The organism is Janthinobacterium sp. Bl 1 (assembly GCF_058215535.1).
Map to the genome: position 1 here is coordinate 5,928,328 of NZ_CM177086.1, position 384,784 is coordinate 6,313,111.

The following is a 384,784-nucleotide window of genomic DNA, read 5'->3' on the forward strand; positions in this document are numbered from 1 at the left end:
CAGTGCGCACAGGCCCATGGCGAACACGGGCACGGTGGTCAGCAAGCCCGCATCGGCATTGCTGAGGCCTGTGCCGGCCTGGATGCTGTCGAGCAAGGGACCGATGGCGGCCAGGATAGGCCGCAGGTTCAAGCCCAGCAGAATGATGGCAGCCACTAGCAGGGCCGAAGACGATGAAGCAGAAAGGGATGCGGCAGGTCGGGCGGAAGGCATGGGATAGTCCTTGCCTCGCTGGGAGGCACATGGTTTAATGCGTCATCAAATATGACTCGATGAAAAGTATCTTAGCATAAAGATAGAAATCTATCTTTATGTCGAGATAAATGGATGCCCATGACAACTACCCCGCAAGAACACACGCGCGCGCAATTTGCCGCCGCACAATGGCAGCGTGAGCTGCCGCAGATGGACACGCGCGCCATGCAGCTGGTAGGCCAGCTGGGCACGGTGGCGCAGCTGATGGCGCGCGACTGGCTCAATCCGCTGTTCGCCGAACACGGCTTGCAGCCGGGCGAATTCGACGTGCTGGCGACATTGCGCCGCTCGGGCGCGCCCTACAGCCTGACGCCGACGGCCCTGTACGAGGCGGCCATGCTGTCTTCGGGCGGCATGACCAACCGCATCGACCGGCTGGAAGCGGCCGGCTGGATCGAACGCCAGAAGCATCCGACGGACCGGCGCGGCGTGCTGGTGGCCCTGACACAAAAGGGATTGGAATTGATAGAAAAGCTCGTGCTGCTGCACGTGGAGAACGAGCGCGCCATGCTGTCTGCGCTCGATGCGGACGAACAGCGCCAGCTCGACCAGTTGCTGGCCAAGCTGCTGCACGGCATGGCGCAGGCGAAGAAAGGCTAGGCGAGCAGACTCGCCAGCTCGCGCAGCGCCGCATTGCCGCGCCGCGCCAGACGCCGCAGTTCGGCAGGGTCGCGGCTGTCGTAGATGGCCTGGACATGGCGTGCGCTGGCCGCGCGCAAGTCGATATCGCTGTCGCGGTCCGGTAGCTGGGCATCGGCCACATGTCCCTCGACCAGGGTCAGATAGTAATGACGGGGCTTGCCGCGCAAGTTGGTGGCGAACTGCAGCACCAGTCCGTTGTCGAACAGCAGGGCGCCGCTGCGGCCACCGTGTTCCAGCAGCACGCGACACGCCGGCAAGGGCTGCCGCGCCGCGCGCAGGAAACCGGCCAGGTGTACCTGATAGCCGAGTTCCAGGCCATTCGCGCCCAGCTGGCCGCGCTGCAGATACACCTTGAACGACGCCGGCACGGGCCGGCCGGCGCGGCGGAACAGGCGCGCATCTTCGTACAGGCACAGCTGGCCGCCGTCGCTGATGGCGTCGAAGCCGCGCTCCGCCAGCTCCTGCGCTTCGAAGGTGCGCAAGCCGACGGCTTGCGGGTCGCGCAGCCAGCCGTGGTCGAGCCAGGATTGCAGCAAGAAATGAATATCGAGGAGGGGCATGGCAAGCTGTTCGGCAGTGGCAAAGGCGACTATTGTATGCCAGCCTATAATAGCCGGGCCACACCCTCACTCAACGAACTGACCACGCCATGGCCCCACACGACGCGCTTTCCGAATTCGACCTGATCAAACAATATTTTGTGCGCCAGCGCCCCGGCCGCGCCACCCTGGGCATCGGCGACGATTGCGCGCTGATCACGCCCGGCGCGGGCAAGCAGATCGCCATCTCGTCGGACATGCTGGTCGAAGACAGGCACTTCTTTGCCGGCGCCGACGCCCGCATGCTCGGCCACAAAAGCCTGGCCGTGAACCTGTCCGACCTGGCCGCCATGGGCGCGCGTCCCGTGGCATTTACCCTGGCCCTGGCCCTGCCGCAAGCGGAGCGCAGCTGGCTGGCCGGCTTTGCCGACGGCCTGTTTGCGCTGGCCGATGCGTTCGGCTGCGAATTGATCGGCGGCGACACCACCAAAGGCCCTTTGAATATCTGCATCACCGTGTTCGGCGAACTGGCGCCGGGCCAGGCCCTGCGCCGCAGCGCGGCCGTGGCGGGTGACGACATCTGGGTCAGCGGCACCCTGGGCGACGCGCGCCTGGCCTTGGCCGGCTACCGCAAGGAACAGGCATTGTCGCCAGCCGACCTGGCCATGGCAGGCGCGCGCATGCACACGCCGACGCCGCGCGTGGCGCTCGGCTGCGCGCTGGCCGAAGCGGGCCTCGCGCATGCGGCCATCGACATTTCGGATGGCCTGGTGGGAGACCTCGGTCACATCTTGAAAGCGTCGCAGGTGGGCGCCACCCTCGACGTCGACGCCCTGCCTGCCGGCCCCGTGCTGGCGCAGCAGGAAACAGGCTTGCGCCGCCGCTATACGGCCGCCGGCGGCGACGATTATGAATTGTGCTTCACGGCGCCCGCCTCTTCGCGCGACGCCATCGCCGCCCTGGCGGCCAGCTGCGGCACAGCAGCCACGCGCGTGGGCAGCATCGAGGCCAAAGCGGGCTTGCGGCTGGTGGATGCGGCAGGACAGCCGCTCGATCTGCAGCTGTCTTCCTTCGACCACTTCACCGCATTAGGACGGCTAGCGCACCGCCACCCGCGCCAGCCCCGGCTGGTTCACCATCCAGTAGTGCTGGAAGGCCAGGCGGATGTTGTCGCGCAGCTGGGTGTCGTCCCACGGCTTCGTATAAAAACGGTAGATGGCGCCCCGGTTGATCGAGTCGAGCACGGCTTCCAGGCCCGTGTAGCCGGACAGGATGATGCGGATGGTTTCCGGGTACAGCTCTTTTACTTTACTGAGGAATTCCGTGCCGCTCATGCTCGGCATGCGCTGGTCGCAGACGATCACGTGTACCCTGTGCAGGGCCAGCATTTCAAACCCTTCGGCCGGCGTGCTGGCCGTAAGAATCTGATAGCCCTCGGGACGGAACAGGCGGTGCAAGGACGACAGCACGTTGACGTCGTCGTCGACGATGAGCAGCGTCTGCGCCGGCTGCGCGGCCGGGTCGTGGCCGGGCGGCAGGCCGGCGCCGGCGACGATCATCTGCCCCAGTTCCAGCGTCGGCAGGGCGCGGCTGAAATAAAAGCCCTGGATCTCGTCGCAGCGGTTGCGCCGCAGGTATTCGAGCTGCGGGCGCGATTCCACGCCCTCGGCCACGACGCTCAGTTTCAGGCTGTGCGCCATGCTGACGATGGCCAGCGCGATGGCCGCGTCGTTCGGGTTGCTGGTGATGTTGCGCACGAAGGCGATGTCGATCTTCAGCTTGTCGATGGGGAAGCGCTGCAGATACGCGAGGCTCGAATAGCCGGTGCCGAAATCATCGATCGCCACCTTCACGCCGATTTTCTTCAATTTGCCCAGCACGACGATGGTGCGCTCGGCGTTCGACATCAGCGCCGTTTCCGTCAGTTCCAGTTCCAGCAATTCCGGCGCCACGTTGTGATGCGCCAGCGCGCGCGTCACTTCGCCTTCCAGGTCGCCTTCGGCAAACTGGCGGCTCGACACGTTCACGGCCACGTGCACGGGTCCCACTTCGCTGTCGCGCCACTCGGCGATCTGGCGGCAGGCGGCCTGGATCACCCAGGCGCCCACGCGCACGATCAGGCCCGTGTCTTCCAGCACGGGCACGAATTCGGCAGGCGCCACCAGGCCGTAGCCGGGACGGCGCCAGCGCAGCAGCGCTTCCACGCCGCTGATGCGGCCCGTGCGCAAATCCACCTTGGGCTGGTAGTACAGGATGAACTGGTCGTGTTCGAGCGCATGGCGCAGCGCCAGTTCCAGGTCCAGGCGCGCCAGCACCTGCACGTTCATGCCGGCCGTGAAGAAACGGTAACCATCGCGGCCTGCCTGCTTGGCGCCGCCCATGGCCGTATTCGCATATTTGATCAGGGTTTCCGGGTCGGTGGCGTCGTCCGGATACATGGCGATGCCGATGCTGGCCGTCAGGGTGGCCGCGTGGCCGCGCAAGTCGAAGGGCGCCCTCAGGGCTTCGCGCACCTGGTTGGCTACGGCCACGGCTTCCTGCTGGTTGCGGCTCATCGTCAATATCAGCGCGAATTCGTCGTTGCCCAATCGCCCCACCGTGTCGCGCAGGCGCACGCATTCGACCAGGCGGTTGCTGAACTGGCGCAGCAGCTCGTCGCCCAGCGCCGCGCCCAGGGTGTCGTTGATGCTTTTAAAACGGTCGAGCGCGATGAACAGCACCACGATGCGCCAGCTTTTCTCTTGCGCCAGTTCCACGGCCTGGGCCAGCGTCTGGTAGAACAGGCTGCGGTTCGGCAGCCCCGTCAAGCCATCGTAATGGGCCAGGTGCTTGAGGCGCTCCTGCGCCTGGCGCCGCTCGCTGATGTCGCGCGCCACGGCGATCAGCAGCAGGCCGCCCGCGCCAGGGGTGCCAGAATAGCCGCCCGTCACGGGCGCTTGCGCATACCAGTGCCAGCCCAGTTCCACGGGGATCAGGCTCAGGTCGCGCCGCACCAGTTCGCACTCCGTCACTTCCGTGGCCAGATGGGCCGGGCCGCCCGGCAGCGCGGCAAGCGGCGGGGCCGGCGGCGATGGCAGCAAGGTGCCCGGCGCCAGCGCCAGCAATTCGTTGCGCGCATAGCCGAGCAGGCGGCAAGCGCCGTCGTTCACGTCGACCAGGGTCATGCCCACCACGTCGACGAGGAAGATGGCGTCCGTGGTGGCGTCCATGGCGCCGCGAAAGCGCTGCAGTTCGGCCGTGCGCTGGCCCACCGTGCGTTCGAGCAGGGTGTTGTAGTGGCGCGCGGCGCGGTGCAACAGACGCACTTCGAGCATGTTGCGGATGCGCGTGAGCACCTCCAGGGCATCGAAGGGCTTGCTGATGAAGTCGCGCGCGCCCGCTTCCAGCGCCGCCAGCTTGGCGTCCGGGTCGGCGGCGATCACCAGCACGGGCAGGTAGCCTTCCAGCTCCAGCGGACGCAGGGCATCCATCACCTCGTAGCCGCTCATGCCGGGCATCACCAGGTCGAGGATGATCAGGTCGAACTGGTGGCGCTGGTGCAGGCCGGCCACGGCGCGCGCGTCGAGGGTGCTGGTGATGGCCGTGTAGCCGCCGCTGTGCAGCAAATGCTCGAGCAGGCGCAGATTGACTTCCTGGTCGTCGACGAGGAGAATTTTCGCCGCGTAGATATCGGCCTGGCTGATCATGGCGCGCCTGTTCCCTTCTGCCGGCGCTGCTGTGCCACATAGGCCAGAGTGCTGTTGATCGCCTCGGTAAATTCATCGAGGTTGATCGGCTTGGTCAGGTAGCGGTAGAAGCCCAGCGCCATGCTGCGCTCGACGTCGCCCGGCATGGCGTTGGCCGTCAGGGCGATGACGGGAATGTGCGCCGTGCGTGGATCGGCGCGCAGCAGTTTCAGCGCATCCGTGCCGTTCACGTTCGGCAGGTTGATGTCCATCAGGATCAGCTGCGGCAGGTGCGTGCGCGCCATTTCCACGCCCAGGCGGCCATCGGTGGCCGTCAACAGCTGCAATTGCGGGCAGTAGCGCACGATTTCCTCGACCAGGGTCAGGTTGGCGGGATTGTCTTCCACGTACAGCAAGGTCACGGGGGCGCTGTGATCGAGCAGCGCCCCGGCCAGGTCCGGCCGCGGCAAGGCGGGGGCCGCAGGCATGGGCAAGGCGTCGACCACGCGCAGCTCGATCCAGAAGGTGCTGCCCTCGCCGGGCGCGCTGGTCACGCCGATGCTGCCATCCATCAGCTCCACCAGGCGCTTGGTGACCACCAGGCCGATGCCGCTGCCTTCTTCCGTGCCGCCCTCCTGTCCCAGCCGGTTGAAAGGCTGGAACAGCAGCGCCACCTGTTCGCCGTCGAGGCCCACGCCCGTATCGCGCACGCTGATGCGCACCCGCCCGCCCGCCTGCGGCGCGCAATCGATGGCTACCTGCCCCTGCTCGCGGTTGTACTTGAGCGCATTCGACAACAGGTTCAACAGGATTTGCTTGAGGCGCGTGCGGTCTGCCAGCACGTTCAGGGGGCAGGCGTCGGGGAAGGTCATGCCGATGCCGCGCTGGCTGGCCAGCGGCGCGATCATGTCGCGGCATTCCTGCAAGATGGCGTCCAGGCCCACCGGTTCCAGCGACAGGCTGACGGTGCCCGACTCCACCTTGGCCAGGTCGAGGATTTCATTGATCAGTGTCAGCAGGTGGCGCCCCGATTTCAGGATATGGCCGGCGAACTCCTTCTTTTGTTCCAGGGTCGACGGCAGGCGGTCGGAACTGAGGATTTGCGCGAAGCCCAGGATGGCGTTGAGCGGCGTGCGCAATTCATGGCTCATCGACGACAAAAACGCCGACTTGGCATAGTTGGCGCTGCGCGCCTCTTCCATCGCCATGGCCAGTTCGCCATTCGTCATTTCCAGCTGCATCGTGCGCTCGTGCACGCGCACTTCCAGTTCCTGGTTCAGGCGCATGACTTCCTGCTGCGCCTCGGCGCGCTGCTCGCCTTCGCGCGCCAGCTCGCCGTTCGAGCGCTCCAGCGCCTGCGTGCGCAGCTCGATCTCGGCCAGCATCTTGTTGAAGGAATCGACCAGCTGCGCCACTTCGTCGACGCTGAGCTTGCGCGCGCGGCGCGAATAGTCGCCCGTCTCGATCACTTCGCGCGCCACGTCGGCGATGTCGAGGATCGGCTGCGTGATGACGAAATCGAGGCGGCGCAGCAGCAGCAAGGCCACCAGCAGCGCCAGCACCGTCACGCTCAGCGCGATGGCCAGGTAATCGGCCGTGCGGCCGGCCAGCTCGTAATCGGCACGCAGATACACGGTGCCCAGCAATTCGCCATTGTCGACGATGGGCTTGAACAATTCGACGGATTTGCCCGCGATGCTGACGCCTTCCTTGCCCGCCTTCGCCGGCAGCTCGCCCACGTGCTGATGCGCGCGGTAGCTGGCAAACAGGCTGCCGTCGGCCTTGTACAGGGCGCCGGCCGTCACGCGCGGACGGATGCGCATCAAATTGAGGTTTTCCAGCGCCAGGCGCTTGTCGTCGAAGGCCAGCGCGGCCGAGCTCATGTGCCCGAGCAGCTCGGCCTGGGTACTGATGTCGGCCACCAGGTTGCGGTGGTAGGCACGCAAGTCGTAGACGACGATGGTGCCCAGCGAAATGACGAGCGCCACCAGGGTGGTCAGCAAGACCACCGACATCAGCTTGTGGCGGATGGAACGCAGTCTGATCATCTAGGCGCCCCCAGTCTGCACGCGGTAGGCGGCCAGCAGCATGCGCGCGCTGATGCGGATATGCGCCTGCGCCACGGGTTTCAAGGCCACGTCGAAGCGGACCTTGTCTTCGGCCATCACAAAATTGATCATGCTGCCCATCGCGTAGACCTCATCCGAATCGGACACCGTCAGCAACGCCAGGCCACGGCTGGCGGCCAGCATCTCCTGCAGCGCCGTTTTCTCCAGCGCGCCCAGGTACAGCACGTGCAGCCCGGCCAGCGCTTCGCCGCGGCGCACTTTTTTCACCTGCACGACGCGGCCGTGGACACTATGCCCGGCCACGCTCTGCTCGAGCTGCTCGGCCAGCGCGTCGGCGCCCGCCACGCCGATCACCAGCGGCGAGTCGGGCCGGGCAAAGCTGCCGTCTGGCCACTCGACATAGCCGGCAAACTTGTACAGATACGCGGCCTTGACCTGGCGTTCCAGCTCCCCCGGCACCTGCGATCGCGCATCGGCGCACAGCACGCCCAGCAACAGCAATAGCCAGCCCCAGCGCAGGGAGCGGCGAGCGGCGCCGCGCGCGGGGCGGCGCAAGGGGCCAGGATGATGCCACCAGGTCCAGTTCAGAATTGCCATGACAACCGAGTAAAGATAATGCATACGAAGGCGCGGCACCATGCCGCTTGCCTGTTCGGGCGATGCGCACCAGGGTGGCGCAGCGACAGAGCGCCTGCCGGCCCGAAGTGGTAGCAAATGTATAAAAGAGTGTACGCATTTTCGCTGTTACCGGGGAAAGTTTCTTTTACCATCGGCCATGCTACAGTCTTGCCACCATTTTCACCGCATGCAGGAGTCATCCATGAGCAACGAACTCGTCCCCCTCTCCACCGCGCTCGGCCTGGCCTTGCAGGCGAAAGGCCTGCTGCTGGCCACGGCCGAATCGTGCACGGGCGGCGGCGTGGCGCAGGCCGTCACCGATATCGCGGGCTCGAGCGCCTGGTTCGAACGGGGCTTCGTCACCTATTCCAACGGCGCCAAGCGCAGCATGCTGGGCGTGCCTGCCGAACTGATCGCCGCACACGGCGCCGTCAGCGAGGAAGTGGCCGCCGCCATGGCGCAAGGCACCCTGGCCCACAGCGAAGCCCAGGTGGCCGTCTCGACCACAGGCATCGCCGGCCCCACGGGCGGCGTGCCGGGCAAGCCCGTCGGCACCGTCTGCTTCGGCTGGGCCATGGACGGGCGCATCCAGACGCAGCGGCTCGTGTTTGCCGGCGACCGCCAGGCCGTGCGCGAGCAGGCCGTGGCGCACGCGCTGCGCGAACTGCTGCGCTTTATTCAGTAGCGTCGGCGATGCAGGCGCGGTCGCGGCCCGCCTGCTTGGCCGCGTACAGCGCGCTGTCGGCGCGCATCAGCAATTCGTGGCGGCCGGCGCCGTGGCGCGGATACTCGGCGATGCCGGCGGAAAAGGTGCAGCCCGTCAAGCTGTGCGGCGCCTGCTGAATCAGCAACTGGCGGTAGCGCGCGGCGATATCGTCGATCTTGTACGCGGCGATGAGGCTGTCGGCTTCGCGCAACAGCAGGCAGAATTCCTCGCCACCATAACGGCAGACCATATCGGTGCCGCGCAGCTGGCCTTCCACCAGGCGCGCGAACTGGATCAGCACTTCATCGCCAAAATTATGCCCGTAGGTGTCGTTGACGCGCTTGAAAAAATCCAGGTCGATGATGGCGATGGCCACGGGCGCATCCGCATCGGCCTCGTGCAGGATGGCATTGAGGCAGGTTTCAAAATGGCGGCGGTTGTACAGCCCCGTCAGGTGGTCGCGCATGGCCTGTTCCTTCAGGCTGTCCTGCAGGGAATTGACGTGCAGGATCTGGTGCGCCAGTTCGCGGTTCAGGTGCTCGAGCTTGACGTTTTCCGATTCGCGCGCCGCCTGCAGCTCCAGCGCCTTGTCGCGCTCGGCCTTCAGGCTGTGCATTTCCTTTTCCAGATTGCGCATCAGGCTGCGCGAGGCGCGCGCCGACTTGCTGCTGGCTTCGTAGGCTGCCTGATATTGCTGCAGGAAGCCATACGCGGCCTGCCATTCGCCCAGCTGGGCGTTGATGTCGGCCAGTCCCCGCAGGATCTGCTGCTGGTGAAACGGATTGCGCGTCCAGCTCAGCAGGCTGTGCGCCTGCGTCAGCGACGCCAGCGCCTGCGCCGTCTGGCCCGCGTGCAGGTCCAGCTTGCCGCGCACCAGCCACGCATGCATCTGCTCTTCCAGGTCCTGGCCCCGGCGCGCGTACTCTTCGGCCCGCAACAGCAATTGCAGGGCGCTGTCGGGCTGGTGCAACAGGATGGCCGCGTGAGCGGCGATGCAGAACAGAAAGGCGCGCACGGCCAGGTCTTCTTCCGGCCACTCGTAAAACGGTTCCACCAGCGCCAGCGCCTCGGCCGGCTTGCCAGTGGCCAATAGACACATGGCCAGGTTGGCCGAGACGATGGTTTGCTGGTATTTGAGTTTTTGCGTGCCGATGATCTCGAGCGCCTCGACCAGCAGGGGAATCGCGTCTTCATCGTTGCCCAGGTCATGCTGCGACGACGCCAGGTTCGACAGGCTGTTGACCCGGTGCGCAGGGCTGCCGAAACGCTCGGCGATGTCGAGCGCCAGCAGGAAATTGCGCGGGCCGTCCTGCGTATCGCCACGGTTCAGGGCATCGACGCCCAGGCGCGCGTACAGCATGAATTTGTGCAGGGAGTCGGGTATCTGCGCGGCCTGGCTGCGCGCCTGCAGGAAATGCTGCTCGGCATCGGCAAAATCGCCGCGCCGGCTCGCATACGCGCCCTGCAGGGCGGCCACTTCCATGCCCCCTTCCAGGTCGCCGGTGTGCTGGAAATACGCGCCCAGGCGCTCGCATGACGGTTCGGCCTCGCCCGCGTAATACGCGAGCCAGCAATGATTGAGTTCCGCATACGCACCGCCGCGCGCATACTGTTGCCGTTGCGCCGCCGCCAGCGCCATCTGCGCCAGCCGGCGCGCCTGGCGGCGGTTGCCGACCAGGCAAGACAGGGCCTGCTGATTCAGACGGTCAATGTCGGCTTTATCGAGACTGGAGATCGGCACTGCGTCCTCATTCACACGCTGGGGTGCATTTTTCACACAAAACTTGCTCTACATCAATGGTATCCTGATTAACATCATAACCAGATTCGCTGTTCCGCATGGCATATTTGCAAAGGATTGTGGTAAAAATGCCAGTCGACGCTGTCACGGATCTTTGATTGTCACTGACGCAACAACTTGGAGTAGTCGCAATGCAAAACACGGTACATTTCATCCTGCAGGGCAAGGGCGGCATCGGCAAGACCCTCGTCTCGACCCTGCTGGCCCAGTGGATAGGCGGCAAGGACGACACGCCTTTGCGCTGCTATGACACCGATCAGGAAAACGCCACGTTCTCGCGCTACAAGGCGATGCAGGTCAAGCATGTGCCCGTGATGACGGATGCGCGCAACATCGACCCGAAACGCTTCGACGCGCTGATGATCGACATTCTCGACACGGACGGCAACTGCGTGATCGACAATGGCGCGAACACGTTTTCGCCGCTGATGGGCTATCTGCTGGAAAACGACTGTTTCTCGCTGCTGGAAGAATCGGGCCGCAAGGTCTACATCCACACCATCGTCGGCGGCGGCGACACCCTGCACGACACGGCCACGGGTTTTGTCGCGACGGCCCAATCGACCAAGGTGCCGCTGGTGCTGTGGCAAAACGAACACTTCGGCCTGCTGCAATCGGCGTCCGGCAAGCAGTTCGTCGAATCGCAGTCGTACAGCGACAACCGCGCGCGCGTGAAAGGCAGCATCACCCTGAGCCAGCGCAATCCCGACACCTTTGGTGCGGACGTCAAGAAAATGAACACGGCGCGCCTGACGATGCAGGAAGTGCTGCAGAACGACAAGTTCAACATCATGGAAAAGCAGCGCATCAAGGTCGTCTACCGCGACATCTTCGAACAGCTCGACAAGGTGCAGTGGTAGATGGACCAGCACAAACTGCGCAGCCACGTGTTCGACAAGACGGGCATCAAGGTCGACGTCGATGACCCCATATTCGCCCTCGTGGCGCTGAACGAAGCCGTGCTGGCGGAAACCGTCGAGCGCCAGCTGGCCCTGCTGGATTCTGCCACGCAGGCGCTGGCGGCCCAGGCACGCGCGGCGGGCGGCTTGCCTGCGGCCGTGCCCCAGCCTGTGCCGCAAGCGCCGCTGTCCGCCGCTTGGTTTTCTCCGCGCGAATGGCGCTTGCTGGGCGCGGCCGCCATCGTCTCCATCGCCAGCGCGCTGCTGGTGCTCGGTGGCGCGGCCCTGCTGTATACACTGTAGCACCGACCGTAGCACCGGCCGTAGTAACGTCGCGCTGCGCCAGCCACGAGCGAGCCGCAGCGTCTTCTCCACCCATCCCTGGAAGCATGCATGAAACCGATCAAACTGCTGGCCATTCCCGCCCTGTTGCTGTCGCTGTACGGCGCCCCGCTCACCCTCGCCCATGCTGCCGATGCGGCCGATGCGGCCGTCACGACGGGCGCCACGGCCGTGCCCAATATCGCCTACGAAAAATACACCTTGCCGAACGGCCTCGACGTCATCCTCGTGGAAGACCATAAATTGCCCGTCACGGCCGTCAACATCTGGTACCACGTGGGGCCGGCCAATGAAGCGCCGGGCCTGACGGGCTTTGCGCATCTGTTCGAGCACATGATGTTTGCCGCCACCAAGCACGTGCCGCGCGGCATGGCCGACCAGTTGCTCGAAGGCGCGGGCGCCACCGATTCGAACGGCAGCACGGATTTCGACCGCACCAATTATTTCGACACGGTACCGTCGAACCAGCTGGAACTGGCCCTGTGGACGCATTCCGACCGCATGGGCTATCTGCTCGACGTGCTCGACCAGACGGCGCTGACGAACCAGCAGGACGTGGTGCGCAACGAGCGCCGCCAGAGCGTCGAGAATGCGCCGTACGGCATCGTGCAGGAAGCCTTGTACCACCAGCTGTTTCCCAAGACCCACCCGTATTACGCCAGCGTCATCGGCTCGCACGCGGATATCCAGAACGCGAAACTGGCCGACATCAAGGATTTCTTCAGCAAATACTATGGGCCCAACAACGCCAGCCTCGTGATCGCGGGCGATATCGACAAGGCGAAGACCAAGGAACTGGTCAACAAGTATTTTGGCAGCTTCAAGAGCGGCCCGGCCGTGCCGAAACCGAATGTCGTGACACCGCCCATCACGCAGGAACGCCGCATCGTGGTGCAGGACCGGGTTGAGTTGCCGCGCGTCTTCATGGCCTGGCTGACGCCGTCCGCCTACACCAGGGATGACGCGGAATTGTCGATGGCCGCGCACATCCTGGCCGGCGGCAAGTCCAGCCGTTTATATAAATCCCTGGTGTACGACAAGCAGATCGCCCAGGACGTGGGCGCCAGCCAGGGCTCGAACGCCCTCACGTCGATTTTCACCATCGACGCGACGGCGCGCCCGGGCCGCAAGCCCGAGGAAATCGAGCAAGCCCTGCAGGTCGAACTGGAGCAATTGCGCGCCAAGGGCCCGACCGAGAAGGAACTGGAGCGGGCGCGCAACAGCATCGAGACGAGCATGCTGAGCCAGGTGGAAAAAATGGGTGGCCACGGCGTGGCCAACTTGCTCAACGAATACAACCAATACGTGGGCGACCCCGGCTATCTGGCCAAGGATATCGAACGCTACCGCCAGGTGACGGCGGCCGGCGTGCAGCGCGCCGTCGACCAGTACCTGAAGAACCAGTCGCGCGTGGTGGTCTATGGCGTGCCCGGCACGCCGGACCTGGGCGCCGAAGTGCCGACGCCGGCGCCGGGCAAGGTCAAGCCTGCGCCAGGCACGGCCATCAATGCGGACGAGCCATGGCGCAATGCCGTGCCGAAGGCCGGTCCCGCACCGAAGATTGTTTTACCGCAAGGAAAATCGTTCACCCTGGCGAACGGCCTGACCGTGATCCACCACTACAACGGCGCCGTGCCGCTCGTGTCCAGCCAGCTGGTCATCAAGAGCGGCTCGGGCGCCAATCCGCTGGCGCAGCCGGGCTTGTCGAGCTTTACGGCGCAATTGCTGCAGGAAGGCACGGCCACGCGCAGCGCGCCGCAGATCGCCGACGACGTGGCGCAGCTGGGCGCCCTGCTCAATACGGGCTCCGGCGTGGACGCCTCGTTTGCCCAGCTGACGTCGCTCAAAGCCACGTTCCCGCAAGCGCTCGACGTGCTGGCCGACGTGGTGCTGCACCCGCAATTCCCGCAGGAAGAAGTCGAGCGCCAGCGCGCCAGCCGCATCGGCGAACTGGCGCAGCAGCGCGAAAACGCGGGCGCCGTGGCAGCCCGCGTGGAGGCGGCGGCCCTGTACGGCCCGCAGCATCCATATGGCTACATCCAGCTGGGCACGGAAGCAGCCTTGAAAGCGGCCAGCCGCGCCGACCTGCAAGGTTTCTGGCAGCAGCATTACCTGCCGAACAATGCGGCGCTGATCGTTTCAGGTGATATCGGCGAGGCGGAATTGAAGGCGCTGGCCGAAGCGAAGTTCGGCAGCTGGAAGGCAGGCACGGTGGCGCCGTCCGTGGCCGCCGCGCCGCAGACGACGAAAGCAAAATTGATTTTGGTCGACAAGCCGGGGGCGCCGCAAACGGCCGTGCGCCTGTCGACCATCGCCGTGCCGCGCGCCACGCCCGATTACGCACCGCTGCAAGTGATGAACGCGGCGCTCGGCGGCTTGTTTACCAGCCGCCTGAACACCAACTTGCGCGAAGAAAAGGGGTACACGTATGGCGTGCGCTCGCAATTCCAGTACCGCAATCAGCCTGGACCGTTCTCGATTGCCGCCAGCGTGCGCACCGATGTGACGGGCCCGGCCGTGTCGGAAACCGTCAGAGAAATTCGCGCCATGATCGCCAAACCCTTGGCTCGCCAAGAACTGGCGAATGCGCGCAACTCGCAAGTGCTGTCCTTGCCCGGCCAGTTCGAGACGAATGCCAGCATCAGCGCCAGCATGGCCAACACGTATATCTACGGCCTGGGCCTCGACTATTACACGACCTTGCCGCAGCGCTTTGCCAGCGTGACGGACAAGCAGGTGCAGCAGGTAGCGAAAAAATACCTGCAGCCGGAAAAGCTGATCGTCATCGGCGTGGGCGACAAGGCGAAGATCGCCCCGCAATTGTCGAAGCTGAAGCTGGCGCCCGTTGAATTGCGCGATGCGGAGGGTAACGTCAAGTAATCAGGATTAGCGGCGCTTGAACAGCGCCGCTTGATCCACCAGCGCCGCGATCGCCACGCCCGCCGTGTAGGCGATCAGGTCGGCCCAGCCGAAGGCGGAGCCCAGCACCAGGTGTCCCAGCGGATGCGCGCGCAACGCGACGATCCACGGCGCCTGGTATAGCTGGCCGAATTCCACGGCAAAGCAGATCAGCAAGGCCGTCAGCGCCAGCTGCCACGTGCGCATGCGCGTGGCGACGATGCCCAGCGCAAAGACGATCATCATGGCCCACAGGGCGTCGCCCGGATACTTGCCGAGCGCGGCAGGGACGAATTGGGGAAAGGCGCGCGAAGCCAGGCCCAGCGCGATGACAGCCACGGTTGCGCCCACCTGCAGCAGGCGGCGGCGTTCAGGTTTTACCAGGAACATATTTCCATTCAAAGGCACAATACGGGCCGAACCATTGCGGCCCGTCCGATATTGTACTGCGCGGCCGAGTCCGGATGCAGCCTAATGCGCATGGACAACCTCAGCCAAGCTCGACGTGCTGCGCCAGGAAGTCAAGAAAGACGCGCACGCGCAGCGGCACGTGCCCGCCTTGCCCCACGAACACGGCATGCACTTCCTCGCTGTCGCCCGGGTTGAACTCTTCCAGCACGGCCTGCAGCCAGCCGGCCGCAATATCGGCGCGCACCTGGAAGGCGGCCAGGCGCGCCAGTCCCAGCCCCGCCAGCGCCAGTTGCCGCAAGGCTTCGCCATCGCTGGCCTGTGCATTACCCGTGACGGGCACGACGATGTCGCCCTCGGGCAGGCGCAGCGGCCAGCCCGAGCGGGCGCGCGCGTAATTGGCGTCGAGCAATTTGTGCGATGCCAGATCTGTGGCAGTCTGCGGCGTGCCGCGCCGGGCCAGGTAGGCTGGCGATGCCACGATGACCATGCGCGTCTGGCCCAGCTTGCGCGCCAGCAGGCTGGAGCTTTTCAGTGGTCCCGCCCGCACGGCCACGTCCGTGCGCTGCTCGAGGATATCGACGACGGCGTCCGTGAGCACGATGTCGAGCGTCACCTCGGGATAGCGTTCGAGAAACAACGGCGCCAGCGGCAACAAGAAATGCTGGCCGAACGGCACGTTCGCATTGACCTTGATTCTGCCGCGCGGCACATCCTGCACGCCGGCGCAGCGCTCGGCCTCGTCCAGCGCCGCCAGCACTTGCTGTCCCCGTTCGTACAGGCCGCAACCCTCGGCCGTCAGCCGCAGCTGGCGCGTGGAGCGGTTCAGCAGGCGCGCGCCCAGGCGCTCTTCCAGACGCGAGACGAGCTTGCTGACGGCCGATGGCGTCATGCCGCAAACGCGCGCGGCAGCGGAAAAGCCACCGAGCTCGACCACGCGCACAAACACTTCCAGCTCGCCGGAGCGGTTCACTTCCAGTCTGGCCATTGTGAATTCAACTCATAAATGTTCTTCGATGAGATAGTCTAGTGCATAAATGGCTTTGCTTTCATCATGCAGGCATTCCCCTTGATGAAGCGAGCCGCCATGCAACGATTGTCCCTTCTCCCCGCCATCCTGCTGAGCCTGGCGCTGAGTGCTCCCGCCGCGCATGCGGTCGATCCCGCACCCACCTGGCTGGCCAGCTGGACGGCCAGCCCCCAAGCCGTGTGGCGCAGCGATTTCCTGTTCCCCAGCAATGTGCCCGCCGTGCTGCACGGGCAGACCGTGCGCCAGGTGGCGCGCCTCAGCGTGGGCGGCCCGCGCGTGCGCATCGTGCTGTCGAATGCGTATGGCAAGGTGCCGCTGCGCATCGGCGCGGCCACCGTGGCCCTGGCCGCTTCCGGTTCCGCCGTCGAAGCGGGCAGCCTGCGCACGCTCACATTTTCCGGCCAGCCGGTGGCCAGCGTGGCGCCGGGCGCGCCGCTCGTCAGCGACCCCGTCGACCTGTCCGTGCCGGACCTGGCCCGGCTGACGGTGAGCATCCACCTGCCGCAGGCCAGTCCCGTCGCCACGTTTCACTGGGATGGGCGCGAAACGGCGTGGATCGCCCCGCAGGACCAGACGCGGGCCGCGCGCATCGATGACGTGCCCGGCGTGCAGACCACCACGGCGCGCCTTTTACTGAGTGCCATCCAGGTGGAAGCGGCGCCGGGGGCGCAGGGAGCGCAAACTGTGGCCATCCTCGGCGATTCGATTAGCGATGGCGCCACCGCCAGCCTGGGGATGGATGCGCGCTGGCCCGATTTCCTGGCCCGGCGCCTGGCGCCGCACGGCGTGGCCGTGATCAATGCGGGCATTTCCGGTGCGCGGCTATTGTCCGACGGCATGGGAGACAATGCCCTGGCGCGTTTCGAACGCGACGTGCTGGCGCAGCCTGGCGTGCGCACGGTGATCGTCCTGTTGGGGATCAATGACATCAGCTGGCCCGGCACGGCGTTTGCGCCACGGCAAAAACGGCCGGCATTGGAGGAGTTAACAAACGGCTACACCCAGCTGATCGCCCAGGCGCGCAGCCGCGGCGTGCGCGTGATCGCTGCCACCCTGACGCCATTCGAAGGCGCCCTGCCCGGCACACCGTTGAGCAACTATTACCTGCCAGAAAAAGATGCGCTGCGCCAGCAATTGAATGCGTGGATACGCGCCAGCGGCAGCTTTGATGCCGTGCTCGACTTCGACGCGTTGGCGCGCGACCCGGCGCACCCGCTGCGCCTGCTGCCCGCCTACGACTCGGGCGACCACCTGCACCCGGGCGACGCAGGCAACCGGGCGCTGGCCGAGGCGATCGACATGTCCCTACTATTGGCGTTCCAGTCGCCCAGGCCTGCGTACAAAGCCGTGCTCAGGTAACGCTCGCCGAACGATGGAATGATGGTGACGATATGCTTGCCCGCGTTTTCCGGACGGCGCGCCACTTGCAGGGCAGCCCACAGGGCGGCACCCGACGAGATGCCGACCAACAAGCCTTCATCGCTGGCGGCCAGGCGCGCTGTGGCGAAGGCGTCGTCGTTCTTGACGCAAATGATTTCGTCGTAGATGGCCGTGTTCAAAATCTGCGGCACGAAACCGGCGCCGATGCCCTGGATCGGATGCGGTCCCTTGGTGCCCTTCGACAGCATCGGCGACGCTTCCGGTTCCACGGCGATCACCTGCAGGCCGGGCTTGCGTTCCTTCAGCACTTCGCCGATGCCGGTAATCGTGCCGCCCGTGCCCACGCCGGCAACGACGATGTCCACTTGCCCATCCGTATCGCGCCAGATTTCCTCGGCCGTCGTGGCGCGGTGGATGGCGGGATTGGCGGGATTGTTGAATTGCTGCAGCATCAGATAGCGCGGGTCGGCCGCCACCAGTTCTTCGGCCTTGCGGATGGCGCCCAGCATGCCTTCGCTGCCGGGCGTGAGCACCAGCTCGGCGCCATAGGCGCGCAGCAGGATGCGGCGTTCGCGGCTCATGGTGTCAGGCATGACGAGGGTGCAGCGGTAGCCGCGCGCGGCGCACACCATGGCCAGCGCGATGCCCGTGTTGCCGCTGGTGGGCTCGACGATGACGGTATCGGAGTGGATCTTGCCTGCGGCTTCCGCGGCGACGATCATGGCCAGGCCGATGCGGTCCTTGACGCTGTGCGCGGGATTGTAGAATTCGAGTTTGGCCAGGATGGTGGCCACACTGCCGGCAGCGATGCGGTTGATGCGCACCAAGGGGGTATTGCCGATCAGTTCAGTGACGTCGTTGGCGATGTTCATGGGTGTGGTCTCCACAGCAATTTCAGAAGAACCCAGTCTACCGCGTTTCAGAGCGTAAATGGCGGCGGCGCGGGCATGCGCCGCCGCCAAACTGAACAATTACTTCACGTCCAGCAATTCCACGTCGAAGATCAGTGCCGAGTTCGGCGGAATGTCACCATTGCCGGCGCCGCGCGGGCCGTAGGCCAGTTCGCCTGGAATGATCAGGGTGCGCTTGCCGCCCACTTTCATGCCGGCCACGCCCTGGTCCCAACCCTTGATGACCATGCCCTTGCCGAGCGGGAAATCAAACGGGCCACGACCGACGGAGCTGTCGAACTTCTTGCCGCGCGAATCTTTCGCCAGCGGACGGTACAGCCAGCCCGTGTAGTGCACGGTGACGTTACTGCCGACGGACGCTTCCTTGCCCGTGCCGACCTTGTTGTCGATCAGAATCAATTTATCGGCGACAGGGCCTGGGCTCAGTGAGACGGCGGAGGCGGGAACAGGCGCTGGCGCCTGTGCCTGCGCCAGCGACGCGGCGACGGAGCAGATCAGGGCAAACAAAACGGAGCTACGCGTCATGATGTATTCTTTCAGTGAGTTTCGGTAAGATCCCTGCCAGTGAAAGTGGGCAGGGAACGCCAATAATAGCAAACCGCCGCAACGATAGGAAAAACTTGTCGCCCGACACACATTGCCCCCGCCTGTTTTACGCGCTGTGGCCCGATGCGGCCACGCGCGCGGCCCTGGCCGCCTGGCAAGCGCGCCTGGAAGGCAAACCCGTGCGTCCGGACAAGCTGCACCTGACCCTGGCCTTCCTGGGCCAGCGCCCAGCCAGCGACCTGCCGGCCCTGCTGGACATTCTGGCGCACACACCGGCGCATCCCATGCCCCTGCTGTTCGATCACGCCAGCCATTTTACGAAGCTGGCGCTGGCCTGGGCCGCCCTGGCGCAACCCTCGCCAGCCTTGCTGGACTTGCGCACGGCCTGCATGCAGCGCCTGGCGGAACAGGGGCTGGCGCCCCGCTTCGAGCACGACCGTTTTACGCCGCATGTGACCCTGGCACGTCAGGCGCCGCCGCCGGCCATCGGGGACTTCGCGCCCATCGCCTGGCTGGCGGACGAGCTGGTGCTGGTGGAATCGCTCAAGAGCAGCGGCGACTACCGCATCCTGGCCAGCAGGAAATTAAGCTAGGCGGCGTCCGGTATCGACACGGGCACCTCGGCCAATTTGTCCTGGCGCAAGCTTTTCAGCGCATGCGCGGCCGCCACCATGCCGAAGCTGGCCGTCACCACCACGCTGGAACCGAAGCCGGCGCAGTTCAGGCCAGTGACGCCGGCGGGCGCGCCGCCATCGATGGCGCACGCTTCGGCGCTCTCGGGCGTGCTCAACGGTTCCATGGAAAACACGGCGTCGACATTGAATTTGTTTTTCACGCCACGGGGGAAACCATATTCGGTACGCAACAGTTTGCGTACTCGCTTGAGCAGCGGCTCCTGTTCCGTTTTCGACAGGTCGCGCACGGCGATCAGGGTCGGGTCCGTCTGCCCGCCCGCGCTGCCGATGGTCAGCATGGGAATGTTGCGCGCGCGGCAATATGCGATCACGGCCGCTTTCGCCTTGGCATTGTCGATGGCATCAACGAGGTAGTCGAAATCGCGCCCGCCCAGCAATTGGTCCAGATTATCGGGGGTAATAAAATCCTCGATCTGCGTGACCTGGCAAAACGGGTTGATCAGTTCGATGCGTTCGGCCAGGGCCGTGATCTTGGCCTGGCCGATGGTGTCGCTCATGGCCTGGATCTGGCGGTTGATGTTCGATTCGGCAACATTGTCGAGATCGATCAGGGTCAGGCGGCCGATGGCACTGCGCGCCAGCGCTTCGACGATCCAGGAACCGACACCGCCCACGCCGATCACACACACATGGGCGGCGCGGAAGCGGGCCAAAGCCGGTGCGCCGTACAGGCGGGCGATGCCGCCGAAACGCCGCTCAAAATCGATCTCGGTCAAGTCCATGGAAATTAGTTCATTGGTGGAGGTATGCATGGCGCCATTTTAACGGACACTGCGCTGACGGATATTCTAAAATAGCCGAATTGACACAGCGACAAGCAGCACTGTCGCCGCGCCCCCACACTGCCCATCACGAGAACTCGCCATGACCTCTCCCCTGTTCGACTCCGTTCCCGGCTTTGACCAGCCCATCGCCGTGCTCAAGCATTGCCACGACAAAATCCGCAAGCAGCTGACGACCCTGCAAAACCTGCTGGGCCATTTGGCACAGCACGGCAACACGACGGACGCGCAGCAGGCGGCCAAGGCGGTGTTGCAATATTTCAATAAAGCCGCCCATCTGCACCATGACGATGAAGAGCAGGACTTGATGCCCATGCTGCAAGCGGCTGCCACGGGCGACGATGCCGCCCTGCTGGCGACCCTGGTACCGGAAATCCTGGCCGACCACCAGCGCATGGACCAGGCCTGGCTGACCCTGCGCCCGGAACTGGACGCCATCGCGGCCGGCACGGGCACGCAGCTGTCCGCCGATGGCGTGGCCGCCTACGTTGCCGCCTACCAGGCCCACATGAGCAAGGAAGAGGGCCAGCTGGCGCCCATGGCCAAGCGCCTGTTCAGCGCGCAACAAATGGAGCAGCTGGGTACGGCGATGCAGCGCCGCCGCGGCATCGCGCCCGATGTGCCAGAAGTGGCGGACGCGGCCGCCGTGCTGGCCGCCATGCGCACCGATTACGTGCAATCGAGCCTGAGCGAGACGGATGTGCTGGGCGATCCCATCGCCCAGTTCCAGAAATGGTTTGCCGAGGCCGTCAACGCACAGGTGATGGAGCCGAACGCCATGGACTTGTCCACCGTCACCCCTGACGGCAAGCCCAGCTCGCGCATCGTGCTGATCAAGCAGTTCGATGAGCGGGGCTTTACCTGGTACACGAATTACAACAGCGACAAGGGCCAGCATCTGCAACACAATCCAAACGCGGCCCTGCTGTTCTTCTGGCGCGAACTGGAGCGGCAAGTACGCATCGAGGGCACGGTGGTGAAAACCACGGCGGCCGAGAGCGACGAGTATTTCAATGTGCGTCCCCTGCAAAGCCGGCTGTCGGCGATTGCCTCGCAACAAAGCGCCCCCATCGCCGACCGTGCCGCGCTGGAAAGCAATTACGAAGCCGTGGCGGCCGCCGTCGGCGACGCGCAGCCGCCGCGCCCGGCCCACTGGGGCGGCTACCGCTTGCAGCCGGAGCGCATCGAATTCTGGCAGGGGCGCCGTTCGCGCTTCCATGACCGCATCGTGTTTACGCGCGGTGCTGACGGGCAATGGAGCATGCAACGCTTGCAACCGTAAGCAGAATAAGCAGGGCGGCGCAAAGCAAGCTGGTCAATATAGGTGTAGGCTATGAAGGTAGAAGTTACTAAATAACATTGTTTCTCAATTTGCAGCCCCGGCTGGGGCCGCTTCATTGGAGGCCATTTTGTTTGTACAAAACCAACTCAAGTCCTGGATCGCCAGCATCCGCAGCAAGACCGCCTTGCCGCTACGCATAGAATTGTGGAACGGCCAGCACGTCGACCTGTCCAGCGAAGCGCCGCGGGTCACCATCCGCCTGCCGACCGTCGCCTCGGCACGCTATCTGCTGAACCCCTCGCTGGCCAATCTCGGTTCGGCCTATGTGGAAGGCAATATCGAGGTCAAGGGCACGGCCCAGGACATGATTTCCATCTGCAATGCCCTGGCGCGCAATACCTTGAAACCGGAAGGCAAGCTGGCCCGCATCGTGCGCAGCTTTACGCACGACAAGAGCAAGGATGCGGAAGCCATCCGCTACCACTACGACGTGTCGAATGCGTTTTATGAACAGTTTCTCGACCCCGGCCTCGTGTATTCCTGCGCCTATTTCGAACAGGGCGATGAAACCCTGGCACAGGCGCAAATCAAGAAGATCGATCATATCCTGAAGAAAATCCAGTTGCAGCCGGGCCAGACCCTGCTCGACATCGGCTGCGGCTGGGGAGCGCTGGTGATTCGTGCCGCGCAGCAATATGGCGCCCGCTGCGTGGGCGTGACCCTGTCGGAAAACCAGTACGCGCTGGCGCGCGAGCGCGTGGCGGCGGCCGGCCTGGCGCACCTGATCGACATCCGCCTGCAAGATTACCGCGACGTGACGGGCCAGTTCGACCGCATCACCAGCGTGGGCATGTTCGAGCACGTGGGATTGAAGCATTTGCCCAACTACTTTTCCATCATCAACAAACTGCTGGCGCCCGACGGCATGGCGATGAATCACGGCATCACCTCGACCGATCCGGACAATGGCGAAACGCCATACGGCGGCGGCGAATTCATCGAAAAATATGTGTTCCCGCATGGCGAGCTGGCGCACATCGGCAATGTCCTGAAAACCATGCAGCAGGGTGGACTGGAAGTGCTGGACGTGGAAAACCTGCGGCGCCACTATGCGCGCACGTGCGCCCTGTGGACGGAAAATTTCGAAGCCCATGCCGAGCAGATCCGTCCATTGGCGGGCGAACGGCGCTTCCGCATCTGGCACGTCTACCTGGCCGGCTGCGCCTATGCCTTCGAGCAAGATTTGATCAGTCTGTACCAGATCGTCTGCGTGAAGGCGGGCCGGCGTTCTTCCACACTGCCCTGGTCGCGCAACTACATGTATGCGCAGGAGAATACGCAGGAAACAAGGCCGGCGCCCGTGCTGGCGAACTGACAGACGGACGCATGCGGGGCGCTTACTTCAGGCGCCCCGCATACATGGCACGGAATTTCTCCACCTTGGGCGCGACGACCAGCGCGCAATAGCCCTGCAAGGGATGCTGCTCGACATAATTCTGGTGGCACGCCTCGGCCGGATAAAAGCTTGCTGCCGGCGCCAGTTGCGTGACGATGGGCGCATCCCACACGCAGGCCATCTCGGCGAGCACCTTGCGCGCCACCTTTTCCTGTTCCGCCGACTGGTAATGGATAACGGAGCGAAATTGCGTGCCGACATCGTTACCTTGCCGGTTCACGGTGGTAGGGTCGTGCAGGGTAAAAAAGATTTCCAGCAAGTCGTGATAACTGATGACGGCGGGATCGAACTCCAGGCGCACGACTTCCGCGTGGCCCGTCTCGCCCGTGCACACCTGTTCATATGTGGGGTCGGGTACGCTGCCACCCGTATAGCCGGCCTCGACGCGCGTCACGCCACGCACTTCCCCGTACACGGCATCGAGGCACCAGAAACAGCCACCACCGAATACCGCCACTTCCGTCTGTTGATGCATGATGTCCTCCTGCAACGCCGCTGCGACGTATCATTTCATTACTGTAACGCAAAGCGCCATAGCCTGCAGTGCCGCTTGAAACGGTGCGTGGTGCACCGCACATAAGGGGCATGCCGGCCACGATTGCGCTGGCGCGGCCGATTTTTGGCATAATGTCAGCAAATAGACAGGTCACCCATGAACACACGCTCTCCCCGCGCACCAGCGCAAGAATTCGATACGGCACATTTCCGCCAAGCGCTGTCGCAGTTTGCCACCGGCGTGACGGTCATTACGACGCGTCTGGCCGACGGCAGTTTCCGCGGCTTGACGGCCAGTTCCTTCAATTCCGTCTCGCTGTCGCCGCCCCTGGTGCTGTGGAGCCTCGGTTCCGTGGCGAACAGCATGCCCATCTTCAGCGGCAACTCGCATTACGTCATCAACGTGCTGGGCGCCGACCAGGCGGAACTGGCCACGCGCTTTTCACGCCGCACGCCGAACCCGTTCGACGACGTCGAATACGAGCTGTCGCGCACGGGCCAGCCCATCCTGAAAGGCGCATCGGCCTGGTTCGAATGCCACAACCGCAGCCGCTATCCGGAAGGCGACCACGTCATTTTCGTGGGCGAAGTGGAACAATGCGCGTTTGCCGCGCAGCCGCCCTTGATCTTCCACAATGGAAAGTTCAATACACCGCCAGCCTGAGCGGGACAAAAAAAATCCGCCGAGGCGGATTTTTTGTTTTACAGGGTAAAGTTATACCCGATGCTGACACTCACGGCGAGCGGATCGAGCGTGATGCTCTGCGTCTGCCCCGTCGAGAATTTCGCCTTGGTTTTCAGGAAGGTCTTGACCACGGCCACGTCGGCAAACCAGCGCTCGTTGAAGGCCAGGGTGCTGCCGACTACCAGGCTGCCCGCCAGCTTGTTGTCCAGGCGGTAGGTGACGGGCGATCCACCCGGATCCAGCAAGGCCGTCATCTGGCCCGAGCCTTTTTCCTTCTGGAAATAGGCATACGTCAAGCCCGCGCCCACGTAAGGACGGATCATCGCATTGGGCTGGAAGAAACGGTACTGGATGAAAGCCGTCGGCGGCAAGGCTTCCGCCGTCCCCAGCTTGCCCGTACCCTTGATGGAACCATCGCCGATCAAGTCATGCTTGTACGGCACGCCCAGGATCATTTCAGCGGAAATATTGTCCGTGATCATGTAGGCAAAGGTCAGGATGGGCTTGGTATCCGACTTGACGTCGGCCTTGGTGTTCGGCAGCGCCGGCGCGGAAATGTCGCCACTGTCCACGTGCGGCGTAATCTTGTTGAGGCCAGCCTTGACCATCCAGGTGCCTGCGCTTTGCGCCGAAGCGCCCGTCGCCATGGCCATCGCGGCGGCGGCGGCCAGCACGCGTACAGCGGTATTCAAACGATTTTTCATCTTGTCTCCTGATTCATTATGTGCGGATAGCCGGGCTATCCAGTCTTGTCGCTGCCAGCGCCAGCCACGCCCAGGGGACGCAGCTGGCGCGGCGATCCTTACAGCCAGCCCCGCACAACCATGTCCTTGGCCACATAACGGGCCAGCAACAGGTTGTTGAACGGCGTAGGGTGTACATCGTCGGCATACGAGTAATGGCTGACGTCGCCCGCTTTCAGATTCGAGCCATTGCAGACCAGCGAGCTGCCCAGAATATTGCCTGGTGCGCTCAAGTCGCACGCCGTCTCGCTGACGTTGGTCAAGCCATACGGGCCAGGGTTGGTGGCCTGGTCATGGCTGACGGCAAACACGTCGACCAGCAAGACTTTCGCGTTGGCGCTCAGGCCGCCGCTCAGTTCGCCATTGAAGGCGCTGACCATGGCATTGATGAGCGCCTTGGTATTGGCGTCCTTGCTCAGACCCGATGGCGTACCGGCCACGTCCGGCAGATTGTTGACGATGACATAGTTGGCGCCCTTGGCGATGATCTGGTCCTTGACCAGCGCCACCAGTTCGGTACCCGCTTGTTTCATGGCGGCAACCAGTGTAGGCCCTTGGGCCACGGCGTAGTCGGCACCGGCCTTGGCGCCGGCAGCGTTACCCGTCACCGTCGCATCGGCTTGCGCCTTGGTGACCAGGGCCATACCCAGCGAAGCGACCGCCGTATTGCCGGCAATGACCGCAGCTTGCACGGCGGCACCGACGATGGCCTCCGACGTGGCGCCCGGCGCAGCGCTGGCCGTCTTGATGGCGGCGCCGATGGCAGCTGCTGCCGTGGTGGGGTTGGGGGCGCCGGCCGCCAGGGCCATGGTTAAATTGGTGGCGAAAGCCTGGGCGCCGGCGGCCGCGCCGGCAGCCTTGCCAGCAGCGGTCGCGCCCGCTTGCAATACGCCCAGCTGGAACAGCACGTCATTGCCGCCGGCCATCACGAAAACGGCTTCCGTGCCGCTGAACTTGCCGCCGGAAACGGCCAGGTGGTTCGCGATCTGCGTCACCACGGGCACGGTCAGGGCGCCCAACGGACTGCCCGTCAATTTATTGTTCGGACCGACGGGGTTGGTCACGCGCGAACCGCCCATGGCGTAGCCGTAGCAGCCAGCATGCTTGACGCGCGGAACGGAAAGGCCTTGCGCCGCATTCCCCTCCAGACCCGTCTCGGCGGCGCATGGCGCGGCCAGGCCGAATTGCGCGGCCAGGTGCTCGGTCCAGTTCTTGCCCGTCAGTTCAGGATTGATCTTGGTATTGTCGCCATTGATGGTGAACTTGCCGCCACCTTTCGCCTGCACCGTACCCACGGCATACGAACCGACATCGGACAGGCTGTCGCCGAACGACACCTGCGCCGTGTATTTGACTTTCAAGGCTTGATCACCGCCACTGGCGCCGCCGCAACCTGCCAGGACAGCCGCAGCCAGCACGGCCAGCGCGAATTTTGTTTGATGCATTTTGTCTCCTCGGTCTTTTTTCTGGTTTCTAAACGAACGGGCGTGCTATTCGCTACCCAACTAATATGCCATCGTTCCTCAGGCTTGTATAGAAAATATGTTTTAAAAATCAACGAAATAACAACATCGCCGGCGCCCCGTCATGGCCGGGCGATCCGCTGAATTATGGAGGATTTACTATGTTTCGTGGCAAGCATTGCTATTGCGCTGCATCAATAAAAAGCCCCTTGCGGGGCTTTTTTCAGACGGACAGGAATTGCTGCAAGATACCACTTGAGCCGAAAGCGGCGCGCCGCAAACGGTCGTTGACACCCAGCCACGCGGGGCCGGTCGGTGGCGCTTCGACGAGTATCAGCTCGGCGCCGACCTGGTCCATCGTGCGCAGCGAGGCATACAGCGCATGTGCGTAGTTTTCCGGGTTGGCGGCCAGGCGTACGCTGGCGCTGGCCGGCGGCAGATCCGAGTAGTGGATCAGGGCCACGCGGCGCCCGTCGTTGAGCAGGCGGTTCAAGGTGGCGCTCACGTCATCGCTGTGCTGCATCGCAACAGGCGTATGCGGTGCGTAATGCGATTCCAGCGTGCCCGAGGCACGCGGCGCGGCCGCATCGGCAACAGCCGGTGCGCGGCCGATGACGGCGGCGATCTGCTCGCTGCTGATATGGCCGGGACGCAACAGCACGGGACCATGTGTGGCCAGGCGCGACAGGTCGACGATGGTCGACTCGATGCCCACGTCGCTCTGTCCGCCGTCGAGCACCAGGCCCAGCAAGCCGCTGTCGAGTTCCGCCGCGAATTCATCGCGCACGTGCTGCGCCGTCGTCGGGCTGACGTTGCCGAATTTGTTCGCCGACGGTGCTGCCAGGCCGCCCTTGCCTCCCTTGAAAGTGCGTAGCAATGCGATAGCCACTGGGTGCGACGGGCAACGCAGACCCACCGTATCCTGGCCGCCGGACACGGCGTCGGGGATATGCGCGGCGCGCTTGACGATCAGGGTCAGCGGACCGGGCCAGAAAGCGGCTACCAGTTGCTGCGCTTCCTGCGGAATATCGTCGGACCAGTGCGCCAGGTCGGCGCCGGGCGCCACGTGCACGATCACGGGATGGTCCGAGGGACGGCCCTTGGCTTCGTAGATGCGCGCCACGGCGGCCGGGTTTTCCGCATCGGCGCCCAGGCCATACACGGTTTCCGTCGGGAAGGCGACGAGGCCGCCCTCTTCCAGCACGGCGGCGGCCGCCGCCAGGTCTTGTGCGGGCACGCTCACGGCGCGATTCCCAGGATCAAACAAGCGTCGCGCAGGCGCTGCTGCGCCTGCGGCAACGTGGCGGCGATGAAGGTCAAATGGCCCATCTTGCGGCCACGGCGCGGATCGTCCTTGCCATACAGGTGCAGGCAAGCGCCCGGCAGCGCCAGCACCTGGTCCCACGCCGGTTCGGTGACCACATCGCTGTCGTCGGCAAACCAGGCGTCGCCGAGGATGTTGAGCATCACGGCCGGCGAATGCTGGCGCACGTCGCCCAGCGGCAAGCGCGCCATGGCCCGCACCTGCTGCGCGAACTGGCTCGTAACGCAGGCATCCATCGTGTAATGGCCGCTGTTATGCGGGCGCGGCGCCATTTCATTGACCACCAGGCTGCCGTCTTCCAGCACAAAAAATTCGATGCACAGCACGCCGACGTAACCGAGTTCTGCCACCATGGCTTGCGCCGCCCGCTGCGCCTTGGCGGCGCAATCGTCGGACACGTTCGGGCCCGGCACGGTAGTGGTAAACAAGACGCCATCGCGGTGCACGTTCTCGGCGATCGGATAGACGACCGATTCGCCATCCACGCCGCGCGCCGTCAGCACGGACACTTCATACGCCAGCGGCAGCATCTTTTCCAGCAGACAAGTTACTTCGCCAATTTCCGCAAAGGCGGCGCGCACATCGTCGCGCGTGCGCACGCGGAACTGCCCCTTGCCGTCATAGCCCATGCGTACGGTTTTCAAGATACCGGGCAGCAAGTCGTCGCCGATGGCATCGATGTCAAGCTGCGTGGCAATCACCATGTGCGGCGCCGGCAGCACGCCCGATTTCGAGGCGCAGTCGACAAAGAAACGCTTTTCCGCGATGCGGTCCTGCGCCACCGATACGCCATGGGCGTTCGGCGCCACGAACACGCGTTCGGCCAGGCGCGACAGGCTGTCGGCCGGCACGTTTTCGAATTCCGTGGTGACGGCCAGGCATTGCGCGGCCAGGGCGTCGAGACCGGCCACATCGCTGTAGCCAGCATTGATGAGGCGCTGTGCCACCTGCCCCGCAGGGCAGGCGTCGGACGGTTCCAGTACGGCTACTTGATAACCGATGCTCTGGGCGGCCTGGGCAAACATGCGGCCGAGCTGGCCGCCGCCCATCACGCCCAGCCACGCCGGTGGATGGGCGGCAGGCAGCAATGGGGAAGTCGATTTACTATTCATTATTTCTCAAACACATTAGTCAGGCAAGACCATGGCCTTGGCGGCGGCCGTTTGCGTGGCACGGAACGCTTCCAGGCGCTCGGCCAGGGCGTCGTCGTTGGCGGCAAGCATGGCCACGGCCGTCAGCGCCGCATTCGCCGCGCCCGCTTCGCCGATGGCGAAGGTGGCCACCGGCACGCCCTTGGGCATTTGCAGGATGGACAGCATGGAATCTTCGCCGCGCAGGTATTTCGATGGCACGGGCACACCCAGCACGGGCACGATGGTCATCGCCGCCACCATGCCAGGCAGGTGGGCCGCGCCGCCGGCGCCGGCGATGATGGCGCGCAAGCCGCGCGCGCGCGCGCTTTTCGCGTACGCATACATCTCGTCGGGCATGCGGTGCGCGGAAATGACTTGCGCTTCGTATGGCACGCCAAACTGTTTCAGCATGGCGACCGCGTTCTGCATCACGTCCCAGTCCGAGGACGAGCCCATGATGACGCCGACCAGCGGCTTGTTTTGCTCAGTCATCTCAGGCCTTCAGCTTCTCGCCCGTCAGGCGTTCGATGGCTTCAAAATACTTGGCCTGGGTTTTTTCGATGACGTCGGCTGGCAGTGCTGGCGCCGGCGCGGTCTTGCCCCAGGTCAGCGTTTCCAGGTAGTCGCGCACGAATTGCTTGTCGAACGACGGTGGCGAAATGCCAGGCTGGTAGGAATCGGCAGGCCAGAAGCGCGACGAGTCGGCCGTCAGCACTTCATCCATCAAATGCATGACGCCATTGTCGTCCAGGCCGAATTCGAACTTGGTGTCGGCGATGATGATGCCGCGCGTGGCCGCGTATTCGGCGGCCGTCTTGTAGAGTTGAATGGCCACGTCGCGCATCTTGGCGGCCAGTTCCGCGCCGATGCGCTCTTCCATTTCAGCAAAGCTGATGTTTTCGTCATGCTCGCCCAGCTCGGCCTTGGCCGCCGGCGTGAAGATCGGTTCCGGCAGTTTTTCCGCCTGTTGCAGGCCGGCTGGCAGCTTGATGCCGCAGATGCTGCCCGTGTCCTGGTAATCTTTCCAGCCCGAACCGATGATATAGCCGCGTACAACTGCCTCGACCATGATCGGCTTCAAGCGCTTGGCCACGACGGCGCGGCCCTTGACTTGCTCCACTTCCTCGGGCGCCACCACGGATTCCGGCGCCACGCCGGTCAGGTGGTTCGGCACGATATGGCCCAGTTTCTCGAACCAGAAATCGCTCATCTGGTTAAGGACCTTGCCCTTGCCGGGGATAGGCTCGTTCATGACGACATCGAAGGCCGACAGGCGGTCCGTGGTGACGATCAGGATCTTGTCGTCGCCAACGGCGTAATTGTCGCGGACCTTGCCGTGGCCCAGCAATGGCAGGGAGTGGATGGAAGTCTGATAGAGGCTGTTCATAGCGGGGGAATAGTTGGATGAAACGAAACCGGCAGGCAAGGGGTGCCTGCCGGTCGAGAAAATCGGGCACGGAGCATTGCTTCCGGCCCGTTCCAGACAGAATTTTACTTCACAATTTGCGACAGCTCGCCGGCCTTGTAACGCTCGGCCATTTTTTCCAGTGGCATGGACTTGATTTTCGACGCCTGGCCTTCGCAGCCGAATGCCTGCATGCGGGCGCGCACGATTTGCTCTGCAGCAAGACGGGCTGGCTTCAGGTAGTCGCGTGGGTCGAATTTCGACGGGTTTTCAAACAGGTACTTGCGGATCGCGGCCGTCATCGCCAGGCGGATGTCGGTGTCGATGTTGATCTTGCGCACGCCGTGACGGATGCCTTCCTGGATTTCCTCGACTGGCACACCGTAGGTTTCCTTCATGTCGCCGCCGAATTCGCGGATGATGGCCAGCAATTCCTGCGGCACCGACGAGGAACCGTGCATCACCAGGTGGGTGTTCGGGATGCGTGCGTGGATTTCCTTGATGCGGTCGATGGCCAGGATGTCGCCCGTCGGCTTGCGCGTGAATTTGTAGGCGCCGTGCGAGGTGCCGATGGCGATCGCCAGGGCGTCGCACTGGGTGCGCTGCACGAAGTCGGCCGCTTGCGCCACGTCCGTCAGCAGTTGCTCGCGGGTCATGGTGCCGTCGGCGCCGTGGCCGTCTTCCTTGTCGCCCTTCATGGTTTCCAGCGAACCGAGCACGCCCAGTTCCGCTTCCACCGTCACACCGATCGCGTGCGAGAATTTCACGACTTCACGCGACACTTCCACGTTGTATTCGTAGGAAGCGACCGACTTGCCGTCCGCTTCCAGCGAACCGTCCATCATCACGGAAGTAAAACCCGAGCGGATGGCGGCCATGCAGACGGCTGGCGACTGGCCGTGATCCTGGTGCATGACGACGGGAATGTGCGGATACGCTTCGACGGCGGCGTCGATCAGGTGGCGCAGGAACGCTTCACCGGCGTACTTGCGCGCGCCAGCGGACGCTTGCATGATCACCGGGCTGTTGAGCGCATCGGCGGCGGCCATGATGGCTTGCACTTGCTCCAGGTTGTTGACGTTGAAAGCAGGAATGCCATAGCCGTTTTCGGCGGCATGGTCCAGCAGTTGACGCATGGATACGAGAGACATGGTAATACTCCAGATAACAATAGAAACCGTTGCGGCGCTTCGCGGTCAATGACCGCGGCGGCGCCTGAATTCTTTCAACCAAACCAGAACGTCCAGCAAACTGCTCAGGGCTAGGCGCGTTGCCGAAGGCAGTACGACTAGTACGACGAGGCAATGCAACAACGCCCTGGGCGGTTTGTGGGCGTTCTTATTCAAACTCGCCGACTGTGACAATTTTCAGGGCATTCGTGCCGCCCACCTGACCCATCGGCTCGCCCCAGGTGACGACGATCATGTCGCCCTTGCGGACGATACCCTGCGCCACCAGCAGCTCTTCGGCCTGCTTCAGCACTTGCGCGCTGGGGGCGTTCTGCATCAGATGATACGCCCGAACATTGCGGTACAGCGCGGCTTTGCGCAAAGTCGTGACGCTGGGCGTCAGTGCATAGATCGGCGTGTCGATGCTGTGGCGGCTCATCCACAAGGCGGTGGAACCGGATTCCGTCAGCGCCACGATGGCTTTGACGCGCAAATGGTGGGCCGTAAACAGGGCGCCGTACGCGATCGACTGGTCGATGCGGGTAAACGTGACGTTGAGGAAATCGGCATCGAGCTTGTTGTATTCGGACTGTTCCGCTTCCACGCAGATGGCGGCCATCATTTCCACCGTCTCGATCGGGTACTTGCCCGAGGCCGTTTCGGCCGACGTCATGACGGCATCCGTGCCGTCGAGCACGGCATTCGCCACGTCCGATACTTCCGCGCGGGTCGGCACGGCGTTGACGATCATCGATTCCATCATCTGCGTGGCCGTGATCGCCAGCTTGTTCGATGCGCGCGCCATCTTGATCATGCGCTTTTGCAAGGCCGGCACGGCCGCATTACCCACCTCGACGGCCAGGTCGCCACGCGCCACCATGATGCCGTCGGAAGCGTCGAGAATCTCTTGCAGCGCAGGAATGGCTTCCGCGCGCTCGATCTTGGCGATCATCATCGGCTTGTGGTGATACGGTTCACCCGCGATATTGGCCAGCTGGCGCGCCATCTCCATGTCGGTCGCGCATTTCGGGAAGGAAATGGCCAGATAGTCGGCCTGGAAACTCATGGCCGTCTTGATGTCTTCCATATCCTTGGCCGTCAGGGCCGGCGCGGACAGGCCGCCGCCCTGGCGGTTGATGCCCTTGTTGTTCGACAACTCGCCGCCAATTTTGACGGTCGTGTGGATTTCGCTGCCGTGGATGCGCTCGACGATCAGCACGATGAGGCCGTCATTCAGCAGCAGCACGTCGCCCTTGTGCAAGTCGCGCGGCAAGGCCTTGTAATCGAGGCCGACACGCTCCTGGTTACCCAGTTCGCCGTTTTCGCCCCACTTGGCGTCGAGGATGAAGCGCTCGCCTGCTTCCAGCTGGATGCGCGTGTTTTCAAACTTGCCGACGCGAATCTTCGGCCCTTGCATATCGGCCATGATGGCCACTTCGCGGCCGCATTCAGCTGCCGCCAGGCGCACCAGCGCCGCGCGGTCGATATGGTCTTGCGCCTTGCCGTGGGAAAAATTCAAGCGCACCACGTCGACGCCCGCACGTATCATTTTGACCAGGATATCGAAGTCAGTGGAAGCGGGGCCGATTGTTGCTACGATTTTTGTACCGCGTGGCATAGGAGTCCTTGTGCGCGAGCGAAGGTGAGCAAGACCTGGCGGCTGAGCCGCCCGGCAAGGTAAAAGCGCAGCGGTCAGGCTGCGCTTGGTGGCACTACAGTCAGGCCGGATCAGCCTGCGCGTTGCATCAGGATCTCAACTGCTGGGAGGGTTTTGCCTTCCAGGAATTCCAGGAAAGCGCCGCCGCCGGTCGAGATATAGCTGATTTTATCGGTAATATCGTATTTGGCAATCGCCGCCAAGGTGTCGCCACCGCCGGCAATCGAGAAAGCTTTCGAATCGGCAATGGCCAAGGCCAAGGTCTTGGTGCCGTTGCCGAACTGGTCGAACTCGAACACACCGACGGGACCGTTCCACACGATGGTGCCGGCGGCGCCGATCTGCTGCGCCAGCAGGGCGGCCGTTTTCGGGCCGATATCGAGGATCATGTCGTCGTCCGCCACGTCGGCCACGTCCTTGACGGTGGCGGCTGCCGTTGGCGAGAATTCCTTGGCGCACACGACGTCGACGGGAATCGGTACTTGCGCGCCGCGCTTGGCCATGATGTCGATGATGGCTTTCGCCTCTTCAACGAGCTCCGCTTCCACCAGCGACTTGCCGACGTTCAAGCCGACGGCCTTCATGAAGGTGTTGGCGATGCCGCCGCCGACGATCAGGTTATCGACCTTGTCGGACAGCGCTTTCAAAATGGTCAGCTTGCTCGATACCTTCGAACCGGCAACAATTGCCAGCAGTGGGCGGGCGGGTGCGTGCAAAGCCTTCCCCAGCGCGTCGAGTTCGGCGGCCAGCAGCGGACCGGCGCAGGCGACAGGGGCGAACTTGGCGATGCCGTGCGTGGACGCTTCGGCGCGGTGGGCCGTGCCGAACGCGTCATTGACGTAAATATCGCACAGCTTGGCCATTTTTTGCGCCAGCTCATCGCTGTTTTTCTTTTCGCCCTTGTTGACGCGCACGTTTTCCAGCAAGACCACTTGGCCGGCGGCCAGGGATTCCAGGCCGGCGCCATCGATCCAGTTCTGTTTCAGTGCCACTTCCTGGCCCAGCAGCTCGGACAGGCGGGCGGCCACGGGCGCCAGGCTGTCGGCCGGCTTGAACTCGCCTTCCGTCGGACGGCCCAGGTGCGACGTCACCATGACGGCAGCGCCAGCGTCCAGGGCGGCGCGGATGGCCGGCACCGAGGCGCGGATGCGCGTATCTTCGGTGATCTTGCCACTGTCATCTTGCGGGACGTTCAGGTCGGCGCGGATAAACACGCGCTTGCCTTGCAGTGCATTTTGGGCGATCAAATCTTGCAGACGGATGAAGTTGAGAACAGCTGACATGGCGATCCAGATGACGAGTGGAAGGAAGTGCGCTATTTTACCGCAAGGACCAGACCAAATCGCCGATTTGTCCTGCTTTACTGAAAAACATGCAACAGTCGCAAGCCCGTGAAAACCAGCATGCCGAAGACGATGGTTTGCAGCATATTGCGGCGAATCACGAAAAAGAGCGTGGCGGCAATACCCGACAAGAGTTTCAAATTCGATAAGTCGAAGTGCACTTGCTGCCCTTCCATCAGCAGGTCGGGCGCGATGATGGCAGCCAGCGCGCAGGCCGGCGCATAGCGCAGCATCTCGCCCACGCGGCGCGGGATGGTGATGTGATGGCCGATCAGCCAGAAGGTGCTGCGCGTGGCAGCCGTTGCCACCACCAGCACGGCGATGGCGATCCACACGTCTGCCCTGCCCAAGTCGATGCCGTCAATCATGGCGTTTTGTCCATTTTTCTGTCAATTCTTCCACGGCCATGGCGCTGACCATGCCCACCACGACGGCCACCAGCAAGCCCAGCTTATACGGCAGGCCAAAGGCCAGCACGGCCACCGCGCCCGCCACCAGCACGCCGCACAGGGCGGCGCGGCTGAGGATCAGCGGCACCGTCACGCACAGGATCGCCAGGGTGCCCGCGAAACCGAGCCCCCATTCGGCCGGCACGACGGCGCCCAGCACGATGCCGATGAAGGAACCGATTTGCCAGGCCAGCCAGTTGGGGTAGATCAAGCCTTTCAGGAAAGGCAGCTTGGCCGGGTCCGGCGTTTCATGGGGGTAGCGTTGCAGGAACAGGCCCACCGTGATGTCGCCGGCCACATAGCCGAGCGCAAAGCGCTGGCGCCACGGCAGATGGGAAAAATGGGGGGCCAGCAGCACGGAAAAGATAACAAAACGCAAATTGACGACGAGAGCCGTGGCAAAGATTACCCACACGGGCGCCTGCGCGGCCAGCAGGGGCAAGGACGCGAGCTGGGCCGAGCCGGCAAAGACAAACAGGGTCATGGCCCCCGCCTGCGCGACAGTCAGGCCGCTTTTCACCATGGCCACGCCCACCACCATGCCCCAGGCGGCGATGCCCAGCAGGGTGGGCGCCCCCAGGTTCAGGCCGGCGCGCCAGGCGTCTTTCAGCAGGACGTCGTCCTTGGCGGCCGGGACGGCGTTCACGCGGCGCTCCGGCCGAGGTAGTGTGGTAACTGCACAACAATGGTGCGCGGAGAACGGCTCCGCAACGGTGATACCGGCAAGGCAAATCCAGTCAGGGTGGCGCTACGGCAGCCATATTGTCGCGAAAAACCGCGCCGCAGCCGAAGATGATCAAGCCGACATTTTAGCCATGATTTTTGCTGTCTGCCTGAATCCGTTAAAATCGTGCTTTTGGCAGCAGCCGACTTCCTTCCATACAGCCTCACGGAGCATGACAAGATGACAAAAACCACCCAGCCAGCGGTCGAACTCGACAGTAAAGACTTGCCAGCCCACTGCCCTAACCCGGCCATGCCGCTGTGGTCGTCGCATCCGCGCGTGTTCCTGGAATTCAACAAGGACGGCGTCGCCAAGTGCCCGTACTGCGGCACGGCCTACACCCTGAAGGAAGGCGCCAGCGCCGGCCACCATTAAACTGCCCAGCGGCGCGCCCCCAGCGCGCCGTTTTTATTTGCATCAAGTTATACCGATCAGCCCGGAGTCGTCATGAAACGTCTGAAAGAACTCAATGGCAGCGCCGCCGAAGTCGAAGCGGCGTTCTACGATGCCTTGCACCGCGCCGACCTCGAAGCGCTGATGGCGCTGTGGGCCGACGATGAAGAGATCGTCTGCATCCACCCGGGTGGCGCGCGCCTGATCGGCCATGCCGCCATCCGCGCCTCGTGGGAAACCATTCTGGCCGGCGGCGGCCTGCACATCGTGCCGGCGCAGCTGCATGAAACGCACAATCTGATGAGTTCGGTGCACACGGTGATCGAAGGCGTGACCCAGGAAGAAGGCGGCCCGGCGCATTTGCTGGCCACGAATGTGTATGTAAAAACGCCGCGCGGCTGGCGCATCGTGCTGCACCACGCTTCCATCGCCCCCGGTGGCGCACCGGCCGACGCCGCGGGGACGCAGATCCTGCACTGATGGCTTTGTCTCTTCCCTACACCGCTCCGCTGTGGCTGCCTGGCGGCCACGCGCAAACGATTTATCCGGCCGTATGCCTCGCCAAGCCGGCCGTGGCCTTCCGCCGCGAACGCTGGCAAGCGCCCGATGGCGATTTCGTCGACGTCGACCTGGTCGATGGCCAGCCAGGCCAGCCCTTCGTCGTGCTGTTCCACGGCCTGGAAGGCTCGTCGAACAGCCATTACGCGCGCTCCTTGATGGCCGAGGTGGCCGCGCGCGGCTGGTCGGGCGCCGTACCGCATTTTCGCGGCTGCTCGGGCGAAGCGAACCTGGCGCCCCGTTTTTACCATTCGGGCGATGCGCAGGAAGTGGACTGGATCGTGCAGCGCCTGCGCCCGCGCGCCACGGGAAAATTGTATGCGGCCGGCGTCTCGCTGGGCGGCAACGCCCTGCTGTGCTGGCTGGGCCAGTCGCAGCACCAGGCCGATTTCATCGATGCGGCCGCGGCCGTGTCGGCCCCGCTGGACCTGGCGCAAGGGGGCAAGGCCCTGTCTTCGGGCGCCAACCGGCTCTACACGCGCATGTTCCTGAACACCTTGAAACCGAAATGCCTGGCCAAGCTCGAGCAGTTTCCCGGCCTGTTCGCGCGCGACGCCATGCTGGCCGCGCGCGATCTGCACGCCTTCGACAATGTCGTCACGGCACCGCTGCACGGCTACCGCGACGCCGACGATTACTGGCACCGCGCCAGCGCCAAACACGTCTTGCAGGACATCACCGTGCCGACCCTGGTGCTCAATGCACAGAACGACCCCTTCCTGCCCGGGCGCTACCTGCCGCGCAGCGCCGCACCGAAGGTCACGCTCGAGTATCCGCGCCACGGCGGCCACGTCGGCTTTGCCGCCGGCAAGATGCCGGGAAGCTTGCATTGGCTGCCGCAACGGCTGCTCTCCTTCTTTGAAAACGGCAACATGGCGCCGTCTGCGCCGCAAAACTGGCACGCTGGCGGTGTGCGCACTCACATGGAAAACGCTACACATGGATGAACTCGTCAAGCAAGCCCTGGCCAAATGGCCGAACGTACCCCACTGCTACGGCTGGCTGGGGCTGGACGCGCGCGGCCACTGGCGCATGCGCGACCAGCAGGCGCAACAGCAACAACTGCCCGGCGACAAGATCGTCCATGCGGCCCTGTTGAATTTCATCAACCGCAATTACGCCCAGGACGAACGCGGTTGCTGGTTTTTCCAGAATGGCCCGCAGCGCGTGTATGTGAATCTGGAGGCGACGCCGTATATCGCCCGCAGCGACCCGCAGCACGGTTTTGTCTTGCAGACGGGCGCGCCGCTAACGAGAATCGAGCAAGTGTATTGGTGCGACGACGGCATGCTGATCTTGCGCCATGGCGATATCGTGGCGCAGGTCGACGACCGCGACATTTCGCAAGTGCTGGCGTCGCTGTACTTCGATGGGCTGGCCTTGAGCGACGAGACCTTGCTGACCTGGCTGAAGAACGCTCGGGGCAAGCTGACTTTATTGCATGACGGCAAGGAGATTGCCGTGCAGCCGCTGCGCTACGATGACGTGCCGCAAACCTTCGGCTTCCAGCCGGTGCCGCAAGCCGATCAGGACTAACCCTTCTGGTCCTTGATCTGTTCGCGGCGCTTTTCCTGCAGCTCGCGCTCGCGCGCATCGATCACGGCCTGGTCATAGAAGGTCGCGTCCGTCGATTTGCGGGCGATCGTCAGCTGGTCCAGCGCGGCCATGGTGGCGCCCTGCAGCACGTAGGATTCGGCCAGCGCCATGTGCTGCAAGGTCATCTTGCCCTGGTCCGCATAGGCTTTCGCCAGTAAATCGTACAGTTCCGGCTCTTCCTTGTAGAGCTGCACCTGCTCGCGCAGATACAAGGTCGATTGCTCCAGCTTGCCGGCAGCCATCAGCGCTTCCGCATACTGATGGGCAATGCCGCGCGAGAGGGGGAACTGCTGGCGCGCAGCGTCCGCCGCCTTCAGGGCTTGCTGCGCCACTTCCTTCTTTTGCGCCGGCATCAACAGCACTTCCAGCGCCATCGCCGCCAGCAGGGAATTGGGCGCTTGCGTGCCGCCCGAGGTAAACACATTCGGCCCTGCTGGCTGGTGCAGGGCGGCATTGGCCGCGTCGAGTTCCTTTTGCGCCTCCGCCGGCTTGCCCTGCTTGACGGCGACAAAGGACAAGCCGTAATGGGCGGCCGTCACCTGGAAGCGGCTTTGCTGTTCCAGCTGTGTCTTGAAGACAGCCTTGGCATTCAACAGGCCTTGCACGCTTTCATCCTGCAGCACGCGGGCGCGCGCCCGGGCCAGGTGGAAACTCAGACTGTCCGCCCGCTGCTTGTACGGCTGCTCGCGGATGCGCGCCTGGATGTCGGCAATGCGTTCCGTCGTCAGCGGGTGGGTCTGCAAATAGGCGGGCATCAAGTCGCTGTACGAGCGGCTCGCTGCCTGCATGCGGCCGAAGAAGGCCACCATGCCGGTGGTGTCGAAACCGGCCTCGCCCATGATCTGGAAACCGATGCGGTCCGCCTCGCGTTCGGCGTCGCGGCCGAAATTGAGCTGGCGCTGGATGGCCAGGCCCTGGCCGGCGGCAAACACGCCCATGGCCACGTCGCCGCCCGCGCGCGAAGCGAGCGCCGCCAGCAGCATGGCCGCCAGCGGCATCAGGGCATCCTGGCGCTGCTGGCCCAGCATGCGCGCGATATGGCGCTGCGCCACGTGGCCGATCTCGTGCGACAGCACGGACGCCAGTTCCGCCTCCGTTTGCGCCGCCAGCACCAGGGCCGAGTGCACGCCGATGAAGCCGCCGGGCAAGGCAAACGCGTTCAACTGGGGATCGCGCACGGCAAAGAAGAAATAGTCGTAATTCGTTTCGCCGCGCACGCTGGGGCGCGCCGCCACGAGCGCGTTGCCGAAGGTATTCAGGTATTCGAGCAAGGGCGCGTCGTCGAGGTAGTCGCGGTCGCCGCGGATACCGCGCATGATTTCCTCGCCGATCTTGCGCTCCATCGCTGGCGACAGGTCTTCGCGCGACGTGTCACCCAGGTTCGGTAGGTTAGGCGCCGGCGGCACGGCCAGCGGCGTCCAGCCGCCAGCCGGCTTGGCCGCTACATTGGCGGCTGGCGCAGCAGGCGCGGACGTATAGGTTTGCGCCAGCGCACAGGGCGCCGCCAGCCATAATGCAGCCAGCATGGCTGCGCGCCGTGAGCCGCGCAGCCATGGCGCAGCGGCGTTTTCCACGATGATCGGAAGGGGAGTTTTTGAATTCACGGGTGCTATCATACCTTGTTCGCGGCGCCCATTCCCACGCGTCATGCCAGTGGCATGAGGTCGTGACCGGGCGTGCCGCGCTCCCCTTTTCTCACCTATTTTGACGCCATGACAACAGCAGACAAGCAAGCCCCCGCCGGGGAACTGACCCATTTCGACGCCACGGGCCAGGCCCATATGGTCGATGTGGGCAGCAAGGAAGACACGCGCCGTAGCGCCGTGGCCGCCGGCACCATCCGCATGCAGCCCGCCACCCTGGCATTGATCATTTCCGGCAACGCCAAGAAAGGCGACGTGCTGGGCATCGCCCGCATCGCCGCCATCATGGGCGCCAAGCGCACCAGCGACCTGATTCCCCTGTGCCACCCGCTGGCCCTCACGCGCGTCACCGTCGATTTTGAAGTGGACGAAGCGGCCAACAGCGTGCACTGCCGCGCCCAAGTCGATACGACAGGAAAAACCGGCGTGGAAATGGAAGCGCTCACGTCCGTGCAAATCGGCTTGTTGACGATCTACGATATGTGCAAGGCCGTCGACCGCGGCATGGTCATGACGAATGTGCGCGTGCTGGAAAAGCATGGCGGCAAGTCGGGCGATTGGCACGCCGAGGTCTAATTATTTTGCCTGGCGCGCAAGCTGGCCCTGGACGCGGCGCAAGTCACGCAGCAAGCAGACTGCACTGGCCAGGCACAGCGCGATGATGGCCATGGACAGGGGCAAGTGGAATTGTTCCAGCCCTGCCAGCGCAAAGCCGGCGTGGATCAGGAACGTTCCCACGCCCAGCGCGGCGCAGACACAAGCATACAAGGTCGCCCGCGCGGTGGCCAGCAGCACGTGCCGGTAACCGGCCAGCACCAGGGCAATCGCCGCCAGGTTAAACACGAGAAAACCCTGCACGCCACCCGGCAAATGAAACATCTCCCACTCTTTCCAGTAGGCAGCGTCGATTTGATGCAAGATCAGGAACAACATGGTCCAGAAGTAGCTGCGCGGCATAAGATTTACATTCGTCAATATTGATCCCATTGTAAAGCCTGCACCGCGCACCGGCTCGTGCCCATGGCACTTTCGATGCAAAAATGAATTTCATTGATATAAATGTTTTTTCATCAAGAAATCATGCATACTGCGAGTCGTCCATATCCAGATGAGCATCGCATGACAAGCAACAGACCCGCCGCGGAAAGCAAGCTCCAGGACTTCGACTTCGAGGCCATGAATCTGCAGGTGGGGGGACGCATCCAGTTCATCACGCACCGCACCATCAAACCCATCCAGCATTTCTCGACCGTGATCGGCTATGTGAAAGACGAGTACCTGATCGTCAAGATTCCCATGGAAAACGGCGCGTCGATTGTCCTCAACGAAGGCGACAAGCTGACCATCCGCGTGTTTTCCGGTGTCACCGTCTGTTCGTTTTCCTGCAGCGTGCTGCGCATCTTCGGCCGCCCGCTCAACTATGTCCACCTGAGCTTTCCCGACACCATCCAGGGCACCAGCCTGCGCACGGCCATGCGCGTCAAGGTGGACATTCCGGCGCAGCTGAGCTACCGCGACGTGGCGGCTGTGCCCGTGTTCATCGTCAATCTCAGCGTATCGGGCGCGCTGATCGAAGCGCCCAGCATGCTTACGCCCGATGACGAAGGCGTGGCGCTGAGCTTTACCCTGCTGGTGCAGCCGAACAGGCATCAGATGCGCGTCAACACGCGCGCCCGCATCCAGAACGTCAGCGTGGGCAAGCCATCGAGTGGCCACGCCGCCGGGGTAGCGGAAATCTATACTTACGGCGTGCAATTCATCGACCTGGAACCGACCCATTACACGCTGCTGCAAAACCTCACCTATGAAGCGCTGATCGCGGACCGGCAAAAAATCGTCTGATACCGGCGCGGCAGGTGCCGCTTACTGCGTCGCCACCACCTTGGGAATATTCATGCGGGTAATGGCTTCCTTGGCCGCCGCATTCGTCACGCTGGTGCTGTTGAACCAGCTCAGGCTGCTGGTGCCGAGCTGCAACTCCATGTTCACCGTCTGGCCGCCCAAACCGCTGCCCAGGTCGCCCGCCAGGGTCAGCTCGATATCGCCCTTGTCGACCTTGGCGCTGGCCACTTCGCGCGTGGCGCTGAACACGGGGATGGCGCTGGGCACGGCCGCGGTAGGCGTGCTGCAGGCGGCCGCCTCGCCGCCATTTTCCTGCACGCACAGGGCCACGGCAGTCTTCAGCGGCGCAGCGGCCGCCAGCACATTGCTGACCTTGGCCCGCATCGTATAGTCGCCGTACTGGGGAATGGCCACGGCCGCCAGGATGCTGGCGATGGCCACCACGATCATCAGTTCTATCAGGGTAAAACCGCTTTGCGCGCGCATCGTATTCTCCCATTGTGCATTGCTCACCCCATGCATGGTGCAAGCGCCATGCCAGCGGCGCGCCCGGGCAGCGCCGGTACGCACGGAAAGAAAAGCGACACATTTGGGCGGGTTCGGACCAGCGCCGTCCGCCCAGGCCGGGAATCGGCCTGTCTTGCGGACAAAAAAAAAGGAGCCGAAGCTCCTTTTTTGTACTGCATGAACCAGGCTGAAAATTACAGCATGGCTTTCAGCAGACGCGCCATTTCCGACGGGTTTTTGGTCACGGTGATGCCGCAAGCTTCCATGATTTCCAGCTTGGCTTGTGCCGTATCGGCACCGCCCGAGATCAGCGCGCCGGCGTGGCCCATGCGCTTGCCTGGAGGGGCGGTGACGCCAGCGATGAAGCCAACGACCGGTTTTTTCATGTTGTCTTTGATCCAATAAGCCGCGTTGGCTTCGTCCGGACCACCGATTTCGCCGATCATGATGACCGCGTCGGTATCTGGATCATCATTGAACATCTTCATGATGTCGATGTGCTTCAGACCGTTGATCGGGTCGCCGCCGATGCCGACTGCCGACGATTGGCCCAGGCCCAGTGCGGTCAATTGACCCACTGCTTCATAGGTCAGGGTGCCCGAACGGGACACCACGCCGATACGGCCTTTCTTGTGGATGTGGCCTGGCATGATGCCGATCTTGATTTCGTCTGGCGTGATCAAGCCTGGGCAGTTAGGGCCCAGCAGCAAGGTTTTGCTGTTGGCTTTGGCCATGCGGTCTTTCAGGGCCATCATGTCACGGACAGGAATGCCTTCGGTGATGCAAATGGCCAGATCCATTTCAGCTTCGACAGCTTCCCAGATCGCCGCTGCAGCGCCTGCTGGCGGTACGTAGATGACGGAAACGTTGGCGCCGGTTTCTTTTTTCGCTTCGGTCACGTTAGCGAAAATAGGAATGCCTTCGAAATCTTCGCCGGCTTTCTTCGGGTTCACGCCTGCCACGAAGGCAGCTTTGCCGTTCGCGTAGTCGCGGCAACCGCGGGTGTGGAACTGGCCGGTCTTGCCGGTAATCCCTTGGGTAACGACTTTGGTATCTTTATTGATCAGAATGGACATGTTGATTCCTTAATTAAGCTTGACCGGCAGCAGCGGCAACGACGCTCTTGGCTGCATCTTCCATGGTGTCGGCTGCGATGATAGGCAGACCGGAATCGGCCAGCATCTTTTTGCCCAGGTCTTCGTTGGTGCCCTTCATGCGCACGACCAGTGGCACGTTCAGCGAGACGGCTTTCACTGCGGCGATCACGCCTTCAGCGATCACGTCGCAACGCATGATGCCGCCGAAAATGTTCACCAGGATGGCTTTCAGGCCTGGGTTTTTCAGCATGATCTTGAACGCTTCGGTGACTTTTTCTGCCGTGGCGCCGCCGCCGACGTCCAGGAAGTTGGCTGGCTCGCCGCCGAACAGCTTGATGGTGTCCATGGTCGCCATGGCCAGACCGGCGCCGTTCACCAGGCAACCGATGTTGCCGTCGAGCGAAATGTAGGCCAGGTCGAATTTCGACGCTTCGATTTCAGCTGGATCTTCTTCGTCCAGATCGCGCAGGGCGACGATTTCCGGATGACGGAACAGAGCGTTCGGGTCAAAGTTGAACTTGGCGTCCAGGGCGATGACTTTGCCGCTGCCGGTAACGATCAGCGGGTTGATCTCGGCCAGCGAGCAATCGGTTTCCCAGTACGCTTTGTACAGGCCTTGCAGGTTGACGCGAGCGTCGGCGATGGAACCGGCAGGCACGCCGATTTTGGCGGCGATGTCGTCTGCCTGGGCATCGGTCAGGCCCGTGCCTGGATCGATGGTGACGTGATGGATCTTCTCTGGGTGGCTTTCGGCCACTTCTTCGATGTCCATGCCGCCTTCGGACGAAGCCATCAGGACGATTTTCTGGGTGACGCGGTCGGTGACCAGCGAAACGTACAGTTCTTGTTTGATGTCGGCGCCTTCTTCCACCAGCAGGCGATTGACTTTCTGGCCTTCGGCGCTGGTCTGGTGCGTGATCAGCTGCATGCCCATGATCTGGTCAGCGTATTCCTTGACCTGTTCGATCGATTTTGCCACTTTCACGCCGCCGCCCTTGCCGCGGCCACCTGCGTGGATCTGCGCCTTGACAACCCATACCGGGCCGCCCAGGGTTTCCGCAGCCTTGACGGCTTCTTCGACGGACATGCACGGAATACCGCGTGGTACCGTCACTCCGTGCTGCCGGAGGATTTCTTTGGCTTGATACTCATGGATTTTCATGCTGGCTTCCCTTCTGATACTGATTTGTAAAAATACGGTTAGTGGTGCAAAAAAAACAGGAAAAACAGAGCGCCGGGGTCACGCTTTGGCTACCCAGCGCGGGTAATACTGTGCAACTGCCCCGCCATCGGTGCGCAGGGCGTGGCATTTGTCGAGTTGAAACGGCTTTTCATGCGACAAGTCAGCATTCTCACCGTCACGGGTCGACCAGACATCGCCGGCAAATGCCTGAACCGTCGCAGTCGGCAAGACTTGCGCCAGTTCGGTCAAATGGGTACAGCCAGCGATTCCCGCCAGGCGCTGTTTCAAGTCGCGGCGGAAATTCTTCAATAAATTCAAACCGATCAGCGCCCTGTAAGCGGGGCCGATGGTATCGCAAAAACCGGGATAGGGCACGGCATCGGAGACAGCTTCGGCCTCGACAATGGTCAGTTCGCGATCGACGGTAATGCGCAAGTGGAGGTCATGCAGAGGGGCGCCGGCGGGACGGGGGCCGGAGGCCAGGGTCGCGTCATAGCTTTTGATGTCGGTGATATGGGCGTCAATATCCCACAGGCCGTCGTCGCGCACATACGCTTGGACGTCGATAACGCGGGAGTGCCGTAGGGCGCGCCGGGATACGGGAGTTGACAGGGGCATAAGACCGATGCCGCTTGCGCGGCCATAATTAGTAAGCAGCCATGTGCCTAAAGCACTCTGTTCGCAGCTTCTACGAACAGCAACCGCACCTGCGGCGCCGCAAAAACCCTAAAAGTGTAGCACACAGGGCGCTAGTTGCGCCGCAACATAATTTTTTATTGGTCGTGCCGTCTGCCGCAAATCATTAACGAAAATCGCAAAATCAATGACAATTATTCACAATGCAGATAACTTGAAAGCATGCCTGCGGCACCGGCGCACTGGCCGGCGCCGCGCTTCAGTCAGCCACACCCAGTGCGCGTAAAACGGGCAAGGTGCGCGCGGAAAAATATTCCGCGCGCGCCAGCAGTTCGGCCAGGTTTTCCTCTTCCGTCAACAAGGGCTGCCCGTCCTTCGTCAGCAGTTGCTCCAGGCGCAGCAGTACCGGCCACGTCGCGCGCACCCATTCTTGCGGCGTTGGACAACCTTGCTGTTTTGCCCACAGGAACAGTTGTTGTAAATGCGATACAACCACGCCGCCGCCCGTCAGGGGGCTGGCGAGGCTGTGCAAGTCGGTTCTTGCCAGCGCCTGCTCCAGCAAGTGCGCATTCAGCCGCGCCGTCTGCGGCCGCGCCACAGCGATGTCGGCCTCGTCCTGGACGGCAAGCACGCTGCCCTTGCTGACCAGCACCAATATGATCTGCAGCAAGGCGGCCAGGCCGGCTTCGCTACCCGCCAGTTGCAGCTCCAGTTCGCCTATCGTGTACACGCGATGGTCGGCCATGGCGTCGAGCACGGGCGCATACACGCGCTCGTCCATATCGGCGTCGCCCAGCACCCCGTGCACGCTCAACACCACTTCGTCGCGGGGCACGGCCAGCATCACGCGCACGGCCCGCACGGCGCTGACCTGGGCCAACGGCGTCAGCCTGCGCGCGCCCTTGACCCAGTAATCCTTGCGGAATTGCTCGTTGACGAGAAAGGCGCGCGTCGTCTCGCGGAAGACGGGATCGGGTATCTCGGCCAGGAATTGCTGGTGTTCGGCCGTCAGGTTCAGCATGTCGACCAGAGCGGTATAGTTGGCGGACGAGGCGAACTCCAGCTTGGCCTCGCCCAGCATGGCCGCAACGCTGGAAAAGGCCATCGGCTGCCAATCCGCATTGAAATATTCGTGTGCAATATAGTTGCGGTCCAGCGCTTTCAGCTTCTCGAAACGGTCCGCCAGCAGGGGATTGGCCTCCAGGTAGCGCGGTTGCACGGCGATCATCCTGTCGACAAAATCGATGGCGCCGTCGACTCGTGCCAGCACGCCCACGCCGGGCGCGCTCATGACGCGGCTATGCTCGGCCAGCAAGTCGCGCATCGGCATCATGGCACTCCAGCCCGGCTGCGTGTTATAGCTGATATAGGCGACGCCACCCACTTTCAGCTTGCGCTGCAGGAAATCGACGATCAAGGCGCGATTTTCTGCCGAGACCCAGCTCCAGATCCCGTGCAGGCAGATAAAGTCGAAATCGGGCAAGTCGTCACGGCGGCAAAACTGCGCGAACGATTCGTCCGTGAACTGTGCGCCGGCGCCGGTCACGCTGGCCAGCTCCTGCGCAAAGGTGGCCTGGGACGGATTGAAATCATTGCCATGCCAGCGCGTGGAAGACGCCGCCGCATGGATGTTGGCGCTGATGCCCTGGCCAAAGCCCAGCTCGCAAGCCGTGCCGCTGGCCGGCAAGGCAAGCCCGGCAGCCAGCAGGGGCAGCCGCAGGCGCAGAGGATTCAATTCTTCGTAATAGCCATAGGTATAGGCGATTTCGGCCACATAGCCGGCATTCCAGTTGCTCATCTCGATCCTGTCACGGTCAGTGGTGCTGCGCGCATCGCACAGCGTTCGAGCGCCAGAATACCTTATCGCGCGGCGTCGCCATACTGGAAACAAACGGCGTTTGAAAGCGCAGTTCATGGGGCACGACGGAGGCCGGCCGGCGCGCCATGGCGCGCGTCAGTCGTCTTCGGGGTCCAGGCCCTTCAAGGCCGCCTGCACGGCGCGCTGAGAAAAGCCGCGCTGCATCAGGAAGCGCATCTGTTTGTTGCGCTGCTCGGCATCCTGCGCCACCTCGCCAAATTTGCGGCGCCATACTTCGCAGGCGCGCGCAACTTCCCCTTCCGCCAGGCCCGCCTTGAGTTCCTGCAGCGCCTCGCCGCCGATGCCATGGCTTTGCAGTTCGGCCATGATGCGGCTATTGCCGAAGCGGGCCGAGCGGCGGTGGATCAGCGACTCGGAAAAGCGCTCCTGCGACAGCCAGTTGGCCTGCTCCAGACTGTCGAGCAAGGCTTCCACATCATCGCCCTCTTGCGCATGGCGCTGCAGCTTGCGCCGCAATTCCATGCGGCTGTGTTCACGCATCGACAAAAAGCGTAGCGCCCTGCCCTTCAGGCTTAGTTGTACTGCGGCCATACACCCACCTTGTCTTTCATTCCACGATCACATCACCCAAACACAATCGCCGCCCGGCGCAACAGCGCGGGACGGCGATCAGGGTCCTACCTTGCGACAAGCCATGCGTAAGTCGGATTAGGCCCCCTGGGCCGTAATCCGACAACATTGTTGGCGTCTGTAGTGTTGTCGGATTACGCGCGGCTTTGCCGCGCTAATCCGACCTACTCTGCCTTGGCTTCCGCAGCCTTGGCAGCCTTGTCGGCGGCTTTGTCCGCTTTTTCCGGCTTTTCAGCAGCCAGCGGCGGCAGTTCGCGCACGCCCAGCGACGCGCGGACCTTGTTTTCGATTTCGCGGGCCAGCGCAGGACGCTCTTGCAGGAAGGCGCGGGCGTTGTCCTTGCCCTGACCGATGCGTTCGCCGTTGTAGCTGTACCACGAACCGGATTTTTCCACGATCTTGGCATCCGAGCCCAGGTCCAGGATTTCGCCTTCGCGCGAGGTGCCGGCGCCGTACAGGATGTCGAAGTGCGCTTCCTTGAACGGTGGCGCGATCTTGTTCTTGACGACCTTGACCTTGGTTTCGTTGCCGATCACTTCATCGCCGGACTTGATCGAGCCGGTGCGGCGGATGTCCAGGCGCACGGAGGCGTAGAATTTCAGCGCATTGCCGCCGGTGGTTGTTTCCGGGCTGCCGAACATCACGCCGATCTTCATGCGGATCTGGTTGATGAAGATGACCAAGGTATTGGTGCGGTTGATGGAACCGGTCAGCTTGCGCAGGGCTTGCGACATCAGACGCGCTTGCAGGCCTGGCAGGGAATCACCCATGTCGCCTTCGATCTCGGCGCGTGGCGTCAGTGCGGCCACGGAGTCGATGACGACGAGGTCGACACTGCCCGAACGCACGAGGGCGTCGCAGATTTCCAGCGCTTGCTCGCCCGTGTCCGGTTGCGAGATCAGCAATTCGTGCAGGTTCACGCCCAGCTTTTGCGCATAACCGACGTCGAGCGCGTGCTCGGCATCGATAAAGGCGCACGTGCCGCCCAGTTTTTGCATTTCGGCGATGGTTTGCAGGGTCAAGGTGGTTTTACCCGACGATTCCGGACCGTAGATTTCCACCACGCGGCCGCGCGGCAAGCCGCCCACGCCCAGCGCGATATCGAGGCCGAGCGAACCGGTCGACACGACTTGCACTTCTTCGATCGGTGCGCTGGCATCCATGCGCATGACCGAACCTTTGCCAAACTGCTTCTCGATCTGCGCCAGTGCGGCGGCGAGCGCCTTGGCTTTTTCCGATGCGGGTACTACAGCTTTTTTATCGTCCATATGTTCTTTCAGCCGTTCTACAGTTGCGGATTCACGTGACGCATCTACGTGAACCATGCAGCCTGCGATAGCGCCAGTGGGTTAAATTCTTTACACAGACAGTACTGTATAAAAAAACAGTGATCAATGCAAGCGGAACGTGGATTTGTTTTGAAACAGATCAATACATCCGCGGATTTTCATAAAAATTCGCCACCTTGCGGAAAATGAAACACAATACAAGCTTCTACCGCCGCAAAGCATAGGAAGTGCACCATGCGTATTTTACTTGCCGAAGATGACAGCGTTCTGGCCGACGGCCTGACCCGCTCGCTGCGCCAGTCCGGTTATGCGATCGACTACGTCAAGACGGGCCAGGAGGCCGACACGGCCCTGTCCACCCAGGAATTCGACCTGCTGATCCTCGACCTGGGCCTGCCGAAAATGTCCGGCCTGGAAGTGCTGCGCCGCCTGCGCGCGCGCGCCTCGCTGCTGCCGGTGCTGATCCTGACGGCCGCCGATTCCATCGAACAACGCGTGAATGGCCTCGACCTCGGTGCCGATGATTATATGGCCAAGCCGTTCGCCTTGTCGGAACTGGAGGCAAGAGTGCGCGCCCTGACGCGCCGCGGCGCCGGCGGCGGCGCCACCATCATCAAGCACGGCCCCCTCAGCTACGACCAGGTGGGGCGCAGCGCCTACATCAACGACCAGATGCTCGACCTGTCGGCGCGCGAACTGGGCTTGCTGGAAATCTTGCTGGGCCGCACCGGCCGTCTCGTCTCGAAAGAGCAACTGGTCGACCACCTGTGCGAATGGGGCGAGGAAGTGTCGAACAACGCCATCGAAGTGTATGTGCACCGCCTGCGCAAGAAGATCGAAGTGGGTGGCGTGCGCATCGCCACCGTGCGCGGCCTCGGCTATTGCCTGGAAAAATACTCGGAAGCGGCGCGCCTGAACGCCGAAGCGGGCGAGTCGGCAAGCCCGGCCAGCGGACCCGCCAGCAAGTGAAGGCGCGCGAGGCGCCAGCGGACGAGCCGGACGACGACGACTGGTTCGAGCCGCCCACCACGGAGCAGGACGACACGATCGAGCATTCGCTGTTCGGCGAAATCCTCGACTGGATGCTGGCGCCCCTGCTGCTGCTGTGGCCGATGAGCATCGCCATCACCTATCTGGTGGCCAAGAGCATCGCCAATCAACCATTCGACCATGCGCTGGAAGACAGCGTGACGGTGCTCACGCAGCAGGTCAAGCAGGCCGATGGCGCCATGCTGCGCCGCGCGCCGGACAAGAACAGCAGCAATAATAACGGCCGCGACTTGCTGCGCGGCGACGATGTCGACACCCTGTATTACCTGGTGGTGGGCCCGCGCGGCGAATACCTGGCCGGCGACCGCGATTTGCCGCCGCCGCAGGACGCCGACAAATACCGCAGCGGCATGGTGCTGTTCCGCAACGACACCATCCACGGCACGCCCGTGCGCGTGGCGTTCAGCTATCTCGATATTCCTTCCAGCAACGACGATGAGCAAAGCCGCGCGCTGGTGCAAGTGGCCGAGACGCTGGAAAAACGCGCCCAGCTGGCCAATGAAATCATCAAGGGCGTGATTTTGCCGCAGTTCATCATCCTGCCCGTGATCCTGGCCCTCGTCTGGTTTGCCCTGGCGCGCGGCCTGTCGCCGCTGGCGCAATTGCAGGAGCGCATACGCGCCCGGCCGCCCGACGATTTGAGTCCAATCGAATCGGGCCAGGTGCCCGAGGAAATCACGCCGCTGGTCGGTTCGCTCAACGAGATGCTCTCGCGGCTGTCGCTGTCGATCGACATGCAGAAACGCTTCATCGCCGATGCCGCGCACCAGATGAAAACGCCGCTGGCCGGCATGCGCATGCAATCGGAGCTGGCCCTGCGCCAGACCGACCACGACGAGATCCACCGCTCGCTGCTGCAGCTGGCGAAAAGTTCGGAAGCGGCCACGCGCCTCGTCAACCAGTTGCTGGCCCTGGCGCGCGCTGAAAACCAGCCGCAGGCGGGCACGGCGTTCGAGCCGATCGAACTGAGCGAACTGGCGCGCGGCGTGGTGCAGGACTGGGTGCAAGCCTCGTTTGCCCAGCATATCGACCTGGGCTTCGAACAGCCCGCGTATTCGATCATGATTTCCGGCAATCCCATGATGCTGCGCGAGCTGCTGAGCAATCTGATCGACAACGCCCTGCGCTACACGCCGTCCGGTGGCAGCGTCACGGTGCGCGTGCGCAGCACCTTGGAACTGGCCATCCTGGAAGTGGAAGATACGGGGCCAGGCATTGCGCCGGCCGAGCGGGCGCACGTGTTCGAACGCTTTTACCGCATTCTCGGCAGCAATGTCGACGGTAGCGGCCTGGGCCTGGCCATCGTGCGCGAAATTGCCCAGCAGCACGGCGCCGAAGTCGATATTTTTAACAATCCGCGCGCGCAGTCGCCGAAGCTGCCGGGCACCCTGCTGCGCCTGAGCATCGCCCTGCTGTTGCCGGACGCGCCAGAAGAGGATGACGTCACGTATGGATAAGCCGAGCCCACCCGTTGCCCCGACGCGGCCGGCGCGCACGCCCAGCCCCGAGCTGCAGGCGCGCCGCGATATGCACTGGCGCAAGACGCGGCGCCTGACGGCCATCCTGCTGCTGGTGTGGCTGCTGACGGGCTTCCTGACCGTGTTCTATGCGCGCGAGCTGCTGCACCTGAACCTGTTCGGCTGGCCGCTGCCCTTCTATATGGCGGCCCAGGGCGCCTCGCTCGTGTACCTGGCCATCATCGCCTTCTATGCGTGGCGCATGCGGCGCCTCGACCGGGACTTCCATGCCGAGGAGCACGCATGAGCGGCCAGCGCAGCTTCTTTGCCCGGCTGAGCCGCTACTACCTGCTGTTTACGGCCGGTTTCGCCGCCTTCCTGCTGGCCCTGTCCGTGCTGGAACAGGAAGGCATGCCGCGCGCGTGGATCGGCTACCTGTTCATGCTCGTCACCATCACCCTGTACGCCACCATCGGCGTCATCAGCCGCACCTCGAACGTCACCGAATACTATGTGGCGGGGCGCCGGGTGCCAGCCATGTTCAACGGCATGGCCACGGCCGCCGACTGGATCTCGGCGGCCAGCTTCATCAGCCTGGCCGGCGGCCTGTACCTGAACGGCTTCGACGGCCTGGCCTTCATCATGGGCTGGACGGGCGGCTATTGCCTGGTGGCGCTATTGATCGCGCCCTACCTGCGCAAATTCAGCCAGTACACGATTCCCGATTTCCTCGCCGCCCGCTACGGCAGCGGCACCGACAAACGGGGCGCCAGCGTGCGCGTGGTGGCCGTGGCCGCCACCATCATCGTGTCGTTTACCTATGTGGTGGCGCAGATCTACGCCGTCGGCCTGATCGCCTCGCGCTTCACGGGCGTGGATTTTTCCGTCGGCATCTTTCTGGGCCTGGCCAGCATTCTCGTGTGCTCCTTTCTGGGCGGCATGCGCGCCATCACCTGGACACAGGTGGCGCAGTACATCATCATCCTCGTCGCCTTTCTGATTCCCGCCATGTGGCTGTCGGTCAAGCATGCGGACAATCCCGTGCCGCAGATCGCCTACGGCAAGGTGCTGACGCAACTGAGCGCGCGCGAACACGTGCTGGAAGCGGACCCGAAAGAAAACGAAGTGCGCGCCATCTTCCGCCAGCGCGCGCAAAGCTACCAGGCGCGCATTGACGGCTTGCCCGGTTCCTGGGAACAAGGCCGCCTGACGGCCCAGCGCCAGCTCGACAGTTTGCGCCAGCGCAATACCTCGCTGTTCGACATCCGCAACGCAGAGCGCTACCTGATCGCCTATCCGAAAAGTCCGGACGAAGCACGCGTGCTGTGGCAGGCAGCCCAGGCGCAGAACCAGAAACGCGCCGAGCCGATCATTCCGCACGCGCAGCCGTTTCCCGCTGCGGACCGCGAACAGTCCGACATCAAGCGCAACAATTTCCTGGCTCTCGTGTTTTGCATGATGCTGGGCACGGCCGCCCTGCCGCATATCCTCATGCGATCGTACACCACGCCCTCCGTGCACGAAACGCGCGTGTCCGTGTTCTGGACCCTGTTCTTCATCTTGTTGATCTATCTCACGATTCCCGCGCTGGCCGTGCTGGTCAAGTACGATATTTATTCGGCGCTCGTGGGCACGCAATACGCGAACCTGCCCACCTGGGTGTCGTACTGGGCCAACGTGGACAAGCTCAGTCCCCTGATCAGCATCGTCGACGTCAACCGCGACGGCATCGTGCAACTGGCGGAAATTTCCATCGATGCCGACGTGCTGGTGCTGGCCACGCCCGAGATCGCCGGCCTGCCCTACGTCATTTCCGGCCTGGTGGCGGCAGGCGGCCTGGCCGCCGCCCTGTCGACGGCCGATGGCTTGCTGCTGGCCATCTCCAACGCCCTGTCGCACGACGTCTATTACAAGGTGGTCGATCCCACGGCTTCGACGCAAAAGCGCGTGACGATTTCAAAATTGCTGCTGCTGGCCGTGGCCTTCATCGCCGCCTATGCGGCCTCGCAAAAGCCGGCGGACATTTTGTCGCTGGTGGGCGTGGCCTTTTCCCTGGCCGCCTCGACCCTGTTCCCGCCGCTGGTGCTGGGCGTCTTCTGGCAACGCGCCAACTACCAGGGCGCACTGGCCGGCATGCTGACGGGCTTTGGCGTATGCCTGTATTACATGCTGCACACGAGCACCATGCTGGGCGGCAATGCCAGCGGTCAATGGTTCCATATCGCGCCCATCTCGGCCGGTATCTTCGGCGTGCCGGCCGGCCTGGCCGCCGCCATCCTCGTCAGCTGGCTGACGCCGGCGCCGGGACGCCGCAGCACAGGGCTGGTCGAACATATCCGGGCGCCGGAGTGAGCGTCCATAGGTCAATTTTTTATTCCAGGTTACAACACACCATGCCCCAGGCTTTCTTGCGTCTGCTACATATCCTGGCCGCCTGCGCCAGCCTGTTTGCCCTTTCCGCACAAGCGCACACGGCCATCGCGCCGCCACCACTGTCGGCCTTCTTCGCCAACCCCGAATTCAGCGGCCCCCAGTTGTCGCCCGATGCGCGCCATCTGGCCGTGAAGGTGAGCGGCGCGAACAATCGCGAACGGCTGGCCATCGTCAACCTGCTCGATAACAGCATCAAGGTCGTGGCGCAATTCAGCGATGTCGACGTGGGCGACGTCGAATGGGTCAATAACGAACGCCTGATCCTGAACACGCGCGACCGCCAGACGGCGCCCGGCGACATGCGTTTCGGGCCGGGCCTGTTTGCCGTCAACCGCGACGGCGGCAACTTTCGCCAGCTGGCCGCCCGCAGCGCCATGCCCGATGCCTCCACCTCGATCTATAAACTGCTGCCCTGGCATACCTACCTGACGGGCCAGCGCGGTGCGCAGGATACCCAGGCCGTGTATGTGCGCAGCACCGTGTACGCCTCGACGGGCGAAGTCGACTACGAAGGCTTGCGGCAGCTCGATACGCTCACGGGCCGCAGCACGGCCGTCAAGCCGCCAGGCAAGGTGCGCCGCTGGCTGCTCGACCAGCATGGCGAACCGCGTCTGGCCGTGACCCGGGAGCGCAATATCGAAAGCGTGCAGTACCTTGATCCGGCCAGCGGCGCCTGGCGCACGCTGGCGCAGTTCGACGCCTACCTCGGCGGCCCCGACGCCTTCACCCCGCTCTCCTTCGGCCCGGACGGCACCCTGTATGTGAGCGCCCGCATGGGCAGCGATACGCTGTCCGTGCATGCCTACGACCTGGCCAGCAGCCGCATCGTGCCCACGCCCATCATCTCGCTCGACGGCTATGACTTCAGCGGCAGTCTGATCGTCGGGCAAGGCAAGCTGCTGGGCGTGCGCCACCTGAGCGATGCGCGCGCCACGCGCTGGTTCGACCCGGCCATGACGGCCACCCAGGCGCGCATCGACGCCCTGCTGCCATCGACCATCAACCTGGTTTCGCTGGCGGCCCGCCCCGCCACGCCCTTCATGCTGGTGACCTCGTATTCCGACCGGCAGCCGGGCAAATTCTCGCTGTTCAACAGCGATACGGGCAAGCTGAGCATCATCGGCGAAGCGCAGCCGCTCATCAAGCCGGCGCAGATGAGCGAGCAGCAGCTGGTGCGCTACAAGGCGCGCGATGGCCTGTCCATTCCCGCCTGGCTCACCGTGCCCGCCGCGACTTCCGGCAAGCAGCTGCCGCTGGTCGTGCTCGTGCATGGCGGCCCGTATGTGCGCGGCAGCTCCTGGCAATGGAATGCCGAAGTGCAATTTCTTGCCTCGCGTGGCTATGCCGTGCTGCAACCGGAATTTCGCGGCAGCACAGGCTTTGGCGCCAAGCATTTTCGCGCCGGCTGGAAACAATGGGGCTTGAAGATGCAGGACGATCTCGCCGATGGCGCGCGCTGGGCCATCGCCGAAGGAATCGCCGATCCGCGCCGCATCTGCATCGCCGGCGCCAGCTATGGCGGTTATGCCGCTTTGATGGGCCTGGTCAACGATCCCGACCTGTTCCGCTGCGCCATCGACTGGGTGGGCGTGACCGACATCAACCTGCTGTATAGCGGCCACTGGAGTTTCAAGTCCGACCTCGGCGATGACTGGAAACAGTACGGCATGCCCGAGCTGATTGGCGACCGGACGGCCAACGCGGCCCAGTTCCAGGCCACCTCCCCCATCGCCCAGGCGGCGCGCATCACCCAGCCCCTGCTGCTGGCATACGGCGCCGCCGACCAGCGGGTGCCGCTGTACCACGGCAAGCAGTTTTACGCGGCCGTCAAACAGCACAACCGCGATGTCGAATGGGTGGTCTACGACGAGGAAGGCCATGGCTGGACATTGCCGAAGAACCGCATCGACTTCTGGGGTCGGGTGGAGAAATTCCTCGACAGGACTATCGGAAAAGACAGCGTCCCGACAAAAAAGGAGTAGGCTGGAGGGCCGTTCCACTTACGAGGAAATCCCATGCCGTCTGGAAAAATTCTTGTTGCCCAGGGAGGCGGTCCCACCGCCGTCATCAACCAGTCGCTGGTGGGCGTGGTGCTCGAATCGCGGCGCTTTCAGCATGTCACGCGCGTGTATGGCGCGCTGCACGGCGTGCGCGGCATCGTCAATGAAGAATTCGTCGATCTGACGCAGGAAACCAGCCACAACCTGGAACTGGTAGCCGCCACGCCATCGTCGGCCCTCGGTTCCACGCGCGACAAGCCCGACATCGCCTACTGCCAGCAAATCTTCGAAGTGCTGCGCGCGCACGAGATCGAACATTTCTTTTATATCGGCGGCAACGACTCGTCCGACACGGTGCGCATCGTCAGCGAGGAAGCGCACAAGGCCGGCTATCCGCTGCGCTGCATCCACATCCCGAAAACCATCGACAACGACCTGGTGGGCAGCGACCATACACCGGGTTTCCCCTCGGCCGCGCGCTTCGTCGCGCAAGCGTTCGCCGGCGCCAACCTCGACAACGCGGCCTTGCCCGGCGTGTACGTGGGCGTGGTGATGGGCCGCCACGCGGGCTTCTTGACGGCCGCCTCGGCGCTGGGCAAGAAGTTCCCCGACGATGGCCCGCACCTGATCTACCTGCCCGAGCGCGTCTTCGTGCTGGAACAGTTTCTTGCCGACGTAAAGGCGACCTATGAAAAATATGGCCGCTGCGTGATCGCCGTCTCGGAAGGCATCCACGACGCCTCGGGCGAACCGATCGCCAGCCTGCTGGCGAAAGAAGTCGAACGCGATGCGCATGGCAATGTGCAATTGTCGGGCACGGGCGCGCTGGCCGACCTGCTGTGCGACGAAATCAAGGCGAAACTTGGCATCAAGCGCGTGCGCGGCGACACCTTCGGCTATCTTCAGCGTTCCTTCATCGGCTGCGTTTCCGACGTGGACCAGCGCGAAGCCCGCGAAGTGGGTGAAAAGGCGGTGCAATTCGCCATGTGGGGCGACCGCGACGGTTCCGTGGCCATCAAGCGCACGGGCTTTTATTCCGTCGATTACGAGCTGCTGCCGCTTACCGAGGTTGCGGGCAAGACGCGCACCATGGAAGACGAATTCATCAGCGCCAGCGGCACGGACGTGACCGATGCTTTCAGGCTGTATCTGCGCCCGCTGCTGGGCTCGGGCATGCCCGATGCCTTCCGCCTGCGCGCGGCGAAAGTGGCGAAGGTGCTCAAACCCTAGCTGTTTTCCGCCAGCAACAGCGGCCGTAGTTTCACGGCCGCCTCCTTGAGCTGCGGCACGTGCTGCATCAATTGCTCCACGGATTTGCGTGCCACGGGCGCGTGGCAGGCGACAGCCGCCACGATGCGCCCGTCGGCCGCGCAGATGGGCACGGCCACGGCCACCATGCCGTGCACGAATTCCTCGTCGTCGATGCCGATGCCCAGCCTGGCGATGCGCACGATCTCGCGCTCGAGCAACACGGGGTCGGTAATGCTTTTCGGCGTGCGCGCTTCCAAGGTCAGCATGGCCAGCAGCTCGCGCCGCTCCAGCAAACTCATGTGCGCAAGGAATAACTTTCCGCTGGCCGTGCAATGCATGGGCGCCCGGCTGCCCAGCACCAGATGCAGGCGCAGCGGTTCCTGCGTTTCCACGCGGTCCACGTAGACGATCGCATTGCCTTCGGGAATGGCCAGGTTGCACGTCTCGCCCGTGATGGCCACCAGGCTGCCCAGGATGCTGCGACTGACGCGGATCAGGGCATTGTTGCGCAGGGTCGCCAGCGCCAGGTTGGTCGAGGCGGCACCGGGCACATAGCCGCGTCCCACGGGCGTGCGCAGCACATAGCCATGCTGCTCCAGGGTATCGAGCAAGCGCATCATGCTGGCCTTGGGCACTTGCATGCGCGCGGCCAGCTGCGACAGGGTCAGGGGCTGGCTGGCGCTGGCCAGATGCTCGATCAAACGCAGCACGCGCAATCCCCGCGCCTCGTCGCCATGGCTCGCCGTCGTGCCGGTCTCCACTTGACCACCCTCTTCGGCCTCGCCCGGCCGTTTTTGAAACGCATCATGCATGTTCTGTTTCACCTCTCGCGTATGCGGCTGTTTCCGCTTGTCCCGGTGCCGCACGTCTTTTATAAATGGAACCAGACGTTCCAAAAATAACCAATAAAGACCAGTGTATCGCAAAAAACGCCCGCCGAGGCGGTGCGATACCGCAACGCAGGAGACAAGAACAATGTTGCAAATACACTACGATTACATCGTTGTCGGCGCCGGTTCCGCCGGCTGCGTGCTGGCCAACCGCCTGTCGCACGACAGCAACAATCAGGTATTGCTGCTGGAAGCGGGCGGCAAGGACAACAATCCTTGGATACACGTGCCGGTCGGCTATTTCAAGACCATGCACGATCCCAAGCTCGACTGGTGCTACCGCACGGAAGCGGACGCCGGCATCGCCGGGCGCCAGTTGCAATGGCCACGCGGCAAGGTACTGGGAGGCTCCAGCTCGCTCAACGGCTTGCTGTACGTGCGGGGCCAGAAGGAAGACTACGACCGCTGGGCCGAACTCGGCAATGCAGGCTGGAGCTATGCCGAGGTGCTGCCCTATTTTAAAAAATCGGAGGACCAGGAACGCGGCGCCAGCGATTACCATGGCGTGGGCGGTCCGTTAAAGGTGTCGGACCTGCGGCTGCGCCGCCCCATCGCCGAGCATTTTATTGCGGGCGCCACGGAAAGCGGCATCCCCTTCAATGCCGATTACAACGGCGCCACGCAGGAAGGTGTCGGCTATTTCCAGCAGACAGCCAGCAAGGGCTTGCGCTGGAGCACGGCGAAAGCCTTTTTGCGCCCCGCCCGCAAGCGCGCCAACCTGCGCGTGGAAGTGCGCGCACAAATCACGCGCGTGCTGTTCGAGGGCAAGCGCGCCGTCGGCATCGAATATCAGCAGGATGGCCAGCTGCGCCAGGCGCGCGCCAGCGGCGAAGTGATACTCTGCGCGGGCGCCATCGGCTCGCCGCAAATCCTGCAATGCTCGGGCGTGGGACCGCGCGCCCTGCTCGATGAAGTGGGCGTGCCGCTCGTGCACGACTTGCCCGGCGTGGGACAGAATCTGCAAGACCATCTGCAAATCCGCCTCGTCTTCAAGACGCGGCTGAAAACCCTGAACGATGAAGTCAACAGCCTGTGGGGCAAGCTGTGGGTGGGCATGCAATATGTGTTTTCCCGCTCGGGGCCATTGACCCTGGCGGCCAGCCAGGTGACAGTGTTTACCAAGTCGTCGCCCGACGTGGAACGGCCCGACATCCAGTTCCACATGCAGCCGCTGAGCGCCGACAAGCCGGGCGAAGGCGCGCATCCGTTTTCCGCGTTCACGTCGTCCGTGTGCCAGTTGCGCCCGCACAGCCGCGGCCACGTGTCGATCAAGTCCGCCGATCCACTCGCTTATCCTGGCATCTACCCGAACTACCTGTCCGACCCGCGCGACCAGCAGACGGCGGTTGCCGCCCTGCGCGTGGCCCGAAAAATCGCCGCCGCCCCGTCGCTGGCGCCGCACATCATTTCCGAGTTCGTGCCCGGCCCGCAGTTCCAGAGCGATGAGGAACTGCTGGACGCGGCGCGGCGCTTCAGCCAGTCGATCTACCACCCGAGCGGCACCTGCAAGATGGGGCATGACGCCATGGCCGTCGTCGACGAGCGTCTGCGCGTGCACGGCATGCAGAACCTGCGCGTGGTCGACGCGTCGATCATGCCGGAAATCGTCTCGGGCAATACGAACGCGCCCACCATCATGATCGCCGAAAAAGCGGCCGACATGATACTGGCGGACGCCGTGCGCCTGCCCAAGGCGGCTTGACTCTACCCCATTCCGTTCCCAAAGGAGGATGCCAGCGGCGGGCAGAGCGGCCCGCCCCTCAATGACTTGGCAATCAGCCAGGCATCAGAAAAAACACATAATCGATATCGATAGGAGACTAGATATTATGGATAACAATACGAGCAATCCGAAAAAGGCCAAAGAGCTACGGAAAGTCGTGATGGCCAGCGTGATCGGCGCCACCATCGAATGGTATGACTTCTTTTTATACGGCGTCGTGGCCGGCATCGTGTTCAGCAAGCTGTATTTCCCGGGCGGCGATCCGCTCGTCTCGACCATGCTGGCCTACGGCACCTTCGCCGTGGGCTTTCTGTCGCGCCCCATCGGCGGCGTGATCTTCGGCCACTTCGGCGACAAGATCGGCCGCAAGAGCATGCTGGTGATGACCCTGATGATCATGGGCATATCCACCTTCCTGATCGGCGTGCTGCCGACCTACGACCATATCGGCTACTGGGCCCCTGGCCTGCTGCTGTTCCTGCGCGTGCTGCAAGGTATCGGCCTCGGTGGCGAATGGGGCGGCGCCGTGCTGATGGCGTATGAATATGCGCCGCCAAAGGAGCGCGGCTTCTATGCCAGCCTGCCGCAGATCGGCCTGGCCATCGGCCTGTGCCTCGCTTCGGGCGTGGTGGCGATCCTGTCGTACACGCTGACGGATACGCAATTCCTGTCCTGGGGCTGGCGCGTCGCCTTCATCCTGTCGGCGGCCCTCGTCTTCATCGGCATGTGGATACGTTTGAACGTGATGGAAACGCCCGAGTTCCAGGCCGTCAAGGAAAAGAACGCGGAGACGCAGATTCCATTCTTCGACCTGCTGAAACGCTATCCGGGCAATGTCTTGAAGGGCATGGGTGCGCGCTATATCGACGGCGTATTCTTCAATATCTTCGGCGTGTTTTCCATCACTTACCTGACCAACACCATCAAGATCGACCGCACGGAAGCGCTGATGGGCGTGATGGCGTCGGCCGTCGTGATGTGCTTCTGCATTCCGTTCTTCGGCAGGCTGTCGGACCGCATCGGCCGCAGCAAGGTGTTTTTCTGGGGTTCATTGATCACGGGCCTCTCGTCGATTCCCGCCTTCTGGATCATGCTCAACCATGCCGACAATCCGCTGCTGCTGTGGTGTTCCGTGATCATCCCGCTGGGCGTGCTGTATTCGGCCGTGTACGGCCCGGAAGCGGCCCTGTTCTGCGACCTGTTCGACGCCAAGGTGCGCTACACGGGCATCTCCTTCGTCTACCAGTTCTCGGGCATCTTCGCCAGCGGCCTGACACCCATCATCGCCACCTACCTGCTCAAGACGGGCAATGGCGAGCCGTGGCACATCGTCGGCTACATCCTGTTCGCCTCGCTCGTCTCGGCCGTCAGCGTGGCCATGATCGGGAAAGGAGGCTCGCAGCCGGATGTCCACATGAAGACGGCGCACGCAAGGTAAGACATCGGGACGTAAAAAAGGCAGGCCTCTCGCGAGTGCCTGCCTTTTCCATTCAAGCTACAACTTAGATGACGATAGTCTGATGCTCGTCGCCCACGCGAGCGCGGATCGTGCCGATGCGCGACACGGTTTCGCCGGCCGCTTGCAGCTGGGCGATGGCGGCGTCCGCGTTCTCTTGCGAGACGATGACGGTCATGCCGATGCCGCAGTTGAAGACGCGGTGCATTTCGGCGTCAGCCACGCCGCCGTGCTGTTGCAGCCACGTGAACAGCGGCGGCATGGTCCATGCCTTCGAATCCAGCTCGGCCACCAGGCCAGGCTGCAGCACGCGCGGGATGTTTTCCACCAGGCCGCCACCGGTGATGTGCACCATGCCCTTGACTTCCATGGCATCCATCAGCGCCAGCAGCGGCTTGACGTAGATGCGCGTCGGCTGCATCAGCACGTCGGCCAGTTTACGGCCGTGGAAGTCGCCTTCCAGGTCAGGTTTCGCCACTTCGATGATCTTGCGCACCAGCGAGTAACCGTTCGAGTGCACGCCCGACGAGGCCAGGCCCAGCACCACGTCGCCCGGGGCGATCTTGGTGCCGTCGATGATTTTCGATTTTTCCACGGCGCCGACGGCAAAACCTGCCAGGTCGTATTCGCCGGCCGGGTACATGCTCGGCATTTCCGCCGTTTCGCCGCCGATCAGCGCGCAACCGGCTTGTTCGCAACCTTGGGCGATGCCCTTGATGACGTCGGTGGCAATGGCCACGTCCAGCTTGCCGCAAGCGAAGTAGTCGAGGAAGAACAGCGGCTCGGCGCCTTGCACCAGGATGTCGTTGACGCTCATGGCGACCAGGTCAATGCCGACCGTGTCATGGCGGTTCAGTTCGAACGCCAGGCGCAATTTGGTGCCGACGCCGTCGGTACCCGAGACCAGCACCGGTTCCTTGTACTTCTTGCTGATTTCAAACATGGCGCCAAAACCGCCCAGGCCGCCCATCACGCCTTCGCGCAGGGTGCGCTTGGCAAACGGCTTGATTGCTTCGACTAAAGCGTCGCCTGCGTCGATATCGACGCCAGCGTCACGGTAGGAAAGGGAAACATTAGAAGTCTGGTTCATGGTGTGGTGGCAGCGGAGGCGGTAAAATAGAAGGCGGATACCCGCCGGCACGCGCGCGCAAGCATGTTTTTCAACATCGTGCGGCAGGGCGCCAGCGGGTGAATTCGGTCGATCAAGTCGCTATTTTATCAAATAGCCCCGCTATTTCGTAATTAACTGCCTTTTTTTAACGCAACAGTACAAACTACATGCCATTCGCCATCACCGCCGAACAGAAGCAAACAGCATTTTGGATCGCGGTCTGGCTGGCATTTTTGCTGCTGCTGGTCAGCCTCGGCCCCATCCTGACGCCCTTCCTGGCCGCCGCCATCCTCGCCTACGTGCTCAATCCCGGCGTCGACCGCTTGCAGCGCCTCCATTACAAGCGCTTTTATGTGCCCCGTCCGCTGGCCGTGCTGGTCGTCGTAGTGTTGTTTTTCCTCGCCATTACGGCGCTCGTGCTGATCGTCGTGCCCGTGTTGCAAAAGGAAATCCCGCTGCTGCAGGCGCAAATCCCGCAATTCCTCAGCAAGGCGAACGAATTCCTGGCGCCAAAACTGCGCGACCTCGGTATCCGCGTGCGCCTGGACGGCACGGGCATCAAGCGCATGCTGAGCCAGCAGATGGCCACCAGCGGCGATGAAATCTGGAGCACCGTGCTCGCCTCGGCCCGCATCGGCGGCACAGCCGTGCTGGGCTGGCTGGCCACCGTGGTGTTGATTCCCGTGGTGCTGTTTTATTTGTTGCTGGACTGGCATCCGATGCTCGCGCGCATCGCCGGCGCCGTGCCGCGCCGCTGGGTCGGCCGCACGGTGGGCATGGCACAGGAAGTCGACACCCTGCTGGCGCAATACCTGCGCGGCCAGTTGCTCGTCATGCTGGTGCTGGCCACGTATTACTCGGTGGCACTGGCCATCGCCGGTTTTGAAGTGGCATTGCCTGTAGGCATCATCACGGGCTTGCTGGTGTTCATCCCCTACCTGGGCTTCGGACTGGGCCTGATGCTGGCGCTGATCGCCGCCCTGCTGCAGTTTGCCGACTGGAGCGGCGTCATCGCCGTGGCCGTCATCTACGGCTGCGGCCAGGTCATCGAAGGCTTTTTCCTCACGCCGCGCCTGGTGGGCGAGCGCATCGGTTTAAATCCGCTGGCCGTGATCTTTGCCTTGCTGGCTTTCGGACAATTGTTCGGTTTCGTCGGCGTTTTGCTTGCTTTACCCGCTTCTGCCGTCCTGATGGTCGCTTTTAAGCATCTAAGACGCCACTACCTCTCCAGCAGCTTCTATAATACCTAGTAAAAGCGGATATCATATCAACCTAGCAATACCACGATGCACATGCAGTAATGAAAAACAGGACAAGGCGTACGCCATGAAACAACTGGTGCTCGATTTAGGCACAGACCAGGCGCACAGCCTCGATACCTTCGAGGTGGGACAGAATGCCGAAGTGGCGCAGCTGATGCGCCAGTTCGCCGCGCGCACTTCGCGCGAACATTTTGCCTACCTGTGGGGCGAACTGGCCGCCGGCAAGAGCCACCTGCTCAAGGCCCTGGCCAGCACCGAGCGCGCGCGCTACATTTCGCCATTCTCGATCGAGTCCGAATTCGTATATTCGCCTGACGTCGACCTGTACCTGCTCGACGACTGCGAAAAACTGTCGCCGCTGGCGCAGATCGATGCCTTTGCCCTGTTCAATGAAATCCGCGCCAACAAGGCATTCATGGTCTGCAGCGGCGCCGTGCCGCCCGCCGTGCTGCCCGTACGCGAAGACTTGCGCACGCGCATGGGCTGGGGCCTGATCTACCAGATCCACGGCTTGACCGACGAAGAAAAAATCGCCGCCCTGACCCAGGCGGCCACCACCCGCGGCTTGACCTTGTCGCCCGGCGTGTTACCCTATCTGCTGTCCCATTTCCGGCGCGACATGCGTTCGCTGTCGACGATGCTGGACTCTCTCGACCTCTACTCCCTTGAAACCCAACGCCCGATCACCTTGCCATTGTTGCGCGAGTTGCTGCAGGCGGAAGCGAAAGAATGATGAATCTGGCCCTGTTTGACCTCGACCACACCCTGCTGCCCATCGACTCGGATCACGAGTGGGGCGAATTCCTGGTACGCATCGGTGCCGTGGACGCCGCCGAATTCACCCGCCGCAACGACGAATTTTTCGCGCAATACCAGGCCGGCACGCTCGATCCGGTGGAATACCTGGAATTCTCGCTCGGCACGCTGGCGCAATTCCCGCGCGAGCGCCTGGAAGCGCTGCACCGGCAATTCATGGCGGAAGTGGTCATGCCGGTCATCCGTCCGGAAGTCGTGGCCCTGCTGAAACAGCACCAGGACGCGGGCGACCTGCTGGCCATCGTCACGGCCACCAACCATTTCATCACCAAACCCATCGCCGATGCGCTGGGCGTCGAGCATCTGCTGGCCGCCATGCCCGAATATGACGACGCAGGCAACGTCACGGGCAAACTGGTCGGCACGCCGACCCTGGGCGCGGGCAAGCTGACCCACACCCACGCCTGGCTGGAAAAGATGGGCAAGGAACTGGGGCAGTTCGAGCGCAGCTATTTTTACAGCGATTCGCACAACGACATTCCCCTGCTGTCGGTCGTGACCCACCCGGTCGCGACCAACCCCAACACCGCTTTGAGCGCACACGCATCCCTCCACGGCTGGCCATCACTTCACTTATTCAATGATTAAAAAATTCATCCGCAAGATCCTCGGCGTTAAAAAAGAGGCAGCGCGCGACACCACGGCACCCATCGTGCTCGGTCCTGCGCAACACGGAATCGACCCGAAACTGGTGTCGTCGAATGCCATCCGCGTCACCAGCAGCCTGCAGGAAGCGGGCTTCGAGGCCTTCGTCGTCGGCGGCGCCGTGCGCGACCTGCTGCTGGGCGTGAAACCGAAAGACTTCGACATCGCCACCAACGCCACGCCGGAACAGGTCAAGCGTTTGTTCCGCCGCGCCTTCATCATCGGCAAGCGCTTCCAGATCGTGCACGTGATGTTTGGCCAGGATTTGCTGGAAGTGACGACCTTCCGCGGCGCCGGTGCCGACTCCGCGCCCAAGGATGAACATGGCCGCGTCCTGCGCGACAACACCTTCGGCTTGCAGCACGAAGACGCGCTGCGCCGCGACTTCACGATCAACGCCATGTATTACAACCCGGCCACGCAGGAAGTACTCGACTACCACGGCGGCGTGGAAGACATCCGCGCCAAGACCTTGCGCATGATCGGCAAGCCGGAAGAACGCTACCGCGAAGATCCCGTGCGCATGCTGCGCGTCGTGCGCTTCGCCGCCAAGCTGAAATTCACCATCGAGCCGCATACGGCCGCTCCGATTCCCGTCATGGCGCCGCTGATCAACAACGTGCCCGCGCCGCGCGTGTTCGACGAAATGCTCAAACTCCTGATGAGCGGCCACGCGCTGGCTTGCCTGCAGCAGCTGCGCAAGGAAGGCTTGCATCACGGCCTGCTGCCGCTGCTCGACGTGGTGCTGGAACAGCCGCTGGGCGCGAAATTCGTCACGCTGGCGCTGGACGCCACGGACCAGCGCATCGCCGCCGGCAAGACCGTCTCGCCAGGCTTCTTGTTTGCCTCGCTGCTGTGGCACCAGGTACTGGAAAAATGGACGGCCTACCGCGCCGCAGGCGAATCGACGATTCCCGCGCTGCACCTGGCGGCCGACGACGTGCTCGACTCGCAAACGGAAAAACTGGCCTTGCAGCGCAAGATCGGTTCCGACATGCGCGACATCTGGTCGATGCAGCCGCGCTTCGAGCGCCGCGTCGGCAAGGCGCCGTACAAACTGCTTGAGCACCTGCGCTTCCGCGCCGGCTACGACTTCCTGCTGCTGCGCTGCGCCTCGGGCGAGATCGACATGGACATCGGCGAATGGTGGACAGCCTTTTATGAAGGCGACGAGGAAACGCGCGAAGCGCTGCTTGTCAGCGCCAATGCCGCACCGGGGGCCGTCAAGAAGAAGCGCCCGCCACGCCGCAGCACGCGCAGCAAGACCAGCACGGGCGGAGGTTCGACCACCGGCAGCACCAGCGGCAAATAATGACGGTCACCGCCTACATCGGCATCGGAGCCAACCTGGGCGACGCACGCGCCAACGTGCAGGATGCGATCGCGCGCCTGGCGCGCCTGCCCGGCGCATCGCTGGTCGACGCCTCGGCCAGCTACCGCACGGCGCCCATCGATTCGAGCGGTGACGACTACATCAACGCCGTGGCGCGCATCACAACCACCTTGCCGGCTGAAGAACTGCTGCTGGCGCTGCACGCCATCGAGGCGGCGCACGGGCGCGAGCGGCCTTACCGCAATGCCCCGCGCACGCTGGACCTGGACTTGCTGCTGTACGGCGATGAACAGATCGCCAGCGCCACCCTGACGGTGCCGCATCCGCGCCTCACCGAGCGCGCCTTCGTGCTGGTGCCGCTGCTGGCCCTGACGCCCGCCATCGTCGTGCCCGGACGCGGGCCGGCGCAAGCCTTCCTGGCAAGCGTCGCCGACCAGGCCATCAGCCAGCTCTGAGCCACGGCGCCGGACATACACTACAATGCCGCCCCTGCAGCACGCCGCATAAAGTACTACACTAGCGGCGTCGCAATCGCATCACCCCCTTTCACTCTAGAGAATACCTATGTCCGCTTATTTGCAAGGAACAGATCTGGCAGCCAAAGACAAGGCCGCCACACCGGCGCCGGCGCCAGCCAAGCCTGTCGCCAACAAGGCCGTGACCATCCACACGCTGGTCACGCTGCGCGCCGCCGGCGAAAAGATCACCATGCTGACCTGCTATGACGCCAGCTTCGCGTCCCTGATGGACCGCTGCGGCGTGGAGATCCTGCTGATCGGCGATTCGCTCGGCATGGTCTGCAATGGCCACAATTCCACCCTGCCCGTCACCGTGGCCGAACTGGCCTACCACACGGCGTCCGTCGCGCGCGGCAGCAAGTCGGCCATGATCATGGCCGACTTGCCGTTCGGCGCGTACGGCACGCCTGAAACAGCCTATGCGAACGCCGTCATCCTGATGCAGGCTGGCGCGCACATGATCAAGATCGAAGGCGGCGCCTGGCTGGCCGAAACGGTCCGTTTCCTCACCGAGCGCGGCATCCCCATCTGCGCCCACATCGGCCTGACACCGCAATCCGTGCACCAGCTGGGCGGCTATAAAGTACAGGGCAAGAGCACGGAAAGCGCGGCCGAACTGAAGAACGATGCGCTGGCGCTGCAAAACGCGGGCGCCGCCATCGTACTGATGGAAGCGATGCCGACGCAGCTGGGCAAGGAAGTGACGGACATGCTGACGATACCGACGATCGGCATCGGCGCAGGCCCCGACTGCTCGGGCCAGGTGCTCGTCATGCACGACATGCTGGGCGTCTTCCCAGGCCGCAAAGCGCGCTTCGTGCGCAACTTCATGGAAGGCGCCGCCAGCATCGACGACGCCGTCACCGGCTATGTGAAAGCCGTCAAGGATGGCAGCTTCCCGGCGCTGGAACACTGCTTCTGATCCAAGTAACCCCCATAAATTATTGTGATTTCTGACTTCCATAACCGGCACTCTGCGACGTTGCCCACCGCTCGCAGTGCTCGCACTGCGTCGCGGCGGACGCCTTGCATAGCATCCGGCTATGTTCGTCATAATTTCACAATAATTTCCTGAGGATTACTTAGCCTATTGAGGCGATATCGCCCCGGTACTTGCCGGGGCGATTTTTTTTTCGCGCAGCGTTTCTGTCCGTACAAACGCCACCTCCAGTCCAAAGAACTGTCCTATGCGGTTCAGCGTCTGGATGGTTGGATTGCCCTTGCCGCTCTCGATTTCCTTGATGACCTTTGTGCTCACGCCCCGGTGCGTCGCAAACTCTGCCTGCGTCATGCGCGAGATGGCGCGCATTTCCTTGACGGCGTGCTGTAGCGTGATGGCTCCTGCTTCAATGGCTTCGTAAAGCACCGCCCTGCGCTGCCGCAGCTCCTCCTTGTCAACGGTCTTTTTGGTACGCGCCATGTCAGTGCTCCCCCAATGTCTTGAGCTGTTCGAGCTGCCCGGCTATATGTGGCCGAAGGAAAGCAATGATGTCATCATCCACGCCTGCCTCCTGCATATGCTGTTCCAGCGCAGTCAGTTGCTGGGCAAATCCGTATAGCGCGAGGCGAACCTGCTCGCGCTCGACGTCCGTCATGCCGATCGTAGCCAGTATCGTCGTCCAGTCATGCAGCTCGTTTTGGGTATCCGGGTGATACCAGCGCGCCGCGCGTGGTATGCCATCCGGGTCCAGATACATCGGTGCAAAATCGAACAGCGGCGTGAGGCGCACCTCGGCACCCACTTGTTGTACCGCCGTATTGCGTGCGTGATTATCGGTATTGCGCATGGCTAGGTTCAAGATATCGCGTTTGAGAAATTCAATGGTTTCCGCAGTCTTGTCACTGACGACGGCGCGCAGCGCCTGCAATAATACAAACTGGCTGGGCGTGGCTTCAAAGCCAACGATACCTGCCAGCGAAGCGGCGCTTTCCTGATGCAGTCGCAGCACTTTTCCATCGCGGATGCGGCGGTCAAAACGGGGAATGAACAAGGTATCGTCCTGGTAGCGCAGTTGGCCTTCGGTGCGCAAGCCCACCGCGCGCGCCACAGTCATGTATGCGGCTTCATTTCTCAATACCTTGGCGTCGCTGGCGGTCTTTCCGCGCGGACGCTTGACGATGAAATGTGCAGCCGCATACTTGTCCGCCAGAGCGCCATCGGCATGCCAGAGACCAGCATGGTCCGTGGTCAGCAAATATTTCGGCGCCGCTCCTTGTACCCCCAGACTGCCAGCGGCCAACATGCTATGCATCAGCATGCGCTCATTGAAGGCATCGCCGCGACCTATAATCTCCTCCAGTGAAAAGCCGGTCTGCGGCTTGCCCTTGTCGTGGCGATTCATATGGTGTGCGTAGTACTGCACGGCCTCGGCGATGCGCACGCGCCCGACTGGATTGAATGCACCGGCACACGCAAGCGGAAAATCGGCAGCCGGACCATCGGCCAGTTGAAGCTGCCCAAGCAGATATGTCCGGCCGCTTCCCTGGGGAATCAGGTCAAAGATAAAAGCTGGCCATTGCGCCAGCTTCTGCATTTCTGCCGTGACGGGGAACCGCAGCGAGACAGGTCCACTCTCAAGCTTGAAGAAGGCATAATCGAGGTCATACTCGAACAGGGTACCGGTGCGTGGATTGCCGCCTGCAGGATCAAGCAAAGTCAGCGATGCGCAATCGTGCCATGCATCATCATGAAAAATTTGAAAATGGCAGTGCATGACGGCTCCAATTGGATCTTATAGTAACTAATTGTGTTCAGTTTATCCTTAAATTAGCACTTATACGATCCAATTTCTAAAAAAATACATCGCCATGAAAACTTTAATGGATCCTAAAAGAACTATTTTAATCCATTAATACCATAAATTAGTCCTTTTAAGTTCTATTTTAAAAATTATCCCACCTGTATCCACGTCGTCTTCAATTCCGTGTACTTGTCCAGCGCGTGCAATGACTTGTCGCGCCCGTTGCCCGACTGTTTATAACCGCCAAATGGCACGGTGATGTCATCGCCATCGTACTGGTTGACGTGCACGGTGCCCGCACGCAGGGCGCGCGCCGTCTGGATGGCCTTGGTGATGTCGGACGTCCACACGGCCGCCTGCAAGCCGTACGGCGTGGCATTGGCCTGCTTCACCGCTTCGGCGATATCCGTAAAGCCCAGCACGGACAGGACAGGGCCGAAGATTTCTTCGCGCGCGATCGTCATGCTCGTATCCACGCCGAAGATGGTCGGCTGCACATAGTAGCCGCCCGTCTCCGCGCGCACGGCCTCGCCGCCGCCCAGCAGCTGCGCACCCTCCTGCTTGCCGGAAGCGATGTAGCCCATGACAGTCTTCATCTGCGTGGAGTCAACGATCGCGCCCATGACGGTGGCTTCGTCGAGCGGGTCACCGGGCTGGAAGCGGGGCAGCATGGCCTGCGCCTTGGCGATAAATTCTTCCCTGATCGATTCTTCCACGAACAGGCGCGAGGGCGCGTTGCAGCTTTCGCCCTGGTTGAAGAAAATGGAATCGACGGCAGCCGCCACGGCCTTGTCCAGGTCCGGGCAATCGGCGCACACGATGTTGGCGGACTTGCCGCCCAGTTCCGTCCACGCCCGTTTCAGGTTCGACTGGCCCGCCATCTGCACGATCAATTTCCCCGTGCGCGTGGAACCCGTAAAGCCTATGCAATCGACGTCCATGTGCAGCGCCAGCGCGGCGCCGGCCTCGTTGCCGTAACCTGGCAGCACGTGGAAGACGCCCGCCGGCACGCCCGCTTCCAGCGCGATGTCGGCCAGGCGCAGCGCCGTCAGCGGCGATTTTTCGGACGGTTTCAATATCACGCTGTTGCCGGCCGCGAGGGCGGGAGCGATCTTCCAGGCGGCCATGATCATCGGATAGTTCCACGGCACGATGGCGGCGACGACGCCCACCGGTTCGCGCGTGATCAAGGCCAGGCTGTTGGCGGGGGTCGGTGCGATTTCATCGTAGACTTTATCGATCGCCTCGCCATACCAGCGCAGGCAGTTGGCCGTGGCGCCCACGTCCACGCTCTGGCTGTATTTGATCGGTTTGCCCATGTCCAGGGTTTCCAGCAGGGCCAGCTCGGGACCGTATTTCTGCACCAGGTCGGCGAACTTGATCAACACGCGCTTGCGCTGCGCGGGCGATTTTCCTGCCCAGCGGCGGTCGTCAAAGGCGGCGCGGGCGGCCTGCACGGCCGCATCCACATCCGCACCATCGCAGCGGGCCACCTGCCCCAGCAAGCGCCCGTCGATGGGCGACAGATTGTCGAAAGTCTGGCCGGATGTGGCCCAAACGCGCTCGCCGTTGATGAAGGCGCGGCCATCGATCGTGAGCGCTGCGGCCCGCGCATGCCAGCTGGTGTTTTCCGTCATGGTCGTCTCCTGCAAGGTGAAAACGCCAGCTTACTCCTAAGTAGGGCGTAATAAATTATTGTTATTTCTGACTTCCATACCCGGCGCTCTGCGGCGTTGCCCGCTGCTAGCAGTGCTCGCACTGCGTCGCAGCGGGCGCCTTGCAGAGCATCCGGTTCTGTTCGTCATAACTTCACAATAATTTCCCACGACCTACTTAGTCTTCCAAATACGCCGCGGACAGTTGCTTGCGCCGTCTGCGGTCGGCGCGCGCCAGCATCACGGCGTACGCGATCACGGCGAGCGTCACGACGAGGATCGTCAGCGCAGCGATGGCGTTCACGCGCGGATCAAGCCCCAGGCGCGCGCGCGAGAAGATCACCAGCGGCATCGTCGTCGAACCGGGGCCGGACAGGAAAGCCGAGAGCACCACGTCGTCGAGCGACAGGGTAAACGTCAGCAGCCAGGCGGACGCCAGTGCCTGCGTGATGTTCGGCAGGGTCACGAGGAAGAACACCTGGTGCGCGCGGCAGCCCAGGTCCATGGCCGCTTCGGCCAGCGATTTACTCATCTCCTGCAGGCGCGATTGCACCACCACGGCCGCATACGCCATGCCCAGCAAGGTGTGGCCCAGCCAGATGGTCAGCACGCCCCGCTCGGGAAAACCGAAGACCTTTTGCATGGACACGAGCATCAGCAGCAGGGACAGACCGATGATCACTTCCGGCATCACCAGTGGCGCGCTGACCATGGACGAGAACAAGGTACGGCCACGGAAGCGCTGGTAGCTGGTCAAGGCGAAGGCGGCAAACGTGCCGAGGATGACGGACGACGTAGCCGACATGAAAGCGATCTTCAGGGACAAACCGAAGCCCGAAATGATTTCCGTATCACTCATCAACTCGCTGTACCAGCGCAGCGAAAAGCCGCTCCACACCATGTCCTGGCGCGAGCTGTTGAAGGAAAAGACGATCAGCACGATGATGGGCAGGTAGAGGAACAGGTAGCCGAGCGAGAGCCAGCCGCGGCCGAACCAGCGCTGCAGGAAAGTACGTCCGTTCATGTGCGCTCCTCCGCGTCCTGCTCCGTCTTGTATTTGTTAAAAATGGCCATCGGCACGAGGATCAGCAAGACCACCAGCACCGTCACGGACGACGCCATGGCCCAGTCGTTATTGGTGAAATATTCATCCCACAGCACGCGGCCGATCATCAGGGTTTCCGGGCCGCCCAGCAGCTCGGGAATCACGTATTCGCCCACGGACGGAATGAAGACCAGCATGGCGCCGGCGATGATGCCCGACTTCGACAGGGGCACGGTGATGCGCCAGAACGCCTGCAAGGGCGTGGCGCCCAGGTCGGCCGCCGCTTCCAGGTAGCGCATGTCCATTTTCACCAGGTTCGCATACAGGGGCAAAATCATGAAGGGCAGATAGGCGTACACCATGCCGACGACCAGCGAAAACGAGGTGTTCATCATGTGCAGCGGTTCTTGAACGACACCGAGCGCGATCAAGAGATCGTTGAGCAAGCCGTGGTTGGCCAGGATGCCCTTCCACGCATACACGCGCAGCAGAAACGAGGTCCAGAACGGCAGCATCACCAGCATCATCAGCACGGGGCGGATCGACGGTTTGGCGCGCGCCATGAAGTAGGCGAACGGGTAGCCGATGAAGAGGCAAATGGCCGTGGTAATCGCCGCGTACTTGATGGAACTGAGGTAGGTAAGCAGATACAGTTCATCGGCGGCGATGAACAGGTAGTTGGCGATTTTGACCTTCAGCACGACGATGCCGTCGGCGTACGACAGCAAGCCGCCGAACGGGCTGCCCGCCGTGTCCATGTCGGACAGGCTGATACGCAGCACGATCAGGAAGGGCACGAGGAAGGCGGCCGCCAGGAACAGCGACGGCACGGCGATGACGGCGTTGCGCCCGGTGGCCCAACGCAGGGTGACCAGGCTACGCAGCGATTGCAGGAGGGACGTCATGGTGGCCTCAGCTGGTCAGCACGACGATGTCGGCGCCATCCCACCACACCCACACGCGCTGTTCACGCTCGAGGCGCACGGCGTCGTGGCGGGCCGCGTTGGTGCGCGACACTTTCACCACGGTGCCGCTGTCGAGCCGCACATGGTAGCTGGTTTCATTGCCAAAATACGCCATGGCGACGATCACGCCCTGGGCGCAGTTGTAGCCGTGTTCCTTTGGTGACGCGCGCTCTTCCAAGGCGGGTGGCGCGATCTGGATACCGATTTTTTCGGGGCGCACGGCCACCGAAACATCCATGCCCAGATTGCCCGTGATGCCGTGCGAAACATAATGCTCGCCATCGAGCGTAGCGATGACCACGTGATCGGGTTCGTCCTGCGTGATGCGGCCGTCGAACAGGTTGACGCTGCCGATGAAATCGGCCACGAAACGGCAATTCGGCGTCTCGTAGATTTCGCCAGGCGCGCCCACCTGCAAGATGCGCCCTTCGCTCATGACGGCGATGCGCGTGGCCATGCTCATGGCCTCGTCCTGGTCGTGCGTGACCATCACGCAGGTGACGCCCACTTGCTCGATGATGTTGACCAGCTCCATCTGCGTGCGTTCGCGCAGTTTCTTGTCCAGCGCGCCCAGCGGCTCGTCGAGCAGCAGCAATTGCGGCCGCTTGGCCAGGCTGCGTGCCAGCGCCACGCGCTGCTGCTGCCCGCCCGACAGCTGGTGCGGCTTGCGCTTCGCGTATTGGCCCAGCTGCACCAGCGCCAGCATCTGTTCGACGCGCGCCGCCACTTCCGCTTTCGGCAAACCGTCGCGGCGCAGGCCGAAGGCGATGTTGTCCCACACGGACAAATGCGGGAACAGCGCGTACGACTGGAACATCATGTTGATGGGACGCTGGTGCGGCGGCACATCGACGATGCTGTTGCCCGCCAGGGCGATGCGCCCCGACGTCGGCGTCTCGAAACCGGCCAGCATGCGCAGCAGGGTCGACTTGCCGCAACCTGAACTGCCCAGCAAGGCGAAAATCTCGCCCTTGTTGATCGTCACGGAAATATCATTGACGGCGCGCACGCCATCGAATTCCTTGACCAGTTGATCAATCAGCAAGAAAGGCGCTGGGGCGTCGCTGGCCGACGCGGCTGGTGTTGCTATCGTCATGTGTGAGTAGCTTCTGGGTAAGTGGCTGTCAAAATGAAAAACTGGCCGCTACAAAGAGCGGCCAGGATGGAAGTTTAGCGGAACTGCCGCTATCGCGGTCTAAAAATTGTACAGATGCTGCTTATTTGGATAAAAACCCAACAGCAGAGACTGGGGTCGTACCCTCAGGCTACGACCCCGGCCCTTGCGTGGGTTCAGAGCTACACCCAGCCCTTCGCTTTCACATCCGCATACGTCTTGTCCAGGCACACGCGTATCAAGCCCACCATTTCATCGATCTGCGCGCGCGTCATGACCAATGGCGGGGCGACGATCATGCGTTCGCCCACGGCGCGCATGATGACGCCATTGTCGAACATGTGGCCCCGGCAGATCATGCCCACGCCCTGGCCCTCGTCGAACAGCTCGTTCTGGTGCACGGTGGCGCCCTTCTTGCGCACCAGGTTCAGGCCCGCGACCAGGCCGCAGCTGTCCGCATAGCCGACCAGCGGATGTTCGCCCAGGCTGGCGAAGCACTGCTGCAGGTACGGTCCCGTATCCTCGGCCACCTTGGCCACCAGCCGCTCTTCCTCGATGATGCGGATGTTTTCCAGCGCCGCCGCGCAGGCGACGGGGTGGCCCGAATACGTAAAGCCGTGCGTGAATTCGCCACCCTGCTCGATCAGCACCTTGGCGACACGGTCTCCCACCAGCACGCCGCCCAGCGGCACATAGCCCGAGGTGACGCCCTTGGCGAACGTGATCAGGTCGGGCCTGATGCCGAACAGTTCGGAACCGAACCAGCGCCCCAGGCGGCCGAAGCCGCAGATGACTTCATCGGCGATCAGCAAGATGCCGTACTTGTCGCAGATACGCTGGATTTCGGGCCAATATGTCGATGGCGGGATGATGACTCCGCCCGCGCCCTGCACCGGTTCGCCGATGAAGGCGGCCACCTTGTCGGCGCCGATTTCCAGGATTTTGTCTTCCAGCCAGCCGGCCGCCTTCAGGCCGAAGGCTTCCGGTGTCAAGCCGTGGCCCGACTCCAGGTAATTGGGCTGGCCGATATGCGCGATGCCCGGGATCGGCATGCCGCCCTGCGCATGCATGCCATCCATGCCGCCCAGCGACGCTCCCGCCACCGTGCTGCCGTGATAGGCGTTGTGGCGGCTGATGATGGTGTGGCGCTCCTTGTAGCCGAGGATGTCCCAGTAGCGGCGCACCATGCGCAAATTCGTGTCGTTCCCTTCGGAGCCGGAACTGGTGAAGAACACGTGCTGGAACTGCGGCGGCGATATCTGCGCCAGCTTGGCGGCCAGCTGCGCGGCCGGCACGTTCGTCGTGCCAAAGAAGCTGTTATAGAACGGCAGCGTTTCCATCTGTTTGTACACGGCTTGCGAGATCGACGTGCGGCCGTAGCCCACGTTCACGCACCACAGGCCCGACATGCCGTCGACGATCTTCTTGCCCTGGCTATCCCACAGGTAGACGCCATCGCCGCGCACCATCACGCGCGCACCCTTGGCTGCCAGGTCCTGGAAATCGGTGAATGGATGCAGGTAGTGGGCCGAGTCCATCTGCTGGATGGCGTTTGTATCGTACACCTGCGGCGCCGCGTTTTTCTGCGCCACGGAGGCAATCAGGGCGGCGCTTGGCGCCAGCGGATTGTTGGATGTGCTCATAGAGATCCTTTCTTATACGTGCAGTAACAGGTGTTCGCGCTCCCAGGGGCTGATGACGGTCATGAACTCCTGGTGCTCCAGGTCCTTGATGGCCGCGTACACGTCGATGAAGCGCTCGCCCAGCACCGTGCGCAGCTTGTCTTCCGCGCGCAGCAGCTGCAAGGCCTCGGGCAAGCCTTGCGGCAGCTCGAACTTCATGTCGTAGGCGCTGCCCACCATCATCGGCGTCGCTTCCAGCTGCTCCGTCATGCCCAGGTAGCCGCAGGCCAGGGTGACGGCCAGGGCCAGGTAGGGATTCGCGTCGGCGCCGATGATGCGGTTTTCCACGCGCCGGTCCTGCACGCCCGACTCGGGCACGCGGAAGCCCACAGTGCGGTTGTCCAGGCCCCACTGGATGTTGATCGGCGCGGCCGTGTGGCGCACGATGCGGCGGTAGGAATTCACATAGGGCGCGACGATGGCCATGGCCGACGGCATGTAGCGCTGCAAGCCCGCGATGTAGTGTTTGAAGATGGGCGCGGCAGAACCGTCCTCGTTGCTGAAAATGTTCAGGCCAGTCTTCGCATCGTCGACGCTCTGGTGCACGTGCATGGCGGAACCCGGCTCGCCGGCCATGGGCTTGGCCATGAAGGTGGCGTACATATCGTGTTTCAAGGCCGCTTCGCGCAGGGTGCGCTTGAAGAAGAAGACCTTGTCGGCCAGGCCCAGCGGATCGCCGTGCAGGAAGTTGATTTCCATCTGCCCCGCGCCGATCTCGTGGATCAGGGTATCGACGTCAAGGTTCATCAATTCGCAGTAATCGTAGATATCTTCGAACAGGGGGTCGAACTCGTTGACGGCGTCGATGCTGTACACCTGGCGGCTCGTCTCGGCCCGGCCGCTGCGCCCGATGGGCGGTTTCAAGGGCAGGTCGGGGTCCATGTTTTTCGCCGTCAGGTAGAACTCCAGCTCCGGCGCCACCACGGGTTTCCAGCCCTTGTCCGCATACAGTTTCAGCACGCGCCGCAGCACGGAGCGCGGGGCGAAATCGACCAGCGCGCCGTCGGAAAAATAGCAGTCGTGGATGACTTGCGCCGTGGGATCGGTTGCCCACGGCACCATGGTGATGGTGGTGGGATCAGCCTTCAAGATCATGTCGCGGTCGGTGCTGGAAATGGCGCGGTCATAGCCGCCATCGTCGACCGGATAATTGCCCGTCACCGTCATGCCCAGTACCGCTTCCGGGATGCGCATGCCGCGCTCCTGGGTGAATTTCCCGCGCGGCAGGATCTTCCCCCGCGCCACGCCCGTCAAATCGGGGACCAGGCATTCGATTTCCGTGACGCGCTTTTCATTGAGCCACAAATCCATGTCCGTATAAGTGAAATTTTCGCGTATTGCCATGTTTCCCTCTCGCTGGTCTTGATCAAACGCCGCGTGCTACTCGTGCGGCGCGCCGGTCATTCTTTCTTTCGGTGCTGCTGTTCCTGGTAATCGCGGCATGCCTGGCCGAAGGCGCCAAACAGGCGCATGGACTGCGGATTGTCTTCCACCTGCCACTCGGGGTGCCATTGCACGGCCAGCGTAAAACCGGCGGCGCTGGCCACGCTATACGCTTCCACCAGGCCGTCGTCGGCCAGCGCTTCCACCAGCAAGCCATCGGCCAGCCGCGCCACGCCCTGGCCATGCAGGGAATTGACCATCATTTCGCTCTCGCCGCCCAAGAGGCGCGACAGCAGGCCGTCGGACATCAGCTTGATGCGGTGCGCGGGCCCGTACTGGCGCGCCAGGGGATCGAGCACGTTCTCACGGTGGTCCTGCATGCCCGGCACCGCGTGCACGGCCTGGTGCAGGCTGCCGCCCAGGGCCACGTTGACTTCCTGGAAGCCGCGGCAAATGGCGAGCAGGGGCAACTGGCGCGCCAGCGCGGCGCGGATCAGGGGCAAGGTGGTGGCGTCGCGCGCGGGGTCTTGCGGCAGATCGGGATGCAGGATGTCTTCGCCATACAGGCGGGCGTCGACGTTCGAGGCGGAACCGGTCAGCATGACGCCGTCGGCGACGTGCAGCGCCGCTTCCAGGTCCGCGTCCGCGCCCAGGGCGGGCAGCAGCAGCGGCATGCAGCCGGCGCCGCGCAGCACGGCGTGCAGATATTTGTCCTGCGCCATGTGCCAGGCATGGCTTCCAAGCTGGCGCTGGCAGGCGGGAACGAGAACGACGGGACGGCGCATAGAGCTTCCTCGCTGGCGTAACGATCCAATGACAGCGCCATGACAGCGCTGCCGCTCGCTTCACTGTACAGCAGAGCCGCAGGCGGCGGCCACACCGATGGGCATGGCCAGCGGCGGCGCACATCGCCTACACTACGGCTTTGCAATATTGCTCTTGATAAAATCATCATATGCCCGTCCGGCGCCAAACACCAGCGCCGCAGGCAAAGTCCCTTACTTTCCCATGCATCCACACCGTTTTTCAGCCTTTTCAAGCACCTTTTTCACCCTGCGGGGGCAGCCATGAAGAGCATGCCATGGCGCGACTTCTTCGCCCTCGTCGTCAGCATCGGCGTGGTCGGCCTGGGCCTGGGCGCCACCATGCCGCTTACCGCATTGACCCTGCACCAGCGCGGCGTGGGCACGGACATCATCGGCATGATCACGGCCGTCAGCGCCCTCGGCATCCTCGCCGCATCGCCATTCGTTTCGCGCTGGGTGGGGCGTTTCGGCGCGCGTGCCACCATGCTGGGCGCCGTGTGGATGGCATCGCTGGCGACGATCGCCATGCAGTGCACCGACCATCTGCTGGCGTGGAGCGTGCTGCGCTTCCTGTTCGGCGGCGCCATGGGCGTGCTGTTTACCATCGGCGAGGCGTGGGTGAACCGGCTGGCGCCCGACAATTCACGGGGCCGCGTAGTGGCCATGTACACCACCAGTTTTACGTTTTTCCAGCTGATCGGCCCTGCCCTTGTGGCGCTGTTCAACGACAAGATTTCGTGGAGCTTCGCCGCCTGCGGCCTGCTGTTCTTGCTGGCCGTGCCTGGATTGATGCTGATCTCGAACAGCGGCCCGGAAAGGGAGCCGGAAGAACATGGCGTGAAGTGGACCCTGATCCTGCCGCGCATGCCGATGATCGTGCTCGGCGCCGCCTTCTTCGCCCTGTTCGACACGCTGGCATTGAGCTTGCTGCCGCTGTACGCGATGGAGCACGGCATCGGCACGGACCTGGCCCTGCTGTCGGCCACCGTCGTGCTGGTGGGCGACACGGGCCTGCAATTCGCGCTGGGATGGATGGCCGACCGCTACGGCCGCGCCAAAGTCCACGCGGGCTGCGGCGTGGCCGTCTGCCTGCTGCTGCCGCTGCTGCCGTTTGCCGTCGGCACGCCATGGCTATGGTGGACCTTGCTGCTGTTGCTGGGCGCGGCGGCGGGCGGCATCTACATGCTGGCGCTGGTGGCCTGCGGCGAACGGTTTACGGGCCTGTCGCTGACCAGCGCCAGCGCCATCGTCAACGCCACCTGGGGCGTGACCAGCGGCGGCGGCCCCCTGCTGACGGGCGTCTTGATGCAGTCCGTGGGCGTGAACGCCCTGCCGGCCGTCATGTGGGTGTGCGCCGCCATTTTCGTGGGCAGCGCCGTGTGGGAACGCAGGAAGGGGATCGTTTAACCCGCTACTTTTTTTCCAGCCGCTGCCGCAATTCCTCGGCCACCGGATAGTCGGGATAGGCCTGCCGAAACGCCGTCCACTCCTCGCGCGCCAGTGCGTCCTCGCCCGCCTTGAGCAGGGCGTCGATCTTCACCAGCCACACGCCAGCGTCGAGTTTTGCGGCCGGCGGCAGCGGCGCGGAGCGGGCCGCGACGGGCGCGGGCATGGCCAGCGCGCGCTGCACGGGCGCCTGGCGCTGCAGGCTGGACTCGGCCTGCAAGGCCGCTTGCTGCTCCATCGCCTCGCTCATCGCCGTGGCAGGCGCCGGTGGCGGCGGCGGTGCTGGCGGCGCCGGTGGCGCTACTGCTACCGTCTGCGGGGTGGGAAACGAGGCTGGCGCCGGCGGCGCTGGCTTGGCTGCCATTTTGGCCATGGCGCGCGGCGCTGGCGCAGCTGCGGTCGATTCGGCAGCCTGCGGCACTGGCGCCGCTGCCGGCACCACCTCCTGCGTGACCGGTTCCCCCACCACAGGAAATTGCGCCGGCTTCGAGCCGAACCAGTCCACGCCGATCAGGTTCACGGTCAGCAGCACGGCCGCGGCCAGTCCCAGCGGAACGCGCCAGCGCTGCAGGTAATCCGGTGATTTCTTGGCGGGCAAGGTGCGCAGCGCGCCATCGGCGCTGTCGTTCGCGGCTGCCGGTTTTTGCAAGGCTTTTTCCGCATCCGCCAGAATGGCCGCATCGAGCGCGCTGGAAGGCGCGGGCTGCGGCAGGCTGGCCAGCAGCGCGTTCAATTCCTCGTCAATCGGTGCGTCGTTCGGTTTGTCGTTATCTTGATCGTGCGTATTCATGCCTGTCCTCCCGCGCCAGCGGCGCTGTCCAAGCCCGCGCGCAATTTCTGCATGGCGTAGCGCAGCCGGCTCTTGACGGTTTCCGCTTCCGCCCCCGTCACGACGGCGATCTCGAGGATGCTCATGCCGCTGAACTGCTGCAGCACCAGCGCTTCCTTCTGCTCCACCGGCAGCGCGGCGATGGCCGCATGCAGCCGCGCGTGCTGCTGTTTCTGCTCCAGCGATTGCGGCGGCGACGCGCCCTCGTCCGCCCGTTCGCCCGCGTCATCGTGTTCCTGCCCTTCCCGCTGGCGCAGGAGGTCGATCAGGCGGTTGCGCGCGATCTGGTACAGATAGGTGCGGAATGCCGCTTGCGGCTGGTAGCCGGCGCGCGCCGCATGCAGACTGGCCCATGCGTCCTGCACGATCTCGTCCACCCACGCGCGGCGCGGCGAACGCCAGGCCACGAAGCGGTACAGGCCATGGCTATGGCGCCGGTACAGTTCGCGAAACGACGGCAGGTCGCCGGCGCCGTAGCGCAGCATCAGGTCTTCATCCGTCGCGGTCATCAGGGTATCTGGCATGCGGACCAGTGTAGCCGAACTACGCGGCAGCGGCAATTTCACTACGACGTCAGCGTGCAGTGGGTGCATAGCTGATGCGGCGCACTTCGCGTATCTGTCCATCCCTGAGCGCCCCTTCCACCAGTTCATAGCCGAGCAGGGCGAAGACCCGGCCCTGCAGGAACAGGGGCCGCGCATTGCCATACCAGTCCACGCAGGACGCGCGGCAGCCGTCGTCCGGCATTTGGCCCGGCCGCGCCGCCAGCGCGCCCAGTTCCGTCAATGTCAAACCGCTGTTGCGCAAGTAGAGCACCGAGGCGGCTGGCTTGTTGAGGCCAGGCCGCTCGTCCGCGCCCAGGATCGGCAAGCCGATCATGCCCTCGCCGGCCGCTTGCGGCTTGTAGAAAAAGCCGTGGCTGCGCGACTCGCCCTGCGCCGCGTCGGTGCGGATGTAGCGCGTGGCGATCGCCGCCTGCGCCCCCAGGCCGATGGTGCTGAAGTGCAGATCCCTGCCCTGCGCGCCGATCACCACGGCGTCATTGCCCAGCGCCTCGATGCGCTCGACGCCATGCGGCAGGGACAAGGCTTGCACGCTGCCCGCATCGGCCCAGCGCACGGCGTACAGGGGCTGGCGCGGCCAGGCCTGATCCGCCTTGCGGCGTCCCGGATTGCCCGGATTGCCGTACAACAGATAGGACCCCACGTAGCGGTTCTGCAAGCCGTAGCCGCCGCCACCGGGCAGCGGCTTGTAGCTGCTGGCGGGCGCGCTGTCGCGGCCATCGGAAAACGACGCCAAGGGTACGCGCAGCAAGGCCATGTCGCCCCGCCCTCTTGCACCATCCCACATGGCGTCGCCCTGGCCTTCGGCGCGCAGCAGCACGTTCAGGTGGCCGTCAGCGCTTTCCAGGAACGAGAACTGGTCGACGGGTGCGCCGGCCACCTTCAGGGCGCTGGGCGCGCTGCCGTCGAGGGGAATGCGGAACACGCCCGAGTCGCTGCCGCGCCGCGTCGTCCACACGAAAACGGATTCGCCCGACACATAAAACACGCGGCCCTGCGGCCCCATCACGGCCGTCGCTTCGCAGCGCATGTCGCGTTGCGCCAGGTCGCACACGGTGACCGTGTGCAGGGTCAGGCCGAAGCCCGTTTCGGGTTCTTCATCGGTACGGTAGATGCGTGTGGCCGGGGCGATGCGCTTGAAGTCGGATGGCACGGCGTCAGGGCGCCAGCGGCGCAGCGCAGGAAAGCCGCCGAACGGGTCGCCACGGCGCAGGTTCAGCGACAGGGGCGAATAGAACACCAGTTTGCCGCCGACCAGGCGGCTCGCGTAATTGCGCGACGAGTAATAATCGTTGGAGCGCAAGTGATAGGTGGAGCGGTAGGCCAGCTTGCCGTTCGCATCGATATCGAACAGGCCGATCTCCGTGCCGCCACGGCTGTAGCTGTAGCCGATCACCACGACCGTGTCGCCATCGATCAGCATTTCGTCATACCAGCTGCCGGAAGGATCGCTGCCCGGCGCGAACGCGTCGAGCGAGGACACGGGCTGCAAGGCATTTCCCCCCACCTGCACGGTGAACAGCTTGCCGCGCCGGAGCATCACCAGGTGCTTGCCATGCAGCTTGACGATGCCGCCTTCGTCCACGCCCGCCGTTTGCACATTGGTGACGGATTCCGCCGCTTCTGCCGATGGCGCGGGGGCAGCCTTGGCCGCCATCGGCGCGGGAGGGGCGGGAGGAGCGGGTGGAGCCGACATGGACTGCGCCGTGGCGCGCTGCAGTTTCTGCTGCTGCAGCAGCAAGGCCGCCTGGCGCGCCTGCAACTGCTGCAGGTAGCTGCTCAAGGCCTGCTCGCTGGCGAACGGCGCCAGGGTCTTGCGCGGCGCCGTGCCGGCGGCGTGGCTGCCTGCCGACAGCAGCAGGGACAGTGTCAATGTGATCTTGAGGGCGCTGGACATCGCTTCTTCTCCGGTTGGCTGGGGTGTCCAACATGAAACGCGGCAGCGCAGAAAAAGGGGTTAAACGCGCGTGAAAATATTCACGCGGCGTGTTACCTTACTCAAAACCCCGTATGCGGTCGCCATTGAAATTCGGCAGCCGCCACTCGAAGTGCAGTGCCAGGAAGCGGAACAGGAAACCGGCGCCGATGGACGCCAGCTGCGCCACCGAGCTGTCGACCTTGAAGTACAGCAGGCCCACGTACAGGCTGCCCGTAAACAGGGCCACGGTGGCATACACTTCGCGCTGCAGCACGAGGGGAATCTGGTTGCACAGGATATCGCGCAGCAAGCCGCCAAAGACACCCGTGATCATCCCCGCCAGCACGACAATGGCCGGATGCATCTTGGCCGACATGGCGATGTCGCAGCCGATCACGCAAAACGCCACCAGGCCCAGTCCATCGACCAGCAAAAAGATGGCGCGCAGATGGTGCAGATAGCGGGCGACGAAGGCCGTCACGATGGCCGCGCCGATGGTAAACAGCAGGTATTCGGGATGCGCGATCCAGCCCAGCGGATAGTGCCCCAGCAGCACGTCGCGCACGGTGCCGCCGCCGAGCGCCGTGACGGTGCCGATCATGCAGATGCCGAACAAATCCATGCCGCGCCGCATGCCCATGATGGCGCCGGACATCGCTTCGGCGACGATCGCCACCAGGTAAATCGTATATAGCAGCATGCTCTTACTCTTCCGAAAATGATTTGAGAATTTGTTCGCGTTCGCGCGCTTCGCTCAGGGTGCGCGCTTCGTTCGTGCCCGTGCTCGAGCCGCCATCGCCGGCGTCACCGTGCGCCATGCGCGTATCCGCACCGCCGCTGCCGCAGCCGACGCTGCTGTGGATAAAGGCAAAGTTATCCTTCAGGCAGTCGCCGGCCAGGTATTCGGCATACACGTAATCGCCGTCGAGCAGGGCCAGGCCTGCTGGTTCGGCCAATACCTGTTCGCGGCGGCCCTGCACGGCCACCTGCATGTAGTCGCGCCAGACGGGCAGCGCCAAGGTGCCCCCCGTGGCGTTGCCCAAGCTTTTCGGCTGGTCGTAGCCGAGCCAGACGACGGAGACGAGGCCGGACGAGTAGCCGGCGAACCAGGCGTCGTAGGCGTTGTTCGACGTGCCCGTCTTGCCGGCCGCGTCGCCACGCCCCAGCGCCAGCGCGCCGCGGCCCGTGCCGCTCTTGACGACGTCGCGCAGCATGCTGTCCATGACGTAGGCGTTGCGCGTGGAGATCACTTGCGTGCCCGGCGCCGGCTCGCCCTTGGCGCGTGGCGCCGCATCGCTGAACAGCACTTCTCCGCTGCGGCTGCGCACTTCCTTGATCAGTTTCGGCGGCATCTGCATGCCGCCGTTGGCGAACACGGCATACGACTGCGCCAGCTGCAGCGGCGTGACGGCGCCCGCGCCCAGCGCCAGCGGCAGGGACACGGGATTGCGAGCGCCCTCGAAGCCGAAGCGCGTGGCGTAGTGCTGCACGTAGCCGGGGCCGGCCGCCTGCATCAGGCTCACGGCCACGAGGTTTTTCGAACGCACGAGGCCACGCCGCACGCTGATGAAGCCTTCATAGTTGTTGCCGTAATTGCGCGGACGCCAGGGCCGTGCGCCCGTTTCCTGCGGCAGCAGCAGGCGCTGCGTGTCATCGACGGCCGTGCCGGGAAAATATCCCTTTTCCAGCGCCGCCGAATACACGAAGGGCTTGAAGCTGGAGCCGGGCTGGCGATAGGCCTGCATGGCGTGGTTGTAGTGGTTGCGGTAGAAATCGAAGCCGCCCGCCATGGCGACGATTTCGCCGCTGTGCGCCTCGACGGAAATGAGCGCGCCTTCCATTTCGGGCAGCTGGCTCACCAGCCAGCCCTTCTTGGCCGCATCGCGCACCACGCGGATCACGCTGCCCTCGGCGATGGCGCGCTTGCCGTCCCAGGCCAGCTTGCCGCCCAGGCGCGCTTCCGATGCCGTCAGCACGATCTCGTCGCCATTGCGCAGCTGCGCCGTCACCTGGCGCTTGCCGGCGGTATCGACCTTGCGCACGAGGGCGGCGCGCAATTCTCCGCTGTCCGGGTAGGGAGCCAGCTGGCGCGCCACGCTGTCTTCGGAAGCGGCCAGGCGCGCTTCCGGGCCACGGTAGCCACGGCGCGCCTGCGCATTCAACAGCCCATCGCGCAGCGACTTGTCGGCCGCGCGCTGTGGCGCCATGCGGATAGTCGTCGTCACGTCCAGGCCCATGCTGTAAGCGCCTTCGGGATAGCTTTGCAGGATCAGCTGGCGCGCTTCCTCGACCGCATATGCGGCCGCATGCACGGAGCTGTTGCGGTCCTTGTTCAGGGCCAGCTTTTCCGCCACGGCCGCGTCGTACTCGGCCGGCGTGATGTAGCCGAGTTCGCGCATGCGCTGCAGGATGTAATGCTGGCGCACGGTGGCGCGCTGGGGATTGGCGACGGGGTTGTAGGCCGATGGCGCTTTCGGCAAGCCGGCCAGCATGGCCGCCTCCGCGATGCTGACGTCCGCCAGCGGCTTGTCGAAATAAATGTTCGAGGCGGCGGAAAAACCGTAGGAACGCTCGCCCAGGTAAATCTGGTTCATATACAGTTCCAGCAGCTTGTCCTTGCCGTAATGCTGTTCCAGCTTGTAGGCGAGCAGCATCTCCGTGAGCTTGCGCTGCACGGTCTTTTCGCGCGACAGGAAGAAGTCGCGCGCCACCTGCATGGTGATGGTGCTGGCGCCTTGCGCATGGTGGCCCGTGACGACGTTGGCCAAGGTCGCGCGCGTCAAGCCATAGAAGTCGACGGCGCCGTGTTCGTAGAAACGCGCATCCTCGATGGCCAGCAAGGCCTGGCGCATGCGCAGCGGGATTTCCTTGAGGGGCAAAAATTCGCGGCGCTCTTCGCCGTATTCGGCCAGCAGCTCGCCTTCGCTCGAGAAAATGCGCAGCGGCAGCGCGGGCTTGTACTGGGCCAGGTGTTCGACGGCCGGCAAATCCTGCCACGCCTGGCGCAGCCACCAGCCGCCCGCCAGCGCGGCGGCCATGCCCAGGCCCAGGGTCAATCCCAGGCCGAATTTCAGATTGCGCGCCAGCTTCGACTGGGGCTTGCGGATGCTGCTGTCGTTCGCTTGTGCTTCCATGGTGGTATTCCTTGCTGCCAGGAGGCCGCACGCTGGCGCGCGGCACTCCATCAAAGAGGCATTGTGCACTGCAACACACTCATCCTTATGAAAAGTAAGTATTATTTAGTATTGATAAATTTTTCTTATGAAGGCAGTGGCCATGGATCTCAATCCCAAACATACGGAAGCATTCCGCGCCGTCGTCGAAACGGGCAGTTTCGAACAGGCGGCGCTACGGCTGCACCTGACCTCCCCCGCCATTTCCCAGAGGGTGCGGGCACTGGAAAGCCAGTTGGGCAATGCGCTGATCGTGCGCAGCCGCCCCGCGCGCGCCACACGCATGGGCCAGCGGCTGATGCAGTATCTGAAACGGGCCAAGCTGCTGGAAGCGGATTTGCAGGCGGAACTGGCGGTGCAGCAGGATGCCCCGCTGACCCTGGTGCTGGCGCTGAACGCCGATTCGATGGGCACCTGGTTCTTCCCCGCCCTGTCCGAGGTGCTGATACGCGAGCGCGTGCTGCTGGACCTGACCGTGGAAGACCAGGACCACACGTACACCTTGCTGGAAACGGGCATGGCGATCGGCTGCATCAGCACGGAGCCAAAACCCATGCGCGGCTGCACGGCCGAGCCGCTGGGCGTGATGCGCTACTGGCTGGTGGCCACGCCCGCGTTCCGCCAGCAGTGGTTCGCGCACGGGCTGACGCGCAAGGCGGCGCGCACGGCGCCCGTCGTCGCCTACACGCGCAAGGACACCTTGCAATCGTCGTTCCTGCAAGAAGCGCTGGGGCTGCCCGAAGGGGCCTACCCCTGCCATTACGTGCCGGGCGCCACCTCGCACTTCAACGCCATCCGCTACGGCCTCGGCTACGGCATGGTGCCCGAACTGCTGCTGAAAGCGAACACGGATGGCGAACTGGTGGAAATGCTCACGCCCAAGACCCCGGCCGACGTGGCCCTGTACTGGCATACGTGGAAGGTGCAGTCGCCGCGCATGGAGCAGCTGTCGCGGCAAATCATCGCGGCGGCGCGCTCCATGCTGAAATAATTATCGTGACAACTAGCGCTGCATACCCCAGCGTTTGAGAGTCACGCGCTCCAGGCTGCGAAAGCCGATGTTTTACAGCAGCAGCCCGGCGACGATGACGGCCGCCAGACCGGCAAACACCTTGTCCGTGTACAGCTCGTTGCGGTTCTGGAAGATGTACCAGCCCAGGCCGCCCTGCCCCGACGTCGTGCCGAACACCAGCTCGGCCGCGATCAGGGTGCGCCAGGCAAACGCCCAGCCTATCTTCAAGCCCGAGACGATGGAAGGCAAGGCGCCCGGCACGAGGATGTGAAGCACCAGGCGCAAGCCGTTCAAGCCATAGTTGCGGCCCGCCATGCGCAGGGTCTCGGGCACGCCCTGGAAGCCCGCGTATGTGTTCAGGGCCAGCGGCCACATCACGGAATGGACGATGACGAAGATCAGGCTGGCGCGCCCCAGGCCGAACCACAGCAAGGCCAGCGGCAGCAGGGCGATCGCCGGCAAGGGATTCAACATGGCCGTCAGGGTTTCCAGCAGGTCGCGCCCGATGCGGCTCGACACGGCCAGCAAGGTCAGCACGAAGGCGGCCAGCACGCCCACCGCATAGCCTTGCAGCAAGACGACGAGGGAGGCGGCTGTTCGCGTAAGCAATTCACCGCTGGCGATGCCGCCGATAAACGCCTGCGCCGTCTGCAAAAAACTGGGCAGCAATAAATCGTTCTGCGTCCAGCGCGCCGCGCCTTCCCACAGCAGGGCCAGGCTGAGCAAAATGAGCGCCTTGCGCCACAGCGCGTGCTGGCTCACACGCTGCCAGCGCGACAGCGTCCGTTCGACGGTGACGCCGGCTGGTGGCGGCGCCGCATAGACGAATTCCTGGCGGATCGGTGGTTCCAGCAGCGCGCTCATACGGCTTCCCGCTGCGCGGTAACTGATTGCGGAACGGGAGCTACTTCCTCATCGAACAGCAAGCCGTGGATGCGGCTGCTGGCAGCCTGGAATTCCACACTGCCCGCGCTGTGCAAGCCGAACTGGTGACTGTTCAATTCGGCACGCACCCGGCCCGGATGGGGCGACAGCAGCAAGATGCGGTTGCCCACGACCAGCGCTTCCTCGATCGAATGCGTAACGAACACGAGGGTAAAGCGCAGCTCTTCCCACAGGCGGCTCAGTTCTTCCTGCATCTTGCGCCGCGTCAGCGCATCGAGGGCGGCGAACGGCTCGTCCATCAGCAGTACTTCCGGCTGCATGGCCAGGGCGCGGGCGATGGCGACCCGCTGCTTCATACCGCCCGACAAGGTGTGCGGATGGGCGTCCTCGAAGCCGGCCAAGCCCACCTTGGCGATCCAGTGATGGGCGCGCTCGCGGGCCGCCTGCTTGTCCAGCCGCTTGCTGGACAGCAAGGGGAACATGACGTTTTCCAGCACGGTTTTCCAGGGCGGCAACTGGTCGAACTCCTGGAACACGACGACACGGTCCGGCCCCGGTTTATGAATGGGCTGGCCCTGCATGGCGATGCTGCCCGCGCGCGGCGCGATGAAGCCGGCCACGGCTTTCAGCAGTGACGACTTGCCGCAGCCCGATGGTCCCAGCAGCACGAAACGGTCGCCGCGAAGCACGTCGAAACTGACGTCATGCGTGGCGCGCACGGTGCGCTGCTCGGTGCGGTATTCCAGGCTGACATGTTTGACGCTGAGTAATGGCTGTAGCGCAACGGGAGGACGGACCAGATGAAAAGCGGGCGCGTTCATGTCAGCCTCCTTGCGTGATGGCGGGATCGTCAAAGAAATAATCGCGCCAGCTATCGGGCAGATTGCGGATGGCGCTCACGCGGTGCAGGAATTGCGCCAGGCCATAGGTGTTTTGCGGCGCGATCTTGAATTGCACTTGCGGGTTGGCAAAGATTTTCAGCAGCAGATTGCGGTCCACCTTGCTTTTATTCACCTTGATATAGATGTCGGCCGCGCCTTGCGGGTTGCTGCTCGCATACTGCGCCGCTTCCGCCAGGGCGGCGATGAAGGCGCGGTAGGTTTTCGGATTGTCCTTGCGGTACTTTTCCGTCGCATACAGCAAGGTCGACGAGCTGGGTCCGCCCTGCACGTCGTACGAGTTCAGGATGATGTGCGCGTTCGGGTTTTGCGCCAGCTCCTGTTCCTGGAATGGCGAATTGCCGAAGTGCCCGCTGAGCTCCGTGCCGCCGGCGATGATGGCTGCGGCCGCATCCGGGTGCGGCAGGGTTTGCGTGATCTTGTCGAGGCGGGCAAATTCCTTGTCGCCCCACTGTTTCGCCACGGCCATTTGCAAGATGCGCGCCTGCACGGAAACGGAGACGGCCGGCAAGGCGATGCGGTCCTTGTCCGTCAAGTCCACCAGGGTTTTTACCTTGGGATTATTGCTGACCAGGTAATAGGGGAAATTGCCCAGGGACGCCACGCCGCGCACGTTCTGCCGGCCTTTCGTACGGTCCCAGATGGTCAAGAGCGGCCCGAGGCCAGCCCCGGCGATATCGATATTGCCGGACAACAAAGCATCATTGATGGCCGGGCCGCCGGACAAGGTAATCCACTCGACTTTCACATCAACGCCCTGCTGCTTGCCATGCTTTTCAATCAGCTTTTGTTCCTGCGCAATATTAAGCAGCAAGAAGGTGATGCCATGCTGGCCCGCGATGCGGATCTGCCCTTCTGCCCGGGCCATGGGCATGGCCATGCACAGCACGGCAATGGTGGCAAGCAGGCGGCGGGTAAAAGTCAAGATCGGCAACATGGACACTCCTTGGTCAACTACGTTCAAAAAAATCAGTACGGCGCATCGCCTTCGATGGTCGTGCGGTAGAGCTTGCGGCGCTGGTCGGGCGGGCAACCTGTCGCCAAATGCATCAGGGAACGGTTGTCCCAGAACACCAGGTCGTGCGGTTGCCAGCGGTGCACATACAGGTGCTCGGGGCGCACGCTATGGGCAAACAGTTCCTCGAGCAGGGCGCGGCTTTCATCGTCGGGCAAGCCGACGATGCGCGTGGTGAAATGTTCGCTGACAAACAGGGCGCGGCGTCCCGTTTCCGGATGCACGCGCACGACGGGATGGGTGACGGGTTTGACTTCATCGATCTGCGCCTGCGTCAGCGCGGGCCGCCATGGGTTGCGGCGGCGCAATTCCTCGTACTGGCTCAGGTAGCTGTGTTCGGCACGGGCGCCGCGCACGGCATGGCGCAGCGCGGCCGGCAAGCTTTCCCAGGCCAAGTGCATGTTCGCAAAGACGGTATCGCCGCCCTCGTCCGGCAACTCTTGCGCGTGCAGCATGGAGCCCAGGCTGGGCACTTCCTTGTACGACAAGTCCGAGTGCCAGAAATGGCCCGCGTCACCGAGGCCGATGGGCTGGCCGTTTTCGACGATGTTCGAGATGATCAGCACTTCCGGCTGCGTGGGTAGCTGGAACTGGCGCAGCACATGGATTTGCAGCGGGCCGAAGCGGCGGCTGAAATCGACTTGCTGCTGCGGCGTGATGCGCTGGTCGCGAAACACCAGTACGTGATGGTCGAGGTGAGCGTGATGCAGGCGCTGGAAATCGCCCTGCGACAGCGGTTGCGCCAGGTCCAGCCCCAGCACTTGCGCGCCCAGGGGCGCATCGAAAGTTTCGATCTGGAAAGGGCTGGTGGACTGCACGGGTTTCAGGACGGCCGACATGGGAGTTCGCCAAGAGTCTGGGGAAGTCCACTGTATGCCGGCCAGCCTTGCTTGCAAACGAAGCATTTACTATATGGATATGCGCGGCGCGTTGCGCCACGCTGCAACAGGCACTGTCACGCAATGGCGCAGCGGCAGGAGCGTTGCCCGGGAATGGGGCAAGCACGCAATTTGCTTACCTACCAATTCTCAACCATAGACCAGGAAATCCATGCCCACCTACGCCCTGCTGCTCGCCTTGCTGTTCCCTGCGTTCGCCCACGCGCAGGATAGCGAAGGTGAAAGCGATCTCAGCTACAAAGCCTATGTGCACAGCGACAAACGCATCAAGTGTTTGTACGGCTATGCGGCCGACAAGACGGGCGACCATGCGGCCGCCGTCGCCATCTTTGAAGATTGCATCCGGCGCTGGAACGATGTGTATTCGATGATTTGGCTGGCCCAGTTGTATGAGACGGGCATCGGCGTGACCAAGGACTTGCAACAGGCGACGGCGCTGATGCGGCGCGGCGCACATACGAATGATGACGCCGCCTATGCTCGGCTGGCGCGCTACCACTATGGCGTGGCGCTGGCCGAAGGCCGGGGTACGCCGCAAGACATTCCCCAGGCCAAAACCTGGTTGCGCCAGGCGGCGCAGGAGGGCGTGCGGGAGGCGGCCGATTACCTGAGCCGCCTGGACAATGCGGCGCCGTAGGCACGGCGCCAGCATCGATTACGCGATGGCTTCGTAGCGGGCCAGGCGCGTCGCCATGCGCGGCGCCAGCTCGTGGCCAGCCGTGACGGTCACTTCCAGGTCGTTCAGCAAGCCATCCTTCAAGCCATAGACCCAGCCGTGCACGCTGAGTTCCTGGCCGCGTTCCCACGCATCTTGCACGACGGTGGTCTGGCACACGTTCAAGACTTGTTCGACCACGTTCAGTTCGCACAGACGGTCGCCGCGCTGGCGGCTCGTCAGCACGTCGCCCAGATAGCGCTCGTGTTTCTGGCCCACGTCCTGCACGTGGCGCAGCCAGTTGTCGACCAGGCCGATGCGCGTGCCCGTCATGGCAGCATGCACGCCCTTGCAGCCGTAATGGCCGACGATGATGATATGTTTGACTTTCAGCACGTCCACGGCAAATTGCAGGACAGACAGGCAATTGAGGTCGGAATGCACGACCACATTGGCAATATTACGGTGCACAAACACGTCGCCAGGCGCCATGCCCAGCAGTTCATTCGCTGGCACGCGGCTGTCGGAACAGCCGATCCACAGGTATTCGGGCGACGTTTGCGCTTCCAGGTTCTTGAAGAAGTTCGGGTCTTTCGCCACCATCGAGTCGGCCCAGCGGCGGTTACGCTGCAGCAGTTCCGCCAGGGCCGGGCCATTTTTCTGTTCGGTCATATCGCTCCCATTGTGTACGTACGACTGAATTGGCGGCAAATCGCGCCCATAGGCCGGCGATACCGCACATTGCTCAGTCGTGATGAAAAAAACGCCGGGATGTTGAAGCATCCCGGCGCATGGTATTACGTGTGCTTATTCAAAAAAATCCTTGACCTTGTCTTTCCAGGTCTTGCTTTGCGGACTGTGCTTGGCACCGCCCTCGGTCGTCGACTTTTCAAAGTCCCGCAGCAGGTCTTTCTGTTTTTCCGTCAATTTCACGGGCGTTTCGATGGCCACGTGGCAGAACAGGTCGCCCGCGTAACCGGAGCGCACACCCTTGATGCCCTTGCCTTTCAGGCGGAAAGTCTTGCCCGACTGGGTGCCTTCCGGGATCGTGAACGACACTTTGCCGTTCAGGGTAGGCACTTCGATTTCGCCACCCAAAGCTGCCTTGGTGAACGAGATCGGCATTTCGCAATGCAGGTCGTCGCCTTCGCGCTGGAATACGGCGTGCGGCTTGATGTGGATTTCCACATACAGGTCGCCCGACGGACCGCCATTCGTGCCCGGTTCACCGTTGCCGGACGAACGGATACGCATGCCGTTGTCGATACCGACTGGAATTTTCACTTCCAGGGTCTTGTTGCGCTTGATGCGACCGGCGCCGCCGCACGGCGTGCACGGGTCGGTGATGACCTTGCCGCTGCCATGGCATTTCGGGCAGGTTTGCTGGATGCTGAAGAAACCTTGCTGCATGCGCACCTGGCCGTGGCCACCGCAGGTACCGCAGGTGGTGGGCGACGTGCCCGGCTTGGCGCCGCTGCCGTGGCAGGTATCGCACTTGTCCCAGCTCGGCACGCGGATAGTCGTGTCGAAGCCGTGAGCAGCTTGCTCCAGTGTAATTTCCAGGTTGTAGCGCAAGTCGGCGCCACGGTACACCTGCGGCCCCGCATTGCGGCTGCGTCCACCGCCACCGCCAAAGATGTCGCCGAAGATATCGCCGAAGCTGTCGGCAAAGCCGCCAGCACCGCCGCCGAAGCCGCCACCGCCGCCCATGTTCGGGTCCACGCCAGCGTGACCATAACGGTCATACGCATCGCGCTTTTCCGGATTGGTCAGCATCTCGTAGGCTTCTTTGACTTCCTTAAACTTTTCTTCCGATTCCTTGCTATCCGGATTGCGGTCCGGATGGTATTTCATCGCCAGTTTACGGTAAGACTTTTTGATCTCTTCTTCCGAAGCATTTTTTGCGACACCGAGTGTCTCGTAAAAATCACGCTTTGCCATGTTGTCGGCACCTTGCAGTCTATCTACTGATGTAAAAATTACACGAAAAAGCCGAGTCGAGTGCTGCACTGGGCAACGACTCGGCTCGGCCGGTCTTCGCGGCTAATCCCGCGATGTAGCGTTCAGCCCGGCTGCCCCCAGTTTATGGGAGCGCAAGACATTACTTGCTGTCTTTGACTTCTTTGAAGTCAGCGTCAACAACGTCGTCTTGCTTGGCGCCTGCGTCCGATGCGCCAGCAGCTTGCTGTGCACCTTCCGCGCCGCCGGCAGCTTGCTGCGCTTGCATGTCGGCATACATTTTTTCGCCCAGTTTCTGCGATGCGCTCGACAGTGCTTCCACCTTGGCGTCGATCTCAGCCTTGTCGCCCGCCTTGATGCTTGCTTCCAGGTCGGTGATGGCCGCTTCGATCTTCTCTTTCTCGCCCGCATCCAGCTTGTCGCCGTATTCGGTCAAGGATTTCCGGGTCGAGTGTACCAGAGCATCGGCCTGGTTGCGCGACTCGGCCAATTCTTTGACCTTCTTGTCTTCTTCCGCGTTCAGCTCGGCATCCTTGACCATCTTCTGGATTTCAGCCTCGGTCAAGCCGGAATTGGCCTTGATCGTGATCTTGTTTTCCTTGCCGGTGGCCTTGTCTTTCGCGCCGACATGCAAGATGCCGTTGGCGTCGATGTCGAAGGTCACTTCGATCTGTGGCGTGCCGCGCGATGCTGGCGGGATGCCTTCCAGATTGAATTCGCCCAGACCCTTGTTGCCGGCGGCGATTTCGCGCTCACCCTGGAAGACCTTGATGGTCACCGCAGGCTGGTTGTCGTCGGCCGTCGAGAACACTTGGCTGAACTTGGTCGGAATCGTCGTGTTTTTGTGGATCATCTTGGTCATCACGCCGCCCAGGGTTTCAATACCCAGGGACAGAGGAGTAACGTCCAGCAACAACAAGTCCTTGCGTTCGCCCGACAGGACCGAACCTTGGATCGCTGCGCCCACGGCGACGGCTTCGTCCGGGTTCACGTCCTTGCGTGGATCCTTGCCGAAGAATTCCTTCACTTTTTCCTGCACCTTCGGCATACGCGTCATACCGCCGACCAGGATGATGTCATCGATGTCCGACACTTTCACGCCTGCATCTTTGATAGCGATGCGGCATGGTTCCATCGTGGCCGTGATCAGCTCTTCCACCAGCGACTCCAACTTGGCGCGGGTCATCTTCAGGTTCAAGTGGACCGGCGCGCCGTTCGCCATGGCGATGTACGGCTCGTTGATTTCGGTTTGCTGCGACGACGACAATTCGATCTTCGCGCGCTCGGCCGAAGCCTTGATGCGCTGCAGAGCGATCGGATCTTTTTTCAGGTCGATGCCGTTGATCTTCTTGAACTCGTCGATGATGTAATCGATGACGCGCTGGTCGAAGTCTTCGCCGCCCAGGAAGGTGTCGCCGTTGGTCGACAGCACTTCAAATTGTTTCTCGCCATCAACATCCGCGATTTCGATGATCGACACGTCGAACGTACCGCCACCCAAGTCATACACGGCGATTTTACGGTCGCCTTTTTCGGTCTTGTCCAGGCCGAACGCCAGCGCTGCCGCGGTTGGCTCGTTGATGATGCGCTTGACGTCCAGGCCAGCGATACGGCCGGCATCCTTGGTGGCTTGGCGCTGCGAGTCGTTGAAGTACGCAGGTACGGTGATGACGGCTTCGGTGACTTCTTCACCGAGGTAGTCTTCTGCCGTTTTTTTCATCTTGCGCAGCACTTCAGCCGAAATTTGCGGCGGAGCCAGTTTTTTGTCGCGTACGCCGATCCATGCATCGCCGTTGTCGGCTTTCATGATCTGGTACGGCATCAGCGCGATGTCTTTTTGGACTTCTTTTTCGTCGAACTTGCGACCGATCAGACGCTTGACTGCGTACAGCGTGTTTTTCGGATTGGTCACGGCCTGGCGTTTCGCTGGCGCGCCGACGAGAATTTCGCCATCTTCTTGATAAGCAATAATCGACGGCGTCGTGCGTGCGCCTTCAGCGTTTTCGATTACCTTTGGTTGACCGTTTTCCATGATGGAAACGCAGGAATTCGTGGTTCCCAGATCGATACCGATAATTCTACCCATGATTTATTTCCTTTTATTTGCTAGATTTCAGATGGTTCTTATATGTGGCAAAGCGGCATGTTTTCAAGGCTTGCTTGATGCCGCCCTCTGATTATTTTGCTTGCGCGGTCGTTACAATGGCTGGACGCAGCAGGCGGTCCGCAATCATATAGCCCTTTTGCAGGACTGACACGATGGTATTGGCTTCCTGGTCCGCCGGCACCACGGCAACGGCCTGGTGTTTCATCGGATCGAGCTTTTCGCCCTGCACTGGCAATACTTCCACCAGGCGGTTGCGCTCGAACGCGGCGTTCAGTTGCTTCAAGGTCATCTCGACGCCTTCTTTCAGCGATTCGATGGTCGGTGCTTCCACCGTCAGCGCCGTTTCCAGGCTGTCTTTGACGGGCACCATGGCTTCGGCAAAGCTCTCGACTGCGAATTTATGCGCTTTAGCAACATCTTCCTGCGCGCGGCGACGGATATTTTCGCCATCAGCCTTGGCGCGCATGAAGGCATCGTGCATCTCTGCAAGACGCGCTTCGGTACTCGCCAGCTGCTCTTCCAAAGTAGGCTCTGCGGGAGTCGATGGGGCAGTCGCCGCGGCGTCCGCTTGCGGATTAGGTACAGCTTGGTTTTCCTGATCTTGCATCTGAAAAGCTCCTACAATCAATGACTTAAATGAGTTAGTCTAACTATCTTTACAACACTAACGGGCAGATGGGGCTATATCCTATTGTTTCAAGGGGTATGCGTGGCAAAACCGGAATTACATCGGTCCATGTTACAGCGTATTACAAAATGCTATCCATTTCGGCCAGCGATCCGTGCGCGCATCCCTTGATTTTCCAGGCTTCCCACGGCAAAGCGGGCATTCTACCAGCCCCGCCGCCGCCATCGCCACTGGCTGTGTTGCTATTTGGAAAGCTGCTTGGCCGCGCCAGACATGACAAAGCCGCGCAAGCGCGGCTTTTTATTGTCAAAAATTTACAATCCTTAATTCGTCGCGCCCAAGGCCAGCGCTGCCGCACGCGCCTGCTCGCCCGCTTTCTTGTCCGCTTCGCGCTGCGCCGCCGTCTTCATCGTCGGCCAGCCAATCATGTGCTGTTCCGCAATTTCCGCCATACCCGCAATCCAGGCCGGCGTTTCGTTCAGGCAAGCGATGTAGTGAAACTGCTGGCCGCCGGCTGTCTCGAAATCATGCTTCGCTTCCATGGCGATCTCTTCCAGGGTTTCCAGGCAATCGCTGGTAAAGCCCGGGCACAGCAGATCGACGCGCTTGACGCCCTGCTGGGCCAGCGCCACCAGGGTGGGCGCCGTGTACGGCTGCAGCCATTCGGCCTTGCCGAAGCGCGACTGGAAGGTCACCACATACTGCTCTTTCGTCAACTTCAACTTTTCCGCCAGCAGGCGCGCCGTTTTCAGGCATTGGCAGTGGTAGGGGTCGCCCAGCAGCAAGGTGCGCTTGGGTACGCCATGAAAACTCATCACCAGTTTTTCCGGACGGCCATGCGCTTCCCAATGATTCAGTACGGAATCGCGCAAAGCGTCGATATACGTGTCGTGCTCGTGATATTGCTTAATGAAGCGCAATTCCGGCACATTGCGCACGGTGGCGTAATGGGCAAACACGGCGTCGTAGATGGAACCCGTCGTCGTGCCCGAGTATTGGGGATAGGCCGGCAGGATGGCGATGCGCTCGCAGCCTTCGCTTTTCAGCTTGGCCAGCACTTCCGGCAAGGAAGGCGAACCGTAGCGCATGGCCATCGCCACCGTCACGCCGTCATGGCCGCGCTCGGCCAGGGCGCCGGCCAGCAACTTGGCCTGCTTTTGCGTATGCACTTTCAGGGGCGAGCCCTCGCGCGTCCAGATCGATGCATATTTCTTGGCCGACTGGCCGGAGCGGAACGGCAAGATGATCAGGTTCAAAATGAACCACCAAACCAGGCGGGGAATCTCCACCACGCGCGGGTCCGACAAGAATTGCTTCAGGTAACGCCGCACGGCTGACGAGGTCGGTGCATCGGGCGTGCCCAGGTTGACGAGCACCACGGCGCTGCGGTCGATGCTGCCATGCGTGTACGGCGGTTCTGTTTGAAATGACATGAAGGCTCTTCGAAGGCGTTGGATGGATTAGCCAGTTATTATAGTTGCATTGAGTTAATAGCGAAGTGCTGGGGTCAGACCCTCAATGCCGCTAACGTCAAGCTCAGCGCGGATACAGCCAAGGGCTGGGGTCAGACCCGGCGGGTCTGACCCCGGTCTGACCCCGGTCTGCCCCCAGCCATGAATCAAATCGCGAGCAACTCGCGTGCATGCTTGCGCGTGGTGGCCGTGATTTCCAGGCCGCCCAGCATGCGCGCCACTTCTTCCACCCTGGCCTTGGCGTCGAGCATGTCGATGCGCGAGGCCGTCTTGCCATTGTCCAGGGTGCTTTTCGCCACCTGGAAATGCTGATTCGCCTGGCTGGCCACCTGCGGCAAGTGGGTCACGCACAGCACCTGGCGTCCCTGCCCCAGGCGTTTCAATAGCCGCCCGACGACCTCGGCGACGGCGCCGCCGATGCCGCTGTCGACCTCGTCGAAGATCAGGGTCGGTGTGGTGGTGGCGTGCGAGGTGATGACGGAAATGGCCAGCGCGATGCGCGCCAGTTCGCCGCCGGACGCCACCTTGGCCAGGGAACGTGGCGCCGTGCCGGCATGGCCGGCGACGAGGAATTCCACCTGCTCAAGTCCATGGGCGGCCGGTTCGCACGGGTGCAGGGCGATTTCAAAGCTGCCGCCCGTCATGCTCAGTTCCTGCATGGCGCGCGTGACGGCTTGCCCCAGTTCCAGGGCGGCCGCGCGGCGCGTGGCGGACAGGCGCTCGGCCACGGCGCGGTACTCGGCCTCGATCTTCGCTTCCTGGCGCAGCAAGCCTTCGATGTCGGAAGCGTCGGCCAGATGCTGCAGCTTTTCCGACAGCTTCGCGTGTTCCTCGGGTAACTCTTCGGGCGTGACGCGGAATTTGCGCGCCGTACTGTGCATGGCTTCCATGCGTGCATCGAGCTGGTGCAGGCGCTCCGGGTCCAGTTCCACCCGATCCAGATAATTATTCAGTGCATACACGGATTCCTGCAATTGAATGCGCGACGATTCGATCAGGTCGACAATCGGCTGCAATTCCGCATCGACGGACACGAGCTTGCCCAACTTCTGGTTCAGGGCCGACAGTTGCGACACGATAGGATGGTCTTCCGACTCGGAAATGAGGGACAAGGCTTCCTGCGCCCCTTCCAGCAGGCTGGCCGCGTGCGACAGACGGCTGTGCTCGTTCGTGATGTCCGTCCACTCACCGGGCTTGGCGGCCAGTTTTTCCAGCTCTCCCACTTGCCATTCCAGGCGTTCACGCTCATACAGCACGTTGGCCGCATTCGTTTCGAATTCCTCGCGCTGGCGCACGAGGGCGCGCCAGCGCTTGTGCAGGGCGGCCACTTGCCGCACATCCTGTTCCGCGCCCGCTTCGCGCGCCGTCGCCTGGCCGTCGAGCAAGGCGCGCTGCGCTTCGCTTTTCAGCAAGGACTGGTGTGCGTGCTGGCCGTGGATATCGACCAGCATGTCGCCCAGTTCGCGCAACTGCGCGGCTGTGGCGGGGATGCCGTTGATGTACGCTTTCGAGCGGCCCGCGTTGTCGATCACGCGGCGCAGCAGGGCGCCGCCATCGTCGTTGGCAAATTCATGCGCCACCAGCCAGGCTTGCGCCACGTCGCTGACGGAGAAATCGGCCGTGATGTCGGCCTTGGCCGCGCCTTCGCGCACCACGCTGGCGTCGCCGCGCCCGCCCAGCGCCAGGGTCAGCGCATCGATGAGGATGGACTTGCCGGCGCCCGTCTCGCCCGTCAGCACGCTGAAGCCGGCGGAAAATTCCAGTTCAATGGTATCGACAATGACAAAATCGCGAATGGACAGTGTATGGAGCATGGCTTCTGTGGTTGGGCGGCGCACCGCGGGTTGAGGTGGAGAAAAAGTTAGCTGAGCTTGCCCTCGCCCGACGGGTACTCATTCCAGTGCAATTTTTCACGCAGGGTGTTGTAGTAGCTCCACCCTTCCGGATGCAGGAAGGTAATCGTGTGCGGCGAACGGCGGATGAGGATGCGGTCTTGCTGCACCAGGCTGGCAAAGGTCTGCATGTCGAAATTGACGCTGATATCGCGCCCGCGCACGATTTCCACGACGATCTGGCTCGAGTCGGGCAAGACGATGGGGCGGTTCGACAGCGCATGCGGGGCGATCGGCACGAGCACGATGCCGCCCAGGGTCGGATGCAGCAATGGGCCGCCGGCCGACAGCGAGTATGCGGTCGAGCCCGTCGGCGTGGAAATGATCAAACCATCGGAACGCTGGTTGTACATGAAGTGGCCATCGACCTCGACGCGCAATTCGGCCATGCCGGCGCCGGCGCCGCGCGAGACGACGACATCGTTGACAGCCATGCCCACGTGAATCGACTCGCCGTCGCGCAGCACGCTGCCTTCGAGCAAGGTGCGGCGTTCGGCCTTGAATCGGCCGCCGAGAATTTGCGCCAGCACGGGCAGCATGCGCTCGAGCGGGATGTCGGTCATGAAACCCAATCGCCCCTGATTGATACCGATCAACGGTACGTCAAATGGCGCCAGCTGGCGCGCAATGCCCAGCATGGTGCCGTCGCCGCCCATGACGATGGCGCAATCGGCGGCGGCGCCGATCTCGGCCGGCGACATGGCGCGCACGCCGGGAAACGCCAGGTTCAGGTGCGCGGCCGTCTCCGCCTCGAAGACCACCGTGTGGCCCAGCACTTGCAGGAAATCGACGATGCTTTTCACGGGTTCGGCAATGCCATCCGTATTCTGGCGCACGACCAGGGCGATGGTCTTGGCGCCCAGGTTGAAGCGCTCGCCCGGGGCTGGCAAGGTCGCTGCTGGCTGTTCGGCGCGCTGTTCGGCGTGATTATCGACGGGCATAAGAGTCTCGGTAGTGAATTCGGTGGCAAACCGCCCCAGGCTGTCGCGTCGCACGCCGGCATCGCATGATACTGTACATATGCACAGTATAGTGCGGCTGCCGTGTGCCCGCAAGGGGCGTTCTTGGTGTTGCACGCAGTGTAGCGCAGAAAAAGAATCGTCCATGCGTGCGCCAGCGCTCCCTGCATGGACAAATCCGCTTGCAGATGGCCTGCCGCGGCAGGACACTGATTTCACGTTACTTTTACTGTCAGGAGGCCATATGGTTACCCAGCATAGCGAACGCAAGATCAATACCGATGAAAAGGTCAAGAATGACGGCGTCGACCGTCTGCCGCACGAGCGCGATGAGTCGCCCGATGCGCAAAACGTGCATCCGCGCAAGATCATGCAACAGGCGGCCAGCGACCTGGAACAGGGCCTGGTCGACACGGACCGCCGCGCCCAGCCCGGCGTGGAAAAGGTCAAGCCCACCGAACCGAAACAGGCCCGTCCCGACCCGCAGCTGGAACCAAAGAAGGCACGCTGACTCCAACTGTCACGCACTGCTAGCGTTATGGAGTACGTCATGCACCGTTACGTCTGTTCCTTGCTGCTGGCCGCCGTCTGCGGCCCCACTACCGCCCATGCCCAGGCGCCCGCCATGCCCGTCGGCTTCGGCCCGCAACCCGTGCTGCCCGCGCCGGACAAGCAACTGATTCCCACCGTCAATGTGGCGCCCGTGCAGCGCTGGACGGCGGCGCAGCGCCCCGTGGTCGCGCCCGGCCTGGCCATCCATGCGTATGCGCGCGACCTCGACCATCCGCGCTGGCTGTACGTGCTGCCAAATGGCGACGTGCTGGTGGCGGAAACGAATGCGCCGCCGAAGCCCGACGACAACAAGGGCATCAAGGGCGCCATCATGCAGATGCAGATGAAAAAGGCGGGCGCCGCCACGCCCAGCGCCAACCGCATCACCTTGCTGCGCGGCGTCGATGCAAACGGCGTGGCGCAAACGCGCAGCGTGTTCCTACAAGGATTGAACTCGCCATTTGGCATGGCCCTGGTCGGCAACGAACTGTACATCGCCAATGCCGATGCGCTCATGCGTTTTCCCTACAAGGAAGGCCAGACGAGCATCACCGCGCCTGGCGTGAAGGTGGTGGATTTGCCGGGCGGCCCCATCAATCACCACTGGACCAAGAACGTCATCGCCAGTGCCGACGGCAAATTTCTCTATGTTACCGTCGGCTCGAACAGCAACGTGGGCGAGAATGGTCTGTCGGCCGAAGACGGCCGCGCCGCCATCTGGCAAGTCACGCGCGCGACGGGCAAGGCACGCGTGTATGCGACGGGTTTGCGCAACCCCGTCGGCATGGCCTGGCAGCCGCACAGCGGGGCACTGTGGACGGCCGTCAATGAACGCGACGAGCTGGGCAACGACCTGGTGCCCGACTACATGACGTCCATCAAGGACGGCGCCTTCTATGGCTGGCCCTACAGTTATTTCGGCCAGCACGTCGATGCGCGGGTCAAGCCGCCACGTCCCGAACTGGTGGCCACCGCCATCGCGCCCGACTACGCGCTGGGTGCGCACACGGCCTCGCTGGGGCTGGCGTTTTATGACGGCACCTTGCTGCCCGAACGCTACCGGGGCGGCGCCTTCATCGGCCAGCACGGCTCGTGGAACCGCAAGCCTTTCAGCGGCTATAAAGTCATCTTCGTGCCCTTCGCGAATGGCGTGCCCAGCGGGCCACCGCAGGACATCATCGCCGGTTTCCTGGACAGCAATGGCAAGGCGCAGGGGCGCCCAGTCGGCGTGGCCGTCGACAAGGCGGGGGCGGTGCTGGTGGCGGACGACGTGGGCAATGTCATCTGGCGCGTGACGCCGGCGCCGTGAGCGGCGATGCCCGGCGCGCGCATGCGCCCCCTGTGTGGCGCAACGAACGGAAGGGCAAGGGTGGCACGCGCATGATGGGCGCTCGAACCACGCAAGGAGTACATCATGAAAAAAACAGGATCAGCCGTCTGGAGTGGCGGCCTTAAAGATGGCAAAGGGTTTATTTCCACCCAAAGCGGCGCGCTCGACAATGTAGCCTATGGCTTCAACACGCGCTTCGAAGACGGTCCCGGCAGCAATCCGGAAGAACTGATCGGCGCGGCCCATGCGGCCTGCTTCACCATGGCCCTGTCCGGCCAGCTGGGCGAGGCGGGCCTGCGCGCCACCGCCCTGAAAACCACGGCCGATGTCAGCCTGGAAAAAATCGATGGCAGCTATGCCATCACGGCCGTGCACCTAACCCTGGTGGCGACCATTCCCGGCGCCACCGACGAAGCGTTCCAGGACGCGGCCCTGCGCGCCAAGCTCGGTTGCCCCGTATCGAAGTTGCTGGCCACGGAAATCACCTTGGACGCCCATCTGGAGTAAGCACGCCACCGTCCGCCGCCCCGGTAGCAGCGGGCGGCAGGGGCGGTCTCGGCAAGAAAGCCGTAAAACGCATAAAATCCTGCCATTCCCCTATCACCATCAAGGATTTACGATGCGTATTTTGCACACCATGTTACGGGTCGGCGACCTGCAGCGCTCCATCGATTTTTACACCAAGGTCCTGGGCATGACGCTGCTGCGCACCAGCGACAATCCGGAATACCAGTACACCCTGGCCTTCGTCGGCTATGGCTCGAATCCCGATCATGCGGAACTGGAACTGACGTATAACTATGGCACCACCAGCTACGAGCTGGGTACGGCGTATGGCCACATCGCCATTTCGGCCGACGACATCGTCGCCGCTTGCGGCGCGGCACGCGCGAATGGCGGCAACGTCACGCGCGAACCGGGTCCCGTCAAAGGCGGCAATACCGTCATCGCCTTCATCACCGATCCGGACGGCTACAAGATCGAATTGATCGAACGCAAGTTCGACGGCCAGGGCGGCGGGCTGTAAGTCCTCAGCCTGGCTCGGCGGCCTGTGCAATGGCCGCGCGTAGCCAGGCGATGCCCGCATCGCCGTCCGTGCGGCGGTGCCGTATCGTTTCAAACGCAAACGGCGCGATGGCAAATGGCGCGGCATACAGCGCCAGCCCCTGCGCCGCACTGTCCTGCAAGGCGCGCTGCGCCACCGTCAGGATCAAGTCCGTCCCCCTCACGACCTCCGGTGCGACCGTCCAGTACGGCACACGCACGGCGATGCGGCGTGTCTGTCCCAGCTGGGCCAGGGCAGCATCGACTTCGGCCGCCATGCCGCCTTCGCTGGATGCCACCAGCACATGCGGGCGCGCCAGATAGGTTTCCAGGCTCAGCATTTCACCGGACGCCAGGCTGGCAGGATCGAGCGCGCACACGAATGTTTCCTCGAACAGGGTTTCACGATGTAACTGCTCGGGCAGTTGCGGAAACACGCCCAGCGCCAGGTCGATCTCGCCATCCTGCACGCCAGCGATCACGGCCGATCGGCTGGCATAGCTGATGGCCAGGTCGATACCGGGCGCTTCCACGCGCAAGCGGCGCAGCAAACGCGGCAAGATCAGCGCCGCGCCGTAATCCGACATGGCCAGGCGAAACACGCGCTGCGCCGTGGCCGCCTCGAAGACGGCGCCACCGAGCACGGAGCGCACGCTTTGCAAGGCTTCGGCCAGCGGCCGCGCCAGCTCCAAAGCACGCGCCGTCGGCTGGAAGCCGCCCTTGCCACGCAGCAGCAGCGGATCGCCGAGCAGATGGCGCAAGCGGGCCAGCGCATGGCTGACGGCAGGCTGGCTCATGTGCAAGCGCTCGGCCGCGCGCGACAAATGGCGCTCGCTGAGCAGCGCTTCCAGGATTACCAGCAGGTTCAAATCCACGGCCCGCAGATTATTCATTTGCTGCATAGTTGGCTGACAAACTACGAATTGGATTTAATGATGACAGCATAATACGATGACTCCATCAACTCAACTTTGGAGTCACACATGCATGGATGGATTACCGTATTTGCCCCGCTGGCCATGCTGGCCGGCGCCGTCGTCCCGTTCCAGGCGGGCGCGAATGCCGCGCTGGGCCGCAACCTGGGCCACCCGCTGTGGGCCACGCTCGCCTCGCTGGCCGTCAGCGCCGTGCTCGCGTCGCTCGTGATGCTGGTCTGGCGGGTGCCCGCGCCCGATGTCGGTCTCGCCATGCGTGGACCGGGCTGGTCCTGGCTGGGCGGCGCGGCCGGCGTGTTTTACATTACGGCCGCGCTGATGCTGGCCCCGCGCATGGGTTCCGGCCCCTTCATGGCGGCCGTCATCGGCGGACAGATGCTGGCCGCGCTGGCCATCGACCGCTACGGTTTGCTGGGCTTTGCCGTCAAGCACATTTCTCCGCTGCATTGGGCCGGTGCGGGACTGGTGGTGGCGGGGGTGATCCTCACGCAAATAGCCAACAGCCGTGCCGCGTGAAAACAGGTCAAGACGAAGAAAAACCAGCGCCGTCACCGGGGCTGGTTTTCATCTGAATCTGCAGAAAAAAGATTACTTGTCGAGCAAGGCGTTGACGGGCATCAAATCCGTTTCCTTCAACGTGCCGGCCGCCGCCTTCAGGCGCAAGCCGTTCATGATGGTGTCGTAGCGGGCTTTCGACAGGTCTTTTTGCGTCGAAAACAATTGTTTCTGCGCATTCAAGACGTCGATATTGATGCGTACGCCCACTTGATAACCGAGCTGGTTCGACTCCAGTGCCGACTTGCTCGACACTTCCGCCGCTTCCAGCGCCTTGACTTGCGCCAGGCCGCTGTTGACGCCCAGGAAAGCCTGGCGCGCGCCTTGCGATGCCGTGCGGCGTGCCGTTTCCAGGTCGTTGCGGGCCTTGTTTTCCAGCGCGATCGACTCGCGCACCTTGCTGGTGACGGCAAAGCCGCTGAAGATCGGGATGCTCCACTGCACGCCGATGGCGTTGTTGTTGGAACTGCCGCTGCCGCCGCCCGTCGTGTAGGTGTGGCCCGCGTTGGCGATCAGGTCCAGGGTCGGATAATGGCCGGCGCGGTTGCGGCCGATGTCGCGCTTGGCCGATTCCACGTTGAACTGGGCCGTGACGACGCCAAAGTTCTGCTCTTCCGCCGAGCTCACCCATGGTTCGATGGCGGCCGGTTCCGGCGCGCTGATGACCACGCCCGTGCGCATCGGCGCCAGCGACGTTGGCGCTTCGCCGATGATGGTTTGCAAGGCGCTGCGCTTGTTGGCCAGGTCATTGATGGCGGCAAATTCCTGCGCCACCACCAGGTCGTAGGCCGCCTGCGCTTCGTGCGTGTCGGTAATCGTTTGCGTGCCGACTTCGAAGTTGCGCTTGGCCGATGCCAGTTGCTCTGTCGTAGCCACTTTTTGCGCCTGCGTGGCGCCCAGGTTGTCCTGCGCGCTCAGCACGTCGAAATACGCCTGCGCCACGCGCGTGATCAGATCTTGCTGTACCTGTGCAAATTGCGCTTCGGCAATCGCCTGCGCCAGCTTGCTTTGCTGATAGGTTTCCCAGCGATCCCAGCGGAACAGCGGCTGCGCCAGGGTCAGATTGTAGGTATTCGTGTGCACCTTGACCGTCGGCATGGAAATCGTGCTGGTGATCGGCTCGATACTGTTGCGCGTATTGCTGCCCGAAGCCGACACTTGCGGCAGCAAGCCTGCCAACCCCTGCGGAACCCGCTCCATCCCGGCCGACAGGGCCGCACGCGCACTCGCATACTGCGCGTCATTGGCCAGCGCCTGCTGGTACACCTGGATGAGATCGGCCGCCTGCGCTTGCAGCGAGCATGTCATCGAGACAAAGGCGCTGGTCATCAGCACGGCGATAAGGGGTTTCCGCATTGCATTTCTCCGTTGGAGTCGTCAAAAGTTGATGGAATCAAAAATCTGCTACCGCTTGCCTTGCGCCCGCCGGGTGAGCGGGGTACAGGCCTCCGCAGGCATGCAGGAAAACATGCCTGGGTGCATCTACTGCAAAATAACTTAGTATTTAGGCATCGCGCTGTCGACTTGCAGCGCCCAGGCGTGCACGCCGCCCGTCAAATTACTGATCTTGCCAAAACCGTTGCGCTCCAGGAAGGCCGCCACTTGCATGCTGCGCATGCCGTGATGGCAGATGCAGACGATCTCGGCGTCTTCATCGAGGTCATCGATGCGGGCAGGAATCGAGTTCATCTGCATCAGGGTGGCACCGTCGAGGTGGCACAGGTCAAACTCCCACTGTTCCCGCACGTCCAGCAACAACGGACGCGGGCGGGAAGGGTCAGCCAGCCAGGCGGCCAGCTGCGGTGCACTCAAATGCTCCATCGAATCGGTCGCCTCAGAACTGGAAATGCGACGGTGCAACAGCTTGCAGCGGCGTGACATTGGTTTCAAACAGCTTGCGCGTGTCGTAGGCCTTGTCCGAGCTGCGCGTGATCAGATGCGCGGACATGATCGGCGCTTCGCCGATGATGGCCAGGATGCGGCCGCCCACTTTTACTTGTTGCAACAACGCTTCCGGCAACACGGCCAGGGCGCCGGACACGACGATCACGTCGTACGGCGCGCCTTTGCTCCAGCCCTGGGCGCCGTCGCCCAGTTCCACGGTGACGTTCGTCACGCCATTGGCGGTCAGGTTCTGCTCGGCCAGGGTTTTCAATTGGGGAACGATTTCCACGCTCGTCACATGCCGCGCCTTGTGCGCCAGCAAAGCGGCCATGTAGCCGCTGCCGGTGCCGATTTCCAGCACATTTTCATGCTTCTTGACGGCTACATCTTGCAAAATTCGCGCTTCCAGCTTCGGCGTCAACATGCATTCGCCGCCGCCCAGTGGAATTTCGGTATCGACGAAGGCCAAGTTTTTATAGGCGGCCGGTACGAAATCTTCACGCTTGACCACGTTCAACAGCTCCAGCACGTCGATATCCAGTACGTCCCATGGACGGATTTGCTGTTCGATCATATTGAAGCGGGCTTGTTCGATATTCATCTTTGGACTCGGTAAGTGAAGTAATAATCCGCCATTTTATCGTTGAACTGGCTGAAAGCACATGTTAACCATAAAGGCGGGGAATGGAGGGAATTTGCGACGATCTGCAGATTTGGGGGGGCGAACCTTGGAAAAGGGGCAACTGAACGGTATCAGCGGACACGGCGCGTCAGCTTTTCCCGGGCGCCTCCACCTGCAGGCTGCGCAAGCTCATGTCGATAAACGCATCCATGTAGGCGATCGGATCGATATTCTTGACCTCGCACGGCAGGAAGGAATGCGTCCACATCATCAGCATGGTGACGGGTGCGCTGAGGATGGTGCTGACGAGCACGGGATCGACCTGGCGGAATTCACCGCGCTGCATGCCCCGTTCGACCAAGGTGGCAATCAGCGCATTCCCACGCGTGACCACCTCTTCGTTGTAAAACTGCGCCAGTTCCGGGAAATTGTTCGCTTCGGCCAGCATCAGCTTGGTCAAACCGGCCAGCTTGGTGGCGCCGAACTCTTCCCACCATTGCATCATCATGCTGCGCAATAACTCGGCGCTGCTGCTGTCCGAGGCGGCCATGCTGTCTTCCGCCTCGCCGATCGACTGCACGATATTGTCGCGCACCACGGCCTTGAACAACTCTTGTTTATTCTCAAAGTACAGGTACAGAGTGCCTTTCGACACGCCAGCCCGCTTGGCCACATCCTCCAGGCGCGTCGATGCAAAGCCCCGTTCGACAAACAGGTCGAGGGCGGCGGCGAGCAATTCCTGCGGGCGGGCATCCTTGCGCCGCTCCCAGCGGGGCTTGGTATCAATCGGGGCTTGCATGTATCTTTCCAAGTAACTTACTTTTGAGTCATTAATAGTAGTCCTGTCTACCGCCAAGGTCAAGCGCGAGGCATGTTACGTCGGAATAGAAACTTGAACACAGTAATAGAAACTTGAATGGACGATCAGGTCATTTTAATAACAACTTGAATCATATAAGTAGTTGAGGGTTTCCGTAAGGGTGGCACGTGCCGTGACTTCTGGGGCCTGCTCATATTTTTATTGACAAAGGAAAAAACGTGTCCATAATACTCCTATTAATAGTTTTATTTACTTCTAAAGTTAGCATATGAGCCCATTCTCAACAGTATTTCGGGAATTGCGCATATTTTGCGAGCTACGGCAGGCTGAATTCGCCTCCCAACTTGGCTACGAACAAAGTTATATCTCAGCTATTGAGCTGGGCACCAAGGGGCCGCCATCCATCGATTTCATCGAGCGCCTGGTGCAGCGTTTACAGCTTGACGAGCATTGGAAGAAACGCTTGCTTGAAGCGCTGGACGAGTCCCAGCGAAAAATTATGTTGCCCAATGAGGCACCCGATGAGATGTACAGGATGTTCAATGAACTTCGGCGCCAGATCGGTGCATTGCACCCGGCCCAAGTGGAACTGATACGAATGGCATTGCGCATGCCTGTCATGTTGTCGCACCCACCTTTCAAACCTTTGCGCCCCCTCAAGCGCAAAGGAGAACCAGACAGAACCGATGTGGTCGAAATAATACGGTAATGCCAAGCCGGCGGCTTGGCACCAGATCAGGACAAGACGGTTGGCTACTCTGCCCCGCGCTATTAATCCTGCCCTGCCAAAGCATCACGTAAATAGTCGCACTCGATAGTCGTGCATTGACCGACGTCCATAATGTGAGCTATTTACCTCCAAAATTTGAGCTTTTTCGTTTCTAAGACGACATGAATGCTTCGGTGCGTCATTGCGTGCGGAAAAACATATTCTGGAGATGGAGCGGTCCATGTCGGGAACTACGCAACAATTGACCAGTTCGGGGCGTTTCGATGCCCCATCAGACTTGATTGCCGTTCCGGCCGAGCCGACGCCCAAGCATCGACTACAAAAAGGCATGACGCACAAGAAGTTGTGCCAGCGCATCAGGCTGGGCCATGGCATGGGTCACGGCAGCGGCTATTTGCCTTGGTTGATCCTGCGGCGCAACAACCCTTCGCCCTATTCGAATCAGGTGGCCACCTCCATGCCGCCTTTGCGCCGTGGTGCCTATTATTACTCACGTGGCGAATACCACACCGCGTTGCTGCTGTTATGGCTAGGTGTGCGGGACCTGCGCGAACAATTTCCGCTATGGCCAATCGCTCATCCCCATCCGCTCGATGGAACGCCGGGCACGGCTCCCATCCAAAGACCGTGGTCTCGGGGCTTGCTCGATATCGCCCGTGAAGCCGGTATCGATCATGGCTACGAAATCGGTTCCGGCGTTCCCTATGTGGCGAGCCTTGACCTGCTGGCCACAGCACCGCTGCCAGGGGGAGATAGGCTGGCAGGTTTCTCGTCGAAACCGATCGTTGACCCCACTCAGGAGGTCGACTGGCGCACGCTTGAACGGCTGGAGTTAGAAAGGCGCTATACCGCCGCTATCGATTGTTCCTATTTCGTTTCCAGTTCCGCCCTGATACCGAAACTCATGGCCGGACAGCTTGAAGTCTGGTTGGACGCGTCGACGTTGTATTGCGCACCGCATCTCATTACCTGGGCCGGCGAGTTCGCGCACTACCTCAACGCCAGCCTTGATCTGCCGATCAACGAAGCAGTGCTCCATGCGGCCCGTACGCTACGCCTCACGACCGCCGAGGCCTGGCTATTGTTCCAGCACTGCGCATGGACACAGAGCATCGACATCGACCCATCGCAACGTATTCTGACCTCCTACCCAGTCCGGCCAGGCGGGCGGGCCATGCGAGACGACTTGCGCCGGCGCTTTTTCGGAGATACATGGCCATGACGGAAACGACCATCGAGCCGGGCCTGGTGCTTGCCGGGACTTCGGACAATTCGCCTCTTCCTGGCCTGTATCGCGTGCTGGAAGTGGCTTCGTACCTGGATCAAGTCACACTCATCCCGATTCCGAGTATCGGCCGGGACATGCCGGGCAAGAAGCAAAAAAGCTATTACGCCAAGGGATTCTTTTTAAGAAAGCTATCCCAGTTGAAATTCTGGCTTGAAACGGATGCCATTAAACCGACGACATTGGCCTTGCCGAACCACTGGCACCTTGGCGATGAAGATTTTCGCCGCCTGTGGCCACCTTGCAACGACCCGGCTATCGCGCCGGAAGACCGGCACCGATCAACGCTCGAACTTCGACGGGACCGCAAATGGACTTTGATCGCACCACTCATTCCCAGCGGCGCCGGCATACGGCCACCGAACCTGGCCTGCCTCGATTCTCTGGTGCGCGCGCGGGCAAGGGAGGCTGGCGTCAGTGCGGGACAGGTATTTGATGCATTGCATCGTTATTATGCTTTTGGATGCATCAAAAATGCATTGATACCCAATAATGTTGGTCGATCCGGCGCACCTGCGGTTCCGCGTCGGGGAAAAAATCAGGTCAAGTTGGGGCGCAAAAACACGGCCGTCAAAGCCGGCGACACGGAGAAAGCTGGACTCATCCTGACCGATCAGGACGTGCTGAACATTCAGGATGGCTATATTTCGTTCGTCCATCCCGGCACAACCGTGAGGCAAGCCTTCCTGTCCATGACCGGGACGTATTACAGCACCGGCCATGTTCTTCAACAAGGCCTGCTGACACCAGTACTGTTGGATGCCCACTTACGACCGACTGAAGACAATTTTCGCTATCACGGACCTAAAGCGCCGGACGCCACCGGCGCCGCGCGCAGGTTAATGGGTGAGGGGAAATGGGCCCGTGATTATCGTCACTTGGCCGGCACGGTGCGCGACGGCATCGTCTCGATCGGGCAGGTCGGATCGCTTGATGCGTCCCCGGTCGACGTCAATTTCGTCGCATGTGGTGACCCGCGACAACCGATCGGCGTAGGCCGGGGCCTGTTCGTACGCGATGCGTGGCTCGGACTGTATCTTGGCTGGCATATCGGCATGGGAGGATTGGGCACGGACGACGCCAAGATGGCGATTTTGAGGGCCGCGACCGACAAAACTTCCATGCTTGAACGCTACGACCTCGATCTGCCGCCTGAAGATTTTCCCGCGCTGTTTTTCACCAAATACCTCAGCGATAACGGGGAATTGCGCAGCAAGGGCGGCATCACGACCATGGTAGACGACCTGGCGTCGCGCATCGAATTTATTGCCAGCGGCAGAGCGGACCGCAACAGTCCATCGGAGTCGGGACACCATTCGCGACACCGCAATTTCGACCATCACATCACTGGCACTACAAAAGGGCGCCCATCGAAGCGCGGCGAGCGGCCAGCGATTACCAAAGCCTTGATCTCACGCTTTTCCTATACGCGCCTGCTCTTGCTCTGGATACACTGGGCCAATACCAAACAGGACCTTCCCTTGCACATGGTGCCGAGCGAAATGCGCAGGGAATATGCAGCACAAGGGGAAATCGTTCCACGTACCCGCATCGCTATCTATCGATGGGCAAAATTGAATGGTTATGTTGCCGGAAAACCGGTTGACCCAACCTATCTGCGCTCGCATTTGTTACCGCGCTTCACCGCGAGTGTTCAGCGCAGGGGACTTGTATTGCATAGGCCCAATACCGGCAATGCTGTGGAATTACTAAACGGAGCACGGTTCAATCACCAGTATCTGGCCGAATCCGGCCTTATTCGCGATGCCATAGCAAGCGGCAACATCCACATCGAAGTGCGGGCCGATCCGGACGACCTGTCTCACATTTTATTGATGGATAAAAACGGAACGCACATTATCCCCAACATCAAGGATGACGCCATACTGCTACACGAGGGTGGTATAGCTGATCTGTGCGGGCTCAATGACGCGGATCGCTTGTACGTTCAGACGACAACATCGCGCCGCGACCAGGATGAGATCGATCAGCAGGCATTCAGGCAAGAAACTGAAGCCGATGCCAGGGATAGGAAAAAACTGGCGCAAGACAGCCTCGGGAAAAAGACTGCACAGAGCAATAAGGCGGGCAATGTTCGCGCTGCACAGGCACAAGAAAAACGCGACCAGCTCGACGATGCCGTGCGGCGCGCAACCGAACCTATTGCACCCTCACCACCCTCGGCACAGCCACCGGCCACAGCATCGCCGCCAGTGCCAGCCGAACCGGCGCCACCGGCATTATCGACCTTGACCGATATCAGAAAGCATCGCCTATCCCGCTTTAATAGTGAAAGGAAGTTTTGATGTTCTCATCCGCCCAAACCACCGTCTCACCGCCCGTCCCCAATCCTTTTCTGGAACCGCTTGAAGTGCATTTGTCGACGCAAAATCTTGAACAACGCCTGTCGAATTGGCCGTTGGACGGCCTGGACATCAAGAACCTCGACATGCAGACGCGCCTTGATCTACTCGATCGGCTGCAAGATCAAATGTTTGAGCCAACGCTGACAGCTATTGATACGACAAGCCGCCTGTTCCGGGTGATACGTCGCGGCTACACATCGCACAATCCGGCCTTGGTCTCGTCGCGGCAACAAATGATGGCGCTTGCCCGCTGCGCCGGTCGGGAACTCAATAATTTGCCTTGGTTACCCAGCTACGCAAAAGGATTGCGCGCGAGTGGTATCACGGGGCTCGGCAAAAGCTACGAGATTTTGCGTGCACTGAGCCTCATTCCTCAACGCATAGACCACGGCCCGTCCAAAAGCGCCGACTGGAACCACATGATTCAAGCTCCATGGCTGTACGTGGCAATGAGCCACGACGGCTCGCTCGGCGGCCTGCTGCTCCAGATATTGACTGCGCTCGACGCTGCCATCGGCACCAATTATGCTCGCGCCCGTGACATCGCTGGCCTGAGCAATGAAAAGCTCGCCGTCCATATCGGCATCATCCTGCTCAACCACGGCGTCGGCGTGTTGGTCATCGATGAATTACAAGGTCGCAATTTCGCCGGTGGCGTGCGAGGCGGCCTCGCCGCGACGTTTTTCCTGCGCTTACTCAACTTCGGCATCCCTCTGGTACTGATGGGCAACCCTCTTGGCATGGATGCGCTCGATTCATTTTCACAGGATATGCGCCGGGTAGGCTCGGGTGGCAACATCGAAATGCACCCGATGGAGTCGTTTGACTATGACTTTACCGACGTTCTTGCGCCTGCACTGTGGCGATACAACGTGATGCCAGAAGCGTCGCCGATTGCCGACAAGGACGGTGCGATCCTGTTCAAATATTGCGGCGGCATCCGTGATTATGCAGGTCGCATCCGCGCCAGTTCGCAGCGTTTGGCGCTCGACGAAGGTTGTTCTTATGTTACTGAAGTCCATATGGAGCAAGCTTTCAACGGCCCGGACTTCAGCGCCAAGGACAGAGCTTTGATCGCTGGCTTTCGCGACAAAAATCCCCTCCTTCTTCAGCAATTTGACGATATTCCCTGGCGCAGTTATGCGGTGCGCTGGGGATTGCACCCGTCCTCCCAGGACGCATCGACAGCATCGGAGGCAGCAGCGCCGGAAACGCCACCGAAAGCATCATCACCGCCTAAAACACGCAAACCCGTGGCGCAACAGTCGAAAGAAACCGCACAACGCAATCGCACCAGAAAAGCCAATCAAAAAGCGGAAAACGCCATCAAAAAAGCCAGTCTTGACCCGGAGGACATGCGCAATCAAGGCTTGCAAGAACATCTGATCAGCGGCCTGGAACAACTCCAAGCCAACAATTCACAGATCAATCCATCCTCATCAGGAGCGTAAGCATGCCCGTCAAGACCGATGCGCGCGTACCAAGTATTCTGCCTTTTTTCCCTCTTGGCTTTCCCGATGAGACAATCGGCTCGCGAGTGAGCCGTTACCATATTCGCCGTGGCCGGCCAACGATCCAGGTAACGTACAAGCAGTTGTTCGACAAAGCGCCGTTCAGTTTGACAGGGCTGGTGCAGCCTAACCTCGACAAGCTGGCCGAAAGATTACCTGGTTTGCCTCGCCACAATTTGGTGCAACTGCAAAATGACAGCACCCTGTTACCACTATTCCAGCAGTTCTTCGGCCCCAAGTCCGCCACAAGGCATCCGGATCGTATCCCAGGTCCCCCCTTGATCAAACTGCCGCGACGTATCAAGGGCGACAACCGGCTGACCTATATCTGCACCCACTGCCTGGTCGACGATGAACGCGATCATGGCTGTCCATACATCCACCGCGCACACCAGATCCCAGGTGTCACCGCGTGCTGGAAACATTCCATCCGATTGCTCGATCGCTGCCCGTCGTGCGGGTGCCCATTCGCTGAGCCAAAGCAATTGATCCTGTCCGCATGGATGGGGTGCGAGTGCGGTTGCGCTCTTGCCGATCAAGCACGGCCTGACCTGCAACCAGCGTCTGCGGTAGAGGTTGAATTCGCCCGCTTTGCACAAGTGCTCCTGGCTGCGAAGCCAAGCAAATTGAGTATCGAACAATTGATCGATATCTACAAAGTGCGCGCAATTGAAATTGGATGCCAGTGGGGAGACAAGCGCGTCAATCACAGTATGTTGTTGGGGAAAATCGAAGCGCATTTCGGCGCCGAATTGTTCGCCAAGATTGATCCGGCTTACAAATCTGGAAAAACGGAGCATTGGCTCAATATTCTTTGTGCCCACTCTGCGGTGGAGGCGCCGCTGACGCGGCACCTGATGGCCGCTTATTTTCTTTTCCGCGATGCCACCCTCTTTCTCAGCCGCGCCGACGCCATCCTGTATGCCAAGCCCGAACTTGGTGATCCTCCGCATATTACAGGTGTAGCCCCGCGCTCGTCCAATGACAACGTCGAATCCATAAAACGACCGGAAGAAGAGCTACTCGATGAACTGGTCAATCTGGCGCAGCGCGATCATTACGATATCGCACAGTTATGGCGCCATCATTTCGGCAGCATGAAACGGGTTGTCAAATTACTGCCAAATGCCAGCGAAGTGATTGAACGCCGCTTGGCCAGCGCGGCGGCAAAGCAAAAAAAAGATGCCGCTAGGGCACTCAAAGTTCGAGAACAGCGTCTTGTGCGCGATGCCCAGTGGTCGGAAGCTGTCAAGGCAAGCGCGGTCGAGTTATATGGGGAAAATGCCAGGCCCGTGCGAGTTACCAAGAATCGATTGTTGCAAGCATCAAAATCCAAGTCTAAATCCTCTTGGCCTGCAGGGCCGGGATTTCCGTTGACTGCCGCGGCGATCAGTGCCAATGAGGAAAGCCTCTGGCATTTTTATGCTAGGCGCATCCTGTGGACCTTGCAATGTCTTCATGATCCGCACACGACCGAACACAAAATCATTGCGCTATCCAAGCTCGAAGTCAATAAATTCAGGGTCATCATGGAATATTTTTCCGACTTTGTTCCTTGTGGAGGAGGCTCAATTCAGGTCATCAAGTCAATCCTGAAATCGCGCGGCCTTGCCAAGAATTGGCAAGGCCCTTGTCCCGAACGCGAATTCTACAAGGCAGGTCGGGCTTATCGCCTGCGCACCGCGCGCCGGGGCCCCATTTGGCGGCCGCGCTGGCGATACACAACTGGGTGCCTGACGCTCGGCCATACGATCCGTGTAAAGAGAAGCCAGATGGATATCCATTGCTTGCCGATTGCACGATCCGACGAAACGCTTTATAGCGTCGTCGCAAGGATACGGCTGGCCAACGCGGCAAGAAATGACATCGATGCCTGCCAAAGTCTGTTTGGCCATTCACGCAACACGCGAGTGTCCGACTTCCCCGTCAACCTGAAACGGTTTTGTGACGTTACCCAAGATTGCTTTGGCGATCCTGCACGTGTTCTCGCTGATATGACATTGAGTGGCTTTTTTGAGCGGCTGGGCAGCCGCCCATGGAATAGCGGCTCGGCTCCCGCACCAATCATCGCCGCAGGCTATGGTTTGTCGACGTTGTCGAACGGTGCCGCCGGCCGATGGAGGATGTGTCTGCATTGTGTCGAAAGTGACCTGCGCTGCCATGCGACGGCATTCTGGCGTCGTGCGCACCATCTGCCCACAGCATTCGTCTGCCCCATCCACGCCACGCCTCTGGCGAGCTGCATGCTGGCGCCTCTCGAACGTCACAAGCGCTTCCTGCTACCGGAGCAAATCGAAGCGGCCCCCCTCAAGGCGTACGTCGATTGGGCAGCGCACTACCATACATTGAATCGCCTGACTATGCTGGGCATGGATGTGCTGAAGGATACCCGGCAAAGTATCGACGCGGACACCGTACACGCGACTTTGCTCAACGCGCTCGATAATCACGGCCTGCTGACGGCCACGGGCATGCTGCGGCGTGTACCATTTTCCAGCGAATTTGTGCATCGTTACCAATTCCTGAGCGGGCATCGCGACTTCACGCCGGCGCTCTCGCCGCAGGGTATCGCCATCTTGCAGCGTAGCTTTATTCATCCGGCACCGCCGCGTTCGGCCATCCACAACCTGCTCCTGGTCGATTGGCTATTCGGCTCCTGGCAGGCATTTCATCAGCATTGCCACTGGCAAGCGACGATGGACTGCACACCATCTCAACAGGCACGGCACGCTCCGGAGGCTGCGCCGCAAACACACCGGAGAAGATGCCTGGAATTTCTGGATTCAGATGGCAAAGCAACGCGTAGCCGTTTTGCCAGGGCTGCACCGACTTCGTTTCGCTGGCTGTTGCGCTTTGACCAAACCTGGTTCGACGCCACGTTACCTATTCGTTCAAAGAACAAGCAGCCTGGGCTGTTCTGAGCCACGGCAGCACTCGCCAGCTCAATTTGGCAGATCCATGAGGACATGAAAGAGCTGGGTTATGCAGGGTCATACGACCGCGTGGCAGCGTTTGCCAGGAAGTGGAAGGCGGGTCAAACAGAGTGGGGCAATTCTGCAAGCAAACAAACATCATCAAATTGATCTGGGAATTAGAGGGATCGACATGGCAGTACTAAGCATTATTCGATGCTGGCATATTCGCGACTAGGTCCGATTGAGCGTGAACCCCACGCGTTTTGGCATCTCAAGAAACACCGTACGGGCCCTACCTGCACTCGGAAACCATCGAGCCAGCGTACGCTAAACGGCGCTCATCCCACGCCATCGGAAAATATGCATTCCAGCTATCAATACTTCTCAAGGCAGAGGCGACGAGATCACGCAGCAATTGGCATAACGTGCAGAAGCTATTTCTCGATGCCAACGACGAGTCGTCCCAATCGCCTGGAAATTCTGAAGGGGATAAGCAATCAGCGAGTTCAATTCATCGTTACTGATGTCCTGGTAGCAGTGACTGGGCATGACGCGCAGTCCCCGGCATCGCGGCCGATACCCATGGGGCCGGAGCTGAGCAGGTGTTGGCCTGCGGCCACGTGATCCAGCAGGTAGTTGGAGACGAAGCCGCCTTGGGCCCGCTTAACGGTCAGGTCGTAATACTGGTGCTGCGACGGCGCCGAAGAGATGGCGTAAGGCCGCGCGGTAGATACGCCGTCGATTTCCACGAACAGGTGGACATACTGGCTCGCCTGAAACGGTGGCAAGGAGGCGCCGTCTTCGGCCACCATGCGTAAAGTCTTGGTACTCGGCGTCTCTTCGATTACGGTATCCGCTGACGCCCTATCTGTTGGAAGGGGCCCGCCGCGCCATGCTGGTCATGGCCGAGATCCAGTTCGTAGCAGGGACGAAATCGGTGTTCCCGCTGCACGAGCAAGCTAGGCTATGCAGCACGCTGGAAGATGCGCGGCGCCTCATCCAATCCCTGCCGATAGAGCCGTATCTCACGAAGATTTTGAGCGCCCATGTCATGGGGAGCTGCGGCCTCAGTGCCGACGAACGCAAAGGTGTCTCGCGCCCCGATGGCCTCCATTGGCAATTGGAGAACCTGTCTGTCCACGATGGATCACTATTTCCAACCGGCATCGGAGCCAACCCTCAGCTTTCCATCTATGGAATCGTGAATCGGATAACGCAGGGTCTAATTCAGCGTTTGACAGGTCATGAAGTTGCATTAGCCTAGTAAGTCAGCATGACAGCCTACACTGAGCGGCGCTCCGCCCGGGTCATCGACAAATACGCCCTTGTGGCTTCGCTCACTCCTCTTGCTCTTCGGGGTACTCTGCTTGAGGAATTGATACCCAGCCATCGCGTGTGATACCAGCACTAAAGTAAATATCCTTGCTTTCGGTCGCCGCCCAGTGCCCACCGCGATGCAACACAGCGCGAATTACTGACTTTCGGGGGTGGTCCTCATCGGCCTTAGCGGAGCTGCATATGGCGTTCCAAGTTGGCTGGTCAGGCATCTTGTCCAAACGAGGACCAAGCAACTGATCCAGAATCTCAGTTGAAACATTATGGCGTCCGCCGTGATGGGGCACTTGAAAATACCGAATACCTGGTAGCGCGAGTCCAGCAAATGGAGCATAGTTAATGACTTCTTGTAGCGCTTCACGTCCTGCATCGCCTGTCAACAGGACGCGATGACTGATCTTGCCCCAATATAACCAGACACAGCCAATCGTTTAGTTAGCGCCGCTTTCCTGAGCCCGGCGCGCCAGCTCCCTCCTGAACATGCGAGGCGATTTCCATTTCAGCGACGAATGCGGATGGACCTCGTTGAAGTGCATAAAGGCGTCTGGCAGTTGAGCCAGAACGATTTCTGCGCTGCTGCGGTCCATCAAGTTCACGTAGTCCCGTTTAAACGTGTTCACGAAGCTCTCGGCCATGCCGTTCGACTGCGGGCTGCATACCGGTGTATGCACCGGTTCAATCCCAAGTGCGCGCACCAGCGCGTGCGTTTCATGGGCTCGATAGGCGCCGCCGTTGTCGCTCAAGAATTCCAGCCGGGTCGAGCCGACGCTGGCCTGGCCGAATCTTGTCTCGACCGCTTCCACCAGCATGTCGCGCACGGGCTCGCCAGGCAGGCCACGTTCGGCCCACGCACGCCAGGCAATGATTTCTCGGTCACAGCAATCCTTCATGAACACACCGGTCACCACTTCGCCGTTGTCGCAGGCGATCTCGAAGCCGTCCGAGCACCAGCGCTGATTGGGTTCGTCCACCGCCACCGCGCCATTGTGCACGCGGCTGCTCACTGGGCGTTTCGGCGCCTTGGGTAGCAGCAGACTGTTCGCCTTCATCACGCGATAAAACCGCTTGTGATTGATTGCTGGCAAGCCCATCAAGGCGCGCGTGCGGTTGACCAGAGCGCCAGCCCGGCGGTAGCCATAGGTCGGCAGCGCTGTAATCTCGGCGCGCACGGCGTCGACCAGGATGGCGTCGGTAGGTTGGTGGAACGTCTGAGTGGTACGCCCGTCGATCCAGTCCGCGGGACGAACCAGCAACTGGGCTACGTGTGAGCGCGCTACGCCAAGGGCAGAGCAGACCGGCTTCACTGGTCGTCCTTGCCCGACAAGGGCGAGCGCGCAATCCACTTTTTTTCGCGAGCAAACTCGACGGCCTCCTTCAGGATTTCCGCCTCCATCGTCTTCTTGCCGAGCATGCGCTGCAACTGGGCTATCTGCGCGCGTGCAGCGGCCAGTTCGCTCGCTGGTACCACCGATTCGCCAGCAGTGACCGCCGTTAGCGCGCCTTCCCGTTCGAGCTTACGCCAGTTGAACAACTGGCTTGCACCGACGCCGTGCTTGCGAGCGACCAGCGACACGTTCATGCCTGGCTCGTAAGTCTCGCGCACCAGCGCCGCTTTTTCCTCGGCAGACCAGCGCCTGCGGCGCTCCTGGCCCACCGTCACCACCTCGATTGTTTGCTTGTTCCTAGTCATATGCACAGTCCTATTCCTATCCGTAAGAATAACGCATAGGCTGTGTCTGGTGAATCAAGGGGCTATTTCAAAGCTGCGCAACAGAGTGGATTACCTGCGGAATTTCTATGGCGAAACCTGGCGCTGATAGCTGCAATTTGGCAGTGCCATCGCCTGTTCCCGTTACCGTCTACTGAATCGCCACGAGTCTAGAATACACATGCGACGGCATTCTGGCGGCGTACGCGACAGTCCTTACCAGTTCTCGGCGGAATTCCGCCAGGATCTGGGTAGACTCACCCATGTGCCCCACTTTTGAGAATGCGCTGCACATGCCTACTGGCTCGACGCTGCCGTCGGCTAAATGCCATGCCACACCGTAGCGCGAACGGTTCCGGCCCCTCGTGCATGAGCACCGAATACGTTTTCCAACGCTGTTTGCTAGAGTTACCTTCGTAAGCGTCTTCCCAGCGCCGTCTGGACTCCCTGACCACCGTCATTCATGATCGAATTTTGGCACAGCATTTGTGCCCACAAATTCTGATTATGGACACAAATTTTCAACCAATCACTTCGACGAATGCGCGCGGCCATTATCGGCAGCATTCTTTAGAGTTCAAGCGCGCATTGGTGGCGTTGTCGCTGGAACCGGGCGTCTCGGTGGCTCGCATTGCACGCGAACACGGCGTCAACGCCAACCAGGTGTTTAGCTGGCGCCGCCTCTATCAACAAGGACGCCTCGGCGTGCCTGCGTTGATTCGCGACGATGGCCTATTGCCAGTGGTGCTGGCGCCAACGGCGCCTGCTCCGGGCAACTCCACCGCCGACGCCGACGCCGACGCCGACGCCGACGGCACGATCATGCTGGAGCTGGGCGAAGTGCGCGTGCGAATCGAAGGCCAGCCCAACGCGGCCGCGCTGGCGCAGGTGCTCGATCGGGTTCTACGATGATCGGCCTGCCCGCCGGCACCAAGGTATGGCTTGCCGCCGGCACCACCGACATGCGCTCCGGCTTCAACGGCCTGGCTGCCAAAGTGCAGACGGCGCTGGAGGAAGATCCGTTCAGCGGCCACGTATTCGTGTTCCGGGGCCGGCGCGGCGACCTCATCAAACTCCTGTGGTGGAGCGGCGATGGCCTGTGCCTGCTGGCCAAGCGGCTTGAGCGTGGTCGCTTCATCTGGCCACAGGCTACCAACGGTTCGGTGGCGTTGACGCAGGCGCAACTGTCGATGCTGCTTGAAGGCATCGACTGGCGGCGGCCGGAACGGACCTGGAGACCAACGTCGGCCTTGTAAACGACACAAGGCTCGCGTAAACTTGGCACATGCTCAGCCCAGCCGACCTGCCCAACGACATCGCCGCCTTGAAGGTGCTGCTGCTCGCTCAAAACGAGGTGGTTGAAGGGCTGCGCGAACAGCTGAACACGCGCGCCGTCGAGATCGAGCACCTCAAGCTGCAGATCGCCAAATTGCGGCGCATGCAATTCGGCCGCAAATCGGAAAAGCTGGATCATCAAATCGAGCAGCTGGAGCTGCAACTGGAAGACCTGCAAGTCGACGAGGCCGAGGCGGCGCGCGAGATGCCGGCGGCCGACCAGGCGCCGCGAAAGAAGTCTGTGCGCCGGCCGTTGCCCGATCATTTGCCGCGAGACGAAAAGGTGTATGCGCCGCCGGCCGATGCTTGCCCGGCTTGTGGCGGCGGCCTGCGGCCGCTGGGCGAGGACGTGGCCGAGCAACTGGAGTTCGTGCCGGCCAGCTTCCGCGTGATCCGCCATGTTCGTCCGAAACTGGCGTGCTCCTGCTGCGACGCCATCGTCCAGGCGCCGGCGCCAAGCCGGCCGATTGAGCGCGGCATCGCCGGCCCCGGCCTGCTGGCGCATGTGCTGGTTGCGAAGTTCGCCGATCATCTGCCGCTGTACCGCCAGGCCGTCATTTACGCCCGCGAAGGCGTCGACCTCGATCGTGCGCTGCTGGCGGACTGGGTCGGCGCCGCTAGCGCATTGCTGCGTCCGTTGGTCGATGCCATTCGCCGCCACGTGCTGACGGCGTCGAAGCTGCATGCCGACGACACGCCGATCCCGGTGCTGGCGCCCGGCAATGGCAAAACCAAGACGGCCCGTCTGTGGACTTACGTGCGCGATGACCGGCCCGCCGGCGACACCACGCCAGCGGCGGTTTGGTTTGGCTACACGCCCGACCGCAAGGGCATCCATCCGCAAACCCACTTGGCCAAGTTCGAGGGCGTGCTGCAAGCCGATGCCTACGCTGGCTTCAACGCTTTGTTCGAAGACGGCACGATCCAGGAAGCGGCTTGCTGGGCGCACGCGCGGCGCAAATTCCACGACCTGCACGCGGCGCGCGCGACGCCGCTGACCACCGAGGCGCTGCGCCGGATCGCCGAGCTCTATGTGATCGAGGCCGAGATCCGGGGCAAGCCGCCCGACGAACGACGACAAGTTCGGCAAGCCCGCTCGCGCCCGCTGCTCGAGGACTTGGAGCACTGGCTGCGCTCCACGCTCGATACGCTGTCGCGCAAGTCCGACACGGCGGCGGCGATCCTGTACGCGCTCAAGCTCTGGCCGGCGCTGCTGCGCTACTGCGACGACGGCGCCATCGAGATTGACAACTCGGCGGCCGAACGCGCCTTGCGTGGTGTCGCCATTGGTCGGCGCAACTATCTGTTCGCCGGCACCGACAGCGGCGGCGAACGGGCCGCCGCGATCTACTCGTTGATCGGCACGGCCAAGCTGAACGGTGTCGCACCCGAAGCCTGGTTGCGTCACGTGCTGACGCATATCACCGATCATCCCGTCAACCGGGTTGATGACTTCTTGCCTTGGAACTGCAAGCTGCCAGCAGCCCTTTGAGATCACGCCGCTTCCCAGCGGTGTTGTGACTTTCTGAAATAGACGCGACGAAAGGTATTGCGGCACAGGGCTAGGCCAACTTGATTTTGCTAAAAGCTGCGACGATTTTTCGCTGAATAGCTGCGACTAATCCAAAGGGATAACGAAATGGCTGCGAACGACGTCGTCCCTGAACTGACAACTTCCGTAACGCCACCAGCAGAGGCAGGGAGCGGCTGGTTCCGCCCCAGGCTGGGTGAAAACTTCAAATCTCAAAATATTTGTGGGTAGGGTTACCATTCCCGCCACCGAGAAAACGGGGTAGCGCGCGTTTTGAGAGGCCGATTTTTGAAGAACCAGAATTTTTCTGCGTTTCCACACAGCCTGGCCTCAAAGCAGAAGTTCAGCTTGGCGGCAGAGGTCTCCCTAAGCGCACCCTCCCCACACTGTCATTTTCGAAATGTTGAGTGATGAGCAATCCATATATACCTAGAGATCGGAGAATGTAGTGTAGGACGGGAGCGATTCGCATAGCAAAACTAATATGCGGTTTACTTGCACACAGGACACAGATATAGTCTAGGCAACAAATTAGTGCGGACCTGATTGGAGCATTTAGGCATGAACTCATCTTATACCCGTCCCATCAGGCCTGTAATCCTTGTCGTGGACGACACGCCGGATAATCTTCTGTTGATGGCCAACTTGCTCAAGGATAGTTATACGGTCAAAGCAGCGAATAACGGCGAGAAAGCACTGCGCATCGCGCGCGATGCACCGCCGCCCGACCTCATCCTGCTTGACATCATGATGCCTGGGATGACCGGCCACGAAGTGGCGCAGGCACTGCAGGGCGACCCGGCCACGCGCGACATACCCATCATCTTCTTGACCGCTATGGCCTCCAGCGAGGACGAGACGCACGGTCTGGAGCTGGGCGCGGCCGATTACATCACCAAACCGATCAGCCCGCCCGTGGTGCTGGCGCGCGTACGCACCCAACTCAAGGTCAAAGACGCGGCCGACTTCCTGCGCGACAAGAACGAGTACCTGGAACAGGAAGTCCAGCGCCGCACGCGCGAGCTGGGCGCGATCCAGGATGTCACGATCCACGCCATGGCCTCGCTGGCCGAGACGCGTGACAACGAGACCGGCAACCACATCCGCCGCACCCAGCACTACGTCAAGGTGCTGGCCGAACATCTGAGCGAGCATCCGCGCTTCCGCGCTTTCCTCGACCCCGACACCATCAAGCTCTTGTTCAAGTCGGCGCCGTTGCACGACATCGGCAAGATCGGCATCCCCGACCGCATCTTGCTCAAGCCTGGCCGCTTCGAACCCGAGGAATTCGAGATCATGAAGACCCACACCACGCTCGGGCGCGACGCCATCGCCCACGCCGAACAACAACTGGGCATGGACGTCGACTTCCTGCGCCTGGCCAAGGAGATCGCCTACTCACACCAGGAAAAATGGGACGGCAGCGGCTACCCCGAAGGCCTGGCCGGCGACGCCATCCCGATTTCGGCGCGGCTGATGGCGGTGGCCGACGTCTACGACGCCCTGATCAGTCGTCGCGTCTACAAGGAAGGCATGCCGCATGAAAAGGCAGTGCAGATCATCGCCGAGGGGCGCGGCTCGCACTTCGATCCCGACGTCTGCGACGCCTTCCTGGCCAACCTGCCCGCCTTCCAGCAGATCGCCGCGCGCTACGCCGACAGCGACCAGGACATGGCCAAGCAGGCTGCCGCCATCGCACACACCCTGCCTGCACAGTGAGCGCCGGCATGCGTTCGCCCCTGGCTTATCTTGAACGGCTGCGCCTGCGCCAGAAGCTTGCGGCCGGCTTTTGCGCAGTGCTGCTGCTGGCCCTGGCGCTGGGGTTGCAAAGCCTGCGCACCCAAGACCAGTTGAGTAGCGACATGCAGCGCCTGCTCAGCGAGGGCATGATCGGCATCGTACAGGTCAAGGAGGCCCGCATCCAGCTCAACCGCTTCGAGCTAATGCTGCACAAGGTGGCCAACGCCCCGGACCCTGTTGCCGTCGACAAGGCGCTCGAACAGCTAGACAAGACGCGCGAGCAGCTACACTTTGCCGTCGACGAGGCCCGCGCCACCCTGCTGCGCATCGACAACCAGCAACGCCATAACGTCTTTGAAAGCATGCTGGCGCGCGCCGAGCGCATCGCCGACGAGGCAATCGAACTGGCGCGGCTGCACCGCAACGCCGAAGCCAACGCCCTGCTCAACAGCGAGCGCTTCCAGCACGCGATGCGCACCGCCGACCGGCAGATGGCCGAGATCGCCGCCGTCAAGGATTCCAACGCCCGCAGCACCATCTACCAGATTCGCCAATTCGCCCTCACCAGCAGCACCCTCACCTACGCCCTGCTGATCGGTGGCCTGGCGGTGGCGCTGCTATGCGCCTGGTGGATCAGCATCTCGATCCGGCGCCCGGTCAACCGCCTGCGCGAGGCGGTCGATGCGCTGGCCGCCGGCCAGCTCGACAGCGTGATTCCGCATACTGACTACCAGAACGAAACGGGCGACCTGGCCCGCGCCATCGCCAAGTTGCAGGTCGAATCGCGCCAGCTCGACATGCAGCGCTGGATCAAGTCGCAGGAAGCCTCGATCCAGGCCGAACTGCAGCAAGCGGCCAGCCTTGACCAGGCCGCGCAGCGCCTGTTGACGCTACTCGCGCCGCTGGTGCAGGCTGGCCAGGGCGCGCTCTACTTGCTTGACGAAAACGCCGCCGCATTGCGCCTTGCCGCCAGCTACGCCGCCGATCCGGACCATCCGCCGGCGCCGCAACTGGCGTTGGGCAGTGGCCTGCTGGGTCAGTGCGCGCAGGACCGCCAGCCGCTCCGGCTCGACGCCCTGCCGGACGACTACGTGCAGATTCACTCGCAACTGGGGCGGTCGCGCCCACGCCACCTGCAGGTGCTGCCACTGCTGCACGGCGAGCGCCTGATGGGCGTGCTGGAGCTGGCCGGCTTCGACGCTCCCAGCGAATCGGGCCGGGTGCTGATGGACGAGCTGCTGCCCAAACTGGCGATGTCGCTGGAAATCAAGGCACGCAGCCACGCGGTGCAGGCCATGGCGATCGAACTCGAAGCGCAGCAGGTGGTGCTGAAAGCCACCGAGGCCTGGTATCGCGGCATCATCGAGGCTGCGCCGGACGGCATGCTGGTAATCGATGTGCACGGCCTGATCATGATGACCAACCCGCAGCTCGACCAGCTGTTCGGCTACGAGGCCGGCGAGTTGGCCGGCTTGCCGATCGAAACGCTGGTGCCGCCGGAGGCGCACGGGCGCCACGTCGGCTCGCGCAATGGTTTCATCGAGCAAGGCACGGCACGCCAGATGGGCATGACAGGCGCCGACCTGCACGGTATGCGCAAGGATGGCAGCCGCTTCTCGGTCGAGATCGGCCTGTCGCGGCTGCCGGCTATCGCCGAGCGCGGCGTTTGCGTGTGCGCCTCGGTGCGCGACATCAGCGACCGCAAGCTGGCGGAGGCCGAGGTTCTGCGCGCCAAGGAGATCGCCGAGGACGCTACGCGCGCCAAGAGCGATTTCCTGGCCAACATGAGCCACGAGATCCGTACGCCGATGAACGCAATTATCGGCATGAGCCATCTGGCGCTACGCACCGATCTCGACAAAAAACAGCGCAACTACATCGAGAAGGTGCACCGCTCGGCCGAGAACCTGCTGGGCATCATCAACGACATTCTTGACTTCTCCAAGATCGAAGCGGGCAAGATGAACATAGAGCAGGCCCCGTTCCGGCTGGAGGACGTGCTGGAGAATTTCGCCAGCATGATCGGCCTGAAGGCCGAGGAAAAAGGCCTGGAACTACTGTTCGCCACTTCGGCCGACCTGCCGACCGCATTGGTAGGCGATTCGCTGAGGCTGGGTCAGGTATTGGTCAACCTCGGCAACAACGCCGCCAAGTTCACCGAACGCGGTGAGATCGTGGTCGGGATCGAGATGGCTGCCGACGCCGGGGATCAAGTCGAGCTTCACTTCTGGGTGCGCGACAGCGGTATCGGCATGACGGCCGAGCAGTGCGAACGCATGTTCCACTCGTTCAGCCAGGCAGACAGCTCGACCACGCGCAAATACGGAGGCACCGGGCTAGGTCTGGCCATCTCCAAGAAGCTGGTGGAGCTGATGGATGGCCGGATCTGGGTCGAGAGCATGCCGGGCGAGGGCTCGACCTTCCACTTCAGCGCCCGTTTCGGACGCCAGACCGAGGTGCAGCCGCGCCGCATGTTCCACGCCGACGAGCTGCTCGGCCTGCGCGTGCTGGTGGTCGACGACAACGCCAGCGCGCGCGAAATCTTGTCGACAATGGCTCGCAGTTTCGGCTTGGAGGTGGACCTCGCCGACAGCGGCCACAGCGCGCTGCGCACCATGGTCGAGGCTGAGCGCAAAAGCCTGCCCTACGACTTGGTGCTACTGGACTGGCGCATGCCGGGCATGGACGGCGTCGAAACGCTGCAGCGCATGCAGAGCGGCGCCGTGACTCACATCCCTTCTGTCATCATGGTGACTGCCTTCGGCCGGGACGACGCTCAGGAAGCGGCGGCGCTCCAGCAGGTGGCGCTGCCAGCCGTGCTGACCAAGCCAGTCACCCCGTCGACGCTGCTCGAAGCAATCGGCGAGGTACTGGGCAAGGGCGTGGTGGCCGAAACGCGCCAGGCAGAGCGACAGGACCGCAGCGCGGCCGACCAGGCCCGCATGGCCGGCGCCCGCCTGCTGCTGGCCGAGGACAACGATATGAACCAGGAGCTAGCGCGCGAGCTGCTTGAAAGCGCTGGCATCGTGCTCACCATCGTAGGCGATGGGCAACAGGCGCTGGACCTACTGGCTCAAGCCGGGACCGTCGCCTTCGACGGCGTGCTGATGGACTGCCAGATGCCAGTGATGGATGGCTACGAAGCCACCCGCCGCCTGCGCGCCCAACCCCGCTACGCTCAGCTGCCGATCATCGCCATGACCGCCAACGCCATGGCCGGCGACCGCGAAATGGCGTTGACTGCCGGCATGAATGACCACATCTCCAAGCCGCTGAACGTCACCGCCATGTTCGCCACCATGAGCAAGTGGATCCGCCCGGCGCAGTCGGCATTAGCAGCGCCCCCAGCGGGGCAGCCAGATTCCGCAGGCAAAGTGGTTGCGGCCCTACCTGCCGAACTCCCCGGTATCGACCAGCGCGCCGGCCTGGCGACCAGCATGGGCCGGCAGGACCTTTACCTGCGCATGCTGGTGCGCTTCCGCGACGGCCACGCTAGACTGCGGGGGGAATTTGAGGCTGCGCGGCAAAGCGATGACCCCACAGCGGCGGCGCGGGTAGCCCACACCTTGCGCGGCACCGCCGGCAACGTCGGTGCCAAAGGCGTGGCGGCGACAGCTACCGCACTGGAACTGGCATGCAAAGCTGGTGTAGCCGAAGCCGAACTGGCTGTGCTGCTGACGGCGGTCGAAAACGAACTGGCGCCGGTGCTGCTCGGCCTGGCGGCGCTGGGCAACTATACTGCAGCGGCAGAGAACACCCGGGCCGGGGCCATCGCAGCGGCTCCCGCCCTGCCGCCGGACGCGACCGCCACACTTGCCCAGCTGCGCAAGCTGCTGGCCGACAGCGATACCGCCGCGCTGGATGTGCTGGAGACATTGGAATCGCAAGCCGCCGGCCACCCGCTGGCGCGACAGCTGCGCAAAGTCAGCCAGGCAATTGAACGCTTCGACTTCGACGCTGCGCTGGAAGCGCTTGATGCCGTGGTGCAGCCAGCCTGACAAGCAAGGCCGCCGCGCGATTCGCCTTAGGCCGGGGGCGGCACCGACGGCAGGCTGACAATCAGGGTGGTGGTCTGGAGCTCGTCATCGACGGCGAAGGCCACCTCGCCGTATTGCGCGCGCGCCAGTAGGCGTGCCGAATAAGTGCCCAGGCCGGTGCCGCCGGACTTACCGTCGGTGACGAACTTGTCAAAGAAGCGTTCGCGTATCGGTTCCGGGATCACACCCTTGTTGACTATCTCGATGCGCAACGGGCTTCCGGTGTACAGCGTGGCAATGACACGGGTGCGCTCTGGCGCTGCCTCGCAGGCGTTCTTGATCAGATTATTCAGCAGCGAATAGGTCAACATTGCATCGCCCAGCGCTAGCGGAGCGTCGATGCCGACATCGAAATCGGTGTCGACCGCCAACACCAGCTGCTTACCCGCGTAAGTGGCGCGTGCCGTCTCAACCACCCGCCGCAACATGTCGCTGATGGGCAGCGGCGCTGCATGGAGCACGTATTTTCCCGTCTCGATCTTGTACAGCTCGGTGGACAGGTTGACCATGTCGGTCACCTGCAGCATGGCCTGCTCGGCCAGCCGCAAATTCTCAAGCTGTCGGCGGTCCATGTCGGCGGCGTCGATCAGCGACTGCACTATGCCGATGGCGCCGGCCAGCGGTCCCTTGAGGTCGTGCCGCGTCATGGCCTCGACGTCATCGCGCAGGCGGGCGATGGCGAGCATGTTGTCGTAATCGGCTTGCAGGTGGCGGCGCAGCTCGACGTAGCGCATGAAGTTGTCGACCCGCAGCTTCAGCTGGGCCGGGTCGATTGGCTTGGTAATGAAGTCCACCGCGCCCAACTCCATGCCTTGCAGGCGCGCGGCGTCGTCGGTAAGGGCGGTGACGAAGATGATGGGTACATTTTCTGCGCTGGGATGCTCGCGCATGCGGCGCGCCACTTCAAAACCGTCCATGCCGGGCATCATCACGTCCAGCAGCACTAGGTCTGGCGGCGTGTCGCCACAGCACAAGGCCAGTGCTTTCTCGCCGTTGTGCGCTGCCTTGATGCGGTAGCGGCCCTTGAACACATTGGCCAGCACGTACAAGTTGTCAGCGGTGTCGTCGACCAGGAGCAATGTCGGAGGCAACGGTTCCCTTGATTGTAAATGGACCGCCGCCGGTGGCTTGACGATCACATCGTCCACGGGTGTGGCGGCCTGCGGCGCGTCGATGTTCGTTTCCTTATCCGGCGCCGGTGCTGCAACCTGATGCGCCATCGCCCGCTTGATGCTGGTGGCCAGCCGGCCCGCCGTGTAGGGTTTGACTAGCAGGTCGCTGACACCGCTGCTGATGGCCGTTTCGATGCGGCTGCGCTCGGCCTCGGCGGTGATCATAATAAACGGCATGTGCACATGGCGCGGACTGGAACGAATCATCTGCAGTAGGGCGATGCCGGTCAACGCCGGCATATTCCAGTCGGAGATCACCAAATCATAACGCTTGCGCTCAATCATGCGCCAAGCTTCAGAGCCATCGGCTGCGAGATCCACCGATCCGTAGCCAAGCGAGGCCAGTTGGCCAGCCGTGACCTTGCGCATTGTTTCAACATCATCAACCACCAGTATTCTCAGCACTTGTGCCATGTCTCCCCCATGTGAGGCCTGCTACGTGGGGTAGCACACCGTTTCATTTATTATGCGGCATTTTTTTATCGATTTGAAATGAAAGCATTTCAAGCCGTCAAGGTCGGCTTCTGGCCCAGGCTGTATAAAAACGTCAATCGCTGTGACGCCATCATCGATCAAATCCTGCAACTAGCCAAGACGTCACTGGGCAGACGCTTACTTACCTTCTTCATGCTTCAACTTTGGAAAAACCTACGTAACCCGCGTCAGGAGCGGTATTGGACGGAACGCGCAGAGATACGCTCACCATTTGAAGTCAAATGCACGAGCCAGTTATTTGGCGAGTCAACAAAGACCCCGAGCAACATTTCGCGAAACTTCTCTTTCGAGTACGACATGTCTGGACCAATGTCAGCAAGGGTCCCAGCCAGGTAATCTGGCAATCGGATGAGGGCATCGAACCTATGCTGACCAGTCTTCTCGGGTAGCTCGAAAAGGGTCTTGGGCAGGTCAAGTATCAAATTACCCTGGTCATTGCGGATGAGTCCCGTCCGGCTAGAAGACATAAGAATGAAATAGAGGTAAGCAAGATCGTAGACGATCGTATCATTGTGCTCAATGAGCTTGTCACGGTCCGAAATCCACCGTAGATAGCCCGCTCCGGTCGCATTCGTAACCAAATAGAACAGCGTAGCAGCGAATCCCGATGCGAGATGAATCTGGCGCGACAGCTTCTCGTTCATCTGCTTTCGACCCAAGTCCTTCTCAAAAATGCCTAGCCGCCTCAGCACCTCGTCAAAGTAACCAGGGTTTACCGAGGAACTAGCCGGCGAGTTCGTACGCAAAGCTCTCACAAGTTCGCAAGCATCAGGAATAAAGCTTGCCATGTCTTCGACGCGCAGGTAGTCACGTAAGAGTGCTGAATCTCGGTTGATAACAAACGACACGCTAAACGTCACGGGCTGTGGGGAAGTTAAATACTGCATCAACCCGAGAGGTACTTGTCTGATGTTCTTGATGTCCCGGGGTGCGACTCCCGAAATATATTCACTGATGTTCTCTGTCTTGTCGTGATTGGCGATGACCACAAACGAGAAGACATCGTTTTTTTTACCCTCATCACCAAGACAGTAGTCCGATACGATCGTCCACGGCATCCCGGCGGGATAAGCAGCAAACCAATTCTTCATGCGCAGCTGCATTGTGGTTGTCGCACTCATCAATATCGGCAGCAAATCGATCATCCATCCGTCCTTGTATTAAGGGATCTGTACTCTGGGCATCCTTGAAATTATCCTTGGTTCTTAAGCCTGCGGAGAAAGGTGCGCGCTGTTACCAATGCCAAATGCAGACGGAAAGTGCTCCTATCGTCATCGGATAGGCCTGGGTGCGACCCTTCCGTATGCAGCATCTTGAACAGCCCATTGATATAATTCTTGCCATCTAAAGTCCACTCGTTACGCTGAACCGACAGGAACCCATTGTTTGCCAGCATTGCACGTCTGTTCTCGGAACTGGTCGTGGTTGCAGCTTGGGCTTCGTTAATGTGGCTGGCTATCCCGTCGAACAGGCTCTCCATGAAGGTACGAGTCTGGCTGTTCGCGGCAGCCCAGTCACCGCGCGTGTGTGCCTCAATGGCTTGGTCGAGGTGTCCCTTGCTAACCGTAAAGTCAAAGTGATTCAGAAGCTGATGTACCTCATCATCGGCCGCAGGAAGGTCAATCTCGGCCGGGAGTGCCGATCGAAGGAAGGGGACCTCTCCCATACTTGAGTCTTGATTCCACTGAATCACAAAGCCGTCCAGAGCCAATGCGCGCAGCAGACGGTCTTGCTGTTCCTGCTGCGAATAACGGCTGGACGAAGTAAGGGCAACTGCTTCCCGGACAACGGCCTCAGCCAAGGTCACTCGACCGTCGATTGTGGGAATAATTGTTGCACCCGCTCTCGCGACCTCGCGCGCAAGTAGCGCCACCTTCTTTGACACGCTCAGGCTGGTATCAAACGGAATGCTATTCTCCAGGCCCAACTTGAAGACCATTTGGTCGAATTTTGCCTGACTAAGAGAGCCGTCGAGCATGGCGACTGCCGCTGCTATAGTGGGACGGGTAAAATGATTGACTCGCATATCAAGCTCTCAATAGATTTGGTAGCGTAGGAAGCTCTCTAGCGGTTATTCGGGCTTCTGCCGCCTGGACCTGCTGAATTGTTCAAGAGCCTCGACTGCAGCCTCTTCGAGCGCTTATGGAATGATGTTAGGCAGTATTATAACCTCGCAGTCGACCGGCTCTACACCTTCGATTTACAGTCCTATAGTACGACTTCCTACAAGGAAAATGCCATCCAGTCAGGAAGCTTCATCTTTCATCGGTGCTGAAAATATTAGCTGCCAATGCTCTACATCGACCCAACGTCCAGACTTGAATCCAACCTCTTTGAACCTCGCCACTTACTGAAATCCCAACGTTTCGTGCAGGGCGACGCTGGCGGGATTGGGCAGCGCGATGCCGCCGATGACCAGATGGTAGATCTTCACGTACTTGAACGCTCACGAATAATCACTCGTTCAAGTACCGACAGAACTTCAGCTGTTCACTAGACTATGGATATGATCCCAATCAAAGGTAACCGATGACCACCCCACAGACCAAGAATGCAAGAAAAATATGTGAACAGATCCTCATCAATCAGAAGCTGAGTAACGTCAAGCTCGGCATCCTCCGCAGCGAGAATGCTGTCGCAGATAGGCTGCTTGCGCGTGGTTTGGAGTTGACGAAAGCGTATGAAGAACTGCATCGCAAGCTTTGTCACTATCCTGGCGCTTTACAGGCTTTTCTGGAAGTCGTTCTCACCACAGGCGCATTTTGGAGCCTGGAGGACATCGCCGAAGCACGCAAGGCACGTGGAGAACTCAACCATATCAACCAACAGATCGGACGCTTGGCGACTGAGGTTGCGCACCTCCTGACACAGCGCGACCAGCTTCACAACACGTCGGGATTCCGCGACGACACCTATTTTCATGTCTGCGACTTGATCAAGGGAGCTGGTAAAAACAACAGCGAGTTCGTCAACCGCGTTCAAGAACGTTTTGAACAGCTTCCGGCGCAGTTTTCCCTTAAATACTGGCCGACACTCAGCGACGTGATGCTTGAACTGTCGTCCGATGCCAAGAGTGCGATCCAGGAAGCCTCAGATCGGCTGACAGACGTTGCCACATCAGCCTTACGTCCCTCCAGAGCTGATTTCTTTAAAACCTTTTTTGTCGCCATCAAAGAAAAAAGTGGTCGTCCCATCGGGCCGCTGCCAAGTGGACTCATACTCACCGACAATACGCTGGCTTCTTTGGTGAACTGTGCGTTGGACCTGGACGACGAGAGTCTGGTGGATGCGGCGTATGTGAAAGGGGTACGTCAAAGAGAACGCCAAGCATCGCAGCAGTAACAACCCAGCCCAGGCTGCGCTGTTACTTGTGTGCCCATATAGCAGCGTCCATGGATAGATGCATGATGTCGCTGAACGAAAAATGCAGCACATTGAAGTCAAGTGCCAATAGAGCCACACAAGTCGATATAATTCGTAAACTAGGAATCGCGGCGAGTTCAATGACAGCGCAATTTACACATGAGAACCACTACGTTCCTCAAAGCTACTTGAAGCGGTGGGCTGGCTTAGACGGCAAAATTTGGACGAGTCGCTTGCTTGTACCGGACGAGAGAATGCCGTTATGGAAGCCAGCCTCCGCGAGAGGGATCGCTAAACATCAAAATTTATACACCCGAATCGCCGCCGGCCGAGACACCGACGAGATCGAACGCTGGCTGAATGAAGAGTTTGAGACTCCAGCGCAAGCATCAATCGAAAAAGCAATTGCTGATGAGCGCCTAAGTCCTCAAGATTGGCGCCAAATTATTCGCTTCGTCGCAGCCCAAGACGTGCGCACGCCAGCTACACTGCACGAATCAATGAAGCGTTGGGAAACAAACCTTCAAACCACAATCGAAGAAATACTCACAGAAACCGTGAATAAGTTCTCGGAAGCGAAGCAGAGCGGTGTGGCAGTTGAGACTTCCTCGTCCCCTCATGCAGAATATTTCCCCATCAGGACGACTATAGAATTGTTGCCCGGCGTTGAGCATGGCCATATCGGCGTAGAAATGATTGCTGGTCGTGGCTTATGGCTATTTAGCTTGAGACATCTACTGACAAAAACGCTGCAGGTACTATTCACGCACAGATGGACAATTTTAAAATGCCCAGAGGGAATGAGTTGGCTTACTAGCGACGACCCTGTGGTGAAACTAAATTACAACTCGGCAAAGAGCTATGATTTTCTGGGTGGTTGGGGAAGTGTTGGTACAGAGATTTACATGCCTCTTGGTCCCCGCCATTTGCTGTACACAAGGATCGGTCATCGTCCTCCGGACAGAGGCACAGTCTTATCACTTGAGCTTGCAAATTACTTTCAGCGATTCACAGCTGAAAATGCGCATAGATTTATATTCTCCAGGGATCAAGATAATCGTTTGCCTGAGCTTCGGCGCCGCCACGTCAGCGCCGAAGCTTTCGAGTCCGAAGCGAAGCAATGGAAAAACTGGCATGCGCAACAAACGAAGGCTGAGCAGGATTTGCTCGTGTCTTAACTAGGAATAATGACATCGCACTTCACTCTTCCTTCATCGAATTGGCCTGCTTGGCCAAATGTGTCGCAAATTATCGACCTACACGCGGCCATCTGTCTGAATTTTACAAAACGAAGTAATGAAAGGCAACAAGGCACGGATACAAATCGGCGCCTCCCCTCAAGCAAAAAAGTGTACAGAGATCTATTCAAGAATATATTAAAGCTACTTGGCAAAACAACCTTGACTCACGATATCATTCAAGAAGGGCGCACCTCAGATTTGACACTGTGGGAATTTTAAGTCCTTGATTTCCAAGAGGGCTGATTCAAGTTTCTATTCCGACGTAACAAGGCACCGCCGGGCACGCCAAACACAGGTATTGTACGCTCCGTGCCGACGCCGGGCCTGCGGCGCCGGGTGAAGCAGAATACGTTTCAGCCCCCATTTTGCGCAGTTCATCGCATTTCCATTCAGCAAGCGTGTGGGATTTGCTATCTTGCCATCGACAGCACGGCAGCTGCGGCGCGGCAGCCGGCTTTTTCTGTTCCCGAACTAAAACAATCATAAAGGAAACACCATGCGTACCTTGCTGGCCCTGTGCTGTGCCCTTGCCCTTGGCGGTTGCGCCATCGTCATCAACCCCAACGATGGCGAAGTGCGCCATGTCGACACGGGTGGCAATGCCATCCAGGGAAACGAGCAAGTGAGCCGCGACGTGCGCCAGGTCAGCAACATCAGCACGCTCGACATCGACAGCATGAAGCGCATCGATATCAAGATCGACGTGCGCGTCGGGCCGGCCACATCGCTGGTGATCGAGGCGGACAGCAATCTGCAGCCGCGCATCCATAGCGAAGTGAGCGGCAATACCCTGCGCATCTGGAGCGATACGAACATTCGCAGCAGCAATGGCATCCACGTGATCTACACGACGCCGCAATTGAAGAAGATCACCATTTCCGGTTCGGGCCGCCTGGTGGCCAGCGGTTTCAATGGCGACGATTTCAGCCTGGAGCAACGCGGTTCGATGAAGAGCGAACTGTCGGGCACCGTGGGACGCTTCGACGTGGCCAACAATGGTTCCGGCAGCATCAACGCGGCGGCCCTCGCCAGCGGCAACACGGACGCGGTGCAGAACGGTTCGGGCAACATCCAGCTGGGCAATGTGCGCGGCGAGCGCGTCAACGTGGCCGTCAACGGCTCGGGCAGCATCAGCGCCAGCGGCGCCGTGCAGCGCCTCGACGCCAACGTGAATGGTTCGGGCGATATCAACCTGGCCGCCCTGCGCAGCGACGTTGCTTATCTGGCGAGCAACGGTTCCGGCGACGTCGACGTCAGCGTCCAGAATGAAGTCAACGCCCGCGCCAGCGGTTCCGGACGCATCACCGTGCATGGCGATCCGGCCCGCCGCACCCTGTCGGGCAAGCGCGTCAGCATCGTGCGCTGTACGCTCCTTGGCAACGCATGGGAGCCGGCTTGCTATACTGTCGGCTCCTCACCTGTTCGCCTGAAATCCCATGTCACCCTCTGCCACCCTGGCATGCCGTCCCTCGTGCGGCGCCTGCTGCACCGCCCCGTCCATCACCAGCCCGATTCCTGGCATGCCGGATGGAAAACCCGCGGGCGTGCGCTGCGTGCAACTGGCTGACGACAATCGCTGCAAGATCTTCGGCCGGCCGGAACGTCCCGCGTTTTGCGGCGGCTTGCAGCCATCCAAGGACATGTGCGGCAACAGCCGCGAACACGCGATTAGCTGGCTGGCCGAGCTGGAACGGCTGACGGCGCCCTGAACGGCGCAGCGGCGGCTGACAGATAACGGTTGACCACATCTGCACGTTTGAGTATATTCATGCACATTCCTGCACGTTTATAAATTCACCATGTCCGCCACCCTGCTCCTCAAACAACGTCACGCGCTGATCCAGCAACAATTGCACGCCGATGGCAGGGTGCTGGCGCTGGACCTGGCGCGCCAGCTCGACGTTTCCGAAGATACGATACGGCGCGACCTGCGCGAGATGGCGGCAGCCGGCCTGTGCCAGCGCGTGTATGGCGGCGCGCTGCCGCTGGCGCCTGACGGCGGCACCCTGACCCAGCGCAAGCAGGAGGCGCCTGAGCGCAAGGCGCGCCTGGCGCAGGCTGCCGTGTCGCTCGTGCGTACGGGCCAGGTGCTGTTTCTTGATGCGGGCTCGACCAACCTGGCCATCGCCAGCGCCTTGCCAGAGTTGGCGCTCACTGTCATCACCAACGCGCCATCGATCGCCATGGCACTGATGGAACGCCCGGAAATCGAGCTGATCATGGCTGGCGGCAGGGTCGACCGCCGCGCCGGCGCCAGCCTGGGTCCGCAAGCTTTGCGCACGGTCGAGCGCATGCATCCCGACCTGTGTTTCCTCGGTGCCTGCGGCGCCGATGCGGACGCGGGCGTGACGGCGTTCAACTATGACGAGGCCGAGTTCAAGCGCAGCATCGCCGGTGCCAGCAAGGCGGTAGTGGTGGCCGTCACCAGCGACAAGCTGGGCACGGCCGCACCGTTCGGCGTGCTGGCCACGGGCTTGCTGCAGCACCTGGTGCTGGAAGCCGATGCCGATGCGGCCCACGTGGCCGCCTTTGAACGGCTGGGCGTGCAAGTGTTGCGTGCCCGCGCCTGATTTTATCCACCTGACTCTTGAAAAGCTCTCCCATGCATCTCACAGGAACCCTGCAACAACGCGCCACGCGCCTGGTTTTCTTTGCCGCCGGCCTCGGCATGGCCGCCTGGGCCCCGCTGGTCCCCTACGCCAAGTCGCGCCTGGGACTCGATGAAGCCACGCTCGGCATCCTGCTGCTGTGCCTGGGCGCCGGTTCGCTATGCGCGATGCCATTTACGGGCATGCTCACGGCACGCTTCGGCTGCCGCAAGGTCATCGTCTGCGCCGGCCTGCTGCTGACCGCCGTGCTGCCCGGCCTGGCGCTGGCGGCCACGCCGCTGCAGCTGGGCCTGGTGCTGCTGGTGTTCGGCGCGGCCATGGGCACGTTCGACGTGGCCATCAATATCCAGGCCGTGATCATCGAAAAAGCCAACGGCGGCGCCATGATGTCGGGCTTTCATGCGCTGTTCAGCGTGGGCGGCTTCGCCGGCGCGGCCTGCATGGCCCTGCTGCTGTGGCTGGGCCTGACGCCGGCCTGGTCCTGCGTCGTGGTGATGCTGCTGCTGTGCGGCGTGCTGGGTGCGGCGCAGGGCCATCTGCTGCCAACGGCGTCCGTCTCCGGCGAAAAGACGCCGCTGTTCGTCATGCCGCACGGCGCCGTCATTTTCATCGGCTTGCTGTGCTTTATCGTCTTCCTGGCCGAAGGCGCGATCCTCGACTGGAGCGCCCTGTTCCTCACCACCACGCGCGGCGTGGAAGAAGCCAAGGGTGGCCTCGGCTACGCCGCCTTCGCCATCGCCATGACGGTGGGCCGCTTCACGGGCGACAAGGTGGTCAGCCGTTTTGGCGGCAAGCGGGTGCTTACTTTGGGCGGCTTGTGCGCGGCGGCAGGCTTCTTCCTGGCCGTGCTGGCGCCGCATGCCAGCCTGGCCATGCTTGGCTTCGTGCTGATCGGCCTGGGCGCGGCGAACATCGTGCCCATCTTGTTTACGGCAGCTGGCCAGCAACATGCGATGCCGGCCAGTCTGGCGGTGGCAGCCATCACGACCATCGGCTATGCGGGCATCCTGGCCGGGCCGGCCGTGATCGGCTTCGTGGCGCACGCCACCAGCCTGAATATCGCCTTCGCCATGCTGGGCGCCGCCCTGCTGCTGGTGGCGGCCAGCGCGCGCCTGGTGGCGTCGGCAAAACAGACATCCTGATCCCCTCCCTTGCCTGGCGGACGGCGCTAAAAAAGCGGGGTCCGCCAGCGCTCAAATAGGTCCGCCAGGCCTGCGGCATGGTAAGCTTCGACCCCGCACACATTGCGGGCGCCGCACACTCACCCCATCCTGCCACTTATACCCGTACTTATACCCTTTTATACATCTATGGATCTCATTCTTGCGTTAAAAGCCATCATCATGGGGCTGGTCGAAGGTTTTACCGAATTCTTGCCGATTTCGTCCACGGGACATCTGATCCTGGCCGGCAGCCTGCTCGACTTTACACAGGATGTATCGAAAGAAGTCATGGGGGTCTTCGAGATCGCCATCCAGGCCGGCGCCATCCTGGCCGTGTGCTGGGAATACCGCCAGCGCATCGGCAGCGTGCTGACCACCTTTGGCAGCGAAGCGAAGTCGCGCAAGTTCGTGCTGAACGTGGCCATCGCCTTCCTGCCGCTGGCCGTCATCGGTCTGGCGATTGGCAAGATGATCAAGCATGCGCTGTTCAAGCCAGTACCCGTGGCCATGGCCTTCATCATCGGCGGCATCGTGATTTTGCTGGTGGAGCGCCGCGCGCGCACCAATCCCGTCACCGTGCGCGTCAACTCGGTCGATGAAATGACGCCATTCGACGCCCTGAAAGTGGGCTGCGCGCAAGCGTTCGCGCTGATTCCCGGCACCAGCCGCTCCGGCTCGACCATCATCGGCGGCATGCTGCTGGGCCTGTCGCGCAAGACGGCCACGGAATTCTCGTTCTTCCTGGCCATCCCCACCTTGCTGGCGGCCACCTTTTACTCGCTGTACAAGGCGCGCGATATCCTGTCGGCCACCGACGTTCCCCTGTTCGGCCTGGGCACCGTGTCCGCCTTCATCTCCGCCTTCCTGTGCGTGCGCTGGCTGCTGCGCTATATCAGCTCGCATGACTTCACGTTTTTCGCCTGGTACCGCATCGTGTTCGGCTTGCTGGTGTTGGCCAGCGCCCACTACGGCTGGGTTGTTTGGGCAGAATAAGGCACTATGAATCAAGATCTTAACCAGCGCGCGCTGCACCTGCTGCAAACCGTTTTCGGCTACCCGGCCTTCCGCGGCCAGCAAGCCGACATCGTCGACCACGTCAGCCATGGCGGCGACGCGCTGGTACTGATGCCCACGGGCGGCGGCAAGTCGCTGTGCTATCAGATTCCCGCGCTGCTGCGCGATGGCGTCGGCGTCGTCGTCTCGCCGCTGATCGCGTTGATGCAGGACCAGGTGGACGCTTTGGCCGAAGTCGGCGTGCGCGCCGCCTTCCTCAATTCCACGCAAACCTACGAAGAGGCGAGCCGCATCGAGCGCCTGGTGCGCACGGGCGGCATCGACGTCGTCTACGTGGCGCCCGAGCGCCTGATGACGCAGCGCTGTCTGGACCTGTTCCAGGCCTCGAAGATCTCCCTGTTCGCCATCGACGAGGCGCATTGCGTGGCCCAGTGGGGCCACGACTTCCGTCCCGAATACATCAAGCTGTCGGTGCTGCACGAACAGTTCCCGGACGTGCCGCGCATCGCGCTCACGGCCACGGCCGACCCGCAGACGCGCGCCGAAATCGCCTTGCGTTTGCAGCTGGAAGACGCGCGCCAGTTCGTCTCGTCCTTCGACCGCCCGAACATCCGCTACCAGATCGTGGAAAAGGCGAATGGCCGCAAGCAGCTGCTCGACTTCATCAACACGGAACACGCGGGCGACTGCGGCATCGTGTACTGTTTGTCGCGCAAAAAAGTCGAAGAGACGGCGGAATTTCTGAACCAGAGCGGTATCCGCGCCCTGCCCTATCACGCCGGCATGGAGTACGCCAAGCGCAGCGCCAACCAGGCGCGCTTCCTGCGCGAAGAAAACATCGTCATGGTCGCCACCATCGCCTTCGGCATGGGTATCGACAAGCCCGATGTGCGCTTCGTGGCCCACCTGGATCTGCCGAAAAGCATCGAGGGCTATTACCAGGAAACAGGGCGCGCGGGCCGCGACGGCATGGCCGCCAACGCCTGGATGGCGTACGGCTTGCAGGACGTGGTGCTGCAGCGGCGCATGATCGACGAGTCCGAAGCGGACGACACCTTCAAGCGCGTGCTGGGCGTCAAACTCGACGCCATGCTGGGCCTGTGCGAAACGCTCAGCTGCCGACGCATGCGATTGCTCGAATACTTCGGCGAACCGGCTTCGCCGTGCGGCAATTGCGATACCTGTTTGGTGCCGCCCGTGTCGTTCGACGGCACGGTGCCCGTGCAAAAACTGCTGTCGGCCATCTACCGCGTCGACCAGCGCTTCGCCGGCGGCCACGTGATCGACGTGCTGCGCGGCGTGGAATCGGAACGCATCAAGACCTGGCACCACGATTCCTTGTCGGTGTTTGGCATCGGCTCGGACCTGGGCGAAGCGGAATGGAAATCGATTTTGCGCCAGGCCATCGCGCTGGGTCTCGTCTCGGTCGACCATGAACAATACAGCTCGCTGAAACTGACGGACGCTTCGCGCCCCGTGCTCAAGGGCGGCCAGAAAGTGCAGCTGCGCCAGTACCAGAAACCAGTGAAAACCAGCAAGCGCAGCACCAGCGTGGCGAAGGGCTATGTAGAGACGGATTTGTCCACCAGCGAGCAGGCGATCTTCGACAAGCTGCGCTGGTGGCGTGTGGAGACGGCGCGCACGCACAACGTGCCCGCCTACGTGATTTTCGTCGATGCCACCTTGCGTGAAATCGCCAAAGCCAAGCCCACTTCGCTCGAGCAGATGCGTGGCGTGAGCGGCGTGGGCGAGAAAAAACTGGCCTCGTACGGCGACGAAATCGTCGCCATGATTCTGGAGATGATTTAATGGAAGCACTCTCGCCGGACCTGATCTATCAGGCCGTAAAAATTCTGGGCGCCCAGCCCGACGCCGACGATGCGGTGGAAGCGCAAGTACGCGCCCTGGTGCAGGACGAGCTCACCGTGCGCCGCCTGGCCGACGTGGTGCCGGAAGCCTTCGGCCTGGTGCTGGCGTCGCATCTTCCCGGCGCCGAAAACATGACCCTGCCCGATACTTTCTGCGCCCAAGACGAAGACGGCGAATGGGTGGAGTTCTCCTTGCGCCGCGAGCCGATCTTTGTCGTCGCTGCGGATATCGCCCAGCACACCTTCCACAACGGCCCGCGCGCGCTGATACAAAATCTGGCAGACCGCAGCTCCCTGCTGGAGGCCATCAACAAGGCCCTGGACGCGGGCGGCTCGCTCGATGGCACGACCCTGGGCCCGCCGTCTTTCTTTGGCCTGCCCGCCGCGCTGTACCAGCCGGCGGCATCGCCCGAGACGCCCTGACCACTTTACCTTGCCTTTGCCCTTGATAACGGAACGGTCCCGCGATGGAAACCAAATGGCTGGAAGACTTCATCTCGCTCGCCGAAACACATAATTTCAGCCGTTCCGCGGCCCTGCGCCACGTGACCCAGCCCGCCTTTTCGCGACGCATCCAGTCGCTGGAAAACTGGCTCGGCATCGACCTGGTCGACCGCACGTCTTATCCGACACGATTGACGCCGGCCGGCGCCGTATTCTACGAACAGGCGCTGGAAATGCTGGGGCAAATCAATGGCGTGCGCGCGCTGTTGCGCGGCAAGCGCGCGGCCACGCAAACGAGCGTCGATTTCGCCGTGCCGCACACCCTGTCGCTGACCTTCATGCCGAAATGGCTGACGGCCTTGGAAGAAGGTTTTGCACCGATCAACAGCCGCCTGATGGCCCTGAACGTGCACGACGCCGTGCTGCAACTGGTCGACGGCGGCTGCGACCTGCTGCTGTGCTATCACCATCCGCGCCAGCCGGTGCAACTGGATCCGGGCCGCTACGATATGCTGGTGATGGGCCGCGAAACCCTGCGCGCGTATGCGCGCTGCGGCCAGGACAAGGTGCCGGACTTCGTCCTGCCCGGCAGCGCCAAGGAGCCGCTGCCCTTCCTTTCCTACACCAGCAACGCCTACCTGGGACGCATGGTGGAATTGCTGCTGGCCGATGCCAAAGCGCCCCTGTTCCTGGAAACCTGCTACGAAACGGACATGGCCGAAGGCCTCAAAATGATGGCACTGGAAGGCCGCGGCATCGCCTTCCTGCCCGAATCGGCCGTCATGCGCGACGTCAAATACAAGCACCTGGCGCGCGCCGACGGCGGCGCGCCAGGCTGGGAAATCGAGCTGGAAATCCGCTTGTACCGCGAACGCCCATCCAGCCTGCGTCCCGGCAAACAAATTGTCGAAAGCCTGTGGCAGTACCTGGTGCAGGCGCAGGATGGCAAGGCGCGCAGCGGGAAAAAACGCCGGCGCGCAGTTGTCACCACAATTCCCTCCTGATCTCCTCTAACTATGCAATAAATGCATAACCGGATGCGCACAAAGCATTGGCCGGGGCATGAGGCTATCGCCTACGATGCGGTTCCGCTGCGCGCAGCTGCATCTCGGCTGTGCCTCTAACGTATTCGTATTGTCCAGGAGCTTATCAAGCATGACCAGCAAGCACGCACTTCCTTCCTACCTCAATCCTGAAGACCTGGGCCCATGGGGCGTCTACCTCGAGCAGATCGACCGCGTTACGCCGTACCTGGGCAACCTGTCGCGCTGGGTGGAAACGCTGAAGCGTCCAAAGCGCATCCTGACGGTCGACGTGCCTATCGAGCGCGATGACGGCACCATTGCCCACTACGAAGGCTACCGCGTGCAGCACAATCTGTCGCGCGGTCCGGGCAAAGGCGGCGTGCGCTTCCACCAGGATGTGACCCTGTCGGAAGTGATGGCCCTGTCGGCCTGGATGACGGTCAAGAATGCAGCGGTCAACGTGCCATACGGCGGCGCCAAGGGCGGTATCCGTGTCGATCCGAAGACCCTGTCGCGCAACGAACTGCAACGCCTGACCCGCCGCTACACGAGCGAGATCAGCATGATCATCGGACCGAACAAGGATATCCCGGCGCCGGACGTCAACACGAATGAACAAGTCATGGCGTGGATGATGGACAGCTACGCCATGATCGGCGGCAATATGTCGACCGGCGTGGTGACGGGTAAACCAATCTCGCTGGGCGGCAGCCTGGGCCGCCGCGATGCGACGGGCCGCGGCGTATTCGTCGTCGGTTGCGATGCGGCCGCCAAGGTCGGCATGTCGCTCGAAGGCGCAAAAGTCATCGTGCAAGGTTTCGGCAACGTGGGCGGCGTCGCCGCACGCATGTTCGCTGAAGCCGGCTCGAAAGTGGTCGCGGTACAAGACCACAAGACGACCGTCGTGCACTCCGGCGGCCTGAACATCCCGCAATTGCTGGCACACGTGGCCGAAGTGGGCAGCGTCGAAGGCTTCCCGGGCGCCGAGGCATTCGTGCCACGCGAAGATTTCTGGGGCATCGATTGCGACATCCTGATCCCGGCAGCGCTGGAACAGCAGATCACGGCTGAACGCGCACAAGTCATCCGCGCCAAGATCATCCTGGAAGGCGCCAACGGCCCAACCCTGCCTGCAGCGGACGACATCCTGACCGACCGCGGCGTGCTGATCGTGCCTGACGTGCTGGCCAACGCCGGCGGCGTGACCGTCAGCTACTTCGAGTGGGCGCAGAACTTCTCGAGCTTCTTCTGGACGGAAGAAGAAATCAACAGCCGCCTGACCCGCATCATGCGCGAAGCATTCGATTCGGTATGGCAAGTGTCGCAAGAGAAGAAAGTGTCGATGCGTACCGCCACCTTCATCCTGGCGTGCACCCGTGTTCTCCAGGCTCGCGAAGTGCGCGGTCTGTATCCATAATATCCGGCTAGGAAGACTACAAAAAAAACCCCGCTGCACAGTGATGTGCAGCGGGGTTTTTTATGGGTGGCGCATGTCAACTTTTACCAGACAAGGCACTGAAAAACTGACGGACGCTTTCACTTAATCCAGCCACCTTCAGGCATACTATTGACACCAATATAAACAGGAACACTCATGGGTCGTATTTTAATCTCCGGAAGAACTGGACAGGTAGGCTATGAGCTCGAACGCAGCCTGCAAGGCTTGGGCGAGGTCATCGCATTGGACCGTAGTCAAATGGATTTGAGCAATCTGCAACAGGTGCGGGACGTCATTCGCCGTGTGAAGCCTACGCTGATCGTCAACCCTGCCGCCTATACCGCGGTCGATCAAGCGGAACGCGAACCGGAACTCGCACTGCGCATCAATGGCGAGGCTCCCGGCGTCATGGCAGAGGAAGCCAAAAAGCTTGGCGCCACACTGATACATTACAGTACCGATTACGTGTTCGATGGCAACAAGGACAGTGCCTATCTGGAAACTGATCCTACCTGTCCAGTGAATGTTTACGGCAGCAGCAAGCTGGCGGGCGAACAGGCCATTCAAGCCACGGGCGTAACCCACCTTATTCTACGCACGAGCTGGGTGTACAGCACGCATGGCAAAAACTTCCTGCTCACCATGCGCCGCCTGGCCCAGGAGCGTGACGCGCTGAACATCGTGTCAGATCAATTCGGCGCTCCGACATGGAGCCGTACCATCGCCGATACCACCGCGCACATCGTAGCGCAAAGCTTGGCCGCCGCCGACCAGCAAGCGTGGTGGGACGGGCACTCCGGGCTCTACCATTTGACGGCTAAAGGAAAAACCACGTGGTTTGGCTTTGCCGAAGCGATCATGGCCCATGCATCGGTCACAAAAAAGCCGCAGCTGACACCGATATTGGCATCCGAGTACCCGGTCCCGGCGCAGCGACCTGCCAATTCGGTACTGTCGTCGCAGAAACTGATGGAGACTTTCTGCGGATTACCAAACTGGCAAGATGCATTACTGCTATGCCAAAACTAAGTAAATCTCTCTTCTCTCAGGCAAGGTAGCCTTGCGGGTTCTGGTGCTGCCAGCGCCAGTGGTCGCGGCACATGTCGTCGATGTTTTTCTGCGCTTGCCAGCCCAGCAATTGCTTTGCCTTGTCGGCCGAGGCGTAGCAGCTGGCGATGTCGCCGGGACGGCGCGGCACGATGTCGTAGGGGACTTTGCGGCCGCTGGCGGCTTCGAACGCGCGTACGGTGTCAAGCACGCTGTAGCCGTGGCCCGTGCCCAGGTTGACGGTAAAGCCGCCCTCGGTGGAAAACAGGCGATTCAAAGCGGCCACGTGGCCCAGCGCCAGGTCGACCACGTGGATGTAGTCGCGCACGCCCGTGCCGTCCGGCGTATCGTAGTCGTTGCCGAACACAGCCAGGCGCTCGCGGCGGCCCACGGCCACCTGGGCGATGAAAGGCATCAGGTTGTTCGGGATGCCGGCCGGATCTTCGCCGATCAAGCCGCTGACATGCGCGCCAACGGGGTTAAAGTAGCGCAGCACGCCGACTTGCCACTGCGCATCGGCATGCACGAGATCGGCCAGTATCTGCTCGACCATCAGCTTGGAGCGGCCGTACGGATTGGTCACGGACAGACGCGACGATTCCAGGATCGGCAAGGCTTCCGGATCGCCATACACGGTGGCCGACGAACTGAACACAAAACGCTTCACGTTCGCCGCCGCCAGCACTTCCAGCAGCGCCACGGTGCCCGATACATTGTTATCCATATACATCAGTGGCTGCGCCACGGATTCGCCCACGGCTTTCAAGCCTGCGAAATGGATCACGGCATCGATGGTGTGCTCGCGCAGGACGGCGGCCATGGCCGTGCGGTCGCGCACGTCCGCCTCGTAGAAGGGCACGCTTTTGCCGGCAATGCGCTCCACACGCGCCATCGCTTCGCGCGCGCTGTTGCACAGATTATCCACCGCGACTACCTCGAAACCGGCAGCCAGCAATTCGACACAGGTATGCGAACCGATGAAACCGGATGCGCCGGTCACGAGTATTTTCTTGGACATAATATCAATCAATGCAAAAAAGATAAGACTACCGTAATTCGCCCACCTTGCCTAGCCAGCGCACGATAGCGCGTACATAAAAAAGCCTGCGGCGTCGCCGCGGCAGGCTTTTTCTCGTGCCAACGGCACAGGTGGGCAAACCGCCAGGTTATTTCTTGATGAACACCAGGTCCCACACGCCATGGCCCAGCTTCAAGCCGCGGTTTTCAAACTTGGTCAGTGGACGATATGCGGGTTGGGGCGCGTATCCCTCTGCGCTATTGCGCAACTGCGACTCGGCGCCCAGCACTTCCAGCATTTGCACCGCGTAATCTTCCCAGTCGGTGGCGCAATGCAGATAGCCGCCCGGCGCCAGACGATCGGTCAATTGCTTGACGAACGGCGACTGGATCAGGCGGCGTTTGTTGTGGCGCGCCTTGTGCCATGGATCGGGGAAGAACACGTGGATACCGGCCAGCGAATTGGCAGAAATCATGTGCGTCAGCACTTCCACGGCATCGTGCTGCAGCAAGCGCAGATTCGTCAGCGACTCTTCGCCGATCAGCTTCAACAGGCTGCCAACACCGGGTGTATGCACTTCGACGCCGATGAAATCCTTCTCCGGCATGGCCTTGGCGATATGCGCCGTCGTCGCACCCATGCCAAAGCCGATTTCCAGAATCACGGGCGCCTTGCGGCCAAACACCTGCTCGAAATCCATGGACTCCTTGGCGAAAGGCAGCAGGAACTTCGGCCCCAAGGTCTCGAGCGCGCGCGCCTGCGCGACAGACAGCCGTCCTGCGCGGGTCACGAAACTGCGGATGCGGTGTTCGGTCGGATCGTACATCATCGGCCGTGCCGGGCCGTTTGCTGGGGTATCAGAAGACATGGGAATGAGGAAAATAGTGGCCGCGCCGCACAAAACCAGGCGCCAGCGGAAAATGGAGCGGGTGAAGGGAATCGAACCCTCGTCGTAAGCTTGGGAAGCTCGACAAGGAACTCAACAACCATGCGGGCTTACGGCCCGTTTTTGCTCCGCAAAGGTGACATTATAGCAGTGCCGCAGGCCTGCATCCATGCGCCCGATTTTTCGTTTGTGGAGTAAAATCATTCCCGCTTGACGACCCGTACGATGCGATATACTCAAGTCATGGTCGCGGACGCATACCGAACATCGAATCCGAAACTTACGGTTTCGGATGGAGCAGTCTCCGACGCTGAATTTCTCAAGATCAAGTAATTGGCAACAAGAAGGCTGTCATTTTTTGGAGTATTTTTGGGCTGTTTTAGCGCAGGAATGACAACAAAATGACAGCCTTTTTTTATCTACGATGATTGCCAAAATGGTTATTGAATGTAGAGTAAAATCAAACCAATCCTAAAAAATAGTACCGATTGCATGGAGTACCGAGGCTAATATGGCTAGCGGAAAAATATTACGACAACTGTTGAAGGCGGGAACCGCTGGAGATAAAGATGCATTTCGCTTAGCCTCTGAGTCAATCATCGAAGAGGAGCGACTTAAGCAACATCACCTACTCGCAAATGACTTAGAGAAAATTCTTTATTCCTCGACGGCAGATCGACGTGGGAAAGTTTCACGTCTCACACCTTCTGTGCCGACAGACAAGGAACGAGGACTCCCTCTGCTTGATATCAGGCACCCTCAAAGGTCACTAGATGAACTGATTCTTCCTTCTGCAGGATTGGATGCTGTGGAAGAACTATTGGGTGAACACAGGCGCGAAGACATCCTTCGTTCATATGGAATGCGGCCTGCCAACCGTGTCCTTTTTTTTGGCCCGCCTGGTTGCGGTAAAACACTTACCGCTGAAGTTATCGCGTGTGAATTGGATATGCCACTAGCCGTAGTTCGGCTTGACGCGCTGGTTTCATCCTTCCTGGGCGAGACTGCAGCGAACTTACGAAAAGTATTCGACTATATTAGTGAGTATCCTATGGTTGCGTTGTTCGACGAATTTGACGCACTCGGCAAGGAAAGAGCAGACAGTGGCGAGCACGGAGAATTGCGCAGAGTAGTCAATGCCGTACTCCAAATGATTGATGCATATCAAGGAAAAAGCCTAATTATTGCAGCTACCAATCATGAACAAATTCTCGACAGCGCAATTTGGAGGCGCTTCGAAGACATTATCGAGTTTTCTAAGCCTTCCAAAGATATGATCATTAAGCTATTATCATCTAAACTACGTGGGGTGCGACGTCAATTTGAAATTGACGGGCCAGAGATCGTGGAGCTTTTCGACGGCCTTAGTGGAGCTGATATCGAAAGAGTAGTTCGAAGAGCTGCCAAGAGGATGATCCTTAAGGGCCAAGAATTCCTCTCTCTAAATGACCTTAAAAGCGCACTTGGGAAAGAAATACGACGATAAATAACTGAGGAGCTTTTGTATGGCAGAGCAGTACAAGCATATCAAAATAACAAAAGAGAAGCTCGAAAATGATCGCCGTACAAGAGATTACAATATTCCGACATTTAAGCGGGGAGATCTTGCTGGCCATGGCCAGAAATTAAACCAGGCGCTAGGCAATGCGTTCGCTCAAGCCAAGAAACAGGTTTCCTCGGTGGAAGATAGATTCATTCTGAAGCTGGAATATACCGGCATGCTTGACATAAAAAATCTTATAAAACATGGTGTCGAGTTTATAAGTCAAGAAGGCAACAATATCTGTATTGTTTTTGCAAATGAAGCTGGACTAGCTAAGTTCTCAGATCACCTATCGCGTCTTGGCAAAAATGATGCCAATATTACATACAAACAAATTCTAACTGCCCTAGAGAATGTAGATAATTGGACAAGATCTGACCGCGAAAGCTGGGCTGTAAAATTTTATGGCCTGCCAAAAAATGATACTTTCCGTCTCGATATTGAGTTATGGCCAGTACAGTCAAGCCGTCATCCGCTCAGGCAAAAACTCATCCAAGATTTCACAGCTTGGCTAAGGGCAAATCATATTCGACAAATTGATCAAGTCAGTCTAGACAGTTTAATAATGTATCGTGTAGAGGTAACACTGGCGCAGGCTGACCTGTTACTTGAGCATACTGACATACGCTACGTCGATTTGCTGCCAAAATCAGGGATCAATTATTCGCAGATGAACTTTGACATAGCCAAACTTCCAGGCGAAATTTCAGCACCGGCAGAAAATAGTGCAAGAGTTTGTATTTTGGATAGTGGTATCAACACAAATCATCCATTGCTACGATCCGCAATTGCAGAAAATACCAGCTTTGTTACTGGCGAAGAGGCAGAAGATGATGCTGGTCACGGCACCGCTGTGGCTGGCATCGCGCTCTATGGTGATCTGGAAGCCGCAGCGGCTAGTAATTATTGGAAACCTGAATTCTGGCTTTATAGCGGTAAGATCCTGTCGCGTGACAAGGATACGGGTGAGACAAAATACGATGAAAAGACTATAGAAAGCACCTTAGAAAAAGCAGTCGCATACTTTGCTGGCGAACAAGGTTGTCGTATATTCAATCTTTCAATCGGAAACACCAACTCTCCCTACGATGGCTTTCATGTCAAAGGAATTGCCTACATTCTTGACAAACTGGCCCGAGAGTACGATGTACTCTTCATTGTCTCTGCGGGAAATTTCAATGGGTGCGAAGAGCCGCCCATTCCAAAAGAGAGTTGGCGAGAGGAATATCCTAGCTACTTAAGCTGCCCAGAATCAATCATCATTGACCCGGCACCTGCATTAAATGCAATCACTGTGGGAAGTTTGGCCAGACATAATGCCCATGAAAATGAGCAAAAATACCCTGAAATTCACGCCCTGACGCCAGCCGGCGAACGCCAGCCGTCACCTTTCACACGTCATGGCCCTTCAGTCAAGGGCGCAATAAAGCCAGACTTAGTGGCTACTGGCGGCAATATTGCCTCTCCAATGCGCACCGAGGGAAAACAGTGGCAAGCCGAGGCGCGTGGCATGGGTGTCTTGTGTTTGAATCATGAATTTATTGGTAGAACTCTATTTAAAGAGATTTCTGGAACTAGCTTCGCTGCGCCCTATATCACGCATCTAGCTGCACGCTTGTTAAATGAATATCCGACAGCGTCCGCAAATTTACTTAGAGCCATGCTTGTCAATCAAGCATCGATTCCTAACGAGAGTGTTGGAATTTTTACAAAAAATCATATTGACAGCCACAAAGAAGAGAACAAAAGTGATTTGCAGCGAGATGTGATGGGCTATGGTGCAATTGATACAGATGCACTGTTCAGGTCATCCGAGTCGGCAGTTGTTTTACATTCCGAAAACACCATTAAAAACAATACTCATCAGTTCTTTGAACTACCGCTTCCCGAACACTTTTTGCGCTCACAGCGGGCAAAGCGCGAGTTACGTGTATCACTAGCACATTCTCCTGCGGTTCGAACAACTAGGCTAGACTACGTCGCTACTAAAATATTTTTCAAGTTAGTTAAGGGAAAATCACTTGCTGACGTTGAGCGATCATTTAATCACGATCTACAAGACGAGACTAAAGTTCGCAATGATGATGCAGTAACCAATCGTGAAATAACGTCACAGGCTCGCAGTAAGGGTACCGTACAAGCATCAATATGGAGCTTCAAACAGCTTTCTCCAAACGTGAAATGGTTTGTAGTTGTTACACGACAAGATCGACCAGATTGGGGGGCGCAAATGTCACTAGAGGAAGAAGCATATGCTCTTGCCATTACAATAACTGATAGAGAAAATATCGAACCTCAGCTTTACACGCAAATACAAAATCGAGTTCAGATTCAAGAGCGCGAGCGCGCACGAGCATAGAGAGTAGGTCGTGCATTAAATGCAATAAAATATACCATTTAGACAATAAATCTACGAGCACACGACAATCGACCATTTATAAGAAACTACCTTAGGTGATACCAGAACTCAACGAATGAGGCTGCTTTGACGAGTTCCATTTATGTCGCCTATCAATAAGTAAAAAATGCCCTAGAGCACAAGCTCTCGGGCATTTTTTTCCTTTCGCTCCCATAAAACTAAAACAAAGGCTGGTGTTTGAATAGGAATTTCGCTAATTAAAACTTGGCTCAAAAAAACAGCTTTCGCTTACTCTCGCGCTCACAGCGGCAGCCACCCGGCTGAGGCAATTTCAGGTAATTTTCGCATGGCCACAAGTGCGACCTCATATCTGAAAATGAAAATACTTTCATCAAGCATTATTCGGATTGCAACTAAAAGGCACGGTTGAAGCTACTATTCGTCCGCATCGTCATCATGTTCTCCACCGCCTCCCATAATTTCGATCATTAAGCTGTTTTTCTGCTCATCCTTCAAACCAGTGCCCTTATGAATCTGACGTCGTAAGACCTCATCGTTACAATGATTCTTTACAGTAATTGCTTTGGCAGCCCGTAAAGATTGGCTAGGCATGATGCCATATCCCCCGCCGTCAATCTCAGTGAAAATATACCCATAGTCATCCATTATGCTCTGCAGTTTGACAACAAAAGATGCTCTGATCACAGATCTCTTAGAGACCAACTGAAGTGTCTTCTTACTAATTCTTCCTCGCTTTTCGCCAGAGCGAACGAGCAAGACAATTATCATCAATGCGACTTCTGAGGGTTTACGGTTTGGCATATGGTCCTGTCTTTTGTGTAACGTTGAATGAAAAATCCAGGAAAGAACTATAACCCCAAAACAGGATCGCGTCAAACCCGATATAGGATCAATCTAAGAAGCAGGAACATTTAGGAGCATTGCCAAAAACACATTAACATACACGGAGATGCTGCCATGCCTTCCAGCAGCTATTCAAACTGCGTCAAAATGCGTCAAATCGCATGCCCCCTCTTCGCCCCGCCGCGCCAGTCCTCATGCGCCTTCGGCCATGGCGCAAATTTGAGTCAAAAGACCCCTATATAGCGGGCAGGTGTGGAGGGGGGACAACTGCGCGCGCCGGGCCGAAATGGGACTTTTTCTTGCCTCTGGAGCAACATCATTCGGCGGGACGTGAAAAAGCCGCCTCATGGGCGGCTTGTGCGGTGGCTGGGGCGCTCTGGCGCGGCTGGGCTGTCGCGCCCCTGCCCTGCCAGCTAGCGCGGCGTGTCGGTCATCCTGTGCGACCGGCACGGGTCTTGGCCGCCAGCTCCTTCTCGTAATCGTCGCGGCAGTCCACGTTGCAGAACAGCAGCGCGGGCGCCAGCGCCTCGTCGCAGTAGTGGCAGCAGCCATGCGCCGCGAGGCCCGGCCGGCGCCGCACAGCGGCCAGGCCGCGCGCCACCTCGGCAAAGATGATCTTGTCCGTGTTGTCGATATGGTCGCTCATGCCGCGCCCTCCCCGCCCTTGGCCAGGTCATACGGGGCGAAGCGCACCACTTCTACGCCGGCCCACTCGTTGATCGCCATGAACTGCGCCTGCAGCGGCACCAGCTCGTTGGGCGCGAAGACGCCCGCGGCCGGTTCCACGGCGCCGAAGCCGCCGGCATTGTTCGGTAGGATGCCCATGAGCTGCGGCGGCACGCGGTGCGCGGCCAGCTGGTCGTCGCGCGTGACGCTCTTGATGTTGAAAAACTCGTCCTTGGCGGCCACATCCGACACCGGCAGAATCTGGATGCCGTCCTTCTTGCCGTTCGGCGCGTACATGAACAGGTTGCGGAAGTTGCCCGGCCCCTTGCTGTCGCGCATGGCCTGGCGAAGGTTATCGACGTCTTGGGTATTCGCTGCCGCGTCGGTCATGTAGAAGACGAAACCGGCGTGCGAACCGTTCTTGTAGTACTTGCGGCGGAACAGCGTGGCCGCCTCGTTGAGCCAGGCCGATTGCAGGGCGCTCAAGTACTGCGGAACGCCGTACAGCTCCTGATTCACGTCCGGTTCCATCAGGTGGAAGACGCGGCCCTTGTCGAACTGGTGCACGGCCTGATAGCCGTTCACAAAATAATAGGTATCCAGATCGACACCGCGCCGCATGTACTTGGCCAGGGCATGCTGATAGCTTAGCGCCTTGCCGCTGCGGCTGGGCCGGTCTTCCAGATAAGCATTGCCGAACGTCAGGAAGTCCAGGGCCATGCGCTTGAAGGCGTCACGCGACAGGTACTTGCTGGGAATCAGGGTGGACGCCAGCACGTTGGCCTTGAAGTGAATCGCGCTGCTGTGGTGCACGCCAGCATTGAAGGACTTGGCCAGGCCGGCCAGGTTGACGGGCGGCTCATACCAGTGGCCGTTCTTCCAGCATTCGAAGCAGTCGAGAATGTCGGCGTGCTCGAGCACGGGCGTGGGGTCGCCGAAGGAAAACGCCTCGATGCCGGCGGCGGCCGGCGCCGTGGCCGCTGTTGATGGTGCGCCCTGGGCCTGCCGGCCGCGCGCGCGCATGTGTCGTGCTTTGTTCAAGAATAAATCTCCATGAAAGAGTGGTGGTTGTCGGTGGTGCCTTCGAATGGCTCGTGATCGAGGGCGTGCATGCAGGCCCACGCCAGATCGGCGTGGCCGGTTTCATCGCTGCGGCCGGCGACATAGGTCACGTGCCGCCCGCTGGGGGTGAGGGTCTTGTGGATGGCCATGAAGGATTGCGCGATATCGGTCCAGCCGGCGTCGAACTCCAGCCGGCCCTTGCTGATGATGTTTTTGGCTTTCAGCACCATGCGGGTTTTAACTTCGGGCGAGTAGTTCAGCGCCGTGACAGCCGGGAAGAAGCCGCGCACGATCGGTAGCACGCCGATGCCCATGCCAGTCGTGTCGATGCCGATGTACTCGACGTTGTAGCGGCCGGTCATCTGGCGGATGGCGTCGGCGTGATCCTCGAAGCTCTGGCCACGCCACTGGTGGCGCTCCAGAATGCGGAACTTGCCGCCTGCCGTCATCGGCGGCGCCAGCACCACGCAGCCGGCGCTGTCGCCGTTCAAGGCCGGGTCGTAGCCGATCCACACGGGCCGGTTGCCGAACGGGCGCAGGCCCAGCAACGGTTTGTAGTCGTCCCACTCCACCCAGGAATCGACCATGCAGCGCTGCAGCTCGGCCAGCGGGAAGACCGAGGCCGAGTCGTCGATAAAGTTGCACATCAGCAGGTTGTCGAACTGGTCGGGGCTGTATTCGAAGTTGCGCAGCTCGTCGATGTCGAACAGGTTGCAGCCGCCGCGCTCGGCGTCCAGGATGGTGACGATCTGGCGCCAAATTTTGTCCTCGCCCGTAAAACCCGACGAGAGGCGGCCATGGCTCACATCGATGTTCACCTGATCCGCCTTGGCGCGGCGCTTGTTGAACAGTTCGCCCGTCCAGAATGAATAGGCCTGGTGCGTGGTCGAGGATGGCGTTGAGAAATAGGTTTTGCGCCATTTCTTGTGGATGGCCATGCCCGAGGCCACCTTGTTGAGTTCCTGGAAATTCTGTGTCCAGAAGAATTCATCGAAGTAGAAATTGCCGTGGTAGCCCTGCGCCGTGCGCGCATTGGTGCCCAGGAAGTACAGATGCGCGCCGTTCGGCAGCACGATAGGATCGCCCGTCAGCTCGATGCCGGCCGCCTCGCGCGCGAATTGCACGATGTATTGCTTGAAGACGTGGGCCTGCGACTTCGACGCCGACAGGAAAATCTGGTTGCGGCCTGTTTCCATGGCGTCGGCCAGCGCCTCGCGGGCAAAGTACCAGGTGGCGCCGATCTGGCGGCTTTTGAGGATGGCGCGCGTGCGCTGGTCGCCGTTGCGATACCAGACCTTTTGATAGTCGAAGAGCGAATCCTGGAAGGCGCCCAGCAGCTGGATTTTCTGTTCTTCGCTGAAATCGTTGCGCGTCGGCTTCTTCTTCGGACCCGCATTGCGGTTCGCCAGCTTGGGATTGAGGTCGACCTCATTGCCGCCCGGCTGCTCATAGCGGCGCACGCGCGCCATCTGCACGATGGTGCGCGCCAGCAAGTCAATTTCCTTGTAATCGCTACCGCTCTTGACCTCTTTTTCGATCAGTTTCACCAGGCGCAACTCGGCCGACGCTTCGACGTGCTCGATGGCTTGCGCCTTGTCCCACTCGGACTCGTGTAAATAACTGTACGCACCCCGACCGCCCTGCCCCGGCCACGCCGCCAGCGGCGCCCGTGGCCAACCTGCCCGACGAGGCAAAAACAGCCGTGATTGCCGCCTGGGCGGCCGTCAACGCCTGCCCCTATCCCCGGCTGATCGTCTCTGACTCCCCACCCCTTGAAGGGGATGGCACATGAGCACCTTTGCCGTGATCGTTCGCACGCAAACCGAACGCTTTGAATTTTTTGAGGTTGCCGCATCCAGCGGCGACGTGATCGATGCCGCCATCGACCGCTACGGCGTGTGCGGCGTTACCGCCAAACTGAAAGGAGCACCGCAATGCTGAACACCCTGACCGATTCACCGCGGCAAATCGCCCTGGGCGACCGCGTGACATTCGATACCGATGAAGGCTACCAGGTCGGCACCGTCAACGACCTGCGCCGCGACGTGGGCAATGGCGAGTTGCATGCGTGGGTCGAGCTGGATCACCAGTGGGCGGGCATGTTCCGCGCCGTGCCGCTGGCCGCAATCTCGCCCGCATTGAGTTAGGGACACGGTATGGCGGACCGCATCGCGACGAATGCCACCTTCCTGTCGATGGACGATATTTGCGCCCTGACCGGCCGGAAGATGAAAACGAAGCAAATTGAGGCACTGCGGAAGATGGGGCTCCCCTTTTGGGTCAATGCCATCGGGCGGCCGGTTGTCGCGGTCGCTGCAGTTGAGGGGCGCAAGGAAGCGCCACGGGAAAAAACATGGGTAATGCCAAGGATCAATAAAAATGGGCCGACGAAACACACGTAATTTGAACATGCCGCCGTGCATGCATCCGCGTATCCAGCGCAGCGGAAAGGTGTACTACTACATGTACACCAAGGACAAACCGCGTAAGGAAATTCCACTTGGGCCAGACTTCATCCTGGCCCTAAAAAAATATGCTGAGCTGAACCTCGTGGTAGAGCATATTGCCAACGCGACGTTCTCCGATGTGGAAACACGCTACCTGGTCGAGGCGGTCCCAAAACTCGCCGCCAGTTCAGCGCGCATGTACCGGTCAGACATCAAGCACCTGCTGGCAGCCTTTTCCGAGGCCCCGCTTGAGCAGATCAAGCCGATGCACATTCGGCAGTTCTTAGATGACCACGCCGACAAGCCGACCACAGCTAACCGTTGCAAACGGGTTTTCTCCACCATGTGGAACCATGCGCGCGGCTGGGGCTACACTGACCTGCCGAACCCTTGCGAGGGCATCCAAGGCCACTCACTGGCAAAGCGTACCGTCTACATTACGGATGCAGTGTTCTCTGCTGTACGCATGCACGGCAGCGCGCCGCTACGGGATGCGATGGACTTGGCTTACCTGACTGGCCAGCGTCCAGCGGATGCATTGCGCATGACTGAACAAGACATCATTGAAGGGCACCTAGTCATTACGCAAGAGAAAACCAAGCAGCCGCTGCGCATCACCATCACCGGAGAGCTGGCCAAGCTAATGGAACGCATCCGAATGCGCAAAGCAACGCACAAGATCGTGACGGGTGCGCTGCTGACCAATATTCACGGCAAACGCCTAACCGCGCCAGCGCTTCGCACGCACTTTGACGCGGCAAAAAAACGGGCGGCCAAGCATGTACCGGAGCTGGCTCAGGACATCATGGCATTTTGGTTCTACGACCTGCGCGCGAAGGCTGCTGATGATACTTCGGATGACCGCGGCGACCAGGCGGCCAGCGATCTTTTGGGACACGACAGCGTGAAGACAACCCAACGGCACTACTTGCGACGAGGAAAGATTGTGGCACCCACGAAGTAGAATTCAAGGTTGACTAACTAAGAATAAAACTATTCTCAGCGTTCCCTCAACCTTGAATTCGCATCAAAATTATCGAAAGAACGATACCTGTTTATCCGGCACTTCGACTCTGCAGATATGTTCTGGCTTCTTTTAAAAATTCTTGAATATCATCCGCAGTCATAAAGATTGTTTTGGCATCAACAGTGCATGTCACACCTAGATGAGCATCCTCTCCTTGAAGGGTAGCTTTCATGCATGCCTGTTGTTTTTGAGGGGAGCCGGTCCCGCTTGCCTGAATGTCCATTCGACTTACGATACCTGCAAGACAGCCAGATTTTCCCTGATAAACGGGGCTACCAGATATGCCATGACTAAGAAGCGCCGTTGTCGAATTGGACCAAGTTTTCCCCTTATACATAACCGTGCCTGCTGGGGAGGCGTAAGTTTGATAAACCGAGTCGCGGGAAGGGATATAAAGTTGCGCGCCAACCGGCTCTACGTCTGCACAAATCTTAGGCGGGACAACCTTTGTCAGCGAGGCAGGGAACGATGTCTGATCAATTTTCAGCAATAGCAGATCGTTGTGGGGCGGCTGGCCGTGGAAAACAACGTCAGCCTTCACTTTTTGGCCGTGGACAGTCACAAATATTGGATCAGCTGGTGACTTTACTCCTAGAAAAATATGCGCCGCAGTAAGAACCTGACCATCACCTAACCACACCCCACCGCCCGATGATGTTGCGCCATCAGTAACAACCTCAATCTCAACAAAAGGAGATTTCTCCGACATCAAATCCGAGGGAAAAACCAGGGACGCGTTATCAGGAAGAGATGGGCCATGACTACGCGCAGCACAACTTGCCAGCGTCATCAAACATACTATTACGAGTGCCTTCTTCATTATATTGCTCATATCTTCCTTAAGATCCAGATCGTGCTGTTTGTCCGATTCCTCGGCATATGGCCCCTCGCTATCATTTGTTCGCTTTTGACAACAGGAACTCAAGAGGATAGCAAATTGCCTGCAGGGAAAAGTCACGTATTGTCACCCCAGAACTGCTACTCGATGTCGGAAAAAAGAAGATGATAGACGGCAACTGTCCCTGAGACATCGTTACCTCAAAGGTTGCGAATGATAGCTTTGTGGAGCGGCGGAGGCCTTGAGGAGCAGCGGAAACAAGTTTTCCGCCGTTTTTCATTGGAGCGGGTGAAGGGAATCGAACCCTCGTCGTAAGCTTGGGAAGCTTCTGCTCTACCATTGAGCTACACCCGCGAAGCCTGCATTTTACGCGCGATGGCAAGGAGTTGGCAAACTTGTGCGGCTCGTTCGAACTCGTCAGGAATTCTCGCGACATGTGACAAAACGCATAGGCAACCACATCGGCACGATAGCGGTTTGTTGATAGAGAACAACATCGCGGTTTATCAGACACCGTGAATAACTTGGTATACAGCTAAAATAGAATAAATTATTGTTACCGTGAACTGTGTGGCGCAGACTAGCAGGAGAAATGTTGCTACAATCGCGTGACAGTTTGGCATTCCCGCTGTTCAACCTAAAAGGATATCCCATGAAGAAAATTCTGATCGCTTCGGCAATCCTGTGCTTCGCTTCCGCACAAGCCATGGCTCAATCGGCCCCAGCTCCTGCACCAGCAGCAGCTGCACCAGCAGCTGGCGCAGCTGCCGGCACCACCGTTGCCGGCCTGAGCGTCAGCACCATGATCGCAATCGGCGCAGCAGTTGCCGTTGTGGCCGGTGCCGCCAGCTCGGATTCGACTACCGCGCACACGACCCCAACCCACCATTAATACCTGGCTGCCCAGGCAGCGACAGGTAGGTCCATTCTGCAGCTTGATCTCAAGCCGAAAGATGAAGGCCTGGTACCGCAATAGTTGACATACTCAAATATCTTAGCTATTGCAATAAAAGCCCTTTTCATTTGAAAACGGGCTTTTTTACTTTTTATCCAACATCAAAAAGATTGGCAGCAGTCTTTCTGCTGTGTACGAATGATGACATATCGTATGATCACGCCTGCGATCCTCATCCATTTCTTAAGAGATCCGCTTTCATGCCATTGACATATCCCACGCCATCGCTACAGTTGCCATGAAGAACCAATCTTTCTTCAAGCGCATGGGATTTGCTCTGCAAGGAATAAGCGCCGCCTTCCGCCTGGAATCGAGCTTTCGCCTGCAATGCCTGGCTGCCTTGATGGTACTCATCGTGCTCTGCTGGTACAAACCTTCCTTGCTGTGGTGGGCTCTGCTATTGCTCAATTGTGGCCTGATTCTGGCTGCGGAATTGTTTAACACCGCGCTGGAGCACCTGATCGATCACTTGCATCCGTCGCTGCATCCGAGCATCAAGATTGCCAAGGACTGTGCAGCGGGAGCAGTATTGCTCCTCAGTTTGACGGCCGTGTGCGTATTTGTTGCTTTTTTGCTTGAAAACGTTGCGTACCAATAAGAATACAGGGGCAGCAAACTACAATACTGGACGCGCTAAAGTGCGTGTCGTTGATTCTATAGCGTCGAAAGAGAGTACAAAGATTCTTGTAATTTATTAAAATATTGCCCCATCGACAATATTAATTTTTTGCCAGTACGTATGCCACCGTATCCGAGCGCGGCAACCAAGCAAGTTTTAATACATGTCAAATGATGAATGACTCAGCTCTATCCAATTTACAATGATGCATAAATGACTATCTCCCTCGTACCAGTGATTCTTTGCGGCGGTTCCGGCACACGTTTATGGCCGCTTTCACGGGAGGCGTTCCCAAAGCAGTTTCTGCGCTTGTCCACTCAAGGCAGCATGCTGCAACAAACGCTGCAGCGCCTGGCAGGCATTGATACTGTGTCGCCAGCACTACTGGTATGCAACGAATCCTCGCGTTTCATTGTCGCAGAACAAGTGCGTGAAATCGGCCTGGAAAATAGCCGCATGTTACTTGAACCCATGCGCCGCAATACGGCGCCGGCGATCGCCTCAGCCGCCTTGCATGCGATGGAGAACGGCGAAGATCCACTCTTGCTGGTGCTGCCATCGGATCACGTCATACTGGATACCCCGGCTTTCCATCGCGCGATCGCGCTGGCACGCACGGCTGCTGAAGCAGGTAATTTGCTGACTTTTGGCATCACGCCAACGGGACCAGAAACAGGATACGGCTATATCCGCGCCGAAGGCATGGCAACCGGGCAGATCCAGCGCGTACTTGAATTCGTCGAAAAGCCGGCCCTGGCGCTTGCAGAACAATATATTGCCAGCGGCGATTACTTCTGGAACAGCGGCATGTTCCTGTTCCGCGCCAGCCGTTACCTGGAAGAGCTTGAGCGTTTCCAACCTGCCGTACTGGCCGCTTGCCGCGCTGCCATTGCCGCCGCGAAGAGCGACCTTGACTTCATTCGCCTGGACAAGGATGCCTACGCTGCCAGTCCCGATATCGCCGTCGACTACGCCGTCATGGAGCGCACCAGCCATGCCTCGACCATCGCCCTCGATGCGGGCTGGAATGATATCGGCTCATGGAAAGCCGTACTCGATGTGGCGGAAAAGGATGCCAGCCAGAATAGCACCCACGGCGATGTACTGATCCAGGATTGCAACGATTGCCTGGTGCACAGCGGTAGCCGCCTGGTCACCGCCATCGGTATGCGCAATACCGTGATCGTCGAAACAGCCGATGCCGTGCTGGTCATGGATGCGGATCAGGCACAACAAACGAAATCCATGGTCGCGCAACTGATCGCCAGGGAACGCCCCGAAGCCACCATGCACCGTGAAGTCTTCCGTCCGTGGGGTTCCTATGATTCCATCGGCAATGGCGACCGCTTCCAGGTCAAGCGGATTACGGTCAAGCCTGGCGCCAAGCTGTCATTGCAAATGCATCACCACCGCGCCGAGCACTGGATCGTGGTATCGGGCACTGCCCAGATCACCAATGGCGACAAGGAATATTTGCTGACCGAAAACCAGTCCACCTACATCCCCCTCGGCGTTGTCCATTCTCTGGCCAACCCAGGCAAGCTACCGCTGGAATTGATTGAAATTCAATCAGGCAGCTACCTTGGGGAAGACGATATTGTCCGCTTTGAAGACCGCTACGGCCGCGCTTGACTCATCAGATACGTCATCACCACGCAGTCGGCATCGCAAAAAAATTCACACTGAAGTTTATAAGGTTTAGCAAGTCATCATGAAACCAATCGAAGGCATCTTTGTACAAGAAGTGAAATGGTATTGCAGCAATAGGGCAGAAAAATATTTTCTCACCTTTGCCGATGCACTTGCCATGTTCATGGCATTCTGGTTTGCTGGCAAATGGATCCTCGATGCCACCGACTTGAACAGCTTCGGGCTGGATAGCTCGCGCCTGCTCAGTTACAGCCTGCTATCTCTGGTCACTGTGGCTATCTTCAAGCTGAAGGGGCATCATGCCAAGCGCCGTCCGTACTCGAATGAAATCAAGGAACTCCTGAAGATCGTCATGGTCATGGGCTTGATCGATGCTGCCCTGGTCTTCCTCGACAAGCGCGACTCCTCACGCGAGGCACTGCTGGCTACCTGGCTGCTGGTGCCATGCTGTGTCTTGCTGCTGCGTGGCATGATCAAATACCTGCTGATGAAAGCTGGCGGCTGGATACGGCCCATGGTCATCATCGGATGGGGTGACAACGCCTTGCAAACAGCACGCGCTTTCGATGAGGAAGCGTTAATGGGCTACCGCCTGATTGCGTTCCTGATCCCCGAAGGTCAAGGCCGCCTCGAACATCGTTATGTCAACCGCAGCAAGCAAATTGTGCCCTGCATTCAGCTGGGCGAAAAACCGGAACAAACGCTTAAACTGCTGGGCGACCCACATACGGTTGTCGCCCTGGAGCAAGGCGGCATCGACGCTTATCAGGGCATGATCCAGCAGGTCAGCCGTTGCGTTGCCAATATGCAAGTAGTACCTGCCGTCCGTGGACTTCCCCTGTACGGCATGGAAGTGAACCATTTCTTTGCACATGAAGTGCTGCTGCTGACCATGCGCAATAACCTGGCGCGGCCAGGCTTGCAGCTGATTAAACGCTGCTTTGATCTGATAGCCTCGGTCGGCGTACTGATCATCGGCGCCCCCGTCTTGCTGTGGATCGCAGCCAAGGTCATGGCATCGGGCCGTCCCATCTTCTACGGCCACAAACGCGTAGGTCAGAATGGCAAGCATTTTCTTTGCTACAAGTTCCGCACCATGGCCGTGAATGCCGACGTTTTGCTGAAGGAATTACTGGAACGCGATCCTGAAGCCCGTGCCGAGTGGGACCGTGATTTCAAACTAAAAAACGACCCGCGCATCACCTCGATCGGCCACTTCCTGCGCCGCACCAGCCTTGATGAACTGCCGCAACTGTGGAACGTACTGAAGGGCGAAATGAGCCTGGTCGGTCCGCGCCCGGTTGTCGATGCGGAACTGGAGCGCTACGGCAACCAGATCGACTATTATCTTGAGGCGAAACCCGGGGTCACAGGCCTATGGCAAGTAAGCGGCAGGAACGACGTGAGCTATGATACGCGCGTTTATCTCGATGCCTGGTACGTCAAGAACTGGTCTCTGTTCAACGACATCGTCATTCTGCTGAAAACAGTCAAAGTCATCTTCAAGAAGGATGGCGCGTATTAACAAAATATACAGTGTAAAATTTGATAATTTACACAGCAAGAAAAGGATAACAATATGATCTTAGTTACTGGCGGCGCCGGCTTCATCGGTTCCAATTTTGTACGCGACTGGCTGGCGCTCAACGATGAGCCCGTGGTCAATTTTGACAAACTGACCTATGCTGGCAATCTCAGCAATCTGGCCAGTCTGGAGCAAGACCCGCGGCATATCTTCGTACGCGGCGATATTTGCGATACCGCCCACATCTCCCGCCTGCTGGCCGAACACCAGCCCCGCGCCATCGTGCATTTTGCCGCTGAGAGCCATGTCGATCGCTCGATCCATAGCCCCGGCGAATTCATTTCAACCAATGTCAATGGCACTTTCAGCCTACTCGAAGCGGCACGCGCTTACTGGTCTGGTCTGACAGGCGAAGCCAAGGACGGTTTCCGCTTCCTGCACGTCTCGACCGACGAGGTTTACGGCACCCTGGGACCGGGTGACCCACCATTCACGGAAACAACGCCGTATGCACCAAACAGCCCCTATTCGGCATCGAAAGCGGCGTCCGATCATCTGGTGCGCGCGTATTTCCATACGTATGGCATGCCGGTGCTCACCACCAACTGCTCGAACAACTATGGCTCCTTCCATTTCCCGGAAAAGCTGATTCCGCTCATCATCAGCAATGCCCGTGCCGGCAAAGCCTTGCCTATCTATGGCGATGGCATGCAGGTGCGCGACTGGCTGTACGTGGGCGACCATTGCTCGGCGATCCGCCGCGTCCTGGAAGCAGGACGCCTGGGCGAGGTCTACAACGTCGGCGGCTGGAATGAAATGGCCAACCTGGAAGTCGTCCATACCTTGTGCGACATCCTCGATACGCTCGATCCCAAGGCATCCGGCAGCTATCGCGAACAAATCACCTATGTGCAGGATCGCCCGGGCCATGACCGCCGCTATGCTATCGACGCACGCAAGATCGAGCGCGAACTGGGCTGGAAGCCGGCCGAAACCTTCGCCACCGGCATCCGCAAGACGGTTCAGTGGTACCTGGACAACCAGGCCTGGGTACGCGATGTGCAGTCGGGCGATTACCTGAAGTGGGTCGAGAAAAACTACGCGGCACGCGAGACGGCCCAGGAGCAAAAATAATGGGAACCACCATCGAACGCAAGGGCATTATTCTCGCTGGCGGTTCCGGCACGCGCCTGTATCCCGTCACCATGGCCGTATCGAAGCAGCTGCTGCCCGTGTATGACAAGCCGATGATCTACTATCCGCTGACCACGCTGATGCTGGCCGGCATACGCGACATCCTGATCATTTCCACGCCACAAGATACACCGCGCTTCCACGAGTTACTGGGTGACGGCAGCCAGTGGGGCATCAAGCTCAGCTACGCCGTGCAGCCGACTCCGGACGGCTTGGCACAGGCGTTCATCATCGGCAAAGAATTTGTCGGCGATGCACCGTCGGCCCTAATTCTGGGCGACAACATCTATTACGGCCATGACTTTGAAACGCAGTTGCGCGAAGCCTCGGCACGCACGAGCGGCTCGACCGTATTCGCCTATCACGTGCACGATCCGGAACGTTATGGCGTCGTCGATTTCGACGCGCAACGTCGCGCCATCAGCATCGAGGAAAAGCCGCTCAAGCCAAAATCGAACTACGCCGTCACCGGCCTGTATTTCTACGACAGCCAGGTGTGCGATATCGCTGCCGGCATTGCCCCGTCAGCACGTGGCGAGCTGGAAATCACGGATGTCAACCGCACCTATCTGGAACGCGGGCAATTGAACGTCGAACTGATGGGGCGCGGCATGGCCTGGCTTGATACGGGCACACATGAATCTCTATTGGAAGCGGGCCAATTCATCGCCACAATCGAGAACCGCCAGGGCTTGAAAGTTGCCTGCCCAGAAGAAATCGCCTACCGTCGCGGTTACATCGACGCGGCCAAGCTCGAGGCATTGGCGCAACCCTTGAAAAAGAACGCTTACGGCCAATACCTGCTGCGCTTGCTCGAAGAGAAAATATACTAAAGCCTGAAAATGAAAATTCAAACCACCGCCATACCTGATGTCCTGATCCTCGAACCCACCGTGTTTGGCGATGATCGCGGCTTTTTCTACGAAAGCTTCAACCAGAAGCGCTTTGCCGAACTGACCGGTGTCACACGCGATTTCGTGCAGGACAATCACTCCAAATCGGCCAAGGGCGTGTTGCGCGGCTTACACTACCAAATCCAGCAGCCGCAAGGCAAGCTGGTGCGTGTGACGGCCGGCGAAGTCTTCGACGTTGCCGTTGACCTGCGCAAGAGCTCTCCGACGTTTGGCCATTGGGTAGGCGTGACCTTATCTGCGGCCAACAAACGCCAGCTGTGGATACCGGAAGGCTTTGCGCACGGCTTCGTGGTCACCAGCGACAGCGCCGAGTTCCTCTACAAGACAACCGACTACTGGGCACCAGAGTTCGAACGCAGCCTCCTGTGGAACGATCCGGCCATCGGCATTGAGTGGCCACTCGATGGCGAACCGCTGCTGTCCGGCAAAGATAAAGTCGGTACCTTGCTGGCCAATGCCGACGTTTTTGCCTGACCGTTACCGGCCAATCTGCCACACTGGAACAAAACTATTTCATGAGCCGTATTTTAAGGCTATGTCACCGTCAGATGTGGGAATGCTCCCAGTGTTGCTTTCAATAACGTTTCCGGTGAACGGATGCGCCCGGCGTCGAGTATCCAGCGCCACCCCAGATAATTTGGCAGATAGCGCGTCGCTACGCCGTGAAACGACCGTAGCCATTCCCGCAAACGGCTGTGATACGCATTGACGTTCTGCACGTGGGCGGCGCCCTGCACACGGATGCCTGCGCGCAAGTTGACGGCCTGGTGGCTGATGTCAGCCTCCCTGGCAAAAGCCCGGTAGGCGGCATGGCCATCGGTGACCAGCAGCACGTCCTTGTCGATGACGGGTAACAAACAGTGCTGCAGCTGCGCCTTCGTCAGCGCCCCTTTGCCAGTGACGAAGTCGAGGGTCTGGCCCGTGCGGTCGCGCGCCACCAGGATGCAGACCTGCTCATTGGAAATGCCGCGCTGGCGGGCATGGCCGCCACGGCGGCGCGCCGGACGCGTCGTCTGCCGCGATCCCTTTTCCGATTCCAGCAGATATAACTCGTCGGCTTCGGCGATGCCATGCAGGCCATGCCGCCGGTCGGTCTTTGCCAGCGATAAAAACCGGTGACGCCAGCGAAACGTGGTGTTGCGATGCACACCCAATTGGCTAGCAGCCTGGCGCACCGAGGATGAGTCGAGCAGGCAGTCGGCATAATCGAGCCACAGCGCCTTTGGCGCAGGCGCGCCACCGGCGTGCCGGTGAGCGCATTGAAGGTCCGGCCGCAGGGAATGCAGCGGTAGCGCTGCAAACCGTGTGCATGGCCGTGCCGGTGCAAGTGTGCCGAGTGGCAGGCGGGAGAGGCCAATCGAGGCTGGGCCACACTTTCCAGCAGCGCGACGGTCGCGTCGTGTGGAGAGTTGCCGCGCAGCAGGACAATACCTGCTTGCCGCTGGCGTCGGTTCAACTGCGCAAACTGCGCGATAAAACTGGTTCATTTCGCTCTACCACCTAGCCATCCACTCAACGCAGTATAGGCGCCGGTGACCGCGCTGGCATATACCAGAAATTTTCGCTGTCCCTCAGCGTATCAGTCATATTAAAGGGATGGATATGCATTACTCAATGGCGCGGCCTTCGCTACGCGGCCTCGCCATTGCACTCACAGCCAGCCACACATAGCCGAGACCACCAAGACGAGGCGGTCGATTAAACGTCGTCTTCCACCACGAAACAATAGATAAGACAAACGGAAACTCCGGCCGATTGCCTGTTGGTGACTCAATAAAGTAATTAGACGCAGCGCTTTAGTATCGTTGCCAGCAGCCAGTCGATAAATTGTCGCTGCCGCGTCGACCTGGCGTCGGTACCAACCGCTCCGAATCAATTGCACACGCTTCTGCACGGCGAAATACCCGCCGCGCGACCCGATCTCATTTCCGGCATGCTGGCGATAACGCATCCCGACTTGTGCATCGAAGTACCACGGCAGCTGCCAAGCTCTGACCAATATGTAGATCAACCAATCATGATAATGTAAGGCTTCAATATCGATCCGGTGATGCCGACAAAACTGCTGAATTTGGACGAAAATAGCGGACCGGATGACAAACGTACAGCCTTGCCCCGCCCCTTCGAAAAGAAAATCTGCGGCACGAATCGTCTTGTTCTGGCCAAGAATCTTGGTACGGCCATCGGCCCAGAATGCCTCTACTGCGCTGGAATAGGCCACTGAGCCGGAATGTTCAAGGCAGGCGATCGCATTACTCAATTTATCACCCAACCAAATATCGTCCTGATCCGCCAAGGCCACATAATCAAATGACGTGACATCAGCAGCCAAATATAACCGACGGAAATTAGCTCCTGCAGAACCGCTAGACACGCTCCACCCCATCAACTCGATAGAAACGCGTCCCGCAAATTTATCTTCAAGCAAAAGCAGCGTACCATCCTTGGATACATCGTCGCCAACTAAAACGTGAACGTCGACGTCTTGCTGCGACAGAATTGACACAAGCTGCTCGCCTAACCACAACGCACCGTTATACGTCGCCAGCAACACCAATACTTTGGGCCTTGATGGCACATCTTTAACGGCAGCGCATATATCGTGCGATCCGGGTAAGGTTTTTGACACTTCCACGCAACTCCAAAATAATTTGATAAGCGTATCGCTTGACCGTCGCCAGAGCGAGTCATTCGGTCGCCAGCGACGTCACAAGATTTTCACTACAAAGGCGCTAGGGGCTACGCGCGCACAGTCGCCGTAGCGCGAAAGAAAAAACTGCAAGCAGCATACCGGCACGGTTGACGAGTTGCTGCATCAGCGAAAATTTTGATTTTTCACCGGTTGTCGAGGCATTGGCTCCGTGACGACGATACAATAAATATACCTCCGGCACTCTGGTAACTTTGCCGAACAATGTTGCAATCAACCCAAGATACCAATCATGCATGTGGATAGTCTTCGGCAAAGGCCAAGCGTCCACAAACTTGCGTCGGCGAAAAGCCAGGCAGCAGCCAACGAATGAATTGCGCCAAAGATTCCGCCAAAAGCCGTTCCGAATACCAATGACCGACGAAATAGTATTACCCGATGGCTGCAGATTTGCGTCCACGATAGCACCATCCAGTTGCACCATATCAGCGCACAATAACTCCCGGCGAATACACTCCAAACGCCCCGGTAACCACACATCGTCCTGATCGGAAAAGACCACAATATCACCCGAAGCAGCCATTAGCAAACGCGAAAAGTTAGCGACCACGCCTCCAGCCCGATCCGTTGCCACCAACGATAAAACAGGTTCATAGGCACGCAGGATTGATAAGGTCTTGTCTGTAGAAGCATCGTCTGCAACCAACAACTCATCACCTGGGAGCAACTGCGCAACTATGCTGTCAATTTGCTCACGTAAATGATCGGCGCCATTATACGTTGCCAGACATACAGAAATATTATTCAGCATATACACACCACATTGAACTCTCACATTAGTGAACCGTCAGAGTCTTGACGACATCCAGTAATTCTGCACGGCTAGCAATTTCGTCCTTCAGTTGCTGAACGATCGTCGCGGAGAGGTTGTTTAAGCGCTGCTCAGAAACCAATAATTCAACGATCATGCGCGCAGTCGCGGGAATATCATTGAAATCAATCGTAGGGAATCGCTGTATAAAATCGATACCTCTCATTGATTCCCGGCTCGCCACCATCGGCATACCGTAAGAAAGCACATCCAGAACTTTCATCTTAATACCACCACCAAGACGAATCGGTGAAACAAATAAGTCACTTTCCCGATGATACTCTTCCAGCATCTCATCGCTAACAAACCCTAAAAAATGCACGTTCGGCGCTGCTACGCGAAGATCAACATCTGCAGCAGAGGAGCCGCATAAATACAAACCGATTGACGGATCTATTTTGAATATCTCAGGCATTAAAGTGTTCACCAGCCACTCGATTGCCTCACGATTGGGAAAATAACTTGCCGACCCGACAAAAAGAAGCTGTTTTTTTCCGGTGTACTTCCATCTGATTGGCTTCAATGCATTCAATTCCTGCCAATGTACTACCTTATCGGCCGCTCCATCGGCCAAGTCTACGGTCTCATCGACGTCGACCGATGAAATACAGATTACTCCATTAGCTTTCTGTATGATTTTCTTTTCGAACACCTTCATTTTTTGAAGTTCCAAAGAGAAAAGAAATCGATAAATTGAATTCTGTGAAGAGTAAATCAGTTGATCGCGCAGAATATGGGTTTCGACGTTATGGGATATATAGACAACAGGAATTCCGGACACTCTTTTGTCCAGCAGCGCCAATCCGGAAATATGCTCTACCACAATGACATCCACCGGATTCTGCGAAATATATTCCGCAATATGTGCAATTGCCTCCCGCGAATATGCCGCCTTGCACTGACGTGGCCACCGTCCAACGAACAAATCGAATAGTGCAGACAACTTTGCACGCAGCCCGGCGCCAATTCTCGGTGTTTCACGCGCGAATAATTTCCAACTGGTCTTCCCGGAATCTAAAATAGCTACGTCCAGTTGCGTATCGTCAACACTTACAAATACAGCGTGTACCGCCGTCGCCATTTTTTGCAACTCAACAAAATGGTTATAACATGCGCGTTTCCCACCGCTACCGGATGCGCCCGGAACTACCGCGCTCAAATATAAAATTTTCATATGATTACTCGATCAACTGGTACTGCGCCTGCATCAGCCTCTTCTTGTGATTTATTTTGCCCCCAGGTCAACGCCAGAATCATGGGCAATTGCGCAATTACTGGTAAATAAAACCAAAAATTGGTAAAAAAAGACAACAATGCACAAAAATATAGCACCGCATAAATGAGAATGTTGCGCATACTCGGATTACTGATACACCTACGATATACGAGTCCGTTTACTAAGGCCACAATGGCGACCAGCAACAAGGTAAATGGAAGGCCACCATCCTTGTATATTGGAAATATGAAAGAGGATACAGTAAACTTATCATCTTCTAAAAAGCTTCTATCCTCTTCCCGTTTGGTTCGGAGAAACGAAGGCATCAACGGATCCAAAGATTGCGCATCGTGATATGGTACTGCGGGATCGTTTGTCAAATTATCCAGATTCAGCACATTAAAAAAACTATATGAATAACCCCAAACCACAGAATCCGGTAACCACATGTACTGAGGAGTCACCTTCGCCAATATCTTGATATCACCAGAACGTAGTGAACCCAATGCACCAAAACAAACCATCAAAATAGTGAACATCAATATGATTTTTCTCATTTTGACGCGCGCTCTCAGTAATGAATATACAACAAACGACTCAACCAAAAGCGATAAAATATTTTGGCGCGAAACCAGAAATAAAAATATTATGATTACTGCAACATAAAAAAATAAATAGCGACGTTTTTTTGATGTAAGATATAAATAAAAAAATGTCAATCCAACCATATTTGCAAATGCATTAAAGAATCCATAAATACTCTTCACGCCAAAACTCAAATAATCCGCAGACGCCCCCATCAATATATTAACTAAAGGAATATAACCAGAATAGATCACATTAAAGGCGGCAATGCCAAGTAGGACGAATAGTATGGTTCCGCTCTTGACTGAGGAAAATTCCTGATCAAATTGTATTTTTTTTATTTTTATTGGTTCGACGGCGCCGACAATGCCGGTAACTAATAAATATACTACTAGGGATGAGAAAATGGCAGCATGAGCGAGAAACCCGATTGGTCGGTGTATTTCACTTATACTAAATCCGGAAAACAACAATATTACAATCCATGGCATTGAGAATGCCATTTGTGGCGACAAGTAATCGGCAATCCACGGCAACAACAATAATCCGGCAAGAATTCCCAAAGAAATCAGTACGAGATAATTTTCACCATAAATATATGCCACTAAGGCAGCACTGCCCCATATAAGGGTCAGCAAGCCAAGGGTCATTCTACTTTTCAATAAATTTAACACACTATCATTTCCAGGAATAAGAAAAGTAAAATTACAGACAGGGACGGTAAACTCCCACGTGAACGTTTATTGCTATTTAAGGAATAGACAACACGAAAAAATAGTGGCGTCGCCAAAACAGCTTGCACTTAGCAGAACTATAGTCGGCCTCGACCAGCATTTCCTTAAGCTTGTCGCCTGCATTGTCCATATAAACTTATCAAGTTTCCGAGGGGGGGGGACAGCGTAAAAGATAAAAGCGAAATGCAGTAATTCATTAAAAATCCTGCCTTATAAAAAAACGAACTTTTAAAAATATTCTAAATAATTTGTTTACATACTTATTCAACAAAACGCCTTCCAAACCAATACTTTTTAAGAGGGCAAATTCATCGTAAGTACCATTCCAATCTTTTTTAAAATAAAATGCTTCATTTACAGCTAAAAACTTCGCCAAACTTCTTTTCCAAGAAGAGTTAGTCAACTGCGAATTGATTAGGAAAATCCTGAATTTGTAACCCTGCACAACCCATAGTTGCATAACGTTATTTTTCATACTTTCATTCTCGAATATCCGGTAAACTGCCAAGTTTTTGTAAAAATGCAGCGCGCCAAATTCCATCACATATTTAGAGAAGAAGAAGTAGTCGGCAGATGGATATTCGGCAGCATCGAATCCGCCAATTTTTATTGCATTTTCTCTTGAAAAGAGTACTCCAAGAGTTCCCATATGACGGTTTCGATAGAAATAATCTTTTATGGAAATTTCTTTTACCGTCACCCTCTTTTTATTCAAAATTAATTTTTTAACACTTTTTAAAAAACGGCTTTTTTTGCCACTATCGCTTTCAAAGCGTTGGTCATCAATATCAATATTACATGATAACAATTTATTGCCATTGCTTTTCTTGAGCAATTCGAACATCGATTCCAAATAATTACTTTTCAAGAAATCATCGTCATGCAATATAGTGACGAACTTTCCGCGCGCCAATAAAATCCCTCTATTCCAATTGCCGAACATTCCAAGATTTTCTTTATTTTGAAAATATCGCAACCTTTCAGATTTAAAACTTTCAACCACCAATTCAGATTCTGTTTTTCCCTCTTGGAAATTATTATCTACTATCAGAATTTCATACTTAATCTTGGAACTCTGGCTTATCGCACTCTCAATTGCCTCTCTTAGCAATTGAGGCCGATTATATGTGGTTATTACTATCGAAATATCAACTTTTTGACTAATATTTTTTTCAATTTCAGCACTTTGAATTTTTAAAACAGATTCTATATGGGCATGCTGTGAAAAATTATCACAGTTAGAAAAATAATTTTTCATTAATTTTACGCGACTCTAAAGAATTTTTTCTATTTATAAGAAAATCTCAAATAATCCAAGATACTGGTGCTCATAGCAAGCACAATGCCTGAAGTGCATTCATTCAGCCTGGGCGGCCTAACGATAATAACCATTTCCCTACCAATCGGCGCCATTAACAGCATCAACGCATTCGATGTTAACTTCCATGATGAAAACTACGTGCCTTAGATTGCTAACAGTGAGCGTTCAACAAATCCACAAAAATGATGGGTGGCAAGCTAATGCACTGTTTTTCAAGCAGTTTTCACCTACTCAGCGATTACCGCCCATTGCTGTGTCGACCGTCGAGCTGCCGTGTGTAATCTGAGCGTTATTAGCAATTACCGAATCATTGCATGAAAGCGACTCTCGCTAAGCTATCAACCAAACTTATCATGTTTTTTTAGAATGAGTACGTTCATTTTTTATATCTCGAGATTAATTTATAAAAATGAAATATCGCGGTTTGACGTGGTTTCATCCATCTGTGCATTAGAAATTCACACCAAAGAATTCTTCAATCTTGCTGATCGAGAAGTCCATCATTTCCTTGGTCAGGCCAGGGAAGACGCCAATCCACAACGTGTCATGCATGATACGGTCGGTATTCGTCAGCTCGCCCGAGACGCGGTAGTTACGCCCGATCATGTACGGTTGGCGCGTCAAGTTGCCGGCAAACAACAAACGCGTACCGATCTTGTTTTGGTCCAGGAATGTCAGCAGGCTGACACGGTCGACGTTTGCTTCCGGACGGAGGGTGATGGGGAAACCGAACCACGATGGGTCCGAGTTCGGCGTCGCTTCCGGTAAGATCAGGAATTCCGCACAGCTTTGCAGGCCGTTTTTCATGTAGTGGAAATTGTCCTTGCGCGCCTGCACGAAGCCGGCCGCGCGGTCCATCTGTGCCAGGCCACAAGCGGCCTGCATGTCCGTGATTTTTAAGTTGTAACCGAGGTGGCTGTAGGTGTACTTGTGGTCGTAGCCGTCTGGCAGGGTACCGAGCTTGCAGCAGAAACGCTGGCCGCAGGTATTGTCCTTGCCCGGCGCACAATAGCAGTCGCGGCCCCAGTCGCGGAACGATTCGGCAATCGCTTTCAGTTCCGGATTGTTGGTAAACACCGCGCCGCCTTCGCCCATGGTGATGTGGTGCGCAGGGTAGAAACTCATGGTGCCGATATCGCCAAAGGTGCCGCACATCTGGCCGTTGTAGGTGGCGCCCAGGGCGTCGCAGCAATCTTCCACCAGCCACAGATTGTATTTCTTGCACAGCGCGACGATGACTTCCAGATTGAACGGATTGCCCAGGGTATGGGCCAGCATGATAGCCTTGGTCTTGTCCGTGATGGCCGCTTCAATTTTCGAGGCATCGATGTTATAGGTGCCCAGCTCGACGTCGACGAAGACGGGCACGGCGCCAAACTGCAAGATCGGGTTGACGGTGGTCGGGAAGCCCGCCGCCACACCGATGACTTCGTCACCTGGCTGAATGGCACGCGCGCCCAGTTTTGGCGAGGTCAGCGCCGAGAAGGCCACCAGGTTGGCCGATGAGCCAGAATTGACGGTGATCAGGAATTCGACGCCGATGAACTTGGCCAGGCGCTGTTCGAATTCGTCATTGAAACGTCCGGTGGTTAGCCAGGCGTCGAGCGAGGCTTCGACCATCAGGCCCATTTCAGGCGCACCGACTACTTTGCCGGCCGGTGGAATCACCGTCACGCCCGGTTCGAATGGTTTCGGTACGCTGGCCAGTGCGCCGTATTGCGCTACCAGGGCAGCGATCTGTTCGCGGATTTGTTGTTGGGTCAGTTGTTCGCTCATGATACAGCCTTCAATTTGTTAAGTATTTTGATAAGTCGTGATTTGCGCCAGCGTCATTGCACGCATGTCGGCGCCCTGGTCGCAGGCTTTATGCCATTCGACGATGTTGGCGATGGTCTGGCCGATATCCCAACGCGGATGCCAGCCCAGCTGGCCGCGCGCCTTGGAACAATCGAGCTTCAGATAGGTAGCTTCGTGTGGATGGTCCTGGCCATCGAGCGACCAGGAGGCGCCGGCGCCCCACTCCTGCGTCATGCGCTCGATGATCCATTCGACGGGCTTGGCATCGGTATCGTGCGGGCCGAAGTTCCAGCCCTCGGCATGCACGGGGCCTTCCGTGTACAGTTTTTCCGCCAGCGTCAGATAACCGCTCAGCGGCTCGAGCACGTGTTGCCACGGACGGATGGCGTGAGGATTGCGGATCATCACCGGCTCGCCGGCGCCAATGGCGCGCAGCATGTCGGGAATCAATCGATCCAGCGCCCAGTCGCCACCACCGATGACGTTGCCGGCGCGGCCGCTGCCCAGGGCAATGCCGTGCTCGGCGTATTTGTCCGCATGGAAGAAGGAACTGCGATAGCCAGCCGTGACGAGTTCGGCGCAGCCCTTGCTGTTGCTGTAGGGATCGTAGCCGCCCATCGCTTCGTTTTCACGGTAGCCCCAGGGCCACTCGCGGTTTTCGTAACACTTGTCGCTGGTGACATTGACCACCGCGCGCACGCCAGGCGTGGCGCGCACGGCTTCAAGCACATTCACCACGCCCATGACGTTGGTGGCATACGTTTCCACCGGGTTCACGTACGAGTAGCGCACCAGTGGCTGTGCCGCCATGTGAATCACGATGTCCGGGCGCGCGATCGCCATGGCGCGCTTGACGGCTTCACCATCGCGCACGTCGCCGATGATCGATTGCATGCCGTGCGCGACATTGGCGACCTCAAACAGGCTGGGCGTGGTGGGCGCTTCCAGCGCGTAACCGGTCACGTCGGCGCCAAGCTGTTGCAGCCACAGGCTCAGCCAGCCACCCTTGAAGCCGGTATGGCCGGTGAGGAAAACGCGCTTCCCTTGCCAGAATGCGGGATTCATCAAACCGCCTTCCAGGGCGCCTTGCCCGATTGCCACAGCTCTTCCAGATGCACCTTGTCGCGCAAGGTATCCATCGGTTGCCAGAATCCGTGATGGAAGTAGGCATCGAGCTGGCCTTCTTGGGCGAGGCGCTCCAATGGCTGCTTTTCCCACACGGTGCTGTCCTCGGCAATATAGTCGATGACTTGCGGCGACAGCACGAAATAGCCGCCGTTGATCCAGGCGCCATCGCCCTGTGGTTTTTCCTGGAAACTGTTGATCTTGTTGCCATCCAGATTCAGCGCGCCAAAACGGCCTGGCGGCTGGGTCGCGGTCAAGGTGGCGAGTTTGCCGTGCGCTTTGTGGAAGGCGATCGATTCGGTAATATTAACATCGCTCACGCCATCGCCGTAGGTGAAGCAGAACGCCTCTTCGCCTTCCAGGTAGGGCTGAACGCGCTTCAGGCGCCCGCCGGTCATGGTTTCGTCGCCGGTATCGACCAGCGTAACCTTCCAGGGCTCAGCGTTGCGCGCATGCACTTCCATCTGATTATTCTCCATATCGAACGTCACGTCCGACGTGTGCAGGAAATAATTGGCGAAATATTCCTTGATGACATAGCCTTTGTAGCCGCAGCAAATCACAAAATCGTTGATGCCGTGGCTTGAATAACTTTTCATGATGTGCCACAAAATTGGCTTGCCACCGATTTCCACCATTGGTTTTGGTTTTGTAGAAGTCTCCTCACTAATACGGGTTCCCAGTCCACCAGCCAGAATTACAGCCTTCATCTTCGTTCCTTAATCATCAAATCAAATTCTCGCCAATACTTTCAAGGCAACTGCATCAATCAAACATCTTGTCTTTTCCAGGAATTTTTAAAAATATCCCAGCGATATTTATTATTGTCATTTCTCATGGAGCACAAATAAGCACCGCGCACATATGCAAAAGCCAAGCCTAGGAAGCCACCAAAAATAAAACCCAGAAGTATAATCATTAATTTCTTCGGCTTTACTTCCTTTTCCGCCGGAACAGCAACATCAAGGATTTGAATAACAGAGGAATCTTTTGCCTCTTCAATTTTAGCCAATTCATATTGCTTTGAAAGCAACTCAAACATTGCTTCCTGATATTTGACATTACGCAAACTACGTACATATTCGACGCCAATTTTAGGGATATTCCCTGTTGGCACCATTAAATCACCATCGCTATTCACTTTTCCAAATTTTAATTTTTCAAGTTGCGTTTTATATCCCTGTATCTCTCCCTGCAGGCGCTGCAGATCAGGATTATTATTTGTTGCAAAACTACGCATTGCATTCAATTGCACTTCCTTGGCCGCAATCGTTCCTTCTAACTGTGCAACGTTACCGATGATGCCTTGCACTTGACCATCTAGTTGCAACATTCCTGTTTTCTCTTGAGTATTGCGCAGTCCAACCTCAGCATCCGCCAATGAATCCTTGGCAGCTATTAACTGTTTTTCAAAAAAAATACGACGTTGCCCAGCATCTGTAACTGCTAAATTTTTTGTGAGTGAAGACAATTCTCCTACAAAGGCGTTAGCTAGTTCGGCAGCAAATTTCGGATCACGGTCTACAACCTGTACAGAAATAATCCCGGATTTTTCACTGCTGACACTGACCAACTCATCTAGCTTTTTTCTGGCATCATCTGATGTCTTTACAGAAAAACGCTTTCTTAGATCAAAATGAGAAATTAAATTATCCGCAATGGTTCGACTATTCAACATTGCAACGTACAAATCATTGGGATTTTTCAATCCACTAATACTACCTGCCGCTCCGGCCAAGCCGCCAAGTTGCCCCAACATTGCCGCGATCCCGGAGCTTTGCTGCTGAGGCGGCAAAATAACTGCTGTGGATGAAAAAGTTGGCTTAGTAAGAAATGCGACAGCAATTGCGAAACTTCCGACGACAAGCGGCATCATGAACAAAATTTTCTTCTGCCGAGCAAGCATCGTCAAGATATCAAGGAAATCCATTCCGTTATTACTTACCGACGAGTGCTGCTCTTTATTTTTCATTTCCTCAGACATCTTTTTCTTTCGCGTTGTAACCCATAACATTTAAAACGTCGACGATTACCGTTGTACTTGCGGATAACGCATAACAGCCAACTCGATATCCGTCATACCATTAATCCTTCAACACCTTCAAACCGGCTGCACCCAAGCCAAACTGATAAAAGATGGCCGTCCAGTCCTTCAAACTCTGCATGAATGTACTACGTTCAATTTTCTCCGGCACCACCACGGTATCGCCAGGATTCAATGCTGTGCCGCCGAGTCCGCCGAACCAGCCAGTGCCTTGGCCGCTCTGCGCCGTTCCATCGGCACGAATCACGTACATCTCCGATTTATCCGCCGTGGCCGTAATACCCCCAGCTTGCTGCACATAGTCGTTGACCGTGCGCTGTGGACGATACACAAACGCGTTTTGCTGGAAGACGGAACCCAGCACATCCACGGTGCCCGGACGGCGCGGGATCAGGATCGAGTCGCCGTCCTGCAGGGGCAGGTCAGGCAGGTTTTTCACTTGCGTGTCGACACCTGGCAGATCGAGGACGATGCGTCCTTCCGCCTTGACGGTACGCAGCTTTTGCACAATGCGACGCTGCTGCTCGACTTCGGCGGCGGTCTTCGCTGCATTTTCCTTGTCCCCCGAGGCAGACATGCGCTGGGTGGCGTTCGATTCCAGGTCACGTTCGAAGCGGTCGGCCACTTGGTTCAATTTAAGTTGCTGGGCGCGACGTACGGATTCGCGATTCAATTGGGTTGCGTACAGGTAACCATTTTCATTGGCGCCGCCGACACGAGCGATCAGCTCACGCAAGGTTTCGCCTTTTTTCAACAGGAAAATGCCGCTTTGCTTTGCTTCGCCAGCCACGCGCACGTATTCATTCTGGATTTGTGCCTGGACGGGTACGGCGCCTGGTGCAAACACGCGCAGGATATCGGTCGGCTTGACGGCAATCCCGGCCAACTGGCTGCTGGAGACACCTTTGTCAGCCACCAGTTCCAGCACGGTCTTATATTGATTGTCGATATTCTTTTCGACGATGATTTGCTTGGTTTCTGCTGCCGAATCAAAACCACCGGCCCAGCTCAGTACATCGGCCAGTGTCGGATTGCCTTTCAACTCGAAAATGGCCGGTTGCTTCACGCTTCCCGTCAAAGCCACCAGCGGGCCAACTTCAGGAATATAGATCACGTCGCCGTCACGCAAGGTGACGTCGCGGCTCTTGTCGCCCTTGACCAGCATGTCATACAGGTCGAAGGTGCTGACGGTATCCTTGCCGCGCTTGAGCTGGATATTGCGCATGCTGCCGGTGGCGTCCGGACCGCCCGAGGTAAACAAGGCATTGAGCAGGGTGCTCATGGAATTCAGGGTATATGTGCCAGGACGTACCGCATGGCCAACCACATACACTTGCACGGCACGCGTTTGCGCGATGCTCGCTGTCAGGTCGAAGTTGGTGTAGATCTTGCCAATGGCTTTCTTCAGGTAGCCCTGCAAATCCTTGTACTGCACGCCGCTGACCTTGATGGAGCCGACGCGCGGAATGAAAATCGCACCGCTGCGGTCAACCGTGGCGCTGACATCGATGTCAACCATGCCCCAGCCGCGTACCTGCAACTCGTCGCCCGTGCCTATCGCGTATTCCTGGTTCACCTGGACACCATCGAGCGGCGCAAAGGTGGACGGCACATCGCTGAACAGATCCTTGCCAAAGATGCTCAGTTTTTTACCCGTCACGCCATCGACATACTCTTCGAAAGCACCGACTGGCGTGTCGGCATCTGCAGCGCCGCGTTTGGTGGCAGTGTTGGCGGGCAAAGATTTGACTTGCCGTTGCTCACCGCGACCACTGCGAATGCTGGGCAAGCTGCTGCCGCCCATTTCATTGGCCTGTGCACGGGAAATATCCGTGCGAGGCATGTCAGTCGCGCCAAGTTCCTGCTCTACGGCATAGGCCGAAGTGGCCCCAAGCAGGAAAGCCGAGAAAATCACGTGTTTCACGAAAGGCGGGGGAGTACGAAATTGCTTTTTCATGCTGGTCTTTGTCTGGATGAATGATGTTGTATGAGTAAAGGGAGCGCCATGCGCGCTTAATACTTGCCCTGCCAGGTCACGCTGATTTCTTTCGGTCCGGGATTGATCGACAGGCCCGATTTGCTCTGGTCGCGCTGCGCGTGCCACAGCCAGCTACCCATGGCGTAACCGAGAATGCCGCCGGCGACCGTGTCGGACACCCAATGCTTGCGGCCAAACACGCGGCCGGCGGAACCCACGGCGGCCACGCTGTACAGCCATGGCGCATCGTACTCCTTGGCAAATGGCGTCACGGCGGCAAATGCTATAGCCGCATGTCCCGACGGAAACGATGAGTCCGACCGGGATTTCCCGCTGCCCACACTGGTCCACGCACCCCGCTCCTCATCAGGACGAGCACGGCCAATCGCATATTTTCCCACTACTGCCAGACCGGTAGCGGCCGCCACCGACTGCATTGAAATGAGCCCGACATTCTGCAAGCGCTCATCGCCAAACGCAAACGCCGCCCCAGCCGCGCCCACCAGCGCATACGGCATGGCCTTGCCCAGCTTGTCCCAGTTGCGGTAGACCTTGGAATCTTCATGTTTCTTGACGAAACGGTCGACAGGTTTGTCGGCCAGTGCGGAGGCCACCACCACGCCGCCGACCACCGCCGTCGCCTTGAGCCATTCAGGCGCGCTAGGCGTAGCAGATGCGGATTGCTGCAGGCGCGCGCGGAAAGCCGGCCATGGGCTGACAAAGGGACGATCCGGCGGATTGACGGCAGGCAGGTGCTGTTCGTCCGGGCGCTCGGCAAAGTTGCCCAGGCCATCGTAGCTGAGCATGTCGGCGCGCGGGCGCTCGAACATGTCGTACAGGTCGCCCGGCGAGGCCACCATCTGCCCCACGTCGCGCGTCCATGGCGAGATGGCAAAGCCGGCCGTCGATTGCGTATCCATCGGCAACATGCTGTTCAACGGTACGGACAGAAAAATGCCACGGTCCTGGTATGGCTTCGATGGCGTGCCGGGGCTGGTGATATCGTTGCCGTTCGTATGCGTGTACCAGGCGCCGACTTCGATGCCGGACTGGAAGCGGCGCTTGAACTCCATGCGCACGCCCGTGTCCTTGGCCAGGAAGCGGCCGGCGCGCGCCGTCACGGTAATGTCGTGCGGCAAGCGGTAATGCAGGGAGCCGATCGCCGTCACCGTCTTGTAGTCGCGCGAATCGAGCAAGCCCTTGAATCCACGCTGTTGCAAGGCATCGACGGCCACGTCGGCCGCCCAGCGGCTGTCCTTCGGCAGGTACAGCACCTGGCCGCCGACACCGCGGAACATGTCTTCATACAGGCCGGCCGACATGCGGGTATACACGCGCTCGGCCGGATTGTCGTATTTATTCAGCAGCACGCGGCTCAGCGAGAAACGCCCGCCGCGCAAATATTCCGCCACATCGGTACGCACGTGCGGCAAGTTGCTGTTCGATGGCTGCTTGACCCCCGATACCGTTTCCAGCAACTGCAGGCTGGCGGCAGTATTCAGATACAGCCCATCGCCCAGACGGCGGTCGTAGTTCGCTACCGCCGAGATCGAATAGCGGAAGGCGCCGCTCGGGTCATTGAAGAAGAAGCCAACCTTGGGAGCGATCTTGAAACGGTTCGCCTCGCGGTCCAGCGACTTGATCTGCACCACGTCGCCATCGACGCCGACACCGACGGCCAGCTTGCCATCGTCCTTGAGGACGTTGGCAGCCTTGACGGGAGCCAGTGCGGAAACGGCGGGAGCCGGCGTGGTGGCAGGCGCGGGAGCCGCGGCAATTGCCGGCGCGGGAACTGGAGCTGGTGCAGGCGCGGCGGCAACGGCGGGAGCGGGCTTGTCGAGGAACTCCTGCAGCCAGCCTTGCTGGTCATCCCGGATGACATCGCTTTTCTCTGGATAGCGCAACAGCACGACATCGAGGAAGGCCTTGCGGTCGATCTTGCCTGCCAAATAGTCGTTCAGTTTTGGCAAATCAAAGAATTCGTAGGTGGCGATTGGCTGGTCCAGCTTGGTATACGTGATGCGCAAGGTCGTTACGCCCTTCGGCGTGAAGGCGACAGCCGTGCGCGCGGCACGGCCGACGGCGCGGCCCATGTTCGAAATACGGCTGTTGGTCAGGCTCAGGCTCAGGACATTGCCCTCTTGCTCGACACGGATATTCTTGTAATCCTGTTTTACCAGAGCATTGACCAGGTCGGCGCCATATACGGGATCGCGGTGCCATTCTTCCTTGCTCGGCAGCGGTGGCGGATTCTTGTCGTCCACGAAATACGGCGGCTCGTACACCTTGGGAATGAACTCGCGTTCGCCAAACGGAATGCTGATAAAGGCGTTCACGCTGAACTGGTCACGGCTGCGGGCCGCTTGCAAGGCAAGCCAGCCCCAGCGGTATTCCAGGCCCACGGAAGCGCCCTTGCGGCGCTTGCCCGCATTCGTTTCGCTGGCGCGGAAGTCGCGCAAGTAATTCGTTGTATCGTATTCGGCCACCACCGACCAGCGCGGCAGCGCGGCAGGCGTCCAGCGCGCGCCGGCAAACACGCCGTCCGGGCGCTTATGGGCATAGCCGAGACTCGCTTCGATATTCTTGCTGGCGCCAAAAGTCTTGGTGGCAACCACATATTGCCCCTTGACCAGCTCGGTACCGAACAGATCCGTCATGCCGACGGCGACGGACGGCATCCACTCCGTTTCCGACCACAGGCGCAATTTACCGTCGACGACCTTATCCTTGTAGCGGCCATAGCCGCTGCCATATTCGCCGGGCACGTTGGTAAAACCGGGAATGCCCGTGATCGACACATAACGTCCCGTCATTTGCAGGAAAGGCAGGATATTCGCCGTGGCCCATAACTGGCCATACGGGCTGTCGTAGCTGTAGCCGACGCTGAAGGTGCCGTCCGTTTCCACCACGGCGCTGGGCATATTGATATAGCCGGATTGACCACCATGATTCGGGGTCGCGGCCATCACCGAAGGGGCGCCAAGCACCAGACAGCCACACCAGGTATATTTGATTGATTTTCTGAGTACGCTTAACAAATCCGGCTACCTAAAATATCCTGCACCTGGAATTCCTGACAATATATTCAGAAAATCAATGAGCTTGGGGAAACGTGAATAAAACGAAAAAAGGCCAACCGACGGGCATTTTGCAATGCCACGCATCAGTTCGCCGCTAAAACTGGGCACTCCCGGGCGTTTGATCGTTGCTTAACCATGCCTCAGGAATGTATGTCACGGAATTTTAACATTGTTTTCTTGTAGCAAATGCTTAACTTGTTTCCCCTGCGCCACACCTGTCAATGCCGCACAAACGCTGTCCGCAGCCCTGCATCACGCTTGAACCGTCACTTCAAACTGCCAAATACTTTGCCGATTATCTTGCTGCCATATGCGAGCGGATTGCTGCGGATGGCTTTTTCTTCCTCGCCGATCATCAGGTACAGGCCGTCAAGCGCGCGATCCGTGACGTAGCCTTCCACCGTCGATTGCTGCTGCGGCACCAGGCCCGTCTTGCCGATCTGGCTCATGGTGCTGTTGTATTTGCTGGCCAGGCCGGAACGGTCGGTGACGGATTTCACGATGGGCAGGAATTTGACGGCCAGGGGAGCGGATGTTTTCTGGCGGAAGAAATCCGTGACGGAAGTATCGCCACCGGACAGGATATTTTTCGCATCGCTCACGCTCATCGACTTGACCGCGTCGAGCAGCAAGGGCTTGGCCATGGGCACGGCCGACTCGGCGGCACGGTTCATCGACACCACCAGATCGTCCAGCTGCTGGCCGCGGCCCGTCATTTTCAGCAAGGGCTTGGCTTGCTCGAGGATGCCGGGCAGCTTGATTTTGACCTTGTCGTTGTTCAGGAAACCATTCTCGACACCCAGTTTCGATACGGCGGCGGCGGAACCGGCTTCCAGCGCCGCTTTCAAGCCATTGCTGGCATCCTGGTTGCTGAGGGCATCGAGAGGGCCGGCGGCACCTGCGCCGGACGACAGCAGCGCCAGCGCAAACAGCATGGCGGCCGGACGGCCAGGGAAAGGGTTCAGGCGCATGGTTTTCCTTTTCTAGAGAATATACAGACCACCTTCTTCTGGAACCTTAGCACATCAAAACTGCAAATACCGCAGCAATTTTGTGCGTCTGGGGGAAACAAGGAGTGCCACAGATGGCGAAGGGAAAGGACTATACAGCACCTGCTGTTGTATCCGCGCACGCTAACGCGGGCGGCAAGGCTCAGCCTGCTATCGCCGCCAGCTGTTCGCGCACCCGCGCCAGATCCGTCTCGCGCATGCGCGCCGCCGTCTGGCGCAAGGATTTTTCAGCGCCCACCACGCCGGCCGCCACGGCCATCGACAGCCAGATATACGCCTGCTGCAAATCGAGCGGGCCGCCCTGGCCGCTGGCCGCCATCAAGCCCAGATTCATCTGCGCCCGCGCATGGCCCTGGCGTGCGGCCAGCGCATACCAGTCCCAGGCGGCGGCATAATCCTGCGGCACGTCCTGGCCATTGTCATGGCGCAGCCCCAGCGCGAACTGGGCCAGGCTGTGGCCTTGCGCGGCGGCGCGGCAGTAACAGGCACAGGCCTGCTGACTGTCGGGGGCAGGGCCATCGTCGCGGTCGTGCAAGACGCCCTGCATGTATTGTGCGGGCGCGTAATCTTGATCCGCGGCGCGCCGGTACCACTCCAGCGCCAGCGACAGGTCCTGCGGCACGCCCTGGCCATGTTCGTAACGCAGGCCCAGGTCGAACTGCGCCCGCACATGCCCCTGGTCGGCCGCCTTGCGGTACCAGAAGATGGCTTCCTGCGCATCGGCGGGCATGCCCTGACCATGCTCATGCAAGAGCCCCAGCTGATACTGGGCGGCGGGAAAACCCTGCTCTGCCGCCTGACGGTAGAACGCTTGCGCCTGCGCGTAATCGTGGGCGCCGTGTTCATGGTGCAGGCCCAGGTTGTGCTGTGCCGCCGCATGGCCCAGTCCCGCCGCCTTGACATACCATTCCAGCGCCGCCTGTTTATCGCAGGGCACGCCCTGGCCATTGTCGTAGATCAGGCCCAGGTTGAACTGCGAACTGGCGTGTCCCTGCTCGGCCGCGCGCCGGTACCAGGCGATCGCCTGCCGGCTGTCTTGCGGCAGCACGTCGCCATTTTCATAGCGCAGCGCCAGGTTGAACTGGGCCGGCGCATAGCCCTGCTCGGCCGCCTTGCGCATCCAGGCCGTCGCCTGCTGGCGGTCCTGGCGCACGCCCTGGCCATTGTCGTAGCGCAGGCCCAGGTTGAACTGCGCGCGCGCATAGCCCTGCTCGGCCGCCTTGCGGTACCAGGCGATGGCTTGCACGAAGTCCTGCGGCACGCCCTTGCCATTGTCATACATCATGCCCAGATTATTCTGCGCGCCCGCGTCGCCCTGCTCGGCCGCGCGGCTGAACCACAACATGGCTTGCCCGCTATCTTGCGCGAGTCCCTGGCCCTTGGCATACAGCCAGCCCAGGTTGTACTGCGCCGCCGCGTAGCCTTGCTCGGCCGCCTGCTGGTACCAGTGCGCCGCCTGCGCAAAATCCTGTGGCACGCCCTGGCCCTTCTGGCACATCACGCCCAGGTTGTATTGCGCATGCTCGAGCCCCTGCGCGGCAGCCAGGCCATACCAGTGCAGCGCCTGCGCATAGCTTTGTTCGATGCCCTGGCCATTGAAATACATGAAGCCCAGGCTGTGCTGGGCGTTCGCATTACCCTTCTCGGCCAGACCTTTCAGGCGCAGATAATCAGCAGTGTAATGAGCAGCCGTGTAATGAGCGGCCGTGGAGCGGGGATCGGCAAGCGACACGGTCAAGCCTCGATGGTCAGCGTCCGGGACGACGCGGGGGCCGCATCGGCGATCAGACGGTTCTGCTCCTGCAGCACGCCGATGAAGCTGCCCAGCGAAATGGGCCGATGGTACAAGTAGCCCTGCATCGTGGTGCAGCCCTTGTCCTGCAGGTAGCGCGCCTGCCCTTCCGTCTCCACGCCCTCGGCGATCAGGTGCAGGCCCAGGCCGCGCGCGATCGAGATGATGGCCAGGATGACAGGATAGTGTCCGTGCTCGTCGTGGATTTCCTTCACAAACGACTGGTCGATCTTGATCGTGTGGATGGGGAAGCGGTGCAGGTACGACAGCGAAGAATAACCGGTGCCGAAATCATCGATGGCCACCGACACGCCCAGCTGGCACAGCTTGTTCAACTGCTCGATCGCATACTGCGGGTTGCGGATGCAGATGTTTTCCGTGATCTCCACTTCGATCTTTTCCGGCGCGATGCCATAGCGCGTCAGCGCGCCGCGCATCTTCTCGAAGAAGTCGCCCCGGTCCAGGTATTGCGGCGACAAATTGAGCGACAGGCGCACGGCGTCGCCGCCGGCCGCGTTCCACTGCACCAGGTCGCGGCACAGCGCGCCCAGCATCCAGTCCGAGATCGGCAGCATCAAGCCGTTTTCCTCGGCAAACGGCAAGAATTCGCCTGCCGTCAGCAAACCCCGCTGCGGGTGGTTCCAGCGCATCAGGCCTTCGGCGCCGACGATGCGGCCCGTCATCACGTCCACCTGCGGCTGGTAATACATCTCCAGCTGGTTCAGCTCCAGCGCCTTGCGCAAGCTTTGCTCGAGCGCGATCTTCTGGTGCGACACGTCGAGCATGGACTCGTGATAAAAACTGTGGCCGTTCTTGCCCAGCGCCTTGACCTGGTACATGGCGATGTCGGCATGGCGCAGCAGCTCGTCGATGGTCTCGCCGTCGCCCGGATAGATGGCGATGCCGATCGAGGCCGAGATATGCACCTGGTTGCCATCGAGGTCGAAGGGCTGGTGCAGGCATTCGAGGAATTTGTCGGCGATCAGGCGCGCATCCTGGCGGTCGCGCAGTTCCGGCAGCACGATGGTAAATTCATCGCCGCCCTGGCGCGCCAACGTATCGCCGCGGCGCAGACAATCCTTCAGGCGCAGCGCCACCTGCTGCAGCAATTCGTCGCCCTTCACGTGGCCCAGGGTATCGTTGACCAGTTTGAAGCGATCGAGGTCGATGAACATCACGGCCAGCTCCGTCAGCTTGCGCCGCGCCTGGATCACGGCCAGCCCCAGGCGGTCCTTGAACAGCATGCGGTTCGGCAGGTCCGTCAGGATGTCGTGGTAGGCCTGGTAAGAGATGACTTCCTCGGCGCGCTTGCGGTCGGTGATGTCGCGCGCCACGCCGTAGGTGCCGAAGTATTCCTGCTTTTTCGCTTCGTGATCGTGGCTGTGCATGCCGATCGAATTGAGCGGAATCGTCATCAAGGTGTTGTTGAAGGTGCGGTCGCTGCCAGTGCCGCTATGGCACTTCAGGCGCAGTTCCACATTGCGCGAGGCGCGCTCGTCGAGGCGGCGCTCATTGAAGGCATAGCGCGCCCGCTCCTGGTCTTCATCGTGTACGAGAATCGAATAATGGCTGCCGATCAGCTCTTCGCGGCTAAAGCCCAGCAACTGGTGCACCCTGTCGTTGATGAAGGTGATGCGGCCTTCGTGGTTCAAGGTATAGATGATGTCGGGCGAGCTGTCGACCAGGTAGCGGTACATCTTTTCCGAGTTTTCCAGCTGCAGCGCGATGCGCTCGTTCTCCAGCGCCAGCTTGCGCTTTTGCAGCGCGTTCTCCACCGTCTTGAGCAGCTCCTCGCGGCTGTAGGGCTTGCGCAGATAATCGTAGGCGCCACGTTTCAGGGCGCCGATGGCCGCCTCGATGCCGACGTCGCCGCTCATGACGATCACGTCGCCCTCGATGCCGCGCCGGTTGATGTGGTCCATGATTTCATGGCCGCTCATGTCGGGCAGGCGCAAGTCAAGCAGGATCAGGTCGAAGCGCAGTTTCGACAGCTGCGCCAGCGCCTCGCTGCCGCAGGTAGCCGTGTGCAGCTGGTAGCCGCGGTCCTTCAGCAATTCGTGGAGGGAGGCGAGCAGGCGTGGCTCGTCGTCGACCAGCAGGATGCGTGGGCTGTTTTCCAGGTCAAACGGAATGGCGGAGGAGTTCATGGACGTTACGAAGACAAGGCGGTATTGCCGGGCGCGGGCAGCGCGGCTGCGGCGCTCGCCGGCAAGGGAATGGGCAGTAGAATTTCAAACGAGGTGCCGGACTTGCTGCTGCGGCAGCCGATCACGCCATGCAGGCGCGTGACCAGGTCATGCACGATGGACAGGCCAAGGCCGTGATGCGCGCCTTCCTTGCTGCTGCGCACAGGCGAGAACAGATTGGCCAGCACTTCGGGCGCCAGGCCGGCGCCATTGTCGCTGACACACAGCTCCAGGTACAGGCGGCGGTCGCGGTTGACGTGGCCACGGTTCGCCACTTCGATGCGCCCGCCATCGGGCAAGGCTTCGACGGCGTTCTTCAGCAGGTTGAGCAGGATTTGCTTGAGCATGTCGGCATCGGCTTCCACCTCGCATGGCGCATCCTGCATGCGCGTGACCACCTCGATCTTCGGCGGCAGGAAATCGGTGGCGCGGAACAGGCGCAGCACATCGTCGACGACGCGCGCGCAATCGGTCACGCCGCTGGCCGCTGCCGGCTGCAGATCGGCCAGGCCGCCGATCAACTGGCCGACCCGGTCGATTTCCTCATTGAGGATCGCCATTTCGCCGGACACCGGTTCCTGCTTCTCGAGCTTGTGATCGAGCACGCTCAGGTAGTTCTTGATGATGGACAGCGGGTTGTTCACTTCATGCACGACGCGGCGCGACGCGGCGCGGTATTCCTCGGCCACGTGATCGAGCTGGCGCCGCGCCAGGCCGCGCGCGCTGATGGCCGTTTCCAGCGCCGTGGCGGCCTGGTTAGCATACGCGCGCAAAAAACCCTCGCGCTTCTGGCAAGCGGGAATCTGCCATGCTGCCACGCCGCCAACCAACACGCCGAGGCTGCGCTGGCCCGCCACGAGCGGCACGCAAACCAGGCTGTCCGTGCCGAGAATGCGGAACAGCTGCTCTTCGACGATGCCCAGCGCCGGCATGTCGCGTTTCAGGAACGCCAGCTGGCACTCGAGCGCCGATGCCGCCAAAGGTCCGCCCTTGGCCAGCGGGACCGAGAAGCCGGCCAGGCGCTGCTGATGTTCGCCCGCCGCCACGCCGACGAGCGCATGGCCGGTGGCGTTTTGCAGCAGGATGACGGCGGTGTCGAAATCGAACAGGATGCGCGCCGAGCGCGTGATGGCTTCGAGCAGGCTGCTCTCGCCCTGCTGCCGGGCGAAGGTCTGCCCCACTTCGGACACCAGCACCATATTGCGCACTTCGTCGGACAGGCGCCGCTGCACCGGATCGACGGCTGGCGGCGCATACGCGGGCGGCGTGGCGATATCATCCGCGCCGGCCAGGTCGATGCCCAGGTGCTGCGCGGCCTGCTCCACCTGGCGCGCGACGCTGCCGGCCAGGTCGTCCAGTGTCTCGACGTCCAGCGCGCACAGGCTTGCCGCCTGCGTGATGGACTCGGCCTCGTCCGCATCGTCGGCATGGCAGCACAACAGGTGCGCCAGACGCACGATGCGGATCAGGGGATGGCTCGCTTCCAGGCGCGCCAGCGGTTCATGGTGATACAGCACGCTGTCGGCCAGGAAGGAATCGAGGTGCCAGCGTTCGATCAGCCAGGCGCCCGCCTCCGCATGCGTGATCTGCAAGGTGCGCTGCTCCACCGCGCACAGGGCGGCATCGTCGCGCGCCGTGAAATTGAAGGCGTATTCCTTCGGCGCCGTGGCCAGCAAGGCCAGTCGGCCCACGTTGTGCAGCAAGCCGGCCAGATACGCTTCCTCGGCGTGCGGATAGGCCATGGCCTTGGCCAGCGCGCGCGCCATGACGGCGGCCGACAGCGAACTTTTCCAGAAGGCGCGCAAATCCGTGCTGCCGGAATGAGGGAAGCTGTTGAAGGTCTGGAACACGGATTCGCTGATGACCAGGGTCTTGATCATGTCCGTGCCGAGCGAGACGAGCGATTGCTCCAGGCTGACGACCTTGCTCTGGCGATGGTAGGCCGAGCTGTTGGCCACGCCGAGTATCTTGCTGGTCATGCCCGCATCCTTGGCGATCAGGGCGGCCAGTTCCGGCATGCCGGCATCGTCGGCCTGCAGGTGGGCGATCAGCTTGAGGAGGATCTGCGGCATGGCCGGCAGGCGGGCAATCAGCAGGCGATTGCGTATATCTTGATCAGATTGATGCATCGTATCAGGCATTGCCGGTTCGAAAAGGATGAGCGCTCAGCAGCGAAGCGCGGCCACGTTCAGAGGAATCCTCCACTCCTGTAAGCAAAAAATGTGTTGCCTGAGAGGATGCCGGGAAAGCAGTCATCTTATCATAAGCGCCGGATATTACTTGCAATATAGAAAATTAAGTTGAAATAAATCCAGCGTTCTACAGTGGAAACTTATGCCTTGAAGGAACCAAGCAAACGGTGGCGGAAGCGCCGCGATATCAGCCACAGCGCCAGTGCCAGGCCTGTAAACGCCAGCTGGCCCGAGGCCAGCCACAGCACGGAACCGGACAGCAGCGGCGAGATCACGCCAGCTACCACGGCGCCCAGCAAGGTGCTGGCAAACGACTGGCACGAAGCCACCGTGCCGCGGATATGCGGGAACAGGTCAAGCGCCAGCAGGGTCGCGCCCGGCCCCACCAGCGACATGCCGAAGGTGTAGAAGAACAGGGGCAGCACCGACCAGGGCAACGATGGCGGCAGGAACAGGTGATACACGACATTGACGCTGGCGGCGCACAGCAGGAAGGCAAAGCCGATGCCGATCTGGCGCGCGAACGTGACCTTGCCGGCGATGCGGTTGGCCGCCGCGGCGCCCATGAAGATGCCGCTCACGCAGGGAATGAACAGCCAGGCGAATTGCGATGGTCCCAGGCCCAGCTGCTTGGGCAGCATTTCCGGCGCGGCCGTGATGAACAGGAACAGGCCCGCGAAATTGAGGGCGACGATGCCCGCCTTGATGTGGAACAGGGGCGAGCGCAGGATCTGGCCATAGCTCGACGCGAGAAAACGCGGATTGAACGGCTGGCGCTTGGCCAAAGGCAGGGTTTCGGGCAGGCGCCAGTAGCAGAACGCCAGCAGCACCACCGTGTAAAAGGCGAGGAACAGGAAGATCGAGCGCCAGTCGAACCAGATGACGATCCAGCCGCCGAGAATCGGCGCCACGGCCGGGGCGATGGAAAAGATCATCGTCACCAGCGACAGCAGCCGCGCCGCCGCCGCATCGGCATACAGGTCGCGGATGATGGCGCGGCTGATCACCACGCCGGCGCCGGCCGAGACGCCCTGCATGATGCGGAAGAACCACAGGTAGTGCACCGTGTGCGCCGACGCGCAGCCCAGCGAGCCGATGGCAAACATCAGCAGGGACACGAGGATGACGTTGCGCCGGCCAAAGGTGTCCGAGATTGCGCCATGCCACAGCACCATGCCGGCAAAGGCCAGCATGTAGAACGTCAGCGACTGCTGCACTTCCAGCGGCGACGCCTGCAGCGACCCCTGGATCGCGCCAAACGCGGGCAGATACGTATCGATCGACAGGGGGCCCAGCATCGACAGCCCGGCCAGCATCATCGCCAGCGCACCGCGGCTCAGCGGCGCCATGTGGCTCGGCGTGGGAGGCGGAACGGGGGTAACCGGGTCTGGCGGCACGTCGGCCGGAGGAGTGGGAAACATGGCGGATCCAAAGTGGCGCGCGGACCTGCATTGGTCCGCGCGGGTTACTGCGGGTGTATTGCGGTGAACGCTTACTGCTGTGGCTTGGGCTTGGCTTCTTCACGGCGGTTGTATCCCGCCACCATATCGAAGCGGAACAGACGGCATTCCAGCGCACCATTGAAGAATGGCGTCTTGCGCGCTTCTTTCAAACGCAGCAGCTTGGGCAAGCCCAGGTCGGCCGTAAACAGGAACACGGTCCAGCCGGCGAAACGCTGCTTCAGGGTCGTGCCCATGGCCGAGTAGAAGGACGTCGACAGTTCATCTTCCGGGATGGTGCTGTCGCCGCGCACGCCGATACGCTCGCCGTACGGCGGGTTGGTCAGCATGATGCCCGGCACGTCGCTTGGCGGCTTGACTTCCTGCGCCTCGATCTGTTTCAAGGGCACGTCGAAGCGCACGCCGGCGCAACGCAGGTTGTGGCGCGTCATGGCGACCATGTCGCCCGAGATATCGCTGCCGAAAATCGTCGGTTCGGCCGGCAGCGGATTGACCTTGATAGCGTTTTTCATGGCATTCCATGGCGCCGGATCGAAGTCGTGGAAGTTTTCAAACGCGAACTGGCGCGACGCGCCCGGTGGTATCCCCTGCAGCATCTGCGCCGCTTCGGCCAGGATGGTGCCGGAACCGCACATCGGGTCGAACAGCACCATGCCAGGCTTCCAGCCCGACACGCGCAGCAGGCCGGCGGCCAGGTTTTCGCGCAGCGGCGCGTCGCCCGTCTCTTCGCGCCAGCCGCGCTTGAACAGGGCTTCGCCCGAGGTGTCGAGGTAGACGGTAAACGTGTGCGCGTCGAGGAAGCCGACGATGCGCATGTCCGGCGTCTTGGTGTTGACCGATGGACGCTCGTTGAACTGGTCGCGGAAGCGGTCGCAGATCGCATCCTTGATTTTCAGTGTCGTGAATTCCAGGCTGCGCAGCGGCGATTTGACGGCCGTGACATCGACGCGGATCGTGTGGTGCACGCCGAACCAGTCTTCCCAGGATTGCGCCAGGGTCAGGTCATAGATGTCGTTTTCCGTCTTGTAGCCGGAATGGGCCATGCGCATCAGCACGCGCGAAGCGATGCGCGAATGCAGGTTGATGCGGTAGGAATCGAGCAGGTCGCCCGAGCAGTGTACGCCGCCCGGTACCTGGTTATGGACCTTCATGGTCGCACTATCCTGGGCGATCTCGCCCAGTTCCTCGGCCAGCGCCGCTTCCATGCCGCGCGGGCATGGGCAAAAATATGAAGCCATGGTGTACCTTTTATCCGTTGTAGTGAACACCCGCAGGCACCTGCTGCGCGGTACGGCGCTCGCCCGGCGATGCTCGCCGTACCTTCGTACGGCTGCGCTTCTCGGACAAGCGGCGATCCGCTCGCGACGGTGCCTGCGGGTATCGTTACTTTTACTGCATTAAAAAAACCACTTTGTTAACACTGCTTTTAACTTGCTACCTCGCCAGCCGACATGTGCCGCTGACTGTGCTGGTCGGATTACGCGCGGCCTTGCCCCGCTAATCCGACCTACATCCTCAGACCATGAGGCAAAACCGCGCCTGTCACGTAGGTCGGCTTAGCCCGCCAGGGCGTAAGCCGACGTGCGCTGCCGACTGAGCTTGTCGGATTACGCGCGGGGCGCTAATCCGACCTACATCCTTATTTATTTTGCTTCCAGCGCCCGCTCGACGAAATCGAGACGGTCCTGGCCCCAGTACCCTTCGCCATCGACGATGTACCACGGCGAGCCAAAGATATTGGCGGCGGTGGCCGCTTCCGTATTCGCGTCGTATTCCGCCTGCACGCTGGCCGTCTCCGACGTTTTCAGCAACTGGCGGCCATCGAAACCGGCATCAACGGCGATCTGCACCAGCGTTTCTTCGTCACCGATGTTGCGCTCTTCGGCCCACAGGCCGCGCATGATGGCGTGCGCCAGGTTCAGCGATGCTTCCACGCCGTGCGCCAGGCGCGTGGCGATGATCAGCTTGGCCGACGCTTCCGGCGACACGGGGAAGAACTTTGGCTGCAAGGTCAATGGCACTTGCAGAAAGGCCGACCAGCGCGCCAGTTCGGCCAGGCGGTAGGCCTGGCGCTGCGGCGCGCGCTTGGCCAGCGGCAGGCCGCCCGAGACGCTGAAGACCTTGCCCAGGTCGAAGGGACGCACGTCGATCTGTGCGCCCGTCTTCGCGGCGATGGCCATCAGGCGCGCGTGGCCCAGGTAGGTCCATGGCGAGTGGGGGGCGAAGAAATACTGCACGACTTTGTTCTGACTTGCACTCATCTCGACTCCCTTAGAAAGGCTTGACCACGACCAACACGACGACGGCCAGCAGCATCACCACCGGCACTTCATTAAACCAGCGGAACCAGGTGTGGCTGCGCTTGTTGAGACCTTTTTCAAACTTGCGCAGGATGGAACCGCAGGCGTGGTGATAGCCGAGCAGCAGCACCACGAACGTCAGCTTGGCGTGCATCCAGCCCGGCATCTTCATGCGGCCTTCGCCACCGCCATACAGCATCCACATCAGGGCCAGCCCCAGCACCATCGCCGGCAGCGCCAGCAACGACATGAAGCGGTACAGCTTGCGCGCCATCAGCAGCAGGCGCTCGGTGGCCACCGTTTCCGTCTCCATCGCCAGGTTCACGAAAATGCGCGGCAGGTAAAACAGGCCGGCGAACCAGGACATGACGAAGATGATGTGGAAGGCTTTGGTCCAGAGAAAGAGCATGGGGTTCCCAGTGTCGGAGGTGGAGAAAAACAGAGCGCGGGCCGCCTTGTGGGCCGCCCGCGAGGAGACTATTTGCGGATTTCGCCGTGGCCGAATACCACGTACTTGAGCGAGGTCAGGCCTTCCAGGCCCACCGGACCGCGCGCGTGCAGCTTGTCGTTCGAGATGCCGATTTCGGCGCCCAGACCATACTCAAAACCGTCGGCGAAACGCGTCGACGCGTTCACCATCACCGAGGCGGAATCGACTTCGCGCAGGAAGCGCAGCGCATCGCTGTAGTCTTCCGTGATGATCGATTCCGTGTGCTTCGATGAATACTGGTTGATGTGGTCCATCGCTTCGTCGATGCCGTCGACGACCTTCACCGACAGGATGGCCGCCAGGTACTCGGTGGACCAGTCTTCCTCGTTGGCGTGTACCAGGTGCGGATACGCAGCAGCGGCCAGGATCGCATGGCTTTCCGGATCAGCGCGCAGTTCCACCTGCTTGGTCAGGTAAAGCTCGGCCAGCTGCGGCAGCACGGTGGCGGCGATGGCGCGCGACACCAGCAGGGTTTCCATGGTGTTGCAGGTGCCGTAGCGGTGGCACTTCGCGTTGAAGCCGATATCGATCGCCTTCCTGATATCGGCCTTGGCATCGATATAGACGTGGCAAATGCCGTCGAGGTGCTTGATCATCGGTACCGTAGCTTCTTCCATCAGGCGCGCGATCAGGCCCTTGCCGCCGCGCGGCACGATGACGTCCACGTACTGCGGCATGGTGATCAAGGCGCCGACGGCGGCGCGGTCGGTGGTGTCGATGACTTGCACGGCATCGGCCGGCAGACCGGCTCCCTGCAAACCTTCGGCCACCAGCTTGGCCAGCGCGCGGTTGCAGTGGATCGCTTCCGAACCGCCGCGCAAGATCGTCGCGTTGCCGCTCTTGATGCACAGGCCGGCCGCGTCCACCGTCACGTTCGGACGCGCTTCATAGATGATGCCGATGACGCCCAGCGGCACGCGCATCTGGCCCACCTGGATGCCCGTCGGGCGGAATTTCATGTTCGAGATTTCACCGATCGGATCGGCCAGCGAGACGATCTGCGTCAAGCCTTCGACCATGGTGGCGATGGCGGCGTCGGACAGGGTCAGGCGGTCGAGCATGGCCGGCGCCAGGCCGGCGGCAGCGGCCGCATCGAGGTCGCGCTGGTTGGCCGCGCGCAGCAGATCGGCATCGCGCACGATGGCAGCGGCGATCAGGCTCAAGGCGCGGTTGCGCGTGGCGCTGTCGGCACGCGCCATGGCGCGCGAAGCGGCGCGCGCGCGCGTGCCCACGTCCTGCATATATTCTGTGATGTCCATGCTCGTATCCATAAAAAAAAACCTCGGGCGATCTTCAGACCCAGCTGCAGCATGGCGTCCCAGGCATCGCCCGCGTAGCCCTTGGCGCGCAAGCCCTTGATCATCTTGTCCACCTGCGCCGCCTGCTGCAGCGCCGCTTCCAGCACAGGCAGCGAAATGCGCCGCAGGGCCGGTTCCATCATCCGCTCGCGCGGACCCCAGATGCGGTATTCCTTCAGCAGCGCGCCCAATGGACGCCCTTGCGCCATGCCGGCCTTCAATTTTAACAGCGTACGGATTTCCTCGGAGACGGCCCACAAGACCAGCGGCAGCGCCTCGCCCTCGCCTTTCAAGCCTTCGAGCATGCGCACCAGGCGCGCCGGATCGCCGGCCAGCATGGCTTCGGACAGCTTGAAGACATCGTAGCGGGCCACGTTCAGCACCGCGTCCTGCACTTGTTCGTACGTCAGCTTGCCCGCGGCATGCAGCAAGCCCAGTTTCTGGATTTCCTGGTGCGCCGCCAGCAAGTTGCCTTCCACCCGTTCGGCGATGAAGTCGATGCTGGCCCGTTCGGCGCTTTGCCCCTGCGCGGCCAGGCGCTGCGATATCCAGGCCGGCAACTGCGTCCGTTCCACATTTGGAATGTCGATATACACGGCCGCCTGCTGCAGGCTGGCGACCCAGGCCGCCTTCTGCGTGGCCCAGTCCAGCTTGGGCAAGGTGATCAGGGTGAGATTATCGGGACTGAGGTTTTTGGCGTAGCTTTGCAGCGCCGCGCCGCCATCCTTGCCCGGCTTGCCGGTGGGGATGCGCAGCTCGATCAGTTTTTTATCGCCGAACAGCGACAGCTCCTGATTCGCCGCCAGCAGTTCGCCCCACTTGAAGCTGCGCTCCACCGTCAGCACGTCGCGCTCGGAATACCCTTGCGCGCGTGCCGCGCGGCGGATCTTGTCGGCCGCTTCCAGCGCCAACAAATGTTCGTCGCTGGTGATCACATACAGCTGCGCCAGCGGCTTGGCCACATGCCCATCGAGCGCGTCTATCCGCAATTGCATGGCGTCCCCGTTACTGCTGCGGGGCCGCCGGCGCGACCGGCGTCACGGGCGCCACTGGCGCCACCGACATGGCCGGCAGCACCGGCTTGATGGCGGCCAGGCGGCGCATGATCTGCTGCACCAGGTCGTTGCGCATGTCGCGGTACAGCGCCGCTTCCTCGGTTTCCTTGGCCAGCACCTGCCTGTCGTCGAAGGTGATAGGACGCACCAGGCTGATGGTCGTCGGCGCCAGCAGCTGGTTGCCGGCCTTGTCCAATACGCGGAAATTGATCGCATAGCCAAGTTGGTACTCTTGTACGCGACCGCTGGTATTCAGGGACAAAATGGTCTTGGTACGATTCCTCTCAGGATCGGTGAGCACCTCGAGGACGGCGTCGGCGCCATCCTTGGTATTGACCACCTCCGTGCTGCCAATGGCGCGGATATAGCGTTTCAGGCCGATCGCCAGCGGCGACGAGTCGGGCAAGCCGATGTACATCGTCGCGAACGGCAGCATGAAACTGCCGTTCGAACCGCGCAAATGAAAGCCGCAGGCCGACAGCAAAACGGTCAGGCCCAACGCCAGCACGGCGCGGCGGCCCAACAGCGATACTTGAGAGGAAGTCGTCATGATTACACCACGATGCTGATTAACTTGCCTGGCACGACGATGATCTTCTTCGGCGTGGTCTCGACGTACTTCTGCACACTTTCGCACGCCAGCGCAGCCGCTTCGATGCTGGCCTTGTCCGCATCCTTGGCAACCGTGATCGAGCCGCGCAGCTTGCCGTTCACCTGGATCATCATCTCGATCTCGGACTGTTCCAATGCGGCCGGGTCGACCTGCGGCCATGCCACGTTCAACAGATCGCCGTGCACGCCGGCGTAACCCAATTCCTGCCACAGCACATGGGTGATGTGCGGCGCGACAGGATTGAGCAGGCGCAGGAAGATGGAGAAGCCTTCGGCGATCAGCGCCTTCGACTGCGCGCTGTCATCGAGCTTGGCCGATTCCAGGGTGTTGAGCATCTTCATGCAGGCCGACACGACGGTGTTGTACTGGATGCGCTTCAAGTCGTAATCGGCTTGCTGCAGCAGCTTGTGCAATTCGCGGCGCAGGTTTTTCTGCGCGTCGCCCGTGGCGGGAGCCGCGCCGCCAGCCAGTGCGGATTGAATCGTGGCCGACTGCGCGTAACCGAAGTTCCACACGCGGCGCAGGAAACGGTTCGCGCCTTCAACGCCGCTGCCCGACCATTCCAGCGTCTGTTCCGGCGGCGAGGCGAACATGGTGAACAAACGGGCCGTATCGGCGCCATACTGCTCGATCTGCGCTTGCGGGTCGATGCCGTTGTTCTTCGACTTCGACATTTTTTCCGTGCCGCCGATTTCCACCGGCTGGCCGTCGGCCACCAGGACGGCGCTTTGCGGACGGCCCTTGTCATCGAGCGACAGACGCACGTCGTCCGGGTTGAACCAGGTGGTCTTGCCCGCCGCATCCTTGCGGAAATAGGTTTCGTTGAGCACCATGCCTTGCGTCAGCAGGTTGACGAATGGCTCGTCGAACTTGACCAGGCCGAAGTCGCGCATGATCTTGGTCCAGAAGCGCGCATACAGCAAGTGCATGACGGCGTGTTCGATGCCGCCGATATACTGGTCCATCGGCATCCAGTAATCGTTGCGCGCGTCGACCATGGCGTCGTTCGAGCCTGGCGAGGTATAGCGCATGTAGTACCACGACGAATCGACGAAGGTATCCATGGTGTCCGTCTCGCGGCGCGCCGGCTTGCCGCACTGCGGGCAGTCGCACTGCAAGAAGGCTTCATATTTGTTCAGCGGATTGCCCGTGCCGTCCGGCACGCAGTCTTCCGGCAGCACCACCGGCAGATCTTTTTCCGGCACCGGCACCACGCCGCAATCGGCGCAATGGATCATCGGGATCGGCGTGCCCCAGTAGCGCTGGCGCGAAATGCCCCAGTCGCGCAGGCGGAACGTGGTTTTCTTTTCGCCCAGGCCCAGTTCGGCCAGGTCGGCGGCCACCGCATCGACGGCGGACGCGAAATGCAGGCCGTCGTATTTGCCGGAGGCGACGCAGACGCCGTCCTTGCTGCCATACGATTCCTGCCAGGCGTCCGTCGAAAATTCCTGGCCCTTGACTTCGATCACTTGCTTGATCGGCAGATTGTATTTCTTGGCAAAGCCAAAATCGCGTTCGTCGTGCGCCGGCACGCCCATCACGGCGCCATCGCCGTAGGTGATCAGCACGTAGTTGCCGACCCAGACTTCCACTTGCGCGCCCGTCAACGGATGGGTGACGAACAGGCCGGTCGGCATGCCCTTCTTCTCCATCGTTGCCATGTCCGCTTCGATCACGGAACCGAGCTTGCATTCGGCGTTGAAGGCCGCCAGCGCAGGATTGCTTTGCGCGGCGTGGATAGCCAGCGGGTGCTCGGCGGCCACGGCGCAGAAGGTCACGCCCATGACGGTGTCCGGACGCGTGGTAAACACATACAGCTTGCCGTCGCCGATCAGGCTACCGTCGGCATCCGCGATTGTGTGCGGGAAGGCGAAGCGCACGCCCGTCGACTTGCCGATCCAGTTGGTCTGCATGATGCGCACGCGCTCGGGCCAGCCCGGCAGCTTGTCGTCCACATAGGCCAGCAGCTCTTCCGCGTAATCGGTGATGCGCGCGTAGTACATGGGGATTTCGCGCTTTTCGATCAGCGCGCCCGAACGCCAGCCCTTGCCATCGACGACTTGTTCGTTGGCCAGCACGGTCTGGTCGATCGGGTCCCAGTTCACGGTACCGGTCTTCTTGTAGATGATGCCTTTTTCCAGCATCTTGAGGAACATCCACTGATTCCATTTGTAGTATTCGGGCTTGCAGGCGGTCATTTCGCGCGACCAGTCGATGGCCAGGCCCATCGATTCCATCTGCTGCTTCATGTGGGCGATGTTCGAATACGTCCATTGCGCGGGCGGCACGTTGTTGGCCATGGCCGCGTTTTCCGCCGGCATGCCGAACGCATCCCAGCCCATCGGCATGAGCACGTTGTAGCCGTTCATGCGCAGGTAGCGGTACATCACGTCATTGATCGTATAGTTGCGCACGTGACCCATGTGCAGCTTGCCCGAAGGGTAAGGCAGCATCGAGCAGGCAAAATACTTGCCTTTTGGGAAACGCGGGTCGTGTTCGACGGCTTTATAGGCGTCGATCGCCTTCCAGTGCGATTGGGCGGCTTGTTCGACGTCGGCGGGACTATATTTGTCTTGCATGATGTGCGGCCAATAGTGGATATGAACCGAGCATTATACTGGTTGTCGCCGCCCGATAGCGCGGCGCGCTGGCGGCCCGGGCGCGCATATTTTGGCCGGCGCACAATTATGCTGTGTAAGATATACGCAATCTTGTTCTTTGCATCAAAGCCGGCCATGATCGTCTACCAGGAATATCCACCCATCCCCGCCCTGCGGCCCTGGCTGGACTGCGTCTGGACGTGCCGCGTGCAGACGGGCGCCACGCCCTTCACGCACCAGGTCTTGCCCGACAATTGCATCGACATCCTGTGCCAGGACCAGCAGGACGCCAGCTTTGCCGTCGGCATGATGACGGCGCCCATCGCCGTCGTCAGCCAGGGCCTCGTGCAGACGGTGGCGGCCCGCTTCAAGCCGGGCGCGGCGGCGCGTTTCTTCCAGCTGCCCTTGTGCGAGCTCAACGATGGACGCACGGGATTGCAGCAGCTGTGGGGCCGCGAGCTGGCGGCGCGCCTCGGTGACGCGCTATGGTGCGAGCCCTTGACCAATGTGCAACGAGTTTCCATTTTGCAAGAATATCTGCTGCTGCGCCTGCGCACCGCGCCGCCACGGCGTCAGGCTGGCGCGGCCGACCACGCGATCGCGGCCATCGAGGCGGCAGCCGGCCAGGTGCGCGTGGATGGGCTTGCGCAGCAGCTGGGCGTGTCGCGCCAGCACCTGGCGCTGCAATTTCGCCAGCAAGTGGGCATCAGCCCGAAGCTGTTTGCCCGCATCTGCCGCTTTCGCGCCGCCAGCCAGGGCATGCGAAGCCTGGCGGGCCAGCAGGATTGGGCACAAGTGGCCTTGCAATATGGTTATTTCGACCAGTCGCACCTGATCCACGACTTCCAGGATTTCGCCCGCAGTTCGCCCGAGGCGTGGCTGGCGGGCCGGCGCACTTGAATACCTTCCATTTTTACAATCACGCGCCGCGCGCCGGTGGCATGATGACCGTATTCTTCATTCATCAGGAGCAGAACATGATCAAAGGTTTACGCACCGTCACCTATCCCGTCCCCGACCTGGACAAGGCCAAGGCCTGGTACAGCCAGGTATTCGGCACGGCGCCGTATTTCGACCAGCCGTTCTATGTCGGCTTTGCCATCGGCGGCTTTGAGCTGGGCTTGCTGCCGGACGGCCAGCCGGGCACGCAGGGCAGCGTGACGTACTGGGGCGTGGACGGCATCGAGGCAGAAGTCGAGCGCATCGTGGCGCTGGGTGGCAGCCTGCACCATCCGATCACGGACGTGGGCGACGGCATCCGCACGGTGGAATTGCTCGACCCGTTCGGCAACCAGATCGGCCTGATCGACAATCCCCACTTCGACACGGCCAAGGTCGTCTAGGCCGCCTCGTCTTGCAGCCATTGCCGGAACTGCTGCAAGGCCAGTTTTTCATGCGCCGCCTCGGGCGTGATCAGGTAATACGCGCGCTGGCCGCGCAGTGGGCGTTCGCATGCGATGCGCAATTCGCCGCGCGCCAGTTCCGCTTCGACCAGCATGCGTGGCAGCAAGACCACGCCCTGCCCCTGCACGGCCGCCATGGCCAGCATGGAAAACAGCTCATAGCGGGCGCCGTAGCGCGCCAGTTCCCCATCGACCTGCATGGCGTCAAACCACTGGCGCCAGGCGCCCGGGCGCGTACTTTGCTGCAACAAGGTCAGTTCCAATAAATCCTGCGGCTGCCAGGCGCTGCGCGCGGCCAGCAGGCGCGGGCTGGCGACGGGCACGATTTCTTCATGCATGAGCAAGGTGGCGCGCGTGCCGGGCCAGCGCGCCAGCTGCTCGGGCGTGCCCGCGTACAGCGCGCCGTCGTATTCCGTATCGGCAAACATGAACGGTTTCGTATAGGCATCGATGTGCACGACGATGTCCGGGTGCAAGCCCGCCAGTGAAGCCAGCCGCGGCATCAGCCAGCGCGTGGCAAAGGTCGGAACCGAAGCCAGTTGCAAGGCGCCGCCACCACCCTGGCGCGCCATGGTGTCGAGCGTATCGCGCTCGAGGCCATCAAGACGCGCCGCGATCTGCCGCGCATACGCGGCGCCGGCGCTGGTCAGCAGCACGCCATGGCGCGTGCGCTGGAACAGTTGCACGCCAAGAAAGTTTTCCAGCGAGGATATCTGGCGCGACACGGCGCTTTGCGTCAGCGACAGTTCGCGCGCCGCATGCGTATAGCTCTGGTGCCGCGCCGCCGCCTCGAAGCAGTTCAGGGCTTGCAGCATGGGGATTTTGCGTGACATGGGGTATCCGGCCGGTGAAAGGCTCCTAGTATGCCGCAAGATATGCGCAACACGCATGTCTGGGTGCAAAAAAATCGTTTGCGCAAGGCTAGGCAAAAATCTACCATGAGCCATATTCAATCTTGCGCCGATCATCGGCGCTCACCTGCGAGGCCTGTGATGAGCAAAACCGTATTCGACTGGAATTCCCCCCTGCTGCTGGAAGAACAACTGACGGGCGACGAACGCGCCGTGCTGGAAGCGGCCCGCGACTATTGCCAGGGCAGCCTGGTGCCACGCGTACTCGAATCGTTCCGCCATGGCCGCACGGATGCGGCCATCTTCCGCGAAATGGGCGAACTGGGCTTGCTGGGCACCACCATTCCCGAAGAATACGGCGGCGCCGGCCTAAACTATGTTTGCTACGGCCTGGCCGCACGCGAAGTCGAGCGCGTCGATTCGGGCTACCGCTCGATGATGAGCGTGCAATCGTCGTTGGTGATGGTGCCGATCAACGCCTTCGGCAATGAAGAAACCAAACAGAAATATCTGCCAAAACTGGCGACGGGCGAATTCATCGGCTGCTTCGGCCTGACGGAACCGAACCACGGCTCCGATCCGGGCAGCATGGTCACGCGCGCCCGTAAAGTGCCGGGCGGCTACAGCCTGTCGGGCGCGAAGATGTGGATCACCAACAGCCCGATTGCCGACGTGTTCGTCGTCTGGGCCAAGGACGATGAAGGCGCGATCCGCGGCTTCGTGCTGGAAAAAGGCTGGAAAGGCCTGTCGGCGCCGGAAATCCACGGCAAAGTCGGCTTGCGCACCAGCATCACCGGTGAAATCGTCATGGATGAAGTGTTCTGCCCTGAAGAAAACGCCTTCCCCGACGTGCGCGGCCTGAAAGGCCCGTTCACTTGCCTGAACAGCGCCCGCTACGGTATCGCCTGGGGCGCGCTGGGCGCGGCCGAAGACTGCTACCTGAAGGCCCGCCAATACACGATGGACCGCCAGCAATTCGGCCGCCCATTGGCAGCGAACCAGCTGGTGCAAAAGAAACTGGCCGACATGCTGACGGAAATCACCATGGGCTTGCAAGGCTGCTTGCGCCTGGGACGCATGAAGGATGAAGGCTCGCCGGCCGTGGAAATCACGTCCATCATGAAACGCAACAGCTGCGGCAAGGCGCTCGATATTGCCCGCATGGCGCGCGACATGATGGGTGGCAACGGCATTTCCGACGAGTTCGGCGTCATCCGCCACCTGGTCAACCTGGAAGTGGTCAACACCTACGAAGGCACGCACGATGTGCACGCGCTGATCATCGGCCGCGCCATCACCGGCATCGCCGCCTTCAACTAATGGACGCCTTGGCTTCCACCTTGCGGCCCGCGCCGCTGACCGGCTTGCGCGTGCTCGACCTGTCGCGCGTGCTGGCCGGCCCATGGGCCGGGCAAATGCTGGCCGACCTGGGCGCCGACGTCGTCAAGGTTGAACAGCCGGGCCGCGGCGACGACACGCGCTCCTGGGGTCCACCGTATCTGAAAGACGAGGATGGTCGCGACACCGCCGAGGCCGCCTATTTCCAGTGTGCCAACCGCAACAAGCGCTCCTTGTGCATCGACCTGGCCACGCCCGAAGGGCAAGCACTGGTGCGCAAGCTGGCTGCCGAATCGGACGTGCTGCTGGAAAACTTCAAGCTGGACGGCTTGAAGCAATACGGCCTCGATGCGACCAGCTTGCTGGCACTCAACCCGCGTCTCGTCTACTGCTCCATCACGGGCTTCGGCCAGGATGGGCCGTACGCGGCGCGCGCCGGCTATGACTTCCTGATCCAGGGCATGGGCGGCTTGATGAGCATCACGGGCGTGCCCGATGGCCAGCCGGGCGCCGGCCCGCAAAAAGTGGGCGTGGCGCAAACGGACATCCTGACGGGCCTGTACGCCACCATCGCCGTGCAGGCGGCACTGGCCGAACGGGAACGCTCGGGCCTGGGCCAGCATATCGACCTGGCCTTGCTGGACGTGCAAGTGGCGGCGCTGGGCAACCAGGCGGCCAACTACTTGTGCGGCGGCAAGGTGCCCCAGCGCATGGGCAATGCACATCCGAACATCGTGCCTTACCAGGACTTTCCTACGGCCGATGGCGACATGATTTTGGCGATCGGCAACGATGGGCAGTTTTCGCGCTTTTGCGCCGTCGCCGGCCACCCGGAATGGGCGCAGGATGAACGCTTCGCCACCAATCCGCAGCGCGTGGCGCACCGGGCGATCCTGATCCCCTTGATGCGCCAGACCACTGTCATGCGCACGACGGCCGAGTGGATCAGCGCGTTCGAGGCGCAAGCCGTGCCCTGCGGCCCCGTCAACCGCATCGACCAGGTGTTTGCCGACCCGCAAGTGGTGGCGCGTGGCTTGAAAGTGGAGATGCCGCATCCGACGGCGGGCACGGTGGCGCTGGTGGCCAATCCCGTGCGCCTGTCTCAGTCTCCGGTGCAATACCGCTTGCCGCCGCCATTGCTGGGGCAGCATACGCAGGAAGTGCTGCAGCAGTGGCTGGGATTGGACAGTGCGGAAATTGACGGCTTGCGTGAGCGCAAGGTGGTGTAAAGATTGATTGGAAGAACGTAGGTCGGATTAGCGCTTGCGCGTAATCCGACACCGCACCCAGCGCCAACAATGTTGTCGGATTACGGCCCGCAGGGCCTAATCCGACCTACGATTCTATTTACTTGAGTACCAGCTTCAACGCCGGCTTTTCGCCATAATCGTCATAGCGCTCATTGATGCCGGCGATACAGAACGTGATTTCTTCCAGCAAGTCCGGCACTTGCGCCTTCATGCTTGCCGCATCCTGCACGACGATTTCCAGCACTTCATTCGGTTTCAAACGGAACTGCGTCATGTTTTCGTCATCGCGCAAATAGCTGAGGCAATCGACCCAGGCATCCATGCTGTTGCCGTAGAACTCGGGGAAGCCGAAGGCTTGCACGCATTGCGCGTGAAAGCTCGCTTCGTCGCTGATGTCTTTTCCATTCAGGATGGCAGTGGCCATGGTCTTCCTCAGTTCTTCAGCGACAGCACATCCTGCATGTCGAACAGGCCGGTCGGCTTGTCTGCCAGGAAACGCGCGGCGCGCAGGGCGCCGTGGGCGTAGGTGACGCGGCTGCTCGACTTGTGGCTGATCTCGATGCGCTCGCCGATGCCGGCAAACAGCACCGTATGGTCGCCGACGATATCGCCGCCGCGGATGGTGGCAAAGCCGATGGTCGACGGGTCGCGTTCGCCCGTCACGCCTTCGCGGCCGTAGACGGCGCATTCCTTCAAATCGCGGCCCAGGGCGCCAGCCACCACTTCACCCATTTGCAGGGCCGTGCCCGATGGCGCATCGACCTTGAAGCGGTGATGCGCTTCGATGATTTCAATGTCATAGCCTTCGGACAGGCTTTTCGCGGCCAGTTCCAGCAGCTTCATGGTGACATTCACGCCCACGCTCATGTTCGGGGCGAACATGATGGCCGTCTTTTCGGCGGCGGCGGCAATGGCGGCCTTGCCAGCGTCATCGAAACCGGTGGTGCCGATGATCATCTTGATGCCGTGCTCGGCGCAATACGCCAGATGCTGCAAAGTGCCTTCGGGGCGCGTGAAGTCGATCAGGTAATCGGCGCCGGCCAGGCCGGTGGCCAGGTCGGACTCGATCAGCACGCCGGCAGGCTTGCCGAGAAAAGCGGCGGCATCCTGGCCGACGGACGGCGAACCGGCGCGATCGAGCGCGCCAGCGAGCACGGCGTCGGGTGCGTTGCTGACCGCTTCGATCAGGATATGGCCCATGCGGCCGCTGGCGCCAGCGATGGCGATTTTCAGTTCAGTCATTTTTATTCTCTTGCAACAGCTTATTTGGTGGGTTCGGCAGCAGGTGCAGGTACAGGCTCGGCGGCTGGCGCCGTTGCGGGTGCAACTTCAGGCTTGCTCACAGGAATAGCAGGGGCGGCATCGGCTGGCACCGGCACGGCGCTTGGCGCCACGGGCGATGGCACGACGGCGGCAGGCACGTCGGCCTTGGCGACCTTGGCGAACGGCGACGGACCGGCGATACGGTCGATGTATTCTTTCTCCGTCGGCAAGTTGCCGCCTTCGAAACGTTCAACCTTGCCATCCTTGCCGAAGTACACGACGACGCGGCTGCTGGTGGTTTCGCCACTGCCCCGAGCCAGGCGGAATGGGTAATCCCAGCGGTCGGCATGGAAGATATCGGTCAGCAGCGAGGTGCCGAGGACGAAACGCACCTGGTCGCGCGTCATGCCCACTTTCAACTGGGCCAGCATCTCTTCGGAGACAAAGTTGCCTTGTTGAATGTCAGGACGGTAGGGCGAGAAAAACCACATGAATTTTTGCAGCGGCGTAATGGTGGTCGTTTGTGCGCCCTGTTCGGGGACCAGTTCCTTGCCTTCTTTTTGAGCAGCTGCCGGCTTTTCGCCAAGGATGCCACGGCTGGCGCAGCCGGACATGGCCAGCGCGACACAGACCATGCCTGCCACGACTGGTGCTCGGAATGAAATACGGTGCCAGAGAGATGGCAATACAGCCGGTGTTACGCGCATAAATGACCTCAATTTGATGAACAAAACGCCAGGAGTGGCCGGCCTGCCAAAAAATGCATATTTTGGCACTCCCCGCTAAAACGCTATATGATAAAGCACCTGACCCACATACGAGCAACAAACATGAGTAACAATCCTAGTGATCTCAAGGCAAGCGGCCTGAAAGCCACCCTGCCACGGCTGAAGATACTCGATATCTTCCAGAGTAGCCCGGTACGCCACCTGACTGCGGAAGACGTCTACAAGATTCTGCTGGCCGACAATATGGATGTCGGCTTGGCAACTGTCTACCGCGTCCTGACCCAATTCGAACAGGCAGGCTTGCTCAACCGCAACCATTTTGAAACCGGCAAGGCGATTTTCGAACTCAACGAAGGCTCCCACCACGACCACCTGGTGTGCCTCGACTGTGGCCGGGTCGAAGAATTCTTTGACGAAGAAATCGAAATCCGCCAGCAAAAAGTGGCTGAAGAGCGCGGCTTCAAGATCGCCGAACACGCGCTGGCCATCTACGGCAACTGTACCAAGACGGCTTGCCCGCACAAAACCGCCTGATTCGTTCCGGCCGTTCCCATGGAACGGCTGGCGCGTCAGGCAGTACGATCAATGTTGGCTGAGCGCGCTTGACAGCAACTTGGCCGTGATATCGACAATCGGGATGACGCGCTCGTAAGCCATGCGCGTCGGTCCGATCACTCCCAACGTTCCCACGATCTTGCCGTTGACTTCATACGGCGCCGTCACCACGCTCATTTCATCCATCGGCACCAGGTTCGATTCGCCGCCGATGAAAATCTGCACGCCCGTCGCCTTGCTCGACACGTCGAGCAGTTGCATCAAGCCCGTTTTTTGCTCGAACATGTCGAACATCTGGCGCAGCGAATGCATATTCGATGACAGATCGCTCACGCTGAGCAAGTTGCGCTCGCCGGAAATCACCATGTCGTCGCTATGGTCGGCCATCGCTTCGCTGCCCGCTTCCACGGCCGCCTGCATCAGGCTGCCCATGTCGTCGCGCAATTGGCGCAGCTCACCCTGCAGGCGCACGCGCACGGCGTCGAATGACAGGCCACCATAATTCTGGTTGATGTAGTTGGCCGATTGCACCAGTTGCGCCGGCGTATAGTCGGCCTCCGTCAGCAATAAACGGTTCTGCACGTCGCCGCCGGGGGCGACGATGACGAGCAGGATGCGTTTTTCGGACAGGCGCAGGAATTCGATTTGCTGGAACACGGATTCGCGGCGCGGGCTGAGCACGACGCCGGCAAATTGCGACAGCGACGACAGCATCTGCGCCGCGTTGGCGATGGTTTTTTGCGGCTGCGGCGTCTGCAGGCGCATGCGCGACTCCACCATGTGCTCATCCAGGTGCCGGACGGTCAGCAAGGTGTCGACAAAGATGCGGTAGCCGCGCGGCGTGGGGATGCGTCCGGCCGAGGTATGCGGACTGGACACATAACCGAGCTCTTCCAGATCGGCCATGATGTTGCGGATCGTGGCCGGCGACAGGTCGAGGCCGGAAATTTTCGACAAGGCGCGCGAACCGACCGGCAGGCCGTCGGCGATATATCGCTCGACCAGGGCTTTCAGCAGTGTTTGGGCACGTGTATCGAGTTGCATGGTGTTTTATTTAAGCAAGTATTTTGTTAGGCAAGCGGCAACGAAAGCGGCCGAACGTGCATCAACAGCGCCTATTATGCACGTTCGCCCGTCCGGCGGCGATCAATCTTCCAGTTGCCCCTGCAGCCACAGCAGCAATTCATCAAAGTTGGCGCAGATGGCGTCGGGCTGCACGCCGGCGGCCAGGTGGGCGTCGCTGCCCTTGCGGTTCATCCACACGGCACGCATGCCCGCCCCTTGCGCCCCCGTCACATCGAAATACAGGTCATCGCCGACATACACGGCTTCATGCGGCGCCACGCCCAGCGCAGTGCAAGCGGCCAGGAAAATGCTGGCGTCGGGCTTGGCGACGCCAAAGTCGCTGGCGGCAATCGACACTTTAAAATGCTGCGCCAGGCCGATAATGTCAAGGTCCGCATTGCCGTTCGAGATGGAGCCGACCAGCATGCGCTGGCCCATCCAGGCCAGGCCAGGCAAGACATCGTCATACGGCTGGACGCGATGGCGCGCCGCCAGAAACTGCGCGATGGCGCCGTCGACCAGGGCGGGATCCTCGCCGGCGGCCTCGAAGGCGGTCAGCAGACCCGCGCGGCGCAACTCGATCAGATTGCCATGAAAACGCGGTTGTTCATTGAGCATGGCCAGGCGGTGCTGGCGCAGCACCTCGATGGAAAACTGCTGCGCCACCTTGGGCGCATGCGTGGCCAGCCAGTCGTGCAGCAGGGTTTCGGCGGCGGCAATCACGGGCGCGATGGGCCACAAGGTATCGTCAAGATCGAACAGGATCGCCTTGGGCGGCACGGCAGGTTTTACAGTAGCAAGGGACATGGGATTCACGGTGGATGCCGCGCCACAGTGCGCAGCCTGCGTCTATTGTCGCACCGATCGCCGCCTCCGGCATGGCTGCGCCCCCATGAAATGGGGCCGGGCCAGCGCTTCCCGGCGAAAAATTGTTACAGGGTGATACAAGGCAAGATCATTCAGCTTGCCAGATAGACTAAAATAGGCGCCATTCCAATGCGGCGCCAGCGTCCGCGTTGCGCTACCCAACCTAATTCGTTTTGGAGAATGTATGAAAAATTTGTACCTGCGCTCGATGCTGGCGGCGGCTTGCGCCGTCACATTGGCGGCCTGCGGCGGCAGCGGCGGCAATCTGTATCTGCAAGGCCAAGTGTCCAACCTGGCAAAAGATGGCCTGATCCTCCAGAATGGCGACGAAAGCTTGCCCGTTGCAGCCGGCGCGACCTTCTTTACGTTCACCAAGCTGCTCAACAATGATGACCGCTATGACATTACCATCAAGCAGCAGCCGAAAGGCGCCGTCTGCAAAGTGGTCAACGGCGCAGGCAAGGCGTCGAGCTACTCCGCGATCGCCGGCCTGGTTAGCTGCCTGACCAACAGCTACCCGCTGAGCGGCACGATCACGGGCCTGACCGCGAACGGCCTGACCTTGTCCATTGGCAACAACAGCACCAGCCCGCTGGCAGGCAGCACCACCTATACGTTTGCGACGGTCGATGACGGTATTAAGTACGGCATGGTGATAACGACCTATCCAGCGGGCCAGACCTGCAAGTTCGTGGGTTCGGCCAGTGCCGACGGCCGCGATGTCGTCGGCACCATGGGTTCCGCCGCCACGACCGGCGCCACACTGAACTGCACGGCGCTGTAAGCCACGCGATTCGTCACCACTATATTGGAGAAATACATGAAGTTATCCTGCCTGCGCCCACTCGCCGCGCTGTTGCTGACCCTGGGACTGGCCGCTTGCGGCGGCAAGGCCTCGTATGATGTCAGCGGCACCATCAGCAATTTGAACACCAACGGCCTGATCCTGGTCAACGGCGGCGACACGCTCCCTGCCAAAGCCGGCACCACCACGTTCACCTTTGGCAAACGCATCGACTATGGCACCGACTACAACATCACGGTGCAAGCAAAACCCGCCCACATGAATTGCACCATCAGTGGCGGCACCGGTTCGGCTGGCCACTACGTCAGTATCCAGGCATCGGTTTCCTGTTCGCAAAACAGGTATACGGTGGGCGGCACGGTTAGCGGCCTGACGGCGGATGGATTGGTCTTGATCAACGGCAATGCGCAAACCACGGTGGCCAAAGGCAGCACGACCTTTACCCTGGCGGCGCCTGTCGCCGATGGCGACAAGTACGGTATCAGCGTATTCACCCAGCCGACTGGCCTGGTATGCGCCGTAGCGCCGGGCACCGGCGTCGGCGTGATGGGCGAAGCGAACGTGACCACCGTGCAGATCGCCTGCAATCCGGGCTAAGGCGGTGACGCTGGCAGCCGCCACGCGGCTGCCAGGAAGAGATATCACTAAAATCTATATTTGATATTCTAAAGATAAATTGGAGTTATATGTGGCGATGCAGCATAATGCATCTGTCTCCTCCAACTCTTCCAAGAATTGGATTTAGCCCGCTTTTACCAGCGGGCTTTTTTTTGCCCAAAATTCCTCAGGCAGATTTATTCAAGCCCGGCTGCAGCATTTGCACGATGCTGGAGAAATCCTGCTGCGCATAACCGGCTTGCGCATGCATCTGATACAGCTGGCGCACCAGCCCGCCCAAAGGCGTGGGTGCGTTCGCCGACAGGGCCGACTGCTGCGCCAGGCCCAGGTCTTTGAGCATCAGCGCTGTGCCGAAGCCGCCCGTGTAATTGCGCGACGCGGGCGTGCCGTCCATGACGCCGGGCCACGGGTTGTACACTTCCAGGGTCCAGTTGCGGCCCGAACTCTTGGCCATGATGTCGGACAACACTTTTGGGTCCAGTCCATGCGCCACACCCAGGTTCAGCGCCTCGGCCGTACCGGCCATCAAGATACCCAGCAGCATGTTGTTGCAAATCTTCGCCACCTGGCCCGCACCCGCCTCGCCCGCATGGAAGATGTTCTTGCCCATCTTTTCCAGCAATGGACGCGCCTGCTGCAAGGCCGCTTCGCTGCCACCGACGATGAAGGTCAGCGTGCCGGCCGCCGCGCCCGCCGTGCCGCCCGAGACGGGCGCATCGATCATGGCAAAGCCGCGTTCGCTGGCCGCCTGCGCCACCTGGCGCGCCACATCGGCGGCGATGGTGCTGCAATCGATGAACAGGGCGCCGGGCTTGGCCGAATCGAGCACGCCGCCGGCCGCCAAGTACAGCTCCTGCACGTGTTTGTTAGCTGGCAGCATGGTGATGACGGCGTCGGCCGTCTGTACGGCCGCGCTGGCGGAAGCAGCCGCCGTGGCGCCCGCTTCAACGAGGGATGCGACGGCTGCTGGCGCCAGGTCGAAGACGGACACGTGGAAGCCGGCGGCCACCAGGTTGCGGGCCATCGGTGCGCCCATGTTGCCCAGGCCGATGAAAGCGATATGTTGCATGTATGTCTCCTGTAGCGCCTAAAAAAGCCCATGGCGTTGTTGCCTTGCCTCGTCGTACTAGTCGTACTGCCTTCGGCAAGGCGCCTAGCCCTGAGCATTTTTATGCACTACTTAAATGTTTAAATGGGTAAATCGGCCAAAGGATGCTATCTCCATGGCGCCGCGAAATATTCATTCAGATACGCATCGCCGACGTCGGCCAGGCTGGCCGGCTGCCACTGCGGCGCGTTGTCCTTGTCGATCAGCAAAGCACGCACGCCTTCGCTGAAGTCCGCATGGGCGCAGCATTGCACGGCCACGATCAGTTCCAGCTGGAACACTTGCGCCAAACTCATGTGGCGTGTGCGGTCGCGCATGGCCCAGACCAAAGCGGCCGAGCTGGGCGCACCCTTGGCCAGCGAATGGGCCGCCTTTTGCAGCCAGGCCGAATCGCCGTCATAGGCGGCAATAGCGGCCACCACTTCGGGCAAGGTGGGTGCTTGCGTCAGGGTGGCGATGGCGTCGAAGTTGGCGCGTACTTCCGAGACGGGCAACATGGATGCCGGGGCCGAAAAGCCGCGCAGCAAGCGGTCCAGCTGCTCGCTGTTTTCCTGCGGGCTGGCTTGCCATTGCGCCAGCGCCAGAGCGTCGAGCACCATGGCGCGCTCCTCCTGGCGCAGGAAATAGTCGCCGAGACCCGAGAACAGGGCGTCGGCCGCGTTCATCGGCGCACCCGTCAAGCCCAGGAACAGGCCGCTGCGCCCCGGCATGCGGCCCAGGAACCAGCTGCCCCCCACGTCGGGGAACAGGCCGATCGTGATTTCCGGCATGGCGATGCGCGTGCTTTCCGTCACGACGCGGTGGCTGGCGCCCGCCATCAGACCCAGGCCGCCGCCCATGACGATGCCGCCGCCCCACACCAGCAGCGGTTTCACATACGTATGGATGCGGTGGTCGAGCCGGTATTCCTCGGCAAAGAAAGCCAGCGCCTGCGGGTTCGGCACGATACCTGGCTGCTCGGCAACGGCCGAGCGCAGGCTGCGCACGTCGCCGCCCGCGCAAAAGGCCTTGTCGGTCGACGAGTGCAGCACCACGCAGGCGATGGCGTCGTCACTGGCCCAGCGCACGAGGGCGCCATCGATGGCGCGTATCATGTCCAGGGTCAATGCATGCAGCGACTTCGGCGCGTCGAGGGTGATGACGCCCAGCTTCATGCCGCCGGGACAGTCGCGCTCCTCGATCTTCAATGTATCAATCAGGGTGCTTTCAACCAAGGTTTCAGCCATTGCGCCACTCCGCCGGACGTTTTTCCAGGAACGCTTGCACGCCCTCTTTCTGGTCTTGCGTATCGAACAGGCCCAGGAACAGGGTGCGTTCATCGGGCAGAGAATTGACGAGCGGATGGCTGCGCGCGCCCTGGATCAGGGTCTTGCACGCCGTCACGCTGCTGGGGCTTTGGCGCGCCACCTTGGCGGCCAGGGCCAGCGCCGTGGCGGCAGCCTTGCCGGTTGGCACGACTTCCTCGACGAGGCCGATGGCCAGTGCCTTGGCCGCATCGACGCGCTCGCCGCATAAAATCATGCGCTTGGCCCAGCCTTCGCCCACCAGCCATGGCAAGTGCTGCGTGCCGCCCGCGCACGGCAGCAGGCCGACGGACGCTTCCGGCAAGGCCATCTGCGCGTGCTCTTCCGCGATGCGGATGTCGCAGGCCAGCGCGCATTCGAGCCCGCCGCCCATGGCATAGCCATTGATGGCGGCGATGCTGACGCCGCGAAACGTAGACAATGCCTCGAACGCCTCGCCAAACGCGGCGGCCATGGCAAACGCCGTGTCCTTGTTACCGTCAGCAAACACGTTCAAGTCGGCGCCAGCCGAAAAGAACTTGGCGCCGCCGCCCGTGATCACGAGCGCGTACACGTCGGGGTCGGCGTTCAGGTCCGCCACCAGTTGCGTCAGCCCGTTCAGGCTGGCCAAGGTCCACGTGTGGGCGGGCGGGTTGTCGAGGGTCACCAGGGCCGTGTGGCCACGGCGTTCCAGCAATAAATTTGTATACACTTTGCTCATCGTAAGGTCTCCGTGGCGCCGTCTTTCAAAATCGCTCGCGCGACGATCAGGCGCATGATTTCATTCGTCCCTTCCAGGATCTGGTGCACCCGCGTATCGCGCACGTGGCGCTCGAGCGGATACTCGCGGATGTAACCATAGCCGCCATGCAATTGCAGCGCATCGTTGGCCACATTGAAACCCACATCCGTGGCGAAACGCTTTGCCATGGCGCAATACGCCGTGGCGTCCGGGCTTTCCTGGTCCAGTTTCCAGGCAGCCAGACGCACCATCTGGCGCGCCGCCACCAGTTCGGTCAGCATGTCGGCCAGCTTGAATTGCAAGGCCTGGAATTGCGCCAGCTCGCGGCCGAACTGCGTGCGCTCCTTCATGTACGCTTGCGCGCGCGTCAAGGCCGCCTGCGCCGTGCCCACCGAGCACACGGCGATATTGATGCGCCCGCCGTCGATGCCCTTCATGGCAATGGCAAAGCCTTCGCCTTCCGCGCCCAGCAAATTACCGACAGGAACTTTCACCTGGTCAAAGCTGATGATGCGCGTGGGCTGGCTGTTCCAGCCCATCTTTTCTTCCTTCTTGCCATACACGATGCCGGGCAAATTGGCCGGCACGGCAAACGCGGAAATGCCGGCCGCGCCCTCGCCGCCGGTTCTCGCCATGACGATCAGCATGTCCGTCTGGCCTGCGCCCGAAATGAAGGCCTTGGTTCCATCCAGCACATAAAAGTCGCCATCCCTGACGGCTTTCGTGCGCAAGGATGCCGCGTCGGAACCCGACTGCGGTTCCGTCAGGCAATAGCTGGCCAGCTTCTGGCCGGCGGCCAGGGCAGGCACCCACTCGTCGCACAGGGCATCCTGACCCCAGCGCGACAGCATCCACGTTGCCATGTTGTGAATCGTGATGTAAGCCGTGGTCGAGGTGCAGCCACCGGCCAGCTCCTCGAAGACGATGGCCGCATCCTGGCGGCTCAAGCCCAGGCCGCCCCAGCGCTGCGGCGTGTACAGGCCGCAAAAGCCCATCTCGCCCGCCTTGGCAATCGTTTCCACGGGAAAGATCGATTCCGCATCCCAATGGGCCGCATGCGGTGCCAGTTCCCCTTCGGCAAACGCGCGCGCCGCCTGCTGGAACTCGCGCTGCTCGTCGCTCAGTTCAAAGTCCATGCCAGCTCCTTATTTGAGGCTGATGGTCGTGTTGACCTTGCCCACCGAGGCCGCGTCCGTGAACCAGCGCTGGGTAATCGTTTGCGTCTGCGTGTAAAACAGCACGACTTGCTTGCCGAACGGGCCCAGATCGCCCAACTTGGAGCCGCGCGAACCCGTAAAGCTGAACAGGGGAACGGGCACAGGAATGGGCACGTTGATGCCGACCTGGCCCACGTCGATTTCTTCCTGGAAGTAGCGGGCGGCCGCGCCGCTTTGCGTAAACAGCGCCGTGCCGTTGCCGTTCGGATTCGCGTTCACCAGGGCGATCGCTTCATCCAGGGTGTCGACTTCGACAACGATCAGCACGGGGCCAAAGATTTCCTGGTCATACACGACCATGCCGGGTTTCACGCCGGACAGAATCGTCGGGCCGACGAAGTTGCCGTTCGGATAGCCATCGACTTTCACGTCGCGGCCATCGAGAGTCAAGACGGCGCCCTGTTCGATGCCCTTGGCAACGAGGCTGTGCACGCGCTCCTTGGCTGCGCAGGAAATCACGGGACCCAGGTCAGGATTGTCCTTGCCCGCGCCTACCGTCAGGGTTTGCGCCTTGGCGGACAATTCCGGCAGCCATGCGCGCGCTTCGCCCACCAGCACGGCGACAGAGGCGGCCATGCAGCGCTGGCCGGCCGCGCCGAAACCCGCGCCCAGCAACTGGTTCAAGGTCTGTTCTTTATTTGCATCCGGCAAGACGACGGCGTGGTTCTTGGCGCCCATCATGCATTGCGCGCGCTTGCCGTTCAGGCTGGCACGCTGGTACACATGCGTGCCCACCTTGCTGGAGCCAACGAACGAGATGGCCTTGATGTCCCGGTGGTCGCACAGGGCGTTGACGACGTCTTCGCCGCCGTGGATCACGTTCAGCACGCCGGCCGGGATGCCCGCCTGCAAGGCCAGGCGCACGAGTTTTTCCGTCACGAGCGGATCTTGTTCCGATGGTTTCAACACAAAAGTATTGCCGCAGGCAATTGCCATCGGGAACATCCACAGCGGGATCATGGCGGGGAAATTGAACGGAGTAATGCCGGCGCACACGCCCAGCGGCTGCATCACGCTGTAGGTATCGACGCCGCCGGCCACGTTTTGCGCGTATTCACCCATTTGCAGGGTGCCGATATTGGCCGCGTGTTCCACCACTTCCAGGCCACGGAAGACGTCGCCTTCCGCGTCGAGCAAGGTCTTGCCCTGTTCCATCGTCAAGGTGGCGGCCAGGTCGGCCATGTTTTCACGGATCAGCTGTTGCAATTTGAGGAAAATGCGGGCACGCGCGCCGATCGGCGTCTTGCGCCAGGTTTTGAAGGCGCGCTGGGCCGAGGCGATGGCCGCGTTGACTTCGTCCGGGGTAGCGAACGGCACCTTGGCCAAGACTTCCTGCGTGGCCGGGTTGACGACGTCGCGCCAGACGGTGGTCTGGGATTCAACCCACTCGCCGTTGATCAAGAGGGGAACGGTCGGAATAGCGTTTTGCGTGGTCACTCGGTGTCTCCTTGTGTGGGTATAAGTCTGTTTGCATTATTCGCACAATCGCCGCCGCGAACAAGGCGTGAAAATGCGAGATAATGCAAAGCTGAATCTGTTAATCTGCAAAGATTGTAAATTTGCAGATTCCACAAACCGGGGAAGAGGAAACGCGATGGCAAAGGTTTTCATGGGCGTGCGCCTGCAGCGGCTGCGCGAGGAACGGCGCATGACGCAGGTGGCGCTGGCCAAGTCCCTGGGTATTTCGCCCAGCTACCTGAACCAGATGGAGCGCAACCAGCGCCCGCTGACAGTGCCTATTTTGCTGCGCATCGGCACGGTGCTGGGTGTCGATCCGCAAATCTTTTCCGAACACGATAGCGCCAGCCTCGTGGCCGACGTGCGCGACGTGTTTGGCGAATTGCCCGACGCGCCGCCCACCTCGATGGCGGAACTCAAGATGCTGGTGGAAAACATGCCGGAACTGGCCCGCTCGATCTTGCTGCTGCAGCGGCGCTACCGCGTGATGGCGGAGCGGGCCGACACTTTAGCCGCGCGCCTCGACGACGGCAGCCGCGGCGCCAGCTCGGCGGCCCCGTCCACGGACGAGGAAGTGCGCGAATACCTGAACCGGCGGCAAAACTATATCGATGAGCTGGACCGGGCGGCGGAACTCGTGGCCGGCGAATTCGATCCCGCCCTGCGCACGCTCGACGCGCTGCAAGGCCGGCTGCTGGAACGCCACGGCATCGAAGTGCGCTTGTCCGATGGCGACGCGGGTATGGTGCGCAAGCACCGCTACGACGCCCAGCAACAGATACTGTGGCTGCCCGACACCCTGACAGGCGGCCAGCGCGCCTTCCAGATGGCGGCGCAAATCAGCCTGCTCGAACACAGCGACCTGATCGACGCTCTCGTGCTGGCGGCGGGATTGTCCGGCGCGGCCGCGCAAACGGGCGCGCGCCTGGCGTTTTCCAATTATTTTGCGGGCGCCCTGTTGATGCCCTACCAGCGCTTCCTGCAGGCGGCGGAAACGCGCGCCTACGATATCGAGCGCCTGGCGCACCAGTTCGGCGTGGGCTTCGAAGCCGTGTGCCACCGCCTGAGCACCATGCAGCGCCCCGACGCGGCGGGGCTGCCGTTTTTCTTCGTGCGCGTCGACCGCGCCGGCAATGTCTCGAAGCGCCAGTCGGCCACGGACTTTCATTTCTCAAGAGTGGGCGGCACCTGCCCGCTGTGGATCGTCTACGACGCCTTCAGCCATCCGGGACAGGTGTTGACGCAAGTGGCCAGCATGCCAGACGGCTGCACGTATCTGTGGATCGCGCGCCAGGTCAGCACGGCGTCGCCAGGCTTTCGCGCGCCGGGCAAGACGTTTGCCGTGGCGCTGGGCTGCGACATCTCGCAGGCACACCGCTTGATCTATTCGAAGGGACTCGATCTGCACGACCCTTCCAGCGCCACGCCGATCGGCACGGGCTGCAAGGTGTGCGAGCGCCAAAGCTGCCCGCAGCGGGCGTTTCCATCGCTGCTGCTGCCGCCGCCCGTATCTGCTTGATTCGTTCGACTACCCGGGCGCGCAGCGCGTCGAATTCGCGCGTAAATTCCGCGCGCCAGTCGCGCCGCGTGGACTCGGCTATCCAGGCTGCGTCCAGGCCATTCAACATGAAGCCGCGCATGTCGTCGAGGCCGAAGCCGAATTCGCGCATCATCATCCAGGCGCCCGTCGGCGTTACGTGGTGCAGGGTCGGATCGTCCGTGTTCGGATGCAGTTTCAATCCCAGCTTGGCCATGGCGCGGATCGGATGATCGAGCGCCCAGCGCTCGGGCGCCAGGGTGCGCAAATAATAGGAATTGGTCGGCACCACGGTAAACACGAGACCGCGCTCCACGCAGCGCTGCGCCAGTTCCGGGTTGTCGACAATCGTGTAGCCATGGTCGACCCGGTCCACCTGCAGCTGTTCGATGGCCGTCTCCACGTTCATCCACGGCATGCCGAATTCGCCCGCATGCGCCGTGCACTTGAAGCCGGCTGCGCGAGCGGCGCGGTAGGCTTCGATGAACAGTTCCGGCGGGCGGTCGTTTTCGCGGTAATCGATGCCGATGCCGATGACTTCCGGCGCACGGTAAGCCTTCATCCATTCCACCATCTGCACGGCTTCGGCAGGACTGGCTTCACGGTCGATGCTGGGGATCAAGCGGCCGATCACGCCGAAGTCGCGCTGCGCGTCGCGGATGGCGGCCACGATGGCGTCTTGCGCCGACTCGTAGCGGATGCCCGACACGCGCACGGTGCCGGTGGGGTTCCAGAAAAACTCCGCATAGCGCACACCGTGGCCATGCGCGTCTTCCAGGTATTCGTAGGCGAGGCAATACAGGTCCGTCGGCGAAACGATCAGGTGCGCGTCGAGAGCGCGCAGCACGCGCAGCACGCCGACGGGCTTGTCGCCGCGCGTGTAGAAAGAGTCGATTTCCTCGGGCGTGACGACATTGCGCGTCTTGGCGGCCAGCGCGCGGAAGGTTGCCTGGCGCACCGTGCCGAACAAATGGCAATGCAGCTCCACTTTCGGCATGGCGCGTAAAAACTGTTCGATGCTCAGGGGGGAATTAGACATGAAGCTCGTTTCGTAATGGAGTGGATCAGGCGAGAATGCCGGCCAGGCGCTGCATCAGCAGTGCGATGGCGGCCGGGCCGTCGGCCAGCATCGCCACCTGCGTGTTGATGGGGGCGCGGCGCGGTACGCGGAACTCGCACACCGTCATGCCGCGCGTCAGTTCGCCCGTCAATTCGATGGCCACGTGGGCGCTCTGGAACTGGAACAGCTGCGGCGCTTCCAGGTACAGGGCCACCACGGGGTCGTACATGGGCATGGGCACGGAACCGTCGGCGCTGCGGATGCGCACGTACGCTTCCAGGTAGCCGGACAAAAGCTGCGCGCGCGGCGTGCCGATGGCGCGCAGCTGCCGCACTTCCCCATTCGTCACCAGCAACTGGCGGCACAGGTTCAAGCCGAACATGCGCAGCGGGATGCCGGCCTGGAAGACCTGGGCGGCCGCTTCCGGGTCCGCATAGATATTGAATTCGGCCGCCGCCGTGTGGTTGCCCTGGTCGGTCGAGCCGCCCATCAAAATGATCTCGACGATTTTTTCGGCAATGTCGGGAGCGCTGGCCAAGGCGGTCGCCAGGTTCGTCATCGGCGCAATCGCCATGATGGTGATCTGGCCGGGGTGGGCGCGCACGGCGGCGATCAGCGCGTCGACGGCGTGGCCGGCAGCATCAACGGCGGCGCCGGGCGGCAGAATATCTCCTGTCGTGGGCATGCCGCTGTCGCCGAGGATGCGCTGCGCCGTCTCGATGACGCCGGCCAGCGGCTCTTCGCAGCCGCGGTAGATCGGTACCCTCAAGCCATCATGGGCCTTGATGCGCAAGGCGTTGTCGTAGGTGATGTCGACGGGCGCATTGCCCGCCACCACGCTCACGCCCAGCCACTCGATGTCGGGATTGCTGCCCAACAGCAGCATCGTCAGCCAGTCGTCGAAACCGGGATCGGTATCGAGCCAGATCTTTTTCAAGGGTTTGTCCATGATGGTTTCCAGTCGAAGTTAGGCAGCCAGCCACAAGGCGCTGTCGGCAGGGAGCACGAACGAGACGGCCGTGCCTTCGCGCCAGGCGGCGCCGCCGGCCGCACAGATGCCCTTGACCTGGCCCAGCGGCGTTTGCAGCAGGTATTCGACGGTGTCGCCCAGGAAGCCCCGTGCCAGCACGGTGCCCGGGTATTGGCCTGCAACGTCGTCGGCGGCGCAGACGCGCACCTTGTCCGGACGCCAGCCCAGCACCGTGGTGCCGGCAGCGACGGGAGACGTGTATGGCAGGCTGGCGCCCGCGTGGTGCAGCGCGCCATCGCGGTAATCGAACAGGTTTTCAAAACCCATGAAGTTGGCAACGAAGCGCGTCGATGGCGTATTGAAGACGGCTTCCGGCGCGGCCAGTTGCTCGATGCGCCCGCCGTTCATGACGACGATGCGGTCGGACAGGGCCAGCGCTTCTTCCTGGTCATGCGTCACGTACAGCATGGTGATGCCCAGTTCGCGCTGGATGCGGCGCAGCTCGGCGCGCATCTGCACGCGCAGCTTGGCGTCCAGGTTCGACAGCGGTTCGTCTAACAGCAGCAGGGCCGGCTCGACGACGATGGCGCGCGCCAGCGCCACGCGCTGCTGCTGGCCGCCCGACATCTGCGCCGGCAAACGGGTTTCAAAACCCGTCAGTCCCACGGCGGCGATCACGGCTTCCACTTTGGTTTTCAGCAGGGCCGGCGCGACCTTGCGCAGGCGCAAACCGAAAGCGATGTTGTCGTACACGTTCAGGTGCGGGAACAGCGCATACGACTGGAACACCATGCCGATATTGCGCTTGTTCGGCGCCAGCTTGCCGATCTCGCGGCCATCGAGCACGATGCGGCCCGACTGCAGCGGCATCAGGCCGGCAATCGCGCGCATGGTGGTGGTCTTGCCGCAGCCGCTGGGGCCCAGCAGGGAGATCAGTTCGCCCTGCTCGACGTGCAGGTCCAGGTCTTTCACGGACGTCGTGTTCTTGGCGTAGCCGAGGTTCAGCTTGTGCAGTTCCAGATAACTCATCGTGTGTTGCCTCTTACATGTATTTAGAAATGCCCAGCACCTTCTCGGTCACCATCACGAAGGCCATGGTGAACAAGACCAGCAAGGTCGACAGGGCAGCGATCGACGGATCGAAGCTGTTTTCCATATGGCCCAGCATCTCGATCGGCAAGGTGCTGATGCCGGGCCCCGTGAGGAACAGCGAGACGGGCACCTGGTTGAACGAGGTGACGAAGGCGAGGAAGAAGGCGGCGATCACGGCGTTGCGGATATTCGGCAGCACGATCATGAAGAAGGCCCGCAGGCGCGACGCGCCCAGCGTGATGGCGGCATCCTCGATATCGACGCGCAGATTGACCAGGCTGGCGTACACGACCCGCACCGAGTACGGAATCAGGAGCGCGATATGGCCGATCAGCAGGCCCACGTAGACGGGCGCGTTGATCGTCAGGACCAGGTGGTGCAGCAAGCCCAGGCCGACCAAGATGGCGGGAATGATCAGCGGCGACGTCAGGATTTGCCGGATGGCCCCGATGCCCGGTGGCGGCATGCGCGAAAACGCATACGCGACGGGGATGCCCAGCAGCAGCGCGATGACTGTAGCGATCAGGCCGATTTCCAGGCTGGTCTGGAAGGCACGGCGGAACTCGGGCGCCGACCACACTTCGATGATCCAGCGCAGCGAATATGACTCGGGCGGGAAGGCCAGGGTTTCGCCACCGCTAAAGCCGGCCAGCACGACGATGGCGAAAGGCCCCAGCAGGAACAGGAAGACCAGCCATAAAACGGCACGTGAAAACAAGCTTTCTTTCATACGGAACTCCGGCTCGAGGAAATACGTTTAAGGCCGGCGTTGACCAGCAGGGTCATGCAGACGAGGATGACGGCGATGACATTCGCGGCGCCGAAATCGCTTTCCACGCTGACCTTCTGGTACAGCAGCGTTTCCAGCATCAGCACCTTGGTGCCGCCCAGCAGGGCCGGCGTCACATAGGCCGTCACGCAGCCCGTAAATACCAGCGTGCCGCCGACAACCAGGCCTTCCTGCGTCAGCGGCAGGGTGACCTTGCAAAAGACTTGCCATGGATTGGCGCCCAGGGTGGCGGCAGCCGGTTCCACGTCGCGCGGCAGGTTTTCCAGCGCGCCCGCCAAAGACATCAGCATCAGCGGCAGCAGCAGTTGCAGCAGGCCGACAAAGACGGCAAATTCGCTGAACAGCAAACGCAGCGGCTCTTCCGTGAAGCCCATGTTGACGAGCGCCGCGTTGACGGCGCCATTACGGCCCAGCAACACGATCCAGGCGTAGGTACGCGCGATCGGCGAGACCATCAGCGGCAAGATCATCATGCCCACCACCAGCCCGCGCCACTTCGGCGACACGCGCGCCACGGCTTGCGCGGCCGGGTAGCCGAGGATGATGGCCGCCAGGGTCACCAGCGCGGCGATGCGCAGGGTGCGCCAGAAGATGGTGCGGTTGAACTCCTGCGAGAAGAACTCGATGAAGCGGTCGACGCCCCACTGCATGCCGTCGCCGACGCGGAAGGCGTCGACCAGCAAGGCCAGCACGGGCAGCAGGAAGCAGACGACGATAAAGATCAGCGCCGGCAGGACCAGCAGCAGTCCCAGGCGCTTTTTTGGATCAGCAAACATGGTGTTCTCTCCTCGTCACCACTATTTGCTCATGGCCTTGTTCCACTGCGTCATCCAGTTGCTGCGCTGTTTGATGATGGTTTCCGGCTTGACGAATTTCAGCGAATTGATCTGGTCTGCGCCATAGGTATTGAATTGCGCGGCCGCCACCGACAGGCGCACGTCCTTGTTGACGGGCGAATCGACCAGGTTGGTCGCCAGCTGCGTCTGCACTTCCTTGGACAGCCAGAAATCCATCAGCTGGTAGGCCAGGTCCGCGTTCTTCGAACCGGCAACGATGCCCATCACGTTCATGCCGGCCGCCTGGCCTTCGGCCGGGATGCTCCACTTCAGGGGCAGGCCCGTCTTGAGCATTTGCGACCACGTAAAACGCGCCACGGGCGCGGCCCAGATTTCATCCTGGGCGAACAATGCCGCCAGCTGCGCGCTGTTCTTCGAGAACGTGACGACGTTGCCCTTCATGCCGACGATCTTCGCAAAGCCTGTCGCGTAATCGTCCGTCTTGCCGCCCCAGGCCGCATCGGCCATGCGCAGCATCAGCGGGCCCTGCGTGGTGCTCACGTCGGGGAAGGCCACGCGGCCCTTCAGTTCGGGGCGCCACAGGTCCTTCCAGGACGTCAGCGGGGCAATCTTGTCGCTGCGGTACACCAGGCCCACGGAATACAGGGTGTAGCCGACGGCGTAGTTGCCGCCGATGGGGTTTTTCGCCACGTCGTACAGGGCTTTGTAATTGCTCAGCTTGGAGTAATCCATGGGCTGGATGACGCCCTTCTGCGCCGCTTCCAGCATGCCGGAATCGGACAGCAGCACCAGGTCGATCACCGGATTCTTGGCGTGCACCACCAGCTTGGCGATGCGGTCCGCGTTATTCCCCGTTTCCACCTTGATATCGCACCCGCATTTGGCCTTGAACGGCTCGTACACATACTTCATGAACAAGGGCTGGGCAATCGGATAGGCCGAAATGACCAGCTCGCGTTTTTCCGCGTGGGCGGCGTTGGCCAGCAAGCCTAGGCTCAACGCCAACATGAGGTGCTTTTTCAAGATGCTTCCTTTCAGGGGCGGCGCTGCGGGACAGCGCCTGTAAAGATGAATCAGAGTCAGAAATAATGCCGCATGCCGGCGATCAGGACGCTTTGCGTCTTGCCGCCCGAGGCGCCGAAGCCGAACACGCGGGCGAACGTCGCGTCTCCGGCCGCTTTCTGGTAGCTCCAGGTGATGGCGATATCGGTGCGCTTGGACAGGAAGTAATCGGCCTGGAAATTGACCTGATGCCATTTCGGCGTCTTGTTGATCACGTCATATTTACCGGTGGTAAAGAAATACGAGGCGCCCAGGTTCAACGCTTCCGTCAGCTTGTGGTTCACGTTCAAGTCCACGTTTTGCAAGGTCAGATTGCTCTGATCCAGGTAGTGGTAGCGCACATTGGTGTACAGCGCGCCAAACTTGGTCTTGCCCACATTATAAAAGCCTCCCGTACCGGCGATGGCCTGGCTGTCCACGCCAGCGCCCTTGACGGCGCTCTTGTTGAAGATCAACAAGGAGCTGCCATAGTCATTGCCGATGGCGCCATTCGGCGCGTCGGGGCTGTTCGGACGGTCCATCTTGGTATACGCAACGGCCCAGCTGAAGGCGTCGACCTTGTAGCCGGCGCCCATGCTGTAGACGCGGTTGCGGTTCGAGTCTTCCGGATTTTCGCTGAAGCCGTACAAGCCCGTGAACGACAGGTTGCTGATGTTCGGGCTCACATACTTGACGGCGTTTTGCACGCGCAGGTTGTTGTAGCCATTGTCGTTGTCGCCGATGTGCACGCCGTTACTGGCGATGACCACGGGGCCCAGCAGGTCCTTGACGGCTTCGTACTGGCGGCCCAGTGTCAGGGTGCCCTTGTCGTTGCTCGACAGGCCCACATACGACTGGCGGCCGAACAGACGGCCGCTTTGCGAAGCCGTGCCCGTCATGACGTTAAAACCGTTTTCCAGCACGAAGACTGCCTTGGTGCCGTTGCCCAGGTCTTCCTGGCCGCGGAAACCGATACGGGGATTCTGATTCGTACCGCTCAGCGCATGCGTGCGGCTGCCCTTGCCTTCATCCGACACATAGCCGATACCGGCCGACAGCAGTCCATACACTTGCACGCTGCTTTGTGCCTGCGCCACGCCGTGCGCCGCCAGCAAGCCCCCCACCACCATCGTTCCAGTCATCCATTTGTTCATCGCCGCCACCCTAAAAAGAATAAACCCTGAGTTTTTTTGGAATTATTTTATTGATGCATCCCTTGCATGGCGTGCTGCCGCGAGTACCGGCGCCGCCTGGCAAGCGCTTCTCTGAAGATTGTTGCCTTCAAGACAAGTAAGGACCAGTCCAGAATATGGTAAATTGCAGGATAAGAAAATTTGTTTATTTTTATAAATCCATTACTTTTTCTAATAAGCAAACTCATGCATGAACTGAGCAAGAAAATTTCCTTACGACATTTGCAAGCGTTTGCCACCCTAGCCCGGGTAAACAGCTTCAGCAAGGCTGCACAGGAATTGTGCGTGACCCAGCCGGCCCTCAGCGCGTCGATCAAGCTGCTGGAAAATCAACTGGGAAAAAAGTTGTTTAACCGCACAACCCACCAGCTGGAATTGACGCGCGAGGGAAAACTGGCGCTCGACTACGCCACGCATTTATTGAATACGGCGAGCAATACCTTTGCCGATATCCAGCGCGCCATCGGCAGCGGCCGGCACCGCATCCGCATCGGCGCGATTCCCTCGGCCATGGCGATGACGGCCGTGGTCGTGGCGCGCTATTGCGAGCAGCATGGCGATGAAGTGGAAATCGTCTTGTCGGACATGCCCAACGACGGCTTGCTGCACGCCCTGCATTCGGGCCAGCTGGACTTTTGCGTAGGCATCGAAGTGCCCGGTTCCGTGTCGCTGGAAAGCGTGGGCCTGTTCGAAGACGAGCTGGTGCTGGTGACGGCGGGGCGCCATGCGCTGGCGCCGCTCAAAGAAGTGCGCTGGGACCAGCTGGCGGGCCAGGAAATCGTCGTGTTTACCAAGGGCAGCATCTGGGAGTTCGCCTCGAGTGCGCTGCGCCAGCATGGCTTGAGCCCGTCGAACCTGTACCAGATGATCCACAGCGAATCGCTATATGGCGTGGTACGCGCCGGCATCGCCGTGGGCATCATGCCCAGCCTGTACACGACTTTCCTCAACGACGAGGACCTGCACGTGGCGCCGCTGCGCCAACCCACGTGCAAGCGCAAGATCGCCCTGATGCGGCGCAATGAAATCAGTCGCAACCACCATGTGGACGACTGTTTTTCAGCGCTGCGGCAGGATTTGCAGCAGGTCGACCAGTGGTTTTGAATAACCCCTTACGCAGGCGCCTTCAGTAAATTGGCTAAAGCCACATACTGCTCCAGCCCCACGGTTTCCGGACGCAGAGTCGGGTCGATGCCGGCCGCCTTGATCTGCTCTTCCGTAAACATCCCGGCCAGGCAGTTGCGGATCACCTTGCGGCGCTGCGAGAAGGCCTTCATGACCACCGCTTCCAGGGTGGCCTGGTCGCAGGCCAGGCGCTCGGCCACGGGGATCATGCGCACGATGGCCGATTCCACTTTCGGCGGCGGATCGAAGGCCGTCGGCGGCACGATGAACAACAGCGACATCTTGTAGCGCCACTGCAGCATCACGGACAGGCGGCCATACGCCTTGCTGCCCGGATCGGCCACCATGCGTTCGACCACTTCCTTTTGCAGCATGAAATGCTGGTCCTGCACCAGCGGCGCGAAGTCCGCCAGGTGGAACAGCAGCGGGCTGGAAATGTTGTACGGCAAGTTGCCCACGATGCGCAGCTTCTGGCCGGCCGGCACGGGAATTTGCGCGAAATCGAATTTCAGCGCGTCGCCCGAGTGGATCGTCAGCTTGGCCGGATTGAACGTCTTTTCCAGGCGCACGATCAGGTCGCGGTCCAGCTCAACCACGTGCATCTGCTTCAGATGGCGCAGCAGCTGCTCCGTCATGGCGCCCAGGCCCGGGCCGATCTCGACCATGGCATCGTCCGGCTGCGGCCCGATGGCGGCCGTGATGTCGTCGAGGACGAAGCGGTCATGCAGGAAGTTCTGGCCAAAGCGTTTGCGGGCAACGTGTTTCATAATATGTTTTCTATTAATGCGGTAAAGCCGGCACAGGCCGGCGGAATCGGTTAAGCAGGCAGCGTCGGGTGACGCCGTGCCGGCTAACCCGGCCTACGCTCTATGCTCGGGTCGGGGTGCTGGCGCGCAGCATGTCGAGTGCCGTTTGCAGCGCTTGCTCCATGCTGTGGCCATCGGCCAGCCCCAGCCCTTGCGCGGCCAGGTCCAGCGCCGTGCCATGGTCGACCGAGGTGCGGATCAGCGGCAAGCCCAGGGTGATATTGATGCCGCGCCCGAAGGTCGCGTATTTCAGCACGGGCAAGCCCTGGTCGTGGTACATGGCCAGCACGCAGTCGGCGTCAGCCAGATATTTGTGCTGGAACAGGGTGTCGGCCGGGTATGGTCCGCGCGCGTCAATGCCGCGCGCTTGCGCCGCAGCAATCGCCGGAGCGATGACATCGATTTCCTCGCGTCCCAGATAGCCGCCCTCGCCCGCGTGCGGGTTCAGGCCGGTGACGAGGATGCGCGGCGCGGCGATGCCGAATTTCTGTTGCAGGTCCGCCTGGAGGATATCGAGGGTGACGGCCAGGCTGCCCATGGTGATGGCAGCGGACACGTCCTTCAATGGCAGGTGCGTGGTGGCCAGCGCCACGCGCAAGGTCGGTTCGCCATGGCCGGGTTCGCCGGCCAGCATCATCACTACTTGCGGCGTGCCGGTTTTTTCTGCCAGGTATTCCGTATGGCCGGAAAAGGCCACGCCGGCGTCGTTGATCGTGCTCTTTTGCAAGGGCGCCGTGACCATGGCGCCAAACCAGCCGGCCTGAATACCTTCCACGGCCGCGTCCAGGGTGGCGAGCACGGAACGCCCGTTTTCCTTGTCCAACACGCCAGGAATGACATTGTTCACAGTGGGAATATCGATCACGGCCAGGCGGCCGGGTCCGAACTGGGGCAAGCCACTGTTGCGCACGGCTTGCAGCGACAGCGCCGCCAGGCGGATGTCCGGGTCGATCAGGCTGGCCGTCAGCGCCAGGAAGGCGGCGTCGCCCAGCAGGATGCAGTTGACCTCATGCCGCATGGCCCAGGCGGCGCGGATTGAGATTTCCGGGCCGACACCGGCCGGTTCGCCACAGGTAATGGCGATGGCCGGACGGCGGGCAACAGGCAAGTTACTCATGCGCAATCAGTCAGCGGCATTACTGGTCGTCCGCGCGGAATTCGACGTAAGCACGGTCGCGCACTTCGCGCGCCCAGTTTTCCGTCGCTTCTTCCAGCTTGCGTTCGCGCAAGGCGTTGCGTGCGGCAGCGCGCTGCTTCTCTTTCGAGACGTCATCGCTCTTGCGTTCCAGCACTTCGATCAGGTGGAAGCCAAAGCTCGATTCGATCGGCTCGCTCACTTCGCCCGGTTTCAGCGCATTCATCGCCGTTTCAAATTCCGGCACGGTGTCGCCTGGATACAGCCAGCCCAGGTCGCCGCCCTTGGCCGCGGAACCGTCGTTCGAGAACAAACGGGCCAGGTCTTCGAACTTGGCGGCCTTGTTGTCGAGACGCTCTTTCAGTTCCAGCAATTTACGCTTGGCTTCGGCCGCCGACAGGGTTGGCGTCACTTTCAGCAGGATGTGGCGGGCATGCGTCTGCTGCACGGCGGCGACGGCTTGCGCCTCGGCAGCGCTGCGGCGGTCCACCAGTTTCAGGATATGGAAGCCCGTGTTGCTCTTGATGATAGGCGTGATCTGGCCCGGCTTCAATTTCAGCAATTGCTCCGTGAACAGGGGCGGCAGGCGGTCGCTATTGCGCCAGCCGATATCGCCGCCGCTCAGCGCATCGCTGGCGTCGGAATAGGTGGCGGCCATCTTGGCGAAATCGGCGCCCGTGCGCAGCTGGCGGCTGACTTCTTCGGCGCGCGCGCGGCGTGCGGCGATTTGTTCGGGGCTCGAGTTTTCCGGAATGCGCACGAGAATCTGCGCCAGGTTCAGTTCCACCTGTTCGCTGGCCGCCGCTTTTTCCGCTGCCAGGAAGTTATCCACTTCGGAATCGGAAATCTGGATCTTGGCGTCGACTTCATGCTCGCGCAGGCGCTGCATGATGATTTCATCGCGGATTTCTTCGCGGAAGGTGGCAAACGGCGTGCCTTCCTTTTCCATCTGGTTGCGCAGCTCTTGCACCGTCATCTTTTGCTGTTCAGCAATACGGCCAATCGCACGGTCCAGGGTCAGGTCATCCACGCGGACGCCCATTTCCTTGGCCAGCTGCATCTGCGCGCGCTCGACAATCATGCGCTCGAGCAATTGACGACGCAGGTCGGCCGGATCGGGCAAGGGCACGTTCTGCGCCTTCATGCGCTGCTCCACGCTCTTGATACGGGCCGCCACTTCATTGCGCGTGATCACATCGTCATTGACGACGACGGCGATGGAATCGATGGTCTGGCCATTGCTCGACGCGGGCGGCGTGAAGCCCTTGACCGGCGCTGGGGCAGCGGCAGCGGGCTTGGCCGCAGGAGCTGGCGCAGCCTGTTGCGCCCAGACACTACTGGTCGTGGCGCCGGAAATGGCGCACAACAAAACCGTTGCAATTTTGAGTTGGTGCATACTGGCATTACGCATAATGTGTAGAGCGCTCATGAGTTCAGGTGAATAAAAAAACCGGTTTGTGCCAGCGCCGGGAACACCGGCGGCGGCAACGGTGCCTATCTTAACGGAGTGGCTGGCTCAATGTCTGGTAACCAGGGATGGTTTTTGTAAAAGTTTCCAGGCCATTCGCGCCCAAGCCCAGGCCATTCGACAAGCCCGTCAATTCCAGCTGGAAGAAGATCGGCGTCGAGACAGTCTTGGTCGTCGTCACGAAACGCTGCGCGCCCATGCGGAACACCCAGCAGTCGCCCTTATATTCGAGGCCGACCAGGCTTTCCAGCATGCTGCGATCCTTGATGGAGTAACTGATGCGGCCCACGCCATACAGCCGGTCCGTCAACGGCCATTGGGTCGACACTTCCGCATTGCGCCAGGCACAATCTCCACGCTGAAAACGGTTACTGAAATTCAATACCTTCTTGGCACCTGGCTGATATTGCAAGGTGTAGTTGTAGCTCATCAGGCGGCGATCGCTGGGATTGTACTGCACCAGGCTGTCGGCGGTCCAAGTCTCGGACACGCGGCCCGTTGCGGCCAGCAGGATATCCGAACGCGACTGATTGACGGGCGTCGTCGAATAGAGCTGCACGCGCTGGTCGGCAAAATAGAAACGCTGGCCGAAAGTCAGGCGCATGCGCTCCGTACCGTCCGACTGCAAGAAGCGCGAGACGACGGCGGCCGTGACCTGGTTGGCGTCGCCGATGCGGTCGCTGCCGACAAAACGGTTTTCCGTGAAGATCTGCGTCAGGTTGAACGTGCCATCGGCCGTATCGAAGTTCGGAAACTGCGACTGGTCGCGGTACGGCGTGTAGACGTAGAACAGGCGCGGCTCCAGGGTTTGCGTGCCGCCCTTGGTGCCAAACAGATTCGTGTCACGTTCAAACACCAGGCCGCTGTCGACCGAGAAGGTCGGCACGGCGCGCGTAAACGAGGTGTCTTGAAACAGCGCCTTGGTCCGGGCGTCATTGTCGAGCTGGTACGCGCTGGCATTGAGCATCAGCTTGGGCGTGATGAAGTAGCCAGGGCGCATGATGGGGAAACTCACCTGCGGCACGGCCACAAGGCGCGAGCCTTGCACCTGTGTCGGATGCGCGAAGCGCGTCGCTTCCGCGTCGAAGGTCCAGTCGAAACCGCCCCAGACGTCGTATTTGCCAGCGTGGAAGTTTACCGCTGGCAAACGGTCGTACGGGCGCGGCACGACCACATTGGGATCGTTGACGGCATCCGGGTCTTGCAGCACCTGGTAATTCTGCACGCGCGCCGTCAGGCTCCAGTCCTCGGTGCGGTAATCGGTGCGCAATTCGCGCAGCAACTGGCGCTCGGTGGCGGTGGCGACGGTTTTCGAAAAATCGTTCGGGTAATTATTGTCGGACGCCTCGCGCAAATCCCAGCTGTAAGTCCAGCCCTTGGCCAGCGCCTGCTCATGCTTGGACTTGATCATGTAGCGGTTGGTCTTGGTTTGCTTGTCGTTAGGCAAGAACTCAAACGACGTTTCACCGACGTACAAGCCGGCATCCGTCTCGCCCATGTAGCGGCCTGTCGCACCGAGCTGGATGCCGCGCCGCTGGATGTAGCGGGGAAACAGGGTCAGGTCGCGGTTCGGCGCGATGTTCACGTAATACGGCATCAGCAGCTCGAAACCATTCTTCGAAGCAAAGCCCGGCGTGGGCGCCAGCCAGCCCGAACGGCGCGCACCCGACAACGAAAACGAGATGCCCGGCGTGCCCAGGATCGGTACATCCTTGAAATAGATGATGGTCTTGCTGCCGGTGCCCACGTCGCGGCCCGTATCGAGGTTCAAGGTGCTCGATTTCAGGTACCAGTCCGGATTCGGCCCTTCGCAGGTACTGTACGTGCCGTCAATCACAGTGGCTTCGTCGGGATTGATGAAGTCGACGCGCTCGGCCTTGCCCTGGCCGCCGCCCACTGCGAAGCGATACGTCGGGTTGAGCAGGAAACCCTTGCCGGTCTCCATGTTCAGCTTCAGGACGTCACCCGTGTAGTAATCGCCGAAACGCCACATCTTGATGTGGCCCTCGGCATCGAACTGATCTTCAACTTGTTTGTAACAAGCTGTATCGGCCGTCATTTTTGTGGTTTTTCCGCGCTCAATCACGACATTCTGGTCGAGATTGATCTCCCTTTCGGGACGACCGCTCATGCTGTTTGCCGTCATGACGGTGGGCGCGTCGGGATCTTCCACATGCACGGGACGCGGTGCTTTCTGGGCGTGGACAGGCACCGTCGTGGCGGCGACGAGCGCGCTGATGGCGAAAGCCCAGCGCTGCGAGGGGGGGGAGGCCGAAAACCAGCTCATGAATTGGAAGGGGCAAGCACCATTGACAGGCGATTTTTTGATTTGAATCCCTTATTATATGGGAATCTGCACCATCAACCCGATTCCACAGGCCGCTTAATGTCATTCTCCCCCAATTCTTCCACCGCGCCGGCCTCCGCCGACGCTCGCCTGACCCTGTTGAAAGCCTGGTTGACCTCGCTTAACCTCGTCGCGCCCGAATCCGCCCGCCCCGCTTCCAGCGATGCCAGCTTCCGCCGCTACTACCGTCTCGATGTGCTGCCAGGCAACACAACATTGCCAGGAAGTACACTGATCGCCATGGATGCGCCGCCCGAGCGCGAAAACGTGCCCGCCTATATCAAGGTGGCCGGCTTGCTGAAGGGCGCCGGCGTGTCCGTGCCCGACATCATCGCGCAAGACCTGGAGCAGGGCTTCCTGCTGCTCTCCGACCTGGGCACGACCACGTATCTCGACGCCCTGAACCACGACAACGCCAGCGTGCTGTACGCCGAAGCGCTGGAATCGTTGATGAAAATCCAGCTGGCCAGCCAGCCCGACGTCTTGCCCGAATTCGACCGCGCCTTCATCCTGCGCGAAATGAATCTGTTCCCGGAATGGTTTATCGGCAAGCATCTGGGCGCCACCTTGACGGATGTGCAACAAACCCAGCTGGACAAGGTCTTCGAAGCCATCACGGCGAACATCTTGTCGCAGCAGCAAGTATTCATGCACCGCGACTACCATTCGCGCAATTTGATGCACATCAACGATGGCTCCATCCCCAATCCCGGCATCCTCGATTTCCAGGACGCCGTCTTTGGCCCCGTCACCTACGACATCGCCTCGCTGCTGCGCGACGCGTATATCCAGTGGGATGAAGAACTGGTGCTCGACTGGGTGATCCGCTACTGGCAGCGCGCCAAGCAGCTGGGCTTGCCAGTCAATCCGGACATCGACGCCTTCTACCGCGATTTCGAATTCACGGCACTGCAGCGCCACCTGAAAATCCTCGGCCTGTTCGCACGCCTGAATTACCGCGACGGCAAGGATCTGTACATGGGCGACCTGCCAACCGTGCTCGACTACGTGCGCAAGACAGCCAACCGCTATACGGAACTCAAGCCGCTCGTGCGTTTGCTCGATGCTCTTGAGAACAAAACGCCGCAAGTCGGCTATACATTCTGATCACTTCAGAGCTTTACAGACTGTCAGAGCAGCCGATTTACAGATAATGAAAACGAGTCCCCATGAAAGCCATGATCTTTGCCGCAGGCCGCGGTGAACGGATGCGTCCGCTTACCGATACCTGCCCCAAACCGCTGCTGAAAGTGCGCGGCCGTCCGCTGATCGTCTGGCATGTGCTGAACCTGGTGCGCGCCGGCATCACGGACATCGTCATCAACCATTCGCACCTGGGCCATTTGATCGAGGAAGCCCTTGGCGACGGCAGCGCGTATGGCGCGCGCATCGCGTATTCGCCCGAGACCACGCCGCTGGAAACGGCGGGCGGCATCGCCCAGGCGCGCCACCTGCTGGGCGAGGAACCGTTCCTCGCCATTTCCGGCGACATCTATTGCCCGTATTTCGATTTCAAGCAGGTACTCGACGTGCTGGCCGAGAAGGACGTGCTGGGCACGCCGTACCCGGCCGACCAGCGCGACATCGCCTGGGCCTATCTGGTGCCCAATCCCGACTTCCACCCGAAGGGCGACTTCGGCCTGACCTTGTTCGCGATCAACAATACGGACGACACCAGGTGGACCTTCGCCAATATCGGCGTGTACCGTCCTGAAATGTTCGACGGCATCACGCCCGGCAGCCACGCCAAACTCGGCGATTTGCTGCGCCGGTATGCGGACCAGGGCCGCGTGGGCGGTGAAGTCTATACCGGCGAGTGGACCAATGTTGGCACCCCGGCGCAACTCGATGTGCTCAATGGCGTGGCAGCGAAGGCGCCTGCCGCATGATGGCCAATTACGCGGCACGGCGCGCGGCGCTGCTGGCGCAGATGCTGCCGGGCAGCGTGGCCATTCTCGCCACGGCGCCCGAAGTGCCGCGCAACAGCGATTGCGATTATCCATACCGCCACGACAGCTATTTCTATTACCTGAGCGGCTTTACGGAACCCGACAGCGCCGTGGCCCTGGTGGCCGCCAGCGCCACGGCGCCCGCGCGCGCCATCCTGTTTTGCCGCGCCAAGAACACGGAGCGCGAAATCTGGGACGGTTTCCGCCACGGCCCCGAGGCGGCCCGCGCCAGCTTCGGTTTTGACAGCGCCTTCCCCATCGAGGAACTCGACGTGGAAATGACACGCCTGCTGGCCGACGCCCCCGCCATCTACTATGCACTGGGCGGCAGCCTCGATGCACAAGTAAAAGTCTGGCGAAACAATGTGCGGCAAAAGGCCCGCAGCGGCGTCACGGCGCCCGCCATCGCGCATGACATTCATGGCATGCTCGACGCCATGCGCCTGCTGAAAGACACGGAAGAACAAAACCTGATGCGCCGCGCGGCCACCATTTCCAGCGCCGCCCACGTGCGCGCCATGCGCGCCACGCGTCCCGGCATGCACGAATACGCGCTCGAAGCGGAGCTGCTGTACGAATTCCGGCGCAGCGGCGCGCAGTTTCCCGCCTATTCCTCCATCGTGGCCGGCGGCGGCAACGCCTGCATCCTGCACTACAGCGCCAACAACGCGGTATTAAAAGACGGCGAGCTGGTATTGATCGACGCAGGCTGCGAACTCGATGGCTACGCCTCGGACATCACGCGCACCTGGCCCGTCAACGGCCGTTTCAGCGGCCCGCAGCGGGCGCTGTATGAACTGGTGCTGGCCGCGCAGCAGGCGTCGCTGGACATGGTGCGCCCCGGCTTGCCGCACAGCGCCATCCACGAAGCGGCCGTGCAGGTACTGGCGCAGGGCATGCTGGACCTGGGTTTGCTGGACCGCCAGAAAAGCGGCGGCGTGCAGGACGTCGTCGCCGACAAGGCCTATATGCCCTTCTACATGCACGGCACCAGCCACTGGCTGGGCATGGACGTGCACGACGTGGGCACCTACCGCGACACGGGCGCACCCGGCAAGCCATGGCGCGCGCTCGAAGCGGGCATGGTGCTGACGGTGGAACCGGGCATCTACGTGCGCCCCGGCGCGGGTGTGCCGGAGCCGTTCTGGCATACGGGCATCCGCATCGAAGACGATGTGCTGGTCACGCCGCAAGGCCATGAAGTCTTCAGCACGGCGCCCAAGAGCGTCGCTGAAATCGAACAACTGATGTCACAGGATTAACGTCGCCGCATGCATACACCGTCCACTTTCGATCTCGCCATCTGCGGCGCCGGCCCCGTCGGCATGGCGCTGGCAGCCCTGCTGGTGCAGCGCGGCAGCCGCGCCGCCGGCATCGTCCTGCTCGACGCCAAATCCATCGAACAAGCGAGGCGCGACCCGCGCACCATCGCCCTGTCGCACGGCAGCCGCCAGATTCTTGAGGAAGCGGGCGCCTGGCCCGTAGAAGCGACGCCCATCCATCAAATCCACGTCTCGCGCCGCGGCCAGTTCGGGCGCAGCCTGATGGACCGCAGCGAGCATGGCGTCGAAGCGCTCGGTTATGTGGCCCGTTACGGCGCCGTCGTCAGCGCGCTGGCCGACGTGTGCGAGCGCCTGGACGTGGCCAGCCTGCGCCCGGCCTTGGTGACGGGCAGCGTGGAAGACGCCGATGGCGTCAGCGTGCAGATCGACCAGGCCGGTGCCGCGTCGAGCTTGCGCGCCAGCCTGCTGGTGCAAGCCGAGGGCGGCCTGTTCGGCCAGCAGCCGGAACGTGCCGTCAGCCGCGACTATGGCCAAAGCGCCATCATCGCCCATGTGCGCACAAGCAGCCCCATCGTCCACCGCGCATATGAGCGCTTCACCGACGAAGGTCCGCTGGCCCTGCTGCCGCAGGACGACGGTTACGCGCTCGTGTGGTGCGTGCCGCCCACGCGCGCCGAGCAATTGCTGGCGCTGGACGACGCTGCCTTCCTGGCCCGCCTGGGCGCCGCCTTCGGCAGCCGCCTGGGACGCTTTACGCATACGACGCCACGCCTGGCCTATCCGCTGGGCCTGAACGCGCAGGCGACCGGCACGGCGCGCACGGTCGCCATCGGCAATGCGGCGCAAACCCTGCACCCGGTGGCGGGACAGGGCTTGAACCTGGGCTTGCGCGACGCCGCTGTGCTGGCCCGCGTGCTGGCGCAGGACGGCAGCCCGGCCGGGCTGGAACGCTACACCAGCCTGCGCCAGGCCGACCGGGGGCTGACCGTGCGCGTCACCGACACCATGGCGCGCATCTTCACGGGCAGCGCCCCCACGCAAGGCTTGCTGGGCCTGTCGCTGGGTTTGCTGGACGTATTTTCCCCAGCACGCAAGGCACTGGCTGGGCTGATGATGTACGGCCGCCGATAAGGCTTAACAATAAGGAAAGAGCTGGGGCGAAAAAGAAACAGGGAGCGTATCCGGCATGGAATAAACGGCCCGCGGATGCGACAATGGCTGTCACCTGGCTTTTGGCGACCGTTCCATGACAGATGCATTGCCCGCAGCACCGCCTGCCGCTCTTCCCGAAGTGCTCTTTTCCCGCCTGCTGGAAGACGCCCTCGACGCCGTCATCATCATCGATGAGCATTGCCGCATCCGCTATATCAATGGCGCCATGCAGGCATTGTCCGGCTATGCGAGCGGGGAATTGCTGGGCCAGACTTTGAACGGCCTGCTGCCCGACGCCGTCGGCGCGCAGCACGACAACCACGTGATCAATTACATCCGCAGCTCGCGCACGTCCAGCGTGCTGGGCAAGATACGCGAATTCGCCATCCGCCACCGCGACACGCAGATGATCCCCATCGAAATGAAGGCGATGGACCTGGGCGTGGTCGACGGCATCCGCTATTTCGGCGCCTTCTTGCTCGACGTGCGCGAACGGCGCGAACTGGCTGCAAAAAACGCCAGCCTGCTGGCGCAACTGGAACAGCAGGCGCTGCACGATGCGCTGACGTCGCTGCCGAACCGGCGCGCGTATGAAGCGCAAGCCGAGCAGGCGATGGCGCGCGCGGCGCGCAGCGGCGCCGCCCTGACCGTGGGCGTGGCCGACCTCGACCATTTCAAGAAGATCAACGACCGCTACGGCCATGCCGTGGGCGACGCCGTACTGCGCACGGTGGCGCAGGCGCTGCGCGACACGGGACGCATCACCGACGTGGCGGCGCGCCTCGGCGGCGAGGAATTCGGCCTGCTGTTCCCCGACGCCAGCCTGCAGCAGGCGCATAGGGTGGCCGAACGCATCCGCGCCGCCGTGGCCGCCGCCATCACGCCGTTGCCCGATGGCGGCGAACTGCAGGTGACCATCAGCATCGGCGTGGCGTCCCTGACGGCCGGCGCCACCCTGGACGCGGCCATGTCCGATGCGGACAAGGCCCTGTATGCGGCCAAGCACCAGGGACGCAATAAAGTCGTGGCGGCCCAATAAAAACGGCCCGCGCAAGGCGGGCCGTCCGGTCGCAGCAAACGGCGTTTATTCGACGGCCTTGAGCATATCCTCGATCACCTTTTTCGCATCGCCAAACACCATCATCGTGTTCGGCTGATAGAACAGATCGTTGTCCAGACCCGCATAGCCGGACGCCATCGAGCGCTTGTTGACGATGATGCTCTTGGCTTTATACGCTTCCAGAATCGGCATGCCGGCGATCGGCGATTTCGGGTCTTTCGCCGCCGGGTTGACGACGTCGTTCGCGCCCAGCACCAGCACCACGTCCGTCTGGCCGAATTCGCCGTTGATGTCTTCCATCTCGAAGACCTGGTCGTACGGCACTTCCGCCTCGGCCAGCAGCACGTTCATGTGGCCCGGCATGCGCCCCGCCACCGGGTGGATCGCGTACTTGACGGTGATGCCCTTGTGGGTGAGCTTTTCCACCAGTTCCTTGAGCGAATGCTGCGCGCGCGCCACGGCCAGGCCGTAGCCGGGCACGATGATGACGGTTTCCGCATTGCTCATGATGAAGGCGGCATCGTCGGCCGAACCCGATTTCACGGGACGCTGCTCCTGTGCACCGGCCACACCGGCCGCTGGCGCATCGCCGCCGAAGCCGCCAAGGATGACGTTGAAGAACGAGCGGTTCATGGCCTTGCACATGATGTACGACAGGATCGCGCCAGACGATCCCACGAGCGAACCGGCGATGATCAGCATCGAGTTATTCAGCGAAAAACCGATGCCGGCCGCGGCCCAGCCCGAGTAACTGTTGAGCATCGACACCACCACCGGCATGTCGGCGCCGCCGATGGGGATGATGATCAGCACGCCCAGCGCAAAGGCGATCAGGGTCATGACGATGAACGGCGTCCACGCCGGTTCGACGCCATCGGCGAAGCAGAACGCCAGGCCCAGGCCCACCATCACCAGCGCCAGCACGAGGTTGAGCATGTGCTGGCCCTTGAAGCTGACGGGCGCGCCCTGGAACAGGCGGAATTTGTATTTGCCCGACAGCTTGCCGAAGGCGATCACGGAACCGGAGAACGTGATGGCACCGACAAAGGTGCCGATGAACAGTTCGAAGCGGTTACCGATGGGCAGCGCCTCGCCATGCTTGGCGATATTGAAAGCCCATGGTTCCGACACGGCCGCCACGGCGATACACACTGCGGCCAGGCCGATCAGCGAGTGCATGGCCGCCACCAGTTCCGGCATCTTCGTCATTTCCACGGTTTTCGCCAGGTAGGCGCCGATGGCGCCGCCCGTGACGATGCCGATGATGACGAGGGTCAGGCCCATGCCGCCCGTTTGCTGCTCCTTCAGTTTCAGGATCAGCGCCACGGTGGTGACGGCGGCAATGGCCATGCCGCTCATGCCGAAGGCATTGCCGCGGCGCGCCGTCGATGGCGACGACAGGCCTTTCAAGGCCTGGATGAAGCACACCGAGGCGATCAGATACATCATCGTCACCAGGTTCATGGTGACGAAGCTCATGGCGTGACTCATTCTTTTGCTCCTTGCTTGGCCTTCGGTTCTTTTTTACGGAACATCTCGAGCATGCGCTGCGTGACGAGGAAGCCGCCGAACACGTTGACGGCGGCCAGCGCCACGGCCAGGGTGCCGGCCACTTGCGCCAGCGGGCCATCGGTCAGGCCGGCCGCCAGCATGGCGCCGACGATGATGATGGCGGAAATGGCATTGGTGACGGCCATCAGCGGCGTATGCAGCGCCGGCGTGACGGTCCAGACGACGTGGTAGCCGACATAAATGGCCAGCACGAAGATGATCAGGTTGGTGATGGTGTGACTGATTTCCATGATGTTGTTCTCTCCGGCGCCGCGTTATTTTCTGAGGATGTCATTGCCTGCGCAAACCAGGCTGGCCTTGATGATTTCATCCTCGCGGTCGATCAGCAATTGATCGTCCTTGTCGATGATGAGCTTCAAGAAGTCCAGCACGTTGCGCGCATACAGGGCCGAAGCGTCGGCCGCCACCAGGGTCGCCAGGTTCGGCTCGCCCACGATGTAGACGCCGTGCTTGACCACCGTCTTGCCCAGTTCCGACAGCGGGCAATTGCCGCCCTGCTCGACGGCCAGGTCGACGATGACGGAGCCCGGTTTCATGGCTTTCACCGTTTCTTCGGAGATCAGCACGGGCGCGGCGCGGCCGGGAATCAGCGCGGTGGTGATGATGATGTCGGCCAGTTTCGCCCGTTCGTGCACGAGTTCGGCCTGGCGGCGCATCCAGTCGGCCGGCATGGCGCGCGCATAGCCGCCCGAACCCTTGGCGATCTCCTTTTCTTCCTCGGTGAGGAAAGGCACGTCGAGGAACTTGGCCCCCAGCGATTCCACTTGTTCCTTGACGGGCGGGCGCACGTCGGACGCTTCGATGACGGCGCCCAGGCGCTTGGCCGTGGCGATCGCCTGCAGCCCTGCCACGCCCACGCCCATGATCAGCACGCGGGCCGCCTTGACGGTGCCGGCTGCCGTCATCAGCATCGGCATGAAGCGCTGGTAGGTATTCGCGGCCACCAGCACGGCCTTGTAGCCGGCGATGTTCGCCTGCGAGGACAGCACGTCCATCGACTGCGCGCGCGTGATGCGCGGCACGGCTTCCAGCGCGAAGGCGGACAGGCCGGCCGTGGCCATGGCGGCGATATTGTCCGCATCAAACGGATTCAACATGCCGATCAGCACCGTGCCGCTGGCCATCAGGGCCCGTTCATCGGCATCGGGTGCACGCACCTTGAGCACGATGGCGCAAGCATAGGCTTCCTGGGCCGTGCCGATCTGCGCGCCCGCGGCGGCATAGGCGTCGTCGGGAATCGAGGCTTGCAGGCCCGCTCCGGACTGCACGACGACTTGATGCTTGGCTGCCAGCTTCTTGACTGTCTCGGGCGTTGCCGCCACCCGCGTTTCACCAGGCCGTGTTTCGGCCGGTATGCCTATCCTCATGATGCCTCCGCTAATTGATAAACTGACTAGAATCTAACACGGAAAGCAGCGCGTTAAACGTTTGTGAAGCAGCAACTTTTAGTCGTACGACACTAATTTACCCGTAATACCAATCCTTGTTCCGCCATGCGGTATGGCGACCATATTGTGGGAAAGGTGTGTCAATCTCACCACAGTCGAGCACGTGTGCGCGCTTGTTTTGACCACAGGGAAAGCCTATATTAGCGGGCGCTTCCTGCCATCTTGCCAACTAAGCCCCCATGCTAGTGCGCTCCCCGGGAAAGACGTAAGTACCTCCCACCGCTATTTGCTAAAACGTTGTCATTTATCAATATGTCCGCGCAACAAAAGGCCGGCTTCAAACCGCGCGCGCAGAACAAGATAAAATGTCGGCTCTTTCAAGGATGGAATCATGCCGAGAATCTGGAAACCCTCTGTCACCGTTGCCGCCATCGTCGAACGCGACGGCCTGTTTTTACTGATTGAAGAAGAGACCAGCGAAGGCATCAAGATCAATCAACCGGCCGGCCACCTCGACCCGTTCGAGTCGCTGGAGCAGGCGGTGATCCGCGAAACGCTGGAAGAAGCGGCTTACGATTTCATCCCCACGGCACTGGTCGGCATGTACATGTCGCGCTATCAGTCGTTGCGCACGGGCGAGGACGTGACCTACTTGCGCTTCACCTTTTGCGGCACGGCCGGCGCCGAGCATGACCGCCCGCTGGACGAAGGCATCATCCGCACCTTGTGGATGACGCGCGACGAGCTGGCCGCATGCCAGGAGCGCCACCGCAGCCCGCTGGTGCTGCAGTGCGTGGACGAATACCTGGCTGGCCGGCGCGCGCCGCTGGCCCTGCTGCACACGCATGCGTCCGTTTTCAATAGCGCATAGCAACATTATATAAAGTACACTGGAAAGCAAGATGAGCAAGAAGAAAGTCGTTATCGGCATGTCGGGCGGGGTCGATTCCTCGGTCGCGGCATGGATGCTGAAGGAACAAGGCTATGAAGTCATCGGCCTGTTCATGAAAAACTGGGAAGATGACGACGATTCGGAATACTGCTCCACGCGCCAGGACTGGATCGACGCGGCCAGCGTGGCCGACGTCATCGGCGTCGATATCGAAGCCGTCAATTTTGCCTCCGAATACAAGGACCGCGTGTTCGCCGATTTCCTGCGCGAATACCAGGCCGGCCGCACGCCGAACCCGGACGTGCTGTGCAACGCCGAAATCAAGTTCAAGGCTTTTCTCGACTACGCCATGACCCTGGGCGCCGACCTGATCGCCACCGGCCACTACGCGCGTGTGCGCCAGGCACCGACCGATGCAGACCGTTATGAACTGCTGAAAGCCGTCGACGCCAGCAAGGACCAAAGCTACTTCCTGCACCGGTTGAACCAGGCGCAGTTGTCTAAAACGTTATTCCCGCTCGGTGAAATCCCGAAAACGGAAGTGCGCCAGATCGCCGAGAAACTGGCGCTGCCGAACGCGCAAAAGAAGGATTCGACGGGCATCTGCTTTATCGGCGAGCGCCCGTTCCGCGAATTTTTGAACCGCTACCTGTCGTACAAGCCGGGGCCGATGAAAACGGCCGACGGCAAGACGGTGGGCGAACACGTGGGACTGAGTTTTTATACCCTGGGCCAGCGCAAGGGCATCGGCATCGGCGGCGTGAAGTCGTACCAGAACGCGGACGGCAGCAGCGACGCCTGGTACGTGGCGCGCAAGGACATCGCCAACAACACCCTGTGGGTGGTGCAGGGCCATGACCACCCATGGCTGCTGTCGCCAGCCTTGACGGCCGACCAGGCCAGCTGGGTAGCCGGCACGGCGCCGCAGGCGGGCGCCTTGAGCGCCAAGACGCGCTACCGCCAGGCCGACGTGGCGTGCCAGCTGCTGCCGGATGGGAATGAACACTTCAGCCTGGCCTTCGACCAGGCGCAATGGGCCGTCACGCCGGGCCAGTCGGCCGTGCTGTACGACGGCGACGTATGCCTCGGCGGCGGCATCATCGCCAGCGCGACGGGCCTGGCTGGCGTCTAACTATTGCCTTGCGCGGCGGCGGCAAGCGCCTGCTGCTTGCGCACCATGGCGATCACCGTATTGCGCACGGTTTTCAGGACCGTGTCGGCCATGAACGGTTTCACGATGAAGCCCGACACGCCCATGGCGAGGGCCGCCTGCAGTGAGGTGGCGTCGATGCCGCCCGAGACCATGAAAATGAGCGTCTTCGGATACTGGGCGCGGATGGTTTGCACCACATTGGTCCCGTCTTCCACCTGCTCGCGCGCGATGCAGACGAAATGCGGATGGTGCTTGACCAGCAGCGCCAGCCCCAGCGCGCTCGTATGCGTCTGCCCGCAGACATCGTAGCCGCCATCGGTCAGGACCGTGTTCAGCAGGCCGCGCGCCACGGCGCTGCTATCGATCAGGACTGTCTTTAACATCATGATTTACTTCCCTTGCTTGATTGTTCTTTGCGAGTGCTCCACTTATCCCACACCAGCTTGTTCCAGGTGACACCCAAGGTCACGTCGGTCTTGAGTTCCACTAACTTTCTTGAAAGATACAGTATTTCCCGCTCTTTTCGCAGGCTTTCACCCAGCGCGCCCGGTAAAATGCCCGCGCCGGCCATCACAGCGTCGATATTGCCGTAGGCGCGCAACAGTTTTGCGCCCGTCTTCAGGCCGATCTTCGACACGCCGGGGATGCTGTCGGTGACGTCGCCCATCAGCGCCAGCAGGTCGGGCAGCAGTTCCGGCGGCACGCCGAACTTTTTCTCGACCCAGGCGTGGTCGTGCCAGACGCCCTTGAAATGGTCCCACACGAGCGCGCCGTGGGCGATCAAGCCGTGCAAATCCTTGTCGGTGGTGGCGATGACGGCTGCGCCGCGCCCCTCGTGCAGCCAGCGCATGACGGCCGTGCCGATCACGTCGTCGGCCTCGACCTCGGGAATGCTCACCACGTGCATGCCGAAGCTGGCCAGGGTGGCGTAAAAGCCGGGCAAGGCGTCGCGCAGCACCTGCGGCATGGGCTGGCGTCCCTCGCGGTAACCGGCATACAGGGCGTGGCGCCAGGTGGGGCCGCCGAAATCGAAGGCCGGCAGGATATGCGTCGGCTCGTGATCGTTGATGAGCGTGCGGAACGACGACAGCGCATGGCGCAGCGCGATTTCCGCCTTCAGGTCGGAATCGGGTTCAGGACTGGCTTCGTAGACGCGGCGTACGATATTCAAGCCGTCGATAGCGAGGAGTCTGGCCATGCGGTAAATGGATACTGGTTGAATCGATCATTTTACCGTATGGAGCAAGCACTATTCCCCGCGAATTCCGCTTGGCAGGTTTTACGCGGCGTAACAACGCCTAACAAAACCGTAGTGAGCGGAAGTGAATTGTGGCTAAGAAGCGCAACCGTACTCAAGTACGGTGAGCATCGCAGGCCGCAAGTCGCGACGCGCAGTAGGTTTGGTTAGGCGTTCTCACTTGGCGAAATCGTAGGGCCCGCCCCGTTCGAGCGCCCGCTGGTAGGCGGGCCGCGCATGGATGCGCTGCAGGAACGCCGTCAGCTTCGGCAGGCGCTCGTCGAGTCCGCCGCGCATGGCGGCCGCTTCCAGCGGAAAGCTCATCTGGATGTCGGCAGCCGTGAATTCATTGCCGGCAAACCATTTGCTGTTCTCCAGCTCCGCTTCCATGTAGGCCAGCTGGCTGTTGATATTGGGCAGGATGAAGCTGCTCTTGACCTTGCTGGCGATGCCGCGCGCGATGGGTTTCACGAAAAACGGCATCGGCGACGATTCGACCTTGTCGAACACCAGCTTCATCAGCAGCGGCGGCATGGCCGAGCCTTCCGCGAAATGCAGCCAGTAGGTCCAGCGCAGCTTCTCCGGCGTGCCCGCCGCCGGGATTAAGCGGCCATTGCCGTAGCGCTCGACCAGATACTCGATGATGGCGCCCGATTCGGCGACGGTGTTGGCGCCGTCCGTAATCACGGGCGACTTGCCCAGCGGGTGGACGGCCTTCAGCGAGGCGGGCGCCAGCATGGTTTTCGGGTCGCGCTGGTAGCGCTTGACCTCGTAGTCGAGGCCCAGTTCTTCGAGCAGCCAGAGCACGCGCTGCGAGCGCGAATTGTTCAGATGGTGGACGACGATCATGGTTTTCCCGTTAAGCGATGGTTGAGTTCCAGTATAGCCGGGACGGCCGGATCGGGGCGGCGCAAGGGAATCTGCAAAAAAATTGCGAAAAACAGTATTTTCAATTGATAACTTTTCAGTATTCCCTTATCTTGTTTTGTTTCCAATAAGTAAGGAAACCCCCTGTGGATTTCGACACCAACAACACCTCGCCCAAGCGCGAAGCCATTACCTTCAGCGCCACGGGCAGCGAATACTTCCGTATCTGGATCGTCAACCTGCTGCTGAGCATCGTCACCCTGGGCATTTATTCCGCCTGGGCCAAGGTGCGCCGCAACCGCTATTTCTATTCCAGCACCCACCTGGCTGGCAGCAGCTTCGAATACCACGGCAATGCCGTCGCCATCCTGAAGGGCCGCATCGCGGCCGTCGTGCTGATCGGCGGCTACAACATCGCTTTCCAGATCTCGCCCGTCATCGGCCTGATCATGCTCGTGCTGATGATGGCCGTGCTGCCATGGCTGGTGTGGAAAAGCCTGCAATTCAAGCTGTACAACACCAGCTACCGCGGCATCCGCTTCGGCTTTGACGGCAGCGCCAAAGAAGCCTACAAATACTTCCTGTGGCTGCCCATCCTGAACACCTTCACGGCTGGCCTGATGACGCCGTTCCTGCACCAGCGCCTGAAGCGCTTCCAGCACACGCAGAGCCGCTTCGGCAGCAGCAACTTCAGCTTCGACGCCTCGGTCGGCAGCTTCTACAAAACCTATCTGCTGTTCTTCGCCCTGCTGCTGGCCGGTTTCCTGGTCCTGATCTTTGTCGTCTTCGCCAGCGTCTTCGCCACGTTTGCCGCCGATGCCAACGATGTCACCAAGGCCGGCAGCATCTTCGGCGCCGTGGCCGCCCTGTATGCCTGGGCCTTTGTCGTGCTGCCGCTGTTCCTGACCATGATCCAGAACCTGATCTGGAACCACACGCGCCTGCAGCAGCACCAGTTCCAGTCGCAGCTGACATGGGGCCGCACCACCTTCATCATGCTGACCAACCTGCTGGGCATCGTCGTCACCCTGGGCCTGTTTTCGCCATTCGCCCACGTGCGCTGGCTGAAGTACCGCCTGGAAGCGACCTCGATGCTGGTGCATGGCAGCCTGGACGCCTTTGTCGCCGCCACCGCAGAGCAGGTGTCGGCCACGGGCGAAGGCATGGTCGACCTGCTGGACTTCGACCTGTCGCTGTAGCATGACGCTCGACCATCAAGCGCCGGGCGCGGCTCCCGTGCCCGCGCGCTATTTCGACGGCCAGACTTCGCGCCTGCACCACGTCACGCTCAGCGTGCGCGATGGCATGGCCGTGCTGGCCGGCGACATCGAACGCAGTTGCCCGCTGGGCGAGCTGCACGTGTCCGAACGCAGCAGCCACGCCGTGCGCAAGGTCAGCTTTCCCGACGGCGCCTACCTGGAGATCGCCGACCAGGCGGCCTTCAACGACATGCTGCATGACACGGGCCACCGCGACGGCTGGGTGGTGCGGCTGCAGCAAAGCTGGCGCGGCGCCCTGCTGGCCACGGTCGCCACCGTGCTGGCCCTGTGGCTCAGCTATCAGTACCTGCTGCCGGTGGTGGCGAAGGGCGTCGCGTATGCGATTCCCCAGTCCGTCGAGCGCCAGCTGGGCCAGGGCGTGCTCGATTTCCTCGACGAACACGTGTTTGAGGCAAGCAAGCTCGCTGACGCGCGCCAGCAAGCCTTGCGCACCCGGTTCGCAAGCCTGGCCACGCCCGGCGACGGCACGCCCGAGCACCGCATCGTTTTCCGCAAGAGCAAAATCGGTCCGAACGCGTTCGCCCTGCCGTCCGGCGACATCGTGCTGACCGATGAAATGGTGGAACTGATGCCGGACGACGACGCCATCATGGGCGTGCTGGCGCATGAACTGGGCCATTTGCAGCAGCGCCACCTGACGCGCCGCCTGATCCAGACGTCGGCCGTGGGCGCCGGCGCGGCGCTGCTGTTCGGCGACGTGTCAACCGTGGTGGCAACCTTGCCGCCGCTGCTGCTGGATTTGAAGTATTCGCGCGACGTCGAGCGCGAGGCGGACGACTACGCGATTGCCATGCTGCGCCAGAACGCTATTCCACTGGAACACCTGGCGCAAGTGTTCGTCGCCTTGGGCAAGCTGGATCATGGCACGCCCTACCTGTCGAGCCATCCGGCCAGCACTGAACGCATCGAGCGCATCAGAGCGGCACAGCGCTAGATCCTCACGCGGCGTCCACCGGGCGCCGCGTTCTTTCCCTCCAGCACGTTCCGCGAATCGAAGGTAGACTCGGCTTTACCAGTCTGACTTCACCGGAGTGCCCATGCACCTAGTACCATTTCGCTACCTGACCTTCATTGCGACGGCAGCCATCTTTGTCCTGTCCCTGTTTTACTACGATCATTACTGGCTGCCCGTGCTGGCCGGTGCGCTGACCCTGGTCGGCATCAGCGACCTGCTGCAAACGAAGCGCGCCCTGCGCCGCAACTACCCCATCCTCGCGCATTTCCGTTTCTTCTTCGAAAGTATCCGCCCCGAAATCCGCCAGTATTTCCTGGAAAGCGACAGCGAAGCGACGCCGTTCTCGCGCAGCCAGCGCAGCATCGTCTACCAGCGCGCCAAGGAGCAGACGGACAAGCGCCCGTTCGGCACCCAGCTCGACGTGTATGAAGCGGGCTATGAATGGATCAACCATTCCATCGCCCCCGCCAAGGTCACGGGCCACGATTTCCGCATCGAGATCGGCAACCATCCGGACTGCCGACGTGAAAAGCCGTATTCGGCCAGCGTCTTCAATATCTCGGCGATGAGCTTCGGCGCCCTGTCGGCCAACGCCATCCTGGCCTTGAACGGCGGCGCGCGCAGCGGCGGCTTCATGCACGACACGGGCGAAGGCAGCATCAGCCCCTATCACCGCGAAAACGGCGGCGATCTGGTGTGGGAAATCGGCTCCGGCTACTTCGGCTGCCGCAACCAGGACGGCACTTTTTCTGAGGAACGCTTCATCGCCAACGCCAGCTCGGAGCAGGTGAAAATGATCGAGCTGAAAATGTCGCAGGGCGCCAAGCCGGGCCACGGCGGCGTGCTGCCCGGCCCGAAAGTGACGATCGAGATCGCCACCACGCGCGGCGTGATGGTGGGCGAGGATTGCGTCTCGCCGGCCGCGCACAGCGCCTTTTCCACGCCGCTGGAAATGCTGCACTTTATCGACCGCCTGCGCATGCTCTCCGGCGGCAAGCCGACGGGCTTCAAGCTGGCCATCGGCCATCCGTGGGAATTCTTCGCCATCGTGAAAGCCATGCTGGAAACGGGCATCACGCCCGACTTCATCGTCGTCGACGGCAGCGAAGGGGGCACGGGCGCCGCGCCCCTGGAATTCACGGACCACGTGGGCACGCCGCTGCAGGAAGCGCTGGTACTCGTGCATAACACCCTCGTGGGCGCCAATCTGCGCGCGAAGGTCAAGATCGGCTGCTCGGGCAAGATCATCACGGCCTTCGACATCGCCCGCCTGCTGGCGCTGGGCGCCGACTGGTGCAATTCGGCGCGCGGCTTCATGTTCGCGCTGGGCTGCATCCAGTCGCAAAGCTGCCACACGGACCGCTGCCCCACGGGCGTGGCCACGCAAGACCCGCAGCGCCAGCGCGCACTGGTGGTGCCCGACAAGATCGCCCGCGTGGCACACTTCCACCAGAACACCATGAAGGCGCTGGCCGAACTGATCGCCGCCGCCGGCCTGGCGCACCCGCAGGAACTGCGTCCGCACCACCTGGTGCGGCGCATTTCGCCGAACCAGGTGAAACTGGCGTCGGCCCTGCTGCCCTTCCTCGAAGCGGGCCAGCTGCTCGACCCGAGCCAGCTGCCGCAACTGCCGCCCGTGTTCGGCCTGTACTGGCCAAAGGCGCAATCGGCTTCGTTCCAGAGTCTCGATTGATACGGCCGCTGCGCAAGTGGAGCAATACCACTTAATAACCACTTGCGCAAATATCTGAATCCAATACAATACCAAAAAAAGGCAGCTTTTCCGGTGATGATCCAGATGCGTCACCGTAGGCCACAATACGGACTTGTCGTCATCAGAATGAATACCGGAGGAGTGACAGCATGGAACAGGGTTTGCGCGAGAAAATAGGACAGTTGTTCATGGTGGGCTTCGACGCCCTGCAGGCGGACGAGCATATCAAGACCTTGATACGCGAAAAGAAGGTGGGCGGCGTGATCCTGTTCCGCCGCAACGTGCACACGCCCGCGCAAGTGTCGGCCCTGTGCCGCGAACTGCAGGAGATCAACGCGGAAGTGTCCGACACGCCGCTGCTGATCTCCATCGACCAGGAAGGCGGCATGGTGATGCGCATCGAACAGGGCGTCACGCCGATCCCCGCAGCGATGGCTTTCCAGGCGGCCGGCTCCATCGACGACTGCGAACGCATGAACCAGATCAGTGGCGATGAAATGCGCCAGGTGGGCATCAATATGCTGCTGGCCCCCGTGCTGGACGTGAACAACAACCGCAACAACCCCGTCATCGGCGTGCGCGCGTATGGCGAGGATGCCGCCACCGTCATCGACTACGGCATGGCGGCCATGCGCGGCCAGCGCGCCAGCGGCGTGGCCGTCACCGCCAAGCACTTCCCCGGCCACGGCGACACGGCCACCGACACGCATTACGCCATGGCGCTCGTCCCGCACGACAAGGAACGCCTGCGCGCCGTGGAACTGGCGCCCTTCCGCGCGGCCATTGCCGGCGGCGTGGATGCCATCATGACGGCGCACGTGGTCTTCCCCGCTTTCGAGGCCGACACCAGTGTGCCGGCCACCCTGTCGAAAGGCGTGTTGACGGACCTGCTGCGCGGCGAGTTGAAATACCAGGGCGTCGTCATCACCGACTGCCTGGAAATGGCGGCAATTGCCGACGGCGTCGGCATCGCCCAGGGCGCCATCGCCACCTTGCAGGCGGGCGCCGACATCGTCCTCATTTCGCACCGCGAAGCGCAGCAGACGGCCGCCATCGATGCCGTCATCGCCGCCGTGGAGCGCGGCGACATCTCCATCGCCCGCATCGACGCGGCTTGCGCGCGCGTGGCGGAACTCAAACGCAACCGCGCAGTGCGCGACTGGCGCGAACGCCCGGTCAATCCGCCGGCGCTGATGCAGCCGGCCGCCATGGCCCTGTCGCAGCTGCTGCAAAAAGCGGCCTTGCGCGTGCAGGGCGACTACCGCCAGCTCGACGCCAGCCTGCCCGTGACCCTGCTGACGGTGGAAGTGCGCTCGCGCAGCGAAATCGACGAAGTGGCGCTGGGCCGCAACAAGGAAGCGCGCAGCTCGATGCTGCCGGCGCTGCTCGAAGCGGGCCTGGACGTGCGCGAGTACGCCTTGTCGGCCGAGGCGCTGGAAGAAGAGGTCAATGCAGCCATCGCCTTTGCGCAAGGCTCGCAGCAGATCGTGCTGCAAACGTATAACGCCATGTTCGTCGACGGCCAGCGCCGCCTGGTCGAAGCCCTGCCGCACGACAAGCTGTGGCTGGTGGCGGGCCGTTTGCCGTATGACCTGGACCTGGCGCCCGACGCGCAAGGCCGCCTGGCCGCCTTCGGCTGCCGCCCGGCCGCGCTGGTACCGGTGGTCGACAAGCTGGCCGGCAAAGCGTAAGCGCAGCGCTGCAGACGTAAAAAAACCCGCATGCGCGGGTTTTTTTCATTCAGCTTGGCGCAACGGGCGGCAGGGCCGCCACCGCCAGCAAGGCAAACGGACCGAGGAACAGGCCGATGCCGAACCAGAGTCCCCCGTGGCGGCCGCGCCGGCTGGCCAGCAGCCAGGTGGCGACCGCAAACAGAAACATGAAGATCAACAGTATCGCCATTGCAACTCCTTGCCATGCGGAAAGCCCAGTGTAGCCCACGGGCGCGCCCGTGGCTACACTGAAATACACCCTAGCGCTGCACCTGCATCAGGATCACGCGCTTGCTGCTGCTGCCGTCGGCCGGTGGCGTGGCGGACGGCGGCGGCGGGCTGTCGCAGGAGCCGCAGGAACCGCAGCCACTGCCGCAACCGGGCGCCACCTTGAAGAAGGTCGACATCTTCGCCTCATCGAGGCCGCAGCGCACGAGGCCACGCACGATGGCGCGGCGCACGCCCGCCGGCAGGTACTTGGTCGAAAAATGCAGCAGCGCGGCTGCGACGATCAGGGCGACGATGAGGGTTTGCCACATGCTTTTCTCCTAAGCGCCCAGCATCAGGGCGATGCGGTACGTGATGAACGAGGCGGCATACGCCAGGGCGAACATGTAGCCGGCCATCAGCAGCGGATAGCGCCAGCCGCCCGTCTCGCGTTTCACCACGGAGAGGGTCGACAGGCACTGCGGCGCGAACACATACCAGGCCAGCAGGGACAGCGCCGTGGCCATCGACCACGAATGGGCGATCAGCGGCTCCAGGGTGGTGGCCAGCGCGTCGCCCGTTTGCGACAGCGCATACACGGTGCCCAGGGCGCCGACGGCCACTTCGCGCGCCGCCATGCCCGGCACCAGCGCGATACAGATCTGCCAGTTGAAACCGATCGGCGCGAAGATCACTTCCAGGCCGCGGCCCAGGATGCCGGCCAGGCTGTAGTAGATCGGCGGATGGATCGCGTTGTCCGGCGGGCCGGGGAAGGTGCTGAGGAACCACAGGATGATCATCAGGCTCAGGATGATGGTACCGACGCGCGTGAGGAAGATCTTCGCGCGCTCCCACAGGCTGACGGCCAGATTGCGCAAATGCGGCCAGTGGTAGGCCGGCAGTTCCAGCAGCAGCGGCTGGTTGCCGCGCACCCCCATGCTGCGCTTCATGACCCAGGCCACGGCCATGGCCGAGATGATGCCGGCAAAGTACAGGACGAACAGCACCAGGCCCTGCAGGCTCAAATAGCCCCACACCTGGCGTTCCGGAATGAAGGCGGCAATGATCAGCGCATACACGGGCAGGCGCGCCGAGCACGTCATCAGCGGCGCGATCATGATGGTGACGAGGCGGTCGCGCGGGTTCTGGATGGTGCGTGCCGCCATCACGCCGGGAATGGCGCAGGCAAAGCTCGACAGCAGCGGGATGAAGGCGCGGCCCGACAAGCCCACGCCGCCCATCATGCGGTCCAGCAAAAAGGCCGCGCGCGGCAGGTAGCCGCAGTCTTCCAGGCTCAGAATGAAGAAGAACAAAATCAGGATCTGCGGCAGGAAGACCAGCACGCTGCCGACGCCGCCGATGATGCCTTCCACCAGCAGGCTTTTCAGGTGGCCGTCGGGCATGTTCGCCGTCAGCACGGCGCCCAGGTGGCCCACGCCATCGGTGATCATTTCCATCGGCGTGGCGGCCCACGCAAACACGGCCTGGAAGATCAGGAACATCAGCACGGCCAGGATGATGGGGCCGAAGACGGGATGCAGCACCACGTCGTCGATCTTTTCCGTCAGGTTGCCGCTGTCGCGCGTGTCGTTGCTGACGGCGGCCAGGATGCGGCGCACTTCGCGCTGGGTTTCTTCGACGCTGACGGCATCGATGGCCGCCAGCGGTTTCGCTTCCACCACCGGCAGCGGCAGCATGGCGTCGATGGCGTCGAGCAGGGCTTTTTCGCCATCGTGCTGCACCGCGATGGTTTCCACCACCGGCATGCCCAGTTCCTGCGACAGCCTGGCCGTGTCGATGACCATGCCGCGCTTGCGCGCCACGTCCGTCATGTTCAGCGCCAGCAGCATGGGCAGGCCCAGGCGCTTGACTTCCAGCACCAGGCGCAGATTCAGGCGCAAATTGGTGGCGTCGACGACGCAGATGATGGCGTCCGGGCGCGGGTCGCCCTTCCGCAAGCCGCCCACCACGTCGCGCGTGATGGCTTCATCGGGCGTGGTGGCCGACAGGCTGTAGGCGCCAGGCAGGTCGAGCACGCGCACGGGCTTGCCGGCGGGCGAGGTGAAATGGCCTTCCTTGCGCTCGATGGTCACGCCGGCGTAGTTCGCCACTTTCTGGCGCGCGCCCGTCAAACGGTTGAACAGGGCGGTCTTGCCGCAGTTCGGATTGCCCAGCAAGGCAATTTGTGGCTGATGCGGCGGCTTGTGCACGCCCGCATCGACGATTGTTTCGACAGCACCCATGGTCATTCCGGTTGAAGCAGCGGTTGAATCGTAATCAGCGCCGCTTCGAAGCGGCGCAGCGCGAACGTGGCATTGCCCACCTTGATGGCCAGCGGATCGCCGCCGGGAATGCCGCGCTTGAGCATGCGGATGCGTTCGCCGGGAACGAATCCCAGCTCCATCAAGCGGCGGACGAGGTCGACGCCGTCCTCCGTCTGTCCTGCCGTGTGGGGCGTGATATGCAACACCGTGCCGCTCTGGCCGACTGCCAGTGCGTCGAGCGTCATCATGGGTGGAACTAGAGTCATGAGCAAATTCCGTTCAAATTAAGAACACCGGGGACAGACTGCTGCGCGTGGCGCATCGTGTTTGACGTGGGTGTTGTGAGGTAAAACGCAACTGTTGCGCATTACCGACAAGCGGCCTTTCAATATGTCCAGACGGCGACCGTCCGAGACAATACCAGCATTATAAACATGAATGCGAATAGTTTTTATTTAGCCCGGAGAGCCGCCCCCATCAAGGGCTGCGCCATCCGAAAAAATGGCATATCGATGCGCCGCGCCAGGCCGTCAACTGCCGCACACTTGATCAAAATCGCTTGCATTGTCCCGCACTTTGCGCGACAATGAAACGTAATGATAATGATTCTCATTAAAACACTAGCAACAATGCTTTCCAGCACTAGTGTCTGTTCATCCTCCAGCCAGAAGGTGTATCAATGATTGTATGTGTCTGCAACAACATATCTGATCGTGAAATCCGTCAAGCCGTCGATCTTGGCCTGTCCAGCATGGCCGAACTGCGCCGCGACCTGGGCGTGGCCACCTGCTGCGGCAAATGCCACACCTGCGCGCGGGAAGTGCTGAACGATCACCTGAACGCCACCGTGGCGCTGCAAGAAACCGTATTGATGCGAGCTGTACTGACAAACTAAGAAAGCGATGAATGCCATGACGATGATGCCCCCGCCCGTAACGGTGCAGGCCGTGCAGCAATTTGCCGACTTCGACAAGAAGCGCAACAAATTCGCGCCGCTGATGGCCATCGTCGTCCTGCATATCGCCGGCTTTTACGCCATCCAGAGCGGGCTCTTGAGCCGCGTCGTCACGGCGGCCATGCCGACCATCACGACCATCAGCATCATCGCCCCGCCGGCGCCACCGAAACCGCCGGCACCGTCCGTGCCGAAAACCGTGGAACTGAGCGCCCCCGTGCCGCGCGCCGTCATTCCGCCGCTGCCGCTGATCGCCGTGGCGCCGAGCGAACCGACGATCACGCCGCCGCAGCCGACGCGCGCCGAAGCGGCCCCTGTCGCCACCGCCGCGCCGACGGCGCCAGCGGCACCGTCGCCGACGCCGCCGGCACCAGCAACGCCGCGCACCGTCAGCAGCGTCGAATACATCAAGGCGCCGCAGCTGATCTACCCGAATCTGTCGCGTCGCCTGGGTGAAAGCGGCACCGTGGTGCTGCGCATCCTGATCAATGAAAAGGGCTTGCCCGAGCAAATCCTGATCCAGAAATCGACCGGCTACAACAACCTCGACGAAGCGGGTCGCCAGGCCGCCCAGCGCGCGCTGTTCAAGCCGATGATCGAAAACGGCAAGCCCGTACCCGTCTACGTTTTAGTACCACTGACCTTCCAACTGAGCTAGCCTTCCGGCGGCCCTTGGGCCGCTGCCAGCCCGCAAGCACCGCACCCTGTGCCCTGCTTGCTTTTTTGCGCCCGTTTTAGTCAAGCGATTTGCTTGTTTCAGTCTGCCAGCCTACATCCCCGGGCCAGGCAGACTTTTTTTTGCCTGCTATCACGTCAGATCGTCAGGTCGGATTACGCCCAGTTCAGCGCCAAAGGCCGCGCGTATCCGACACCAGCCTTACATCTCCGCCCACATCCGCAGCAGATTGTGATAATGCCCCGTCAGCCCCACCGTCGCCGGCGAGTCGCCATGCTCCGCGCGCACGCTCTGGATATTCTGATCGAGCTCGAACAGCATGCTGCGCTTCCAGTCTTCGCGCACCATGCTTTGCGTCCACAGGAAGGAGCAGATACGCTCGCCGCTGGTGACGGGCAGCACCTGATGCACGCTACTCGACGGATACACGATCACGTCGCCGGCCGGCAGTTTCACTTCATGCGTGCCATACGCATCGACCACGACCAGCTCGCCGCCTTCGTACTCGTCCGGCTCGCTCAGGAACACGGTCGACGAGACGTCGGCGCGCATCGATTGCATGCCGTTTTTCGGCGTGCGGATGGCGCCATCGATATGCAGGCCATAGTGCTCGCCGCCCGCATAGCTGTTGAAGAATGGCGGCAGGATGCGCAGCGGCAGCACGGCGGCAAAGAACAGCGGATTGGCCATCAGCGCGCGGCTGACGATCTCGCCCAGTTCCAGCGCCAGCGGCGAACCTTCGGCCAGCTGGCGGTTGCGCTTGACTTGCGCGCCTTGCGCCCCGACGCTGGCGCGTCCATCGACCCAGTCCGTCTGCGCCAGGCGCTGGCGAAACTGCGTCACCTGTTCCGGCGTCAGCACGCCGGGTATATGCAGCATCATCTTGCTATCCTTTTTCAGTAAATATCGCTGCCTGATTATCGCATCGCCGGCGTCGGCCAAGAAGGCACAAAAGCAAGAACGGACGAACATTTCCCGTCTTTTCAGCGCGGCCATGCACGCGCGCCAGCGGCGGCAAAACAGCGCCGGAAACGCGAATGAGAATGGCCTTCATTTTCCTTAACAAATAAAAAACGGCGCAAACACGGAATCCACTTGAGAATGGGTTTTATTCGCACGATATTTACGTTAAAAAGACGGAAAAATGCCGTTTAGCACCGGAAATCGCCGGCATTTTGCGCTATCATGCGGGCATAGCGAAACCGGCAACCTGCGCGCCACCAGGCAGCCAACGCCACCCGGCAGTGAACGCCAGCAGCCTGCGGTTTCATCATCGAACGCAATACAGAACAAAGGAAATCCCATGAAGGGCGATAAAGAAGTCATCCGCATGCTCAACGCACAGCTCACCAACGAACTGTCGGCCATCAACCAGTACTTCCTGCATGCGCGCATGTACAAGCACTGGGGCCTGGAAAAGCTGGGCAAGAAGGAATACGAAGAATCGATCGGCGAAATGAAACACGCCGACAAGCTGATCGACCGCATCCTGATGCTCGACGGCCTGCCTAACCTGCAAGCGCTGCACAAGCTGCTGATCGGCGAGAACACGCCGGAAATGCTGGAATGCGATTTGAAGCTGGAACGCGCCGCGCACGCCACCGTCAAGGAAGGCATCGCCATCAGCGAAAAAGCGGGCGATTACGTCTCGCGCGACCTGTTCCTGATGATCCTGGAAGACACGGAAGAGCATATCGACTGGCTCGAAACGCAGATCGACCTGATCGCCAAAGTCGGCATCCAGAACTACCTGCAAAGCCAGATGGCGATTGAAGAGTAATTGTTCTTCAAGGCAGAGAAAAAAAACCGGCAGCGCCGGTTTTTTTACGCCTGCCGTCAAGCCTTGCCGGTCTGCGGCGGGCGCAGTTTGACGAACAGCACGGCCACCGCCGCGCACAGCAACAGGGCGCCGGCCAGCCGGATGACGTTCTCCGGATTGCCTCCCAGCCAGCTGCGGTAATACAGGGGCAAGGTGAAGATCTGGATGATCATCGGGATGACGATGAACATATTGAAAATGCCCATGTAGACGCCCGTGCGCTCGGGCGGGATGCAGCCTGCCAGCATGATGTAGGGATTGCCCATGATGCTGGCCCAGGCCAGGCCCACGCCCAGCATCGGTAGCAACAGCAGCGCCGGGCTGTGGATCAGCGGGATGCTCATCATGCCCACGCCGGCCGCGCACAGGCACACGCTGTGCATGCGCTTGGGACCGAAGCGGCGCGTGAACGGCACCAGCGCGAAGGCGGCGACAAAGGCGACGAAATTGTAGAAGGCGCCCACCTGCCCGTTCAGCAGGCCTGCGTCGCGAAAACCTTGCGACGCGGGGTCCGTCGTGTGAAACAGCGTGGCCGACAGCGACAGCGCGATGTACTGCCAGTAGCAGAACAGGGCGTACCACTGGAACAGGTTGACGAGGGCCAGCTGCTTCATCGTCGGTGGCATGTCGCGCAGGGCCGCGCCGATATCGGCCAGCGTGTGGCGCCAGCCCGGCGGGCGGCTACGGATGGCCGCCAGCTCGGCCGCCGTGAGCGGGTTTTCCGGCGTCGTCTTCAGGGTCCACAGCACCGAGGCGAGCGAGAACACGGCGCCGATCATGAAGGCGGCGATGACGATGTGCGGGATATGGCTGCCATTGACGGCGTCCTTGTTCATGCCCAGCATGACGAGCAGCGACGGCGTCAGATAGGCCAGCGTCTGTCCCAGCCCGGTAAACGCACTTTGCGTGAGAAAACCCAGCGAGTGCTGCTTCTTGTCGAGCTTGTCGCTGACAAAGGCGCGGTAGGGCTCCATCGTCACGTTGTTGGCCGCGTCGAGTATCCACAGCAGGCTGGCCGCCATCCACAGAGTGGGACTGAACGGCATGGCCAGCAGGCCCAGGCTGCACAGGATGGCGCCGATCAGGAAGTACGGCGTGCGGCGGCCCCAGCGCGTCACCGTGCGGTCGCTCATGGCGCCGATCAATGGCTGCACGAGCAGCCCCGTCATGGGACCGGCCAGCCACAGGTAGGGCAGGCTCGCTTCATCGGCGCCCAGGTATTTGTAGATGGGGCTCATGCTGCTTTGCTGCAGCCCAAAACTGAATTGGATGCCGAAAAAGCCGACATTCATGTTGACGATCTGCCAGAACGACAGGTGCGGACGGTGCGCGCTGGCGTCGCTCATGCTGCTTCCCTTTCCAGCCACAGCATATGCCAGGGCTGCAAGCCCACCGTGCCGGACAGCACGCTGCCATCGAGGCTGTTGCGCCATTCGCCTGCCGGCAAAGTGAAACGCTGGCTGGCGCCGCTGAAGTTGCTCAGATTGAGAAACGCGTCGCCGCGCAGCAGCGCCAGCACGGCCGGCGCACCGGCGGGCAGCACGCTGCGTGGCGCGGCGGCGGCCAAGGCCGGCAAGCGCCGGCGCACCTCGACCAGCTGGCGCAGCGCCAGGTACAGCCGGCCGCTGGCGCTCACGCCATCGTGGCGCCATGCCAGCAGGCTGTCGTCGAACGCGGGACGCTGCAGCCAGCGGCTGTCCATCGCCCGGTCGGCCCGCTGCGTGTAGCTGTGATCATTGGTCATACCCAGTTCATCGCCCATGTACAGCACGGGCAAGGCGCCAAAGCTCAATGCCAGGCCATGCAGCAGCAGCAGGCGCCGCAACGCGTATTCCTGCTCCTGCACCGTGGCGGCGCTTTCCAGCCCGGCCAGCGAGGCGGCCATGCCGTTGCTGCCATGCGCCTTGTCGGCGCTGCTGCTCTGGAAGGCGGCGCCGCGCGCATAGCTGCCGGGCGCGCCGGCAAAAAACTGCGCGATGCGCGCCAGGCGCGCCGGTCCGTTCGCGCCCGCTTCGTTGAGCAGCACGTTCCAGCCGATGTCGTCGTGGCAGCGCACATAACTGAGCCAGCTGGCGGCCGGCGGCAGCGGCGGCGTGGCGGCGATCACCTGCTGCAGCAAATCCGTGCTTTCCTCGGCCAGCGCGCCCCAGCCGGCGGCCATCAAGCTGCTGTGATAGGCGATATGGCATTCAGGCGCGGCATCGCTGCCAAAGTAGGCGGGCAGCTTGGGCGTGGGCACGATGGCTTCGGCCTTGAGCAGCACGCCCGGCGCGACGATGGCGGCGATCGCGCGCAACGCCTGCAGCAGGCTGTGGGCTTCGGGCTGGTTCATGCAATCGCTACCTTCGCGCTTCCACAGGAAGGCCGTCGAATCGAGGCGGAACACCTCGATACCCTTGTTGGCCAGGCCCAGCATGGCGCCGGCCATGGCCGCGAAGACGGCCGGATTGGCGTAATTCAAATCCCATTGATACGGATAGAACGTGGTCCAGACCCAGCGCTCGAGCTCCGGCACGAACGTGAAATTGCCGGGCGCTGCCTGCGGGAAAACCTGCCCCACGGTGCGCTCGTAGCGGTCCGGCTGTACGCGGTCGGGATAGGTGTGGAAAAAATCGCGCAGCAGCGGATCGCCGGCCTTGGCGCCCAGCGCCCACGCATGGTCGTCGGCCACGTGGTTGAGGATCAGGTCCGAGCACAGGCTGATGCCGGCCGCGCGCAGCTGCGCCGTCAACGCCAGCAAATCGGCATTGCTGCCCAGCGCGGGATCGACTTCCTCGAAGCTGGCGACGGCAAAGCCGCCATCGCTTTCGCCGGCGCGCGGACGCAAGAACGGCAGCAGGTGCAGATACGTCACGCCCAGTTCGCGCAGGTGGGCAATGCGCGCCGCCACGCCCTGCAAGCTGCCGCCAAAGCGCTGCACGTACGCGCTGTAACCGAGCATGGACTGGCTGGCAAACCAGTCCGGTTGCGCTTCGCGCTGGGCATCCTGCTGCCGCAGCTCGGGGGCGCGGGCCGCATACAGCCGCCCCACGCTTTCCATCAGGTCGCCCAGCCAGGGCAGGAAGTCCGGCCGCTGGCCATACAGACTGCCCAAACGGTCGAGCAAGACCGCCTCCTGGCGCGCATAGCGGCGCGCCGCATCGTCGCGCAAGTGCGTGGGGAGCGGCGCCAGCAGGCGCGCCAGGGGGCTGCGTATCGACATCATGAATCCTATCCTTGCTTAAAATGCGTATTTCAGGCTGACCTTGACGGCGCGCCCCGTGATCGAGCGGGCCGCATGGCCATCGCCCTCGACTTCCGTATAGCCGATCTTGTCGAGCAGATTGTTCGCCGTCAGCGCAACCTGCAATTGCGGCGTGAGCTGGTAATTGACGAAGGCGTTGAGCACCTGGTAGGCGGGCAAGGTGATCGTGTGCGCATCGTCGCCCCACGATTTGCCCGTGCCGACCAGGCTCGCGCCCAGGGTAGCCTGCCCCCATTCATAGGTGGGCGCGATCTGGTAGACGACACGCGCCTGGCGCCGCGGCATATTGCCGATCAGCGCCACGTCGGCCGCCGCCGTGCCCGTGATCTCGGCATCCGTGAACGTCAATCCGCCATTGATGCGGAAGTCGCCGGCGCTGTAGGCCGCTTCCAGTTCCACGCCCTTCGCTTCATAGCTGTTGGCCGTGCGCAGCTGGGTGGTCGCTTCGTAATTGCTTTCTTTCGTCTTGGCCTGGAACACGGTGACGAAGGTGCTCAGGGGGCCGCGCCGCCATTTCACGCCGCCTTCGAGCTGGCGCACGGTGTTGATCGCCACGGGCACGCTGCCATCGAGCGGTGTGCCGAACAGGATGCGGTCGGCATTGAAGGCCACGCCTTCGCTGACGCGGGCAAACACGGCCAGATTCGCTTGCAGCTTGTAGTTCGCGCCCAGCGAGTACGAGGTGTGGCCCAGGGTGTAGTCGACCCGCTGCACCGTCGACGGCAGATACGCTTGCGCGCCGGTGGCCTGGTTGGCCGTGCCGCTCGCATGCTGGCGGTCGCGCCGCAGGCCGCCGTCGAGATTCAGCGCGCCGCTTTCCCAGGCCAGGTTCAGATACGGCGACACCGTGCGGTATTCCATGTCGACGGCGCGCGAGCAGCAGGCGCCGAAGGCCGGGCCGATATAGCCTGGCGTGCCGCTCGCCGTTTGCAGCAGCGCCGGCTGGTCACCCGTGGCCTGCATCAGGTATTCGTTGAAATTCCAGGTCAGGCCCAGCTTTTGCTGCGACAGATACAGGCCGGCCGTGGTGGTCAGCTTGCCGCTGTCGAGGACAAAGGTCTTGGCCAGCTTGGTGTCGCTCAGGGTGTTGCTGGCGTCGTCGATCGAGGTGTTGAACACCACGGCGGAAAACGTGCGACCGATGTAGGGCTTGCCCTGGTTCGGGCCGCTGGCAAACACATAGCTGCCGTCGCTGCCATTATTCGACGGGAAGACGCCGATGAAGCGCCCCGAATTGTCGGCGTAGCGGAAGTTTTCGCTCACGCTCCAGCCCTGCCCCAGCTTGAACGACGCTTCCAGACCCACGGTATCGCTCTTGACGTGCAAGCCGTCATTGACGCGGGTGGCCACGCGCTGGTTATCCTTGTTCAGCACCGTGTCGGGCACCCAGTACGGCGAATAGAAACTGGCCTGGCGCGGGTCGATGCCGGCGATTTCCCCGATACGGCCATTGCGCACGCTGACGGGCACGGGCAGGGCCGTGGGCGACTGGTCGTCGAGATGCTTGAACGACAGGCGCACGAAGCCGCTGTCGAATTCATGCGTGACATTGCCGCGGATCTGGCCACCCTTTTCGCTGTTGACGCCACTGTGGCGGATGCCTTCGCCCGTGCGCCAGGAGCCGCCGATGAAGAAGCGCGTGCGCTCCGAAACCGGCGCGCCGTAATCAAAATCAACACGCGTCTGGTCGTAGCCCAGGCCGCGGCTGATGGCCACGCTGCCGCCCTTCTCCTTGCCATTCTTGCTGATGAAATTGATGATGCCGCCCGGCGAGTTGGTCGCCAGGGTGGAGGCCGAACCGCCGCGCACCACTTCCAGGTGGTCGAGCGTGGAATCGATCTTGACGAAGCTGTCGGGCGTCGTGAAATTGAAGTCGCCGAACTGCAGCACGGGCAAGCCGTCTTCCTGAATCTGCACATAGCGCGCGCCGCCAGCGGAAATGGGCAGGCCGCGCACGGTGATGTTGGCATTGCCTTCGCCGCCCGAGGATTCGGCGCGCAAGCCCGGCACCGAGCGCAGGACTTCGGCCGCGCTGGTCGGTGCGTTGTGCAGGATGGTGTCGAGCTCCATGCTGCTGACGGAATTGCTCGATTTCATTTTGGACGTGCCGCCGGTGGTACCCGTGACGACGATGCGTTCCAGGTTCAGGCCATCGGCGGGAGCGGCGCTGGCGGTGTCGGCGGCCGATTGCGCGTGGGCGGCGCCCAGTTGCAGCATGGCCAGGGCGACGGCGGCAGCCATGCAGCCGCGTTGAGCAGTACGTGCGTTCATTTTGTCTCCAGTGTTGTATGCCGATACATCGAGGTATCCGCTTGTTATGGGTACTGGCCGCCGCATGCCGTGGCGCGCTGGCTGAGCCGGTACGTCATTATTGAACGAATAAGAATTTATTGCAATCGATTGCAATAGAGCACTGCAACATCGAAATGGTGTTGTTTTTAAGGGAATATTACGGGCGATACAGAGGCAAACAGGCGGGAATCGACGTGATCTCAGGCTTTTTCATGCTGCTGTGCAGCATGAAAATTCACGAATAAATTTGAAATGATTGCAATCGGTTGCAATCCCTTGGCCACGCCTTTCAGCGGCCCGAGGCGCGTACGATCAGCTCGGTTGGCAATTGCTGCGATGGCGCAGGCGCGCCGTCGACCAGCGCCAGCAGCGAGGCCACCAGCGCGCGTCCGGCGGCGCGGATCGGCTGGCGTACGGTGGTCAGCGGCGGGTGGAAATACGCGGCCAGTTCGATATCGTCGTAGCCGACCACGGCCACCTGTTCCGGCACGGCCACGCCGCGCGCGCGCAGGGCGTTGATGGCGCTCATGGCGAGCAAGTCGCTGCAGGCAAAGATGGCGTCGAACGGCAGCTGGCGGTCCAGCAGTTCCTGCACGTCCGTCGCGCCGCCCTGCGGCAGGAAGGAGCCGGCCACGTACAGTTGCGGATCGGGCGCCAGTCCTTGCGCGGCCAGCGCCTGCACATAACCGGCGTGGCGCTGCGCCACTTCGGGCAGCTTGGCGTCGCCAAAGAAGGCGATGCGCCGGCGCCCCGCCGCCAGCAAGTGCTCCGTGGCCAGCCTGCCGCCGGCGACGTTATCGCCGCCCACGGTGCAATACAGCTGCTGCGGCAATTGCGCGCCCCACACGACGATGGGCACCTGGCGCGCGGCCAGCTGGTTCAGTTGTTCATGGTGGCGCCACTGGCCGATCAGGATGATGCCGATCACGCGGCCGCTGTCGAAGGACAGGGCGGCCGCATCGAGCGTTTCCGCATCCACGCGCGAAATGAGCATGTCGAAGCCCTGCTCCGTCAGCGCATCGGCCAGACTGCCCAGCATGCTGAGGAAAAAAGGGTCGGACAGGTGCTGGCGCGTGGCCGCGTCATACGGCACCACCACGCCCACCGTGCGGTTCTGTTTCAGGCGCAGGTTTTGCGCGCCGATATTGATGGAATACTTGAGCGAACGGGCCAGCGCGATGACGCGCGCGCGCGTCTCTTCATTGACCAGCGAACTGCCGCTCAGCGCGCGCGACACGGTCGACGTGGACACGCCGGCCAGGCGCGCGATATCGGCCATCTGCAGGCGTTGCTGCGCCTTCGAATCGTTGCCGGTCATCGTGCGCTCACTGCGGCGCGGTGTCCTTGAACGATGGCCGCTCGGACAGTTTGTCGAACAGGCGCGCCAGCGCCGGATGCTCCGCGCGCCAGTCGATTTCCGGGAAGCGGAAGCTGAGCCAGCCCAGGGCGCAGCCCACGGCCACGTCGGCCAGGGTGTAGTTCTTGCCGGCGCAATAGGCGCTCTCGCCCAGACGTGCTTCCAGCGCCGCCAGGCCCAGGGTGACTTTTTCCAGCTGGCGCGCGATCCAGGCCGCGCTTTGCTGCTCGGGCGGACGCTGCGTGCGCTCCAGGCGCACCAGCACGCCCGCGTCGAGGATGCCGTCGGCCAGCGCTTCCCAGTTCTTGATATCGGCCCGCTCGCGGCCATTGCCGCCGGCCGGCAGCAGTTTACAGACGGGCGTGAGCGTGTCGAGGTATTCGACGATGACTTTCGAATCGATCAGCGTGCTGCCATCCTCCATCACCAGGCAGGGTACCTTGCCCAGGGGATTGGCCTGGGCGATGCGGGTTTCCGGCGCCCACACGTTTTCCAGCTCGAAGACATAGTCGAGCTTTTTTTCCGCCAGCACGATACGGGCTTTGCGGACATACGGGCTGGCGAGGGAACCGATCAGTTTCATAGGTACTTTAAGGTAAAGGAGCAACTAGCAGTATAGCATCGGCGGCAGCGGTGTTTGGCAGCACGCACCCGGCGGCCTCCAGTGTGTGGCAGGCACGCCGCATCGGGGCCGGATTCGGCCAACATGGGGGCCATCCGCAGCCGACGGACGGCTGGGCAGCGGCCAGCGGTGGTAAAATCGCCCTTTACTGTGGCGCCGTCAGTGTTGCTGTATTGCAATAACCCTGCCCTCCCCGCGCGCCACACGCCAACCGTTTCTTTAACTTGCGTCCGCTCTCATGACTTCTACTACTCCGTATTCCACGCTGTCGGCCCTGTCTCCGCTCGATGGCCGCTACGCCAGCAAGACCGATCTGCTGCGCCCGATCCTGTCCGAAGCCGGTTTCATGCACCACCGCGTGAAAGTGGAAATCTCCTGGCTGCAAGCGCTGTCGCAAGCCGGTTTCGCTGAAATCAAGCCGTTCTCGGCAGAAGCGAGCGCCCTGCTCGACAAGATGGCGGCCGATTTCTCGGAAGCCGACGCGGCCCGCATCAAGGCCATCGAAGCGGTGACCAACCATGACGTCAAGGCGGTTGAATACTGGCTGAAGGAACAAGTGGCGGACGTGCCGGAACTGGTGGCGGCGTCGGAATTCATCCATTTCGCCTGCACCTCGGAAGACATCAACAACACCTCGCACGGCATGATGCTCAAAGCCGCGCGCGATGGCGTGATGCTGCCGGCATTGAACGGCCTGGTGACCAAGCTGACGCAGATCGCGCACGACAATGCCGACGTGCCGATGCTGTCGCGCACGCACGGCCAGACGGCCAGCCCGACCACCCTGGGCAAGGAATTTGCCAACGTCGTGGCCCGCTTGCAGCGCGCCGTGAAACGCATCGAACAAGTGGAAATCCTCGGCAAGATGAATGGCGCCGTCGGCAACTACAACGCCCATTTGTCGGCCTACCCGGGCTTCGACTGGCCGGCATTCTCCAAGGCCGTCATCGAACAGCGCCTGGGCCTGGTCTTCAACCCGTACACCATCCAGATCGAACCGCACGACTACATGGCCGAACTGTTCGACGCCTTCGCGCGCGCCAACACGATCCTGCTGGACCTGAACCGCGACATCTGGACGTATGTCTCGCTGGGCTACTTCAAGCAAAAGCTGAAAGCGGGCGAAATCGGTTCGTCGACCATGCCGCACAAGGTCAACCCGATCGACTTCGAAAACTCGGAAGGCAACCTGGGCCTGGCCAACGCAGTGCTGAAACACCTGTCGGAAAAACTGCCCGTCTCGCGCATGCAGCGCGACCTGACCGATTCGACCGTGCTGCGCAATATCGGCGTGGGCCTGGGCTATACGCTGCTGGCGTATGACAGCTGCCTGCGCGGCCTGAACAAGCTGGAAGTGAACCACGCGCGCCTGGCGCAAGACCTGGACGCGACCTGGGAAGTGCTGGCCGAGCCCGTACAAACCGTGATGCGCCGCTATGGCATCGAAAACCCGTACGAGCAGCTGAAAGAGCTGACGCGCGGCAAGGGCATCTCGAAAGAAGCGCTGCAAACCTTCGTCAATGGCCTGGCCATTCCGCAGGATGCCAAGGAGGTGCTGCTGACCATGACGCCAGCGAACTACATCGGTATCGCCGCGCAATTGGCCAAAGCCATCTAAGCAGTTTCCACATGGGGATCCTGCTATCCCACTCCTGCGGGGCGGCCAGCACACAAATGCTGCCCGCCCCGCGGTTTTTACAGCAATCTTTCTTGTAGAATCTCCGGCACGCAGCGCAATTTGCTTTTCTTTGGTATATTAGGCCGAATTAGTCCTAATACGTACTACTTTCAAGAAAGCCATCGATGCAACGCTACACCATCACCGCCATCATCCTGCACTGGCTGACCGCCCTGCTGATCATCAGCGCCTTCGTCATGGGCCTGGTCATGGTCGACATTCCCGGCCTGACGCCCACCAAGCTCAAATATTTCTCGTGGCACAAATGGCTGGGCGTGACCGTGCTGGCCATCGCCGCCATCCGCCTGCTGTGGCGCAAGGCCAATGTGCCGCCGCCGCACCCGGCCAGCATGGTTGCCTGGCAAAAGAAGGCGGCCGACGCCATGCACGTGCTGCTGTACTTCCTGATCTTCGCCGTGCCCGTCTCCGGCTACCTGTACACCTTGGCCGCCGGCGTGCCCGTGGTCTACCTGGGCCTGTTCCAGCTGCCCGTCATCATGGCGCCGAACCCGGAACTTAAGCCGCTTTTAAAAGAGATTCATTATGTTCTGAACATGACGATGGCCGCTGCCGTGGCCGCCCATGTGCTGGCGGCGCTGAAGCACCAGTTCATCGACCGCGATGGTGTCCTCAAGCGCATGTTGCCGTAACACCGACTTCCCCTTGCTCACTGAAAAACTACAGGAAAAAAACAAGATGAAAACCACCCAACGCATCGTCCTCGCTTCCCTGCTGGGCCTGTCCGTGGCCGCCACCGCCGCCACCTTGCTGAAAGTCGATCCCGCCAAGACCAGCGTATCGGCCGTGTTCAAGCAAATGAACGTGCCCGTGGAAGCGAAGTTCAAGAAGTTCAATATCGCCATCGATTACAACCCTGCCGCGCCGGACGCCTCGAAGGCGTCGGTGGAAATCGAGACGGCCAGCATCGATATCGGCGACCCCGAGTACAACAAGGAAGTGGCGAAGAAAGAATGGTTCAACTCGGCCCAGTTCCCGAAAGCCACCTTCGTCTCGAGCAGCATCAAGGCGGCCGGCGCGGGCAAGCTGACGGTGACCGGCAAGCTGAGCATCAAAGGCAAGACCACCGACGTGACCTTCCCCCTGGCGGTGAAAGCCGATGGCGGCAAATATGCATTTGACGGCGCCCTGCCGATCAAGCGCCTGACCTATAACATCGGCGAAGGCGAGTGGAAAGACACGAGCATGGTTGCAGACGAGGTCACAATTAAATTCCACGTCGCAGCGCAGTAACACCTGAGAAAACGTCCATGGCTGCGTTGCTCTTGCCTCGTCGTACATTCGTACTGCCTTCGGCAAGGCGCCTTGTCCTGAACGTTTTTCAGGCGTTATGAAAAACAACCCCAAAACCTGTTCAACTATAGGATCTGCATGAAATTTTCGCACTTGATGATCGCCATGCTGGCAGCCGCCGGCGCGGGTTCGGCCATGGCCGCTACCGACACCTACAACCTCGACCCGACGCATACGTTCCCCAGCTTTGAAGCCGATCACATGGGCATGTCCGTGTGGCGCGGCAAGTTCAACAAGACCAAGGGCACGGTCACCCTGGACCGTGCCGCCAAGACGGGCAGCCTGGACCTCGTCATCGATGCCGATTCGATCGACTTCGGCCTCGACGCCATGAACACGCACGCGAAAAAAGCGGACATGTTCAACGTCGAGAAATTCCCTGAAATCACCTACAAGAGCAAGTCGTTCAAGTTCAACGGCGAGCAGCTGGTGGAAGTCGATGGCGAACTGACCCTGCTGGGCGTGACCAAGCCCGTCAAGCTGAACGTGAGCAAGTTCAAGTGCATCATGCACCCGCGCTACAAGCGTGAAGTGTGCGGCGCCGACGCCACGGCGGAATTCAAGCGCAGCGACTTTGGCCTGAACTACGGCATGCCGGCGTTCTCGCCGGAAGTCAAGCTGGCCATCCAGGTAGAAGCCATCAAGGCCGATTAAACACAGCCTTGCCGCATGACAAGCCCGCCTCGCTGCCCGCAGCCAGGCGGGCTTTTGCATGCGCCACGCGAATCCGCTGGACTTTTCTATCGTGCGGCATCACTATCCATTGGCATGATGTTGTTCTGACATGGCACACCCCCTTATCCATCGCGCGGAGGACTACATGAATTTCATTATCTGGATCGTTATTGGCGGCGTCATTGGCTGGCTGGCCAGCATGGTCATGAAAACCAATGCGCAACAGGGCATCTTCCTCAATATCATCGTCGGCATCGTCGGCGCCTTCCTGGGCGGCTGGCTGCTGGCCCCGCTGTTCGGCACGGGCACCATCAATAGCGACAATTTCAGCCTGGCTTCGTTGCTGGTCTCGTTCCTGGGCGCCGTGATCCTGCTGGGCATCGTGAATCTTTTGCGCCGCGGCAAAATACGCTAAGCAGTCAAAAAGAGCGCAGCAACACATGGCCGGGCAGCGCAAGCGCCCGGCCATTTTTCATTGCCGCCAGGACAAGTATGTACAAATACCACAACCGCCACGCGGAAAAATGCGCGCTGGCAGCCGGTTCCAGCCCGTGCGCCACTCAAAATCATGCCATTCAGGCAAGCACATGCGAACATACTGCCCGGAAAATGTGATTGACTAGTGCGAGTTCGATACGGATACTCTATGTCGCCCGCTGCACAATCAGCGGGTACTCCGTTGATTCCGACTTCCCTACAATGTAAAAGAACAGAACTCGAATGAAAAAATCTCTCATCGCGCTCGCCATCCTGAGCAACTTCGCACACGCCGACGAAGGCATGTGGATGCCCCAACAGCTGCCACAAGTAGCCAAGGAACTGAAAGCGGCCGGACTGAAACTCGATCCGACCAACCTGACCAAACTGACCGAATTCCCGATGGGCGCCATCGTCAGCCTGGGCGGCTGCTCGGCGTCGTTCGTCTCGCCGCAAGGCCTGGTTGCCACCAACCACCATTGCGTCTACAACAGCGTGGCGGTCAATTCGACCAAAGAGCGCGATTTGCTGGCCAACGGTTTCCTGGCCAAGACTTTCGCTGAAGAATTGCCAGCCTCCCCAGGCAGCCGCATCTTCGTCACCTCGGCCGTGACCAATGTCAGCGACAAGATCATCACCGCCGACGTGGCCAAGCTGCAAGGCAAGGCACGCATCGACGCGATCGAGAAAAACCAGAAGAAACTGGTCGCCGAATGCGAAAAAGAAGCGGGCTTCCGCTGCACCGTGTCCGCCTACTACGGCGGCCTGGAGTTCTACCTGATCAAGCAACTGGAAATCCGCGACGTGCGCCTCGTGCACGCGCCTCCAGCGGGCGTCGGTAAATTCGGTGGCGACACCGACAACTGGATGTGGCCACGCCACACGGGCGACTACGGTTTCTACCGCGCCTATGTCAGCAAGGACGGCAAAGCTGCCGACTTCAGCAAGGACAACGTGCCGTACCAGCCAAAACACGTGCTGAAACTGGCCAAGGATGGCTTGAAAGAAGGCGATTTTGTCATGGTCCTGGGCTACCCTGGCCGCACCAACCGTCATCGCCTGCCATCGGAAGTGGCGTACACGTTTGACTGGAACTACCCGGCCTTCGTGAAAGCATCGGGCGAAACCCTGGCCATCATCGCGCGCGAAACCAAGGACAACAAGGATGTTGCCCTGAAATACGCGGGTCAAGTTGCCGGCGTGAACAATTACTACAAGAACCGCCAAGGCATGCTGGACTCGTACGCCGGCAGCGACTTCCTGGCGCGCAAGACGGCGGAACATGAAGCCCTGAAGACCTGGGTCAACGCCACGCCGGCACGCAAGGCCGAATTTGCCGGCGACATCGAGCAAGTGGAAAAGCTGATCGCCGAGCGCGATGCCGACACCAAGCGCGATTTCTTCCTCAGCTACGCACAACCACGCCTGCTGAACACGGCACGCAGCCTGTACCGCCTGTCCAACGAAGGCACCAAGGCCGATACGGAACGCAAATCCGGCTACCAGACGCGCGACTTGCCACGCCTGGAAGCGGGCATCACTTCGGTCGAGCGCACCTACGATGAAAAAGTCGACAAGGCGCTGGTACTGAACAGCCTGACCAAGTACGCCGCGCAACCGGCAGCACAACGCCGCGCCAGCTTCGACGCCGCCATCGGCATCAAGGATGGCATGTCGCCAGCCGACCTGTCCGCCGCTCTGGACAAACTGTATGCAGGCAGCAAGCTGGCCGACAAGGCCGAGCGCGCAGCATGGCTGAAACGCACGCCAGCCGAATTCCAGGCCAGCAAGGACAGCTTCATCCAGGCAGCCGTCGCCATGTATCCGGATTCGCTGAAAAACGAAGCGGAAGACGAAGAACTGGCCGGCAAGATCCAGCAAGCCTACGCCAACTACATGAAAGCAAAAATCGCCTTCATGAAGAGCAAGGGCCAAGCCGTCTATCCTGACGCCAACAGCACCCTGCGCGTGACGTTCGGCAAAGTAGCCGGCCGCGACCATGGCGCCGACGGCACCACCTGGTCTGCCTTCACCACCGTCAATGGCGTCGCAGCCAAAGCCACGGGCCAGGGCGAGTTCAATGCCCCGGCAAATCAACTGGCCGCGATCAAAGCCAAGGACTTCGGTAAATTCGTCGATCCGAAGCTGAAAACCGTACCGGTCGACTACCTGGCGACCCTGGACATCACCGGCGGCAACTCCGGTTCGGCTGCCCTGAACGCCAAAGGCGAATTCATCGGTCTGGCCTTCGACGGCACCCTGGACTCGATCATTTCCGATTGGGACTACAACAAGGCCAACACCCGTTCGATCCAGGTCGACCTGCGTTACATGCTGTGGAACATGAAACACATCGACCACGCAGACAACCTGCTGAAAGAAATGGGCGCTGAATAACAAGAAGCAATAACCCGGCAACGGGCGCTTTAGCCTGAGCCACTCCTGCGGGAGTGGCTTTTTTTCGCCTAGCGTTTTACCTTGGTAAAGCGGTACGGCACGGCTTGTTCCTCGCCAAACACTTGCGCCCTGCCACTTCCCAAGGGCAGCATCACCCGCCGGCCATCGTGCAGCAGCAAGGCCAGGTCGGCGCCGGGGAAACGCTGCGCCAGCAGCGGATACGCTTGCCGGGCGATGGGGGCGGCGGGAATCACGATGCGGTAATCGCCATCGCCAAAGTCCAGCAGCAGCGCGGGAAGCTCATCGGGCCCCGGCAGCGCCGTAATGCGCAGGCGCGCGCTACCCTTGACGAGTTCGAAGGCTGACCACAGGGGCAAGCTGCGCTGCGTGGATCCCATCTGCAGCTGCGGCGCGTGGCCCGCCTGAGCCGACGTCAGCACGACGTCGGGCCGCTGCTCCGATACGGCCCCATCGATGGCCAGCAGCCAGCCCCGGTAGCGTATCAGCGCACCCTGCGCGGCGGCCGTGACGGAGCCGCCCTGCGCCAGGGATCCCTTGCCTGCTGGCAAGCGCAGTGGCGCCGCCTGTGCCGCCAGGCAAGCCCACCACAGCAGCGCCGCCATCGCCGTCTTGCCCATGCCGCCTCCCTCGCGCGTGAAACCTATTCATAACACAAGTGCGGCCCAGTCCCTCTGCCGCGCCTCAAGGCGCCAACGCCGGTGCTACAATTGGCCCCTAGCGGGCGTACTTACCCAGCGCGCCTTCCCCCTCCCAGACTCAGACCGCTATGCCACCAGACTTGCGCACGACCTACGAACTCGGTAACCACAACCAGACCACGACCTGGCTGGAATGCATCACCTTCTATCAAGATCTCGCCGCACGCTATCCGCAAGTGCTGCAGTTCGAACAGATCGGCCTGTCCGACTCGGGCGTGCCCATCCATGCTGGCGTCGTCAGCGCCGATGGCGTGTTCGACCGCGAACAGATCAAGCGTGAAGGCCGCACCGTCTTCTTCAACAACAACGGCATCCATCCGGGCGAACCGGAAGGCATCGACGCCTGCATGGCCATCGTGCGCGACCTGTGTACGCAGCCGGAACGCCTGGCGGCGCTGGGCAGCACCGTGCTGCTGTTCATTCCGATCTATAACGTCGATGGCAGCCTGAACCGCGCCAACACGTCGCGCGTGAACCAGGATGGCCCGGAGCAATTCGGTTTCCGCGGCAACAGCCGCCACCTGGACCTGAACCGCGACTTCATCAAGTGCGACAGCCTGAACGCGCAAGTGTTCAACCGCCTGCTGGCCAGCTGGGACCCGGACGTGATGGTCGACACGCATACGTCGAACGGCGCCGACTATCCGTACACGATGACCTTGATCCACACGCAGACGGACAAGCTGGGCAATGGCCTCGGCCCCTTCCTGCAAGACACCATGCTGCCGCACATCTTTGCGCAGATGGAACAGGCCGGCTGGCCCACCTGCCCGTATGTGAATCCCGTCAAGGACAGCCCCGACCACGGCATCGCCGAATTCCTCGAAGTGCCGCGTTTCTCGACCGGCTTTGCGGCCTTGCATCACGTCATCGGTTTCATGCCGGAAACGCACATGCTGAAACCGTTTGCCGACCGCTACGCCTCCATGCGCGCCCTGCTCGACATCACGATGGCGTTCACTGTCAAACATGGCGAACAGATCAAGCAATTGCGCGCGCAAGCCAAGGCGGCGGGACGCACGCAAGCCGAGTGGCCCATCCACTGGACCATGAACGAAGAGCAGCCGTCGACCTTCCCCTTCAAGGGCTATGCGGCGCAATACACGCCGAGTATCCTCGGCGACTACCAGCGCCTGTCCTACGACCGCTCGCAGCCGTGGGAACGCGACATCGCCTATTACAACCGCTTCGATGCGGACGTCACCGTGGCCGCGCCGAAAGCCTACGTCGTGCCGCAAGCGTGGCGCGAAGTCATCGAGCGGCTGCGCTGGAACGGCGTCGAAATGAGCCGCATCACCGATGAACAGACGCTAACGGCGCGCTACTACCACATCACCAAGGTCGGTACGCGCGCCACGGCCTACGAAGGCCATATGTTCCACGACACGGTGGAACTGGAAGCGCGCACGGGCCAGTTCACCGTGCAAGCGGGCGACTATGTCGAGTCCCTGGCCCAGGACAACGCGCGCTACGCCGTGGAAACCCTGGAGCCGCAGGCGCACGACAGCTTCTTCCGCTGGGGCTTCTTCAACAGCGTGCTGGAGAAGAAAGAAGCGTTTTCCGATTATGTGTTTGAGGACATGGCATCCGAATTGCTGCGCGACGAGCCGGCGCTGGCGGCAAAATTTTCCGAATGGAAAGCGGCCAACCCGGCCTTGCTGAGCAATCAGGAAGCCGTGCTCGACTTCATTTTTGCACACTGCCAGCGCTTTGCCGAGCCGGAATGGCGGCGTTATCCTGTGATCGCCCTGATGTAACTCGGGGCTGTAGCGACTGCAACATCCTGGCGCCGCATCGGAGACCCCGGTGCGGCGCCTCTTTCTGTGCCCTGCCCACAAGGTAATCCCATGCACTACGCACTGAACCTGCGCACCTTTATTTACAGCCATTATTTTTACCTGGGCTTGCGCGTGGCCATCGGCCTAGTCGGCCTGGCCTTGCTGACTCAGGAAATCAGCGACAGCGCCACCGCCATGACGGTGTGCATCGGCGCCCTGTGCACGACCCTGATGGACATGCCCAGCCCGCTGCGCCACAAGTTCAACGAAATGCTCGCTTCCGTGCTGCTGTGCAGCGCCGTGACCTTATTGATCAGCCTGTGCGGGCCCGTGCAGTGGCTGTTGATGACGGTGCTCGTGCTCGTCAGTTTTCTCGCCAGCATGATGGTGGTGTACGGCAAGAAATCGATGCCCTTGCAACTGGCCGCCCTGTTCATCATGACCATGTCGATGGAGCATCAGATGACGTGGCAGCAATCGTTCCACCACGCGGGCCTGTTCATGCTGGGCGGCTTGATCTATCTGGCCTATGCCATGGCCATCGCCTGGGTCTTGCGCCACCGCATCAAGCAGCAAGTGCTGGCCGAAGCCCTGTTCGAACTGGCCGCCTACATCGACATCAAGGCCGATTTCTACGACACGCGTTTCAATCTGACGGAGCAGTTCAACAAGCTGGTGCGCCATCAAAGCATCCTGGCCGACCGCCAGCAGGCGTCGCGCGACTTGATTCTGCGCAGCCACAAGAACAGCAAGGACGCCATCGTCGTGCAAGTGCACGTCTGCATGCTCGATCTGTATGAACTGATACTCTCGACGCACACGGATTACGCGCTGCTGCGCCAGCACCTGGCCGACTCCGACGTGCTGAAATCCCTGCACGACCTGGCCTACAAGGCGGCGCGCGACATCGAAGCCGTCGCCTACGCCGTCACGCGCAAGCGCGCTTCGTATGCGCAGATCAGCTATGACAAGGAATGGGCCGATATCGAAGAAGAAATTGCCCGACTGCAGGCAAAGGGCGACAGTGCGCAGGAAGCGCTGGCGACCCTGCGCGCGCAGCGCAACAAGATCCGCGCCATTCTGAAAATGATCGCCGAGCTGCATCTGGCCAGCCAGAAAGTGTATGACAACGTGCCGTTCTGGAGCGGTGCGGACATGGCGCCGTTCCTGTCGCAACAGAAATACGAACTGAAGACCCTGCTGTCGAATTTGCGCCTGGACTCGCCCGTATTCCGCTTCGCCCTGCGCGTATCGATGGCCATTTCCGTTGGCTTGCTGATCGGCCACTGGCTGCCGTATGCGGCGCACAGCTACTGGATCGTATTGACCATCGTCATCATCCTGCGCCCCACATTCAGCATGACGCGCCAGCGCCGCGCCGACCGCATCATCGGCACCATCATCGGCTGCGTGATCACGGCCATCGTGATCCGCTACGTGCACAGCAATATCGTACTGATGGCCATCCTGTTCCTCTCCATCGTGGCCACGCCCACCTTCATCTATTTGCGCTACCGCTACACGGCCATTGCCGTCAGCCTGATGATCTTGCTGCAAATGCATCTGGTAGCGCCCAGCAACCCGAACCTCGTCAGCGAGCGCCTGATCGACACCCTGATCGGCGCGGCAGTGGCCACCGTGTTCAGCTTCGTGCTGGCCAACTGGGAATACCAGAGCCTGCCTCGCCTCGTGCGCCAGGTGCTGAACGTGAACCTCAGCTATATGCAGGCCAGCTTCGCGCTGCTGCAGGGAAAGTGTTTCGATGACTTCGCCTACCGCATCGAGCGCAAGCGCTTGATGGACAGCCTGGCCGCGCTCAGCTCGGCACTCGTGCGCATGCTCGACGAACCGGCCAGCAAGCAGCGGGCCGTGGAAGACATCAACCTGTTCATCGTGCAAAATTACTTGCTCGTGGCCCACGTGGCGGCGCTGCGCTCGATCCTGGGACGCCATGCCAGCCAGCTGCCCGTCGCGCCCGTCAACGCCCTGCTTGGCCACAGCCATACGCAAGTGTGCCTGACCCTGTCGCGCGCGCTGGATCAGCTCGACAACAAGGCCGCCATCAGCGCCCCGCTGGCGGCCCCTGCCGCACCGCCCGTGAGCGAAGTGGACTGGTCGGGCTGGCCGCTGGTCAAAAGACGCATCCGCCTGTTGCAGGCCGATGCCGACAAGATTGTGGTGCATAGCGCGGCGATCGTGCATATCGTGGCGCCCAGATAATCTTCTGGGGGCGCCCTGGCGCAAGTGGTGTCATCAGGAGGTCATCTGGCCTCTCTATGCTGCCATGGTTTTTCCACTTCCAGCCAAGGTCATCCATGCACGCATTTCCCCTGAGCCGGCGCCTGCCGCTGGCGCTGGCCATCAGCGCCGCCCTCGCCCTTGCCGCCTGCGGCGGTTCCGACCACCAGGAAGCAGCGCTCGTCATTCCCGCCGCACCAGCCGACCAGGGCGCGCCCGACACGGCGCCGCCATCGGCCACGGCCATCCCCTTTGTCGATAATATCGCCAGCAACCAGCGCGGCGACGCGCGCTACGCCACGGCCGCCACGAATGCGGGCGTGCGCGTACTGGCCGGCATGCTCGACATCTGGAAACCGTTGACGGAAATCGTCGATGCCGGCGTCTCGGCACCGGCCGTGGACGGCTTCCCCGCAGTCGTGCCTTCCGCCTGGACGGGCGTGCCCAACGATGGCACGCCGGGCGGCACCATCGTCAATGCCAGCGTGCACAATGCGAACATCGATTTCGTCGTCAAAGCCACCACCAGCCGCACGCCGGCGCAGGAACTGGCCGCCTACCTCGATGACCGCCGCGGCAAGGGCTACAGCATCACCGACGGCATGGGTCCGCTGACGGACGCCTGGCGCAGCGCGGCGCGCCAGACCACCAGCATCACCGACATTGCGCCGGATGCGACAAGCAAACTCTACAACGACAGCGGCAGCAACACGGGCGTGGCGGGCAGCGCCAATGCCGAGTTCGGCAACGTCGTGGGCCTCGTCAACGCCATGGGCAACAATGGTTCGACGGAACCGGCCAAGCGCTTCTACAAATATGCGCGCCCCTTCCGCTGGAGCAGCAACGTGGCCGTGATCCCGGCCCTGCTGCCGGCCCGGAGCGCCACGCCCGCCACCGATGGCGGCTTTACCAGCGGCCATTCGGCCGAAGCCGTGCGCGGTGCACTGGGCATGGCGTATGCCTTGCCCGAGCGCTACCAGGAAATGGTGGCGCGCGGACTGGAACTCGGTGAAAACCGCATCATCGCCGGCATGCATTCGCCGCTCGACGTGATCAGCGGCCGCGTGCAGGCGCAAGCCATCGTCGCCGCCAACCTGCTCGACCCGGCAACGGCCGCCACCAAGGCCGCCGCCGTGACGCAGGCGCACACGACACTGATGGCGAAAACCGGCACCACGGCCGACACCTTCTATGACTACGCCCATTCGGGCACCGGCGCCAACGACCGCTTTGCGGACTACGCCAGCACCAAGGCCGCCTATATCCGCCGCCTGACCTTCGGTTTCGCGCAGACGGGCGCCGCCAATGCGCCGGCCGTCGTGCCGAAAGGCGCGGAAGTGCTGCTGGAAACGCGTTTGCCATATCTGTCCGACGCACAGCGCCGCGTGGTGCTGAAAACAACGGCCTTGCCATCGGGCTACCCGGTGATGGACGATGCTGAAGGCTGGGGCCGCTTGAACCTGTTTGCCGCCGCCGACGGCTATGCCGTCTTCACGGGCAATGTCGTCATCAGCATGGATGCGGCCAAGGGCGGCTTCTACGCCGTCGACCGCTGGCGCAACGACATCGGCGGCACGGGCAAGCTGAACAAGCAAGGCACGGGCACCCTGAAGCTGGGCGGCAACAATAGCTGGAGCGGCGGCACGCAGCTGGAAGGGGGCCGCCTGGAAGGCTTGTCAGCCACGGCCTTCGGCAAGGGCGACGTGTATGTCAGCGGCGGCACCCTGGTCGGCAATGCCCCGTCCGGCCTGGCGCTGGCCGGCAGGTACACGCAGCTGGCCACCGGCAACCTGGAATTGAAGCTGGGCAGCGGACAGCAAGGCCGCCTGAGCGTAGCGGGCCAGATGACGGTGGCGGGCGGCAGCCTGAAGGTGACGTTTCAGAACGGCTACAAGCCGGCCGCCGGCGACACCCTGACCGTGCTGCAGGCCGCCAGCCTGAAAGGCAAGTTCGACAGCATCACCGCCGAGGGTTTCAAGGTGACGCCGACGTACACGGCAACGGGCTTGCAGCTGCGCCTGGACGTATAGGCGAGCTATTTGAGGTAGCGTTCAAACCAGCCGACGGTGCGCTTCTGCAAGTCGCGCTGGTGCTCGGGCTTGCGGAAGGAATGGCCTTCGCCGTCATAGATGAACAGGCTGGACGGCACACCCATGGCGCGCAAGCCGTGCCAGAATTCCAGCGACTGGGCGGCCGGCGTTTCCACGTCGCGCTCGCCCACGTAGATCAGGGTCGGCGTCTTGGCCGCCTTGATCGATTCGATGGGCGAGGCCTTGCGGTAGACGGCCGGGTTGTCATAGGCGGAGGCGCCAAAGAACGGGATCATCCACTGGTTGATGCCGTTCTGGCCGTAATAGCTGATCCAGTTCGACACGCCCGCGCCCGCCACGGCCGCCTTGAAACGGTCGCTGTGCGTGACGCCCCACATGGTCATGAAGCCGCCATAAGAATGGCCGATCAGGCCCAGGCGTTCGCCGTCAACGGGCGCCACTTTTTGCACCGCGTCGATGCCGCTGAGAATGTCGCGCCAGTCGCCGCCGCCAAAGTCCGCCATGTTGGCGCGCGTAAAAGCCTGGCCCTGGCCAAAGCTGCCGCGTGGATTGGGCAGGAAGACGAAATAGCCTTTTTGCGTCAATTCATGGATCAGGGTGCCCGCGGCCACGTAACGGGGAGAAGCCGCCGCGCCGGGGCCGCCGTGCACGTTGACAATCATCGGATAACGCTTGCCGGCGTCCGTCTTCAACGGCCCCAGCAGCCAACCCTGCACCTTGTATTGCTCGTTGTTCCAGCCCACGTTCTGCACCGTCAGCTGCGGCGCAAAACCGTCATTGTCGCGCGTGACCTTTTTCAGCCGGGCCACCGGCCCGGCCACCAGGTAGGAAGCTTGCGTAAAGTCTTCCTGTGCGGCCGCCGCTTGCAAGCCATCGGCGCTGAACGACAGACGGCCATCGCTGCCGCTGCTGCTGATTTCTCCGAGCAGCACGGGCTGGCCGGACCCGTTCTGCGCATCGACGGGCACCAGCGCCAGTTGCGAATCGATCAGGGCCGTTGCCAGCAAACGGGCGCCGCGCCAGACGACGCCATTGAAGGTACCGCGATAGTCTTGTGTCACATTGCGCGGCGTGCCGCCGGCCAGCGGCACCGTGTAGATATCGCCGCCGATGGAACCGAAATCGCTCATCAGGCCGCCGATGAAAACCACTGTCTTGCCATCGGGCGAGACCGAGGGCAGGTTCAGCTGCATGGCCGGTGACGCGATCACGCGCAGGGCGCCCGTGGCCGCATCAATATGGCTGAGCTTGGCGACCCACCAGTTGCTGTCGCCATTGCCTTGCGCGCTGGTGGCGACAAAGCCGCGGCCATCGGGCGTCCAGCTGTATTCATACACATAGGTATCGGCGGGCGACAGCAGACGCGGCTCGCCACCGCTGGCCGGCACGACGGCGATGCGCTGGGCATCGTCTTCGCTGCCCACTTCGCCCACCTGGCGCGCGCCCGCCTCCACGGCGCCGGCCAGCTTGCGCGCGCCCACCGTCGCCAGCAAGGCCAGCTGCTTGCCGTCCGGCGACCAGCGCGCCGTGCTGGCTACACCCTTGATGCTGGTCAACGTTCGGACTTGCGCCTGCGACAGGGTGGCCAGGTACAGCTGCGCCGTGCCCGCCTTGGCGTCGTAGCCGATGAAGGCCAGCTGTTTTCCATCTGGCGACCAGCTGGGCTTGTCATAAGAACACACGGCACACGGATCGAATTGCTGCACGATGGCGCCATTGGCGGCGTCGCGCACGACGATGGCCGCGTGCGGACGCTGCGCTTGCTCGCCCGCCTTGTTCGATTCGATGGCGGCGATGCGCTGGCCATTGGCCGACAGGGCCACGGCGCGGTAATCGCGCAATGCCGGCCCGGTTGCAGCGGCGGCCTGTGCCGTGGTGCTCAGAAGGCTGCTTGCCAGCAATCCGCAGGCGGCCAGATCAGTTATTTTCATCATGTAAATTCCGGTTAGAAATAAAAAAAACCGCCGGCAAGCGCGGCGGTTTTGGATGGAACAGACTGCATTAGCGGGCCTTCTTGCCCAGGTGTGAATGCCGCATGCTGTACAGGAAGTAAATGGCCACCGTCACCGTCATCCAGATACTAAACACGACAAACGTCGTATGCGGCAAATCGCGCATGATGTACAGGCAGGCGAGTACGCTCAGGCCGGGAATCACATACGGGCCGAACGGCACGCTGAAGCCTTCGATGCGGTTCGCACCCTGCTTGTGGCGCAGCACGGGCACGGCGATCGAGACCACCATGAAAGCCGTCAGGGTGCCGATGCTGACCATGTCCCACAGGTAAGTCGCATCGATGGAACCCGCCACCACGGCCACCACGAGGCAAACGATGATGGTATTGCTGACCGGCACCAGGGTGCGCGGGTGGATCTTCTGGAACGACTTCGGAATCAGGCCGTCGCGGCTGACGGCAAACAGGATGCGCGTCTGGCCGTAGATCGTCACCAGGGTCACGCTGAAGACGGAAATGACGGCGCCGGCCGACAGCACCAGCGCGGGCCAGGTCTTGCCCGTCACGTTTTGCAGGATCACAGCCAGGCCCGCTTCCTGGCCTTCGAACAACTTCGCCTGTTGCGCACCGAGGGCGGCCACGGCCACCAGCAGATAGAACACGGTGACGATCAGCAAGCCATACAGGATGCCACGCGGGACGTTGCGCTTGGGGTCTTTCACTTCGTCGCCCGCCGTCGCCACCGTATCGAGGCCGATGAAGGAGAAGAAGACGGTGCCAGCCGCGGCCGTTACGCCCGTCATGCCGGCAAAGCCCTTGCTATTGTCGGTATTGAAGAAGGGCACGAAGTTGTCGGCGTTGAAACCGGAAAAGGCAATGGCAATGAAGAATACGAGGATGGACAGCTTGATGATAACCATGATGGCGTTCATCAGCGCCGATTCCTTGGCGCCACGCAGCAGCAGGAAACCGCACATGCAGATCAAAAAGATCGGCGGCAGGTTGATGTGGCCGGCGTGAAACTCCATGCCATGCGGGCCGGAAACGATCATCGGCGTGCGCAGCATCTCGGGTATATGCCAGCCAAACGCATTTTCCAGGAAGTTGTTCAGGTAGGACGACCAGCCGATGGCCACGGCACTGCCCGCCAAGCCGTATTCGAGCAGCAGACAGGCGGCCATGATGAAGGCAAGAAACTCACCGACAGTGGCGTAGGCAAACGAATACGAGGAGCCGGAGGCGGGGATGCGGAACGACAGCTCCGCATAGCACAAGGCCGTCAGGCCGGCCGTGATGGCGGCGATCAGGAAAGACAGGACGACCGATGGGCCCGCCTTGGGCACGGCTTCGACCATGGTAAAGAAAATGCCCGTGCCGATGGTGGCGCCGACGCCGATCATGGTGAGGGAAAACAGGCCGATGGACCGGCTCAAGCCACTGCTGCTGAGGCCTTCACCATATTCGACCGTGGTATCGATCGGCTTGGTGCGGCAAATTTTCTGGACCAGGGTTTGGCTCACTAATATTCCTTTATGAGGCACACATATTCGTATGACGGGTAAAAACAAATAGCGCTCCGGCCCTACCTGGCAAAAAACCGGAAAGATCGCGTCCATTTTCAAAACTAAGCGATTATAGGGCTTTCACCGGCTCAGCCAAACAGAACTTTGATGCATGGAAACAACGCCAGGCGTGCGCCATCAAACACGCAAGAGTGCTGGCGAAGAAGATATTGCTTCTATGAAAGAAAAAGCGCGCCGCTGCAGGGGCAGGGGCGCGCTTCTGGTTCAGCTCAGTTCAGCTGAATTACTTCTTGCCGTGCGGCGCATCGGCCGGCGACCAGCCTGCCTCGTAGCCTTGCGGCACGTCGTCGCGGCGCTCTTTCGGCGCCAGGCCCAGCACGTAGTACAGCACCGTCAGCAGGATCAGCCAGGCTGGTCCCACCATCAGGGCGATGCGCGTATCGGGGAAATACGCCATCAGGCCGATCACCAGCGCCAGGAAAGCGAGCGAAATCCAGGAACCGTACGGCGCGAACGGCATGCGGAAGGCCAGGTTCTTGATTTCCAGTGGCGTCAAGGTCTTGCGGAACTGGATCTGCGTGACGAGGATCACGCCCCAGGTCCAGACGGCGCCGAAGGTGGAAATCGAGGTGACCCAGATAAACACTTTTTCCGGCACCAGGTAGTTCAGCAGCACACCCAGCAGCAGCGCGAAGACGGACACGAGGATGGCGCGGCGCGGCACGCCGCTGGCCGTGGTTTCCGCAAACGCCTTCGGCGCCTGGCCTTGCAGCGCCAGGTTGTACAGCATGCGGCCCGTGCTGAAGATGCCGCCATTGCACGACGACAAGGCTGCCGTCAGCACGACGAAGTTGATGATGCCGGCCGCCGTCTTGATGCCCAGGCGTTCGAACGTCATGACGAAGGGGCTGCCGGTGGTGCCGATTTCATTCCATGGGTAGATCGACAGGATGACGAACAAGGCGCCGACATAGAAAATCAAAATGCGCCAGAACACGGAATTGATGGCGTCGGGAATCGATTTCTTCGGGTTGGCCGCTTCGCCAGCCGTCAGGCCAATCATTTCCACGCCCAGATAGGCAAACATCACCATCTGCAGCGACATCAATACGCCTTGCGCGCCATTCGGGAAGAAGCCGCCATGCGTCCACAGGTTCGAGATACCGATGGCCACGCCATCGTTGCCCAGACCGAAGACGATCATGCCCGTGCCGCCGATGATCATCAGGATGATGGTGACGACCTTGATCAGGGCGAACCAGAACTCGAACTCGCCGTAGGCTTTCACGGCCAGCAGGTTGATCGCGCCCATGGAACCCAGGGCCGCCAGGGCCCAGATCCAGCGCGGCGTGTCGGGGAACCAGATGCCCATGTAGATGGCGACGGCGGTAATTTCCGCCACGCACGTGACCAGCCACAGGAACCAGTAGTTCCAGCCCGTCAGATAGCCTTGCAAAGGACCCAGATAATCCTGGGCATAGCGGCTGAAGGAGCCGGCCACGGGATTGTGCACGGCCATTTCGCCCAGCGCGCGCATGATCATGAAGATGACCGCGCCCCCGATGATGTACGACAGCATGATGCCGGGACCGGCCATCTTGATGGCGTTGCCGGAACCCAAAAACAGGCCCACGCCAATCGCGGCGCCCAGCGCCATCAGGCGGATCTGCCGCTCACCCAGGCCGCGGTGCAAGCCTTGTTCACTCGTTTTCATTACGTGTCTCCGTTTTTTTCTTGAATACACCGATCCCTCCACCCCAATGGCGGTTCCGCTCTTGCTGGAAAGGAAGAAAGGGCGAGCCGGCGGCAAGCGCCGGCATGCTCATGTGGTCAGGCTACGGCGTCAGGCCAGTTCGGCGATCAGCTCGATCTCGACGCAAGCGCCCAGCGGGATTTGCGCCACGCCGAAGGCGGAGCGCGCGTGCTTGCCGCTGTCGCCGAAGACTTCGACGAACAGTTCCGAGGCGCCATTGGTCACCAGGTGCTGTTCCGTGAATTCAGAGGTGGAATTGACCAGGCTCATGACCTTGACGATGCGCTTGACCTTGTTCAAGTCGCCGCCGCACGCGTCTTGCAGGGTGGCGATCAGTTCGATGGCGATGCCGCGCGCAGCGATCTTGCCTTCTTCCGTCGCGACATCCTTGCCCAGTTGACCAACCCAGACCTTGCCATCCTTCTTGGCCAGGTGGCCGGACAGGAAGACAGTATTGCCCGTGCGCGCATGCATCACGTAGGCGGCGGCTGGCGCGGCAACGACTGGCAGTTCAATGTTGAGGGCCTTGAGTTTTTCGTAAAACGACATGCTATTTCTCCAAGAAAACAATATAAGCGAAACCAGAATTCATGCACGGCAGGGCACGCAGGATGACGCCCTGGCAGCGCGGTAGTGACCGACAACAGTGCCAGATTAAACGTCATCATATTGGTGAACCAGCAGTTTTAGTTCACAAATAGGCCCGGTTATTCAGTGGATTATACCGACAATCAAACAAAATTCAGCATCAGTTCATGAAGCATGCTCTACAGGCATCGAGCGTGACTTTTTTCATTAAATTGTCACTTGTGCAATGTCAAGCCCTCGGGGTCAAGGTTTATCGCATCCAGAAATGCCTGGTCGTGCGAAACCACAAGTAACGCGCCCCGATATTGCAGCAGCATCTGCTCCAGCGCCTGCAAGCTGGCCAGGTCCAGATGATTGTCGGGTTCGTCCAACAGCAACAGTTGCGGCGGCGCCTGCGCATACAGCTCAGCCGCCAGCGCCACCTTCATGCGCTCGCCACCGCTGAGCAAACGGCTGGGCATGGTGGCGCGTGCGCCGGCAATGCCCAGCAGCGCCAGCCGCGTGCGCAAGTCCCCTTCCGCCATCGTGCTATTGCGTTCCTGCAAGCGCTGCACGGCGCTCCATTCGCCGTCTTGCAGTCCCGCATGCTGGTCCAGCCACGCCACCCGCGCATGGCACAGTACCTCGCCGCTGGCGGGCGCCAGCTGTCCGGCGATCACGCGCAACAAGGTCGACTTGCCGCTGCCATTATTGCCCGTCACGGCCAGGCGGCGCGGGCCACTGATGACCAGGCTCACAGGCTGCGCCTGGCCATAGGGCAAGACCACGTCGCGCAGTTCCAGGATCAGCTTGCCGTTCGGCACGGCGCTGTCGGGCGCCAGCAACAGCCGTTCAGCCTCGGGCACGCAGCGGGCGCTGGCGTCCATCACCCTTTGCTGGCGCGCCTGCTGCGCCTCTTGCGCGCGCAGGCGCAGCTTGCCCTGGCTATCCTGGCTTTTCTCCTTGCGTGCGTCGAGCAGCAGCTTGCTTTGATTGCCTTCGCGGCCCTCGCGCTCACCACGCACCACCCGTTTCTGCTGGCGTTCGGCCTGCTGCTGCGCGTCGCGCTGTTCGCGTCTGGCGCCCGCCTTTTCCGCCTGCAGGGCGGCCGCAAAACCGGCCTGTTCCAGCGCGCGCTGCTGCGCATACATCGCGTAATTGCCGCCATAGCTGCGCAAGCCCTGGCTCGACAGCTCGACGATTGCATCGACGTGCTCGAGCAAGCCGCGGTCATGACTGACCAGCAGCAAGCCACCCGGCCAGCGCGCCATCTGCGCCACCAGGCAGGCGCGCTGCTGTACGTCGAGATGGTTGCTCGGTTCATCGAGCACCAGCCAGTCCGCCTGCGACAGCCAGGCGCCCTGCAGGGCGATGCGCTGGCGTTCGCCGCCGCTCAGGCTGGCCGTTGGCGTGTCGGCATCGACATGGCGCAAATCGAGCGCATCGAGCGCCTGGCGCAAACGGGTGTGGGCATCCCAGCGCTCTCCCACGAGCGCGTAGTCGGCTTCATCGACGCTGCCTTCGGCAATGCGCGCCAGCGCGGCCAGCAAGTCGTCCATGCCGGCGAGCGCCGCCACGGTGGGATAGCGCTCAGGATCGAGCTCCTGCGCCACGTAATGCACGCGGCCGTCGCAGCGCACGGCGCCGGAAGACGGCTGCGCCTGGCCCGCCAGCAGGCGCGCCAGCACACTCTTGCCCACGCCGTTATCGCCGACGAGGCCGATACGTTGCGGGGCAAAGCTAAATTGCAAATCGGAAAACAGGGTGCGGCCATCGGGCAGCACAAAGGAAAGACGGTCGAGTTGTAGTAATGCGGGCATGGATACTCCTTGTACGTGCAGACAGGGCTGGCGAACCCGCGCGGCGCAATGGCGCTGTGGCGGGATGGGCGAGGCCGTGCACAGCACGGCAGTATCAATGGCGCATGTCGAAGCGTCCTGGAGAAATGGGAAAGAAGCGTCAGTGTAACAGAGCAGGCTTGTCAGCGCTGCCCCAAGGTCGTGTCGCCGAACAGGTTCTTGAATTCACGCGGCTGCGAGCGCCAGTACTGCGGCGGCGCCAGCACTTGCGCGCCCAGCTGGGCCGCCGCATGCCAGGGCCAGCGCGGGTCGAACAGGATGGCGCGCGCCAGCGCCACCATGTCTGACTGGCCGTTGGCGATGATGTCTTCCGCCTGCTGCGCTTCCGTGATCAGGCCCACGCTGATCGTGGGCAAACCGCTGTCGCGCTTGATGCGTTCGGCAAACGCCACCTGATAGCCGGGACCCACGGGAATTTGCTGCTGCGGCGAAATACCGCCGCTGGAGACGTGGATAAAGTCGGCGCCCAGCTGCTTGAGCTCCTGCGCGAAACGCACGCTTTGCTCGATTTCCCAGCCGCCTTCGACCCAGTCCGTGGCGGAAATGCGCACGCCCACGGCGGCCGGCACGGCGGCGCGCACTGCTTCAACAACTTCCAGCGGAAAACGCATGCGGTTTTCCAGGCTGCCGCCATACGCATCCGTACGCTGGTTGGACAGCGGAGACAAAAACTGGTGCAGCAGATAACCGTGCGCCGCATGCAATTCGATGCCCTCGATGCCAAGCGCATGCACGCGCTGGGCGGCCGCGACAAAGGCGCCCTTGATTTGCAGCAAGCCCATCTCGTCGAGGGCGATCGGCACGGTTTCGCCCGGTGCATGGGCAATGGCGGACGGCGCCACCGTTTGCCAGCCGCCTTCGGCCAGGTGCACGCAAGCACCGCCCTGCCAGGGCGCGCGGCTCGACGCCTTGCGTCCCGCATGGCCCAGCTGCACCACCAGGGGAATCGGTGCGTGGCGGCGGATGGCCTGCACCACCTTGGCCAGCGCAGCTTGATTCGCATCCGACCACAGGCCCAGGTCTTCGGCCGAGATGCGTCCCTCGGGCGAGACAGCCGTCGCTTCCGTCATCAGCAAGCCCGCGCCGGACAGGGCCAAATGGCCCAGGTGGATCATGTGCCAGTCGGTGGCGTTGCCGTTGTCGGCCGAGTACTGGCACATGGGCGCGATGGCGATGCGGTTGGCCACCAGCAGCGGCCCCAGGGCATACGGCGTGAATAGCTGGCTCATGGCGGACTCCGGAAAAGGGGAAGCACCGATTCTACTGTGCTTTGGAAAGCGCGGCTTACACCTGCTTACGTTTGATACAGCGCAAGGGCTAGCCTTGGACAGGCGAGGCCGCTAATCTGGACACATCAATAACACCCGCAGTACCACCCCAGGAGAACACATGAACACGACGACTACCGCCAGCCGCATCCACCCTTTGATGGCCGGCGCCGCCATTTCCGTGACGGTCCTGTGCCTGGTCGGCGCGGCGTCCATCGCCGGCATCCTGCCCAATTCGCGGGCGAATGTGCCTGCCGTGCCGGCCGACGTGGCCGCCATGACGCCGGCCGGCGCCGCTGCCCTGGCAGCGCCCGCAGCTGCACCGGTAGCCGCGCCTGTCGTCGCGCAAGCCGCCCCCGCACCAGCCCCGGCGCCCGTCGTGCACAAGCGCGTCGTGCACCACACGCAAGTGGCGCAAGCGCGCCCTGCCTACAATGACAACAACGATGGCTACCGCGACACGGCCTACCGCGAACCCGTACGCCAGCAGCCAGTGCCTGCGCCGGCACCTGCACCAGCACAACCGAACTACGTGGGCATCGGCACGGGCGCCGTCATCGGCGGCTTGATCGGTAACCAGGTCGGTGGCGGCCGCGGCAAGGCGCTGGCGACGGTGGCCGGCGTGATCGGCGGCGGCATGCTGGGCAATGCGGTACAGAACCAGGTCGAGCAGCAACCGCAACGTTAATCGTACGGGCCCAGATAATCGAGCTTGCCCACGGCCACGCCATTGTTTCTCAGGATGGCGTGGACCATGGAAACGTGGAAATAGAAGTTCGGCAAGGCAAAGCTGAGCAGGTAATTATCGCCCGAGAATTTTGTCCCCTCGTCCGTCCAGTTCAGCACGACTTCCTTCTGCGCGCTGCCGGCCATCTGGCCCGCATTCACGCTGTCGATGTAGGCGATGGTGCTGGCGATGCGTTCCTGTAATTGCTCGAACGACGCTTCGTTATCCTCGAACTTCGGCGCCGGCACGCCGCTCAGGCGCTCGACCGACATCTTCGACGTATCGCTGGCGCGCTGCACCTGCGCCGTCAAATCCAGCATGTCGGGCGCCAGCTGCGCGCCCAGCAAAATCTCGGGCACGATGCCATCTTCCTCCACGTGGGCTTGCGCTTTTTCCAGCAGGGACGAGACGACCCGCAAGCCGCGGATGAAGACGGGAATGGTTGCCTGATACATGGACACGGACATGGCGGACTCCTGATAGTGAACGATGAGCCAGTGTACCCGAGGCACTGTTTTCGGACAGCGCGCGCATGTGCGCCGGCGCACGGATCGGCTCAGTTCATCCTACTTTTCCAGATTCACCTTGCCATCGAGCGCATGACCGGGCTGTTCCGCGGCCTCCTGCGGCAGTGTCGGCGCCGGCTTCTCCTTGCGCTTGCCAGCAAAAAACTTGACGATGGCCGCGCCGCCGCCCACGAGGGCCAGGAGCAGCACTTTCTTGAAGGCCAGCAGCAGCGCCAGCAGTTTGCCAAACAGGCCCAGCTTGCTGGCCACGCCGCCGGCCACCAGCGCCGCCAGGCCGTACTCGGCCACCTTGTCCGTCTTGCTGTCGAAATCCGTGTAGCGGTTACCGTCGGTAAATTCCGTGAACGCCGTCACTTGCTGCATCTCTTTCTTGATCGTGGCGATCTGCTGCATGCTGGCGATCGCATTCAGGTTCAGCACGCCTTCACGGCCCAGCACGCGCACGTTGTAGTTCAGCGAGTGCTCGCCGCCATCGACCATCAAATCCTTGGCCCAGTACAGCTTGTGCGTATCCTTGGCATAGCTGGGTTTTTCCGCCCAGCCCATCAGATGGATGCCGGGATAGCCCTGCTTCTTGCGCTCCGCATTGTTTTCCAGCACGGACGCCTGCATATCCTTGAGCAATTCGTCGTATTGGATGCTGTCCGCATCGTCATCCTTGATATGCCCTTCCTTTTCATACGTCACCACCACGCCCCAGCTGTCACGCTCGAGCACGCTGGTCTTGGCGGGCACGATCATGCCCAGCGATTCCATGCCCGGCGGATTGCCCCAGGCCTCGACCAGCACGCGCTCGGCGTCCGTCGGCGACAAATAACGGAAGCTGGCGGGCAAATCCAGGGTGGCGATACCGCCCGGCAGGGTGATCTTGCCGCGCTGCAGGTGCAACTGGGCGAGGAATTGCTCGGCCGTCATTTCCGTTGCGGCTGCCTTCTCTTCGGCAGGGGCGGCAGCCGTCAGGCCGGAGAGGGTCAGGCACAGCAGGGCTGTCAGCAGGCGTTTCAACATGATCGGTCCAAAAAATTGCAAAGGGTAAATATTTTAAATCAATTGATTGCCTAATGGATAATTATTTCTATGTGGCATTTTTCCATAAAAAAAGCGCCAGACGGGTTTCCCCGGCTGGCGCCTGCTGCTGTGCATGGCTTGAAGATCAGGACACGCGCACCACCATCAGTCCTGCGCGCAAGCCCACGCGCACGTCCGGGTTCGGGAACACCACCAGCTCTTCCGCGTGCCGCACCGTGTACACATGGTCGCCATCGCTGGCGATCACGGCGTGCTGCGGCAGGGACGTGAAATTCTGCGTGCTGCGGTCAAAAGCCATGCGGAATTCATCGCTGTGCTTGATGATTTCCTGCGCCACCTTGAACACGTGCGGTTGCGCCCTGACGGGCTGCGCAGGCAAGCCGCGCAGCAGGCCATCGAGCGCCCGCGACACGTCGTCGAACAGAGACAGATCGTTCTGCCCCAGGGTGCCCACGCGGCCCAGTTCCACCGTGCTGGCGGCCGCGCCGAAATGCTCGGCCGAATAATAGCTATACGTGCCGGCCGACTGCGGGTTCATGATGATGGCGCCGATGGCCGCCTGGCCCAGCCAATCGATCAGCTGCGCCTTGGCGTCGTCGGCCACCAGGTCCGGCACGATGGCAAACGTGGGGTACACGGACGGCCGGATGGCCGTGTGCAAATCCAGGTGCCAGCGCACGGGACCGGCCGCTTCAAAGAACGCTGTTGTCGCGGCGATCATTTCATCGGCGCGCGCGCTTTCCGCCGCTTGCGCCAGGCTGCCCCGTACGGGGCGGAACATGCGATTGAGGTCGGCGTCGATGAAACGCTTGCCGGCCCGGATCGCATCGACATTGCCCACGCAAACAAGCAGGTCGACGGCCAGCTTCGATGCATCGCGCGACAAGGCGTCGAGCAGGTGCGCCAGCACTTCGATTGGTCCCGTTTCGTCGCCATGCACGCCCACCGAGACGGCCACGCTGGCGCGGCCAGCTCCCGGCTTGACGACTTGCAGCATGCCGGGTGCCGGCAAGGCCACCGTGAAACCGGCGTCCGAAAACAACCGGGCCACGCCGCTGAAATCGGCCTGCGCCAGCGCCTGCACTACCGGTGTTAAGCTACCAGCTACCTGTACTACCTGCGTTACTTTTTGCGTCATTACACCGCCGCTTCCGCTGGGGTTTTCGCCGTGATTTTATTCACGGCTTCCGACAAGGTCCACACGTCCAGCATGGCTTGCTCCAGTTCCGTCGCCGCCACATAGGCCGAGAGGCCCAGCGCGCCCGTCACGGCATCGACTGCCTGGCCTGCATTGCCTTGCTCGGCACGCGCCAGCACCTGCGTCAGCAGACGCTGTTGCGTGCGGCGCAGCGCTTGCTGCGCGTAGTTGCGCAACTGTTCCTGCGACTTGCCTTGCGCGGCCAGCTTCAAGCCACGTTCCAGCGTATCGATGCCCGCCTGGCTGCGCAGGGCCAGGCCCACTTGCAGGAAGGAAGCCAGGTCCATCGAAGCAGGACGCGCCACGGACAGGGCCGGGAACAGGAAGCCGGCGACGACTTCCAGCGCGTCGACCGCATCCCACGCCTGCACGAAGGCCGGACTCAAGCCCGGCACCAGCGCCGCTTCCGACTTGATGCCGACGGCCTTGAGCAGCTCGCGTTTCGATTCCGCACCAAACAAACCAGTCAGTTCGGCCAGGCCGGCGCCGCGCAACTGCTCGGCCGGCACCGACAAGACACCGGCGATCATCGTTTGCTGCAGCACGCGCGTTTGCGCATCGACCTTGATCGACACGTCGCGTGGAATCGTCAAGGCATCCGCATCGAGCGCGTCGAACACGGGCGCCAGGTTCAGCGCGACCCATGCCTGGCCCCAGGCCAGGATCACGGTCGATTCGTCCACGCCGTGTTCCGCCGCCAGGTTGCGGATCATCAGCGGGCCGCAGCGGTTGATCACTTCATTGGCCAGCACGGTCGCCAGGATGGCGTTGGCCAGCGGGTGGTCGAGCGCCGAACGGGTTTCCACCAGCAACGATGGGAAGTACGGTTTGAGCACCGGCTCGGCCCACGTTTCGCCGGTCAACGGCAAGGCGGACAGGATGCGCTTGAAGCGGTTCTTCACGTTGGCGATCACCACCGCCAGTTCCGGCGTGGTCAGGCCACGACCGTCGCTCTTGCGGCGTGCCAGTTCGGCCACCGACGGCAGCTGCTCGAGATCGCGCGACAGCGCGCCCTCTTCTTCCAGGCTGGCGATCAGGGCGGCATAGCCATCCTGCACGGCGCTTTCGCTTTGCGCCTGCAACTCGCGCACCAGCAAATGCGTCTGCTGCGTGTTGTCGCGCAAGACCAGGCGTTCGACGTCATCCGTCATCGCATACAGCTCGCGGTTGCGTTCTTCTTCCGTCAGCTTGCCCGCGTTGACTTCCACGTCCAGCCAGATTTTCACGTTCACTTCATGGTCCGAGCAATCCACGCCGGCCGAGTTGTCGATCGCATCGGTGAAGATGCGGCCACCGGCCAGCGCGAACTCGATACGGCCCGCCTGCGTCGCACCGAGATTGCCGCCTTCGGCCACGACTTTCACGCGCAGCTCATTGCCGCTGACGCGGATGTGGTCATTCGCGCGGTCCTTCACTTGCGCGTGGGTCTCCGTCGACGCCTTGATGTAGGTGCCGATGCCGCCGTTGTAGAACAGGTCCACGGGCGACTTCAGGATACGGTGCATCAGTTCTTCCGGCGGCAGCGAGGTCTCGGCGATATCGAGCGCTGCGCGGATCTGCGGCGACAGTTCGATCGTGCGGGCGGTACGCGGATACACGCCGCCGCCTGCCGAGATCAGCTCCTTGTTGTAGTCGTCCCACGAGGAGCGCGGCAAGGCAAACAGGCGCGCGCGCTCGTCGAACGAGACGGCGACGTCCGGTGTTGGGTCGAGGAAGATATGGCGGTGGTCGAACGCGGCCACCAGTTTCAGCTGGCGCGACAGCAGTACGCCATTGCCGAACACGTCGCCCGACATGTCGCCCACGCCGACCATGGTGATCGGGGTGGTATTGAGGTCGTGATCCATTTCATAGAAATGGCGCTTCACGGCTTCGAACGCGCCCTTGGCGGTGATGCCCAGTTTCTTGTGGTCGTAGCCGTTCGAGCCGCCCGAGGCGAACGCGTCGCCGAGCCAGAAACCGCGCTGCACGGCGATGCCGTTGGCGATGTCGGAGAACGTGGCCGTGCCCTTGTCGGCCGCCACCACCAGATACGGGTCGGCTTCATCGAAGCACACGGTGTCGACTGGCGGGACGATATTGCCCAAGGAACGGTTGTCCGTCACTTCCAGCAGGCTGGAAATGAACAGGCGGTAGACGGCTTCGCCTTCAGCCGCGATGGTTTCGCGCACGGCGTCCTTCGGCATCATCTTGCAGACAAAACCGCCCTTCGCGCCAGCCGGCACGATGACGGCATTTTTCACCATCTGCGCCTTCACCAGGCCCAGCACTTCGGTGCGGTAGTCTTCCATGCGGTCGGACCAGCGCAAGCCGCCACGGGCGACAGGGCCGCCGCGCAGGTGCACGCCTTCGAAGCGGCGCGAGAAGACGAAAATCTCGCGGTAAGGACGCGGTTCCGGCACCAGCGCCAGGCTGCTGGTGTCGAACTTGAAGATGATCTTGTCGCCTTGTTGATTGTTCTGGAAGTAGCTGGTGCGCAGCGTGGCGGCCATCAGGTCGGCCAGCGCGCCGAGGATTTCCTCGGTATCGGCATGGTTCACGGATGGCAGGCCAGCCTTGATGGCGGCGATGCTTTCCAGGGCCGCCACATGCTGCGCGTCGGACAGCGAAGGATCGAAGCGCTGCAGGAAGGCCTCGACCAGGGCTTTGACCTGGGCCGGCTGCTTGCGCAGGCTCTCGGCAATGTAGCGCACCGAGAAGCGGCTGCCCGTCTGGCGCCAGTAGCTGGTATAGGCGCGCACCAGCTGCACTTCGCGCGTCGACAGGCCGCCTTCGATGACGAGGCCATTCAGGCGGCCATCTTCGGCCGTGTCGTTGAACAGGGAAGCAAACAATTCCTGCGCCACGGCGACGACGGATGGCTGCGCCAGTTTCGCCGCGCTGGCGGCATCGACCGTCAGGCTGGTGACGAAATAGCGCGTGCCGTCGGCCAGCGAAACCGAGTATGCCTGTTCGCGGTCGATGGCCACGCCCGCATTGTGCAGTGCCGGCAGGATGGTCGACAGCGGCGGCACCTTGTTGGCCGAGTACAGGCGGATCGTGGTGACGGCGCCCGTCTCGATGCGCACGGCCACGTGCGATGGATCCGTATTGCGCAGGATGGTGTCGAGGTCGCGGAAGGCGACGGCCGGCGCCGTGGCGGCCACGTAATCGAGCGGTAAAGTAGCGCACAGTTTGCGCAGGCTGGTGCGCAGGGCCACGTCGGGCACGGCGTCGGCCACGGCGGCAAAACCGTTATGCCAGCCGTCGAGCACGCTCAGCAGCGGCTGTTCGATATCCGTTTCCAGGTCCAGCGGATAGCGCGCGGCATGGGCGATCAGGTAGACGCGCGCCAGCGGGCCGTCGGCCACCAAGGTTTGCATGCTCACGTGCGTGGCGCCGGAACTGGCTTGCAGGGCTTTTGCCAGGCTCGATGCGACGCTGGCGCTGTAGCGCTCGCGCGGCAGGTAGACCAGCACGTTCAAGTGGCGCGCATACACGTCGCGGCGCGCAAAAACCTTGGTGCGCGGCTGCTTGTACAGCGAAACGACGGAACCGCACACTTGCGCCAGCCAATCGAGATCCGCTTCCAGCGCTTCCGTGCGCGGCAAGGACTCAAGGATTTCGCGGAATTTCTCGGCACGGAAGCCTTGCTGGCGCACGCCGGCCAGGCTCAAAACCTTGGCCACGCGGCCGCGCGCAAACGGCAGCGCCGCCAGCGGGGTGGAATTGCCGGCGCGGGTAAACAAGCCGACGAAGCAATGCTCGCCGAGGATCGCGCCTTGCGCATCCATGTCGCGCACGCCGATGAAATCGAGCTGCTGGTCACGGTGCAAAGTGCCTGCCACGTCGGCCTTGACGATGGACAGCGCCGAGTCGCGCTTGGCCAGGGTGTCGAAGTCGCCCGGGATATTCGCCAGGCAGGTGCCGTAGACGGGGTGCGCCGTATCCTGCAGCACGCCGACACGGCTAGGAATGTCGCGCTCCAGTTCGCGCACGCCCGGCTTGACGCGGTAATAGGCGTAGCCGAAGACTTCAAAGCCGCCGCTGCGGGCCCATTCCAGGAAGGCGGCCACTTCCGCGCCTTCTTCGCCATGCTGCGATGCCGCCGTGGCGACGGCGGCCAGGCGCTCGCTCATGGCGGCGGCATCGCGGCGCACGACGGCGGCGTCGCGCGCGACCGTCTCCAGGGCGGCGACCAGCGCGGCCAGGGCTTCCGGCGCCAGCTCTTCGTCGAGCAGCACCAGCACATACGATTCGAGCGGGTCGCCCGGCTGGCGCACTGCTTCGACGCTGCCGTCAGCGGCGCGGCGCACGGGCAGCACGGTATTCATCACGCCGCGCACGGCCAGGTGCTGGCGGCGCATGGCCATGACGATGGAGTCGACCAGGTAAGGCATGTCTTCGTTCAGGATCAGCAAGGCGCTCGCCATGCCGCCACGGCCATCCGCATAGCGCAGGGTGGCGATCTGGCAGCCGTTGCCGGTGCGCTTGGCCGCTTGCGTGAAACCGTCGACCAGCACGGGCGCCAGGCTGTCGGGCGCGATATCGGCCAGGTCTTCGGCGTCGAGCGAGTCGAGCCATGCCTGCACCAGCTGCACGACAGGCGCTGCCGCCTTGCCTGCATTGCCAGCCGCGTTAATCAACTCCAGCGTTTGTGTACGCAAATCTTGTGGCGTGTGATTCATCTTGCATCTCCATTACGGTAATGTGAATGTCCAACGCTGTCGTTCGGGCTTGTGGCTGGGCGGCAGCGGTGTCAAGAGACGGGGGTCGCCCGTCCAATTCTGTCTGTGCTACGGATAGTTGTCTCGGATGTTCTGTGTGTTTTTCTATCGCCTACAAGTCGTACAATCCAGGTAAGTTGAGGATGATCGTCAATTCTTCAAGCGCCGCATGCACTTCCAGCGCCAGCTGCGGATCGGCCAGGTCGCCCGGCTCCAGATGGTCGCGGTAGTGTTTTTCCACCCACTGCACCAGCCGATGGTACAGCGTTTCCGTCATGATCACGCCCTGGTGCATGGCGCGCGCCTCGGTTTCCGTCAGCGCCACGCGCAAACGCAGGCAGGCGGGCCCGCCGCCGTTGCGCATGCTCTGGCGCAGGTCGAAATGAATCAGTTCATCGATCGGTCCACCGCTGGCCACCAGGCCTTCCAGGTAGCGCGACACGGCGCGGTTTTCCTGGCATTCCTGCGGTATCACCAGCGCCATCTTGCCGCCCTCTTTCGTCAGCAGCTGGCTGTTGAACAGATAGCTGGTCACCGCATCCTGGATCGGCACTTGGCCCGTGTCCACGCGCAGCGCATCCAGTTGCGCGCCCGTGCCGGCGACGGCGCGGCGCAGCTGCGACAGGCTTGCCTCTTCATCGGCAAACGCCTGCTCGTGATAGAACAGCACATTGCCGTTGCCGACGGCGATGACGTCGTTATGGAACACGCCCTGGTCGATCACGTCCGGGTTCTGCTGCACGTACACGGTGCGCTTCGCGTCCAGGCCATGCAGTCGCGCCACGGCTTGCGACGCTTCCAGGGTCTGGCGCGCCGGATAGCGCTTCGGCGATGGCGCGGATGGATCGAACTCCACGCGACCATACACGAACAATTCCACCGATGGCGCGCCGTGGCTCGCGCCCAGGCGCGTGTGGTTGGCCGCGCCCTCGTCGCCAAAGGCGGGCGTCGACGGCAGCGCATCGTGCACGGCGAAGTGCCTGTCGTCGCTGAAAATGGCGCGCAGACTGCGCGCCGACTGCGCGTGCTCGAAGGCGCGGTGCAGCTTGTTATTCAGGTTGGCGGCCGTGAAATGCACGCGGCCATCGTGCGTGTCCGCCGACGGGCTGACCGTGGCGGCGTTCGCCGTCCACATGGGTGAGGCGGAATACGCGCAGGCCAGGATGACGGGCGACTCCTTGTAGGCGCGCGCCAGCACCTCTGCGTCCGTGCCCGTGAAACCGATGGAGCGCAGCAGGCGGAAATTGGGCCGGTCCTGCGGTGGCAGCAAGGCTTGCGCAAAGCCGCGCGCGGCCAGGGCGCGCATCTTGGCCAGGCCCTGCAAGGCGGCCTGCTTCGGATTCGAAGCGCTTTTCACATTGCTGAACGAGGCCACGTTGCCGAACGAGAGTCCCGCATAGTTATGCGATGGCCCGACCAGGCCGTCAAAATTGTATTCGCGCGTGCTGTGCATGGGAGGCATGTCCTTAAAATTTAAAAATTCAGGCCGGGCGACAGCTTGGCCGGCATTTCCAGCGCGCCGTTCTCGATCGAAGCAACCGGGTAGGCGCAGTAATCGGCCGCGTAATAGGCGCTCGGACGGTGGTTGCCCGACTTGCCGATGCCGCCAAACGGCGCCGTGCTGGCGGCACCCGTGGTCGGACGGTTCCAGTTGACGATGCCGGCGCGCGCGCGCGTCTGGAACGTTTGCCACAAGGCCGGATCGTCGGACAGCAGCGCCGCAGCCAGGCCGAATTCCGTGGCATTGGCCACCTTCAGGGCCGCATTGAAATCGGCCACGCGAACCACTTGCAGCAGCGGGCCGAACCACTCTTCGTCGGGAATGCCGACAGCACTAGTCACGTCGACGATGCCGGCCGTCACAAAGCCCGCCTCGGGATTCAACTGGCGCATCTGCAGCAAGGTGGTGCCGCCCTTGGCGACCATGTCCGCCTGCGCCTGCACCAGGCGTTTTGCCACGGCACTCGATACCACTGGGCCCATGAACGGCTGCGGCTGGGCGTCGGACGCGCCGATGCCCAGTTTCGCGGCCACTTCCACCAGGCGCGCGATGAAGGCGGCACCGGCGGCGTTATCCTGCACCACCAGGCGGCGTGCGCATGTGCAGCGCTGGCCGGCCGAGACAAAGGCGGAGAAGATCGCGTGGTGCACGGCCGCGTCGACATCCTTGACGTCCCACACGACGAGGGCGTTGTTGCCGCCCATTTCCAGCGCCAGCATCTTGCCCGGCTGGCCGCCGAACTGGCGGTGCAGGCTGATACCCGTCTGGCACGAACCCGTAAACAGCACGCCGTCGAGGTGTGGATTGGCACCCAGCGCCACGCCCGTGTCGCGTCCGCCGTTGACGAGGTTGACGACGCCATTCGGCAAGCCCGCCTGCTGCCACAGCTGCACGGTTTTGATGGCCGTGCGCGGCGCATATTCGCTCGGTTTGAAGACGATGGTGTTACCGGCGATCAGGGCCGGCACGATGTGGCCGTTCGGCAGGTGGCCTGGGAAATTGTATGGTCCGAAGACACCGAACACGCCATGCGGACGGTGGCGCAGCACGGCGTCGCCATCGGCGATCTTGCTTTGCGTGATACCCGTGCGCGCGTTGTACGACTGCACCGAGATATCGATCTTGTTGGCCATGGTGGCCACTTCCGTGCGCGACTCCCACAGCGGTTTGCCCACTTCTTCCGAGATCAGCAGCGCCAGCGCTTCCGCATGCTCCTTCAGCAGTTCGCGAAAGCGCACGCAGATGGCGATGCGTTCTTCGACGGGCGTATCGGCCCACTCTTCAAAGGCGGCGCGGGCGGCCTGGCACGCCTGTTCGACTTCGTTCTCCGTCGCTTCCAGGCTGGCCCAGGTCTGCTTGCCGTTCGACGGATCGATGGTGACCAGTTCACGGCCCGTGCCTGGCAGCCAGGCGCCGTTGATGAAGTTCGATGCTGCGGTAGATGGATTCAATACGTTAGACATGGGGATGCTTCCTCGGGTTGAGTGACAAGGTGCGCACGGTATCGCCGTGATTGCAGCGCAGCAGATGCAGTTCATCGTCGTCGAGCGCGATCTTGCCGCTGTGCGGATTGGCGCTGGTGACGATCATGCGGAAATCTTTCAGGTCGGTGTTCGACACCAGGTAAGGCTCGGCCTGGGCGGCATCGCCGCACACTTCCGGCGCAGCCTCGGCGTCGAGCACGGCCGGCATGCTGTCGCGCATGGCGCGCAGTTCGGAGACGCGCGCCTGCAGCACGGGACCGGCGTCGAAAATATCGACATAGCCTTCGAAGTGCAAGCCTTCCTGTTCCAGCAGGCGGCGCGCGGGCGCCGTGCTCAGATGCACCTTGCCGATGACTTCCTGCGCTTCGTCGGGCAGGTAGGCCACGTACATGGGCTGGCGCGGCATCAGTTCGGCGATGAACGATTTTTTACCCAGGCTCGTCAAGTCGTCGACATGGTGGAAATCCATCTTGAAGAAGTGGCGGCCCAGGCCTTCATAAAACGGCGAGCTGCCGTCCGGCGCCTGGTAGCCGCGCATTTCCGCGATCAGCTTTTCCGTGAACAGCTGCGGGAACTGGGCGATGAACAGGAAACGGCTTTTCGACAGCAGCTTGCCGTTGTTGCCGCTGCGGTAATCGGGGTGCAGAAACAGCGAGCACAGTTCCGTGCTGCCCGTCAGGTCGTTCGACAGGTACAAGGTTTCCATGCGCGTAAACACATCGAGCTCGCGGCTGGAATGGACCAGGGTGCCGATGCGGTAGTTATAGAACGGTTCGTCCAGACCCACGGCGCCCTTGATGGCGCACACGCCGGCCAGGCGGCCCGTGTCGGTATCCTCCATGACGAACATGTAGTCGCGCTTTTCGGGCGGGATGGTTTCGGCGAACGAAGCGCAGGCGATGGCCAGGCGGTCGCCCAGCATTTTCATGTCCGGCTTGAGGGTGGTCATGCCGGTGCCGACCTGGCTGGCCAGCCCATACAGGGCATCGAGGTCGTTGGCGTTGATGGCGCGTACTACTAGCATAAAATTAACTCCCTTAGATACGCACGCAAATGACGCTGTCGCCTTCGGCCACGGCCAGCGCCTCGAGCAGGTCGGCTGGCAAACCGATGGTGTCCTGCGCTTCGAGCGCATCGCAGGCAAAGGTCACGGCGCGGAAATTGCGCTCGGCGCCGGAAGCGACCGCATAATTGACTTTCATGCCCGTGCGGCTGGGCGTGACGCCTGCGACGACGCGGCGCGTGAGCGAGCCCGTAAACGAGCGCAGCGCATGCTTGTGCGCCTGCAGGATCGGGCCGCCATCGAAGATGTCGATGTAATCGTCGGCTTCAAAGCCTTCTTCCGTCAGCAGATTGAACGCCAGTTCGCCGCTCGGGTGGATCTGGCCCATGGCCGCCTGCGCGTCACCGGGCAGCAGCGGCACGTACACGGGGTAATGCGGCATCAGTTCGACGATCAGGGTGCGGTTGCGCGCACCGCCGATGACTTTTTCGGCATCGAGGAAATCCATCTGGAAGAACTTGCGGCCCAGCGCATCCCAGAACGGCGACTGGCCATTGGCGTCCGTGATGCCGGCCAGCGGCACGAAGAAGCGGTCGCCGAAACGGTGCGGCGCCAGCACGGCGAACAGCAGCCGCGCGCGCGACAGCAGGGCCGCTTCCAGGCCCGCCTGTTCCATGTTGCGCACATAGAAGCCGGACAGCTGCGAGTACGCCGTCAGTTCGGAACACAGGGTCAGCGCATGCACGCTGTGGCTGATGTTCAGGTCGCGCGAGACTTGCTGGATGACGTCGTTGCGGAAGGAAAAATAGGTGCCGTTCGAGCCGGCCGAGGCGAAGATGGCGGCCGTACCAAAGATGCTCTTGTCGAGCAGGGATTCAAGCACGAAGAGATACGACTCTTCGCTGGGGATGTCGACATGGGCGGCAAACGAGGCGATGGAGCGCTCGACGGAGGCGGCGATTTTTTCGCGCGTCTTCGGCAGGGTATGGACACCCGGCATGGTGACTGCGGCCAGCGCTTCGAGGGCTGCAATATCCGCAATTTCTACCGGACGGACAACATACATGGGTACTCCTTCAATGCTGACAATGCTGGGGTAGAACCAAGCCGGCCCGCAGCAAAGCGGCGGGCCGGTGATCAAACAGGGAGCGGGGCTAGCTTCAGGCTTTCAGCATGCCGTCGATGGCGGCGCGCAGCAAACGGCCCGCTTCGGCGATCTGCTCGTCCGAGACGATCAGGGCCGGCGCCAGGCGCACCACATCCATGCCGGCGATCAGCACCATCAAGCCTTGCGCTTCGGCCGCTTTCTGGATGTCTTTCGCGCGGCCCTTGAAGGCATCGGTGACGACCAGGCCCAGCAGCAAACCGCTGCCGCGCACGATGGAGAACACTTGCGGGTAATCCGTGATCAGGCCTTGCAGCATGGCGATGGTGTTGACGCTCGCTTCTTTCACACGCGCCAGGAATGCTGGCGTGTTGATCGTGTCGAGCACGGTCAGGGCCACGGTGGCGGCCAGCGGGTTGCCGCCGTAGGTGGTGCCGTGGGTGCCGACGGCCAGGGTCTGCGCCAGTTCATTCGTGGTCAGCATGGCGCCGATCGGGTAGCCATTGCCCAGGGCCTTGGCGGCCGTCAGGATGTCCGGCGTGACGCCGTAGCCCATGTAGGCGAACAAGGCGCCGGTGCGGCCCATGCCGCTCTGGACTTCGTCGAAAATCAACAGGGCGCCCGTCTTGTCGCACAGGGCGCGCAACTCCTTGAGGAATTCCGGATTGCCCGGCACCACGCCGCCTTCGCCTTGTACCGGCTCGACGATCACGGCGCACACGTCATCGCCGATGGCGGCGCGCGCCGCTTCGATGTCGTTGTAGGCGATGTGATCGATCGATGGCGGCAGCGGCTCGAAGCCTTCCGTGTACTTGGCCTGGCCGCCGACGGAGACCGTAAACAGGGTGCGGCCGTGGAAGGAGCTGAAGCACGAAATGATGCGCGACTTGTGCGCGCCGAACTTGGTGTGCGCGTACTTGCGCGCCAGTTTCAGGGCCGCTTCGTTGGCTTCCGCGCCCGAGTTACAGAAGAAGGCGCGGTCGGCGAAGGTCGCTTCCGTCAGGGCCAGTGCCAGGCGCAGGACAGGCTCGTTGGTGTAGCCGTTGCCCAAATGCCACAAATTATTGATTTGCTTGGTCAGCACGTCGACCAGCGCAGGATGGCAGTGACCGAGGCTGTTGACGGCGATGCCGGAGGTGAAATCGAGGTAATGCTTGCCTGACTGGTCCCACAGATCCAGACCGGAACCGCGCACGGGCACCATGGCTGCAGGGGCGTAGGTAGGAACGAGGACCTGGTCAAAGGTTTCCCGGGTGACTGGACGAGCCGTTACGGTCGAATCAAGCTTGGCATTCATAGCATTTCCCCATCAATATGTTAGGTACTCCGCAGCTACGACAGCTACGTGTGTACTGCATTATAAAAAGCGGGATGCTAAAACTCTTTTGAATCTGCGACAAGGATTTTCACAATTCATCACAGCCGGGCTTGCTTTAATCAAACAGGCGGCATCAGCTTTCTTTGGCGTTCTTCGCGCGGGGTATTGCCAAACAGGGTGCCAAACGCCGTGGAAAAGTGCGAGCCGGAGGAAAAGCCGCACATCAGGCCTACTTGCACGATGGAATAATGCGTATCGAGCAACAGTTGCCGTGAGCGCTGCAGGCGCAGCTCCAGGTAGTAGCGCGATGGCAGGCTGCCCAGGTATTGCTTGAACAGCCGCTCGAGCTGGCGCCGCGACAGGCCCACCAGGCTGGCGATGTCGTCGGTCGACAGCGGTTCCTCGATATTGGCTTCCATCAAGGTCACCGCCTCGGAAAGCTTGGGCTGCAGCACGCCGAAACGCGCCTGCAGGGCCACCCTCTGGCGCTCTTCCTTGCCGCGCACCTTGTCCACGCACAGCGCTTCCTTGACGAGCGCCTGCACGTCGGCGCCAAAGATGGTTTCGATCAGGGTCAGCGAAAAATCGATGCTGGCCGCACCGCCGCAGCAGGTGATGTGCGGGCCGTCGATGTCGAACAAATGCGGCGTCAGGATGGCCCGTTCGGCCTTCGCTTCCGCGTCCGCATACAAGGCCCACGGCAAGGCGATGCGCACGCCATCCATGACACCCGCGTCGGCCAGCCACAGCACGGCCGCACCCACGCCGCCCCAGAACGGCGCCGAACGGCAGCGCTCGATCACGGCCCGGCACAGCTCGGCGCGCAGCGGCGCCTCCGTCTCGTCGGCCACCAGCAGCGCAATATGCCAGTTGCCGCCCTGCGCGGCCACCTGTTCCGGCGTGCGCACGTCCAGTTGCAGGGCGTCCGGCCCCAGCGCCCGCGCGCACAGGCGCAGCGGCTGTACCAGGCCGGCCCAGGTAATCGACTCGGCGTCGCCGGCATGGACCAGCAGCAAACGCAGCGGTTTGTCGAGGCCGATACGGGAAAGATTAGCGAAGGACATCGGCGAGGCGGACCAAAGGCAAGGGCTGAGTTGCCCACATGATACCGGACTTCCGCCCCGTCGCGCCCCTCATGCAAGGACACATCCTGACGCGGCGGAAAAAAGCGGAGCGGAAGGATATAATCACTCCCATGGGTGAACGATATTTAAAAAGTATCCGGCTGCTGGCCGAATGCATGCAAGGTTTCGAGCGGTTTTCTAGCGACTTCGTGCGCCAGTACGGCTTGACGCATGCGCAATTCGACATCATTGCCACGCTCGGCAACACCCCCGGCATGTCCTACAAGGAACTGGGCCAGAAAACCCTGATTACCAAGGGTACTTTGACGGGCGTGGTGGACCGGCTGGAACAAAAGGGGCTGGTGATACGCGAACGTTGTCCACGCGACAAGCGTTCCTATTACGTGCGCCTGAGCTGCGAGGGCGAGCAAGTGTTTCAGGACGTGTTCCCCAAGCTGACAAAGCAGGGCCAGCGTCTGTTCGACGGCTATACCGAAGACGATTTCATGCGGTTGGAAACGACGCTGGCAGGATTGAAGCACGCCATTGCCAACGGCTGACCATACACCAAGCACAGACATTCAAACAAGACAAAGGAAACCAAGTTGAAAACCTCACTGCTCGAAGGCAAAAAGCCTGCTCATTTCGATAAACACATCATCGGCAACCTGCTGCTCAACGCCAGCACGCCGGAACTGGTGCGCCAGGAAAAACTGATCATTGGCGTGCGCAACGAAGACGGCGAAATCTACCGCCTGATCGGCGCCACCAAGCACAACAGCTTCATGAACGCCGTCGAGGAACTGTTCGACCTGGGCTTGACCGATGAGCTGGAAGACAGCGATGAACTCGTCGAGGGCTGCGACGCGATATTTAGCGAAGCAGACTGATAACGCTCGTATGATCCCAAAAGGGCATGCTGCTGATCAAGTGGCATGCCTTTTTCCGTTTACGGGGCTTTGCTTGCCTTTTGCTAAGCTGTTTGCGAAAAGATCATGGTTAAAAAGTTCCGTACGGAAATATTGCGAGTATAATTTTTTCAATGAACAGACTCGACGCCTTTAAAAGCATCGCCGCACAAGCCGCTCGTGGCGAGCTGACCTTTCCTGCCAATGTGGACGCTTCGCTCAAGCTGCAAGAGGCGCTGGCCGATCCCGACTGCCATATCGAGGCCGCCGCCAAGCTGGTGCAGGCTGACCCGCTGCTGGCCGCGCGCACGGTGGCCATCGCCAATTCCGTGGCGTTCAACCGTTCCGGCAATGAAATCACCAGCGTGCGCAATGCCGTGCAGCGGCTAGGCGTGCGTACCCTGCAGTCGGTGGTGGCATCGCTGATCGTGCGCCAGCTGGGCAGCACCATCACCGATCCCCTGCTGCAAGCGAAGGCCAACCAGCTGTGGGAGCATACGGCCCACGTGGCGGCCCTGTCGCAGGTATTGGCCCGCCGCGTCACCAAGGTGGACCCCGATACGGCCCTGTTTGCCGGCATCATGCATGAAGTGGGCGGCTTTTATCTGCTGTCACGCGCGGCCGAATTCCCCGGCATCCTCGACGGCGAACCGGAAGACTGGGTCGAACATGGCGAACAGGCCATCGGCCACGGCGTCCTGGCCAAACTGAAGGTGCCGGAAGCGGTCAGGGGCGCCATCGATGCGCTGTGGGAAGGCTTGCGCGCCATCCCGCCCGAATCGCTGGGCGACACCCTGCTGCTGGCAAATGACCTGGCGCCCGTCTCGTCACCGCTCAACGAAAGCCCGGCCGCCATCGCCGTGCGGGCCGCCCGCGCCGCGCGCAGCATCGATTGCCTGATCGGCGACGATGCGACCTTGTCGAGCATCATGGAAGAATCGGACGATGAAGTGCAGTCGCTGCTGAAGGTACTCGTGCACTAGGCTGCCCGCCGCGCCGGATGCGAGCACTCACTATCAGCGCCAGGCTTCCATAGCGGCAAACAAAAAAAACCCGCTCGAAAGCGGGTAAAGTCCAAAGCTAGGGATGTCCTGAAAGAGACAGCCCTATCTTATGCGCTGTGCCGCGCCAGCTCCGTGCGCTGGCTCACTTAGCGCACACATTATCCCGGCAACAGTTCCACGTCCGTTTCCTGCCAGGCGCGCAGCTGGCGCACGCGGGCAAACCACGCCTGGATGTGCTGGTACTGCGCCAGCGGCAAGCGCACGGCCTCGCTGTACATCAGCGGCGCGGCCACGGCGAACTCGGCCAGGCTCAAGGCATTGCCGCAGAGCCACTCACGCTGCGCCAGATGCGCATCCAGCACCACGGCGCAAGCATGCAGTTCATGCTCGCCGCGCGCCTCTTCCAGCGGGTCCGCCGGACCATTGCCCGTCATGCCTTTCCAGGCGCGTTCCCAGGCCAGCACGCCGATGGCGGGCGCAAAGTGCTGCGCGGCCCAGAACAGCCAGCGGTTGACGTCGGCGCGCGCTTGCGGCGCCTGCGGATAAATCGTCTGGCCCGGCACCTGCTCGGCCAGGTATTGCATGATGGCGCACGATTCCCACAGCAGGAAATCGCCATCGGCCAGCACGGGCACTTTGCCGTTCGGGTTCAGTTCGACCAGGCGGCGGCGGTCGTCCGCATTCATCAGGTCGACTTCGGCCAGTTCCAGAGGCAGGCCGAGGTGGATCGCCGTCATCAGGGCACGGCGGGCATTCGAAGACATGGGGTGGTGGTACAGGCGCATGATAGATGGCTCCGGTGAGTGAAGAAGCCACCATCGTAGTCGCCGTCACTGACAGTTTTTGTCAGGAGCGGATATCAGGATTCCGGGTCGCTAGCTTTCCGGATCAATCTCGTGCGCTTTACGCCAGGCATCAAGCAGTACATGGCGCCGCGTGGGATAGCGCTCCGCATGCTGCCGCACCTCGGCAATGCGGTCGATGCGGAAATGCCGGTAATCGCCGCGCAGTTCGCACCAGGCGGCCAGCAGGCGCTTGCCTTCGAAAAAAGCCAGGGCGAACGGCCACACCGTGCGCGAAGTGGCGCTGCCATGCTCATCCTGATAGGCCAGCGTGAGCTTCTGTTCGTAGCGGATCGCCTCGCGCACGGGCTGCACGTAACGGTCGGCCGGCTGCGTGCCATCGGCGGGACGCCCCAGCGGCACCCACAAGCTGGTCTCGGCCATGCTGTCGCGCAGGTCGCGCGGCGAAGCGGCCGCGATCTTGGCCAGGGCATTGCTGGCCGCCTGCGCCAGGCCCGCATCGCCCTGCCGGCGCACCCAGCGCGCCCCCAGCACCAGCGCCTCCAGCTCGTCGGCGCCAAACATCAGCGGCGGCAGGAAGGCGCCGCGGCGCAGCACATAGCCGATGCCCGCTTCGCCCTGCAGGGGCGCGCCCAGTTCGGCCAGGGTCTGGATATCGCGGTAAATCGTGCGTTCGGAAACGCCGAGCTGCTGCGCCAGCTGGGCCGCCGTGACGGGCACGCGCCTGGCGCGCATGGCGTCCATCAGCAGGAACAAACGGCCGCTGCGGCTCATGGACAAGCCTGCAAAGCCTGGTCGCCCATGACGAGGGCCGACAGGGCTGGCACATACAGATAGCCGTCGGGCAGCATGCGCGCCGCGCGCGTCCTCTCTTGCACGCCGGCGATGCCATAGCAGCGCTGCAGGCGGGCGGCAGCCGGCCACCAGTAGACGGCCGCCTCCTGGTCGGGAAAGCGCTGGCGCACGCTATCGGCCTGCGCCGCCACTTGCCGGAAGTCGCGGTAAAAGGCGGGGGCGATACCCAGCTCCGCGGCAAACGCCGCTTCCTGCGCCGCCGTCTCTGCCAACCGGGCCGCCAGCGCCACCGTTTCATCGTTCAGATCCTCGGCCGCCACACCCGCTTCAACCAGGATGCGGCGCATCTGCGCCCTGTCGACCTGCGCGCGCAGGAACGCCGATTCCTGCAGCGCCAGCACGGCGCCGTCGGGTATGCTTTTGTGCCGCGCGGCCGGGAACACATACAGGGCGCAGCTGCCGGCGCACAGCGTGTCGATGGCGAGACGCCATTGCTGCTGGCGCAGATAGCGGCCCAGCTGCATCGCCGCCTGCGGATCGCCCGCGTCGCTATTGACGCGCAACAGCACGGTGCCCGGCGCGGCCAGCAGCCGCAGCTTGTCCACGTCGCCCTGGGCAATCGGGCCGCGCATGGCGATGCTGCCGGCATCGGCACGGCTGAAATCGGCGGCGCCGGCGCAGGCCGTCACGCCCGCCATCAGGCCTATCCATAAAAAACGCTTCATCGTCATCCGTTACAAAAAAAAACGACCACCGCAAACGGTGATCGTTCTTTCATTCAAGCTGCAAAAAACCTGCGCTTACACCACGGCGCCGTCGGTTTCGTCTTTTTCCTTGACCGGCTTGATCAAGTCTTCGCGCTTGACGCCCAGCCACATGGCGATCGAGGCCGCGACGAACACGGACGAGTAAATACCGAAGCAGATACCGATGGTCAGCGCCAGTGCGAAGTGGTGCAGGGTCTGGCCGCCGAAGATCAGCATCGACAGCACCATCATCTGGGTCGAGCCGTGGGTGATGATGGTACGCGAAATGGTGCTGGTAATCGCGCTGTCGATCACTTCATGCACGGTCGCCTTGCGCTGCTTGCGGAAGTTTTCGCGGATACGGTCAAAGATCACCACCGATTCGTTGACGGAATAACCGAGCACCGCCAGGATGGCCGCCAGTACCGTCAGCGAGAATTCCCACTCGAAGAAGGCGAAGAAGCCCAGGATGATGACCACGTCATGCAAGTTGGCGATAATGGCCGAGACAGCGTATTTCCATTCGAAGCGGATGGCCAGGTAGATCATCACGCCAATAATCACCACCACCAGCGCGTTCAAGCCATTCTGCGCCAGTTCCTCGCCCACTTGCGGGCCGACGAATTCAACTTTCTGCAAGACGACCGCTTCGCTGCCGGCAGCATCCATGCAGGCGCTCTTGAGCACATGCTCACCCTTGTCGGTGACGGTGTCGATGGCCTTGGTCGAGCCTTGCTCGGCCTTGCACAAGGCTTCAAACACGCGCTGCGAGGTGTTGGCGGCGCTGACGCCATTTTCCACCGGCAAGCGGATCATCACGTCGCGCGCCGTATCGAAGCTGGTCACGCCCGGCTCTTCATAGCCCATCTTGATCAGGGTGCCGCGTATGCCTTCAAGATTGGCCGCCTTCGGGTATTTCACCTCCATCAGCGTGCCGCCCTTGAATTCGACGGACAGGTGCAAGCCCTTGTGCACCAGGAAGAAGACGGCGGCAAGGAAGGTCACGGCCGAAATCACGTTGAAAATCAACGCATGGCGCATGAAGGGAATATCTTTTTTGATCCGGAAAAATTCCATGAAATCCTCTGAGTTCTATTCTGTGCGTCCGGCGGCTGTGCCACCGGACGCGATCGCTGTTGACGCTATTGGGTGAGTCGGGGCCGTCGCTTATTTGCTGGTGCCCGGCACCCACACCGTACCGATCGACAAGGTCGTCAGCTTTTTCTTGCGGCCATACCAGAGGTTAACCACGCCGCGCGAGACGAACACGGAGGAGAACATCGAGGTCAGAATACCCAGGCAATGCACAACAGCGAAGCCGCGCACAGGACCGCTGCCGAAGGCCAGCAGCGCCAGGCCGACGATCAGGGTGGTCACGTTCGAATCGAGAATCGTGGCCCAGGCGCGGTCGAAGCCGGCGGCGATCGCCGCTTGCGGCGTATTGCCGGCGCGCAGCTCTTCACGGATACGTTCATTGATCAGCACGTTGGCGTCAATCGCCATACCCAGCGCCAGCGCGATAGCGGCGATACCTGGCAAGGTCAACGTCACCTGGATCATCGACAGCAAGCCGACCAGCAACAGCAGGTTGGTGGCCAGGGCCAGCACGCTGAAGGCGCCGAACAGCATGTAGTAGGCGATCATGAAGACGGCGATGGCGATGAAGCCGTACAGGGTCGAGTGGAAGCCCTTGGCGATGTTTTCCGCGCCCAGTTGCGGTCCGATCGTGCGTTCTTCGATGACGGTCATCGGTGCCGACAGGGCGCCCGAGCGCAGCAGCAGCGCCAGTTCGTTCGCGTTTTCCGCGCCGCCCATGCCGGTGATCTGGAAGCGCGAACCGAGTTCCTGCTGGATGGTGGCAACCGACAGCACTTCCGGCTTGCCTTTTTCAAACAGCACGATGGCCATGCGCTTGCCGACGCGTTCGCGCGTCGCTTCGCGCATCTTGCGGCCGCCGTCGCCGTTCAGGTCGATCGATACGGCCGCCTGCTGGTTCTGGTCGAAGCTGGCCGTGGCGCTGGAGATATAGTCGCCCGTCAGGATCACGTCTTTCGCCAGCACGACAGGTACGCCCTTGCCGACGGTGAACAGTTCCGAATTGAACGGAATGGCGCTCGACAGTTCGGTGCCAGGCACGATGCTTTCATCGACCAGGCGCACTTCCAGGGTCGCCGTGCGGCCGATGATGGCTTTCGCGCGGGCCACGTCCTGCACGCCAGGCAATTGCACCACGATGCGGTCAGGACCTTGCTGCTGGATCAGTGGCTCGGCCACGCCCAGCTCGTTGACGCGTTTGGACAGGGTGGAGATATTCTGTTTCACGCCTTCATCGATGGTGGCTTTCAGGGCCGCCGGCTTCAGGGTGATGTTCAGTTTCAAATCGCTGCCTTCGCCCGCATCGGCGAACGCCAGTTCCGTCATCTGGTCGGACAGGACATTTTTAGCTTTCACGCGCGTTTCCGCGTCGCGGAAGTTGATTTGCACGCTGTCGCCCACGCGCTCGATGCCGGCGTGGCGGATATTCTTGTCGCGCAACACGCTACGCGCGGCGGACTGGACGCCCTGGACTTTCTTGTTCAGTACGGCTTTCGCATCGACCTGCATCAGGAAGTGCACGCCACCGCGCAAGTCCAGGCCCAGGAACATGGGCAAGGCATGCAATTTTTGCATCCACAATGGGGTATTGGCTTGCAGATTGACCGTCACGATGTACGCAGGATCGCTGGCATCGGTGTTCAGGTCTTTTTCCAGCACCAGTTTCGCCTTGAACTGGGTATCGGGATCGGCGAAACGCACGCGCACGGAGGCGAGGTTGCCGGCGCCATCCATGGTGACACCTTCCGACTTGACGTTCTCTTTCGTCAATATTTGCTCGACTTGCGTCATCAGCTCGCCCGTCACTTTGACGGTCGACTTGCCGCTGGTTACTTGCAGCGCCGGTGACTCACCGAAATAGTTGGGCGCCGTATAGAGTGCGCCCAGCAATAAGGCGACGACGATGATGATGTATTTCCAGGCAGGATAGCGATTCATATTGATTCAGCGTTCAGTGTTGAGCGTCGGAGGCGTCGCGAGGGGCGGCGGGTAGCCGCCCCGTTCAATCATTGCTTTGGCAATGACAGCGAGGAATTACAGCGCCTTCAGGGTGCCTTTAGGCAGCAAGGTGGTGATGGAGCTCTTTTGCACCGTGATTTCGGTGCCGGTCGCCACTTCGATGGTGACGTAAGCGTCCACTACCTTGACAACACGGCCCAGCATGCCGCCGGCGGTGACGACTTCGTCACCCTTGGCCAGCGCGTCCATCATCGCCCGTTGTTCTTTGGCGCGTTTTTGCTGTGGGCGGATCATCAGGAAATACATGACCACGAACATCAATACCAGCGGCAAGAAGCTGGTCAGGTTGCCGCCGAGGCCCAGGGCGTCGGTTGGGGCTTGCGCATAAGCGTTGGAAATGAAAAACACGGTGACTCCAGTTCTAATCAGTTTGAAAAAATAGCGCTGTATTCTAGCATTGGCAATCCGCCAAGCCTCCAATTGCAGGCATGGCAGCTTCAAATGGGGCTAAAAAGGCATTATGCAATGCTTTATCGCCCCAGTCCAAGCACCAATACACAAAACTTCCGGCCATGCTGTGGCCAAGGTGCCAGATAAGGTTTTCTTAAGTTCCGCGTGCGCGTTCCGCGTGGAATTGCAGGGTAAACGCGTGGAAACGGTCTTCGTCCAGCGCTTCGCGCATCTGGCGCATCAGGTCCAGGTAGTAATGCAGGTTGTGGATGGTATTCAAACGCGCGCCGAGGATTTCCTTGGAGCGGTGCAAATGGTGCAGGTAGGCGCGCGAGAAGTTGCGGCAGGCGTAGCAGCTGCAGGTCTCGTCCAGCGGCGCCTGGTCTTCCTTGTACTTGGCGTTCTTGATCTTGATGTCGCCAAAACGGGTGAACAGCCAGCCATTGCGGGCGTTACGCGTCGGCATGACGCAGTCGAACATGTCGATGCCGTTCGACACACCGGCCACCAGATCTTCCGGCGTGCCCACGCCCATCAGGTAATGGGGCTTGTTGGCCGGCAGGCGCGGGCCCACGTGGGCCAGCATGCGCATCATGTCTTCCTTCGGCTCGCCGACGGACAGGCCGCCGATGGCGATGCCGGGGAAATCGATCTCTTCCAGCTTCGCCAAGGACTCGTCGCGCAGCATTTCGAACATGCCGCCCTGCACGATGCCGAACAGCGCATTCGGGTTTTCGCCGCGGTGGAACTCATCCTTCGAGCGCTGCGCCCAGCGCAAGGACATGCGCATGGACTTGGCCGCTTCCTCGATAGTGGCCGGACGGCCCTGGATTTCATACGGCGTGCATTCGTCGAACTGCATGACGATGTCGGAATTCAAGACGCGCTGCACCTGCATCGACACTTCCGGCGACAGGAACAGTTTATCGCCGTTGATCGGCGAATTGAAATGCACGCCCTCTTCCGTGATCTTGCGCATGGCGCCCAGCGAAAACACCTGAAAGCCACCCGAATCCGTCAGGATCGGCTTGTTCCAGCCCATGAAGCCATGCAAGCCGCCGAATTTTTCCATGACGGTGTTACCTGGACGCAACCACAGGTGAAACGTGTTGCCCAGAATGATCTGCGCGTCGATCTCCTTGAGTTCCAGCGGCGACATGGCTTTCACGGAGCCGTAAGTGCCCACTGGCATGAAGATCGGCGTCTGCACGACGCCATGGTTGAGTTTCAAGGTGCCGCGGCGTGCCTTGGTCAGGCCGCTCGTGTCGGTCTTGAGTAATGTAAATTCCAGCATGTCAGTCTTTCACGGGAGTATCAAGGTTCAGCGCAGCGCGCGATTGCGTGGTGAGCAGCATCGCGTCGCCATAGCTGAAGAAACGGTAATTCTGCGCAATCGCATGCGCGTAGGCGCTGCGGATCGGCGCATAGCCGGCGAAGGCCGATACCAGCATCAGCAGGGTCGACTTCGGCAAATGGAAGTTGGTGATCAAACGCGTCACCGTTTTAAACACATAGCCGGGCGTGATGAACAGGGCCGTATCGGCGCTGCCCGCCACCAGCTGGCCGCTTTGCGAGGCAGACTCCAGCGCGCGCAGACTGGTCGTGCCGACGGCGACCACGTCGCGCCCGGCCAGTTGGGCGGCACGCACGGCGTCAACGGTTTCCTGCGGCATGGTGTACCACTCGGTATGCATCTTGTGCTCGCTCAGCACTTCCGTGCGCACGGGCTGGAAGGTGCCGGCGCCCACGTGCAGGGTCACATAGGCAAAGTTGACGCCCTTGGCCTTCAATTGATCGAGCAGGGCCTGATCGAAATGCAGGCCGGCCGTCGGCGCGGCGACAGCGCCGGGCACCTTGTTGAACACGGTCTGGTAGCGCGTCTCGTCGAATGCATCCGCATCGTGTTCGATGTACGGCGGCAGCGGCAGGCGGCCATGCGCCTCGATCAGCTCGAACACGTCGGCCTCGAAGTGCAGGGCAAAGAACTCGCCGGCGCGCTGGCCGACCGTCACATCAAAGGCGTCGGCCAGCCGGATGCGGCAGCCGGGCGGCGGCGACTTCGACGCGCGCACCTGGGCCAGCACGGTGCGCTCGTCGAGCACGCGCTCGACCAGCGCCTCGATCTTGCCGCCGCTTTCCTTGACGCCAAAGAAGCGCGCCTTGAGTACACGCGTGTCGTTCATCACCAGCAGGTCGCCCGCCTGCAACAGCCCGACGATGTCGGCGAACTGGCGGTCGACCAGAGCGTCGCCGTCCAGATGCAACAGACGCGAGGCGCTGCGCTCGGCCAACGGAGTTTGCGCAATGTTTTCTTGCGGCAAATTAAAATCGAAATCGGAAAGCGAATACATGCGTTTTGCTTCAAAAGTACGTCAAAAATGATTAGGAGTGCGCAATGGAACATCTGGCACTATACTGTGCGCCTATACAGGCATTACAATAATCCGCCGCAACAATTTACGACTGCGGTACGCACAGGGTGTGCCGGACAACCCTCTATTTTACGCTAGCGGCACAAAAATCTCCGATATGTCCGAACCCAAGCCCGATCTTCCACCCGCAGCCAAGCCGGCCACCAAGCCGAAAGCCGTCAAAAAAGTGGTCAGCACGGAAAGCCGGCTGGCCAAACTGGGCTTGCGCACGGACATGGACCTGGTGCTGCACCTGCCGATGCGCTACGAGGACGAAACCAAGGTCTACACGATACGCGACGCCTGCCTGCGCGGCGGCGAGTCGTGGCAAGTCGAGGGTGTCGTCACCAAATGCGAAGTCAATTTCAAGCCGCGCAAGCAGCTGCTGGTGACGATCGCCGATGAAACGGGCAATTTGCTGCTGCGTTTCATGAATTTCTATGGCAGCCAGGTCAAGCAGCTGGCCGAAGGCACGCGGGTACGCGCGCGCGCCGAACTCAAACACGGCTTTTTCGGCGCCGAGATGGTGCATCCGACGTATAAAGTGGTCAACGAGGGAGCGCCCCTGCCCACGGCGCTCACGCCCGTGTATCCGTCCGGCGAAGGCCTGTCGCAGCACGTGCTGCGGCGCGAAATCGCCGACGCCATGCGCCGCATCGACTGGCAGGACACTTTGCCGGACCAGCTGCTGCACGAAATGCAGCTGTCGCCATTCCGCGCCGCCGTGCACCTGCTGCACTACCCGCCGCAGGACATCGATGAAAGCGCGCTGATGGACCGCTCGCACCCGGCCTGGGTGCGCATGAAGTTCGATGAACTGCTGGCGCAGCAGCTGTCGTTGAAACGCGCCCAGCGCGCGCGCCGCTCGAAGGGCGCCGCATCGCTACCCATCGTCGGCAATTTGTCGAACGCCTTCGGCGCCGCCCTGCCCTTCAAGCTGACGGGCGCACAGGCGCGCGTGCTCGAGGAAATCCGCGCCGACCTGCGCCAGCCGTACCCGATGCAGCGCCTGTTGCAGGGCGACGTCGGCAGCGGCAAGACGGTGGTGGCGGCATTGTCCGCCACGCAAGCGATCGACAGCGGCTACCAGGCCGCGCTGATGGCGCCCACGGAGATCCTGGCCGAGCAGCACTTTCGCAAGATCGCCGCCTGGATGGAGCCGCTGGGCGTGAAGGTGGCGTGGCTGACGGGCAGCCTGAAGAAAAAGGAAAAGACGGCCGCGCTGGCCCTGATCGAATCGGGCGAAGCGCAGCTGGTGATCGGCACGCATGCGCTGATCCAGGATAACGTGCTGTTTGCCAAACTGGGCCTGGTGATCGTCGACGAGCAGCACCGCTTCGGCGTGGGCCAGCGCCTGACCCTGCGCAACAAGGGCGACAGCGCGGCCGTGCCGCACCAGCTGATGATGTCGGCCACGCCGATCCCGCGCACCCTGGCCATGACGTATTACGCCGACCTGGAAGTGTCGGTGATTGACGAGCTGCCGCCAGGGCGCAGCCCCATCGTCACGCGCGCCATCGACCAGAACCGGCGCGACGAAGTCATCGCCCGCGTGTATGCGGCCGCACGGGAAGGCCGGCAGGTGTACTGGGTCTGCCCGCTGATCGAGGAATCGGAAGCGCTGCAGCTGCAGACGGCCACCGACACCTACATGATGCTGGCCGAAGCCCTGCCCGCGCTGCAGGTGGGCCTCGTGCACGGCCGCTTGAAACCGGCCGAAAAGCAGGAAGTGATGGACGCCTTCATCGCCGGCCATATCCACGTGCTGGTGGCCACCACCGTCATCGAGGTGGGCGTCGACGTGCCGAACGCCTCGCTGATGGTGATCGAGCACGCCGAGCGCTTTGGCTTGTCGCAGCTGCACCAGCTGCGCGGGCGCGTGGGCCGCGGCTCGGCGGCCAGCGTCTGCCTGCTGCTGTATCAGGGCCCCCTGGGCGGCGTAGCGCGCCAGCGTTTGATGACCATGCGCGAGACGACGGACGGCTTTGAAATCGCGCGCCGCGACCTGGAAATCCGCGGCCCGGGCGAGTTTCTTGGCGCGCGCCAGTCCGGCCAGGCCATGCTGCGCTTCGCCGACCTGGAAACGGATCAATGGCTGGTCGACCAGGCGCGCGACGTGGCACACGACCTGCTGCACGCCACCACGGCGGCTGCTGCCGCCACCGTGGAAGCGCACCTGGCGCGCTGGCTGGGTGGGAAAGAGGAATTTTTGAAGGTGTAGATCGGGTATTGCCTGCTTGCGGATGTTGTCGGATTACGGCCTTCGGCCTAATCCGACCTACGCAAAAAATACGCCGTGGTAGGTCGGATTAGCGCGCAGCGCGTAATCCGACAACATTGTTAGCGCTGCTCACTCCCGCCCAATACCCGCCATATCCACAACGTCCCCGCCCCAATCCGCGGCACACCATCCCTGCCTTACATACCGGTGAAAACTGGAATACGGCCAATCGATGACTTTGCTCACAAGGCCATGCTTGACGGGGTTGTAGTGGATGTAATCGACGTGGTTTGCGAAGTCGCGCTCATCGCGCAAGACATGCTCCCAATACCGCTGCTGCCAGACATTTTCAAGATCGCAGCGCTTGCTGAACCACGTCTTGATCAAGCGCCAGCGCGTCATGAAATCGGCATCGCCTTCAGGCAGGGTCCAGATGCAGTGCAGGTGATCGGGCAGGATGACGATGGCGTCGATAGCGAACGGCCGTTGATGGCGCACGGCGCTGAATGCATCACGCAGCAAGTCCACGGCTGTTGCCGAAGAAAAGATGGGGCGCCGATAAGCCGTCACCACCGTGAAGAAAAAGCTGCCGCCTGGCTGGGATGCGCGCCGGTATCGCATGATTTCGCATGTTGCTGCCTTGCGCCAATCCGACCTAGCAAATTTGCAAAGTCGGATTAGCGTCGGGTAGTCGGATTACTAGCGTAATCCGACTTTTCGCAAACTGCCTTGCGCCCACGCAGCCTACATGCACATCCAGAAGCGATTCGCCAGGTCCAGCATGAAGTCGGGCCGCAGATAGGCGAGGAAGACGATGGCCAGCAGCGCGGCGCCAGCCAGGCGCCACAGCCATGTGCGCCAGCTGGCCATTACGCGGCCACCGCCACGCGCTTGACTGCGCGCTCGTCGATGGGCAGGTTGATCAGCGCGGCCAGCAAGCCCAGGCCGATGGTGATCATCCACACGATGTGGTAACTGCCCTGGTGCTCGTACAGATAGCCGCCCAGCCAGGCACCGAGGAAACTGCCTACCTGGTGCGAGAAGAACACCATCCCGGCCAGCATCGACAGATGCTTCACGCCGAAGATGCCGGCGATGATGCCGTTCGTCAGCGGCACGGTCGACAGCCACAGCACGCCCATGCCGGCGGCGAACAGGTACACGGACCATGCCGACAATGGCGCCAGCAGGAACGCGGTGATGACCACGGCACGCGTCACGTAGATGGCCGACAGCAGGTAGCGCTTGGCGATCTTGCCGCCGAGTTTGCCCGCATAGTAGGAGCCGACGATGTTGAACAGGCCGATCAGGGCCAGCGCCGTGACGGCGACGTTCGGGTTCATCAGGCCCTGGTCCTTCAGGTAGGCCGGCAAGTGCACGCCGATGAAGACCAGCTGGAAACCGCAGACAAAATAGCCGGCCAGCAGCAGCCAGAACGAGCGGCTGGCGATGGCTTCGCTGAAGGCAGCGCCCACGCTTTGCTGCGGGCCGCTGGCGTGCGAGACGGGGGGCTCGCGCAAGTAGAAGGCCATCGGGATCATCGCCAGCAGCACCAGCGCGGCCAGCACATAAAAGGCGTTTTGCCAGCCCACGGCGGAGATCAGCTGCTGCTCCACGGGCATCATGAGGAACTGGCCGAACGAGCCGGCCGCCGACGAGATGCCGAAGGCCCACGAACGCTGCTCGGGCGGCGCGCTGCGGCCGATGATGCCGCTGATGGCGCCAAAAGCCGTGCAGGCCAGCGCCAGGCCGATGAAGATGCCGGAGCCGACGATGAACAGGGTGGGCTGCGTCACGAGCGCCATCCACACGAGGCCCGCCATGTAGCTGATGGCGCCGACGATGACGACGCGCATGGTGCCGAAACGGTCGGCCGCCATGCCGGCGAACGGGCCGAAGACGCCCCACATCAGGTTTTGCATGGCCAGCGCCAGCGAATACGTTTCGCGCGTCCAGCCATTCGCTTGCGAAATCGGCTGCATCCAGAAGCCCAGGCCGTGGCGCACGCCCATCGCCAGGGTCAGGACGACGCCGCTGGCGATGAGGACAGTTTTCAGGCTGGGACGGGATGAGTGCAATGTCATGGGGTTCCTGTTCACGCCTGGTCGGCTTGGTAGACGAGGCCAATCTGGCCGCGCATGGTGTCGAGGTTGCGCATCAGCGCCACGCTGTCGGCGTGCGGCATGAGGGGGCTTTCCAGCAGGCCGGCGCGGATGCAGCGCATCGCTTCGATGGCTTCATGCGCATAGCCATTGCCCAGGTGCGGCGCGGCGACGATGCGGCGTTCGCCATCCATCGTCTCGACGATCAGGTGGTCGGGCTTGTAAAACCGGCTGGGCAGGCGGATGCGCCCCAGGCTGCCGGAAATGGTCATTTCCGTCGGCGTTTGCGCGCGCAGGCTGCAGGCGCAGGACGAGGTGCCGCCGCCCGCGTGCAGCAGTGAGAACGCGACTTGCTCATCGACGCCGGTGGCGCCCATCTCGGCCAGCGCCTGCACCTGCGATACGGGGCCGAGGAAGAAGGCCGCCATCGACAATGGATAGATGCCCACGTCGAGCAGCGCGCCGCCGCCCAGCTCCGGATTGAACATGCGGTGCTCGGGCGGGAAATTGGCGACAAAGCCGATATCGGCCTGCACCTGCTGCAGCACGCCGATTTCGCCGCTGGCGATGATGCGTTGCGCTTCCTGCACGGCCGGCAGGAAACGGCTCCACATGGCTTCCATCAAAAACAGCTTTTTCTCGCGCGCCATGTCAACCACGGCCTGCGCTTCGCGCGCATTCATGGTGAACGGTTTTTCGCATACGACGTGCTTGCCGGCGGCCAGGCACAGCAAGGCATTTTCCGCATGCAGGGTGTGCGGCGTGGCGATGTAGATCACGTCCACATCCGGGTCCATGGCCAGCGCCTGGTAGGAACCGTGGCAATGCTCGATGCCGAATTCGGCGCCGAAGGCCTGCGCACCGGCACTGCTGCGCGAGGCGACCGCCACCAGTTGCGCACCGGGCGCATCGCGCAAGCCATTGGCCATCGCGCGGGCGATCTTGCCGGTGCCGAGGATGCCCCAGCGGACGGTATTTTCCATGCTATTGATCTCTTTCTGCGCCAGCCACCTTGCGCTTCGGGCGGAACACCGCCGCGTCATTGTAAAAATCGTCGTCCTGGTCTTCACACCAGCCAGGCAAGCCAAGCACGGGCAGCGGCGTGAAGTCCGCCGTGGTCAGACCTTGCTGCGCCAGGTCTTGCGCCACCCGTTCGTCGAGCCAGGCGCGGCGTGCCGCATCGTCGAGCGCAAAGTAGGCGTCGCCGGCAAAGATCACGCGCGTATGCGCCGTGATGGCCTTGCGCGGCGCCACCAGTTTTTCCATCAGCGCGTGGCCAAACAGCCAGACATCGGCGTCGCCGCCCACGCCAAATTTCTCGCGCTGCGCAATGAACGCGCTGCGCCAGTCGTGCCCGCGCAAGGCCGCGTCCAGCGCGCGCCCCGCGTCGCTGTCGCGCAGCACCAGCAAGGCGGAATTTTCGTCAAAAATCGTCGCGCCATCGCGCGCGGGACCACGCGATTTGCCCACACCCGACAAAGCGATCTGCGCCGCCTGCAGCGCATTCAATTGGCGCTTGATGCGGGGGAAGGTCAGCCACACGAGCGCGTTGAAAAAATCGTGCAGATTGTCGCGCGTGGGCACGCCGCCCGTCGCGCCGATGAACTCTTCATAGGCCACGCCTTCGGGCAGGTCCGCTTGCGGCACGAAGGCCAGCGGCAGGCCGGAAGGATTGCGCAAGTCCAGCGCCCGCGCCCGTCCATTGAGCGCGGCAATCACCGTATCGCGCTGCAGGTCCAGCTGCCGTCGCGCCGGCAGCACCGTGGCAAACCAGGGGCGGGTCCAGTCTATCGATGGCAGCATGAACGCCTAGACCATTTTCCAGTTGATCTGCTCGCCCGCGTTGAGCGGAATCACGTGGCTGTCGCCCAGCGGCAGCGAGGCTGGCAAGGTCCAGCTTTCGCGTTTCAGGGTGATGGTGTCCGTGTTGCGCGGCACGCCGTAGAAGGCCGGGCCGTGGAAGCTGGCGAACGCTTCGAGCTTATCGAGCGCGCCGGCCCGTTCGAATGCTTCGGCATACATTTCCATCGCGTGCAGGGCCGTATAGCAACCGGCGCAGCCGCAGGCCATTTCCTTGGCGCCTTGCGCGTGCGGCGCCGAGTCCGTGCCGAGGAAGAAACGCTCGTCGCCGCTGGCGGCCGCCGTCATCAGTGCCAGGCGGTGCTCTTCGCGCTTCAAGATAGGCAGGCAGTAGTAATGGGGACGGATGCCGCCCTTGAAAATCTCGTTGCGGTTGTACAGCAGATGATGCGCCGTGATGGTGGCGGCGATCGGGCCTTCCGCTTCGGCCACGTACTGCGCCGCATCCTTGGTGGTGATGTGCTCGAACACGACGGACAGGGCCGGGAAGGCGCTGCGCAGCGGGCGCATCACGCGCTCGATGAAGACGGCTTCGCGGTCGAAAATGTCGATTTCCGGGTCCGTCACTTCGCCGTGCACGAGGAAGGGCATGCCCACTTCCTGCATCACTTCGAGCACCTTGTAGCAATTCTTCAAATCTGTCACGCCCAGGTCGGAATTCGTCGTGGCGCCAGCCGGATACAGTTTCACGGCTTGCACGATGCCGCTGTCCTGCGCGCGGCGGATTTCATCGGGCGACGTGTTGTTCGTCAGGTACAGCACCATCAGCGGATCGAAGTTCACGCCTTGCGGCACGGCGGCCAGGATGCGCTCGCGGTAGGCGCTGGCATCGGCCGTGGTGGTGACGGGCGGTTTCAGGTTCGGCATGACGATGGCACGGCCGAACTGGCGCGCGCTGTGCGGCAGCACGCTGGCCATGACGGCGCCGTCGCGCAGGTGCAAATGCCAGTCATCCGGACGGGTGATGGTGATGGAGGCTGGGGTGTGATCGAGTGTGGACATGGCGGCTGCTCTCAGGCGGTCATTGCGAATAGCGCCATTTTACCAGCCGCGGGGCGGCCTCGCAGGCTGCGCCGACTACTGCCAGATGGTTGCCGGACGATCAAACGGCCGGTTCGCACCGGCCGTTTTCAATCTCGGGAGCGTACGGGAATCAGGACTTGGCCGGCGCCGCTTCCTGCTTTGCCACCCAGGCACGCAGTTCCGCCAGCATCCGGTCCAGCGCGGCGCGGTCGTAGACGTGGCCACGGCTGACCACCAGGCGGATCTGGCGCGTGGCGCCGATGTCCTGCAGCGGGTTCGCGTCGAGCACCAGCAGGTCGGCCGCTTTGCCGGCAGCCACGCTGCCGTAGCGGTCCAGCTTGCCCAGGAAGCGGGGACCGTTGATGACGGCCGACTGCAAGGCTTGCTGCGGCGTCAGACCGTACTGCACATACAGGCCGATTTCATCGTGCAGGGCCTGGCCCGGATAGTCGAAGGAATTCAAGAAGCCCGCATCGGTGCCGGCGATGATGCTCACGCCCTGCTGCTGCAAAATGGGCAGCAGCTTGGCCGATTGCTCGAACTGCGCGTGGCGCTGGACGATGGCTTCCGGGCCATCCTTGGCGGCGCGCTGCACGCGCCAGTCGTAGGTGGCGCGCAAGCCTTTGCCGATGTATTGCAGGGCCGTGTCGTGCGTGTGGTCTTCGCGGTCCAGGTACGCCGTCACGCGCGAACTCCACAGGGTCGGTACGATGGCCGTACCGCGCGCGGCCAGGTAGCTGAAAGCCTTGCGCGCCGTCGGTTCGTCGTAGCTTTGCACGCTGGCCTGCATGGCTTCCTTGCCCGTCATCGCGCCGGCGGCCACCTTGGCCGTCAGCTCCTGCTCGCGCGGCGTGGTGGCGCGCAGCAAATACGATTGATGCTCGATCGTGCCCAGGCCCGCATCGGCCATCTGCCCCAGGGTCAGCTGCACGGGGATATGGCCCGACGTGCGCATGCCCCGTTCGCGCGCCTGGCGCAGCGCTTCCAGGTACAGCTCCGGCTTCAAGGTGTTTTCCGTGATCTTCACGAAGTCCACTTGCTGCGCCTGCAGGCCATCGAGCGCGCGCGTGACTTCCTGCGGCGTGCCCACTTCGATGGTGCCCTTCCACAGCGGCTTGATGCCTTCGAGTTTGGCGCCAGAGGTAAAAATCATCGGGCCTTCCAGCTGGCCCGCATTGATCTGCTGGCGCCATGCCAGCACCGTGTCGGGCAAGTCGCCCGAGCAGTCGCGCACCGTGGTGATGCCGTACGCCAGATACAAGGGCAGCAGCTGCTTGTTCTCGTCGATCAGCTCCGGGCCGCCGCCGAAATGCACGTGCGTATCCCACAGGCCCGGCATCAGATATTTACCGGGCAGGCGGATGGTCCGCTTCGGCGCGTAGCTGCGCAGCTGCGCGTCATCGACGACGGCAACGATGCTGTCGCCCTTGAGCAGCACGGTCTTGCCCTTGACCGCCTTGCCGCCGGCAACGTCGACCACGGTGGCGTCGCGCAGGGCGATGTCGACGGCGATCTTGTCGGCCGCGTGGGCATGTGCGAGCAGGCCCAGCGCCAGCATGGCGCCGGCTAGTTGTTTCATGTCAGGCATTCGTACTCAACTTCAACGTGATGGAAAATTAATGGATGATCTTGGCCAGGAAATCGCGTGCGCGGTCCGAGCGCGTCGTGTTGAAGAAGTCATCCTTGCTGCAATCTTCGATGATCTTGCCCTGGTCCATGAAGACGATGCGGTTGGCCACGCGCCGGGCAAAGCCCATTTCGTGCGTGACGACCATCATCGTCATGCCTTCCTGCGCCAGGCCCACCATCACGTCGAGCACTTCGTTGATCATCTCCGGATCGAGCGCCGATGTCGGCTCGTCGAACAGCATGGCGATCGGGTCCATCGACAGCGCGCGGGCGATCGCCACGCGCTGCTGCTGGCCGCCCGACAGCTGGCCGGGAAATTTATCCTGCTGCGACAGCAGGCCCACGCGGTCCAGGTATTTCAAGCCCTTGGCATTGGCTTCGTCGGCGCTGCGGCCCAGCACCTTGATCTGGCCGATGGTGAGGTTTTCACGGATCGACAGATGCGGGAACAGCTCGAAATTCTGGAACACCATGCCGATGCGCGCGCGCAGCTTCGACAGGTTCGTTTTCGGATCGTTGACGGTGATGCCGTCGACGATGATCTGCCCCTGCTGGATCGGCTCGAGGCCGTTGACGGTCTTGATCAGGGTCGACTTGCCGGAGCCCGACGGGCCGCAAATGACCATCACGTCGCCCTTGGCGACCTCGGTGGTGCAGTCGGTCAGTACCTGGAACTGGCCATACCATTTGCTGACGTTATTGAGTTCAATCATCTTGTTCTTTCTTTTACGGTTAGCGAATGATGGCGACGCGTTTCTGCAGGCGTTTTACCAGGAACGACAAGGCATAGCACAGCACGAAATACACGACGGCGACAAACACGTACATCTCTACCAGGCGGCCGTCGCGCTGGGCGATTTTTGATGCGGCGCCGACGAAATCGGGGATCGACAGCACGTACACGAGCGACACGTCCTGGAACAGCACGATGGTCTGCGTCAGCAGCACGGGAATCATGTTGCGGAACGCTTGCGGCAGCACGATGAAGGCCATGGTCTGCGAGTAGTTCATGCCCAGTGCCTGGCCGGCCCATACCTGGCCGCGCGGGATCGACTGTATGCCGCTGCGCATGATCTCGCAATAGTAGGCCGCCTCGAACATGATGAAGGTGATCAGCGCGGAAGAAAACGCGCCCACTTTCACGGGCTCATTGGCGCCGATGATCCAGGCCGCGATGTACGGCACCAGGAAGTAGAACCAGAAGATCACCAGCACCAGCGGAATCGAGCGTATCAGGTTGACGTAGCTCGACGCCACGCCCGAGACGATGCGGTTGCTGGACAAGCGCATCAGCGCCAGCACGGTACCGAGCACGATGCCGCCGACCATGGACAGCGCCGTCAGTTTCAGGGTGAACACCATGCCGGTCTGGAACAGGTAGACCCACGAGCGGGAGATGACATCGAAGTCGAAATTGCCTAACATATCAATGTCCTCCCGTCTTGGCGCCAGCGACGATGAAGCCCGGGATGGCGACCTTTCTCTCGATCAGGTGCATCAGCACCACCACCAGCAGGTTGACGACGACGTAGATGATGGTGGCAGCCGAAAACGCTTCGAACACCTGGAAGGAAAACTCCTGGATGGCGCGCGCGCTGGCCGTCAGTTCGATCAGGCCGATGGTCAGGGCCACGGAACTGTTCTTGATGATGTTCAAAAATTCGCTGGTCAGCGGCGGCATGATGACGCGCGCGGCCATCGGCAGCAAAATGAAACGGTAGGTTTGCGGCAGGGTCAGGCCCAGCGCCGTGCCGGCCAGTTTCTGCCCGCGCGGCAGCGCCTCGATACCCGTCGTCACCTGCACGGCCACGCGCGAGGAGGTAAAGAATCCCAGGCACAGCACGGCCGTGACGAACGGCGCATTCGGCAGCGACTTGACCCAGGCACCGAGGTCTGGCGGCAGCAGTTCCGGCATGACGAAATACCAGAGGAACATCTGCACCAGCAACGGTACGTTGCGGAACAGTTCGACGTAGGCATTGGCCACGCCCACCAGCCATTTGTTCGGCAGGGTGCGGATGGTGCCGATCACCAGACCCAGGATCAGCGCCATGATCCACGCCGCACCGGCCGTGGCCAGGGTCCAGGTCAAACCGGACCACAGGGTGTCCATATACGTGCCCACGCCATCGGGAGAAATCTCCCAGAAAATGCGCCAATTCCAGTTGTAATTCATGATCATCCTTCGCATGCAGCCCGAGGACAGCGGCCAGCCGGCCACCCGTCCCGCAAATAAATCGGGAGGCTTGCGCCCCCCGGTTTGTTACGCAATCTTTACTTTTTCCGCTTGTCCGACGTCTTCTGCGCTTCCGGTACGGCCGCATACGCGGCAGGGTCGCCGGAGTCGGTCGGATTGGCAAACACGGCCTTCAATTGCGGCGGCATGGGGAATTTCAGATTGATGTTTTTCGGCGGGATAGGCGAAGTAAACCATTTAGCGTAAATGCGGTTGATGTCGTCGCTCTTGTAAAGGCGGATCAGCGCATCGTCGACCACCTTCTTGAAGGCCGGGTCGCCCTTGCGCAGCATGATGCCGTACGGCTCGACCGACAGCGCTTCCTTGGTGATTTCGTAGTCGTTCGGGTTTTTCGAGTTGGCCACTTGCGACGCCAGCAAAATGTCGTCGTTGGCTTCAGCCACCGCGCGGCCCGTTTCCAGCATCAGGAACGATTCGGGATGATCCTTGCCGACGGCGATATTCATGCCCAGGTTCTTTTCCTTGTTCAGGATGGTCATCTGCTTGATGGTCGACGTGCCGGCCGTGGCGACCAGGGTCTTGCCGCGCAAGTCTTCCAGGGTCTTGATGTTCGAGGATTTTTTCGCCAGCACGCGGTTGCCGATGACGAACATGGTCGGGGCGAATGCCACTTGCTGCTGGCGCTCCAGGTTGTTCGTCGTCGAACCGCATTCGAGGTCGATGGTGCCATTGGCCATCAGCGGGATGCGGTTGGCCGAGGTGACGGGGCTCATCACCACTTTCAGTTCGCTCAGGCCCAGGTGCTTTTGCAGGGCCGTGACGACTTTCATGCACAGGTCGATCGAATAACCCTGGTATTGCTGTTTGTCGTCGAGATAGGAGAAGGGCACGGAGCCGTCGCGCACACCAAGGGTGACGGAACCGGCTTTCTTGATCTTGGCCAAGGTGCCGGTCAATTCCTGAGCCTGGACTGGCGACATGCTGCTGATGACACCGACGCTGAGCAGCGTGGCGAAGATTTTGGTCAATTTCATAAATTCTCCTGGGCGGACAAATCGGATGGACTCCGAACGAAACAACTGTGGTGCAGACGCCACCATTGGAATTAATTTTATTTCATTTTCAGCACCCGACCAGCCATTTTCTGCGATTGCCCGCAAATAGGCGCTATACGCGCGCTGGAATCCGCGCGGCTGTAGCATTTTTCCTACTGATTTCACATTCCCGATTTATTTTGCCGGCGCCAGACCCGCCAACTCGTCCTCTTGCGCCTCATCGTCCATGTTCGCCTGCTGGCGCTGCCACATCTGCGCATACAGGCCGTCGAGCGCCAGCAATTGCGGATGCGTGCCCCGCTCGACGATGCGGCCGTGGTCGAGCACGAGGATTTGCTGGGCGTCGGCCACCGTCGACAAACGGTGCGCAATGACCAGGGTGCTGCGGTTCTTGGCGATGTCCTTCAGCTGCGACTGGATCGCCTGTTCGGCCTTGGAGTCGAGCGCCGAAGTGGCTTCGTCGAAGATCAATATCGCCGGGTCTTTCAGCAAGGTACGGGCAATTGCCACGCGCTGCTTTTCGCCGCCCGACAGTTTCAAGCCCCGCTCGCCCACCATGGAGTTGTAGCCATCTGGCAAGCTTTCAATAAAATCATGGATCGATGCCGCTTTCGCCGCCGCCACGATGGCGTCCTTGCTGGCGCCCGGCTTGCCGTAGGCGATGTTGTATTCGATGGTGTCATTGAACAGCACCGTATCCTGCGGCACGATGCCGATGGCCGCGCGCAGAGAATCCTGCGTGATATGGCGCAAATCCTGGCCATCGATGGTGATGCCGCCGCCATCGACTTCATAGAAGCGGAACAGCAAGCGCGACAGGGTCGACTTGCCCGAGCCGCTGTGGCCCACCACGGCCGTCGTCGTACCTGCGGGGATCTGGAAATCCACATCGAACAGGATTTGCCGCTTGGCTTCGTAGCTGAAATCCACGTGGTCAAAACGCACGGCCGCGCCCCGTGTGACGAGCGGCTGGGCGTCCGGCGTGTCGGCGATTTCGCGGTTCTCGTTCAGCAAGGAAAACAGGCGTTCCATGTCGGCCAGGCTTTGCTTGATTTCGCGGTAGATGACGCCCAGGAAATTGAGGGGGATATACAGCTGGATCATGAAGGCGTTCACCAGCACCAGGTCGCCCAGGGTCATCGTACCGGCGATCACGCCCACCGTGGCGCGCCACAAAATCAGGGTGACGGCGGTGGCGATGATCAGGGACTGGCCCGTGTTGAGCAGGGACAGCGAGGTCTGCGATTTCACGGCCGCCGATTCATAGCGCTGCAAGCCTTCGTCGTAGCGCTTCGCTTCGTAATCCTCGTTGCCGAAATATTTCACGGTTTCATAGTTGATCAGCGAATCGATGGCCTTGGTATTGGCTTTGGAATCGAGGTCGTTCATGGTGCGGCGGAAATGCGTGCGCCAGTTCGTCACCAGCACGGTAAACGCGATATACGACACGAGCGCCACCGCCGTGATGACGGTGAACCAGATGTCGTAATGCAAAACCAGGTAGCCGAGCACAAGGGTGATTTCCACCAAGGTCGGCAAGATGTTGAACAGGGTGTAGGAAATGAGCGAGCCGACGCTACGCGTGCCCCGTTCGATGTCGCGCGTCATGCCGCCCGTCTGGCGGTTCAGGTGAAAGCGCAGGGACAGCGCATGCAGGTGGCGGAACACTTGCAGCGCGATGGTGCGCACGGCCCGCTGCGTGACCCGGGCGAACAGGAATTCGCGCAGTTCGGTAAACAAGGTGGTCGACAGGCGCAGCAAGCCGTAGGCCACCAGCAAGCCGACGGGCAGCACCAGTAGCGCTTGCGGATGGGCCGCCGTGATCGTCATGGCGTCGACGAGTTTTTTCAGGATCAGGGGCACGCCCACGTTGGCCAGCTTGGCGCCCACCAGGCATAGCAGCGCCAGCAGCACTCGCCATTTGTAGACCCAGAGATACGGCAGCAAGGTCTTGATGGTGGCGAAATCGCTGTGGCTGGCGGAAGCGGGCGAGCGGGGCGGAGGGGAAGTCTGGGAACGGCGCATGGCGAAGGTCGGCTTTTTATGGTTCAATCGGGGCAATTGTAGCCTTTCATGAGAATAAAAGATGAGCACCTCCCCAGACCGTCCCGACAACTGCCTCGCCTCCGGCCTGCCCGCCGGAAAAATGCCGGAATTGCGCATGATGCCCGCGCCGTCCGACGCCAATGTGTACGGCGATGTGTTCGGCGGCTGGATCATGGCGCAAGTCGATATCGCCGGTTCCTTGCCGGCCACCCGGCGCGCCAACGGCCGCGTGGCCACCATCGCCGTCAATTCCTTCGTCTTCAAAAATCCCGTCTTCGTCGGCGATCTGCTCTCCTTCTACGCCGACATCGTCAAGGTTGGCAATACCTCGATCACCGTCAATGTCGAGGTATATGCCGAGCGCAACCGCCTGCAGGCGTGCATCGTGAAAGTCACGGAAGCAACGCTGATCTACGTGGCGACGGACTCCGACCGCAAGCCGCGCAAGGTGCCGCCGATCGAGACCTTGCTGTCATCTTGATTGTTGCAATCATTCCACACCATGGATAGCCAGCGCCGCATCTTCCTGCAAAGCGCTGCGCGCATCACGGCACTGGCTGCGGCCGGCAGCGTGCTGTCCGGTTCCAGCGCGAGTGCCGCCACGCGCATGAATGGCACGGGCTATCCGTTTGCGCTCGGTGTCGCTTCCGGTTCGCCCTTGCCCGACGCCGTCGTGCTGTGGACACGCATCTGCCACGACCCGCTGCACGCAGCCGCCACGCCCGCCATCGCCCTGAACGTGCGCTGGGAAGTGGCCGAAGACGAGGCGTTTCGCCGCATCGCCGCCAAGGGCCAGGCCACGGCCATGCCCGCCCTCGCGCACAGCGTGCACGTCGACGCCGGCGGTCTCGCGCCCGGGCGCTGGTACTGGTACCGGTTTATCTTTGGCGACGCCGTCAGTCCCGTGGGCCGCACGCGCACGGCGCCCGAGTCCGGCGCCATGCCTTCCTCGCTGAAACTGGCCGTCGCCTCGTGCCAGCACTGGGAATTCGGCGCCTATGCGGCGCACCGGCACATCGCGGCAGCCGCGCCCGACCTGGTGGCCTTTCTCGGCGACTACATCTATGAGTGGGGGCCGTACCAGCTGCAGCATCCGGGCCGGGCAGTGCGCACGCATGAAAGCTTTACGCTGGACGACTACCGCGCCCGCTACGCGCAATACAAGAGCGACCGCGACTTGCAGGGCGCGCACCTGGCCGCGCCGTGGATCGTCACTTGGGACGACCATGAAGTGGCCAACGATTACGGCAATGACCGCGACGAATTGCTCACGCCCACCTTTTTGCAGCGCCGCGCAGCCGCCTACCAGGCGTTTTATGAACACATGCCGCTGCGTTTGCTGCCGCTGGGGAGAAGGGGCTTTGTCGACATGCGCATCTACCAGCGCTACGACTGGGGCCGCCTGGCGCGCTTCCACATGCTGGACGACCGGCAATACCGCGCCTATCACGCGTGCGCCAGGCCGGGCCGCGGCGGCTCCAATTCCGTCACCACGCGCAACTGCCCCGACTTGCTGAAACCGCAGCGCACGATGCTGGGCGAGGAACAGCAGCGCTGGCTGCAAGCCGGTCTCGATGATTCTCCCGCGCGCTGGAATATTCTGGCCCAGCAAACCCTGATGGCGCAATCGAGCCAGGTGCCGATTTTGCGGCCCGGCGACGAACGCGTCTGGACCGATGGCTGGGATGGCTACCCGATGGCGCGCCAGCACCTGCTCGGCGCCTTGCAAAGCAGCAAGGCCAGCAACCCGCTGGTGCTGTCGGGCGACGTGCACACCTTTTATGCCACCGAACTGAGCCGCAACGCCATGCGGCCCACCGGCAAGAACAATCCCGTGCTGGCCACCGAGTTTTGCGGTACCTCGATCACCTCGAGTTCCCGCCCACAGGCGCGCACGGAACAGTACGTGGCGATGAACCCGCACATCCGCTATGGGCGCAGCGACAAGCGCGGCTATATGTTGATGCACATCACGCCGGAGAAAACCACGACCTTGTTCCAGGGCCTGGAGAACGTGCGCGACAGCGCGTCAAGCATCGCGACACTGGCCCGCTTTACCGTCCAGGACGGCAAGGCGGGCGTGCAACGCAGCTAGCAACTACTTTTCAAGCCATCGCGGTAGCGCCGGCTGACGGGTACTTCCCCGCCCGTGGACAGCACGGCGCGCGCATCGCCCGATTCCAGTGGTGTGATTGCCTGCACGAAATCGAGGTTGACGATATAGCTGCGGTGCACGCGCACGAAGCGCTTGCCATCCAGGCGGCGCTCGATGGCGGCCATGGTCGAGCGCAGCGGGTAATCGTGGCCACGCACGTGCAAATTCACATAATTGCCCCATGCCTGTATCCATTCGATGTCGCCGGCGGGCAGCAAAAAATCCTTGCCCAGCTTGCGCACCAGGAAGCGCTCCGGCTGCTGCACCGGTTCCACGGCCGGTCCTTCATCGGGTTCGCCGAGCAGGGTCGCCTCGCCTTGCCAGCGCATCAGCAGCAACTGGTAAAAGCCCACGGCCAGCAAGACGAGGAAGTAAGCACGCACATCTTTCAAGTATTCATACGGCAACTCGCGCCACCAATTACCGAAATCGTAATCGCTGCCGGCGCTCCAGTACGCCAGCTTGCGCAAGGCCACCATGGCCGCCACATGCACGAGGCTGTAGACAACCGACGCCGCCAGATGCCAGCGCAGGTTCTGGCGCTGGAACACCAAGTGCAGCGGCCGGTACTGTCCCGCCAGCACGACCACGGGCACCAGCGCCAGCAGCACGAGATTGCTGCTCCATTCCCACACGGCCACTTCCCAGAACGGCGTATTGACCCCGGTGCGCTGCAGGTCCTGCCACACGAGCCAGCTGTTGACGCTGGCCTGCAATACGGTCAGCACGATCCAGAATCCCGGCTCGGCCACGCGGCGCCAGCGTTGATAGCGTTGCAACAGGTCAGTGGAAGCGATGTGCATGGTTTCGGACGATGAATGAGTTACATGATTGTAAGGTCTCACACCCGTCCCAGGCGATCCATTCGTCCCAGCCAGCCGTCCACTGGTCCCATTTTGCTGGCTCGCAGCCCCGCCGCTGCCTATGCTGGGGCCTCCTTCATCAATCGCCCACGATCATGACCATGGACTCCCGCCGCCACGATATCGACGCCTTGCGCTTTCTCGTCTTCAGCCTGCTGATTGGCTATCACACCGCCCTGCTATACATGGATGGATGGAATTTTCACATGCACAGCAGCTACGCCACCGATGCCTTGAACATGCCGCTGGTCTTCCTCAACCGCTGGCGCATGGAAATCGTCTTCCTCATCTCCGGCGTCTCGTGCGCCATGATGACGCAGGCCTCGCGCGGCGCCTTCCTGTGGCGCAGGACCAAGCGCCTGCTGTTGCCGCTGCTGTTCGGCATGGCCGTGATCATCCCCGTCCAGCCATATTGCGAAGGCGTCAGCAAGGGCCTGGTCGAGCCTGGCTATGGACAATTCCTGCTCCATTATTTTGGCGGCTACGCCTGGCCCGCAGGCGCCTTCGATGGCTGGCAATATGGTTTTACCTGGAACCATCTTTGGTATCTCGTGTATTTGCTGCTGTACATCGTCGTGCTGGTGGCGCTGCAGCCGCTGCTGGAGCGGATGAAACCGTACGTCCGGCGTCTGCGCGGCTGGCGTTTGCTCGTCCTGCCGGCCCTGCCCGCACTGGCCGCGACAGTCTTCCTCAAAATGCGCTATCCGGAAACCCATGCGGTAGTGCGCGACTGGTATGCGCACGCCATGTATTTCACGATGTTCGTGTATGGCTGGTGGCTGGGCAATGACAAGGGATTGTGGGCGGAACTGGCGCGTCTGCGCTGGCATACGCTGTGGCTGGGCCTGGGCGCGTTTGCCGTCTACATGGTGTTCGACCAGATTTATTCGGAGAATCTGCTGACCTGGGCCTCGTTCGGCTCCTGGCCCATGCGCAACCTGTATATGTGGCTGGCCATCTGCGCCATTCTGGGCTGGTCGCATACGCTATTGAACCGCCCTTTTGCCTGGCTGCCATGGGCCCGCCAGGCCGTCTTTCCCTGGTACATATTGCATCAGAGCGCGATTATCGTGCTGGCCTACTGGCTCGTGCCCCTGAAGCTTGGGCCAGTGGTGGAACCGCTGCTGGTACTGGCCGGCACGGTGGCGACCTGCTGGCTGGGGACGTCGCTGCTGATCAGCAAGGTGAACTGGCTGCGCCCCTGCTTCGGCTTGCCCGCCCGGCCAGCACGGAAGCTGGCGGCAGACACAAGCCTGGCGGCAAACTAGGCAACCTTCTTTTCGTCGCGCAATTGACGGCGCAAGATCTTGCCGACATTGGTCTTCGGCAATTCATCGCGGAACTCGATGTATTTCGGTTTCTTGTAGGCCGTCAATTCATGCTTGCAATGCTCGCGGATCTGTTCCACCGTCAGGTTCGGATCCTTGCGCACGACAAACACTTTCACGGCTTCACCCGCGTTGGCGTCCGGCACACCGATGCAGGCGCACTCGAGCACGCCAGGGCAGGAAGCGACCACGTCTTCCACTTCGTTTGGATACACATTGAAGCCGGACACGATGATCATGTCCTTCTTGCGATCCACGATTTTTACATAGCCGCGTTCATCCATGACACCCACGTCGCCCGTCTTGAAGAAACCGTCTGCCGTCATCGACTTGGCTGTCTCGTCCGGACGCTGCCAGTAACCGGCCATCACTTGCGGACCGCGCACGGCGATCTCACCCGGCTCGCCCAGCGGCACTTCCACGCCATCGTCGTTCAGAATCGCCACTTCCGTCGACGGGAAAGGCAAGCCGATGGTGCCCGTAAATTCCGTGATATCGACGCGGTTGCCCGTCACCACGGGCGACGTTTCCGACATGCCATAGCCTTCGATCAGCGGGCAGCCCGTCAGCTTCAGCCAGCGTTCAGCCACGTTGCGCTGCAAGGCCATGCCGCCGCCATTGCATACTTTGTAGCTGGAAAAATCGAGCTTGGCGAAGTCGGCATTGTTCAACAGCGCGTTGTACAGGGTGTTGACGGCCGGGAAGACGACGATCTTGTGCTTGGACAATTCCTTGACGAAACCGGGAATGTCGCGCGGGTTGGGGATCAGCACGTTCAAGCCGCCCACGCGCATGCCCATCAGGGCGCTGACCGTCAGCGAATAGATGTGATACAGGGGCAAGGCGCACATGAATCCCATCGAGGTGGCGCGCATTTCCTTGGTCATCACGGGCGAAATCCACGCCTCGTTTTGCAGCACGTTGGCGATCACGTTACGGTGCAACAACATCGCCCCTTTCGACACGCCCGTCGTACCACCCGTGTATTGCAGGAAGACGATATCGTCATGTCCCTGCTGCACCGGCGTCAGGCTCAAGCGTGCGCCTTCGGCCAGCATCTTGTTGAAGCTGATGGCGCCCGGCAAGGAAAACGCGGGCACCATTTTCTTGATCTTGCGCACGACGAAGTTGACGATGGTGCCTTTCAGTCCGCCCAGCATGTCGCCCATGGTGGCCACGATCACGTGCTTGACCTGCGTGTGCGGCAGCACTTGCTCGACCGTGGTAGCGAAGTTTTCCAGCACGATGATCGCTTCGCTGCCCGAATCGATCAGCTGATGCTGCAATTCACGGGGCGTGTACAGCGGGTTGACGTTGACCACCGTGTAGCCGGCGCGCAAAATCGCCGCCATGGCCACCGGATACTGGAGCACGTTGGGCAGCATGATCGCCACGCGCGCGCCCGTCTTCAGGCCCTTGCTTTGCAGCCAGGCACCCATCTGCAGCGACAGCTTGTCGAGCTCGCGATACGTGAGGAATTTATCCATGCACACGAACGCGTTGCGGTCCGCGTATTTCTGGAACGACTCTTCCAGCAAATGCGTGACGGACCGATATTGCGTGCAATCAATCTCTGTGGGAACGCTGTCCGGGTACGACTTCAACCAAATCTTGTCCATCTATGCCTCATCTTTATCTGTAAAAAGGGTGTGCAGCCTGATGCGCACACCCTGCACTGTTTATGCTGCTGTCTTCGTTTCGTCACGCAGGGCGCGACGCAGAATCTTGCCGACGTTGGTCTTCGGCAGTTCATCGCGGAACTCGATGTATTTCGGCCGCTTGTAGCCTGTGAATTGTTCCTTGCAGTACGCGGCCAGCACTGCCTGGGTCAGGTTCGGATCCTTGCGCACGACAAACACTTTCACGGCTTCGCCAGAATGTTCGTCCGGCACGCCCACGCAGGCGCACTCGAGCACGCCCGGATGGGCCGCGATGACGGCTTCCACTTCGTTCGGATACACATTGAAGCCGGAGACGAGGATCATGTCTTTCTTGCGGTCGACGATCTTCACGTAACCGCGCTCGTCCATGATGCCCACGTCGCCCGACTTGAAGTAGCCATCAGCCGTCATGACCTTGGCCGTTTCATCGGGACGGTTCCAGTAGCCGCTCATCACTTGCGGGCCACGGATGGCGATTTCGCCCGTCTGGCCCAGCGGTACTTCCTTGCCGTCATCGTCGAGGATGGCGATATCGGTTGATGGCACGGGTAAACCGATGGTGCCGGAAAACACCGTGGTATCGGCGCGGTTGCAGGTGGCGACGGGCGACGTTTCCGACAGGCCATAGCCTTCGATGATGGATACGCCCGTCACTTGCAGCCATTTATCGTTGACAGCTTGCTGCACCGCCATGCCGCCGCCATTGGCGATCTTCAATCCCGAGAAATCGAGCTTGGCGAAATCAGGATGGTTCACCAGCGCGTTATACAGCGTATTGACCGCTGGCAGCAGGTTGAATTTGTACTTGCCCAGCTCCTTGATCAAACCCGGGATATCGCGCGGATTCGGGATCAGGATATTCAGGGCACCCACGCGCGTGCCCCACATCGCGCACGCCGTCAGGGCAAAGATATGGTACAGCGGCAAGGCGCAAACGACGATCATCTGTTCCTTGCTGTTCTGGTCGAGCGCCGCGCCCGACCACGCTTCGCTCTGCAGCACATTGGCGATCACATTGCGGTGGCTCAAGGTCGCGCCTTTCGACACGCCCGTCGTGCCGCCCGTGTATTGCAGGAAGGCAGCGTCATTGATGCTCAGCTCGACAGGCGTGAGTTTCATGCGGCTGCCCAGCGCCAGCGCCTGCTTGAAACGCATGGCGTTCGGCAAGGAATACGCGGGCACCATCTTCTTGACGTTGCGCACGACAAAATTGACGATCGCGCCCTTCAAGCCGCCCAGCATTTCGCCCATGCTGGCAACGATGATGTGCTTGACGGCCGTCTTGGCCAGCACTTGCTCCAAGGTATGGGCAAAGTTTTCCAGCACGATGATCGCCTCGCTGCCCGAATCGTTGAGCTGATGCTCGAGTTCGCGCGGCGTATACAGAGGATTGACGTTGACTACCGTGTAGCCGGCGCGCAAGACGGCGGCGATCGCCACCGGATACTGGAGCACGTTCGGCATCATCAGGGCCACCCGGGCGCCCTTTTTCAGGCCACGGCTTTGCAGCCAGGCACCGAGCTGGCGCGAATAGGTATCGAGTTCGGCATAGGTGAGAAATTTGTCCATGCAGACATAGGCATTGCGGTCCGCATATTTTTGAAACGCTTCTTCCAGCAAGTGCACCAGCGAACGATATTGATCAGGATCGATGTCGGCGGGGACGCCGGGAGGATACGACTTCAGCCAAATTTTTTCCATCCTGTGCCTCTTGTCTCGAATAATCGTGGGGGAGCCGGCGCACCCTGCCGGCGCGGATCATTGCTGCGGATTCTGTTGTCCTGCAGTCAGTTTGAGCATTCTGACGAGCAATTGCTCTATGCTACTAATGCGATGCTATCGGGCGCCGCGCTTCCATGCAAGCGCTTTCAACAGTATTCGAGCGGCAACTCTAGGGGTATTTTATGCTGCAATGCAACATGATAAATACACTGTTGCAGGATCGTCTGGCTCGGCGTACGGGACAATCTTTACGGGTCAGGGGCTGGACAATTGTTCCAGCGCACGCCTGCGCTCAGGCTTGTTCATCTGGGCCATTGTGTGCACTGCAGCATAAAAAGCACGAAAGTTCTTTTTTTCTTCCAGCAATTTTTTGAAGGCAGGCAAAAATTCATTGTAGGTAGACACGGAAGCCAGGTGCGCATTGCTCAATGGCTGCTCGAACCAGCGGTCGTAACCGGCAAAGCCACCCCAGTTTTTCTTCAGCACCTGATACGCGTCTTGCAATGCCGCAAACACCTGTGCCTTGCGCGCGCGCTTTTCCGCATCGCTGGCGCCGCTCGCATACACGGCTTCCAGTTCGCCCCGGTAGCGCAGCAGCAAGGCCAGGAAATCCTGGCGCCGCGCCGCGTACTGGGCGTATGCGGCGCGCATCGCGTCATTACCCTCGCGCGCCAGCCAGCGCTGCACGCCAGCCTCTTCCACGGCGCTGGCAAACGACTCGTTGAAGGCCGAATCGCCGGGCACGTAAACCACCTGGTGCGCCAGTTCATGGAAGATCAGGCGCGCCAGTTCCGCATCGTTGTAATTGATAAAGGTCGACAGCAAAGGATCGTCGAACCAGCCCAGGGTCGAATACGCGGGCACGCCGCCCACCTGCACGTCGTAATGCTGGGCCCGCAGTTCGGCGGCATACGCGAGCGCCTCTTCCTTGCTGTAATAGCCGCGGTAATTGACGCAGCCGGCGATGGGAAAACACCATTGCAGCGGCTGCAGCGACAGTTCCGGCGTGGCCACCACGTTCCACAGCACGAAGGGGCGCCGCAGGGAGGCGTAGTTCTTGTAGCTGCCATTGTCCGGCAAATCCAGCTCGCTGACGGCAAAGCGGCGAATCTGCTGCGCCTTGGCCAGGCGCACTTTCAGGCGCGGTTCGGTGGCCGGGTCATCGAGCCAGTCACCGATGGGGCGCGCGCCGAACCACAGCGCATATTGTCCCTGCGCCGCCTGCGTGTAGTAACGCAGCTGCGTGCAGCCGCCCAGAGACAGGCACAGCATGCCGACAAGCAAGCGGGCCGGCCAGCGCGCCATGCTCAGCCAGCCTTTTCCACTTCGACCAGCGTATCGTAGAAGGTTGGCGCGCGGCCCATGTCCGTCAAGCGCTGGCTCGTCACTTCATTGGCGTTCTTGCCGTCGCTGGCGAGTTTCTTCCACCATACGGACAAGCCCACCACCAGGCCGCGTCTTGCCTTGTCCGTCACCCTGGCCTTGGCCACAAAACTACCGCGGTCGTTGAAGATGCGCACCATGTCGCCGGCCACGATGCCGCGCGCGGCGCAGTCGTCAGGGTGGATATCGAGGTGCGGCTCGCCTTCGGCCGCGCGCAAGCTTTTCACGTTCACAAAGGTGGAGTTGAGGAAGTTGCGTGCTGGCGGGGAAATCATGGCCAGCGGATAACGGGCCGCCAGCGCGGGATTGCTGGCCAGCGATTCGTGCGGCGCGATGTACGCCGGCAAAGGATCGAGTCCCGCCTGCGCCATAGCGCTGGAATACAACTCGCACTTGCCCGATGGCGTGGGGAAACCGCCGTGGGCAAATGGCGCCTCGGCCATGGCCAGCTTTTGCCAGCCCGTGCGTTTCAGCGATTCCCAATCGAAATGCACGGCGCGCGCATCGCTCGTATCGAACGCCTTGGCTGCCAGCGCGTCGTCGCTTTCCTGGAAGCACGGGTCATCAAAGCCCATGTGCTGCGCCAGCAGGCGGAAGATTTCCGTATTCGCCTTCGCTTCGCCCAGCGGCGCCACGGCCGCGTTATTCGCCATCATGTACAGGTGACCGTAGGTGGAGTGCGCATCGACATGTTCCAGCTGCGTGGTGGCGGGCAACACGATGTCGGCGTAATCGACTGTATCGGTCTGGAAGTGCTCGAGCACGACCGTAAACAAATCCTCGCGGGCAAAACCCTGCGCCACTTTCGAGGAGTCAGGCGCCACGGCCAGCGGGTTCGAGTTGTAGACGATCACGGCCTCGACTTGCGGGCCGAACTCGGCGGAACTTTCTTTCAATAAATCGTCGCCGATGGTGCTCATGTTGATGGTACGCGGCGTACCTTTCAGCAAGTCCGGACGCTGCAGGGCCTTGCGGTTGACGGGGAAGGAACCCGAGCTCGACAGCTGCATGCCGCCGGCGGGATGGCGCCAGGCGCCCGTCAGCGCGGGCAGGCAGGCAATGTTGCGCACGGCCATGCCGCCGCCATGCACGCGCTGCACGCCGTAGTTGGCACGGATGGCGGCGCCCTCACCAGAGCGGCATGCCTGGCCGTACAGGCGCGCCAGTTCCACCACTTCCGTGGCCGTGATGCCGCACACCTCGGCCACGCGCTCGGGCGGCCATTCCAGGGCCCGCTGTTTCAGTTCCGCATAGCCGATGGTGTACTGCGCGATATAGTCGTGGTCGACCAGGTCTTCCGTGATCAGCACATGCATCAAGCCCAGCGCCAGGGCCGCATCGGTACCCGGCAGCAAGGCGATATGCTGGTGGCATTTTTCGGCCGTCAGCGAGCGGTAGGGATCGATGGCGATCAGGGTCGCGCCATTGCGCTTGGCCTCTTGCGCGCGCATCCAGAAGTGCAGGTTCGAGGCGATCGGGTTGCCGCCCCAGATGATGATCAATTTCGCGTTCTGGAACTGCTCCATGTCCGTGCCGATGCTGGCGCCCACCGTGTAGCGGTAGCCCGTGGCGCCGGCCGAGGCGCAGATGGTGCGGTCCAGCAGGGAAGCGCCGAGCTGGTTGAAGAAGCGCGAGGACATCGATTCGCCCTGCACCAGGCCCATGGTGCCGCAGTAGCTATACGGCAAGATCGCCTGCGGATCGTGCGCGGCGATCGGTTTCAAGCGGGCGGCGATGGTCTGCAGCGCTTCTTCCCAGCTGATACGTTCGAACTTGCCTTCGCCCTTCTTGCCCACGCGCCGCAGCGGATGCAGCAGGCGGTCCGTATGGTAGGTGCGCTCCGTGAAGCGCGATACCTTCGTGCACAGCACGCCAGCCGTGGTCGGATGGTCGGGATCGCCCTTGACGGCCGTGGCCACCCCATCGGTCACGGTGACCAGCAAGGCGCAGGTATCGGGGCAATCGAGCGGGCAGGCGGCGCGCACTTGGGTGGTGGTCATGGGGCAATCCAAAAACGTTGGGGGAAGGCGATACTGTAAACCATTCCGCGCGCTTGCTGTTGGCGCCGTGGCAAGCACGTCCGTGCGCTGGATTTACCCGGCAAACAAGGGCTACAATGCACTATTAGCCGCGCCTGTTTTCGATCAAGCAAGCGCGGTCCGGCGCGCCATACATTGCTGCGTGCCAGCATCCACAGGAGAGTCCCATGAAACTAGTTGATCCGATCTTGGCGTTTCAATCCGAGCTGCAAGGTATCCGCCGCGACCTGCACGCGCATCCCGAGCTGTGCTACGAAGAACAGCGCACCTCGGACGTGGTCGCCGCCAAGCTGACGGAATGGGGCATCCCCGTGGTACGCGGCCTGGGCCGCACTGGCGTGGTCGGTATCATCAAAAATGGCACGTCGACACGGGCCATCGGCCTGCGCGCCGACATGGATGCCTTGCCGATGCAGGAAATGAATACCTTCGAGCATGCTTCACGCCACCCGGGCAAGATGCACGCCTGCGGCCACGATGGCCATACGGCCATGCTGCTGGGCGCCGCCCATTACCTGGCGCAGCACCGGAACTTTGATGGCACGGTCTACCTCGTCTTCCAGCCGGCCGAGGAAGGCGGCGCCGGCGCGCGCGAAATGATCGAAGACGGCTTGTTTACGCGCTTTCCCATGGATGCCATCTACGGCATGCACAACTGGCCAGGCGCCGAAACGGGCACCCTGAGCGTGGTGGAAGGGCCAATGATGGCCTCCAGCAATGAATTCCATGTCACCGTCAAAGGCAAGGGCGCCCATGCGGCCCAGCCCCACAAGGGCGTCGACCCCGTCATGGTGGCCGTGCAGATCGCGCAAAGCTGGCAAACCGTCATCACGCGCAACAAGAGTCCACTCGACACGGCCGTGCTGTCGATCACGCAAATCCATGCAGGCAGCGCCACCAATGTGATTCCCGATGACGCCAGCCTGGTCGGCACCGTGCGCACTTTCACCAAGCCCGTGCTGGACTTGATCGAAGAGCGCATGCGCGAGATCGCCGTGCACACGGCGGCCGCCTTTGGCGCGGAAGTCGATTTCCACTTCAAGCGCAACTATCCGCCGCTGGTCAACCACGCGAAAGAAACGGCGTTTGCCGTCGAAGTCATGAAAAGCGTAGTGGGCGCGGGCAAGGTCAACGCAAATGTCGAGCCGACCATGGGCGCCGAAGATTTCGCCTTCTTCCTGCAGGAAAAAGCCGGCTGCTACATCTTCATCGGCAATGGCGACGGCGAGCACCGCGATGGTGGCCACGGCCTGGGCCCGTGCGTCTTGCACAATGGCAGCTACGACTTCAACGACAAGCTGTTGCCGATCGGCGCCAGTTTCTGGGTCAAGCTGGCCGAAGCGAGCCTGCCCATCGATTGAATCAGCTCAGCTGATCCGGACCGGTGCCCAGGCGCTGGCCCGGATTCAACGCTTCCAGGGCCAGCAAGGCGGCCGCGTGATCGTCCGTTGGGTGGCTGGCGGCCAGGGTTTCATAGCGCTGCGTCACCAGTTGCGTCACCGGCAAGGTGACGTGGGCCGCTTCGGCCGCCGCGAGAATGTTGTGCATATCCTTGATCTGGCTCTTCACCTGGCCACCGGCAACAAAATTGCGCTCCAGCATGCGCTGGCCATGCACCTCCAATATCTTGCTCTCTGCAAAACCGCCACGGATGGCTGCCCGTACGGCGCTCGCGTCGGCACCCGCCGCCTGGGCCAGCAACAGCGCTTCCGCCACGATCGTCAATGTCGCGCCGACGATCAGCTGATTGCACAGCTTGGCTACTTGACCGCTGCCGGCCGGGCCCACCAGGGTCGGGCGTCCCATGGCTGACAGAATCGTTTCAACCTTCGTGTAATCGCTGGCGCTGGCGCCGGCCATGATGGCCAGGGTACCTGCCTGCGCCCCACCGACGCCACCCGACACGGGCGCATCAATGAAGCCATGCCCCGCAGCGTGCAAAATCGCATGAAATTGCTGCGCTTCCGATTGCTTGGTGGAACTCATATCGACCCAGAGCGCACCAGTGGACAAGGCCGGCAGCGCCTCTTGCAGCACTTGCGCCACGATGGGACCGGCTTCCAGCATCGAGATGACCACGTCCGCGCCGCTGACCGCCTCAGCCACGGAAACGGCGGGCTGCGCCCCTGCCGCACGCAGGACTTGGGCCTTGCTGTGCGTGCGATTCCAAATTGTGACAGAATATCCAGCGCGCAGCAGGCACCGAACCATCGGCCCTCCCATTAGGCCAATACCGAGAAATGCGATTTTTGTAGACAATGTCAATTCAACCTCTGAGATCAAACAGGTGGCGGGAGTAGTGTGCAAAWTTAGGTGCCTGCGCAAACAAGACAAGCCTGACGGCCAATTTTACGATGAAAGTCTCTATGTCCTTCAAGAAGAATCTCCTCAAATCCATCGCCGCCGTTGCCGCGCTGATGGCGGCTAACGCCGGCTTTGCCGCCGACGACAAACTGATCGACTCCGTCTACGGCGAATATGCCAAGGGCGTGAAGGTACAAATGGTACGCGCCGGCGTGACCTCGAACTGGGATAAAGCCTGGTTCGTATCGAATGGCACCCAGCTGAGCGGTTACTGGGATGCCAGCATCGGCGGCTGGGATGCCAAGAGCTATCAGAATGTCCCAGGACAGCACCAAAAACTGTGGGACCTGGGCTTTACCCCCGTGTTCCGCTTTGAAAACACGAACAAGCTGGGTTTTTATGCGGAAGCCGGCATCGGCGTGCACATGCTATCGAAACTGTACAACAACGACGATGACCGCCTGTCGACCCATTTCCAGTTCGGCGACCATATCGGCGTCGGCTATGTCTTCAATAACAAATGGGAAGTCGCTGCGAAGATCCAGCATTTCTCGAACGGCGGCTACAAGAAACCAAATAGCGGCGTCAATTACATGAACGTCAAAGTCGCTTATCACTTTTAATGAAGATGATAAATGACAAAGGCAGCGCGTAGCGCTGCCTTTTTTTGTCTGTACAACCGGGGTCAGAGCCCKCGAATYACGCTACGTTAATCCGACCTACCCGCCATTAAACGGACGTAGGTCGGATTAGCGCTACGCGCGTAAGCCGACAACCACCCGCGGCGCCCAACAAAACCACCAGACGAAAAAAAACCCGCCAATTGCTTGACGGGTTTTTCTCTTACTGCGAATAACAAGCCTGACGATAACCTACTTTCACACTGGTTGCAGCACTATCATCGGCGCAAAGTTGTTTCACGGTCCTGTTCGGGATGGGAAGGGGTGGGACCAACTTGCTATGGTCATCAGGCATAACTTGTACTGGCATTTGTCCTCGGTTGAGCGACAAAGCCTGAATCTGGAAGAAGCAAAGATTGGGGTAATGACTGGTAGTATCAACACACACGCAACGTTGTACCGTCTTATCCTCTGCACCTGCTAAGGTTATAGGGACAAGCCGTACGGGCAATTAGTACTGGTTAGCTTAATGCATTACTGCACTTCCACACCCAGCCTATCAACGTCCTGGTCTCGAACGACCCTTCAAAGAGCTCAAGGCTCTGGGAAATCTCATCTCAAGGCAAGTTTCCCGCTTAGATGCTTTCAGCGGTTATCTCTTCCGAACTTAGCTACCCGGCAATGCCACTGGCGTGACAACCGGTACACCAGAGGTTCGTCCACTCCGGTCCTCTCGTACTAGGAGCAGCCCCCTTCAAATTTCCAACGCCCACGGCAGATAGGGACCAAACTGTCTCACGACGTTTTAAACCCAGCTCACGTACCACTTTAAATGGCGAACAGCCATACCCTTGGGACCGGCTACAGCCCCAGGATGTGATGAGCCGACATCGAGGTGCCAAACTCCCCCGTCGATATGAACTCTTGGGAGGAATCAGCCTGTTATCCCCAGAGTACCTTTTATCCGTTGAGCGATGGCCCTTCCATACAGAACCACCGGATCACTATGTCCTACTTTCGTACCTGCTCGACTTGTCAGTCTCGCAGTTAAGCACGCTTATGCCATTGCACTATCAACACGATGTCCGACCGTATCTAGCGTACCTTCGAACTCCTCCGTTACACTTTAGGAGGAGACCGCCCCAGTCAAACTGCCTACCATGCACTGTCCCCGATCCGGATAACGGACCAAGGTTAGAACCTCAAACAAACCAGGGTGGTATTTCAAGGTTGGCTCCACGAGAACTAGCGTCCCCGCTTCAAAGCCTCCCACCTATCCTACACAGATTGGTTCAAAGTCCAATGCAAAGCTACAGTAAAGGTTCATGGGGTCTTTCCGTCTAGCCGCGGGTAGATTGCATCATCACAAACATTTCAACTTCGCTGAGTCTCGGGAGGAGACAGTGTGGCCATCGTTACGCCATTCGTGCAGGTCGGAACTTACCCGACAAGGAATTTCGCTACCTTAGGACCGTTATAGTTACGGCCGCCGTTTACTGGGACTTCAATCAAGAGCTTGCACCCCATCATTTAATCTTCCAGCACCGGGCAGGCGTCACACCCTATACGTCCACTTTCGTGTTTGCAGAGTGCTGTGTTTTTATTAAACAGTCGCAGCCACCAGTTTATTGCAACCCTTTCACCCTCATGGAGTAAACCAATCAAGCTACCGGGGCGTACCTTTTCCCGAAGTTACGGTACCAATTTGCCGAGTTCCTTCTCCCGAGTTCTCTCAAGCGCCTTAGAATACTCATCTCGCCCACCTGTGTCGGTTTGCGGTACGGTCTCGTATGACTGAAGCTTAGAGGCTTTTCTTGGAACCACTTCCGATTGCTTCGTGAACAAGTTCACTCGTCCCATCCCCTTGAATTCCGCGCCCGGATTTGCCTAAGCGCCTTCTATGAGACAGAAACTGACTATTCCAACAGTCAGACAACCTTCCGCGATCCGTCCCCCCATCGCATCATACGACGGTGCAGGAATATTAACCTGCTTCCCATCAGCTACGCATCTCTGCCTCGCCTTAGGGGCCGACTCACCCTGCTCCGATGAACGTTGAACAGGAAACCTTGGGCTTACGGCGTGGAGGCTTTTCACCCCCATTATCGCTACTCATGTCAGCATTCGCACTTCTGATACCTCCAGCATCCTTTACAAGACACCTTCGCAGGCTTACAGAACGCTCTCCTACCATATCTATTGCTAGATATCCGCAGCTTCGGTGACTGGCTTAGCCCCGTTACATCTTCCGCGCAGGACGACTCGATCAGTGAGCTATTACGCTTTCTTTAAATGATGGCTGCTTCTAAGCCAACATCCTGACTGTTTTAGCCTTCCCACTTCGTTTTCCACTTAGCCAATCTTTGGGACCTTAGCTGGCGGTCTGGGTTGTTTCCCTCTTGACGCCGGACGTTAGCACCCGACGTCTGTCTCCCAAGCTCGCACTCATCGGTATTCGGAGTTTGCAATGGTTTGGTAAGTCGCAATGACCCCCTAGCCATAACAGTGCTCTACCCCCGATGGTGATACTTGAGGCACTACCTAAATAGTTTTCGGAGAGAACCAGCTATTTCCAAGTTTGTTTAGCCTTTCACCCCTACCCACAGCTCATCCCCTAATTTTTCAACATTAGTGGGTTCGGACCTCCAGGGCGTGTTACCGCACCTTCATCCTGGCCATGAGTAGATCACTTGGTTTCGGGTCTACACCCAGCGACTGATCGCCCTATTCGGACTCGATTTCTCTACGGCTTCCCTATCTGGTTAACCTTGCCACTGAATGTAAGTCGCTGACCCATTATACAAAAGGTACGCAGTCACGGAACAAGTCCGCTCCTACTGTTTGTATGCACACGGTTTCAGGATCTATTTCACTCCCCTTCCGGGGTTCTTTTCGCCTTTCCCTCACGGTACTGGTTCACTATCGGTCGATTACGAGTATTTAGCCTTGGAGGATGGTCCCCCCATATTCAGACAGGATGTCACGTGTCCCGCCCTACTTGTCGTACGCTTAGTACCACCGGTCCGATTTCACATACGGGGCTATCACCCACTATGGCTCCTATTTCCAGAGGATTCTGTTATCGGTCCGACTATCACGTACAGGCTCTTCCCATTTCGCTCGCCGCTACTTTGGGAATCTCGGTTGATTTCTTTTCCTGCAGCTACTTAGATGTTTCAGTTCGCCGCGTTCGCCTTGCATACCTATGTATTCAGTATGCAATACCCTAAAAGGGTGGGTTGCCCCATTCGGAAATCTGCGGATCAAAGTGTGTTTGCTCACTCCCCGCAGCTTATCGCAAGCTACTACGTCCTTCATCGCCTGTAATCGCCAAGGCATCCACCATGTGCACTTATTCGCTTGTCCCTATAACGTTAGCCTCTGAAGACCGAAGTCATCAAAGAGCGCTACAGGGATAAGAAAGTACAACGTTGTTGCTTGTTTGTTGATACATACAATCATTACCCATCGATTTGCTTTTTACGGCAAACCGATCAATAAATAATCTTTACTTCTTCCAGATTGTTAAAGAACGAAACAGCTTTGATCGCTAAAAGATCAAACCTAAACCCAGTCTTGTTGACCGGCTTACGTTTGCACTTTCGAGTAAAACTTTGGTGGAGGATGACGGGATCGAACCGACGACCCCCTGCTTGCAAAGCAGGTGCTCTCCCAGCTGAGCTAATCCCCCTGAGATTTGTACTGGTAGGGCTGGTTGGACTCGAACCAACGACCCCCGCGTTATCAACACGGTGCTCTAACCAGCTGAGCTACAGCCCCAACGCGGAACTACTACGACTACTGTTTCTTCTTCTTATAACAGCCGATAAGTGTGAACATTTGATGCGTGAATCATTTACATGATTCGTGCAAACTCTAGAAAGGAGGTGATCCAGCCGCACCTTCCGATACGGCTACCTTGTTACGACTTCACCCCAGTCACGAATCCTACCGTGGTAAGCGCCCTCCTTGCGGTTAAGCTACCTACTTCTGGTAAAACCCGCTCCCATGGTGTGACGGGCGGTGTGTACAAGACCCGGGAACGTATTCACCGCGACATGCTGATCCGCGATTACTAGCGATTCCAACTTCATGCAGTCGAGTTGCAGACTACAATCCGGACTACGATACACTTTCTGCGATTAGCTCCCCCTCGCGGGTTGGCGGCGCTCTGTATGTACCATTGTATGACGTGTGAAGCCCTACCCATAAGGGCCATGAGGACTTGACGTCATCCCCACCTTCCTCCGGTTTGTCACCGGCAGTCTCATTAGAGTGCCCTTTCGTAGCAACTAATGACAAGGGTTGCGCTCGTTGCGGGACTTAACCCAACATCTCACGACACGAGCTGACGACAGCCATGCAGCACCTGTGTACTGGTTCTCTTTCGAGCACTCCCCAATCTCTCGGGGATTCCAGCCATGTCAAGGGTAGGTAAGGTTTTTCGCGTTGCATCGAATTAATCCACATCATCCACCGCTTGTGCGGGTCCCCGTCAATTCCTTTGAGTTTTAATCTTGCGACCGTACTCCCCAGGCGGTCTACTTCACGCGTTAGCTGCGTTACCAAGTCAATTAAGACCCGACAACTAGTAGACATCGTTTAGGGCGTGGACTACCAGGGTATCTAATCCTGTTTGCTCCCCACGCTTTCGTGCATGAGCGTCAATCTTGACCCAGGGGGCTGCCTTCGCCATCGGTGTTCCTCCACATATCTACGCATTTCACTGCTACACGTGGAATTCTACCCCCCTCTGCCAGATTCTAGCCTTGCAGTCTCCAATGCAATTCCCAGGTTGAGCCCGGGGATTTCACATCAGACTTACAAAACCGCCTGCGCACGCTTTACGCCCAGTAATTCCGATTAACGCTTGCACCCTACGTATTACCGCGGCTGCTGGCACGTAGTTAGCCGGTGCTTATTCTTCAGGTACCGTCATTAGCAAGAGATATTAGCTCTCACCGTTTCTTCCCTGACAAAAGAGCTTTACAACCCGAAGGCCTTCTTCACTCACGCGGCATTGCTGGATCAGGCTTTCGCCCATTGTCCAAAATTCCCCACTGCTGCCTCCCGTAGGAGTCTGGACCGTGTCTCAGTTCCAGTGTGGCTGGTCGTCCTCTCAGACCAGCTACTGATCGATGCCTTGGTAGGCTTTTACCCTACCAACTAGCTAATCAGATATCGGCCGCTCCACGAGCATGAGGTCTTGCGATCCCCCACTTTCATCCTTAGATCGTATGCGGTATTAGCGTAACTTTCGCTACGTTATCCCCCACTCCAGGGTACGTTCCGATATATTACTCACCCGTTCGCCACTCGCCACCAGAGCAAGCTCCGTGCTGCCGTTCGACTTGCATGTGTAAGGCATGCCGCCAGCGTTCAATCTGAGCCAGGATCAAACTCTTCAGTTTAATCTCTGTTACTTTGCCATTTTATTGGCACCGTCTTGCGACGGGTCGCTCACTCAAAAAACTGACAGGCCACTACTTTCGTAGCGCCTATTTCATTATTTCTTGTGAACATTTGATATTTTAAGTATTACGACAATCCGAAGATCATCGCTGCACTTACATCAAATGCCCACACTTATCGACTGTTAATTGTTAAAGAACTGTATTCGGTACTGCTTATTTACTACTCTCGCGCTATCGACAAAGCGTTGTGTTTGTCAGCTGCGAAGAAGGAAGAGTATGAAGCATTTCGCTAAATCCGTCAACTCCTTCTTTTTGCTACATCGCCGTTTCCGGTGATCCTCAACTGCCGCAGTGACTGCGTCTCATTGGGGAGGCGAACTATAGCAAAGCCACCCACGGCCGGCAAGCTTTATTTGAGCAATTCGGCAACCGCCATGCCGACATCGGTCGTACTGGCGCTGCCGCCCATATCGGGCGTACGCGGGCCACGCTCGAGCACCTGTTCGATGGCGCGCAAAACAGCATCGTGCGCAGCCGTGTAATTGGCATCGCCATTACCGAGGAAGTCCAGCATCATGGCACCCGACCAGATCATGCCGATCGGATTGGCGATATTCTGGCCGTAGATATCGGGCGCGGAACCGTGTACCGGCTCGAAGACGGAAGGAAAAGTCCGCTCCGGATTGATATTGGCCGATGGTGCGATGGCAATCGTTCCCGTGCAGGCAGGGCCCAGGTCGGACAGGATGTCGCCAAACAGATTCGAGGCGACCACCACGTCGAAGCGCTCGGGGCTCAATACAAAGCGGGCCGCCAGGATGTCGATATGGTATTTATCCCAGCGGATGTCAGGAAATTGCGGCGCCATCGCTTCCACCCGCTCATCCCAATACGGCATGCTGATGGCAATGCCATTCGACTTGGTGGCCGATGTCAGGTGTTTCTTGGGCCGGCTTTGCGCCAGCTCGAATGCGTATTTTAATATCCGGTCAACGCCCTTGCGCGTAAAAACGGATTCCTGCAGCACCGTTTCGCGCTCCGTTCCCTCGAACATGCGACCGCCCACGGATGAATATTCTCCTTCCGTGTTTTCACGCACCACATAAAAGTCGATATCGCCCGGCTTTTTATTCGCCAGCGGGCACGGCACGCCCGGCATCAGCCGCACGGGACGCAAGTTGACGTATTCATCGAATTCACGCCGGAATTTGAGTAAGGAACCCCATAGCGAGATGTGGTCAGGCACCTTGTCCGGCCAGCCCACGGCGCCAAAATAGATGGCGTCGAAATCCTTGAGCTGCGCAAACCAGTCCGACGGCATCATTTGCCCGTGTTCCAGGTAATAGTCGCAATTGGCCCACGCCATCGTCGTGAACTGCAGGTCGATATTGAAACGGCGGGCAGCCGCTTCCATCACGCGCAAGCCCTCCGGCATGACTTCATTGCCGATGCCGTCACCGGCGATGACGGCGATTTTATGTGTGCTCATGGGAAACCCTGTTGGAAATAGGCGATGGAAGTCTGTATTTACATCGGCTGCGTCACGTCCGGGTACAGACGCGCCAGCACATCGGCAGTGATCGCCGTGATGATGGGCTGCACACGTTCGGCCGCCAGTTCATTGGATTTCTCGCGGCGCACTTCTTTCCATAGCTCGACCAATGCGCCCTCATGGCGCGCCACCGCCAGCTCGACTTCATCCTGCCAGAAAGCCGGCGCCTCGCTTTCGACAAAGTTGCCGCGACCACGGCCAAAGTGCGCCACCGCCAGGTAACGCAGCACGCCCGCCACCACCAGGGTGCGCAGGAATGCATCCGTGAATTGCATGGTGGGCTCATTACGGTCCGTGCCGGAATTAAAGCCCCAGGCTGCGCCCGCAAACGTCAACGCACCAACCACACCGCCAAGCAGGGCACCTGTCCCCAAAGTCAGTCCACCGGAAATCAGGTCGGCTGACAGGCCCGTCGCGGCACCGGAAATCATGGCCCCCAGCAAACCCGCTTGCGCCTTGTCGATCGGCGCGCGCACGGCAAAGTTTTCCCGTATGCGGCTATTGATCTTATGCGCATCGGTCGGGTCGAGTTTGTGCAATATCAAAAGCTCGCGCGTGGTGATACCGCTGTGTGTATTGAGCCGCGCCACCAGGCTGGCCATGGCCTTTTCCTGACGCTGCTGCTCCGCATTTTTGCCTATGCCCACGACCTGCAAGGCCGATTTCAGCAAGCCCTTGGAGACAGGCTCGATGGCTTCGCGATCCTGCCCGGCCACTGCCAGCTGCGTGGCCAGCAAGTGCATGGCCTGTCGGAAACGCGCCGTATTCTGTTCTTGCCAGGCAGCAAACAAACGCGCATAGCCCGCTTGCTGCGACTGCGGCAACAATTTACCCACGGCTTCGTAAAATACCCGCTCATGTACCCAGCAGCGGGCAAAGGCATCGAGCGCCAAGACGTCGCGCACGATCGGATATTGTTGCAAATGCTCGCGCCAGCGCGCCTGCTCGCTGTGTTCCTCATTGCCAGGACGTGGCGGCCCCATCTGATTGAGCAAGACCACCACGGGCTTATCCAGCCAGGCGAGGATTTTCATTTCCGCCGGCAAGTAACCCGCATCCTTGGGATGCTCCGAAGAATTGACCAGATACAGCACCACGTCGGCGGAGTCCTTGGCCGTGCGCAACGCTTGCTGGCTGAGCCAGAACGGGCGGTCGCGGTAACGGTCCAGCACTTCACGCAGGAACCAGCCGATGGGATTGCCCGACTGCCCCAGACGCTTGAGCAGGCGCACGGAGTCGCCAAAGCCGGGCGTATCCCACAGTTGCAAGGCATCGCCCTGTGGCGTGGCCAGCAAGGTATGCGATTCGGCAAACACGGTCACGTGGGCGGCGTCGCGCACTTCGCCGATATCCACACCCACCAGGGTGCGCGCCAGGGTCGTCTTGCCATTATTCGTGTGCGAAATCAGCGCAAACTGAATCTGCACGGCATCATCCTGCACATCTTTATTCACATTCACACTCATGCTGCTGCCGATACTTTCAAGCCGACACCTGCATCAAGCGGGTGCAAGGCAGGGTTGAGCAAATTGACCACGGTGGCCGTGGTTTTATGGAACTGGCAGAACTGCTGCCACAGGGCGACTCGTTCCGCCAGACGCGCGCCGTTATCCGCCTGCTCGCCGGCGCGTTCCAGGTAGCTGGACTCGTCGATCAGGACGGAGATGCCGCGTGCCGACGATTGCACCAGATAATCGAGGAAGGCGCCGTGATTTTCCTTTTCCGGTGTCGCCGTCAGATTGAACAGCACGGCCGTGATATTGACTTGCGGATCGTTCAAGTCCGTGCCGCGCAAGACATCCTGCGGCTCTTCGCCATACGACATCGATGGACGCAGCATCATGCGCCCCTGCTCGCCGAACAGCATGATCGACAGCTGGCTCAATCCCATGTGGCGTGCTTCATCGACAGTAAAGCTGTACGGCAAGACGCGCAGCATGCCGCCCGTGGCCACGCCGATGCTTTCATTAAGCTTGCGGAAATACGGCTGATCGAGATCCAGCGGAAAGTTCCTGGCCAGGCGCGCGGCGCGCCAATTGTTGACCAGGGCCAGGATCAGGCGGGGAACGACGACCAGCAGGAAGATGGTTGCCGCATACAAATGCACCCAGCGCGCGCCGCCTTCGACGGTCGTTGTTTGCGGGAAGCGCAACGCCTCGATTTCCGCCAGCGAAAAACCTTGCAAATGAAATAGGGCAATAGCCGGTGCAAACAAGGTCGAAAGCAGGCTGTGCACTTGGCCGGGATTCAAAAAAGTGCTTTCCCAGCCGGCCGCATATTGCGACAGAAAGCCGCGGGCATAGAGTGAGGCAACGGCGCCGATGGCAAACATGGCGGCGCTCAGGTGGATGGTACGGCTCAGGCGCGCGGCTGTCAGCTTGGCACTCAAGTGCGCCCATTCCCCCATGAAACTGAGCAAGCCCGAGGACAAGGCGTGCGGCAGTTTGCGCGGCAGGGCCAGGCGGCCCACGCTCAAGTGGCGCACCAGTCCCGCTTTCGGCCAGCCGAGCGAGTGTGAGGAGATGCATAGCCAGATCAGCAAGCCCAGGTAGACCAGCACATTCCAGGCGATGATCAGCAACAAGGGCGCCGACAGCAAGTCAACGCGATGGGGATCCGTGATGCGGTCGAGCCCGGCTCCCAGCAGCAAAGCCAGCAATGGCAAGGCCAGCGCCAGGGTCTTCATGCCGTTGCGACGCTTCGCGAAGGCAGCGAAGGCGGGTGTGCGCTCGGTGATGCGCTTGATGATCAGTTCGGAACGCTGCTGCAGGAAATCGTCACCGGTCACTTCGGCCTGCTTGCCCGAAGCTTGCCACTGCGCAAGCTCACGCGCGCTGCGGCTGGCATACATGCGGTCATCCTCGCTGAGGACTTCTTTTTTCTGGTCGGCCGTCTCGATAGCACGGACCAATACCACTTCTCTCGCAATCTGCTCGTTCATGGTGCTCCTGTTTTTGTATGAAACGACAACTCGACAGGCAGATTGTGACGTACTTTCGTGTTTCAGGCCAACGCGTCCTCGGCCCGGCACAAATGATGCAGCAGATAGATCAGGAAAGAAGCGATCCAGGCAGACCACAAGGTGTGTGTGAAAAATTGCGTACCTTGCAACTGTTGCTGCCAGCTTGCCGCCAAACCGCACAGCAGCATGGTGCAGGTGAACAAAAATGCCGTGCGTGGCCGTCCGGGCAGACAGAACAATGGCAAGGCCAGCATCCACCAGGCAGTGTTCGCCTGGGTAGCGGGCAGGCATGCCATGGCAGATGCGCTGGCCGGCAACGTTTCCAGCAGGCGAGTATACGGCTCCAGTCCGCCATAGCGCAACAAATCCGTGGGACAGGGTACGTCGCTGAAGGATGAGAGCAAATAGATGCTTAATGGCACGAAGATAACCGACAGTGCTACTACGCGCGAAGCGCTGCGGCGTGATGCCAGCCAGGCCAGCGGATGCAAGGTGTCCCAGACGGCCAAGCCGATCAAGGTGGCGCCAAGCAGGATCATGCAGAGCTGGAAACTGTCCGCCCACGCGCTGTCAGCGCCGGAAAATTGCCCGCGCGCGCGGTCGAACATACTGTCGGCGATCATGAGGTCGAGGTTGCTGTAATTGCCGATCCAGAGTATCAGCATGGCCGACAGCATCAGGACGCTATCAATGCCTTTGGGAGTTTTGAGGAGTTTAAGCTTGGCCAGCATGGGTGCACACGTTACTTGATGAGAATGAAAGTCATCGTACAGTGTCAAGATGAAGAGAACATGACGATGCCCGCCGTGCACAACTTGTGGTGATAAATGACAAAGGCAGCGCGTAGCGCTGCCTTTTTTTGTCTGTTGCATTGGCGCCTGAGTTGTCGGATTACGCTACGTTAATCCGACCTACCGACCGGCCAGTAAACGTAGGTCGGATTAGCGCTACGCGCGTAAGCCGACAACCACCCGCGGCGCCCAACAAACCACCAGACGTAAAAAAACCCCAACTGGATCACCGGAAGGGGTTTTTTCGAATAACAAGCCTGACGATAACCTACTTTCACACTGGTTGCAGCACTATCATCGGCGCAAAGTTGTTTCACGGTCCTGTTCGGGATGGGAAGGGGTGGGACCAACTTGCTATGGTCATCAGGCATAACTTGTACTGGCATTTGTCCTGTATGGAGCGACAAAGCCTGAATCTGGAAGAAGCAAAGATTGGGGTAATGACTGGTAGTATCAACACACACGCAACGTTGTACCGTCTTATCCTCTGTACCTGCTAAGGTTATAGGGACAAGCCGTACGGGCAATTAGTACTGGTTAGCTTAATGCATTACTGCACTTCCACACCCAGCCTATCAACGTCCTGGTCTCGAACGACCCTTCAAAGAGCTCAAGGCTCTGGGAAATCTCATCTCAAGGCAAGTTTCCCGCTTAGATGCTTTCAGCGGTTATCTCTTCCGAACTTAGCTACCCGGCAATGCCACTGGCGTGACAACCGGTACACCAGAGGTTCGTCCACTCCGGTCCTCTCGTACTAGGAGCAGCCCCCTTCAAATTTCCAACGCCCACGGCAGATAGGGACCAAACTGTCTCACGACGTTTTAAACCCAGCTCACGTACCACTTTAAATGGCGAACAGCCATACCCTTGGGACCGGCTACAGCCCCAGGATGTGATGAGCCGACATCGAGGTGCCAAACTCCCCCGTCGATATGAACTCTTGGGAGGAATCAGCCTGTTATCCCCAGAGTACCTTTTATCCGTTGAGCGATGGCCCTTCCATACAGAACCACCGGATCACTATGTCCTACTTTCGTACCTGCTCGACTTGTCAGTCTCGCAGTTAAGCACGCTTATGCCATTGCACTATCAACACGATGTCCGACCGTATCTAGCGTACCTTCGAACTCCTCCGTTACACTTTAGGAGGAGACCGCCCCAGTCAAACTGCCTACCATGCACTGTCCCCGATCCGGATAACGGACCAAGGTTAGAACCTCAAACAAACCAGGGTGGTATTTCAAGGTTGGCTCCACGAGAACTAGCGTCCCCGCTTCAAAGCCTCCCACCTATCCTACACAGATTGGTTCAAAGTCCAATGCAAAGCTACAGTAAAGGTTCATGGGGTCTTTCCGTCTAGCCGCGGGTAGATTGCATCATCACAAACATTTCAACTTCGCTGAGTCTCGGGAGGAGACAGTGTGGCCATCGTTACGCCATTCGTGCAGGTCGGAACTTACCCGACAAGGAATTTCGCTACCTTAGGACCGTTATAGTTACGGCCGCCGTTTACTGGGACTTCAATCAAGAGCTTGCACCCCATCATTTAATCTTCCAGCACCGGGCAGGCGTCACACCCTATACGTCCACTTTCGTGTTTGCAGAGTGCTGTGTTTTTATTAAACAGTCGCAGCCACCAGTTTATTGCAACCCTTTCACCCTCATGGAGTAAACCAATCAAGCTACCGGGGCGTACCTTTTCCCGAAGTTACGGTACCAATTTGCCGAGTTCCTTCTCCCGAGTTCTCTCAAGCGCCTTAGAATACTCATCTCGCCCACCTGTGTCGGTTTGCGGTACGGTCTCGTATGACTGAAGCTTAGAGGCTTTTCTTGGAACCACTTCCGATTGCTTCGTGAACAAGTTCACTCGTCCCATCCCCTTGAATCCTGCGCCCGGATTTGCCTAAGCGCCTTCTATGAGACAGAAACTGACTATTCCAACAGTCAGACAACCTTCCGCGATCCGTCCCCCCATCGCATCATACGACGGTGCAGGAATATTAACCTGCTTCCCATCAGCTACGCATCTCTGCCTCGCCTTAGGGGCCGACTCACCCTGCTCCGATGAACGTTGAACAGGAAACCTTGGGCTTACGGCGTGGAGGCTTTTCACCCCCATTATCGCTACTCATGTCAGCATTCGCACTTCTGATACCTCCAGCATCCTTTACAAGACACCTTCGCAGGCTTACAGAACGCTCTCCTACCATATCAAATCTGCGATATCCGCAGCTTCGGTGACTGGCTTAGCCCCGTTACATCTTCCGCGCAGGACGACTCGATCAGTGAGCTATTACGCTTTCTTTAAATGATGGCTGCTTCTAAGCCAACATCCTGACTGTTTTAGCCTTCCCACTTCGTTTTCCACTTAGCCAATCTTTGGGACCTTAGCTGGCGGTCTGGGTTGTTTCCCTCTTGACGCCGGACGTTAGCACCCGACGTCTGTCTCCCAAGCTCGCACTCATCGGTATTCGGAGTTTGCAATGGTTTGGTAAGTCGCAATGACCCCCTAGCCATAACAGTGCTCTACCCCCGATGGTGATACTTGAGGCACTACCTAAATAGTTTTCGGAGAGAACCAGCTATTTCCAAGTTTGTTTAGCCTTTCACCCCTACCCACAGCTCATCCCCTAATTTTTCAACATTAGTGGGTTCGGACCTCCAGGGCGTGTTACCGCACCTTCATCCTGGCCATGAGTAGATCACTTGGTTTCGGGTCTACACCCAGCGACTGATCGCCCTATTCGGACTCGATTTCTCTACGGCTTCCCTATTCGGTTAACCTTGCCACTGAATGTAAGTCGCTGACCCATTATACAAAAGGTACGCAGTCACGGAACAAGTCCGCTCCTACTGTTTGTATGCACACGGTTTCAGGATCTATTTCACTCCCCTTCCGGGGTTCTTTTCGCCTTTCCCTCACGGTACTGGTTCACTATCGGTCGATTACGAGTATTTAGCCTTGGAGGATGGTCCCCCCATATTCAGACAGGATGTCACGTGTCCCGCCCTACTTGTCGTACGCTTAGTACCACCGGTCCGATTTCACATACGGGGCTATCACCCACTATGGCTCCTATTTCCAGAGGATTCTGTTATCGGTCCGACTATCACGTACAGGCTCTTCCCATTTCGCTCGCCGCTACTTTGGGAATCTCGGTTGATTTCTTTTCCTGCAGCTACTTAGATGTTTCAGTTCGCCGCGTTCGCCTTGCATACCTATGTATTCAGTATGCAATACCCTAAAAGGGTGGGTTGCCCCATTCGGAAATCTGCGGATCAAAGTGTGTTTGCTCACTCCCCGCAGCTTATCGCAAGCTACTACGTCCTTCATCGCCTGTAATCGCCAAGGCATCCACCATGTGCACTTATTCGCTTGTCCCTATAACGTTAGCCTCTTCATTCCGAACGCATCAAAGAGCGCTACAGGGATAAGAAAGTACAACGTTGTTGCTTGTTTGTTGATACATACAATCATTACCCATCGATTCGCTTTTTACGGCAAACCGATCAATAAATAATCTTTACTTCTTCCAGATTGTTAAAGAACATACAGCACTTGGTCTCGAAAAGACCAAACCTAAATTCAATCACCGATGTGATCAACTTACGTTTGAACTTTTGGTGGAGGATGACGGGATCGAACCGACGACCCCCTGCTTGCAAAGCAGGTGCTCTCCCAGCTGAGCTAATCCCCCTGAGATTTACTACAGAAACTGGTAGGGCTGGTTGGACTCGAACCAACGACCCCCGCGTTATCAACACGGTGCTCTAACCAGCTGAGCTACAGCCCCAAATGCTGTTCTTTATATTAACAGCCGATAAGTGTGAACATTTGATGCGTGAATCATTTACATGATTCGTGCAAACTCTAGAAAGGAGGTGATCCAGCCGCACCTTCCGATACGGCTACCTTGTTACGACTTCACCCCAGTCACGAATCCTACCGTGGTAAGCGCCCTCCTTACGGTTAAGCTACCTACTTCTGGTAAAACCCGCTCCCATGGTGTGACGGGCGGTGTGTACAAGACCCGGGAACGTATTCACCGCGACATGCTGATCCGCGATTACTAGCGATTCCAACTTCATGCAGTCGAGTTGCAGACTACAATCCGGACTACGATACACTTTCTGCGATTAGCTCCCCCTCGCGGGTTGGCGGCGCTCTGTATGTACCATTGTATGACGTGTGAAGCCCTACCCATAAGGGCCATGAGGACTTGACGTCATCCCCACCTTCCTCCGGTTTGTCACCGGCAGTCTCATTAGAGTGCCCTTTCGTAGCAACTAATGACAAGGGTTGCGCTCGTTGCGGGACTTAACCCAACATCTCACGACACGAGCTGACGACAGCCATGCAGCACCTGTGTACTGGTTCTCTTTCGAGCACTCCTCAATCTCTCGAGGATTCCAGCCATGTCAAGGGTAGGTAAGGTTTTTCGCGTTGCATCGAATTAATCCACATCATCCACCGCTTGTGCGGGTCCCCGTCAATTCCTTTGAGTTTTAATCTTGCGACCGTACTCCCCAGGCGGTCTACTTCACGCGTTAGCTGCGTTACCAAGTCAATTAAGACCCGACAACTAGTAGACATCGTTTAGGGCGTGGACTACCAGGGTATCTAATCCTGTTTGCTCCCCACGCTTTCGTGCATGAGCGTCAATCTTGACCCAGGGGGCTGCCTTCGCCATCGGTGTTCCTCCACATATCTACGCATTTCACTGCTACACGTGGAATTCTACCCCCCTCTGCCAGATTCTAGCCTTGCAGTCTCCAATGCAATTCCCAGGTTGAGCCCGGGGATTTCACATCAGACTTACAAAACCGCCTGCGCACGCTTTACGCCCAGTAATTCCGATTAACGCTTGCACCCTACGTATTACCGCGGCTGCTGGCACGTAGTTAGCCGGTGCTTATTCTTCAGGTACCGTCATTAGCAAGAGATATTAGCTCTCACCGTTTCTTCCCTGACAAAAGAGCTTTACAACCCGAAGGCCTTCTTCACTCACGCGGCATTGCTGGATCAGGCTTTCGCCCATTGTCCAAAATTCCCCACTGCTGCCTCCCGTAGGAGTCTGGACCGTGTCTCAGTTCCAGTGTGGCTGGTCGTCCTCTCAGACCAGCTACTGATCGATGCCTTGGTAGGCTTTTACCCTACCAACTAGCTAATCAGATATCGGCCGCTCCACGAGCATGAGGTCTTGCGATCCCCCACTTTCATCCTTAGATCGTATGCGGTATTAGCGTAACTTTCGCTACGTTATCCCCCACTCCAGGGTACGTTCCGATATATTACTCACCCGTTCGCCACTCGCCACCAGAGCAAGCTCCGTGCTGCCGTTCGACTTGCATGTGTAAGGCATGCCGCCAGCGTTCAATCTGAGCCAGGATCAAACTCTTCAGTTTAATCTCTGTTACTTTGCCATTTTATTGGCACCGTCATTGCTGACGGGTCGCTCACTCAAAAAACTGACAGGCCACTACTARAGAGGTGTCAGAATTCRKTATTTSTTGTGAACATTTGATATTTAAAGCAATCCGAAGATTGCGCAGCGCAGCACTTACATCAAATGCCCACACTTATCGACTGTTAATTGTTAAAGAACTGTATTCGGTACTGCTTTCGCGCTATCGACAAAGCGTTGTGTTTGTCAGCTGCGAAGAAGGAAGAGTATGAAGCGTTTCGCTACTTCCGTCAACTCCTTCTTTTTCTCGTCTTCACTCGGCATTTGCATGCGTCGTTCAGCGAGGGGGCGAATTATAGCCAAGGTGCCGCGGCTCCGCAAGAGCCATTTATGGCAACACGAATGACTTCACCAGGGTCAGCTCGCCGGCGGCCCGCATCGGCACTTGGAAGCTCTGCAGCTTTTCGCGCGGCGTGCCTTCGTTGGTGATGATCGATATGCGCGCGACAGTCAGCATGGCGGTGTTTTCGCCGCTGCCGTAGTAATTGACGTAGGCGTGATAGTTGCCCTTCACTGGCGCCGAACTGGAAAATATCTCCGGGCCATAGCCGGTCGTCACGTCCACGTCCAGCGCGCCGCCATCTTTTAATACGCGGTTGCCATACCACGCGTGGCCACCGTCCGGCGTGACCACGTGCAGATCGAGGTCGGTGCCAGCGCTGTCCCACGACAGCACGATGCGCAAGCGCGCCTGGGTCTTGCCCTGGTAGCTGTCGACAAACTGGGTGCGCGCGCGGCTCCGACCATCGGGCGAGCGCACTTCCACGCTATTCGAGCCGCTGCCGAAGCCATAGGGACGGCCATAGCTGCCGTCCTCGCCCACTTCCATCGGCATCGCCACGCCATTGACCACCAGGGTGGCGGGCTTGCCCTTGACGGCGCCCGCGATACGCCCGCGTATCTGCGCCGTTTCAGCCTGGCCCGGCTGCAGGTTGACCGATGCGGCGGGGTAATTGACCGCTTGCGTGTAATCCTCGCGCGCGCCGGCCGAGTTGCGCCAGCCGCTCTTCGGTGCATCGATAGTGACCTGGGCCTGCGCCCAGAGTGGCAATAGCATCAGGGGAATCGCGCAACGGATATAAAAACTCACAGGGCCTCCAGGTTAAGGTCGACGAGCCGGCGGGCCAGCCGCTCGACATATTCTTCGTCCTGGCCGCGCGGATGACGGCGCAGGCCAAGATGCAGGTATTCATGGGCCAGGGTGATGCGGTCTTCGCGCGTGGCCAGCGGCCGCATGAAGATGCGGTTGCGCGACTGCTCCGAATACGGCGCGCCGCTCTGCAAGGCGCAGACCAGCGGCGCTTGCGGCGGCGCCTCGTAGCCAGCCTCGCGCAACAGCACGCGCTGCCAGCGCGGCATGGATCGCGCCAGCCAATCCTCGTTCTGCGCCAGGCGACGGCAACGCGCACCCGTGTTACCAAAGGTACTCAGCGCGCCGCCGGGATAGGCCGCCGCCAGTAATTCATCATAGTGCTTGCCCTGTCTGGCCTGGCGCACCGCCTCGCTCCACGCCATCGTGCCCTCGGACGCCTGGTTACTGTGATAACGCACGGTGACGCCATCGACGATCAGCTGGTCGGTCCAACGCGCAATGGCCAGGGCCGCCGGCGTGGCGGGGCTGGGACTGACACGCTGGGTCGCGCTGCTGTCGGCGATCTGCTGGCAACCCGCCACCGTCACCGCGTTCTGCTGCAGATAGGTGCGCGCGGCAATCGCCAGCGCCTTGGCCGCTTCCGGCTCGTTGGCATTCGCTTCGCGGTCAAGCACGCGCGCCACATATTCATTGACGCCGAAGCGGCCGCGCAATTGCGGACGGCCGCCCTTCTCTTGCAGCAGCATCAGCTCGCCGGTGCTGCGCAAGGCCAGGTTCTGGCCATTGTCGAATTGCACGTGGTAGCGGCCATTGAGCGGGCCAGGTACGGCCACGCCACGTTCGCCGCGCACGGCACGGATCGGATAACGCTTGAAATAATCGACCACCACGCAGCCGCCATCATCGGCAGCCCCCACTGGCGGCAGACTCGCGGCCAGCCTGGGCGCCCACTGCTCGAACACATTGCTGCTGCCGCCCGCGCCGCCAAACCAGATCGGCGTGCCATCGGCCAGCCAGCCGGCCGCACCGCCGATACGTTCGTCCGTCCGGCGCTGCTCGTGCCAGGAATACGTTTTGACGCGCAGCTGGCTGCCGAACCAGCGTGCCGTACCCGCGCCGCGCCCATCGAGCACCACGCGCAGCAAGGCCGCTTCCGCGTCCACGCGGCTGGCGGCCGGGATGCTGTCGAGCGCGCGCAGCAAGCTGTCCAGGCGCACCGTGCGCGCCGGCGCCAGTTGCGCAGGATCGGACAGCCAGGCAAAGTCGCCTGCCGGCGCCGCACCCAGGCGGCCGGTCCAGTATTTGCGCCACGAAGCTGGCGTGATCATCAGACGCCTGGGCGAGAAAAACGGGCCGCACGATTGCGCCAGTGCCGCGTCGTGGCCGATGCTCTGGCCCGCATCGCAGCAATACACTTCTTCCGGATCACGGCCGCCGCAGCGGTAGTCCGGCATCGCCACCTTGTTATCCGTCGCGTACACATACACGAAAAGCTTCCACAAGCTGGCCAGCGGCACTTGCCGTGCACCGTCGAACGGCGGTGGCGCCGCACCGCCCTGGCGCAGCTGCCGCACTTCGATTTTTCCGTCGCGCCACCAGGCCACATCCAGCGAGGCCGCCCATGCAGGCGCGGCCAGCAACAGAGTGGCCATCAATGCCGGACGTGCAAAGCCCATCACTCGACCTTCAGCGCGCGCGTGGTCTTGCCGCCGCCTTCGAAGGCTTTCTGCTCCGGCTGGTACATGCGGTAAAAGCGCGCCGGCGGCAGCACGTAACTGCCCTTCTGCGCAAAGCGCAGCAAGTGGCGCACGGTCACGTCACCTTCCAACGGCTCGATCGGCACGGCGTAGCCGTCGCGGCGCTCGGTGTGGCGCACGCGTTCCAGCGCGGCCGGCTTGTCGCCCGCCATGACCATGCCCCAGGTAGTCGATTCGACCATGGCACCGGGCGGCAGCGCCACTTCCAGCAAGCCAAAACGGTGCTTCGCACCCGGCGCTGCTTTCAAGGTGATTTCATCAAGATACAGCGCGTCCGTGCTGAGCGCTTCACCCGGCTTGACCAGCTCCGTCGTGTAGCCGCCCTTGCCCGCCTTCATGCGCAGGATGCGACGCTCGACGGCGACCGGCAAGGTTTGCGCTTCGGCGGCATGGCTGTCGTACTGCAGCACGGCCACCGTGCCGGCCGGCGCCACGGTCGATGCGGCGAGACGCAATTTATCGGGAATACTCTTGGTGTCGCTCCAGTGCCAGAGCGCCTGGCCACTGCGGCTGTCGCGTTTTTGCCAGGCGCCGTCCAGCGCGACGACGGGTCCCTTGCCGAACGATACGCCACCCAGCTTCTTTTGTACCCACATCAAGGTCATCGCGCGGTCCAGAGTCGGCATCTCGGCGCGCACGCCGGCCAGCACCGCCTCGGCCTGGGTAGCTGGCACTTCGCCGGCCAGCATCAGTAGGGCCTGCGCCACCGGCGCTTTGGACTCGCGCAGCACCTGCCACGAGCTGGCCACCTGCAGCTGCAGCGAATGCGGCAGGGCGATGCCGTTCTGGGCGGCGACTAGCGCCACCAGCCCAACGCACATCGCTTGCGCCTCACGGTCAGAAGCTCCGCCCAGCAACAGGCTGCCGCTGTCGCCAGCCTGGCGCGGCTTGCCGCCCAGGACGGCGATCGCGCTGTCGTCCACCAGGCCGGCCGCCAGGGTCTGCGTGGGCAAGCCCATCTCGCGCGCCATCCACAGCACCAGCGCGCGGTCGCCCATCGCATCCTTCAAGCCATGTTCGCTGTAGACGGCCAGCAGCTTGTTCCAGTGTTCGGGCGGCAGCTCGATGTGCAGCGCGCGCGCCGCATACCAGTCGGCGTAATAGGCGTAGGCCGTCATCAAGGCATTGCCGGCCGTGGCGTTGCCCCACCAGCCGAAGACGGCGTTCGGACCCGCCATCGATACCAGGCGCAGGCGTTGTGCCGTGAGCAGCGTTTGCAAACGTTCGCTTGCCGCGCCGGCGTCCGGCCCCAGGCTTTGCGTCGCCAGCGCCAGCGGAATCAAACGGCTGGCCGTCTGCTCGACGCAGCCATACGGATAGTCGATCAAATCGTCGGCAATGCGCGCGAACTGGCTGGCCGCTCCTTGAGCGAACGAAACGCGGATATTGCGGGCGTCCGCCGGCAGCTTGAGTGGGATATCAGCGGTGACGCCATCGAGCGGCAGCACCAAGGTGCGCGGGCTGCTCCAGGCGGCGGGCAAGGTTTGCATGGCCGTGTCCAACGCGTCGACCAGTTTGCCATTCTGTTTCAGCTCCAGGCGCAGCGGTCCGCCACCAGCCGCCAGCGGAAATTCAACGTAATTGACACCCGGTTTGGCGGACAGCTTTTCCGACTTCGGCTGCGCCCCGCCGGAGAGAACGACGTCGAGCGCCTGCTCCTTGCCCGTCTGATTGAACACGGCCACCGAAGCGCGCGGCGCATCGCCGGCGCGCATCCAGTCGGGCGCCGTCCACTTGGCATAGAAGTTTTTATCGGAACGCAGATAGGCGGTGCGCTGGCCGACGCGCCCCTGCTCATCCATCGCGCGGCCGGTGATCCTCCAGCGGGTCAACGCATCGGGCATGGTGAAGCTCACGCGCGCATTGCCATTCGCATCGGTCTTCAGCGACGGCGCCCAGTAGGCCGTGTCGATATTGTCGCGGCGCGGACGTTCGAGCACCTTGACGCCACGCTCGTTGTAATTGTGGCGCGCCGGCGCACCCGCCGTGCGGCCCTGCGCCATGTCGTAGCTGATGAAGGACAGGCTGGCCGTCGTGCGCACGTTGTTGCGGCGCGGATGGTAGAAGAAGTCACCGATATCGGGCGCGATTTCCGGCTGCAGCACGTAGATCATTTCATCGACCACGCCCAGCGCCACCATGGTGCTCAAAGGCTTGCCGTCCAGCGTCGCCTTCACATCGAGCGTGACTTTGTCGCCCGGCTGGTAGACCTCCTTGTCACTCTTGAACTGCAGCGCGATGCGCGGCTCGATCACTTGCAGGCCGGCGTTCTCGAAGACAAAGTCGCCATTGCGCGTGTACGCCACCGAGAACGTCATGTTCGGGCCATGCTCTTCTTTTACCGGGATGCGCACCCTCCACTGGCGCGGCGCCACGCGCTTCGCCTGGTACCAGTTGGCGGCGCCGGCCATCAAGCCATGGTGTTCCACCTTGTCGCGCTCGAGCGTCAACAGCGCCTGGTCGACCTTGTCGGAGAACGTGATCAAGGCTTCGGCCGTGTCGCCCGGACGATAGCGGGCGCGGTCCAGCACGATCTCGATGCTGCCCGGCGTCGTTTGCACGCCATCGCCGGCGACCCAGTGGCTGGCGGCGGCCAGCAGGTTGCCGCGCTCGTCGCGCAGCGCCAGCTGGTACGAGCCGGAGGCGGGGAACGTCACGTCCCAGCCCTTGGCGTTTGGATCGAACGCGCCGTCGGTCTTGCTCTGTTTTTCCAGCTGCACCATCTCCCAGCGCACGGGCTTGGCCGCGCCCTGGCCATCGGCCAGCAAGTCGAAATGCACGGCTTGGCCAGGATCGGAAAACTGGCGCGTGGCCTTCAGCTGGTAGCTGCTGCTCGAGCGTTCTATCATCAGCTCGCGCGTCGCCTTGACGCGGTAGGCCGCGCCATCAGTCGCCAGCACGGTCAAGATGTAGCGCGAGGGATCGGCGGCGGGCGGCAAGCTGAAGTCCACATTGCCGCTGCCGTCGCTCGTCACTTCCTCGGTCTTCAGGGCCACGGGGAACAGGCCGCTGTAACGCAACTCGCCTTCGACCATGGTGTTTTGCTGGCCACGCAAGGAGAGGGTCATCTTCGCGTTTTTCACGGGTTTGCCATCGGGGTAGCGCAGCGCGATGCTGCCCTTGACCGCCTCGCCCGTCTTGAATTCCGGCTTCGATGGCTGGACATTGATTTCAAAATGCGGCTTGACGTATTCGGCCACGCGGAAGGCCGCGCCATACACGCCATCCTTGTAATTGAAACGCAGTTCATAGCCGCCGGCCGTGGCTTCCGTGGGCAGACGGAAGCGCGTGTCGGCGCCCGTATCGCCGGACAGCTGCAGCGTTTGCGTCAGCAGCGGCGTGCCGTTCGGATTGAGCACGCTCAAGCTGATGGGCGCGGCGGCGGCGGCCTGCGAATTGCGCGCCGAGGTGAACTCGCGGCCCAGGAACTTGACGTTGACTTCATCGCCAGGGCGGTACAGGGGCCGGTCGGTCACCGCATAGATCTTGGTGTTGTAGATCTCGCTGTCATAGTAAAAATTCTCGGACACGAACACGCCGCCGGCGCGGTCCTGGCCCAGCACATAGGTGTGTTCGGGGCTGCCGCGCTCGAGCGAGGCGACGCCGTCCGCGCCGGTGACTGCCGACTGCAGCACGCCCGTGCCATCGGTCCACGCCACATTGGCGCCCGCCACGGCGGCGCTGTTATCGCGCCGCGCCGTCCATACCAGCATCTGGCCGGACGATACCTTGGTCACAGCCACCGTGTCCGACACGAACACCAAAGTGGTGGCGCGGTGTTCGCCGATGATCGCTTCGATCAGGTACAGGCCCGGCTTGCGCTTGCCCAGCGGTATCATCACATTGCCGGCGCCAGCGACGATGAAGTCGCTGCTGGAGCCATCGAGCTTGACGCCTTTGGGCGGCGCGATGGCCTTGGCTTGCCAGATCGGATAGCGGAAGCTGTCGACCAGTTCCATGCCCTTGATCGGCTTGTACTGCGGATGGTTGGCGAATACGGTGCGCCGGCGGATCGCGTCATTCGTCGCCAGCTGCGGCTGCTCTTTCGTTACGGCGAGGCGCGCTTCGCCGGAAAACAGCTTGCGCCAGGCCAGGCGCGACTGCTTCCACCAGCTATCCCACAGAAAACTCAAGGTGTTGGCCAGGCCTTCGCCCTGGTAATTGCCCTCGACCTGGATGCGGTGCAGATTGCGCTGCTTTTTCAGGAACTCCATCGGCTCGGGCACGCGGTAGACGACGATGTCGGCGCCCGAATATGCTTCCAGGTTCATGCGTCCCATGTCGCGGCCCGGCACCTCGAGGCGCACGCGCGCTTCATCAAGACTGCCATAACTGGCGTCCGACAGCAGGAAGAACGGTTCACCCTTGAAGGTCGTGTAATTGCTTGGCTCGCGCTGCTGCGCGGAGGCGCTGCCCAGCATGAGCAGCGCCAGAAAGCCCATGAAGAGCAGCTTCATGACAAAAATCGGCTTCATGACAGGAACGCCAGCCGGAACACACCGGCGAAATTGGGATTGTTGACCACAGGTTGCCACCGCGTGTCCTTCCAGCTCGTGAGTTCTTTGATATCGACGGTCCGCAGACCATTGTCGTCGGGGGTGACGGTACCGGTGTGGTAGGCGATGCGCGCTCCCATCCAGACCATCAGATGCTGTTCGTCTCCCTGGTCGAAAAACAGCAGGTCGCCGGGCAGTGCCTGGCTGATTTCGCGGGCGATGAAACGGCTGTTGTGCTGCACCAGCGCCAGCGCCGTGACGAAGTGGCCGACATTGCCGCCTGTCTGCACCCAGCGGTTGCGCAAGGCGGCCTGAGCTGCGCTCAATTCCAGCTCGGGCGGCAGGCGCCGGTCGCTGGCGATGCCGTTCGCATGCAGCCACTTCGCGTCATGCACAGTGAGCGCTTCATTGACGGCAAAGCGCACCAGGCCGGCGCAATCGCGGTGCGTCCAGCGCGGCGACGGCCCCCGTTCGATCTGCGCATTGACGATGCGCAGCATCCAGGCCTGGAAGGCGCGGCTCTGTGCCTGTGACAGCTGCACCTGCGGCTCGACAGCCGCGCGCAGGGCCCAGGCGGGCATTGCCACGGTGGCGGCGCAAGCCGCCAGCCAGCGCAAGGCGGCACGGCGTTCATGCTGCCCATGCCACAGCGTCATCGCGCGGCCTCCTGCCATTCCAGCGTTTCCCAGGACGTACCGCTGGCTGGCTGCCGCTTGAGCACCATGCGCAGCGGCGGATATTTTTTCAAGGCGTTCAGGCGCGGCACCAGGTGTTCGTTGGCGGCCGCGCGCAAGACCGGTTCATTATTCGCCGGCAGGGTATCGAAGGCTTCCAGCTGGATCAGCCGGGCCAGCGACGCCGGCGCGATCAGGCCGATGGTGCGCGCGCCATCGGGCAGCAGGTCGCTGGCGGCCGGCGCCTGCTTGCGGCGCACGGCCAGCACCTGGTCCACCAGCTTGCCGTCGGTGGAAAAGACAACGGTATTGCCGGCCACGGCCAGCGCCGGCGTGGACTGGCCCAAGGCTGTGGCGACGCTGCGTTCCCAACGCGTGGCACCATCTTTACCTGTCGTTTTGCGCACGGGGTCCTTGCCGCCGATGGCCGCCTCGAACAGGCTGCCATAGACAGCGTCATCACCGGCCTGCGCACTGCGGGTGGCAACAAAAACCGGTGTATGCAGGCGCGAACTACCGTACCAGCAGGCAGCGGCAGGGCCTTGCAAGTGCCCGGCCAGCGGCGCCACCGGCTCCGATGTCTTGCTCCCCAGGCGCTTGAGCACGGGCTGCAGCGCGGTCCAGTCCACCGGCACGCTGAAGCAGGCACTCGGGTTGTGCGGCAGCTGCGGCCACAAGGCGCTGCTGTCATAGCCGCCGTTTTTCAGTTTATCGGCATTGAGCAGCACCTTCGATTGCCAGGCGCCCTGTTGAAAATCGAAGCGCAGTGCCTCTAACGCGCCAAAGAAAGGCTGGTAGCCGAAGGACAGGAAGTCCGCCTTGACGGCGATGCTGTGGCCATCGGGCGCGGCGCCGTCGAGATGGAATTGCGCATGAAAGACGTTCTGTTTGGCCGGCTCCGGCGCCAGCAGGCTGGCCACGGTTTTCTCGGCCGTGCCATCGCCATGCTTGCCTTCGTCGCCGCCATACAGCATGCCGGGATGAGACAGGATGACCAGGCGCTGGCCATGCGCGGCAAACAGCAAGGTGCGCTGGTAGGCATAGTTCAGCGCATACACGGGCACCTGGCCGCCATCGACGCGCAAGCTGCCGGCCACGCGCATCTGCGTATCCTTCAAGGCGATCTTGCCCGCTTCCTCCAGCAAACGCGTGAGCTGGCTGCGCGACACGGCAATCGCGAAATGCTTGAGCGAGCCGTCGGCGTCGCGCCACAAGGCCACTTCCGCCGGCTGGTCCAGCACCATGCGCAGCAACTGGTCGCCCCAGCCCAATTCATGCTCATAAGCGATGCGGCGCAAGCTGCCCTTCAGGCCCAGCCGGTCCTCGCTTTGCTCGTAATAGAACAGGAAATCCTCGCGCAGCACGTCGCGCGCCAGCGGCACCGTCAGCAAGTCGCGCGGCAAGGCCGACAGGCTTTTCGTGCGGACCAGCGCGTCGGGCCGGGATAAATCGAGCTTCAGGCCGTTGACCGGCCCCATCGCACCCCAGCCAAACACCCGGTAGCCGACCAGTGCGGCGGCTACCACGGCCACGCCGGCAAGCGTCCCGAGCAGGACTTTTTTATTGAGTACTTTTTTCGCCAGCACCTTGTATCCCTTTGAGCCTGCCGTAGCATTGACAAGTTAGTAATTATTGACAAATGGTAACATGGCATTTGTTGCCGCAGCGCACAGCTGATGCGACAGCGTAAAATAGCGGTTTCGCCGTTTTCATCGCCTCCCATGACCATCCTGCTCTCCACCCTGAACGCCCGCTACACCCACGCCTCGCTGGGATTGCGCTATCTGCTGGCCAATATGGGGCCGCTGCAGGCGCAGACGCGGCTGCAGGAATTCGTCATCGGCACGAAAACCACGGAACTGGTCGAACGCATCCTCATCAACAAACCCCGCATCATCGGTTTTGGCGTGTATATCTGGAACGTCGAGGAAACAACGAAACTGGTGGCCATGCTCAAGCGCGTGGCGCCCGAGGTCATCATCGTGCTGGGCGGGCCGGAAGTGTCGCATGAGGCGGGCGAGCAAGAGATCGTCAAGCTGGCCGACTACCTGATCACGGGCTGGGGCGACGTCACCTTCCCCAAGCTGTGCGGCGAGATCCTCAACGGACCGAAGCCGCTGATGAAGATCCACGCGGGCGTGCAAGCGCCGCTGGCGGAATTGCAGCTGCCCTACTCCTTGTATACAGACGACGATATCCGCCACCGCACGATTTACGTGGAAGCGTCGCGCGGCTGTCCGTTCAAGTGCGAATTCTGCCTGTCGGCGCTGGACAAGACGGCCTGGCCCTTTGCGCTGGAGAACTTCCTGGCCGAGATGGAATCGCTGCATGCGCGCGGCGCGCGCCTGTTCAAGTTCGTCGACCGCACCTTCAACCTGAATATCAAGACCAGCTTGAAGATCATGCAGTTCTTTCTGGACAAGATCGAAGCCAATCCGGACGACCCGATCTACGCCCACTTCGAACTGGTGCCTGACCACTTGCCCGACGCCCTGAAAGAAGGCATCAGCAAATTCCCGCCCGGCGCTCTGCAGTTCGAGATCGGCATCCAGAGCTTCAATCCGGATGTGCAATCGCTGGTCAGCCGCAAGCAGGACAATCAAAAGGCGGCCGACAACATCCGCTGGCTGTGCGAAGAATCGAACGCCCACCTGCACGTGGACTTGATCGCCGGCTTGCCGGGCGAAGATGAAGCGAGCTTTGCGGCCGGCTTCAACAAGCTGGTGGCCCTGAAACCGCATGAAATCCAGTTCGGCATATTAAAGCGCCTGCGCGGCACGCCCATCATTCGCCATACGGAAAACTATGGCATGGTGTTCGACCCGCACCCGCCGTACACCATCCTGGCCAATAAACAGCTCGATTTCATGAGCATGCAGCGCCTCGTGCGCTTTGCCCGCTACTGGGACCTGGTCGCCAACTCGGGCCGCTTCGCCAATACGGTGCAATGGATGCTCGGCGATGCGCCATTTGAAAACTTCATGGATTTTTCGAACTGGCTGTACGCCCATACGGACGCCACCCACCGCATCGCCATGGAGCGCCTGGCCAAGCTGGTGGCGCAATGGCTGCAGACGCGCGGCATGAGCGCGGTGGAGGCCAACGCCCTCGTGGCCAGCGACTATGCGGGCGGCGCGCAAGCGGCCGCTCACGCCAAGCCGGCCGAAGTGAGTACTGGCGGCGCCAATGTGCGCCCGGACGTCGCCCTGCCGCAGCGGCAGGCGCGCCACCTGGCATCCTGAGGGGCCGGCGATTGAACAGCGGTGGCGGTCTGCGCCATTCTCCCTTAAACTGGCACGATGCCGACTGTACAATCGCCGAAACTGACCCTCTCCCAGACCAGCTCCCAACAGGGAGCCCTTGTCACTGCCAGCGGCACCTGGCAGGTGCACGCGCTGGCGCATGACAATGCCATCAAGGCCATCGACGCCCAGCTCAAGCCCTTGCAGGGCGATGCCAAGGCGCAATGGGACCTGTCGGCCATCGACAGCATGGACCATATCGGCGCCCAGCTGTTCTGGAATGCCTGGGGCAAGCAGCGCCCCGCGCAGCTGACCCTGGCGCCGTCGCAGGAAGAGTTTTTCCGGCGCATCGAAGAAACGGGGCCGTTGACGACGCCGCCCTCGCGCGCCAACCGCCTTACGCCCGTGATGAAGCTGGGCATGGCCATCCTGCTGTTTTTCGAACATTTGAAGGGCTTTATCGCCTTGGTGGGCCAGGTGACGCAGGATATCGGCCGCTTCGCGCGCCATCCGATGCGCGGGCCGTGGCGTGAAATTTCCGCCAATATCTTCCATGCGGGCTTCCAGGCACTGGGCATCACGGCCCTCGTCGGCTTTCTGATCGGCGTCGTGCTGTCCTACCTGTCCGCGCAGCAGCTGCGCGCGTTTGGCGGCGACATCTACCTGGTCAACCTGCTGGGCATGAGCGTCATCCGCGAACTGGGGCCGTTATTGGCCGCCATTCTCGTGGCCGGGCGCTCCGGTTCGTCCATCACGGCCCAGCTGGGCGTCATGCGCGTCACGGAAGAGCTCGATGCCATGCTGGTGATGGGCATTTCGCACGGTTTCCGCCTGATCATGCCGAAAGTGCTGGCCCTGGCCATTTCCATGCCCCTGCTCGTCATCTGGACGGATACGGCCGCGCTGATCGGCGGCATGGTGGCGGCCAAGGTGGAATTGAATCTGTCGGCGCGCTACTTCATCCAGAAGCTGCCCGACGCCGTGCCGCTGGCCAACTACATGATCGGCCTGGGCAAGGGCGTGATTTTCGGCATGCTGATCGCGCTGGTCTCGTGCCACTTCGGCCTGCGCATCAAGGCCAATACGGAAAGCCTGGGGCGCGGCACCACCACCGCCGTCGTCACGGCCATCACCGTCGTGATCCTGGCCGATGCCGTGTTCGCCATCGTCTTCAATGGAGTGGGCTACTGATGGCGGACGACACCAATATCGCCTGCGGCACCGGCAAGGAAGGCCAGTTCAACCTGCACGGCAGCGCGCCCGTGGTGGACATCACCAATCTGTGGACCAAGTTCGGCCGCACCGTCGTGCACCAGGACTTGAACCTGGAAATCGAGCGGGGAGAGATCCTTTCCATCGTGGGCGGCTCCGGCACGGGCAAGACGGTGCTGCTGCGCCAGATGCTGGGCCTGGAACATCCGGCGCGCGGCTGCGTCAAAGTCTTTGGCGAAGATATCAACAAGGCAAGTTCAGACCAGCTGCAACAGTTGCGCAACCACTGGGGCATGCTGTTCCAGCAAGGCGCACTGTATTCGGCACTGACCGTGTTCGACAATGTAGCCCAGCCCATGCGCGAATTGCGCGTGCTGCCCGAAGCGCTGGTGCACGACGCGGTATTATTAAAGATGAATATGGTGGGCCTGGGTCCGGAACATGCACTCAAGATGCCGTCGGACTTGTCGGGCGGCATGATCAAGCGCGTGGCCCTGGCGCGCGCCCTGGCGCTGGAACCGAAGCTGCTGTTCCTCGACGAACCGACGGCGGGCCTGGATCCGGACTTGTCGGAAAGTTTTGTCGCCCTGATCCAGTCGCTGCACCGCGAGCTGGGCTTGACGGTGGTGATGGTCACGCATGACCTCGACACCTTGTTCGCCCTGTCCACGAGCATCGCCGTGCTGGCGGAAAAACATGTGATCGCCATCGGCCCCACGCGCGAGGTGATCGAAGTCGACCACCCGTTCATCAAGCAATTTTTCCTCGGCGACCGCGGCAAGCGCGCGCTGGCCGTCCTCGATGAGAAACAGGCGGCGGCAGGCAAGGCGGCGCAGCCAGGCGACGACGCCGGCACAGACACGAAAGCGGAGAAGTAATGGAAAACAGATCACATGCCCTGATGACGGGATTTTTTACACTGACCCTGCTGGTGGCCGCCATCCTGTTCGGCGTCTGGTTCAACCGCGACCGCGTGGAACGGGTGCCTTACCTGCTCGCCACCACCCTGTCCGTACCAGGCCTGAACCCGCAGGCCACCGTGCGCTACCGGGGCCTGGAAGTGGGCAAGGTCGACGCCATCGACTTCGACACGCAAAAGGCCGGGCAAATCCTCGTGCACATCAGCGTGGCGCCCGACACCCCCGTTACCAATACCACGTTTGCCACCCTCGGCTACCAGGGCGTGACGGGCATCGCCTACATCCAGCTCGACGATGAGCACGTCGGTTCCAAGTTGCTGGGCACCAGCAAGGACAAGCCGTCGCTGATTCCCCTCCGCGCGGGCTTGCTCGACCAGCTGGAAAAACGGGGCAAGCGCATCCTCGACCAGGCCGAGCAGATCACCAACAAGGTCAACAACCTGCTCAGCCCCGACAACCAGGCCGCCATGCTGGGCGCCTTCACGGAAGTGGGCAAGGCAGCCAAGGCCTTTGGCGCCATTCCGCAGCAGCTCGAACCGACCCTGACGCAATTGCCGCAACTGACGGAACAGACGCGGCAAACCCTGACAGCCGTGAGCACGGCCAGCAAGAACGTGTCGGACCTGACGGCCACGTGGAAAAAACTGGGCAACGACATCCAGGCGCCCGGCGGCGTGCTCGACAAGGTCAATGGCACGGTCGACCGGGTCGGCAGCTCGGTGGAAACGGTGGCCAATGGCGTGTCGCTGGAAGTCTTGCCGCAAGTAATCGAACTGAGCGGCGAAGCGCGTTCCTCGATGCGTGCCCTGAAAACCACCATGAGCACGCTCAATGAACAGCCGCAGAGCATCTTGTTCGGCGCCCCAGACATCCCGCCCGGCCCGGGCGAGCCCGGTTTTTCGGCACCGGGCAAATAAGGAGAACACCGCATGCCTATCCCACGCAATCTCAGCGCACTCATCCTGGCCGCCGCATTCTTGCTGGGCGGCTGCGCCAGCCGCGGCCCCGTCCCCACTTTCTATGATTTCGGCCCGGCCGCACCGCTGGCAGCCGCGCCAACAGCCGCGCCAGCCGTGCCCGTGCTGGTGATCGCCGACGCCAACGGTCCATCCTGGCTCGACAGCCAGCGCATGTATTACCGGCTGCTGTACGCCGATGCGCAGCAATCGCGTCCGTACGCCTACAACCGCTGGAACACGCCGCCGTTGCAACTACTGAGCCAGCGCCTGAAAACGCGCGTGGCGCAAAGCGGCGTGAAAGTGCTGTCGACCACGGACGCGGCCGCCGGCATGCCCCTGCTGCGCATCGACGTCGATGATTTTTCGCAAAATTTCGATACGCAGACGCAGAGCAGCGGCCACGTGTCGCTGCGCGCCTCGCTGTTTCGCGGCCACCGCCTGATCGACCAGAAAACCTTCAGCCGCAGCGGCCCGGCCGGCAGCGCCGACGCGCAAGGCGGCGCGCAGGCGCTGGCGGCGGCATCGGACGCCATCGCCGCCGACCTGCTCACCTGGCTGGGCACGCTGAATATCACGAAAGAATGACCGACCCCGCATCCCCAGCCAGCCCGGCGGCGCCGCTGCCGCCCGTCCGTTCCTCGCCCGTGTCGCGCGCGACCCTGCTCGCCTACGTCTTTCTGATCGTGTACGCGAGCTGGTTCCCGTTCACGGGCTGGCACAGCAATGGTTTGTCGCCACTGACTTTCCTGGAAAACACGCGCATGCCCCGCTACTGGACGGGCTTTGACGTGGGCATCAACGTCGTCGGCTACATCCCGCTGGGCGCGCTGATCGTGTATTCGCTGTTTCCGAGGATCACCGGTTTCTTTGCCGTCATCGTCGCCAGCCTGTGCGGCATGTTGATTTCGGGCAGCATGGAAGCCGTGCAAACCTATTTGCCCAGCCGCGTCTCGTCGAACCTGGACTTTTATACAAATGCGGCCGGCTGCTGCATCGGTTCCATCATCGGCGCCCTGACGGCGCGCAAGCTGCTCGACCAAAGTCATTTGTTCCGCTTGCGCCAGCGCTGGTTTGCCCAGCACGCCAGCCAGGGCCTGGTGCTCGTGGCCCTGTGGCCGCTGGCGCAAATCTATCCGCAAGGCTATCTGTTCGGCCTGGGCCAGCTGCTGCCCATCCTGTCGGACTGGCTGTCGCAGCTGGCGGGCATCGACATCGACCTGGCCGCGTATCTGCGTCCCGACGTCGTCTTGACGGTCGAGCAATATTGGCTTTCAGAAACCATCATCACGGCTTGCGGCATGACGGGCGCCGTGCTGACCTTGCTGTGCCTGCTGCGCCGCGCCGCGCCGCGCACCATCTTGATGCTGGCCCTGATCGCCGCCGCCTTGATCGTGCGCTCAATGGCCAGCGCGCTGCTGTTCTCACCGGAAAATGCCTTCGTCTGGATCACGCCGGGCGCCCAGGGCGGCTTTTTGATCGGCCTGATCATGCTGGGCGGTCTGGCGTTCGCGCCGCACGTTGCGCAGCGGCGCATCGCGGCCGCCACCTTGCTGCTGAGCCTGGTGATGGTGAATACGACGCCGATCAACCCGTATTTCATGTCAACCTTGCAAGGCTGGTTCCAAGGCAAGTTCCTCAACTTCAATGGCGCGGCGCAATTTTTGGCCTTGCTGTGGCCCTTCATGGCCCTGTGGTTCCTGTGCCTGCCCTCGCACCGCCTGAACCGGCAGGAAGATGTGCAGCGCCAGCGTCGCGAAGACCCTCCATAAGCGTTATCATGACGCATTGATGATTCCGCAGGAGCATAGTATGAGCGACGCACCGTATTTTGAACGCCACGTTTTTTTCTGCATGAATAAACGTGAAGACGGCCGCAACAGCTGCGGCGACCATGGCGCGGAAGCGGCGCAAAAGCATTGCAAGCGCCGCATCAAGGAACTCGACATGAATGGCGCGGGCAAGATCCGCATCAACCAGGCCGGCTGCATGGACCGCTGCGAAGAAGGCCCGCTGCTGGTCATCTACCCGGAAGCGACCTGGTACACCTATGTCGACACCAGCGATATCGATGAAATCATCGATACGCACCTGGTGGGCGGCAAGATCATTTAACGTTTCAAGTTTTAACTTCAAATTAAGACCTACCCACCAGTATGAGCATCATGAACAGAAACTCGGAAAAATTTACCCTCGCCGGCCATGCAGGCAGCATGGAAGGCTTGCTCGATTTCCCGGCAGACACTCCGCGCGGCATCGCCCTCGTTGCCCATCCGCACCCGCTGTACGGCGGCACGATGGATAACAAGGTCACGCAAACCCTGGCGCGCGCGTTTGTCGCGCTCGGTTACGTGGTGGCGCGCATCAACTTCCGCGGCGTCGGTGCGTCCGAAGGCGTGCACGACCATGGCGTGGGCGAAACGGACGACATGCAGTTGCTGTATGAACACATGCGCGGCCTGTACCCGGGCTTGCCCGTCGCACTCTCCGGTTTCTCGTTCGGCACCTTCGTGCAATCGAAACTGCAGGAACGCCTGGCCGCCGCAGGCACGCCCGTCGAGCGCCTGGCGCTGATCGGCAGCGCGGCCGGCAAGTGGGCCATGGCCGACATTCCCGCCGACACCATCTTGATCCACGGCGAACTGGACGACACGATCCCCCTGTCCGCCGTCTTCGACTGGGCCCGTCCACAAGACATACCCGTGATCGTGATCCCCGGCGCCGACCACTTTTTCCACCGCAAGCTCAATCACATCAAGAACCTCGTGATTGCCCTGTGGCATGGTGACAAACCCGCAATTGCAGCAGATGATCATTGAAGTGTGGGCTTACTAGCGCCTCCACGGCTATAATTGATCCGTTTTTTCCACGCGGCCATGCAAGCAGCAACAGCATGGCCCTCAGCCTTCATCTTTTTCTCGCAGACCAGCCTCCATGAAAAAACTTTTAGCGGCACTGGCCTCCAGTGTATTTTTCTTTTCCGCCGCCTACGCCCAGAGCGTTCCAGCCCCGACCATCGCCGCCAAGTCCTGGCTGTTGCTTGACGCCACCAGTGGCCAGATCATTGCTTCGCAAGATCCGGACGCGCGCATCGAGCCGGCTTCGTTGACCAAGATCATGACGGCTTACCTGACGTTTGCCGCCATCCGCGAAAAGAAACTGGCGCTGGACCAGAAAGTCAACGTGTCCGTGCGCGCATGGAAAGTCGATTCGAGCAGCTCGAAGATGTTCATCGACCCCGCTACCCCCGTCTCGATCGACGACTTGCTGCACGGCCTGATGATTCAATCGGGTAACGACGCCGCCGTAGCGCTGGCGGAAGCCGTTGCCGGCGATGAAGGCACGTTCGTCGTGCTGATGAACCGCGAAGCCCAGCGCATGGGTCTGAAAAATACGCGTTTTGCCAATCCGCATGGTTTGCCTAGCCCCGATAACTATTCCACGGCGCAAGACCTGTCCGTGCTGGCCAAGCGCGTGATCGCCGACTACCCGGAATTCTACAAAATCGATTCCATCAAGAGCTTTACGTACAACAAGATCACCCAACCTAACCGCAACCGCCTGCTGTGGCTGGACCCAACCGTCGATGGCATGAAAACGGGCCACACGGAAGCGGCCGGCTATTGCATGATCGCGTCGGCCCGCCGTCCAGGCGGCACCGGCGAGCGCCGTTTGATCTCCGTGGTGCTGGGCACTTCGTCGGACCAGGCCCGCACGCAGGAAAGCCAGAAGCTGCTGAACTGGGGCTTCCAGAACTTCGATACGGTCAAGCTGTACTCGAAGGGCCAGGCCGTGGCCACGCCGGAAGTGTGGAAGGGTTCGAAAGGCACCGTGAAAATCGGTTTCGCCCGCGATGTGCTCGTCACAGTACCAAAAGGCACGGCTGCCAAGATGAAACCTGTGCTGGAACGCAAGGACCCGCTGGTCGCGCCATTGGCTGAAAACGCCCCTGTCGGCAAGCTGAAAATGATGGTCGACGACAAGGTCCTGCTGGAACTGCCTGTCGTGGCGCTGGAAACCATCAACCAGGCAACGATCTTCGGCCGCGCCTGGGATTCGATGCGCCTGTGGATGAAATAAGCAGTTAGCGATTCCCCATAAAAATGCCCGCAGATGCTGCGGGCATTTTTTTCGTCTGTCCCGCCGCCGCTTTCTCCACAGCATGCTGTAGCGTAGCTGGCTATAATCGTGGCGTCACCTTCGTCTCCACCATCAGAAAGCCAGCCCATGAGCCATGTGTTTCCCGCCAGCCTGCAAGCGCCGCGCAGCCGTTTGAGCAGCAACGGTCCCGAACTGTCGCGCATCGTCGCCGGCATGTGGCGCATCGGCGAGTGGAATATGTCGGCGCAGCAGCGCCTCGCTTTCATCGAGCAATGCCTGGCGCTGGGCGTGTCGAGCTTCGATCATGCCGATATCTATGGCGATTACAGCGCCGAAGGGCTATTTGGCGAAGCGCTGGCCCTGCAGCCGGGCTTGCGCGACAAGATGGAGCTGGTCAGCAAGTGCGGCATCAAGCTGCTGTCGCCGCACCGTCCCGGCCATGCCATCCAGCATTACGACACGAGCGCGGCGCACATCACCAGCTCCGTGGAACACACCTTGCGCCAGCTGCACACGGACCGCCTGGACTTGCTGCTGATCCACCGTCCCGACCCGCTGATGGATTTCGACGAGATCGCCGGCGCCTTCACGCAATTGAAAGCGGCAGGCAAGGTGCTGCACTTTGGCGTGTCGAACTTCAGCCGCCACCAGTTCGAGTGCCTGCACCGGCGCTTCCCGCTGGTGACGAACCAGGTGGAATTTTCGCCGCTGCACGTGGCGCCCCTGTTCGATGAAACCTTCGACGGCTTGCAGGATCTGAAAGTGGCGCCGATGATCTGGTCGCCGCTGGCGGGCGGCCGGCTGTTCCAGGGCGGCGATGCGAATGTGGAGAACTTGCGCAATGTGATCAAGCAGATCGCGGATCAGCTGCAGCGTCCGTTTGCCAGCGTCGTGTTTGCCTGGATCATGCAACTGCCATGCCGCCCCCTGCCGCTGACGGGCACGGGACGCATCGAAGCCGTGGGCGTGGCCGTGGAAGGCACGCAATTTACGCTCAGCCGCAGCGACTGGTTCGCCATCCTGCGCGCCGCGCGCGGGCACGAGGTGGCTTAGTCGATTTCGTCAGGGTCGTTGAAAACCTGGGGAAGCGCAATGCCGCGCCAACCCAGGTACCACGCCAGGTTGAGCAGCAGGGTGGCGCCGATGTAGACGGCGAAGAACAGCGCGAAGAAGCTGGTCTTCAGCCACACGAGCAGGGCGATGGCCACGATCAGCACCAGCAGCGCGGCCAGGCTTTTCTTTTGCTTGGAGCTGGGGAAACGCAAGGTCGACACCATCAGGCTGCCCACGCCGACGAGCAGCAGCATCAGCAGATAGCTGTGCAGCATGGAATCGATGGGCGCCGGCCAGGCCACCACCACGGCCGCCACGCAGGCGGCCCCGGCCGTGATCGGCATGCCGACGAAATACAGGGGGTCCGTGCGCCCCACGTTCACATTGAAGCGCGCCAGACGCATGGCACCGCACGCGACAAAGAAGAAGCTGGCCATGCCGCCAAAGCGCAGCAGCAGCGGATCATGCACGCCCATCTGCACGAAGCCATAGCAGTACAACAGGACGGCCGGGGCGCAGCCGAAATTCATCACGTCGGCGATGGAATCGAGCTGCACGCCGAATTGCGAACTGGTGTTCGTCAGGCGCGCGACATAGCCGTCGAGCGCATCGAACACGCCGGCCAGCACCAGCAGTGCCGCCGCCAGGCGGTAGGCATCCGCGTCGCCCACGGCGGCGTTATCGACGGAAATGACGATGCTGGCAAAACCGCATGCTATCGAAAGCAAAGTCACCATGCTGGGCAAGGCGTATTTGGCGCGCTGCAGGCGCGACTTGGGCAATGTATTCAAATGTATGGACAATCAAAGTAGCGGAAATAAGGCAATGCAGCGGCAAACGCTGCGCTACGCTCATTCTACCCTGCGCCGCTGCGGCACCGTCCGCGCACAAGCGCGACATATCTTTTCATGGATGCGCTACGCGGTATCAAAATACCTTAGAATCGTTTTACAGGACAGCACGCTGGCCCCACCGCTGTCCGCCTACCTATACAGGAGCCGACTTGATTGCCTCGTCACTGCGTTGGAAATACTGGATACCCGCCCTGCTGAGTGCAGCACTGCTGAGCGCCTGCGGCGGCGGCGATAGCGGCAGCAATACGTCGCTGAGCACCTCGACCCCGGCCGGGCAGCTGACACAGGAGCCCGGCGCTCCCGTCCTCAGCAACAATATTGCCACCGATGGCTTTAACTGGTTCAACTACCGGCGCAGCCAGATCGGCCTGTCGCCGATGGTGCGCAATAGCCTGATCGACAGCGCGGCCCTGGGCCATTCCAGCTATCTCAATCTCAACAGTACGGTGGCGCACGAGCAGGTGCAGGGCAAGCCCGGCTTTACGGGCGTCAAGCTGGGCGACCGCCTGGCCAAGGCCGGCTACGTCGTCACCTCGCTGCAGGGCGAAGTCATCGCCGGCGCGGGCAACACGTCCGGCTTTTACCTGGCCGAAGAGCTGGTCACGGCCATCTATCACCGCTTCGTCATTTTCGAGCCGCTGTTCAAGGAAGGTGGCGCGGGCGCGGCCGTCAGCGGCTCCGGCTATGCGTATTTCACCACCGACATGGCCGGCAACCGCAACTATGGCCCCGGGCTGGCGGCGGGACAGATCGTCACCTATCCTTTCAGCGGACAGCAGAAGGTGGCCGTCAGTTTTTCCAGCGATAACGAATCGCCCGATCCCGTGCCGAACCAGGACGTGGTCGGCTACCCGATCAGCGTGCATGCCAACTACGGCACGCCAGTCAGCGTGACGGCGTTCAGCGTGCGCCAGCGCGGTGCCGCCACGGACCTGGCGGTGCGCCTGCTCACCAGCGGCAACGATGTGCATACGCCGGTCTCGGCCGCATCCATCATCCCGCTGGCGACCTTGAACGCGAACACCAGCTATGACGTGAGTTTCATCGGCAAAGTCAATGGCGCGGACGTCACGCACAGCTGGTCATTCACGACGCGCTAGCGATGTCGATGGCGGCCAAGCGGGCGCGGCGTCGAAGATGACTGGATGTAGAATAGCTGTTCCTGCTTTACGGCAATTGAGAAGTTTTGGGGCGCTCTGTACAGCATGCTGAAACCACACGCCACTTGCGATGATGACGCCGCCGTTGCGGCATCCGACATGGTCCGTATTCTCGATGTCGAGAACGGACTGGGCCGCATCATGGGCGACCGCATCCTGTACCTGAAAATCCTGCGCCGCTTCCTGCACGACCACGGCACCACGCCGTGCCAGATCCGCGCCGAATTCGACACGGGCAACTACGCTTCCGCGCGCCTGAAGGCGCATACCCTGAAAGGCGCCGCCGGCATGATCGGCGCGCGCCACGTGCACAGCCTGGCGGAAACCCTGGAATCGGCACTGCGTGCGCAGGCGCCCGACCTGGCCCAGCAGATGCTGCAGCTGGAACTGGCGCAGGATCAATTGCTCGGCGCGGTCAGCAGCATGCTGGGCACGCCGGAAGCGGCCCATACGGCGGCGCAGGACGTGGCGCCCGACCCGGCCGCACCCGCCATCCAGCTGCTGCTGGCGCGCCTGGCCAGCCACCTGCGCGAAGGCGACGGCGCGGCCATCGATATCCTGGAAAACTCGGCCAGCCTGCTCGCGGCCAGCCTGGGCGTCAACGTCTACCAGGAAGTAGCAGCCGCCGCGCACGAGTTCGATTTCGAAGGCGCCCTGGCGGCGCTGCTGCGGCGCCGCTAGCGCTCAGCTGTTGTACTGCGCCTCTTCCGCATACGCCACGCAACAACTCTTGCAACAGAAACGGCGCACGGCATCGAGCGGCTTGTCGCAGTACCAGCATGCGCCTTTTGGCGGCAGCGCTGCGATCAATTGCGGCAGGGAAGGCAATGGCGGCGCCACCATCCCCCTGCATTCCACGACTTCCGGCTGTTCGCTGTCCATGGCGCTTCCTTTCCTAGCGGCACTTCAAGGCCGCTCAGCAAGATTACGTCAGCGTCGTTTGAAGCCCATGACATTTCTCAACCGGGGCCACGCTTGCCCCATCGGCCCCTTGAAATTTCCAAACGACAACGTTGTCACTTCACACTACAATCAGTGTTCCGTTCACTTGCGCGTTCGCCATGAAACACATTCCCCTGCTGCTCTCCTGCCTGCTGCTCAGCGCCTGCGCCACGCGCGCGCCCACCGCCTACACCCTCAATTCAGGCGCCGAACGCACGCCGGAACAATTGGCGGTGGTGTTCGAACACGCCGACCTGACCCTGCGCATCGACCCGGCCCGCCGCAGCATTGCCGGCGACGCGCGCCTGACCTTCCTGGCCACGCAGCCGATCTCGCGTTTCGCGCTGGACCTGGACCGCAACCTGCCCGTCGATGCCATTGAAATCGACGGTAAGGCGCTGCGGCCGCAAGACTATGCCAATCAGGACGGGCGCCTGAGCATGACCTTGCCTGCCACCCTCGCGGCAGGCGCACGCACCACCATCCGCGTCGTCTACCACGGCGTGCCGCACGTCGCCGTGAAAGCGCCGTGGGATGGCGGCATGGTCTGGTCGAGCACGGCCGCTGGCGCGCCATGGATCGCCAGCGCCGTGCAAGGCGAAGGCTGCGACCTGTTCTGGCCCTGCATCGACCATCCGATGGGCAAGGCCCGGCTGATCGACCAGCACATCATCGTGCCGGCGCCGCTGGTGGCCGCCGGCAATGGCATCGCGCTCGGCATGGACGAGGCCGATGGCTGGCGCACCTGGCACTGGCGCGCCAAGCATCCGAGCACCTATGGCATCGCCCTCAACGTGGCGCCCTACCGCAGCCTGCAGGGCGAGTATGTGAGCCGCTACGGCAACCGCATCCCCCTGCAATTCTGGTATCTGCCGGAAAGCGAGGCCAAGGCGGGCGCCCTGTTCGCGGAATTGCCGCCCATGCTCAACTTTTTTGAAAGCGTCATCGGCCCCTACCCGTTTGCCGATGAGAAAGTCGGTATCGCCGAAACCCCGCACAAGGGCATGGAACACCAGACCATCAATGCCTATGGCAACAAATTCGCCAAGACCAGCTATGGCTACGATGAATTGCTGCAGCATGAATTTGCCCATGAATGGTTCGGCAACCAGCTGACCAACAGCAACTGGGACGATATGTGGCTGCACGAAGGCTTCGGCACGTATATGCAACCGCTGTACATGCAATATCTGCGGGGCGAGCAAGAGTATTTTGCTTCATTGCAGCAAATGCGCGCCGGCATCATCAACAAGGCGCCCATGGTGTCGGGCAAGCCGAAAAGCGAGGAAGAAGTCTACGACCTGAAAAAGGGCGGGCCGGGCGGCGACCTGTATGTGAAAGGAGCGCTGGTGCTGCACACCTTGCGCGGCCTGATCGGCGACGACGCCTTCTTCCGCGCCGTGCGCCTGCTCGTCTACGGCACGGAACAGCCGCAGCCGGGCCAGTTCCAGCCGCGCTATGGCAGCACGACGGAATTCATGGCCATCGTCAACAAAGTCACGGGCAGCAATTACGACTGGTTCTTCCAGGTCTATCTGTACCAGGCGGCATTGCCCGAGCTGTCCGCCGTGCGCGACGGCGACACCTTGCGCCTGCTATGGAAGACGCCGGCCGACATCGCCTTCCCGATGCCGGTGGAAGTGCGTATCGGCAAAGAAATCCATACCGTTCCCATGTCGCTGGGCTTTGGCGAACTGCCCCTGCCGGCTGGCGCCACATACACGCTCGACCCGCACTCGCGCGTGCTGCGCCGCGCCGAGCATATCGAGACGTTCCAGAAGTTCAGGGAGCAGGCGAAGGCGAAGAAGGGGTAACAAACCCTGGGGTCAGACCCCCTCGCACGTTAGCGATGACCTTTTTTCACCGTTCGGACTTATTTCCGAAAGCTCCTGACCGCATCATTCGCATGCGCGTCGATGACTTTTTTGATCGCCGGCTGTCCCGCATACTTGGCGGACAGCCGCTTCCACTGCCGCTGCGCCTGGCCGCAAGAATCGTCCACGGCAGCGATGATCTCGCGCTGGCGCGCCTTGTCGTTGTCATCCCACTCGCCGGCAAAGTGCTCGCACATCTGGGCGTTCTCGACGAACTTCGCCACGTCCTTGGGCAACTTTTCCTGCGCGCCAGCCAGCATGGGCAGGCAACTGAACAGCAGAACAAGCAGCTGCTTCATCGAACCTCCTTATTTGCCGATGCAGAAACGGCTGAAGATCACGCCCAGCAGATCGTCAGGCGAGAATTCGCCGGTGATGCTCGACAGTTGCACCTGCGCCAGGCGCAGCTCTTCGGCAAACAGGTCCAGCGACTGGTCGTCCTGCGCCGCATGCGCGGCGGCGATATCGAGATGCTTGCCGGCCGATTTCAAGGCGATCAGATGGCGTTCGCGCGCCAGGTACAGCGATTCGCCCGTCTGCTGCCAGCCGGCGATGCGCAGAAGCTCGGCGCGCAAGAGGTCAATGCCGATGTGCTCGTGCGCCGACAGATACACATGGGTGGCGTCGGGCATGCTGTCGACGCCGGGCTTGTGGCCGGACAGATCGATCTTGTTCCACACGCGCACCACGGGCACGCCTTCGGGGAAGGCGGCGACGATGGTTTCATCGGCCAGGGTCGGGCCGTGGTCGGCGTCGAGCAGGTGCAAGATCACGTCCGCCTTGCCGATTTCGCCCCAGGTGCGTTCGATGCCGATGCGCTCGACGGCGTCGATGGTGTCGCCCGCGCTGCGGATGCCGGCCGTGTCGATGATGTTGAGCGGAATGCCTTCAATCTGGATGGTTTCGCTGACCTTGTCGCGCGTGGTGCCGGCGATCGGCGTGACGATGGCCACGTCGGCGCCCGCCAGCGCGTTCAGCAGCGACGATTTACCGACGTTCGGCTGTCCGGCCAGCACGACATTGAGACCTTCGCGCAGCAACGCGCCCTGCGCCGCCTGGGCAAACACTTTGTTCAACGCTTCGATGACGGCTTTCAATTGGCCGCGCGCATTCGATTTTTCCAGGAAGTCGATTTCCTCTTCCGGGAAATCCAGGGTCGCCTCGACCAGCATGCGCAAGCCCGTCACCTGCTCGACCAGCGCGTGGATGGTGTTCGAGAACGCGCCCGACAGCGATTGCGAAGCGGACTTGGCCGCCGCTTCCGTGGATGCGTCGATCAGGTCGGCCACGGCTTCCGCTTGCGCAAGGTCCAGCTTGTCATTGAGAAACGCGCGGCGCGTGAATTCGCCCGGCTCGGCCAGGCGCAAGCCGCTGTCACGGCCCGCTTCGAGCACGCGCGCCAGCAGCAACTGCAGCACGATGGGGCCGCCGTGGCCCTGCAATTCCAGCACGTCTTCGCCCGTGTACGAATGCGGACCCTTGAAGTGGATGGCGATGCCCTGGTCGATGATGCTGCCATCGGCTTCCGTGAATGGCAGATAGGTGGCGTGGCGCGGTTTCAATTGCTGTGCGCCGAACAGGGCCGTCATTAAGGGAGCGAGGTTTTTGCCGGAGGCGCGTACCACGCCGATGCCGCCGCGACCGGGAGCGGTGGCAATGGCGGCGATAGGGGAAGAGTCGAGTTTCATGGGGATATTGTAATAGGTACGGCAAGGGAAGTGCAGCAACGTAGGTCGGCTTAGCGCGCAGCGTGTAAGCCGACGCAGCACACGCTGGCGATAGTGTCGGATTACGCGTGGCCTTGCCACGCCAATCCGACCTACAAGAATTAAAAAGCCCGCACTAGGCGGGCTTTCTGTTCGCTGGCCGGAATTACTTGGCGGCAGGCGCGTATTTCTTGGTGATCACCCATTGCTGGCCGATCGACAGGACGTTGTTGACGACCCAGTAGAGTACCAAGCCCGACGGGAAGAAGAAGAACATCACCGAGAATGCCAGTGGCATGAACAGCATCATCTTCGCTTGCATCGGATCGGCAGGAGCCGGGTTCAGCTTGGTCGTGATGTACATCGAGATCGCGTACAGCACTGGCAGGATGCACCATGGGTCATGCTGGGCCAGGTCGGTGATCCAGCCGATCCATGGCGCGCCGCGGATTTCCACGGACGCGTTCAGCACCCAGTACAGGGCGATAAAGACGGGCATCTGGATCAGGATCGGCAGGCAGCCGCCCAGCGGATTGATCTTTTCCGTCTTGTACAGCTCCATCGTGGCCTGGTTCATCTTTTGCGGATCGCCTTTGTAGCGCTCGCGAATCGCCTGCATCTTCGGCGTGACCAGTTTCATCTTGGCCATGCTGCGGTAGCCGGCGGCCGACAGCGGGAAGAAGGCCAGCTTGATCAGGATCGTGAAGGCGATGATGGTCCAGCCCCAGTTGCCCAGCACGCTGTGGATCTGTTCCATGACCCAGAACATCGGCTTGGCGATGATGGTCAGCCAGCCGTAATCCTTGACCAGTTCCAGGCCCGGCGAGACCGGTTCGAGCAGGTGGGCGATTTGCGGACCCGAATACAGCTTGCTGTCCATGCTGGCCGAGGCGCCTGGCGCCAGGGTAGGCAATGGCAGCACGTTGCCGATGGCGTACAAATTGGTGCCGACCTTCTTCGTGAAGATGTCGCGCTTGGCGTTTTCAGGCGGAACGAAAGCCGAGACGAAGAAGTGTTGCGAAATCGCAAACCAGCCGCCATTCGCCGTGGCCGGATGCAGACCCTTCATGGCGTTGTCGTTGCCCTTCTTCTCGTCTTCCACTGCCGCTTTTTCGATTTTCTCGAACGTCAGCTTCTGGTACTTGTCTTGCGGCGTGTACAGGGTCGGACCCGTGAAGCTGCTGTTGAAGAACGAGTCGCCGACCGGCTTGTTGCCGTCATGCGTCAGTTGCAGATACAGCTGCGGCGTCACGGGCGCTGCGCCCACGTTGGCCACATCGTGGCGCACGTCGATGACGTAATCGCCGCGCTTGAAGGTAAACGTCTTGGTCAGCTTGACGCCGCCTTCGACCGCTTCCATCACCAGTTGCACTTGCTTGCCGTCGCCGAGGGTGCGCACGCCAGGCTGCACGGTGAAACCGCTCGCATGGGTGGGGAATGGACCGCCGACCAGGCCCGACTGCGCCAGATAGGTGCGGTTCGCGCCTTCGTCGAACAGCACTTCGTTTTGCTTGCCATCGTCAGGCTGGCACCATTTGAACAGGCCGAAGCAGCCGCCGAACCAGCCCGGATTGCCCGCGCCCTTGAACTTCAGCAATTCCAGACGCTTGACCTGGCCGCCCAGGGTGTCGATGTCGACCTTGATGACGTCGGTGGTGATGGTAATCACTTCGCGCTTGAACGCGGCGGGATCGGTCGCTTCGCCAGGCACGGCGGCTGCGCCGGCAGCCGCGGCAGCCAGGGCGTCCGTCTTGGCCGGGGTGACAGGCGCCTTGGCGGTTTGTTCCGTGTTCGCGGAGAACATCGACGGCTTGCCGTTCGAGATCATCCATTCGTTCCAGAGAATTACCAGCGAGACGGAAAACACGATCCACAGGATGGTACGTTTATTGATATCCATTAGGGTATTTGTCAGGAGTGGTTGCAACCGCAAGCGGTCGTTGAAGATTGTTTACCGTCGGCCGGCGGCACCGGGTCGACGCCCCCTTCATTCCAGGGGTGGCAACGGCACAGGCGCTTGGCAGCCAGCAGGCTGCCCTTGGCCGTACCGTGCACTCGCAGCGCTTCCATCGCGTAATGCGAACAGCTCGGATAGAAACGGCAATTCTGTCCCAGCATGGGGCTGATCAGCAACTGATAAGCGCGCAGCAGGAACAGCAGCAGGGTTTTCATGGCGCGGATGGTGGTGGCGCAGCAACAGAACGGGCCTGGGCGGCGATTTGCGCCGCGAACAGGCGGCTCAATTCTTCACGCAGCTCGGCTTTGAGCTTGGTCGTGGTGGCCGGGCCATCCTTGCTGTTGACGGCGCGCGACAAACGCACCACGCAGTCGACCGGCGGCATCGCGCTGTTGCGAAACAGCTCGCGCGTGACGCGCTTGATCGTGTTGCGGGTCGCCGCGCGCGGCGCGAAACGCTTCGCCACAACGACGCCCAGCCGCGCATGCGGCAATTGATTGTGTCGGGTGTACAGCACAAAATGCGCTGTTTTTTGCGAAGGGCGCAAACGAAAAACGGATGAAAATTCATCCGTTTTAACGATACGCCGAACGCGCGCGAAGTCGTGTGAACCTTCGCGTTGATTGCCGACTGGAGTACAGCTAGCCACGCGATCAGCTGTCAACGACAAGCCTAGACGGCCAGACGTTTGCGGCCCTTTGCGCGACGTGCGTTGAGCACATCACGGCCACCACGGGTAGCCATACGAGCGCGGAAGCCGTGCGTACGCTTGCGGCGAACGACGGAAGGTTGGTAAGTACGTTTCATGTTGGTCTCGCTAAAAACAAAAAAAATGCAAAATCGGGTCTGACGTCCCGTCAGTTTTTGGTGCCAATGACAATCGCGCACTTATGCCAAGGCACAAGCTGGCCAATCTCATCGCCCGCTTAATCCACGCTTAGTCCATATTGTCGTTCCAAATGAATAAACACGGAATACGGGCGGGGAACCCTGAATTATTCAGCATATGCCCCCCTCTTGTCAAGGATTGCCGTGATCGCCTGGAAATTTGCGCGCCGGCCCCCATCTGCTTGCAAGGCCCCGCCACAGGCCGCGCCAGCACTGCTTGTGACGGGATAACCGGGGGATAAGTCGCCTCTTATGCACATGGCGCCCCACCCCGCCACAGAAAAATAAGCGTCGTGCCTGTGGATAACTTTCTCAGTCGGGAGTAGAATAGCGCGTTACGTGTGGCGAGCCCTCGCGCGACGCCGGCCTTGCAACACGGTGAACGCAGGGCAGAATCGATACGCCCTCCCACACCTTTTCACATAGACATAC

324 protein-coding genes, 5 tRNA genes, 6 rRNA genes and 4 pseudogenes (1 of these 339 cut by a window edge) are annotated in these 384,784 nt (G+C 61.1%); 130 read left to right on the forward strand and 209 right to left on the reverse strand.

Going from position 1 to position 384,784, the window contains the following annotated elements:
* Positions 1 to 213, reverse strand: the start of a protein-coding gene (locus AC4BCN_RS26740; RefSeq protein WP_490492157.1) for an MFS transporter. The gene continues 981 nt to the left of window position 1, outside the view; only the first 213 of its 1,194 coding nucleotides appear in the window; the start codon lies at positions 211 to 213; its stop codon lies off the left edge, out of view.
* 120 nt (positions 214 to 333) lie between these two features.
* Here AC4BCN_RS26740 and AC4BCN_RS26745 point away from each other — a divergent pair, with 120 nt between their 5' ends.
* Positions 334 to 855, forward strand: coding sequence for a MarR family winged helix-turn-helix transcriptional regulator (locus tag AC4BCN_RS26745; RefSeq protein ID WP_490492158.1), 522 nt, complete (start codon positions 334 to 336; stop codon positions 853 to 855).
* Here the strand turns inward: AC4BCN_RS26745 and AC4BCN_RS26750 are convergent.
* Entirely contained in the window at positions 852 to 1,457 is a 606-nt protein-coding gene (locus tag AC4BCN_RS26750) for a hypothetical protein (protein ID WP_490492159.1), read from the reverse strand. The two genes, AC4BCN_RS26745 and AC4BCN_RS26750, sit on opposite strands and share 4 nt — an antisense overlap.
* Before the next feature lie 89 nt (positions 1,458 to 1,546).
* On the opposite strand from AC4BCN_RS26750, the pseudogene thiL reads away from it, so the two are divergent.
* Positions 1,547 to 2,521 (forward strand): annotated as a pseudogene (gene thiL, locus AC4BCN_RS26755) (thiamine-phosphate kinase); the annotation flags it as partial.
* A gap of 12 nt (positions 2,522 to 2,533) precedes the next feature.
* On the opposite strand, the gene AC4BCN_RS26760 reads toward thiL, so the two are convergent.
* The 3 genes from AC4BCN_RS26760 to AC4BCN_RS26770 are packed head-to-tail and all read right to left on the reverse strand — an operon-like array spanning position 2,534 to position 7,767.
* Complete coding sequence (locus AC4BCN_RS26760; RefSeq protein WP_490492160.1) at positions 2,534 to 5,122, reverse strand: EAL domain-containing protein; 2,589 nt, start codon at positions 5,120 to 5,122, stop codon at positions 2,534 to 2,536.
* Entirely contained in the window at positions 5,119 to 7,149 is a 2,031-nt protein-coding gene (locus AC4BCN_RS26765; protein WP_490492161.1) for a sensor histidine kinase, YfiR-like protein-associated, read from the reverse strand. The genes AC4BCN_RS26760 and AC4BCN_RS26765 overlap by 4 nt, the downstream gene beginning before the upstream one ends.
* Positions 7,150 to 7,767: a TOL_0243 family YfiR-like periplasmic protein gene (locus tag AC4BCN_RS26770; RefSeq protein WP_181878010.1), complete on the reverse strand. Its 618-nt coding sequence runs from the start codon at positions 7,765 to 7,767 to the stop codon at positions 7,150 to 7,152. It abuts the gene before it with no gap.
* 223 nt (positions 7,768 to 7,990) lie between these two features.
* Here AC4BCN_RS26770 and AC4BCN_RS26775 point away from each other — a divergent pair, with 223 nt between their 5' ends.
* A complete protein-coding gene (locus AC4BCN_RS26775) occupies positions 7,991 to 8,473 on the forward strand; it encodes a CinA family protein (RefSeq protein WP_490492162.1) in 483 nt (160 codons plus the stop codon).
* On the opposite strand, the gene AC4BCN_RS26780 is transcribed toward AC4BCN_RS26775, so the two are convergent.
* The gene (locus tag AC4BCN_RS26780) at positions 8,463 to 10,235 is read right to left on the reverse strand and encodes a GGDEF domain-containing protein (protein ID WP_490492163.1); all 1,773 of its coding nucleotides are present in this window, start codon (positions 10,233 to 10,235) and stop codon (positions 8,463 to 8,465) included. The two genes, AC4BCN_RS26775 and AC4BCN_RS26780, sit on opposite strands and share 11 nt — an antisense overlap.
* A gap of 191 nt (positions 10,236 to 10,426) precedes the next feature.
* Between AC4BCN_RS26780 and AC4BCN_RS26785 the strand changes: the two genes are divergently transcribed.
* The 3 genes from AC4BCN_RS26785 to AC4BCN_RS26795 all read left to right on the forward strand — a co-directional run bounded on the left by AC4BCN_RS26785 (position 10,427) and on the right by AC4BCN_RS26795 (position 14,416).
* Complete coding sequence (locus AC4BCN_RS26785) at positions 10,427 to 11,155, forward strand: P-loop NTPase family protein (RefSeq protein ID WP_099401722.1); 729 nt, start codon at positions 10,427 to 10,429, stop codon at positions 11,153 to 11,155.
* On the forward strand, positions 11,156 to 11,497 hold the full coding sequence (locus AC4BCN_RS26790; RefSeq protein ID WP_456147829.1) for a hypothetical protein: 342 nt from the start codon (positions 11,156 to 11,158) through the stop codon (positions 11,495 to 11,497). It begins immediately after the preceding gene.
* A 90-nt stretch (positions 11,498 to 11,587) separates the two neighbouring features.
* Complete coding sequence (locus AC4BCN_RS26795; protein WP_490492164.1) at positions 11,588 to 14,416, forward strand: M16 family metallopeptidase; 2,829 nt, start codon at positions 11,588 to 11,590, stop codon at positions 14,414 to 14,416.
* 6 nt (positions 14,417 to 14,422) lie between these two features.
* Here AC4BCN_RS26795 and AC4BCN_RS26800 read toward each other — a convergent pair whose 3' ends face one another.
* Both AC4BCN_RS26800 and AC4BCN_RS26805 read right to left on the reverse strand, forming a co-directional pair.
* Positions 14,423 to 14,824, reverse strand: coding sequence for a ribosomal maturation YjgA family protein (locus AC4BCN_RS26800; RefSeq protein ID WP_490492165.1), 402 nt, complete (start codon positions 14,822 to 14,824; stop codon positions 14,423 to 14,425).
* 100 nt (positions 14,825 to 14,924) lie between these two features.
* Positions 14,925 to 15,830, reverse strand: coding sequence for a LysR family transcriptional regulator (locus AC4BCN_RS26805; protein ID WP_490492166.1), 906 nt, complete (start codon positions 15,828 to 15,830; stop codon positions 14,925 to 14,927).
* Between the two features lie 99 nt (positions 15,831 to 15,929).
* Here AC4BCN_RS26805 and AC4BCN_RS26810 point away from each other — a divergent pair.
* Positions 15,930 to 17,204: pseudogene (locus AC4BCN_RS26810) on the forward strand (SGNH/GDSL hydrolase family protein); the annotation flags it as partial.
* Here AC4BCN_RS26810 and cysK read toward each other — a convergent pair.
* Together cysK and AC4BCN_RS26820 are read right to left on the reverse strand one after the other, a co-directional pair.
* Positions 17,105 to 18,124: a cysteine synthase A gene (cysK, locus tag AC4BCN_RS26815; protein WP_490492167.1), complete on the reverse strand. Its 1,020-nt coding sequence runs from the start codon at positions 18,122 to 18,124 to the stop codon at positions 17,105 to 17,107. The pseudogene AC4BCN_RS26810 and the gene cysK overlap by 100 nt on opposite strands.
* A 99-nt stretch (positions 18,125 to 18,223) precedes the next feature.
* Positions 18,224 to 18,688, reverse strand: coding sequence for an FKBP-type peptidyl-prolyl cis-trans isomerase (locus AC4BCN_RS26820; RefSeq protein WP_034746152.1), 465 nt, complete (start codon positions 18,686 to 18,688; stop codon positions 18,224 to 18,226).
* Positions 18,689 to 18,783: 95 nt separating this feature from the next.
* Between AC4BCN_RS26820 and thpR the strand changes: the two genes are divergently transcribed.
* On the forward strand, positions 18,784 to 19,302 hold the full coding sequence (thpR, locus tag AC4BCN_RS26825; protein WP_490492168.1) for an RNA 2',3'-cyclic phosphodiesterase: 519 nt from the start codon (positions 18,784 to 18,786) through the stop codon (positions 19,300 to 19,302).
* On the opposite strand, the gene AC4BCN_RS26830 is transcribed toward thpR, so the two are convergent.
* Positions 19,299 to 20,156 carry a tRNA threonylcarbamoyladenosine dehydratase gene (locus AC4BCN_RS26830; RefSeq protein WP_490492169.1) on the reverse strand — a complete coding sequence of 286 codons (858 nt, stop codon included), beginning with the start codon at positions 20,154 to 20,156 and terminating at the stop codon, positions 19,299 to 19,301. The two genes, thpR and AC4BCN_RS26830, sit on opposite strands and share 4 nt — an antisense overlap.
* Positions 20,157 to 20,268: 112 nt before the next feature.
* On the opposite strand from AC4BCN_RS26830, the gene pdxH reads away from it, so the two are divergent.
* Positions 20,269 to 21,468: a pyridoxamine 5'-phosphate oxidase gene (gene pdxH / locus AC4BCN_RS26835; RefSeq protein ID WP_490492170.1), complete on the forward strand. Its 1,200-nt coding sequence runs from the start codon at positions 20,269 to 20,271 to the stop codon at positions 21,466 to 21,468.
* A gap of 127 nt (positions 21,469 to 21,595) precedes the next feature.
* Positions 21,596 to 22,843 carry a class I SAM-dependent methyltransferase gene (locus tag AC4BCN_RS26840; protein WP_490492171.1) on the forward strand — a complete coding sequence of 416 codons (1,248 nt, stop codon included), beginning with the start codon at positions 21,596 to 21,598 and terminating at the stop codon, positions 22,841 to 22,843.
* Between the two features lie 22 nt (positions 22,844 to 22,865).
* Here the strand turns inward: AC4BCN_RS26840 and msrA are convergent, their stop codons facing one another.
* Entirely contained in the window at positions 22,866 to 23,399 is a 534-nt protein-coding gene (msrA, locus tag AC4BCN_RS26845; protein WP_456147837.1) for a peptide-methionine (S)-S-oxide reductase MsrA, read from the reverse strand.
* 177 nt (positions 23,400 to 23,576) lie between these two features.
* Between msrA and AC4BCN_RS26850 the strand changes: the two genes are divergently transcribed.
* On the forward strand, positions 23,577 to 24,083 hold the full coding sequence (locus AC4BCN_RS26850; protein WP_456147838.1) for a flavin reductase family protein: 507 nt from the start codon (positions 23,577 to 23,579) through the stop codon (positions 24,081 to 24,083).
* A 38-nt stretch (positions 24,084 to 24,121) separates the two neighbouring features.
* Here the strand turns inward: AC4BCN_RS26850 and AC4BCN_RS26855 are convergent, their stop codons facing one another.
* The 11 genes from AC4BCN_RS26855 to AC4BCN_RS26905 all read right to left on the reverse strand — a co-directional run bounded on the left by AC4BCN_RS26855 (position 24,122) and on the right by AC4BCN_RS26905 (position 35,436).
* A complete protein-coding gene (locus AC4BCN_RS26855; protein ID WP_034746140.1) occupies positions 24,122 to 24,808 on the reverse strand; it encodes an OmpW/AlkL family protein in 687 nt (228 codons plus the stop codon).
* Positions 24,809 to 24,906: 98 nt separating this feature from the next.
* Complete coding sequence (locus AC4BCN_RS26860; protein ID WP_490492172.1) at positions 24,907 to 26,292, reverse strand: SGNH/GDSL hydrolase family protein; 1,386 nt, start codon at positions 26,290 to 26,292, stop codon at positions 24,907 to 24,909.
* Positions 26,293 to 26,533: 241 nt separating this feature from the next.
* Complete coding sequence (locus AC4BCN_RS26865) at positions 26,534 to 27,553, reverse strand: L-threonylcarbamoyladenylate synthase (protein ID WP_128141786.1); 1,020 nt, start codon at positions 27,551 to 27,553, stop codon at positions 26,534 to 26,536.
* Complete coding sequence (locus AC4BCN_RS26870) at positions 27,550 to 28,746, reverse strand: 5-(carboxyamino)imidazole ribonucleotide synthase (RefSeq protein WP_490492173.1); 1,197 nt, start codon at positions 28,744 to 28,746, stop codon at positions 27,550 to 27,552. The genes AC4BCN_RS26865 and AC4BCN_RS26870 overlap by 4 nt, the downstream gene beginning before the upstream one ends.
* 15 nt (positions 28,747 to 28,761) lie before the next feature.
* The gene (gene purE, locus AC4BCN_RS26875; protein ID WP_034746126.1) at positions 28,762 to 29,259 is read right to left on the reverse strand and encodes a 5-(carboxyamino)imidazole ribonucleotide mutase; all 498 of its coding nucleotides are present in this window, start codon (positions 29,257 to 29,259) and stop codon (positions 28,762 to 28,764) included.
* Position 29,260: 1 nt separating this feature from the next.
* Entirely contained in the window at positions 29,261 to 30,154 is an 894-nt protein-coding gene (locus tag AC4BCN_RS26880) for a phosphoribosylaminoimidazolesuccinocarboxamide synthase (protein WP_034746123.1), read from the reverse strand.
* 104 nt (positions 30,155 to 30,258) lie between these two features.
* Entirely contained in the window at positions 30,259 to 31,323 is a 1,065-nt protein-coding gene (fba, locus tag AC4BCN_RS26885) for a class II fructose-bisphosphate aldolase (RefSeq protein WP_128141784.1), read from the reverse strand.
* A 187-nt stretch (positions 31,324 to 31,510) separates the two neighbouring features.
* Positions 31,511 to 32,959, reverse strand: coding sequence for a pyruvate kinase (gene pyk, locus AC4BCN_RS26890; protein ID WP_034780607.1), 1,449 nt, complete (start codon positions 32,957 to 32,959; stop codon positions 31,511 to 31,513).
* A gap of 110 nt (positions 32,960 to 33,069) precedes the next feature.
* Positions 33,070 to 34,281 (reverse strand): phosphoglycerate kinase, encoded by a 1,212-nt coding sequence (locus tag AC4BCN_RS26895; RefSeq protein ID WP_490492174.1) that lies wholly within the window; start codon positions 34,279 to 34,281, stop codon positions 33,070 to 33,072.
* Between the two features lie 77 nt (positions 34,282 to 34,358).
* Positions 34,359 to 34,709 (reverse strand): AzlD domain-containing protein, encoded by a 351-nt coding sequence (locus AC4BCN_RS26900; RefSeq protein ID WP_485881733.1) that lies wholly within the window; start codon positions 34,707 to 34,709, stop codon positions 34,359 to 34,361.
* Complete coding sequence (locus AC4BCN_RS26905) at positions 34,702 to 35,436, reverse strand: AzlC family ABC transporter permease (protein WP_456147844.1); 735 nt, start codon at positions 35,434 to 35,436, stop codon at positions 34,702 to 34,704. Before AC4BCN_RS26905 ends, AC4BCN_RS26900 begins: the two co-directional genes overlap by 8 nt.
* A 258-nt stretch (positions 35,437 to 35,694) precedes the next feature.
* On the opposite strand from AC4BCN_RS26905, the gene AC4BCN_RS26910 reads away from it, so the two are divergent.
* From AC4BCN_RS26910 to AC4BCN_RS26925, 4 genes are all read left to right on the forward strand, one after another.
* Entirely contained in the window at positions 35,695 to 35,889 is a 195-nt protein-coding gene (locus tag AC4BCN_RS26910; protein ID WP_034746106.1) for a zinc-finger domain-containing protein, read from the forward strand.
* A gap of 72 nt (positions 35,890 to 35,961) precedes the next feature.
* Positions 35,962 to 36,387 carry a YybH family protein gene (locus AC4BCN_RS26915; protein WP_034746103.1) on the forward strand — a complete coding sequence of 142 codons (426 nt, stop codon included), beginning with the start codon at positions 35,962 to 35,964 and terminating at the stop codon, positions 36,385 to 36,387.
* Positions 36,387 to 37,412 carry a YheT family hydrolase gene (locus tag AC4BCN_RS26920; protein ID WP_490492175.1) on the forward strand — a complete coding sequence of 342 codons (1,026 nt, stop codon included), beginning with the start codon at positions 36,387 to 36,389 and terminating at the stop codon, positions 37,410 to 37,412. The genes AC4BCN_RS26915 and AC4BCN_RS26920 overlap by 1 nt, the downstream gene beginning before the upstream one ends.
* Positions 37,405 to 38,001 (forward strand): DUF2946 family protein, encoded by a 597-nt coding sequence (locus AC4BCN_RS26925; protein ID WP_490492176.1) that lies wholly within the window; start codon positions 37,405 to 37,407, stop codon positions 37,999 to 38,001. Before AC4BCN_RS26920 ends, AC4BCN_RS26925 begins: the two co-directional genes overlap by 8 nt.
* Here AC4BCN_RS26925 and AC4BCN_RS26930 read toward each other — a convergent pair.
* Positions 37,998 to 39,587, reverse strand: a complete 1,590-nt coding sequence (locus AC4BCN_RS26930; RefSeq protein ID WP_128143216.1) for a beta-barrel assembly-enhancing protease — start codon at positions 39,585 to 39,587, stop codon at positions 37,998 to 38,000. The genes AC4BCN_RS26925 and AC4BCN_RS26930 overlap by 4 nt on opposite strands.
* Positions 39,588 to 39,773: 186 nt before the next feature.
* Between AC4BCN_RS26930 and moaC the strand changes: the two genes are divergently transcribed.
* Positions 39,774 to 40,280: a cyclic pyranopterin monophosphate synthase MoaC gene (gene moaC / locus AC4BCN_RS26935; protein WP_034746095.1), complete on the forward strand. Its 507-nt coding sequence runs from the start codon at positions 39,774 to 39,776 to the stop codon at positions 40,278 to 40,280.
* Here moaC and AC4BCN_RS26940 read toward each other — a convergent pair whose 3' ends face one another.
* Positions 40,281 to 40,661, reverse strand: a complete 381-nt coding sequence (locus tag AC4BCN_RS26940) for a DUF6713 family protein (protein ID WP_128141779.1) — start codon at positions 40,659 to 40,661, stop codon at positions 40,281 to 40,283. It abuts the gene before it with no gap.
* A gap of 162 nt (positions 40,662 to 40,823) precedes the next feature.
* On the opposite strand from AC4BCN_RS26940, the gene AC4BCN_RS26945 reads away from it, so the two are divergent.
* The gene (locus tag AC4BCN_RS26945) at positions 40,824 to 41,546 is read left to right on the forward strand and encodes a flagellar brake protein (RefSeq protein ID WP_490492177.1); all 723 of its coding nucleotides are present in this window, start codon (positions 40,824 to 40,826) and stop codon (positions 41,544 to 41,546) included.
* Positions 41,547 to 41,567: 21 nt separating this feature from the next.
* On the opposite strand, the gene AC4BCN_RS26950 is transcribed toward AC4BCN_RS26945, so the two are convergent.
* The 7 genes from AC4BCN_RS26950 to recA form a co-directional block, all read right to left on the reverse strand.
* Positions 41,568 to 42,032, reverse strand: coding sequence for a pilin (locus tag AC4BCN_RS26950; RefSeq protein WP_490492178.1), 465 nt, complete (start codon positions 42,030 to 42,032; stop codon positions 41,568 to 41,570).
* A 215-nt stretch (positions 42,033 to 42,247) separates the two neighbouring features.
* Entirely contained in the window at positions 42,248 to 43,129 is an 882-nt protein-coding gene (gene sucD, locus AC4BCN_RS26955; RefSeq protein WP_034746085.1) for a succinate--CoA ligase subunit alpha, read from the reverse strand.
* 13 nt (positions 43,130 to 43,142) lie between these two features.
* Positions 43,143 to 44,312, reverse strand: a complete 1,170-nt coding sequence (gene sucC / locus AC4BCN_RS26960) for an ADP-forming succinate--CoA ligase subunit beta (RefSeq protein WP_034746081.1) — start codon at positions 44,310 to 44,312, stop codon at positions 43,143 to 43,145.
* Between the two features lie 78 nt (positions 44,313 to 44,390).
* On the reverse strand, positions 44,391 to 44,951 hold the full coding sequence (locus AC4BCN_RS26965) for a DUF2889 domain-containing protein (RefSeq protein WP_139090628.1): 561 nt from the start codon (positions 44,949 to 44,951) through the stop codon (positions 44,391 to 44,393).
* 277 nt (positions 44,952 to 45,228) lie between these two features.
* The gene (locus tag AC4BCN_RS26970) at positions 45,229 to 46,767 is read right to left on the reverse strand and encodes a methyltransferase regulatory domain-containing protein (protein ID WP_338679897.1); all 1,539 of its coding nucleotides are present in this window, start codon (positions 46,765 to 46,767) and stop codon (positions 45,229 to 45,231) included.
* A gap of 156 nt (positions 46,768 to 46,923) precedes the next feature.
* Entirely contained in the window at positions 46,924 to 47,379 is a 456-nt protein-coding gene (gene recX / locus AC4BCN_RS26975) for a recombination regulator RecX (protein WP_139090627.1), read from the reverse strand.
* A 203-nt stretch (positions 47,380 to 47,582) separates the two neighbouring features.
* The gene (gene recA, locus AC4BCN_RS26980) at positions 47,583 to 48,686 is read right to left on the reverse strand and encodes a recombinase RecA (RefSeq protein WP_076565922.1); all 1,104 of its coding nucleotides are present in this window, start codon (positions 48,684 to 48,686) and stop codon (positions 47,583 to 47,585) included.
* Between the two features lie 255 nt (positions 48,687 to 48,941).
* On the opposite strand from recA, the gene AC4BCN_RS26985 reads away from it, so the two are divergent.
* Genes AC4BCN_RS26985 through AC4BCN_RS27010 form a run of 6 tightly spaced genes read left to right on the forward strand, consistent with a single transcriptional unit; the run spans position 48,942 to position 56,877 of the window.
* Positions 48,942 to 49,676: a response regulator gene (locus AC4BCN_RS26985; RefSeq protein WP_034746066.1), complete on the forward strand. Its 735-nt coding sequence runs from the start codon at positions 48,942 to 48,944 to the stop codon at positions 49,674 to 49,676.
* Complete coding sequence (locus AC4BCN_RS26990) at positions 49,673 to 51,214, forward strand: sensor histidine kinase (RefSeq protein WP_223278869.1); 1,542 nt, start codon at positions 49,673 to 49,675, stop codon at positions 51,212 to 51,214. Before AC4BCN_RS26985 ends, AC4BCN_RS26990 begins: the two co-directional genes overlap by 4 nt.
* Positions 51,207 to 51,521 carry a DUF4212 domain-containing protein gene (locus tag AC4BCN_RS26995; protein WP_485881751.1) on the forward strand — a complete coding sequence of 105 codons (315 nt, stop codon included), beginning with the start codon at positions 51,207 to 51,209 and terminating at the stop codon, positions 51,519 to 51,521. Before AC4BCN_RS26990 ends, AC4BCN_RS26995 begins: the two co-directional genes overlap by 8 nt.
* On the forward strand, positions 51,518 to 53,566 hold the full coding sequence (locus AC4BCN_RS27000; RefSeq protein ID WP_490492179.1) for a sodium:solute symporter family protein: 2,049 nt from the start codon (positions 51,518 to 51,520) through the stop codon (positions 53,564 to 53,566). The genes AC4BCN_RS26995 and AC4BCN_RS27000 overlap by 4 nt, the downstream gene beginning before the upstream one ends.
* A gap of 41 nt (positions 53,567 to 53,607) precedes the next feature.
* The gene (locus AC4BCN_RS27005) at positions 53,608 to 55,629 is read left to right on the forward strand and encodes an alpha/beta hydrolase family protein (RefSeq protein WP_338679902.1); all 2,022 of its coding nucleotides are present in this window, start codon (positions 53,608 to 53,610) and stop codon (positions 55,627 to 55,629) included.
* Between the two features lie 33 nt (positions 55,630 to 55,662).
* Complete coding sequence (locus tag AC4BCN_RS27010; RefSeq protein WP_070301051.1) at positions 55,663 to 56,877, forward strand: 6-phosphofructokinase; 1,215 nt, start codon at positions 55,663 to 55,665, stop codon at positions 56,875 to 56,877.
* Here the strand turns inward: AC4BCN_RS27010 and AC4BCN_RS27015 are convergent.
* A complete protein-coding gene (locus AC4BCN_RS27015; RefSeq protein WP_083292463.1) occupies positions 56,874 to 57,710 on the reverse strand; it encodes an IclR family transcriptional regulator in 837 nt (278 codons plus the stop codon). The genes AC4BCN_RS27010 and AC4BCN_RS27015 overlap by 4 nt on opposite strands.
* A gap of 163 nt (positions 57,711 to 57,873) precedes the next feature.
* Between AC4BCN_RS27015 and AC4BCN_RS27020 the strand changes: the two genes are divergently transcribed.
* The gene (locus AC4BCN_RS27020; RefSeq protein ID WP_319990565.1) at positions 57,874 to 59,490 is read left to right on the forward strand and encodes a GMC family oxidoreductase; all 1,617 of its coding nucleotides are present in this window, start codon (positions 57,874 to 57,876) and stop codon (positions 59,488 to 59,490) included.
* A gap of 127 nt (positions 59,491 to 59,617) precedes the next feature.
* The gene (locus AC4BCN_RS27025) at positions 59,618 to 60,949 is read left to right on the forward strand and encodes an MFS transporter (RefSeq protein WP_338679903.1); all 1,332 of its coding nucleotides are present in this window, start codon (positions 59,618 to 59,620) and stop codon (positions 60,947 to 60,949) included.
* A 64-nt stretch (positions 60,950 to 61,013) separates the two neighbouring features.
* On the opposite strand, the gene purM is transcribed toward AC4BCN_RS27025, so the two are convergent.
* Positions 61,014 to 62,057, reverse strand: a complete 1,044-nt coding sequence (purM, locus tag AC4BCN_RS27030; protein ID WP_034788683.1) for a phosphoribosylformylglycinamidine cyclo-ligase — start codon at positions 62,055 to 62,057, stop codon at positions 61,014 to 61,016.
* Between the two features lie 188 nt (positions 62,058 to 62,245).
* Here purM and AC4BCN_RS27035 point away from each other — a divergent pair, with 188 nt between their 5' ends.
* The 6 genes from AC4BCN_RS27035 to panB all read left to right on the forward strand — a co-directional run bounded on the left by AC4BCN_RS27035 (position 62,246) and on the right by panB (position 67,574).
* Entirely contained in the window at positions 62,246 to 63,328 is a 1,083-nt protein-coding gene (locus AC4BCN_RS27035; protein WP_034746048.1) for an AI-2E family transporter, read from the forward strand.
* A 76-nt stretch (positions 63,329 to 63,404) separates the two neighbouring features.
* Positions 63,405 to 64,073, forward strand: a complete 669-nt coding sequence (hda, locus tag AC4BCN_RS27040; protein ID WP_046684405.1) for a DnaA regulatory inactivator Hda — start codon at positions 63,405 to 63,407, stop codon at positions 64,071 to 64,073.
* Positions 64,073 to 64,744, forward strand: coding sequence for a histidinol-phosphatase (locus AC4BCN_RS27045; RefSeq protein ID WP_034747702.1), 672 nt, complete (start codon positions 64,073 to 64,075; stop codon positions 64,742 to 64,744). Before hda ends, AC4BCN_RS27045 begins: the two co-directional genes overlap by 1 nt.
* Positions 64,737 to 66,113: a polynucleotide adenylyltransferase PcnB gene (pcnB, locus tag AC4BCN_RS27050; protein ID WP_338679905.1), complete on the forward strand. Its 1,377-nt coding sequence runs from the start codon at positions 64,737 to 64,739 to the stop codon at positions 66,111 to 66,113. The genes AC4BCN_RS27045 and pcnB overlap by 8 nt, the downstream gene beginning before the upstream one ends.
* Positions 66,113 to 66,589 carry a 2-amino-4-hydroxy-6-hydroxymethyldihydropteridine diphosphokinase gene (gene folK, locus AC4BCN_RS27055; protein WP_319990562.1) on the forward strand — a complete coding sequence of 159 codons (477 nt, stop codon included), beginning with the start codon at positions 66,113 to 66,115 and terminating at the stop codon, positions 66,587 to 66,589. The genes pcnB and folK overlap by 1 nt, the downstream gene beginning before the upstream one ends.
* Before the next feature lie 109 nt (positions 66,590 to 66,698).
* Positions 66,699 to 67,574 carry a 3-methyl-2-oxobutanoate hydroxymethyltransferase gene (panB, locus tag AC4BCN_RS27060; RefSeq protein WP_338679906.1) on the forward strand — a complete coding sequence of 292 codons (876 nt, stop codon included), beginning with the start codon at positions 66,699 to 66,701 and terminating at the stop codon, positions 67,572 to 67,574.
* A gap of 165 nt (positions 67,575 to 67,739) precedes the next feature.
* Here the strand turns inward: panB and AC4BCN_RS27065 are convergent, their stop codons facing one another.
* The 9 genes from AC4BCN_RS27065 to AC4BCN_RS27105 form a co-directional block, all read right to left on the reverse strand.
* Complete coding sequence (locus tag AC4BCN_RS27065; protein ID WP_070301047.1) at positions 67,740 to 68,072, reverse strand: helix-turn-helix transcriptional regulator; 333 nt, start codon at positions 68,070 to 68,072, stop codon at positions 67,740 to 67,742.
* A gap of 1 nt (position 68,073) precedes the next feature.
* Complete coding sequence (locus tag AC4BCN_RS27070) at positions 68,074 to 69,366, reverse strand: type II toxin-antitoxin system HipA family toxin (RefSeq protein WP_338679908.1); 1,293 nt, start codon at positions 69,364 to 69,366, stop codon at positions 68,074 to 68,076.
* A gap of 176 nt (positions 69,367 to 69,542) precedes the next feature.
* Entirely contained in the window at positions 69,543 to 71,030 is a 1,488-nt protein-coding gene (locus AC4BCN_RS27075; protein WP_338679909.1) for an aldehyde dehydrogenase, read from the reverse strand.
* A 196-nt stretch (positions 71,031 to 71,226) separates the two neighbouring features.
* On the reverse strand, positions 71,227 to 72,072 hold the full coding sequence (locus AC4BCN_RS27080) for an ABC transporter permease (RefSeq protein ID WP_034746027.1): 846 nt from the start codon (positions 72,070 to 72,072) through the stop codon (positions 71,227 to 71,229).
* The gene (locus AC4BCN_RS27085) at positions 72,069 to 72,998 is read right to left on the reverse strand and encodes an ABC transporter permease subunit (RefSeq protein WP_490492180.1); all 930 of its coding nucleotides are present in this window, start codon (positions 72,996 to 72,998) and stop codon (positions 72,069 to 72,071) included. Before AC4BCN_RS27085 ends, AC4BCN_RS27080 begins: the two co-directional genes overlap by 4 nt.
* A 7-nt stretch (positions 72,999 to 73,005) precedes the next feature.
* Positions 73,006 to 74,154 carry an ABC transporter ATP-binding protein gene (locus AC4BCN_RS27090; protein WP_490492181.1) on the reverse strand — a complete coding sequence of 383 codons (1,149 nt, stop codon included), beginning with the start codon at positions 74,152 to 74,154 and terminating at the stop codon, positions 73,006 to 73,008.
* Positions 74,155 to 74,354: 200 nt separating this feature from the next.
* Positions 74,355 to 75,815 carry an aspartate aminotransferase family protein gene (locus AC4BCN_RS27095; RefSeq protein ID WP_490492182.1) on the reverse strand — a complete coding sequence of 487 codons (1,461 nt, stop codon included), beginning with the start codon at positions 75,813 to 75,815 and terminating at the stop codon, positions 74,355 to 74,357.
* 12 nt (positions 75,816 to 75,827) lie between these two features.
* Positions 75,828 to 77,198, reverse strand: coding sequence for a glutamine synthetase family protein (locus AC4BCN_RS27100; RefSeq protein WP_490492183.1), 1,371 nt, complete (start codon positions 77,196 to 77,198; stop codon positions 75,828 to 75,830).
* Between the two features lie 56 nt (positions 77,199 to 77,254).
* Positions 77,255 to 78,022: a gamma-glutamyl-gamma-aminobutyrate hydrolase family protein gene (locus tag AC4BCN_RS27105; protein ID WP_490492184.1), complete on the reverse strand. Its 768-nt coding sequence runs from the start codon at positions 78,020 to 78,022 to the stop codon at positions 77,255 to 77,257.
* Between the two features lie 282 nt (positions 78,023 to 78,304).
* On the opposite strand from AC4BCN_RS27105, the gene AC4BCN_RS27110 reads away from it, so the two are divergent.
* Positions 78,305 to 79,450, forward strand: a complete 1,146-nt coding sequence (locus AC4BCN_RS27110; RefSeq protein WP_139090607.1) for an MFS transporter — start codon at positions 78,305 to 78,307, stop codon at positions 79,448 to 79,450.
* A gap of 4 nt (positions 79,451 to 79,454) precedes the next feature.
* On the opposite strand, the gene AC4BCN_RS27115 is transcribed toward AC4BCN_RS27110, so the two are convergent.
* The 5 genes from AC4BCN_RS27115 to AC4BCN_RS27135 all read right to left on the reverse strand — a co-directional run bounded on the left by AC4BCN_RS27115 (position 79,455) and on the right by AC4BCN_RS27135 (position 85,933).
* Complete coding sequence (locus AC4BCN_RS27115) at positions 79,455 to 80,279, reverse strand: hypothetical protein (protein WP_490492185.1); 825 nt, start codon at positions 80,277 to 80,279, stop codon at positions 79,455 to 79,457.
* Positions 80,276 to 80,827, reverse strand: coding sequence for a sigma-70 family RNA polymerase sigma factor (locus AC4BCN_RS27120; protein WP_490492186.1), 552 nt, complete (start codon positions 80,825 to 80,827; stop codon positions 80,276 to 80,278). Before AC4BCN_RS27120 ends, AC4BCN_RS27115 begins: the two co-directional genes overlap by 4 nt.
* Positions 80,828 to 80,891: 64 nt before the next feature.
* Positions 80,892 to 82,778, reverse strand: a complete 1,887-nt coding sequence (locus AC4BCN_RS27125) for a beta-propeller domain-containing protein (RefSeq protein ID WP_490492187.1) — start codon at positions 82,776 to 82,778, stop codon at positions 80,892 to 80,894.
* A gap of 97 nt (positions 82,779 to 82,875) precedes the next feature.
* Entirely contained in the window at positions 82,876 to 83,499 is a 624-nt protein-coding gene (locus AC4BCN_RS27130; RefSeq protein WP_034746006.1) for a trimeric intracellular cation channel family protein, read from the reverse strand.
* A gap of 4 nt (positions 83,500 to 83,503) precedes the next feature.
* Positions 83,504 to 85,933, reverse strand: a complete 2,430-nt coding sequence (locus AC4BCN_RS27135; RefSeq protein WP_490492188.1) for a penicillin-binding protein 1A — start codon at positions 85,931 to 85,933, stop codon at positions 83,504 to 83,506.
* Positions 85,934 to 86,069: 136 nt separating this feature from the next.
* Here AC4BCN_RS27135 and AC4BCN_RS27140 point away from each other — a divergent pair, with 136 nt between their 5' ends.
* Complete coding sequence (locus AC4BCN_RS27140; protein WP_217653670.1) at positions 86,070 to 86,963, forward strand: HTH-type transcriptional regulator ArgP; 894 nt, start codon at positions 86,070 to 86,072, stop codon at positions 86,961 to 86,963.
* Positions 86,964 to 87,035: 72 nt separating this feature from the next.
* On the opposite strand, the gene AC4BCN_RS27145 is transcribed toward AC4BCN_RS27140, so the two are convergent.
* From AC4BCN_RS27145 to AC4BCN_RS27160, 4 genes are read right to left on the reverse strand one after another with little or no spacing between them, the layout of a single operon-like run.
* Positions 87,036 to 87,848, reverse strand: coding sequence for an ABC transporter permease (locus AC4BCN_RS27145; RefSeq protein ID WP_490492189.1), 813 nt, complete (start codon positions 87,846 to 87,848; stop codon positions 87,036 to 87,038).
* Positions 87,845 to 88,690, reverse strand: coding sequence for an ABC transporter ATP-binding protein (locus AC4BCN_RS27150; protein ID WP_338679921.1), 846 nt, complete (start codon positions 88,688 to 88,690; stop codon positions 87,845 to 87,847). The genes AC4BCN_RS27145 and AC4BCN_RS27150 overlap by 4 nt, the downstream gene beginning before the upstream one ends.
* A gap of 1 nt (position 88,691) precedes the next feature.
* Positions 88,692 to 89,705 (reverse strand): ABC transporter substrate-binding protein, encoded by a 1,014-nt coding sequence (locus AC4BCN_RS27155; protein WP_425324013.1) that lies wholly within the window; start codon positions 89,703 to 89,705, stop codon positions 88,692 to 88,694.
* A gap of 32 nt (positions 89,706 to 89,737) precedes the next feature.
* Positions 89,738 to 90,622, reverse strand: a complete 885-nt coding sequence (locus AC4BCN_RS27160; protein WP_338679923.1) for a TauD/TfdA dioxygenase family protein — start codon at positions 90,620 to 90,622, stop codon at positions 89,738 to 89,740.
* Positions 90,623 to 90,833: 211 nt separating this feature from the next.
* Here AC4BCN_RS27160 and AC4BCN_RS27165 point away from each other — a divergent pair, with 211 nt between their 5' ends.
* Positions 90,834 to 91,319: a tetratricopeptide repeat protein gene (locus AC4BCN_RS27165; RefSeq protein ID WP_081368238.1), complete on the forward strand. Its 486-nt coding sequence runs from the start codon at positions 90,834 to 90,836 to the stop codon at positions 91,317 to 91,319.
* Between the two features lie 18 nt (positions 91,320 to 91,337).
* Here AC4BCN_RS27165 and can read toward each other — a convergent pair whose 3' ends face one another.
* The 7 genes from can to AC4BCN_RS27200 form a co-directional block, all read right to left on the reverse strand.
* The gene (gene can / locus AC4BCN_RS27170) at positions 91,338 to 92,009 is read right to left on the reverse strand and encodes a carbonate dehydratase (RefSeq protein ID WP_034788731.1); all 672 of its coding nucleotides are present in this window, start codon (positions 92,007 to 92,009) and stop codon (positions 91,338 to 91,340) included.
* 135 nt (positions 92,010 to 92,144) lie between these two features.
* Positions 92,145 to 93,278: a molecular chaperone DnaJ gene (gene dnaJ / locus AC4BCN_RS27175; RefSeq protein WP_034745985.1), complete on the reverse strand. Its 1,134-nt coding sequence runs from the start codon at positions 93,276 to 93,278 to the stop codon at positions 92,145 to 92,147.
* 160 nt (positions 93,279 to 93,438) lie between these two features.
* Entirely contained in the window at positions 93,439 to 95,382 is a 1,944-nt protein-coding gene (dnaK, locus tag AC4BCN_RS27180) for a molecular chaperone DnaK (protein ID WP_034745982.1), read from the reverse strand.
* A gap of 91 nt (positions 95,383 to 95,473) precedes the next feature.
* The gene (gene grpE / locus AC4BCN_RS27185) at positions 95,474 to 96,010 is read right to left on the reverse strand and encodes a nucleotide exchange factor GrpE (RefSeq protein WP_034745977.1); all 537 of its coding nucleotides are present in this window, start codon (positions 96,008 to 96,010) and stop codon (positions 95,474 to 95,476) included.
* A gap of 344 nt (positions 96,011 to 96,354) precedes the next feature.
* On the reverse strand, positions 96,355 to 97,464 hold the full coding sequence (gene hemH / locus AC4BCN_RS27190) for a ferrochelatase (protein ID WP_338679924.1): 1,110 nt from the start codon (positions 97,462 to 97,464) through the stop codon (positions 96,355 to 96,357).
* A 185-nt stretch (positions 97,465 to 97,649) separates the two neighbouring features.
* Positions 97,650 to 99,317, reverse strand: a complete 1,668-nt coding sequence (gene recN / locus AC4BCN_RS27195) for a DNA repair protein RecN (RefSeq protein ID WP_338679925.1) — start codon at positions 99,315 to 99,317, stop codon at positions 97,650 to 97,652.
* A gap of 47 nt (positions 99,318 to 99,364) precedes the next feature.
* The gene (locus tag AC4BCN_RS27200) at positions 99,365 to 100,336 is read right to left on the reverse strand and encodes an NAD kinase (protein WP_235194145.1); all 972 of its coding nucleotides are present in this window, start codon (positions 100,334 to 100,336) and stop codon (positions 99,365 to 99,367) included.
* 262 nt (positions 100,337 to 100,598) lie between these two features.
* Here AC4BCN_RS27200 and AC4BCN_RS27205 point away from each other — a divergent pair, with 262 nt between their 5' ends.
* The 4 genes from AC4BCN_RS27205 (at position 100,599) to gloA (ending at position 103,263) form a co-directional block, all read left to right on the forward strand.
* Positions 100,599 to 100,865, forward strand: coding sequence for a hypothetical protein (locus AC4BCN_RS27205; RefSeq protein WP_070300998.1), 267 nt, complete (start codon positions 100,599 to 100,601; stop codon positions 100,863 to 100,865).
* Between the two features lie 39 nt (positions 100,866 to 100,904).
* Entirely contained in the window at positions 100,905 to 102,215 is a 1,311-nt protein-coding gene (locus AC4BCN_RS27210) for a PQQ-dependent sugar dehydrogenase (RefSeq protein ID WP_338679926.1), read from the forward strand.
* A 105-nt stretch (positions 102,216 to 102,320) separates the two neighbouring features.
* Complete coding sequence (locus AC4BCN_RS27215) at positions 102,321 to 102,743, forward strand: OsmC family protein (protein WP_035828320.1); 423 nt, start codon at positions 102,321 to 102,323, stop codon at positions 102,741 to 102,743.
* A 112-nt stretch (positions 102,744 to 102,855) separates the two neighbouring features.
* On the forward strand, positions 102,856 to 103,263 hold the full coding sequence (gloA, locus tag AC4BCN_RS27220; RefSeq protein WP_331777246.1) for a lactoylglutathione lyase: 408 nt from the start codon (positions 102,856 to 102,858) through the stop codon (positions 103,261 to 103,263).
* A gap of 4 nt (positions 103,264 to 103,267) precedes the next feature.
* Here gloA and AC4BCN_RS27225 read toward each other — a convergent pair whose 3' ends face one another.
* Positions 103,268 to 104,173: a LysR substrate-binding domain-containing protein gene (locus AC4BCN_RS27225; RefSeq protein ID WP_331777247.1), complete on the reverse strand. Its 906-nt coding sequence runs from the start codon at positions 104,171 to 104,173 to the stop codon at positions 103,268 to 103,270.
* Positions 104,174 to 104,263: 90 nt separating this feature from the next.
* Between AC4BCN_RS27225 and AC4BCN_RS27230 the strand changes: the two genes are divergently transcribed.
* A complete protein-coding gene (locus AC4BCN_RS27230) occupies positions 104,264 to 104,731 on the forward strand; it encodes a DMT family transporter (RefSeq protein WP_034745960.1) in 468 nt (155 codons plus the stop codon).
* A gap of 72 nt (positions 104,732 to 104,803) precedes the next feature.
* Here the strand turns inward: AC4BCN_RS27230 and AC4BCN_RS27235 are convergent, their stop codons facing one another.
* From AC4BCN_RS27235 to AC4BCN_RS27250, 4 genes are all read right to left on the reverse strand, one after another.
* On the reverse strand, positions 104,804 to 106,126 hold the full coding sequence (locus AC4BCN_RS27235; RefSeq protein ID WP_034745957.1) for a TolC family outer membrane protein: 1,323 nt from the start codon (positions 106,124 to 106,126) through the stop codon (positions 104,804 to 104,806).
* Between the two features lie 141 nt (positions 106,127 to 106,267).
* Entirely contained in the window at positions 106,268 to 106,591 is a 324-nt protein-coding gene (locus tag AC4BCN_RS27240) for a rhodanese-like domain-containing protein (protein ID WP_034745954.1), read from the reverse strand.
* Between the two features lie 13 nt (positions 106,592 to 106,604).
* Positions 106,605 to 107,255 (reverse strand): protein-L-isoaspartate O-methyltransferase family protein, encoded by a 651-nt coding sequence (locus AC4BCN_RS27245; RefSeq protein ID WP_338679932.1) that lies wholly within the window; start codon positions 107,253 to 107,255, stop codon positions 106,605 to 106,607.
* Between the two features lie 169 nt (positions 107,256 to 107,424).
* Complete coding sequence (locus AC4BCN_RS27250; RefSeq protein WP_034745948.1) at positions 107,425 to 108,075, reverse strand: TetR/AcrR family transcriptional regulator; 651 nt, start codon at positions 108,073 to 108,075, stop codon at positions 107,425 to 107,427.
* Between the two features lie 289 nt (positions 108,076 to 108,364).
* Here AC4BCN_RS27250 and AC4BCN_RS27255 point away from each other — a divergent pair, with 289 nt between their 5' ends.
* From AC4BCN_RS27255 to AC4BCN_RS27275, 5 genes are all read left to right on the forward strand, one after another.
* Positions 108,365 to 108,805, forward strand: coding sequence for a helix-turn-helix domain-containing protein (locus tag AC4BCN_RS27255; protein ID WP_338679933.1), 441 nt, complete (start codon positions 108,365 to 108,367; stop codon positions 108,803 to 108,805).
* A gap of 241 nt (positions 108,806 to 109,046) precedes the next feature.
* Entirely contained in the window at positions 109,047 to 110,048 is a 1,002-nt protein-coding gene (locus AC4BCN_RS27260; RefSeq protein ID WP_338679934.1) for a PDDEXK family nuclease, read from the forward strand.
* The gene (locus tag AC4BCN_RS27265; RefSeq protein ID WP_490492190.1) at positions 110,039 to 112,417 is read left to right on the forward strand and encodes a TnsB C-terminal domain-containing protein; all 2,379 of its coding nucleotides are present in this window, start codon (positions 110,039 to 110,041) and stop codon (positions 112,415 to 112,417) included. Before AC4BCN_RS27260 ends, AC4BCN_RS27265 begins: the two co-directional genes overlap by 10 nt.
* Positions 112,417 to 113,928: an AAA family ATPase gene (locus tag AC4BCN_RS27270; protein ID WP_338679937.1), complete on the forward strand. Its 1,512-nt coding sequence runs from the start codon at positions 112,417 to 112,419 to the stop codon at positions 113,926 to 113,928. The genes AC4BCN_RS27265 and AC4BCN_RS27270 overlap by 1 nt, the downstream gene beginning before the upstream one ends.
* Positions 113,929 to 113,930: 2 nt before the next feature.
* Positions 113,931 to 116,909: a TniQ family protein gene (locus AC4BCN_RS27275; RefSeq protein WP_338679938.1), complete on the forward strand. Its 2,979-nt coding sequence runs from the start codon at positions 113,931 to 113,933 to the stop codon at positions 116,907 to 116,909.
* A 500-nt stretch (positions 116,910 to 117,409) separates the two neighbouring features.
* On the opposite strand, the gene AC4BCN_RS27280 is transcribed toward AC4BCN_RS27275, so the two are convergent.
* A complete protein-coding gene (locus tag AC4BCN_RS27280; protein WP_338682390.1) occupies positions 117,410 to 117,748 on the reverse strand; it encodes an FAD-binding oxidoreductase in 339 nt (112 codons plus the stop codon).
* Here AC4BCN_RS27280 and AC4BCN_RS27285 point away from each other — a divergent pair.
* Complete coding sequence (locus AC4BCN_RS27285) at positions 117,685 to 118,167, forward strand: GMC oxidoreductase (RefSeq protein ID WP_338679939.1); 483 nt, start codon at positions 117,685 to 117,687, stop codon at positions 118,165 to 118,167. The two genes, AC4BCN_RS27280 and AC4BCN_RS27285, sit on opposite strands and share 64 nt — an antisense overlap.
* 502 nt (positions 118,168 to 118,669) lie before the next feature.
* On the opposite strand, the gene AC4BCN_RS27290 is transcribed toward AC4BCN_RS27285, so the two are convergent.
* Positions 118,670 to 119,928 (reverse strand): IS3 family transposase gene (locus tag AC4BCN_RS27290; protein ID WP_338679941.1). Its coding sequence is split into 2 segments (ribosomal slippage): positions 118,670 to 119,589 and positions 119,589 to 119,928, totalling 1,260 coding nucleotides; the frame shifts between segments, so codons are not numbered across the junction.
* A 492-nt stretch (positions 119,929 to 120,420) separates the two neighbouring features.
* Here AC4BCN_RS27290 and tnpA point away from each other — a divergent pair.
* The 5 genes from tnpA to AC4BCN_RS27315 all read left to right on the forward strand — a co-directional run bounded on the left by tnpA (position 120,421) and on the right by AC4BCN_RS27315 (position 128,550).
* Positions 120,421 to 120,858: an IS66-like element accessory protein TnpA gene (gene tnpA, locus AC4BCN_RS27295; RefSeq protein ID WP_217635066.1), complete on the forward strand. Its 438-nt coding sequence runs from the start codon at positions 120,421 to 120,423 to the stop codon at positions 120,856 to 120,858.
* Positions 120,855 to 121,202, forward strand: coding sequence for an IS66 family insertion sequence element accessory protein TnpB (gene tnpB / locus AC4BCN_RS27300; protein ID WP_034754629.1), 348 nt, complete (start codon positions 120,855 to 120,857; stop codon positions 121,200 to 121,202). Before tnpA ends, tnpB begins: the two co-directional genes overlap by 4 nt.
* Positions 121,203 to 121,231: 29 nt before the next feature.
* Complete coding sequence (tnpC, locus tag AC4BCN_RS27305) at positions 121,232 to 122,773, forward strand: IS66 family transposase (protein ID WP_338679944.1); 1,542 nt, start codon at positions 121,232 to 121,234, stop codon at positions 122,771 to 122,773.
* 600 nt (positions 122,774 to 123,373) lie between these two features.
* On the forward strand, positions 123,374 to 124,531 hold the full coding sequence (locus AC4BCN_RS27310; RefSeq protein ID WP_051959249.1) for a response regulator: 1,158 nt from the start codon (positions 123,374 to 123,376) through the stop codon (positions 124,529 to 124,531).
* An 8-nt stretch (positions 124,532 to 124,539) separates the two neighbouring features.
* A complete protein-coding gene (locus AC4BCN_RS27315) occupies positions 124,540 to 128,550 on the forward strand; it encodes a response regulator (RefSeq protein ID WP_034754724.1) in 4,011 nt (1,336 codons plus the stop codon).
* A gap of 26 nt (positions 128,551 to 128,576) precedes the next feature.
* On the opposite strand, the gene AC4BCN_RS27320 is transcribed toward AC4BCN_RS27315, so the two are convergent.
* From AC4BCN_RS27320 to AC4BCN_RS27330, 3 genes are all read right to left on the reverse strand, one after another.
* Entirely contained in the window at positions 128,577 to 130,175 is a 1,599-nt protein-coding gene (locus AC4BCN_RS27320) for an ATP-binding response regulator (protein WP_338679948.1), read from the reverse strand.
* A 248-nt stretch (positions 130,176 to 130,423) separates the two neighbouring features.
* Positions 130,424 to 131,401, reverse strand: coding sequence for a hypothetical protein (locus AC4BCN_RS27325; protein WP_338679949.1), 978 nt, complete (start codon positions 131,399 to 131,401; stop codon positions 130,424 to 130,426).
* 47 nt (positions 131,402 to 131,448) lie between these two features.
* The gene (locus tag AC4BCN_RS27330) at positions 131,449 to 132,234 is read right to left on the reverse strand and encodes a hypothetical protein (protein ID WP_338679950.1); all 786 of its coding nucleotides are present in this window, start codon (positions 132,232 to 132,234) and stop codon (positions 131,449 to 131,451) included.
* A gap of 551 nt (positions 132,235 to 132,785) precedes the next feature.
* On the opposite strand from AC4BCN_RS27330, the gene AC4BCN_RS27335 reads away from it, so the two are divergent.
* The 12 genes from AC4BCN_RS27335 (at position 132,786) to rfbD (ending at position 145,450) form a co-directional block, all read left to right on the forward strand.
* The gene (locus AC4BCN_RS27335) at positions 132,786 to 133,598 is read left to right on the forward strand and encodes a hypothetical protein (protein WP_338679951.1); all 813 of its coding nucleotides are present in this window, start codon (positions 132,786 to 132,788) and stop codon (positions 133,596 to 133,598) included.
* 62 nt (positions 133,599 to 133,660) lie between these two features.
* The gene (locus AC4BCN_RS27340) at positions 133,661 to 134,797 is read left to right on the forward strand and encodes a DUF4238 domain-containing protein (protein WP_338679952.1); all 1,137 of its coding nucleotides are present in this window, start codon (positions 133,661 to 133,663) and stop codon (positions 134,795 to 134,797) included.
* A 559-nt stretch (positions 134,798 to 135,356) separates the two neighbouring features.
* Positions 135,357 to 136,427 (forward strand): head GIN domain-containing protein, encoded by a 1,071-nt coding sequence (locus AC4BCN_RS27345; protein ID WP_490492191.1) that lies wholly within the window; start codon positions 135,357 to 135,359, stop codon positions 136,425 to 136,427.
* A complete protein-coding gene (locus AC4BCN_RS27350; RefSeq protein WP_490493639.1) occupies positions 136,315 to 136,569 on the forward strand; it encodes a YkgJ family cysteine cluster protein in 255 nt (84 codons plus the stop codon). The genes AC4BCN_RS27345 and AC4BCN_RS27350 overlap by 113 nt, the downstream gene beginning before the upstream one ends.
* A gap of 90 nt (positions 136,570 to 136,659) precedes the next feature.
* On the forward strand, positions 136,660 to 137,430 hold the full coding sequence (locus AC4BCN_RS27355) for a DeoR/GlpR family DNA-binding transcription regulator (RefSeq protein ID WP_456147877.1): 771 nt from the start codon (positions 136,660 to 136,662) through the stop codon (positions 137,428 to 137,430).
* A gap of 32 nt (positions 137,431 to 137,462) precedes the next feature.
* A complete protein-coding gene (locus AC4BCN_RS27360; protein ID WP_490492192.1) occupies positions 137,463 to 138,611 on the forward strand; it encodes an MFS transporter in 1,149 nt (382 codons plus the stop codon).
* Between the two features lie 168 nt (positions 138,612 to 138,779).
* Positions 138,780 to 139,625 (forward strand): undecaprenyl-diphosphate phosphatase, encoded by an 846-nt coding sequence (locus AC4BCN_RS27365; RefSeq protein ID WP_128141745.1) that lies wholly within the window; start codon positions 138,780 to 138,782, stop codon positions 139,623 to 139,625.
* Between the two features lie 6 nt (positions 139,626 to 139,631).
* Positions 139,632 to 141,455, forward strand: a complete 1,824-nt coding sequence (recQ, locus tag AC4BCN_RS27370; RefSeq protein ID WP_046684441.1) for a DNA helicase RecQ — start codon at positions 139,632 to 139,634, stop codon at positions 141,453 to 141,455.
* Positions 141,455 to 141,937, forward strand: a complete 483-nt coding sequence (locus tag AC4BCN_RS27375; RefSeq protein WP_490492193.1) for a hypothetical protein — start codon at positions 141,455 to 141,457, stop codon at positions 141,935 to 141,937. The genes recQ and AC4BCN_RS27375 overlap by 1 nt, the downstream gene beginning before the upstream one ends.
* 44 nt (positions 141,938 to 141,981) lie before the next feature.
* Positions 141,982 to 142,962 carry a LysR family transcriptional regulator gene (locus AC4BCN_RS27380; RefSeq protein ID WP_490492194.1) on the forward strand — a complete coding sequence of 327 codons (981 nt, stop codon included), beginning with the start codon at positions 141,982 to 141,984 and terminating at the stop codon, positions 142,960 to 142,962.
* A gap of 151 nt (positions 142,963 to 143,113) precedes the next feature.
* Positions 143,114 to 144,400, forward strand: coding sequence for a Glu/Leu/Phe/Val family dehydrogenase (locus tag AC4BCN_RS27385; RefSeq protein ID WP_034745922.1), 1,287 nt, complete (start codon positions 143,114 to 143,116; stop codon positions 144,398 to 144,400).
* 177 nt (positions 144,401 to 144,577) lie between these two features.
* A complete protein-coding gene (gene rfbD, locus AC4BCN_RS27390; RefSeq protein ID WP_338679960.1) occupies positions 144,578 to 145,450 on the forward strand; it encodes a dTDP-4-dehydrorhamnose reductase in 873 nt (290 codons plus the stop codon).
* 16 nt (positions 145,451 to 145,466) lie between these two features.
* Here rfbD and galE read toward each other — a convergent pair whose 3' ends face one another.
* Both galE and trmB read right to left on the reverse strand, forming a co-directional pair.
* A complete protein-coding gene (galE, locus tag AC4BCN_RS27395; protein WP_338679962.1) occupies positions 145,467 to 146,486 on the reverse strand; it encodes a UDP-glucose 4-epimerase GalE in 1,020 nt (339 codons plus the stop codon).
* Between the two features lie 148 nt (positions 146,487 to 146,634).
* Positions 146,635 to 147,315: a tRNA (guanosine(46)-N7)-methyltransferase TrmB gene (trmB, locus tag AC4BCN_RS27400; RefSeq protein ID WP_338679963.1), complete on the reverse strand. Its 681-nt coding sequence runs from the start codon at positions 147,313 to 147,315 to the stop codon at positions 146,635 to 146,637.
* 568 nt (positions 147,316 to 147,883) lie between these two features.
* Here trmB and AC4BCN_RS27405 point away from each other — a divergent pair.
* Positions 147,884 to 148,858 carry an AAA family ATPase gene (locus AC4BCN_RS27405; protein ID WP_338679964.1) on the forward strand — a complete coding sequence of 325 codons (975 nt, stop codon included), beginning with the start codon at positions 147,884 to 147,886 and terminating at the stop codon, positions 148,856 to 148,858.
* Between the two features lie 19 nt (positions 148,859 to 148,877).
* Positions 148,878 to 151,274, forward strand: a complete 2,397-nt coding sequence (locus tag AC4BCN_RS27410) for a S8 family peptidase (RefSeq protein WP_338679965.1) — start codon at positions 148,878 to 148,880, stop codon at positions 151,272 to 151,274.
* Positions 151,275 to 151,709: 435 nt separating this feature from the next.
* On the opposite strand, the gene AC4BCN_RS27415 is transcribed toward AC4BCN_RS27410, so the two are convergent.
* From AC4BCN_RS27415 to AC4BCN_RS27430, 4 genes are all read right to left on the reverse strand, one after another.
* On the reverse strand, positions 151,710 to 152,096 hold the full coding sequence (locus AC4BCN_RS27415; protein WP_338679966.1) for a hypothetical protein: 387 nt from the start codon (positions 152,094 to 152,096) through the stop codon (positions 151,710 to 151,712).
* Positions 152,097 to 152,568: 472 nt separating this feature from the next.
* Positions 152,569 to 152,784: a hypothetical protein gene (locus AC4BCN_RS27420; protein WP_128140258.1), complete on the reverse strand. Its 216-nt coding sequence runs from the start codon at positions 152,782 to 152,784 to the stop codon at positions 152,569 to 152,571.
* Positions 152,781 to 153,827, reverse strand: coding sequence for a phage portal protein (locus tag AC4BCN_RS27425; protein WP_338682392.1), 1,047 nt, complete (start codon positions 153,825 to 153,827; stop codon positions 152,781 to 152,783). The genes AC4BCN_RS27420 and AC4BCN_RS27425 overlap by 4 nt, the downstream gene beginning before the upstream one ends.
* 14 nt (positions 153,828 to 153,841) lie before the next feature.
* Positions 153,842 to 155,560, reverse strand: coding sequence for a terminase large subunit domain-containing protein (locus AC4BCN_RS27430; RefSeq protein WP_338679967.1), 1,719 nt, complete (start codon positions 155,558 to 155,560; stop codon positions 153,842 to 153,844).
* A 94-nt stretch (positions 155,561 to 155,654) separates the two neighbouring features.
* Here AC4BCN_RS27430 and AC4BCN_RS27435 point away from each other — a divergent pair, with 94 nt between their 5' ends.
* From AC4BCN_RS27435 to AC4BCN_RS27450, 4 genes are read left to right on the forward strand one after another with little or no spacing between them, the layout of a single operon-like run.
* Positions 155,655 to 155,807, forward strand: a complete 153-nt coding sequence (locus AC4BCN_RS27435) for a hypothetical protein (protein WP_175445091.1) — start codon at positions 155,655 to 155,657, stop codon at positions 155,805 to 155,807.
* Positions 155,801 to 156,013, forward strand: a complete 213-nt coding sequence (locus AC4BCN_RS27440) for a hypothetical protein (protein ID WP_338679968.1) — start codon at positions 155,801 to 155,803, stop codon at positions 156,011 to 156,013. The genes AC4BCN_RS27435 and AC4BCN_RS27440 overlap by 7 nt, the downstream gene beginning before the upstream one ends.
* A 9-nt stretch (positions 156,014 to 156,022) precedes the next feature.
* Positions 156,023 to 156,268, forward strand: a complete 246-nt coding sequence (locus AC4BCN_RS27445) for a DUF4224 domain-containing protein (protein ID WP_128089133.1) — start codon at positions 156,023 to 156,025, stop codon at positions 156,266 to 156,268.
* A 19-nt stretch (positions 156,269 to 156,287) separates the two neighbouring features.
* Positions 156,288 to 157,277 (forward strand): tyrosine-type recombinase/integrase, encoded by a 990-nt coding sequence (locus tag AC4BCN_RS27450; RefSeq protein WP_338679971.1) that lies wholly within the window; start codon positions 156,288 to 156,290, stop codon positions 157,275 to 157,277.
* Positions 157,278 to 157,368: 91 nt separating this feature from the next.
* On the opposite strand, the gene AC4BCN_RS27455 is transcribed toward AC4BCN_RS27450, so the two are convergent.
* Positions 157,369 to 158,160, reverse strand: coding sequence for a S1 family peptidase (locus tag AC4BCN_RS27455; protein WP_338679972.1), 792 nt, complete (start codon positions 158,158 to 158,160; stop codon positions 157,369 to 157,371).
* 298 nt (positions 158,161 to 158,458) lie between these two features.
* A tRNA-Gly gene (locus AC4BCN_RS27460) sits at positions 158,459 to 158,532 on the reverse strand.
* 298 nt (positions 158,533 to 158,830) lie between these two features.
* On the opposite strand from AC4BCN_RS27460, the gene AC4BCN_RS27465 reads away from it, so the two are divergent.
* The 7 genes from AC4BCN_RS27465 to rfbC all read left to right on the forward strand — a co-directional run bounded on the left by AC4BCN_RS27465 (position 158,831) and on the right by rfbC (position 165,509).
* A complete protein-coding gene (locus AC4BCN_RS27465) occupies positions 158,831 to 159,070 on the forward strand; it encodes a hypothetical protein (protein WP_139143361.1) in 240 nt (79 codons plus the stop codon).
* 301 nt (positions 159,071 to 159,371) lie between these two features.
* The gene (locus tag AC4BCN_RS27470) at positions 159,372 to 159,731 is read left to right on the forward strand and encodes a diacylglycerol kinase (protein ID WP_338679973.1); all 360 of its coding nucleotides are present in this window, start codon (positions 159,372 to 159,374) and stop codon (positions 159,729 to 159,731) included.
* Between the two features lie 234 nt (positions 159,732 to 159,965).
* Positions 159,966 to 161,384: a mannose-1-phosphate guanylyltransferase/mannose-6-phosphate isomerase gene (locus tag AC4BCN_RS27475; protein WP_072454892.1), complete on the forward strand. Its 1,419-nt coding sequence runs from the start codon at positions 159,966 to 159,968 to the stop codon at positions 161,382 to 161,384.
* 79 nt (positions 161,385 to 161,463) lie between these two features.
* Positions 161,464 to 162,927 (forward strand): undecaprenyl-phosphate galactose phosphotransferase WbaP, encoded by a 1,464-nt coding sequence (gene wbaP / locus AC4BCN_RS27480; protein WP_081368237.1) that lies wholly within the window; start codon positions 161,464 to 161,466, stop codon positions 162,925 to 162,927.
* A 54-nt stretch (positions 162,928 to 162,981) separates the two neighbouring features.
* A complete protein-coding gene (gene rfbB, locus AC4BCN_RS27485) occupies positions 162,982 to 164,061 on the forward strand; it encodes a dTDP-glucose 4,6-dehydratase (protein WP_072454891.1) in 1,080 nt (359 codons plus the stop codon).
* Entirely contained in the window at positions 164,061 to 164,954 is an 894-nt protein-coding gene (gene rfbA, locus AC4BCN_RS27490; protein WP_072454890.1) for a glucose-1-phosphate thymidylyltransferase RfbA, read from the forward strand. Before rfbB ends, rfbA begins: the two co-directional genes overlap by 1 nt.
* A 9-nt stretch (positions 164,955 to 164,963) precedes the next feature.
* Positions 164,964 to 165,509 (forward strand): dTDP-4-dehydrorhamnose 3,5-epimerase, encoded by a 546-nt coding sequence (gene rfbC, locus AC4BCN_RS27495; RefSeq protein WP_139248403.1) that lies wholly within the window; start codon positions 164,964 to 164,966, stop codon positions 165,507 to 165,509.
* A 59-nt stretch (positions 165,510 to 165,568) separates the two neighbouring features.
* Here the strand turns inward: rfbC and AC4BCN_RS27500 are convergent.
* The 24 genes and pseudogenes from AC4BCN_RS27500 to leuS form a co-directional block, all read right to left on the reverse strand.
* Positions 165,569 to 166,509: pseudogene (locus tag AC4BCN_RS27500) on the reverse strand (IS1595 family transposase).
* Positions 166,510 to 166,686: 177 nt separating this feature from the next.
* Positions 166,687 to 167,670, reverse strand: a complete 984-nt coding sequence (locus tag AC4BCN_RS27505; RefSeq protein ID WP_175560576.1) for a glycosyltransferase — start codon at positions 167,668 to 167,670, stop codon at positions 166,687 to 166,689.
* Positions 167,671 to 167,767: 97 nt separating this feature from the next.
* Positions 167,768 to 168,496, reverse strand: a complete 729-nt coding sequence (locus tag AC4BCN_RS27510; RefSeq protein WP_072457795.1) for a glycosyltransferase — start codon at positions 168,494 to 168,496, stop codon at positions 167,768 to 167,770.
* Positions 168,497 to 168,521: 25 nt separating this feature from the next.
* The gene (locus AC4BCN_RS27515; RefSeq protein WP_081368417.1) at positions 168,522 to 169,730 is read right to left on the reverse strand and encodes a glycosyltransferase; all 1,209 of its coding nucleotides are present in this window, start codon (positions 169,728 to 169,730) and stop codon (positions 168,522 to 168,524) included.
* Positions 169,727 to 171,007 (reverse strand): O-antigen polymerase, encoded by a 1,281-nt coding sequence (locus AC4BCN_RS27520; RefSeq protein WP_338679976.1) that lies wholly within the window; start codon positions 171,005 to 171,007, stop codon positions 169,727 to 169,729. The genes AC4BCN_RS27515 and AC4BCN_RS27520 overlap by 4 nt, the downstream gene beginning before the upstream one ends.
* A 280-nt stretch (positions 171,008 to 171,287) precedes the next feature.
* Positions 171,288 to 172,349, reverse strand: a complete 1,062-nt coding sequence (locus tag AC4BCN_RS27525; RefSeq protein WP_072457789.1) for a glycosyltransferase family 2 protein — start codon at positions 172,347 to 172,349, stop codon at positions 171,288 to 171,290.
* Positions 172,350 to 172,862: 513 nt separating this feature from the next.
* Positions 172,863 to 174,188 (reverse strand): lipopolysaccharide biosynthesis protein RfbH, encoded by a 1,326-nt coding sequence (rfbH, locus tag AC4BCN_RS27530; protein WP_338679977.1) that lies wholly within the window; start codon positions 174,186 to 174,188, stop codon positions 172,863 to 172,865.
* An 18-nt stretch (positions 174,189 to 174,206) separates the two neighbouring features.
* The gene (gene rfbG / locus AC4BCN_RS27535) at positions 174,207 to 175,274 is read right to left on the reverse strand and encodes a CDP-glucose 4,6-dehydratase (RefSeq protein ID WP_072455201.1); all 1,068 of its coding nucleotides are present in this window, start codon (positions 175,272 to 175,274) and stop codon (positions 174,207 to 174,209) included.
* Positions 175,274 to 176,044 (reverse strand): glucose-1-phosphate cytidylyltransferase, encoded by a 771-nt coding sequence (gene rfbF / locus AC4BCN_RS27540; protein ID WP_072457207.1) that lies wholly within the window; start codon positions 176,042 to 176,044, stop codon positions 175,274 to 175,276. Before rfbF ends, rfbG begins: the two co-directional genes overlap by 1 nt.
* Before the next feature lie 59 nt (positions 176,045 to 176,103).
* Entirely contained in the window at positions 176,104 to 177,318 is a 1,215-nt protein-coding gene (locus AC4BCN_RS27545) for a GumC family protein (protein WP_175560569.1), read from the reverse strand.
* 100 nt (positions 177,319 to 177,418) lie between these two features.
* Positions 177,419 to 179,482, reverse strand: coding sequence for an SLBB domain-containing protein (locus AC4BCN_RS27550; protein ID WP_338679979.1), 2,064 nt, complete (start codon positions 179,480 to 179,482; stop codon positions 177,419 to 177,421).
* On the reverse strand, positions 179,392 to 182,277 hold the full coding sequence (locus AC4BCN_RS27555) for a YjbH domain-containing protein (protein ID WP_425324014.1): 2,886 nt from the start codon (positions 182,275 to 182,277) through the stop codon (positions 179,392 to 179,394). The genes AC4BCN_RS27550 and AC4BCN_RS27555 overlap by 91 nt, the downstream gene beginning before the upstream one ends.
* 425 nt (positions 182,278 to 182,702) lie before the next feature.
* Complete coding sequence (locus AC4BCN_RS27560; protein WP_072457214.1) at positions 182,703 to 183,407, reverse strand: DUF4197 domain-containing protein; 705 nt, start codon at positions 183,405 to 183,407, stop codon at positions 182,703 to 182,705.
* A 181-nt stretch (positions 183,408 to 183,588) separates the two neighbouring features.
* Positions 183,589 to 185,178, reverse strand: coding sequence for an SEL1-like repeat protein (locus AC4BCN_RS27565; protein ID WP_338679982.1), 1,590 nt, complete (start codon positions 185,176 to 185,178; stop codon positions 183,589 to 183,591).
* Positions 185,179 to 185,180: 2 nt separating this feature from the next.
* Positions 185,181 to 187,385: an EAL domain-containing response regulator gene (locus tag AC4BCN_RS27570; RefSeq protein WP_338679983.1), complete on the reverse strand. Its 2,205-nt coding sequence runs from the start codon at positions 187,383 to 187,385 to the stop codon at positions 185,181 to 185,183.
* 5 nt (positions 187,386 to 187,390) lie between these two features.
* On the reverse strand, positions 187,391 to 189,553 hold the full coding sequence (locus AC4BCN_RS27575; protein WP_338679984.1) for an HDOD domain-containing protein: 2,163 nt from the start codon (positions 189,551 to 189,553) through the stop codon (positions 187,391 to 187,393).
* Positions 189,554 to 189,756: 203 nt separating this feature from the next.
* Positions 189,757 to 191,037, reverse strand: coding sequence for a multidrug effflux MFS transporter (locus AC4BCN_RS27580; RefSeq protein ID WP_198511227.1), 1,281 nt, complete (start codon positions 191,035 to 191,037; stop codon positions 189,757 to 189,759).
* A gap of 71 nt (positions 191,038 to 191,108) precedes the next feature.
* Positions 191,109 to 192,314 carry a THUMP domain-containing class I SAM-dependent RNA methyltransferase gene (locus tag AC4BCN_RS27585; RefSeq protein ID WP_374106838.1) on the reverse strand — a complete coding sequence of 402 codons (1,206 nt, stop codon included), beginning with the start codon at positions 192,312 to 192,314 and terminating at the stop codon, positions 191,109 to 191,111.
* A 405-nt stretch (positions 192,315 to 192,719) separates the two neighbouring features.
* Complete coding sequence (locus tag AC4BCN_RS27590; protein ID WP_490492195.1) at positions 192,720 to 193,337, reverse strand: 2-hydroxychromene-2-carboxylate isomerase; 618 nt, start codon at positions 193,335 to 193,337, stop codon at positions 192,720 to 192,722.
* A 10-nt stretch (positions 193,338 to 193,347) separates the two neighbouring features.
* A complete protein-coding gene (locus tag AC4BCN_RS27595) occupies positions 193,348 to 193,785 on the reverse strand; it encodes a CopD family protein (RefSeq protein WP_034745744.1) in 438 nt (145 codons plus the stop codon).
* A gap of 68 nt (positions 193,786 to 193,853) precedes the next feature.
* Entirely contained in the window at positions 193,854 to 195,125 is a 1,272-nt protein-coding gene (locus AC4BCN_RS27600; protein ID WP_128141710.1) for a glutamate-5-semialdehyde dehydrogenase, read from the reverse strand.
* Positions 195,026 to 196,159 (reverse strand): DNA polymerase III subunit delta, encoded by a 1,134-nt coding sequence (gene holA, locus AC4BCN_RS27605; RefSeq protein WP_490492196.1) that lies wholly within the window; start codon positions 196,157 to 196,159, stop codon positions 195,026 to 195,028. Before holA ends, AC4BCN_RS27600 begins: the two co-directional genes overlap by 100 nt.
* 10 nt (positions 196,160 to 196,169) lie before the next feature.
* Entirely contained in the window at positions 196,170 to 196,769 is a 600-nt protein-coding gene (locus AC4BCN_RS27610; protein WP_046684470.1) for an LPS-assembly lipoprotein LptE, read from the reverse strand.
* A 2-nt stretch (positions 196,770 to 196,771) separates the two neighbouring features.
* A complete protein-coding gene (leuS, locus tag AC4BCN_RS27615; RefSeq protein WP_456147892.1) occupies positions 196,772 to 199,411 on the reverse strand; it encodes a leucine--tRNA ligase in 2,640 nt (879 codons plus the stop codon).
* 132 nt (positions 199,412 to 199,543) lie between these two features.
* Between leuS and AC4BCN_RS27620 the strand changes: the two genes are divergently transcribed.
* Positions 199,544 to 200,332 carry a DUF6597 domain-containing transcriptional factor gene (locus AC4BCN_RS27620; RefSeq protein WP_485883895.1) on the forward strand — a complete coding sequence of 263 codons (789 nt, stop codon included), beginning with the start codon at positions 199,544 to 199,546 and terminating at the stop codon, positions 200,330 to 200,332.
* 77 nt (positions 200,333 to 200,409) lie between these two features.
* Positions 200,410 to 200,775: a VOC family protein gene (locus AC4BCN_RS27625; RefSeq protein ID WP_490492197.1), complete on the forward strand. Its 366-nt coding sequence runs from the start codon at positions 200,410 to 200,412 to the stop codon at positions 200,773 to 200,775.
* Here the strand turns inward: AC4BCN_RS27625 and AC4BCN_RS27630 are convergent.
* Positions 200,772 to 201,668, reverse strand: a complete 897-nt coding sequence (locus AC4BCN_RS27630; RefSeq protein ID WP_490492198.1) for a LysR substrate-binding domain-containing protein — start codon at positions 201,666 to 201,668, stop codon at positions 200,772 to 200,774. The genes AC4BCN_RS27625 and AC4BCN_RS27630 overlap by 4 nt on opposite strands.
* 159 nt (positions 201,669 to 201,827) lie before the next feature.
* Between AC4BCN_RS27630 and AC4BCN_RS27635 the strand changes: the two genes are divergently transcribed.
* The gene (locus tag AC4BCN_RS27635) at positions 201,828 to 203,006 is read left to right on the forward strand and encodes an acyl-CoA dehydrogenase (protein WP_034778773.1); all 1,179 of its coding nucleotides are present in this window, start codon (positions 201,828 to 201,830) and stop codon (positions 203,004 to 203,006) included.
* The gene (locus AC4BCN_RS27640; RefSeq protein WP_490492199.1) at positions 203,006 to 204,253 is read left to right on the forward strand and encodes a CaiB/BaiF CoA transferase family protein; all 1,248 of its coding nucleotides are present in this window, start codon (positions 203,006 to 203,008) and stop codon (positions 204,251 to 204,253) included. Before AC4BCN_RS27635 ends, AC4BCN_RS27640 begins: the two co-directional genes overlap by 1 nt.
* A 118-nt stretch (positions 204,254 to 204,371) precedes the next feature.
* Here the strand turns inward: AC4BCN_RS27640 and AC4BCN_RS27645 are convergent, their stop codons facing one another.
* Genes AC4BCN_RS27645 through AC4BCN_RS27655 form a run of 3 tightly spaced genes read right to left on the reverse strand, consistent with a single transcriptional unit; the run spans position 204,372 to position 206,172 of the window.
* Positions 204,372 to 204,698, reverse strand: a complete 327-nt coding sequence (locus tag AC4BCN_RS27645) for a barstar family protein (RefSeq protein WP_219328091.1) — start codon at positions 204,696 to 204,698, stop codon at positions 204,372 to 204,374.
* 8 nt (positions 204,699 to 204,706) lie between these two features.
* Positions 204,707 to 205,516 (reverse strand): 4-hydroxy-tetrahydrodipicolinate reductase, encoded by an 810-nt coding sequence (dapB, locus tag AC4BCN_RS27650; protein ID WP_092607291.1) that lies wholly within the window; start codon positions 205,514 to 205,516, stop codon positions 204,707 to 204,709.
* Positions 205,517 to 205,536: 20 nt separating this feature from the next.
* A complete protein-coding gene (locus AC4BCN_RS27655) occupies positions 205,537 to 206,172 on the reverse strand; it encodes an outer membrane protein assembly factor BamE (protein ID WP_490493640.1) in 636 nt (211 codons plus the stop codon).
* A 195-nt stretch (positions 206,173 to 206,367) separates the two neighbouring features.
* Between AC4BCN_RS27655 and fur the strand changes: the two genes are divergently transcribed.
* Positions 206,368 to 206,799: a ferric iron uptake transcriptional regulator gene (gene fur / locus AC4BCN_RS27660; protein ID WP_034745717.1), complete on the forward strand. Its 432-nt coding sequence runs from the start codon at positions 206,368 to 206,370 to the stop codon at positions 206,797 to 206,799.
* 48 nt (positions 206,800 to 206,847) lie between these two features.
* Here fur and hrcA read toward each other — a convergent pair whose 3' ends face one another.
* A complete protein-coding gene (gene hrcA, locus AC4BCN_RS27665) occupies positions 206,848 to 207,864 on the reverse strand; it encodes a heat-inducible transcriptional repressor HrcA (protein WP_490492200.1) in 1,017 nt (338 codons plus the stop codon).
* Between the two features lie 102 nt (positions 207,865 to 207,966).
* On the reverse strand, positions 207,967 to 208,692 hold the full coding sequence (locus AC4BCN_RS27670) for an HAD family hydrolase (RefSeq protein ID WP_490492201.1): 726 nt from the start codon (positions 208,690 to 208,692) through the stop codon (positions 207,967 to 207,969).
* Positions 208,693 to 208,936: 244 nt separating this feature from the next.
* Between AC4BCN_RS27670 and AC4BCN_RS27675 the strand changes: the two genes are divergently transcribed.
* Both AC4BCN_RS27675 and AC4BCN_RS27680 read left to right on the forward strand, forming a co-directional pair.
* Positions 208,937 to 209,536 (forward strand): hypothetical protein, encoded by a 600-nt coding sequence (locus tag AC4BCN_RS27675; RefSeq protein WP_490492202.1) that lies wholly within the window; start codon positions 208,937 to 208,939, stop codon positions 209,534 to 209,536.
* 36 nt (positions 209,537 to 209,572) lie between these two features.
* A complete protein-coding gene (locus tag AC4BCN_RS27680) occupies positions 209,573 to 210,154 on the forward strand; it encodes a hypothetical protein (RefSeq protein WP_490492203.1) in 582 nt (193 codons plus the stop codon).
* 187 nt (positions 210,155 to 210,341) lie between these two features.
* Here the strand turns inward: AC4BCN_RS27680 and mmsB are convergent, their stop codons facing one another.
* From mmsB to AC4BCN_RS27705, 5 genes are all read right to left on the reverse strand, one after another.
* Positions 210,342 to 211,244 (reverse strand): 3-hydroxyisobutyrate dehydrogenase, encoded by a 903-nt coding sequence (gene mmsB, locus AC4BCN_RS27685; protein WP_076565735.1) that lies wholly within the window; start codon positions 211,242 to 211,244, stop codon positions 210,342 to 210,344.
* A gap of 146 nt (positions 211,245 to 211,390) precedes the next feature.
* Positions 211,391 to 212,509: an enoyl-CoA hydratase/isomerase family protein gene (locus tag AC4BCN_RS27690; protein ID WP_490492204.1), complete on the reverse strand. Its 1,119-nt coding sequence runs from the start codon at positions 212,507 to 212,509 to the stop codon at positions 211,391 to 211,393.
* A complete protein-coding gene (locus AC4BCN_RS27695) occupies positions 212,502 to 213,287 on the reverse strand; it encodes an enoyl-CoA hydratase (RefSeq protein WP_490492205.1) in 786 nt (261 codons plus the stop codon). The genes AC4BCN_RS27690 and AC4BCN_RS27695 overlap by 8 nt, the downstream gene beginning before the upstream one ends.
* The gene (locus AC4BCN_RS27700) at positions 213,284 to 214,444 is read right to left on the reverse strand and encodes an acyl-CoA dehydrogenase family protein (protein ID WP_490492206.1); all 1,161 of its coding nucleotides are present in this window, start codon (positions 214,442 to 214,444) and stop codon (positions 213,284 to 213,286) included. The genes AC4BCN_RS27695 and AC4BCN_RS27700 overlap by 4 nt, the downstream gene beginning before the upstream one ends.
* Positions 214,445 to 214,453: 9 nt before the next feature.
* A complete protein-coding gene (locus AC4BCN_RS27705; RefSeq protein ID WP_139090567.1) occupies positions 214,454 to 215,962 on the reverse strand; it encodes a CoA-acylating methylmalonate-semialdehyde dehydrogenase in 1,509 nt (502 codons plus the stop codon).
* 157 nt (positions 215,963 to 216,119) lie between these two features.
* Between AC4BCN_RS27705 and AC4BCN_RS27710 the strand changes: the two genes are divergently transcribed.
* On the forward strand, positions 216,120 to 217,502 hold the full coding sequence (locus AC4BCN_RS27710; RefSeq protein ID WP_490492207.1) for a short-chain fatty acyl-CoA regulator family protein: 1,383 nt from the start codon (positions 216,120 to 216,122) through the stop codon (positions 217,500 to 217,502).
* Positions 217,503 to 217,512: 10 nt separating this feature from the next.
* Here AC4BCN_RS27710 and AC4BCN_RS27715 read toward each other — a convergent pair.
* The 7 genes and pseudogenes from AC4BCN_RS27715 to AC4BCN_RS27745 form a co-directional block, all read right to left on the reverse strand.
* Positions 217,513 to 218,559, reverse strand: a pseudogene (locus AC4BCN_RS27715) (adenosine deaminase family protein); the annotation flags it as partial.
* 25 nt (positions 218,560 to 218,584) lie between these two features.
* Positions 218,585 to 219,529 (reverse strand): nucleoside hydrolase, encoded by a 945-nt coding sequence (locus AC4BCN_RS27720; RefSeq protein ID WP_490492208.1) that lies wholly within the window; start codon positions 219,527 to 219,529, stop codon positions 218,585 to 218,587.
* Positions 219,530 to 219,547: 18 nt separating this feature from the next.
* On the reverse strand, positions 219,548 to 220,579 hold the full coding sequence (locus AC4BCN_RS27725) for an ABC transporter ATP-binding protein (protein ID WP_128141695.1): 1,032 nt from the start codon (positions 220,577 to 220,579) through the stop codon (positions 219,548 to 219,550).
* Positions 220,580 to 220,592: 13 nt separating this feature from the next.
* Positions 220,593 to 221,372: an ABC transporter permease gene (locus AC4BCN_RS27730; RefSeq protein WP_034778814.1), complete on the reverse strand. Its 780-nt coding sequence runs from the start codon at positions 221,370 to 221,372 to the stop codon at positions 220,593 to 220,595.
* A complete protein-coding gene (locus AC4BCN_RS27735) occupies positions 221,369 to 222,208 on the reverse strand; it encodes an ABC transporter permease (RefSeq protein WP_456147906.1) in 840 nt (279 codons plus the stop codon). The genes AC4BCN_RS27730 and AC4BCN_RS27735 overlap by 4 nt, the downstream gene beginning before the upstream one ends.
* A 21-nt stretch (positions 222,209 to 222,229) precedes the next feature.
* The gene (locus tag AC4BCN_RS27740; protein WP_034745676.1) at positions 222,230 to 223,252 is read right to left on the reverse strand and encodes an ABC transporter substrate-binding protein; all 1,023 of its coding nucleotides are present in this window, start codon (positions 223,250 to 223,252) and stop codon (positions 222,230 to 222,232) included.
* Positions 223,253 to 223,308: 56 nt separating this feature from the next.
* On the reverse strand, positions 223,309 to 224,412 hold the full coding sequence (locus AC4BCN_RS27745) for a porin (protein WP_034745673.1): 1,104 nt from the start codon (positions 224,410 to 224,412) through the stop codon (positions 223,309 to 223,311).
* Between the two features lie 237 nt (positions 224,413 to 224,649).
* Here AC4BCN_RS27745 and AC4BCN_RS27750 point away from each other — a divergent pair, with 237 nt between their 5' ends.
* Positions 224,650 to 225,567: a LysR family transcriptional regulator gene (locus AC4BCN_RS27750; protein WP_139090562.1), complete on the forward strand. Its 918-nt coding sequence runs from the start codon at positions 224,650 to 224,652 to the stop codon at positions 225,565 to 225,567.
* An 8-nt stretch (positions 225,568 to 225,575) separates the two neighbouring features.
* Here the strand turns inward: AC4BCN_RS27750 and rsmA are convergent, their stop codons facing one another.
* The 4 genes from rsmA to AC4BCN_RS27770 form a co-directional block, all read right to left on the reverse strand.
* Positions 225,576 to 226,355, reverse strand: coding sequence for a 16S rRNA (adenine(1518)-N(6)/adenine(1519)-N(6))-dimethyltransferase RsmA (gene rsmA, locus AC4BCN_RS27755; protein WP_490492209.1), 780 nt, complete (start codon positions 226,353 to 226,355; stop codon positions 225,576 to 225,578).
* A 100-nt stretch (positions 226,356 to 226,455) separates the two neighbouring features.
* Complete coding sequence (pdxA, locus tag AC4BCN_RS27760) at positions 226,456 to 227,511, reverse strand: 4-hydroxythreonine-4-phosphate dehydrogenase PdxA (protein ID WP_490492210.1); 1,056 nt, start codon at positions 227,509 to 227,511, stop codon at positions 226,456 to 226,458.
* A gap of 19 nt (positions 227,512 to 227,530) precedes the next feature.
* On the reverse strand, positions 227,531 to 228,925 hold the full coding sequence (locus AC4BCN_RS27765) for a peptidylprolyl isomerase (protein WP_485883929.1): 1,395 nt from the start codon (positions 228,923 to 228,925) through the stop codon (positions 227,531 to 227,533).
* 103 nt (positions 228,926 to 229,028) lie between these two features.
* On the reverse strand, positions 229,029 to 231,284 hold the full coding sequence (locus AC4BCN_RS27770) for an LPS-assembly protein LptD (RefSeq protein WP_490492211.1): 2,256 nt from the start codon (positions 231,282 to 231,284) through the stop codon (positions 229,029 to 229,031).
* A 99-nt stretch (positions 231,285 to 231,383) separates the two neighbouring features.
* On the opposite strand from AC4BCN_RS27770, the gene AC4BCN_RS27775 reads away from it, so the two are divergent.
* The 5 genes from AC4BCN_RS27775 to AC4BCN_RS27795 all read left to right on the forward strand — a co-directional run bounded on the left by AC4BCN_RS27775 (position 231,384) and on the right by AC4BCN_RS27795 (position 236,767).
* Complete coding sequence (locus tag AC4BCN_RS27775; protein WP_139090557.1) at positions 231,384 to 232,451, forward strand: aminoglycoside phosphotransferase family protein; 1,068 nt, start codon at positions 231,384 to 231,386, stop codon at positions 232,449 to 232,451.
* 62 nt (positions 232,452 to 232,513) lie between these two features.
* Positions 232,514 to 233,233: an N-acetylmuramate alpha-1-phosphate uridylyltransferase MurU gene (gene murU, locus AC4BCN_RS27780; RefSeq protein WP_490492212.1), complete on the forward strand. Its 720-nt coding sequence runs from the start codon at positions 232,514 to 232,516 to the stop codon at positions 233,231 to 233,233.
* On the forward strand, positions 233,233 to 234,555 hold the full coding sequence (locus tag AC4BCN_RS27785) for an aminopeptidase P N-terminal domain-containing protein (RefSeq protein WP_490493641.1): 1,323 nt from the start codon (positions 233,233 to 233,235) through the stop codon (positions 234,553 to 234,555). The genes murU and AC4BCN_RS27785 overlap by 1 nt, the downstream gene beginning before the upstream one ends.
* A 9-nt stretch (positions 234,556 to 234,564) precedes the next feature.
* A complete protein-coding gene (locus AC4BCN_RS27790; RefSeq protein ID WP_490492213.1) occupies positions 234,565 to 235,707 on the forward strand; it encodes a UbiH/UbiF/VisC/COQ6 family ubiquinone biosynthesis hydroxylase in 1,143 nt (380 codons plus the stop codon).
* Between the two features lie 115 nt (positions 235,708 to 235,822).
* Positions 235,823 to 236,767, forward strand: coding sequence for a GGDEF domain-containing protein (locus AC4BCN_RS27795; RefSeq protein ID WP_490492214.1), 945 nt, complete (start codon positions 235,823 to 235,825; stop codon positions 236,765 to 236,767).
* 45 nt (positions 236,768 to 236,812) lie between these two features.
* Here the strand turns inward: AC4BCN_RS27795 and AC4BCN_RS27800 are convergent, their stop codons facing one another.
* Genes AC4BCN_RS27800 through AC4BCN_RS27810 form a run of 3 tightly spaced genes read right to left on the reverse strand, consistent with a single transcriptional unit; the run spans position 236,813 to position 239,727 of the window.
* Positions 236,813 to 238,267 (reverse strand): NAD(P)(+) transhydrogenase (Re/Si-specific) subunit beta, encoded by a 1,455-nt coding sequence (locus tag AC4BCN_RS27800; RefSeq protein WP_058048033.1) that lies wholly within the window; start codon positions 238,265 to 238,267, stop codon positions 236,813 to 236,815.
* A gap of 8 nt (positions 238,268 to 238,275) precedes the next feature.
* Positions 238,276 to 238,590 carry an NAD(P) transhydrogenase subunit alpha part 2 gene (locus tag AC4BCN_RS27805; protein ID WP_034745644.1) on the reverse strand — a complete coding sequence of 105 codons (315 nt, stop codon included), beginning with the start codon at positions 238,588 to 238,590 and terminating at the stop codon, positions 238,276 to 238,278.
* Positions 238,591 to 238,614: 24 nt separating this feature from the next.
* A complete protein-coding gene (locus tag AC4BCN_RS27810; protein WP_490492215.1) occupies positions 238,615 to 239,727 on the reverse strand; it encodes a Re/Si-specific NAD(P)(+) transhydrogenase subunit alpha in 1,113 nt (370 codons plus the stop codon).
* Positions 239,728 to 240,139: 412 nt separating this feature from the next.
* Here AC4BCN_RS27810 and AC4BCN_RS27815 point away from each other — a divergent pair, with 412 nt between their 5' ends.
* Both AC4BCN_RS27815 and mnmA read left to right on the forward strand, forming a co-directional pair.
* A complete protein-coding gene (locus tag AC4BCN_RS27815) occupies positions 240,140 to 240,619 on the forward strand; it encodes an NUDIX hydrolase (protein ID WP_034745637.1) in 480 nt (159 codons plus the stop codon).
* A 31-nt stretch (positions 240,620 to 240,650) separates the two neighbouring features.
* Positions 240,651 to 241,772, forward strand: a complete 1,122-nt coding sequence (gene mnmA, locus AC4BCN_RS27820) for a tRNA 2-thiouridine(34) synthase MnmA (protein ID WP_490492216.1) — start codon at positions 240,651 to 240,653, stop codon at positions 241,770 to 241,772.
* On the opposite strand, the gene AC4BCN_RS27825 is transcribed toward mnmA, so the two are convergent.
* The 3 genes from AC4BCN_RS27825 to AC4BCN_RS27835 form a co-directional block, all read right to left on the reverse strand.
* A complete protein-coding gene (locus tag AC4BCN_RS27825; RefSeq protein ID WP_070303021.1) occupies positions 241,769 to 242,176 on the reverse strand; it encodes a response regulator in 408 nt (135 codons plus the stop codon). The two genes, mnmA and AC4BCN_RS27825, sit on opposite strands and share 4 nt — an antisense overlap.
* Positions 242,176 to 242,991 (reverse strand): 5'-3' exonuclease, encoded by an 816-nt coding sequence (locus tag AC4BCN_RS27830; RefSeq protein WP_490492217.1) that lies wholly within the window; start codon positions 242,989 to 242,991, stop codon positions 242,176 to 242,178. Before AC4BCN_RS27830 ends, AC4BCN_RS27825 begins: the two co-directional genes overlap by 1 nt.
* A gap of 216 nt (positions 242,992 to 243,207) precedes the next feature.
* On the reverse strand, positions 243,208 to 243,879 hold the full coding sequence (locus tag AC4BCN_RS27835) for a glutathione S-transferase (protein ID WP_490492218.1): 672 nt from the start codon (positions 243,877 to 243,879) through the stop codon (positions 243,208 to 243,210).
* Between the two features lie 164 nt (positions 243,880 to 244,043).
* Here AC4BCN_RS27835 and AC4BCN_RS27840 point away from each other — a divergent pair, with 164 nt between their 5' ends.
* The 4 genes from AC4BCN_RS27840 (at position 244,044) to nagZ (ending at position 249,537) form a co-directional block, all read left to right on the forward strand.
* Positions 244,044 to 245,096, forward strand: a complete 1,053-nt coding sequence (locus AC4BCN_RS27840) for a YjgN family protein (protein ID WP_490492219.1) — start codon at positions 244,044 to 244,046, stop codon at positions 245,094 to 245,096.
* A 1-nt stretch (position 245,097) separates the two neighbouring features.
* Positions 245,098 to 246,111 carry a M48 family metallopeptidase gene (locus AC4BCN_RS27845; RefSeq protein ID WP_490492220.1) on the forward strand — a complete coding sequence of 338 codons (1,014 nt, stop codon included), beginning with the start codon at positions 245,098 to 245,100 and terminating at the stop codon, positions 246,109 to 246,111.
* Between the two features lie 103 nt (positions 246,112 to 246,214).
* Positions 246,215 to 247,825: an FMN-binding glutamate synthase family protein gene (locus tag AC4BCN_RS27850; protein ID WP_490492221.1), complete on the forward strand. Its 1,611-nt coding sequence runs from the start codon at positions 246,215 to 246,217 to the stop codon at positions 247,823 to 247,825.
* Positions 247,826 to 247,995: 170 nt separating this feature from the next.
* Complete coding sequence (nagZ, locus tag AC4BCN_RS27855) at positions 247,996 to 249,537, forward strand: beta-N-acetylhexosaminidase (protein ID WP_490492222.1); 1,542 nt, start codon at positions 247,996 to 247,998, stop codon at positions 249,535 to 249,537.
* A gap of 49 nt (positions 249,538 to 249,586) precedes the next feature.
* Here nagZ and AC4BCN_RS27860 read toward each other — a convergent pair whose 3' ends face one another.
* The 4 genes from AC4BCN_RS27860 to AC4BCN_RS27875 form a co-directional block, all read right to left on the reverse strand.
* The gene (locus AC4BCN_RS27860; protein ID WP_157814699.1) at positions 249,587 to 249,748 is read right to left on the reverse strand and encodes a hypothetical protein; all 162 of its coding nucleotides are present in this window, start codon (positions 249,746 to 249,748) and stop codon (positions 249,587 to 249,589) included.
* A 70-nt stretch (positions 249,749 to 249,818) separates the two neighbouring features.
* On the reverse strand, positions 249,819 to 250,097 hold the full coding sequence (locus AC4BCN_RS27865) for a DUF6587 family protein (protein WP_490492223.1): 279 nt from the start codon (positions 250,095 to 250,097) through the stop codon (positions 249,819 to 249,821).
* A gap of 9 nt (positions 250,098 to 250,106) precedes the next feature.
* Positions 250,107 to 252,008 carry a ferrous iron transporter B gene (gene feoB / locus AC4BCN_RS27870; protein WP_490492224.1) on the reverse strand — a complete coding sequence of 634 codons (1,902 nt, stop codon included), beginning with the start codon at positions 252,006 to 252,008 and terminating at the stop codon, positions 250,107 to 250,109.
* A gap of 2 nt (positions 252,009 to 252,010) precedes the next feature.
* Positions 252,011 to 252,295: a FeoA family protein gene (locus AC4BCN_RS27875; RefSeq protein ID WP_034745614.1), complete on the reverse strand. Its 285-nt coding sequence runs from the start codon at positions 252,293 to 252,295 to the stop codon at positions 252,011 to 252,013.
* Positions 252,296 to 252,708: 413 nt separating this feature from the next.
* On the opposite strand from AC4BCN_RS27875, the gene AC4BCN_RS27880 reads away from it, so the two are divergent.
* Complete coding sequence (locus AC4BCN_RS27880) at positions 252,709 to 252,924, forward strand: (2Fe-2S)-binding protein (RefSeq protein ID WP_034745611.1); 216 nt, start codon at positions 252,709 to 252,711, stop codon at positions 252,922 to 252,924.
* A 16-nt stretch (positions 252,925 to 252,940) separates the two neighbouring features.
* Positions 252,941 to 253,642 (forward strand): energy transducer TonB, encoded by a 702-nt coding sequence (locus AC4BCN_RS27885; protein WP_128141676.1) that lies wholly within the window; start codon positions 252,941 to 252,943, stop codon positions 253,640 to 253,642.
* A gap of 219 nt (positions 253,643 to 253,861) precedes the next feature.
* Here the strand turns inward: AC4BCN_RS27885 and AC4BCN_RS27890 are convergent, their stop codons facing one another.
* Positions 253,862 to 254,542: a Fe2+-dependent dioxygenase gene (locus AC4BCN_RS27890; RefSeq protein WP_035822772.1), complete on the reverse strand. Its 681-nt coding sequence runs from the start codon at positions 254,540 to 254,542 to the stop codon at positions 253,862 to 253,864.
* Between the two features lie 421 nt (positions 254,543 to 254,963).
* Between AC4BCN_RS27890 and bfr the strand changes: the two genes are divergently transcribed.
* Positions 254,964 to 255,440, forward strand: a complete 477-nt coding sequence (gene bfr / locus AC4BCN_RS27895) for a bacterioferritin (RefSeq protein ID WP_034745609.1) — start codon at positions 254,964 to 254,966, stop codon at positions 255,438 to 255,440.
* A 56-nt stretch (positions 255,441 to 255,496) separates the two neighbouring features.
* On the opposite strand, the gene AC4BCN_RS27900 is transcribed toward bfr, so the two are convergent.
* From AC4BCN_RS27900 to AC4BCN_RS27920, 5 genes are all read right to left on the reverse strand, one after another.
* Positions 255,497 to 256,825 (reverse strand): MFS transporter, encoded by a 1,329-nt coding sequence (locus AC4BCN_RS27900; protein WP_490492225.1) that lies wholly within the window; start codon positions 256,823 to 256,825, stop codon positions 255,497 to 255,499.
* Positions 256,822 to 258,684 (reverse strand): alpha-amylase family glycosyl hydrolase, encoded by a 1,863-nt coding sequence (locus tag AC4BCN_RS27905; protein ID WP_490492226.1) that lies wholly within the window; start codon positions 258,682 to 258,684, stop codon positions 256,822 to 256,824. The genes AC4BCN_RS27900 and AC4BCN_RS27905 overlap by 4 nt, the downstream gene beginning before the upstream one ends.
* A gap of 15 nt (positions 258,685 to 258,699) precedes the next feature.
* Positions 258,700 to 260,994, reverse strand: coding sequence for a TonB-dependent receptor (locus AC4BCN_RS27910; RefSeq protein WP_490492227.1), 2,295 nt, complete (start codon positions 260,992 to 260,994; stop codon positions 258,700 to 258,702).
* A gap of 310 nt (positions 260,995 to 261,304) precedes the next feature.
* Positions 261,305 to 262,333, reverse strand: a complete 1,029-nt coding sequence (locus AC4BCN_RS27915; RefSeq protein WP_070302852.1) for a LacI family DNA-binding transcriptional regulator — start codon at positions 262,331 to 262,333, stop codon at positions 261,305 to 261,307.
* Positions 262,334 to 262,340: 7 nt separating this feature from the next.
* Positions 262,341 to 262,955 (reverse strand): glutathione S-transferase N-terminal domain-containing protein, encoded by a 615-nt coding sequence (locus AC4BCN_RS27920; protein WP_128141672.1) that lies wholly within the window; start codon positions 262,953 to 262,955, stop codon positions 262,341 to 262,343.
* A 277-nt stretch (positions 262,956 to 263,232) separates the two neighbouring features.
* On the opposite strand from AC4BCN_RS27920, the gene purB reads away from it, so the two are divergent.
* The 6 genes from purB (at position 263,233) to AC4BCN_RS27950 (ending at position 269,532) form a co-directional block, all read left to right on the forward strand.
* Complete coding sequence (gene purB / locus AC4BCN_RS27925) at positions 263,233 to 264,612, forward strand: adenylosuccinate lyase (protein WP_490492228.1); 1,380 nt, start codon at positions 263,233 to 263,235, stop codon at positions 264,610 to 264,612.
* Positions 264,613 to 264,797: 185 nt separating this feature from the next.
* Positions 264,798 to 265,322 carry a cytochrome b gene (locus AC4BCN_RS27930; RefSeq protein ID WP_128141670.1) on the forward strand — a complete coding sequence of 175 codons (525 nt, stop codon included), beginning with the start codon at positions 264,798 to 264,800 and terminating at the stop codon, positions 265,320 to 265,322.
* 46 nt (positions 265,323 to 265,368) lie between these two features.
* Positions 265,369 to 265,923, forward strand: coding sequence for a YceI family protein (locus AC4BCN_RS27935; RefSeq protein WP_139090541.1), 555 nt, complete (start codon positions 265,369 to 265,371; stop codon positions 265,921 to 265,923).
* Between the two features lie 138 nt (positions 265,924 to 266,061).
* Positions 266,062 to 266,637, forward strand: a complete 576-nt coding sequence (locus AC4BCN_RS27940; RefSeq protein WP_456147923.1) for a YceI family protein — start codon at positions 266,062 to 266,064, stop codon at positions 266,635 to 266,637.
* 166 nt (positions 266,638 to 266,803) lie between these two features.
* Positions 266,804 to 267,073 (forward strand): GlsB/YeaQ/YmgE family stress response membrane protein, encoded by a 270-nt coding sequence (locus AC4BCN_RS27945; protein WP_034745587.1) that lies wholly within the window; start codon positions 266,804 to 266,806, stop codon positions 267,071 to 267,073.
* 305 nt (positions 267,074 to 267,378) lie between these two features.
* On the forward strand, positions 267,379 to 269,532 hold the full coding sequence (locus AC4BCN_RS27950; protein WP_034745584.1) for a S46 family peptidase: 2,154 nt from the start codon (positions 267,379 to 267,381) through the stop codon (positions 269,530 to 269,532).
* 68 nt (positions 269,533 to 269,600) lie between these two features.
* Here the strand turns inward: AC4BCN_RS27950 and AC4BCN_RS27955 are convergent, their stop codons facing one another.
* Complete coding sequence (locus AC4BCN_RS27955) at positions 269,601 to 270,170, reverse strand: hypothetical protein (RefSeq protein ID WP_490492229.1); 570 nt, start codon at positions 270,168 to 270,170, stop codon at positions 269,601 to 269,603.
* 149 nt (positions 270,171 to 270,319) lie between these two features.
* Between AC4BCN_RS27955 and AC4BCN_RS27960 the strand changes: the two genes are divergently transcribed.
* The 3 genes from AC4BCN_RS27960 (at position 270,320) to AC4BCN_RS27970 (ending at position 276,297) form a co-directional block, all read left to right on the forward strand.
* On the forward strand, positions 270,320 to 272,008 hold the full coding sequence (locus AC4BCN_RS27960) for a M14 family zinc carboxypeptidase (protein ID WP_490492230.1): 1,689 nt from the start codon (positions 270,320 to 270,322) through the stop codon (positions 272,006 to 272,008).
* Positions 272,009 to 272,098: 90 nt separating this feature from the next.
* Positions 272,099 to 274,249 (forward strand): FUSC family protein, encoded by a 2,151-nt coding sequence (locus AC4BCN_RS27965; protein ID WP_139090537.1) that lies wholly within the window; start codon positions 272,099 to 272,101, stop codon positions 274,247 to 274,249.
* 95 nt (positions 274,250 to 274,344) lie between these two features.
* Complete coding sequence (locus AC4BCN_RS27970) at positions 274,345 to 276,297, forward strand: acid phosphatase (RefSeq protein WP_490492231.1); 1,953 nt, start codon at positions 274,345 to 274,347, stop codon at positions 276,295 to 276,297.
* A gap of 5 nt (positions 276,298 to 276,302) precedes the next feature.
* Here AC4BCN_RS27970 and AC4BCN_RS27975 read toward each other — a convergent pair whose 3' ends face one another.
* The 6 genes from AC4BCN_RS27975 to AC4BCN_RS28000 form a co-directional block, all read right to left on the reverse strand.
* Complete coding sequence (locus AC4BCN_RS27975; RefSeq protein WP_490492232.1) at positions 276,303 to 278,252, reverse strand: S9 family peptidase; 1,950 nt, start codon at positions 278,250 to 278,252, stop codon at positions 276,303 to 276,305.
* Positions 278,253 to 278,319: 67 nt separating this feature from the next.
* The gene (locus AC4BCN_RS27980) at positions 278,320 to 279,792 is read right to left on the reverse strand and encodes an amino acid permease (RefSeq protein ID WP_034745575.1); all 1,473 of its coding nucleotides are present in this window, start codon (positions 279,790 to 279,792) and stop codon (positions 278,320 to 278,322) included.
* 286 nt (positions 279,793 to 280,078) lie between these two features.
* Complete coding sequence (locus AC4BCN_RS27985) at positions 280,079 to 281,509, reverse strand: amino acid permease (RefSeq protein ID WP_128141661.1); 1,431 nt, start codon at positions 281,507 to 281,509, stop codon at positions 280,079 to 280,081.
* Positions 281,510 to 281,638: 129 nt separating this feature from the next.
* A complete protein-coding gene (locus AC4BCN_RS27990; protein ID WP_490492233.1) occupies positions 281,639 to 282,097 on the reverse strand; it encodes a RidA family protein in 459 nt (152 codons plus the stop codon).
* Between the two features lie 254 nt (positions 282,098 to 282,351).
* Entirely contained in the window at positions 282,352 to 283,935 is a 1,584-nt protein-coding gene (locus AC4BCN_RS27995; protein ID WP_490492234.1) for an ABC-F family ATP-binding cassette domain-containing protein, read from the reverse strand.
* A gap of 161 nt (positions 283,936 to 284,096) precedes the next feature.
* The gene (locus AC4BCN_RS28000) at positions 284,097 to 285,203 is read right to left on the reverse strand and encodes an NADH:flavin oxidoreductase/NADH oxidase (RefSeq protein ID WP_490492235.1); all 1,107 of its coding nucleotides are present in this window, start codon (positions 285,201 to 285,203) and stop codon (positions 284,097 to 284,099) included.
* Between the two features lie 160 nt (positions 285,204 to 285,363).
* Here AC4BCN_RS28000 and AC4BCN_RS28005 point away from each other — a divergent pair, with 160 nt between their 5' ends.
* Complete coding sequence (locus AC4BCN_RS28005; protein WP_490492236.1) at positions 285,364 to 285,930, forward strand: glycine zipper 2TM domain-containing protein; 567 nt, start codon at positions 285,364 to 285,366, stop codon at positions 285,928 to 285,930.
* Here AC4BCN_RS28005 and AC4BCN_RS28010 read toward each other — a convergent pair.
* From AC4BCN_RS28010 to AC4BCN_RS28055, 10 genes are all read right to left on the reverse strand, one after another.
* A complete protein-coding gene (locus tag AC4BCN_RS28010; RefSeq protein ID WP_219328115.1) occupies positions 285,927 to 286,436 on the reverse strand; it encodes a DUF1993 domain-containing protein in 510 nt (169 codons plus the stop codon). The genes AC4BCN_RS28005 and AC4BCN_RS28010 overlap by 4 nt on opposite strands.
* 99 nt (positions 286,437 to 286,535) lie before the next feature.
* Positions 286,536 to 287,504 carry a DUF2167 domain-containing protein gene (locus AC4BCN_RS28015; protein WP_490492237.1) on the reverse strand — a complete coding sequence of 323 codons (969 nt, stop codon included), beginning with the start codon at positions 287,502 to 287,504 and terminating at the stop codon, positions 286,536 to 286,538.
* A 145-nt stretch (positions 287,505 to 287,649) separates the two neighbouring features.
* The gene (locus tag AC4BCN_RS28020; protein WP_490492238.1) at positions 287,650 to 288,663 is read right to left on the reverse strand and encodes a succinylglutamate desuccinylase; all 1,014 of its coding nucleotides are present in this window, start codon (positions 288,661 to 288,663) and stop codon (positions 287,650 to 287,652) included.
* On the reverse strand, positions 288,663 to 293,390 hold the full coding sequence (locus AC4BCN_RS28025) for an NAD-glutamate dehydrogenase domain-containing protein (protein ID WP_490492239.1): 4,728 nt from the start codon (positions 293,388 to 293,390) through the stop codon (positions 288,663 to 288,665). Before AC4BCN_RS28025 ends, AC4BCN_RS28020 begins: the two co-directional genes overlap by 1 nt.
* Before the next feature lie 151 nt (positions 293,391 to 293,541).
* The gene (astB, locus tag AC4BCN_RS28030; RefSeq protein ID WP_128141654.1) at positions 293,542 to 294,882 is read right to left on the reverse strand and encodes an N-succinylarginine dihydrolase; all 1,341 of its coding nucleotides are present in this window, start codon (positions 294,880 to 294,882) and stop codon (positions 293,542 to 293,544) included.
* 20 nt (positions 294,883 to 294,902) lie between these two features.
* A complete protein-coding gene (astD, locus tag AC4BCN_RS28035) occupies positions 294,903 to 296,393 on the reverse strand; it encodes a succinylglutamate-semialdehyde dehydrogenase (RefSeq protein WP_490492240.1) in 1,491 nt (496 codons plus the stop codon).
* Positions 296,386 to 297,438: an arginine N-succinyltransferase gene (gene astA, locus AC4BCN_RS28040; RefSeq protein ID WP_485883994.1), complete on the reverse strand. Its 1,053-nt coding sequence runs from the start codon at positions 297,436 to 297,438 to the stop codon at positions 296,386 to 296,388. Before astA ends, astD begins: the two co-directional genes overlap by 8 nt.
* A 13-nt stretch (positions 297,439 to 297,451) precedes the next feature.
* Positions 297,452 to 298,483, reverse strand: a complete 1,032-nt coding sequence (locus AC4BCN_RS28045; protein ID WP_070302837.1) for an arginine N-succinyltransferase — start codon at positions 298,481 to 298,483, stop codon at positions 297,452 to 297,454.
* Positions 298,484 to 298,577: 94 nt separating this feature from the next.
* Positions 298,578 to 299,819 (reverse strand): acetylornithine/succinylornithine family transaminase, encoded by a 1,242-nt coding sequence (gene astC / locus AC4BCN_RS28050; protein WP_436483681.1) that lies wholly within the window; start codon positions 299,817 to 299,819, stop codon positions 298,578 to 298,580.
* Between the two features lie 140 nt (positions 299,820 to 299,959).
* The gene (locus AC4BCN_RS28055; protein WP_128141651.1) at positions 299,960 to 300,904 is read right to left on the reverse strand and encodes a GlxA family transcriptional regulator; all 945 of its coding nucleotides are present in this window, start codon (positions 300,902 to 300,904) and stop codon (positions 299,960 to 299,962) included.
* A gap of 131 nt (positions 300,905 to 301,035) precedes the next feature.
* Between AC4BCN_RS28055 and AC4BCN_RS28060 the strand changes: the two genes are divergently transcribed.
* The 3 genes from AC4BCN_RS28060 to AC4BCN_RS28070 all read left to right on the forward strand — a co-directional run bounded on the left by AC4BCN_RS28060 (position 301,036) and on the right by AC4BCN_RS28070 (position 302,795).
* A complete protein-coding gene (locus AC4BCN_RS28060; protein ID WP_490492241.1) occupies positions 301,036 to 301,464 on the forward strand; it encodes a MarR family transcriptional regulator in 429 nt (142 codons plus the stop codon).
* 45 nt (positions 301,465 to 301,509) lie between these two features.
* Entirely contained in the window at positions 301,510 to 301,794 is a 285-nt protein-coding gene (locus AC4BCN_RS28065) for a hypothetical protein (RefSeq protein WP_034745526.1), read from the forward strand.
* A 152-nt stretch (positions 301,795 to 301,946) separates the two neighbouring features.
* Entirely contained in the window at positions 301,947 to 302,795 is an 849-nt protein-coding gene (locus AC4BCN_RS28070) for an HDOD domain-containing protein (protein WP_128141650.1), read from the forward strand.
* A gap of 179 nt (positions 302,796 to 302,974) precedes the next feature.
* Here AC4BCN_RS28070 and AC4BCN_RS28075 read toward each other — a convergent pair whose 3' ends face one another.
* The 8 genes from AC4BCN_RS28075 to queA form a co-directional block, all read right to left on the reverse strand.
* On the reverse strand, positions 302,975 to 303,601 hold the full coding sequence (locus tag AC4BCN_RS28075) for a glutathione S-transferase family protein (protein WP_139090525.1): 627 nt from the start codon (positions 303,599 to 303,601) through the stop codon (positions 302,975 to 302,977).
* Between the two features lie 90 nt (positions 303,602 to 303,691).
* Entirely contained in the window at positions 303,692 to 304,393 is a 702-nt protein-coding gene (locus AC4BCN_RS28080; RefSeq protein ID WP_181877995.1) for a helix-turn-helix transcriptional regulator, read from the reverse strand.
* The gene (locus AC4BCN_RS28085; RefSeq protein WP_490492242.1) at positions 304,390 to 305,139 is read right to left on the reverse strand and encodes a hypothetical protein; all 750 of its coding nucleotides are present in this window, start codon (positions 305,137 to 305,139) and stop codon (positions 304,390 to 304,392) included. Before AC4BCN_RS28085 ends, AC4BCN_RS28080 begins: the two co-directional genes overlap by 4 nt.
* Before the next feature lie 75 nt (positions 305,140 to 305,214).
* The gene (secF, locus tag AC4BCN_RS28090) at positions 305,215 to 306,237 is read right to left on the reverse strand and encodes a protein translocase subunit SecF (RefSeq protein WP_128141647.1); all 1,023 of its coding nucleotides are present in this window, start codon (positions 306,235 to 306,237) and stop codon (positions 305,215 to 305,217) included.
* Positions 306,238 to 306,327: 90 nt separating this feature from the next.
* Positions 306,328 to 308,193: a protein translocase subunit SecD gene (gene secD, locus AC4BCN_RS28095; RefSeq protein WP_034745508.1), complete on the reverse strand. Its 1,866-nt coding sequence runs from the start codon at positions 308,191 to 308,193 to the stop codon at positions 306,328 to 306,330.
* A 96-nt stretch (positions 308,194 to 308,289) separates the two neighbouring features.
* Positions 308,290 to 308,622 (reverse strand): preprotein translocase subunit YajC, encoded by a 333-nt coding sequence (gene yajC, locus AC4BCN_RS28100; protein ID WP_034745505.1) that lies wholly within the window; start codon positions 308,620 to 308,622, stop codon positions 308,290 to 308,292.
* A 196-nt stretch (positions 308,623 to 308,818) separates the two neighbouring features.
* Positions 308,819 to 309,958: a tRNA guanosine(34) transglycosylase Tgt gene (gene tgt / locus AC4BCN_RS28105; RefSeq protein WP_230518263.1), complete on the reverse strand. Its 1,140-nt coding sequence runs from the start codon at positions 309,956 to 309,958 to the stop codon at positions 308,819 to 308,821.
* Position 309,959: 1 nt separating this feature from the next.
* Positions 309,960 to 311,015 (reverse strand): tRNA preQ1(34) S-adenosylmethionine ribosyltransferase-isomerase QueA, encoded by a 1,056-nt coding sequence (gene queA / locus AC4BCN_RS28110; RefSeq protein ID WP_490492243.1) that lies wholly within the window; start codon positions 311,013 to 311,015, stop codon positions 309,960 to 309,962.
* Between the two features lie 178 nt (positions 311,016 to 311,193).
* Here queA and recG point away from each other — a divergent pair, with 178 nt between their 5' ends.
* Positions 311,194 to 313,296 carry an ATP-dependent DNA helicase RecG gene (gene recG / locus AC4BCN_RS28115; protein WP_490492244.1) on the forward strand — a complete coding sequence of 701 codons (2,103 nt, stop codon included), beginning with the start codon at positions 311,194 to 311,196 and terminating at the stop codon, positions 313,294 to 313,296.
* A 129-nt stretch (positions 313,297 to 313,425) separates the two neighbouring features.
* Here the strand turns inward: recG and AC4BCN_RS28120 are convergent, their stop codons facing one another.
* From AC4BCN_RS28120 to AC4BCN_RS28175, 12 genes are all read right to left on the reverse strand, one after another.
* Positions 313,426 to 313,917, reverse strand: coding sequence for an REP-associated tyrosine transposase (locus AC4BCN_RS28120; RefSeq protein ID WP_490492245.1), 492 nt, complete (start codon positions 313,915 to 313,917; stop codon positions 313,426 to 313,428).
* Positions 313,918 to 314,040: 123 nt separating this feature from the next.
* Positions 314,041 to 314,166 (reverse strand): hypothetical protein, encoded by a 126-nt coding sequence (locus tag AC4BCN_RS28125; RefSeq protein WP_257620246.1) that lies wholly within the window; start codon positions 314,164 to 314,166, stop codon positions 314,041 to 314,043.
* Positions 314,166 to 315,380 carry an MFS transporter gene (locus AC4BCN_RS28130; protein ID WP_080698372.1) on the reverse strand — a complete coding sequence of 405 codons (1,215 nt, stop codon included), beginning with the start codon at positions 315,378 to 315,380 and terminating at the stop codon, positions 314,166 to 314,168. Before AC4BCN_RS28130 ends, AC4BCN_RS28125 begins: the two co-directional genes overlap by 1 nt.
* Before the next feature lie 11 nt (positions 315,381 to 315,391).
* Positions 315,392 to 316,381: a Gfo/Idh/MocA family protein gene (locus AC4BCN_RS28135; RefSeq protein ID WP_490492246.1), complete on the reverse strand. Its 990-nt coding sequence runs from the start codon at positions 316,379 to 316,381 to the stop codon at positions 315,392 to 315,394.
* 1 nt (position 316,382) lies between these two features.
* Positions 316,383 to 317,201, reverse strand: a complete 819-nt coding sequence (locus tag AC4BCN_RS28140) for a DUF3025 domain-containing protein (RefSeq protein ID WP_490492247.1) — start codon at positions 317,199 to 317,201, stop codon at positions 316,383 to 316,385.
* A 6-nt stretch (positions 317,202 to 317,207) separates the two neighbouring features.
* The gene (pyrC, locus tag AC4BCN_RS28145; RefSeq protein ID WP_034745484.1) at positions 317,208 to 318,260 is read right to left on the reverse strand and encodes a dihydroorotase; all 1,053 of its coding nucleotides are present in this window, start codon (positions 318,258 to 318,260) and stop codon (positions 317,208 to 317,210) included.
* A 151-nt stretch (positions 318,261 to 318,411) separates the two neighbouring features.
* Positions 318,412 to 319,860 carry an amidohydrolase family protein gene (locus AC4BCN_RS28150; RefSeq protein WP_490492248.1) on the reverse strand — a complete coding sequence of 483 codons (1,449 nt, stop codon included), beginning with the start codon at positions 319,858 to 319,860 and terminating at the stop codon, positions 318,412 to 318,414.
* A 37-nt stretch (positions 319,861 to 319,897) separates the two neighbouring features.
* Entirely contained in the window at positions 319,898 to 320,623 is a 726-nt protein-coding gene (locus tag AC4BCN_RS28155; protein ID WP_096238162.1) for an amino acid ABC transporter ATP-binding protein, read from the reverse strand.
* A gap of 19 nt (positions 320,624 to 320,642) precedes the next feature.
* Positions 320,643 to 321,335, reverse strand: coding sequence for an amino acid ABC transporter permease (locus tag AC4BCN_RS28160; protein ID WP_490492249.1), 693 nt, complete (start codon positions 321,333 to 321,335; stop codon positions 320,643 to 320,645).
* Position 321,336: 1 nt separating this feature from the next.
* The gene (locus tag AC4BCN_RS28165) at positions 321,337 to 322,086 is read right to left on the reverse strand and encodes an amino acid ABC transporter permease (RefSeq protein WP_139090516.1); all 750 of its coding nucleotides are present in this window, start codon (positions 322,084 to 322,086) and stop codon (positions 321,337 to 321,339) included.
* 98 nt (positions 322,087 to 322,184) lie between these two features.
* Positions 322,185 to 323,141 (reverse strand): amino acid ABC transporter substrate-binding protein, encoded by a 957-nt coding sequence (locus AC4BCN_RS28170; protein ID WP_166446591.1) that lies wholly within the window; start codon positions 323,139 to 323,141, stop codon positions 322,185 to 322,187.
* A 195-nt stretch (positions 323,142 to 323,336) separates the two neighbouring features.
* Positions 323,337 to 325,187 (reverse strand): ABCB family ABC transporter ATP-binding protein/permease, encoded by a 1,851-nt coding sequence (locus AC4BCN_RS28175; protein WP_490492250.1) that lies wholly within the window; start codon positions 325,185 to 325,187, stop codon positions 323,337 to 323,339.
* A gap of 136 nt (positions 325,188 to 325,323) precedes the next feature.
* Between AC4BCN_RS28175 and AC4BCN_RS28180 the strand changes: the two genes are divergently transcribed.
* Positions 325,324 to 325,689, forward strand: a complete 366-nt coding sequence (locus tag AC4BCN_RS28180) for an acyl-CoA thioesterase (protein ID WP_223278886.1) — start codon at positions 325,324 to 325,326, stop codon at positions 325,687 to 325,689.
* Between the two features lie 21 nt (positions 325,690 to 325,710).
* Entirely contained in the window at positions 325,711 to 327,303 is a 1,593-nt protein-coding gene (locus tag AC4BCN_RS28185; RefSeq protein ID WP_128141636.1) for an alkaline phosphatase D family protein, read from the forward strand.
* Here the strand turns inward: AC4BCN_RS28185 and AC4BCN_RS28190 are convergent.
* Positions 327,300 to 328,166: a LytTR family DNA-binding domain-containing protein gene (locus tag AC4BCN_RS28190; RefSeq protein WP_139090514.1), complete on the reverse strand. Its 867-nt coding sequence runs from the start codon at positions 328,164 to 328,166 to the stop codon at positions 327,300 to 327,302. The two genes, AC4BCN_RS28185 and AC4BCN_RS28190, sit on opposite strands and share 4 nt — an antisense overlap.
* A gap of 155 nt (positions 328,167 to 328,321) precedes the next feature.
* Between AC4BCN_RS28190 and AC4BCN_RS28195 the strand changes: the two genes are divergently transcribed.
* Entirely contained in the window at positions 328,322 to 329,494 is a 1,173-nt protein-coding gene (locus AC4BCN_RS28195) for an acyltransferase family protein (RefSeq protein ID WP_490492251.1), read from the forward strand.
* On the opposite strand, the gene AC4BCN_RS28200 is transcribed toward AC4BCN_RS28195, so the two are convergent.
* The 4 genes from AC4BCN_RS28200 to AC4BCN_RS28215 all read right to left on the reverse strand — a co-directional run bounded on the left by AC4BCN_RS28200 (position 329,491) and on the right by AC4BCN_RS28215 (position 336,320).
* A complete protein-coding gene (locus AC4BCN_RS28200; RefSeq protein ID WP_128141633.1) occupies positions 329,491 to 331,173 on the reverse strand; it encodes a long-chain-fatty-acid--CoA ligase in 1,683 nt (560 codons plus the stop codon). The two genes, AC4BCN_RS28195 and AC4BCN_RS28200, sit on opposite strands and share 4 nt — an antisense overlap.
* A 60-nt stretch (positions 331,174 to 331,233) precedes the next feature.
* Entirely contained in the window at positions 331,234 to 332,916 is a 1,683-nt protein-coding gene (locus tag AC4BCN_RS28205; RefSeq protein WP_490492252.1) for a long-chain fatty acid--CoA ligase, read from the reverse strand.
* A 276-nt stretch (positions 332,917 to 333,192) separates the two neighbouring features.
* Entirely contained in the window at positions 333,193 to 334,242 is a 1,050-nt protein-coding gene (locus tag AC4BCN_RS28210; protein WP_490492253.1) for an aminopeptidase, read from the reverse strand.
* 2 nt (positions 334,243 to 334,244) lie between these two features.
* Positions 334,245 to 336,320, reverse strand: coding sequence for a molybdopterin-containing oxidoreductase family protein (locus tag AC4BCN_RS28215; protein WP_490492254.1), 2,076 nt, complete (start codon positions 336,318 to 336,320; stop codon positions 334,245 to 334,247).
* Between the two features lie 206 nt (positions 336,321 to 336,526).
* Here AC4BCN_RS28215 and AC4BCN_RS28220 point away from each other — a divergent pair, with 206 nt between their 5' ends.
* On the forward strand, positions 336,527 to 337,720 hold the full coding sequence (locus AC4BCN_RS28220; protein WP_490492255.1) for a M20 aminoacylase family protein: 1,194 nt from the start codon (positions 336,527 to 336,529) through the stop codon (positions 337,718 to 337,720).
* Position 337,721: 1 nt separating this feature from the next.
* On the opposite strand, the gene AC4BCN_RS28225 is transcribed toward AC4BCN_RS28220, so the two are convergent.
* Positions 337,722 to 338,618, reverse strand: coding sequence for an NAD(P)-dependent oxidoreductase (locus tag AC4BCN_RS28225; RefSeq protein WP_490492256.1), 897 nt, complete (start codon positions 338,616 to 338,618; stop codon positions 337,722 to 337,724).
* A 107-nt stretch (positions 338,619 to 338,725) separates the two neighbouring features.
* On the opposite strand from AC4BCN_RS28225, the gene AC4BCN_RS28230 reads away from it, so the two are divergent.
* Entirely contained in the window at positions 338,726 to 339,286 is a 561-nt protein-coding gene (locus AC4BCN_RS28230; protein ID WP_139090509.1) for an acyloxyacyl hydrolase, read from the forward strand.
* Positions 339,287 to 339,522: 236 nt separating this feature from the next.
* Here AC4BCN_RS28230 and rrf (AC4BCN_RS28235) read toward each other — a convergent pair.
* The 19 genes from rrf (AC4BCN_RS28235) to AC4BCN_RS28325 form a co-directional block, all read right to left on the reverse strand.
* Positions 339,523 to 339,635 (reverse strand): 5S ribosomal RNA (rrf, locus tag AC4BCN_RS28235).
* 138 nt (positions 339,636 to 339,773) lie between these two features.
* Positions 339,774 to 342,649: ribosomal RNA gene (locus AC4BCN_RS28240) — 23S ribosomal RNA — on the reverse strand.
* Between the two features lie 249 nt (positions 342,650 to 342,898).
* A tRNA-Ala gene (locus tag AC4BCN_RS28245) sits at positions 342,899 to 342,974 on the reverse strand.
* A 12-nt stretch (positions 342,975 to 342,986) separates the two neighbouring features.
* Positions 342,987 to 343,063, reverse strand: a tRNA-Ile gene (locus tag AC4BCN_RS28250).
* Positions 343,064 to 343,163: 100 nt separating this feature from the next.
* Positions 343,164 to 344,694 (reverse strand): 16S ribosomal RNA (locus AC4BCN_RS28255).
* Together the 16S, 23S and 5S rRNA genes with 2 tRNA genes alongside form the textbook arrangement of a ribosomal RNA operon.
* 412 nt (positions 344,695 to 345,106) lie before the next feature.
* Positions 345,107 to 346,186 carry a tartrate dehydrogenase gene (locus AC4BCN_RS28260; RefSeq protein ID WP_490492257.1) on the reverse strand — a complete coding sequence of 360 codons (1,080 nt, stop codon included), beginning with the start codon at positions 346,184 to 346,186 and terminating at the stop codon, positions 345,107 to 345,109.
* A gap of 38 nt (positions 346,187 to 346,224) precedes the next feature.
* The gene (locus AC4BCN_RS28265) at positions 346,225 to 347,715 is read right to left on the reverse strand and encodes a DUF3482 domain-containing protein (protein WP_490492258.1); all 1,491 of its coding nucleotides are present in this window, start codon (positions 347,713 to 347,715) and stop codon (positions 346,225 to 346,227) included.
* A complete protein-coding gene (locus AC4BCN_RS28270) occupies positions 347,712 to 349,190 on the reverse strand; it encodes a DUF2868 domain-containing protein (RefSeq protein ID WP_490492259.1) in 1,479 nt (492 codons plus the stop codon). The genes AC4BCN_RS28265 and AC4BCN_RS28270 overlap by 4 nt, the downstream gene beginning before the upstream one ends.
* A 62-nt stretch (positions 349,191 to 349,252) precedes the next feature.
* Complete coding sequence (locus AC4BCN_RS28275; RefSeq protein WP_490492260.1) at positions 349,253 to 349,942, reverse strand: phosphatase PAP2 family protein; 690 nt, start codon at positions 349,940 to 349,942, stop codon at positions 349,253 to 349,255.
* Between the two features lie 315 nt (positions 349,943 to 350,257).
* A 5S ribosomal RNA gene (rrf, locus tag AC4BCN_RS28280) occupies positions 350,258 to 350,370 on the reverse strand.
* Between the two features lie 138 nt (positions 350,371 to 350,508).
* Positions 350,509 to 353,384: ribosomal RNA gene (locus AC4BCN_RS28285) — 23S ribosomal RNA — on the reverse strand.
* Between the two features lie 240 nt (positions 353,385 to 353,624).
* A tRNA-Ala gene (locus AC4BCN_RS28290) sits at positions 353,625 to 353,700 on the reverse strand.
* 19 nt (positions 353,701 to 353,719) lie between these two features.
* Positions 353,720 to 353,796 (reverse strand) — tRNA-Ile (locus AC4BCN_RS28295).
* 81 nt (positions 353,797 to 353,877) lie between these two features.
* Positions 353,878 to 355,408: ribosomal RNA gene (locus AC4BCN_RS28300) — 16S ribosomal RNA — on the reverse strand.
* Positions 355,409 to 355,795: 387 nt separating this feature from the next.
* Positions 355,796 to 356,524, reverse strand: coding sequence for a YfaP family protein (locus tag AC4BCN_RS28305; RefSeq protein WP_252867074.1), 729 nt, complete (start codon positions 356,522 to 356,524; stop codon positions 355,796 to 355,798).
* A 29-nt stretch (positions 356,525 to 356,553) separates the two neighbouring features.
* Positions 356,554 to 358,212 carry a DUF2300 domain-containing protein gene (locus AC4BCN_RS28310; RefSeq protein WP_490492261.1) on the reverse strand — a complete coding sequence of 553 codons (1,659 nt, stop codon included), beginning with the start codon at positions 358,210 to 358,212 and terminating at the stop codon, positions 356,554 to 356,556.
* A gap of 23 nt (positions 358,213 to 358,235) precedes the next feature.
* A complete protein-coding gene (locus tag AC4BCN_RS28315; RefSeq protein WP_490492262.1) occupies positions 358,236 to 362,792 on the reverse strand; it encodes an alpha-2-macroglobulin family protein in 4,557 nt (1,518 codons plus the stop codon).
* Positions 362,789 to 363,469, reverse strand: a complete 681-nt coding sequence (locus tag AC4BCN_RS28320; RefSeq protein ID WP_490492263.1) for a DUF1175 family protein — start codon at positions 363,467 to 363,469, stop codon at positions 362,789 to 362,791. The genes AC4BCN_RS28315 and AC4BCN_RS28320 overlap by 4 nt, the downstream gene beginning before the upstream one ends.
* A complete protein-coding gene (locus AC4BCN_RS28325; protein ID WP_490492264.1) occupies positions 363,466 to 365,073 on the reverse strand; it encodes a DUF2138 family protein in 1,608 nt (535 codons plus the stop codon). Before AC4BCN_RS28325 ends, AC4BCN_RS28320 begins: the two co-directional genes overlap by 4 nt.
* 135 nt (positions 365,074 to 365,208) lie before the next feature.
* Between AC4BCN_RS28325 and AC4BCN_RS28330 the strand changes: the two genes are divergently transcribed.
* The 10 genes from AC4BCN_RS28330 to AC4BCN_RS28375 all read left to right on the forward strand — a co-directional run bounded on the left by AC4BCN_RS28330 (position 365,209) and on the right by AC4BCN_RS28375 (position 374,971).
* Positions 365,209 to 366,729, forward strand: a complete 1,521-nt coding sequence (locus AC4BCN_RS28330; RefSeq protein WP_490492265.1) for a B12-binding domain-containing radical SAM protein — start codon at positions 365,209 to 365,211, stop codon at positions 366,727 to 366,729.
* A gap of 57 nt (positions 366,730 to 366,786) precedes the next feature.
* Positions 366,787 to 367,920 carry an MlaE family ABC transporter permease gene (locus AC4BCN_RS28335; protein ID WP_072457592.1) on the forward strand — a complete coding sequence of 378 codons (1,134 nt, stop codon included), beginning with the start codon at positions 366,787 to 366,789 and terminating at the stop codon, positions 367,918 to 367,920.
* A complete protein-coding gene (locus AC4BCN_RS28340) occupies positions 367,920 to 368,819 on the forward strand; it encodes an ABC transporter ATP-binding protein (protein ID WP_490492266.1) in 900 nt (299 codons plus the stop codon). The genes AC4BCN_RS28335 and AC4BCN_RS28340 overlap by 1 nt, the downstream gene beginning before the upstream one ends.
* A complete protein-coding gene (locus AC4BCN_RS28345) occupies positions 368,819 to 369,778 on the forward strand; it encodes an MlaD family protein (RefSeq protein ID WP_034754305.1) in 960 nt (319 codons plus the stop codon). Before AC4BCN_RS28340 ends, AC4BCN_RS28345 begins: the two co-directional genes overlap by 1 nt.
* 12 nt (positions 369,779 to 369,790) lie before the next feature.
* Entirely contained in the window at positions 369,791 to 370,405 is a 615-nt protein-coding gene (locus AC4BCN_RS28350; RefSeq protein WP_490492267.1) for an ABC-type transport auxiliary lipoprotein family protein, read from the forward strand.
* A complete protein-coding gene (locus tag AC4BCN_RS28355) occupies positions 370,402 to 371,589 on the forward strand; it encodes a VanZ family protein (protein ID WP_485883818.1) in 1,188 nt (395 codons plus the stop codon). Before AC4BCN_RS28350 ends, AC4BCN_RS28355 begins: the two co-directional genes overlap by 4 nt.
* Before the next feature lie 40 nt (positions 371,590 to 371,629).
* Entirely contained in the window at positions 371,630 to 371,932 is a 303-nt protein-coding gene (locus AC4BCN_RS28360) for a (2Fe-2S) ferredoxin domain-containing protein (RefSeq protein WP_490492268.1), read from the forward strand.
* A gap of 50 nt (positions 371,933 to 371,982) precedes the next feature.
* Positions 371,983 to 372,636 carry an alpha/beta hydrolase gene (locus AC4BCN_RS28365; RefSeq protein WP_058050378.1) on the forward strand — a complete coding sequence of 218 codons (654 nt, stop codon included), beginning with the start codon at positions 371,983 to 371,985 and terminating at the stop codon, positions 372,634 to 372,636.
* Between the two features lie 115 nt (positions 372,637 to 372,751).
* Positions 372,752 to 373,897, forward strand: a complete 1,146-nt coding sequence (locus AC4BCN_RS28370) for a D-alanyl-D-alanine carboxypeptidase family protein (protein ID WP_034754313.1) — start codon at positions 372,752 to 372,754, stop codon at positions 373,895 to 373,897.
* Between the two features lie 147 nt (positions 373,898 to 374,044).
* The gene (locus AC4BCN_RS28375; RefSeq protein WP_072457582.1) at positions 374,045 to 374,971 is read left to right on the forward strand and encodes an aldo/keto reductase; all 927 of its coding nucleotides are present in this window, start codon (positions 374,045 to 374,047) and stop codon (positions 374,969 to 374,971) included.
* Here the strand turns inward: AC4BCN_RS28375 and pssA are convergent.
* Positions 374,968 to 375,708 carry a CDP-diacylglycerol--serine O-phosphatidyltransferase gene (gene pssA / locus AC4BCN_RS28380; RefSeq protein ID WP_226941593.1) on the reverse strand — a complete coding sequence of 247 codons (741 nt, stop codon included), beginning with the start codon at positions 375,706 to 375,708 and terminating at the stop codon, positions 374,968 to 374,970. The genes AC4BCN_RS28375 and pssA overlap by 4 nt on opposite strands.
* Before the next feature lie 266 nt (positions 375,709 to 375,974).
* On the opposite strand from pssA, the gene AC4BCN_RS28385 reads away from it, so the two are divergent.
* Both AC4BCN_RS28385 and AC4BCN_RS28390 read left to right on the forward strand, forming a co-directional pair.
* Complete coding sequence (locus tag AC4BCN_RS28385; RefSeq protein ID WP_490492269.1) at positions 375,975 to 376,925, forward strand: CAP domain-containing protein; 951 nt, start codon at positions 375,975 to 375,977, stop codon at positions 376,923 to 376,925.
* 105 nt (positions 376,926 to 377,030) lie between these two features.
* Positions 377,031 to 377,666, forward strand: a complete 636-nt coding sequence (locus AC4BCN_RS28390; RefSeq protein ID WP_128140533.1) for an Hpt domain-containing protein — start codon at positions 377,031 to 377,033, stop codon at positions 377,664 to 377,666.
* Positions 377,667 to 377,669: 3 nt separating this feature from the next.
* Here the strand turns inward: AC4BCN_RS28390 and AC4BCN_RS28395 are convergent, their stop codons facing one another.
* Positions 377,670 to 377,867 (reverse strand): hypothetical protein, encoded by a 198-nt coding sequence (locus tag AC4BCN_RS28395; RefSeq protein ID WP_128140534.1) that lies wholly within the window; start codon positions 377,865 to 377,867, stop codon positions 377,670 to 377,672.
* A gap of 179 nt (positions 377,868 to 378,046) precedes the next feature.
* Here AC4BCN_RS28395 and AC4BCN_RS28400 point away from each other — a divergent pair, with 179 nt between their 5' ends.
* Positions 378,047 to 379,741, forward strand: coding sequence for a M1 family metallopeptidase (locus AC4BCN_RS28400; RefSeq protein ID WP_490492270.1), 1,695 nt, complete (start codon positions 378,047 to 378,049; stop codon positions 379,739 to 379,741).
* Between the two features lie 59 nt (positions 379,742 to 379,800).
* On the opposite strand, the gene AC4BCN_RS28405 is transcribed toward AC4BCN_RS28400, so the two are convergent.
* The 6 genes from AC4BCN_RS28405 to rpmH all read right to left on the reverse strand — a co-directional run bounded on the left by AC4BCN_RS28405 (position 379,801) and on the right by rpmH (position 384,271).
* Positions 379,801 to 380,100 (reverse strand): hypothetical protein, encoded by a 300-nt coding sequence (locus AC4BCN_RS28405; RefSeq protein WP_338680076.1) that lies wholly within the window; start codon positions 380,098 to 380,100, stop codon positions 379,801 to 379,803.
* Positions 380,101 to 380,109: 9 nt separating this feature from the next.
* The gene (gene mnmE, locus AC4BCN_RS28410; protein WP_034754331.1) at positions 380,110 to 381,489 is read right to left on the reverse strand and encodes a tRNA uridine-5-carboxymethylaminomethyl(34) synthesis GTPase MnmE; all 1,380 of its coding nucleotides are present in this window, start codon (positions 381,487 to 381,489) and stop codon (positions 380,110 to 380,112) included.
* A gap of 184 nt (positions 381,490 to 381,673) precedes the next feature.
* The gene (yidC, locus tag AC4BCN_RS28415; protein ID WP_070301977.1) at positions 381,674 to 383,407 is read right to left on the reverse strand and encodes a membrane protein insertase YidC; all 1,734 of its coding nucleotides are present in this window, start codon (positions 383,405 to 383,407) and stop codon (positions 381,674 to 381,676) included.
* Between the two features lie 11 nt (positions 383,408 to 383,418).
* Positions 383,419 to 383,679, reverse strand: a complete 261-nt coding sequence (yidD, locus tag AC4BCN_RS28420) for a membrane protein insertion efficiency factor YidD (protein WP_034754335.1) — start codon at positions 383,677 to 383,679, stop codon at positions 383,419 to 383,421.
* Complete coding sequence (gene rnpA / locus AC4BCN_RS28425; RefSeq protein ID WP_099403828.1) at positions 383,676 to 384,113, reverse strand: ribonuclease P protein component; 438 nt, start codon at positions 384,111 to 384,113, stop codon at positions 383,676 to 383,678. The genes yidD and rnpA overlap by 4 nt, the downstream gene beginning before the upstream one ends.
* Before the next feature lie 23 nt (positions 384,114 to 384,136).
* On the reverse strand, positions 384,137 to 384,271 hold the full coding sequence (gene rpmH / locus AC4BCN_RS28430) for a 50S ribosomal protein L34 (protein WP_010401996.1): 135 nt from the start codon (positions 384,269 to 384,271) through the stop codon (positions 384,137 to 384,139).
* Positions 384,272 to 384,784 lie beyond the last annotated feature (513 nt).

Coding starts and splice junctions, on each gene's coding strand:
- AC4BCN_RS26745 (WP_490492158.1), top strand. CDS start 334: ATGACAACTACCCCGCAAGAACACACGCGCGCGCAATTTGCCGCCGCA.
- AC4BCN_RS26750 (WP_490492159.1), bottom strand. CDS start 1,457: ATGCCCCTCCTCGATATTCATTTCTTGCTGCAATCCTGGCTCGACCAC.
- AC4BCN_RS26760 (WP_490492160.1), bottom strand. CDS start 5,122: ATGATCAGCCAGGCCGATATCTACGCGGCGAAAATTCTCCTCGTCGAC.
- AC4BCN_RS26765 (WP_490492161.1), bottom strand. CDS start 7,149: ATGATCAGACTGCGTTCCATCCGCCACAAGCTGATGTCGGTGGTCTTG.
- AC4BCN_RS26770 (WP_181878010.1), bottom strand. CDS start 7,767: ATGGCAATTCTGAACTGGACCTGGTGGCATCATCCTGGCCCCTTGCGC.
- AC4BCN_RS26775 (WP_490492162.1), top strand. CDS start 7,991: ATGAGCAACGAACTCGTCCCCCTCTCCACCGCGCTCGGCCTGGCCTTG.
- AC4BCN_RS26785 (WP_099401722.1), top strand. CDS start 10,427: ATGCAAAACACGGTACATTTCATCCTGCAGGGCAAGGGCGGCATCGGC.
- AC4BCN_RS26790 (WP_456147829.1), top strand. CDS start 11,156: ATGGACCAGCACAAACTGCGCAGCCACGTGTTCGACAAGACGGGCATC.
- AC4BCN_RS26795 (WP_490492164.1), top strand. CDS start 11,588: ATGAAACCGATCAAACTGCTGGCCATTCCCGCCCTGTTGCTGTCGCTG.
- AC4BCN_RS26800 (WP_490492165.1), bottom strand. CDS start 14,824: ATGTTCCTGGTAAAACCTGAACGCCGCCGCCTGCTGCAGGTGGGCGCA.
- AC4BCN_RS26805 (WP_490492166.1), bottom strand. CDS start 15,830: ATGGCCAGACTGGAAGTGAACCGCTCCGGCGAGCTGGAAGTGTTTGTG.
- cysK (WP_490492167.1), bottom strand. CDS start 18,124: ATGAACATCGCCAACGACGTCACTGAACTGATCGGCAATACCCCCTTG.
- AC4BCN_RS26820 (WP_034746152.1), bottom strand. CDS start 18,688: ATGACGCGTAGCTCCGTTTTGTTTGCCCTGATCTGCTCCGTCGCCGCG.
- AC4BCN_RS26830 (WP_490492169.1), bottom strand. CDS start 20,156: ATGCATACCTCCACCAATGAACTAATTTCCATGGACTTGACCGAGATC.
- pdxH (WP_490492170.1), top strand. CDS start 20,269: ATGACCTCTCCCCTGTTCGACTCCGTTCCCGGCTTTGACCAGCCCATC.
- msrA (WP_456147837.1), bottom strand. CDS start 23,399: ATGCATCAACAGACGGAAGTGGCGGTATTCGGTGGTGGCTGTTTCTGG.
- AC4BCN_RS26850 (WP_456147838.1), top strand. CDS start 23,577: ATGAACACACGCTCTCCCCGCGCACCAGCGCAAGAATTCGATACGGCA.
- AC4BCN_RS26855 (WP_034746140.1), bottom strand. CDS start 24,808: ATGAAAAATCGTTTGAATACCGCTGTACGCGTGCTGGCCGCCGCCGCC.
- AC4BCN_RS26860 (WP_490492172.1), bottom strand. CDS start 26,292: ATGCATCAAACAAAATTCGCGCTGGCCGTGCTGGCTGCGGCTGTCCTG.
- AC4BCN_RS26870 (WP_490492173.1), bottom strand. CDS start 28,746: ATGAATAGTAAATCGACTTCCCCATTGCTGCCTGCCGCCCATCCACCG.
- purE (WP_034746126.1), bottom strand. CDS start 29,259: ATGACTGAGCAAAACAAGCCGCTGGTCGGCGTCATCATGGGCTCGTCC.
- AC4BCN_RS26880 (WP_034746123.1), bottom strand. CDS start 30,154: ATGAACAGCCTCTATCAGACTTCCATCCACTCCCTGCCATTGCTGGGC.
- fba (WP_128141784.1), bottom strand. CDS start 31,323: ATGTCTCTCGTATCCATGCGTCAACTGCTGGACCATGCCGCCGAAAAC.
- pyk (WP_034780607.1), bottom strand. CDS start 32,959: ATGCCACGCGGTACAAAAATCGTAGCAACAATCGGCCCCGCTTCCACT.
- AC4BCN_RS26895 (WP_490492174.1), bottom strand. CDS start 34,281: ATGTCAGCTGTTCTCAACTTCATCCGTCTGCAAGATTTGATCGCCCAA.
- AC4BCN_RS26900 (WP_485881733.1), bottom strand. CDS start 34,709: ATGATTGACGGCATCGACTTGGGCAGGGCAGACGTGTGGATCGCCATC.
- AC4BCN_RS26910 (WP_034746106.1), top strand. CDS start 35,695: ATGACAAAAACCACCCAGCCAGCGGTCGAACTCGACAGTAAAGACTTG.
- AC4BCN_RS26915 (WP_034746103.1), top strand. CDS start 35,962: ATGAAACGTCTGAAAGAACTCAATGGCAGCGCCGCCGAAGTCGAAGCG.
- AC4BCN_RS26920 (WP_490492175.1), top strand. CDS start 36,387: ATGGCTTTGTCTCTTCCCTACACCGCTCCGCTGTGGCTGCCTGGCGGC.
- AC4BCN_RS26925 (WP_490492176.1), top strand. CDS start 37,405: ATGGATGAACTCGTCAAGCAAGCCCTGGCCAAATGGCCGAACGTACCC.
- AC4BCN_RS26930 (WP_128143216.1), bottom strand. CDS start 39,587: ATGCTGGCTGCATTATGGCTGGCGGCGCCCTGTGCGCTGGCGCAAACC.
- moaC (WP_034746095.1), top strand. CDS start 39,774: ATGACAACAGCAGACAAGCAAGCCCCCGCCGGGGAACTGACCCATTTC.
- AC4BCN_RS26940 (WP_128141779.1), bottom strand. CDS start 40,661: ATGCCGCGCAGCTACTTCTGGACCATGTTGTTCCTGATCTTGCATCAA.
- AC4BCN_RS26945 (WP_490492177.1), top strand. CDS start 40,824: ATGACAAGCAACAGACCCGCCGCGGAAAGCAAGCTCCAGGACTTCGAC.
- AC4BCN_RS26950 (WP_490492178.1), bottom strand. CDS start 42,032: ATGCGCGCGCAAAGCGGTTTTACCCTGATAGAACTGATGATCGTGGTG.
- sucD (WP_034746085.1), bottom strand. CDS start 43,129: ATGTCCATTCTGATCAATAAAGATACCAAAGTCGTTACCCAAGGGATT.
- sucC (WP_034746081.1), bottom strand. CDS start 44,312: ATGAAAATCCATGAGTATCAAGCCAAAGAAATCCTCCGGCAGCACGGA.
- AC4BCN_RS26965 (WP_139090628.1), bottom strand. CDS start 44,951: ATGCCCCTGTCAACTCCCGTATCCCGGCGCGCCCTACGGCACTCCCGC.
- AC4BCN_RS26970 (WP_338679897.1), bottom strand. CDS start 46,767: ATGAGCAACTGGAATGCCGGCTATGTGGCCGAAATCGCCTATACCTAT.
- recX (WP_139090627.1), bottom strand. CDS start 47,379: ATGGCCGCAGTACAACTAAGCCTGAAGGGCAGGGCGCTACGCTTTTTG.
- recA (WP_076565922.1), bottom strand. CDS start 48,686: ATGGACGATAAAAAAGCTGTAGTACCCGCATCGGAAAAAGCCAAGGCG.
- AC4BCN_RS26985 (WP_034746066.1), top strand. CDS start 48,942: ATGCGTATTTTACTTGCCGAAGATGACAGCGTTCTGGCCGACGGCCTG.
- AC4BCN_RS26995 (WP_485881751.1), top strand. CDS start 51,207: ATGGATAAGCCGAGCCCACCCGTTGCCCCGACGCGGCCGGCGCGCACG.
- AC4BCN_RS27000 (WP_490492179.1), top strand. CDS start 51,518: ATGAGCGGCCAGCGCAGCTTCTTTGCCCGGCTGAGCCGCTACTACCTG.
- AC4BCN_RS27005 (WP_338679902.1), top strand. CDS start 53,608: ATGCCCCAGGCTTTCTTGCGTCTGCTACATATCCTGGCCGCCTGCGCC.
- AC4BCN_RS27010 (WP_070301051.1), top strand. CDS start 55,663: ATGCCGTCTGGAAAAATTCTTGTTGCCCAGGGAGGCGGTCCCACCGCC.
- AC4BCN_RS27015 (WP_083292463.1), bottom strand. CDS start 57,710: ATGCATGATGCGTTTCAAAAACGGCCGGGCGAGGCCGAAGAGGGTGGT.
- AC4BCN_RS27020 (WP_319990565.1), top strand. CDS start 57,874: ATGTTGCAAATACACTACGATTACATCGTTGTCGGCGCCGGTTCCGCC.
- AC4BCN_RS27025 (WP_338679903.1), top strand. CDS start 59,618: ATGGATAACAATACGAGCAATCCGAAAAAGGCCAAAGAGCTACGGAAA.
- purM (WP_034788683.1), bottom strand. CDS start 62,057: ATGAACCAGACTTCTAATGTTTCCCTTTCCTACCGTGACGCTGGCGTC.
- AC4BCN_RS27035 (WP_034746048.1), top strand. CDS start 62,246: ATGCCATTCGCCATCACCGCCGAACAGAAGCAAACAGCATTTTGGATC.
- hda (WP_046684405.1), top strand. CDS start 63,405: ATGAAACAACTGGTGCTCGATTTAGGCACAGACCAGGCGCACAGCCTC.
- AC4BCN_RS27045 (WP_034747702.1), top strand. CDS start 64,073: ATGAATCTGGCCCTGTTTGACCTCGACCACACCCTGCTGCCCATCGAC.
- pcnB (WP_338679905.1), top strand. CDS start 64,737: ATGATTAAAAAATTCATCCGCAAGATCCTCGGCGTTAAAAAAGAGGCA.
- folK (WP_319990562.1), top strand. CDS start 66,113: ATGACGGTCACCGCCTACATCGGCATCGGAGCCAACCTGGGCGACGCA.
- panB (WP_338679906.1), top strand. CDS start 66,699: ATGTCCGCTTATTTGCAAGGAACAGATCTGGCAGCCAAAGACAAGGCC.
- AC4BCN_RS27065 (WP_070301047.1), bottom strand. CDS start 68,072: ATGGCGCGTACCAAAAAGACCGTTGACAAGGAGGAGCTGCGGCAGCGC.
- AC4BCN_RS27070 (WP_338679908.1), bottom strand. CDS start 69,366: ATGCACTGCCATTTTCAAATTTTTCATGATGATGCATGGCACGATTGC.
- AC4BCN_RS27075 (WP_338679909.1), bottom strand. CDS start 71,030: ATGACGGAAAACACCAGCTGGCATGCGCGGGCCGCAGCGCTCACGATC.
- AC4BCN_RS27080 (WP_034746027.1), bottom strand. CDS start 72,072: ATGAACGGACGTACTTTCCTGCAGCGCTGGTTCGGCCGCGGCTGGCTC.
- AC4BCN_RS27085 (WP_490492180.1), bottom strand. CDS start 72,998: ATGACGTCCCTCCTGCAATCGCTGCGTAGCCTGGTCACCCTGCGTTGG.
- AC4BCN_RS27090 (WP_490492181.1), bottom strand. CDS start 74,154: ATGACGATAGCAACACCAGCCGCGTCGGCCAGCGACGCCCCAGCGCCT.
- AC4BCN_RS27095 (WP_490492182.1), bottom strand. CDS start 75,815: ATGAGCACATCCAACAATCCGCTGGCGCCAAGCGCCGCCCTGATTGCC.
- AC4BCN_RS27100 (WP_490492183.1), bottom strand. CDS start 77,198: ATGGCAATACGCGAAAATTTCACTTATACGGACATGGATTTGTGGCTC.
- AC4BCN_RS27105 (WP_490492184.1), bottom strand. CDS start 78,022: ATGCGCCGTCCCGTCGTTCTCGTTCCCGCCTGCCAGCGCCAGCTTGGA.
- AC4BCN_RS27110 (WP_139090607.1), top strand. CDS start 78,305: ATGAAGAGCATGCCATGGCGCGACTTCTTCGCCCTCGTCGTCAGCATC.
- AC4BCN_RS27115 (WP_490492185.1), bottom strand. CDS start 80,279: ATGAATACGCACGATCAAGATAACGACAAACCGAACGACGCACCGATT.
- AC4BCN_RS27120 (WP_490492186.1), bottom strand. CDS start 80,827: ATGACCGCGACGGATGAAGACCTGATGCTGCGCTACGGCGCCGGCGAC.
- AC4BCN_RS27125 (WP_490492187.1), bottom strand. CDS start 82,778: ATGTCCAGCGCCCTCAAGATCACATTGACACTGTCCCTGCTGCTGTCG.
- AC4BCN_RS27130 (WP_034746006.1), bottom strand. CDS start 83,499: ATGCTGCTATATACGATTTACCTGGTGGCGATCGTCGCCGAAGCGATG.
- AC4BCN_RS27135 (WP_490492188.1), bottom strand. CDS start 85,933: ATGGAAGCACAAGCGAACGACAGCAGCATCCGCAAGCCCCAGTCGAAG.
- AC4BCN_RS27145 (WP_490492189.1), bottom strand. CDS start 87,848: ATGAGCGCGCTGCTGGAACCACCGATCCGCCAGGAATTCGTCTATGCG.
- AC4BCN_RS27150 (WP_338679921.1), bottom strand. CDS start 88,690: ATGAACGCGCCCGCTTTTCATCTGGTCCGTCCTCCCGTTGCGCTACAG.
- AC4BCN_RS27155 (WP_425324013.1), bottom strand. CDS start 89,705: ATGTTGCCGATCTTGACTTTTACCCGCCGCCTGCTTGCCACCATTGCC.
- AC4BCN_RS27160 (WP_338679923.1), bottom strand. CDS start 90,622: ATGTCGGCCGTCCTGAAACCCGTGCAGTCCACCAGCCCTTTCCAGATC.
- AC4BCN_RS27165 (WP_081368238.1), top strand. CDS start 90,834: ATGCCCACCTACGCCCTGCTGCTCGCCTTGCTGTTCCCTGCGTTCGCC.
- can (WP_034788731.1), bottom strand. CDS start 92,009: ATGACCGAACAGAAAAATGGCCCGGCCCTGGCGGAACTGCTGCAGCGT.
- dnaJ (WP_034745985.1), bottom strand. CDS start 93,278: ATGGCAAAGCGTGATTTTTACGAGACACTCGGTGTCGCAAAAAATGCT.
- dnaK (WP_034745982.1), bottom strand. CDS start 95,382: ATGGGTAGAATTATCGGTATCGATCTGGGAACCACGAATTCCTGCGTT.
- grpE (WP_034745977.1), bottom strand. CDS start 96,010: ATGCAAGATCAGGAAAACCAAGCTGTACCTAATCCGCAAGCGGACGCC.
- hemH (WP_338679924.1), bottom strand. CDS start 97,464: ATGTCATTTCAAACAGAACCGCCGTACACGCATGGCAGCATCGACCGC.
- recN (WP_338679925.1), bottom strand. CDS start 99,317: ATGCTCCATACACTGTCCATTCGCGATTTTGTCATTGTCGATACCATT.
- AC4BCN_RS27200 (WP_235194145.1), bottom strand. CDS start 100,336: ATGCCCGTCGATAATCACGCCGAACAGCGCGCCGAACAGCCAGCAGCG.
- AC4BCN_RS27205 (WP_070300998.1), top strand. CDS start 100,599: ATGGTTACCCAGCATAGCGAACGCAAGATCAATACCGATGAAAAGGTC.
- AC4BCN_RS27210 (WP_338679926.1), top strand. CDS start 100,905: ATGCACCGTTACGTCTGTTCCTTGCTGCTGGCCGCCGTCTGCGGCCCC.
- AC4BCN_RS27215 (WP_035828320.1), top strand. CDS start 102,321: ATGAAAAAAACAGGATCAGCCGTCTGGAGTGGCGGCCTTAAAGATGGC.
- gloA (WP_331777246.1), top strand. CDS start 102,856: ATGCGTATTTTGCACACCATGTTACGGGTCGGCGACCTGCAGCGCTCC.
- AC4BCN_RS27225 (WP_331777247.1), bottom strand. CDS start 104,173: ATGAATAATCTGCGGGCCGTGGATTTGAACCTGCTGGTAATCCTGGAA.
- AC4BCN_RS27230 (WP_034745960.1), top strand. CDS start 104,264: ATGCATGGATGGATTACCGTATTTGCCCCGCTGGCCATGCTGGCCGGC.
- AC4BCN_RS27235 (WP_034745957.1), bottom strand. CDS start 106,126: ATGCGGAAACCCCTTATCGCCGTGCTGATGACCAGCGCCTTTGTCTCG.
- AC4BCN_RS27240 (WP_034745954.1), bottom strand. CDS start 106,591: ATGGAGCATTTGAGTGCACCGCAGCTGGCCGCCTGGCTGGCTGACCCT.
- AC4BCN_RS27245 (WP_338679932.1), bottom strand. CDS start 107,255: ATGAATATCGAACAAGCCCGCTTCAATATGATCGAACAGCAAATCCGT.
- AC4BCN_RS27250 (WP_034745948.1), bottom strand. CDS start 108,075: ATGCAAGCCCCGATTGATACCAAGCCCCGCTGGGAGCGGCGCAAGGAT.
- AC4BCN_RS27255 (WP_338679933.1), top strand. CDS start 108,365: ATGAGCCCATTCTCAACAGTATTTCGGGAATTGCGCATATTTTGCGAG.
- AC4BCN_RS27260 (WP_338679934.1), top strand. CDS start 109,047: ATGTCGGGAACTACGCAACAATTGACCAGTTCGGGGCGTTTCGATGCC.
- AC4BCN_RS27265 (WP_490492190.1), top strand. CDS start 110,039: ATGGCCATGACGGAAACGACCATCGAGCCGGGCCTGGTGCTTGCCGGG.
- AC4BCN_RS27270 (WP_338679937.1), top strand. CDS start 112,417: ATGTTCTCATCCGCCCAAACCACCGTCTCACCGCCCGTCCCCAATCCT.
- AC4BCN_RS27275 (WP_338679938.1), top strand. CDS start 113,931: ATGCCCGTCAAGACCGATGCGCGCGTACCAAGTATTCTGCCTTTTTTC.
- tnpB (WP_034754629.1), top strand. CDS start 120,855: ATGATCGGCCTGCCCGCCGGCACCAAGGTATGGCTTGCCGCCGGCACC.
- tnpC (WP_338679944.1), top strand. CDS start 121,232: ATGCTCAGCCCAGCCGACCTGCCCAACGACATCGCCGCCTTGAAGGTG.
- AC4BCN_RS27310 (WP_051959249.1), top strand. CDS start 123,374: ATGAACTCATCTTATACCCGTCCCATCAGGCCTGTAATCCTTGTCGTG.
- AC4BCN_RS27315 (WP_034754724.1), top strand. CDS start 124,540: ATGCGTTCGCCCCTGGCTTATCTTGAACGGCTGCGCCTGCGCCAGAAG.
- AC4BCN_RS27320 (WP_338679948.1), bottom strand. CDS start 130,175: ATGGCACAAGTGCTGAGAATACTGGTGGTTGATGATGTTGAAACAATG.
- AC4BCN_RS27325 (WP_338679949.1), bottom strand. CDS start 131,401: ATGATCGATTTGCTGCCGATATTGATGAGTGCGACAACCACAATGCAG.
- AC4BCN_RS27330 (WP_338679950.1), bottom strand. CDS start 132,234: ATGCTCGACGGCTCTCTTAGTCAGGCAAAATTCGACCAAATGGTCTTC.
- AC4BCN_RS27335 (WP_338679951.1), top strand. CDS start 132,786: ATGACCACCCCACAGACCAAGAATGCAAGAAAAATATGTGAACAGATC.
- AC4BCN_RS27340 (WP_338679952.1), top strand. CDS start 133,661: ATGATGTCGCTGAACGAAAAATGCAGCACATTGAAGTCAAGTGCCAAT.
- AC4BCN_RS27345 (WP_490492191.1), top strand. CDS start 135,357: ATGCGTACCTTGCTGGCCCTGTGCTGTGCCCTTGCCCTTGGCGGTTGC.
- AC4BCN_RS27355 (WP_456147877.1), top strand. CDS start 136,660: ATGTCCGCCACCCTGCTCCTCAAACAACGTCACGCGCTGATCCAGCAA.
- AC4BCN_RS27360 (WP_490492192.1), top strand. CDS start 137,463: ATGCATCTCACAGGAACCCTGCAACAACGCGCCACGCGCCTGGTTTTC.
- AC4BCN_RS27365 (WP_128141745.1), top strand. CDS start 138,780: ATGGATCTCATTCTTGCGTTAAAAGCCATCATCATGGGGCTGGTCGAA.
- recQ (WP_046684441.1), top strand. CDS start 139,632: ATGAATCAAGATCTTAACCAGCGCGCGCTGCACCTGCTGCAAACCGTT.
- AC4BCN_RS27375 (WP_490492193.1), top strand. CDS start 141,455: ATGGAAGCACTCTCGCCGGACCTGATCTATCAGGCCGTAAAAATTCTG.
- AC4BCN_RS27380 (WP_490492194.1), top strand. CDS start 141,982: ATGGAAACCAAATGGCTGGAAGACTTCATCTCGCTCGCCGAAACACAT.
- AC4BCN_RS27385 (WP_034745922.1), top strand. CDS start 143,114: ATGACCAGCAAGCACGCACTTCCTTCCTACCTCAATCCTGAAGACCTG.
- rfbD (WP_338679960.1), top strand. CDS start 144,578: ATGGGTCGTATTTTAATCTCCGGAAGAACTGGACAGGTAGGCTATGAG.
- galE (WP_338679962.1), bottom strand. CDS start 146,486: ATGTCCAAGAAAATACTCGTGACCGGCGCATCCGGTTTCATCGGTTCG.
- trmB (WP_338679963.1), bottom strand. CDS start 147,315: ATGATGTACGATCCGACCGAACACCGCATCCGCAGTTTCGTGACCCGC.
- AC4BCN_RS27405 (WP_338679964.1), top strand. CDS start 147,884: ATGGCTAGCGGAAAAATATTACGACAACTGTTGAAGGCGGGAACCGCT.
- AC4BCN_RS27410 (WP_338679965.1), top strand. CDS start 148,878: ATGGCAGAGCAGTACAAGCATATCAAAATAACAAAAGAGAAGCTCGAA.
- AC4BCN_RS27415 (WP_338679966.1), bottom strand. CDS start 152,096: ATGCCAAACCGTAAACCCTCAGAAGTCGCATTGATGATAATTGTCTTG.
- AC4BCN_RS27420 (WP_128140258.1), bottom strand. CDS start 152,784: ATGAGCGACCATATCGACAACACGGACAAGATCATCTTTGCCGAGGTG.
- AC4BCN_RS27425 (WP_338682392.1), bottom strand. CDS start 153,827: ATGCGCGCGCGCGGCCGGCAGGCCCAGGGCGCACCATCAACAGCGGCC.
- AC4BCN_RS27435 (WP_175445091.1), top strand. CDS start 155,655: ATGAGCACCTTTGCCGTGATCGTTCGCACGCAAACCGAACGCTTTGAA.
- AC4BCN_RS27440 (WP_338679968.1), top strand. CDS start 155,801: ATGCTGAACACCCTGACCGATTCACCGCGGCAAATCGCCCTGGGCGAC.
- AC4BCN_RS27445 (WP_128089133.1), top strand. CDS start 156,023: ATGGCGGACCGCATCGCGACGAATGCCACCTTCCTGTCGATGGACGAT.
- AC4BCN_RS27450 (WP_338679971.1), top strand. CDS start 156,288: ATGCATCCGCGTATCCAGCGCAGCGGAAAGGTGTACTACTACATGTAC.
- AC4BCN_RS27455 (WP_338679972.1), bottom strand. CDS start 158,160: ATGAAGAAGGCACTCGTAATAGTATGTTTGATGACGCTGGCAAGTTGT.
- AC4BCN_RS27465 (WP_139143361.1), top strand. CDS start 158,831: ATGAAGAAAATTCTGATCGCTTCGGCAATCCTGTGCTTCGCTTCCGCA.
- AC4BCN_RS27470 (WP_338679973.1), top strand. CDS start 159,372: ATGAAGAACCAATCTTTCTTCAAGCGCATGGGATTTGCTCTGCAAGGA.
- AC4BCN_RS27475 (WP_072454892.1), top strand. CDS start 159,966: ATGACTATCTCCCTCGTACCAGTGATTCTTTGCGGCGGTTCCGGCACA.
- wbaP (WP_081368237.1), top strand. CDS start 161,464: ATGAAACCAATCGAAGGCATCTTTGTACAAGAAGTGAAATGGTATTGC.
- rfbB (WP_072454891.1), top strand. CDS start 162,982: ATGATCTTAGTTACTGGCGGCGCCGGCTTCATCGGTTCCAATTTTGTA.
- rfbA (WP_072454890.1), top strand. CDS start 164,061: ATGGGAACCACCATCGAACGCAAGGGCATTATTCTCGCTGGCGGTTCC.
- rfbC (WP_139248403.1), top strand. CDS start 164,964: ATGAAAATTCAAACCACCGCCATACCTGATGTCCTGATCCTCGAACCC.
- AC4BCN_RS27510 (WP_072457795.1), bottom strand. CDS start 168,496: ATGCTGAATAATATTTCTGTATGTCTGGCAACGTATAATGGCGCCGAT.
- AC4BCN_RS27515 (WP_081368417.1), bottom strand. CDS start 169,730: ATGAAAATTTTATATTTGAGCGCGGTAGTTCCGGGCGCATCCGGTAGC.
- AC4BCN_RS27520 (WP_338679976.1), bottom strand. CDS start 171,007: ATGACCCTTGGCTTGCTGACCCTTATATGGGGCAGTGCTGCCTTAGTG.
- AC4BCN_RS27525 (WP_072457789.1), bottom strand. CDS start 172,349: ATGAAAAATTATTTTTCTAACTGTGATAATTTTTCACAGCATGCCCAT.
- rfbH (WP_338679977.1), bottom strand. CDS start 174,188: ATGAGCGAACAACTGACCCAACAACAAATCCGCGAACAGATCGCTGCC.
- rfbG (WP_072455201.1), bottom strand. CDS start 175,274: ATGAATCCCGCATTCTGGCAAGGGAAGCGCGTTTTCCTCACCGGCCAT.
- rfbF (WP_072457207.1), bottom strand. CDS start 176,044: ATGAAGGCTGTAATTCTGGCTGGTGGACTGGGAACCCGTATTAGTGAG.
- AC4BCN_RS27545 (WP_175560569.1), bottom strand. CDS start 177,318: ATGTCTGAGGAAATGAAAAATAAAGAGCAGCACTCGTCGGTAAGTAAT.
- AC4BCN_RS27555 (WP_425324014.1), bottom strand. CDS start 182,277: ATGCCCAGCGCCGTGGTGGAAACGGACGGCACCTTCAGCGTCGGCTAC.
- AC4BCN_RS27560 (WP_072457214.1), bottom strand. CDS start 183,407: ATGCGCCTGAACCCTTTCCCTGGCCGTCCGGCCGCCATGCTGTTTGCG.
- AC4BCN_RS27570 (WP_338679983.1), bottom strand. CDS start 187,385: ATGAACTCCTCCGCCATTCCGTTTGACCTGGAAAACAGCCCACGCATC.
- AC4BCN_RS27575 (WP_338679984.1), bottom strand. CDS start 189,553: ATGCATCAATCTGATCAAGATATACGCAATCGCCTGCTGATTGCCCGC.
- AC4BCN_RS27580 (WP_198511227.1), bottom strand. CDS start 191,037: ATGTTTCCCACTCCTCCGGCCGACGTGCCGCCAGACCCGGTTACCCCC.
- AC4BCN_RS27585 (WP_374106838.1), bottom strand. CDS start 192,314: ATGGCTTCATATTTTTGCCCATGCCCGCGCGGCATGGAAGCGGCGCTG.
- AC4BCN_RS27590 (WP_490492195.1), bottom strand. CDS start 193,337: ATGAGTGCAAGTCAGAACAAAGTCGTGCAGTATTTCTTCGCCCCCCAC.
- AC4BCN_RS27595 (WP_034745744.1), bottom strand. CDS start 193,785: ATGCTCTTTCTCTGGACCAAAGCCTTCCACATCATCTTCGTCATGTCC.
- AC4BCN_RS27600 (WP_128141710.1), bottom strand. CDS start 195,125: ATGGACATCACAGAATATATGCAGGACGTGGGCACGCGCGCGCGCGCC.
- holA (WP_490492196.1), bottom strand. CDS start 196,159: ATGCAATTGCGGATAGACGCGCTCGATGGGCATGTGGCCAAGCCGCTG.
- AC4BCN_RS27610 (WP_046684470.1), bottom strand. CDS start 196,769: ATGACGACTTCCTCTCAAGTATCGCTGTTGGGCCGCCGCGCCGTGCTG.
- leuS (WP_456147892.1), bottom strand. CDS start 199,411: ATGCAAGACAAATATAGTCCCGCCGACGTCGAACAAGCCGCCCAATCG.
- AC4BCN_RS27625 (WP_490492197.1), top strand. CDS start 200,410: ATGATCAAAGGTTTACGCACCGTCACCTATCCCGTCCCCGACCTGGAC.
- AC4BCN_RS27630 (WP_490492198.1), bottom strand. CDS start 201,668: ATGTCACGCAAAATCCCCATGCTGCAAGCCCTGAACTGCTTCGAGGCG.
- AC4BCN_RS27635 (WP_034778773.1), top strand. CDS start 201,828: ATGAGCAAAACCGTATTCGACTGGAATTCCCCCCTGCTGCTGGAAGAA.
- AC4BCN_RS27640 (WP_490492199.1), top strand. CDS start 203,006: ATGGACGCCTTGGCTTCCACCTTGCGGCCCGCGCCGCTGACCGGCTTG.
- AC4BCN_RS27645 (WP_219328091.1), bottom strand. CDS start 204,698: ATGGCCACTGCCATCCTGAATGGAAAAGACATCAGCGACGAAGCGAGC.
- dapB (WP_092607291.1), bottom strand. CDS start 205,516: ATGACTGAACTGAAAATCGCCATCGCTGGCGCCAGCGGCCGCATGGGC.
- AC4BCN_RS27655 (WP_490493640.1), bottom strand. CDS start 206,172: ATGGTCTGTGTCGCGCTGGCCATGTCCGGCTGCGCCAGCCGTGGCATC.
- fur (WP_034745717.1), top strand. CDS start 206,368: ATGAGTAACAATCCTAGTGATCTCAAGGCAAGCGGCCTGAAAGCCACC.
- hrcA (WP_490492200.1), bottom strand. CDS start 207,864: ATGCAACTCGATACACGTGCCCAAACACTGCTGAAAGCCCTGGTCGAG.
- AC4BCN_RS27670 (WP_490492201.1), bottom strand. CDS start 208,692: ATGTCCCTTGCTACTGTAAAACCTGCCGTGCCGCCCAAGGCGATCCTG.
- AC4BCN_RS27675 (WP_490492202.1), top strand. CDS start 208,937: ATGAAAAATTTGTACCTGCGCTCGATGCTGGCGGCGGCTTGCGCCGTC.
- AC4BCN_RS27680 (WP_490492203.1), top strand. CDS start 209,573: ATGAAGTTATCCTGCCTGCGCCCACTCGCCGCGCTGTTGCTGACCCTG.
- mmsB (WP_076565735.1), bottom strand. CDS start 211,244: ATGCAACATATCGCTTTCATCGGCCTGGGCAACATGGGCGCACCGATG.
- AC4BCN_RS27690 (WP_490492204.1), bottom strand. CDS start 212,509: ATGGCTGAAACCTTGGTTGAAAGCACCCTGATTGATACATTGAAGATC.
- AC4BCN_RS27695 (WP_490492205.1), bottom strand. CDS start 213,287: ATGAGCAAAGTGTATACAAATTTATTGCTGGAACGCCGTGGCCACACG.
- AC4BCN_RS27700 (WP_490492206.1), bottom strand. CDS start 214,444: ATGGACTTTGAACTGAGCGACGAGCAGCGCGAGTTCCAGCAGGCGGCG.
- AC4BCN_RS27710 (WP_490492207.1), top strand. CDS start 216,120: ATGGCAAAGGTTTTCATGGGCGTGCGCCTGCAGCGGCTGCGCGAGGAA.
- AC4BCN_RS27720 (WP_490492208.1), bottom strand. CDS start 219,529: ATGGACAAACCCTTGAAAAAGATCTGGCTCGATACCGATCCCGGTTTC.
- AC4BCN_RS27725 (WP_128141695.1), bottom strand. CDS start 220,579: ATGAGTTATCTGGAACTGCACAAGCTGAACCTCGGCTACGCCAAGAAC.
- AC4BCN_RS27730 (WP_034778814.1), bottom strand. CDS start 221,372: ATGAAAGAAAGCTTGTTTTCACGTGCCGTTTTATGGCTGGTCTTCCTG.
- AC4BCN_RS27735 (WP_456147906.1), bottom strand. CDS start 222,208: ATGTTTGCTGATCCAAAAAAGCGCCTGGGACTGCTGCTGGTCCTGCCG.
- AC4BCN_RS27745 (WP_034745673.1), bottom strand. CDS start 224,412: ATGACTGGAACGATGGTGGTGGGGGGCTTGCTGGCGGCGCACGGCGTG.
- AC4BCN_RS27750 (WP_139090562.1), top strand. CDS start 224,650: ATGCATGAACTGAGCAAGAAAATTTCCTTACGACATTTGCAAGCGTTT.
- rsmA (WP_490492209.1), bottom strand. CDS start 226,355: ATGAAACACGTTGCCCGCAAACGCTTTGGCCAGAACTTCCTGCATGAC.
- pdxA (WP_490492210.1), bottom strand. CDS start 227,511: ATGAGTAACTTGCCTGTTGCCCGCCGTCCGGCCATCGCCATTACCTGT.
- AC4BCN_RS27765 (WP_485883929.1), bottom strand. CDS start 228,925: ATGCACCAACTCAAAATTGCAACGGTTTTGTTGTGCGCCATTTCCGGC.
- AC4BCN_RS27770 (WP_490492211.1), bottom strand. CDS start 231,284: ATGAGCTGGTTTTCGGCCTCCCCCCCCTCGCAGCGCTGGGCTTTCGCC.
- AC4BCN_RS27775 (WP_139090557.1), top strand. CDS start 231,384: ATGTCATTCTCCCCCAATTCTTCCACCGCGCCGGCCTCCGCCGACGCT.
- murU (WP_490492212.1), top strand. CDS start 232,514: ATGAAAGCCATGATCTTTGCCGCAGGCCGCGGTGAACGGATGCGTCCG.
- AC4BCN_RS27785 (WP_490493641.1), top strand. CDS start 233,233: ATGGCCAATTACGCGGCACGGCGCGCGGCGCTGCTGGCGCAGATGCTG.
- AC4BCN_RS27790 (WP_490492213.1), top strand. CDS start 234,565: ATGCATACACCGTCCACTTTCGATCTCGCCATCTGCGGCGCCGGCCCC.
- AC4BCN_RS27795 (WP_490492214.1), top strand. CDS start 235,823: ATGACAGATGCATTGCCCGCAGCACCGCCTGCCGCTCTTCCCGAAGTG.
- AC4BCN_RS27800 (WP_058048033.1), bottom strand. CDS start 238,267: ATGAGCTTCGTCACCATGAACCTGGTGACGATGATGTATCTGATCGCC.
- AC4BCN_RS27805 (WP_034745644.1), bottom strand. CDS start 238,590: ATGGAAATCAGTCACACCATCACCAACCTGATCATCTTCGTGCTGGCC.
- AC4BCN_RS27810 (WP_490492215.1), bottom strand. CDS start 239,727: ATGAGGATAGGCATACCGGCCGAAACACGGCCTGGTGAAACGCGGGTG.
- AC4BCN_RS27815 (WP_034745637.1), top strand. CDS start 240,140: ATGCCGAGAATCTGGAAACCCTCTGTCACCGTTGCCGCCATCGTCGAA.
- mnmA (WP_490492216.1), top strand. CDS start 240,651: ATGAGCAAGAAGAAAGTCGTTATCGGCATGTCGGGCGGGGTCGATTCC.
- AC4BCN_RS27825 (WP_070303021.1), bottom strand. CDS start 242,176: ATGTTAAAGACAGTCCTGATCGATAGCAGCGCCGTGGCGCGCGGCCTG.
- AC4BCN_RS27830 (WP_490492217.1), bottom strand. CDS start 242,991: ATGGCCAGACTCCTCGCTATCGACGGCTTGAATATCGTACGCCGCGTC.
- AC4BCN_RS27835 (WP_490492218.1), bottom strand. CDS start 243,879: ATGATCGTCGTCCACCATCTGAACAATTCGCGCTCGCAGCGCGTGCTC.
- AC4BCN_RS27845 (WP_490492220.1), top strand. CDS start 245,098: ATGACGCTCGACCATCAAGCGCCGGGCGCGGCTCCCGTGCCCGCGCGC.
- AC4BCN_RS27850 (WP_490492221.1), top strand. CDS start 246,215: ATGCACCTAGTACCATTTCGCTACCTGACCTTCATTGCGACGGCAGCC.
- nagZ (WP_490492222.1), top strand. CDS start 247,996: ATGGAACAGGGTTTGCGCGAGAAAATAGGACAGTTGTTCATGGTGGGC.
- AC4BCN_RS27860 (WP_157814699.1), bottom strand. CDS start 249,748: ATGGCGATACTGTTGATCTTCATGTTTCTGTTTGCGGTCGCCACCTGG.
- AC4BCN_RS27865 (WP_490492223.1), bottom strand. CDS start 250,097: ATGTGGCAAACCCTCATCGTCGCCCTGATCGTCGCAGCCGCGCTGCTG.
- feoB (WP_490492224.1), bottom strand. CDS start 252,008: ATGGGTGCTGTCGAAACAATCGTCGATGCGGGCGTGCACAAGCCGCCG.
- AC4BCN_RS27875 (WP_034745614.1), bottom strand. CDS start 252,295: ATGACTCTAGTTCCACCCATGATGACGCTCGACGCACTGGCAGTCGGC.
- AC4BCN_RS27880 (WP_034745611.1), top strand. CDS start 252,709: ATGATTGTATGTGTCTGCAACAACATATCTGATCGTGAAATCCGTCAA.
- AC4BCN_RS27885 (WP_128141676.1), top strand. CDS start 252,941: ATGACGATGATGCCCCCGCCCGTAACGGTGCAGGCCGTGCAGCAATTT.
- AC4BCN_RS27890 (WP_035822772.1), bottom strand. CDS start 254,542: ATGATGCTGCATATACCCGGCGTGCTGACGCCGGAACAGGTGACGCAG.
- bfr (WP_034745609.1), top strand. CDS start 254,964: ATGAAGGGCGATAAAGAAGTCATCCGCATGCTCAACGCACAGCTCACC.
- AC4BCN_RS27900 (WP_490492225.1), bottom strand. CDS start 256,825: ATGAGCGACGCCAGCGCGCACCGTCCGCACCTGTCGTTCTGGCAGATC.
- AC4BCN_RS27905 (WP_490492226.1), bottom strand. CDS start 258,684: ATGATGTCGATACGCAGCCCCCTGGCGCGCCTGCTGGCGCCGCTCCCC.
- AC4BCN_RS27910 (WP_490492227.1), bottom strand. CDS start 260,994: ATGAACGCACGTACTGCTCAACGCGGCTGCATGGCTGCCGCCGTCGCC.
- AC4BCN_RS27915 (WP_070302852.1), bottom strand. CDS start 262,333: ATGACCGGCAACGATTCGAAGGCGCAGCAACGCCTGCAGATGGCCGAT.
- AC4BCN_RS27920 (WP_128141672.1), bottom strand. CDS start 262,955: ATGAAACTGATCGGTTCCCTCGCCAGCCCGTATGTCCGCAAAGCCCGT.
- purB (WP_490492228.1), top strand. CDS start 263,233: ATGACTTCTACTACTCCGTATTCCACGCTGTCGGCCCTGTCTCCGCTC.
- AC4BCN_RS27930 (WP_128141670.1), top strand. CDS start 264,798: ATGCAACGCTACACCATCACCGCCATCATCCTGCACTGGCTGACCGCC.
- AC4BCN_RS27935 (WP_139090541.1), top strand. CDS start 265,369: ATGAAAACCACCCAACGCATCGTCCTCGCTTCCCTGCTGGGCCTGTCC.
- AC4BCN_RS27940 (WP_456147923.1), top strand. CDS start 266,062: ATGAAATTTTCGCACTTGATGATCGCCATGCTGGCAGCCGCCGGCGCG.
- AC4BCN_RS27945 (WP_034745587.1), top strand. CDS start 266,804: ATGAATTTCATTATCTGGATCGTTATTGGCGGCGTCATTGGCTGGCTG.
- AC4BCN_RS27950 (WP_034745584.1), top strand. CDS start 267,379: ATGAAAAAATCTCTCATCGCGCTCGCCATCCTGAGCAACTTCGCACAC.
- AC4BCN_RS27955 (WP_490492229.1), bottom strand. CDS start 270,170: ATGGGCAAGACGGCGATGGCGGCGCTGCTGTGGTGGGCTTGCCTGGCG.
- AC4BCN_RS27960 (WP_490492230.1), top strand. CDS start 270,320: ATGCCACCAGACTTGCGCACGACCTACGAACTCGGTAACCACAACCAG.
- AC4BCN_RS27965 (WP_139090537.1), top strand. CDS start 272,099: ATGCACTACGCACTGAACCTGCGCACCTTTATTTACAGCCATTATTTT.
- AC4BCN_RS27970 (WP_490492231.1), top strand. CDS start 274,345: ATGCACGCATTTCCCCTGAGCCGGCGCCTGCCGCTGGCGCTGGCCATC.
- AC4BCN_RS27975 (WP_490492232.1), bottom strand. CDS start 278,252: ATGATGAAAATAACTGATCTGGCCGCCTGCGGATTGCTGGCAAGCAGC.
- AC4BCN_RS27985 (WP_128141661.1), bottom strand. CDS start 281,509: ATGAAAACGAGTGAACAAGGCTTGCACCGCGGCCTGGGTGAGCGGCAG.
- AC4BCN_RS27990 (WP_490492233.1), bottom strand. CDS start 282,097: ATGTCGTTTTACGAAAAACTCAAGGCCCTCAACATTGAACTGCCAGTC.
- AC4BCN_RS27995 (WP_490492234.1), bottom strand. CDS start 283,935: ATGCCCGCATTACTACAACTCGACCGTCTTTCCTTTGTGCTGCCCGAT.
- AC4BCN_RS28000 (WP_490492235.1), bottom strand. CDS start 285,203: ATGAGCCAGCTATTCACGCCGTATGCCCTGGGGCCGCTGCTGGTGGCC.
- AC4BCN_RS28005 (WP_490492236.1), top strand. CDS start 285,364: ATGAACACGACGACTACCGCCAGCCGCATCCACCCTTTGATGGCCGGC.
- AC4BCN_RS28010 (WP_219328115.1), bottom strand. CDS start 286,436: ATGTCCGTGTCCATGTATCAGGCAACCATTCCCGTCTTCATCCGCGGC.
- AC4BCN_RS28015 (WP_490492237.1), bottom strand. CDS start 287,504: ATGTTGAAACGCCTGCTGACAGCCCTGCTGTGCCTGACCCTCTCCGGC.
- AC4BCN_RS28020 (WP_490492238.1), bottom strand. CDS start 288,663: ATGACGCAAAAAGTAACGCAGGTAGTACAGGTAGCTGGTAGCTTAACA.
- AC4BCN_RS28025 (WP_490492239.1), bottom strand. CDS start 293,390: ATGAATCACACGCCACAAGATTTGCGTACACAAACGCTGGAGTTGATT.
- astB (WP_128141654.1), bottom strand. CDS start 294,882: ATGCACAGCACGCGCGAATACAATTTTGACGGCCTGGTCGGGCCATCG.
- astD (WP_490492240.1), bottom strand. CDS start 296,393: ATGTCTAACGTATTGAATCCATCTACCGCAGCATCGAACTTCATCAAC.
- astA (WP_485883994.1), bottom strand. CDS start 297,438: ATGCTAGTAGTACGCGCCATCAACGCCAACGACCTCGATGCCCTGTAT.
- AC4BCN_RS28045 (WP_070302837.1), bottom strand. CDS start 298,483: ATGTATGTTGTCCGTCCGGTAGAAATTGCGGATATTGCAGCCCTCGAA.
- astC (WP_436483681.1), bottom strand. CDS start 299,819: ATGAATGCCAAGCTTGATTCGACCGTAACGGCTCGTCCAGTCACCCGG.
- AC4BCN_RS28055 (WP_128141651.1), bottom strand. CDS start 300,904: ATGTCCTTCGCTAATCTTTCCCGTATCGGCCTCGACAAACCGCTGCGT.
- AC4BCN_RS28060 (WP_490492241.1), top strand. CDS start 301,036: ATGGGTGAACGATATTTAAAAAGTATCCGGCTGCTGGCCGAATGCATG.
- AC4BCN_RS28070 (WP_128141650.1), top strand. CDS start 301,947: ATGAACAGACTCGACGCCTTTAAAAGCATCGCCGCACAAGCCGCTCGT.
- AC4BCN_RS28075 (WP_139090525.1), bottom strand. CDS start 303,601: ATGCGCCTGTACCACCACCCCATGTCTTCGAATGCCCGCCGTGCCCTG.
- AC4BCN_RS28080 (WP_181877995.1), bottom strand. CDS start 304,393: ATGAGCCGCAGCGGCCGTTTGTTCCTGCTGATGGACGCCATGCGCGCC.
- AC4BCN_RS28085 (WP_490492242.1), bottom strand. CDS start 305,139: ATGAAGCGTTTTTTATGGATAGGCCTGATGGCGGGCGTGACGGCCTGC.
- secF (WP_128141647.1), bottom strand. CDS start 306,237: ATGGAATTTTTCCGGATCAAAAAAGATATTCCCTTCATGCGCCATGCG.
- secD (WP_034745508.1), bottom strand. CDS start 308,193: ATGAATCGCTATCCTGCCTGGAAATACATCATCATCGTCGTCGCCTTA.
- tgt (WP_230518263.1), bottom strand. CDS start 309,958: ATGCTGGAATTTACATTACTCAAGACCGACACGAGCGGCCTGACCAAG.
- queA (WP_490492243.1), bottom strand. CDS start 311,015: ATGTATTCGCTTTCCGATTTCGATTTTAATTTGCCGCAAGAAAACATT.
- recG (WP_490492244.1), top strand. CDS start 311,194: ATGTCCGAACCCAAGCCCGATCTTCCACCCGCAGCCAAGCCGGCCACC.
- AC4BCN_RS28120 (WP_490492245.1), bottom strand. CDS start 313,917: ATGCGATACCGGCGCGCATCCCAGCCAGGCGGCAGCTTTTTCTTCACG.
- AC4BCN_RS28125 (WP_257620246.1), bottom strand. CDS start 314,166: ATGGCCAGCTGGCGCACATGGCTGTGGCGCCTGGCTGGCGCCGCGCTG.
- AC4BCN_RS28130 (WP_080698372.1), bottom strand. CDS start 315,380: ATGACATTGCACTCATCCCGTCCCAGCCTGAAAACTGTCCTCATCGCC.
- AC4BCN_RS28135 (WP_490492246.1), bottom strand. CDS start 316,381: ATGGAAAATACCGTCCGCTGGGGCATCCTCGGCACCGGCAAGATCGCC.
- AC4BCN_RS28140 (WP_490492247.1), bottom strand. CDS start 317,201: ATGCTGCCATCGATAGACTGGACCCGCCCCTGGTTTGCCACGGTGCTG.
- pyrC (WP_034745484.1), bottom strand. CDS start 318,260: ATGTCCACACTCGATCACACCCCAGCCTCCATCACCATCACCCGTCCG.
- AC4BCN_RS28150 (WP_490492248.1), bottom strand. CDS start 319,860: ATGAAACAACTAGCCGGCGCCATGCTGGCGCTGGGCCTGCTCGCACAT.
- AC4BCN_RS28155 (WP_096238162.1), bottom strand. CDS start 320,623: ATGATTGAACTCAATAACGTCAGCAAATGGTATGGCCAGTTCCAGGTA.
- AC4BCN_RS28160 (WP_490492249.1), bottom strand. CDS start 321,335: ATGTTAGGCAATTTCGACTTCGATGTCATCTCCCGCTCGTGGGTCTAC.
- AC4BCN_RS28165 (WP_139090516.1), bottom strand. CDS start 322,086: ATGAATTACAACTGGAATTGGCGCATTTTCTGGGAGATTTCTCCCGAT.
- AC4BCN_RS28170 (WP_166446591.1), bottom strand. CDS start 323,141: ATGAAATTGACCAAAATCTTCGCCACGCTGCTCAGCGTCGGTGTCATC.
- AC4BCN_RS28175 (WP_490492250.1), bottom strand. CDS start 325,187: ATGCGCCGTTCCCAGACTTCCCCTCCGCCCCGCTCGCCCGCTTCCGCC.
- AC4BCN_RS28180 (WP_223278886.1), top strand. CDS start 325,324: ATGATGCCCGCGCCGTCCGACGCCAATGTGTACGGCGATGTGTTCGGC.
- AC4BCN_RS28185 (WP_128141636.1), top strand. CDS start 325,711: ATGGATAGCCAGCGCCGCATCTTCCTGCAAAGCGCTGCGCGCATCACG.
- AC4BCN_RS28190 (WP_139090514.1), bottom strand. CDS start 328,166: ATGCACATCGCTTCCACTGACCTGTTGCAACGCTATCAACGCTGGCGC.
- AC4BCN_RS28195 (WP_490492251.1), top strand. CDS start 328,322: ATGACCATGGACTCCCGCCGCCACGATATCGACGCCTTGCGCTTTCTC.
- AC4BCN_RS28200 (WP_128141633.1), bottom strand. CDS start 331,173: ATGGACAAGATTTGGTTGAAGTCGTACCCGGACAGCGTTCCCACAGAG.
- AC4BCN_RS28205 (WP_490492252.1), bottom strand. CDS start 332,916: ATGGAAAAAATTTGGCTGAAGTCGTATCCTCCCGGCGTCCCCGCCGAC.
- AC4BCN_RS28210 (WP_490492253.1), bottom strand. CDS start 334,242: ATGGCGCGCTGGCCGGCCCGCTTGCTTGTCGGCATGCTGTGCCTGTCT.
- AC4BCN_RS28215 (WP_490492254.1), bottom strand. CDS start 336,320: ATGACCACCACCCAAGTGCGCGCCGCCTGCCCGCTCGATTGCCCCGAT.
- AC4BCN_RS28220 (WP_490492255.1), top strand. CDS start 336,527: ATGAAACTAGTTGATCCGATCTTGGCGTTTCAATCCGAGCTGCAAGGT.
- AC4BCN_RS28230 (WP_139090509.1), top strand. CDS start 338,726: ATGTCCTTCAAGAAGAATCTCCTCAAATCCATCGCCGCCGTTGCCGCG.
- AC4BCN_RS28260 (WP_490492257.1), bottom strand. CDS start 346,186: ATGAGCACACATAAAATCGCCGTCATCGCCGGTGACGGCATCGGCAAT.
- AC4BCN_RS28265 (WP_490492258.1), bottom strand. CDS start 347,715: ATGAGTGTGAATGTGAATAAAGATGTGCAGGATGATGCCGTGCAGATT.
- AC4BCN_RS28270 (WP_490492259.1), bottom strand. CDS start 349,190: ATGAACGAGCAGATTGCGAGAGAAGTGGTATTGGTCCGTGCTATCGAG.
- AC4BCN_RS28275 (WP_490492260.1), bottom strand. CDS start 349,942: ATGCTGGCCAAGCTTAAACTCCTCAAAACTCCCAAAGGCATTGATAGC.
- AC4BCN_RS28305 (WP_252867074.1), bottom strand. CDS start 356,524: ATGCTATTGCCACTCTGGGCGCAGGCCCAGGTCACTATCGATGCACCG.
- AC4BCN_RS28310 (WP_490492261.1), bottom strand. CDS start 358,212: ATGGCCACTCTGTTGCTGGCCGCGCCTGCATGGGCGGCCTCGCTGGAT.
- AC4BCN_RS28315 (WP_490492262.1), bottom strand. CDS start 362,792: ATGAAGCCGATTTTTGTCATGAAGCTGCTCTTCATGGGCTTTCTGGCG.
- AC4BCN_RS28320 (WP_490492263.1), bottom strand. CDS start 363,469: ATGACGCTGTGGCATGGGCAGCATGAACGCCGTGCCGCCTTGCGCTGG.
- AC4BCN_RS28330 (WP_490492265.1), top strand. CDS start 365,209: ATGACCATCCTGCTCTCCACCCTGAACGCCCGCTACACCCACGCCTCG.
- AC4BCN_RS28335 (WP_072457592.1), top strand. CDS start 366,787: ATGCCGACTGTACAATCGCCGAAACTGACCCTCTCCCAGACCAGCTCC.
- AC4BCN_RS28340 (WP_490492266.1), top strand. CDS start 367,920: ATGGCGGACGACACCAATATCGCCTGCGGCACCGGCAAGGAAGGCCAG.
- AC4BCN_RS28345 (WP_034754305.1), top strand. CDS start 368,819: ATGGAAAACAGATCACATGCCCTGATGACGGGATTTTTTACACTGACC.
- AC4BCN_RS28350 (WP_490492267.1), top strand. CDS start 369,791: ATGCCTATCCCACGCAATCTCAGCGCACTCATCCTGGCCGCCGCATTC.
- AC4BCN_RS28355 (WP_485883818.1), top strand. CDS start 370,402: ATGACCGACCCCGCATCCCCAGCCAGCCCGGCGGCGCCGCTGCCGCCC.
- AC4BCN_RS28360 (WP_490492268.1), top strand. CDS start 371,630: ATGAGCGACGCACCGTATTTTGAACGCCACGTTTTTTTCTGCATGAAT.
- AC4BCN_RS28365 (WP_058050378.1), top strand. CDS start 371,983: ATGAACAGAAACTCGGAAAAATTTACCCTCGCCGGCCATGCAGGCAGC.
- AC4BCN_RS28370 (WP_034754313.1), top strand. CDS start 372,752: ATGAAAAAACTTTTAGCGGCACTGGCCTCCAGTGTATTTTTCTTTTCC.
- AC4BCN_RS28375 (WP_072457582.1), top strand. CDS start 374,045: ATGAGCCATGTGTTTCCCGCCAGCCTGCAAGCGCCGCGCAGCCGTTTG.
- pssA (WP_226941593.1), bottom strand. CDS start 375,708: ATGGTGACTTTGCTTTCGATAGCATGCGGTTTTGCCAGCATCGTCATT.
- AC4BCN_RS28390 (WP_128140533.1), top strand. CDS start 377,031: ATGCTGAAACCACACGCCACTTGCGATGATGACGCCGCCGTTGCGGCA.
- AC4BCN_RS28395 (WP_128140534.1), bottom strand. CDS start 377,867: ATGGACAGCGAACAGCCGGAAGTCGTGGAATGCAGGGGGATGGTGGCG.
- AC4BCN_RS28400 (WP_490492270.1), top strand. CDS start 378,047: ATGAAACACATTCCCCTGCTGCTCTCCTGCCTGCTGCTCAGCGCCTGC.
- AC4BCN_RS28405 (WP_338680076.1), bottom strand. CDS start 380,100: ATGAAGCAGCTGCTTGTTCTGCTGTTCAGTTGCCTGCCCATGCTGGCT.
- mnmE (WP_034754331.1), bottom strand. CDS start 381,489: ATGAAACTCGACTCTTCCCCTATCGCCGCCATTGCCACCGCTCCCGGT.
- yidC (WP_070301977.1), bottom strand. CDS start 383,407: ATGGATATCAATAAACGTACCATCCTGTGGATCGTGTTTTCCGTCTCG.
- yidD (WP_034754335.1), bottom strand. CDS start 383,679: ATGAAAACCCTGCTGCTGTTCCTGCTGCGCGCTTATCAGTTGCTGATC.
- rpmH (WP_010401996.1), bottom strand. CDS start 384,271: ATGAAACGTACTTACCAACCTTCCGTCGTTCGCCGCAAGCGTACGCAC.